Annotated in this window: 408 protein-coding genes, 7 tRNA genes and 2 pseudogenes (2 of these 417 running past the window's edge); 131 read left to right on the top strand and 286 right to left on the bottom strand. The window is 59.1% G+C overall.

Annotated features, from left to right (window positions below; translation table 11 throughout):
• Positions 1–835, bottom strand: partial view of an alpha-D-glucose phosphate-specific phosphoglucomutase gene (locus EGX79_03060; GenBank protein ID AYX81253.1) — the 5' portion only. 821 nt of this gene lie to the left of the window's left edge; only the first 835 of its 1,656 coding nucleotides appear in the window; the start codon lies at positions 833–835; the stop codon falls past the left edge of the window.
• Positions 836–1,176: 341 nt separating this feature from the next.
• Here EGX79_03060 and EGX79_03055 point away from each other — a divergent pair, with 341 nt between their 5' ends.
• The 3 genes from EGX79_03055 to EGX79_03045 all read left to right on the top strand — a co-directional run bounded on the left by EGX79_03055 (position 1,177) and on the right by EGX79_03045 (position 3,461).
• The gene (locus EGX79_03055) at positions 1,177–1,542 is read left to right on the top strand and encodes a CrcB family protein (protein AYX82699.1); all 366 of its coding nucleotides are present in this window, start codon (positions 1,177–1,179) and stop codon (positions 1,540–1,542) included.
• The gene (locus tag EGX79_03050; protein AYX81252.1) at positions 1,539–1,964 is read left to right on the top strand and encodes a CrcB family protein; all 426 of its coding nucleotides are present in this window, start codon (positions 1,539–1,541) and stop codon (positions 1,962–1,964) included. The genes EGX79_03055 and EGX79_03050 overlap by 4 nt, the downstream gene beginning before the upstream one ends.
• Before the next feature lie 69 nt (positions 1,965–2,033).
• Complete coding sequence (locus EGX79_03045) at positions 2,034–3,461, top strand: sodium:alanine symporter family protein (protein ID AYX81251.1); 1,428 nt, start codon at positions 2,034–2,036, stop codon at positions 3,459–3,461.
• A gap of 38 nt (positions 3,462–3,499) precedes the next feature.
• On the opposite strand, the gene EGX79_03040 is transcribed toward EGX79_03045, so the two are convergent.
• Complete coding sequence (locus tag EGX79_03040) at positions 3,500–4,573, bottom strand: PDZ domain-containing protein (protein ID AYX81250.1); 1,074 nt, start codon at positions 4,571–4,573, stop codon at positions 3,500–3,502.
• A gap of 139 nt (positions 4,574–4,712) precedes the next feature.
• On the opposite strand from EGX79_03040, the gene EGX79_03035 reads away from it, so the two are divergent.
• The gene (locus EGX79_03035; GenBank protein AYX81249.1) at positions 4,713–6,191 is read left to right on the top strand and encodes a hydrolase; all 1,479 of its coding nucleotides are present in this window, start codon (positions 4,713–4,715) and stop codon (positions 6,189–6,191) included.
• A gap of 4 nt (positions 6,192–6,195) precedes the next feature.
• On the opposite strand, the gene EGX79_03030 is transcribed toward EGX79_03035, so the two are convergent.
• Positions 6,196–6,726 (bottom strand): M48 family peptidase, encoded by a 531-nt coding sequence (locus EGX79_03030; GenBank protein ID AYX81248.1) that lies wholly within the window; start codon positions 6,724–6,726, stop codon positions 6,196–6,198.
• A 68-nt stretch (positions 6,727–6,794) separates the two neighbouring features.
• On the opposite strand from EGX79_03030, the gene EGX79_03025 reads away from it, so the two are divergent.
• Positions 6,795–7,730 carry a bacteriocin biosynthesis cyclodehydratase gene (locus EGX79_03025; protein ID AYX81247.1) on the top strand — a complete coding sequence of 312 codons (936 nt, stop codon included), beginning with the start codon at positions 6,795–6,797 and terminating at the stop codon, positions 7,728–7,730.
• 26 nt (positions 7,731–7,756) lie between these two features.
• Here EGX79_03025 and EGX79_03020 read toward each other — a convergent pair whose 3' ends face one another.
• The 7 genes from EGX79_03020 to EGX79_02990 all read right to left on the bottom strand — a co-directional run bounded on the left by EGX79_03020 (position 7,757) and on the right by EGX79_02990 (position 20,086).
• Positions 7,757–9,889, bottom strand: a complete 2,133-nt coding sequence (locus EGX79_03020; protein ID AYX81246.1) for an ATP-dependent DNA helicase UvrD2 — start codon at positions 9,887–9,889, stop codon at positions 7,757–7,759.
• Positions 9,890–9,945: 56 nt separating this feature from the next.
• Entirely contained in the window at positions 9,946–11,013 is a 1,068-nt protein-coding gene (locus tag EGX79_03015; protein ID AYX81245.1) for an Ion channel protein, read from the bottom strand.
• A gap of 115 nt (positions 11,014–11,128) precedes the next feature.
• Positions 11,129–14,623, bottom strand: coding sequence for an ATP-dependent helicase (locus EGX79_03010; protein ID AYX81244.1), 3,495 nt, complete (start codon positions 14,621–14,623; stop codon positions 11,129–11,131).
• 2 nt (positions 14,624–14,625) lie between these two features.
• Positions 14,626–17,985 carry an ATP-dependent helicase gene (locus EGX79_03005; GenBank protein ID AYX81243.1) on the bottom strand — a complete coding sequence of 1,120 codons (3,360 nt, stop codon included), beginning with the start codon at positions 17,983–17,985 and terminating at the stop codon, positions 14,626–14,628.
• A gap of 95 nt (positions 17,986–18,080) precedes the next feature.
• On the bottom strand, positions 18,081–18,932 hold the full coding sequence (locus EGX79_03000) for a TIGR02569 family protein (GenBank protein AYX81242.1): 852 nt from the start codon (positions 18,930–18,932) through the stop codon (positions 18,081–18,083).
• A 9-nt stretch (positions 18,933–18,941) separates the two neighbouring features.
• Entirely contained in the window at positions 18,942–19,850 is a 909-nt protein-coding gene (locus tag EGX79_02995) for a DUF3152 domain-containing protein (protein ID AYX81241.1), read from the bottom strand.
• The gene (locus tag EGX79_02990; GenBank protein AYX81240.1) at positions 19,850–20,086 is read right to left on the bottom strand and encodes a DUF3107 domain-containing protein; all 237 of its coding nucleotides are present in this window, start codon (positions 20,084–20,086) and stop codon (positions 19,850–19,852) included. The genes EGX79_02995 and EGX79_02990 overlap by 1 nt, the downstream gene beginning before the upstream one ends.
• Positions 20,087–20,168: 82 nt before the next feature.
• On the opposite strand from EGX79_02990, the gene EGX79_02985 reads away from it, so the two are divergent.
• Positions 20,169–21,533, top strand: coding sequence for a DEAD/DEAH box helicase (locus EGX79_02985; GenBank protein ID AYX81239.1), 1,365 nt, complete (start codon positions 20,169–20,171; stop codon positions 21,531–21,533).
• 68 nt (positions 21,534–21,601) lie between these two features.
• On the top strand, positions 21,602–22,933 hold the full coding sequence (locus tag EGX79_02980; protein ID AYX81238.1) for a hypothetical protein: 1,332 nt from the start codon (positions 21,602–21,604) through the stop codon (positions 22,931–22,933).
• Here the strand turns inward: EGX79_02980 and EGX79_02975 are convergent.
• Positions 22,930–23,292: a hypothetical protein gene (locus tag EGX79_02975; GenBank protein ID AYX82698.1), complete on the bottom strand. Its 363-nt coding sequence runs from the start codon at positions 23,290–23,292 to the stop codon at positions 22,930–22,932. The genes EGX79_02980 and EGX79_02975 overlap by 4 nt on opposite strands.
• A 211-nt stretch (positions 23,293–23,503) precedes the next feature.
• On the opposite strand from EGX79_02975, the gene EGX79_02970 reads away from it, so the two are divergent.
• The 3 genes from EGX79_02970 (at position 23,504) to EGX79_02960 (ending at position 25,940) form a co-directional block, all read left to right on the top strand.
• Positions 23,504–24,595 (top strand): diacylglycerol kinase, encoded by a 1,092-nt coding sequence (locus EGX79_02970; GenBank protein ID AYX82697.1) that lies wholly within the window; start codon positions 23,504–23,506, stop codon positions 24,593–24,595.
• 485 nt (positions 24,596–25,080) lie between these two features.
• On the top strand, positions 25,081–25,350 hold the full coding sequence (locus EGX79_02965; protein AYX81237.1) for a WhiB family transcriptional regulator: 270 nt from the start codon (positions 25,081–25,083) through the stop codon (positions 25,348–25,350).
• 514 nt (positions 25,351–25,864) lie between these two features.
• A tRNA-Ala gene (locus EGX79_02960) sits at positions 25,865–25,940 on the top strand.
• Between the two features lie 149 nt (positions 25,941–26,089).
• Here EGX79_02960 and EGX79_02955 read toward each other — a convergent pair.
• Both EGX79_02955 and EGX79_02950 read right to left on the bottom strand, forming a co-directional pair.
• Entirely contained in the window at positions 26,090–26,398 is a 309-nt protein-coding gene (locus EGX79_02955) for a mycothiol system anti-sigma-R factor (protein AYX81236.1), read from the bottom strand.
• Positions 26,395–27,024 carry a sigma-70 family RNA polymerase sigma factor gene (locus EGX79_02950; protein AYX81235.1) on the bottom strand — a complete coding sequence of 210 codons (630 nt, stop codon included), beginning with the start codon at positions 27,022–27,024 and terminating at the stop codon, positions 26,395–26,397. Before EGX79_02950 ends, EGX79_02955 begins: the two co-directional genes overlap by 4 nt.
• A gap of 98 nt (positions 27,025–27,122) precedes the next feature.
• On the opposite strand from EGX79_02950, the gene ybaK reads away from it, so the two are divergent.
• Positions 27,123–27,635 (top strand): Cys-tRNA(Pro) deacylase, encoded by a 513-nt coding sequence (ybaK, locus tag EGX79_02945; protein AYX81234.1) that lies wholly within the window; start codon positions 27,123–27,125, stop codon positions 27,633–27,635.
• 39 nt (positions 27,636–27,674) lie between these two features.
• Here the strand turns inward: ybaK and EGX79_02940 are convergent, their stop codons facing one another.
• Positions 27,675–28,370, bottom strand: coding sequence for an SOS response-associated peptidase (locus EGX79_02940; GenBank protein AYX81233.1), 696 nt, complete (start codon positions 28,368–28,370; stop codon positions 27,675–27,677).
• 70 nt (positions 28,371–28,440) lie between these two features.
• Here EGX79_02940 and aroA point away from each other — a divergent pair, with 70 nt between their 5' ends.
• From aroA to EGX79_02925, 3 genes are read left to right on the top strand one after another with little or no spacing between them, the layout of a single operon-like run.
• Positions 28,441–29,919 (top strand): 3-phosphoshikimate 1-carboxyvinyltransferase, encoded by a 1,479-nt coding sequence (gene aroA, locus EGX79_02935; GenBank protein ID AYX81232.1) that lies wholly within the window; start codon positions 28,441–28,443, stop codon positions 29,917–29,919.
• Between the two features lie 2 nt (positions 29,920–29,921).
• On the top strand, positions 29,922–30,968 hold the full coding sequence (rsgA, locus tag EGX79_02930) for a ribosome small subunit-dependent GTPase A (GenBank protein ID AYX81231.1): 1,047 nt from the start codon (positions 29,922–29,924) through the stop codon (positions 30,966–30,968).
• Complete coding sequence (locus EGX79_02925; GenBank protein AYX81230.1) at positions 30,955–32,340, top strand: Cl- channel, voltage gated; 1,386 nt, start codon at positions 30,955–30,957, stop codon at positions 32,338–32,340. The genes rsgA and EGX79_02925 overlap by 14 nt, the downstream gene beginning before the upstream one ends.
• On the opposite strand, the gene EGX79_02920 is transcribed toward EGX79_02925, so the two are convergent.
• From EGX79_02920 to EGX79_02905, 4 genes are all read right to left on the bottom strand, one after another.
• Entirely contained in the window at positions 32,337–33,677 is a 1,341-nt protein-coding gene (locus tag EGX79_02920) for an acyl-CoA desaturase (GenBank protein AYX81229.1), read from the bottom strand. The two genes, EGX79_02925 and EGX79_02920, sit on opposite strands and share 4 nt — an antisense overlap.
• Positions 33,678–33,746: 69 nt before the next feature.
• Positions 33,747–34,811 (bottom strand): iron-sulfur cluster-binding domain-containing protein, encoded by a 1,065-nt coding sequence (locus tag EGX79_02915; GenBank protein ID AYX81228.1) that lies wholly within the window; start codon positions 34,809–34,811, stop codon positions 33,747–33,749.
• A gap of 329 nt (positions 34,812–35,140) precedes the next feature.
• The gene (locus tag EGX79_02910) at positions 35,141–35,632 is read right to left on the bottom strand and encodes a hypothetical protein (GenBank protein AYX81227.1); all 492 of its coding nucleotides are present in this window, start codon (positions 35,630–35,632) and stop codon (positions 35,141–35,143) included.
• Positions 35,632–36,033 (bottom strand): HAD family hydrolase, encoded by a 402-nt coding sequence (locus EGX79_02905; GenBank protein ID AYX82696.1) that lies wholly within the window; start codon positions 36,031–36,033, stop codon positions 35,632–35,634. The genes EGX79_02910 and EGX79_02905 overlap by 1 nt, the downstream gene beginning before the upstream one ends.
• Positions 36,034–36,329: 296 nt before the next feature.
• Here EGX79_02905 and EGX79_02900 point away from each other — a divergent pair, with 296 nt between their 5' ends.
• On the top strand, positions 36,330–36,953 hold the full coding sequence (locus tag EGX79_02900; protein AYX81226.1) for a hypothetical protein: 624 nt from the start codon (positions 36,330–36,332) through the stop codon (positions 36,951–36,953).
• Positions 36,954–36,956: 3 nt separating this feature from the next.
• Here EGX79_02900 and secA read toward each other — a convergent pair whose 3' ends face one another.
• The 9 genes from secA to EGX79_02855 form a co-directional block, all read right to left on the bottom strand.
• Complete coding sequence (secA, locus tag EGX79_02895; protein AYX81225.1) at positions 36,957–39,659, bottom strand: preprotein translocase subunit SecA; 2,703 nt, start codon at positions 39,657–39,659, stop codon at positions 36,957–36,959.
• A gap of 161 nt (positions 39,660–39,820) precedes the next feature.
• Complete coding sequence (gene raiA, locus EGX79_02890) at positions 39,821–40,480, bottom strand: ribosome-associated translation inhibitor RaiA (GenBank protein ID AYX81224.1); 660 nt, start codon at positions 40,478–40,480, stop codon at positions 39,821–39,823.
• Positions 40,481–40,642: 162 nt separating this feature from the next.
• The gene (locus tag EGX79_02885; GenBank protein AYX81223.1) at positions 40,643–40,822 is read right to left on the bottom strand and encodes a hypothetical protein; all 180 of its coding nucleotides are present in this window, start codon (positions 40,820–40,822) and stop codon (positions 40,643–40,645) included.
• Between the two features lie 571 nt (positions 40,823–41,393).
• A complete protein-coding gene (locus EGX79_02880; GenBank protein ID AYX81222.1) occupies positions 41,394–43,235 on the bottom strand; it encodes a hypothetical protein in 1,842 nt (613 codons plus the stop codon).
• The gene (locus EGX79_02875) at positions 43,236–44,954 is read right to left on the bottom strand and encodes a sensor histidine kinase (GenBank protein AYX81221.1); all 1,719 of its coding nucleotides are present in this window, start codon (positions 44,952–44,954) and stop codon (positions 43,236–43,238) included.
• Between the two features lie 33 nt (positions 44,955–44,987).
• Entirely contained in the window at positions 44,988–45,662 is a 675-nt protein-coding gene (locus tag EGX79_02870; protein ID AYX81220.1) for a DNA-binding response regulator, read from the bottom strand.
• A gap of 54 nt (positions 45,663–45,716) precedes the next feature.
• Complete coding sequence (locus EGX79_02865) at positions 45,717–46,364, bottom strand: dTMP kinase (protein AYX81219.1); 648 nt, start codon at positions 46,362–46,364, stop codon at positions 45,717–45,719.
• Between the two features lie 27 nt (positions 46,365–46,391).
• Complete coding sequence (locus EGX79_02860) at positions 46,392–47,846, bottom strand: adenosylhomocysteinase (GenBank protein ID AYX81218.1); 1,455 nt, start codon at positions 47,844–47,846, stop codon at positions 46,392–46,394.
• Positions 47,847–47,913: 67 nt separating this feature from the next.
• The gene (locus EGX79_02855; GenBank protein AYX81217.1) at positions 47,914–48,288 is read right to left on the bottom strand and encodes a DUF4259 domain-containing protein; all 375 of its coding nucleotides are present in this window, start codon (positions 48,286–48,288) and stop codon (positions 47,914–47,916) included.
• Positions 48,289–48,638: 350 nt separating this feature from the next.
• On the opposite strand from EGX79_02855, the gene EGX79_02850 reads away from it, so the two are divergent.
• Positions 48,639–49,397, top strand: a complete 759-nt coding sequence (locus EGX79_02850) for a hypothetical protein (protein ID AYX81216.1) — start codon at positions 48,639–48,641, stop codon at positions 49,395–49,397.
• Here EGX79_02850 and manA read toward each other — a convergent pair.
• The 4 genes from manA to EGX79_02830 form a co-directional block, all read right to left on the bottom strand.
• A complete protein-coding gene (manA, locus tag EGX79_02845; protein ID AYX81215.1) occupies positions 49,394–50,596 on the bottom strand; it encodes a mannose-6-phosphate isomerase, class I in 1,203 nt (400 codons plus the stop codon). The two genes, EGX79_02850 and manA, sit on opposite strands and share 4 nt — an antisense overlap.
• Before the next feature lie 86 nt (positions 50,597–50,682).
• Positions 50,683–51,699, bottom strand: coding sequence for a hypothetical protein (locus tag EGX79_02840; protein ID AYX81214.1), 1,017 nt, complete (start codon positions 51,697–51,699; stop codon positions 50,683–50,685).
• A 38-nt stretch (positions 51,700–51,737) separates the two neighbouring features.
• A complete protein-coding gene (locus tag EGX79_02835; protein AYX82695.1) occupies positions 51,738–53,117 on the bottom strand; it encodes a phosphomannomutase/phosphoglucomutase in 1,380 nt (459 codons plus the stop codon).
• A 116-nt stretch (positions 53,118–53,233) separates the two neighbouring features.
• Positions 53,234–53,641, bottom strand: a complete 408-nt coding sequence (locus EGX79_02830; GenBank protein ID AYX81213.1) for a DUF3499 domain-containing protein — start codon at positions 53,639–53,641, stop codon at positions 53,234–53,236.
• Positions 53,642–53,813: 172 nt separating this feature from the next.
• Here EGX79_02830 and EGX79_02825 point away from each other — a divergent pair, with 172 nt between their 5' ends.
• Positions 53,814–54,296 (top strand): metallopeptidase family protein, encoded by a 483-nt coding sequence (locus EGX79_02825; GenBank protein AYX81212.1) that lies wholly within the window; start codon positions 53,814–53,816, stop codon positions 54,294–54,296.
• Positions 54,297–54,669: 373 nt separating this feature from the next.
• Here EGX79_02825 and EGX79_02820 read toward each other — a convergent pair whose 3' ends face one another.
• The 4 genes from EGX79_02820 to rfbD form a co-directional block, all read right to left on the bottom strand.
• Complete coding sequence (locus EGX79_02820) at positions 54,670–55,038, bottom strand: WhiB family transcriptional regulator (protein ID AYX81211.1); 369 nt, start codon at positions 55,036–55,038, stop codon at positions 54,670–54,672.
• 320 nt (positions 55,039–55,358) lie between these two features.
• Positions 55,359–56,516: an NDP-sugar synthase gene (locus tag EGX79_02815; protein AYX81210.1), complete on the bottom strand. Its 1,158-nt coding sequence runs from the start codon at positions 56,514–56,516 to the stop codon at positions 55,359–55,361.
• A gap of 41 nt (positions 56,517–56,557) precedes the next feature.
• Positions 56,558–57,481, bottom strand: a complete 924-nt coding sequence (locus tag EGX79_02810) for a glycosyltransferase family 2 protein (GenBank protein ID AYX81209.1) — start codon at positions 57,479–57,481, stop codon at positions 56,558–56,560.
• An 11-nt stretch (positions 57,482–57,492) separates the two neighbouring features.
• Positions 57,493–58,467 (bottom strand): dTDP-4-dehydrorhamnose reductase, encoded by a 975-nt coding sequence (gene rfbD / locus EGX79_02805; GenBank protein AYX81208.1) that lies wholly within the window; start codon positions 58,465–58,467, stop codon positions 57,493–57,495.
• Positions 58,468–58,684: 217 nt separating this feature from the next.
• On the opposite strand from rfbD, the gene EGX79_02800 reads away from it, so the two are divergent.
• Positions 58,685–60,271 carry a LytR family transcriptional regulator gene (locus EGX79_02800; GenBank protein ID AYX81207.1) on the top strand — a complete coding sequence of 529 codons (1,587 nt, stop codon included), beginning with the start codon at positions 58,685–58,687 and terminating at the stop codon, positions 60,269–60,271.
• Here the strand turns inward: EGX79_02800 and hypC (EGX79_02795) are convergent.
• Entirely contained in the window at positions 60,268–60,528 is a 261-nt protein-coding gene (hypC, locus tag EGX79_02795) for a HypC/HybG/HupF family hydrogenase formation chaperone (GenBank protein AYX81206.1), read from the bottom strand. The genes EGX79_02800 and hypC (EGX79_02795) overlap by 4 nt on opposite strands.
• Before the next feature lie 21 nt (positions 60,529–60,549).
• A complete protein-coding gene (locus tag EGX79_02790; protein ID AYX81205.1) occupies positions 60,550–61,887 on the bottom strand; it encodes a reducing hydrogenase subunit alpha in 1,338 nt (445 codons plus the stop codon).
• Positions 61,888–61,936: 49 nt separating this feature from the next.
• On the opposite strand from EGX79_02790, the gene EGX79_02785 reads away from it, so the two are divergent.
• On the top strand, positions 61,937–62,287 hold the full coding sequence (locus EGX79_02785; protein ID AYX82694.1) for a hydrogenase maturation nickel metallochaperone HypA: 351 nt from the start codon (positions 61,937–61,939) through the stop codon (positions 62,285–62,287).
• On the opposite strand, the gene EGX79_02780 is transcribed toward EGX79_02785, so the two are convergent.
• From EGX79_02780 to EGX79_02755, 6 genes are all read right to left on the bottom strand, one after another.
• Positions 62,284–62,868 (bottom strand): hydrogenase maturation protease, encoded by a 585-nt coding sequence (locus EGX79_02780; GenBank protein AYX82693.1) that lies wholly within the window; start codon positions 62,866–62,868, stop codon positions 62,284–62,286. The genes EGX79_02785 and EGX79_02780 overlap by 4 nt on opposite strands.
• Before the next feature lie 61 nt (positions 62,869–62,929).
• Positions 62,930–64,186, bottom strand: a complete 1,257-nt coding sequence (cybH, locus tag EGX79_02775; GenBank protein ID AYX81204.1) for a Ni/Fe-hydrogenase, b-type cytochrome subunit — start codon at positions 64,184–64,186, stop codon at positions 62,930–62,932.
• Positions 64,187–64,194: 8 nt separating this feature from the next.
• Positions 64,195–65,943 (bottom strand): nickel-dependent hydrogenase large subunit, encoded by a 1,749-nt coding sequence (locus EGX79_02770; GenBank protein AYX81203.1) that lies wholly within the window; start codon positions 65,941–65,943, stop codon positions 64,195–64,197.
• Between the two features lie 13 nt (positions 65,944–65,956).
• Positions 65,957–67,195 (bottom strand): twin-arginine translocation signal domain-containing protein, encoded by a 1,239-nt coding sequence (locus EGX79_02765; protein AYX81202.1) that lies wholly within the window; start codon positions 67,193–67,195, stop codon positions 65,957–65,959.
• Positions 67,196–67,528: 333 nt separating this feature from the next.
• Positions 67,529–68,347: a hydrogenase accessory protein HypB gene (hypB, locus tag EGX79_02760; protein ID AYX81201.1), complete on the bottom strand. Its 819-nt coding sequence runs from the start codon at positions 68,345–68,347 to the stop codon at positions 67,529–67,531.
• Positions 68,348–68,363: 16 nt separating this feature from the next.
• Positions 68,364–68,759: a hydrogenase maturation nickel metallochaperone HypA gene (locus tag EGX79_02755; GenBank protein ID AYX81200.1), complete on the bottom strand. Its 396-nt coding sequence runs from the start codon at positions 68,757–68,759 to the stop codon at positions 68,364–68,366.
• On the opposite strand from EGX79_02755, the gene hypF reads away from it, so the two are divergent.
• Complete coding sequence (hypF, locus tag EGX79_02750) at positions 68,758–71,154, top strand: carbamoyltransferase HypF (GenBank protein ID AYX81199.1); 2,397 nt, start codon at positions 68,758–68,760, stop codon at positions 71,152–71,154. The genes EGX79_02755 and hypF overlap by 2 nt on opposite strands.
• Here hypF and hypE read toward each other — a convergent pair.
• Positions 71,151–72,293, bottom strand: a complete 1,143-nt coding sequence (gene hypE, locus EGX79_02745; protein ID AYX81198.1) for a hydrogenase expression/formation protein HypE — start codon at positions 72,291–72,293, stop codon at positions 71,151–71,153. The genes hypF and hypE overlap by 4 nt on opposite strands.
• Positions 72,294–72,416: 123 nt before the next feature.
• On the opposite strand from hypE, the gene hypC (EGX79_02740) reads away from it, so the two are divergent.
• Both hypC (EGX79_02740) and hypD read left to right on the top strand, forming a co-directional pair.
• A complete protein-coding gene (gene hypC, locus EGX79_02740; GenBank protein ID AYX81197.1) occupies positions 72,417–72,686 on the top strand; it encodes a HypC/HybG/HupF family hydrogenase formation chaperone in 270 nt (89 codons plus the stop codon).
• A gap of 16 nt (positions 72,687–72,702) precedes the next feature.
• Positions 72,703–73,854 carry a hydrogenase formation protein HypD gene (gene hypD, locus EGX79_02735; protein ID AYX81196.1) on the top strand — a complete coding sequence of 384 codons (1,152 nt, stop codon included), beginning with the start codon at positions 72,703–72,705 and terminating at the stop codon, positions 73,852–73,854.
• Here the strand turns inward: hypD and EGX79_02730 are convergent, their stop codons facing one another.
• From EGX79_02730 to EGX79_02665, 14 genes are all read right to left on the bottom strand, one after another.
• A complete protein-coding gene (locus EGX79_02730) occupies positions 73,855–74,718 on the bottom strand; it encodes a CoA ester lyase (GenBank protein ID AYX81195.1) in 864 nt (287 codons plus the stop codon). It abuts the gene before it with no gap.
• Between the two features lie 132 nt (positions 74,719–74,850).
• Entirely contained in the window at positions 74,851–76,059 is a 1,209-nt protein-coding gene (locus EGX79_02725; protein AYX81194.1) for an acetyl-CoA C-acetyltransferase, read from the bottom strand.
• A 58-nt stretch (positions 76,060–76,117) separates the two neighbouring features.
• Entirely contained in the window at positions 76,118–76,786 is a 669-nt protein-coding gene (locus EGX79_02720; GenBank protein ID AYX81193.1) for a CoA transferase subunit B, read from the bottom strand.
• Positions 76,787–77,539, bottom strand: a complete 753-nt coding sequence (locus tag EGX79_02715) for a CoA transferase subunit A (GenBank protein ID AYX81192.1) — start codon at positions 77,537–77,539, stop codon at positions 76,787–76,789.
• A 4-nt stretch (positions 77,540–77,543) separates the two neighbouring features.
• Positions 77,544–79,298, bottom strand: coding sequence for an AMP-binding protein (locus EGX79_02710; protein ID AYX81191.1), 1,755 nt, complete (start codon positions 79,296–79,298; stop codon positions 77,544–77,546).
• Positions 79,299–79,401: 103 nt separating this feature from the next.
• Positions 79,402–80,280 (bottom strand): CoA ester lyase, encoded by an 879-nt coding sequence (locus EGX79_02705; protein ID AYX81190.1) that lies wholly within the window; start codon positions 80,278–80,280, stop codon positions 79,402–79,404.
• A gap of 7 nt (positions 80,281–80,287) precedes the next feature.
• Positions 80,288–80,830, bottom strand: coding sequence for a MaoC family dehydratase (locus EGX79_02700; protein ID AYX81189.1), 543 nt, complete (start codon positions 80,828–80,830; stop codon positions 80,288–80,290).
• Positions 80,831–80,832: 2 nt separating this feature from the next.
• Positions 80,833–82,002 (bottom strand): acyl-CoA dehydrogenase, encoded by a 1,170-nt coding sequence (locus tag EGX79_02695; GenBank protein AYX81188.1) that lies wholly within the window; start codon positions 82,000–82,002, stop codon positions 80,833–80,835.
• 79 nt (positions 82,003–82,081) lie between these two features.
• Complete coding sequence (locus tag EGX79_02690; protein AYX81187.1) at positions 82,082–84,175, bottom strand: acetyl/propionyl-CoA carboxylase subunit alpha; 2,094 nt, start codon at positions 84,173–84,175, stop codon at positions 82,082–82,084.
• 54 nt (positions 84,176–84,229) lie between these two features.
• Positions 84,230–85,810, bottom strand: coding sequence for a methylcrotonoyl-CoA carboxylase (locus EGX79_02685; protein ID AYX81186.1), 1,581 nt, complete (start codon positions 85,808–85,810; stop codon positions 84,230–84,232).
• A 307-nt stretch (positions 85,811–86,117) separates the two neighbouring features.
• Positions 86,118–86,711: a TetR/AcrR family transcriptional regulator gene (locus EGX79_02680; protein ID AYX81185.1), complete on the bottom strand. Its 594-nt coding sequence runs from the start codon at positions 86,709–86,711 to the stop codon at positions 86,118–86,120.
• A 199-nt stretch (positions 86,712–86,910) separates the two neighbouring features.
• On the bottom strand, positions 86,911–88,458 hold the full coding sequence (purH, locus tag EGX79_02675; GenBank protein ID AYX81184.1) for a bifunctional phosphoribosylaminoimidazolecarboxamide formyltransferase/IMP cyclohydrolase PurH: 1,548 nt from the start codon (positions 88,456–88,458) through the stop codon (positions 86,911–86,913).
• Positions 88,455–89,108, bottom strand: a complete 654-nt coding sequence (locus tag EGX79_02670; protein AYX81183.1) for a phosphoribosylglycinamide formyltransferase — start codon at positions 89,106–89,108, stop codon at positions 88,455–88,457. The genes purH and EGX79_02670 overlap by 4 nt, the downstream gene beginning before the upstream one ends.
• A gap of 57 nt (positions 89,109–89,165) precedes the next feature.
• Positions 89,166–90,764, bottom strand: a complete 1,599-nt coding sequence (locus tag EGX79_02665) for a hypothetical protein (protein AYX82692.1) — start codon at positions 90,762–90,764, stop codon at positions 89,166–89,168.
• A gap of 762 nt (positions 90,765–91,526) precedes the next feature.
• Between EGX79_02665 and EGX79_02660 the strand changes: the two genes are divergently transcribed.
• Positions 91,527–92,234 (top strand): M23 family metallopeptidase, encoded by a 708-nt coding sequence (locus tag EGX79_02660; protein AYX81182.1) that lies wholly within the window; start codon positions 91,527–91,529, stop codon positions 92,232–92,234.
• Positions 92,235–92,386: 152 nt separating this feature from the next.
• Entirely contained in the window at positions 92,387–92,878 is a 492-nt protein-coding gene (locus tag EGX79_02655; GenBank protein ID AYX81181.1) for a DUF4442 domain-containing protein, read from the top strand.
• Between the two features lie 21 nt (positions 92,879–92,899).
• On the opposite strand, the gene EGX79_02650 is transcribed toward EGX79_02655, so the two are convergent.
• Positions 92,900–95,599 carry an ATP-dependent DNA helicase PcrA gene (locus EGX79_02650; GenBank protein ID AYX81180.1) on the bottom strand — a complete coding sequence of 900 codons (2,700 nt, stop codon included), beginning with the start codon at positions 95,597–95,599 and terminating at the stop codon, positions 92,900–92,902.
• Positions 95,600–95,664: 65 nt separating this feature from the next.
• On the opposite strand from EGX79_02650, the gene EGX79_02645 reads away from it, so the two are divergent.
• Positions 95,665–96,039 carry a chorismate mutase gene (locus tag EGX79_02645; GenBank protein ID AYX81179.1) on the top strand — a complete coding sequence of 125 codons (375 nt, stop codon included), beginning with the start codon at positions 95,665–95,667 and terminating at the stop codon, positions 96,037–96,039.
• A gap of 22 nt (positions 96,040–96,061) precedes the next feature.
• On the opposite strand, the gene EGX79_02640 is transcribed toward EGX79_02645, so the two are convergent.
• Positions 96,062–97,543, bottom strand: a complete 1,482-nt coding sequence (locus tag EGX79_02640) for an NAD-dependent succinate-semialdehyde dehydrogenase (GenBank protein ID AYX81178.1) — start codon at positions 97,541–97,543, stop codon at positions 96,062–96,064.
• A gap of 224 nt (positions 97,544–97,767) precedes the next feature.
• Here EGX79_02640 and EGX79_02635 point away from each other — a divergent pair, with 224 nt between their 5' ends.
• Positions 97,768–99,405, top strand: coding sequence for a glucose-6-phosphate isomerase (locus tag EGX79_02635; GenBank protein ID AYX81177.1), 1,638 nt, complete (start codon positions 97,768–97,770; stop codon positions 99,403–99,405).
• Between the two features lie 92 nt (positions 99,406–99,497).
• Here EGX79_02635 and EGX79_02630 read toward each other — a convergent pair whose 3' ends face one another.
• Positions 99,498–99,911 (bottom strand): YccF domain-containing protein, encoded by a 414-nt coding sequence (locus EGX79_02630; GenBank protein AYX81176.1) that lies wholly within the window; start codon positions 99,909–99,911, stop codon positions 99,498–99,500.
• 171 nt (positions 99,912–100,082) lie between these two features.
• Here EGX79_02630 and EGX79_02625 point away from each other — a divergent pair, with 171 nt between their 5' ends.
• From EGX79_02625 to EGX79_02610, 4 genes are all read left to right on the top strand, one after another.
• Positions 100,083–100,838: a 3'(2'),5'-bisphosphate nucleotidase CysQ gene (locus tag EGX79_02625; GenBank protein AYX81175.1), complete on the top strand. Its 756-nt coding sequence runs from the start codon at positions 100,083–100,085 to the stop codon at positions 100,836–100,838.
• Between the two features lie 16 nt (positions 100,839–100,854).
• Positions 100,855–101,691, top strand: coding sequence for a thymidylate synthase (locus tag EGX79_02620; GenBank protein AYX81174.1), 837 nt, complete (start codon positions 100,855–100,857; stop codon positions 101,689–101,691).
• Between the two features lie 23 nt (positions 101,692–101,714).
• Complete coding sequence (locus EGX79_02615) at positions 101,715–102,245, top strand: dihydrofolate reductase (protein ID AYX81173.1); 531 nt, start codon at positions 101,715–101,717, stop codon at positions 102,243–102,245.
• A gap of 100 nt (positions 102,246–102,345) precedes the next feature.
• Positions 102,346–102,624, top strand: coding sequence for a mycoredoxin (locus tag EGX79_02610; GenBank protein AYX81172.1), 279 nt, complete (start codon positions 102,346–102,348; stop codon positions 102,622–102,624).
• Between the two features lie 96 nt (positions 102,625–102,720).
• Here the strand turns inward: EGX79_02610 and EGX79_02605 are convergent, their stop codons facing one another.
• From EGX79_02605 to EGX79_02595, 3 genes are all read right to left on the bottom strand, one after another.
• Entirely contained in the window at positions 102,721–104,130 is a 1,410-nt protein-coding gene (locus tag EGX79_02605; protein ID AYX81171.1) for an NAD(P)H-quinone dehydrogenase, read from the bottom strand.
• A 75-nt stretch (positions 104,131–104,205) separates the two neighbouring features.
• A complete protein-coding gene (locus tag EGX79_02600) occupies positions 104,206–105,432 on the bottom strand; it encodes an amidohydrolase (GenBank protein AYX81170.1) in 1,227 nt (408 codons plus the stop codon).
• A 162-nt stretch (positions 105,433–105,594) separates the two neighbouring features.
• The gene (locus tag EGX79_02595) at positions 105,595–105,951 is read right to left on the bottom strand and encodes a hypothetical protein (GenBank protein AYX81169.1); all 357 of its coding nucleotides are present in this window, start codon (positions 105,949–105,951) and stop codon (positions 105,595–105,597) included.
• 64 nt (positions 105,952–106,015) lie between these two features.
• Between EGX79_02595 and EGX79_02590 the strand changes: the two genes are divergently transcribed.
• Entirely contained in the window at positions 106,016–106,318 is a 303-nt protein-coding gene (locus EGX79_02590) for a hypothetical protein (GenBank protein AYX81168.1), read from the top strand.
• 9 nt (positions 106,319–106,327) lie between these two features.
• Here the strand turns inward: EGX79_02590 and EGX79_02585 are convergent, their stop codons facing one another.
• The gene (locus tag EGX79_02585; protein ID AYX81167.1) at positions 106,328–106,963 is read right to left on the bottom strand and encodes a uracil phosphoribosyltransferase; all 636 of its coding nucleotides are present in this window, start codon (positions 106,961–106,963) and stop codon (positions 106,328–106,330) included.
• Between the two features lie 345 nt (positions 106,964–107,308).
• Here EGX79_02585 and EGX79_02580 point away from each other — a divergent pair, with 345 nt between their 5' ends.
• The 3 genes from EGX79_02580 to EGX79_02570 all read left to right on the top strand — a co-directional run bounded on the left by EGX79_02580 (position 107,309) and on the right by EGX79_02570 (position 110,046).
• Entirely contained in the window at positions 107,309–107,629 is a 321-nt protein-coding gene (locus tag EGX79_02580; protein ID AYX81166.1) for a hypothetical protein, read from the top strand.
• Positions 107,629–108,672 (top strand): NlpC/P60 family protein, encoded by a 1,044-nt coding sequence (locus tag EGX79_02575; protein ID AYX81165.1) that lies wholly within the window; start codon positions 107,629–107,631, stop codon positions 108,670–108,672. Before EGX79_02580 ends, EGX79_02575 begins: the two co-directional genes overlap by 1 nt.
• A gap of 132 nt (positions 108,673–108,804) precedes the next feature.
• A complete protein-coding gene (locus EGX79_02570; protein ID AYX81164.1) occupies positions 108,805–110,046 on the top strand; it encodes a hypothetical protein in 1,242 nt (413 codons plus the stop codon).
• Between the two features lie 29 nt (positions 110,047–110,075).
• Here EGX79_02570 and EGX79_02565 read toward each other — a convergent pair whose 3' ends face one another.
• Positions 110,076–111,305 carry an adenosine deaminase gene (locus EGX79_02565; GenBank protein ID AYX81163.1) on the bottom strand — a complete coding sequence of 410 codons (1,230 nt, stop codon included), beginning with the start codon at positions 111,303–111,305 and terminating at the stop codon, positions 110,076–110,078.
• A gap of 429 nt (positions 111,306–111,734) precedes the next feature.
• Between EGX79_02565 and EGX79_02560 the strand changes: the two genes are divergently transcribed.
• Positions 111,735–112,712 (top strand): D-alanyl-D-alanine carboxypeptidase, encoded by a 978-nt coding sequence (locus EGX79_02560; protein ID AYX82691.1) that lies wholly within the window; start codon positions 111,735–111,737, stop codon positions 112,710–112,712.
• Here EGX79_02560 and EGX79_02555 read toward each other — a convergent pair whose 3' ends face one another.
• The 3 genes from EGX79_02555 to EGX79_02545 all read right to left on the bottom strand — a co-directional run bounded on the left by EGX79_02555 (position 112,713) and on the right by EGX79_02545 (position 115,384).
• Entirely contained in the window at positions 112,713–113,738 is a 1,026-nt protein-coding gene (locus tag EGX79_02555; protein ID AYX81162.1) for an inner membrane protein YhjD, read from the bottom strand.
• A gap of 62 nt (positions 113,739–113,800) precedes the next feature.
• Positions 113,801–114,856: a tryptophan--tRNA ligase gene (gene trpS, locus EGX79_02550; GenBank protein AYX81161.1), complete on the bottom strand. Its 1,056-nt coding sequence runs from the start codon at positions 114,854–114,856 to the stop codon at positions 113,801–113,803.
• Between the two features lie 96 nt (positions 114,857–114,952).
• Positions 114,953–115,384 (bottom strand): hypothetical protein, encoded by a 432-nt coding sequence (locus EGX79_02545; GenBank protein AYX81160.1) that lies wholly within the window; start codon positions 115,382–115,384, stop codon positions 114,953–114,955.
• A 190-nt stretch (positions 115,385–115,574) separates the two neighbouring features.
• Between EGX79_02545 and EGX79_02540 the strand changes: the two genes are divergently transcribed.
• Complete coding sequence (locus tag EGX79_02540) at positions 115,575–118,262, top strand: hypothetical protein (GenBank protein ID AYX81159.1); 2,688 nt, start codon at positions 115,575–115,577, stop codon at positions 118,260–118,262.
• A gap of 28 nt (positions 118,263–118,290) precedes the next feature.
• On the opposite strand, the gene EGX79_02535 is transcribed toward EGX79_02540, so the two are convergent.
• Complete coding sequence (locus EGX79_02535) at positions 118,291–119,247, bottom strand: exodeoxyribonuclease III (protein AYX81158.1); 957 nt, start codon at positions 119,245–119,247, stop codon at positions 118,291–118,293.
• A 43-nt stretch (positions 119,248–119,290) separates the two neighbouring features.
• A complete protein-coding gene (locus EGX79_02530; protein AYX81157.1) occupies positions 119,291–120,601 on the bottom strand; it encodes an MFS transporter in 1,311 nt (436 codons plus the stop codon).
• A 395-nt stretch (positions 120,602–120,996) separates the two neighbouring features.
• On the opposite strand from EGX79_02530, the gene EGX79_02525 reads away from it, so the two are divergent.
• The 4 genes from EGX79_02525 (at position 120,997) to EGX79_02510 (ending at position 127,491) form a co-directional block, all read left to right on the top strand.
• A complete protein-coding gene (locus tag EGX79_02525) occupies positions 120,997–122,034 on the top strand; it encodes a molecular chaperone DnaJ (protein AYX81156.1) in 1,038 nt (345 codons plus the stop codon).
• 265 nt (positions 122,035–122,299) lie between these two features.
• Positions 122,300–124,522, top strand: coding sequence for an NADP-dependent isocitrate dehydrogenase (locus EGX79_02520; protein ID AYX81155.1), 2,223 nt, complete (start codon positions 122,300–122,302; stop codon positions 124,520–124,522).
• Positions 124,523–124,986: 464 nt separating this feature from the next.
• The gene (locus EGX79_02515; protein AYX81154.1) at positions 124,987–126,309 is read left to right on the top strand and encodes an O-acetylhomoserine/O-acetylserine sulfhydrylase; all 1,323 of its coding nucleotides are present in this window, start codon (positions 124,987–124,989) and stop codon (positions 126,307–126,309) included.
• Positions 126,310–126,354: 45 nt separating this feature from the next.
• Positions 126,355–127,491, top strand: a complete 1,137-nt coding sequence (locus EGX79_02510; protein AYX81153.1) for a homoserine O-acetyltransferase — start codon at positions 126,355–126,357, stop codon at positions 127,489–127,491.
• A 6-nt stretch (positions 127,492–127,497) separates the two neighbouring features.
• Here EGX79_02510 and EGX79_02505 read toward each other — a convergent pair whose 3' ends face one another.
• The 5 genes from EGX79_02505 to EGX79_02485 all read right to left on the bottom strand — a co-directional run bounded on the left by EGX79_02505 (position 127,498) and on the right by EGX79_02485 (position 134,620).
• A complete protein-coding gene (locus EGX79_02505; GenBank protein ID AYX81152.1) occupies positions 127,498–127,866 on the bottom strand; it encodes a DUF3017 domain-containing protein in 369 nt (122 codons plus the stop codon).
• Positions 127,867–127,886: 20 nt separating this feature from the next.
• Positions 127,887–128,744 (bottom strand): bifunctional methylenetetrahydrofolate dehydrogenase/methenyltetrahydrofolate cyclohydrolase, encoded by an 858-nt coding sequence (locus EGX79_02500; GenBank protein ID AYX81151.1) that lies wholly within the window; start codon positions 128,742–128,744, stop codon positions 127,887–127,889.
• Positions 128,745–128,811: 67 nt separating this feature from the next.
• Positions 128,812–129,366: a tRNA (cytidine(34)-2'-O)-methyltransferase gene (locus EGX79_02495; protein ID AYX81150.1), complete on the bottom strand. Its 555-nt coding sequence runs from the start codon at positions 129,364–129,366 to the stop codon at positions 128,812–128,814.
• A gap of 31 nt (positions 129,367–129,397) precedes the next feature.
• Entirely contained in the window at positions 129,398–131,362 is a 1,965-nt protein-coding gene (locus EGX79_02490) for a S9 family peptidase (GenBank protein ID AYX81149.1), read from the bottom strand.
• A gap of 18 nt (positions 131,363–131,380) precedes the next feature.
• Positions 131,381–134,620: an error-prone DNA polymerase gene (locus tag EGX79_02485; GenBank protein ID AYX82690.1), complete on the bottom strand. Its 3,240-nt coding sequence runs from the start codon at positions 134,618–134,620 to the stop codon at positions 131,381–131,383.
• 247 nt (positions 134,621–134,867) lie between these two features.
• Here EGX79_02485 and EGX79_02480 point away from each other — a divergent pair, with 247 nt between their 5' ends.
• From EGX79_02480 to EGX79_02470, 3 genes are all read left to right on the top strand, one after another.
• Entirely contained in the window at positions 134,868–135,734 is an 867-nt protein-coding gene (locus EGX79_02480) for a methionine ABC transporter substrate-binding protein (GenBank protein AYX81148.1), read from the top strand.
• Between the two features lie 64 nt (positions 135,735–135,798).
• Complete coding sequence (locus EGX79_02475) at positions 135,799–136,848, top strand: methionine ABC transporter ATP-binding protein (GenBank protein ID AYX81147.1); 1,050 nt, start codon at positions 135,799–135,801, stop codon at positions 136,846–136,848.
• Positions 136,845–137,546 carry an ABC transporter permease gene (locus tag EGX79_02470; GenBank protein AYX81146.1) on the top strand — a complete coding sequence of 234 codons (702 nt, stop codon included), beginning with the start codon at positions 136,845–136,847 and terminating at the stop codon, positions 137,544–137,546. The genes EGX79_02475 and EGX79_02470 overlap by 4 nt, the downstream gene beginning before the upstream one ends.
• A gap of 24 nt (positions 137,547–137,570) precedes the next feature.
• Here EGX79_02470 and EGX79_02465 read toward each other — a convergent pair whose 3' ends face one another.
• Positions 137,571–138,482: a sucrase ferredoxin gene (locus tag EGX79_02465; protein ID AYX81145.1), complete on the bottom strand. Its 912-nt coding sequence runs from the start codon at positions 138,480–138,482 to the stop codon at positions 137,571–137,573.
• A gap of 163 nt (positions 138,483–138,645) precedes the next feature.
• Here EGX79_02465 and EGX79_02460 point away from each other — a divergent pair, with 163 nt between their 5' ends.
• Complete coding sequence (locus tag EGX79_02460) at positions 138,646–139,326, top strand: hypothetical protein (GenBank protein ID AYX81144.1); 681 nt, start codon at positions 138,646–138,648, stop codon at positions 139,324–139,326.
• Between the two features lie 40 nt (positions 139,327–139,366).
• Here the strand turns inward: EGX79_02460 and EGX79_02455 are convergent, their stop codons facing one another.
• The 3 genes from EGX79_02455 to EGX79_02445 form a co-directional block, all read right to left on the bottom strand.
• Positions 139,367–141,031, bottom strand: a complete 1,665-nt coding sequence (locus EGX79_02455; GenBank protein ID AYX81143.1) for a DNA polymerase Y family protein — start codon at positions 141,029–141,031, stop codon at positions 139,367–139,369.
• A complete protein-coding gene (locus tag EGX79_02450) occupies positions 141,031–141,726 on the bottom strand; it encodes a hypothetical protein (GenBank protein AYX81142.1) in 696 nt (231 codons plus the stop codon). The genes EGX79_02455 and EGX79_02450 overlap by 1 nt, the downstream gene beginning before the upstream one ends.
• 204 nt (positions 141,727–141,930) lie before the next feature.
• Entirely contained in the window at positions 141,931–142,254 is a 324-nt protein-coding gene (locus tag EGX79_02445; protein AYX81141.1) for an antibiotic biosynthesis monooxygenase, read from the bottom strand.
• Between the two features lie 131 nt (positions 142,255–142,385).
• On the opposite strand from EGX79_02445, the gene EGX79_02440 reads away from it, so the two are divergent.
• Positions 142,386–143,063: a hypothetical protein gene (locus EGX79_02440; GenBank protein ID AYX82689.1), complete on the top strand. Its 678-nt coding sequence runs from the start codon at positions 142,386–142,388 to the stop codon at positions 143,061–143,063.
• A 4-nt stretch (positions 143,064–143,067) separates the two neighbouring features.
• On the opposite strand, the gene EGX79_02435 is transcribed toward EGX79_02440, so the two are convergent.
• From EGX79_02435 to guaB, 4 genes are all read right to left on the bottom strand, one after another.
• On the bottom strand, positions 143,068–144,642 hold the full coding sequence (locus tag EGX79_02435; protein ID AYX81140.1) for a glutamine-hydrolyzing GMP synthase: 1,575 nt from the start codon (positions 144,640–144,642) through the stop codon (positions 143,068–143,070).
• Between the two features lie 13 nt (positions 144,643–144,655).
• Entirely contained in the window at positions 144,656–146,404 is a 1,749-nt protein-coding gene (locus EGX79_02430) for a GMC family oxidoreductase (GenBank protein ID AYX81139.1), read from the bottom strand.
• Between the two features lie 119 nt (positions 146,405–146,523).
• Positions 146,524–147,672: a GuaB3 family IMP dehydrogenase-related protein gene (locus EGX79_02425; protein ID AYX81138.1), complete on the bottom strand. Its 1,149-nt coding sequence runs from the start codon at positions 147,670–147,672 to the stop codon at positions 146,524–146,526.
• Between the two features lie 50 nt (positions 147,673–147,722).
• Positions 147,723–149,252, bottom strand: a complete 1,530-nt coding sequence (gene guaB / locus EGX79_02420) for an IMP dehydrogenase (GenBank protein AYX81137.1) — start codon at positions 149,250–149,252, stop codon at positions 147,723–147,725.
• 263 nt (positions 149,253–149,515) lie between these two features.
• Here guaB and EGX79_02415 point away from each other — a divergent pair, with 263 nt between their 5' ends.
• Positions 149,516–149,884, top strand: coding sequence for a hypothetical protein (locus EGX79_02415; protein AYX82688.1), 369 nt, complete (start codon positions 149,516–149,518; stop codon positions 149,882–149,884).
• A gap of 137 nt (positions 149,885–150,021) precedes the next feature.
• The gene (locus tag EGX79_02410; GenBank protein AYX82687.1) at positions 150,022–150,345 is read left to right on the top strand and encodes a WhiB family transcriptional regulator; all 324 of its coding nucleotides are present in this window, start codon (positions 150,022–150,024) and stop codon (positions 150,343–150,345) included.
• 119 nt (positions 150,346–150,464) lie between these two features.
• Here the strand turns inward: EGX79_02410 and groL are convergent, their stop codons facing one another.
• The 10 genes from groL to EGX79_02360 form a co-directional block, all read right to left on the bottom strand.
• Positions 150,465–152,069, bottom strand: a complete 1,605-nt coding sequence (gene groL, locus EGX79_02405; GenBank protein ID AYX81136.1) for a chaperonin GroEL — start codon at positions 152,067–152,069, stop codon at positions 150,465–150,467.
• A gap of 19 nt (positions 152,070–152,088) precedes the next feature.
• Positions 152,089–152,388 (bottom strand): co-chaperone GroES, encoded by a 300-nt coding sequence (locus EGX79_02400; GenBank protein ID AYX82686.1) that lies wholly within the window; start codon positions 152,386–152,388, stop codon positions 152,089–152,091.
• A gap of 156 nt (positions 152,389–152,544) precedes the next feature.
• Entirely contained in the window at positions 152,545–153,186 is a 642-nt protein-coding gene (locus EGX79_02395) for a hypothetical protein (protein ID AYX81135.1), read from the bottom strand.
• Between the two features lie 103 nt (positions 153,187–153,289).
• Positions 153,290–154,387: a tRNA (adenosine(37)-N6)-threonylcarbamoyltransferase complex transferase subunit TsaD gene (tsaD, locus tag EGX79_02390; GenBank protein AYX81134.1), complete on the bottom strand. Its 1,098-nt coding sequence runs from the start codon at positions 154,385–154,387 to the stop codon at positions 153,290–153,292.
• 40 nt (positions 154,388–154,427) lie between these two features.
• Positions 154,428–154,856 (bottom strand): hypothetical protein, encoded by a 429-nt coding sequence (locus EGX79_02385; protein AYX81133.1) that lies wholly within the window; start codon positions 154,854–154,856, stop codon positions 154,428–154,430.
• Positions 154,857–154,911: 55 nt separating this feature from the next.
• Positions 154,912–156,648, bottom strand: a complete 1,737-nt coding sequence (locus EGX79_02380) for a pyruvate dehydrogenase (protein AYX81132.1) — start codon at positions 156,646–156,648, stop codon at positions 154,912–154,914.
• A gap of 38 nt (positions 156,649–156,686) precedes the next feature.
• Complete coding sequence (gene rimI / locus EGX79_02375) at positions 156,687–157,166, bottom strand: ribosomal-protein-alanine N-acetyltransferase (protein AYX81131.1); 480 nt, start codon at positions 157,164–157,166, stop codon at positions 156,687–156,689.
• A complete protein-coding gene (gene tsaB, locus EGX79_02370) occupies positions 157,163–157,813 on the bottom strand; it encodes a tRNA (adenosine(37)-N6)-threonylcarbamoyltransferase complex dimerization subunit type 1 TsaB (protein ID AYX81130.1) in 651 nt (216 codons plus the stop codon). The genes rimI and tsaB overlap by 4 nt, the downstream gene beginning before the upstream one ends.
• Positions 157,814–157,843: 30 nt before the next feature.
• Positions 157,844–159,457 carry an alanine racemase gene (gene alr, locus EGX79_02365; GenBank protein ID AYX81129.1) on the bottom strand — a complete coding sequence of 538 codons (1,614 nt, stop codon included), beginning with the start codon at positions 159,455–159,457 and terminating at the stop codon, positions 157,844–157,846.
• Positions 159,454–161,124: an NAD(P)H-hydrate dehydratase gene (locus EGX79_02360; GenBank protein ID AYX81128.1), complete on the bottom strand. Its 1,671-nt coding sequence runs from the start codon at positions 161,122–161,124 to the stop codon at positions 159,454–159,456. The genes alr and EGX79_02360 overlap by 4 nt, the downstream gene beginning before the upstream one ends.
• Before the next feature lie 24 nt (positions 161,125–161,148).
• On the opposite strand from EGX79_02360, the gene EGX79_02355 reads away from it, so the two are divergent.
• Together EGX79_02355 and EGX79_02350 are read left to right on the top strand one after the other, a co-directional pair.
• On the top strand, positions 161,149–162,210 hold the full coding sequence (locus EGX79_02355) for an alpha/beta fold hydrolase (protein AYX81127.1): 1,062 nt from the start codon (positions 161,149–161,151) through the stop codon (positions 162,208–162,210).
• 218 nt (positions 162,211–162,428) lie between these two features.
• Positions 162,429–163,781 (top strand): HNH endonuclease, encoded by a 1,353-nt coding sequence (locus tag EGX79_02350; protein AYX81126.1) that lies wholly within the window; start codon positions 162,429–162,431, stop codon positions 163,779–163,781.
• Here EGX79_02350 and glmS read toward each other — a convergent pair.
• A complete protein-coding gene (gene glmS, locus EGX79_02345) occupies positions 163,764–165,638 on the bottom strand; it encodes a glutamine--fructose-6-phosphate transaminase (isomerizing) (protein AYX81125.1) in 1,875 nt (624 codons plus the stop codon). The genes EGX79_02350 and glmS overlap by 18 nt on opposite strands.
• A gap of 84 nt (positions 165,639–165,722) precedes the next feature.
• Between glmS and EGX79_02340 the strand changes: the two genes are divergently transcribed.
• Positions 165,723–166,601, top strand: a complete 879-nt coding sequence (locus EGX79_02340; protein AYX81124.1) for an alpha/beta hydrolase — start codon at positions 165,723–165,725, stop codon at positions 166,599–166,601.
• 15 nt (positions 166,602–166,616) lie between these two features.
• Here the strand turns inward: EGX79_02340 and EGX79_02335 are convergent, their stop codons facing one another.
• The 18 genes from EGX79_02335 to eccCa all read right to left on the bottom strand — a co-directional run bounded on the left by EGX79_02335 (position 166,617) and on the right by eccCa (position 187,660).
• A complete protein-coding gene (locus tag EGX79_02335; protein AYX81123.1) occupies positions 166,617–166,898 on the bottom strand; it encodes a hypothetical protein in 282 nt (93 codons plus the stop codon).
• On the bottom strand, positions 166,898–168,211 hold the full coding sequence (locus EGX79_02330) for a hypothetical protein (GenBank protein AYX81122.1): 1,314 nt from the start codon (positions 168,209–168,211) through the stop codon (positions 166,898–166,900). Before EGX79_02330 ends, EGX79_02335 begins: the two co-directional genes overlap by 1 nt.
• A complete protein-coding gene (locus EGX79_02325) occupies positions 168,211–168,546 on the bottom strand; it encodes a hypothetical protein (protein ID AYX81121.1) in 336 nt (111 codons plus the stop codon). Before EGX79_02325 ends, EGX79_02330 begins: the two co-directional genes overlap by 1 nt.
• 100 nt (positions 168,547–168,646) lie before the next feature.
• A complete protein-coding gene (locus EGX79_02320) occupies positions 168,647–169,837 on the bottom strand; it encodes a hydroxymethylglutaryl-CoA synthase (GenBank protein ID AYX81120.1) in 1,191 nt (396 codons plus the stop codon).
• Between the two features lie 197 nt (positions 169,838–170,034).
• Positions 170,035–171,090 (bottom strand): hydroxymethylglutaryl-CoA reductase, encoded by a 1,056-nt coding sequence (locus EGX79_02315; GenBank protein AYX81119.1) that lies wholly within the window; start codon positions 171,088–171,090, stop codon positions 170,035–170,037.
• Between the two features lie 93 nt (positions 171,091–171,183).
• Positions 171,184–172,281: a phosphomevalonate kinase gene (locus EGX79_02310; protein ID AYX81118.1), complete on the bottom strand. Its 1,098-nt coding sequence runs from the start codon at positions 172,279–172,281 to the stop codon at positions 171,184–171,186.
• A gap of 12 nt (positions 172,282–172,293) precedes the next feature.
• Complete coding sequence (mvaD, locus tag EGX79_02305) at positions 172,294–173,271, bottom strand: diphosphomevalonate decarboxylase (protein ID AYX81117.1); 978 nt, start codon at positions 173,269–173,271, stop codon at positions 172,294–172,296.
• The gene (mvk, locus tag EGX79_02300) at positions 173,268–174,293 is read right to left on the bottom strand and encodes a mevalonate kinase (protein AYX82685.1); all 1,026 of its coding nucleotides are present in this window, start codon (positions 174,291–174,293) and stop codon (positions 173,268–173,270) included. Before mvk ends, mvaD begins: the two co-directional genes overlap by 4 nt.
• Positions 174,294–174,297: 4 nt before the next feature.
• Positions 174,298–174,954 carry an isopentenyl-diphosphate Delta-isomerase gene (locus EGX79_02295; GenBank protein AYX81116.1) on the bottom strand — a complete coding sequence of 219 codons (657 nt, stop codon included), beginning with the start codon at positions 174,952–174,954 and terminating at the stop codon, positions 174,298–174,300.
• Positions 174,955–174,970: 16 nt separating this feature from the next.
• Positions 174,971–176,314, bottom strand: coding sequence for a phosphoglucosamine mutase (locus EGX79_02290; protein AYX81115.1), 1,344 nt, complete (start codon positions 176,312–176,314; stop codon positions 174,971–174,973).
• Between the two features lie 102 nt (positions 176,315–176,416).
• A complete protein-coding gene (locus tag EGX79_02285; GenBank protein AYX81114.1) occupies positions 176,417–178,105 on the bottom strand; it encodes a hypothetical protein in 1,689 nt (562 codons plus the stop codon).
• Positions 178,106–178,148: 43 nt separating this feature from the next.
• On the bottom strand, positions 178,149–180,071 hold the full coding sequence (locus tag EGX79_02280; protein ID AYX81113.1) for an acetyltransferase: 1,923 nt from the start codon (positions 180,069–180,071) through the stop codon (positions 178,149–178,151).
• A gap of 219 nt (positions 180,072–180,290) precedes the next feature.
• Positions 180,291–180,851 carry a 30S ribosomal protein S9 gene (locus EGX79_02275; GenBank protein ID AYX81112.1) on the bottom strand — a complete coding sequence of 187 codons (561 nt, stop codon included), beginning with the start codon at positions 180,849–180,851 and terminating at the stop codon, positions 180,291–180,293.
• The gene (locus EGX79_02270; protein AYX82684.1) at positions 180,848–181,291 is read right to left on the bottom strand and encodes a 50S ribosomal protein L13; all 444 of its coding nucleotides are present in this window, start codon (positions 181,289–181,291) and stop codon (positions 180,848–180,850) included. The genes EGX79_02275 and EGX79_02270 overlap by 4 nt, the downstream gene beginning before the upstream one ends.
• A 317-nt stretch (positions 181,292–181,608) precedes the next feature.
• Entirely contained in the window at positions 181,609–181,896 is a 288-nt protein-coding gene (locus tag EGX79_02265; GenBank protein AYX81111.1) for a WXG100 family type VII secretion target, read from the bottom strand.
• A 73-nt stretch (positions 181,897–181,969) separates the two neighbouring features.
• Entirely contained in the window at positions 181,970–182,296 is a 327-nt protein-coding gene (locus tag EGX79_02260) for a WXG100 family type VII secretion target (protein ID AYX81110.1), read from the bottom strand.
• 202 nt (positions 182,297–182,498) lie between these two features.
• A complete protein-coding gene (locus tag EGX79_02255; protein AYX81109.1) occupies positions 182,499–183,887 on the bottom strand; it encodes a type VII secretion-associated protein in 1,389 nt (462 codons plus the stop codon).
• Entirely contained in the window at positions 183,887–187,660 is a 3,774-nt protein-coding gene (gene eccCa, locus EGX79_02250) for a type VII secretion protein EccCa (protein AYX81108.1), read from the bottom strand. Before eccCa ends, EGX79_02255 begins: the two co-directional genes overlap by 1 nt.
• A 271-nt stretch (positions 187,661–187,931) precedes the next feature.
• Between eccCa and eccD the strand changes: the two genes are divergently transcribed.
• Positions 187,932–189,323: a type VII secretion integral membrane protein EccD gene (gene eccD / locus EGX79_02245; protein ID AYX81107.1), complete on the top strand. Its 1,392-nt coding sequence runs from the start codon at positions 187,932–187,934 to the stop codon at positions 189,321–189,323.
• Positions 189,320–190,576, top strand: a complete 1,257-nt coding sequence (mycP, locus tag EGX79_02240) for a type VII secretion-associated serine protease mycosin (GenBank protein AYX81106.1) — start codon at positions 189,320–189,322, stop codon at positions 190,574–190,576. Before eccD ends, mycP begins: the two co-directional genes overlap by 4 nt.
• Here mycP and eccB read toward each other — a convergent pair.
• Complete coding sequence (eccB, locus tag EGX79_02235; protein ID AYX81105.1) at positions 190,535–191,977, bottom strand: type VII secretion protein EccB; 1,443 nt, start codon at positions 191,975–191,977, stop codon at positions 190,535–190,537. The genes mycP and eccB overlap by 42 nt on opposite strands.
• Before the next feature lie 114 nt (positions 191,978–192,091).
• Here eccB and EGX79_02230 point away from each other — a divergent pair, with 114 nt between their 5' ends.
• Both EGX79_02230 and EGX79_02225 read left to right on the top strand, forming a co-directional pair.
• Complete coding sequence (locus EGX79_02230; GenBank protein ID AYX81104.1) at positions 192,092–193,246, top strand: hypothetical protein; 1,155 nt, start codon at positions 192,092–192,094, stop codon at positions 193,244–193,246.
• Between the two features lie 359 nt (positions 193,247–193,605).
• On the top strand, positions 193,606–193,839 hold the full coding sequence (locus EGX79_02225) for a hypothetical protein (protein AYX81103.1): 234 nt from the start codon (positions 193,606–193,608) through the stop codon (positions 193,837–193,839).
• On the opposite strand, the gene EGX79_02220 is transcribed toward EGX79_02225, so the two are convergent.
• From EGX79_02220 to map, 9 genes are all read right to left on the bottom strand, one after another.
• The gene (locus EGX79_02220; GenBank protein ID AYX81102.1) at positions 193,836–195,977 is read right to left on the bottom strand and encodes a hypothetical protein; all 2,142 of its coding nucleotides are present in this window, start codon (positions 195,975–195,977) and stop codon (positions 193,836–193,838) included. The two genes, EGX79_02225 and EGX79_02220, sit on opposite strands and share 4 nt — an antisense overlap.
• Before the next feature lie 59 nt (positions 195,978–196,036).
• The gene (gene truA / locus EGX79_02215) at positions 196,037–196,927 is read right to left on the bottom strand and encodes a tRNA pseudouridine(38-40) synthase TruA (GenBank protein AYX81101.1); all 891 of its coding nucleotides are present in this window, start codon (positions 196,925–196,927) and stop codon (positions 196,037–196,039) included.
• Positions 196,928–197,220: 293 nt separating this feature from the next.
• Positions 197,221–197,691, bottom strand: coding sequence for a 50S ribosomal protein L17 (locus tag EGX79_02210; protein AYX81100.1), 471 nt, complete (start codon positions 197,689–197,691; stop codon positions 197,221–197,223).
• A 37-nt stretch (positions 197,692–197,728) separates the two neighbouring features.
• Complete coding sequence (locus EGX79_02205) at positions 197,729–198,754, bottom strand: DNA-directed RNA polymerase subunit alpha (protein ID AYX81099.1); 1,026 nt, start codon at positions 198,752–198,754, stop codon at positions 197,729–197,731.
• 73 nt (positions 198,755–198,827) lie between these two features.
• Positions 198,828–199,433 carry a 30S ribosomal protein S4 gene (locus tag EGX79_02200; protein AYX81098.1) on the bottom strand — a complete coding sequence of 202 codons (606 nt, stop codon included), beginning with the start codon at positions 199,431–199,433 and terminating at the stop codon, positions 198,828–198,830.
• A 24-nt stretch (positions 199,434–199,457) separates the two neighbouring features.
• Positions 199,458–199,862, bottom strand: coding sequence for a 30S ribosomal protein S11 (locus EGX79_02195; protein ID AYX81097.1), 405 nt, complete (start codon positions 199,860–199,862; stop codon positions 199,458–199,460).
• 3 nt (positions 199,863–199,865) lie between these two features.
• On the bottom strand, positions 199,866–200,234 hold the full coding sequence (locus EGX79_02190; GenBank protein AYX81096.1) for a 30S ribosomal protein S13: 369 nt from the start codon (positions 200,232–200,234) through the stop codon (positions 199,866–199,868).
• 296 nt (positions 200,235–200,530) lie between these two features.
• On the bottom strand, positions 200,531–200,752 hold the full coding sequence (locus EGX79_02185) for a translation initiation factor IF-1 (GenBank protein AYX81095.1): 222 nt from the start codon (positions 200,750–200,752) through the stop codon (positions 200,531–200,533).
• Between the two features lie 284 nt (positions 200,753–201,036).
• The gene (gene map / locus EGX79_02180; GenBank protein AYX81094.1) at positions 201,037–201,837 is read right to left on the bottom strand and encodes a type I methionyl aminopeptidase; all 801 of its coding nucleotides are present in this window, start codon (positions 201,835–201,837) and stop codon (positions 201,037–201,039) included.
• Positions 201,838–201,974: 137 nt separating this feature from the next.
• Here map and EGX79_02175 point away from each other — a divergent pair, with 137 nt between their 5' ends.
• Positions 201,975–202,556 (top strand): hypothetical protein, encoded by a 582-nt coding sequence (locus EGX79_02175; protein ID AYX81093.1) that lies wholly within the window; start codon positions 201,975–201,977, stop codon positions 202,554–202,556.
• A gap of 171 nt (positions 202,557–202,727) precedes the next feature.
• Here the strand turns inward: EGX79_02175 and EGX79_02170 are convergent, their stop codons facing one another.
• The gene (locus EGX79_02170) at positions 202,728–203,279 is read right to left on the bottom strand and encodes an adenylate kinase (GenBank protein ID AYX81092.1); all 552 of its coding nucleotides are present in this window, start codon (positions 203,277–203,279) and stop codon (positions 202,728–202,730) included.
• Complete coding sequence (gene secY, locus EGX79_02165; GenBank protein AYX81091.1) at positions 203,279–204,616, bottom strand: preprotein translocase subunit SecY; 1,338 nt, start codon at positions 204,614–204,616, stop codon at positions 203,279–203,281. The genes EGX79_02170 and secY overlap by 1 nt, the downstream gene beginning before the upstream one ends.
• A 348-nt stretch (positions 204,617–204,964) precedes the next feature.
• Between secY and EGX79_02160 the strand changes: the two genes are divergently transcribed.
• Complete coding sequence (locus tag EGX79_02160) at positions 204,965–206,824, top strand: aminotransferase class I/II-fold pyridoxal phosphate-dependent enzyme (GenBank protein ID AYX81090.1); 1,860 nt, start codon at positions 204,965–204,967, stop codon at positions 206,822–206,824.
• Positions 206,825–206,921: 97 nt separating this feature from the next.
• Here the strand turns inward: EGX79_02160 and EGX79_02155 are convergent, their stop codons facing one another.
• The 10 genes from EGX79_02155 to EGX79_02110 all read right to left on the bottom strand — a co-directional run bounded on the left by EGX79_02155 (position 206,922) and on the right by EGX79_02110 (position 212,490).
• Positions 206,922–207,368 (bottom strand): 50S ribosomal protein L15, encoded by a 447-nt coding sequence (locus EGX79_02155; protein AYX81089.1) that lies wholly within the window; start codon positions 207,366–207,368, stop codon positions 206,922–206,924.
• Positions 207,369–207,375: 7 nt separating this feature from the next.
• Entirely contained in the window at positions 207,376–207,561 is a 186-nt protein-coding gene (locus EGX79_02150) for a 50S ribosomal protein L30 (protein AYX82683.1), read from the bottom strand.
• A gap of 5 nt (positions 207,562–207,566) precedes the next feature.
• A complete protein-coding gene (locus EGX79_02145) occupies positions 207,567–208,184 on the bottom strand; it encodes a 30S ribosomal protein S5 (GenBank protein ID AYX81088.1) in 618 nt (205 codons plus the stop codon).
• Positions 208,185–208,218: 34 nt separating this feature from the next.
• Positions 208,219–208,617 carry a 50S ribosomal protein L18 gene (locus EGX79_02140; GenBank protein AYX81087.1) on the bottom strand — a complete coding sequence of 133 codons (399 nt, stop codon included), beginning with the start codon at positions 208,615–208,617 and terminating at the stop codon, positions 208,219–208,221.
• Positions 208,617–209,153: a 50S ribosomal protein L6 gene (locus EGX79_02135; protein AYX81086.1), complete on the bottom strand. Its 537-nt coding sequence runs from the start codon at positions 209,151–209,153 to the stop codon at positions 208,617–208,619. The genes EGX79_02140 and EGX79_02135 overlap by 1 nt, the downstream gene beginning before the upstream one ends.
• Before the next feature lie 15 nt (positions 209,154–209,168).
• Complete coding sequence (locus EGX79_02130) at positions 209,169–209,567, bottom strand: 30S ribosomal protein S8 (protein ID AYX81085.1); 399 nt, start codon at positions 209,565–209,567, stop codon at positions 209,169–209,171.
• A 403-nt stretch (positions 209,568–209,970) separates the two neighbouring features.
• Positions 209,971–210,867: an esterase gene (locus tag EGX79_02125; protein AYX81084.1), complete on the bottom strand. Its 897-nt coding sequence runs from the start codon at positions 210,865–210,867 to the stop codon at positions 209,971–209,973.
• 382 nt (positions 210,868–211,249) lie between these two features.
• Positions 211,250–211,804, bottom strand: coding sequence for a 50S ribosomal protein L5 (locus tag EGX79_02120; GenBank protein AYX81083.1), 555 nt, complete (start codon positions 211,802–211,804; stop codon positions 211,250–211,252).
• Positions 211,805–211,806: 2 nt separating this feature from the next.
• Positions 211,807–212,121 carry a 50S ribosomal protein L24 gene (locus tag EGX79_02115; GenBank protein AYX81082.1) on the bottom strand — a complete coding sequence of 105 codons (315 nt, stop codon included), beginning with the start codon at positions 212,119–212,121 and terminating at the stop codon, positions 211,807–211,809.
• On the bottom strand, positions 212,122–212,490 hold the full coding sequence (locus tag EGX79_02110) for a 50S ribosomal protein L14 (GenBank protein ID AYX81081.1): 369 nt from the start codon (positions 212,488–212,490) through the stop codon (positions 212,122–212,124).
• Positions 212,491–212,747: 257 nt separating this feature from the next.
• On the opposite strand from EGX79_02110, the gene EGX79_02105 reads away from it, so the two are divergent.
• Together EGX79_02105 and EGX79_02100 are read left to right on the top strand one after the other, a co-directional pair.
• Entirely contained in the window at positions 212,748–214,013 is a 1,266-nt protein-coding gene (locus EGX79_02105) for a Bcr/CflA family efflux MFS transporter (protein ID AYX81080.1), read from the top strand.
• Between the two features lie 132 nt (positions 214,014–214,145).
• Complete coding sequence (locus EGX79_02100; GenBank protein AYX81079.1) at positions 214,146–214,862, top strand: VIT family protein; 717 nt, start codon at positions 214,146–214,148, stop codon at positions 214,860–214,862.
• 44 nt (positions 214,863–214,906) lie between these two features.
• On the opposite strand, the gene EGX79_02095 is transcribed toward EGX79_02100, so the two are convergent.
• From EGX79_02095 to EGX79_02010, 18 genes are all read right to left on the bottom strand, one after another.
• On the bottom strand, positions 214,907–215,734 hold the full coding sequence (locus tag EGX79_02095; protein AYX81078.1) for a formate/nitrite transporter family protein: 828 nt from the start codon (positions 215,732–215,734) through the stop codon (positions 214,907–214,909).
• A 58-nt stretch (positions 215,735–215,792) separates the two neighbouring features.
• A complete protein-coding gene (locus EGX79_02090; protein ID AYX81077.1) occupies positions 215,793–216,449 on the bottom strand; it encodes a class I SAM-dependent methyltransferase in 657 nt (218 codons plus the stop codon).
• Positions 216,450–216,502: 53 nt separating this feature from the next.
• Positions 216,503–217,852 (bottom strand): magnesium transporter, encoded by a 1,350-nt coding sequence (gene mgtE / locus EGX79_02085; GenBank protein ID AYX81076.1) that lies wholly within the window; start codon positions 217,850–217,852, stop codon positions 216,503–216,505.
• Between the two features lie 201 nt (positions 217,853–218,053).
• Entirely contained in the window at positions 218,054–218,332 is a 279-nt protein-coding gene (locus tag EGX79_02080) for a 30S ribosomal protein S17 (GenBank protein ID AYX81075.1), read from the bottom strand.
• Positions 218,329–218,565 carry a 50S ribosomal protein L29 gene (locus tag EGX79_02075; protein AYX81074.1) on the bottom strand — a complete coding sequence of 79 codons (237 nt, stop codon included), beginning with the start codon at positions 218,563–218,565 and terminating at the stop codon, positions 218,329–218,331. Before EGX79_02075 ends, EGX79_02080 begins: the two co-directional genes overlap by 4 nt.
• Positions 218,565–218,981 (bottom strand): 50S ribosomal protein L16, encoded by a 417-nt coding sequence (locus EGX79_02070; GenBank protein ID AYX81073.1) that lies wholly within the window; start codon positions 218,979–218,981, stop codon positions 218,565–218,567. Before EGX79_02070 ends, EGX79_02075 begins: the two co-directional genes overlap by 1 nt.
• A gap of 3 nt (positions 218,982–218,984) precedes the next feature.
• A complete protein-coding gene (locus EGX79_02065) occupies positions 218,985–219,725 on the bottom strand; it encodes a 30S ribosomal protein S3 (protein AYX81072.1) in 741 nt (246 codons plus the stop codon).
• Positions 219,725–220,087, bottom strand: coding sequence for a 50S ribosomal protein L22 (locus EGX79_02060; protein AYX81071.1), 363 nt, complete (start codon positions 220,085–220,087; stop codon positions 219,725–219,727). The genes EGX79_02065 and EGX79_02060 overlap by 1 nt, the downstream gene beginning before the upstream one ends.
• A 3-nt stretch (positions 220,088–220,090) precedes the next feature.
• Positions 220,091–220,369, bottom strand: coding sequence for a 30S ribosomal protein S19 (locus EGX79_02055; GenBank protein ID AYX81070.1), 279 nt, complete (start codon positions 220,367–220,369; stop codon positions 220,091–220,093).
• 14 nt (positions 220,370–220,383) lie between these two features.
• A complete protein-coding gene (locus tag EGX79_02050) occupies positions 220,384–221,226 on the bottom strand; it encodes a 50S ribosomal protein L2 (GenBank protein AYX81069.1) in 843 nt (280 codons plus the stop codon).
• Positions 221,227–221,263: 37 nt separating this feature from the next.
• The gene (locus tag EGX79_02045) at positions 221,264–221,569 is read right to left on the bottom strand and encodes a 50S ribosomal protein L23 (GenBank protein AYX81068.1); all 306 of its coding nucleotides are present in this window, start codon (positions 221,567–221,569) and stop codon (positions 221,264–221,266) included.
• Positions 221,569–222,216, bottom strand: coding sequence for a 50S ribosomal protein L4 (locus EGX79_02040; GenBank protein AYX81067.1), 648 nt, complete (start codon positions 222,214–222,216; stop codon positions 221,569–221,571). Before EGX79_02040 ends, EGX79_02045 begins: the two co-directional genes overlap by 1 nt.
• Entirely contained in the window at positions 222,213–222,869 is a 657-nt protein-coding gene (locus EGX79_02035) for a 50S ribosomal protein L3 (protein ID AYX81066.1), read from the bottom strand. Before EGX79_02035 ends, EGX79_02040 begins: the two co-directional genes overlap by 4 nt.
• A 31-nt stretch (positions 222,870–222,900) precedes the next feature.
• Positions 222,901–223,206: a 30S ribosomal protein S10 gene (locus EGX79_02030; GenBank protein ID AYX81065.1), complete on the bottom strand. Its 306-nt coding sequence runs from the start codon at positions 223,204–223,206 to the stop codon at positions 222,901–222,903.
• Positions 223,207–223,875: 669 nt separating this feature from the next.
• Positions 223,876–225,066 (bottom strand): elongation factor Tu, encoded by a 1,191-nt coding sequence (tuf, locus tag EGX79_02025; protein AYX81064.1) that lies wholly within the window; start codon positions 225,064–225,066, stop codon positions 223,876–223,878.
• Between the two features lie 502 nt (positions 225,067–225,568).
• The gene (fusA, locus tag EGX79_02020; GenBank protein ID AYX81063.1) at positions 225,569–227,701 is read right to left on the bottom strand and encodes an elongation factor G; all 2,133 of its coding nucleotides are present in this window, start codon (positions 227,699–227,701) and stop codon (positions 225,569–225,571) included.
• A gap of 299 nt (positions 227,702–228,000) precedes the next feature.
• The gene (locus tag EGX79_02015) at positions 228,001–228,471 is read right to left on the bottom strand and encodes a 30S ribosomal protein S7 (protein ID AYX81062.1); all 471 of its coding nucleotides are present in this window, start codon (positions 228,469–228,471) and stop codon (positions 228,001–228,003) included.
• 3 nt (positions 228,472–228,474) lie between these two features.
• Complete coding sequence (locus EGX79_02010; protein ID AYX81061.1) at positions 228,475–228,846, bottom strand: 30S ribosomal protein S12; 372 nt, start codon at positions 228,844–228,846, stop codon at positions 228,475–228,477.
• Positions 228,847–229,388: 542 nt separating this feature from the next.
• Between EGX79_02010 and EGX79_02005 the strand changes: the two genes are divergently transcribed.
• Positions 229,389–230,036: an SDR family oxidoreductase gene (locus tag EGX79_02005; GenBank protein AYX81060.1), complete on the top strand. Its 648-nt coding sequence runs from the start codon at positions 229,389–229,391 to the stop codon at positions 230,034–230,036.
• 305 nt (positions 230,037–230,341) lie between these two features.
• Here the strand turns inward: EGX79_02005 and EGX79_02000 are convergent, their stop codons facing one another.
• The 13 genes from EGX79_02000 to EGX79_01940 form a co-directional block, all read right to left on the bottom strand.
• A complete protein-coding gene (locus EGX79_02000; GenBank protein AYX81059.1) occupies positions 230,342–234,313 on the bottom strand; it encodes a DNA-directed RNA polymerase subunit beta' in 3,972 nt (1,323 codons plus the stop codon).
• A gap of 148 nt (positions 234,314–234,461) precedes the next feature.
• A complete protein-coding gene (locus EGX79_01995) occupies positions 234,462–237,950 on the bottom strand; it encodes a DNA-directed RNA polymerase subunit beta (protein ID AYX81058.1) in 3,489 nt (1,162 codons plus the stop codon).
• Positions 237,951–238,382: 432 nt separating this feature from the next.
• Positions 238,383–239,348: a DUF3068 domain-containing protein gene (locus EGX79_01990; protein AYX81057.1), complete on the bottom strand. Its 966-nt coding sequence runs from the start codon at positions 239,346–239,348 to the stop codon at positions 238,383–238,385.
• Positions 239,349–239,571: 223 nt separating this feature from the next.
• On the bottom strand, positions 239,572–239,955 hold the full coding sequence (locus EGX79_01985; GenBank protein AYX81056.1) for a 50S ribosomal protein L7/L12: 384 nt from the start codon (positions 239,953–239,955) through the stop codon (positions 239,572–239,574).
• Between the two features lie 124 nt (positions 239,956–240,079).
• Positions 240,080–240,592 (bottom strand): 50S ribosomal protein L10, encoded by a 513-nt coding sequence (locus tag EGX79_01980; protein ID AYX81055.1) that lies wholly within the window; start codon positions 240,590–240,592, stop codon positions 240,080–240,082.
• 387 nt (positions 240,593–240,979) lie between these two features.
• Positions 240,980–241,612, bottom strand: coding sequence for a hypothetical protein (locus tag EGX79_01975; protein ID AYX81054.1), 633 nt, complete (start codon positions 241,610–241,612; stop codon positions 240,980–240,982).
• Positions 241,613–241,866: 254 nt separating this feature from the next.
• Positions 241,867–242,571, bottom strand: coding sequence for a 50S ribosomal protein L1 (locus EGX79_01970; protein ID AYX81053.1), 705 nt, complete (start codon positions 242,569–242,571; stop codon positions 241,867–241,869).
• Between the two features lie 101 nt (positions 242,572–242,672).
• On the bottom strand, positions 242,673–243,110 hold the full coding sequence (rplK, locus tag EGX79_01965) for a 50S ribosomal protein L11 (protein AYX81052.1): 438 nt from the start codon (positions 243,108–243,110) through the stop codon (positions 242,673–242,675).
• A gap of 338 nt (positions 243,111–243,448) precedes the next feature.
• Positions 243,449–244,336 carry a transcription termination/antitermination protein NusG gene (gene nusG, locus EGX79_01960; protein AYX81051.1) on the bottom strand — a complete coding sequence of 296 codons (888 nt, stop codon included), beginning with the start codon at positions 244,334–244,336 and terminating at the stop codon, positions 243,449–243,451.
• A 191-nt stretch (positions 244,337–244,527) separates the two neighbouring features.
• On the bottom strand, positions 244,528–244,836 hold the full coding sequence (secE, locus tag EGX79_01955) for a preprotein translocase subunit SecE (GenBank protein ID AYX81050.1): 309 nt from the start codon (positions 244,834–244,836) through the stop codon (positions 244,528–244,530).
• Positions 244,837–245,276: 440 nt separating this feature from the next.
• A tRNA-Trp gene (locus EGX79_01950) sits at positions 245,277–245,352 on the bottom strand.
• A gap of 100 nt (positions 245,353–245,452) precedes the next feature.
• A tRNA-Met gene (locus EGX79_01945) sits at positions 245,453–245,529 on the bottom strand.
• Between the two features lie 39 nt (positions 245,530–245,568).
• A tRNA-Thr gene (locus EGX79_01940) sits at positions 245,569–245,641 on the bottom strand.
• Between the two features lie 451 nt (positions 245,642–246,092).
• Between EGX79_01940 and EGX79_01935 the strand changes: the two genes are divergently transcribed.
• A complete protein-coding gene (locus EGX79_01935; protein AYX81049.1) occupies positions 246,093–247,277 on the top strand; it encodes an IS256-like element IS3503 family transposase in 1,185 nt (394 codons plus the stop codon).
• Positions 247,278–247,385: 108 nt separating this feature from the next.
• Here EGX79_01935 and EGX79_01930 read toward each other — a convergent pair.
• Both EGX79_01930 and EGX79_01925 read right to left on the bottom strand, forming a co-directional pair.
• A tRNA-Tyr gene (locus tag EGX79_01930) sits at positions 247,386–247,467 on the bottom strand.
• 180 nt (positions 247,468–247,647) lie between these two features.
• On the bottom strand, positions 247,648–248,703 hold the full coding sequence (locus EGX79_01925; protein AYX81048.1) for a polyprenyl synthetase family protein: 1,056 nt from the start codon (positions 248,701–248,703) through the stop codon (positions 247,648–247,650).
• 190 nt (positions 248,704–248,893) lie between these two features.
• Here EGX79_01925 and EGX79_01920 point away from each other — a divergent pair, with 190 nt between their 5' ends.
• A complete protein-coding gene (locus EGX79_01920) occupies positions 248,894–250,174 on the top strand; it encodes a geranylgeranyl reductase family protein (protein AYX81047.1) in 1,281 nt (426 codons plus the stop codon).
• 51 nt (positions 250,175–250,225) lie between these two features.
• Here the strand turns inward: EGX79_01920 and EGX79_01915 are convergent, their stop codons facing one another.
• The 5 genes from EGX79_01915 to EGX79_01895 form a co-directional block, all read right to left on the bottom strand.
• Positions 250,226–250,975, bottom strand: a complete 750-nt coding sequence (locus EGX79_01915) for a demethylmenaquinone methyltransferase (protein ID AYX81046.1) — start codon at positions 250,973–250,975, stop codon at positions 250,226–250,228.
• Positions 250,929–252,137: a glycosyltransferase family 1 protein gene (locus EGX79_01910; protein ID AYX81045.1), complete on the bottom strand. Its 1,209-nt coding sequence runs from the start codon at positions 252,135–252,137 to the stop codon at positions 250,929–250,931. Before EGX79_01910 ends, EGX79_01915 begins: the two co-directional genes overlap by 47 nt.
• Before the next feature lie 4 nt (positions 252,138–252,141).
• A complete protein-coding gene (locus EGX79_01905) occupies positions 252,142–252,633 on the bottom strand; it encodes a DUF3592 domain-containing protein (GenBank protein AYX81044.1) in 492 nt (163 codons plus the stop codon).
• Between the two features lie 67 nt (positions 252,634–252,700).
• Positions 252,701–254,443, bottom strand: a complete 1,743-nt coding sequence (locus EGX79_01900) for a 2-succinyl-5-enolpyruvyl-6-hydroxy-3-cyclohexene-1-carboxylic-acid synthase (protein ID AYX82682.1) — start codon at positions 254,441–254,443, stop codon at positions 252,701–252,703.
• A gap of 212 nt (positions 254,444–254,655) precedes the next feature.
• Positions 254,656–255,681: an O-succinylbenzoate synthase gene (locus tag EGX79_01895; GenBank protein AYX81043.1), complete on the bottom strand. Its 1,026-nt coding sequence runs from the start codon at positions 255,679–255,681 to the stop codon at positions 254,656–254,658.
• A 25-nt stretch (positions 255,682–255,706) separates the two neighbouring features.
• On the opposite strand from EGX79_01895, the gene EGX79_01890 reads away from it, so the two are divergent.
• Positions 255,707–256,675 carry a 1,4-dihydroxy-2-naphthoyl-CoA synthase gene (locus EGX79_01890; GenBank protein AYX82681.1) on the top strand — a complete coding sequence of 323 codons (969 nt, stop codon included), beginning with the start codon at positions 255,707–255,709 and terminating at the stop codon, positions 256,673–256,675.
• Positions 256,676–256,782: 107 nt separating this feature from the next.
• Here EGX79_01890 and EGX79_01885 read toward each other — a convergent pair whose 3' ends face one another.
• The 14 genes from EGX79_01885 to EGX79_01820 all read right to left on the bottom strand — a co-directional run bounded on the left by EGX79_01885 (position 256,783) and on the right by EGX79_01820 (position 272,187).
• A complete protein-coding gene (locus EGX79_01885) occupies positions 256,783–257,442 on the bottom strand; it encodes an ABC transporter ATP-binding protein (GenBank protein AYX82680.1) in 660 nt (219 codons plus the stop codon).
• Between the two features lie 179 nt (positions 257,443–257,621).
• Positions 257,622–258,758 carry an iron ABC transporter permease gene (locus EGX79_01880; protein ID AYX82679.1) on the bottom strand — a complete coding sequence of 379 codons (1,137 nt, stop codon included), beginning with the start codon at positions 258,756–258,758 and terminating at the stop codon, positions 257,622–257,624.
• 8 nt (positions 258,759–258,766) lie between these two features.
• A complete protein-coding gene (locus tag EGX79_01875; protein ID AYX81042.1) occupies positions 258,767–259,969 on the bottom strand; it encodes an iron ABC transporter substrate-binding protein in 1,203 nt (400 codons plus the stop codon).
• Positions 259,970–260,102: 133 nt separating this feature from the next.
• Positions 260,103–261,503, bottom strand: coding sequence for an MATE family efflux transporter (locus EGX79_01870; protein ID AYX81041.1), 1,401 nt, complete (start codon positions 261,501–261,503; stop codon positions 260,103–260,105).
• The gene (locus EGX79_01865) at positions 261,500–262,585 is read right to left on the bottom strand and encodes a cysteine synthase family protein (protein AYX81040.1); all 1,086 of its coding nucleotides are present in this window, start codon (positions 262,583–262,585) and stop codon (positions 261,500–261,502) included. The genes EGX79_01870 and EGX79_01865 overlap by 4 nt, the downstream gene beginning before the upstream one ends.
• A gap of 20 nt (positions 262,586–262,605) precedes the next feature.
• Positions 262,606–264,099, bottom strand: coding sequence for a hypothetical protein (locus EGX79_01860; GenBank protein AYX81039.1), 1,494 nt, complete (start codon positions 264,097–264,099; stop codon positions 262,606–262,608).
• A 31-nt stretch (positions 264,100–264,130) separates the two neighbouring features.
• On the bottom strand, positions 264,131–265,129 hold the full coding sequence (locus EGX79_01855) for an ornithine cyclodeaminase (protein AYX82678.1): 999 nt from the start codon (positions 265,127–265,129) through the stop codon (positions 264,131–264,133).
• Between the two features lie 164 nt (positions 265,130–265,293).
• The gene (locus EGX79_01850; GenBank protein AYX81038.1) at positions 265,294–266,046 is read right to left on the bottom strand and encodes an ATP-binding cassette domain-containing protein; all 753 of its coding nucleotides are present in this window, start codon (positions 266,044–266,046) and stop codon (positions 265,294–265,296) included.
• Positions 266,043–266,993 (bottom strand): ABC transporter ATP-binding protein, encoded by a 951-nt coding sequence (locus tag EGX79_01845; GenBank protein ID AYX81037.1) that lies wholly within the window; start codon positions 266,991–266,993, stop codon positions 266,043–266,045. Before EGX79_01845 ends, EGX79_01850 begins: the two co-directional genes overlap by 4 nt.
• The gene (locus tag EGX79_01840) at positions 266,990–267,817 is read right to left on the bottom strand and encodes an ABC transporter permease (GenBank protein AYX81036.1); all 828 of its coding nucleotides are present in this window, start codon (positions 267,815–267,817) and stop codon (positions 266,990–266,992) included. Before EGX79_01840 ends, EGX79_01845 begins: the two co-directional genes overlap by 4 nt.
• Complete coding sequence (locus EGX79_01835) at positions 267,810–268,763, bottom strand: ABC transporter permease (GenBank protein AYX82677.1); 954 nt, start codon at positions 268,761–268,763, stop codon at positions 267,810–267,812. The genes EGX79_01840 and EGX79_01835 overlap by 8 nt, the downstream gene beginning before the upstream one ends.
• Positions 268,764–268,883: 120 nt before the next feature.
• A complete protein-coding gene (locus tag EGX79_01830; GenBank protein ID AYX81035.1) occupies positions 268,884–270,554 on the bottom strand; it encodes an ABC transporter substrate-binding protein in 1,671 nt (556 codons plus the stop codon).
• A gap of 221 nt (positions 270,555–270,775) precedes the next feature.
• Positions 270,776–271,642 carry a pyridoxal kinase PdxY gene (gene pdxY, locus EGX79_01825; GenBank protein ID AYX82676.1) on the bottom strand — a complete coding sequence of 289 codons (867 nt, stop codon included), beginning with the start codon at positions 271,640–271,642 and terminating at the stop codon, positions 270,776–270,778.
• A 101-nt stretch (positions 271,643–271,743) separates the two neighbouring features.
• On the bottom strand, positions 271,744–272,187 hold the full coding sequence (locus EGX79_01820) for an aminoacyl-tRNA hydrolase (GenBank protein ID AYX81034.1): 444 nt from the start codon (positions 272,185–272,187) through the stop codon (positions 271,744–271,746).
• 139 nt (positions 272,188–272,326) lie between these two features.
• Between EGX79_01820 and EGX79_01815 the strand changes: the two genes are divergently transcribed.
• The 6 genes from EGX79_01815 to EGX79_01790 all read left to right on the top strand — a co-directional run bounded on the left by EGX79_01815 (position 272,327) and on the right by EGX79_01790 (position 278,119).
• Positions 272,327–273,109, top strand: coding sequence for an SDR family oxidoreductase (locus tag EGX79_01815; protein ID AYX81033.1), 783 nt, complete (start codon positions 272,327–272,329; stop codon positions 273,107–273,109).
• Positions 273,110–273,125: 16 nt separating this feature from the next.
• Positions 273,126–273,806, top strand: a complete 681-nt coding sequence (locus tag EGX79_01810; protein ID AYX81032.1) for an alpha-ketoglutarate-dependent dioxygenase AlkB — start codon at positions 273,126–273,128, stop codon at positions 273,804–273,806.
• A gap of 33 nt (positions 273,807–273,839) precedes the next feature.
• A complete protein-coding gene (locus EGX79_01805; protein AYX81031.1) occupies positions 273,840–275,069 on the top strand; it encodes a two-component sensor histidine kinase in 1,230 nt (409 codons plus the stop codon).
• 52 nt (positions 275,070–275,121) lie between these two features.
• A complete protein-coding gene (locus EGX79_01800; protein ID AYX81030.1) occupies positions 275,122–275,829 on the top strand; it encodes a DNA-binding response regulator in 708 nt (235 codons plus the stop codon).
• Between the two features lie 116 nt (positions 275,830–275,945).
• A complete protein-coding gene (locus EGX79_01795; GenBank protein AYX81029.1) occupies positions 275,946–276,689 on the top strand; it encodes an ATP-binding cassette domain-containing protein in 744 nt (247 codons plus the stop codon).
• Positions 276,686–278,119 carry a hypothetical protein gene (locus EGX79_01790; GenBank protein AYX81028.1) on the top strand — a complete coding sequence of 478 codons (1,434 nt, stop codon included), beginning with the start codon at positions 276,686–276,688 and terminating at the stop codon, positions 278,117–278,119. The genes EGX79_01795 and EGX79_01790 overlap by 4 nt, the downstream gene beginning before the upstream one ends.
• A gap of 23 nt (positions 278,120–278,142) precedes the next feature.
• Here EGX79_01790 and EGX79_01785 read toward each other — a convergent pair whose 3' ends face one another.
• A complete protein-coding gene (locus tag EGX79_01785; protein AYX81027.1) occupies positions 278,143–279,324 on the bottom strand; it encodes a hypothetical protein in 1,182 nt (393 codons plus the stop codon).
• A 99-nt stretch (positions 279,325–279,423) separates the two neighbouring features.
• Positions 279,424–280,080, bottom strand: a complete 657-nt coding sequence (msrA, locus tag EGX79_01780; protein AYX81026.1) for a peptide-methionine (S)-S-oxide reductase MsrA — start codon at positions 280,078–280,080, stop codon at positions 279,424–279,426.
• 102 nt (positions 280,081–280,182) lie between these two features.
• Between msrA and EGX79_01775 the strand changes: the two genes are divergently transcribed.
• Genes EGX79_01775 through EGX79_01765 form a run of 3 tightly spaced genes read left to right on the top strand, consistent with a single transcriptional unit; the run spans position 280,183 to position 283,454 of the window.
• Positions 280,183–281,331, top strand: coding sequence for an o-succinylbenzoate--CoA ligase (locus EGX79_01775; GenBank protein AYX81025.1), 1,149 nt, complete (start codon positions 280,183–280,185; stop codon positions 281,329–281,331).
• Between the two features lie 56 nt (positions 281,332–281,387).
• Positions 281,388–282,284, top strand: coding sequence for a 1,4-dihydroxy-2-naphthoate polyprenyltransferase (locus EGX79_01770; GenBank protein ID AYX81024.1), 897 nt, complete (start codon positions 281,388–281,390; stop codon positions 282,282–282,284).
• 9 nt (positions 282,285–282,293) lie between these two features.
• Positions 282,294–283,454: an alpha/beta hydrolase gene (locus tag EGX79_01765; protein AYX81023.1), complete on the top strand. Its 1,161-nt coding sequence runs from the start codon at positions 282,294–282,296 to the stop codon at positions 283,452–283,454.
• Here the strand turns inward: EGX79_01765 and EGX79_01760 are convergent.
• Positions 283,451–283,846, bottom strand: coding sequence for a DUF4229 domain-containing protein (locus EGX79_01760; GenBank protein AYX81022.1), 396 nt, complete (start codon positions 283,844–283,846; stop codon positions 283,451–283,453). The two genes, EGX79_01765 and EGX79_01760, sit on opposite strands and share 4 nt — an antisense overlap.
• A gap of 193 nt (positions 283,847–284,039) precedes the next feature.
• Here EGX79_01760 and EGX79_01755 point away from each other — a divergent pair, with 193 nt between their 5' ends.
• Entirely contained in the window at positions 284,040–284,306 is a 267-nt protein-coding gene (locus EGX79_01755; GenBank protein ID AYX81021.1) for a hypothetical protein, read from the top strand.
• Here the strand turns inward: EGX79_01755 and rfbA are convergent.
• The 17 genes from rfbA to EGX79_01670 form a co-directional block, all read right to left on the bottom strand.
• Positions 284,303–285,178 (bottom strand): glucose-1-phosphate thymidylyltransferase, encoded by an 876-nt coding sequence (gene rfbA / locus EGX79_01750; protein AYX81020.1) that lies wholly within the window; start codon positions 285,176–285,178, stop codon positions 284,303–284,305. The genes EGX79_01755 and rfbA overlap by 4 nt on opposite strands.
• Positions 285,179–285,198: 20 nt before the next feature.
• Positions 285,199–285,888: a dTDP-4-keto-6-deoxy-D-glucose epimerase gene (locus tag EGX79_01745; protein ID AYX81019.1), complete on the bottom strand. Its 690-nt coding sequence runs from the start codon at positions 285,886–285,888 to the stop codon at positions 285,199–285,201.
• 102 nt (positions 285,889–285,990) lie between these two features.
• Positions 285,991–286,983, bottom strand: a complete 993-nt coding sequence (rfbB, locus tag EGX79_01740; protein ID AYX81018.1) for a dTDP-glucose 4,6-dehydratase — start codon at positions 286,981–286,983, stop codon at positions 285,991–285,993.
• Positions 286,984–287,035: 52 nt separating this feature from the next.
• Positions 287,036–288,046: a c-type cytochrome biogenesis protein CcsB gene (ccsB, locus tag EGX79_01735; protein ID AYX81017.1), complete on the bottom strand. Its 1,011-nt coding sequence runs from the start codon at positions 288,044–288,046 to the stop codon at positions 287,036–287,038.
• 172 nt (positions 288,047–288,218) lie between these two features.
• The gene (locus EGX79_01730; protein ID AYX81016.1) at positions 288,219–289,907 is read right to left on the bottom strand and encodes a cytochrome c biogenesis protein ResB; all 1,689 of its coding nucleotides are present in this window, start codon (positions 289,905–289,907) and stop codon (positions 288,219–288,221) included.
• A 14-nt stretch (positions 289,908–289,921) separates the two neighbouring features.
• A complete protein-coding gene (locus EGX79_01725; protein AYX81015.1) occupies positions 289,922–290,797 on the bottom strand; it encodes a cytochrome c biogenesis protein CcdA in 876 nt (291 codons plus the stop codon).
• An 8-nt stretch (positions 290,798–290,805) separates the two neighbouring features.
• Positions 290,806–291,420 carry a TlpA family protein disulfide reductase gene (locus tag EGX79_01720; protein ID AYX81014.1) on the bottom strand — a complete coding sequence of 205 codons (615 nt, stop codon included), beginning with the start codon at positions 291,418–291,420 and terminating at the stop codon, positions 290,806–290,808.
• Between the two features lie 54 nt (positions 291,421–291,474).
• The gene (locus tag EGX79_01715) at positions 291,475–292,173 is read right to left on the bottom strand and encodes a histidine phosphatase family protein (protein AYX81013.1); all 699 of its coding nucleotides are present in this window, start codon (positions 292,171–292,173) and stop codon (positions 291,475–291,477) included.
• Positions 292,174–292,180: 7 nt separating this feature from the next.
• On the bottom strand, positions 292,181–293,527 hold the full coding sequence (gene hemL, locus EGX79_01710; protein ID AYX81012.1) for a glutamate-1-semialdehyde-2,1-aminomutase: 1,347 nt from the start codon (positions 293,525–293,527) through the stop codon (positions 292,181–292,183).
• A gap of 35 nt (positions 293,528–293,562) precedes the next feature.
• The gene (locus EGX79_01705) at positions 293,563–296,154 is read right to left on the bottom strand and encodes a cation-translocating P-type ATPase (GenBank protein ID AYX81011.1); all 2,592 of its coding nucleotides are present in this window, start codon (positions 296,152–296,154) and stop codon (positions 293,563–293,565) included.
• 19 nt (positions 296,155–296,173) lie between these two features.
• A complete protein-coding gene (locus EGX79_01700; protein AYX81010.1) occupies positions 296,174–296,554 on the bottom strand; it encodes a hypothetical protein in 381 nt (126 codons plus the stop codon).
• On the bottom strand, positions 296,551–297,195 hold the full coding sequence (locus EGX79_01695; GenBank protein AYX81009.1) for a hypothetical protein: 645 nt from the start codon (positions 297,193–297,195) through the stop codon (positions 296,551–296,553). Before EGX79_01695 ends, EGX79_01700 begins: the two co-directional genes overlap by 4 nt.
• A gap of 45 nt (positions 297,196–297,240) precedes the next feature.
• Entirely contained in the window at positions 297,241–298,299 is a 1,059-nt protein-coding gene (gene hemB / locus EGX79_01690; protein AYX82675.1) for a porphobilinogen synthase, read from the bottom strand.
• 47 nt (positions 298,300–298,346) lie between these two features.
• Complete coding sequence (locus tag EGX79_01685; GenBank protein ID AYX81008.1) at positions 298,347–300,014, bottom strand: bifunctional uroporphyrinogen-III C-methyltransferase/uroporphyrinogen-III synthase; 1,668 nt, start codon at positions 300,012–300,014, stop codon at positions 298,347–298,349.
• 204 nt (positions 300,015–300,218) lie between these two features.
• Positions 300,219–301,151, bottom strand: a complete 933-nt coding sequence (locus EGX79_01680) for a hydroxymethylbilane synthase (GenBank protein AYX81007.1) — start codon at positions 301,149–301,151, stop codon at positions 300,219–300,221.
• A 15-nt stretch (positions 301,152–301,166) separates the two neighbouring features.
• Positions 301,167–302,609, bottom strand: coding sequence for a glutamyl-tRNA reductase (locus tag EGX79_01675; GenBank protein AYX81006.1), 1,443 nt, complete (start codon positions 302,607–302,609; stop codon positions 301,167–301,169).
• A gap of 224 nt (positions 302,610–302,833) precedes the next feature.
• A complete protein-coding gene (locus EGX79_01670; protein AYX81005.1) occupies positions 302,834–303,076 on the bottom strand; it encodes a glutaredoxin family protein in 243 nt (80 codons plus the stop codon).
• Between the two features lie 164 nt (positions 303,077–303,240).
• Here EGX79_01670 and EGX79_01665 point away from each other — a divergent pair, with 164 nt between their 5' ends.
• Positions 303,241–304,365: an HAD-IB family hydrolase gene (locus EGX79_01665; GenBank protein ID AYX81004.1), complete on the top strand. Its 1,125-nt coding sequence runs from the start codon at positions 303,241–303,243 to the stop codon at positions 304,363–304,365.
• Between the two features lie 238 nt (positions 304,366–304,603).
• Here the strand turns inward: EGX79_01665 and EGX79_01660 are convergent, their stop codons facing one another.
• The 5 genes from EGX79_01660 to EGX79_01640 form a co-directional block, all read right to left on the bottom strand.
• A complete protein-coding gene (locus tag EGX79_01660; protein AYX81003.1) occupies positions 304,604–304,705 on the bottom strand; it encodes an AURKAIP1/COX24 domain-containing protein in 102 nt (33 codons plus the stop codon).
• A 242-nt stretch (positions 304,706–304,947) separates the two neighbouring features.
• A complete protein-coding gene (locus tag EGX79_01655; GenBank protein AYX81002.1) occupies positions 304,948–305,139 on the bottom strand; it encodes a DNA-binding protein in 192 nt (63 codons plus the stop codon).
• A 263-nt stretch (positions 305,140–305,402) separates the two neighbouring features.
• A complete protein-coding gene (proC, locus tag EGX79_01650) occupies positions 305,403–306,212 on the bottom strand; it encodes a pyrroline-5-carboxylate reductase (GenBank protein ID AYX81001.1) in 810 nt (269 codons plus the stop codon).
• 102 nt (positions 306,213–306,314) lie between these two features.
• Positions 306,315–307,718, bottom strand: coding sequence for a hypothetical protein (locus tag EGX79_01645; GenBank protein AYX81000.1), 1,404 nt, complete (start codon positions 307,716–307,718; stop codon positions 306,315–306,317).
• 1 nt (position 307,719) lies between these two features.
• Positions 307,720–308,610 carry a Ppx/GppA family phosphatase gene (locus EGX79_01640; GenBank protein AYX80999.1) on the bottom strand — a complete coding sequence of 297 codons (891 nt, stop codon included), beginning with the start codon at positions 308,608–308,610 and terminating at the stop codon, positions 307,720–307,722.
• An 82-nt stretch (positions 308,611–308,692) separates the two neighbouring features.
• Between EGX79_01640 and EGX79_01635 the strand changes: the two genes are divergently transcribed.
• Entirely contained in the window at positions 308,693–309,625 is a 933-nt protein-coding gene (locus EGX79_01635; protein ID AYX80998.1) for a hypothetical protein, read from the top strand.
• Between the two features lie 51 nt (positions 309,626–309,676).
• Here EGX79_01635 and EGX79_01630 read toward each other — a convergent pair whose 3' ends face one another.
• From EGX79_01630 to mshA, 5 genes are all read right to left on the bottom strand, one after another.
• A complete protein-coding gene (locus EGX79_01630; GenBank protein AYX80997.1) occupies positions 309,677–310,372 on the bottom strand; it encodes a DNA-binding response regulator in 696 nt (231 codons plus the stop codon).
• 3 nt (positions 310,373–310,375) lie between these two features.
• The gene (locus tag EGX79_01625; protein ID AYX80996.1) at positions 310,376–311,683 is read right to left on the bottom strand and encodes a sensor histidine kinase; all 1,308 of its coding nucleotides are present in this window, start codon (positions 311,681–311,683) and stop codon (positions 310,376–310,378) included.
• 130 nt (positions 311,684–311,813) lie between these two features.
• Positions 311,814–312,560, bottom strand: a complete 747-nt coding sequence (locus EGX79_01620) for a phosphoglyceromutase (protein ID AYX80995.1) — start codon at positions 312,558–312,560, stop codon at positions 311,814–311,816.
• 70 nt (positions 312,561–312,630) lie between these two features.
• Positions 312,631–313,116 carry a YbjN domain-containing protein gene (locus tag EGX79_01615; protein AYX80994.1) on the bottom strand — a complete coding sequence of 162 codons (486 nt, stop codon included), beginning with the start codon at positions 313,114–313,116 and terminating at the stop codon, positions 312,631–312,633.
• Between the two features lie 59 nt (positions 313,117–313,175).
• A complete protein-coding gene (mshA, locus tag EGX79_01610; protein AYX80993.1) occupies positions 313,176–314,519 on the bottom strand; it encodes a D-inositol-3-phosphate glycosyltransferase in 1,344 nt (447 codons plus the stop codon).
• Positions 314,520–314,697: 178 nt separating this feature from the next.
• On the opposite strand from mshA, the gene EGX79_01605 reads away from it, so the two are divergent.
• Positions 314,698–316,533: a long-chain fatty acid--CoA ligase gene (locus tag EGX79_01605; protein ID AYX80992.1), complete on the top strand. Its 1,836-nt coding sequence runs from the start codon at positions 314,698–314,700 to the stop codon at positions 316,531–316,533.
• 311 nt (positions 316,534–316,844) lie between these two features.
• On the opposite strand, the gene EGX79_01600 is transcribed toward EGX79_01605, so the two are convergent.
• Positions 316,845–318,098, bottom strand: a complete 1,254-nt coding sequence (locus EGX79_01600; protein ID AYX82674.1) for a UDP-N-acetylmuramate dehydrogenase — start codon at positions 318,096–318,098, stop codon at positions 316,845–316,847.
• Positions 318,099–318,105: 7 nt separating this feature from the next.
• On the opposite strand from EGX79_01600, the gene EGX79_01595 reads away from it, so the two are divergent.
• The 3 genes from EGX79_01595 (at position 318,106) to purU (ending at position 320,394) form a co-directional block, all read left to right on the top strand.
• Positions 318,106–318,603, top strand: coding sequence for a DUF2505 domain-containing protein (locus tag EGX79_01595; GenBank protein ID AYX80991.1), 498 nt, complete (start codon positions 318,106–318,108; stop codon positions 318,601–318,603).
• Between the two features lie 97 nt (positions 318,604–318,700).
• Entirely contained in the window at positions 318,701–319,471 is a 771-nt protein-coding gene (locus EGX79_01590; protein AYX80990.1) for a DUF2993 domain-containing protein, read from the top strand.
• Between the two features lie 17 nt (positions 319,472–319,488).
• Positions 319,489–320,394, top strand: a complete 906-nt coding sequence (purU, locus tag EGX79_01585) for a formyltetrahydrofolate deformylase (GenBank protein AYX80989.1) — start codon at positions 319,489–319,491, stop codon at positions 320,392–320,394.
• A gap of 203 nt (positions 320,395–320,597) precedes the next feature.
• On the opposite strand, the gene EGX79_01580 is transcribed toward purU, so the two are convergent.
• The 9 genes from EGX79_01580 to EGX79_01540 form a co-directional block, all read right to left on the bottom strand.
• On the bottom strand, positions 320,598–320,909 hold the full coding sequence (locus EGX79_01580) for a DUF2516 family protein (protein AYX82673.1): 312 nt from the start codon (positions 320,907–320,909) through the stop codon (positions 320,598–320,600).
• Positions 320,910–321,033: 124 nt separating this feature from the next.
• A complete protein-coding gene (locus tag EGX79_01575) occupies positions 321,034–322,383 on the bottom strand; it encodes a DUF445 family protein (GenBank protein ID AYX80988.1) in 1,350 nt (449 codons plus the stop codon).
• A gap of 190 nt (positions 322,384–322,573) precedes the next feature.
• A complete protein-coding gene (locus tag EGX79_01570; protein ID AYX80987.1) occupies positions 322,574–322,972 on the bottom strand; it encodes a hypothetical protein in 399 nt (132 codons plus the stop codon).
• Positions 322,973–323,012: 40 nt separating this feature from the next.
• Entirely contained in the window at positions 323,013–323,762 is a 750-nt protein-coding gene (locus EGX79_01565) for a succinate dehydrogenase/fumarate reductase iron-sulfur subunit (GenBank protein AYX80986.1), read from the bottom strand.
• A complete protein-coding gene (locus tag EGX79_01560; GenBank protein ID AYX80985.1) occupies positions 323,762–325,780 on the bottom strand; it encodes a fumarate reductase/succinate dehydrogenase flavoprotein subunit in 2,019 nt (672 codons plus the stop codon). Before EGX79_01560 ends, EGX79_01565 begins: the two co-directional genes overlap by 1 nt.
• A gap of 19 nt (positions 325,781–325,799) precedes the next feature.
• Positions 325,800–326,540, bottom strand: coding sequence for a succinate dehydrogenase cytochrome b subunit (locus EGX79_01555; protein AYX80984.1), 741 nt, complete (start codon positions 326,538–326,540; stop codon positions 325,800–325,802).
• A 414-nt stretch (positions 326,541–326,954) separates the two neighbouring features.
• The gene (locus EGX79_01550; GenBank protein ID AYX80983.1) at positions 326,955–329,570 is read right to left on the bottom strand and encodes a glycoside hydrolase family 65 protein; all 2,616 of its coding nucleotides are present in this window, start codon (positions 329,568–329,570) and stop codon (positions 326,955–326,957) included.
• A gap of 15 nt (positions 329,571–329,585) precedes the next feature.
• Positions 329,586–330,287: an HAD family hydrolase gene (locus tag EGX79_01545; protein ID AYX82672.1), complete on the bottom strand. Its 702-nt coding sequence runs from the start codon at positions 330,285–330,287 to the stop codon at positions 329,586–329,588.
• Between the two features lie 330 nt (positions 330,288–330,617).
• Positions 330,618–332,828, bottom strand: coding sequence for a malate synthase G (locus tag EGX79_01540; GenBank protein ID AYX80982.1), 2,211 nt, complete (start codon positions 332,826–332,828; stop codon positions 330,618–330,620).
• Between the two features lie 1,016 nt (positions 332,829–333,844).
• Between EGX79_01540 and aceA the strand changes: the two genes are divergently transcribed.
• The gene (gene aceA / locus EGX79_01535) at positions 333,845–335,137 is read left to right on the top strand and encodes an isocitrate lyase (GenBank protein ID AYX80981.1); all 1,293 of its coding nucleotides are present in this window, start codon (positions 333,845–333,847) and stop codon (positions 335,135–335,137) included.
• A 202-nt stretch (positions 335,138–335,339) separates the two neighbouring features.
• Positions 335,340–336,776 (top strand): XRE family transcriptional regulator, encoded by a 1,437-nt coding sequence (locus tag EGX79_01530; GenBank protein AYX80980.1) that lies wholly within the window; start codon positions 335,340–335,342, stop codon positions 336,774–336,776.
• Between the two features lie 243 nt (positions 336,777–337,019).
• On the opposite strand, the gene lpdA is transcribed toward EGX79_01530, so the two are convergent.
• Positions 337,020–338,435 (bottom strand): dihydrolipoyl dehydrogenase, encoded by a 1,416-nt coding sequence (gene lpdA, locus EGX79_01525; protein ID AYX80979.1) that lies wholly within the window; start codon positions 338,433–338,435, stop codon positions 337,020–337,022.
• A gap of 82 nt (positions 338,436–338,517) precedes the next feature.
• Between lpdA and EGX79_01520 the strand changes: the two genes are divergently transcribed.
• The 7 genes from EGX79_01520 to EGX79_01490 all read left to right on the top strand — a co-directional run bounded on the left by EGX79_01520 (position 338,518) and on the right by EGX79_01490 (position 346,619).
• A complete protein-coding gene (locus tag EGX79_01520) occupies positions 338,518–340,668 on the top strand; it encodes a S9 family peptidase (protein AYX80978.1) in 2,151 nt (716 codons plus the stop codon).
• Between the two features lie 10 nt (positions 340,669–340,678).
• Complete coding sequence (locus EGX79_01515) at positions 340,679–342,139, top strand: M1 family peptidase (protein ID AYX80977.1); 1,461 nt, start codon at positions 340,679–340,681, stop codon at positions 342,137–342,139.
• 18 nt (positions 342,140–342,157) lie between these two features.
• The gene (locus EGX79_01510) at positions 342,158–343,543 is read left to right on the top strand and encodes a hypothetical protein (protein AYX80976.1); all 1,386 of its coding nucleotides are present in this window, start codon (positions 342,158–342,160) and stop codon (positions 343,541–343,543) included.
• Positions 343,544–343,617: 74 nt separating this feature from the next.
• The gene (locus EGX79_01505; protein AYX80975.1) at positions 343,618–344,439 is read left to right on the top strand and encodes a glycosyltransferase; all 822 of its coding nucleotides are present in this window, start codon (positions 343,618–343,620) and stop codon (positions 344,437–344,439) included.
• 23 nt (positions 344,440–344,462) lie between these two features.
• On the top strand, positions 344,463–345,155 hold the full coding sequence (locus EGX79_01500; protein AYX82671.1) for a glycosyltransferase family 2 protein: 693 nt from the start codon (positions 344,463–344,465) through the stop codon (positions 345,153–345,155).
• Positions 345,152–345,574, top strand: coding sequence for a DUF2304 domain-containing protein (locus tag EGX79_01495; GenBank protein AYX80974.1), 423 nt, complete (start codon positions 345,152–345,154; stop codon positions 345,572–345,574). The genes EGX79_01500 and EGX79_01495 overlap by 4 nt, the downstream gene beginning before the upstream one ends.
• Positions 345,575–345,623: 49 nt before the next feature.
• Positions 345,624–346,619 (top strand): disulfide bond formation protein DsbA, encoded by a 996-nt coding sequence (locus tag EGX79_01490; protein AYX80973.1) that lies wholly within the window; start codon positions 345,624–345,626, stop codon positions 346,617–346,619.
• A 61-nt stretch (positions 346,620–346,680) separates the two neighbouring features.
• Here the strand turns inward: EGX79_01490 and EGX79_01485 are convergent, their stop codons facing one another.
• Positions 346,681–347,682, bottom strand: coding sequence for an NAD-dependent epimerase/dehydratase family protein (locus EGX79_01485; GenBank protein ID AYX80972.1), 1,002 nt, complete (start codon positions 347,680–347,682; stop codon positions 346,681–346,683).
• Between the two features lie 93 nt (positions 347,683–347,775).
• A complete protein-coding gene (locus EGX79_01480) occupies positions 347,776–349,065 on the bottom strand; it encodes an MFS transporter (GenBank protein AYX80971.1) in 1,290 nt (429 codons plus the stop codon).
• Between the two features lie 750 nt (positions 349,066–349,815).
• On the opposite strand from EGX79_01480, the gene EGX79_01475 reads away from it, so the two are divergent.
• Together EGX79_01475 and EGX79_01470 are read left to right on the top strand one after the other, a co-directional pair.
• Entirely contained in the window at positions 349,816–351,159 is a 1,344-nt protein-coding gene (locus tag EGX79_01475; GenBank protein ID AYX80970.1) for an MFS transporter, read from the top strand.
• A gap of 213 nt (positions 351,160–351,372) precedes the next feature.
• On the top strand, positions 351,373–353,424 hold the full coding sequence (locus tag EGX79_01470; protein ID AYX80969.1) for an acyl-CoA oxidase: 2,052 nt from the start codon (positions 351,373–351,375) through the stop codon (positions 353,422–353,424).
• 81 nt (positions 353,425–353,505) lie between these two features.
• On the opposite strand, the gene EGX79_01465 is transcribed toward EGX79_01470, so the two are convergent.
• Together EGX79_01465 and EGX79_01460 are read right to left on the bottom strand one after the other, a co-directional pair.
• Entirely contained in the window at positions 353,506–354,420 is a 915-nt protein-coding gene (locus EGX79_01465; protein AYX80968.1) for an N-acetylmuramoyl-L-alanine amidase, read from the bottom strand.
• 218 nt (positions 354,421–354,638) lie between these two features.
• Positions 354,639–355,238: a TetR/AcrR family transcriptional regulator gene (locus tag EGX79_01460; GenBank protein ID AYX80967.1), complete on the bottom strand. Its 600-nt coding sequence runs from the start codon at positions 355,236–355,238 to the stop codon at positions 354,639–354,641.
• 164 nt (positions 355,239–355,402) lie between these two features.
• On the opposite strand from EGX79_01460, the pseudogene EGX79_01455 reads away from it, so the two are divergent.
• A pseudogene (locus EGX79_01455) lies at positions 355,403–356,194 on the top strand (ABC transporter permease).
• Between the two features lie 125 nt (positions 356,195–356,319).
• Here the strand turns inward: EGX79_01455 and EGX79_01450 are convergent.
• The 3 genes from EGX79_01450 to EGX79_01440 form a co-directional block, all read right to left on the bottom strand.
• Positions 356,320–357,570: an IS1249 family transposase gene (locus tag EGX79_01450; GenBank protein ID AYX82670.1), complete on the bottom strand. Its 1,251-nt coding sequence runs from the start codon at positions 357,568–357,570 to the stop codon at positions 356,320–356,322.
• 164 nt (positions 357,571–357,734) lie between these two features.
• Positions 357,735–357,807 (bottom strand) — tRNA-Thr (locus EGX79_01445).
• 134 nt (positions 357,808–357,941) lie between these two features.
• Positions 357,942–359,315, bottom strand: a complete 1,374-nt coding sequence (locus EGX79_01440) for a DNA polymerase III subunit delta' (protein AYX80966.1) — start codon at positions 359,313–359,315, stop codon at positions 357,942–357,944.
• Between the two features lie 124 nt (positions 359,316–359,439).
• Here EGX79_01440 and EGX79_01435 point away from each other — a divergent pair, with 124 nt between their 5' ends.
• Complete coding sequence (locus EGX79_01435; protein ID AYX80965.1) at positions 359,440–360,924, top strand: adenylate/guanylate cyclase domain-containing protein; 1,485 nt, start codon at positions 359,440–359,442, stop codon at positions 360,922–360,924.
• A gap of 49 nt (positions 360,925–360,973) precedes the next feature.
• On the opposite strand, the gene EGX79_01430 is transcribed toward EGX79_01435, so the two are convergent.
• Positions 360,974–361,177, bottom strand: a complete 204-nt coding sequence (locus EGX79_01430) for a helix-turn-helix domain-containing protein (protein AYX80964.1) — start codon at positions 361,175–361,177, stop codon at positions 360,974–360,976.
• Positions 361,178–361,768 carry a hypothetical protein gene (locus EGX79_01425; GenBank protein AYX80963.1) on the bottom strand — a complete coding sequence of 197 codons (591 nt, stop codon included), beginning with the start codon at positions 361,766–361,768 and terminating at the stop codon, positions 361,178–361,180.
• 253 nt (positions 361,769–362,021) lie between these two features.
• On the opposite strand from EGX79_01425, the gene EGX79_01420 reads away from it, so the two are divergent.
• A complete protein-coding gene (locus EGX79_01420) occupies positions 362,022–363,299 on the top strand; it encodes a DUF418 domain-containing protein (protein ID AYX80962.1) in 1,278 nt (425 codons plus the stop codon).
• 3 nt (positions 363,300–363,302) lie between these two features.
• Here EGX79_01420 and topA read toward each other — a convergent pair whose 3' ends face one another.
• Both topA and EGX79_01410 read right to left on the bottom strand, forming a co-directional pair.
• The gene (gene topA, locus EGX79_01415) at positions 363,303–366,263 is read right to left on the bottom strand and encodes a type I DNA topoisomerase (GenBank protein AYX80961.1); all 2,961 of its coding nucleotides are present in this window, start codon (positions 366,261–366,263) and stop codon (positions 363,303–363,305) included.
• Positions 366,264–366,927: 664 nt separating this feature from the next.
• Positions 366,928–367,131 carry a cold-shock protein gene (locus EGX79_01410; GenBank protein AYX80960.1) on the bottom strand — a complete coding sequence of 68 codons (204 nt, stop codon included), beginning with the start codon at positions 367,129–367,131 and terminating at the stop codon, positions 366,928–366,930.
• 308 nt (positions 367,132–367,439) lie between these two features.
• On the opposite strand from EGX79_01410, the gene EGX79_01405 reads away from it, so the two are divergent.
• Positions 367,440–369,785: a DEAD/DEAH box helicase gene (locus EGX79_01405; GenBank protein ID AYX80959.1), complete on the top strand. Its 2,346-nt coding sequence runs from the start codon at positions 367,440–367,442 to the stop codon at positions 369,783–369,785.
• On the opposite strand, the gene EGX79_01400 is transcribed toward EGX79_01405, so the two are convergent.
• From EGX79_01400 to EGX79_01365, 8 genes are all read right to left on the bottom strand, one after another.
• Complete coding sequence (locus tag EGX79_01400) at positions 369,769–370,134, bottom strand: hypothetical protein (GenBank protein ID AYX80958.1); 366 nt, start codon at positions 370,132–370,134, stop codon at positions 369,769–369,771. The genes EGX79_01405 and EGX79_01400 overlap by 17 nt on opposite strands.
• Positions 370,131–370,484 (bottom strand): hypothetical protein, encoded by a 354-nt coding sequence (locus tag EGX79_01395; GenBank protein AYX80957.1) that lies wholly within the window; start codon positions 370,482–370,484, stop codon positions 370,131–370,133. The genes EGX79_01400 and EGX79_01395 overlap by 4 nt, the downstream gene beginning before the upstream one ends.
• The gene (locus tag EGX79_01390; protein ID AYX80956.1) at positions 370,477–370,725 is read right to left on the bottom strand and encodes a DUF4244 domain-containing protein; all 249 of its coding nucleotides are present in this window, start codon (positions 370,723–370,725) and stop codon (positions 370,477–370,479) included. The genes EGX79_01395 and EGX79_01390 overlap by 8 nt, the downstream gene beginning before the upstream one ends.
• A 207-nt stretch (positions 370,726–370,932) precedes the next feature.
• On the bottom strand, positions 370,933–371,586 hold the full coding sequence (locus EGX79_01385) for a type II secretion system protein (protein ID AYX80955.1): 654 nt from the start codon (positions 371,584–371,586) through the stop codon (positions 370,933–370,935).
• Positions 371,583–372,473: a bacterial type II secretion system protein F domain protein gene (locus EGX79_01380; GenBank protein ID AYX80954.1), complete on the bottom strand. Its 891-nt coding sequence runs from the start codon at positions 372,471–372,473 to the stop codon at positions 371,583–371,585. The genes EGX79_01385 and EGX79_01380 overlap by 4 nt, the downstream gene beginning before the upstream one ends.
• A gap of 66 nt (positions 372,474–372,539) precedes the next feature.
• Entirely contained in the window at positions 372,540–373,685 is a 1,146-nt protein-coding gene (locus EGX79_01375; GenBank protein AYX80953.1) for a TadA family conjugal transfer-associated ATPase, read from the bottom strand.
• Positions 373,678–375,084 carry a hypothetical protein gene (locus tag EGX79_01370; GenBank protein ID AYX80952.1) on the bottom strand — a complete coding sequence of 469 codons (1,407 nt, stop codon included), beginning with the start codon at positions 375,082–375,084 and terminating at the stop codon, positions 373,678–373,680. The genes EGX79_01375 and EGX79_01370 overlap by 8 nt, the downstream gene beginning before the upstream one ends.
• 234 nt (positions 375,085–375,318) lie before the next feature.
• Positions 375,319–376,695, bottom strand: coding sequence for an IS30 family transposase (locus EGX79_01365; GenBank protein AYX80951.1), 1,377 nt, complete (start codon positions 376,693–376,695; stop codon positions 375,319–375,321).
• 486 nt (positions 376,696–377,181) lie between these two features.
• Here EGX79_01365 and EGX79_01360 point away from each other — a divergent pair, with 486 nt between their 5' ends.
• Positions 377,182–378,081 (top strand): HAD family hydrolase, encoded by a 900-nt coding sequence (locus EGX79_01360; GenBank protein ID AYX80950.1) that lies wholly within the window; start codon positions 377,182–377,184, stop codon positions 378,079–378,081.
• Positions 378,082–378,105: 24 nt separating this feature from the next.
• On the opposite strand, the gene EGX79_01355 is transcribed toward EGX79_01360, so the two are convergent.
• Positions 378,106–379,113, bottom strand: a complete 1,008-nt coding sequence (locus tag EGX79_01355) for a hypothetical protein (protein ID AYX80949.1) — start codon at positions 379,111–379,113, stop codon at positions 378,106–378,108.
• A 204-nt stretch (positions 379,114–379,317) separates the two neighbouring features.
• Between EGX79_01355 and EGX79_01350 the strand changes: the two genes are divergently transcribed.
• Together EGX79_01350 and EGX79_01345 are read left to right on the top strand one after the other, a co-directional pair.
• Positions 379,318–379,818, top strand: coding sequence for a phage holin family protein (locus tag EGX79_01350; GenBank protein ID AYX80948.1), 501 nt, complete (start codon positions 379,318–379,320; stop codon positions 379,816–379,818).
• A gap of 93 nt (positions 379,819–379,911) precedes the next feature.
• A complete protein-coding gene (locus tag EGX79_01345; GenBank protein AYX80947.1) occupies positions 379,912–380,889 on the top strand; it encodes an alpha/beta hydrolase in 978 nt (325 codons plus the stop codon).
• A gap of 83 nt (positions 380,890–380,972) precedes the next feature.
• On the opposite strand, the gene EGX79_01340 is transcribed toward EGX79_01345, so the two are convergent.
• The 4 genes from EGX79_01340 to nth are packed head-to-tail and all read right to left on the bottom strand — an operon-like array spanning position 380,973 to position 384,613.
• Positions 380,973–382,169, bottom strand: coding sequence for a serine protease (locus tag EGX79_01340; protein ID AYX80946.1), 1,197 nt, complete (start codon positions 382,167–382,169; stop codon positions 380,973–380,975).
• Positions 382,166–383,059: a CoA pyrophosphatase gene (locus tag EGX79_01335; GenBank protein AYX80945.1), complete on the bottom strand. Its 894-nt coding sequence runs from the start codon at positions 383,057–383,059 to the stop codon at positions 382,166–382,168. The genes EGX79_01340 and EGX79_01335 overlap by 4 nt, the downstream gene beginning before the upstream one ends.
• Positions 383,056–383,814 carry a TlpA family protein disulfide reductase gene (locus EGX79_01330; protein AYX80944.1) on the bottom strand — a complete coding sequence of 253 codons (759 nt, stop codon included), beginning with the start codon at positions 383,812–383,814 and terminating at the stop codon, positions 383,056–383,058. The genes EGX79_01335 and EGX79_01330 overlap by 4 nt, the downstream gene beginning before the upstream one ends.
• A 16-nt stretch (positions 383,815–383,830) precedes the next feature.
• A complete protein-coding gene (gene nth, locus EGX79_01325) occupies positions 383,831–384,613 on the bottom strand; it encodes an endonuclease III (protein ID AYX82669.1) in 783 nt (260 codons plus the stop codon).
• 650 nt (positions 384,614–385,263) lie between these two features.
• On the opposite strand from nth, the gene EGX79_01320 reads away from it, so the two are divergent.
• The gene (locus EGX79_01320) at positions 385,264–385,947 is read left to right on the top strand and encodes a Crp/Fnr family transcriptional regulator (protein ID AYX80943.1); all 684 of its coding nucleotides are present in this window, start codon (positions 385,264–385,266) and stop codon (positions 385,945–385,947) included.
• 625 nt (positions 385,948–386,572) lie between these two features.
• Here the strand turns inward: EGX79_01320 and EGX79_01315 are convergent.
• The 4 genes from EGX79_01315 to EGX79_01300 form a co-directional block, all read right to left on the bottom strand.
• On the bottom strand, positions 386,573–387,388 hold the full coding sequence (locus tag EGX79_01315; GenBank protein AYX80942.1) for an MBL fold metallo-hydrolase: 816 nt from the start codon (positions 387,386–387,388) through the stop codon (positions 386,573–386,575).
• Positions 387,389–387,523: 135 nt separating this feature from the next.
• Positions 387,524–388,000 (bottom strand): RidA family protein, encoded by a 477-nt coding sequence (locus EGX79_01310; GenBank protein AYX80941.1) that lies wholly within the window; start codon positions 387,998–388,000, stop codon positions 387,524–387,526.
• Positions 388,001–388,135: 135 nt separating this feature from the next.
• Positions 388,136–388,297, bottom strand: a complete 162-nt coding sequence (locus tag EGX79_01305; GenBank protein ID AYX80940.1) for a hypothetical protein — start codon at positions 388,295–388,297, stop codon at positions 388,136–388,138.
• 73 nt (positions 388,298–388,370) lie between these two features.
• Positions 388,371–388,733: a WhiB family transcriptional regulator gene (locus EGX79_01300; protein ID AYX80939.1), complete on the bottom strand. Its 363-nt coding sequence runs from the start codon at positions 388,731–388,733 to the stop codon at positions 388,371–388,373.
• A 370-nt stretch (positions 388,734–389,103) separates the two neighbouring features.
• On the opposite strand from EGX79_01300, the gene EGX79_01295 reads away from it, so the two are divergent.
• Positions 389,104–391,512: a PASTA domain-containing protein gene (locus EGX79_01295; protein AYX82668.1), complete on the top strand. Its 2,409-nt coding sequence runs from the start codon at positions 389,104–389,106 to the stop codon at positions 391,510–391,512.
• 80 nt (positions 391,513–391,592) lie between these two features.
• On the opposite strand, the gene EGX79_01290 is transcribed toward EGX79_01295, so the two are convergent.
• Positions 391,593–392,054: a GatB/YqeY domain-containing protein gene (locus tag EGX79_01290; GenBank protein ID AYX80938.1), complete on the bottom strand. Its 462-nt coding sequence runs from the start codon at positions 392,052–392,054 to the stop codon at positions 391,593–391,595.
• Positions 392,055–392,093: 39 nt separating this feature from the next.
• On the opposite strand from EGX79_01290, the gene EGX79_01285 reads away from it, so the two are divergent.
• Positions 392,094–393,029, top strand: coding sequence for a metallophosphoesterase (locus tag EGX79_01285; protein ID AYX80937.1), 936 nt, complete (start codon positions 392,094–392,096; stop codon positions 393,027–393,029).
• Positions 393,030–393,200: 171 nt separating this feature from the next.
• Positions 393,201–393,277, top strand: a tRNA-Pro gene (locus tag EGX79_01280).
• An 80-nt stretch (positions 393,278–393,357) separates the two neighbouring features.
• Here the strand turns inward: EGX79_01280 and EGX79_01275 are convergent.
• Complete coding sequence (locus EGX79_01275) at positions 393,358–394,518, bottom strand: site-specific integrase (GenBank protein AYX80936.1); 1,161 nt, start codon at positions 394,516–394,518, stop codon at positions 393,358–393,360.
• The gene (locus EGX79_01270; GenBank protein ID AYX80935.1) at positions 394,518–395,102 is read right to left on the bottom strand and encodes a hypothetical protein; all 585 of its coding nucleotides are present in this window, start codon (positions 395,100–395,102) and stop codon (positions 394,518–394,520) included. Before EGX79_01270 ends, EGX79_01275 begins: the two co-directional genes overlap by 1 nt.
• 137 nt (positions 395,103–395,239) lie before the next feature.
• Here EGX79_01270 and EGX79_01265 point away from each other — a divergent pair, with 137 nt between their 5' ends.
• The 18 genes from EGX79_01265 (at position 395,240) to EGX79_01180 (ending at position 410,023) form a co-directional block, all read left to right on the top strand.
• Positions 395,240–395,431, top strand: coding sequence for a DNA-binding protein (locus EGX79_01265; GenBank protein ID AYX80934.1), 192 nt, complete (start codon positions 395,240–395,242; stop codon positions 395,429–395,431).
• Positions 395,432–395,451: 20 nt separating this feature from the next.
• Complete coding sequence (locus EGX79_01260) at positions 395,452–395,829, top strand: hypothetical protein (GenBank protein ID AYX80933.1); 378 nt, start codon at positions 395,452–395,454, stop codon at positions 395,827–395,829.
• A gap of 71 nt (positions 395,830–395,900) precedes the next feature.
• Positions 395,901–396,206 (top strand): hypothetical protein, encoded by a 306-nt coding sequence (locus tag EGX79_01255; GenBank protein AYX80932.1) that lies wholly within the window; start codon positions 395,901–395,903, stop codon positions 396,204–396,206.
• A 286-nt stretch (positions 396,207–396,492) separates the two neighbouring features.
• Positions 396,493–397,002: a hypothetical protein gene (locus EGX79_01250; GenBank protein AYX80931.1), complete on the top strand. Its 510-nt coding sequence runs from the start codon at positions 396,493–396,495 to the stop codon at positions 397,000–397,002.
• A gap of 1 nt (position 397,003) precedes the next feature.
• Entirely contained in the window at positions 397,004–398,455 is a 1,452-nt protein-coding gene (locus EGX79_01245; GenBank protein ID AYX80930.1) for a hypothetical protein, read from the top strand.
• Positions 398,456–398,546: 91 nt separating this feature from the next.
• Entirely contained in the window at positions 398,547–398,930 is a 384-nt protein-coding gene (locus EGX79_01240) for a hypothetical protein (GenBank protein ID AYX80929.1), read from the top strand.
• A gap of 9 nt (positions 398,931–398,939) precedes the next feature.
• Positions 398,940–399,623: a hypothetical protein gene (locus EGX79_01235; GenBank protein ID AYX80928.1), complete on the top strand. Its 684-nt coding sequence runs from the start codon at positions 398,940–398,942 to the stop codon at positions 399,621–399,623.
• A gap of 86 nt (positions 399,624–399,709) precedes the next feature.
• A complete protein-coding gene (locus EGX79_01230) occupies positions 399,710–400,684 on the top strand; it encodes a phage major capsid protein (protein AYX80927.1) in 975 nt (324 codons plus the stop codon).
• Positions 400,685–400,694: 10 nt separating this feature from the next.
• Complete coding sequence (locus EGX79_01225; protein AYX80926.1) at positions 400,695–400,880, top strand: hypothetical protein; 186 nt, start codon at positions 400,695–400,697, stop codon at positions 400,878–400,880.
• A gap of 103 nt (positions 400,881–400,983) precedes the next feature.
• Positions 400,984–401,220 (top strand): hypothetical protein, encoded by a 237-nt coding sequence (locus EGX79_01220; GenBank protein AYX80925.1) that lies wholly within the window; start codon positions 400,984–400,986, stop codon positions 401,218–401,220.
• A gap of 1,065 nt (positions 401,221–402,285) precedes the next feature.
• Entirely contained in the window at positions 402,286–405,459 is a 3,174-nt protein-coding gene (locus EGX79_01215) for a DUF4040 family protein (protein ID AYX80924.1), read from the top strand.
• Positions 405,456–405,938: a cation:proton antiporter gene (locus EGX79_01210; GenBank protein ID AYX80923.1), complete on the top strand. Its 483-nt coding sequence runs from the start codon at positions 405,456–405,458 to the stop codon at positions 405,936–405,938. Before EGX79_01215 ends, EGX79_01210 begins: the two co-directional genes overlap by 4 nt.
• Positions 405,932–407,503, top strand: coding sequence for a monovalent cation/H+ antiporter subunit D family protein (locus EGX79_01205; GenBank protein AYX80922.1), 1,572 nt, complete (start codon positions 405,932–405,934; stop codon positions 407,501–407,503). Before EGX79_01210 ends, EGX79_01205 begins: the two co-directional genes overlap by 7 nt.
• Positions 407,503–407,985, top strand: a complete 483-nt coding sequence (locus EGX79_01200; GenBank protein AYX80921.1) for an MnhE protein — start codon at positions 407,503–407,505, stop codon at positions 407,983–407,985. Before EGX79_01205 ends, EGX79_01200 begins: the two co-directional genes overlap by 1 nt.
• Complete coding sequence (locus EGX79_01195) at positions 407,982–408,272, top strand: MnhF protein (GenBank protein AYX80920.1); 291 nt, start codon at positions 407,982–407,984, stop codon at positions 408,270–408,272. The genes EGX79_01200 and EGX79_01195 overlap by 4 nt, the downstream gene beginning before the upstream one ends.
• A 24-nt stretch (positions 408,273–408,296) precedes the next feature.
• The gene (locus EGX79_01190) at positions 408,297–408,638 is read left to right on the top strand and encodes a sodium:proton antiporter (GenBank protein ID AYX80919.1); all 342 of its coding nucleotides are present in this window, start codon (positions 408,297–408,299) and stop codon (positions 408,636–408,638) included.
• 588 nt (positions 408,639–409,226) lie between these two features.
• Entirely contained in the window at positions 409,227–409,535 is a 309-nt protein-coding gene (locus tag EGX79_01185; protein ID AYX80918.1) for a hypothetical protein, read from the top strand.
• A gap of 140 nt (positions 409,536–409,675) precedes the next feature.
• On the top strand, positions 409,676–410,023 hold the full coding sequence (locus EGX79_01180) for a hypothetical protein (protein ID AYX80917.1): 348 nt from the start codon (positions 409,676–409,678) through the stop codon (positions 410,021–410,023).
• Positions 410,024–410,247: 224 nt separating this feature from the next.
• Here EGX79_01180 and EGX79_01175 read toward each other — a convergent pair whose 3' ends face one another.
• Entirely contained in the window at positions 410,248–411,777 is a 1,530-nt protein-coding gene (locus EGX79_01175) for a catalase (protein ID AYX80916.1), read from the bottom strand.
• A gap of 361 nt (positions 411,778–412,138) precedes the next feature.
• Between EGX79_01175 and EGX79_01170 the strand changes: the two genes are divergently transcribed.
• The 4 genes from EGX79_01170 (at position 412,139) to EGX79_01155 (ending at position 416,078) form a co-directional block, all read left to right on the top strand.
• Positions 412,139–413,224 (top strand): hypothetical protein, encoded by a 1,086-nt coding sequence (locus EGX79_01170; GenBank protein ID AYX80915.1) that lies wholly within the window; start codon positions 412,139–412,141, stop codon positions 413,222–413,224.
• Between the two features lie 9 nt (positions 413,225–413,233).
• A complete protein-coding gene (locus EGX79_01165) occupies positions 413,234–413,971 on the top strand; it encodes an ABC transporter ATP-binding protein (protein AYX80914.1) in 738 nt (245 codons plus the stop codon).
• On the top strand, positions 413,958–415,391 hold the full coding sequence (locus tag EGX79_01160; protein AYX80913.1) for an ABC transporter permease: 1,434 nt from the start codon (positions 413,958–413,960) through the stop codon (positions 415,389–415,391). Before EGX79_01165 ends, EGX79_01160 begins: the two co-directional genes overlap by 14 nt.
• Positions 415,392–415,499: 108 nt before the next feature.
• Positions 415,500–416,078, top strand: a complete 579-nt coding sequence (locus EGX79_01155; protein ID AYX82667.1) for an RNA polymerase sigma factor — start codon at positions 415,500–415,502, stop codon at positions 416,076–416,078.
• A gap of 58 nt (positions 416,079–416,136) precedes the next feature.
• Here the strand turns inward: EGX79_01155 and EGX79_01150 are convergent, their stop codons facing one another.
• The 5 genes from EGX79_01150 to EGX79_01130 all read right to left on the bottom strand — a co-directional run bounded on the left by EGX79_01150 (position 416,137) and on the right by EGX79_01130 (position 419,002).
• Entirely contained in the window at positions 416,137–416,688 is a 552-nt protein-coding gene (locus EGX79_01150; protein AYX80912.1) for an alkaline shock response membrane anchor protein AmaP, read from the bottom strand.
• Entirely contained in the window at positions 416,685–417,140 is a 456-nt protein-coding gene (locus EGX79_01145) for a hypothetical protein (protein AYX80911.1), read from the bottom strand. Before EGX79_01145 ends, EGX79_01150 begins: the two co-directional genes overlap by 4 nt.
• Positions 417,127–418,215, bottom strand: coding sequence for an Asp23/Gls24 family envelope stress response protein (locus EGX79_01140; protein AYX80910.1), 1,089 nt, complete (start codon positions 418,213–418,215; stop codon positions 417,127–417,129). The genes EGX79_01145 and EGX79_01140 overlap by 14 nt, the downstream gene beginning before the upstream one ends.
• The gene (locus EGX79_01135; GenBank protein AYX80909.1) at positions 418,212–418,409 is read right to left on the bottom strand and encodes a hypothetical protein; all 198 of its coding nucleotides are present in this window, start codon (positions 418,407–418,409) and stop codon (positions 418,212–418,214) included. Before EGX79_01135 ends, EGX79_01140 begins: the two co-directional genes overlap by 4 nt.
• Positions 418,410–418,474: 65 nt before the next feature.
• Positions 418,475–419,002, bottom strand: coding sequence for an Asp23/Gls24 family envelope stress response protein (locus EGX79_01130; protein ID AYX80908.1), 528 nt, complete (start codon positions 419,000–419,002; stop codon positions 418,475–418,477).
• 813 nt (positions 419,003–419,815) lie between these two features.
• Here EGX79_01130 and EGX79_01125 point away from each other — a divergent pair.
• A complete protein-coding gene (locus EGX79_01125; protein ID AYX80907.1) occupies positions 419,816–420,448 on the top strand; it encodes a hypothetical protein in 633 nt (210 codons plus the stop codon).
• A gap of 106 nt (positions 420,449–420,554) precedes the next feature.
• Here EGX79_01125 and EGX79_01120 read toward each other — a convergent pair whose 3' ends face one another.
• The 9 genes from EGX79_01120 to EGX79_01080 all read right to left on the bottom strand — a co-directional run bounded on the left by EGX79_01120 (position 420,555) and on the right by EGX79_01080 (position 435,447).
• Positions 420,555–423,782 (bottom strand): LPXTG cell wall anchor domain-containing protein, encoded by a 3,228-nt coding sequence (locus EGX79_01120; protein AYX80906.1) that lies wholly within the window; start codon positions 423,780–423,782, stop codon positions 420,555–420,557.
• The gene (locus EGX79_01115; protein AYX80905.1) at positions 423,782–424,693 is read right to left on the bottom strand and encodes a surface anchored protein; all 912 of its coding nucleotides are present in this window, start codon (positions 424,691–424,693) and stop codon (positions 423,782–423,784) included. The genes EGX79_01120 and EGX79_01115 overlap by 1 nt, the downstream gene beginning before the upstream one ends.
• Positions 424,686–425,723, bottom strand: a complete 1,038-nt coding sequence (locus EGX79_01110) for a class C sortase (GenBank protein ID AYX80904.1) — start codon at positions 425,721–425,723, stop codon at positions 424,686–424,688. Before EGX79_01110 ends, EGX79_01115 begins: the two co-directional genes overlap by 8 nt.
• A 213-nt stretch (positions 425,724–425,936) precedes the next feature.
• Positions 425,937–427,547, bottom strand: a complete 1,611-nt coding sequence (locus EGX79_01105; GenBank protein AYX80903.1) for an isopeptide-forming domain-containing fimbrial protein — start codon at positions 427,545–427,547, stop codon at positions 425,937–425,939.
• A gap of 682 nt (positions 427,548–428,229) precedes the next feature.
• A complete protein-coding gene (locus EGX79_01100; GenBank protein ID AYX80902.1) occupies positions 428,230–428,589 on the bottom strand; it encodes a hypothetical protein in 360 nt (119 codons plus the stop codon).
• Positions 428,590–428,764: 175 nt separating this feature from the next.
• Positions 428,765–429,520, bottom strand: coding sequence for a class F sortase (locus tag EGX79_01095; protein ID AYX80901.1), 756 nt, complete (start codon positions 429,518–429,520; stop codon positions 428,765–428,767).
• A 9-nt stretch (positions 429,521–429,529) separates the two neighbouring features.
• The gene (locus EGX79_01090) at positions 429,530–432,424 is read right to left on the bottom strand and encodes a hypothetical protein (GenBank protein ID AYX80900.1); all 2,895 of its coding nucleotides are present in this window, start codon (positions 432,422–432,424) and stop codon (positions 429,530–429,532) included.
• An 837-nt stretch (positions 432,425–433,261) separates the two neighbouring features.
• Entirely contained in the window at positions 433,262–434,590 is a 1,329-nt protein-coding gene (locus EGX79_01085) for an IS30 family transposase (protein AYX80899.1), read from the bottom strand.
• A 209-nt stretch (positions 434,591–434,799) separates the two neighbouring features.
• On the bottom strand, positions 434,800–435,447 hold the full coding sequence (locus EGX79_01080) for a hypothetical protein (protein AYX80898.1): 648 nt from the start codon (positions 435,445–435,447) through the stop codon (positions 434,800–434,802).
• A 367-nt stretch (positions 435,448–435,814) separates the two neighbouring features.
• Here EGX79_01080 and EGX79_01075 point away from each other — a divergent pair.
• Positions 435,815–437,155 (top strand): annotated as a pseudogene (locus tag EGX79_01075) (IS3 family transposase).
• Between the two features lie 111 nt (positions 437,156–437,266).
• On the top strand, positions 437,267–438,190 hold the full coding sequence (locus EGX79_01070; GenBank protein AYX80897.1) for a siderophore-interacting protein: 924 nt from the start codon (positions 437,267–437,269) through the stop codon (positions 438,188–438,190).
• Here EGX79_01070 and EGX79_01065 read toward each other — a convergent pair.
• From EGX79_01065 to EGX79_01040, 6 genes are all read right to left on the bottom strand, one after another.
• Positions 438,187–438,981: an ABC transporter ATP-binding protein gene (locus EGX79_01065; protein AYX80896.1), complete on the bottom strand. Its 795-nt coding sequence runs from the start codon at positions 438,979–438,981 to the stop codon at positions 438,187–438,189. The two genes, EGX79_01070 and EGX79_01065, sit on opposite strands and share 4 nt — an antisense overlap.
• Positions 438,978–440,021, bottom strand: coding sequence for an iron ABC transporter permease (locus EGX79_01060; protein AYX82666.1), 1,044 nt, complete (start codon positions 440,019–440,021; stop codon positions 438,978–438,980). Before EGX79_01060 ends, EGX79_01065 begins: the two co-directional genes overlap by 4 nt.
• Positions 440,022–440,026: 5 nt before the next feature.
• Positions 440,027–441,037 (bottom strand): iron ABC transporter permease, encoded by a 1,011-nt coding sequence (locus EGX79_01055; GenBank protein ID AYX80895.1) that lies wholly within the window; start codon positions 441,035–441,037, stop codon positions 440,027–440,029.
• 36 nt (positions 441,038–441,073) lie between these two features.
• Entirely contained in the window at positions 441,074–442,030 is a 957-nt protein-coding gene (locus EGX79_01050; GenBank protein AYX80894.1) for an iron-siderophore ABC transporter substrate-binding protein, read from the bottom strand.
• A gap of 831 nt (positions 442,031–442,861) precedes the next feature.
• Positions 442,862–443,902, bottom strand: coding sequence for an aspartate-semialdehyde dehydrogenase (locus tag EGX79_01045; protein AYX80893.1), 1,041 nt, complete (start codon positions 443,900–443,902; stop codon positions 442,862–442,864).
• Between the two features lie 9 nt (positions 443,903–443,911).
• Complete coding sequence (locus EGX79_01040; protein ID AYX80892.1) at positions 443,912–445,177, bottom strand: aspartate kinase; 1,266 nt, start codon at positions 445,175–445,177, stop codon at positions 443,912–443,914.
• A 486-nt stretch (positions 445,178–445,663) separates the two neighbouring features.
• On the opposite strand from EGX79_01040, the gene EGX79_01035 reads away from it, so the two are divergent.
• Together EGX79_01035 and EGX79_01030 are read left to right on the top strand one after the other, a co-directional pair.
• Positions 445,664–446,806, top strand: a complete 1,143-nt coding sequence (locus tag EGX79_01035; GenBank protein ID AYX80891.1) for a hypothetical protein — start codon at positions 445,664–445,666, stop codon at positions 446,804–446,806.
• Positions 446,807–446,962: 156 nt separating this feature from the next.
• A complete protein-coding gene (locus EGX79_01030) occupies positions 446,963–448,000 on the top strand; it encodes a class C sortase (GenBank protein AYX80890.1) in 1,038 nt (345 codons plus the stop codon).
• Positions 448,001–448,006: 6 nt separating this feature from the next.
• Here the strand turns inward: EGX79_01030 and EGX79_01025 are convergent, their stop codons facing one another.
• Positions 448,007–450,322, bottom strand: coding sequence for a YhgE/Pip domain-containing protein (locus EGX79_01025; protein ID AYX80889.1), 2,316 nt, complete (start codon positions 450,320–450,322; stop codon positions 448,007–448,009).
• On the bottom strand, positions 450,322–452,955 hold the full coding sequence (locus tag EGX79_01020; GenBank protein ID AYX80888.1) for a YhgE/Pip domain-containing protein: 2,634 nt from the start codon (positions 452,953–452,955) through the stop codon (positions 450,322–450,324). Before EGX79_01020 ends, EGX79_01025 begins: the two co-directional genes overlap by 1 nt.
• A 395-nt stretch (positions 452,956–453,350) precedes the next feature.
• Here EGX79_01020 and leuA point away from each other — a divergent pair, with 395 nt between their 5' ends.
• Positions 453,351–455,168 (top strand): 2-isopropylmalate synthase, encoded by a 1,818-nt coding sequence (leuA, locus tag EGX79_01015; protein AYX80887.1) that lies wholly within the window; start codon positions 453,351–453,353, stop codon positions 455,166–455,168.
• A 118-nt stretch (positions 455,169–455,286) separates the two neighbouring features.
• Here the strand turns inward: leuA and EGX79_01010 are convergent, their stop codons facing one another.
• Entirely contained in the window at positions 455,287–456,327 is a 1,041-nt protein-coding gene (locus EGX79_01010) for a hypothetical protein (GenBank protein ID AYX80886.1), read from the bottom strand.
• A 365-nt stretch (positions 456,328–456,692) separates the two neighbouring features.
• On the opposite strand from EGX79_01010, the gene EGX79_01005 reads away from it, so the two are divergent.
• From EGX79_01005 to EGX79_00995, 3 genes are read left to right on the top strand one after another with little or no spacing between them, the layout of a single operon-like run.
• Positions 456,693–457,988, top strand: coding sequence for a DNA polymerase III subunit epsilon (locus EGX79_01005; GenBank protein AYX80885.1), 1,296 nt, complete (start codon positions 456,693–456,695; stop codon positions 457,986–457,988).
• Positions 457,989–458,048: 60 nt separating this feature from the next.
• Positions 458,049–459,398 carry a DUF1727 domain-containing protein gene (locus EGX79_01000; protein ID AYX80884.1) on the top strand — a complete coding sequence of 450 codons (1,350 nt, stop codon included), beginning with the start codon at positions 458,049–458,051 and terminating at the stop codon, positions 459,396–459,398.
• Positions 459,399–460,211, top strand: coding sequence for a glutamine amidotransferase (locus tag EGX79_00995; GenBank protein AYX80883.1), 813 nt, complete (start codon positions 459,399–459,401; stop codon positions 460,209–460,211). It abuts the gene before it with no gap.
• A gap of 39 nt (positions 460,212–460,250) precedes the next feature.
• On the opposite strand, the gene recR is transcribed toward EGX79_00995, so the two are convergent.
• The 3 genes from recR to EGX79_00980 form a co-directional block, all read right to left on the bottom strand.
• Complete coding sequence (gene recR, locus EGX79_00990) at positions 460,251–460,877, bottom strand: recombination protein RecR (GenBank protein AYX80882.1); 627 nt, start codon at positions 460,875–460,877, stop codon at positions 460,251–460,253.
• A gap of 37 nt (positions 460,878–460,914) precedes the next feature.
• The gene (locus tag EGX79_00985; protein ID AYX80881.1) at positions 460,915–461,238 is read right to left on the bottom strand and encodes a YbaB/EbfC family nucleoid-associated protein; all 324 of its coding nucleotides are present in this window, start codon (positions 461,236–461,238) and stop codon (positions 460,915–460,917) included.
• 114 nt (positions 461,239–461,352) lie between these two features.
• Positions 461,353–461,373 carry the 3' end of a DNA polymerase III subunit gamma and tau gene (locus EGX79_00980; protein ID AYX80880.1) on the bottom strand. Its footprint extends 2,871 nt past the window's final position, so only the last 21 of its 2,892 coding nucleotides appear in the window; its start codon lies beyond the right edge, outside the window; it ends in the stop codon at positions 461,353–461,355.

Genomic DNA, 461,373 nt, shown 5'->3' with positions numbered 1-461,373 from the left:
CGGTATCCAGCGTCATAAAACGCCAGGTCGCATCGACCAGCGGATTGACCACAGTCAGGTTTAGGTTATGCGCATCGCCAATTGCGCCCCAGTAATCCACCGACGCACCGCCCATCGGGTCAGCACCGATACGCACGCCGGCATCACGGATGGCGTCGAGGTTGACAACATTCGGCAGGTCCGACACGTACGCATTGAGGTAGTCGTGCTTTACGACGAGGTCTCCTGCCTTATCCACCAGCTGGCGCTTAACCCCATCCAGGCCCTTAGCCAGGTATTCATTGGCACGAGCTGCAATCCAGTCCGTCGCATCCGCGTCCGCCGGACCACCGGTCGGCGGGTTGTACTTAAAACCACCATCTCGTGGCGGATTGTGGGAAGGGGTAATCACGATGCCGTCGGCACGCGCGGAGCTATTACCCGTCGGACCGCCCTCCACGTCGCTGTTGTACGTCAGAATCGCGTGGCTGACGGCCGGAGTCGGCGTGTAGCGATCCTGAGCGTCAACCATCACGGTAATGCCGTTGGCCGTGAGCACCTCGAGGGCGGAAATCATTGCCGGCTCGGACAGGCCGTGGGTATCGCGGCCGACGTAGAGCGGACCTTCAATGCCCTGGCCCTTGCGGTAATCCACGATGGCCTGGGTGGTGGCGTGAATGTGGTCTTCGTTGAAAGCGCCGTCGAGGGAGGAACCGCGGTGACCGGAAGTACCGAAGACGACCTTCTGGTCAGGATTAGTTGGGTCCGGGTGCTTTGTGTAGTAGGCAGTGACCAGTTCCGCGACATCGATAAGGTCGGATGGCTGGGCCAATTGCCCGGCGCGCTCATGAGCCATTGTGGGTATCCTCCTGCTAAATCAGCGAACTGCGCAACCGCCGATTTCATTGCCGACCAACCGGCCGGGACAAGGAAACCGAACTTAGATGCGCTTCCTCTTCCCAGTGTCCCCGTTTTAGGGCCAACGCGCATGGCCAGAACCACTCGGTAATGCAAACTCGCCCCTGCAATAGGGTGCATCAGATAGATTGCCGCGTGCCGACGGGAGCACCTTCTCGAGAGGATTCCGGGCTGCCGGCACCTGTCTCCTGTCTCCCCTTTAGCCGCTGTGCTAGCGTTTGCCCTGTGAATGAGGAATCTGTTGCTCCGAAGCTGCCATCAGCAGGACGAGCGCAGGTTCTGACAGCTCTGGCCGTGGCCGGCGGCGCCGCTGTTGGCGCAATATGTCGCTTTCTGTTCGGAGCGGCGATCGATGCAATCGTTGGCTCGGGAATTAGCGCAATCTCGACGACTGTCATCAACTTACTGGGCTGCCTTCTCTTCGGTCTGGTCAGCAGTATCGCGTTTGCTAATCCCCGGCTCGCCGCTTTCTTCGGCACCGGCTTTTGTGGCGGCTTCACCACCTTCTCCGCCTTTGTCATTCTCCTGTTGGCACAGGCCGACACGTCAGTCGCTCTTCTTATCAGTGTTGGGCTTATTCACCTGCTGTGCTGCCCTCTCGCCTACTGGCTGGGCACCAAGTGCGCACGGAAGGTCGCGGAATGACCGGCGATCTCCTCGACTCTTTTTCCTCGGCGCTGTCGGCCATCCTCGCTATCGCACTTGGCGCGGCAGTAGGTGGAGCGCTGCGCTATGCGCTGGCCGAACTTGCGGTGAAGTGGGCTGATTCCAAATTGCCCGGAACGTGGACCGCGAATATGATTGCCTGCTTCGTCGCCGGTGTCGCTGCTGTGGTGTGGTCGCGGGGAACGTCGATAAGCAATGGCATGACGCCTGCCCTGGCCTATGCGACGGTAATGATTGGCTTCGCCGGCGGCCTGTCGACGTGGTCCACACTCGCCGGAGAGATCGTACGCCTTAAGAACCAACACTTTTGGAGGGCATGTGGCTACCTTGCTCTCACACTGATTGGCGGAATAGTTTTTGCTTTCGCCGGAATGTGTTTACCCCCACTTGTGGCGAATTAGTAGCACAATAATCATTTTCTGAGAATTTAATGATCGGATTTAGGCTTTCTACCAGTAAAGTTCCACAGCATGGAAAGCTTCAGCGATTTTGCCTCAGCGGCGGATAGTTTTATTTGGAGTCCGTATCTCCTGATCCCCGCGCTGATCGGCACCGGAATCATTTTGACCATTCGCCTGGGTGCAATTCACCTGGTCAAACTCGGCCCGGCACTGCGCCTCGGACTCATCGACCGTAACGACGAAGACGCCGAGGGAGATATCACCAACTACCAGGCGCTTGCGACGGCTCTCGCGGCAACAGTCGGTGTCGGCAACATTGTCGGTGTCGCTACCGCGATCGGCCTGGGTGGACCCGGTGCGCTGTTCTGGATGTGGGTGACCGGCCTGCTTGGTATGGCATCGAAGTACTCCGAGGCATTCCTGGGTGTGAAGTACCGTCAGGTCGATGCAGCTGGCGAACAGTCCGGTGGCCCGCAGTACTACCTGCGCAAGGCCATCCCGAATGGTTTTGGTAAGACGCTCGGTATTCTCTTCGCCGTCTTTGCTGCGCTGGCAGCGTTTGGTATCGGCAACCTGACCCAGGGCAATGCCGTGGCCTCGAACCTGGAAAACAGCTTCGACATCGATCCGACGCTCTCCGGCATGATCATGTTCATCCTGGTAGGTGCGGCGCTGATGGGTGGCATTAAGTCGATTGGCCGCATCACCGCCGGCTTTGTGCCGATGATGATTGTGCTCTACATCGGTGCGGCCGTGTGGGTGCTCGTCGCCAATGTCTCGGCGCTGCCCGAGACCTTCAAGCTCATCTTCACCGATGCTTTCACCGGCACCGCGGCCGTTGGTGGGTTCGCAGGCTCCACGCTCATTCTCGCCCTGCAGATGGGTGTTGCCCGCGGCCTGTTCTCCAACGAGTCGGGCCTGGGTTCCGGTGCTATCGCCGCTGCCGCCGCATCGACCACTCACCCGGTTCGTCAGGGTCTGGTCTCCATGACTCAGACCTTCATTGACACCATCATCGTCGTGTCCTTCACCGGCCTGGTTATCATCAGCACCGGTGTTTGGCAGGATGGCAACGTCGACACTGGCGCTCTGACTGCTGAGGCATTCTCCCGCGGTCTACCTGGCCACTGGGGTGGCACAATCGTCACGCTGTCGGTTGTCTTCTTCGCATTCTCCACCATGCTGGGCTGGTCCTACTACGGTGAGCGCGCATTCGAGTCCCTGGTCGGTCGCCGCGGCACCGGTCTCTACCGTGCGGTCTTCACCTGCGTAGTCTTCGTCGGCGCTGTTACTCATCTGGAAACCGTCTGGTCCGTCGCCTCGGCTCTCAACGGCCTGATGGCGCTACCGAACCTCATCGGTCTGATTGTCCTGTCCGGGCTCATTGCGCGCGAGACAAAGGCCTACCTCAAATTTGACCCGCAGTTGCGCGCAACGGCGGCAGAGATTGATAAATGGCAGTCTCAGCAAAACTTCGAGGCCTTCAGCAAGAACTAGCTGAAACTAGCAGCTGCTCGTAGGGACTACGACAAAAACTACGAGCAGGTCTGCGCGGTCTCCGGCTTTTCGATTGCCGCAAGCGCGTCGTCAAGCACAGAGACCTTTACCAACTTCATATCGCCTCGGTCGGCAGTCACAGCCTCTGCGCAATTGCCTTCCGGCACGAAGAACATCTCGGCGCCCTCATCTCGGGCGGCCGAGATTTTGTGTGTAATGCCACCGATTTCGCCCACGTTGCCGGCAGCGTCAATAGTGCCGGTGCCAGCGAGGTGCTGCCCCTCGGTCAAATCGCCTGGACTCAGCTTGTCAATCACTCCGAGCGTCATCATGAGCCCCGCAGACGGACCTCCAATGCCGCTGAGCTGGTACTCAACCTTGGTGTCGTCCGCGGATTGCGCCCCCATCCCAACGCCGAGCAGCGCGGCATTCTTCTGATGCGGATTTTCCGCCAGTGTCACAGAAACATCAACGGCTTTCTCGGGGTCAGAGTCCTCGCCCTTAGTAGCCTTCTGCTTATCGACGGTCGCAGGCTTGACCCTCAACGTGACAGTATCGCCCGGGTTGCGTCCGGCAATAATCGCCTTGACTTGCTCAGGCTTGCTTACGGCCACCCCATCCACGGCGAGAATCACATCGTCTTCATGCAGTCGCCCATCGACGGGACTATCCGGCACTGTGTAGGCGACGGTGACTTCCATCGGCAACCCGAGATGTGCCAGCGCAGCGGAGGTGGCGTTGGCCTCTGACTCGGTGAATGCAGCCTTGTTCTCCTCTTCCACCTCGTCCTGACTCTGGCCCGGAGGGAAGACCGCCTCAATGGGGACGATATCGTTGTCACGATCGAACCACAGGCCAATGACCTGCGGCAATGTCAGGTTATGTCTGACTGCGACGGTTGTCATATCCAGCGTGCCCTTAGAGAGTTCGGAGTCCGCAGCACTGCCACTGACCGAGATAATGCTCTTGCCCTCGACATCGCTGAGAACATCGAAGACCGGGCCAGGCCCCTGCGCGGCATAGGGCACTGTCAGCGTTGGCAGCGAGAGCACAGTTGCCAACGCGGCGATGGGCACAGCGCCCGCAACAAGAGTTTGGGTACGACGATTCACAAATAACACCCTACATTCTCGCTATCTGCCTACTGGACACCTGATGAATCTTGTCCGTGTCTGTTCGCTGGGCGCGAAGTTGCCAATAAAGTGGTGCTTTTAAGTACTCACGCGGGTCATTGCCCGGTACGGTGGGAGCATGAGTTCTAACGGATTTGGCTTTGGTCCGAACGACAATGATGACGATCGCGACGACGCTGGCAACAATGACTCCGGTCAGGGCGGTCAGGGCGGCCAGGGCGGTCCTTTCGGTTTCTTCGGGTTTCCCTTCGGTGGCATGGGCGGCGCCGGTGGCTTCGGTTTCGGCGGCCCCGGGCAGCCCGGCAGCGGCGCCTCCGGCAAGGGGGACCAGCCGAACTTGGGCGATATTCTCAACCAGTTCGGCGAGATGTTCTCCGGCATGGGGCAGCGATTCCAGGAGTCTAACTCTGGCCCTGTCAACTACGACGCGGCCGAGCGCGTTGCGCGGACCCGTCTTGGTAACCCGGCTCCGGTGAAGGACTCGGCCCGCGAGGCGCTGACTGATTCCCTGCGCCTGGCCGAACTGTGGCTAGATGACGTCACCTCCCTGCCGGCTGGTGTCAACCGCGTAGAAGCGTGGAATAGCCTGCAGTGGTTGGAGAACACCAAGTCGACATGGACTCGCCTTGTCGATCCCGTCGCCAGCCGCATGAGTGATGCCTCCCTCGAGGGCGTTCCAGAGGAAGCTCGCGAGATGATGGGGCCGATGCTGGGCATCATGCGCCAGATGAACTCGATGAGTTTCGGTACTCAGCTAGGAAATGCGCTGGCTGAATTGGCACAGACGAGCCTGACTGGTTCTGACCTCGGACTGCCACTACACACCACTGGTGCGGCGGTACTGCTGCCAACGCATCTCGTCGCTCTCGCGGAGGAACTCGAGGTTCCAGCGCGCGATCTGTTTATCTACGCCACTGCCCGCGAAGCTGCCCACCAACGTCTCTTCGACCGCGTGCCATGGCTGGCTGAACGCATGATTTCCTCTGTCGAGGAGTACGCTGCCGGCATCGTCATCGACTACTCCGCGATTGAAGAGGCCGCCCGCGGTCTGGATATTGAGAACATGCAGGATCCGCAGCGTATGCAGGAAGCTATGAGCGAGCTGCAGAATATGGATCTGAGCCCGAAGATTCGTTCTCGTAACGAGAATGCTCGTACTCGTTTCCAGACGCTGCTAGCACTGGTCGAAGGGTGGGTGGACATGGTTGTCACCGATGCCCTCGGTGAGCGTCTACCGGGTGCCGCACAACTGGATGAAGCCTGGCGTCGTCGCCGCGCCACCGAAGGTGCTGAACAGGCACTGGAGAAGGCCACCGGCATTGACCTCGGATCCCCCAAGGTGCGTGAGGCAACCAACTTGTGGCACCGTCTGACCACCGCTGTGGGCATCGAGCGACGCGACAAGGTCTGGGATCACCCGGACTTCCTGCCCGTGGCAGAGGATTTGGATGAACCCGCGGCCTTTATTGACTCGGTTCTTGGCGGCTCGGAAAACGATGACTTCGACCCGATCGCAGAGCTTGAAGAGCAGCTGCGCAAAGAAGCCGAAAAGCGCGCGGCTGAGGGCAACGACAGTGACGCCGACGACGATAAGTAGCGAGTTAGCTCTGGGTTCCCCAGCGTTGATACGCCTCTAAATAGCCCCGTGCCCGTTCGTGGTACGGGGCTTTTGCCGCCCAATACCAGAACTCTTCGGTATGACCACCGTCGACGAAAGTGTGCACCAGTTCGTGCACAATGACATCGTCGAGGACGTACCCCGGGACGTCGGCAAGCCTGTGCGAAATGCGAATGCGCCCAGGACTATCGACACCGCCGGTGACGGATGCCCACCTGCGCGACATGTTCTTGACCCATTTGATTGACTCGAACCGCGGGCGATCTTCCAGCACCGTACGAGAGAGCAGCCGTGCGCGGCGCTCCAGCTCGGAATTATCCAGGTTGCTGCCAACTTTCTTCCGCACTCGCGCAACAATTTCATTGACCTGCTGTTTTTCCGCAGCGGCGCTGAGATCGTCCGGAACCATGACAATGATCCGGTTTCCCTCCGCGCGGGCGGACACAGTACGGCGGCGGCGCTTCGAGCGCCGAACCTCAACATCCGGGCCGTACTCAGGTCGCTTGGTGCTCATGCTTTTTAAGCGTATATGCTCTGCGCTGCGATTGCGTAAAAGCTGGCCCCGGGGTAAAAGATATTTTTATGGGGGAATACAGGGATACGTCTCGGGGGCGGGATGGTACGGCTGGCGTAATAGGTTCGCACGCACCCGCTGCACAAACACTTGCCGCGCCTGCCACGGACTACGCGCTGCGGCCGGAGGTACCGATTGTCATGCGCCCAGGCGCGCGGATTCAGTTCGGCGTGGAACCGGAGCGCAGCATGATTCTGCCGCTTTCCGACGGCACCCCGCCGGGGCCTGTCTTCTCGGCGCTTCTTGCAGCTCATAGAGGTAGCACCTTAAGCGAGGCCTTTACTGACAGTCACGACAAACTGTCACCGCAGTTCATTACCGCACTTATCTCCGACCTTCACCGAGCCGCGCTGGTCCAAAAACCACCGACACGGCGGAGGATTACGCTGATTGGTCGGGACAGCTTGCGCACCGGACTTTTAAAGGAGCTTCGTCGCACGGGTTGTGGTAGTTGGACGACGGCAATGTCGCCCACCCGCAATGCGACGCTGAAAATATCTCAATCCACACCGGAAGAGATCGGGCTCGCGGTGGTCACGGGCATGGAAGTACCGAGCATGCCCTTGGTTCGCGCTCTGTTTCATCGTGGAATTGAGCATCTGCACACGCATTTCCGCGATGGGGCACTGATTCTTGGGCCACTTGTTCAACCAGGTCAAGGACCCTGCTCGATGTGTTTCGAAGCTTATCGACGAGACCGCGACCCCGTCCGGGCACTGATTGCGCTACAGCTTCGCACTTTTACGCCCGTGGCCGCACCGGAATGGCTGAACACAGCGGTGCCACTGTTGGTTGGGCAGCTGCGGCGGCCGGATCTCTCAGATCTATGTGCAACGGAGGTGCGCATAGATCTGGAAAGCCTCGATATCACTCGCACTACTGTTGCTCCCCACCCGCAGTGCCCAGTGTGTGGTCATGGAAACTCGCAGATGCAGTTCATGTAATTCGAAGTGCCTTGAGCAGAATCTGACTAGGAATTCACGAAAGAATTGACGATTCCCAAGATGCCTTCGCCGAAATGATTGAGCTTCGCTTCTCCAATTCCGGGAATCTGCAGAAGTTCCTCCGGCGTAGTCGGCTGCTGCTCACCGATGGCCAGAAGGGTCGCATCGGAGAAGATTACGAATGCGGGGACCGTCATTTCCCTCGACATTTCCAAGCGCCATGCACGCAATGCTTCCAGTAGTGCAGGATCCGCACTGACTGGGCACTCTTCACAACGCCCTGAAATCCGCTCGGCATCGGTGTGCAATGGCTTAGTACAGCCCTTGCACTGTTTGGACTGCTGACGCTTACTGCGGGAACTAGAGCTCCTTGAGCTTCGCTGTGCCTCAGCCGAGTAGTCAGAGACATCAATGTCGAGTTCATCGAGGAATCGTGTGCGGCGACGTGACCTGCGGCCGCCTTCTGTCCGCGACAATGACCAAGATAGCTCCAGATGTTCGCGGGCTCGAGTAATGCCGACATAGAACAGACGGCGCTCTTCTTCGATGGCTTCCGCCCCCTGCGCAGGAGAACGGTCGAATTTATTCAGCGCATGTTGGATAGGCAGCGAACCGTCGGTAAGCCCAACGAGGAACACCGCATCCCACTCCAGCCCCTTGGCTGCATGCAGGCTAGCCAGCGTCACGCCATCCAGCGTCGGTGGATGTTTGGCCTGCTGCCGAGTGTGCAATTGGCCGAGGAGCGCCTGGATATTGACCTCGGTGTTGGCATGAACGATGTCCTTACACAGGTCGAATAGGGCGCGCAGTGACTGCCAACGTTCCCTGGCACCAGTGCCTTCCGGCTCTTGGTCAGTCATGCCAAGACCCGCGAAAACCTGCTTGACCAAATCCAACAGATTCGTGCCCTGCAATGTCGGAACAGTCCGTGAGGAACGGGAAACTCGCACAAGTGCTGCGATGGCATCGCGGATCTCGGGACGCTGGTAGAAACCGTCCCCGCCACGAACCTGGTAGGCGACTCCTACCTCGGACAAAGCCTGCTCAAAAACTGCGGACTGTGCGTTAATCCGGTACAAAACGGCAATCTCCGATGCCGGCGTACCCGCGTCGATAAGTCGCTTGATGCTGCGCGCGGTCGCGCGAGCTTCCATTGGCTCATCGTCGTACTGATTGAAAGTCGGCTCCGGGCCGTCTTCACGCTGCCCAATCAGCTTCAGCCGCGAGCCGGCGATACGTCCCTGCGCACGGCCGATGACATTGTTAGCCAGACCGACGACCTGTGGGGTCGATCGGTAGTCCCGCTGCAGGCGGACCACTGTGGCTTCCGGGTAGTCCCGAGAGAAGTTCATCAGGTATTGCGGAGTCGCGCCTGTGAAAGAGTAAATCGTCTGGTTGGCGTCCCCGACAACTGTCAGGTTGTCACGGTCTCCCAGCCAGGCGTTGAGAACTCGCTGCTGTAACGGGGTGACATCCTGGTACTCATCGACGACGAAGCACCGATACTGGTTGCGGAATTCCTCCGCCACTGCACGGGAATTCTCCATCGCACCGGCGGTGTGAATGAGTAGGTCGTCGAAGTCGAGCAATAGCCCGTCCGGGGTGGTTTTTATGTCCTCGTAAGCGCGATAGCAATCGACAATTTTCTCCGCAGACAGAGGCGCCGTGCGCCCATGCTCCCGCAGCGCGGCTTGGTACTGATCCGCACCGGCCAGAGTGGCCTTCGCCCACTCAATCTCGCCCATGACATCTCGGATTGTTTCCTTAGAGGTGTCCAGGCCCACTCGACGTACTGCTTGGGCGACAACACGGAATTTCTTGTCATCCAACAGCTGCCAGGGCATATCACCGGCGACTTGGGGCCAGAAGTAGCGCAGCTGGCGAAGTGATGCCGAGTGGAAAGTGCGCGCCTGGACTCCAGGCGTTCCCATCTTTGCCAGGCGGTCGCGCATCTCCCCTGCGGCACGCGAGGTAAATGTCACCGCTAATACCTTTTGCGGCTGCACAAACCCCTGGTCAATGAGGTACTTGATGCGATGAGTAATTGTTCGGGTCTTACCTGTACCGGCTCCGGCAAGAATGCACACCGGCCCCATCGGAGCCGTGGCTGCCTCACGCTGATCTGGATCCAGCCCAGCTAGATATTCCGGCTCGTTCACATCCGCCTCTGAGTAAGTCAAAAGTTGTTAGACCCCATTTTTAAACTTGTCGAGTGCTATTCGTCATTGCTGTAGACACGGCGGACGTACAGCAGCCGGTCGCCTGGCTCCACCGATTCACACTCCGGTGAATCAATTCGGTACAGCTCACCCGAGCGCACCACACCGAGTGCAATATCCGCGAGGTGCCGTGGGCTGGCACCGATTTCCTCTTCGGTGACGAGCCTCTCTGCAACAGAGAATCCTTCATCCGGGCTCAGGAGGTCTTCCATCATCTCCACCACCGAAGGAGTCACCGTGGCCAGCCCCAGCATTCGGCCGGCGGTTTCAGAAGAAATGACCACTTGGTCTGCACCTGACTGCGTCAACAAGTGGCGGTTTTCTGATTCACGCACTGAAGCCACAATTGAGGCACCCGGTGCCAACTCGCGGACAGACAACGTGACCAGCACCGCTGTGTCATCTTTGTTCGGTGCAACGACTATAGAGCGGGCACGCTGAATACCAGCTAACTTCAGCACATCAGATTTAGTAGCCGACCCATGCACCGTCGCCAAGCCTTGATTCGAAGCGTGGTCGAGTGCTTCCTTGTCCGTATCAATAACAACGATTTCTGCCGGATCTACGCCGTCCGCGAGAAGAGCTGCAATGGCAGAACGACCCTTGGTGCCGTATCCGATAACGACGGTGTGGTTGCGCAACTGTCTCCTCCAGCGCTGAATTTGCAGGGTTTTCCGAGACTCTTGGGTCAAAACGGTCAGAGTAGTACCGACCAAGAGAGCAAGGAAGGCCACACGCAGTGGCGTAATGATCAAAATATTGAGTAATCGAGCCCTCTGTGTGACCGGCGTGATGTCACCGTAGCCCGTCGTCGACAGGCTGACAGCCGAGTAATACACCGCATCGATGAAGGTGAGAGGCTCCGTGTATCCGTCGTGGTCGTAGTAGACCACGACGGATGCAATCAGCAGCAAAAACACGGCGTAGTTCAAACGACGTATGATTAGCCGCCAAGGATTCTTCGGCGCGGACTCAGGCAGACCAATGACTCCCAGCAGTGCATGCCCGGGAAGATCATTGAGCCCGGTTTCGTATCCCGAAGATTTCCGAATTGGATTACGCAACCGCTCCTCGCCTGCCTTTCATGAAAACTCCTCCCGGTGAAAAATAGCGCATACAAACTGCTGCTTTCACCTGGATAACTGGCCACGGCCACGCGGCAGTTACATACGTAGATGATTATCCAATCAGCTCGCGCATTTTCCTGTCTAACTCTATCCTGCTTGGCAGTAGCGCTTCATCTGGTATTAGCGTCCGTCCTGCCGAAACGTAGAAGAACCCGGCTTCAATGTCTTCGAGGGCAGTTTCCATTCCCATCTCGCGCAGCCTATCCGACCACGCCAGGCGGTAAATCGCCAGCTGTAGCGCCGCTACTTCCCTTTCCTTTCCGCGCGGCATCTGGCCTGTCTTCCAGTCAATGACGCTCCACTTCCCGTTGTCGTTAAACACCGCGTCGATTCGGCCGACGACCCGCCTCTGCCCGATGGCAATTTCAAACGGCACCTCTACATGCGTTGGCGTGCGGTCAGCCCACTCAGATGCCTCGAAATTCGCCTTCAATTTCTCCAGTTCGCGTTCGGACGCGACTTGTTCTGTGCCGAGGAAGTCATCCAGTTGATCCCCGAAGAGATCCTCATCGTCCAGCAGACTGTGTGCACCGAAGCGATTCTCCAACCAAGCGTGGAATGCCGTACCTCGGCGCGCGAATCGGTTTGGCTTAAACGGCACCGGGCGTGCTTTCCGACGAGCAAACGCGACCGGATCCGCAATCATCGCTTGGTATTCGCTAGTGGACATGCTTGTCGGCATTGGTAGATGAATCTCCGCGGCCTTAGCTCGAAGGATTTCATCCACGAGAATGGTCGTTTCCGTTTCCCATACCTCAGACAGGTCACCTGCAATGGGGCGCTCATCCTGGTCTTCGCCCATGTAGCGCATGACGCTTTCGGCTGCTCGCTGCACACTATCTCGGCGGTTGCCCAGGGTATCGACGGGCCAGACCACCCCATCAACCGCAGTGTCGCAGTCCAAATCGACTTCAGTGTCCTCTACCTCAGGGTCCTCCCCATCTGTCCACGACACCACATAGTCACTGAATTGAGTGGCGATGGCTGCGAAGTCCGCCGACACGTCGGTGGGTTTCTTCAAGCTCGGATTAGGCCGCCTGCTTGCAGTGACAATGAGCTTTTTCGCGGAGCGAGTCATGGCAACGTAGAAGAGGCGCTGTTTTTCTTCCCTCTCCACTTCTCGCAGCTCTTCCTTGTAGGCTTTGATCACCTTGTTGAGGTCGGTCTGGTTATCGGTGCCTGATATGTCCAGTTCGGGGGCGTTGCTATCGACAGAATCAGCGACAGGAGCCCAATCGCCTGCTGCAAGCTGCGTTGCATCCTCTGTTGTTTCCGCACTAGCCGTTAGCGGATCCACTTGAGTAATTGCGCCAGGAGGAAGCTGAACTGAATTGGTGAGCCACGATGACAAATCAACTCTGTCGAACTTGCTAGTGGTGATGCCCGGAACAGCAACGGTTTCCCACTCCAAGCCCTTTGACTTGTGCATAGTCATGATTTGGACACAGTTTTCCGGCATGTTCATAGGTGCCCGTTCCAAGCCATCATCGTGTTCGACAGCGAATTCCAGATAGTTCAAAAACCCTGTCACATCGTCCGAGATATTTTGAGAATACGTCGCAGCGATATCGACAAACCGATCCAGATGTGCAGTCGTCGGCCTGGTTATCGCGGTAGCGGAACCGTACTGTCCGGCCGCTGCTTCTACGCGAATTCCAAACTCAGTAGCGATGTCCTCGACCAGTTCCGGCAGAGGCTTATTCAGCGAGAACCGGCGTAGTTTTCGTAGGCTTGCACCCAACTGTGCGATGCGCACCATTGCTTCATCTGTGTAGTTCAGTGACTCGCTGCAGACCAACCGCCCATTTTTTTCCACACTGCCGCGCGCCAGCGGGGTGCCGTCGTAAAAACGAATATCCGGGTCGGCGATGGCGTGCCCCAGCCCCACCGCGGACGATGCTGCTTCGGCATCTTCCACGAGCTTGTCATACTGGCGAGCGAGCTGGGAAAGCGGTGAGGAGTCTGAAGTCTCTTCGACGTTGCCCTTCTTGCGGGCCAACTCGTCCTTTCCTGTGATTGCCAGCTGATCTACACGAGTGCGAAGTGCCTCCACGTCTGCGGCACCCAAATTGAACTGTGGGCTGAGTAGCAGACGCAGAGCATCCTGGTCTGAACTGGGGTCGACCAATATCTTCATCACCGAGGTGATATCCATGACCTCGGGCAAGTGCAGCAATCCAGCGAGTCCCACAATGATTGCAGGCACACCCCGCTCAGACAGTGCATCTAAATAGACAGCCGATTCAGCATTTGTCCGAACCAGGATGGCAGCATCGAGCTTGTTGCCAGCTGCTTCACATTCGCGTAATTGCGCCTCCATGCAATCTGCGATGTATGCAACTTCTTCCTCACCGGTTGCAGTGAAAGCAAGCTGCACCTCGCCCTGACCTGCTTTTGGCCCCGCATCCAGTGCCTCTACCGTACGAGCCTGCCCCGCAAAAGCACGGTCGGAGACTGCGTTAGCAAGCTGCAGCACTGACTGCGGGTTTCGCCAAGAAATGGTCAGTTGCTTTTTCTCCGCTGGCTGCCCATCCGACCGCGGAAAATCATTGACAAACTGCACAAGGTTTTCGGCCGTTGCTCCTCGCCAGCCATAAATTGCCTGCATCGGATCGCCGACAGCGGTGACACAACCACCGGAGAACAGCGCACGCAGGAACAGCCGCTGTGTGTGCGACGTGTCCTGGTACTCGTCGAGCATGATGATCTTAAAGCGACGCCGCTCCTCCTCCCCGACTTCCGCGAAGTCGGTGGCTAGCCGGGCCGCACGAGCCATCTGCATACCAAAGGTGGCTACATTTTCTTCATTGCACCGAGCTCGAACCTGCTCTACCAGCGGCAAAATCTCTAATCTCTCCCGCTGCTTATCGACGATGCCCTGTAGATCGCCAATTAGCCCCTCGCGTTTACCCTTCTGCGGGGTCTGCTCAATATTGCTGATGAACGCTTCGGTTTCCTCGCGAATCGCCTGCGGAGTAGACAAGTTTGAGTCGATGTTCGACCCCAGCTCAATAATGCGACTGGCCAGCGTTGATGGCGCAATATCGACATCAATTTCGGTCACATTGCGAGCTGTTTCCCAGGCCAACTGCCACTGCGTCGCGCCATCCATAATGGTGACCCCCGGCTCCGTCGGCAGCAAAAGACCATAATTGCTCACGACTTCAGAGGCATAGGCATCGTAAGTAAGCGTGGTTGGGGCAATGACCTCGAGGCTTGCTAGCACCTCTGGTGAAGCTTGTGCACGAAATGCAGCGGAAGAAGCAAGCGCATTCAGCTGTTGGCGGATACGGACGCCGAGCTCGCGCGCTGCCTTCCTGGTGAAGGTCAAACCTAGAACTTCTTCTGGGCGGATAAAGCCGTTGGCGACCAACCACACAACACGGGCAGCCATTGTCGCTGTTTTACCAGCACCGGCACCGGCGACAACAAGCATTGGTTCCATCAGTGCACCGATTACCGCCGCTTGTTGCGGGGTGGGCGGAAAGTCCTGCCCCATCATCTCCGACAGGGTGACGGGATCAATGATGGTTCGTTCCTCCGACATGACTACCGATTCCCTTCTGCTGCCGGGCACGCCTTCGAAAGCGTGCAGAACTTGCAATGATCACCAGCGAGCGCCAAGGCACGCGGGCCAGACGTCGCACGTGCTACCTGCTCTACGCGACGCTCCCAGTCAGCCAACTTGTCTTCCGTGAGCTTTGACTGTTCGCGGCTAGTGATAATGGTCTTATTGTGTGACTTTCGCGGAAATACCAGGTATGCCCCAGATTGTTCAATGCCTTCGCCGTTGTCCACAGCGAGCCCATCTCCGCTTTCAACGAGCTTCCCCTTCGACAGCGCCAGTTGATATGTAGCTAGCTGTGCGTGTCCTTCTACTTCTTTACCGGAGGGCGCTGTCTTACCGGTTTTAATATCGACGATTTGAACTGCACCATCAGCGTCTTCAATCAACCGGTCGATTCGTCCGACAATCACGATGTCATCGTTGATGTTGACATTTACTGGGACCTCGGTTCCGATATCTTTCTTAGTCTCAATCCACCGCTGCCAATCCTCCAGCCCGGTCAACCAGGTCTCTTCCTCAGTACGCTTACGCCACTCCGGATCATCGGACAGGTCCCCAAAAACACGCCGGATCTCAGACTGAGCCTCAGGCACAGTCACTCCCTTGGCGACTGCTTCTACCGCCTGATGCAGTAGAGAGCCCAGATACATGGCCGATGTCGGTGCTGATTTATCCAACATGGCCTTCAACGGACAACTCAGGGTTGCTTCCACCTTGGAGGGATTGATCCTCATCGGCTTCTTGTCATTTACCGGCTTCGAAGTCGACGGTGCACGGAGCCCCCACCAGGTGTCTGGATGTGCGCCAGCAACCTCAACCTGCGCCAATCGCGCGAGTTGACGTGCAGCTTGTCGACGCCGCGTCTCAGTCTCCGCATCGTCCACAACGGCTGCACGCAGTTCTGCCAGCAGTGACTCCACAGAGAGCACCCGTGGCAGGCCTTCACCGGCCCATGCGACATCTTCTGCCTCTGCAACATCCGGATTGCCGGCGTTTGCTTCATTAGCCGTAGCCCCGACTCCGTTCGCAGACGACGATGCTTCCGACTGTTTCACCAGCTCCGTCACCGAATTACCGAGCTTTTCAACGAGCTCGATAATAAACGGACTGGGAACTCCAACATCGTCAGGAGAATCGACTGCGGTCAGCAGTACCCTGTCGCTCGCCCGTGATACCGCGACGTGCAGCAAACGACGTTCCTCCGCCAGCGCATCCGCCATGGAATTGATGTACTCCCGCGGCTCAATTCCGTGATCAACGAGACCGATGAACTCGTTCTGCTTCATCACCGAGCCAGTCACACCGAGGCTGGGCCACTGGCCTTCCTGGACTCCGACAACCGCTACTGCTTTCCACTGCCTGCCCAGAGCCGCATGGGCTGAGAGAATGCGCACGGCATCGCGCTCTACCCCGCTACGGTCACGTGCGCCGATGGGCAGCTCCTGCTCTTCCACAGAAGCGATAAAACCGTCAACCGTCAGTTTTGGATTCAGCTCCACACGGTCACCAGCAAAGTCGAACAGTGCCATCACAGCATCCAAATCGCGGTCAGCCGATGCGCCAGCTGTACCGCCGCGCAACGATGCCGCCACCAGATGGTCTGCCAAACCAGTGGACTGCCAAATTGCCCACAAAGTTGCTTCCACACCATCGCGCAACGCTTCACGAGCTGCGCTCAACAGATCCAGCGGCACCTGCAGCGCCTGACGTTCACGCTGCGACAGAGACTCAATAAGCTCCAGCTGTTCAGCTGTGAGTCCCTCTGCCTTCAAGATTCCGATGAGCTGAGTCATCGCGGCCCCGCCGAACAGGTCGGCCTTTCGGATTCCGCGCAGCAGACGCTCTTTGACAATCGGATCCATGTTGACCAATGGGCCGGAGAGGAACTCGTCCCACTCCACGTCATCGAGCTGGTTCATAGTTGCCCGCAACGCCACCATCAGCGCTCGCACCAATCGCTGATGACTTAGCACGATGTCCGTTGGGTCAATCTGCACAGGCACACCCGCACGCGACAACGCACGGAACAGAGAGGACTCCCCTGCACCGGACCGGACGATGACCGCCATATCCTTCCATGCCACTCCCTCGTCAATATGAAGGCGCCGGAAGTAGTCCGCGACTGTGGCTCGCTGTGCACGTTCAGAAGGATGAATAGCTATGCTTACTGCACTTTTAGCTGCGTACGAGTTTTCCGCTGCGACGGTATCGCTGTTGTTTCCAACTTCGGATTCACGAGCTTCCTGTGCTCCAACTGAACCGACAATGCCACGGTATGCAGGAGCCTTAGGCAAGCGCTGAGAAACTGCGTTGACTAAATCCGCGATATCAGCGTTACAGCGGTAAGACTGCTGCAAGTGGATTGCCTTGTACTCGACCTCACCAGTCCCCCGGAGATAGTCATTATTAGCACCGCGGAAATGGAATACCGATTGATCTTCATCACCAGTAATGACGGCTACGGCCGCCTGCGACACAAACCGATCCACAAGACGCGCAGCTTCCGGGGATAGGTGTTCAGCATCATCGACCAGCACCACCGACTTTCCCCACCGAGCCAGTGCTTGCGCGTCTGTATCCAGCTCCATCAATGCCGCAGAGACAATCTCTGCAGCGTTCAGGCTGGGCTCCCACGCCAACCGCATAGTCTGCTGATACTCCGCCATAAACTTGCCAGCCGCACACCACGACTCAATGCCATAGTCCACGCCGAGCTGCTGAAGCCTCGGGGCATCAATCCCCCGCTCAGCTGCACGCAGCAGAAAGTCACGAACCGCACGGGAAAAACCGACTAACGGAAGAGCCGGGCGCAACCGCTCTGGCCAATACGCACCACCATCTTCCGCATGACCGGCCAAAAGTTGCCGCACGACAGCATCTTGGCGTGCACCAGTGGTCAACGATGGTTCAGGCTCTCCCCGACTGACAGCGGCATCACGTACTACTGCATAGGCAAGCGAATGCACGGCACGCACCATGCCACCTTGACCTGCCCCGACCGAACCGCCTTCCCCCAGTTCAGAGGAAAAACGCCTGTCAATATCCCGCCTCAATTCCGCGGCGGCCTCTTTTGACTGTGACACCACCAAAATGCTGTCCGCCGGAATGCCCGCCTGCATGTAGTCCACCGCGAGATCTGCCAGCAGCGAACTCTTACCAGTCCCTGGGCCGCCTAAAACGCGCACAACAGACTGGTTTACAAGCTTGTTCTCTACCACGAGCGCCTGATTATGGGAAGGGAAAAGCGCCTCTACCGCAGTACCCAACCACTGCCGACGACGAGGAGGTTCCTCCTGGACGAACCGAACCTTCGGCATTCCATCTACGTTCATGTGCACCATTGTGGCACAACCTCCGGACCAATACTCGAACACCCATTCGAAGTAAGGAGAAAAATACCCCCGCCCCAAAAAACTCCCGTAAATACTGCCCGGCGTTACTTAGACACAAACGCGCGAACTAGCGAAGCCGCGCGGAACAGACCGCGATACGCACTCGGCTGCGATTCTGGACTAACAGCGTGGACAAAAAGTCGATAACACATCGCACGAACGAGCAACTGACCGAAATCCGGCAGGTGATCGAAGCGCCGCAGTAGCTCCTCATCAGCCCCCATCATGGACAGACAATCCACTGCCGCCAAGGCAGCTGTCCAACCACGGACATGCCACGCTGGCACGATATCGGTGAGAACCGGGGCGGCCGTGCCGTCGTAAAGCAGCGTGCCGACGAGGTCTGCGTGACAGACCTGCAGAAGCTCCGTTGGCACAACCATCTCTGCCCGCAGCTGGAGAAGATCACCGGAGATCGTGAGAGCCTCGGCACAATCGGCGCGGGGGACGCTATCCGCGTCGAGAAGCTGCTCGAGGATGCCGATTGGGTCAGAGTCCCAAGCTGCGCGATTACACATGACGAAGTAATCGGGCTCCTTATCAAGGAGAAACTGTGGCCGTTCAATACTGGCAAGCGACTCTTCCACGCGACCAGCGGCCACAATGGTTTCATCGGCACGTGGCGCGAATCCCCCCGGGATGAAATGACGAGCCTGCCACCCAGCAATAACCAAGCGGCCGTCACTGGTACGCACAGATTTCGCCACTCGGACGCCATCGACATCTAGCGCACTGCGAACCTTTGCAGACCACAGCGCCTGCGCCGAATTATGTACCGGCGAAAGGACAATGGAATCGTCGTAGACCCAGCCATTGTCCCAAGCTCGCCCGGCACGATGCGGCTCGCCCTCGGCACCAAAGGCCTCTAAAACACGGTCGGGAGGAGTGGCGATCATAATCTGCTACTACCTTGCTTTCTGAGTCGGTGCGGCCGTATCGTCGTCCGCCCCAAATGGGTACGGCCAGCCGTTGACAGAACACGTCTTACCATCGACCTGATAGACCTCGCTGCTGTCGATTTTGTGCAGTTCATCGTTCGACACGCTCAGGGTCTGCTGCATCATGATTGGCGCGATACCGCCGTCCCTCGGACAGGGCTCGTGAACCGCGTACCCAAGTCCGTGACCAACCTCGTGATTAATAAGGTATTGGCGATACAATCCCAGGTCCCCCTCAAAAGGCAGGGCACCTCGAACCCACCGGGCGATACTGACGACCACGCGCCCAGGCTCACCTTCCCGCTGCCCAGACAGGTAACAGGAGGTCTCCATTCCCAAGGTGTTGCCGCACAGCTGATGTGCGGTTCCAGTCGCGGAAAGCTGCACGACAATCGTCGGATCCTGGTCGCGAGGCACTGCCTCGAAAGAAAAATCTGGATTAGCTGTCCAGCCACGTGGATCGGCCAGAATCGAGTTCACCGTCTCTGCAAAGGCGCGCTCGCCACCAATCGAAGGAACATCAATGTTGTCTTCAATTTCCACGGAATACCTGACCGCATTGTCGCGCCCCTCCCCAACACGGGGATGCGCCACGGTGACATCTTTAAAATTTCCCGAGGGTTCCGTGGCAAAGGCCGGACCGGGTGGCAACTGCCCTCCCTCGTAACCATCACCGTATCCCTCACCGGGCACCGGACCAGGGCGACCATTGCCACTCTGCGAGGCGACAGTGCCAGTGCCGGAACCTGAAGAATCATCTTCAGCAGTGAAGATGTCGAAGAGAATGATGACTGTGAGCACCACAAGTACAGGGATGGCATAGGCTCGCCACCCCCAACTCCTTGCAATGCGTACGAGAAAGGGTTCTTGCGTCATTAGGCGAAGAAGCCAACCTTACGGTCTGCGTTATTACCGGTACGGACGTAGGCGACCTTGTCAGCATTAATCAGGTACTCCTGACCAGCGCCGTCGCTGAGCTCAATCACACCTTCGCCAGCAGCCAGCTTCTGGGAGATCGCAGCCTTGACCTCCTCACCACCAGCGACGTTTTCAATGTTCAGCTCACGCGTATTGTCTGCAAATCCAATAGTGATGTCCATAGGTGACATCATAACCATTCCCAAAGCGGCTAGGATTAGAGAGACCGATTAAGCCGTCGTGTCACGTGAGGTTACAAACAGCAAAGGAGTCGCCGTGGCAGAGTCCCAGTCCCCGACATTCGTCGAATTGGGGGTCGCCGCGGAAATCTGCGACGCACTCGCCGACGAAGGAATCACCCGCACATTTGCAATCCAGGAACTGACGCTGCCCTTGGCACTCGACGGCACGGACATTATCGGCCAAGCCCGTACTGGCATGGGAAAAACTCTTGGTTTTGGTGTCCCCCTTATTGACCGCGTCTTTGATGACGCCCGCATTCCAGAACCGGATGGCACTGCCCGCGCAATCATCATCGTCCCCACCCGTGAGCTATGTGTGCAGGTCGGCGAGGATTTGGCCCGCGCTGCGCACTCAACCAATCTGCGTGTGTGCACTATTTACGGTGGCCGCCCCTATGAGGAACAGATTGAACAGCTAGACCGCGGTGTGGACATCATCGTCGGTACTCCCGGCCGTCTCATCGATCTTTACCAGCGCAATAATCTAGAGCTGTCAGGCGTAAAGATTTTGGTTCTCGACGAGGCCGATGAGATGCTCGACTTGGGCTTCCTGCCGGACATCGAGAAGATTCTGGCTGCGGTGCCAGATGAACGTCAGACCATGCTCTTCTCGGCAACAATGCCGGGCCCAATTCTGACTCTCGCACGTACCTTTATGAATCGCCCGGTGCACATCCGCGCCGAATCAGGCGAGGAAGAGGCCACAGTCCACGAGACCACTAAACAGATTGTTTTCCAATCGCACCAGATGGATAAGGTCTCGGTCATTGCCCGCATCCTGCAAGCCAACGATCGTGGTCGCACCATCATTTTTGCTCGCACGAAGCGCGGCGCCGCCTCGGTTGCTGAGCAGCTCGGCGAGCGCGGCTTCCTGGTCACCGCCGTCCACGGCGATATGGGCCAGCCTGCACGTGAGCGCTCGCTGACGGCGTTCCGCAATGGCGACGTCGACGTCCTGGTCGCAACCGATGTCGCGGCTCGCGGTATCGATATCGACGATGTCACCCACGTCATCAACCACCAGGTGCCCGATGACGAAATGACCTATGTCCACCGCATCGGCCGCACCGGCCGCGCGGGACACAGCGGTGTCGCCGTTACGCTCGTCGGCTGGGATGAAACCACAAAGTGGAAGGCTATTTCAGATGCTCTCGACCTGGACATGGCCGAGATTCCGACGTGGTTTTCCACCTCCCCCGAGCTCGCCGAAGCTCTAGACATCCCCGAGGGGATCGATGAGAAGGTCGGGCCAGCCCGCCCGGTATTGGGTTCCAGACCACCTCGCGGGCGTGGCGGAAGAGGCCCGCGAAACAACCGCTCACAGGCTCATCATCGCAATCGCGGCCAAGGACGAAGCTCAAAGCGGGCCGGCCACTCCAATTCTCATCGTCGCAGCTAGGCCGCTGCGCGTGCCAACTCCCCGCCTCACCTCTCGCCACGACCACTCGTCGACAGGACATTCCAACCGTGCTGCAGTCACCACAAGCCAACGCTGAGCCCACCACTGCAGAGACCCGACTGCGCCGCAATCGAATCGCATCAGTAGTTCTCATCATCGCCGTAGTGCTAGTCGTCGGTTGGACATGGGTCGCTTCTCCGGCTCGTAAGGTCGATCGCACTGAATCCACGGCACCGACGAGCAGCACAGCGCAAGCCCCGGCCGCGAACGATCCGGAGGCAATGCCACATACTCTCCGGCCGGTGTGGTCCACTGAATCGTCGGCAAGCACAAGCACGCACACCATCTCCCCGGCGCCACTGGTGATGGACAACTCCCTCATCGTTGCTGAGAACAAGGGCGTGCGTGCTATCTCGCTTAACGACGGCACGGAGCGCTGGCACTATCGACGAGATATTCCGCTTTGTGCGCTCTCGGGCAGTGATGGCCAAGTTTTCGCGACTTTTCGTGGGGCAGCTGGCTGCGGTGAGACCGTTGCACTCAAGCCCGACTCGGGGCAGTATGTCGCGACCCGTAAATCGATTGCGGCTGACAGCCCTGCCGCCGTGCGCTCGAACTCATACGCGGGTGTCTACGACTCTGGATTCCTGGAGCTGTGGCGCTCTGACCTGGTCCGAGTAGTCGAGTACGGCAAGATTCCAGCGTCTCCGGAACCGAAGATGCAGCCGCATCCGGAGTGTTCGATTATCAGTGCGCTCACGCGCGTGGAGCTGCTGGCCGTCGTAAACAACTGCGATGGTCACGGGCGCCTGGTCATGCAGGCGGCAAATCCGGAGGAGTCTCGGAAACCGGAGGTCAAGAGCGATATTGACCTTGGTCCGGCAACTGCAGATATGTCACTGGTATCGATTGGCCAGGACACGGCGGCGGTACTGTCAGACAACCGCATCCGAGTTTTTCGTATGGACGGCACGATGCTGACTGAATTGGCGCTGGATGAGACTACCCTGCGCCCAGCACCGGCGGAAGCTAACTCCAACGGCGATGCCCCGCGTGCGCCTTTTACAACGGATCTTCCCCATCACATGACGTGGTGGTCGCCGCGTGGTTTACTGGGCTTCCGCCCGAGCACCCTGGCGCCGGATTTCGAGTTTGCTGAGGCCACAGGAACCCCAGCTCCATGGGGTGAGCATGTTTTCATGCCAGTCACTGACGGAGTCGCGGTATTGAATGCCAAGACTCTGGAGATTATCGGCACACTCCCGTTGCCTGCAGCTGCGAAGTCCACTCAAGCAAATAATGCGGACAAGCCGGAAGTGCCCGTGCGCCTTGCGGTTGTCGGTGACACGCTACTGGTTCAGCGCGGTGAGTCAGTCGACGCGTTCGCCATCGAAGCTTAGAAAGAGCGGGCAGCCCAATCAATCGCCTTCGGACTAAACATACAGGCCAGCGCAGCAATTGAAGCTGCCGCCGTCGGTAGAGCAAGCAGAAAAGCGCTCGAGCGGAACATGTAATAGGCCACGCCCAGCAAGCAGAGGTTGAGCATAATGATCGGCCCGCGCCCCCATCGGGCGCCACGCAGCAACATAATCGCACCAGCGAGAACAGCGCCGAAAATGAGAAGGAACCACAGCGCGGTACCCCAACCGGAAATGACCGCGGCCTCGTCGCGGTACCCCATCAAATCACGAATGAGAAGGAAGATCCCGTAGCCCAGACCGAGGGCACATTCGGCGACACCAATCCACGCACCGACCATAACAACCTGAGGTGCGGCGATCGGCCCGTCGGCTGCCGCAAGCTGGTCGGTAGTACGCGATTTGGGCGCATTGCTGCTGTTTTTCTGGTTACTCACGCCCTACATGTTAGCCCGGTGCGAACCGATGAATACACCCTGGAGGCATACCGGCTAATGCGCCCATCACAAGTCTGCTCATGCACTATTCTTGGTGCCTGTGCGTGCGTTGCTAATCTCCAATCCGAATTCGACCAGTAACACTGCTCGACGTATGCCCGGCGTTGTGCGGGCGCTTCGCTCGGTCGAGGGGATTCGCTTGACATCCATGTTTACCGCCTACCCTGGCCATGCTGCGGAAATGGTGGCGGGTAAAACGGTTCGCGATTACGACGTCATTATTTCTCTCGGCGGCGACGGAACCATTAACGAGATTGTCAATGGGCTCATGAACTCCAACCCATTCTCCGCACTGCCTGCCACTGACCTGCCTGTCATCGCGACAATTCCCACCGGCAGTGCCAACGTTTTGGCAGGTGCGTTGGGTATTCCCCGCGACCCCGTAGATGCCGCGTGGTACATCGCAAGTCTGCTGCGCTCCCGAACCCGCAGCACTATCAGCGTTGGACATGCAGCGGAGCGATGCTTCGTGGTCAATGCCGGTATCGGCATCGATGCGGAAGTCATTTCCACCATGGAACAGCTCCGACAAAACGGTACCCGCGCCAAAGCCGTGCGCTATTTGCCGGCAATTTTCACCGCATGGAATCAGTTGCGCAAAAGCCCGCCACAAATCACCGCAACTACCGACGGCACGGAGTTTGGCCGTGATCTCGCAATGGCCGTGGTGTCCAACTCCAATCCCTGGACATTCCTCGGCGACCTCCCCATCGTCACCAACCCCACTGTGTCCCTACGCAGGGGCCTGGGCTTTTATGGCTTCACTTCCCTGAGGGGAGTGACGGGACTTGTCGCCGCAGCCAATTTAGCCGGTTTCTTCACCCGACTGCGTTCCCCCTTCCACGTCGAAGCCCGCGAACGACGCGTCGACAACGTCCAGCACATCGAGCTCACCGCTACTGCCCCACTTCGTCTCCAGTTGGACGGCGAGTACATCAATCAGTGTGAGTCCCTCAACATCCGTGTTAAGCAAGGCGCTATCAATTTTGTGGCGCGTGCCGACGATTACACCGAGGACCAGTTCACCAAGAAAGTCGCTACCCGCCCCGTGGACGAGCGCTTGCTCGTTGTGGTGACCAAAAAGGTCATGGATCGCACACGCCGACTGTTCAGTACTAGCCAAAAGACCGAGGCAAACCCGGCTTAAACTGCAACTGTTTACTGACAAGCCAACAAAAATGCGCCATACACCCTCACTACTGCAATTACCAAAACTAATTTTACCCCCACAAAGGGCTAGTTTTGACCTGGCGTTTTAACCAAAACTTCACTTTTCTGTGAGGTTTGGCACTTTTATTCATTTTGCTCTTTACGAACCGTCCCAGTCGTGAAAACATGTAAATCGTCAGCGAGACAGGCACGCAGTTCACTGGTTGTGTAACCATGCAAGTCTCGCCTTTTTAGGCGCAAACTCTTTGGTGAGTCCCCACTACCTTTCACGTCGTATAGGCGATGGAACAGGTGGCCCCTCCCAAGATGCCTAATACCCCTGGGCAACCGGGAATGAACCCCAACCTTCGTTGAGATACGGCGATTTGTCGTGTCTGACGAAATCCATTTCCGGAGCTGCCTTCCCGCAAGGAAATTTAACCCTGCCCTCACCCGGGGCTCGTAATGTTTTAGGAGTTTGTCATGGATTGGCGTCACAAGGCCGTTTGTCGTGAAGAGGATCCGGAGCTGTTCTTCCCGGTCGGTAACTCCGGCCCGGCCCTCGCCCAGATTGCTAAGGCCAAGGTCGTTTGCAACCGTTGCCCCGTTACTGCTCAGTGCCTGGCCTGGGCACTTGAGACCGGCCAGGATGCAGGTGTCTGGGGCGGCATGAGCGAGGATGAGCGTCGCGCACTGAAGCGCCGTCGCAACCGCGGCCGCACCCGTCGCACTCGCACCAGCACCACGGTCTAATTAAAGGACTTACCCTCGTACCGTGTAATCTATACCGGTTGATACCTGTTTAACCCGATAGAAAGAGAGCCCAGCTATGAGCAAGCGTGGCCGTAAGCGCAAGGACCGCCGTAAGAACAAGGCTAACCACGGCAAGCGTCCGAACAGCTAAGTTGCCCTTAGTTGCAGCAGTCTTAGCCATCACCGGCTAAGACATCTCACTCCACTCCAGCACAACTCGGTATTGCACCGAGGGACGGGGTGGAGTTTTTTATGCCTCCAGCGGATACCCCAACGGGTACAGGTCTGAAAGTGACTAGGTTTATGACACATGAATTGAATTCACCCGCGGTTTTTTGTCATAAACCTAGTCACTTTCAACACCTTTTCGATGCCTCGTCGATACCGCATCCTCGCTTTCCGGATTAACCATCCGCCAGAACCTTACCAGCGAGTTTGGAGCCCAAACCCCACCGGAGTAACGTCTGAAAACAGAGCTTTTACAGCAGCTCCAGCTAGGTTGCTCGAAAGCAATGGGGCTATAGCTCAGCTGGTAGAGCGTCGCGTTCGCAATGCGAAGGTCAGGGGTTCGATTCCCCTTAGCTCCACAAATAGCTCCACAAAAATATCCCAGGCCACATCACCGTGACCTGGGATTTTCCCATTACGCATTACCGCATTACCGCATTACGCAACATCGCATTAAGCATCAAAGGAATACGAGCCAAAAGATGACGCACCAAAACCTAGCCGCCAGCAATTATCCGCGGTACTCCACCCGCGTATAGGACACGCGAATCCGAGTGGTAATGCGCTGACGGAGGTCCTCAGGGGCAGGTTGCTGGCAACACCGGCGCAGCAGCCGTCGTATAGCTTGCTCGGAACCGAACTCTTCCAAGCACTGAGGGCATTTGTGAATGTGTTCCTCGAGAAAGCGGCGCTCCTCCGAATCACACTCTCCATCCAAAAATGCGTGTAGGCGCGAGTGGACATCCTGACAGAAAGCATCTTCACAGGCGTGTCCGCGCTCTGGCGTCTGCTCCATATCTTGGCTCGACTCTCGGCTCATCGCGGAGAATCTCCCTTCTCTTCTTTCAAGAATCCACGTTCCACGGCTACGTTGTGCAACGCGTCTCGGAGCTGTTTTCTTCCACGGTGGAGCCGACTCATCACAGTTCCGATGGGCGTGCCCATGATTTCGGCGATCTCCTTGTAGGGCAATCCCTCGACATCGGCGTAGTAGACCACCATCCGGTAGTCCTCTTTGAGACTCATCAAAGCGTCACGAATTTCCTCGTCAGGAAGCTTTTCCAGCGCTTCAACCTCAGCAGAGCGCAGCCCTATCGAAGTGTGCGACGCGGTTTCCGCGATCTGTGAATCCGTGATGTCATCGGTGGCGTACTCGGCAGGACGTCGCTGCGCCTTGCGGTAGCTGTTGATGTACGCATTCGTCAGAATGCGGTAGAGCCACGCTTTCAGATTCGTGCCCGGCTTGTAGGAGCGGAAGCCCTGAAAAGCCTTGATATAGGTCTCCTGCACCAGGTCTTCGGCATCGGCGGGGTTGCGTGTCATCCGCAGCGCCGCTCCATAGAGCTGATCCAAAAGCGGCATGGCATCACGCTCAAAGCGCTGCGCAAGCTCCTCATCCGACTCATCAGTCCGGATGGCCGATGTTCCTGTCTGATCACCTGACATGCTACCTATCCTAAAACATCCGCACCCACGAGTCGGCCAGACCCCCGTCACCAGGCATTTCGTCGCGTAGCTGCACTGGTGTGCAACGATGGGAAATTATGTCGAAGAAGTCCGCCAAGAAATCCGCTGCCGCCACCCCGGCAATCGCCGTCTGTCAGAACGCCGGAATCGACTTCCACGTTCACCAATTCCCCCACGGCAGCGACAACTTCGGCGAAGAGGCCGCCTCTTGGCTACTAGAGCATCTCGGAGTCGAGCCCGAACGCATCTTCAAAACTCTCATTATCGAGCTATCCGGCAAACGCACTGGGCTGGCCATCGCCGTCGTCCCCGCCACCGGAATGCTCAACCTCAAGGCCGCCGCCGCGGCTGTCGGGGCTTCCAAGGCAACGATGGCCGACCCCCATGACGCGTCACTTGCCACCGGCTACGCTCCCGGCGGCATCTCCCCGCTTGGCGGTCGCCGCAAGCTCCCCACAGTCATTGATGAGACAGCCACTCTCGCCGACACTGTGTTTGTCTCCGGTGGTCGCCGCGGGTGGGACATCGAACTGTCACCCGCTGATCTGGTTTCGCTTTGCGACGCCACGGTCGCCGACATCGCCCGCTAACCCTGCGGCTACTCCTGCAACCTCCCCGCTGATACGGCCTTAAAACAGCTCCTCGTTGTGGCCGGGTGCTGCTCCATCGGGCCCATTCAGCAGGTGCGGCCCTTCATTCGCAACATTGCCGACGGCGCGGTTGACCGGTCGGATGGTCAGCTTGTCCACCACTTCTGCGCTGGTCATGCCAACATTTCCGTCTGCTGCCCAGGCCGAGAGATCCAACCAGTCACTGACTTCGTCGTCGGCAAGCACGCGCGGCATACGATGATGCAGATCCGCGAGCTGTCCCACGGCGTCGGTGGTGAGAATTGTGGCGGAGACGATATCGCCCCAGCGCGCCCACAGCCCCGCGACGGTGAAAAGCGGTGCGTCATCGCTGAAGCTGACGAAGTAGGGCTGGCGATTCTTCCACTCGTACCAACCGTTCATGGGGATTGCGCAGGGCAGGCTGTCCCGGAAAGTCGGTTTGGACTGCCAGGTTTCCGCACGAGCATTGAAGAAAGGTGTTGTTGGCACTTCGCGGGCCCACTGCGGAATTAAACCCCAGCGCACGGTGGCAGCAATGGTTCCTGTGCGGCCGGGGTGCTCGCGGGCAAGAGCAACTATTGGCATGGTCGGTCCGATGTTGTAGCGGGAGGTGGGCAACGGGCCGTCGGCACGCACGGGCGCCAAACCGGGAATCTCAGCCGTGGTGCTGAGCAGTTCTTCGGCGACTGTGAAATTGACGAAACGACCACACATACCAACTGATTGTGCCGTTGACTCCCCCTCTAGTCGAGGTATGGAGTGAAAGTGTTCCATAATTGGTTGTGTGTGTTCCCAAAATCAGAATTGGTCCGCCCCTACTGTAAGTGTCGACGGTGCCGAGGCCGGTCGACAGCCTTTTAGCGCCACGGTGCAGATTGCCGGCTCGAAGTCGATTACGAACCGTGCCCTTGTCATCGCGGCGATATCTTCGACACCATCGGTTATCCATGGTGCTCTGCGCTCTCGCGATACCGATCTTATGATTCGCGCACTGCAGGCCCTGGGAACTGACATCAGTGCCGACTCGACATATTCGGGTGCCCCGAACCACACGCTCCGCGTCACTCCACGCATGCTTCGCGGTGGTGTCGTGGAATGTGGTCTCGCAGGTACGGTTATGCGCTTCGTGCCACCTATCGCAGCTCTTGCGCAGGGGTCGGTGTTCTTCGAAGGCGACGTAGAAGCCAAGGCTCGCCCGATGTCGGCCGTGCTGGATGCCCTGCGCAGCCTCGGTGTGAACATCGCGGGCAATGGGCTTCCCTTCACGGTCAATCCGCAGGGTCCGAATCAGGGCAACCGCCTCGGTGACTCGGTCCAGGAGCAGGATCTGCCGGACATCGGCGGCGAAGTGGAAATTGACGCTTCGGCTTCGAGCCAGTTCGTCTCTGGTCTGTTGCTGTCAGCACCGCGCTACGGCCGTGGCCTGGTACTTCGCCCGACCGGTGAGATTCCTTCCCGCCCGCACATTGACATGACCCTGGACATGCTTCGCGAGGCCGGTGTGCAGGTCGAGGAGACCACGGCCGACACACCTGAGGGACCACGCACAACGTTCACCATTCACCCGACCGAAATGATGGGTCGTATTTGGCAGGTCGAGCCTGATCTGTCCAACGCCGCCGCCTTCCTGGCCGCTGCGGCTGTCACTGGTGGCAGCGTCACCGTGCCCGACTGGCCAGAGCACACCACGCAGCCGGGCGACCGCATCCGCGAGATCCTCACCGCTATGGGCGCTACCGTGACGTTCAACCGTCACGAAGGTGGCCACACCAGCCTCACCGTCGTGGGCCCAAAGCCGTCGGAGCTGCGCGGAATCACGATGGACATGTCCGAGGTTGGCGAGCTGACCCCCACCGTCGCGGCCATCGCCGCCTTGGCCACTACCCGCACCGAGCTGACGGGTATCGCACACCTGCGCGGTCACGAAACCAACCGTCTCGCCGCGCTCACCACGGAAATCAACCGTCTCGGCGGTCGCGCGACCGAGCTTGACGACGGCATTGCGATCGACCCCGTTCCGCTCCACGGTGGTCTCTGGCACAGCTACGCCGACCATCGAATGGCCACCGCTGGTGCCATTGTTGGCCTGCGCACGGAGGGCGTGGAAGTCGAAAATATCGGTACCACTGCTAAGACCATGCCTGGATTCGATCTGCGCTGGCTGGAGATGCTCGGACTGGCCTCCCCCAGCCCTAGTTCGTTGGAAAAGTCAGTCGAAGCTCGAATTGATGGTGTGGACAACGGAACCGAGGCAGGGAAATAACAGTGGCGGCACGCAGGCGTGGACGGCAATGGGACGAGTCCGATGTACGCATCCGCCCCGGTAAAGGGTCGCGACCACGGACGAAGGATCGCCCCCGCCACGCCGATGCCCACTGGGGCATGGTGGTGACCAAGGATCGTGGTCGTTGGGGTGTAGTCCTCGATAACAACCCTGATGTTGCAGTGACATGCATGCGTGCCCGCGAGCTCGGCCGCACCAATATCGTTGTCGGTGACCGTGTCGGTGTCGTAGGCGATGTCAGCGGCCGTGCGGGCACACTGGCCCGCATCGTCAAGCTGGCAGAGCGCAGCACGGTTTTGCGTCGCACCGCCGATGACAATGACCCGTATGAGCGCATCGTCGTGGCCAATGCCAGCCTGCTGCTCATTGTGTGCGCAGTCGCCGATCCTGAACCTCGCACCGGTTTTGTCGAACGCGCGCTGGTCGCGGCCTACGCCGGCGGTGTCCGCCCCGTGCTCTGTCTGACTAAATCCGATCTGGCCGACCCAGAGGAATTTGCCGGGGAGTTCTCGGCACTCGGAGTGGATGTCGTTGTCTGCGGTATTAATGATGACTTGGCTCCTCTGTCAGAACTCATCGATGCCCCAGGACGAGTGACAGCTTTGGTTGGGCATTCCGGCGTGGGGAAATCGACCCTCGTCAACCGGATTGTTCCCGAAGCCAACCGTGAGACCGGCGAAGTTAGTGGTGTGGGTAAGGGCCGCCATACCTCCACGCAGTCGGTGGCGCTGATGTTGCCGTCGGAAAGCGATGACGATGCGGCGTCGTGGATTATTGATACCCCGGGCATTCGTTCCTTTGGTCTGGCTCATGTGACACCGGAGACGCTGCTGGCGGCGTTTCCAGATATCCAGGCAGCGACAGATGAATGCCCACGTGGTTGCACCCATTTGGGGCCGCCCGCGGATCCAGAGTGCGCCCTCGACAAGCTGGAGGGAGTTCAGCACCGTCGAGCGATGGCCGTGCGTCGCCTGTTGAGCGCCATCAGCGACAACGAGGACTGGGAGCTGGACATTGAAAGAGACTAGCCACACCGATTCTGTGGAGACGCCCTCTGAAGCCGCGGCTGGTGCTGAGTCGGACAAAGCGGGCTCCGGACTCTACCCCGCTCCCGGCAGTTGGATTCGGCTGTGCATCTACACGCTTATCGTGGGTCTTGCGACGGGGCTCGGAGCTGCCGGGCTCGCGCTGATCATGCACGGCATCGAGTACGCGGTCTACGGGCAGCACGAGGGTGACGTAGCGGTCGTAACCGATGGCACCACTGGTTTACAGCGCTTTGTCGGAATTGTGTTGGCGGGGCTGATTGCAGGACCAATCTGGGCAGCTCTTCGCACAAAGGCGAAGCCTGTTGAAAGCGTTGAAGCGGGCATGCACGGCCGCCCCATGCCTGTGTGGTCAACTCTTGTCAATGTGTTTTTGCAGATGGCGACCGTCGCTGCAGGTGCATCCATGGGACGCGAGAATGCCCCGCGTGAGCTCGGTGCGATGGTGGCTTCACAGATGTCGCATCGACTGCGCATCGATCCGCTACACCGCCGTATTCTGGTCGCAGCAGCAGCCGGTGCCGGCCTGGGGGCGATTTATCACATCCCGTTGGCTGGAGCGGTTTTCTCGTTGGAGATTCTGCTGGGCTCACTGAGCATTACCGCGGTGATGGTGGTGCTGGCGTGTTCAGCCATCGCCACGGTGACGTCGGGCATCGTGGTCGGCAGTAGCCCGCTCTACAGCCCAATTAATCTCTCAGACGGCTGGGGCAACCTCGGGGCAGCACTGCTCATCGGTGTTATCTGCGGTGCCATTGGCTACGCATTTCGCATTCTCAGCTCTCGAATGTCGGACACAGCACCGACTGGCTGGCACTCTGCCTGGGCCATCCCCCTCGCATTCACACTGGTTGGTGTGATTTCACTGTGGGTTCCAGAAGTATTGGGCAATGGCCGTATCGCTGCGACCACAGTTCTCATGGACCGCCCGCTGCTGGGTTTTGCAGTCATCCTGCTGATTGCGAAAGCTATCGCGGTTCTCGTTACTTTCCGTTCTGGTGCCGTCGGTGGTCTCTTGACTCCCGGCTTTGCCCTTGGCGCGCTCAGCGGTTTCATCGTCGGCTGCTTCGTACAGCCATTGATGCCCTCAGTTCCGCTGAGCGACTTTGCGATTCTCGGCGCGGCGGCCTTCCTGTCGGCGTCCATGGCAGCCCCACTTTTCGCACTGATCGTGACCGTGGAGTTCACCGGCCAGAATTCCTCGGCTTACTTAGCACTCTTCCTCGCTGGTGCAACTGCGACGCTGACCGTGACCATGATTCGCGCCTGGCTACGGCTCCCCCACAAGCAATCAATGCCATGGAACCGCGAACCAGCAGTCGCGGCTGCGGTTCGCAAGCGGGCCGAGGGCTAACCGCGCGCAGCAGTGTGCGTCGAGCGACCGGTGTAGGCCCGGACAATTTCCCGGACACCTGGGCGAAGACGGCGGAGCATTCGCAGGCCCGTCGCTAAGCCCTTGCGTTGCGGGGAACTGGACTGGAGCTCCGCTTCAACCTGCGGATACTTCTTGAACGCCGTCTCCGAACGTACCTCTGGGGCGTTGTCCGGGTCAGCGACTAAGAAACGATCCGGCAGCGACAACTTCAGCAGCGTGCGCTGGACCTGGAAGAACTGCTTCGGGAACGACCCCGTGTTGTATGGCAGGTCGTATTCCCGGCAGATCTGCTGAACCTGCTTCGAAATCTGCGCGAGCCTGTTGGACGGCATGTCCGGGAACAGGTGGTGCTCAATCTGGTAATTCAGATTTCCTGAGAGCACCGACAGCGCCAGCCCACCGTGGAAGTTCGCCGAGCCCAGCATTTGGCGCAAATACCACTCACTCTTGTCCTCGGTGTTGTACTGCTCCTTGGTGAAAGTCTCGGCATCATCCGGAAAGTGTCCGCAGAAGATGACCGCGTAGGCCCAAAGATTACGGGCGAGGTTGGCCATCATGTTCGCAAAGGCCACCTCACGGTAACGCGGACCCGCCATCGCCGGGAAGAGAACGTAGTCCTTGAGCACCTGGCGCCCCGACTTGTTGAGCACCTCCATGAGCTGCGGTCGGGCCTCATCCCAGGATTTCTTGCCGGCGAACACGCGCCCGAGCTCGACGTCATAGAAGGCCACTGCCCATTGGAAAAGGCTGGCCAACACCACGTTTGTCACCGGCTGCAGCAGCGTCGATGGCTTCCAACGGCGGTCACGAGTCACCCGGAGAATGCCATATCCCACATCGTTGTCCATACCGAGCACGTTGGTGTACTTGTGGTGGACAAAGTTGTGGGAGTGCTTCCACCCGCTGGATGGGCAGGAATTGTCCCACTCCCAGGTGGCCGAGTGAATCTCGGGGTCATTCATCCAGTCCCACTGACCGTGCATGGTGTTGTGGCCGATTTCGAGGTTTTCCAAAATCTTTGCCAGCCCCAGCGCTGAGGCACCCGCCCATTTGAAACCCCAGTGCGCGGTGTTCTTCCACGACTTCGGCAGCATCCCTAGTTTGTTCAGGGCCATGCCGGCTGTCGGTACCATCAGCAGACCTCGACCAGTCACCTCAAGGGTGCGTTGAATGCGGATGAGCGTGCGGATGTAGCGAGCATCCTTCTGCCCCAGCGAATCGCGGTGTTGCTTTTCGATTTCCGCAAATCGACGCCCAATCTCTGCGACGTCTTCTTCGCTCAAGTGCGCATACGATGCGATATCAGAAATTGCCATGGGAAGGGTCCCAACTCCTTTAGGTAGTTTCTCCTGGTTAATACAGGTTGAGATAGATGTGGGGCGAACTTACAGTTCGATACGCGCGTGCCCCGCCGGCGCACAGACGCACGTTCGGACCCGCTCCCCCGCCACAAACGTCGCACCGGTGCGGATGTCCCGCGCTGCGCCGTCGGAGAGCTGCTGCACGCACGTCGCACAAATTCCCATCCGACAGCCGTACGGCAGGTCAACCCCGACGCTCTCGGCCGCCTCCAGGATGGTGGTTGCACCGTCTACGTCGATATCGCCTCGGCTGCCTAAACTCACCGTGCCGCCGACCTCCCCTGCCGCCGAGCGGTCAACGGTGAAACGTTCCGTCCGCAGCCCGGGAAACTCCGGCTCAAGGTTTTTCAGCAGTTCAACCGGACCACAGGCGTAGGCGCTTGCCGACGATGCCAGCGCTCCAAAGTCAGCAATGATGTCGGTAACCGCCGCAGCGTCAATCCGCGGCTGCGTCTCCGTATTCCGGGCATGCAGGCGATACTTCAACGCGCTAGTAGCGCTGCACTGTTCCAGCTCGCGAAGCTCATTGACAAACACAGCTTCTGCCTCGCCGCGGTAGGAGTGAATGTGCTCGACTTCCACTGAGGCATTGCGAGCTGAAAGATCACGCAGCATGGAAATCACCGGAGTTACGCCGGAGCCTGCGGTAACAAACGCAATGCGGGCTGGGAGCGGCTCCGGAAGATGGAAATCCCCAGCCGGGGCAGCCAGGCGGACGACAGTACCCGGCTTGACATTGGCGACGAGGTGTTGGGACACATAGCCGTCGTTTAGCGCACGGATGTTGATAGTCAGCAGCCCGTCATGAGGCCGCGGCGCATTTGTCAGCGAGTAGGAACGCCACAGGTATTTCCCCTTGACCTCTACGCCAAGTCCGATGAACTGGCCTGGCTTGAAGTCTGTTGGCATCCCCCAACCCGGACGGATTATCAACTCTGCTGAAGTAGGAGATGTGGGATTGATGGCCTCAATCTGACCGCGCAGCTCGCGACTTGACCACAGCGGATTTAGCAAATGCGTGTAATCATCGGGCAAAAGTGGCGTGGATAAATGCTTGAATACCCGGGAAACTTTGGTCTTAAGCCCCATTTTTGGCCCTCCTGACTGTCACGGGCGAACAAGTAATAACGCTGTTCATCAGTAGGCATGCCCCACCCGATTCATTATTACGTGTCCGTAGGTTACTTAGACGTAGACTACGGAGCGGTAAGTTATTGGTCAAGAGAAACAAATGATTTTGACACAAATAGCGAAATTGTCATTACCCCCACTCCCGTGCGAAACACCCCCTTTGACATGGAGCTTATCCACACAAAACAATCCCGTCTTTTATACCCCCACTGAAAACACTTGTGCCATACAAAAAAGGGGCTGGGTTCCTAAACCCAGTCCCCTTCTTTAACGCCGAGCACGCGCTACTACAGGAAGTCGACCACCATGCCGAGCTCAGCTACGTCGTACCACGCCAGCGGGATCTCCAGCGCATCGCCGACAGTGAGCTCCGCATCCTCGTCACCGAGATCTGCCTTATCGACGGCATCAATCGCAGCCTCAACCTTGCTTTCCGCCTCTTCCACATCAATGTGGAGAGCTGCAACGTCGGCAAGCGAAATTGGGCCGCCGACCTTAACCACAGCATCTCCCATATCCGACTGCGGCTCCGCCTCCACATCAACGGAAATGACCACTCGACGGTGCGGGAACTTCTCTTCTGCGGCATCGAGCAGACGGAGCGACGCACGCGCAGCCTCATCAAAGGCTACGTCTGCCAGTTCCTCATCATCGCCCTCAGTAAAGAAATCGCGCAGCGCTTCAGTGACAGCAAAGCCCCAACCACCGCGGGCGTGGAAGAGCTCATCCTCCTTAAGCGCCTCAAGCATGGAGAAAGTCGCTGGGATATAGACGCGCATTAGAACTCGCCCTCGAGACCCAGCAGACCGGCAATCTCGACCACTGCGCGGTCGAACTGCTGATAGAAGACTCCCACCATGCCGTTAGAGACGGCCGCATGGATGTTCTCAATCGAATCATCTACCAACACGCAGTCCCGTGCCGGCAGTTCAATAGCCGCAGCGGCTGCATTAAAAGCCTCTGCCGAAGGCTTCTCATGGCCAATTTCACCAGAGAGCACAACTGCGTCTACCAGGCCCTCATCTTCGAGCTTGCGAATCGGATCCGCCGATGGGCCACCTGGGTCATTCGACAGGACTGCCAGGCCAACACCATTTGCACGCGCCTCTACCAGCAAATTACGCCAACGTGCCTGGTCTTCATCCGTGCCGTCAAGGACACCACAGTAATCGATAATCATTCCGCGCATGGCCTGTAGTTTATCGCATGACCTGCACGTTTGCCTTTTTTCCAGTTCAGCGTGTTAATTGGCTGTTCGTTACGCCCATTTGTAGACGACCAGAACGGCCTTGACGGAAACCGATAGGACCATTAACAGCGAAACACTCAGCCCATTTCGCGACTGCGCCTTCTCCACAATCCCCCCACGCCGGCCGTGAATTCCCCTTCACAAGCTGCACACTTAAAGCACTTGTAGGACAATGGTCTTCAGCAAGGGGGAACTTGCCAATGGAGAGTTTTTAGGGGGATTAATCCATGGCACCAACGTCTCACGTACCAAAATCTCAGACACCGATGCCTTACGCGCTGTCGCACGCCGCTGAGCACCGCTCCAGTGGCAGGGAATCCATTGAACCGGCAACGGGCTTTTCGCTTCTCCACACAATTCAACTCGGCCAGTCAGCTAATGCCGCCGCCTCTCAAACCGCAAAAGTGGCACCGACCTACAGCGGATGCTCGGCTGCCACCGGAGCCGCTGTCATGACGGCATTACCGCCCGTCGCGGCCGCTCCTGCTGCAAAAAAGACGCCGCAAACACCGCACGTCGTCCAGCACTGTGAACAGAATCTGAGACAGGAGCTTGGCACGATTACTCGCCGCGTCTTCGACATCATCGCGGGTCGCAGGCGAGTCAACGATCTACGTCGCATCAATATCGACCCGATTATTCACGCTGCGATACTCACGCTGTCGAAAAACACCAGCCTCAAGGGTGTCGCGTTGCAATCCTTTCACGCCAGCGCTTCCGCGGACGGCAAGAAGGTCGAGTTCCTGGGTAGTTGCCGTGTCGGTCCGCGCGTTCGCGCGTTCACGGGCACTTTCCGCCGCGGAACAGCAAAAACGCGGCCATGGACCATGACCGCGTTTCGGGTGCTTTAGTGCTTAGCGACGGCGCTTGCGAGCCGCCTTCCGACGCTGCGCTCGGTTGCCCTCAGACTCTTGATCCACGCGCTGCTGCTCTGCACTGCCGTCCTCGCTGGGGCCGGAGTAAGTCATCTGCTGATTCTGCTCAGCAGCTTCCGTTGGCAGAGCTGGAGCCTGGTTCTCCTGCCCCTCGGCGTTTTCCACTGCGGGCATAACCTGCTTACGGATTAGGAACAGCTGACGAACCGATTCTTCCTTGATGCCGTCCATCATCGCGGTGAACATGTCGTAGCCCTCACGCTGGTACTCCACCAGCGGGTCAGCCTGGGCCATGGCGCGCAAGCCAATGCCCTCCTTGAGGTAGTCCATCTCGTAGAGGTGCTCGCGCCACTTCTGGTCCATGACGTTCAGGATGGTGAAGCGCTCGATGTTGCGCATCTGGTCGTCGCCGCCAATTGCGGAGACCGCATCCTCAAGCTGGTCGTAGCTGGCCGAGATGTCCGTGTGCAGAGCCTTGGACAGCTCATCGGCCGAGAGGTCACCTGGGGTACCGAAGTCAGAGCCATCAATAAGCTCTTGCGCCGTAAACGTCGGGCTGTAGAGCTGCTCAAGGGCATTCCACAGCTCGTCGAGGTCCCAATCCTCCACGTAACCGTCAGCGGTGGCACCGTTGACATACGCATCGACGACGTCGTCCTGCATGTCACGGACCTGAGTCTTCAAATCCTCACCTTCGAGGATGCGACGGCGCTCAGCGTAGATGACCTTACGCTGCTGGTTCATAACCTCGTCATACTTCAGAACATTCTTACGGATTTCGAAGTTCTGGCTTTCCACCTGAGCCTGAACGCTCTTAATGGAGTTGGAAACAACCTTGGAGTCAATAGGAACGTCATCCGGGACATTCAGAGTGTTCATCAGCGCTTCCATGCGCTGACCGTTGAAGCGAACCATGAGATCATCGCGCATGGACAGGTAAAAGCGGGTAACGCCCGGGTCACCCTGACGACCGGTACGACCACGCAACTGGTTGTCAATGCGGCGTGACTCATGACGCTCAGTACCCAGGACGTAGAGGCCACCGGCCTCACGTACCTTGTCAGCTTCTTCCTTCGACTGCTGACGAACACGCTCAATCTCAGCGTCCCACGCCTCTTCGTACTCTTCCGGAGTTTCCACCGGGTCCAGACCACGAGAGCGCAGATTCAGGTCAGCGATAATGTCCGGGTTACCGCCCAGCACGATGTCAGTACCACGACCGGCCATGTTAGTTGCCACGGTAACGCCTCCGAGACGACCCGCCACTGCGACAATCTCAGCTTCCTTCTCGTGGTGCTTAGCGTTCAGCACAGAGTGAGGAATACCTTCGCGCTGCAGGAGCTTGGAAAGGTACTCGGATTTCTCGACTGACGTCGTACCAACGAGAACTGGCTGCCCCTTTTCATGGCATTCGCGGATGTCTTCGACAACAGCGGCGAACTTTGCCTCCTGCGTCTTGTAAATCAGGTCGGGCAGATCCTCACGCTGCTTCGGGCGATTCGGCGGAATCGCCATGACATTCAGCTTGTAAATCTGGTGCAGCTCAGCCGCTTCAGTCTCAGCCGTACCGGTCATACCGGACAGCTTGTCGTAGAGGCGGAAGTAGTTCTGGAGCGTAACGGTTGCCAGCGTCTGGTTCTCGTTTTTAATCTCCACCCCTTCCTTGGCCTCAATTGCCTGGTGCATGCCCTCGTTATAGCGACGGCCTGCCAGCACGCGACCGGTGAACTCATCAACGATGAGAATCTCACCATTACGGATAATGTAATCCTTGTCGCGGGTGAACAGCTCCTTGGCCTTCAGGGCATTGTTCAGGTAACTGACCAGCGAAGAGTTTTCCGGAGCATACAGGTTGGCAATGCCCAGCTGATCCTCAACGAATTCAACACCCTCTTCACGAATACCGATGGTGCGCTTTCGCTCATCGACTTCGTAGTGAATATCGCGCTTCATACGCGGCACAATCTTGGAGAACGCCAGGTACCAGTGCGGATCGCCATCTGCCGGACCGGAAATGATTAACGGAGTACGGGCCTCGTCAATCAGAATCGAGTCAACCTCATCGACGATGGCGAAGTGGTGCCCACGCTGCACCAAATCGTCGAGCGAATGCGCCATGTTATCGCGCAGGTAGTCAAAGCCGAACTCGTTGTTCGTGCCGTAGGTGATGTCGGCAGCATAGGCCTTGCGGCGCTGATCCGGGCTGAGCTCAGAGAGAATCACGGAAGTCTCAAGCCCCAGGAAGCGGTGGACTCGACCCATCCACTCCGCGTCACGCTTAGCCAGGTAGTCATTAACCGTAACGACATGAACGCCCTTGCCTGCCAACGCATTGAGGTATGCGGGCAGCACACAGGTCAGGGTCTTACCTTCACCAGTACCCATCTCGGCAACGTTGCCGAAGTGCAGTGCCGCACCGCCCATAACCTGGACGCGGTAGTGCTTCTGCCCCAGCACGCGCCAGGATGCCTCGCGCGCCGTGGCGAAAGCATCCAGAAGCAAATCGTCTACATCGGCACCGTCAGCCAGCTGCTTCTTAAACTCCTCGGTCTTGGCACGGAGTTCATCGTCTGAAAGAGCTGCGTACTCGTCTTCCTTGGCGATGACCTGATCTGCAATATTGCCAAGCCTCTTGACAGCGCGGCCTTCACCAATGCGGAGCAACTTGCTGAGCGAAAACACTAAATTGGGACCTTTCCGGCCGATTCACGTCGAACTTTAATGTGCAACGGTTGATTATACGACGAACCCGCCTTCCCTTCTAAGAGAAGACGGGCTCATGTGAGCAATTACTTACCAATACACAGCTCTGCGCGGTATTGCGTGCTCTTTTTGGTGAAGACTTACTTCTCGTCTTCGTCTGCCAGCTCAATCAGACCGTAGTCGTACGCGTGACGACGGTAGACCACGGACGGACGAGAGGTTGCCTCGTTAACGAAGAGGTAGAAGTCGTGACCGACGAGCTCCATCTCAGACAGAGCATCTTCCACCGTCATCGGAGTTGCGGAGTGCTGCTTGGTACGCACAACCTGGCCCGGGGTCACGTCCTCAACCAGATCCTCGTACGGATCAGCCTTTTCCGGAGCCGCTGCCTCAGCCTCTGCAACCAGCGAAGCAGTTGCCTCGCCGACGGACATCGGTGCACGGTGGCCAGAACGGCTAATCTTGCGGCGAGCCTTCACCTTACGCAGGGAGCGCTCCATCTTGCCCAGAGCAGACTCCAGTGCAGCGTAGAAGCTATCTTCCTTCGCTTCCGCACGAGCCAGGTGTCCCTTGCCAGTAGCGGTGATCTGAATACGGTCAGAGCGGTCTGCACGGCGCGGATTCGGCTCGTGCTGGAGCTCCACGTGGAAGAAGGTCAAAGTCGGGTCGAGGCGCTCAATCTTCGCCAGCTTCGCCTTAACACGATCTGCGAAGTGCTCTGGAACCTCAACATTGCGCCCGGTGATGGTCACCTGAGCGTTCGGGCTGAGTACCTCGTTGTTGTCAGCAGGTGTGGACACTTGCTACCTACCTCCCGGTATGGCCACCGCCCTTCCGTGAGCGGGATTACTCACGGCGTCTACGGTGACGAGTCTTTCTGCACCCCCAGGATACAGTTCCGGGGGTAACCAATGCCACGTTCCCCTCGTTTATTTTTCGCTTGCCGACGACACCCCCTGCGTCTACGCCCGGGCGAGCACCAACACCATGTCGATGCGAATCCCCAATGACGCTGCCACCAACTCGGTTTCCGCTGCAGTGGCACCAGTGGTGGCCACATCATCAACCAGAATTACTGTCGCCTTCGCACAGCGTTGTCGCAGCTTGTCGCTAATTCCGCGCTTGAATTGCGTCAGCGGCACAATGTGGCCAGAAAGATTTCGTCTGCGTTGAGAAGCCCCCAGCTCCGCGGAATCCCGCGTGCGCCCGCCAATGCGCACCAGGGGCAATACCGAACTGGAGGGGAGCTGACTGCAAGCAAAGTCGCAGGCAATTGTTACCGGGTCCCCACCCCGTTGTCGACGGGATGACGATCTTGTCGGCGCGGGAATCAAAATGACGGGGGTAATTTCCGGGGGCATTATATGGCCATCAGAGGCCAGCCTTCGTACCGCAGCGGCGAACACGGCCCCCATGATTCGTCTAGCTTCACCACTGCCCCGTTCTTTGGCCGACAAAATGAGATGTCTCCTCGCACCCGAGTACGGACCGCAGGTCCACGCTGCTGCGCGTAACGAAGCCCGCGGTGAAAACCGCACTGGAGGTTGCTGAAGATCGTCCTTGCAACCGCGACACAGCGCCCCGGAGCAGCCGCACACCGGACAGGTTTCCGGTATCACGAGGCCGATTGCATCGCGGGTAACGTCGTAAAGCACGCGCAGAAATTCCTGCGATGACCTCCCCTGCGCCATTAATCCCCTCCCCGATTTGCGCTTATTCCACAGACACCGGAGCCATTCGACCGCGCGCACCCGGAACCTGGCGCCAGAACTGCTGCTGCCCCTCGCTGGAGATCAGCTCCATGACACCGGTGGCATCCAATGCGTAACGCTTCGACGAGGTCGCGGTAACTACAGGAATTGGCGGTGTCAGGTTGAGCTTCGGCAGAACGGAGCTAGTCGCACCGTCCGGGAAGGCACTCCACATCGGGGTGTCTCCGCTGTAACCGCCCACCGTGACCGTTTGATTCGGCGACCACGTCAGCGACACTGGGGAAACGTTTTCAGGGAGCGGCAGAGCGCGCGGGTGCGTCAACTTCCACGGTTTATCGTCATGCCTTTCGATTGTGGCGATATAGACTTCACCAGCGATAATCATCGCTACCTGCGTGCCTGAAGAATCGACGCGGAATTCAGAAATGCCGGCGCTCGGGCGCCCCGTTCCTTCGCCGCCGTCAAGAAGGTGGCTGAGCTCAGAGGTATCAACCTCCTCCTGCTGAATCTGAGATGACGTCGACTGCCGAACCAGGCGTACGACTGTTGTACCGTCCTTCACTGTCCAGACCGCCTCGGCGTCTGGAGACCATGTCGGACGGGTGAGACTCTCGCCAGTCAGCACAGGAACCGGCTGATCTTGTATTCCGCCGAGCATCAATGTGGACTCCCCGAGGTCATACGACCCAGCACGACCATCCACGGCCGAGCGGAACACGGCGGCAATAAGCTCGCTGCCATTGGGGTTGGTGCCCACTGCCGCGGAAAACACCGCAGTGCTGCCGCTGGCGGTCCAGCCGCGTCCCACAGGTGTGGCGTGGCCGTCAGCGATCTCGTAGATACCGCTGCGGTCGACCGTCCGTAACGGTGCGTTATCAGCCGGTAGATGATTCGGGTCGTAGAGCTGGATTGTGTCGGTGTCCTTCGTCCACGGCTCGTCGTGGCTGGCAACTAGTGGTTCGCCGTCGGCCATGAGGATCCACGGACCACGGAAATCTGCCGAGTCGAGAGTCCAGATAATCTGCGCCGCGAGCATGACACGCAGTTCCTCGGAAACATCACCCAACCCGGTGATTTCGACCCTGCGACCGTCCGCGTTGGACACAGGTCCTGCTTCCACCGCAATCGAGGCATTGGGCTTGAGCACGGTGGTGACGCCCGGCCGCAGTGGTGCTGATGGGCCGTTCTTCAGCTTCGTCAACAGATTGGTCGCGCCATCGGTGACGCCACGATAGAGCCAACGGCGATCTGTGACCAAATGATTACCCGCCGGGTCGAGGAAATAGACATTGCGAGGCACATTGTTTTCCAGGAATGCCTGACGCTCCATGACAACTCCGTCGGGCAGCGAGGAAATGCGCCACTGCCCATCCGAACCGAGCTTCATCTCCACGGTTTCCTCATAGTCACCGGACTGGGGCTCATACGCACCATCAGTACCGAATTGACCAACGCTGCGACCTCGGGCAACGAAGGACTGTCGCGATCCTCCATCTTCCCGCTGAGCGATGAGGTTGACACCGTCGAGAATGCGGGCGCTATCTTGCGGTTTCCAACTGGCCGCAAGTTCCGGGGTCATGAAGGCACGCATAGCTTGAAAATCATCAACCGGATGCGCGGCCGCGGCGAAAAAGTCGCGCAGGACAATGTCTGCATTGACATTCGGACGTGGCTGCGGAACTTCAATACGAACCTGGGGCGGCTCAAACGGACGCAGCACCTGGGGGCTGGTGTTCCGCGGAATGGTGGTACATCCTGCGGCCGTGCCCAAAATGATCACCGAGCTAAGCGCCACTGTCTTACGCAGGACGCGACGAGCCTTTGACTGTTGCTGCGCCGTCATTTAACTATCCTCCTCTCGTGCCTGTTGGGATTCGCTATCGCTAGCCCTCTGCCCCTTACCCTGATCCTGGCTCTTGGCTTGCGGTGCATTCGATTCCGATTCCAACTCCCGTGCACCAATTTCCCGCTGGTGCGGAATCTGATCGGGCAGCGGGGGAACTTCCAGTCCGAGCGGATGCTCGCCGAAGCTCGCATCGGGCTCCAGCGGCACAGTCAGACGGAAACAGCTACCGACCGTCGGCACGCCAAATGCCTCTAGTTCCCCACCGTGCAATTGTGCGTCCTCGCGTGCGATCGCCAAGCCAAGTCCCGTACCGCCGGTGCGTCGGACACGCGAGGGGTCAGCACGCCAGAAACGGTTAAACACCAGTTCCTGCTGCTCCGGCTTTAGCCCCACACCGTGGTCAACGACCGTAAACGAAACCGCGGAATCGCTCGCCCGCACGGTGACATCCACCGGATTGCCCTCACTGTGGTCAACAGCGTTGGCCATAAGATTGCGTAGCACGCGCTCGATACGACGCGAGTCGACTGTCGCCATTACCGGTTCATCGGGCAGATGGAAGCGGATGGGCGTACCGGTCTCCTTAGCCACGACTGTTACCTGCTGATAGGCAGCATCCACGCAGCGACGAACATCGACCTTTTCTGCGGACAGGTCGGCAACGCCGGCATCGTGGCGTGAGATCTCAAGCAGGTCATTGAGAAGCATCTCAAAACGCTCAAGCTCCTCATTCATCAGCTCAGCTGCGCGGCGAGTCGCCGGATCAAGGTCCTCAGCGCCGTCCGCAATAAGATCGGCCGCCATACGCACCGTGGTCAGAGGTGTCCTCAACTCATGCGAAACATCGGAGGTGAACTGTCGCTGCAGACTGCCGTATTCCTCCAACTGTCTAATCTGCGTGGACAGCGATTCGGCCATCTTGTTAAAGCTCATTGCCAGTCGCGCCATGTCATCTTCACCTTGCACGACCATGCGTTCGCGCAAGTGCCCGTCGGCAAAGCGCTGGGCAATCTGGGCAGCGGAACGCACTGGTGTCGTCACCTGATTGGAGAAGAACCAAGTAATACCACCGAGAAGCGCCATGATGATTACTGTCGCACCGGCGAGCAGACCACGAACCAACTTAATAGTCGATTCCTCTGCGGCCATAGAGGTGACCAGATAGAGCTCGAGCCCATCAACCGAGGTAGAAGTGGGACTACCGATAATTAACGCCGAGTACGTATCGCCGCGGTTATCAGTGACTTGGCGTACCTGATACGCAATTTGCCCTTGTCGGACTACTTCATGCAATCGTTCTGGGACATCAGCCTTAATCGGCGATGAAGCCAACACCGTGCCTCGCGGCACCGGCGCCACGAGCAGTGGTTCATAACTTGTCAATGGTGCAGCACCGGAACCGGCTGCACGGTTCACAAGGGCATCGCGCCCCACGTTGAGCAGAGCTTGCAGCTCGTTGGACGAAGAGTTCTCAATCGCCCGCTCCACCACTGCGCGAGCACGGTCAATTTCCTCGTCGGCAGCGGTAACCTTTGCGTCGATAAGCCGCTGGGTAACAATAGTCGCCAACGCGAAACCGAGTACCGCAATCACCATCGCGCTCAGTACCACCACAGAGGTCAGAATGCGCGCTTGAATAGACGTGCGCCAGAGTGTAACCGCCCAGGTCACTCCCCTATTGGTGAAGTCTCGAAGCTTCGTTATTAATCGACGCAAGAATCGGCTCCCACTAAAGCTGACTGACCTTGATTAGTCACCCGTCTTGTACCCGACACCGCGGACGGTCAGCACAATCTGGGGGTTTTCCGGATCCAATTCAATCTTCGAGCGCAGACGCTGAACGTGAACGTTGACGAGTCGGGTATCCGAGGTGTGCTGATATCCCCAGACCTTTTCCAACAACTCATCACGGGAAAAGACCTGCTTCGGACGGGAAGCAAGAGTGTGCAATAGGTCAAACTCCAACGGGGTCAGAGAAATCTCCTTGCCATCACGGAACACGGCGTGACCGGGCACGTCGATGGTCAAGTCGCCGACCTCGAGAGTCTCACTCGGGCTGTCTTCTTGACGACGCAGCCGAGCGCGCACACGCGCCACGAGCTCCTTCGGCTTAAAGGGCTTCGTGACATAGTCATCCGCACCGGATTCCAGGCCGAGGACCACATCGACCGTGTCGGTCTTCGCAGTCAACATGATGATCGGCACCGCCGATGTCTCTCGCACAGTGCGACAGACATCGACACCACCCATGCCCGGCAACATGAGATCCAGCAGAATCAAATCTGGATTCTCCCGCTCTGCTGCCTTGACAGCTTCGAGGCCATCGTCGACTACTACTGTGTCGAAGCCCTCGCGCTCCATCACCATCGTGAGCATTTCGGCGATGGCCGGATCATCATCAACAACCAGGATTTTTGAGCTCATGCGTCATATTCTAAACGTAAAGCTATCTAGTTCTGTAGTTTCCGGTTGAGGTGGCTAGCGCAGGCGTGCACTGATCCATTCCACAAGACGGTCCGCCCCATCATCCCCCGTAAGCATCAACCATGGTGACTGCCACGAGCCCCCCGCGAACTTCTGGTACGCCGCCAGCGTGCGCTCCTGCAAACCCGAGTCCTTTTCGTAGGTATCCCTAGTTCGCTGCACATCAGCGGCTTCCCGATTGCGTGCGCGGTCGGCTGCCACTCCCACCGACGTGGCCAGACAGACCTGAACGTCGGGAAGCGGAAGCTGGAAATCTCCGAATTCGGTCTTCTCAATCCACTCAACGATCGCCGAATCCTGTGTGCGAGCCAGGGAGTAGGCCGCGTTGGACGCGACGTAGCGGTCGATAATCAGAACATCGTTCTCGCGCGCTGCATCAACAATCGCTTCACGACGTTCTTTGCGGTCCAGAGCGAACAGGAGTGCCATTGCCCAAGCGGAGTCCGCGGTGTCGCCGAGCTGACCGTGCAAGGCTTGATCGGCGAAATCAGCGAAGATTGTCTGCCGGTACGCCGGAAAGGTCATCGATGAAACGGAGTGCCCTTGACTTCGGAGTTGATTGGTAACAGCTGTGACAAGCGTGTTCTTGCCAGCACCGTCGATTCCTTCGACTGCGATAATCAAATTTTTCTCCTCGCACACATGGCTACGGCCTAGCCTTGCTTAGAACTAGTAGCGGTAGTGCTCTGGCTTATACGGGCCCTCGACATCAACGCCGATGTATTCGGCCTGTTCCTTGGACAGCCGGGTGAGCTCGCCGCCAAGTGCCTCGACGTGAATGCGAGCGACCTTCTCATCCAGAATCTTCGGCAGACGATGGACAGAGTTGTCGTACTTATCACCGTTGCAGTAGAGCTCAATCTGCGCGATCGTCTGGTCGGCGAAGGAGTTCGACATTACGAAGGACGGATGTCCGGTGGCATTGCCCAGGTTGAGCAAACGCCCCTCGGAAAGCACGATCAGAGAGCGCTCTTCGCCGTCTGCATGCGGAAAGATGTACTCGGTGACCTGCGGCTTGATCTCCACACGACGGACATCATCGCGATGGTGCAGGCTATGCATGTCAATCTCGTTGTCGAAGTGCCCGATGTTGCCCAGCAGCGCGTGGTTCTTCATCTGCTGCATGTGCTCGAAAGTAATGACGTCCTTGTTGCCTGTGGCGGTGATGACAATGTCGACATCTGCGATGACGCTCTCAGTAGCGACAACGTCGAAACCGTCCATCAATGCCTGCAATGCGTTAATCGGGTCGGCCTCGGTGACCTGAACGCGAGCGCCCTGGCCAGCCAGTGCCTCTGCGCATCCCTTACCCACGTCACCGTAGCCACAGACCAGTACGTTCTTGCCGCCAACCAGCATGTCGGTACCGCGGTTGATGCCGTCCAGAAGGCTGTGACGGGTGCCGTACTTGTTATCGAACTTGGACTTGGTGACCGCATCGTTGACGTTCATGGCCGGGAATGGCAGCACTCCCTGCTCTGCGAAGTGGTAGAGGCGGTGGACACCAGTGGTGGTCTCCTCTGTGACACCCTTGACCGACTCTGCAATTCGGTGCCAACGGCCGGCATCCTTCTCCAGGCTGGCGCGAAGCATGTCCTTGAAGGCAATAAACTCATCCGAATCCGACTCTTCTGCAGGCGGCACCAGGCCAGCATCCTCGAATTCCATGCCCTTAATGACAGCCATGGTGGCGTCGCCGCCGTCGTCCAGAATCATGTTGGCATCTTCATCGCCCCAGTCGAAGATGCGGTCGAGGCACCACCAGTACTCTTCCAGTGTCTCGCCCTTCCAAGCGAAAACCGGAACACCCTGCGGGTCCTCCGGAGTGCCGTTTCGCCCAACGACGACTGCCGCAGCGGCCTCATCCTGAGTGGAGAAGATGTTGCACGAGGCCCAGCGGACCTGTGCGCCCAGCGCCGTCAACGTCTCGATGAGCACTGCGGTTTGAACCGTCATGTGAATGGAGCCGGAAATACGGGCACCGGCCAGTGGCTGCTGCTCCGCGTACTCTTCGCGCAGCGCCATTAGACCTGGCATCTCGTGCTCAGCCAGACGAATCTGGTGACGACCGGCCTCAGCCAGGGAGAGGTCTGCAACCTTGAAATCAATGTTCTTCGAGGACATGTAACGCTTTCTCTAGATTCTTTGACGTGAGATTCTTCTTAAAGAATTACTACTGGGGACGCGAGAGTTACTCTACCGCTTCGACGCAGTTTTCCAGCGCCGCCTGGTCAGACTCACTGAGTTCCCCCAGAAGACTATCGAAGACCTCGGATGCGATAGCCAACGCATCTTCCTCGCTGCCGTGCGCCTCGGAGATTCCCTCCCGGATGAAGCTGTAGTCCTCCACAATGTCACCGCCGCTAAATGGCGCACCATTCCAAATTGCAATGATCACAGCCGCCGCGAGTGCGCATGCTTTCTCATCGCTATTTTCGGAATCCACCCCAATGCGGCCAGCATCAATCAATGCACCAACACGATCCTGTGAGTCGAGATCCTGAACCTCATCGAAGAGTTCAATGACCGAATCGCTACCAAAAATCTCAGTATCCCAGATGGACATGATAGGTGGCCACGCTCCTTTCGCGCTTCGAACCAATAGCCAGTTTTCGCCTATCGACGAGCGCTTTCCAAAGAGCGCTTTTCGACGAGCCCACGGTAATCTGGCCGCCGACCTAAAAGCTGTCGCCTGCACGTACCGCTAGCCGGAAAACCGCATGTGGCCTTACCGAAGTTCTACCCGACTTTTCGTCACTTTTACAGTTCGAGAGACATATTTAATCCCTTCAACACAATTTTCACCCTAGAGAGAAGATAACGGGCATGTTAAGTTAGTTCCCAGACCTCGTAATGCAACTGTTATCTTTTTCGTTACAGGGCGACCTCACGCATGACACGAAAGGAGTACCTACCATGGTGAAGAAGGCTTTTGGAGCTCTTCTGCTTGCAGCCCTTCCCCTGAGCGCTTCGCTCGTAGGCTGCTCCGATAGCAATGCCGCCAAGGGTGCAAATCCGGAAAACGCCGGCTCTCAGTCGGAAATGGAGACCTCTGCTCCACTGCCTCCAGTTCCTAGTGATGCCGAGCTGCAGCAGACCACTGAACCGAATTCAGATTCCTCGCTGACTGAGACGAACGACAGTCTAGTATCTCGTCCGACCACGTCATCGAGCACCGAGATCGTTGAGGATCCGTACCTGCCACCGCAGGCGTACATCCCCCCGACTTCCACAAGCTCAAGTGCGACAACTCCGACGTCGACGACATCGACACCTCCGACGACCACGGAGACCACAGAGCCCACCTCTGACGACGTTTCTTCGCCGACGCCCAGCAAGCCGGTGCCACTGCTACCGGAAGATAACTCGGAAAAGCCGAACGACAGTCTTCCGGAAGGCGATGGTGGTGCAGCAGCTGAGCCGAAGCCGCCTTCATCGCAGGCGCAGTCCCAGTCGGGTACGCAAACCACAACTCCGTCCGAGACTCCTCAGAAGACTCCTTCGAAGGAGCCGACATCCCCGAAGGAGCCGACACCTCCGAAGGACCAGACCCCTTCGACGGAGAAGGACACCACTGGCGGCAATGGGGCTAGCAATAGCAAGATTTCCCCAATCCCGGAAAAGCCGAAGGACTCCGGATTCCTGGGAAATCTCTTCGATAACGACGAGGACTAACCCACCCGCGGGACGGTCGCGACAAAGACGGTTGCCCCGTCTTGGCGCGCAGTCAGCTCAATATCGACTGCGTCGACAGCCGGAACCCAGGCCGCATGGCCGCTGGGAACCTCAACCACGGAGTCGTCGTGACGCAACGCCACCGTGCCCGCTGTAGACAACACAACCGTGGCGGATTCTTCGTCGAGCAGAACATGTTCGCCCGGCTCCAGATCCCGCGAACGAAGGCGAAACTCGCGCACCGGCGCGTCATAGTCATTCCAGCCATCATCGGTCAGCCGCGACTGCAGCACCGGATCTGGCAGCGGTCGGAAAGAGAGCACGCGCAGTAGCTCCACGACATCGACGTGCTTAGAGGTCAGCCCTCCGCGCAGCACGTTGTCGGAGTTGGCCATGATTTCCACGCCCATGCCATTGAGGTAAGCATGCAGCTGTCCAGCACCAAGGTAGATGGCTTCGCCCGGCTGTAAGCGAAGGCGATTAAGCAGCATCGACCCCAGGACTCCCGGGTCCCCCGGATACTTTCGAGCCAATTCGCAAGTGGTCTCGGCTACTCGCGAGAACTCCTCGTCATCGCCACTGTAATCCGCGCACTTGGCAGCCACGGCCTCGACCAGCTCATCGAGGACATCCTGGGGCAACGTCAACCACGTTGTAAACAATGCCCGCAGAGCACTCTCGTCATCGGCGGCATCGAGCAGTCCCATGTAATGGTCGAGCTCCGGTACCGCCAGCGTCGCGAGCAACTCCTTCGTGCGCTCCACCGGGCGGAATCCGGCCAACGCGTCGAAGGTAGTCAGGGCGACAATAAGTTCCGGCTTGTGGTTGTTGTCCCGGTAATTTCGGAAATGTGCAGTGGCCGGAATGCCCTCCGCATTTTCGCGTGCAAATCCCTCCTGAGCTTCTGCCAAGGTGGGGTGTGCCTGCAGCGATAACGGCTCATCGGCTGCGAGCAGCTTCAACAGGAACGGCAGCCTGCCGTTGTCGGTGTCAATTGCATATCCGAGCGCAGCTGCCGGATCCTGCGCAATGAGCTCATCCAGCGGCGTGCCGGCCACCGTGGCCGATGCCAGTGCATGCGCACCAAACCACAGTTCCGCCCAGGGCTTCGATGTGGGAGCGTCCGCACCGGTGATTCTCGCCAAATGTGTACGAGACCCCCAGGGGTACGACTGCAGCACGGGGTCCAACAGCTCCATGCCCGTATCACTCCTCTAATAGTCACTTCTGGCGCGAGCACGCCAATCTCACCGAAGGCCCAAAAGCCTTCGGTGACACCCGGCGATTACGCAGAAAACGCCGCAATCGCACCAACTCTGGCTGCAGCAACACATACTTCAACCAATGGATGATGAGTCTCCGCATCGAGCGCAGGGCACTCCACACGAGCCCATCCAACCTCGCCGTAGTGGTCCCGGTAGTGGCCCACATTGTTCGGCGCAGCTAAAACAATCGCCCCCAACGGTAGCACTGTCGCCCCTTCATCCCCACCATCAATAAACGGGTCATAGAAAATATCGCGGCTTTCCTGGGGTTCTGCAGCGAGCAACGCGCCCACACTAAGAGACAATTCGCTTATCGACGACGCTGCCGAGACCACGCCTGCCTCAAGCATCTGTAACGATGCCAGTTCCGCTACCGGCGCCAGCGCCGAGGTCGTCGACACTGCAAGCATTCTGCGGCCTGCCACCCACTGCGCTACCTGCCGCGCGGGGTTAACTGTTTCATCTCGCTGCGGAGCACAGGCGGCAATATCGGCGTCCACCGCATCAGCGACTTCCTCCACTACCCCGGCCGGAGCCAGGGTGGTGGCACCGCATTCGGTGAGCGCGCTGGCGATGGCACCGACATAGGCGGTAAAGGACGCGGACTCCGCCATCGCCGGGCGCGGAACCACAACCGTATCGGGGCTACCGGCGGCACGCAGTGGCCCTTCACCGGGATCCACCACGACCGTGGCAGCACCTCGCCTATCAGCTTCAGCCAGAGCTGCCCCCAGTGGGCTGCCGGGGTTGTCGTCACAGACGATGACCAAGTCGAGGGCACCGACATAACTGGGCAACTGATGCGCAATTACCACCGGACAGCGGATATCGTCGGCAAGCGCGCGCACGGATTCGGCAGCGAGCTGCGCCCGACGATTTCCCACGAGGATGACCGCACTGCGCGGCAGTGAAAGTTGAGCAAACGCACCCCCGCGAGTCGCGGAAGCAGCAGCTCTGAGACCTGCACCGGCAGTGGCCATACGATAGAACAGGGCCTCTTGGCGCGGGTTATGGGAGGAGTCGAATGACGAGGTCATACTCCCAAGCATGCCTGAAAACGGGCGTGTGGGGTTGATTAACCGCGGATGATGCCGAGAACTTCGTCGACAAGCGCATCGACCTCAGCACGCGTCGGCGCCTCGACGTTCAGACGCAGCAGCGGCTCCGTATTGGAGGCCCGGACGTTGAACCACGCCTTGGAGTCCGCCAGCTCAATGGTCAGGCCATCCATCCAGTCCGAGGACTCGGTGCGATCGGCAAAGGCAGTCTCGATTTCCTTCTGCTTTGCCTGCTGCTCCTCTGCGCTGCCCAGGCGGGAATTAATCTCGCCGGAGGCCTCGTAGCGGTTGTACTCGGCCATGAATTCGCTCAGTGGCTTATCCTGCTCTGCCAGTGCGGCCAGGACATGCATGGCGGCGAGCATGCCGGAGTCAGCGTTGAAGAATTCCTTGAAGTAGTAGTGCGCCGAATGCTCGCCACCAAAAACAGCACTGTGCTCGGCCATTTGCGCCTTAATAAAGGAGTGCCCAACACGGGTACGAACCGGGGTTCCGCCGTTTTCCACAATCATCTCCGGCACGACGTGTGAGGTAATCAGGTTATGGATGATAGCCGCGCCCGGGTTCTGCTCCAGGTAGCGGGTGGCCACCAACGCACAGATGGCCGATGGGCTGACCGGGTTGCCCTTCTCGTCGACGACGAAGCAGCGGTCAGCGTCGCCATCGAAGGCAATACCGATGTCTGCGCCCTGCTCCACCGTGAACTTCTGCAGGTCAACGAGGTTGGCGGGTTCCAATGGGTTGGCCTCGTGATTCGGGAAGTTGCCGTCGAGCTCAAAGTAGAGGTCAGCAACATCCATGTCTTCTCCGAGCACTGCCGGGACTGTCAGTCCTCCCATACCGTTACCGGCATCGACTGCGACCTTCAGACGACGGCCGGAGCGGATGTCGACCAGCCCATGGAGGAACGCCGCGTAATCCTGCAGAACATCCTCGTGATCAATTTCACCCGGAGTGCCGGTGTACTCCGGGATTCCGTCGACAAGCAGATCCTTAATCTGAGCAAGCCCTGTCTCCTGCCCAATCGGACGTGCCAGCGAACGGCACATCTTGATGCCGTTGTATTCAGCCGGGTTGTGGCTGGCAGTGAACATCGCGCCCGGGCATTCCTTTACTCCGGAGGCGAAATACAGCTCGTCCGTAGAGGTCAGGCCGAGCAGGGTGACGTTGAGCTCCTGTGCAGCCGCGCCGTCGGCGAAACTAGCCGCCAACTCCGGTGAGGACTCACGCATATCGTGGCCAACTACGGCACGTGTTGCGCCCTCTGAACGCATGATGTGTCCGAAGGCGGCGCCGATGGCTCCGACAAGATCCGCGTCGATGCCCTCACCGACAACACCGCGCACGTCATAGGCCTTGATGACGGCATCCAAATCGGAACGATTGTAAGTGCCCACGAAAAACCTCTCTGGGTAAGTATCAGTTTTGTGAAAAATGATACTAGCCACAGAGAGGCTCTCACAAAGAAATGCCGCGGCAAGATGGCATGAGCTGGGGCACGGCGCCCGACCCGTTAGTCGTCCGAATCCTCCGGATCGCGAACTACATGCAGGTGACCGCGCGCGGATTTCCGCGTCGACGGGTGGCGGCTGGAATCAATCTTGTAGGTTTGCGGACGGTTGTCGACCTCATCCCGCAGCACCAGGCCAGTCGCGTTGCGGCCAGCTTCACGGACGGCTTCCGCCAGTGCGGTCAAATCATCATCGTCCTGGGCGGGCGTCGGCACGTCGTAACGAACGAGCTCCCACCCCAGCGGTGCGGTGATAGAACGCGCGTGCTTCTCACAGAGATCCCAGCTATGCGGTTCGGACGCGGCGGCGAGCGGACCCACCACAGCCGTCGACTCCGCGTAGGCATACGTCAACGTAGCTACGGCAGGTTTGCCACAGCCGGGCCGGCAACAACGTCTAAAAACACTCACGGCATCAAAGTCTAGACCCTAACTTTAAGTTTCGATAGTTTTTCTCCCACTCGGGCGTTTTTCGCTTTCCGACGCTCCCCCGGGGCACCCCAGCCTTACCCAGTAAACCTGCGACATGGCCGGAAGCTGGCCTCACCCACGTTGACGATCCGACCGATTAAGCTCAACAAATATGAATTCATCGGCTTATACTCCGCGCTCTTTGCGACGCTCACTGCGACGCGGTCGCGGACCTCGGGGTCCTCTGTTGCCGCCGGAGGTACCCCGCTGGAAGAGCCGTTCAGAAGCTTTTGACCAGGCGGTTATTGACGCCTACGCCCCATTGGATCAGCGCTGGTCCCGGCAACTGTCACACCTGGACATCGCCATCGACACGATTCCTCGCATGCAGTTGCGCCCGGACATGTATTTCCCGGAAGAGATTGTCGCTGACGGACCTGTACCGCTGGGACGGCTTATCCCCGCTGGCATTGACCGCGTAGGCAACCCCACCCGCCCCTGCGTAGTAGTGTTCCGCCGCCCCATTGAGCGCCGTGTCTCGGGCCGAGTGGAACTGGACCAGATGCTGCAATATGTACTGACCCGCCTGGTAGCGGTATATCTGGGCATTGACCCGGTTGAGGTGGACCCTAGTTTCAACGAGAACTTCCTGTAGAAAGCTTTCTCCTAAGGAGCTCCCTAGAAACCGGGTATATAGACAAAAAGTGTCTGTGATTCTCAAGATAGTAACTGGTCAGGCCCCATAAATTACCGGCTGCACGCGTGAATACGGGCTGCAAATGTGAAACTGTGCAAGTTTATGACACTTTCAGGCCATTTTTCGGGCGATTTTTGTCATAAACGCAGTCAGTAACTCGCATTAAGAACTAAGCGACAAAAGGGCCCACCCAGCGACATGCTGAGCGGACATATTTTCGTCTATTAACCCTAGAGAGCAGGAAAAACTCGTTCACCGAAAAATCCCCCAGGGTATTACCCAAGGGGAAACTGCGAGGTCGAGCGAGGGATAAAATGCAGACCCGGCTGCCCTAGCCAATCTGCCGCTTCAAACGGCGGCGCTCACGCTCAGAGAGGCCACCCCAAATACCGAAGCGCTCATCATGCTCGAGAGCAAACTCCAGGCATTCATCTCGCACACCACAAGCACGACAAATACGCTTTGCTTCGCGAGTGGATCCACCCTTCTCAGGGAAGAAAGCTTCTGGATCGGTCTGGGCACACAGAGCTTGCTCCTGCCAGTCCTGATCGACGGCTTCAAACAACCCCGAAAGGTCATCTGCCCACTCTGTCAACGGCCGAGGCTGGTTTTCAGAGGAGCTATCATTCACAGCGATGTCACCCGCATTCGTCTCACTATCCACAGCAGAGCCGCCATCAAACATGCTGGACTTTTCCATGCCGAGGGCCTCCTGATGGTTGTTGCTGCGGGTCTTTAAATTGGGCTTAGTGTGCGAAACACACATTTGTGATTACACACGTGTAACCCACCATCGGTCAAGCCGAATAGAGAATTTGCCCCAATACTTTTCATTGCCCCTGAAGCCCCTCCCCCCGCGTTGGGGATTAAGTTCAGGTTGAAGGATGGTGCCCGAACCCTAAACCTGCCACCCAAACTCAATCACATTCACCACATGCCTCTCACCAGCAACTTTGGCGACACTTCGGCAACTCTAATCAGATATTGCCGACAAAAGTCTGACACGCCGAAGGCTGCAGACTAGACATCCGTCGAAAAACGTACTCCGTGATCGGGGATCTGGACGCCCGGCCACACACGGATACCGTTGATCAATTCACAGCGCGCACCAACGACGGCACCCTCGCCGATAATGGCATCACTGATGACCGTTCGCGGGCCAATATCGGCACCATCGGCAATCACAGAGCGCTCGATTACAGCACCGGCACCGATGCGTGCGCCGTCGAAGATCACCGATTGATCAATCCGAGCTCCCGCACCAATCTCCGCCCCACGGCCGACAACAGAGCCACCGTAGAGAAGAGCACCGCCACCGACCGACGCAGATTCGTCGACAAGCGCTTCGCCGTGCTTACCCTCTAGAAGTGGTGACGGCGCGATACCGCGGACCAAATCAGAGGAGCCGCGGACGAAGTCACCCGGAGTCCCCATGTCACGCCAGTAGGCGTAATCAACGTGACCGTAGACGTTCATACCGCGGTCAAGCAGCGCTGGGAAGATTTCACGCTCAACGCTGATGGGGCGACCAGCCGGAATCGACTCGATAATCTCGCGGCGGAACACGTAGATACCGGCATTAATCTGATCGGTCGGCGGATCCTGGGTCTTCTCCAGGAACTCCAGGACGCGCCCATCCTCATCGGTCGGAACACAGCCGAACGCGCGTGGATCCGGCACACGGACGAGGTGCATCGTGACGTCCGCATCCTTCTCCGCGTGGGTGCCCAACACCGCGCGCAAGTCGGTACCGCCGAGGACATCGCCATTGAAAATCATTGCGGTGTCATAGCGCAGCTTGTCTAGGACGTTTCGGATACCGCCACCGGTACCCAGCGGCTCAGCCTCAAAGACGTATTCAATTTCGAGACCCAAATCCGAACCGTCGCCGAAGTGTTCTTCAAATACTTCAGCTCGGTAGGAGGTGCCCAATACCACGTGCTTCATACCTGCTGCACGAATGCGGCCAAGCAGATGCTCCAGGAATGGATGCCCTGCCGTGGGCAGCATCGGCTTCGGCGTATTCACGGTAAGGGGACGCAAACGCGTACCTTGCCCGCCAACCAGAATGACAGCGTCAGTCTGTTCAGCCAACGTGGCTCCCGCCTGCTGTGCAGCATCCGCTCCCGGCTGGAAGGCGGAGCCATGCCCAGCACTCGGACGAACTTCGGTAGTCATGAAATCGGTAACTTTCTTCGATGGATCATTCCAACAGTTAATTAATTCCTACGCTTTTTGACCGCGATTATGACTTTGCCACGCAGGAACAGCCCCAAACGCAATGCCAGTCGCACAGGTGCCAGCGCCGGCCCCGGCAGGCGATCTGACATAAAACGGTATGCCGACTCGTGATGGGCCTTTACGGTAATTTCCGGGTGCTTACTGGCAGAATGTCCCTGCGCGTGACGTATCTCTGCACGGGGACAGAAAACATTGCTCCAACCGGCCTTGCCCAGTCGGTCACCCAAATCCACGTCCTCCATGTACATGAAGTAGCGGGTATCAAAGCCATCAATCTGGTCGAACGCATCCCACCGCAGCAGCAGGCATGCGCCCGACAACCATCCCGCCGATCGCTCACGATCCATATCCGTGTCATCCCGGTAGTGACGTGAGAAAGGGTTAGTAGGCCAGATATCGGCAAGCAGCGCGTGTCCGATACCGCTGACAAGTTTAGGAACCGCGCGTGCCGACGGGTACACGCTGCCATCCGCCTCGCGAATCAGCGGACCAATCGCTCCAGCTTTGGGATTGCGCTGCGCGCATTCCAACAGAACATCGATTGCGCCAGGGGCAAACACCACGTCAGGGTTGACCAGCATGACGTAATCAGGATTGATTTCACCAGCACGGCGAGCCCGCCCCAGCTCCGCAATGCCACGGTTGGCGGCCGCGCCATAGCCAATGTTGCCGCCGGTGCGCAGAAGCTGAACATCCGCTCCGGTCTCCTTGGCCCGAGCTTCTTCCTTCTCCACGGAACCATCCGTCGAGCCGTTGTCGGCCATAATCAGACGCGTGGAGGCACTGGCGGCGGGGCCCAGCGAATCCACCAGCTTGCTCAGGTGCTCACCGGGCGAAAAGGTCACGGTGACCACACCGAGCGGAAGCTGCGAGGGTTGCGGGGAATTCGAGGTTTCAATCACAAACCTAGACCCTAGGTCAGGACTGCTCGCAAAGTGTCCTGCCACTCCGGAAGTGCATGTAGACCTACCTCACTCCATGCCGAACCATCCAACACGGACCAGGCCGGACGTGGGGCCGGACGTGGGAACTCACTGCTGGTACAAGCCACCACACGCTGCGGATCGTGACCGGTGAGCCGAAACACTTCGCGAGCCACCTCGAACCATGTCGCCTCACCGCTGCCCGTGACATGGAAGGTGCCGGTCGGTGCGCTGCTCGGTTCAGACAACACACGTTCGGACAACTCCCAGATAGCCCCGGCGAGATCACCAACAAAGGTGGGGTTACCGTGCTGATCGTCAACGACCTTAATAATTGCCGGGTTGCCCTGGTCGTCAGTCGCCGTCTCTGCCAGACGAATCATCGTGGAAACGAAGTCCTTGGCCTCCGGCTGTGTGGGCCCCGACCAGACCCACGCCGTGCGCAAAATAGCGAAACGCGCACCCGAATCATGCACATTACTCTCCCCCACTAACTTGGTACGTCCGTACATAGTCCGAGGCGCGGTGAAATCATCAACTCGCAGCGCTCGACGCTGCCCCGTCATCTCATCGATTGCTACATCACCAAAGACATAGTCGGTGGAGATGTGAATGAGATACGCGTCTTCCTTTTTCGCCCGAGCCGCCAAGTACTTCGGTCCAAGTGCATTGATAAGGTGCGCCGAACCGGGATCGGATTCTGCGCCATCGACATCGGTCGCCGCTGCCGCGTTAATGATGATGTCGACGTCGTCAAGCAGAGGCGTTGCCTCCACAGCAGCCGAATCAGTGATATCCAACTGTGCCCGAGTGAGAGCGCGCACCTCAACATCGGCGGCAAAAGGATCACACTGAAGCGCAGTACCCAGCTGTCCCGCCGCACCAGTTATGGCGACAATGGGACGCCGCGAGTTGCTGTGGGTTGGTCCAGGAGTGGCGAAATGCGAGACTGAAATTTCGGACATATTCTTCTTCATCACTATCGTAGATACGATTGACACTGTGTTGAGGTGTAACCGGATACGGATTGACACTGTGTTGAGGTGCAACCGCACACGGTTGGACGGTTAAGGTTTATGTAGTTTCCGCAGCCGCTTACTGCCCTCCACGATGTGTGGAATGCCCACGCAGACATGCAGCACAAATTATATTTTCGAAAAACGGTTTAAGAGGAGCCCCGGTTTGAGCAGCCACACGCCACGCGCGCGTCACGCACGCGATATTCAAGCGCCACCGTCCTCTGCAGAGAGTACAGCCCAAGCTTGGCCGCCGATGCTGCGCAATGCGCTTGTGCTGCTCTCAGCCATTATCCTGGTTATTTCCGCAGTTGGCTGGTGGACACTTGGTAGGACCACCGACAACTTGGGTTCGGGTGGCGACTTCGGTCTAGGCAGTGAGAAGGACGGTGCAACCGATATTCTGCTCGTCGGCTCCGACTCCCGCACCGATGCCCAGGGCAACCCGCTGACTCCGGAAGAAGTTGAGCTTCTGCGTGCCGGCGACGAAGAAGCCACGAATACAGACACGATTATTGTGATTCGTGTTCCTGCCGATGGTTCTTCAGCGACGGCAATTTCCATTCCGCGCGATACCTATGTCCACACCAATCGTCTAGGCAACACAAAGATTAATGGTGTCTACGGCAACACAAAGCAAATGGTGGAAGAGGAACTCGCAGGAAGCGGGGCCTCGCCGGAAGATATTGAGCGTCGCTCGACTGAGGCCGGGCGCAGAGCTCTGATTGAAACCATTAGCGACCTCAGCGGTATCACCGTTGACCACTACGCAGAAGTTGGCCTGCTCGGCTTCGTCCTGCTCACCGACGCCATCGGCGGTGTCGATGTATGTCTGAATGAGGCTGTCTACGACGAGTTCTCGGGTGCAGATTTCCCAGCGGGCTCACAGACGTTGAAGGGTGCCGACGCGCTCTCATTCGTCCGCCAACGCCATGGTCTGCCCCGCGGTGACCTCGACCGAATTACTCGCCAGCAGGTCTTCATGGCCTCGTTCACCAATAAGCTGCTCGGCGCTGGCACACTGTCTAATCCCGCGAAGCTGTCTGAACTGGGCAATGCTGTCCAGCGCTCGGTGGTACTCGACGACAACTGGGATGTCACCGGATTTGCTACCCAGATGCAGGGCCTCAGTGGTGGCAACGTGAAGTTTGAAACTATCCCGGTGACCTCGATTGACGGTGTCGGTGACTATGGCGAGTCGGTGGTCACAATCGATAAGGGCCAGGTTCACAAGTACTTCGAGACCCTGCTGGGCACCAAGGAAGAAAAAGCTCCGGCGAAGGAAGAAGACGAAAAGAAGGCTGACCCCAACGCGGCTGAAACTACGGTCAGCGTTTACAACGCCACAGGCATTGAAGGTTTGGCCAGCGGCGTCTCAGGTTTCTTAACGGAAAAGGGCTACACCCAGGGCGAGGTCGGCAACGCTGAGTTCGCCGGCGTTGCCTCCAGCCAGATCAATGCGGCTGACCCAGAGGATCCGGCAGCGCAGGCCATCTCTGAGGCACTCGGTGGCGTACCGATTGTCCACGATCCATACCTCGACCCGCACCACATCTCAGTGACAATTGCCGGTGACTACGAAGGCCCGGGATTGACATCAGAGGGAATGGCCGCTGATTCGGGCGACGGTGCCGAACCCGCGCCTGAAGTCGAAGATGGTTCCAATGGCGATGTCATCGGCCAGGAAGGCGGGGCAATTCCGCAGGAAGATCGCCCCGCTATCGACGCCGCCGGCGTGACCTGCGTGAACTAGGCCCGTCCCTTCGGGGAGACCTCAGCGACATGTTCGATGAGGTTATATTCCTCAATTGCGGCCAAGGCCTCCTTGGCCTCCTGTTCGTCCAGCACGTTCATGATGAACCCGTTCTGGACGAACACCCAATCACCTGCCACCAGCTCAGGCACGTACATTGCCGAGCATTGCCGCTTCTGCCCCGCCATATCCACCGTCGCCATCGGCAATGGACCATCGGCGATTGCCAAAACCCGGGCAGGAATTCCAAGACACATCGTGTTACTTCGTCCTCTCCACTACAGTCGGGCGTCCGCCGAACCAGGGCTATCCGTTGTTATATTGTCCGCAGGTGCACCGGCATGTTCCTGCATCGTGAATGTCATCACTCCCGCAGGTGCCGAACTACACGGTAGGCACGGATCAGCGGCCCAAATCGACTTCTCGACCCCCGCAGTCTCCCCGCCACCGCACAGCTGCTCGGTAAGCATACGCGTCAGCCAGGGTTCATTCTGCGCAGTCGGTGTCATAATCTGACAATCCGTAATGATGCCGTCAGCTCCTGCCGTATAACGATGCACTAACAGCCCACGTGGCCCGTCAATCATCCCGACACCACTGCGATGTCCTTCAAAGTCAGCATTCTCAATCGCCGTCGCAGCATTCGGATTGCACACATGGTCGCCGAGCAGCTCCCCGTCGGCAAGCACCCGCTTCGCCCAGGCCACGGTGTCGGCGAGAAGCTGGCGTTGGGCGTCGCGTGGGCTGATTCCACGCTTATCGACGACAACCTGCCTGGAGACCGGCCCCACCCGGTAAAAATCTGCCCGCTGACCTTCACAACCATCCTTGCCCAGCTCCTTCGAGGCATCAAACACCGGCCTGGGAGCGGCATCGCCCGGACGGGATTCCCGAACACGTGTAGGCCAATCAGCAGCCGGGAAAATCTGCGCTGCGGTATCGGTGTCGTGCCGCGCGACTGCCAGGTAATTTCCCAGCGGAGCAAGTTCACCGTCAGCGTCGACGACTGCGACGTCGAGACCGTCAAAAGTATCCGTCCAAGCATCAGAAGCATCGGGGGCGGCAAGAAGCTCCACTTCCTTGATTACCGCCGTCTCAGCCAGCGCCTCCAGAGCACTTTCGGCCTCAGAAACAAGCGTCTTATCCACTGCCGCGCGCACACCGCCGGGGACGGCGACATCCGGGAAGTGCGACGGTGCCCCCGCTGCACGCATCAGAGCTTTTCCCGCACGCTTCATTGCCCGCGCCCCCTCGCGGTCGGCGGCCACAAACTTGGTCGCTAGATTATCCAAGGCCGACCCGGCCGCCAGCAGCTCTCGAATCAACTGTGCGGTGCGGGGAATATCGGAAATCCCGTAGAGGTCCTCCACCGCCCGTACACCTGCAAGATGATGCACAACCGGGCACAGGCCACACAGCCGCTTGGTGATATCTGGCACATCTAATGCCTGCTTGCCCACGAGCATCCCGTCGATACGCGGCAGCCCTGAAAGGTCGAAGGACACCTGTGTGATGGCGCCGTTGTCATCGCGATAGACATCCAGTCGTGCCTCGAATGGGTCAACAAGCTCATCGAGCTGGATGTGCTGGGTAACCGGAACGGATTTGGATGACATGGTCCGCCTGCGCCTCCTTCGCGCTGAGTGCTTCGCCATAATGGTATCTGTGCATGAGCTTGGATTGTTGACCAGCGTGGTGGAAAAGATTGCCGAGGTCTGCCCGGGACGTACCGTGACAAAGGTGTCAATGCGTGTGGGCGACCGCTCCGGGGTCGTCTACGATTCCCTCATCGCCGCATGGCCTGTGGCCAGTGCCGCGACGCAGTGTGAGGGCGCCGAGTTAGATGCCGAGCTCATTGTCTCGACGGTCTACTGCCCCACCTGCGAGGCTGAGCATGAAATTGATGAATTCTATGCTCTAACCTGCCCTGTCTGCGGCACCCCAACTGCGGATTTGCGGCACGGCCGCGAGTTTGAAATCTCCAGTATTGAGGTCAGCGCTGAGGGCGAGGGTTAGACGTCACTGTCGCGCTCGTCGGCAAGCCAGCTGTCGATGAGCTCACGCGCAACCTCAGTCGCTTCCTCAATGCCGCCAAGTGCCGTGTTGCTGAGCCCCACCACCATGTCGGCAGACTCGTAGACCACTCCCACCACACCGACGCGCTCAGGCTCCTGCCCCAGCAGTCGCGCCGCGGTGAGCAAATCCAGCAAGCCGACCTGATGCGCGGACAGCTTTGCCGCCAATAGTCTAGGGATCTGGTCACCGACGAGCTTGACGACGGTACCGGGATCCCCCGGACCAGCGAGAGCGTCGAGCAACAATAGGTTCTTGGCCTCCTGCACGATGGGCAGCAACTCCATACCGCAGGTGCCACCATCGATGTAGGCAACCGCACCCGTCCATTCGTCCCCTCGCCCGGCGAGGTTCGCAGGATTATCGAGGTTGGAGGGCGACCAGACCAGATGCGCAGAATCCCCGGCCTGCGTTGTCTGCCCCATGCCTGCAGATTCCAGTTCTGGGGCAAGGCGCCTCAGCAGCTCGAGACCAATGCCGTCGTCGCCCATGACGGGGTTGCCGATGCCAAGAACCGTCACCAACGGAGTGCCAGCATCAGCACCGGTGACTGCGTCGGACACCTTATCGTTACCCAATGATCTCCTATCCAATGCGTGGAGAGTCAACCGGTTGCGTGCCGCGCGGTAGCCAGACAGAGCCACCAATCATCGAGGACAGACCACCGTGGTTGTGTACCGCATCAGAGCGGATAACCAGGTAGACGTGAATGATGGCGAAGAGCCAAATCAGGTACATGATGATTGTGTGAATCAGGCGGAAGTAGCCGATGCCAATCCAGTGCGTGGGCATAGCCAACAGCTGGAAGAACCAGTTGGACTGGTCCATCATCGCGTATAGCGACAAACCTGTGAGCATCTGGATGAAACACATCGCGTAAATGCCGGTGTACGCCAGCTGCTGCAGCGGATTGTGTGCGAAGTAGAACGGCCCTTCCTTGCGCAGGAAGAGGTAGTACTGCATCGTGTGCCAGAGGTCTTTAACATCCTGCTTGTTATAAATCGGCCATAGCGCACGCCATCGTGTTTGTCGGTCGTGGGTAACAAACAGCAGAATGACACGCCATAGCCCCACCGCGATCCATAGGAATCCGGCTAAGAAGTGCGCGAAACGGACATATCCCATCGCGAATCCCGCGGCCGAGCCGTCATAGGTGCGCTCAGTCAAATAGGGCTGCATGATGTACCAGCCAGTAAAGGTCATCACCAACATCAGCGCCAGGTTCAACCAATGTTGAACGCGCAGCGCCCATCCCCACAGGTGAACCTCGACCCACGAACCGGAGCCCTTCTTGTTCTCCGCAATGGCCTCGTCGAGTTTCCGCAGCCCCATTGCCACGAATCCTTCGAAGATGAACTCTCCGATGATATTTCCGTCTTTGTCAATGGGCGCAAGCGCGACGCCCATGCTGCGGTGCCCGCGACCATGATGCATGTTCGCGTTACGACGAAGTAGAACGCCTTCCTCACGGGACATCGTGGATGCCTCAACGACCGCATTCAATTCACCGCGCATGATGGCGACATCGACCGTTTGATCCGCAATGTTGAGGCCGTGCACCTTGGCAATGGAGTAACGGCGGTCAGGCGTCGCCGGGTCGTAGGAATCCGGGGTCAGTTTCATCAGTGGCGTGCCGTCGAGGTGGAAAAGATCGTCACGACGACGACGCAAGCTGACCTTTAGCGCAAGGTCGACAGGATCGCGGGAGTCGTCCGGGACAATTGCTGCGGCCTGAATGACCTCGGATGGCGACAACCAGTGGCTGGTGTGTGCGTCAATAACCGCAATAACCAGGGGGTTGCCCTTGGAATCTTTTAGTCGCAGTTCCGGATTTTCACTCACTGGGGGTGTCATGCCGTCGTCACCTTAAACATTTCCTGACCAGCCGGATCCAAAATGTGGACTGCGCAGGCCATACATGGATCGAAGGAATGAATCGTGCGAAGTGGTTCAAGCGGCTGCTCGGGATCAACCAGCGGATGTGTGCCATCGCCAGCCAGCGCGTGCTCGTATGGGCCAAGCTGCCCCTTCGGGTCACGGCCACCGGCCAGCCACGTGGTGGGAACCACGGCTTGGTAGTTGGTCACCTTGCCATTTTCAATTTTGACCCAGTGGCTGAGCATGCCACGAGCGACCTCGAGGAAGCCCACGCCCTGGCACTTTTCCGGCCACGTGGTCGGCTCCCAACGGCTGTTGTCGAAGACATCGATGTCGCCGTTCTTCAGGGCCTCAACGAACTCCGGGAAAATGTGATCTGCCAAGTAATTGGCGGTGGTCACAGACTCCACAGCACGTGCGTAGGTGCGTCCCGCAGTGGAGTTCATCTGCTCAATGCGCAGGTCGAGCTTATCCATGACCTCGTCGACCAGGCGCATTGTCTCCGGCTCCTTCTGCAGGTATGCCAACAGCACACGAGCAACCGGGCCAACTTGAACAGCGCGACCGTCGTAACGCGGCGCCTTCGACCAGGTGTACTTTTCATTGTCCGACAACCACTCGTACGGCGGCTTCGGGCCGGTGTAGTTCACAGTTGTTTCGCCGTCATACGGCTTGAGGCCGACATCATCGCCGGCTTCCTGCGTATACCAGGCGGAGTTGATGAATTCCTCGATCTTTTCCGGCTGGAATGGGTGGAGCTTGGTGTAGTCACCGTCGAGAATGACACCGGGCTTGATGTCTGGATGCACGGTCTGGACACGGGACTTAGCCGGGTCGCCGGAGTAAGTGGCGCCGGCCATGCCTACCGCCAGGAAGCTGTCGGAGGAGCGACCGATGTCGAAGTAGTCCTTGTAAACGCTCATGATGGCGACTGCATCTGGGTAGAAGCAGTCATTGACGAACTCCACAATCTCGTCGATCCAGGACTTGATCTGATCAATGCCGACTTGGTTGACCGTCTCAGAGCGTTCCGGGTCGATGGAGCACGCCATGCCTCCGACCAGGAAGTTCGGGTGTGGATTCTTACCGCCGAAGACGGTGTTAATGCGGATGATAGAGCGCTGGAAAGCCAAGGCGTCGAGGTAGTGCGACACTGCCATCAGGTTGGCCTCAGGCGGCAAGCGGTAGTCCTCATGTCCCCAGTAGCCGCCGGTGAAGATGGACAGCTGGCCGGAGTCCACAATGCCCTGCACGGTCTCCTTGACCCGGGCGAAGGTTTCTTCGTTGTTGCCCTTCCACGTCGAGCCGATCGACTGCGCGAACTCAACGGTCTTCTTCGGATCTGCCTCGAGAGCCTTCGTGACATCAATCCAGTCCAGACCGTGAAGATGGTAGAAGTGCACGACGTGGTCGTGAATCTCCTGCGAGCCAATCACCAGGTCGCGAATACGACGTGCCTGCGGGGGCGGTGTCGAGCCAATGGCATCTTCGACAGCGGCAATGGACGCCACCGAGTGAGTACCCGTGCACACACCACAGATACGACCAACGAATGCCCAGACATCGCGAGGATCGCGGTTTTTCACAATGGTTTCGATACCGCGGAACTGAGTAGTCTCACTCCACGCGGTTTTGATCTGGTCTCCCTCGCGTTCCAGCTCAATGCGAAGGTGTCCCTCGATTCGGGTAATCGGGTCGATTACAACTTTTTCCGTAGCCATGTCCTATGCCCCCTTAGTTGTCCTTCGAATCGGATGCTGTCTCGCTCTGCGTGCCTGGTGCGTTTGAAGGAAGGTCGACCATCGGTGGCTTCCGGCCTTCCACACCACCAAACGCAGCCAACACCTTTTCTTCGCCGTTGGAGCGCCTTATCTTCAGTTCCTTCACCAGTGTGAGTCCGCCATGGACCGCGGCACCTGCGGCAGTGGCAGCCAGCAGTCCAACGCCGACCGTGTTCACGCTGGACTCCACTCCAATACCCGGGATTCCCGGCAGCTTGTCGTAGAACGGAGTGAACTGGTCGAAGAAGTCCTTCTCAGTACAGCCAATACATGGGTGACCAGCACCAATTGGCCAACCGGACTTAAGGTTCCACTGCACGATTGGGCATGGGCTAAACGTGGATGGCCCCTTACAGCCGACCTCGTAAAGGCACCAGCCGTTTCGTGCGCCTTCGTCGTCGAAGGTTTTCACGAACTGACCGGCATCGTAATGCGCGCGACGCGGGCAGGAGTCGTGAATACGCTGGTCATAGGCAAACTTTGGCCGCCCCTCAGCGTCGACCTCCGGTGTCTTGCCATAAGTGAGTACGTACGTCAGGGTGGCCGTAATCACCTCACCAATCGGCGGACAACCAGAGACGTTAATCACCGGCTTGTCCTTGATAATCTCATCGACACCCTTGGCACCGGTCGGATTCGGCTTAGCAGCCTGGACAGAACCCCAGACTGCGCAGGCACCAACGGCCAGGATTGCCGTGGCCTTCTCAGCAGCCTCGAGCAGCACCTGTTCTGCCGACTTACCGCCAATGGTGCAGTACGCACCGTTCTCGCCGGTCGGAATCGAGCCATTGACCACCAGAATGTGATCCTCGGCATTCATGTCGTCCAAAGCCTTTTCAGCCGCATGCCCGGACGGTGCCATGAGCAGCTCGTTGTAGTCCATCGAAACCAGGTTCAGCACCACATCTTCAGCAGTGGTGCCTCCGGAACGCAATACGGATTCCATACATCCGGTACATTCCTGCAACTGCAGCCAAGCCACCTTCGGCTTCTTTACAGCCGAGAGCTTATCTGCGATTTCCTCCGCCGAGGGAGTCAGTGACTGCGCCGCAGCCTCACCGACATTCGGAGTTCCGGCGGCAAAAATTGCCGCCATAGTGCCACAAAACTTCATGAAACTGCGCCGTGAGACACCAGCTCTAGCGAGGTTTTCGCCGAGGGTCCCTTCCTGCCAATTCGCGCCACTAATCATTTTTTCGCTGCGCCTTCTGCTTAGTTATTAGGAATATTGGTTTCGAGGTTTTACAACTACCAAGGCCCATTGCCTATACATGGCCAAGTATAGCGACCTAAGAACAACCTGAATAATGGTGCTGCGCTGCGGTTATAACAAAATAATATGCAAGATAAATGTTGCGTAAATATAGCTCCAGGTACAGGTAGTGAACGTGAAAAACCGCCGCAGATTACAGCGGGATATCACCTATCCCCCACTAAGGTGGAGCGAAGCGAGGGGGGGGTAACGGGGCCGTCGTCAAGCATGCTGTGACGCCCCCCTTGCTTCACGACGGCCCCCGGCGCGCGCTTAATCAACCAGCGCAGGGTTGACCCAACGGAGCCATTCGTCGATGCCCTCCCCGGTCTTAGCGGAGACCTCAATCACCTTCACGCCTGGATTGACCTTTTCCAGGTTGGCGCGGAAGAGCTCCATGTCGAAGTCAAGGTACGGGGCAAGGTCCATCTTGTTGATAACCACCACCTGTACAGAGCGGAACATCACCGGGTACTTGACCGGCTTATCCTCCCCCTCGGTGATGGAGTAGACCATTGCCTTGCGAGTCTCACCGACCTCAAACTCAGCCGGACAGACAAGGTTTCCCACATTTTCAATCATGACCAGGTCAAGCGTGGACAGATCCAGCCCCTCGAGCGCGCGGGAGACCATCGGGGCGTCCAAGTGGCATTCACCACCGAATCCGTTGCCCGTGTTCAGCAGCGAAATCTGTGCCCCATAACCCTCCAGGCGGTCGGCATCGAGAGCCGTCTCAATATCGCCCTCGATAATGCCGACGCGCAGCTTTCCCTGCGCAGCCGCCAGTGTCTTCTCCAACAGCGCAGTCTTGCCTGAACCCGGGGAGCTCATCAGGTTGATGGCTTCCACGCCATGCTCAGCAAGCAGCTCGCGATTATGCTCCGCGCGGTGGTCGTTCTCGCTGAAGATGTCCTCGAGGATGGTCACGCGTTCCACGCCGGTTTCATAACCCGAGTGGTCGCCGTGGCTAGTGTCATCGGGATCGGCGAGATGAACGTGGTCATGGCCGTGATGGTGGTCATGGTCGTGGTCATGATGATGGTGGTGATGGTGGTGTGCGTCATCGCCGTCATGCCGGTGGAAACGTCCCATGATAAAACCGTCTTTCCTACTTGTGCGTGTCGACGTCGATGTCGACGATTGTGAACTCTTCCCCCGAGATTACGCGTCCCGGCTTTCCACACGTGGGGCACAGCAGGCCGTCGAGTGGCCCCACCTGTTCGCGATGCCCGTGCGCGCATTCGACAACCGCAGGTACCCAGTCAATATCCAATTTCGCGTCCCCCAAACCGGTATCGCGACTGACGAAATCCCACGCGTATGAAAGGGTTTCTGGCACAACCTGCCGTAGAGCGCCTATCCGCAGGTGCACAGTGCGTACAGTTCGACCTTCGGCTGCTCTCGTGACAACCTTCGCTAACTGCATGCTCAACGCTACTTCGTGCACAATCTCCAAACTAGCAGTGCGAACGGACCCGAGCCGCTTACGTAAAGTTGAATGCATGGAAAAGGCAGGCGCGACCGGGGCGGGGATGGGTACGAGCATTCAACGCATTCGCTGGCGTATCGAAGGTATCGTCCAGGGGGTCGGATTCCGCCCTTTTGTCGCCACCATCGCCCGGCGCGCGGGTCTCGTCGGCTTCTGTGGCAACGATGAGCAGGGCGTATTCATCGAGGTAGAAGGCACGTCGGACGCCCTCGCTGCCTTCCGCAGCCAGCTTTTCACCGAACTGCCGGCGCTTGCCCGCATCATCAATCACTCCGCCGAGCACATCGCGACACTGGGCCATGAGCGCGAGTTCACCATCGTGCCCTCTCGCCACAGCTACTCCGGCCGCGCACTGCTTCCGCCCGACACTGCACTGTGCCCGGACTGCCGCCGTGAGTTTTTCGACCCTACCAACCCGCGCTACCTCTACCCTTTCATCTCCTGCACCAACTGCGGACCGCGCCTGTCCATCATCACTGAACTGCCCTACGACCGCCCGCGCACCACTATGGCGGCCTTTCCGATGTGCACCCCGTGCGAGCGCGAGTACACCGACCCCACCGACCGCCGCTATCACGCTCAGCCAATCAGCTGCTTCGACTGTGGCCCGCGTCTGAGCTGGCACGATGCAGGCGGCACCACCACCGCCACCTCCCGCGAGGAGGTTCTCGCGCTCTTTCGTCGCGCACACGCACTGCTTGACGACGGCGCCCTGCTCGCCGTCAAAGGTATTGGTGGTTTTCACCTGGTCTGCGATGCCACCAATGACGCTGCCTGCGAGAAACTACGGATGCGCAAACGTCGACCCGACAAACCGTTGGCGGTAATGGCCCCCACTGTTGACACTGCTGCCCAACTGGTTAAGTTAACTGAGCAGGAGAAGCGTTTCCTCGACTCCCCTGAGGCACCGATTGTGATTGCACCGAAGCAGCGGTCGGGGCCGCTTTCCAATCTCATCGCACCGGGCCTCGACAGCTTCGGGATTATGCTTCCGTACTCAGGCATTCACCTGCTGCTTTGCGATCGCCCGCTCGTGGTCACCAGCGGCAACCTCAGTGGCGAGCCCGTCTGTACCGACAATGCCGACGCGCTGAAGAAGCTCGGTCACATCGCCGACGCTTTCATCCTCCACGACCGCGAAATCCACGTACCCGTTGAAGATTCGGTTTTCATCGGCACCGCCCCATCGCGCCGGTCCCGCGGCTTCGCTCCCGTCCCCGTTTCAATCACGCCCACCGATTCTCGTAGCCACACTGGCCCTGGCCCTGGCCCTGGCACCAGCGCCCGGAGCACGTCCCAACCCACCATTTTCGCGACCGGCGGAGAGATGAAGAACACTTTCGCTATCGCGCATGGGGACCTCGCTCACGTCTCTGCGCACATTGGCGACATGGGTTCGTGGGCCAGCCAGAAGGCCTACCAGAGAGCAGTTGACCAGCTCCTTTCCATGCGCGATGCGACCCCGAAAATTGTCGTCTGCGATCTTCATCCGGGCTACGCCACTACCACCTTCGCCGAACGCTTCGCCGCCGAGCACGACATCGAACTCCTCGCAGTTCAGCACCACTTCGCACACGCGCTCTCCCTACTCGCGGAGCACCGTCTCCTCTCCCCCAATGCGGGTCGCGCCGTCGTCGCCACCCTCGACGGCACCGGCTATGGCACCGATGGGTCCATCTGGGGCGGCGAGGTTCTCACGCTCAGTCGCAGTTCCGCAAACTGGGAACGCACCTGGCACTGCCCCACTTTCCCGTTGGTCGGTGGAGATCGCGCCGTCACGCACCCGTGGCGGCTCGCCCTCGGTCTCGCTCATGCTTGGGGGCTTGACGACGACCACCTCCTGCGCAATCTCTCCAACGAGCGCGAAGTAGCCCTGGTTAAAAGCCAGTTGGCGACGGGAGTTGGCACAGTGCAAACGTCTTCTCTCGGCCGCATATTCGATGCCGCCGCAGCTCTGCTGCTTCCTCGCTGGCGCGGTGGCGGGGCCATCAGCTACGAGGCGCAAGCGGCCATGGAGTTGGAGGCAGCGGCGACTCGCTACGTGAGGTCACATGCGGAAGCGCTTGAAGCGGTCAGTTCAGAGACCAAGCCAGTGCCCTTCCAGGACGCCATTCGGGAGGCGGTAGCATCGCCTGACGTTGAGCAGGCCGCATTTGTATTTCACGGTGGGGTCGCGGGTGTCGTCGCCAAGCGATTGGTGCAGGCTGCGGAGGAAGCCGGCACCGATGTTGTCGGCATCAGCGGGGGTTGCGCGAATAATGCGCTGTTGATGGAGCTGCTGCGGCGCGAAGTTGCAGCTGAGGGCATTACTCTGTTGCAGCATCAAATTGTGCCGCCGGGCGATGGCGGATTGAGTCTTGGTCAGGCGGTGGCCGGCCGCCTGCTGGCGGCAACGGGCATGGATGTCTAGCAGATGCGCGGCAGCGGGTCGCCGACCAACATGTCCACCATGCGGGTGCCACCGAATCCGGTGACCAGTACCACGGAAGCGGCGGGCTCGTCCTCGATGGAGCCGATATCACAAGCCTCGGAAGCCCCGGCTGCGTGGAGTGCACTGAGCGCTGCCTCGGATTGCTCGGCGGGGACAACGGCGACGAAGGTACCTTCATTGGCGACGTAGAGCGGATCGATGCCAAGCATGTCACAGGCGCCACGGGTCATGTCACGGACTGCAATGGATTCGTCGTCAAGCACGACACCAAGACCGGTGCCGCGGGCGAGCTCGTTGGCGACCGTGCCGAGGCCGCCGCGGGTGGCATCGCGCATCCAGCGAGTGCCGGGTGCAGCTTCAAGTAGCGCTTCGACCAGACCGTTGACAGCGCGGGTATCGGACTCAATAGGCGCGGCCAGAGCCAAGTCGCCGCGGGCGAGCATGACGGCCATGCCGTGATCGGCGATTGGACCGGAGACGAGGATGCGGTCTCCGGCCTCGATGTTTGCGTAGACAGATCCTGCCGTAGCGGCACCGGCGTAGTCGCCGCGGACCACGCCCACCCCGGCCGTGGTGATGTAGACCTGGTCACCTGCGCCCTTCGGCACAACCTTGGTGTCGCCGGCGACGATGCTCACCCCTGCGGCATCGGCAGCGACGCGCATACTCGCCACAATGCGGCGCAGAGTCGCAATCTCCAGCCCCTCTTCCAGAATGAACGATGCGGTCAGCGCCAGGGGCCTGGCTCCAGCTACCGCCAGATCGTTAATCGTGCCGTTGACGGCCAAATCCCCGATGTCGCCGCCCGGGAACTCGATGGGATTGACCACATAGGAGTCGGTGGACATTGCCAACCGCGCCCCACCATGTGCAGAAGCTGCCGCAGCCTCGACGACGGCATCGGCAGCGAACAGCCCGGAGTCGCCACCCTGCCCTAAAATTTCATTGCCATAGGCGTCGAAAAAGACCTGTTCAACCAGAGCTGCGGAGGCCTTTCCACCGGAGCCGTGTTGCAAGGTGACATAATCGTCGAGAAGCCTGAACGGACGTGCCCGAACGCGACCAATATTGGTGTTTACCTTGGCTTCGTTGGTGTTCAGACGATTCTTCGGCTGCATGCTCACTATCCCTAACTTCACAGCTGGTGGCGGACAAAACTGCTTGCGTCACTCGTCCTTCGAAAACGAGGTTCGCTGCCTCTGATGGTAGTCTCGATAAGTATTGCAAACGAGGAGAAGCGTATGTGTCTTGGTGTCCCTGCCGTCATCACAGAAGTCCACGATGCTGCCCGTGCAACAGTGGAAATTGGTGGCGTCGCACGCATGATTTCCACCGATTTACTTGTTGACGAGAACCTCACCGCCGGTGACTGGGTTCTCGTACATGTCGGTTTCGCCATGAGCAAGATCGACGAGGAAGAAGCCAGACTTTCGCTCCAGCAAATCAAACAGCTAGGCGGCGACACTTACGAGGATGAGCTGGAATCCTTCTCATCGTCACAGATCAACTGAGGGGCTGGACGGCACCATGAAATACGTTGACGAATTCCGCGATCCCGCCGCTGCGAAGAAGCTGCTCGCACGCATTGAACGCGAGGCCACCAAGCTGGAGAAGCCCATCGCGCTGATGGAAGTCTGTGGCGGGCACACGCACACCATTTACCGCTACGGCTTGGAAAACCTCCTACCCGAAAACATCGAGCTGATCCACGGACCCGGCTGCCCCGTCTGCGTCATCCCCATGGGTCGCGTCGACGATGCCATTTGGCTGGCACAGCAGGAAGACGTCATTTTCACGACCTTCGGCGACATGATGCGCGTGCCGGGGTCCGAAACGTCGCTGATGCAGGCACGTGCGCGCGGCGCCGATGTGCGCTTTGTCTACTCGCCTCTCGACGCGCTGAAGATCGCCACCGATAACCCCGATAAGCAGGTCGTTTTCTTCGCCGTTGGGTTTGAGACAACCGCCCCGTCGACTGCCGTGACCATTGAGGCCGCGCGCCGGCAGGGAGTGGAAAACTTCTCCGTATTTTCCAACCACGTACTCATCGAGCCGCCACTGCGCGCCATCGTCAACGGCGGCGAAACCAAGGTCGATGGTTTCATCGGCCCAGGTCACGTGGCTACAACCACCGGCACGGACGCCTTTGAGTTCCTGCCGCGCGAGTTCAATCTGCCAGTGGCTGTCACCGGTTTTGAGCCATTGGATGTGCTCCAGGCCGTCGTCATGCTGCTGGATCAATTCGTCAGCGGCGACGTTGCTGCCGGTAAGTCCCGGGTGGACAACCAGTACGCGCGCGTCGTTCGCTCTTCCGGCAACACCACCGCGCAGAAACTTATGGACCGCGTCTTTTCCCTCCGCGACACCTTCGAGTGGCGTGGTCTCGGCTGGATTGAAAACTCCGGCCTCGGCATCTCTGAGGAATACGCGGCATTCGACGCCGAGCGTCGTTTCCAGGTGCCGGGGCGCCGTATCCCAGACCCCGTGACCTGCGAATGCGGTTCTGTGCTCACCGGCCACATCAAGCCCTGGCAGTGCGCGGTCTTCGGCACTGCCTGCACCCCGGCGACCCCCATCGGCACCTGCATGGTCTCCCCCGAAGGTGCCTGTGCGGCGTACTACAACTTCGGCCGCATCGATCGGAAGATCACCGAGAACCTGGCGAAATCCCGCCGCTAGTTACTCCGTAATTCCCGCTCGCGCGAGCGCTGCCACGGCTTGCTTTACGACGGGCGCGTCAATCATTTCACCATCGAGCTGGAAGGCGCCAGTGTGCGTACCTGCGTGATCGACAATCTTCCGGGCGCGGGCGAGCGTTGCTTCCGACGGCTTATATGCCTTGCGCACCGGCGGCACCATCGCCGGGTGGATGCAGGCCGTAGCCAGGAAACCACAGCCCACGGCATCGAGAGCCTCTAGGTACTGGCCGCGCTCATCGCGAAAGTCAGTATGAACGGCATCAATGGCGGCAATACCCGCCGCAGCTGCATGCACCTGAACGAGTGCACGAGCCAATCGCTGCGGATCGCGGTAGTGGCGACGAGGGTTTTCATCCACACTCTGGCGCGAGGACACGCCACCGAGTTCGGCGGTCAGGTCTTCGGCGCCCCAGAACAGACCCACAACGTCCGGGTGCATGGCAATCTGCTGGATATTAATCATGGCCTGCGGGGTTTCAATCATCGCGATGATCTTCAACCCTTCGAGCTCTGCGGGGATGGAGTCTCGAATCTTGGGCACCATGACGATGTCGTAGTCACATGCACGGGCAAAGGCGACATCCTCCGCGAAGGTCGGAGTCCCGGGACCGGTGATCCGAAGAATAGTCGTCTCCGGGTCGAGCGGATTGTTGATGATGTTCGCACGTGCCTGCTCGTGATTGTCAACGGCAGCGCCGTCTTCCAGGTCAATGATGACCATGTCCGATCGTTCAGCAGCTTTCTGGAAACGTTCCGGACGGTCAGCCGGGGCGAAGAGTAGCGCCGGGCCAGAGGGAAGCCAAGGGAAGGTCTGTTCACCATCGAGGGAGCTAAAGCCTGTCATAGCTCCTAACCTAATTGAAAACTCGAATCACCTTCGCGCAGGGGCTCCCCCAGGAGACAACAAAACCCGCGTTGTGGCATCCATAGAGTGGAAACCACAACGCGGGCTTGCTGAGTTTTCAGCCTTTGGCGATTAGTCGCGGTACAGCAGCAGCGCATCGCCCTGACCGCCGCCACCGCACAGGGACACACCAGCGCGACCCGAACCGCGACGGTTCAGCTCCATCGCAGCGGTCAGAGTCAGGCGGGCACCAGAGCAGCCAATCGGATGGCCGAGGGCAATCGCGCCACCGTGGATGTTGGTCTTCTCCAGCGGGTAGTCCAGCTCACGCAGGGACTTGACGGCCACCGCACCAAATGCCTCGTTGATCTCGATGAAGTCGAGCTCCTGCGCGTCCCACTCAGCGCGACGCAGGGCCTCCTTCAAAGAGTCCGCAGGCTGAGCGTGCAGGGAGTTATCCGGACCTGCGGTCTGGCCAGCCTTGCCCACAACTGCGAGGTAGTCCAGGCCGTGCTTTTCTGCGTAAGCACGCGATGCCAGCACAACTGCTGCGGCACCGTCGGAAATCGGCGAGGAGTTACCGGCAGTGATGGTGCCGTTTTCCTTCAGGAAGACCGGGCGCAGCTTAGCCAGGGTCTCCACCGTGGTCTCCGGGCGAATGCCCTGGTCGGTGTCGACAACTACCGGGTCACCCTTGCGCTGCGGAATCTCGATTGGAGCGATTTCCTGCGCGAAAATACCGTCTTCCTGCGCCTTAGCCGCACGCTGGTGAGAAGCGGCCGCAACCTCGTCCTGCTGCTCGCGGCTAATGCCGAGGTCGCTGTTCGGACCGTCGGTAAGCGTACCCATGGACACACCATCGAAGGAGTCGACCAGACCGTCGCGCTCCAAGGTGTCCTCCAGCTTCAGCGCACCGAAGGACTGGCCCTGACGAACACCGCGTGCAACGTGCGGAGCGTGCGTCATGGACTCCTGACCGCCTGCAACGACGACGTCTGCATCACCGAGACGAATCAAGCGAGCGGCGTGAATGACAGCGTTTAGGCCCGAGAGGCAGACCTTGTTAACGATCTCAGCGGTCGTATTCCATGGCAGACCTGCTTTAATGGCGACCTGTCGAGCCGGGTTCTGGCCAGCACCTGCGAGAATCACCTGGCCCAGAACGACGTGCTGAACCTCTTCCGGGGCAACGCCGGAACGCTGGACAGCGTGCTTGACAGCATGTGCGCCGAGTTCGACGGAAGTAAGCGGTGCCAGCTGGCCGAGCAGCTTGCCCTGCGGGGTGCGGGCACCGGCGAGGATAACGACATCATTCGGGCTGGGAGCTGGAAGGTTACTCATGGATGGATTCTCCTAAGTCAAATCTGATGAGTGTGGACTGACCATGATTGCTGCGTATTTAATTCTCGAGGTCAACCACGTATGCGGCTTCGGTGTTGGCCTCGATATCGGCTAGCGTCACTCCAGGTGCCAGCCTGCGTAGCACCAGGTGATCATCAGCGACATCGAAGCTTCCCAGGTTGCTAATAATCCTTTTCACTACTTTTGCACCTGTGAGGGGCAGTTCGCAGGCTTTTACCAATTTTGGTTTGCCATCTTTGGAAACGTGATCGGTCAAAACCACCACTCGAGGGGTACCAGCGACTAAGTCCATCGCGCCGCCCATGCCCTTTACCATCTTTCCCGGAATCATCCAGTTGGCCAGGTCACCGCACTGGCTAACCTCCATTGCGCCCAACACGGCCATTTTCACAGCACCGCCGCGAATCATGCCGAAGCTGGTGGCGGAGTCGAAGATTGCCGCGCCCGGCACCAATGTCACGGTCTGCTTACCCGCATTGATAAGGTCGGCGTCCTCTTCACCTTCATATGGGAAGGCGCCCATTCCCAAAATTCCGTTTTCACTCTGCAGCAGAACACGCACACCTTCGGGAATATGGTTTGCCACCAGTGTCGGAATGCCGATACCCAGATTCACATAGTCGCCATCGCGCAGCTCTTCGGCGGCCTGCTGTGCCATCTCGTCACGGCTCCAGCCCTTGTCCATAATTGTCTTCGCAGGTGCCATTTAAATCTCCTCCCCTGCTGCCGCGTCACCGGCATCGTGGCTGGAATCGGTATTGCGTTGCCGAGTTGTGCGCTTTTCAATGAGCTTCTCGCGGCCGTCACCGCGGACGATGTGCTGGATATGCACACCCGGAGTCATCACCAGATCCGGGTCGATCTCACCGCGGCCAAGCAAGTGCTCCACCTCCGCAACGGTCACCCTGCCGGATGCTGCACACAGTGGGTTGAAGTTCTGCGCGGTCCGGCGATAGACAAGGTTGCCGTCGATATCGCCGTGGTAGGCGTGCACCAGGCCAATGTCGGCAACGATGCCACGCTCCTGCACGTAGGTCTGCCCGTCGAAGTCGGCGTGGGGCTTGCCCTCTGCAACGAGCGTGCCGACGCCGGTTGCGGTGTAGAACGCCGGAATACCTGCGCCCCCTGCGCGAAGCCGCTCAGCCAGAGTTCCCTGAGGGGTGAACTCCACCTCGATTTCTCCTTCGAGGTACTGGCGGGCAAACTCCTTGTTCTCGCCGACGTAGGAGGCCACTACCTTTGCCACCTGTTTGTTCTCCAACAGAATGCCGAGCCCAGTACCGTCAATGCCCATGTTGTTGGACACGATGGTGAGGTCTTTTGCCCCGGAGTCGCGCACGCCTTCGATGAGGGTATATGGCACACCACACAGGCCAAAGCCGCCAACTGCCAGGGTCATTCCATCAGTGACAAGGCCTGCGACAAGCTCACGGCCGGTCTGATCAGTTGTTTTTGACATTCTTCTACACCCAGCCCAGGATTCGCGGAGCCATCTCACGCATCTCGACCTTGCGGACCTTGCCCGACGCGGTCATCGGGAACTCCTCGACGACGTGGACGTAGCGCGGAATCTTGTGACGCGACAGCTTGCCGTGGGCAAAGGCCGCCACATCGTCAGCGGTGAAGTCTTCCACATCGTCGTGCAGAATTACCCATGCCATAATCTCTTCGCCGTACTTGTCATCCGGCACACCGATGACCTGCGCATCGACGACAGCCGGGTGGGTGAACAGGAACTCTTCAATTTCGCGCGGGTAGATGTTCTCACCGCCACGGATGAGCATGTCCTTAATACGTCCGGTGATGGACAGGTAGCCCTCGTCGTCAAGCACACCCAAGTCGCCGGTGTGCATCCAACCGTCGGCGTCGATGGCCTCGGCGGTCTTTTCCGGGTGCTCCCAGTACTCCTTCATAACGGAGTAACCGCGAACGACAACCTCGCCCTGTTCGCCTCGCGGCAGCGTCTCACCCGTTTCTTCACAAATGATGCGGGCTTCCAAGTGCGGCATAATCTGGCCGACGGTGTTGACGCGCTTTTCCAGAGGAGAATCTGCGCGGGTCTGGAAGGACACCGGCGAGGTCTCCGTCATGCCGTAACAGATGGCAATCTCGCGCATATTGAGTTTATCCATCACATCACGCATGGTCTTCGACGGGCACGAGGTACCTGCCATCACTCCTGTGCGCAGGAGCGACAGGTCGTAGGGGGATCCGTATTCCTCCTGATCATGAGCTTCTTCAAGCTCATTGATGAACATCGTCGGCACGCCGTAGAGGCTGGTGGCCTTGGCCGAGTGCACAGCCTTGAGTGTTTCACGCGCCTTAAACGACGGGGCCGGGATGACAATAGCGGCACCGTGGGTGAAGGCGGCGAAGGTGCCAATCACCATGCCGAAGGTGTGGAAGAACGGCACCGGCACACAGATGCGGTCGGTCTCGGTGTAGCCCAACAGCTCACCGATGAAGTATCCATTGTTCAGCAGGTTGCGGTGCGTTAGCGTAGCGCCCTTGGGAAAGCCTGTCGTGCCCGAGGTGAACTGGATGTTGATTGGATCATCCGGCTTCAGCTGGGAGGTGTACTCGCTCAGGTCGTCGATTTCGCTGTGCATGTGCTCGTACCATTCGGACGAACCGAAGTAAATGACCTTGTCCAAGCGCACACCGCGCTGCTTGGAGGCCTCAATCAGCATGGTTCGGTAATCGGAGTCCTTGTAGCGGCGAGCGGCAAACACCATACGCACACCTGCCTTTTCCAGCACGTAGTTCAGTTCGTGCTGGCGGTAAGCCGGGTTGATGTTGACCAGCACCAGGCCGATGTGGTGGCAGGCGTACTGCACCACGGTCCACTCCCAGCGGTTGGTGGACCAAATGCCGATGCGGTCTCCTGGACGGTAGCCCTCCCGGATGAAAGCGCTGGCCAGGCGCAGAACCCGGTTATAGAAACGCTCAAAGGTAAAGGAGACATCCGCGTAGACGTCAACGACGGCGTCGCGGGAAGGAAATTTCTCCACAATCGCACGCAGGTTCTCACCGAGGGTCTCATCGCGAAGTGGAGCGGCGCCTTGCTCGACACCGGCGCCGAACACGTGGCTCATCTTGTTGCCATCGGCATCGACAACATCCTTGCCGTATGGTGCCGGCACAGTGGTGAAGCCCTCCGGCAGCTTCGAAGGATCAGCAGTGCGCTGTTCTGCGTGGTTCTTCAATGTCGCGGTCATGGGGAGATCTCCTTGGTTTAAGTGACTCCGCAGAGTGCGGAGTGTGTGAGAGGAAAATGTGTTCTTTAGGGGGATAAATCAGTGGTCGTTACCGGCCGTGGGACTAACCGGTTACAGCAGCTCGCCGAGCAATGGCTTCTGCTTGACGGAAGAGCGGCGCATCCACCATCTGGCCGTCAAAGCTGAAGGCACCGGTGTTCTTTTCCGCTTCCGCCAAGAGCCGACGCGCCCAATCAATCTCCTCGTCGCTGGGGCGGTAAGCCTTGCGGATTGTCGGGACCTGACCGGGGTGGATACAGACGGTGGCGGCAAATCCCAACGCAGCGGCATCTGCGGCCTCCGCAGCTAGCCCATTTGCGTCGGAGATATTGACGTAGATGGAATCCAGACTGGCCTTACCGTGCGCCGCTGCAGCCAGGTGAACGTGGCTGCGGGTATGTACCGCCACACTGCGGTAGCTACCCGCATGGATACGGCCCGGCGCGAGTGCAGCCTCTGCTTCGCTAAAGCGTGATGACGTTCCCGCCAATCCCGCCACCAGGTCCTCTGCGCCCCAGAACAGTGCAACGACACCATCGGCCTGCGCCAGCTCTTCGGCGCGCATGACCCCAAGCGGAGTTTCAATAAGGGCAATGACCTGGGTCTTCTCCCCCAGTGCCGCTACCAACTCATCCACTTGCTGAGCCGAGGAAGCCTTGGGCAGCATCACCTGGCGGAAAGCGGTGCCACGCAGCATGTCAATATCCGCTGCGTAGTCCTCAACCTCCGGTGGATTGACACGCACAATCGTGCGGGCCGGGTCGAGGTCACAGGAGGCGATATCCTCGCGGGCAGCCTCACGGTTTTCTGCGCGACAGCCATCCTCCAGATCCAGAATCACCATGTCGGCGCGGTCAGCAGCTTTGCCGAATCGCTCTGGCCGATCGGCCGGCGCAAACAGAATTGCAGGGCCCAGCGGCTGCCAGGAGTTATGCGTAGACATGAGCCACTCACTTCCCCGCTGAAGCTGCGTTCTCGGAGCCGTCGTCAAGCGAAGTCGGTGCGCATTGGACGAGCGTGGAACGGACTGCGCGGCAGACGACGGTGCCGTCCTGGTTGCGTCCAATGTGCTCGAGCTCGACAATGCCCTGGTTGGGGCGGGACTTGGACAGGCGCTTGTTACGGCAGACGGTCTCTGCGTACAGGGTGTCGCCGTGGAACATCGGTGCGGGAAACGCCACTTCGGTGAAGCCGAGGTTGGCGACGATGGTGCCGAGCGTCAGCTGCCCGACAGACAGCCCGACAACCGTCGACAGCGTCCACATCGAATTGACCAGGCGCTCGCCTCCGAATCCCGGCTGCTGGCTCGACCAGTGCGCATCCAGATGCAGTGGCTGGGTGTTCATGGTCAGCGTCGTGAAGAGGACGTCATCGGTTTCAGTGACGGTTCGCCCCGGACGGTGCAGGTAACGCGCGCCAACCTCGTACTCTTCGAACCACAGTCCGCGCTGCACGACGTCGCGGGTGACGTCGGTTGCGTTGTTGTCAGCCATTTTTACAGCCCCAATCCGCGCGCGATCAGCATGAGCTGCACTTCGGTGGTGCCCTCGCCGATCTCCAGGATCTTGGAGTCGCGGTAGTGGCGTGCCACGCGGTACTCGTTCATGAACCCGTAGCCGCCGAAAATCTGCGTCGCGTCGCGCGCGTTGTCCATCGCAGCCTCCGAGGCAATCATCTTGGCGATGTACGCTTCACGACGGAACTCTGCGCCCGCGGCCATCTTTGCGGCTGCGTCGTACCACGCCATCCGTGCGGCATGCGCACGCGCTTCCATACGGGCAATCTTGAAGGAAACAGCCTGGTACTCGCCGATTGCACGGCCCATGGAGTGACGTTCCTTGGCGTGGCGAACCGACTCATCAACACAACCCTGCGCAGCACCGGTGGCAAGCGCTGCGATTGCGACACGCCCCTCGGCCAAGATGGACAGGAAGTTAGCGAAGCCGCGACCACGGGTGCCCAGCAGGTTCTCCTGCGGGACGCGAACATCGGTGAAGGTCAGTGGGTGGGTGTCGGAGGCATTCCAACCGACCTTGTCGTAAGCCGGTTCCGCGACAAAGCCCTCCGTGCCACTCGGCACGATGATGGTAGAAATCTCCTTCTTGCCATCTTCCTTCTGGCCGGTGACTGCGGTGACAGTAACCAGCGAAGTAATATCCGTGCCGGAGTTGGTGATGAACTGCTTGGCGCCGTTGATGACGAAATCATCGCCGTCTTCACGGGCTGTGGTGCGGGTGGCGCCGGCGTCGGAACCTGCATCCGGCTCGGTGAGACCAAAGCCAGCGAGCTTCTTACCAGCAGTCAGCTCGGGCAGGTAGGTCTCCTTCTGCTTGTCATTGCCGAAGTGGAAGATTGGCATGGCGCCCAAACCAACGCCGGCTTCCAGGGTGATAGCGACCGACTGATCGACTTTAGCCAGCTCCTCCAGGGCGATACCGAAGGACAGGTAGTCACCGCCCATGCCACCGACTTCCTCGGGGAATGGCAGACCGAACAGGCCCATTTCGCCCATCTGCGAGACAATCTCGTACGGGAAAGTGTGGTTGCGGTCGTGCTCGGCGGAAACCGGGTCGACAACTTCGTTGGCAAATTCGCGAACTACTTTCTGCAGTTCCACGTATTCGTCGTCGAGGATGGCGGTTGCAATCTTGGTGCTTTCGGACATGATGAGTGCTCCTTAAAAGATTTTGTAGGTGTGGGACTTGATTGGCGTTAGACCTGGTTGGTGCGTTTCGTGTGGGTTTTTATTCCTCGGCTTCGGCCACAGTGATGACCGCCAGCTGCTGGTCACCGGTGACCTGATCGCCCGGCGCGACGGTGAAGCTGACCTCACCCGCAATTTCGGCAGTGAGAGTGTGCTCCATCTTCATGGCCTCCATGGCCAACAGAGCATCACCAACTTCGACGCGGGTTCCCTCCTCCACCGCCAACGCGATAATCGCGCCGGGCATCGGAGCTTGGATGACTCCCGAGCCTCCGGCATCGGCTTCGGCTCCGGTGGTGACTACCTCGGTGCGAGGCAGCACCCACGTGCCGTGAGCGCCGGCGACGACGTATTCTTCATGGTTCGCAGCCCCCGCATTGTCGATGGTCTCGACCAGGAAGTGCTGTGCGACACCGTCGCGGACGATGCGCAGGTGTTCCCCGTCGCGGTAGACCGAAACCTTGTAGTTTCGCGGTTCTGGAACGTCGATCTCTTCGTTCTCCGCCTCGGCGGACAGGCCCGCGACCACATCACCAACGATGACGTCGGCGCTCGACGGCGTGCCCACAATCGAGATCAGACGCGAGTCCTCCCCCGTTCCGAAGCGGATGCGCTGCGCGGCCGGGGTACTGGCGCGCCAGCCGTCCGGGGTCAGCCACGGCGAGTCGGTGGCCTCTTCAAAGCGAGAAGTCAGCCAGTCCATCGCAGCGGCGAGGTAGACATCGTCCGGTGTTTCGGAGGTGGCGAAGCCTTCCGCCACACGGTCGAGCAGACCGGTATCAAGATCGCCGACGCGAACCTCGGGGACGTTCAGCAGGTAGCGACAAAAGTCGATATTGACACCGACACCTGCGACAACGGTGTCTCCGAGCGCCCGGTCCAGCCGCTCGAGCGCCTGCTCACGGTTTTCCCCATGGGAGATGATCTTCATCAACATCGGGTCATAGAGGGATGAGACCTCGGAACCGTCGACAATGCCGGAATCCACCCGGATTCCCGCCCCGCTCGGCTCGACGACACGTGTGACCGTGCCACCGGTGGGCAGGAATCCCGCCGCTGGGTCTTCGGCATACACGCGAGCTTCAATCGAGTGACCGGTGAGAGTTACATCTTCCTGAGCAACCGGCAGTGGGCGTCCCGAGGCAATGTCAACCTGCAGTGCCACCAGATCCAGGCCGGTGACCTGCTCAGTTACCGGGTGTTCAACCTGCAGACGCGTATTCATCTCCATGAAGAAGAACGACGACGGGTCCTTCGCCGGCACAATAAACTCCACCGTGCCCGCACCGACATAACCAACCGAGCGGGCCGCGTCACAGGCCGCTTCACCGATTGCGCTGCGCGTTTCCTCATCCAGCAGGGGGCTCGGCGCTTCCTCGATGACCTTCTGATGGCGTCGTTGCAGCGAGCACTCACGCTCGCCCAGGTGGATCACATTGCCGTGTTTGTCTGCGAGGATCTGTACCTCGATATGCCGCGGGGTGTCGACGAAGTGCTCGATGAAAAGGGAGTCATCGCCGAAGGCACCCGCCGCTTCACGACGAGCCGTTGCGAGCGCCGCCGGCAGGTCAGCAGCGTCTTCCACGCGGTGCATACCCTTACCGCCACCGCCTGCCGATGGCTTAATCAGGACTGGAAAGCCAATCGATGGGGCTGCCTCAATGAGGTCCTCGTCGCTAAGCCCTGGGCGAGATAGACCCGGCACGGTGGGAACATCGCGGGCTTCGACGGCAGCGCGGGCGGAGATTTTGTCACCCATGGTGTTGATGGCACTGGCCGGTGGGCCAATGAATTCAATACCTGCTTCCTCACAGGCGGTCGCGAAGTCTGCGTTTTCAGACAGAAAGCCGTAACCGGGGTGGATTCCGTCTGCGTCGCAGCGGCGAGCGGCATCGATAATCTTGTCGATAACCAGGTAGGACTCACGTGCCGGAGATGGGCCAATGTGGATGGCCATATCCGCCATGCGGACGTGAGGGGCGTCGGCATCGGCATCCGAGTAGACCGCGACGGAGCGAATTCCGTTGTCACGAAGGGTTCGAATAATGCGGCAGGCAATCTCCCCGCGGTTTGCGACCAATACGGTACTCAGGCTGCCGCCAGCTGCGTGGGGCTGCGTGTTGTGCGCTGTCATGTGCCCTGTGTTTCCTTTCCAGAAAATGCGGTGTCGAGAGTTTTTAGCTGGTTACTACATGCGGAAGACGCCGAAGCCCTGTTCATCCAGGGGCGCGCCACTTGCCACATCGAGGGCCATGCCAAGAATTCGGCGGGTATCTGCGGGATCGATGACACCGTCATCCCACAGGCGAGCCGATGAGTAATAGCAGTGCGACTGGCGCTCAAACTGCTCGCGGATCGGAGCTTCAAACTCCTCCTGCTCTTCCTGCGACCAGCTCTCACCTGAGCGTTCAATCTGGTTGCGACGAACCGTCGACAGCGTCATCGCCGCCTGTGGACCGCCCATGACGGAAATGCGAGCATTCGGCCACATCCAGAGGAAGCGCGGCGAATATGCGCGACCGCACATGGAGTAGTTGCCGGCGCCGAAGGCACCACCGATGACTACGGTGAACTTGGGCACGCGGGTGGTAGCCACGGCGTTGACCATCTTGGCGCCGTGCTTTGCGATACCGCCGGCCTCGTATTCGCGACCAACCATGAAGCCCGTGGTGTTCTGCAGGAATACCAGTGGGATGCCGCGCTGATCACACAGCTCGATGAAGTGCGCGCCCTTCTGCGCAGATTCCGCGAAGAGAATGCCGTTGTTGGCGATAATGCCGACGCGGTGGCCGTGGATGCGGGCGAAAGCAGTGACCAGGGTCGTACCAAATTCGGCCTTAAACTCCTGGTATTGACCTCCATCCACAATAATTTCAATAACCTCGTGAACGTCGTAAGGCACTTTGGCATCGACGGGGACGACATCGTAAAGATCGGTCTGGTTGCGAGTCGGCGAGACGGTGGATTCTGTGTCCCACGGAACTTCCGGGTCCTTGGGGAGCGTTGCGACGATATCGCGGACACGACGCAGTGCGTCGGCATCGTTAACCGCGAGGTGGTCAGTAACGCCGGAGGTCTTGGAGTGCAGTTCGCCGCCACCGAGTTCCTCTGGTGTGACATCTTCACCAGTTGCAGCCTTAACCAGTGGCGGGCCTGCCAGGAAGATGGTGCCCTGGTTTTTCACAATGACCGCTTCATCGCTCATCGCCGGCACATAGGCGCCACCGGCGGTACAGGATCCCATCACGGCGGCAATCTGCGGAATCCCGCGAGCGGAAAGGTTGGCCTGGTTGTAGAAAATGCGACCGAAATGATCGCGATCAGGGAAAACTTCATCCTGGTTGAGAAGCATGGCCCCGCCGGAGTCGACCAGGTAAATGCACGGCAAGTGGTTAAGGCTGGCAATCTCCTGTGCGCGCAGGTGCTTCTTGACAGTCAACGGGTAGTACGTTCCGCCGGAAACGGTTGCGTCATTGGCTACAACCAGGCAGCGACGACCTTCGATGATGCCAATGCCGGCGATGACGCCAGCAGCCGGAACCTTGCCGCCATACATTTCGTGGGCCGCTAGCGGTGCGACCTCAAGGAAAGGGCTGCCGGGGTCAAGCAGTTGGTTGATGCGCTGACGTGGCAGCAGCTTACCGCGGGAAATATGGCGAGCACGGGCACGTTCGGAACCACCGCGTGCTGTTGTGCTAAGCAGCTCTTTGAGCTCTGCGACGAGCTCTTCGTGGCGCTGTCGGTTGGTCAATGCTGGAGCGTGAGTCATGGGCGAAATACTTTCCGTTAATGACTATTAACTTTCTTGACGAAAAGATTAATGCGACCCCAGTCACCTCACAACAAATTTTGTTTCCTAGACCACACTTTCACCCCCGGAAGTCTTTTATGCAGCTTGAAATACACACCTCTCCCCGAGGTCGCAACATGTTTCCAATAGAGATTTATGTTTCCCCTAGAAATCTGTTTCGGGGGTGAATTCAACTGAATGTGAGCGCCCTGCACCGCACAACAAAGCCGCCTGACCTCACACTGCTGAGCACAGTGAGGCCAGACGGCAGAAGAATGAATACGGATTATTGGTTGTTAATGCCCAGCGCAGCGAGGGCCATCTCAAAGGCATTTTCCCTTGTCGCCTCGGGGCCCGCCCATTTGAGCACATGCCTGGAAGAGTTAATCAACCCAGCGGTGAGCTGGACTTTAAGCTGCGCCTCGTCGGAGGTGAGTTCGGGCTGTAGTTCACGCAGAGCGTCCACCCATAAGACCATGTAAAGACGCTGCAAGGAACGCACTTTTGCGCTCTGCTCTGGCGCCAGATTTCCCCCTTCGCGCTCTTGGACACGAATGCGATCGGGCTCCGTGACTGCAAAATGCACGTGATGCGCAAGGAGGCCCCGAAGAGTCTCCTCTGGCTCCCAATCATTGCTCTTTGCTCGATCGAGAACTGCTCGCGCACCATCGACAAGTCGGATAGAAATATCGATGAGGATCTGCGCCAACAGCTCTTCCTTGCCGCTGAAGTAACGGTAAAGAGCTGGGCCAGAAATGCCGACAGCGGAGCCAACATCCTCCAACCGAGTCTGATGAAACCCTCGGTCGGCCAGGATCGCAGCAGCAGCGGAGAGAATCTCTGCTTCTCGACGCCGTCGCGCTTCGGTTCTACGTGACATAAGCCCTTATGTTAAACGCATTGGAGCCATTTCGTCTGCATAATTATCACCAGCGCCTGCCCTCAGCGTGTGTTCACATAGACCACGGCTCGACAACAGACACACATCCTCGCCCACAGGTCCCCACACGTCCGGGTAGAGAAAAACCGCCGAGGTGACAGTTAGCACCGCGGCGGTTAGCCCCTAATCCAGTAAGGAATTAGTGGAAGAAGTGACGAGTACCTGTCATGTACATGGTGACGCCAGCTTCCTTGGCAGCAGCTATGACCTCTTCGTCACGGATGGAACCACCTGGCTGGACAACTGCCTTCACACCGGCATCAATCAGGACCTGCAGACCGTCAGCGAACGGGAAGAAGGCATCGGACGCAGCGTAGGCCCCCTGAGTACGGTTTTCTCCGTCGGCAAGCGTATTTGCGCGCTCAACGGCGAGCTTTGCGGAGTCCACGCGGTTGACCTGGCCCATGCCGACGCCGACGGTGGCGTTGTTCTTGGACAGCAGGATGGCGTTGGACTTCACAGCGCGGACGGAGCGCCATGCAAACTCGAGCTCAGCCAGCTCTTCAGCATTCAATGCCTCGCCGGTGGCCAGCTCCCAGTTCTCCGGCTTATCACCCTCTGCCTGGTAAGTATCCGGATCCTGGGTGAGCAGACCACCCGAGATAAACTTGTTCTCGGTGGTCGGTGCTTCGTACTCGGCGACGAGAATGCGCAGGTTCTTCTTGGCCTTCAGTACCTCAACGGCACCGTCTTCGTAGGACGGAGCGACGATGACCTCGGTGAAGATGTCCTTGACCTGTTCGGCCATCTCAACGGAGACCTCGCGGTTGACGGCGATGACACCACCGAATGCGGACATCGGGTCACATGCGTGAGCTGCGCGGTGAGCTGCGGCGATGGACTCATCCGAGACTGCGATGCCGCACGGGTTAGCGTGCTTGATGATTGCCACACACGGGCGCTCGTGATCCCAGGCGGCACGCCATGCGGCGTCGGCATCCTGGTAGTTGTTGTACGACATCTCCTTGCCGTTCAGCTGCTTGGCGTTTGCCAGCCCCTTGGTACCAATGCGGGTCAGAGTTGCCGACTGGTGAGAGTTCTCGCCGTAGCGCAGCGGAGTCGGAGTGGATCCCTCAGCGCCACCGAGCTGCTCAACAAACCAGTTGGACACAGCTGCGTCGTAATCGGCGGTGTGCAGGAATGCGTCGCGAGCGAACTCACGGCGCTGCTCGAGGGTGAAGCCGCCTTCCTTCACGGCGGTAGCGACATCGCCGTAGCGAGCCGGGTCGACGACGATGGCAACCGACGGGTGGTTCTTCGCCGCAGCGCGAACCATCGACGGGCCTCCGATGTCGATCTGCTCCACGCATTCGTCGTAGGAAGCGCCCGAGGCAACGGTCTCACGGAACGGGTACAGGTTAACGACAACGAGCTGGAAAGCCTCCACGCCGAGCTCCTTCAGCTGAGCCAGGTGGTCTTCCTTGCGGGTATCAGCCAGAATGCCGGCGTGAACACGCGGGTGCAGCGTCTTCACGCGGCCCTCGAGGCACTCCGGGAAACCAGTGAGATCCTCAACCGGGGTCACCGGCACGCCAGCTGCAGCAATCTTGCCAGCCGTGGAACCGGTGGAAACGATTTCCACGCCAGCCTCGTGCAGGTCGCGAGCCAGCTCCTCGAGCCCAGTCTTGTCGTAGACGCTAATCAGAGCGCGCTTGATCGGTTTACGCTGCGTGTTGTCGTTGGTCATTTCAGATAAGCCTTTCGTCCGTCACGCTCAATTCCGTGATCGGCAATCGAGTGCAATACATCAACCAGGAGTCGGCGTTCGACAACCTTGATTCGTTCGTGCAGGGTCTCCACCGTGTCGTCGTCCTCGACGGCCACTGGCTGTTGCGCCAGAATCGGCCCGGTGTCCACTCCATTATCAACGATATGCACGGTCGTGCCGGTGACCTTCACCCCGTAGTCAAGTGCATCCGGTACCGCACGCGCCCCTGGGAAGGACGGCAGCAGCGCTGGGTGCGTATTAATGATGCGATTGCTGTAGGCCTCTACAAATGTTGGCCCCAGAATGCGCATGAAACCCGCCGAGACAACGATATCCGGCGAAAAACTGTTCACGGCCTCTAAAACACGAATATCCCAACCTTCTCGGTCCTTCTTTGCCTCAGCATCGAAAGGCACCTGAAAAGTTGGGATATTGAGGTTTTGAGCCCTCTCCAGCGCCGGACAATCCTTGTCCGAACCAACCGCGACAATCTGAACCTTTTCAGCGTCCAGCAGTTCCAGCATCGACTGCAAAAGGGAGCCCAGGCCAGAGGCCAGGACTATGATGCGGAGCTGCTTGCTGGAGGAATTATTGTGCGAAATTTCTGCGACGGGCTGTGCTTCAGTCACGGCGTTTAGCTTACCCAGCCCGGCAGAGACCCCAAATTCCGCTCCCCCTAAGTTGGCTTAGCTCTTTTGGCTTGACGACGGTTCCCCGTCGCCGCCTTCCTCCGAGTCTTCGGTGTCCTCATCGGATTCGTCCTCGTCGGTCGCATCTACTTCGCCCGATGCTTCTCCGCCTGCGGCGCTTTCTGAATCCTCTTCAGAGTCGTCCGATTTTTCAGCGTCTTCTGAAACATCTTCAGACTCCACACCAGACTCTGAGTCATCCTCTGTGTCGGACTCGGCTTCGTCGTCGGAGGTCGCTACGACTTCCCCGTCGACAATCTCCTCCGACTCCTCCGACTCCTCCGACTCTTCCGAGCCGTCCGCGTCATTGTCAGAGTTGTCAACATCGCCGGCATCCTCAGCCTCAGCGTGACCGTCCCCATCTTCTGCAGGCTTCGGCGGGAACTTCTCAGCGGCCACTTCCGAGACGCCCTTGTCCCTACCAAGTGACGGCACACCGGTCATCGCAACAACCACGATGGCTCCCGGAACAACCAGCCACATCGAGCCGAGCAGGCCAGTCAGCCACCAGGAGGCACCGGCCCACCCAAAGATGCCAACCTCACCGCCGAGCAGCCAAGCCAGCCCCATGAGGAACATGATCGACCACACGGCAGCGAGAACGACGACCAGGTAGGGCTGCTTCGGCGCAGATTTCTTCAGGAATGCCACGACGCGCCAAGCTGCAACCGCTGGCGGTAGCACAATCAGCATTCCGAAAGCCCAGTGCGCCAGCGACTGAGGCATGGCAGCCAGAATCGGCAGGGGTGGCAGCTGAGCTGGGTGCACTGCGAACAGCCCAGCCTCCGCAGGCCCAAAGGTCGATTTTCCGCCCACCAGCACACCGACCGCACCGAACGCCACATTTGGCAGGTACAGCAGCGAGAGACCGCTGACCGCAACACTTTCACCGGCCGTATCCGTGATTGCAAATGTCTCTGCCAGCAATCCTCGATGCCAAATCAGCGAAACGAGTGTCACCACAACACCGACCAGCCACAGCCATGCCACGTAGCTGCCCGCCAGTCGTGCCGACGCGAGCAACCACTCCGGCAGCTTCCGGCGCAACAGTAGTGCGCGCAGCAACCGCTGCCCCATCCCCAGCACCAAGGCCACGAGATTTACGAGCAAAGCGGCTGCAATCGCAAGGCCGAAACTGGGGGTTTGAATGCGGGGAAACACCTTCGACGCGTCGTAAAGCATGAGCCACGCGATGATGGTGAGCACAATGGGCGCACCCAGATACGCGCCGACCAGCGCGCGCACATCCTTGATGCTGATGCGGTCAGCGACTTCGCGGCGTACACGCCAGGCGATGAACAACACCATCAGCACCGCGGGCAGTGCTGGTGTGAGCCCCAGCGTCGTGCCGTTAAAACGGAACGGCGCGAGGTTAAAGATCATCCACATCGACGCGATACTCGCTGGAAGCGGAGACATTCCAGCGCCACTGACGATGACGCCAATCAGAGCTACCGAGATGATGAACAGCAATACGACGCCGTAAGAACCGGCAACAGACAGCCCAAACCGGCGTGTACGAGGCGAGTTAATGAAACGACGGAACCCCGAGGGACGCCCCTTGCGTGACGACGTTCCGGAGCCCCCCGCTTTCATCTTCGTCGTGGCGGCTCGATTGCTGTCGGCACCGACGCTGCGCGCACCGCCAGTCTGACCGGCCTGCGTATTCTGCCATGCGCGGGCAGTGCGCTCGCTGCGGACGCTACGGGAACCCCCGCCGCTGCCACCGGCACCGGTGCGGCTTCGCCGATTTCGATCGCTACCGGAGGAACCTCTCCGCGAATCCGCGCCTTTCACAGTGACATCGTCCTTCCCGCGTCTAATCATTGACAGCTGATTGCCCACCTATATAGATAGGGTGCCACGCAAGGGTGCGTCACAGCCATGGCCATATAGTGCCATACATACAACGCCTCTTTGTTTAGGCATTGCAGAGTCTAATTTGAAGGTACGGATCCCAGGACGGACGGTATCCGTTGAGTCCGATCTCCTTTTGCCCCCCCCAAAGTGGCTTCACCTTTGGTTTCCATTTGTCAACGCCGATGGGTTACTTTTTGCCACCCCCGCGACCACACCCTTAGTTCACCCGGAAACTACTTGCCGATCCCCCCCCTACCCAGCCCCTCGATTAAGGGGCATCCGCCATAAATCCCCTGGCAACACACCGGTTGCGCTTCACCGGATCCGTGATACAAGACAACAGCCCCACGGCCACAGCACGGCCCTATTGAACTGAAACTGACGAATCAGCGAACAAGTTCTCTAAAAACAAGTTGCTTGCCCTATATCGAACCGTTATTATCGCAGAAGTTAGATAACAGTTGGGTTACAAAGAGTTTCGTTGGCAGGGAGATTGAAGTGACGTTTTTCAATGCTCGTCGCGGAGGCGGAAAGCACCGCAAGGTAGAGGTTTCCGCAACTTCTCGCGCAGCACTGGTCGCACTGTCCGCATCGACGATCGCTTCCTCCAACGCGGTCGCCCACGCAGCTGAGACCGAGAATAAGGCTCCGGAGAACTCAGCTTCGACTCAGACCCGCGCTGCTCAGCCGAAGAACAACGCTCCGATGGTGCTGGCCTCCAGCTCCTTCAATCCGAGCACTAACCTCAGCGACCACCTCGCTACGGCGTTGCAGTACAACCAGGAGCGCGTTGCTCGCGACCAGGCTGCCCGCGCTCCGAAACTCTCCATCCCGACCGTGGGGCTGCTGACCTCACCGTTCGGCTCACGCTGGGGAACCTTCCACTACGGTGTCGACCTGGCTAACGTCACCAACACCCCAATCATGTCCGTCATGGACGGCACTGTTATCGATGCAGGCCCGGCTCAGGGCTACGGCCAGTGGATTCGCGTTCGCCATGACGACGGCTCTGTTTCCGTCTACGGCCACATCGAGTCCATCTACGTTGCTGTCGGAGAAGCTGTCCGAGCTGGTCAGGTCATCGCCGGTATGGGCAACCGCGGCTTCTCCACCGGTACGCACCTCCACTTCGAGATCCACCCGGATGGCACCACTCCGGTCGACCCGGTGACCTGGTTCATCCAGCGTGGTCTGAACCTGAACTAATCAGGTATCGGCACAGGTACGAGCAAGCCTGGCCGCTCTGCGAAGGCCCTACCTGTGCACCGGCCCCTGTTTGACCGCGGCTGCAAGCCTCCCCTGATTAAATTTTTCAGAAACCGGCATCGCCGCCGGTACTGGGGCTTTACTCTTGACACATGGCAGAGACTCAAACATTCCGCATGTGGAAGAAGTTGGCTGCGACTCCAGTCGTCGGCAAGCGTCTATTTTCCTTAACCGCCGCATTGACGGCGCCATATTTCCGCACAATCTGTCCCAAGCTAGAGACGATGCAGCCTGGACTGGCGGTAGCGCGCATGCCCGCTTGGTGGGGCGTGCGTAATCACATTAAGTCCGTGCATGCGATTGCTGCGTGTAACCTCGCTGAATTCGCGATGGGCATGCTCTGTGAGGCCAGCGTACCGACAACGCATCGCTGGGTTCCAAAGGGCATGACGACGAACTACAAGCGCATCTCCGTTGGTGGCCTGACGGCTGTGGCCAAGGCTGAGTTGCCGGACTTCTCCACCATCACACCGGAGACTGGTGGGGTAGATTTTCCCGTCCACATCGTGCTGACCGATGCCAACGGCACCGAAGTACAAGATGCCACCATCAACTGCTGGGTGACAGCGAAGAAGCCTAAGTAGCCTCCAGGCGGTGGTGGATTTTTACAGCTTCTCCATGGGCACGCCGCCGATAAGCATCATGCGGACCTTACCTGCGGATCCAAAGTCAATCATCGCAGTTGCCCGGGGCGCGGCCCCTTGGACCTCAAGCACAGTGCCTAAGCCGTACTTGTCGTGAACAACCTTGTCACCGGGCTCTAGGTGCAAGACCTGATTCTTCTTTCGGGATGACGCACCAGAGTTAGAGGATCCACCAGAGCCGAAGCCCGAGCTGGAACCGAAGCCCGACGAGGCACCATGGCCACGACCAAACGCGCTGCCCGCGCCGTAGCCACCAGAACCAAAACCACCAGAACCGGCGCCCCAGCTGCGAGCCGGAGCCTCGCGCAGCCAATCGATCAGGTCGCTTGGGACTTCCCCCAGGAAACGTGAAGGCGGATTATTCTGCGGCGAACCCCACGAGGACCGAGTCACAGCGCGCGTGAGATACAGCTGCTTGCGAGCTCGGGTAATACCCACATAGGCCAGACGTCGCTCTTCAGCCAGCTCCTTCGGATCGCCCAGGGCGCGCAGGTGCGGGAACAGTCCGTCTTCCCAGCCAATGAGAAATACCACCGGAAACTCCAGGCCCTTAGCCGTATGTAGCGTCATCAACGTCACTACACCGGTGTCATCATCCGGAATCTGATCCGCATCGGCCACCAGAGAAACTCGCTCGAGGAATGCCTGCAGACTTCCCGGTTCCGCTTCCCCATCGTTGTCGAAGTCGGCCGCGAAATCACGCGCGAGGTCATTCGCGATTCCAGATTCCACCTCGGACTCGCCACTAGTATCAGCACCGCTTTCAGCATCAGCTGCAGCGCCAGAGCCTTCATTTACATCAGCGCTAATATCCACCGACGACATCATCCGCGCCTCTGCAGAGAACTCCCGCGCAACGCTGACGAGCTCATTGAGGTTGTCCAGGCGCGTGGCATCTTGCGGATCATTGGAGCGCTCGAGCTCCGACTTGTACCCACTGCGATCAATAATCGCGTTGACCAAATCACCGATATCGGCCAGTTCACCGGATGCCATATCCGCCGCCAAGCCATCAATCATCTCGACGAACGCCGCCATCGCGTTTCGACTCCGCGCCGCCACCGCCGGAACCTTACCCTCCGCTACGGCACGTAGCGCCGTGCCGAACGAGCACCTCTCGTCCTCGGCATAGAGCGACACATGAGCCACCGCACGGTCACCGATTCCGCGGCGCGGCGTATTGATAATGCGACGCAGCGAAACATCATCGTCGAAGTTCTCAATAACGCGCAGGTAGGCGACAATATCGCGTACTTCCTTACGCTCATAGAACCTGGTGCCACCAACCACCGTGTACGGAACGCCCATACGAATGAAGACATCCTCTAGCGCACGGGAGGAATTATTGGTGCGGTAGAAAATCGCCACATCTGAATACGAGTACGGCCCGTAGTCGACCAATTGCTCAATCTCGTTAGCGATAAACCGAGCCTCATCGTGCTCATTGTCCGCCACGTAGCCCTTGATCTTGCCGCCCTCACCGAGATCGGTCCACAGCTTCTTCTCCCGGCGGTTCTCATTGCGCGCAATCAACGCATTGGCCGCCGACAGAATCGTCTGCGTCGAGCGATAGTTTTGCTCCAGCAGAATCGACGTGGCCTCCGGATAGTCCTTCTCAAACTCCTCAATATTGCGAATAGTCGCACCACGGAAGGCATAAATGGACTGGTCCGAATCGCCCACCACACACAGCTCACTCGGAGGCACATCTCCACCGGGCTTGCCGACGAGCGTCGAGACCAAAACATACTGCGCATGGTTGGTGTCCTGGTATTCGTCCACCAACACATGCCGGAAACGGCGACGGTAATACTCTGCAACCTGCGGGTGATTGGTGAAAATCCGAACGACCTCACCGATTAGATCGTCAAAGTCCACGGCATTAGCCGCCCGTAGCCTGGTCTGGTACTCCAGGTAAACCCGTGCAACGACGTCATCAAAAGGATTGCGCGTCGTCGACGCGTCCGCGAGGGCCTTCTCCGGGTCAATCAACTCATTCTTGAGATTGGAGATACGCGACGAGAGCACGCGGCCGGTGAACTTCTTGGCATCTAGGTCCATGTCCTTAGCGATAATGGACAGCAAACGCCGGGAGTCGTCCGAATCATAAATAGAGAAATTGGAATTAAGCCCCGGTACTAGCGCATGCTGCATGCGCAGTATGCGCACACACATGGAGTGGAACGTGGACACCCACATACGCCGCGCCTGGTCACCGACCAGTCCCGCCACACGCTCGCGCATCTCGGCTGCGGCCTTATTGGTAAAGGTAATAGCCAAAATTTGGCTTGGCAGGACCCCACGCGCACCGATCAGGTATGCAATCCTGCGCGTCAGCACAGATGTCTTTCCTGAACCCGCTCCAGCCACAATCAACAGTGGTGAACCAATGTGCTCCACTGCTTGGCGCTGCTGCGGATTAAGCCCCTCTAGCAGCGACTCTGAATCAAAACTGGGCTCGAAGCCACCGCCAAAACCGCCGCCAAAGCTGGCAGCGTCACTCGGTGCGCTATTGCTACCAGCGCTGGCGAAGTGGCCGAACCCACCACGGCCAGGCGTAGCACCGCCCGCCTCACCGTGGTTCGAACCAGCATGGCTATCGCCACTACGTCCATCGTCAGCATTGAAGGACCCGAACAGCATTCCAGTTTCATTTCCCATGATGGCTACTACAGTAGCCGAGCCCCCGGATTGGACTGTTCGAATCCTTTGGCACAATAAGAACTATGAGCGAAAACCCTGCGGACACTCGCGCCGCACACACCGACAACACCGACGGCGCCGAGCACAGCCAGCAGGCGGCGGCAGTATCCCCTTTTGAAGTCCGCACCCCCACCGGTACCGATGACCCGTTGAGCTCCGCGGAGATCGAACAGTACCGCAAGGAAATCAACCGCCTTGACGGGCTGATTATCGATGCCATTCAACGCCGCACCGCAATCAGTAAGGCCGTCGGCAAAACCCGCCTGGGATCTGGCGGCACGCGTCTCGTGCACGGCCGAGAGGTGCAGATCATCAACGAGTTCCGCGACGCACTTGGCCCAGAGGGCCCGGCAATCGCGTCGGCGCTGCTGCGCATGGGACGCGGTCGCCTGGGCTAACCCTCGCCAGCTACCTGTCCTGCTAGCCTTCCAGGGAAATCAGCTTTTCCTCTAGGAACTCATTGATACCGGTGAAGCCGCCCTCACGGCCAAGACCGGACTGCTTGACACCACCGAACGGCGCCGACGGGTCCGACAGCGAGCCCTTATTGACCGCAACCATGCCGGACTCCAATGCCTCTGCCGCACCAAGTGCCTTGGTCAGGTTCTCACTGAACACATACGCCGCCAGACCAAAGATCGTGTCATTTGCCTGCTCAATCGCGTGCTCATCGTCCGTGAAGGTTGTCACTGCAACCACCGGACCGAAAATCTCTTCGCGGACAATATCCGCATCCTCGGGCACATCGGTCAGAACTGTGGGCTCGAAGAAGTAGCCGTCGGAAAGCGCGCCGCCGAGATCTGGGATCTTGCCGCCGCACTCTACTTTCGCACCGCGCTTGACCGCATCGTCAACCAGATCACGAACCTTTTCCTGTTGATCACGCAGCGCGAGTGGCCCAAGGTCCGTCGCCGGATCGGTACCCTCGCCCAACTTCAGCTCCGCAAAACGCTTGACGACGCCTTCGACGAACGCATCCTTCTTGGATTCATGAACAATAAAGCGATTCGGGGCGATACACACCTGGCCGCCATTGCGGAGCTTGGCGTCACTGACTGCCTGCACAGCCTTATCAACATCACCATCAGAGAGAATGACAAACGGAGCATTCCCGCCGAGCTCAAGGGAAACTTTCATCGAAGTTTCCGCGGCCTTCGCAGCGAGCATCTGGCCAACTTCGGTGGAACCGGTGAAGGTGAACTTGCGCAGGCGGTCATCGGAAAGCAGGGCCGAAACGTTGGCTGAGTGTCCTGTTGGCAGCACGGAGATTACGCCTGCGGGGACACCGGCTTCGATAAGCAGTTTGCCCAGGTAGAGCATGGTCAGCGGAGTTTTGGACGCCGGCTTAATAATGACCGGGCAGCCGGCGGCGAGTGCCGGGGCGATCTTGCGGGTACCCATAGCCAGCGGGAAATTCCACGGCGTAATAGCCAAAGCCGGGCCGACCGGCTGCTTAATCACCGCGACGCGCGAGGTTCCGCTCGGAGAAATTCGGTAATCGCCGGAGATACGCACGGCCTCCTCAGCGAACCAACGAAAAAACTCGCCACCGTAGCCGACCTCAGCCTTGGAATCCGGCAACGCACGGCCCATCTCCAGGGACTGCAGCTGGGCCAACTTGTCTGCATCCCGACGGATGAGTTCAAAAGCGCGGTAAAGAATCTCGCTGCGCTTGCGGGGCGGGGTTACCTTCCACTCCTTCTGGGCTGCGACGGCGTCGTCAAGCGCCTGCCTGGCGTCCTCCTCTGTGGCGGAGGCGACCTGGACCAGCGGCTTATCTGTCGCGGGGTTAACGACATCGAAGGTCTCACCATTCGACGCGGGACGGAACTCGCCGCCGAGGAGAAGGCCTGTGGGGACATCTTTGAGGATGTTGTCGTAATCAGGGGTGAAATCAGTCATATTTTCCAGGGTAGGTGCCTTTGCTGAAGCGGGCTAGGGACTCGTAGGTGGCGGATAGTCGACGGATGGTCGGCGCATAGGCGGAGCATAGGCACCGCGGAATCGAGCTGCCAGCAGATTGTGGTCACACCTGATCGAATACTGTCGCCCGGCGAGAGCGCCAAAACGCAACTAGTCTGGGGAGGTATAAAGTGCATTTCGTCAAAACTCACCTGGGAGCAGGAATGACTGTAGATATCACCGCAACCGAACAGTGGGCTCAGCTGGCTAAGCGCGTGGACAATGTTCGCGCCACCTCGCTGCGTGAGCTTTTCGCCAATGAAGATGGCCGCACTGAGAAGCTGACTTTCGATGCGGGCACTCTCCACGTTGACCTTTCCAAGAACTTGATGTGCCTCGACGGTTTTGCCGAGCTGGTTGAGCTCGCTCGCGCCGCTGGCATCGAAGAAGCACGCGAGAAGATGTTCCGCGGTGACAAGATCAACACCACTGAAAACCGCTCCGTGCTGCACACAGCGCTGCGCCTGCCAGCAGAGGAAAATCTGACCGTCGGCGACCAGGATGTTGCTGCCGACGTGCATGAGGTGCTCGGCCGCATGCGCGACTTTGCTCGCAGCCTCCGCAGTGGAGACTGGCTGGGATACACGGGTCACACTATTAAGACTGTGGTCAACATCGGCATCGGTGGCTCCGACTTGGGCCCGGCAATGGTGACCAAGGCGCTGCGCACCTACGCCACTGCCGGCATTGATGCCCGCTTTGTCTCTAACGTTGACCCATCTGATCTACATGCGGTTCTGGATGAGGTCGATCCGGAGTCCACGCTGTTTATCGTCGCTTCCAAGACCTTCACCACGCAGGAGACGCTCTCCAACGCTCACGCAGCTCGCCGCTGGCTTATCCAGCAGCTGGGTAGCGAAGATGCCGTCGCCAAGCACTTCGTCGCCGTTTCCACGAATGCCGAAAAGGTCGCCGAATTCGGCATCGACACTGAGAACATGTTTGGCTTCTGGGACTGGGTCGGCGGCCGCTACTCCGTCGACTCCGCCATCGGCCTGTCCATCATGGCCGTCGTTGGTCCGATGGACTTCATGCGCTTCCTGCAGGGCTTCCGCGCAATGGATGAGCACTTCCTCAACGCTCCGCTGGAGCAGAACGTGCCGGTACTGATGGGCATGCTGAATGTCTGGTACTCAAACTTCCTCGACGCTCAGTCGCATGCCGTGCTGCCCTACTCTGAAGATCTCTCTCGCTTCCCGGCGTACCTTCAGCAGCTCACCATGGAATCGAACGGTAAGTCCGTGCGTACCGACGGCAAGAGGGTGGACTACAACACCGGAGAAATCTTCTGGGGTGAGCCGGGAACGAACGGCCAGCACGCTTTCTTCCAGCTCCTTCACCAGGGAACTCGCCTAGTTCCGGCTGACTTCATCGGCTTTGCCCGTCCACGCCAGGATCTGCCGACGGCTTCCGGCGAAGGTTCTATGCACGACCTACTGATGAGTAACTTCTTCGCACAGACGAAGGTGCTGGCCTTCGGTAAGACCGCAGAAGAAATTCGCGCAGAGGGCGTTGCCGAGGAACTCGTAGAGCACAAGGTCATGCCAGGTAACCGTCCGACCACGACCATCATGGCCGAGGAACTGACCCCGGACGCTGTCGGTGCGCTGATTGCACTCTACGAGCACATCACCTTCGTCGAGGGCATTGTTTGGGGCCTGAACTCCTTCGACCAGTGGGGCGTCGAGCTGGGCAAGCAGCAGGCTGGCGACCTACTGCCTGCTGTTACCGGTGAAGTTGCACCGGATTCGGGCGATGCCTCCACCGATGCGCTGCTGACCTGGTACCGCGACAAGCGCTAACGTCTTCTGGCCAACTGGCCTAGATAACTAACAGTCCGCCCTCGGCTTGAACTGATTCTCGCTGCGGGCGGGCTGTTGTTATTTGTATCCCTCTAAATCTTCACCGCGTAGCCGTCCACACGGTAGCCCTTCACAATGTCCTTGCCGAATGGGAAGCAGGTCACCGGAATCATCTTGACGTTGGCCACCGCCAGTGGAATTCCAACGATGGTGACAGCCTGCGCCGCCGCAGTCATGATGTGACCGATGGCCAGCCACAGACCGGCGATGAGGAACCAGATTACATTCATCACACCGGCACTAACGGCACCGACCGCGCCCCGTCCGGAACGCTCCACCACGGAGCGTCCGAACGGCCACAGTGCATAAGAAGCCATGCGGAACGAGGCCACACCAGCGGGAATTGTGACAATCAAAATACAGGCAAGAACGCCGAAGAAAATGTAGCCCAAAGCAAGCCACAGGCCACCGAACAACAGCCAAATGATATTCAGCAAGGTCTTCATGCCACTTAAGTCTAGTCAGGATGCGTAGTCGGCATCTGGAGTTAGCGCAGCTCACCTAACGCCTGCGCAAAGTGAGGCATTAAGCCCATGGAGCCACTCGGATGCGGTGAGGATGGGGCGCGGCATCCCGTCGCAAAGCGGGGTTGGGAAAAAGCTAATAGTATCTAAGTCATGTCTGCCTACATTGAAGATGATGTTCTTGCCTATCGACTTGCCGTGGGCGCCAGTGAAATTCTCAAGGGTGTCCGCAACGTAGGCCTGCTGCGTGGCCGCATTCTGGGAGATGCCGGCGACGCACTGGCACAGGAGTGGATTGCCCGCGTACTGGAGCAGCACCGTCCGGACGACGGACTGCTGTCGGAGGAAGCCGCGGATAACCGTGAGCGCCTGGACTCAAAGCGGGTGTGGATTATTGACCCACTCGATGGCACGCGTGAGTTCGCTTCGGGCCGCCAGGACTGGGCAGTTCATGTCGCTCTGGTAGAGGACGGTCAGCCGACCCACGCTGCTGTTGGTCTGCCGGATCACGGCCAGGTTTTCCACACGGGTGAGGCCAAGGCTGTCCAGGGGCCGCGTGCGGGCAAGATTGTCGTATCGCGTACTCGCCCACCGGCTGTGGCAAAGTACGTCGCTGACAAGCTGGGCATGGAGCTGGTAGAGATGGGCTCCGCTGGTGCGAAGGCAATGCACGTACTGCTCGGTGACTACGACGCCTACATCCACGACGGTGGTCAGTACGAGTGGGATTCGGCAGCGCCGGTTGGTGTCGCTAAGTCCGCCGGTTTGCATGTCAGCCGCCTAGACGGCTCCGCGCCGACCTACAATAATGTCGATACTTTCCTGCCGGATATGCTGTTCTGCCGACCGGACCTGTCGGAGGAGATTCTGGCAGCGGTGAAGGAATTCAAGAATCAAGAGCAGAAGTAGGTAAGCTAGGGCGGCTATGACCGACTCCACTGACATCACAACACAGGCTCATCAGGGCATTCAGACTCCGTACGAGGATTTGCTGCGCGAAATTCTCGCTGACGGAGCAGCTAAATCAGACCGCACTGGCACGGGCACTCGCTCAGTGTTCGGCCGCCAGCTGCGCTTTGATCTGAACGAGGGCTTCCCACTGATCACCACTAAGAAGGTGCACCTGAAGTCCATCGTGTACGAGCTGCTGTGGTTCCTCCGCGGCGATTCGAACGTCCGGTGGCTCCAGGACCGCGGAGTGACTATTTGGGATGAGTGGGCAGACAACAACGGCGACCTCGGCCCGGTCTATGGCGTGCAGTGGCGCTCCTGGCCCACTCCGGATGGGCACCACATCGACCAGATTGCACAGGCGCTGGAGACTCTGAAGTCCAACCCGGATAGCCGCCGCAACATCGTCAGCGCCTGGAATGTCTCCGAGATTTCCAATATGGCGCTGCCGCCGTGCCATCTGCTGTTCCAGTTCTACGTCGCAGATGGCAAGCTCAGCTGCCAGCTCTACCAGCGCAGCGCGGACATGTTCCTAGGCGTGCCGTTTAACATCGCTTCCTATGCACTGTTGACGCACATGATGGCGCAGCAGGCGGGCTTGGATGTTGGAGAGTTCATCTGGACCGGTGGCGATTGCCACATCTACGACAACCACATTGAACAGTGCGAACTGCAGGTCTCCCGTGAGCCGCGCCCCTACCCCACGCTGAAGCTTCGGAAGGCCGACAGCATTTTCGACTACGCTTACGAGGACATTGAGGTCATCGGCTACGACCCGCATCCTCTGATTCGCGGTCAGGTGGCTGTCTAAGTCAGCGAAAGGTGAGTGTCGACATGAACGAGTCCACCGCTTCCACCAGCGCAAGACCCCCGTTTGTAGGGATGATCTGGGCGCAGTCTCGAGCCGGCATTATCGGCGACGGTGCGACTATGCCCTGGCATCTGCCTGAAGATCTTCAGCATTTCAAAACAACGACGATGGGCGCACCTGTCATCATGGGGCGTCGCACGTGGGACTCGCTGAATCCCAAGTTCCGACCACTCCCCGGTCGTCGAAACATCGTCCTTTCACGCTCCGTGTCCGATTTCCCCGGCGCCGAGTCCGCAACCAGCCTCGAAGCCGCGCTCGCAGCCGTCGCCGACGCGCCCGCGGCTTGGATTATCGGAGGCGGGCGTGTCTATCGCGATGCACTTTCGCTTGCCGACGAATGCGTGGTCACCGACATTGATACTGATATCAGTGTCCCGGTACCGGTCATGGCTCCCGACCTCTACGACTGGGTTCGCGTCGAGGATGGTCCGTGGCAGACGTCAACGACCGGCCTACGCTACCGCTTCTGCACGTGGCGGCGTCTAGAGGATTAGCGCTTGGAAGCCTGTCTCGCAAGGCTCTGAGGCGGGACTACTGCCCGGCGAACGTATTGCGCAATGGAATATCGGCTTTGGTCCGCGCGTTGACCTAAGTATGACTGATGTGAAGACTCCACAGACCACCGAACACGTGACCATTTACGCTGCGTCCTGGTGCCCTTTCTGCCAGAACCTTATTGCTGGCCTGAAGGAAAACGGCACTCCGTTTGAGGCCTGGGATGTCGAAAAGCACGACGACCTTTCGAAGTGGGTTGAGTCCGTCAACGACGGCAACCGCGTTGTGCCGACTGTGTTGTACTCCGATGGCGAGCACGCCACGAATCCGTCGGTTGAGGAAGTCACCGCTAGGTACGCTGAGCTCTCCAGCAAGTAGTTAAAAGCTAAGTAAGCAAAAAGCCGAACCCCACTTTCGGGTTCGGCTTTTTACGTTCACGCGCGACCGGTCATGCTGCCAGTCGCGATACCAGCATTAGTCCAGATCGTCGTGTGCCATCAGCTGACGAGCAGCCTCAGTAATCGAGCCAGACAGTGACGGGTAGACAGAGAAGGAGCTTGCCAGGTCATCGACGGTGAGCTGGTTGGAAACACATACCGCAATTGGCAGAATCAGCTCCGAGGCGGTGGGAGCGACCACCACACCACCGATAATCATGCCGGAGTTCTTACGGCAGAACAGCTTGACAAAACCGTGGCGCAGCGAGCGCATCTTCGCACGCGGGTTACCTGCCAGTGGGAAAACCTCAACGCGAGCGGAGACCTCACCGGACTCAATCTGAGCCTGGGAAACACCGACAGTCGCAATCTCCGGGCGGGTGAACACTGCCGATGAAACAGTGCGCAGGCGAATCGGAGATACGCCTTCACCGAGGGCGTGGTACATCGCAATACGGCCCTGCATAGCTGCAACGGAAGCCAGCGGGAACAAGTCAGTGCAGTCACCGGCAGCGTAGATACCCGGCACGTTGGTACGGGAAACACGGTCAACGTGAATATGGCCAGACGGAGTCAGTTTTACGCCGCTGGCTTCCAGTCCCATATCCGCGGTGTTAGGAATCGAGCCGACGGTCATCAACGCGTGGGAACCGAAGACCTCACGGCCGTCGGAAGTGACGACGCGAACGCCGCCGTCCTCCGTGCGTTCGACAAGATCACAGCGGGCGTTCTTAACAACGTCCACACCGCGCTCCAGTAGGACTTCCTCTAGGGCATCTGCAGCGTCGGCATCCTCGTGCGGCAGGATGCGATCACGCGAGGCGACCATGGTGACCTTCACACCCAGCTCGGTGAACGAGGATACGAACTCAGCACCAGTCACACCGGAACCGACCACAATGAGGTGCTCCGGCAGCTCCTCCAGTTCGTAGACCTGACGCCAGGTCAGAATACGGTCACCATCAGGAATCGCACCCGGCAGAATGCGCGGGGACGCACCGGTGCTGACCAGCACCAGGTCGGCTTCAAGAGTGACCTCGCCGCCCTCGAGCAAGTCAACGGTGACGTAGTGAGTTACACGGCCCGGGTCGTGGTCATCGAGACGACCACGGCCCTGCAGCATCTTGATGCCCTCACGCTCCATCTGCGCGCGAACATCGTCGGACTGCTGCTGTGCCAGGCGCTTAACGCGCTCGTTGACCGCAGTGAAGTCGATTTTGCGCTGGGAGAAGTCCGGACGCAGACCCATCTCGTCCGCACGGCGCATATCGGTACGAACGCCCGTCGCCGCGATGAAGGCCTTAGAGGGAACGCAATCCCACAGGACGGAAGAACCGCCCATCCCGGCATCCTCAACCACAGTGACTTCAGCACCGTACTTGGCACCAACCAGCGCTGCTTCGTAGCCGGCTGGGCCGCCGCCAATGATTACGATCCTCTGTGCCACAAATCCTCCAAAGTTGCCGTGGATATCACAATGTAATTACCGCGGGAGGCATTTTCCCCGCTTTGCCCCCATAGTCTAACGGACAGTCATGGTTGACTGCGCGCCGTCCTCGTAGCGAGCAACAATGCCAGCGAAGAGTTTCACACCAACGCCCAGGCAACGCTCGTCCACGATTAGGTCATCTCGGTGCAAATCGTGCTTGTCGCCGCGGCCGGACCAGCAGCCCAAGCGGGCCATCGCGCCCGGGACGTGCTCGAGATACCAACCGAAGTCCTCGCCACCGGACGACTGTGGGGCCTGAATGACAGCATTCTCGTCCACTCGTCGCACTGCTTCCGCAATCAGGGCGGTGCAGTATTCGTCGTTAAGCACAGGCGGCACGCCACGCTCGTAATTGATGGTGCACTCGGCGCCGGTCGGAGCGAGGACTTGTTCAATGAGTTCGCGGACCAGTGGATCGATGTCGCGCCAGGTCTTGATGTCCGCAGTGCGCAGGGTGCCACTGACGCTGCCTTCCGACGGAATCGCGTTGTGCGCGTACCCGGAGTGAACGGAGCCGAACGTCAGCACGGTGCCCGTACGAGGATCGACGCGTCGCGACAGCAAGCCCGGCAAATCTACAATCAATTTACCCAGCGCATAGACAACATCGGCCGTCATCTGCGGACGGGAGGTATGCCCGCCCGGACCATGCACCTGAATCTCCAGGGTGTCGGCTGCAGAGGTGATGGCACCTGTTCGAACGCCAACGTGACCGACACGTAACTTCGGCTCACAGTGGACGGCAAAAATACGCTCAACGCCATCGAGCGCACCGGCGGCAATAACTTCGGGCGCACCGCCAACCATGACTTCCTCTGCCGGTTGGAAAATGAAACGCAGCGGAGTAGGCAACGTGTGCTTCTCGTGGTACTCAGCCATAGCCAGTGCAGTCGCGAGCGTAATCGTGGTGTGAAAATCATGCCCGCAGGCGTGCATGACGCCATCGTTGGTGCTGGCAAACTCCAGCCCCGTGGTCTCTGTAATTGGAAGCGCGTCTATATCACCGCGGAAAGCGAGACGCCCCGGCAATTCACCTCCGGCTTCGCTACCGGCGAGTTCATCTTCACCAATGTCGACCATCAGGCCGGTGTTGGGAAATAGCACTGGTTTCAGCCCTGCAGCACGCAGCTTCTCCTCCACAAAAGCCGTGGTGGCGTGCTCCATGTGAGATAGCTCTGGGTGCGCATGAAGATGCCGCCGCCACTCAAGAATCTCGTTCGCGTGCTCGGCCCACCAGTGCTTAATAAACTCCTCAATCACAACTCTCCAGTGTAAGCGCTCCGCCGACAGGCCGTAACAAGAGGCCTACCGACGACTGCGCCAGCGATAGCAGTGGCTGGCAAGCGCTTGAATGTCAGCGCCAGACGTACACATGACCAGGAGTCACTTCTTTAACTTTGACCTCTTCAATTATCAGATGTTTCACATTTTGAGGAAGTCTGCGATGATAATAGGCATGTCCGGCAATGGCACACCTAAGTCTCTCAGCATCCCTATCATCATCGTGGCCACAGCACTCGTGGTTGTCATCGGCATCGCCATCGGCCTGTCGCTGAACAATAGTGATGAGCCCCAGCGTCCGGAGGTCCCCTCCTCCTCGCAGCCGACGTCGCCCAGTTCGACACCGCCGTCCTCGACGAGTTCGACTTCTACGAGCAAGACGACCACCACGACGACGACTACGTCGAAGACCTCCGAGACGTCGTCAAGCACGCCGAGCACTTCGACATCGTCCTCGTCGTCGACGCCGAGCACTTCGACATCTTCCTCGTCATCCACGACGACTAGCTCAGAGCCGACATCAGCTCCGGAGGGACAGGACTTCGGCACTGGGCGCTCTGACTTGGACGGCCTGGGCTTCGTGGGCAGCTCCGCACGCTGCGACAGCGGCGACCGCGCCTTTGCTGTTGTCGCCGCTGAGCAGGGCATTAAGGCTGCTGCTTGTGAGACACGCTCCGGCGAGAAGTACTACCGCTCGGATACACCACAGGGTTCCGGATCGATGGACATCATCGTCGATGAGGGCGACCGCGTTGTTGCACAAAACGGCTCGTACAAGTACCAGATGTCCCCCTCCGGAGTTCTTGTGACCAAGGACAACGAGGTCGTCAAAAAGTACGCCGCAGAAGCCTGGGGCACTGCCTAAGAGATCAACTTAAAGATCAATGTTGCGGGGACCGTAGAGGCGGTCGCCCGCATCTCCCAGCCCCGGCACGATGTAGGCATCCTCGTTAAGATCCGGGTCCACCACAGTGGTGACAAGACGCACCGGGAAACCGGATTCCTTCAAGGCGTCGACACCCTGCTGTGCGGAAATGATGCACACGGCCGTGATGTTGTCCGCTCCGCGATCTGCCAACAGCTTCAGGGCATGCAGCAGTGAACCACCGGTTGCCAGCATTGGGTCGACCAGGAAGACAGTGCGCCCGGACAGATCCTCCGGCAGCGCCTCGAGGTACGGCACCGGCTCATGGGTTTCCTCATTACGAGCCAAGCCAATAAAGCCCACCTGCGCATCCGGAATCATCGACAGCGACGGATCGATCATGCCAAGCCCCGCACGAATGACGGGAACAATAATCGGCGGATCCTGCAGACGGTAACCCGGCGCGGTAGTGATTGGGGTCTGAACATCGAAGTTATCGACGGGCAGCTCCCGGCTTGCCTCGTAAATCAGCATTGCGCCCAGATCGGCGAGTGCCGCACGGAAGCCCGCGTTATCAGTGCGCGCGTCGCGCAGAATGGTCAAACGTGACTGTGCCAAGGGATGGTTGACAACGGTAATCTCCATGCCTTCCAAAATACATTGCTTTGCTTTTGCTGCTCTGGTGCCGGCATCGCAAGTTTCTGAAAACGCGTTCCCCAAAAAGATGGAACCGAATCGGCCTTTTTCGCGCCTAACAATACGAGGGCTTTTTACTGCGCCCTATTTGCGCAAGCCCGCCTACTACCAAACCACTTGCCACTCAGCCGCCGTCCGAACCCCGCTAGCCGTTCTGCCACAGCACTGAGTGTTTAACTACACGCGAATTTCCTAGAGAGGCCGTCAACATTGTCCCGTCCATCACCACACAGTTCCCACAGCCAATCGTTTCTCTCTCCGGCCACTAGCGGGAATGACTCAGTCTTTACGCTGGTGCCAGAGCTTATTTCTGCCGATGCCACTCGCCTTGACGCGTTGTCGCAGCAGGTCAGCGGCGCTGACTTGGGCATCAGCGCACTGCTCTCGCTTGGCGACGTCCCGTTTGCTGGGCCCTTCTGTCACGCTGTAGCCACTGCTCTACAGCGCCAACACGAGCATGTAGCTGAGCTGAATGAGTACGGCACCAGCGCTGCTCGTGCACTGAACGCTCTTGTCTCTGCGGTGTCCACTGCTGAAGATGCCGGCGCATATGCGCTGCAGTCCATCTCACCGAAAATGGGAGCCGTTGCAACTCGCGGAATGGGCGGTGCGTGATGCTTCCCACCAATCTACTTACGGAGGTCCCCACCGCGATTGCACAACAGCTAAGTCCTGCCATCGCACCCGCACTGGCAGGACTTGCTGGGGCCGCAATACCCGCCGCGAGTACCGCCTGGCGCTCAGTGGCAGATTCCGTTGACCGCAACTGGGGCGATGGTGCTGGTTCCGGAGCAGGGGCCGCGGGAACAAGTCTCAAACGGGCTGCAAATGCGGCAGCCGACTTGGAAACTCGCGCCGGAACCATTGACAGTGACATTGCCAAGGGGCTGGCCGCAGTAATGTCAGCGGCCACTGATTTGGCCCGGATTGCCATGGATTTTGTCACTTCCGCCATGGGCTCGTTGACTGCGACGGCTGCGGGGCCCGCTGGTCTCGCCGCGACCGGCGCCAGCCTAGCCTCAGCGGCCAGTTCCGCGATCTCCCAGGCCATTGCGCGGCTCATGAAACTAGAGCAAGAACTGCGACCTCTGGTGCAGTCGCTGATACAGCAAGCGAGTACCGCGGTGGACACCCCTACCCCACCTCACTCGGCACAGTTGGAGGCCCCAGGTACCACTCAAGCCGCCCTCGCTTCTACGTCTACGAACACCCCAGGATCGGCTAGCGCTACCGACGCTGCAGATGGTTCGGAGGCATCGTCCGATTCGGGCAGCGCACCGGTGCCTGCGGATGCGGGGGCTGGCGCGCCCACACCAGAGGCCCAAGCTGCGGTGAAGGCTGCACTCAGCGCCGTCGGAACGCCCTATGGCTGGGGCGGAAATACTCCGGGGCAGGCGCTCGATTGCTCAGGCTTGACGCACTGGGCCTACGGGCAAGCTGGTGTTGATATTCCCCGCACGGCAGAAGCACAGGCCGTCGGCAGACAGGTGAGCCAGGACGAACTGCTACCTGGCGATCTTGCAGTGTGGGACGGCCATGTCGCCATGGTTATCGGTGACGGAAAGATGGTCGAAGCGGGCGATCCGGTACAGGTAAACCCCGTGCGTACAACCAACATTGGCATGCCGTTTAAGGGGTTCTACCGCCCGACCGGATAGTGCGGTGGGTATCTGCGTCGTAAAACTTCTAAGATAGGAATACGCAAACTTGCCACCCGTGGGGGCGCTGCAGGTATGACAATTTTTGAGTTTTAATAATCACCAACAAGCAGAAGGGCTGCGACGAAAACTATGGCCAGGAAAGGCATCGTTCCTATCGAACTCGAGCTGACCTCGGGCACCTTTTACACGTTGTGGGCTCCAAGCTGGCGTGAGGGTGGCTCCGAGTGGCAGGCTCTGCTCGGCCGCGGTGATGACATCTATTTGTTCTCATCGGCGGCAAAGCTCCTGGCTTTCCTACAGTCGGATGCTCCTCACGACTTCACGCAGCACCCCAGCTGGCGCAACTTCAACCAGCAGCTACCGGGAGCGGCCATCGCGGCACCGCGCCACCGCTATGACCTGATTGGACTGCCAGAGATCCTGGCCGGCCGAGCCGACTACGACCATGTTTCGCGCGCTGATCGCATTCTTGCCATCACTCGCTCAATTGGTGCGATCGCGGATCTCACTCCAATCAACCAGATGTTCGCCTCTCACTCTGTCCTGGCTGCCACGCAAAATGGTGCTGATCACTTCCAGGGCAGTGGCACCGCTCAGTGGTCGGCTATCGGCAATGTCATCTTGACCAACTGGGACAGCTGCATTGACGCTATCGACGCCATCGGCGCAAATACTCCGAGCATCGATGAAGAGTCCGAAACCACTGCTGCAGCCGCATTAAAGGAAGCGGAGGCCGCGGAGCGTGAGCGTCGTGAAGCAGCAGAGAAGAAGCGCGAAGAGGAAAAGAAGTCCGCAGAGGAGACCGCCGGCGATCCGTACGATCAGACGGTGTGGGCCAACGCTGGCATCGACCCGATCAAGATCTCCATCGCTGGCCGCACGCTCTACACCTTGCGTTGTTACATGGGGCGTCGCCCGCTATTCCTGGGCAGCGCCGGTGAGATTCACACGTTCTCACAGCCCCGCACGATGGTGCGTTGGCTGCTGGAGCACAAGCATCACGACATGTCGGCGCTGACGACGTGGGATGAAATCATCACCGCGGCCAACGCAGGTGAACTGGAGGCCGTGGTGCACGAGGACAATGAGTACTCGTTTACCGGCCTGGCCGAGGACATTGAAAAGGGCCCGAACGCCGTGGACACCGCCCAGCTCGCCCGCGCGTACGAGCTACTCGCAGACGCCGCTGACTGGGCTGGAGATGATGCCGTGAACGAAGTACTGGCGGGCAACCAGCAGCTGCAGTGGCTGCTGAACTTCCTGCTGGACACCGGAGAAATGTCCGAGCCAGTTCCGCCTTACGACGATGAGGCCGAGGGCTGGAGGCAACTGGAGAAGGACTTGGCCGCTCGGTTCACGACCAAGATCTAGCTCCTCCCAGCAAAGCTGGCCGGCGCTGGCTAGTCCAGCGTCAGGTTCAGCTCATCTTCGGCACCGAAACCCGCACCGTTGACATCAGTTTCGATGTCCTCGTCGCTGTTGTCGATAAGCTGCAGGTAAGCGGGGTAAATAATGGTGTCCATGATGTGCTCGCGGGTCGGCAGATCCACGAATGCATTGTTTAGCGCATTCGAGGTCAGTTCGAACAGCTCGCTGTAGCCGTAACCGAAGTTCTCCACCAACTCCATGCACTCCCGGGTCATGGAAGTCGCGCCAATCAGACGGTTATCCGTGTTGACCGTGCAGGCGAAACTCATATCGTCGAGAAGCGAGAACGGGTGATCCGCAACGCTGTCACAAACACCAGTCTGAACGTTGGAGGTCGGGCAGATTTCCAGCGGAATCTGGCGGTCACGAATAGCGGAGGCAACCTCCTGGCATTCGATGCCCTCGAGGGAAGCACCGAAGTCCTCGTAGATGCGTACGCCGTGACCCAGGCGGCGAGCACCTTGCACGACAGCATCCTGCAACGAATCGACACCGGCGTCTTCACCTGCGTGAATGGTGACCGGAATGAGGTTTTCCCGCAGCATGGTGAATGCTTCGGCATGGTTAGCCGGTGGGAAGCCGTTTTCCGGTCCAGCGATGTCAAAACCGACAACGTACCCGTCGGAGTTCTTCCCGTAGTTGTCGATGACCAGCTGTGCGACTTCCTTGGAATTGTCATTCTGGCGCATCGCACAGACCAGCAGACGTGCGGTGATGTGCTTTCCCTCAGCGGCGGCATGGGCTTCACCCTGCGCCAGGCCTTCGACCAGTGCGTCGATGACAGCCTGCATATCCAGGCCCTTTTCCAAATGGTTTTCCGGAGCCAAGCGCAGCTCAGCGTAGACGACGTTGTCGGCGGCCAGATCCTCGACGGCCTCACGCGCCACGCGCGTCAGCGACTCAGCGGTCTGCATGACGGCGCAGGTGTGCGCGAAGGCGGTCAGGTAGCTCGGCAACGAGCCAGAGTTGCCGGTGTCAATGAACCACTTCTCCAGTTCATCCACGTCGGTGGTGGGCAACTGATCGGTGTAACCGCAGTCCGCGGCCAGGTCGATAACGGTCTGCGGGCGCAGGCCGCCATCGAGGTGATCGTGAAGCAGTACCTTGGGCAGGCTGGCGACAACCTTGCGCATCTCATCGAGATTCGATGCCGAAGACTGTGTGTCCAGAGACTGAGCATCACTGTGCAAAGAATTAGTCATAATGGCCAGACTATCGGTACTGTGCCCTCCGCTTCTACTTCACTGCCGGTGAATCGTAATTCTGCTTTGTACAAAGGCTTCCGCTCCCCCGTTTTCCCCCATCCACACACGACGAATACGTCATTTCGGGTGACGTTTTACTACCCTTATTTCATCATGTTTCCCTCTCGCCGCTTCTCATCTGCCGTTACGCTGCTAGCTACCAGCGCTCTGCTTCTGCCGAGCACCGCCCCCGCAGCCATGGCGCAGAGCACCTCGCTTACCGACGACGCCCCGATTGTCGGTCCCGCACCTGATATCCGTGACACGGAGGGCTGCCCCTACAAGACCTTTCCACCAGCACCAGTGGATTCCTCTGAGGTTCCGGCTCCCGGCGAAACATCTCCCGCTCCACTTCCGGTTCCTCAAAAGCCGGCTGGAGGTAGCAAGATGTCCGCCTGCGGCGTTGTCAGCGGTGAGGGGTTTGACGTTCCGAAGGACCTCTCCGCCTCTGCATGGACGGTGTTCGATTTGAAATCCGGCGATGTCCTTGCGGCGAAGGACCCGCACGGCCGCTACCGTCCGGCATCGATTATTAAGGTGCTGCTGGCGATGGAGGCAATCGAGAATTTGAAGCTCGACACCCCAGTCAAGGCGACCTTCGAGGACGCGAACATGGAGGGCTCTCGTGTCGGCATCGTCGAGGACGTGAACTACTCGGTAGAAACGCTCCTGACTGGTCTGCTGCTTAACTCCGGCAACGACACCGGCCACGCCTTGGCTCGCGAACTTGGTGGCATGGATAAGACCACAGAGAAGGTCAATGCCCTGGCAAAGAAGTTGGGGGCGACGGATACGCGAGTGGTCAACCCGACTGGTCTCGATGCTCCGGGACAGATGACGTCGGCATACGACATGTCACTGTTCTTCCAGCACGCATTCAACAATGAGATTTATCGCAAGCTCTCGGCCACCCGCCTGGCCACCATCCCCGGAGACAAGGCTCTCGAGGTCGATGACTTCGAAATCGCCAACGACAATCAGCTGATTGCCCAGGACTACCCCGGCGCCCTTGGAGGCAAGACTGGTTTTACCGACGATGCCCGTCATACCTTCGCTGGGGTGGCTGAGCGCGATGGCCGTCGTCTCGGCGTCATCGTTCTCGACGTCACTGTGGAGGATTCACCGCGCCCCTGGGAGCAGGCGGCATCGCTTCTCGACGCCGGCTTCGCGGCACCGCAGGACAGCTCTGTCGGTGTCCTCGAAGCGGAAGCGACTGAGGATAAGTTGGTAGAAAAATTGCCCGATATCCTGGACAACGAGTCAACAGGAACCGGGCTAAAAATTACTGTCAGCGCTGCCATCGTAGGTGTCATCGCATTGATTGCGATGGTCACCTACCGCTTCGGCAGACGCGATCGCGGCTAATTATTTCGAACCGAGCAGGCGGTTCAATCCGGACGGGTTGGCCGCTTCCGCACGGACGTTAATGACAGCAGGAGCAGGTGCATCCAGCTCCTCGTCGGCAAGCGCTTCTTCGGTCGTCGCGGTCCAGGCAGTGGCATACATAGTTATGCGCCAGATGAGGTAGAAAACGACCATCAAACCGATGACCGGACCGAAAACTGCACCGGCCGGGTTCGACAGGGCGTTGGAGAAGAAAACGCTACCGAGCTGCTTGACAACCTCAAGGCCAATCGCACCGATAATCGCACCCTTTGCCGCAGAGCGGAACGGGGCGCCCCCGCGCGGCAGGAAAGCGAGCATCCAGAAGAACAGCAGCCAGTTGGCGACGAGACCAATGGCGATGGCAATCAATCCCGCAATAATTGTGATTCCCGGGACATGAGCCAGACCAATCTTGTCCAGCAGGGACTGGGTCAGTCCGGAAGAGCCGGCTGCGGTGACAGCGAAGGTCAGCAGGATCATAACCAGCATGCCCAGCAGACGCAGCAGGTCGCGAACCTTTCCGATCACGAAGTTGCTAGCGCCTAGCGGGCGCTTCCACAGCTGTGTCACTGCGTTGGAGAGGTTGCCCATCCAACCAAGACCCGACCACAGGGTGGCAATGAAACCGACGGTGAAGACGCCACCTGCCTGATCGATCGCGCCTTCGATAATTGCGTTGATGGTGTCGCCCATCGACCCATCGATGGAGTCGGTGATAGCGGACTGGATTTGCTCAAGCAGCTGCTCATTGCCACGCAACACAAGCGCGAGGATGGCAAATGCCGTCATGATTAGGGGGAAAATCGACAGCACGGAGAAGTACGTGACAGCGGCGGCAAAAAAGTTACCGCCCTGCTCGGAGTAGCGCTCCTGCATCCGCATAACGTGATCGAACCACGCCCACTTTTCGCGGAGGCGGTCGATTGCGCTCGGTTCATCGGCGTGTACACGCTCGATGCCATAGCGGTCCGTTCTCTTCGGATCTTTTTGAGTAGAGGTTGCCATGTCCCCTACCTTAACGTGCCAGCTTTCGGTACGGAGACTGAAGCGCAGAGTCTACAGCTGAATTAACGGTTGGCGGCCTTCAGGAACCCGACTCGCTCGTACACATCTGCAAGTGTCTTGGCGGCAACTTCACGGGCACGGTCAGCGCCTTCGGCCAGGATCCGTTCCAACTCACCGCGATCGGCCATGAGCTCCTCATAGCGTGCACGCAGTGGCGTGGTGAATGCCTCCAGCGCATCTGCGGTATCGGCCTTCAGCTGGCCGTAGCCAGCGCCTTCGTAGCCGGCAACGAGCTCGTCGACAGGCTTGTCGGTCAACGCCGACTGAATGACCAGCAGGTTGGAAACACCCGGCTTGTTCTCACGGTCGAAGCGGATCTCTCCGTCATTGTCGGTAACGGCTGAGCGAATGCGCTTGGCGGAGACCTTTGGGTCGTCCAAGAGGTTAATAATGCCCTTCGGATTTGCACCCGACTTGCTCATCTTCGATGTCGGATCCTGCAAGTCGTAAATTTTCGCGGAGCCTTCCATGATGTGTGGATCCGGCACCACGAAGGTCTTCTTGTAGCGGGAGTTGAAGCGCTGCGCCAGGTTACGCGTCAGTTCGAGGTGCTGGCGCTGATCCTCCCCCACCGGCACCAGCTGTGGGCGGTAGAGCAAGATGTCGGCAGCCATCAGCATGGGGTACGCGAACAAACCAGCGGAGGTATGTTCCGCGCCCTGACGAGAGGACTTGTCCTTGAACTGCGTCATACGGCTGGCTTCACCAAAGCCAGTCAAGCAGGTCAACACCCATCCGAGCTCCGCGTGCTCGGGCACATGCGACTGCACGAAGAGCACCGACTTCTCCGGATCAATACCGAGTGCAATCAGCTGTGCGGCACCTGCGATAGTGCGCTGACGCAGCTCCTTCGGATTCTGCTCGACAGTGATGGCGTGCAGGTCTGGAATGAAGTAGTAAGCGTCGAAGTCATCCTGCAGATTAATCCAGTTCTTCAATGCACCCAGGTAGTTGCCCAGGTGGTAGGAATCTGCGGTCGGCTGAATGCCGGACAGAACGCGCTGCTTACGAGCACTCGGTGCAGGATTAGTTGCCTCAGGACCCTTGCTTTCACTCATAGCCAATAAGTCTAGCGCGAGGCCCGCAGTTGAGAGTCGACGACGTACCCGTTTCGACAACACCACGGGCTTTTGCAGGAAACCGACTGCCAAAAGCTAGCCCCGACGCCCCTCGTCCCCCTGCTCCACAAGCATTCGATCGGATAGCAATTTGACGGTGCGCGCCGCAGCGGCTGGCGATTCCTCGGGGTACAGTGCGCGCACCAACGTGATCGCTGGGCGAATGCCGTGTTCAGAGAGAACACGGCGAACACGCTCACGCTCCCCCTGGGTCAACTCGAGCGGGGCTACGGGTGGCCTGCGGGTGTAGGACACGACCATGACGACTCCCAGCAGAACAATGAGTCCGAGGGAAATCCACAGTGGCCACGCGTAGGCAAAAGACAGCACGATAAACGCAACAATGACACCGGAAGTCACGACCACTGGGACATTGACAGCAGTGCCAGGGTCGTTCTGCAGACTCCGTGCGATGGCTTCCAAATCGGCCATCTGGTGCCGCTTGTTATCGCTCTCGCCGTTTTTCACTGGGGATGTCCTCTCCTTTCCTGGTCCGCACCGAGCTCGCTTCAAGTCCCGCGCAGATTCGCGCTTGGGTTTTACAGCGGCTGAAGTCCCATCAGTCCTTCTTCAAATCTTAGGCGCTCGCGTCCCAAGTGCCGAACTAACCCACAGGTATTATTGGACTAATTCAATTCTCTTATCCGTCAGGAGTCCCATGCTCGCTGCCATTGCGGTTGCCGTCTTCATCCTGCTGGTCCCAGGCGCAGTTCTCGGTTGGGCCAGTGGGCTACGTCCCACGCTCGCGTTGGCATCTGCCGGCCCATTAATGCTGGGTGTGACCGGTTTTTCCGCATGGTTGTCTCACGCGCTCGGGCTGGATTACACCTGGCTCTTCGTGGCCGGCATGTGGGCATGGTTCTGTGCTATTGGCTATCTGGTGCGCAGATTCGTCCCCCGAGCAACGCCCGAAGACGGCTTCGATTCCGGCGTTGTCACCGCGATGATTGTCGTCGGAGTTACGGTAGTCGGCTCGATGCGCGCCATGCTCGTGCTTAACGACGTCCCTGGCGGCCCCGGCGCTATCCGCGAAGCCTGGGACATGCTCTGGCATACCAACTTCCTCCGGTTCATTGACGAGCATGCAATAGCCTCGCCCACCGCGGCCGGTGACCTGATGAATCAGGAGACCGGGGCCGAAATGTTCTACCCCACCGGCTGGCATGCCATGGCGGGGCTGCTGCCCGGCTCGGTCTTCCTCGATTCCAACGTGTTTGCGTTCTTGGCCCCGGCGCTGCTTGTTCCCGCAGCAACTGCGGTGCTAGCCCGCACCGCAGTTGGTCCTAAGTGGGCGGCCTATGCCGGTCCCGCAGCTGCCGTCGCGACGCTGATGCTTCCGGAGATTTGGGTGGCTCTTTGGCGCACCTCCTCCATGCCGTATCTGCTCGCGGTGGCCGCTTTGCCGATTGCTGCGGCTTTGACCATGCGGGGCTATATTGTCCCCGCTGCGCTTGCCCTGGTCGGCACGTTTATCACCCACCCGGCCGGCGCAATTGCTGCCGTGCTCTTTGTTGGCTTGTGGTTGATTACCCAACCGAGCGTCAGTGGCCTAGTTCGCACGCTAGTTATCGGCGCGCTCGCCCTGGTGATGACTCTCCCGGCAGCTTTGTCCGCGAGGGGGCAAGGCGAATCCGTTGCGGGCTTTACCGGCCAAATTGAGATTTCCCGCTCCGAATCACTGTGGCGAACTCTGATTGGGTTTTCCCGCTATGCTGACGAGCCCATCTTTTCCCGGACTGTTCTGGTTCTTGTGCTCATCGGCCTGGTGGTGGCGCTTGTCTCTCGCCTGCCAGACAGCCCATGGGCTCCGTGGCCGGCACTGGTTTTCGGGCTGCTCTTTGTGGTGTCCGATAGTGCGCAGTCCCGTTGGTCTGAGCCGTTCGGCACCTATCTGAAGTTTATTGGCACTTTCTTCTACGACATGCCGTACCGCATGCAGGCGGTTATGGGAATTCTGCGCGCAGTGCTGGTCGGCTACGCAGTCGCGGCTGCCGTTGTCGGGATTGTGGCTGTGGCGCAGTGGATCGTCGCAAAGCGAGATCAGCCGACTAAGTCGTGGAATCCTGCGCTGGCGATGGGGCTCGTAGCGGCACTGGCGATTGTGCCTGCGACCTGGGCGAGTGGGCCTGCTCAGCGCGAGGCAATTCGCCAGAGTTTCGGAAGCACGTTTGTGACCGCTGCGGACATGGAAGCTATTGATTGGCTGTCCGCACAGCCGCATGCGTTTGAGGGGCATATTCTCAATGACCGTCGTGACGGTTCTGCGTGGATGTATGCCATCGCCGGACTGCCGACCCTGTTCCGCCATTTCTCCTTCTCCGACAAAACTGCCGAGGCGAGCAACAAGCTGCCGATAAACGTTGACCTGCTGGGCTCACATCCAGAGTTCGATGCCATGGCGAAGAAATTGGGAGTGCACTACATCATTAGTTCCCCGCCGGGTGTGAACACGGATGGCACGGAGGCGCTGTCGATGCGTTCCTGGGCATGGCACGCGCCGGGGCTCACGCCTGTGTATCACGACAGTTCGGTGATGATTTTCGCGGTCAACAAGATGTTTTCACCTGAAGAGTTGCACGCTGTTGTCAACAGTTCCCCACACCGCCCGGCGCGCCCCAATCCGCTGTGGATGCCTCCGCGCCAGCCGATCGTCCCCTCCCCTGACGAGGCTGTCGATCCGCTCGCCGGCGCGCGCATCACCGTCGACTCTCGCCGCGAGGCCATCGAGGCTATCAACGCCGACCTGCCTCGCGCGCTGCGTTTGAGTGGGGATACTTCCGCTCACATCGACAGCATCGTGCAACGCGCCAGCGACAAGCTCCGTCAGCGCGGCGCAATCGTTGGCGCGCATTCGCTTGCCGACGACACGGCGAGCGCAGCCACCGTAATCGTCGGTCGCTCATCAGAGGGCCAGACTCTTTCTGGGGATAACATCGGCGATCGTGGCTTTTCGGTATCCGCTGTGGTGAAGTCTCTCGAACCTGAGGACGATGCTCCTGCCGATTGGCAGTTGGCGGCGGGTGTGCGCGACGGAATGGTGTACCGAGGTTTCAATCCGCACAGCAGTTACAGCACAAACGGGGTGCCAACCGAGTTTCGCACCGGCCTGGCGCCGGCAGTGGCGGTGAACCAGAGTTCGCGGCCACATGCGCCGACAATTGCGCTATCGCTGGGAGCGGTGGGCGCTGAAAAACTCACCCGCGATTTGGCCGACCCCGCTATGCAGGACAAATGGGCCGACGCCATCGTTGACGGCATCGCCTCGATGTTGCGGCAGAACCGGCATCTCGTAACTGCTCCCGAGCCTGAGATAATCCCAGAGTTCGCTGACGTCGGAGCACACTAGTCCACTCGGGGTTAGGCGTATGCCGGGTTTAGGCGTACTCCACGATCACCGGCGCGTGGTCCGTCCAGCGAAGGTCGTAGGCGGCAGGCTTATCCACTACCGAGCTGACGGCACGCTTGAGCATTGGTTCGGTTACCGCCTGGTAGTCGATGCGCCAGCCGGCATCGGTATCGAACGCCTTACCGCGGTAGGTCCACCAGGACCAGGGGCCGTCGGCCTCTGGGTGCAGACGGCGAGTGACATCAAACCACACCGGATCTGCATTGAGCTTCGGGGCCTCCCACACAGAACCATCGGAGAAGGCACCGGATTCCAGCTCCTTTTCGCTGGCCTGAACCTGCGAATCCTGGGGAACCTCATCGGGCCAGCAGCCGAAGACCGAGTCCATCCAGGCACGCTCCTGCGGTAGGAAACCGCTCTTGCGGCGGTTGGTCTTCCAGTTCTTCAAATCCTGTTCGCGGTGGCAGATGTTCCAGTCGCCGCCGATGACTACGTGGTGACCGTCGCGCCCCTTGGCACCCAGTTCCGCCAGGTAGTCGGAGAAGGCATCGAGGAAGCGGTACTTCTCATCCTGCTTCTCGCTCAGGGCAGCACCAGAGGGCAGGTAGAGGCTGGCAATCTGGACATCCACATCCAGGCCGGTGTCCGCTGCCGGGGCAATACCACTGATAAACCGACCGGATTCTTCGAACTCCTCGGAGCCGATGCCCACCTGGACGTCGTTAAGCGGAAAGCGCGAGAGAATGCCCACGCCGGCGCGCCCCTTTGCACCCAGGTTTTCAGCGCCGACCCAATGCCATCCGGCATCAAAAGCGGGCGCGAGGGCCTTGCGTGCCTGGTCGTCGGTGGCGCGGACTTCCTGCAACAAAACGACATCGGAACTGGTGTGCTTCAACCACTCCAGCAATCCCAGGTTGGTTTCGCTGCGCTCCTTGACGGCGGCGCGGATGCCGTTGACATTGATTGTCGCGATTGTAAGGCTCATGCCCTCATACGTTACCTATGCGTGCACTACGCCTTGAAGACCCCTAGCGCAGTTCGATGCGCTCAGCCTTCTTCGCCTGTGAGCGGCGGTAAAGAACAATGGTCGGCAGAGCGATGAAGATAGCCAACATCGCCAACGTCGCGCCGCCCAAAGCCGGTGCGCGGTAGCCATAACCGGACGCAATGACCCAACCACCGAGCGCCGCTCCAAAGGCGTTGGCCATGTTCAATGCGGCCTGGTTGAGAGCTGCCGCCAGCGTCTGTGCGCGACCGGCGACATCCATCAGACGGGTCTGCAGATTTGGCACCAATACCGATCCCAGCAGACCGATAAGGAGGAAGTTGATCGTGCCCAGCACAGCATTCTGTGAGGTGAAGTAGAAGACGCTGAGCATGATTACCATCAGCACCAGCGCAACCATGATGCCCCACTCCCCGATGCGGTCGGAGAGCCAGCCACCGATGTAAGTACCGACAACCATGCCGATGCCGTAGGCCATCAGCACAATCCAGATGTGGTTTTCGCTCATGCCCGCTTCGCGAGTCATAGTCCAGGTGATGTAGGTGTAAACCGCGAACATGCCGCCGAAACCAACGGTGCCGATTGCGACGGTCAGCAGCACCTGCGGTGTCACCAGAGCCGAGAGCTCATCCATCGGACGTGTCTTCGGCATGCGGTTCATATGCGGCACGGCGAACCACAGCGAAACAAATGCAATCAGCCCGATGACCGCGACAAACGCGAAGGCGCTGCGCCAACCGTAGATCTGTCCCAGCACCTGCGCGGCCGGCACACCAATCACAGTCGCCACCGACAACCCCACGCCCGACAGAGCCACCATCTTGCCGCGCTGTCCCGGCTTAGCCAGGGAGGCCGCCACCAGCGCCGCTACCGAGAAATACGCGCCGTGCGGCAGACCGGCGATGAAGCGCGAGACCATGACCGCTTCGAAAGAGCCCAGTGTGCCTGCCCAAACCGTGGCACCATTGCCGATGGTAAATGCCGCCATCAGCAGCAGGAGCATGCGCCTGCGCGGAATCGAGCCGGTCAGCACGGTAATTAGGGGTGCGCCCACGACAACACCGAGTGCGTACATCGAAATCATGCGCCCTGCGGCATCCTCATCACGTCCGAAGGCATCAGCGATGTAAGGCAGCAGGCCCATGGCCACAAACTCGGTAACGCCGATGCCGAATGCACCGACCGACAGAGCCACAATCACCAAGATTCGGCGTAGATCAGAGATGTCGTCCTGCACCGGAACAGGACGGCGATGCGAGCTAAACGCTCCCGCACGACGCGCACGCGGTTTGTGGTCGTCGTTGTGGGTTGTTACTTCGCTTGACGACGTCATTGCGACCGTCTCCTTTTCTCTTCTTACGCCAGTTGGTGGACTCTCAGTTCCCCTCGACTTTCGACCCAAGACGGGCTCGCAAAACCGTGAGGGGAGCCGCAAGGGAAAAATGAGACTCTACTCCGCAACACAAAAATTTCGCTATTTAATCCGCCTGTTCCCCGGGTATTTGTGCGCGGAATAACATCTGCGGCCATTAGTGGAAGTCGCTCACTCAAGTTCTTCCCAATGCATTTTGTAATCGGCATTGTTTGCCGAGGACTACCATTCCCTCCGAGCGCCACGGACTTCCTACCATCGAGCGATCCGGGTCTTCGATGCTGCCGTAATAGCTACCAGGTAAATTGTTTTAAAAGATATTTCGAACTGCAATACCGATAGGATCTTGATCCACTATGGGCGACCGCTATAACCTCTACGAGTCTCTGACGCTGGATAGCGCAGCCAGCACCGAAGAGCTCCATGCAAATCTTTCTAATCAACTCTCCGAACTGCGAGATGCTGGCGTCTCGGAGTACTCCGGCGAGTTCCAGGAGAAGCTCACTGCGCTGCAAGTGCTTGGCGATGAGGGACGTCGTCGCGAATACGACGCTTTGCTGGCCGATGAGAACGCCACCATCACCATTGCGACGCTGCGCGGGCTGGCAAATCGCCCGGTACCCACTGCGCAGGAATCCTCGTTCCAGACGCAAACCCAGCAAGCCCAACAAGCGCAGTCACAGCAGCCACCGGCACAGCAGAATCAACAAGCACAGTGGTCCGCCCCAACTCAAACCGGCCCTGCAACAGTAACCACCACGATGACCACGGATGTACCACCGCTACCTGCAAACGCCACACTGCAGAACATGTGGCAGCGCATGCCACTCATCCCCCGAATCACTACCGGCTTGGTCGGTTTTTCAACTCTGATTGGCATCATCGCAGTTCTGTACGCAATCACGCTCGGCATCCAGGGCGCCAACGATCTCGGCAGCCTAGAGTCATCGTTGGGTGATTCTTGGGATGACATCGGCTACATTATGGGCGCTGCAGCCGCCCTCGTTCTTGTTCCAGTCCTCTTACTGATGGGAATGACGCTTGTCACCTTGACCGCATACTGGATTCACTCCATCCTCCGCGGTGAAGACTCGACGGCACCAATCTTTTTCTGCGTCACCGTGGCACCACTGGCGTTGGCTATGACCATCATCCCCCTCCTGTTCTTGAGCTCCTGGGTGGATGTAGTCCTCTTCCTCGCAGGTGCCATGCTGATCGCGGCTTGCGTTCTTATGTTCCTCAAGGACATGCGCGCATGGTTCCGCGGCCAGAAACTGGTCAAGACTACCCAGTCGGCGCCGGGGCAGGGCTATGCTCCGCAGTACCCCCAGTCTCAGAACATTCAGGGCTACCAGTTCGGCCAGAACAATCCTCCGAACAATACGCAGAACTAACTAGGCTGCCCTGAACAACCGCGCCGGCGTGCACGACACCCCAGCGCGGTTTTTCGTATTTGAAGGGTTTGAGCGCGGGGGCCGTCGTAAAGCGAAAAATGGAATGAAAAGCGGCGAATAAGCGACAAATAATTGCACATTTCGTGACTTGCCTCACATAATTGCGTTATTCATATCACTATCACTGTTTTTGCGCTATGCCCCGACACAACCCAAGATTCAAAACTGGGTTATCGTGGAACAAAACAGATAGGAGACATGAATTATGGCGACAATTATTTGGACCCGTACTGACGAAGCCCCTCTGCTGGCGAGCTACTCACTGAAGCCAATCGTGGAGGCATTTGCAAGCCAGGCTGGTGTCAATGTTGAAACCCGCGACATCTCCCTCGCAGGCCGCATTCTGGCTCAGTTCCCGGAGCGCCTTTCGGACGAGCAGAAGGTAGAGGATGCGCTGGCAGCTCTGGGCAAGCTGGTCAAGGAGCCGGACGCCAACATCATCAAGCTGCCGAATATCTCTGCATCCGTCCCGCAGATTAAGCGCGCTGTCGCAGAGCTGCAGGAAAAGGGCTATGACATTCCGAAGTACAAGTCGCAGCCGGAAGGCGAGGAAGAGACCGCCGACCGCGCCAAGTTCGACAAGGTCAAGGGCTCTGCCGTTAACCCGGTACTGCGTGAGGGCAACTCCGACCGCCGCGCTCCGGAGCCGGTGAAGAACTACGCCCGCAAGCACCCGCACCGCATGGGCGCTTGGTCCGCAGACTCCAAGACCAACGTCGCCACCATGGCCTCCAACGACTTCCGCCACAATGAGAAGTCGGTTGTCATGCCGGAAGACGACAAGCTGACTTACCAGCTCGAGTCCAACGACGGCCAGGTCATCACCCTGAAGAAGGACATGCCGGTCCTCAAGGGCGAGATTATTGACGGCACGGGCATGAACGTCCACATCCTGGACAACTTCCTCCGCGCTCAGATCCGTCGCGCAAAGCGCGAGAACATCCTGTTCTCCGTGCACCTGAAGGCCACCATGATGAAGGTCTCCGACCCGCTAATCTTCGGCGAGGTTGTCAAGGCCTTCCTTCCATCTGTTTTCCCGAAGTTCGAGTCCAAGCTGGCTGCCGCCAACCTGACTCCGGACAACGGCCTGGGCGCCATGCTCGATGGTCTGCACAAGCTTGACGACGCTACTGCGGCGGCCGTCAAGTCCGCTATCGAGAAGGACCTGAAGGAAGGTCCGGCCCTTTACATGGTCAACTCCGATAAGGGCATCACCAACCTCCACGTTCCGTCTGACGTCATCGTTGACGCCTCCATGCCTGCACTAATCCGCAACGGCGGCAAGGGCTGGGGCCCGGACGGTGAGGAGCGCGACACCCTCGCAGTCATCCCGGACTCTTCCTACGCAGGCGTCTACCAGGCTGTTATCGAGGACTGCCGCGCCAATGGCGCTTTCGACCCGGCCACCATGGGCTCTGTCCCGAACGTCGGCCTGATGGCTCAGAAGGCTGAGGAGTACGGCTCCCACGACAAGACTTTCCAGATTCCGGTTGACGGTGTCCTGCAGGTCATCAACTCCGCTGGCGAGGTTCTGATTGAGCACCACGTCGCCGAGGGTGACATCTGGCGCTCCTGCCAGACCAAGGACGCCCCAATCCGCGACTGGGTGAAGCTGGCCGTTAACCGCGCTCGTATCACTGGCGACCCTGCAGTGTTCTGGCTGGACCCGCAGCGTGCGCACGACAACAACCTGATCAGCAAGGTCAACGAGTACCTGGCAGACCACGACACCGAGGGTCTGGATATCCGCATCATGGATCCGGTGTCCGCTACCAAGTTCTCCCTCGAGCGCATCCGCCGCGGCGAGAACACCATTTCCGTAACCGGTAACGTTCTGCGTGACTACCTCACCGACCTGTTCCCGATCATGGAGCTAGGCACCTCCGCCAAGATGCTGTCGGTCGTGCCGCTGATGGCCGGGGGCGGCCTGTTCGAGACCGGTGCAGGCGGTTCCGCACCGAAGCACGTCCAGCAGGTTCAGGAAGAAAACCACCTGCGCTGGGATTCCCTGGGTGAGTTCCTGGCGCTGGCCGAGTCCCTGCGCTACGCCGCTGAGCATGACGACGACCCACGTCCGCGCGTCCTGGCTGAGGCCCTAGACAAGGCAACCGCTACCCTGCTCGACGAGGGCAAGTCGCCGTCCCGCAAGGCTGGCGAAATCGACAACCGCGGCTCCCACTTCTACCTGGCTCTCTACTGGGCACAGGAGCTGGCCAAGCAGGACGAGAACTCCGAGCTGAAGGAAGTTTTCGCACCGGTCGCTAAGGCTCTCACGGAGAAGGAAGAGTCCATCGCCAAGACCCTGATTGATGCTCAGGGTTCCCCAGCTGATCTGGGTGGCTACTTCCTGCCGGACGATGAGAAGACCTCCGCAGTTATGCGTCCGTCCGCTGAGTTCAACGAGATCATCGACGGCCTGAAGAAGTAGGACTAGCTGCTTGCTCCTGGCTGGTCTGGCTGACCTGGTTGGCCCAGGCTGGTCTAGGCCGACCTAGGCTGACCGCCGGTTTCGGGCGATAGCCCCTCGCTCATGTTGCATTTGATGCACATGGCGCGAGGGGCTTTTTCTATGCCCTGACTTCCGTAACGGTCTTGACAGTACCCAGTGCTTTTCGGCGCTTTACGGTACCCTTCGCCCATACTCAGTCCCCTGTTTGGCTCAACCCGACACTCGACACCGCAGCGCCCAATGCCCCGCCCCCCCCCACAACTAATCACACCCCACGACTAATCAAACCAATCCGTACTAAGCGGGCTATAGCACTCTCGACACAGATACACACACCCTCTTACCTTGGGTTTTTCCAAAACTTTGCAATAGACAGCTTGGTTCACTATTGTTTGTAAGCAACGTTTTGAACGACCTCAAAAAACCGCAAGGAAGTATCTGAAATGACCACCAAGTACGACAACAGCAACGCCGCCAACTGGGGCCTGTCCACTCGCGCTATTCACGCCGGCTTCGCTCCCGACGCACAGACCTCCGCGCGCAACCTGCCGATTTACAACACCTCCTCCTACGTCTTCGATTCCGCTGAGCACGCTGCCAACCGCTTCAACCTTTCGGATGCAGGCCCGATTTACTCCCGCCTGACCAACCCGACTGTGGATGCCGTCGAGCAGCGCATCGCCAGCCTCGAAGGCGGCGTCGCTGCCGTACTGTTCTCCTCCGGCCAGGCAGCTGAGACCGCTGCTGTCCTCACCCTGGCTCGTGCAGGCGACCACTTCGTCGTTTCGCCACGCCTTTACGGCGGTACTGAGACCCTGTTCAAGGTCACCCTGCCGCGCCTTGGCATCGACTGCACTTTCGTCGAGAACCCGGATGACCCGGAGTCCTGGCAGGCAGCAGTTCAGGACAACACCGTCGGTTTCTACGGTGAGTCCATCGCCAACCCGCAGATCGACGTCCTCGATATCCCTGCCATCGCCGAGGTTGCACACCGCAACAACGTTCCGCTGATCGTCGACAACACGGTTCCGACCCCGGCCCTGCTGCGCCCACTCGAGCACGGTGCTGACGTCGTGGTTTCCTCCACCACCAAGTTCCTCACCGGTAACGGCTCCTCCCTCGGCGGTGTCATCGTCGACGGCGGCAAGTTCGACTGGACTCAGACCCGCAACGGCCGCTCCATCTTCCCGAACTTCACCGAGGCCGACGAGGCTTACCACGGCCTGAAGTTCGCTGACCTGGGCGCCCCGGCCTTCGCTCTGCGCGCTCGCGCTGGCATTCTCCGCGACACCGGTGCTGCCCCGGCTCCGTTCAATGCGTGGGTTCTGGCTCAGGGCCTCGACACCCTGGCTCTGCGCATCGAGCGCCACAATGAAAATGCCAAGGCAGTCGCTGAGTTCCTCGAGAACCACCCGCTGGTCGCCAAGGTCAACTACGCTGGCCTGCCGAGCTCCCCGTGGTACGAGACCCTGAACAAGCTGGGCCTTTCCGGTGCCAGCGGCGTGCTTTCCTTCGACCTGAAGGATGCCGACACCGCCAAGGCTTGGAAGTTCATTGACGCTCTGAAGCTGCACTCCAACGTCGCCAACATCGGTGATGTCCGCTCGCTGGTTGTCCACCCGGCCACCACCACTCACTCCCAGTCCGATGAGGAGGGTCTGACCCGCGCCGGCATTTCCCAGGCCACCGTGCGTCTCTCCGTCGGTATCGAGAACATCGATGACATCATCGCCGATCTCGAGGGCGGCTTCGCAGCACTCGCGTAGACCGTTTGTACACAGACACAGAACGGACTAAGTAGTCTATAAGGCATGAGCTTTTCCCCATCTACCCCGGCCGCCCTCCCACCCGAGGGCGAGCCGGGGCGTGTCTTTATCGGCGATGTCACAACCGAGGCTGGCGCGGTCATCCCCGACGTCACCGTCGAGTTCGAACGCTGGGGCCGGCTTAACGACGACTGCTCGAATGTCATCCTCCTCGAGCACGCTCTAACCGGCGACGCCCACGCTTCCGGCCCCTCGGATGAGTACCACCCGACTGCGGGTTGGTGGAACGGGATGATCGGCTCTGCCCGCGCACTGGACACCGATGAGTACTGCATTATCTGCACCAACGTCATCGGTGGCTGTCGCGGTACAACCGGCCCTTCCAGTCCACATCCGGACGACGGCAAGCCCTGGGGCTCTCGCTTCCCCGCTATCTCCGTGCGCGACACGGTGACAGTGGAGCACCTTGCGCTGCAAGAACTGGGAATTTCCCGCCTCCAAGCTGTCATTGGCGGCTCGTTGGGTGGTGCCCGCGCGCTTGAGTGGTCACTGATGCACCCGGATTTCGTCGGCAAGGCATTGGTGATGTGTGTCGGCGCACGTGCGTCTGCTTGGCAGATTGGTATTCAGTCTGCGCAAATTCAATTCATTGAGTCCGATCCCGATTGGCATGGCGGCGACTACTACGACCGTGGTGTGACCCCGGCCCGAGGTCTGGGTTTTGCACGCAGGGTCGCGCATTTGACGTACCGTGGCGAGCTGGAGATGGATGATCGCTTTGGCGCGGCAGCGCAGCCTGGTGAGGATCCGCTGGGCGCGATGCGCACGGAAGATCGCTTCCAGGTAGAAAGCTACTTGGATCACCAAGCGGAGAAGCTTGCTCAGCGTTTCGATGCAGGCTCGTATGTCGTGCTCACCGATACCTTGAATCGGCACAATATTGGCCGTGATCGCGGTGGCCTCAATGAAGCGCTGCACTCGTCAACCGTGCCGACCATGGTTGCCGGTGTGGACACGGACATTCTCTACCCCTTCCACCAGCAGGAGCACCTCGCCCGCAATCTGGGCAACTGCTTGGGGCTAGAAAAGATTGAATCCGCCGTGGGGCACGACGGATTCTTGACGGAGTTCGAGCGAGTGGATTCGATTGTGCGTAATTTCCTCGCTCGCGATGTCAGTTAATGTCAGCTAGCTTCCCAGCGCATCCACGCTGACTGCAAGGAATACGATTCCCATCCCGATTATGGAGCAAAACCATAGGTCAAAGGCCCGGGATCGTACAGAGAACACACCTAGAATGCTGTCCGGCAGGTACTGCCTAGCCACACCGAGCAGCATCATTGTGCTTCCCAGCATGAATGTGGCGCGTCGCCACCGCTCCAGCCCCAGGAACACAACGAAGGCGGACATGCCGAAAAAGAGCGCGCCGTAAATCGTATACTGCACCCACATTGGCCACGATGCCCCCGGCGGCGGGGTATTCGGGCTGTGCGGGTTCAGCATTGGATCCGGCAGGTCTTCCCGCCGGGCACGCTGCGCAATTTCCCTTTTCGACACGAGTTGTTCCTCCTGGCTGGCTAGGCCAGGCCAGCGAGCTTTTCAGCGCGCTCGACGACATTGCGTACGAGGAAAGCGCGAGTCAGTGGGCCGACACCACCTGGGTTCGGGGATACGTAACCGGCAATGTCCCAGACGTCATCGGCAACGTCACCGGCCAGCTTGCCGTCGACACGCGAAACTCCCACGTCGAGTACAGCAGCGCCAGGCTTGACCATGTCTGCAGTAAGCATATGAGCGACACCAGCGGCTGCGATGATGACATCAGCCTGACGGGTTTCAGCGGCCAAGTCCTTGGTGCCGGTGTGGCACAGCGTCACGGTGGAGTTCTCGCTGCGGCGAGTGAGCATCAAGCCGATTGGGCGACCAACGGTGACACCGCGGCCGATAACAACAACCTTGGCACCGTTGAGCTCGACGCCGAAGCGTCGCAGCAGGTGGATACAGCCGTTTGGGGTACACGGCAGTGGTGCTGGCTCGTTGAGGACCAGCTTGCCCAGGTTTACCGGGTGGAGGCCATCGGCATCCTTCTCCGGATCGATGAGCCCCAGAATACGGTTTTCATCCAGGTGCTTCGGCAGTGGCAACTGAACAATGTAGCCTGTGCACTCCGGGCTTTCATTCAGCTCGGTGATTACTGCCTCGAGCTCTTCCTGCGTGGTGTCAGCCGGAAGGTCACGGCGGATAGAGGCGATACCAATCTGCTCACAGTCGCGATGCTTCATCTTGACGTAAGAGTGGCTGCCCGGATCATCACCAACCAACACGGTGGCCAGCCCCGGGGTGTAGCCGGCTTCCTTCAAACGCTCAACGCGCTTTTCCAGGTCTTCAAAGATTTCGTCTCGGTAGAGTTTGCCATCAAGCTTTGTCGCTGCCATGGCATTTATCTTAGGCACAGGAGCGAATAATGCCCAGAAATGCCCCGTAACAGCCCTCGCCTTGACCCTATTTACCGCCCATAAAGCCCTGCTGACGCCAGACTTCATAAGCAGCCACTGCTGCGGCGTTGGAAAGATTCATGCTGCGACGAGCTGGCAGCATCGGAATTCGGATTAATTGTGTAATTCGCGGATCATCGAGCACTGACTGTTCCAACCCGGTTGGCTCCGGGCCAAAGAGCAGTACATCGGTATTCGTGTACTCAATATCGGTGTGCCAAGTGTCAGCGTGAGCGGTGAAAGCAAAGATGCGGCACCCTTGGCTGGCAAAGGTCTCCAACGCTTGATCGATGGAATCGTGAATACGCACATCAGCCAGGTCATGGTAATCCAGCCCGGCGCGACGCAGATTCTTGTCATCGAAGTTGAACCCCAATGGCTTGGCCAGATGCAGCATAGCTCCAGAGCCCGCACACATGCGGATAGCGTTTCCGGTGTTCGGCGGGATGACAGGCCGGTCAAAAAGCACGTGGCAGGTGTGGCTCGTAATCCAGTCTGTGGAGTTGGTTGGCTCGGCGTTCGTTGGCTCGGCGTTGGTTGGCTCGGTCGTGGCGCTATTCATTTCTTCCGTCAGTTCTTTTCCGCTGCTTCTTTTACTGCTCGTTGTTGGTTTCTGCTGCCGCTGTCGTGGCAGGCGCCGCATCGCACACACCGTGCTCGGTGAAAAACGCGATGATGGTCTCACCGATTAGCGCTCGGCTCCTCGGCTTCGAGAACTTATGGCCCTCTCCCTCGACCACTAGAAAATCGGTGGGCACACCGTAGGCGTCCATGGCGTTGCGCATCTGACCAGACTCTCGCGGAGGCACGTTGGTATCCCACTCGCCGTGAATGAATAGGGTTGGAGCCTTCATTTCCTCCGCACGGTGCAGCGGTGAGATATCGCGCAGGAGCTCAGCATCCTGGTACGGGTAGCCGTATCGGGGGAACGCGGCCTGCGCCAACCAAGGCTCGGTGGATTGGTAGTAGGTTTCAAAACTTGTCATTCCGCAGGCATCGACGATGACCGCAAACTGATCCGGGTACCATGCCGAGGCCAACAGCGACATGAAGCCACCGTAGGATCGCCCGCCCAGAGCAATGCGTTCTGGGTCCGCCAACCCGGCATCAACGAGGAAGGAACGCGCCGCTGCGATATCCGCAATAGCGGCAAAGCGCCCATAGCGGTCGCCCGCGTGCTCGAATGACCTACCGGACCCTGAGGAACCGCGCACATTAGGAGTGAACACCACGAAGCCCGCCTCCACAATGCTGGCTAGAACATCGTGGTGGATGGGTTTCGCCTGCAGTTCTGGTCCGCCGTGGATGTGGATGAAAGCCGGCGGTAGTGCGTTTCCGGAAACGTCATTAGAACTATTGCGCACCGACTCCGGAAGGTAGAGCCAACCAGACAGTTCCAACCCATCGCGGGAGACAAAGTAGACCAGCTCTGGAGCCGGCATGGTCTCCAGATTCTTCTCTTCCAGAGCCAAAATCCGTTCGGTGCGTTCCATATCCAATGGCTCAATGACACCACCGATATTGCGCAGAATCTCCACCGTTGGCGCAAGGCCTGGCCCTTCTACTGTCAGGGAGATCAGCTCACCGTCACCGGAGATTGACAGCTCGCGCGCAACCATGCCCGGCAATTCCACATTGCGGCGCACCATCACCCGCATGTCGTCAGTCTGCGGGTGAAGGCCAAGGGTAAGCACCTCAAGCGTGCTGACCCCACCGCTGTTCCACAGCACAGCCGCAGTGGAGGAATCCTCACTGATGACAAATTCTTCGACGTCTTGATCCGGATTGCCAATGAACTCCTCGACATCAACTTCGATGCCGATCTTCATATCCAAAATCTCCGCTGCGGTCGATTCCGCTGTGCGCGGCTCAGTAGTGCTGATACCGCTATCGGGAGTAATACCCAGGCGCAGGATGCGACGCTGTTCCGCGCCATGATCTGAGAGCACGAATGCGGTCAGCTTCTCCTGCCCCGGATGCGCCAATAAGACACCGGCATCTGTGGTGGAGCCGGGATCGGACGGCAACAGCGGCTGCCACTGCTGCCCCGGCCCGACCAGCAGTAGCTCACGGTGGCCTCGCGGCCCCACCCGCACGAGGCCAAACCCGCCTTCAGCCGCTACCAGCTGGCTGTCAGTGCGTTTATCAATGACCTCATACTTTGAGTTCGTCGGGTTGACCAAACGCGCATAGTTAATGCCCTGGGCATCGACCGCGTTCATCGCTAGGAGATCGTTATCCCATTCCACCAGTGTGGCGCGCATATCCGCATCCATACGCAGGGGGCGGGCACCGTCGACCTCCGGATCGGTGGATACCAGCCAGGTCTGCAGTCGCTCCGTACCGTACGGAGAGACCTCGCAGGCAATCCACTTTCCATCCGGGGAGTGCAGCACCCTGGTAACCGGGCCTTCCACCGGCAGTTTCACGGGGCGCTCCGCCCCTAGCCCCTCCGGAGTAATCTCCTGCTGTACCGCACGCGGGTAGCCGCTATCGCGGACAATAAAGGCGATTGCACTCCCATCCGGTGCTAACGAGGATTCATAGGTCTGGCGCATGACAATCCATTCTAGTAGTCAGCGAAAATCTCTACTTCGACCTGCCACCACTGGCTGCCCCAGAGCCTCGGACATATCCACCAGACGATCGGCCACGATTGTCACCGCACCAGAGGCTGTCTGCGCGATACCGCGCACCACCATCGCCCGCGAATTCACCGCTACCGGCCGAAATCGATTCCACAGCCCCGGCGTACACAGCACATTCACCAGCCCAGTTTCGTCCTCCATTCCCAAAAATGTCACTCCACCAGCGGTCCCCGGACGTTGCCTATGCGTCACGACTCCCGCCACTTCTACTCGTGTTCCGTCGGGCACTGTTTTCAGTTCCGCCGCAGGCACCACTCCACGTTCCTGCAGGTCTGCCCGCAACGCGGCCACCGGGTACTGCCCCGGGGTAACTCCCGTTGCCGTCAAATCGGCAGCTGCCAGCTCAAACTCCGTCATGCCGGGCAACGCAGGTGCGTCGGCAAGCGTGAGCCCCGGCAGCATGCCCTCACTTTCCGTCGCCGCCACGCCCGCCGCCCACAGTGCTTGACGACGGTCAATCCCCAGCGACCCAAGTGCTCCCGCGCGCGCCAGTGCTTCCATGTGCCCAACACTCAGCCGAGCTCTGCGGGCGACATCTGCTGCGTTGACAAATGGCCGCGCTGCGACGATACGTTCCGCCACGTCATTGCCCACACCGGCAATGGCACCGAGCCCCAACCGAATACGCCCATCGATGACGCTGGCTTCCACGCCTGAAACCGAGATATCCGGACCATCGCAGCCGATACCGTGCCGGCGAGCATCGGCAATCAACGACTGCGGAGAGTAAAACCCCATGGGCTGGGCACGGAGCAATGCGACACAGAACTCCGCCGGATAGTGGTACTTAAACCAAGCCGAGAAATACACCAAGGAGGCAAACGACTGCGCGTGTGATTCCGGGAAACCGTAGGCGGCAAAGGCCACTATCTTGTTCCACAGTTGTTCCCCAATATCCGCATCAATGCCACTGGTGCGCTCCAGCCCAGCCAGAAAACGGGCATGAAGCGCTTCCATTTTGGCCACTGAGCGCTTCGACCCCATAGCGCGACGCAGCGAGTCCGCTTCCGCCCCACTGAAACCCGCCGCATCGACGGCCATTTGCATCAGCTGCTCTTGAAATAGCGGAATGCCCAGTGTCTTCCCGAGGGACTTCTCCAACACCGGATGCTCATAGGTCACCGGTTCGAGTCCATTTCGGCGGCGAATGTAGGGGTGCACGCTACCGCCTTGAATGGGGCCTGGGCGAATGAGTGCCACCTCCACCACCAGATCAAAGAACTCCCTCGGCTTCAGTCGGGGCAAGGTGGCCAGCTGCGCGCGCGATTCCACCTGAAACACGCCCACCGCGTCCGCGCGTGCCAACATCTCGTAAACCTCCGGTTCAGCGACATCAATCTCCCACAGGTTCACTCGGCGCCCATGCTGTTCATAGACCAAGTCAATGCAATGGTGGATGGCCTCCAGCATTCCGAGGCCAAGCAGGTCGAACTTCACCAGTCCCGCTGCCGCACAGTCATCCTTATCCCACTGCACTACCGAGCGACCTTCCATGCGTGCCCATTCCACTGGCACGACATCCGCAATCGGCCGATCACAAATCACCATTCCGCCAGAGTGAATACCTAGATGCCGAGGCTGCCCACGAAGCTGCTCCGCCAGTTGCTGCACCGGCTCCGGCGGGCACGCCTCCCGGTCTCTGACCCACGCATCGATAACGCCCGGCGAGTACCCCAACACCCGCGCCGCATCGCGCAATGCACCGCGCCGCCGGTAGGTAATGACATTGGCCACCTGCGCGGCATTGTCACGACCATACTTTTCATAGACGTATTGGATGACCTCTTCCCTACGACCAGACTCAATGTCTACATCGATATCCGGTGGCCCATCCCGTTCTGGCGACAAAAACCTCTCGAACAACAGCCCGGCACTAATGGGGTCAACATTGGTGATCCCCAGCGCAAAACACACCACCGAGTTAGCGGCCGAACCGCGCCCCTGCGCCAGAATTCCCGCCCGGCGACAGAACTCACAGAGGTCATGCACGATGAGGAAGTAGCCTGGAAAACCCAGCTCTCGAATCACAGTCAGCTCATTCTCTAACTGCGCCCACGCCCGCGCTTGCACGGAGCTATCCCCAGCTCCATCGGCCGGACCATACCGCCGCCGCGCCCCCGCACGAGCAATTTCCCGTAGCCACGAATCCTCATCGTGACCAGCAGGAACCTCCCAGCGAGGCAACTCAGGCGCAATGAGATCAAGCGTAAAAGCACACTCACCTGCAATGTCCTGTGTTGCCTGCAGCACCTGCGCCCCCAGATACCGTGTTGCCGCCGATAGCTCCTCCCACGAACGCAACCAAGCTCCGCCTGCGGGCTCCAGCCGTGACTCGAACCCGTCTAAGTCCTCCCGCACAGCAAGGGCCTGCTTCGCCCCGGCCAACCGGCTTGCCGCAGGCGAGGCCGCCGTCGCAGCAGAGGAAACCACCTCCCGCAGGCCATACTTCACAGCTGCGGCCGAAATAGCCTCCTCATCATCGGCCGCCTCTGCTGTGGAGCTCAGGCGGTGCTCGAGCGCCACGTTCTCCGCACCGAAGGCCGCAATGAGCTCTTCCAAGTCGCCGACCCAGCTGACGTCGGCAAGCACCTGCCAGAAACCACCTGCGGCCTCCCCTAACTCTGGCAGCGAGGGATAGCGGACGACGGACTTCTCCCCTGCCGACATATGCGCATCACACAGCGTGTGGCTCAGGCGCCGATAGCCCTCGGGCCCCCGCCCCAGCACTGTGAGGGGCCGCTGCGGAAGCCCCAGCTCCGCGCCGATGATTGTGGCGATACCAGCCTCCGCTGCAGCCTCGGCAAAACGAGCGATTCCATAGAAACCATCGCGATCTGCGAGCCCCAACACGTTTAACCCCAAACGCGCAGCCTCGGACACCAATTCTTCCGGATCCGATGCGCCATGCAGGAATGAATAGCTCGAACGACAGTGCAATTCCGCCTTAATATCCGCAGGCGAAAATGACACGCCACCTCCGCCACTAACACCGCTTTCCGGAGCTTCAAAAGCCCCAACGATGGAATCTGACAGCTGCCCCCGCCAGCCATTGAAGCTGCCATTAGGCTGTAGTTTTCCTGAAAATTTACCCGATAGAATACGCTCAATCCGCGACCAGTTCAGTGGCCGACCGGACTGCTCCGACTGTCCGTCCGAGATGTTTTCCATGCCATGAACATTAACCCACCCTACGGACTGCATTCAAACGTATTTTCGATTAGTATGTGCATTAAGCGCCACCCCCGGGACGCATCCGTAAGTCACACCTCAGCCACGTTCGACTGTTTAGGCTGAAGTTGAATTTTCAGCACTACCTGGGCAAGTGCTAGCCTTAACCCCAGAATTAAAGACAGCTTGGTCTAGTTCTGCCTTAAAACTTCAGCTAACAAATCCCATTAAATAAGGAGACCCCTCGATGAACCTCAAGCGTTTTTCCGCCGGTGTACTTACTGTCGCGTTCGCCGCAACCGGCCTTACCGCCTGTGGCAGCTCGGATGATGCCATTCGCATCGGCACCACGGATGCCGGCAAGAAGGCCTGGACCGTTTTCGAGCAGAAGGCTTCCGAACAGGGCATCGATCTGGATGTTCAGCCCTTCTCCGACTACCAGACCCCGAACCGCGCACTCGATGAGGGCCAGCTCGACGTCAATCTCTTCCAGCACATCAAGTTCTTGGCTGAGTACAACGTCGGCGCTAAGTCGGACCTGACTCCGATTGGCTCGAGCGAAATTGTCCCGCTGGCTCTGTTCTGGAAGGACCACAAGTCGGTTGATGAGCTGGAGAAGGGCACCGAGGTCGTCATCCCGAACGACCCGTCCAACCAGGGCCGCGCTATTAACGTGCTGGTTCAGGCTGGCCTGCTGAAGCTGAAGCAGGATGACCTGCTGACCCCGTCCCCTGCTGACATCGATAAGGAAGCTTCCAAGGTCACGGTTCTGCCGGTGGATGCCGCTCAGACTCCGGCCGCCTACGGCGAGGGTAAGCCCGCCATTATCAATAACTCCTTCCTGGACCGCGCCGGCATCGACCCGAACACCGCCATCTTCCAGGATGACCCGAACTCCACGGAGGCAGAGCCGTACATCAACGTCTTTGTCACCAAGGCTGAAAATGCTGACAACCCGAAGTACGCGGAGCTCTCCAAGATCTGGCACTCCAAGGAGGTCCAGGACGCAGTCGCTGAGGACTCCAAGGGCACCTCGGTTCCGGTTGACCGTTCGGCTAAGGAGCTGCAGGACATTCTGGATCGCGTCGAAGAGCAGCAGCGCGAGCAGAACTAACGCCACTGCCACCTAAGCACCGCCCAACACCAGGGAACACAGACCAAGGGGCACTGATTCACTCGTGACCAACAAGGGAACGAAGCTCGAATTCCGCGAGCTGAACAAGCAATTCGGCGACGTCACCGCGCTCGCCGACATCAACCTAACCGTTGAACCCGGCGAAATCCTCGGCGTCATCGGTTATTCCGGCGCTGGTAAATCAACGCTCATCCGTATGATTAACGGCCTGGAAAAGCCAACCTCCGGGCAGGTTTTGCTAGATGACACCGACATCGTCGGCATCTCCGAGCGCCAGCTACGGGGCCTACGCCGTAATATCGGCATGATTTTCCAGCACTTCAACCTCTTCCATTCGCGCAACGCGATTCGCAACGTTGAATATCCGCTGGAACTGACCGGTATGCCGAAGGCCAAGCGCCGCGCTCGCGCCCAGGAACTGCTGGAGTTCGTCGGTCTCGGCGACAAGGCGGAGTCCTTCCCCGAGCAGCTCTCGGGTGGGCAGAAGCAGCGTGTCGGCATCGCCCGTGCGCTCGCCACCGAACCGACGCTCTTGCTTGCCGACGAAGCCACCTCGGCACTCGACCCGGAAACTACTTCCGGCGTCCTGGATCTGCTGCGTCGCATCAATCGCGAAATGGGTGTCACTATCGTGCTGATTACTCATGACATGTCGGTTGTACGCGGTATCGCTGACCGCATGGCCATCATGGAAAATGGTCACATCGTCGAAACCGGTACGGTCCACGAGGTCTTTGCCAACCCCAAGACTGAGGTTGGCCGCCGCTTCGCCACCACCGCACTGCGCGATGTTCCAATTGGCCGTGAACGCGATTCGGTGAATCAGTCTGCCGAGAGCGCAGCGGCTCGCCTGGTCACCATCACTATCAATGACGGTGTTGACCTCGGCGCCCTGGCACAGGCCACTAGTGCCCACGGTGTCGCCGCCTCGGTGGCACACGGCGCGGTCGCCAATGTGCAGGCGAAGTCCTACGGCCGCCTTACTTTGCGATTGACTCCGCTGACAGGCAATTCCGCCTCGGATCCCTCTGATTTCGATGCCGCCATTGCTGCTATTTCCGAACTGACACAGGTAGAGGAGCTTGCATCATGATTGGTCTCTTAAACTCTCTGCCATCAGTGAGTGGCAAGGACACCAACTGGGATAGCCTCGGCCCGATGCTGGGCGAGGCATTCGGCCAGACGCTCTACATGGTCTGTGTCGCCATGCTGATTGGTGGTGTCGCAGGTCTGGCAATCGGCGTGCTGCTCTACACCACCCGCGATGGTGGCGTACTGCGCAACAGGTTTGTCTACCAGGTCCTCAATGTCCTGATTAACTTTGTTCGACCAATCCCGTTCATCATCTTGGTTACAGCCATCGGCCCACTGACAAAGAACGTGGTCGGCACCACGATCGGCACCGAAGCCGCAGTGTTCGTCATGTCGATTGCCGCCACCTTCGCCATCGCGCGCCTGGTGGAGCAGAACTTGATGTCCATCGACCCCGGCGTGATTGAGGCCGCCCGTGCGATGGGCGCAAGTCCGTGGCGCATCATCCGCACGGTCGTCGTGCCGGAGGCACTGGGCCCGCTGGTACTGGGCTACACCTTCGCATTCATCGCCGTGGTCGACATGTCAGCTATGGCCGGCTACATCGGCGGTGGCGGACTGGGCAACTTCGCAATCACCTACGGTTACCAGGCATTCGACTGGAACGTCACCCTGGTGACAACCCTGGTCATCATCTTCATCGTCCAGTTGGCGCAGATCTTCGGCAACTGGCTCTCCAAGAAGATTATGCGCAGGTAGCCGCGCACATTAGCTAGCCACTAGCTAGCGGCGGGTTACTTCGACCGCAGCCCAGCCCTTCTTTGGCCCTGGAGCATCACCGCAGGAAGACACAACGCCTTCCGTGGTGATTTTCTCCAGGGCCACTTCATATTCCACGACCTTGTCGCGGTCGCTGGGGCCGTCGTAAAGCGCGACGACTGCAGTCGTGCCGTCGACGTCAACGCGTGCGACATCGTCTACGCCCCACGTATCGGCTTGACGACGCACAGCCAACTCGGCCGCCTGCCCCTGCGGGGTGTAGATACCACGGCCGCGGCAGCCCTCTGCATGCACGATGCCCTGCTGAGCGTCTTCGATGACCCCCTTGGCATCCACCGCACTCAGACGTCCAAAGCTGTAATTCCATGGCAACAGCACGCTGGCCGGCGCAAAGCGGTGCCCCTTAGAGTGCGAGGTTTCCCACACAACCTCTGGGTAGAGATTGTGCATCGCAGCAGCGAGCGGGCGACCTTTAATCGCACAGCAACGATCGCGCTTACCGTGCGTACAGATGAGAAACAGTGGATGGTCCAGACGAGTGGCCCCCTCGGTGGGCTGGCCAGGGCGGATATCCAGAGTCATCAGGTCTTCAACATCGGCAACCATGCGATGTTCGAGAAAAACCTCAGAGCCATCCACTGATTCACAATGCGCGATATAGACGTTAACGCCATCACACGGCTGCTGGCCGATTCGGCCCGGTTTGCGAATCAGTTGCAACGCGCCGCCGCGTTCGGACAACCAGGCTTCTAATCGACCGGTGATCTCTGCTCCCCATACCCCGCCGTCAAAAATATCGTGCGACCAACCGAGTTGGTGCTCCAACGCAATAAAGAGCTTTCCGGCTTTTGCAGTACCGGGAAGCGGCTCAGCCATCTGAGCGGAACAGGTGGTATCAAATTTGGCCTGGCTCATACGCCTAAGCGTAATTGAGTGCCTCTGCGATTGGGTCTTAGGTCGCAGCGTTCACCCCTGTTTTATTACTATTGTGCAACACTTTGACAACAAATAACTTTGACCTCGACTTTTGCAGTTCAACTTGTTGAAATTCCGCAACTGCGCACATACCGTCGGACGTATGAATACGAAATCGCTGGATGCTTCGCGCACTCGTACCCGTATCGCGGCATCCCTGTGCCTCGCATTGGGTCTAGCTCTCGGTGCCTGCTCCTCTGACTCCTCCTCAGACTCGGCTGCTGCACTGTCTATGAAAACTGACTCAACCGCTGGCACCTCCGATTTGTCGAGCAGCTCTAGCAGCTCCACTAGCTCGTCTGCGGCGGCGCAGACCACCATGGATGACGATGCTGCTCCGGAGGGCGATTTCAATAGCTCTTCTGCAGAAGCTGCTCCTTCCGATGGCGCTTACTTGGGTATTCAAGATGTCCGCGTCGGTTCCCACGACGGTTATGACCGTATTGTCTTTGAACTCACCGGCGAGGGCACACCGGGATACTTCGTCCGTTACGAGGATGTCCCAACCCAGCAGGGCTCCGGCAAGCCGATTTCTGTCGACGGCACAGCCAAGCTGGTAATCGACTTGCGGGGCATGGGCTACCCCTTTGATTTCCAGATGGAGGACTTCCCCTCTGACTCGGTCAAGCCGACATCAACTTCCGTTATTAAGGAAGTCGTCGGCGCCGGCACCTTCGAGGGACAGACTCAGTATGTCGTCGGGCTCAAGGGAGATAAGACCCCATTCAAGGTTTTCTCGTTGAGCAATCCGAACCGCCTGGTTATTGACTTCCAATCGAAGTAATCGGGTTGCCCATCCCCGGTGCCGGCCCCTCGCTACGCCTCTACGCGTAAGCCCCCTCGATTCTCCATGCGCCGGCATGCCCTATGAGCAACCAGGCGGCGATGGTACCGTCATGCGCTACCGCACGGATTTGTAGTCTTGCCGCTCGGCGAGCCTCATCGGGTACCCACCAGCGCTCGTCAATCGGCCAGGGCCCAGCCCACGATGACACGCGGTACGTTGTCACTCCATGCCGCACCAGAGATGGTTCCGCCGTCATGGTCGCTCGCCCAGTTACGCCCACGATCTGCCCATTGGCATCGAGCACTTCCACCTCAGCATTAGCAGTCGCGGGAATAGTTGCCGGATTGGGAGCAAGAACGGCTCCCGGCCACGGCTGATTATTTTCCGCGGTTTTTGTGTTTTTGGGGTTTTCTCCGAAAGCGACAAATCCCACTCTTTCCCCTGGGCCACGCCCGCCCTGCATGATTGGTTGCTGTACTGCCTCTGACCCCAGTAACCCCTGCACACGCTCGGCAGCCCGGCGCGCTTTGGCTCGCGCATCATCACTACCGTGCCACAGATCCTGCTTTACGGCCCCGGCGGCGACCACATCCAGTGGCTCTAACTGCAGCTCTACAATTCCGCGGCTATCATCTCCGTCGTTTTCCTCAGCGCCGTCAACAACTCCAGCAACAGTGCCACTGTTCCCTCGTGGCTGCTGCCGATTCCTGTTATTCAGCCAGCCATCGAGCTGCCACCGAACTCTGTCAGCCGTAGTCTGTTCTGCCAGTGGCTCAGTGCAGCGCCATACTCTGCGCACCTCTGAGCCGTCACTAAACTGCGCCACCACCGCTAAGCGGTAACACGAATACCCATGGCTAAAAAGCTGTTCATGCAGTTGCCCAGCTAGAAAGCGCGCGACGAATGAGGCCTCATCCACTCTTCGGAGTGGACTCTCCCAAGACTGGTAGCTCACCGCCAGTCCTGGCGGCAAAGATCGCGGCGCCACCAACCGCACTTCCCCACGGCAGGCCAAATCGTGCCATCTAGCCCCCTGCGCCCCAAACCTGTTGGCTATATCCCGCTTCGGTAACGCAGCGACATCCCCCAATGTGCGCAGGCCGAGTTCCTGCCACGACTTCGCAAGCTCTGCGGGCATCTCCAGTGCACTTTCCGCCCTCAGCTCCACCAGAGAGATTCCCTGCCGAAATCTTTTGCCTTCATCTTCCCCGGGAGCTACCAGCACTCCCCTGCGCGCTGCCAAAATAGCTGTCACAATATCGTCCGCGAGCCCCAAGCTGCAGTCCACGCCCGGTACCGCAGCGGCATCAAGCAGCTTTTCCAAGGCCACATCCTGTCCGCCGTAATAACGCATTACCCCTCGCGCTGCCACAACCGCCAAGCCTGGCCGTAGAGCTTCGACCCCAGCTGCCACCGCCTCCAACCGTTGCAGCACGGACTCGAATTCTGCAGCGTCGCGCACCGCACTTTCCTCGACAACCTCCAGCTCCGGGCACAACGCTTCCGCATGGCGACGGCTTTGCCCGCGCCGTACCCCTGCACGGCGCGCACTCGGAGAACAAGCAGCTACTCCGCTATCACCCACAATCGCAACTGGACTGAGCGGATTAGCCTGCGACGTCACAGATGCTAGATGTGCTGCCTGCACTGGCCAATCAGGAAGCCATAGCGCCACCACACGGCTCGATTCCGCCGCTACCACTAGGACCTCCTCTGCGCGGGAAACGCGACCACATTGTTCTGTTCCACCTGTTCCCCCACCCGCCAACGGCACTGCCTCCGCGGAAACCGCGTCCCCGACACACTGACTTGGTAATCCACTGCTCGAATCCGGCCATAACCAGTGCCAAGCCCGGAAACACCAGCGACAGAGCTGGAAATTTCCGCAGCAGCGCCCGGCCACTGCTGCCCGACAAAAACCAGAGCACAACCACTCGTGCGCAGTCGTGCCTGCAGCGGACGTGCCTGCGACGGCGGCGGAGTGCGCGCCAACGAAGCCACCACCAAGTCAACGCCGTCCGCCAACAGCCCAATTACTTCAAGTGGCTGCATTCCAGGATCTGGTACACAGACAATGTTCGATAGCTTCCCGCCCAACTCCACTACGGAGAGCAACCCCTGTTCAGCGAGTCCAACTAGCGCAACATGACCTGTCTTCGTAACTTCCGCGATTAGGCCTGCCAATACCGCACCGGGCTGTTCAATGACACTGACAGCCCCTTTTCGCACTGCTCCCGCCAACGTATTTTCCAACGCCTCCGGCACCGGCAGAGCCTCACCGAGCCCAAAGGTTGCACCAGTTGCAGTCCCACCAGACTGGGCTGCCATCGCCTGCCGCAATGCCGCAATAGTCTGTTCCCTAGACTGCCCCGCAGCAATATTGACCGCCGTTGTCACTTCTTATTCCACCTCATCCCACTGCTATCCCACTGCCATCTCACTGCCCTGCCCACCACGAACACTGCTCGAATATTCTTTCCCAACAAGCGGATTAAACACTACCCTAAATAGCACGTACGTTCGATATTAATGTGCGAAGAAAAGCGCCGCACACCACCGCGCGACGCTCTAACCTCAGCCGAGTACTACATTTCGTACTACTTAGGCCTTCACATCGAGAACTACATCGAATTCGAGCAAATCAGCCGACGACGACACCGGCTTGCGCTTTTCGCCCTCATGCGAAGCCTTGAAGGCACGGCCCTCACGCCACCCCTGGTAGGCCTCCTCACTCTCCCACTCGGTAAAGACGAAGTAGCGGCTCTCTCCTGCAGTCGGACGCAGCAGTTGGAAACCAATGAAACCCGGCACATCGGTCATCTTTGAAGAGTTAGCGGAAAAGCGACGTTCGAGCTCTTCTCCCGCACCCTCAGGAACGGTAATAGCGTTAATTTTTACAATGCTCATGGTCATAACACTAGCCACACAACTCTCAACAATCTATAGTTCCATCGCTACTAAAATTAAGAAGTATGACAGATTCCAGCCGGCACCAACACTCTTCAGGCTCTTACCAAGACGGGGCCGAACGCACGACAAAATTTATCAATAGTCCCGTGCGCCTGGGGACGGCAATTGGCGTCACCACCGCAGTGATCGCACTGCTCGCATTGCTTAAAGCCCACATCATCGGCTCCATTGGCTGGTGGATCATGATAGCGCTTTTACTGGTACTCATCGGCACCACACTTTTCGTGCGCCAGGCAAAAACACCCACCAAAGAAACTCGGCCCTCCTACTTCGCAGAGCCGATGCGTGAGTCACCAAACGACATCTCGTGGAATAGCAGTATAAGCGTGCTGCTCATCTTCCCCGGAGCATGGATCATTGCCGCCGTCGCCGAACGAATTTCCTCTACACCGGTCGCCTGCATAATGACCCTAGTTCTGTCCGCCATCACCGCTACCTGCGCAATCCTGCCGCGGCAATTCGGATTCCTCCCTCTCGCCGCGCATCTTCCTGACAATTTCGCCCAGCGCTGCCCCTACCCCGCCGACTCACCAGAGGCCCGCATCCTCACAGTCCTCTTCATCGCACGTCTACGCGACGGCTACGTCTTCTTCACCGACCAGCTCCCCTATTTCGCCATGCTTGACGACGATACCGTGAGCGCAGCTCTCCACACCCTAGCCGCCGATAAGCGCATCACCATCGCCAAGAACAATTCGGCCCTGACGGAAAAGGGCCGTGCCCGCGAGTTTGCACAACTCACAGACACGGCCCTTGCCAACTAGTGGCTTACTCCCACTCAATGGTTCCCGGTGGCTTGGAAGTCACATCCAGGACCACGCGGTTGACCTCAGGCACCTCGTTGGTGATACGAGTGGAGATTTTCTCCAAAGTGTCGTACGGAACGCGGGTCCAGTCAGCGGTCATCGCATCCTCAGAGGAAACCGGGCGCAGCACGATTGGGTGGCCATAAGTACGACCATCGCCCTGGACACCGACCGAGCGGACGTCGGCAAGCAGGACGACCGGGCACTGCCAGACAACCTCGTCCATACCTGCGGCCGTCATTTCCTCGCGTGCAATGGCGTCGGCGCGACGGAGGGTATCCAGACGCTCCTCATCGACAGCGCCGATGATGCGGATACCAAGACCCGGGCCCGGGAACGGCTGGCGAGCGACGATTTCTTCCGGCAGCCCCAGTTCGCGGCCGACCGCACGGACCTCGTCCTTGAACAGCAGGCGCAGCGGCTCAACGAGGGTGAACTCAACGTCATCCGGCAGACCGCCGACGTTGTGGTGGCTCTTAATGTTGGCGGTACCAGAACCGCCACCGGACTCAACCACATCCGGGTACAGGGTGCCCTGGACCAGGAAGTCCACGGTCTCGCCCTCCGGAGCGCCCTCCAGCGCCTGTGCGACAGCGCGCTCGAAGGAGCGGATGAACTCACGGCCGATGGTCTTACGTTTGGTCTCCGGATCGGTGATACCAGCCAGAGCATCCAGGAAGACCCTGGAATCGTCGACGGTAATCAGCTTCGCACCAGTGGCGGCAACGAAATCCTTCTCAACCTGCTCGCGCTCGCCCTGGCGCAGCAGCCCATGGTCGACGAAGACACAGGTCAGACGGTCACCAATAGCGCGTTGCACAAGCGCGGCGGCAACTGCGGAGTCAACGCCGCCAGACAGACCGCAAATTGCGCGACCGGTCTCACCGACCTGATTACGGACCTGCTCAATCAGCTCTTCCGCGATGTTAGCGGCAGTCCAGTCCGGCTCCAGGCCAGCAATCTCATACAGGAACTTCTCCAGAACCTGCTGACCATACGGCGAGTGGTTGACCTCCGGGTGGTACTGCACACCGGCCATGCGCTTTTCCAAGCACTCGAAAGCCGCTACCGGAGCACCCTTGGTGGACGCCGTAACGGTGAAGCCCTCCGGTGCCTTAGACACCGCGTCACCGTGGCTCATCCACACCTCGTGTGTCTCCGGCACACCAGTGTGAGCGACACCGCCACCATCGACGACGTTCAGCTGCGTGCGGCCGTACTCACGGTCACCGGTAGCAGCGATCGTGCCGCCGAGCACCTCAGTCATCGCCTGGAAGCCGTAGCAAATACCAAACACCGGAATGCCCAGCTCAAGCCACTCTGGGTTGAGCTTCGGGGCACCTTCGGCGTAGGCACTGGACGGGCCGCCGGACAGCACCAGCGCAGCCGGGTTCTTGGCCTTAATTTCTTCGGTCGTCGCATCATGCGAGACCACTTCGGAATAAATTTTTGCCTCGCGCACACGTCGCGCGATGAGCTGCGCATACTGCGCACCGAAGTCCACGACGAGGACGGGCTTAGTCACCTGTTCAGACACGCCCTAAAGCTTATCAAGACTTACGGACTGCAGGCATACCCAGGTTCAGTGCAGCCGGAGCATCTTCCGGCACAGCCGGGTTCACCGGAGCAATCGGATCCAGGCGCACGTAGGACTCACCCTGCGCCGGACGCTGATCTTCCTCACCCTTATTCGGCCACAGCGACGTTGCACGCTCCGCATTCGCGGAAATCGACAGTGACGGGTTCACTCCCGGGTTGGCTGCCATCGCCGAACCGTCGTGAATCGAGAGCGTCGGGTAACCCCACACACGCAAGTACGGATCAACGACGCCGTTTTCAGGCGAATCCGAAATCGTCGCACCGCCAATGAAGTGAGCTGTCAAAGGAATATTTGCCAACTCACCGATAGTGCCACCCGCTAGCACACGACCATTCCGACTACGTGCACTGAGCTTGTCCGCCGCACGTTGCGTAGCTTCGTTACCCGACGGAATCCACGTCGGATTCGGCTCCCCCTCGCCCTGCTTACTCATCAGGAAACGCACCGGCCCAATCTTCTGCAGGTACGTCGTAATCGAGTTGTCGCGATTCTGCATCACCAGAGAAATCACGGTGCGCTGCGACCACTTACGCAGATTCACGAGCTGCGTCAGGTAGTTAGGATGCTTTACGACGGTTCCCACAGCCTGCAGCCAACGCGGAGTTGCACGACCTCCTTCGGTCATAATCATCTGCAGCATTGCGATGGCATTAGAACCCTTGCCATAGCGCACTGGCTCGATATGGGTGTCCTCATCTGGGAAGAATGACGAAGTGATGGCTACACCGTTAGAGAAGTCATTTTCCGGGTCCACCTTCGTACCCATCGCGCCCAAAATAGCCTCGGAGTTAGTGCGGGTCAGCTTGCCCAAAGACTTCGGCAGCAGCGGCAAGTGCCCATCGGCCTGCTGGCGATGCAGCAAATTCTGGGTGCCCCATGCACCGGCGGCGAGAATGACGCGCTTAGCGCTAAACTGCTGCTTGCCCTTAGCTACCCAACGACCAGTGCGCTCAGTGTCAATAACCCAGGAGCCATCAGCCTGAGGATGCAGACCGGTAACGGTAGTGCGGTCAAAGACCTGCGCACCAAACTTCTCCGCCAAGTAGAGGTAGTTCTTAACCAGGGTGTTCTTAGCATTGTGACGGCAACCAGTCATGCACTCACCACATTCCGTACAAGCAGTACGGTCCGGGCCAATCCCCCCGAAGTAAGGATCGGAAACTGTTTGCCCCGGCGCACCCTGACCACCGGTCTTGGCGCCAAAGAACACCCCCACCGGAGTCGAGCGGAAAGTATGCCCCACCCCCATATCTTCGGCTACTTCACGCATGACGACGTCGGCAGGCGTGTCGGATGGGTTGGTGACCACCCCGAGCATGCGAGATGCATTGTCATAGTGCGGAGTGAGTTCTGACTCCCAGTCGGTAATGTGCCCCCACTGACGGTGCTGGAAGTATTCAGTACCCGGCTTATACAGAGTGTTTGCGTAGTTAAGAGAACCACCGCCGACGCCGGCACCAGCGAGAATCATGACATCTTTCAACATGTGCACACGCTGGACACCAAAGAGCCCCAGCTTAGGAGCCCACAGGTACTTGTGAAGCCGCCAGCTGGTCTTGGCAAAGTCTTTATCTTCGAACCGTCGACCAGCTTCGAGAACTGCCACTCGGTAGCCCTTTTCAGTCAACCGCAAAGCAGAAACAGAACCACCGAAACCGGAACCGACGATTACAACATCGAAATCGCGTTGTTTACTCATGGGAAAAGCCACCTTCTCTAAGGGCGTAACGCTAATGCGCGGAACTCATGTTCCTAACCCTAAGCGGAGGTGGCTTTTCAGTAAGGTAGTTTTGCGAAAAAACTATCCGATTACTTTAATTAAAAACCCTTTGGACGTACCGACAGCTCAACGCGGTGGAAGGACTTCAGGTTGGTAAAGCCGCACTTGGCCATTGCGCGACGCAGGCCACCGGCGAGATTGCGGTCACCGAACGGCGAAGCGGAAGGGCCAAACAGAGCCTCTTCCAGGCTGACCAATTCCTTCTCATCGTCGACGACCGGCCACACCGCACCGCGCGGGTACTTCGGGTGTGCCGCAACAGACGGCCAGGCGTAGCCCTGCCCCGGAGCTTCGTGGACGGTTGCCAGCACACTGGACAGTGCCACAGCATCCGCACCGCAGGCGATTGCCTTGGCAATGTCACCGACGGTATCAATGCCGCCATCGGCAATGATGTGGACGTAGCGCCCCTCGGTCTCATCGAGGTAGTCCTTACGAGCAGCTGCAGCATCCGCAATAGCGGTAGCCATTGGCACATCGATACCGAGCGCATCCGGGGACGTCGTAAAGCCCGTACCGACAATCACACCAGCGGCACCTGAACGCATCAGATGCAGCGCAGTCTGGTAGTCGACAACGCCACCGGCGATAACTGGAACGTCCAGGCTGCCGATGAAGTCCTTGAGGTTTAGTGGTTCACCCTGAGCCGTGACATGCTCTGCGGAAATCAGCGTGCCCTGGATAACCAACAAGTCGATGCCGGCCTTGATAGCCAGCGGAGCCAGCTCACGGGCATGCTGCGGGGAGACACGAACTGCAGTGATCGCGCCGGTTGCGCGAATCTCCTTGATGCGCTCAACCAACAGGTCAGTATCAATTGAAGCAGAGTGCAGTTCCTGCAGCTTGCGGTTCACTGCCTCGGATTCACGCTTGGTGGCGGCATTCTTTGCCAACTCCACCAGCTCGGCGATCTTGTCCTGCGCATCGGCATGACGGGCCCAGATGCCCTCGGCGTTGAGAACCGCCAAGCCGCCCAGGCGAGCAAACTCAGCGACGGATTCCGGGCTGGCGATGGCATCTGTCGGATGCATCATCATCGGGAGTTCGAAATCGTAGGCATCAATTCGCCAGGAGGTATCGACGTCCTTGGACGACCGGGTACGACGAGTGGGAACGAGTGCAATATCGTCCAACTCGTAGGTCCGGCGTGCCTCGCGGCCAATACCGATTTCAACGATGTCGCGCATGAGCTTTCCTCACATGCCCTTTCCGTGGAATTTAACTCGACTAAGCCAGTTTAGCGCTGGTAGTAGTTCGGCGCTTCGACAGTCATCTGGATATCGTGCGGGTGCGACTCGCGCAGGCCTGCAGCGGTGATCTGGACGAACTGTGCGTCGTGCAACTGCTCGACGGTAGCGGAACCGGTGTAGCCCATAGCTGCACGCAGACCACCGACCAGCTGGTGAACGATGGAGTCGATACTGCCGCGGAACGGAACACGACCCTCAATGCCTTCCGGAACCAGCTTCTCTTCGCTCTTGACATCAGCCTGGAAGTAGCGGTCCTTGGAGTAGGAGCGCTTCTCACCGGTCAGGCCGCGGCCCTGCATGGCACCCAGCGAGCCCATGCCACGGTACATCTTGTACTGCTTGCCGTTGACGAAGGTGACCTCACCCGGAGCCTCAGCGGTACCGGCCAGCATCGAACCGAGCATGACGGAGGATGCCCCGGCTGCCAGAGCCTTGGCGATGTCGCCGGAGAACTGCATACCGCCATCGGCGATAATCGGAACGCCAGCCTTCTTAGCTGCGACAGAGGCTTCCATGATGGCGGTGATCTGCGGGGCGCCCACACCTGCGACAACGCGAGTGGTGCAAATCGAGCCTGGGCCGATACCGACCTTGATGGCATCTGCACCCGCGTCAATCATGGCCTGTGCAGCGCCACGGGTAGCCAGGTTGCCGCCGATAATCTGGATGTTCTCGCCGAATTCCTTCTTAACGCGGGAGACCATCTCAAGTACACCTGAGTTGTGGGCGTGAGCGGTATCAACAACGAGCACGTCTACGCCTGCGTCAGCCAATGCGTGCGCGCGCTTCCAGGAGTCCTCGCCGGTACCGATGCCAGCACCGACCAGCAGACGGCCGGAACCATCCTTGGAAGCATTCGGGTACTGATCCTTCTTGACGAAGTCCTTGACGGTAATCAGACCAGTCAGGCGGCCTTCGCCATCGACGATCGGCAGCTTCTCCACCTTGTGAGCGCGCAGCAGGTTCAGCGCCGCATCGCCAGACACACCCTGCTCAGCCACGACCAGCGGCATCGGGGTCATGATTTCGGAAACCTTGCGGTTCAGGTCTGCCTCAAAACGCATGTCGCGGTTGGTGCAGATACCGACCAGCTTGCCGTCCTTGTCGACGACCGGCAGGCCCGAGATGCGGTAACGAGCGCACTTGGCATCTACTTCGGCGATGGTGTCATCCGGGGAACAGGTCACCGGGTCGGACACCATGCCAGCCTCAGAGCGCTTCACAATCTCGACCTGCTGCGCCTGCTCCTCAATGGACAGGTTGCGGTGCAGGATACCCATACCGCCCTGGCGGGCCATAGCAACAGCCATGCGGGCCTCGGTGACGGTGTCCATAGCAGCGGACACAACCGGAATGTTCAGACGCAGCTCACGAGTGAGCTGCGTCGAAGTATCAACGCCGGAGGGGATAACGTCCGAAGCATCCGGCAGCAGCAGGACGTCATCGAATGTAAGGCCGACTAGTGGAATCTTGTTGGGATTGTCTCCGCCGAGGCTAATTCCCGTGGGGTTGGTCATGGACTCCTCCTGCTCCACCCTTGCCGACATCCGGCCAGGGGCGCTATCGCTTCGTGGTTGCCAAACGTTATATACAGGGTAGTCCTTCAGTGATGAAACGCGACAATTAGGCGGAGCGACAGGTGCCCGACAAGGGTTAGCCGAAAGCTAGCTGAGGGTTATTCCAAGGTGAACTAAACCCCAACTAAGTGCATCGCCAATCGACAGGATTGCCGTACAGAGCTGTTACGGTAGTGGTTGTGAACCACAACTTTTTCTCATCCATGCCGCGGGATCCGTTCGAAGGAGATCCCAATGACCCGGCAAGCTTTCTCGAGCCGGATGAGCCGTTTGCTCCACTGACAGACCAGGAACGTCGAGAGGTTCTTGAAGATCTGGCCGCAGTTCGCCTATTCCGCACCGCTTTGAGCCCAGAGGGATTACTGGGCGTCTGCATGTTGTGTGAGGACTGCGGTGACGAGCACTTTTATAACTGGGAGGTTTTGGAAAACCACTACCTGATGCTCCTGTCTGGACAGGCATCTCCGGTTCACGAGCCACAATTCGATCCAGACCCCTCCCGTTACGCCCCATGGGACTACTGCGCAGGCTTTGTCGACGGTCTGCGTTCTCGACGACCTGGCCGTTTCTAAAAATTTGGTAAGAGTTTGACGGAATTGTTTGCGTAGTATCCCGACTGGCCTCCTTAGGTTTACCAACCGTTCATTGTTGGCCTCCACACTTGAGCTCACTGCTTCAAGAAAGCTCAATGAAGGAGACATCAATTCCGATGACGTACATCGACCACTTGCCCGGGCCCAATGCGGATTTGTGGGATTGGCAGCTGCACGGCTCTTGCCGCGGGCAGGACTCCGCGACCTTCTTCCACCCGGAAGGCGAGCGCGGACGCGCACGCAGCCTGCGTGAAGCCCGTGCGAAGGCTATCTGCCGTTCTTGCCCTGTTCTTATGCAGTGCCGTAGTCACGCACTCAAGGTTGGTGAGCCATACGGTGTCTGGGGCGGTCTCAGCGAATCTGAACGAAATGAAATCCTTCGAGCTAAGCCGGCCGCACGTGAACGCGAACTTGAACGCGTTCTAGTTACTGCCATGTAGTCCCTCTCCTCTCTCGGACTCCAGCCAGTTCACATAAAAACCAAAATGCTCCCCACCCTCAGATTGAAAGGTGGGGAGCATTTTACGTGCCAAAGGCCAGGGCACTAGCTCACTCGCAATTAGTGAGCGTGGTCGTGCTGTGGCTCTTCTTCCGGCTTGTCCACAACAGAAGCCTCGGTGGTCAGCAGCATACGCGCCACGGAGGTTGCGTTGACGACTGCGGAGTGAGTGACCTTGACCGGGTCGATGACGCCGGACTCAATCAGGTTCTCGTAAGTGTCAGTAGCAGCGTTGTAGCCGTTGCCGTTCTCCAGCTCACCAATGTGGTAGACAACGACAGCACCGTCCTTACCAGCATTCTCAGCAATCCAGAAAGCCGGACGGGTCAGAGCCTTGGCAACTGCACGGACACCGACTGCCTCGTCGCCCTCGAACTCGTCAGCGAATGCCTCGAGTTCACGGGAGATCTGCACCAGTACGGAACCGCCACCGGCGATGACGCCTTCCTGAGCTGCCGCACGAGCAGCGTTAATGGCGTCCTCGACGCGCAGCTTGCGCTCGTTGACCTCGGTCTCGGTAGCAGCGCCGACCTTAATGACAGCCACACCGCCAGAGAGCTTCGCCAGACGCTCTTCCAGCTTCTCGCGATCCCAGTCAGAGTCAGTGCGCTCAATCTCGGCACGGATCTGGTTACGACGCTCTTCCACAGCCTCAGCGGTGCCAGCACCGTCAACTAGGACGGTCTCGTCCTTGGTAATGGTGATGCGGCGTGCGTTACCCAGCACCTCAAGTCCAACGTCCTTCAGCTGCATGCCAGTGTCAGCCGTAACGACGGTTGCACCGGTGACAACTGCCAGGTCATCCATGAACGCCTTACGACGGTCACCGAAGTACGGTGCCTTCACTGCGGCAACCTTCAAGGTCTTGCGCATAGCGTTGATGACCAGTGCGGACAGAGCCTCGCCCTCGATATCCTCAGCCATGATCAGAGTCGGCTTGCCGGACTCGGCAATCTTCTCCAGAATCGGCAGGAACTCCGGCAGGGAGGAAATCTTCTCGCGAACGAGCAGCACCTGTGCACCGTCAAGAATTGCCTGCTGAGCCTCGACGTCGGTAATGAAGTACGGCGAGAGGAAGCCCTTGTTGAAAGACACGCCCTCGGTCACGGACAGCTCGGTGGCAATCGACTGCGACTCCTCCACAGAGACGACGCCGTCCTTGCCGACCTTGTCCATGGCACCTGCAACCAGGTCACCGATTTCAGTGTCGCGCGAGGAAACGGTTGCCACCTGTGCGATGGCAGCAGAGCTGCTGACCGGGGTGGCGCGCTGCTTCAGCAACTCAACCGCCTTGTCGGATGCAGCGTGAATACCGCGGTTCAGCGAAATCGGGTTTGCGCCGGCTGCAACGTTGCGCAGACCCTCGTGGACCAGCGCCTGTGCCAGCAGCGTTGCGGTAGTAGTACCGTCACCGGCAACGTCATTGGTCTTGACCGCAACGGACTTAACCAACTGCGCGCCGAGGTTCTCAAACGGATCCTCAACGTCGATGTCGCGGGCGATGGTCACACCATCATTGGTGACCAGCGGACCGCCGAAGGCCTTGTCCAGGACAACGTTGCGACCCTTCGGGCCAAGCGTGACCTTGACTGCGTCGGCAAGCGTGTCCACACCGCGCTTGAGGCCTTCGCGAGCCTCTTCGTTAAAAGCAATAAGCTTCGCCATGTGTGGGTACGTCCTCCCTTTAGTTCTCGATAACAGCCAGGATGTCGCGCTGCGACAGCAGCAGGTACTCTTCGCCCTGGTACTTCAGCTCAGTGCCGCCGTACTTGGAGAAGATGACGATGTCACCCTCCTTGACGTCCATAGGAATGCGGTCATCGTCATCGGCCCAACGACCCGGACCAACTGCGATAACGGTAGCCTCCTGCGGCTTCTCCTTAGCGGAGTCCGGGATAACCAGGCCAGAAGCCGTGGTGGTCTCTGCTTCGTTGATCTGGACGAGGACGCGGTCCTCCAGCGGCTTGATGTTGACGTTCGCCACGATGAATTCCTCCATACATGCGGTGATGTGATGTTCTTGTGCCGGTTGGTCTGCCGTGCACAGCCGTCGTCGCGGGTGAACAACTGTGTGTCAAACAACCTTCGTTAGCACTCTACCCCTGCAAGTGCTAACACTCAACAATAGTGAGCGCTAATGCTAATTGGTCAGCTTGTCGGGGTTACACGCCATACGACCGAACACAGTAACCGTCATTCTGTGTTCCTTGATGTACTCATCGCTAAAGCACGGGCCACCAGAACCGGTTGTGTAACGACTGTCTGGCTCCCTCCTTTGCCAGGCACCTTCGTCCCATTGGTAAACCGCAAGTCCACCACTGTTTGCGCGCCCACCCAGCGCCCACCATCCGTCACAGGCGACAATCGTAAAGTTTTCCTCCGTAGTCGGGAACGCCGATGCCTCGCAATCCCCACTAATCGGATAATCGGGCGTAGCCGTACTCGTAGTTTCCTTCTTGGCTTTCTCCGGCGACTTCACCTTCACGGTCTCCGTCGCAGTCGCAGTAACAGTGAGCTTCGGCGTTACTTCATCCTTGGCACCTGCACCAAACCATTGCTCACCTCGACCACTCACAACTAGGTAAAGCACCGCCGCTACAGCGACAATCACCACAAGCAGCAGCGCGATGACTGCCCATAGCACTCCCCGAGCACGACCGCGCTGATGTTCAACTTGCGGTGCTTGCGTTGTTTGCAGTTCACCCTGCGGCGCAAACAGCTCAGTCTGATTATGCGAATTATCGGATGGCTGAAGTTCCCACTCGCTGTAGTCTTTACTCATTTTTGGGCAAGCGCTTTCCTGTAATTGTCCTGCGATCCATGGCAGAGAAACAAGTCAAAGTCAGTTAACGAAATTTAACATGGATCCGAGGGGCAATCACTGCTTATTGCATTACAGGATCTTCCACAGGCATGGAGGGGTCGGTCGGGCAGGCGTAGCCAGAGGGCTTGACCCCCGCGGCAATGAGGTAGGCGGCAGCTGCGCCAATCATGACACCGTTGTCGGTGCACAGCTTAATCGGTGGCACGTGCAGCGTAATTCCTGCCGAGGTAGCTCGCGCCGCTGCGAGTTCACGCAACCTCGAGTTCGCAGCCACACCACCACCGAGCAGCAGCGTAGTGGCCCCCACATCCTGAGCTGCGCGAACGGCCTTCTTGGTCAATACATCGCAGACCGCCTCCTGGAAGGAAGCACAGACGTCCTCTACGGAGTATTCACGACCTTCCTTCTCTGCCGCTTCGACATAGCGGGCCACGGCGGTTTTCAAGCCGGAGAAGGAGAAGTCATGGCGCGCATCCTGCTGGCGCATCATGGCGCGAGGAAACGCGATGGCCTTGCGATTTCCCTGCTTAGCCAACTTATCGATAATCGGTCCGCCCGGGTAACCCAACCCAAGCAACCTCGAAACCTTGTCGTATGCCTCTCCGGCTGCGTCGTCAAGCGTCGATCCGAGCTCCTCCATCGGACGACCAACCCCCTGCACGCGCAGCAGCTGCGTGTGCCCGCCGGAAACTAGCAGCGCCACTGCGTTGGATAGATCCGCGCCGTCGAGAGCTCCGACAGCAACGTGGCCACCAAGGTGATTAATGCCGTAGAAAGGCACACCCCAGGCGGCGGCATAAGCCTTCGCGCCTGCCGAACCGACCAGCAGCGCACCGGCGAGACCGGGTCCCACGGTAGCGGCGACGGCATCTGGGATAAAAGTATCGATACCGAGCTTGGCAGCTGCTTGCGCGCGCGCCTCGGAGACTACTGGCTGCAGGGCTTCCAAATGAGCGCGGGAAGCAATCTCCGGAACCACACCGCCGAAGCGGGCGTGCTGTTCCATGGAGGATGCGACGACGTCGGCAAGCACTTCCACCTCGGGAATGGCGGGGGTGCTGGTGTCGGTGTCGTCGTAGCGCACACGCATCACTGCAGCGCCAGTCTCATCGCAGGAACTCTCGATTGCCAGCAGGGTCAACTCGGTCATAGCAGTCATGGTACTAGCGCACCACCGGGTCACTTACCAGCGACCGAGTTTAAATTTCGAGGCGACCGAGGTTCCGCACAGCGGCACGCCAGAGAGCGTATTCCTCTGGGTAGTCATCGCGGTAGTGACGCACGGCGCGCATACCGTGCTTAATACGCTCGATTTCCTCGTCGCCGATATCCTTGCCCTCGGCGTCGACAAATACGACCGTTCCGCAAATTGCGGTGGTGGGGTCGGTAAAGAAAGCCGAGTTGCCCGTAGCAGCCTCATTGCGGCCGAGGGACGCGACCGGATTCGGTTCAGCGCCCTCAGCCTTGGCCGTCGGGTTGTAGAGAGCGGCGTAATCGGCGCCGTCTTCTTGGAATGCCACCGAAACACGGTCGGAGGAAACTCCGCCGAGGAATGTAGCAGCGGCCTCCAACTCAAATTCGACGATGCGATGCGTCAGGTCAGGGTTCACCAGAAAACCTTTAATCATGGAAACAGAGGTACCGCACCGCACCCGCTCCCGCATCTCGAGAGCGCTACCCCCACTATGGCCGCGGGATGTTGCGGAGGTTCGACCGTGCCATGTTGATCATCTGACCAACGCCGCCGCCGAAGACGGTGCGAGTAGCGGCCTTGGAGAATCCCATCAGCATGTCCCAGGTGATATTTGCCGGGATGGACAGGGCATTCGGGTCGGTGATCATGTCCACCAGCACCGGGCCGTCGTATGCCAGCGCCTCCTGAATCAGGCGAGGCGCATCGGCCGGATCTTCAATTCGGATGGCCTTGATACCCAACGACTCTGCGACTCCGGCGTAGTCCACTGCGTCGTGATCGGTCTCGTGCTCCGGCAGCCCCTGAACCAGCATTTCCAGCTTGACCATGCCGAGCGAGGAGTTGTTGAACACAAACATCTTGATGGGTAGCTGCTCCTGCTTCACGGTGATGAGCTCACCGAGCAGCATTGACAGGCCACCGTCACCGTTGAAGGTAATGACCTGACGGTCCCGGTCAGCAGCCTGCACACCAATGGCCTGCGACAGTGCATTGGCCATAGTGCCGTGACGGAAAGAACCAATCTGCTCTCGCTTGCCATTCGGCGTGACGTAGCGTGCAGCCCAGACATTGCCCATACCGGTATCGACGGTGAAGACGGCATCGTCATCGGCGTACTTATCAATCAGGTCGGCTACATACTCCGGGTGAATCGGGCGCATGTTCTCAACGTCGTGGGTGTATGCCTCGATGACGTGGCTGAGCAGGCGCTCGTGGTTCCGCAGCTGCTTGTCCAGGAAGGAGCGATCGGTCTTTTCATCCAGGTGCGGCAGGATGGTTTCGATTGTGGCAGCCACATCGCCGACGACTGGGTACTTCACCGTGGTACGACGACCGATGGCACGACCATCGATATCGACCTGTGCGACGTTCTTAGTCGGCAGGAAGTCGTTGTACGGGAAGTCAGTACCGAGCAGAATCAACAGATCAGCATCGTTGGAGGCATCGTGGCAGGCGCCGTAGCCCAGCAGGCCGGACATACCGACGTCATAGGGGTTGTCGTACTGGATGTACATCTTGCCACCCAGCGCATGTCCCACCGGCGACTTAATTTTCTCCGCAAGCTTGAGCACCTGTTCGCGGGCGTCCTTCACGCCTGCGCCACAGAAAAGCGTGACCGTTTTAGCCTCGTTGATTGCGTCGGCAAGCGCGGCGGCCTGACCGGCGTCAGGGAATACGACTGGGCGACCGCTGCTGATTGTGGAGGTGACGAACTCATCATTTTCCACTTCATGCGTTGTAATGTCGCCCGGCAGAACCAGCACGGAAACACCGTGGCCAGTCATGGTCGACTGGATAGCGTGATGCAAAACAACGCCACCCTGCTCAGCGGAGTTGACCATCTCGCAGTAACCGGAGCACTCGTTGAAGATGAACTCCGGATGGGTCTCCTGGAAGAAGTTCGAGCCAATCTGGCGGGAAGGAATGTGCGATGCCAGCGCCAGCACCTTTGCGCCGTTGCGGTGGGAGTCATACAGGCCCTGAATGAGGTGGGTATTACCCGGGCCGCAGGAGGCCGCACACACTGCTAATTCGCCGGTGACCAGGGACTCCGCGCCGGCGGCGAAGGCGGCAGCCTCTTCGTTGCGAACGTGCACCCACTCAATGGAGGACTCGCGCACAGCGTCGACAATGGGGTTCAAACTATCTCCAACGAGTCCGAAGATTCGCTTGACCCCCTGCTTCTCTAGGGTTTCTACGAGCTGTTTTGCAAAGGTTTTAGCCATGTGCCTGGTTTAACGCAGATTAGTCAATACGTCAACATCTAGCTGGCCAACTCAGGCCGACACATCGTGTACGCATCCGCCCCAGAGCCCGGATAATAGTTCTTTCGCAGCCCCATATTTTCGAAGCCATAGCGCCGATACATAGCGATTGCGGGTTCGTTATCTGTGCGAACTTCCAAAAACACCGGGCCCGGATCCTCCGCCACAGCTGCCATCAGCGCGTCCATCAGCTGCGTCCCAAAGCCCCGGCGCTGCCACTTCTTCCCCACCCCGATGGTGTGAATCTCGTATTCGGCGGCCCCCGCAGGCCCCAGCTTGGTAATCCCCGCATAGCCGCACAGTTCTTCGTCCTCGTCTACATCTGCAATCAGCCCGACGTAGAAACTGTTCGGCGCGGCCAGCTCTGCCATAAAGGCCGATTCCGGCCAGGGATCGTCGCCGGCAAACAGCTCCGCCTCAATCGCCGCACACGCCTTGGCCGCAGGAGGTCCGAGACGCACTAGCTTGACGACGCTCATCTCATAGCCTTCGGGACAACGGCATCCGGACGGCGCAAGTACAGCGGCACCAGTGGGCCCGGCGCGGAGTCAAAGTCGACCGCTTCAACCATGGCTGTCGGAGTGGGAAAGACTTGTTCGGCAGCAACCTCAAGCCCGGCAATTTGCTCGATGTGGCTGAGACTGCCGCGGGCCTGGCTCGGCGCGAAGTCGGCGGCTTCTGCTGCAAGTTCTTCCTTGAGCAGCTCCATGACGTCGGCTGGCTTGGCCACTGCCGGACCGAAAACCCGCTGGCCATCGCGGTAGGCGGCGAAGTACACCTCGCGGCGGCGGGCATCGGTGACGACCAGTTCATCGCCAACCCCACCCGCAAGCGAATCCAGGCTGCAGATGCCGTAGCAGGGAATTCCCAGAGCGTCGGCGAAGGAGGCTGCGGTGGCCATACCAACGCGCAAGCCCGTAAACGGCCCCGGCCCACAGCCGACAACCACGGCATCTAGCTCGGTTGCCGCCACCCCACTGTCAGTGAGGCACTGCTGAATCAGCGGCACCAGCACCTCGTTGTGCGCACGGGCATCCAGGTGCAGCTTTTCGGCCACGGTTTCACCATCGCGGACAATTCCCGCGGTGACCTGTGGAGTCGATGTGTCAACGGCCAAAATGTTCATACTCAGTAACCTACTTGAACCGACTTGAAGCTACTTGCTCCACGTCCAGGTGACGACGCGGGCATCGTCGTCACGCGAACGATCGATGCTCACCTGTAGATAGCGCTCGGAGAGCACCTCGGCGAGCCCCATTCCCCACTCGGCGACCACGACGCTGTCCTCAAGGTCGGTGTCCAAATCGAGCGAGTCCAGCGCATCGAAGGCCTCGCCATCGGAGCCGGGTCCCTCTTCGCCGAAGAGTCGATAGGCGTCGACGTGGATGAGGGTGACGCCGTCGGTTGCCAGCGGACGGTGCTCGCGGGCGATGGTGAACGTCGGCGACGTCACGCGACCGCGCACATTCATGCCGCGGGCGATGCCCTGCGTGAGGGTCGTTTTGCCCGCGCCGAGTGGGCCATCGAGAATCACCAGATCCCCAGCTGCCAACTCCCGGCCAATTTCCTCGCCGAGGTCACGCATGTCCTCTGCGGTTGGCGCGATGCGGCTGCGCACCCACTTTCGCTCGCTGCGTCCCTTTGGCGCAGTGAGGATTTCGTAGTTAATGGTGCCGGATGCCTTCGCGAGGTCATCGAGACCGGGCTCCCCCAGTGCGGGATCACCAACGATAACCGCAGTGTCGCCGGCCTCGACATCGGTGTCGGGTCCCAGGTCGACGACGAATTGATCCATACACACGCGCCCTACCTGCGGATAGCGTGTGCCATTGATGCTGACCTCGAAATGCCCGGAGGCCGAGCGCATCATGCCGTCGGCATAGCCACAGGGCACGATGCCGACGGTGGTATCGCGGTCAGCTGTCCACGTCTGCCCGTAGGACACCGACTGCCCCGCCGGCAGCTTCTTGACCAAAATGACCGACGCCTCCCACCGCATCGCCGGACGCAATCCATGGGTGGCACCCACAATTGGCTCGCCACCATAAATCGCCAGCCCTGGGCGCACCATGTCGAAGGCCAGGTCCGGACGCGACAACGATGCCGGCGAATTCGCCGCATGGTTAATCAGCTCGTCCAGCCCCGCCTCACGCAGTGCCGCAATCGCAGCACGGAAATTCTGCGCCTGCTTATCGACGCTCTCGTTGCCCGGCTCATCCGCGCACGCAAAGTGCGTGAAAGCACCGGTGATATTCAGAGCACCGGTCTTGTGCAGCTCAACCAGCTGAGCGACCGCATGCTCAAAGTCCCCATTGGCCATAGAGAATCCCGAGCGGCCCAAACCCGTATCGACCATCACCGTCACACGTGGTGTCACCGACAGCGCCCGCCCGGCATTGGCCACGGCCAGCGCATGAGCCATCGACGGCAGACCGAGGTCAATATCTGCAGCCACAGCGCGCTGCACCAACGAGGTGGCTGCTGCGTCCCAGATCCAGGCGAGGATGGGGATGGTGTGGCCGTCGTCAAGCGTGGCGCGGAGTTCCTCGCGGAGGGAGAGCGCCTCGTCGATTGTTGCGACACCGAGCTGCGTTGCCCCGCCGGCCAGCGCGGCACGCGCGGTCTGCAGCGCACCCTGCGAGTAGCCGTCCGCCTTGACGACGGCCATGAATTCCGACACCCCTGCGATGGCCTTGACGGTCTTCACATTGTGGGTGATCGCGTCGAGATTAACGGTATGGGTCAGGATGGCTGGTGCCGAGGAAGTCATAGCCGTATTTTGCCACTGCTGCCTTCGTTGGTGAACCATGCGGTGGCATCTCGGATGGATTCGGCGATGTCCTGGGCGCTGCAGGGTGCTGGTCCGAACTCTGTCTGCGCGGCCAAAAATGCGGCGCGCGCATGAATAATTGCTGGTAGATAGAGGGCTTCGCCACGCGCTACCCAGGCGCCGAGGAGCCCGGACAGTACATCGCCAGAGCCCGGCGTGGCTGCCCAGGAGCTACCCGCGTCAACCACGACTGTGCGCTGCGTTGTCGGATTGACCATCACAGTGCGGCGTCCCTTGAGCAACACTTCGGAGGAGAACTGCTCGGCAAGTTCACGCGCATCTGCGATGGGGTTAGTGACCTCGTGCCCGGTCAGGCGCTCGAATTCACCGGCGTGCGGCGTGAGAACAGTGCGCAGGTTGCGCTCCTGGCCGCGCTCACGAACGAGCTGTCGGATGTCCTCATGCTTCGACAGCAGTGTCAGTGCGTCAGCGTCGATGACCACTGGTTTGTCAGTGGTCAGAATGTCTCGCAGTTCCTCGGCGGCTTTCTCATCAGTGCCCCGACCGGGACCGACGACCCAGGCATCGACGCGTACCTCTTTGCGATCCACCGAGTCCTGCTGCGCAATGACCGTCGGCAAGGCTGCGGTGATGCGGTTGCGTGCGGCCGCGTCGCCGACATAGATGACCGCGGGACTGGTCGCATGCACGGCAGCGGTGGCGCACAGCTGACCTGCGCCCGGATACGCTTCGCTTCCGGCAGCGATTCCTGTAACTCCAGTGGAGTACTTGTGGTCAGCTGCACCGGGTTCGAGCGGGGTCATCGCGCCAAGTGGTGCCGGAAAGCTCCCGCCTAGGGCTTCGTAGAACTCCACGGTCGGAGTCTGGTGGTGGACGGCATTGTAGGTACCGTTTTCATAGAGCGTCTGCCCCAGTCCTGGAAGTTCGAGGGAGAAGGCATCGAGCGCAATTTCGTGTAATTCGACGGTGCCACAGGATTCGGACAGCGAGTGCGCGTAGCGCAGACCGCCGAAAGTCACCGTTGTCGTGGCCTCCACGTGAGATGGCAAGTACGGGTTCTGTCTCTCCTCCAAATCAGGGTCTGGATTGATGGTCTGGGCAGGCGGGTCAAAAGCACGCCCAGTATCGGTTTCTACGCCGCTCGGCACATCAACCGCGAGAATGGGAACTTTGCCCAACCGCGCTTCGCGCACCAACCACGCGGCCTCTTCACGCAGCGCGCCGTGACCTCCGAGCCCCACGATGCCGTCGATGATCAGTGCGTAGTCTTCACTAATCGACCACAGAATCTTCGATAAATCCGTCTCCCGGTCACACCCCAACGGCAGCACCCGCCCACCTGCGAGTTCAAAAGCTTTCAGTGCCCGCTCGTGTGGCTTCGAGCCCAGCAAAACCGCATCCACGCCATGCCCATCCGAGGACAAGTTTCGGCCAGCATAGAGTGCATCGCCACCATTGCCTCCCGATCCAACCAACAGCAGCACGCGACCGCGACCAGGCTCCGGAGATGCCTCTGAGAGCATCCGCTCCGCCACCTCCGACACAGCGGCGGCTGCGTGGCGCATGAGTTCGTCGTCACGCGTTTGTGCGTCCAGATAGGGCTGTTCCGCGGCGCGAATTTCGGCAGCTGTGTAGCAGTACGTCATAAACCCAGCCTACGATTAGCCCCTATGGATGACTACTCCCCGAGCACGCGAGTTTTCGGCCCTCTACTGCGCGCCTTTCCCCAGGCATACCTGCGCTCGTTGCGTCATCCCGAATGGATCCCCCACGGCGTGCAGGACGTTCGCGAAATCCTCGACGGCAAAATCACTCCCGACCTGGACAGATACAACGGTCGCATACCAATTGTCCTGGTTCACGGCACCTGGATGAACTCGTTCAACTCCTTCGCCATGTTGGGGCCGTTCCTCGCCCGGAATCGCCCCGTATTCTCACTCGATTACGGCTCCGACCCCGCCGCGCTGGTCAGCCGTCTCCGTAGCGTCAAAGCCACCACCGATTTAAGCGATGCGCTCGCCGAAGTCACCGACCTTCTCGACCGCTTCCGAGCCCAACTCTCCCTTCCCCGCATCGACCTCATCGGTCATTCCCAGGGCGGTCTGCACTGTCGCAGTTACGCCAACGCGAGCATCGATTCGCTTTACGACGACGCCCTCAACCATGGCCTCAACGAAGAAGAAGCCGAGCAGTACGCCTCCGACAACAGCCCCGTGCGGGCAGTGATCTCGCTTGCGGGAAACCATCGCGGCACTACTGCGTGGGGCATGCGCCGAAGGCTCAGTGCCCTTGAGCGATGCGGCCTACCGATGCACAAGCTCGTCGACCGCCTTGTCGGCCGTGCCTGCATTCAACAGCTGCTGGACTCTGACTACATTGCGACTCTGAACCGCGCAGCGCGTGGCATTACCCGACGTGGTCCGCACTACCTGAATATCGGCACCCCTTTCGACACCGTGGTTCGCCCGTGGACCGGCGCCTTTTTGCCCGAACAAGAGGGTCACCACATTACGAACGTCAACAATGCCACTGGCGGTGGCGACTGGTCTGATCACCTCGCACTGCTCTACTCCCCCAATACGCTCGAACGCATTCACGAGTTCTTGGAGGAACTGGATGGCGCTGAAGCTGGTGATGTTCCGCATCATCCGCGACAGCGAGTCCTGCCTTTGTACGGCGCCCTGCCGAGGGGCCTCGGACGGAGGAGGCTCGGGCGGAGGGGCCGGATCTAATTCAGCACAGAATTTTAGAACATATTTCCAGAATTCTATTGACAGTTTTTCAAACAGGTGTACGATTTGGGTTGTAGGGAAAATTTGTAAGCGAAAGTTCTTTGTCCGGTGCACAGGGGTTGGCGGGACTGGTTGACACAGCCTCTCCATGCTTCTCTCCAACACAGAACTCAATCTTCAATTCTCCGGCGGACACGTAGTAATCAGGGGGATAACCAATGTCATCGTCGCCCACAGAACTTCCAGCTCCAGGTCAAAAGCCCTCATGGGCCAACCAGCAATCCGACGATCCCATTAGCAGCGCGGCCCGTGCCATCAACGCCGCAGACCTTCAACTGATCGATATCTGCGCTCCCGGTGAGGAGGTCGATGTCAATCACCATCTTGCCCGCATAAGCATTCGAACCGGTCTTAGCCGCGGCAAGTGCTCTACGCTCTGCGAAATTGCGCTGATGTTCGAGCGCCTACCAAAAGTCCGGGCTCTCATCGAATCCACCTTCTGTTTCTCGTTAGCCCATCTCCGCGCCATCGCCAATGGCGTTGCCGGGCTGTCACCAGATCAGTTCGACACGGTAGAGCCCCATCTTTTGGAAATGCTCACTCCGACGCGACCTCGACAAGCAATGGTTGGTGTCTACACGCTGTCTCGTCTAATCGGCGACTTGGTTTCTGAGTACAACGACTGCGCCCGCAACGACGGCACCCAACGGGTTCCAGAAGGCGAAGCGGTCGCACTCGCCGACACGGGCGATGGCAAGCACAAAAAGGTCACAGCAATCCTTGAAAACGACCGCGCGACCGAGCTCATGGCCAGGATTCAGGGGATTCGCAACACAGCAATCAATCGCGGTGAACAGTGCACGCAGGCGGAAGCGCTACTACAGCTGGCACAGAATTCGACCAATGCCGAGATTGTCATCAATGTCTACCGCGAGGTCGGTGGTGGGCCAGCATGGATTGATGGCGTCGGCTGGTTGAGCGAGGTAGCCACCGAAGAATGGCTTGCTCGCGCAACTCACATCCGTATCTCCGCCGACAGCAAGGTGGATGGTTACCGCCCCACTGAGAGCCAGGTGGCTCGCGTCCGTGGGCGTGACGGTACCTGCCGCTTCCCCGGCTGCGACGTCCCGGCAGCCAAGTGCGACCTGGACCATATTCAGCCGTACAACCACGACAATCCCGAGCAGGGCGGGCCGACTGACACGGAGAATCTGCACTGTCTCTGCCGCCGACACCACAATCTAAAAACGCACGAGGGCTGGGATATCGACAGATACCCCGACGGAACAGAAGTGTGGACTTCCCGTAATGGGGACACCGCGACTAGCGTTCCGGTTGGGCCGCTAAAGAACGTCGGCAAGCAAACTTTTCATCAGCGTGTGACACGGAAGATGAAGACGATTCAGAAACGCAACCTCGATTGGATGTTGTCATTTTGCCATGTATCCGATGAGGTCTGGGACCTATCCGAGGAAGAAGAAAAACGCATCGAGTCCCTCACGGATGAAGAACTCGATGCGGAGATTGAGCAGTACCGACGAAAGCAGGACGAACTACTCGACGGTGACTGACTTAGCCAGGTTGCGCGGCTTATCGATGTCCTCGTTACCGCACTGGCGAGCGATCTCAGCTGCCAGGAACTGCATCGGAATCGTAGACAACAGCGGCTGGAGCAGCGTGGACGTCTCCGGGATTTCAATCAGGTAGTTCGCAAAAGGAACCACCGACTGATCCCCTTCTTCGGCAATCACGATGGTCTTGGCACCTCGGGCTCGAATCTCCTGGATGTTGGAGACAATCTTGGAGTGCAGCACGGCGCGCCCCTTCGGCGATGGCACTACGACGACGACCGGAAGATCATCCTCGATGAGTGCAATTGGGCCATGCTTGAGCTCGCCTGCCGGGAACCCCTCTGCGTGAATGTAGGCAAGCTCCTTGAGCTTCAGCGCACCCTCAAGTGCGACTGGGAAACCAACGTGACGGCCGAGGAAGAGCATCGTCGGAATAGCACCGATTTCCTTGGCCATGTCGATGAACTCATCGCCCTTAGCGACGACCTTGTCAATCAGTGCCGGGATGGTCTCCAGCTCTTCAAACTCGCGAGTGACCTCATCCGGGTACTTAGTGCCGCGTGCCTGGGCAAGAGCCAATCCGACCAGGTAGTTTGCGGCTACCTGCGCCAGGAACGACTTAGTTGCAGCAACACCAATCTCCGGGCCGGCGTGCGTGTAGAGCACGGCGTCAGACTCACGCGGAATCTGTGCACCGTTGGTATTACAGACAGCCAGCACGCGGGCGCCCTGGCTCTTTGCGTGTCGCACGGCCTCAAGGGTGTCAGCAGTCTCGCCCGACTGCGAAATAGCGACCACCAGCGTCTGGCGGTCCAGCACCGGATCGCGGTAGCGGAACTCGGAAGCGACCTCAATCTCGACCGGGATACGAACCCAGTGCTCAATGGCGTACTTGGCCAACAAACCAGAGTGGTATGCGGTACCACAGGCGACGACGAAGACCTTCTCGATGTCACGCAGATCTTGGTCACTCAGGCGAGACTCGTCGAGAACGATGCGGCCGTCAACGAGGTGACCGGCCAACGTATCGCGGACGGCGGCAGCCTGCTCGTGGATTTCCTTCATCATGAAGGAGTCATAGCCACCCTTTTCGGCTGCGGCGAGATCCCAGTCGATGGTGAATGGTCGACCCTGCTGCTCATTGCCGGCGAAATCCAGGATGCGGTAATCATCTGCGGTGATGATGACGACGTTGTCCTGGCCCAGCTCCACGGCCTCGCGGGTGTGCGCGATGAAAGCCGCAACATCGGAGCCGAGGAACATTTCGTTTTCGCCCACACCGACAATCAGCGGAGTGGAGCGACGAGCAGCGATGATGCGATCCGGGTGGTCTGCATGAGTAAACAGCAGCGTAAAAGCACCCTCGAGGCGGTTGAGCACGGACAGCGCAGAGGCCTCGAAATCACCAGCGGTAGATCCGCCGTCGGAACCGTCCAGGGCACGGGCGAGCATGTGCGCGGCGACCTCGGAGTCGGTTTCGGACTTCAGCTCAATGCCGGCATCCTCCAGCTCCTGACGTAGCGGAGCAAAGTTCTCGATAATGCCGTTGTGGACGATAGCCACCTTGCCGTCATAGGACTGGTGTGGGTGGGCATTCTCATCAATTGGGCGACCGTGGGTAGCCCAGCGGGTGTGCCCAATTCCGGTGGTTCCAGTGATTTTGTCGCGCCCATCCGCATCAAGGGCAGCCTCGAGGTTGGCGAGTTTACCGGCCTTCTTCTCTACAGTGATATGCCCCTGATCGTCGACAATGGCAACACCCGCGGAGTCATAGCCACGGTATTCCATGCGTCGTAGCGCATCGACAGCAATATCCAGGGCGGGCTGATGGCCCACATATCCAACGATTCCACACATGCCCTACAGAATAACCCGCGAAGCGGAAAATCGTCATAACGAAATAGACATTCTCGCTCATCCTGGCACTTTTTCAGCAAAGGTATGCACCTTATAGTTAAGCTATTCACTGTGGCTGACAACTTGAAGACTCTGACATCTAATCTTTCCAAGCGTGGACCGCACCGCGTCATGGTCGGTGATCTCGCTTTTACTGGCCTGCCGGGAAAGGTCTACACGCCTGCCGAGGGCAATGGCATCCCCGGTATCGCCTTCGCACACGATTGGCGCACACCGATTGAGGAGTACCACGCCACGCTGCGTCACCTAGCTTCGTGGGGCATCGCGGTCGCTGCTCCGGACACCGAAAATGGCATCGTGGCAGACCACCGTGGTCTCGCCAACGATTTGGAGACAGCGCTCCAGATTCTCGCTGGTGTCCGCCTCGGAGAGGGCAAGGTCGTCGTCCACCCGAAGAAACTCGGCGTTGCCGGCCACGGCATGGGCGCGGGTGTAGCCGTCCTCGCCGCTGCTGGTCACGACCTCATCTCCGGCGTTGGCTGCGTCTTCCCCGCAACTACCGCGCCTTCCTCCAGCGCCGCTGCAACTAATGTCTCGGCCCCGGGCCTCGTCCTGGCCCCTGGCGAGGATCAGTGGCTCGATCGCGGCAACCCGGCTCGCCTGGCTGTTCAGTGGAAGGGCGATGTCGTTTACCGCGAAGTAGACAAGGCTGACCAGGGCAGCTTCTCGGAAACAACTCTTCTCCGTCGTCTAGCGGGCTTCTCTTCCTCCAAGGTGAAGTACCAGGAGGTCGCGCGCGCCGCACTCACAGGCTTCCTGCTGGCCACGGTCGGTGACGACAAGAAGTACTCAGATTTCGCAGACCCGACCGCCACTATCAAGGGCACAACTAACCGCGACATGGAGTGGCTCATCAAGGAGCTGCCGGAAAACCCGGAGCACTCGCTGATTCCCGGCAAGTAGTCACTAGGCCACGCTTCAGGACACGCCCCGAATCGACTTCACCGTCGGCGTCCCTTTCCCCGCCCGCCCGAACAACCGCGTAACGGTTCCCTTCGGTCGGGCGGTTTTTTGTTGCTTTTCGACGCCCGCCGCCACCTCCCTCTCCTTAATTTCGCGTGCTTTACGACGCTCCTCCAAACCCTGCAATTCTTTCTGTGCCCTCTGTACCGCCGTATCGAACTCCTGCCTAGTCATTGCAGCAGCGTCGTAATAGGCCTGCCCAATCCGGTCATATTTCGCGGCATGCTTACTCCCCATTACCACTCACCTGCCGTTGGCGAATTGACCGCGCCCACAAGCTCCTGGGCGTTGGGCTGCTCAGGGGGCTCGGGCACAGCTGAAGCAGATTCCTGCACTGATGCTGCCGAATCCTGGGCTGGTGCTGGCTGCGGCTCTGCTTGTGGTTCTGGCTGCGGTTCCGCTCGCTGTTCTGCTTGCGTCTCCTGTGGCAGCTCGATTCCCAAGTGCTTTAGTTTCTCAGCTGGAGGAGGCGGTTCAGGAACATTTTCAGGTTCGGGCTCGGGTTCAGGTTCGGGCTTGGGTTCAGGTTCGGGCTTGGGTTCAGGTTCGGGCTTGGGTTCTGGTTCGGGTTCCGGCACACAGTCCTCCGGCGCAGGAGCTGGTGCTGGTGCTGGTGCTGGCGCAGGTGCCTGTTCGCACACTGGCTCTTCCGTCTCCGTGCACATGTCTAAGTTGAGCAGTGAGGACGCGACACTGCCTGCAACCCCGACAGCTCCCGCAATTCCAGCGATACTGGCCGCCCCGGCAGCGCCAATGGCACCTCCAACGGATATTCCAGCAGCAACGCCTGCCTCTATCCCAATATCAACGTTGGCAACGACCCCAATTCCACCAGCGGTAGCACCGTTGCCACCGGTTACAGTAGCTCCTTCGCCACTCCCAGACTCAGCCACCTCTGCACAGGCCGCCGAGGTAGCACCCGAACTGGCTGGAACAGTAGGAGGCTGCGGCGGGGTGGCGACCACCGCGGCCTCAGTGTCACACGCTGCCTGCTCAAGACACTGCTCGATGCAACTATTACGCGCATCGTAGAGCTGACCAGTGGAGTCGACGAGACTGTTACACACCTGCTGGGCCACTTGTGCGGCTTCGGCGCCGACCTCCGGATCGTCGACAAGCGCTTCGCACTGAGAGAGGATGCCGTCGGTTTGCTCAGCCATATCTTCGGCCTGCTTCTCGCAATCCTCAAGGACCTCGTCGACTTTCTTGCCGCACTCGCCGACGCTCTGCGCGCCATTGGCGGACTGCTCATCCTGATTCGCACAGTCCTGCGCAGCTTTATCGCAGCGCTCCTTGGCGGCGTCGGCGGCATCGCCTTTCAAACCGCCCCAATCGAAAGCCATAGCAATAGTTATCGCGGAGGCTATCAACCCCACGGAGTTAGAGAACTTGGACAGGGCGCTGCCCTTCCAGCCGTCAGCGCGTCGCACCTTATCCAAGACTTTGGGCAGATTCTTGCCGATGCCGCCAACCCCGCGCTTGGCTCCAATACGGCTTCCACGGCCAATAACACGCACCAATATCGGAAGAATTCGAGCAACCCATGGCATCAGTCCACTACCTCAATTCCACCGAGGTCGGCGCTCCCGGCGCTGTCACAGCCTGCAAAGACACGCCACTGTTCCCGCACTGCCGGAGCATGATTGCCAAGTCCCGCGTACATCGATTGCCCGTGCTCACGCAGCCTCGCTGCCGCCTGCTGCAGACGGCGCCCCTGGGCGGCAAAACCCTGGCCACAATCTGCTGCGGAAATATCAGGAGCGCTTCCCCACCGCTCATGGCCTTCACGGCCGCGCTGCTCGATCTCTCGGGCAGCCGCTGTCACTGCATCTTCCGAAAAGTGCAGCAAGCCTCCGCCACTGCCTCCAGTAAAACGTGCGGACACGAAAAATCCCCTTCCCCGCGAAAAACAGTTCTTATTACTGTTAGGCGCGAAAAAAGAGGATTCGGTTCCGTCTAAGTACTAGCGCGGGTGCCCCCGGGGGCTAACGAGCGCGGTAGATGCGCTTACACCCCTCAACACCGGTGAAGCTGAATGGGCCGGTGCCAATCAGGGCGTCGTCTCCCAGGTTGGAGTACTCACCCGGATCTTCATGCGTCACCTGAGCGTGGCGGTAGTAGGTCGGATCATCGAGCTTCACGCGTTCAGCCAGTTCACGCGCATTATCTGCGGCGCGCAGCTGGGACTCGTAGCCCTCGACCACATTGCCGGTGAGGAACTCAGCAACCGAGCCGGAACCATAGGAGACAACAGCGACCTTCTTACCAGCCAGGTCCTTCTCGGTGTCCAGCAGCGAGAGCAGGCCGAAGTAGGCCGATGCGGTGTAGGAGTTACCGATGATGCGGTTGTACTCAGTGGTTGGGCCGAGCTGGCGGGCCTCATCCTCTGCGGTGAGCTCCACACCGTTATTGGCCGAAAGCTGCCGGTGCGCCTTGTAGGCCATCTTGGTAAACGGCTGGTGGTAGCTGAAGTAGTCAATCTCGCTGAAGTCCACGCCGCCGCGGGCACGGTAGTCCTCATAAGCACCCTGAACAGCGTCAATGTAAGCGCTAATAGAGAGCTTGCCCTCCACCAACGCCTGGCTGCGGTGGTTCGGCCGCCAGAAGTCCATAACTTCGCGGGTAAAGACGCCCGAAGCCGCATCGATAGCCAGGATGCGCGGATTAGCGGTCACCAGCATGGCTACAGCACCTGCGCCCTGGGTCGGCTCCGCAGCGGAGTCCAGGTCATAGCGGGCAATGTCGGAGGCGACAACGATGACCTTCTCCTCCGGATTGCGGGCCACCAAAGCGCACGCGAACTGCAGCGCCGCGGTACCGGAGTAGCAAGCCTGCTTCAGCTCGACAGATCGCGCGTGCGGGTCAAGACCGACCAGCTCGTGGACATAGACAGCAGCGGCCTTCGACTGGTCGATACCGGTCTCAGTGGCGAACATGATGGTGCGCACGCCGTCGATACCGTGGCGGTCAACGATCTTCTTCACCGCGGCCGCGGCCATCGTCACCGGATCTTCATCAGAGGCAACCACGCTGGAGCGTTCCTGCCCCAGGCCCTTGTGGTACTTTGCCGGTTCCGCTCCGAGTCGGGGCGCAATATCGGCGAGGTCAATGCAGTACGAACCCGTCGCAAAGGCGATGTCATCAATACCGATCGGGGTCACATTGCTTGTTGTCATCAAAACCGTGCCTTCACTACCTCTACAGATTTTTAAGAAATAACGGGCAACGAAACATCCCCCATGTCATCAGAGCGACCATCAGAGCAGTCATCAGACCACGGGAGATTTTGCCCACAAAATGTTAATTGCCTACTACAGAAATCTAGCGCGTTTACCTGAGATTTGTCTTAGGTTTTGCGAATTGTTGCAAAGCACTACTTCGCACGCTCGATAGAAACGTGCGCCTCCATCAGCTCCCCCGGGTTCGTCTGTGCCGCGAGCAGGGAAAGCTCACCACACCAGACGATTGCCGCGCAGCACGCTGCTAGACGACGGGCATTCTCGCCCGGCTCACGGTCCTCCTTGCAGCCCAGCGCTGTGAGATTCTTCTCCACGAAGTCCAAGCCCTTGCCGTTGCCCACGGAACCGACGATCAAATGTGGCAGGGTGCAGCTAAAGCGCACGGAGCCGTCGTCAAGCGCCTCTACCTGCGTCAGCCCCTGCGAGCCTTCGACGATATTCGCAGCGTCCTGACCGGTAGCGAGGTAAAAGCCCAGCAGCATATTGGCGTAGTGCGCATTACCGCTGCGCAGCGAACCGGCCATGATGGAGCCGACGAGGTTCTTGCGTTCGTTGAGCTCAGCCAGGCGCTTGGCAGTTGTGCGCAGACGCTCGCGGACAACCGGCTCCGGAATGACGGCCTCGGCGATTACGTACTTACCGCGGCCCAGAATGCCATTGACTGCGGAGGTCTTCTTATCGGTGCAGTAGTTGCCCGAGATGGAGCCATAGCCCAACTCTGGCATCTGCTCCATCAGGTAGGACATCAAACGCTCAGACGCCAGCGTGGCCATGTTGTGGCCCGAGGCATCACCGGAGAAGAAGTCAAAGCGGACAAAGAGAAGACGCGATGCGATCTGGAAGTGAATATCTACCAGCTTGGCAAAACGCGAGGAGGACTCCACGACCTTCTTCAGCTCGTCATAACGAGACAGGATGTTGTCGCGCGCAATGACGGCATCCGCTGCCGAGTCGAGAGTGAAAATCACCGATCGGGTCATCTTCTCACCGACGAAAGTGCAGGTAATGCCACCTTCGATCATGCGGGAGACCTTCGCACCGCGACCACACGACGGCCACAGCGGGGTCTCGTAAGTCGCCAGCGGAATCTTCACCTCGTCATTCATGACGTTGCCACTAATGCGCACCGGACCAATCCAGCTCAGCGGTACGTGTGCATATTCCAGGTCGTGCGAGCTCTTTTCAGCCATTGTCCTATGCGACCCTTTCTAGCTGCATGCAGCTTCGGTTCCCAGCTTCTGTAAATTCCAGCTGTCTTAAATTCTACGGTCTAAAAATTGTGGTCAAAGTTGAGCGGCCAGCTTCAGCGGCAACGGCCGGATGCCAGCTGCTTGCCAGCGCGCGGTGATGTCCGCGGCAGTCTCTCGGGTCGAACTCTCAGCATCGACACCATCTGAGACTCCCACCAGCGCGATTCCGCAGTCACCACCACCGGAGCCGCTGCTCTTGCCCGCGGCCCCCGCGCCATCGGCGATGTCGGCGAGCGCTTTCAGTTTCTCCGTCTCGATGCATACAGCACGCTCACGCTCATAGTCCTGCAGCAGCGTCCGATTCTCACGCAGGCAGGCAAACGCCGCGGTGTGGTCGCCGTCGGCAAGCGCCTGCCAGAGTCTTTCGCTTATCGACGAGACCCCGCGCACAAAATCACGGTCTGCGCCACCGGCCTTCTTCAACTGCGAGTCCGTCTTCACCGGACTGCCCGTCCAGCCGACCAACAGTTGTAGCCCACCGAGGTCGGTGCGGGCGTCAATGCGAAGATTCGGCCACGGTGCCGCCACGGCAGCGACAGGATCAGCCGCCACGAGCTCTGCGAGCGCCGTCGGATTCGGCCGGCGATAGAGCACCACCCCGCCGTGCGCGGAGCACGCGATATCGCCGCCGGAACCAGCTGCACCAGCCAGAAGCGTGGCCACCATCGCAATCTTGTACACGTCCAGTGAATCCAGCTCCAGACCCAGGTGCGTCCCCAGCGCACGAGTTACAGCCACAGCGACAGCCCCGGAGGATCCCAGGCCATACTTCGCACCACTGTCGGCGTCATCGAGGTCTGATTCAATGACGATATTTATGGGGCGCTCTGGGGTGTTTTCCAACTCGCCCGCAGCAATGCGATAGACCAGGGAAATCGTATGGGTAGCGATGTCATCTGGTGCATCGATATCAATGACGCGCCCCTGCGGGCCGTAATAGCTGGAGTACACGCGAGAGACCGGCTGCGATGGTTCGGCATCGCGGCACCGAACTGTCACATAGCGGTCGACTCCTGCGATGACGGCCAGCCCCTCGACATCCATCACCGCATACTCACCAGTGAGGTACAGCTTGCCGCAGCCACGGCCGATGGACTCGCCTTCGATAGGTCCGCCTTTAGCGTTGCTCAACTACTCCCCCAGCTACACCAGGTAAGCGCCGGGGCCGGAGCCGGAAACCAGCACGTCAATATCCTCGAACTCTGCGCGGAAACGATCCGCGATGGTCTCGGCATCGCCGCTGCGGCACAGCACCTTCACGTTCGGCCCGGCATCCATGGTGGCGTAGCACTCGGTGCCCTCGTCACGCAGCGTAGCGACGAGATCGAGAGCCGCCACCGAATCCGGATTCCAGTACCGCACCGGAGGAAGAGCCCCCAGCATAGTGGCGTGCATGCGCATGGCGTTGGCCTCGGCAAGCTCGCCGACCGCCGTGAAGTCCGCAGCGGCGATGGCGGCCTTCATGTCCTCGATATCGCGGGGCACCTGCTCCACCCAGGCCGGGAAGAACGGTGATGTCTCGACCGTGCGACGCATGGCGGCACGGCTGTCAATCTTCTTGCGCCCCGGGGCCAAAACCGCCACGACCAGGGAGAGGTCCAGGCCGGAATCCGGCAGAGCCACTGCGTGGCTGGAAGCATCGTCATCGCCGGGCAGCCACTCAACGAGGCCGCCGAAAATAGAGCGACAGGCCGAGCCCGAACCGCGACGGGCCAGAGCCGAGAGCTGTTCCGGGGTGTAGTCCAGGCCGTAGGCCTTCGCCGCGGCCAGCGCGAGAGCGCCAAAACCCGACGCGGACGAAGCCAGACCCGCACCCGTCGGAATCTCGTTGGTGCTGGTCACCTCTGCGAAGCTAGTGCTGCCCGCACGCTCGCGGACCAAATCCAAAAACTTCTGGACACGGGAGAGGTCCTTGCCCACCATCTCCTGGCCGTTCAGAGTGCCCGAGTCGGCGGTGACGCTGGGATCGTCGATAAGCGACACCGTGGTCGTCGTCGGAGCGATGCCCAGAGTAAGGGACAGCGAACCTGTGGCCGGTAGCTGCACGGCCTCATCGCGCTTGCCCCAGTATTTAATCAGGGCGATGTTGGGATGAGCGACGGCGGTAGCGGTCGTGGTCACGAGGGATTTACCTCCACAGTCCAAGTAGCAACGGCATTGGCGCCCATCATGGCATGGCTAATCAGTTCCGCGTGATCGGCGGACTCTGCCAGCGCCATCACACAGCCACCGCAACCGGCACCAGTGAGCTTTGCCCCGTGGGCACCTGCCAGTCGGGCGGCAGTGACGAGATCGGTGATGGACTCATGCCCAACACCTAGTTCCTCTAGCGCTTCCTGCGCCGAGTCCATGCGATGCCCCAGACGGGCAAAATCGCCCTTGGCCAGGTTGTGCACCGCGCCATCGGCCAGCTGCCCCAAGTGGTCCAGCAACTCTTGGCCGTGGACTCGGTGGGAATCGACGAAACCACGCACGCGGGCAACGGCCAGCGACGTCGAACCACGCACACCGGTATCCCCCAGCACTAGCCACATCTTCTTGGCCACCTTCAGCGGATGGAACTCACCCTGCTTGAAGTAAACCGGACGCGATGCGCGGGCAACCGTGGCATCCAGGCCAGAGGGGTTACCGTGCGCCAGACGCTCAGCTTCCTGCACCAGGTCAAAGCGCTGACGCTCGGTCAGAGTGCCATCGGCGAGGTCACGCACTGCGTCGATAAGCGCATGTGCCACTGCGGCAGAACCACCCAGCCCTGCAGCGGGTGGGATACCGGAGCGGAGACGAACCAGCAGGTCGCGTTCGGGAATACCGAAGGTGCGCAGGCCAGCGCGGAGTGCAGCGGCGATGGAGGCAAAGCGCTCCGGCAGCTCGTCGATGTCGATGACCTCGCCGTCCATGGAAAACAGGACGGGAGAATCCTCCACGCGGTCAATCCACGCCATCGTGCGCAGCGACGTCACCGGCAGTGCGATAGCCGGCTTGCCGTAGACGACAGAGTGCTCACCCAACAAAATCGACTTGGCATGGCCTTCACCGAATGCGGCACCCTGTTCATTGGCCAGGGCATAGAACTCCCCGGTCTCCAATTCCTCGGACTTGTCGAGGCCAAAGTCGTCGACGCTGGCGTTTTCTACGCTGGTCACGAAGCTACACATCCTTTTCCGAAACCGACTGCGCGGCAGCCTGCGCCTCCGCTGGGCCATGGATACCCGGCACACCCGCAATGTCGAAACCGTACTTGGAGAACTTCTCCGCCCCAACACCCCAGACGTGGTTAAACCACTCCGTCATCGGTTCGTTCGCGCGACGTTCTGCGAGTTCCTGCGGAGTCACGTACACCACTTCATCGACCTCATCGGGGTTGATATCCACCGACTTCGGATCGACGATGCCGGCGTACACGTGGTTGTACTCGTGCTCCGCCAATCCCGAACGATCATCGATGACCTGGTAGATAACAATGCCGATTTCCTCCAACTGGGAGACATCCGCACCGAGCTCTTCCTTCGCACGACGCTCAACGGCATCGGCCACCGGCTCCCCCGGCAGTGGGTGCGAGCAGGTCGCATTCGTCAGTAGCAGTGGTGAGTGATACTTCGACTCCGCACGGCGCTGCAGCAGCATGCGTCCCTGCTCATCGAAGAGGAAAAGAGAAAAAGCACGGTGCAAAATTCCCGGCGGAACGTGTGCTTCAAGCTTGCCGACGGTACCGAGAACCCGACCGTCACGATCGACCACCTCTACCTGGATGTCGGCTTCACCCGGGGCAAAGCGGGCTTTAATGTCCTCTGGCGCGTCATTCATTTCCACACTCCTGACTCTAGACTGCGGCCACAACCGCAGCTAACTCCCCGGCAATCTTGCGGGCCGATTCCGCATCGGCGGCCTCCACCATGACGCGGAAGAGCTCCTCGGTGCCGGACGGGCGCAACAGCACGCGACCGGTGGAACCCAGCTTCTCCTCGGCTGCATCGATGGCGGCCTTGACCTCATCAGACTCCAGAATTGCGGCCTTGTTGGACACCGGCACGTTGATAAGAGTCTGCGGCAGCACCTTCATTACGGAGGCCAGCTCAGCCAGAGACTTACCGGTGCGTGCCATCCGCGCCATGAGGTACAGACCGGTGAGGGTGCCGTCACCAGTGGTGGCGTGATCCGGAATGACCACATGCCCCGACTGCTCACCGCCGAGCGAGTAACCGCCGGCGTTCAAATCTGCCAGCACGTAGCGGTCGCCGACCTTGGTGGTACGCAGGGCGATATCGTTTTCCTCCATCGCCAGCTTGAGGCCGAGGTTACTCATCACAGTGGCCACCAGCGTGTTGTGGTGCAGTAGCCCCTCTTCCTTCATGGCGACGGCCAGGATGGCCATGATTTGGTCACCATCGACGATGTTGCCCTGCGAGTCCACAGCCAGGCAGCGGTCGGCATCGCCATCGTGAGCCAGACCCAGATCCGCGCCGTGCTCCAGCACTGCCGCGCGCAAAACCTCAATGTGGGTGGAACCGCAGTTGTCGTTGATGTTGTAGGAGTTCGGCTTGTCATGAATAGCGACGACGTCGGCACCGGCGGCCGCGTACGCCATGGGGGCGGCCTGCGAAGCAGCACCATTTGCACAATCCACTACGACGCGAATGCCGTCGAGCTTGGTGCTGACCGCACGGGAGAGGTGGAACAGGTAGCGGTCGAGCCCGTCTGGGGCCTCCTCGATGACACGCCCCACTCCGGTGCCCGTGGGGCCGGTCTCCGGCAGGTTGTGGAGAGCGTGTTCGATTTCCTTCTCCACCGCGTCGTCAAGCTTGGTGCCGCCCGCGGCGAAGAACTTGATGCCGTTGTCCGGCATGGGGTTGTGAGAAGCCGAAATCATCACACCCATGTCGGCACCGTAGTCGTCGGTGAGGAAAGCGACAGCCGGAGTGGGCAGCACGCCGACACGCAAAACGTCGACGCCCTGGGAAGCCATGCCGGCAGACAGCGCTGCGGCGAGCATCTCACCGGAGACACGCGGATCGCGGCCAACAATGGCCAGGGGACGACGCCCCGACGGATTCGTGCCGCTAGTCAGCACAGTGGCCGCAGCAGCACCCAGCCGCATTGCCAGCGGTGCGGTCAGAGTCTTATTCGCCAAACCGCGGACGCCATCAGTTCCGAAAAGACGTGCCATTGTTGCTAGACCACTCCTTGGGGGTTTTATGAGTTTTGGTATCGCGGACTATTGCATTGTCAATGCTGTATTACTTTAGCCGGTCGCGCAGGCGAATCCAGACTAGCCACAGGACACAATTGGCTGCGGGTCATAAACCGTAGTCTGAGTTTCACGCGAGATTTCCGCGCCCGAGAGGTCCCGAATAACGCGTGTATCAGAAGTGGTGAAGCCCTGCGCACCCGACGACGGCTGGCAAGAGCTGCCACTGACCTGCATACGCTGTGGTTGCGTGTATGCCCAACGGCCACCATTGATGGACTCGACGTTGACCTTCTTCACACCCTTGATGCGCACAGTGACGTCGGAACCAGTAGTAACGGCCTCGATAAGAATCGGAGTGTCGGAACTGTTCTTAAACGCTAGGTCGATTGCACCCTCGTACACCGTCGCCTCACGGCCGGCCGGGTAACGCGAAATGTAGTAACTGTGCGGGGTGTGCGCGACATCCTCCATGCCCGCAAAGTACGAAGCATTGTACAAAGTGGTGGCGAACTGGCTAATGCCACCACCGACAGCCTTATCCGCATGGCCGTTGAGGATGATGCCCGACTCGACAAAACCCTGCGCAGTACCGCGCGGACCCGTGTAGCCGTTCAGACTGAATGTATCGCCCGGCGCCACGAATGCGCCGTTGACCATCTGCGACACCAGGGCAATGTTTGTTCCCGATGCCGAGCTGAAGCCACCGGTGGTGAACTCACCAATGACATCATCGAAGGTGGCACTTTCCGCTTGTTCGGTGGTGTAGGTGGCGGGCTTGTCCTCGTAGACCGCATCGAACTCGCGCTTATCCGTCGAAGTCACACGCTCGGCGAAGTCCTTCATAGTTTCATCCCACTTCACGGCCACGCCATCAACCGAGGGGACCACTTCACGCGCACCACCGCTAAAGCGTATCGACGCATTGCGCTTATCAACCTCGGAAGCAGCCAGCCCCTCCTCGAGGATCTCGCGTGCGCGGTCGACATTGATATCAGCGGCCAATCCGCCGTCGCGCGGCACAAAGCTGATGATTTCAGCCATGCGCTCCGGCGGAATTACACCATCTTTGCCATCACGGCCCTTGGCAACAATGGGGCCCGACACCGCATCGGCGGCCTCTCCCTCAGCTGCCTCACGGACCTGCTCCTCACCGATAGCCGGGTCGTGCGCGGTGGTCTCTACATCGATGCCCTCCGGCGACAACCACTTGGCGGCCAAATCCCCGCTGACCGCATTGCGGTCGACATCTTGGCCGATGACCGGTGGAGTTGTTTCCACGCGGCCGTCGACAAGCTTGACCTCACCATCGACGGGAGCAATAGTCAGTTCGCCGACGAGACGGTCGACCTGCGGCTCGAACTTAGAGTTATCGATATCGCTGACCAAATCCAGCTCACGGGTAGTAAAGAAACTGCGCACCCAGGTAACTGGGTTTGCCGTCTGCTTGCCCGCCTGCGCGACCGTCTTCTCCCAGTCGATGCTCAGCCCCGCCTCCTCGGGCAGAACCTCCGCCGTGCGTTCGCCGGCACGCAACGCCACTGGGTGAGTGGAAAGATCACCGAGCTGCTCTTCGAGCTTCGCCTCAGCGTGATTCGCGCTCAGCGTGCTGATGTCAATCCCCGCGACGGTAGACCCGCGCGGGACATGGTCCTTGTTCAGCACGTAATCGACAGCGTAAAACACACCGAAGAGTGCGAAGATACCGAGGACGATGCCGAGGAAAATCTTTAATCCACGGTGACTGGAGGAAGACTTTTGTTTGGCCACAGCCACTTACTTTACCGTGGAAACACTACTAACTAGATTTTTATTAGATTCCGCAGGTGTCCGGAATGCGTTTCTTGTTCTTCGCATACTGCTGGAAAGCATCGACCACGGCATTGGCATAGACCTCGGCGCCATCCGGGGTCGGGTGGATAAGGTCCGCGCGCAGCTTGGACAAATCATCACGCACACCATGACACCAGTCAGACACATAGACATTGTCGCGCTTCTTTGCCGCGTCGAGGACTTCCCTCTCCGACTGCGGCATCCACACACGATCACCGTACGGGTTGATGAGGACAATGATGCGGTCTTCACCCAGCGAATCGAGGATCTCATCCAACAGGTGTTCGTCCGATGCCGCAGCCGACTGATTGATACCAAGACCCAGCACGACGAATGGATCGAGCGTACCCGCCGCCTTCATACTGGCGATAATCTCTGGCGCAGCCGGATAACCACGAGAAACAGCCGCATCGATATAGATACCGGGCAGCTTCTCTTCCAACGCGGACGCCGAGGCGAGCATCACAGAGTCGCCGATAGCGGTGATCTGGTCACCACGCGGCATAACGCGCTTGGCCAACTCGGCTTCCTCCGCCTTTTGTGCCTGTGCACGGCGCTCAGCTGCCTCCTGTAGCTGTGCCTCCAAACGCGTCATCTTCGGCGCCGTGGCCATTCCCACAACTGCACCAACCACGACGACCAGCGCCAGCCCTGCTGCAACGCGCGGCTTCCAGGAACCGGCAAACTGCGTGCCCGAAAACTGCGACATCCAACGGCGGTAACCCATCCGGCGAATTGGCGATTCCACATTCTTGTACGACCAGTTCGCCAAAAGCAGCGATAGCGCGATGCCTGCGAAGGCAGCGAGGTTCTCATACTGCATGGCCTCATTGCGCTCCAGCAGTTCGCGGATGAGCACGATGACCGGCCAGTGCCACAGGTACAGCGAGAAGGAAATCTTTCCCAGCCAGCACAGTGGCTTGAACTCAAAAATCTGACGCACGGGTGAGACACCGCGAACGACAAGATAGAGAATCGCCACCGACAGCAACGAGGCGAACACCAACCCACCGCGGTAAGTCGCCGACGCAGTATCCGACATCATCAGCAGAACCAACGAAAGGAAGATCAGAGGCAGCGAGGCCACTACGAAAGCTTGGGCAGAACTGCCAAAGAAGTCCCGCAGCAGGGGTTCTGTGCGTGGCCAGGAGTCCGCCTCTGCGCGTGACGACGTCGATGTCAACCACAATGCGAGGGCCGCGCCAAACAGGAGTCCAAAGGCGTGAGTATCGGTACCGTAGTAGACCCTCGTGGGGTCGACCTTCGGATCGTAGAGCGAGACCATCCACACGAAAGAAGCAACCGCCCCAATGCCCGCCACTGCTGCCAGCTTGCGAGATGCCAGCTTCAGGGCGAGAAGAGCCACAAAGATCAATGGCCAGAGCAAGTAGAACTGCTCCTCCACCGACAGTGACCAGTAGTGCGCTAACAGCTGCACTCCGGAATCCGCGAAATAGGACTGAGAACCCGCAATCTGCGTCCAGTTATTGACGAAAAAGACCGTGCCGAGAAACTGCGTCGACAAGCCAACAGCGGGATCCCCGCCGACCAGACCTGCGACGGCGATGGAAATAAACAACACGAACATCGCAGCCGGAGCGATGCGGCGCAGTCGACGGAGCCAGAAGTCCTTTAGATCGATGCGCCCAGTGACCGCGCGTTCGCGCACCAGAAGCGAGGTGATAAGAAATCCGGAGAGCACGAAGAAGATATCCACACCGATGTAGCCACCGGGCAGCACATTATCGAAGTAGTGGTAGATCACCACTGTGGCAACGGCCAGACCGCGCAGCCCATCAATGCCTGGTACGCGTCGAATGCGGAAGGGATGCTTCGCCACCGACGACGAGCTAGAGGAGCTCTTCGCGTCGGAGGTCTTGGTGGCTGTGGTGCTCACCGCCATACGGTTTCCTTCTTCCCATCGCACTGCAATCGCACTTTCATCGCACTGCAATCGCACCGCGATAAACGATTCTCGCGGCAGTTTTTAACGGATAAAAGTCTAACGTACGGGGCTTGTCCCAAAAATGCAGCCATGCCTGGTCACTGCGGACTTTAACCAAAAAAGCACCTCGGCTTGCGTGTAATACGCAAACTGAGGTGCTTTTCGAAGCAGTAAAGCTTAACGCTTGGAGTACTGCGGTGCGCGACGGGCCTTGTGCAGACCAGCCTTCTTGCGCTCGACAGCACGAGCGTCGCGGGTGAGGAAGCCAGCCTTCTTGAGAACGCTGCGCTCCTCCGGGTTGAACTCGTTCAGGGCACGAGCAATAGCCAGGCGCAGAGCACCGGCCTGACCGGACGGGCCACCACCGTTGATGTTGGCCTTGATGTCGAACTGGCTCTCGCGCTCGACCAGGACCAGCGGATCCTTGATCTCCTGCTGGTGCAGCTTGTTCGGGAAGTAATCCTCGAGCTCGCGGCCGTTGCAGACAATCTTGCCGGAACCAGCGGTCAGAACGACGCGGGCGACAGCGCGCTTACGACGACCGACAGTCTGAATCGGACGATCCAGGGTCAGCGGTGCAGCCGGAGCAGCCTCAGCCTCGGTCTCGGTAGCAACTGCGTCGCCGATGGAAGAGGTGAACTCTTCAGTGGCAGCAGCAGCGGCAGCCTGAACATCATCGTAGGAAGCCTCGGTGGCCTCTACGTTCTGGTTCTCATTGACGTCCTGTGGGTTGGTCACTGTGCCACCGCCTTGATCTCGTAGTTTTCAGGCTTCTGACCGGCGAACGGGTGCTCGGAACCGGCGAAGACGTGCAGCTTCTTGATGGACGCACGCGAAAGCTTGTTGTGCGGCATCATGCCCTCAATAGCCTCAGCGATAACGCGCTCCGGGTGAACCTCGAGGGAACGACCCAGGGTCATCGACTTCAGGCCGCCCGGGAAGCCCGAGTGGCGGTAGCGCATCTCACGTTCCCGCTTGTTAGAGGAGACGTGCACCTTATCGGCGTTGATGATGATGACGTGGTCACCGCAGTCGACGTTAGGGGCGAAGTAAGCCTTGCCCTTACCGCGCAGCAAGTCTGCGGCGTGAGTAGCCAGACGGCCGAGAACAACGTCGGTAGCGTCGATGACGTACCACTTGCGCTCGATGTCACCGTCCTTCGGATGGAAAGTAGACAACATGACTCCTTTTAGGGTCCGTGTAGATTTGCCAGCCACCGTGCACACTGTTGTTATTCCCCGGCGGCCGGTGGAGACCCGAGGCAACATTCACGTGTGCGCACACAGTTTGACTACTCTACCTTGAGATGGCACTAGAACAAAAAATGCCAAAGCCAGTCTCAGCCGCAAACTGCTGAGACTGGCCTTTCCCCCCTGGAGTGCTGCTAGCAAGAATACTTCAAAGGCAGATACCTAACTGAAGATCTCAATTGAGCAATGTCCTCCCCTCCCCCGGTTACATAGCTCAATCAAAAGTGCCTCAAGCAGGAACCAAGCTATCCCCAGCTAGCTGCCGCGCGGCGGTTAATATCCGCCATTCGCTGGCTACCTGCGCTGACCGTATCCGCGATAGTCGTGAGAATCATATTGAGCTCCTCCGCTGCTGTGTCCCATTCACGCTGAGCCTCCTGGTAAGAATCCGAAGAGTCACCCTCCCACGTAGAGACCATCGGCGCGATGCGCTTCTTCAAATCTCCGAGCAGCCCGTTGATGGTGCCAGAAGTGGACCGAATGTCATCGGCAGCACCGTCGATGCCGCCAAAACTGTACCTAATTGGTTGCATTAAGAACCCTTTCCCCAAAAGGTGATGTGTGTTGTGTGATTCAGTGTTGTGGTTGTGCGATTCGATAAAACGTTTAGAGGTTCAGCAACGACGCACCCGCTGCTGCCACCTGCTTGAACGACGACGCCCCCTCGTCCTCGCCCGCATCGAAGCTGCTGGAATTTGCGCGGATGTTATCCGCGATATCCGTCAGCGCATTGGATAGACGCATAGCTGCGTCATCCCAACGAAGCATCAGATCATCGAAGCTGTCTTTAGCCTGGCCCTTCCATTCCCCCGCCAGACCGTCCACGACGCCTCGAATGCGCCCCAGCTCGCCCTGTACTTCCGAGTTGACGCCATCGACGTCCCCCGCGGTAGTGGTCATTTGATCTGATTCGGCTGCAAATAGGTTTGCCACTGTTTCCCCCTTATTCGTGTTGAGTGACTGATTAACGACGGCATTTTTACCTCCCCGCGCGAGCCAGCCAGCTTCCCGCGTTAAAAACCCGTCATATTGTTTGGCGCGAAAAACCCCGATTCGGTTCCATTTTGGTTTTCCAACCTTTACCCCTGCCTACCCCCGCCCATCCCCCAGTCACTTTCTCTACGCCCCTTGCGTGTTACGGCACCGGCCGAGCGCTTACTACTGCCTGGTCGCATACGGGTCGTACCGGCGCAATAGTCCTTCCTCTGAACTGGCACCCCACACTGACTTGAGTTCCGTCCATCACTTTGTGATGCCAGAGCACTATCGAATTACCTGACGGCAGCCGCTCTTCTACGACTACGACATCGGTGCCCAGTACTTGCCTGCGTTCCGGCGCGGACTTTGTCTCATCCCCGGCAACGGAGCTACTCAAAGCTGCTGCTAGATGTTCAAGCGCCATGTCCTGCGAAAGCGGGCTAGCGAGCACCAATACGCGCATATCTCCGCCATCCACCGCAATCAGACGGTCGAACGGACTTGCCGAATCAAGCTCCCACCCGCCGGGAAACCGAGCTTCCACGCCCGCATTGGTCAGTTTGACTATTGGAGCAGAATCGGGAACCGGTTTCGATGCGGGTGGTGGCGTAGTTACAGGCGGCGTAGTTACAGGAGGAGCCTGTGCGTGCGATGTCTCACGCTGCTTCTGCCTCCCCTCGTTCTCCCTGCCTATGCCGCCACTAACGAGCCATGCAGCAATCCCAACAATCAGCACCACCACCGTCAACAAACCAACGGCAGCTACTGACACAACTGCGCTTTGATTCGACACTGCGCTGGCTTCTACCCTGGCTGCAGGACGCCTCCCCGCGAGATCCTCCAATTGCTCCACTTCACCGACTTCAGCGTCGCCGATGCTTTTCAACCAGGCCGGATTTACGCACTCCCCGAGCCGCGAGGCTGGGCAGTCGAAGACTAAAAAACCACGATCGCGCAGACGATCGACTAGTAGAGCTCGCCGCGGGTTCGCTAGCCCAGGTGGAACTTCGCCGACGATGAACTCGATATCCTCCTGCCAGCGGGGCGGATACTCGGTGATACCGCGCCCACCGCTAACTTCCACATCATCAGGTATCCCCTGGGGCGCATCCGGATACATGGTCAGCTGATAAGCCAGCGCAATGACTGTTTCCACCAGCGGTGCGCTGTCGTTCGCTCCGACCAAATGTGTCATCCGACTGGCAATGTGCCCACCGCTCAGACGAGTGACACAGACACGCGTTTCCTCTACTTCCACCAACACGCTATGAGACACAGTTGCCTCATCGAGTTCCACAACGGCGTCGGCAAGCGTCAGGATGTACGGATTGAGTTCGGCAGCCAATAGCGCGGAGGCCAGCCGGCACTGTCGCACAGCACCCCAATAGCTGGGCACAATGACTGTTTGCATGCTCTCGAGAAGCGGTCTAGGGCCATGCACCGCCAGTTCTGTGGTGTCTGCAGGTGCCGCGAGTCCCCACAGATGCCAGGTACCGTGGCGCAGCGTCGGGGTCTGAGTGGTGTCAGGAGAATCGACCCGAATCATCAACTGTCCTCCTGGTCACCAGCAGTATCCAACAAACCCAACTGCACAACCTGCGGACTCTGGCCGTGCGCCACCCAATAGCCACGACCCGGAGGCTGTTCGCAGGGCTTTACGCCGAGGATGGGGCCGTCGTCGCGTGTGCCATCCATGACAAAGACGCTGGCGCCCTGATCCTTAACCGCCCCCATGACCGGGTCGTGGAGGGAACGCAACGCCCCGCTGATTCGACGGGCGAAAAAGATATTGAGCCCAATGTCGGCGGCGTGAGCGATGACTTCTACCAGCGGCTGCAAGGGGTTACCCCGTGAGCCAGCCACGAGGTCATAGTCATCCACGATGACATTGATGGTTGGACCACTCCACCAATTTCGGGCCTTCAACTGCGCTGGGGTGATATCCGGTTGCGGGAGACGAGCCTTCAGTACCTCTGCCAGCTCTGCCAGCATGGGCGTCGCCACCGCAGCCGAGCCTGCATAGCCGGCCAGCCGCTCTTCGGGCACGGCCTCCATGAGCCCACGGCGGTAGTCAATCACGACGAATTTCGAGTCCAACTGCGAGTACCGCAGCTGGTGCACGATGCCCCTCAGCGCGGCGGTTCTGCCACTGCCCGCCGAACCGAATATCAGTAGGTGACGATCCTTTTCTGGGTGGAATATCACCGCGCCCAGACCGGCTTCTTCGAGCCCCACTGCAATCGCACCTCTCGTCGCGGCCGCTGGTCGTGGCAAACGCGCAATATCAATCCGCCGCGGCAACAACTGGAGCTTTGGTGCCTGCTCACCGTGCGGCGCTGTCTCTGCAATCCGCTTAGCGTCTGCAACGCCGGTGAGAGCTACCAGCATCGCAAACCCGCCCGGCGCGACTCCGCGTCCTGGGCTCTCCGGCACCAGCTCTGCTGCCTTACGGTCAATCATTGAATCCATCGACTCCGCCTGCCGCAGCTCAATCCGCGTACCAATCAGGTCGCGAACGGCAGGTCTCATGTCCGTCCAGCGATAGGCCGTGAGCAGGACATGAATTCCCACCGCCAATCCATCTGCAACCAGCGCCTGCACATCGTCGCTCAGCGCCGGAAACTCCGTTTTGAACGCACCCCAGCCGTCAATGACCAACACCGAATCCGGCTGCCCTGCCGCCCGTGCTGCTTCCGGAGAGAGCCATCCATTAGTGCGAAAGAGCTGTTCCCGACGACTTACCTCACGACGCAAAAAACCAATCGTACGGCGAATAAGCTCCTCGTCTCCGCGGTGTGCAACCGACGCGACATGCGGCAACTCAGCCAGGTCGCTCAAGCCGCCCGCACCACAGTCGACGATATAAAAATGCAGGTCACGGGCGCTGATGCCGTCGGCAAGCGCGAGGATCGCTGTGCGTGCGGCAGTGGTCTTTCCTGACCGCGGCGCTCCGACGATTGCCATGTGCCCGCCGGTCGTGCGCAGGTCAATACGCAGTGGGTCCTGACGCTGAAACAGCGGCTTGTCCACCAGCCCAATCACACCGGTCAATCGCTGTCGCGGCAGCTGCTCGTCGGGCTGAAGCTCGATGGCCTCCGGTAGTGGCGGCAGCCACACCCGATGCGCACGTGTCGGTACGTGCGACACCGCTGCCACCACGGCACCGAGCACCGTCTGCTCCGATGTCTGCGCAGGCGGGTCCACCATTCCACCATCGCTTAACGACGCACCGAAAGCCTCCCGCGTCCAATTTTCAGCGGTAAATTCAGTGACAGCTGCGACCTGCCCCTGCAGCCTCTGCTCTGCCCCAGCCGTCGCACCGTCAATAGGCTGCGGACGGACCACCGGGCCGGAAACATACGCCGACCGAAACCGCACCGGTTCGGCGGCAGCAGATTTGATATACCCAATGCCCGGGATGGCCGGCAGATGATAGGCGTCCGGAACACCTAGCACGCTGCGGGACTCCGCGACGGAAAAGGTCTTCAACCCAATGCGATAGGAAAGATGGCTTTCCAGCCCGCGCAAGCGGCCTTCCTCCAGACGCTGACTGGCCAGCAGCAAATGCATGTGCAAACTGCGCCCCAACCGACCAATCGCAACGAAGAGCTCAGCAAACTCCGGGCGTGCGGAGAGCAGCTCTGAAAACTCATCCACCACAATCAGCAACGCGGGCATGGGTGGCGCATCTATCTGCCCAGCGCGCCGGGCTTGCTCATAATCGCTGACACCGGCGAAATTCCCTGCAGCGCGCAGCTGCTCTTGGCGCCGCGTCATCTCACCGCGCAGTGCGTCTTCCATGCGGTTGACCAGGATAAGCTCCTGCTCCAAGTTGGTAATCACCGCCGAGACATGAGGCAATTGATCCAGTCCCAGAAACGTCGCCCCGCCTTTGAAGTCCACCAGCACAAAGTTCAACTGATCCGGGCTGTGCGTAGCTGCGAGCCCTACCACGGTCGTTCGGAGGAATTCCGACTTACCCGACCCTGTGGCACCAACGCACAGACCGTGTGGCCCCATGCCGCCCTCAGCACTCTCCTTAAAATCCAGATAGACCGGAGCACCACCGTCATCAGCTCCAACAGGAATGCGCAGACGAGCACTGCCGTAGCGCGGTCGGTAGCGCAGAGTTGTCGGAGGCGGGTACAGCCCGAGCTCCTCCATGACCGGGTCTTCCGAGGTCTTAACAGAATCATCTGCGCTTGTTGGCACTTCAAAACGCGCCAAGCTCCGCCCAAGCACCTCCGCTTCTGCTGGACTCAGCTGATCAGGTACGCCAATCTCCTCCCGTCCGGACGCGGTTTCCGCATGCACAGCAGTAGTGGAAACAACCAGCGCGATGCCATGGTGAACCGCTGCCTCCCACAACGTTGACTGCGCTTCCACGACGGTCAGCAAAACTACCGAGGTCTCCGACCCCGTCGCGTCAAAAATCGGTGTCAGTTCAGTGACATCTAGCTGTCCGTTCGAATCCGTCAGCACAATCAGCACAGCAGCTGGCAGTGTGTCGATAGCCGTGAGCAGCTCAGTCAGCTGCACACACGTCGCCGCCCGCAACCGCGCTGGGCCACAGGCATCAGTAACTGCGGGGTGTCCGTGGTGTGGCGTCCATTTCAGCCATTCCCACTCATCTCCCACAACTGCAATCAGGCAATCCTCCGGATGATGCAGCGCAGCAGCTTGGGCGACCATCGCTCGAGCCAGCCCCTGCGCCGCGGTATCTCCAGTGAGCGCGATAATCTCAAAGGCCGACACATCTATGGCAAAGGGCACTCCCTCAACCTGACGAGCCGATCGAATAACTTCCCGCAGTGCTACGGCGGAAACCGGATCCAGTTTCTCGGGCGCCGGAATTGCCGGTGGTGTTACAGGCGTTGCGGGCTGCTGCGTTGCCACCCCGATGCGCAGCTGCAAGAAATCCGAGTCCCCCTTTCGACGCTCGCACGCCCGCCCCATCGCCCCCAGCTGCCACAGAGTTCCAGGCCGAGGGTGGATAAACTGCGCCGATTCACGCTGCATCCTCGCTGCTTTCGCCACCGCGCGGCGAATACTGGACAAATGCCTCTGATAGTCCTTCCGCGCCGGTGCCATGTCCTTATTTCCCGCCCCGCCCGACACCATCATGCCCACAGTGGAAAACACCATCATCAGCGGAAACATAAACGACATCGGGTTACGTCCCATCCCAGAGACAAACATCAACACCACCATGCCGACCACCGCCACGACCATGATTAACGGCATGAGTGCACGCATCAGCGGCACCGGCTGTGGCTCCGGCGCTTCTGGAGGCGCATCCGGCGCGATTGTGCCTGTCATAGGCTGCGGCCCCGCTTTTCGGGTAGCCGAAATCTCCGCCTGTGCACTAGTCACAAAAATCCCCCCGCTATGTGTCGCCCCTTGTGTTCACTCGACGGCCAATCCCCCGACCAATCGGTGTACGCATAGCTTAAATCACACTCCGGATTCTCGCAGCGCATGACCGAAACTGATAGCGGGGGCACGCGCAGTTACTACTCCGAGTAGCGCTCTAGCGAGTTGTACGACACTCTAGAGGGACTAAAGCATGCAGAATTCATGGGGGAAATACATGCTGGGGGAACTCATTCGCGTGCGCATTGATGCCGCACACATGCCCGAAGACACCAACCGAGCACACGCAGACCTTGCGTTACCGACCAACGTCGCAATCGCCGCACTTGTACCGGATATCCTGCAAATTTTCGATATCGACATTGCGGACTTCCCGCTGGCACAGTGGCAGCTACGGACCGCCACTGGCACGATTTTGCTTGCCGACGACACCCTGAACGATGCCGGTATTGCACCAGGCGAACGCCTGGTTGTTATCAACGACCCAGGTCCCGTGCCCAAACCTCGGCTCTTCGATGCCGCCGATGCTATTACCGACACCACCTATACCGACGGTATCGGGACGGCTGATTTGGTTGTTGGCTGTACCGCAGCCCTCGTGGCCACAGCTTCAATCGCAGCTGCCTCATTGAGCTTGAGCAGTACCGATTCCACACTGGCCGCGGCAATCAGCTTCATCGCGCTGCTGGCAGTAGCCGGTGGACTGCGCCTGGCTCTGTTGCGTAGCGCAAAACCGGCGATTGTCATGTCCCTGGAGCTGCAAGTGCTCATTCTGGGCACCTCTTCGGGGCTCTGCTTCGTTGGCCTCGACCTACACCGCATACTCACCGACTGGCCGCCGACTGCTGCGATTAGTGTCGCGCTTGCCGTCATCGGTTTGATTTTTCTCATTTCCAACACCGGCGACGGCGACAACCGCATCACCGTTACCCTGGGCGCGACGAGTCTCAGTGCTGCAGTTACCTTCGGTATTTACGCTGCGGCTGTCGCACTTTTCCACAACTCGGTTCAATCAGGAGCGCTCACCGCTGCTAGTGCAGTCATCCTGATACTGCTGGCACCTTCCATCGCTATCAAGGCTGCCGGTATTCGCGTACCCAAAGTCCCTGCCGCCGGCGAGAGCTTCGATGACAGCGAAACTCCCGAAATATCCCACAACGCACCTAAGCGAGCGGGGTGGATTCTCGATGGCATCCTCTGCAGTGGCACCGGAAGTCTCAGCATCTTCACCCTGGTGGTACTTTTCTCCGGAGCCTATGCGAACAAGTGGTGGCCTCTAGGCATGGCTGCTGCTGTCATAGTCTTTTGTGCAATTCACTCCCGTGGCCAAGCCCGGAAAGTAGCTTCCACCTGTACTGCTTTAGCTGGTCTTGCCGTCATTGTGGCCGTCGCCTTTCAACAGTGGTTCGAGGGCAATTGGCCAGTCGCCGCTGGCCTGGTCGTCCCCATGCTTGCAGCCACCGCCTTAGCCGCATTTCCCGCGTCACGCATCTCACCTACAACGCGCCGCATAGCTGAGCTAACCGAGGCCTGCAGTATCGCCGTTATTTTGCCCATTGCGGCCATCATTGCCGAATTCCCTGAGTTCGTAAGTGGGTTCTTCCAGTGAAAAACCCACTTTTCATGAATGCCATAAAAACTCGTCTCACCGCCACGGCCGCACTTTCCACAGTGCTTATCTCGACGTTGACGGCGGCCACCGCAGTAGCACCGTCGGGCATCGCACCAATAGCGGCTGCCCAGAACAGCCAGGACTGCGTGGCCACGATGCTGTCGTCGGAAAGCGCACTGCATGAACCGACGGTGATCGAAAAAGCGCTTCGGTTTCGCCAAGCATGGCAACTGACGACGGGTGCGGGGATTACGGTGGCGGTAATCGATACCGGGGTCTCACCCAATGAGCGCCTGGGCGAGGTTCTCGACGGTGGCGATTTTGTCGACGGCAACAGCGGGTTCGTAGACTGCGACGGTCACGGAACTCTAGTAGCTGGCATTATTGCAGGCCGGCCCGGTGCCGATGGTTTCGCCGGACTGGCGCCCGACGCGCACGTGTTGTCGATAAGACAAACAGCCGATGGCGAAGGCAATTTGGAGTCGCTGGCACAAGCTATCGACAGGGCCGTCGCGGAGGGCGCGCGGGTCATCAATATCTCGCTCACATCGTGTGCCCCGGCAGGCGTAATGCCCCAAGGTGCAACAGATGTTGCTGAGAGCGTCGCACGCGCGGAAGTCTCAGGCGCAGTAGTGGTCGCAGCGGCAGGCAATAAGGGCGATAGCTGTCAGGACGGATCCGTAGCGTGGCCCGCAGTTCTGCCGGAGGTAATCGCAGTATCAGCAGTACAGTTCGACGATGCCGGCCAAGCACAACCCGCGGAGTATGCAATCACGGGACAATGGGTCAATGTCTCCGCTCCCGGCGGCCCCGTACTCGGTCCCGATCCGCGCACCCCCACCGGTCTCATAGACCGCCACGTGCTCGGGTCCGGGGATAACACCCGAGATCAACAGATTGCCGGCACCAGCTTTGCCACGCCAACCGTGTCGGGCACAGCTGCCCTGCTGCTGGCACGAAACCCAGAGCTTTCCCCAGCACAGGTTCGCGACATCATCCTTAATTCCGCGAGCCCAATTAGTTCCGGGCTCGGCCTTGGTCGCGGCATCATTGCACCTTATGACGCTCTGATTTGGACCACTGTAGACACCGCTGCGCAGCACGCAGCCAACCCCGCTGCCGCACCGGCTCCGCCGGATCTGCTTTCTTCGCAGGAGCGCAATGCACCGCTCCGGGCGACTGGATTGCTCCTGATATGCGCGCTAGGCCTAGGTGCCTGGTTGCTCTCGCGTCCCAGACAGCGGCCCTAGCGCCGCCTGCTTACTCAGCTCAGGGCCTCCGCGCAACGCGGCCAGCACTTCCCAGTCCACTGGTCGCGTGCCACCGCTATCGGCATTGGTTGATGCATTAAACCCGAGGGCAGCCAGCGTTGTGCGATCGTGCACAGCAAAGCGCATCCCCTCTGGCGAAATGACGTGTACGGCCCCATTTACGCTTACTGCAATTGAGCTGCGCTCACGGCTGCGACCATCCACGAAACCGTCGACGGCCGCACCCGAACCGTCGGCATGTGGGTAATCCACGTGCCGCCCCTCCGGAGCATGCTGCGACCACTGCACGAGAGCTTGCGGCCGTCCTGCTATCCGGCCGGCACACAACCAGCCATCAGCATCGGCAAACGTCAGCGGCTTTTCAGGTAGCCCCGGGACTGCTGGCGCATTCGCAACGGGAACTGCCGCCAGCTGCCCCTCACTGGCCTGCAGAACTGGGCTATGCGCAGCTAATAGCTCTCCTAGCACCGGGGAGAGAATCGCGGCACCGTCGTCAAGCACGATAACGCGCCGCTGCCCGACCTCAACCACATTGCCGACTGTGTCGAATGGAGCGGCGAAGTGCGTGGGTGCGCCGCGGTTCGGGATTGCTGGCGCGGCCAGAAACGGAACCTCCGGAATCGTTCTGAGCAACGCAGGGCTGACAGGCCGGACTGCGGCGCGTTCCAACCCCAGCGCTCGAGAAACAGCGGCGTGCTCCGGGTGGTTGACATCCAGCCGCGAGCGGTAGCCCTGCGTAATCAGCCAGAGGTTTTGGCCATCGGCAACGACGGCACTGTCCGAGTGGGTTCGGGTAAGCTGCTGCGGTTCCGCACGGACTTCTTCAAGACGCGCAAGCGACTCTGCAACAATCCACGGCTGCCCGAGGTCTTGCACCGTCCGCTCGCATAAAGACAGTGCCAACTCCGGCGCACCTGCACTGCCCCTCTTGGCAGCTCCCGAGGCACCAGAGCCTGCCGGCGCGGCCGGAACTGCTGGTGCGCCCTCAATCCCGACAGCAAAACTGATGTCCTCTTTGTCCAACTCGCTACTGCGCACCCGCTTCGGCTCAGCAGGATTGCCCAAAATTAACCGCGCCGATGCGAGATTCGCGACTGGATGCAATCGACCATTGACACGTACATGCAGGCCCTCCGACCCCGATACGACAATCAGCTGCTCATTGGAGCTCGAACCGCCCTGCGGCCGCACCAACGACAGCACCGCAGTGCCGGCGGCCAGTAAAACCACCAGCGCACAGCCGATAAACAGTGCTCGCGTACGCGTGCGCAGAGGATCGTGCAGCATTCGCGAATCCGCACGCACAAGCGCGTGCTCAATCCGACGAATCAAGAATCGATGACCGCTGACCTGGCTAGGCGTAGTCGGCGTACGTGGCATGAGTTTCCCCCAAAACTATTCCCCCAAATAATCTCTACCCTGCAGAGTAAGCCAGGCCGCGCTACTGTGCGACCAGGGGAATTTTAGTGGGGAACATATTGGGGGGATTTTCACATGCCATTGTCATTGTGGCTACTCATTACAGCAATAACCATCACTGCAGGCGCGCATGTCCCTGTGCGCGGCCGCAGCCTTCGTGACCGCCTGCGACGCACCGAACCAGGACAACTCATCGGACTACGTCTCACACCAGGCCTGCGAAGCCAGCTAAGCGCTGCGGATATCGTCTCGCTTGCCGACGACAGCCCAGTGACCCTGGATGCGCTGTGCTTTTATCACATTGCGCCGGAAGTCCGCGGAGAGCATGCGCACCGCTACTTCCGAGCAGCCGAGCGCTCCGGCACAGCCCCTGAACCCTGGACACATCTGGTGGCAACTCTTCCGGTGGAAGCCTCCGCTGACCAAGCCCTACGCTTCCTCATCCACCGGCTGGGAACCCTTGGTATTCGCGCACGGCGATTGACGGCACCGGAGTGTGCTCTGACTGAGAGCTCTGCGGAGGTAGTGCAGCTGCGCCGCACTGGACGCTCTCATCATGTGGCGGCGTTGGGGCGCAAACCGCACCTGTGGTTAAGCCGACAACGCGACATCGCTATCACTAATGGTCCGGCGCAGGTCATAGGAGCCGGGAGCAGTGGACAAACCATCACAATGTGTCCCGCGAACCTCCCCCGATTGGAGGTCGACTGCGGAAATCAGGACTTTTGTGAGCTGCTCATCGGAATGCTCTCGCTCGGCTATCGAGTCGGAATTCGCACGTCCCGTCCACATTTCTATACTGTGGCCCTTGATCTGGGCGCAGTACTTCTCGCGCGAGCTGGAGACGACACCGTCGATGTGGTTGTTGTCGAAGAGTATGAGCCCGACCTGTGTACTGGAATCGCGAGAATCATCGAGGTCAGTCGTACAGGTTCGCCCACGGCAGCAGCAGCGGAAATGCCAGCTTCGTGCCCTCGACTGGCGATGGGCGAATTCACCTGGACGCTATCTACCGCCCGCACTACCGATGAACTGCAGCCACTGGCTATGCGGGCAACTAGCGGTTCAGGCCCGGAATCAACGCACCCAAATCTGGCAGACCGCCCGGCGCCTGGGAGCCGTCAGGCTCCCCCTGCCCCGCTGGGTCATTCGGAGCGCCATTTTCTTGGCCACCCGGCTGACCGCCTGCTGCAGGAGGCACATCCTCCTTCGGCATCTGTGCACCGGTGACATTGCCATTGTCGATAGTGGCAGCGCCCGCTGGTCCCGAGCACTCCAGAGTAGACGGGCCATAGGCCGCGCAGTTGTAACCGAATGCGCTCAACTGAGAATTCGCTGGCAGCGTCTTCATCTCACCCGCCGGCGGGAACGTCAGGACCTCGTAAGTAACTCCCCCCGGGTTCCAGGACACAGCATTGGCGGGAACCTTGTTTCCCGTGCCGTCATCGACCATCGGAGGATTGGCAAGATTCACCTGGCAGGCCAAGTAGGCGTCACCGCTCAGATCGTTGAGGAAGCAGCGTGTCGTGCCATCCTCCAACTGAAAGAGTCGAGTATTTGGGCCGTCCGCCGGGGTGTAATCCGCATCATTGACCTGGGTGATTGCAGGAGTTTCCGTCGGCGTCTCTGATTTTGTCGGTGTCGTCGACTCCTCAGTCGATTTCGGCGGAGTCGAGGATTTGGTCTTTGCGGAAGAACTGACGGAGCGATTCGAGACTTCCGGCTTAGCCGGCTCGTCGTCTCCACATCCGGCCAGCGCGAAAGTCATCATCACACCGGCTGCGATCGTTGCCATAAATTTATTCATCCGCATGGTGTCCTAACCTACCCGACCATCGCTCCATCCCCTAGTAGCCGAGGGAGGAATTACTTCCGGAGAACTAGCTCGCATCTCGTCGATGCGTTCTGGCGTAATCACGTCATTGAAGGCGAAGATAGTTACTTCCCTATCCCGATAAACAGGGGTTACCCCTGGAGCTACCCAGAGCCCTTCACCAGGAAACTCTAAATCCTCCTTGGAATCCCAAATACCCGGGGGTGACAAATAGATGAATCCCACGTTCAGCTTTCGGGCTGAGCGATCGACATCGTTCACCCCATCCGGCCGGTCGGGGTCTGGAAAACCGAGGTAATCAGCGTGCCAGTACAGCATTGAGGTAGCAGTCCACTTATTCGCCACTGGCCAGTCATAGTGCGGGAACACTACCGGCAAGTCATTGCGAGCGTACACCCAGCTGGACCCCTCCGGCGGATTGGTAAACGTGCGGTACTTATGTGCCTCCGGCTGCTCGGCCAACCAATCAAATGCCTTCAAGTCAGCCTTGGAAATGATTTGCCATTCCCTAGGGCTCTTGTAGGCGAAATCCGCAGCGCTAGCATTAGACGCCACTCCATAGACCACAAGTACAGCAGAGCTCACCGTCGCTAAGCTCAACCCCAGAACCCGCCCCGTCGATGGCACCTTTGACTCACTAATTCGAGCCGCCCACGCGCAGCCCCACGCAACGGCGATACCCGCAAACGCGGAATACAGGTACGCGGTGACCATCACCAACCGGTGAGGTGTCGAATAGTGAAGATCCGTATACAGCGCGAGAATATCGCCCGGCACGCCACCAAAATGATTGAGCGCGTGGGTCGTCATTAACACCGAAACAAACCAGGCCGGTACTACCCACACCCGTCGGCGCGAAGTATCTGCGAAAACCAAAAACGCCATCCCGATGAACCCAAGGATGATAATTGGCCAGAACGGCCGGAATTCCTCAGTGTGGCGAGTCAGCATTGTGGCGCCTCGATACCACGCATCGAAACGATCGAGGTCGTCTACTTCAGCACTAACCGCGCGCACATCCTCGGTCTGAGAAGTTCCCGTAAGCCACTGCGGCAGGAGAACTGCCACTGCTGGCACGAAGGCGGCTGCAATCACCGCGACGTCGTAAAGCCTGGCGCGAACCGCACCCAGTTCAGGATGCGCGGGACGCGGCAGGCGGTAGCACAACCACCAGATTGCACCGAGCATAACGACTGTAGGCACCGATGCCGGATGGAGCTCTCCGATACCGATTATCGAAAGCGCGGCGCTCAAGATGCGCTGAGGTGCGTGCGGGAGCGACGTAACAAAGGCAAAAACGGTAATCGCTAGTGCAATCGAGACCTGGTACGGCCAGGCCCCCACGAAGACCCCGACGGGCATCAATACCGGAAGCGCTGCGGAAACAAGCGCTGCAACCCCCGCGGCAACGGCGGTGGACAGCTTTCGGCGATCAATAATTCTCCAGGTGAGCGCCGCAGCCGCCGTGGGTATGGTCACGGCCGGAATGATAATGCCGAGGTAATTGACTGCCTCGGTGATTGGTAGACGGACAATCAGTATCCAAAGCGCACCGAACGCATGCCATGCGGCGGGATAGTAGGACACCGCCTGAGTTTCCACATTCTGGATCTCGCCCATCCTAGTGGCCGAGGCCATGCCGTCTTCCGTAATCGAACGGAGCACACTTGCATGCCAGAGTGTGTCCCAGCCTTGCTGGATGGTCGCCATCCCCTCGGACATTGAAGCGATGCGACCGATAGCGCTCCACGTGAGAACCGCCGCTGCGATGATGACCCCGATACTTGCGATTAGCCCATAGCCCAACTCGCGCCATCGACCTGAGGCGAGCGGCTGCGCCTCGGCCGACACCGAGCGACCGACACTACCGCGCCGCCGCCGAATCAAAGCGCTGCCGCCACTCCAGCAAAGCGCGAGAAGTAGTGTCACGGCCCAGCAGATAGACGCACTGACCAAGGTGAAGCGCACATCGATAGCGCCGAGCGCCCACCCTGCGGTGCCTGCGATACCAAACGTCACCGCAGGACCGAGGGCCAGCGCCCACGGAGTACGAACGCCGCTGGCTCTCACTACAACAGCGCCGGGGATTACGAGCAGCGCAACCAAGCTAACAATTGCCCACACCACTACCGAACACTCCTCCTACGGTCACTTTCTTCAGGGAATATTACCGAGAGCTTGCACATTTAAGCCTCGTCCCCATCTGTCCGGGCATCACGACGCTCGCGGGTCTGCTCCGCCCTGGCCGCCAAATCAGCATCGCCGGGGTAATCAACACCTACCAGGCTGAGCCCACGCGCCTCTGCCACCGGGACCAACGGGGAACGCTTCTCTTCACTCAACAACTGTTCAGTGAATCCAACCGCACGTCGCCCCTCACCGACACTAAGGCAGGCCCCAACCAGTGAGCGCACCATAGACCAGCAGAACGCGTCGGCAGTCACATGGGCCTCGTACAGCTCTGGTTCTTCCCGCGTAGATACGTCGAACCACTGGAACCGCTGTAGATCTCTAGTGGTCGTCGCATGTGGCTTGTGTCGACAAAAAGCGGCAAAGTCATTGAGCCCCAGTAGGGCATCAGCCGCCACCTGCATGCGGTTGATGTCCACTGACCGCCGCCAGTGGGCCGTATCGCGAGCACGGGTAGGAAGCGGGCCACTGACGCAACTAGTGACGCGATAGACATAGTGCCGACGTAACGCGGAAAAGCGGGCATCGAAACCCGGGGGCGCAAACGAGGTGCCCCGAAGCGTCACGTCCGCGGGCAATAGTCGCGCTACACGACGAACCAAATTACTCGGGTCCCCTGCGATAGAACGTGTGTCTAAACAGGAGACAGGAACATCTGCGTGAGCCACCTGCCCGGAGGCATGAACACCGGCATCTGTACGACCGGCCACAGTCAGTTGCACGGGAGTGCGCAACACCTTCTCCAAAGTGGATTCCAACGTCGCCTGCACAGTCCGCACCGGTTCTCCAGTAGGCTTATCGCGCTGAGCAGCCCAACCATGGAAATCGGTCCCGTCATAGGCAATGTCAAAACGCAACCGAACCAGGTCGGAGTCGGTGCTCCCCATAGCGGCTCGATCGGGAGAATCGCACGGGGTATCCGGAGTCGTTGGAGTAAGTGATGTCACGGTTAACAGATTGTAGCCGGGACCCCGGATTAGATAATCAGCAGTTTCCACCGCAGGGTCTCCGTATTGCTCTCAATGTTGGTGCGTAATCCGTCGGTGTAACCGGAGGCAGAACTGGAGTCGGGCGCTATGCACCGTCGTCAAGCACAAAGAACCCCCGGAAGAGCGTTCAGATATGAACTGCTCAACGGGGGTTCAAAGCTGTGACGGTCAGAAGCCGTCAGCGAGGGGAATTACTCCTCCTCTGCAGCCTCAGCCTCAGTAGCCTCAGCCTCTTCGGCCTTTGCCTCTTCAGCCTGCTTGGAAGCAGCAGCGCGAGTTGCGCGAGTTGCCTCAGCAGTTGCGGTCTCTTCCTCAACCAGAGCAATCAGAGAGATCGGGGCATTGTCGCCCTTGCGGTTACCCAGCTTGATGATGCGGGTGTAGCCGCCGTCGCGATCAGCGAACTGCGGACCAATCTCGTCGAACAGCTTCTTAACTGCGTAGTTGTCGTTAAGCAGCTTTGCAACGTTGCGGCGATCTGCGAGAGTGCCGCGCTTTGCCTTGGTGATCAGCTTCTCAACGTACGGACGCAGCAGCTTGGCCTTGGTGTCGGTGGTCTTAATCTTGCCGTGCTCGATGAGCTGCTTCGCGAGGTTGGCCAGAATCTTCTTCTGGTGCGAAGCGGAGCCGCCGAGACGGGAACCCTGCTTAGGGGTAGGCATAGGTATCTCCTCGTTTTAATGAAGTCGCGTCGGTGAACTACTCGTCGTAGCCAGCGCTTGCGCCATCAGTCCAGTCAGCGTCATCACCCGAGGCAGCGTCCAAATCAGCGACAGCAGCCGGGTCGAAGTTGTTCGGGGAATCCTTCAGAGCGAGGCCAAGCTCAGCGAGCTTCTCCTTGACCTCATTGATGGACTTGTCACCGAAGTTGCGGATATCCAGCAGATCCGACTCGGTACGAGCAGCGAGCTCACCGACAGTGTGGATCTCCTCACGCTTGAGGCAGTTGTAGGAGCGCATAGAGAAGTCCAGATCCTCAATCGGAGTCTGGTACGCAGCGACATCCTCAGCCTCGCGCGGGCTCGGGCCAATCTCGATGCCCTCAGCAGCCTCGTTCAGCTCACGTGCCAGACCGAACAGCTCAACCAGAGTCTTGCCTGCCGACGCCATCGCGTCGCGGGCGGTGATCGAGTTCTTGGTCTCGACATCGATGATCAGCTTGTCAAAGTCGGTGCGCTGCTCAACACGAGTAGCCTCCACCTTGTAGCTGACCTTCAGAACTGGCGAGTAAATCTGGTCCATCGGAATGCGGCCGATTTCGCCACCGGAGTTCGGGGTCGCCGGCACGTAGCCACGACCACGCTCAACGATCATCTCAATATCCAAGCGACCGGAATCATTGAGAGTAGCGATGTGGTGGTCCGGGTTATGAATCTCCACACCTGCTGGGCACTCAATGTCTGCAGCGGTCACCGCGCCTGCACCTTCGCGACGCAGGTAAACGGTAGCCGGCTCATCGAACTCGCTCGAGAGCACCAGACCCTTGATGTTCAGGATGATATCGGAGACATCTTCCTTCACGCCCGGGATAGTGGTGAACTCGTGCAGCACACCGTCAATGCGGATGCTGGTGACTGCAGCGCCCGGAATGGACGACAGCAACGTACGACGAAGGGAGTTACCGAGGGTGTAACCGAAACCCGGCTCCAGCGGCTCGATAACGAACCGGGAGCGAGAGGAATCAATGTAGTCCTCAGTCAGCGTTGGGCGCTGGGAAATGAGCATTTTCGAAAATCCTCCAGGTGGCGACCGCTATATGACGCCATAGGGAATGAATGGATGCAAGCGAAGTTGGTTATTACTTCGAGTAGAACTCGACGATCAGCTGTTCCTGAAGCGGAATGTCGATCTGTGCGCGTTCCGGGGTCTGGTGCACGAGGATGCGCAGGGACTCAGGAACAACCTGAAGCCATGCCGGGACGACAGCGTCGACCAGGTTCTCCTGTGCCTCTTCGAACCAAATCATCTTCTGCGACTTCGGGCGCACGTCGATGATGTCGTACTGGCTTACCTGGAAGGACGGCACGTTGATCTTCTTACCGTTAACGGTGAAGTGGCCGTGGGAAACCAGCTGACGAGCCTGGCGACGGGTACGAGCCAGACCAGCGCGGTAGACAACGTTGTCGAGACGCGACTCCAGCAGGACGACGAGGTTATCGCCAGTCTTGCCCGGACGACGGTGAGCCTCGGCGTAGTAGCGACGGAACTGCTTCTCCATCACGCCGTAGGTGAAACGTGCCTTCTGCTTCTCCTGGAGCTGGAGCAGGTACTCCGACTCCTTGATACGAGCGCGGCCAGCCTGCCCCGGAGGGTAGGGACGACGCTCAAAGTTCATGTCGCCACCGACGAGGTCGACGCGGAGACGACGGGACTTACGGGTTGCGGGACCGGTATAACGGGCCATTTCTGTTCTCTCCTTACCCTATTCCTAGACGCGACGACGCTTCGGCGGACGGCAGCCGTTGTGCGGCTGAGGGGTCACATCCGAGATCGAGGACACCTCAAGGCCAGCGGCCTGGAGGGAACGGATGGCGGTTTCGCGGCCCGAACCCGGACCCTTAACGAAAACGTCAACCTTCTTCATACCGTGCTCCATGGCCTTACGAGCAGCGTTCTCGGCGGCCATCTGAGCAGCGAACGGAGTGGACTTACGAGAGCCCTTGAAACCGACGTGACCAGAGGAGGCCCACGAGATAACAGCGCCCTTCGGGTCCGTGATGGACACGATGGTGTTGTTGAAGGTGGACTTGATGTATGCGTGGCCCTGAGCCACGTTCTTCTTTACAACGCGACGGCCGGTACGACGGCCGCGTGCGGACTTCGGAGCTGCCATGTTTTACTTCTTCTTTCCGGCGATCGTCTTCTTCGGACCCTTACGCGTACGAGCGTTGGTCTTGGTGCGCTGACCACGGACTGGCAGGCCACGACGGTGGCGCAGACCCTGGTAGGAACCAATCTCAATCTTGCGGCGGATATCAGCCTGAACCTGGCGGCGGAGGTCACCCTCGACCTTCCAGGTAGCTTCAATCACGTCACGCAGCGCAGCAACCTGCTCATCGGTGAGAGCGTCGGTGCGCAGATCCGGAGAGATGCCGGTCTTCTCCAGCAGCTCATTGGCACGGGCGGGGCCGATGCCATAGATGTAGGTAAGAGCGACCTCCATACGCTTGTTGCGTGGCAGGTCAACTCCAGCAAGGCGTGCCATACGGCAATTTCCTTCCGGTTGATGCGGTGGTTTACTCCACTGCCATCCTTCCCAGACCCGGCTTACTCGGTCGGACGCCGAGTCGCGCAAGTGTTATAGAAAGGCTCCAGCCACCGTTGCCGGAGGTATTCTCGCTTACTTCTGTGGAAAAGCTTTCATAAAGAACCGCCGCGCTAATCTGCTGAGACACCCGGTCTCAACATCACGCGGCCGTCACCAGAAGCAGCTAGGACGGTGGAGTTTCTGTCTAGTTAGTAAATAAGCCCATAACCACTACCAACAGTGGTCAGGTCGATTTACTTGTAGCGGTAGACGATTCGCCCACGCTCGAGATCGTACGGAGAAAGCTCCACTACGACTCGGTCTTCCGGGAGAATACGGATGTAGTGCTGGCGCATCTTGCCACTGATATGGGCGAGCACCTTGTGCCCGTTGTCCAGCTCCACTCGGAACATCGCGTTCGGCAAGGGTTCGACGACGCGACCCTCAACCTCAATTGCGCCTTCCTTTTTAGCCATGTCCTCCACGTCTCTCTGGCGGATACCCGGGACAATCCCGGCACCAGTTGGGAAATCTCTACTCTGCCTGGTGTTTTAGCAGTTCCGTGCAGGGATAATCATCACTGCAGCGACACTGCGCCCACACCATCGCCCAACTTTACACGCGACCTGCGTTTTTACCAAATACGACCACTATGGGACCGGTTGCAAGCGACGGCAGGCGGGTGCGCTCCACGCGCTCAGAATTCATCGCAGCTTTTATGGCAACATTCTGACCTTTCGCGTGGCCTCTCACGCACTAGTTATTCATATCGAGGAGTCAAAATACGGGGGCCGTCCGCTGTGGCGGCAACTGTGTGCTCCCAATGGGAGGCCGGCATTCTATCGGCGCTGACGACCGTCCAGCCGTCGTCAAGCTCATCACTACCCCACTCGCCGCCGAGAATGAGCATCGGTTCAATGGCCAAAACGGAGCCTTCGACGATGCGGGGCCCCTTTCCTGCTTTGCCTTCGTTGGGAAGGAAGGGATCCATGTGCATCTCGCGCCCAATGCCGTGCCCGCCGTATCCATCGACGATGCCGAGTTCAATATCGTGGCGCAGTTCAGCCTCACGGGTGGCCATTTCAAGCGCATACGAAATATCGGTGAGGCGAGCGCCCGGCACCATGGCCTTAATACCTTCGGCGAGGACCTCTGATGTCGCAATGTTCAGCTTTTCGACATCGTCACTCAGCTTTCCGACGCCGAAAGTAAGTGCCGAATCGCCGTGCCAGCCATCCAGGATTGCGCCACAGTCAATTGAGACTAAATCACCATCGGCGAGAACCGTAGACGAAGACGGAATGCCGTGGACAATTACTTCGTTCACTGATGCGCAGACAGATGCCGGGAAGCCTTCGTAGCCAAGGAAGGACGGCGTTGCGCCAGCATCGATAATGACCTGGTGCGCAATCTCATTGAGATCTGCCGTGGTGACCCCTGGCTTAGCGGCGTCTCGGCAGGCTAGCAATGCACGACCGACGATCTCGCCGGCCGCTTGCATCGCATCCAATTCTCCCTCGGTGCGGGCAGGAACTACTTTGCGGCGGCGTCGAAAACTCATCACGCTGGTTGAGTCTACTCTGCCCCAGAAGGGAACCACCGGCTAGCTGTACCCCGCCACCTACGAGGGCGCCGCTCGGATCGCTGCCACTTCCGAGAAATTTACACCCAAAGATGAGCTGCCCTACGATAACTGGCATGCATTCACTGTTGAAGTCCGCGCAGACTGCGGGCGTTGTTATTGCTGCCAGCTCGCTTTTCCTGGTTGGCGCATGCTCAAGCAACCCCGAGCCGTCGCCGGCGCCGACTGTCCCCTCCACTTCCCCTGCCGCAGAATCGCCGGAGGCCCCTGGAAGCACCTCGGGTTTCATGGGCACCTCTGCACTGCCTGAGTCGCTCCAAAACTTCACACCTGATGCAATTAAGGAGGCGATTGGCAGCTGCGTCGAGTCGGATGACTCTAAACCCGTCATTTTTGGCAGCGAGAGCGTACATGGCTTCACCTGCGTAATGGCGGTTGGCGACGGTGGCACCGCAATGCTCAGTACGGCCGAGGACCCGGCCACTGTCGAGCGCATTAACGAAAAGGCTGAGTCCGTCGAGAGCTACACGCCATACGAGCTACCCGGCAAGCACGCATTTAGCGGCATCAGCAAGGGGTCCCCTTTCGTTATGGTTATCGACGAGGATAACCGCATCTACCAAGAGTTCGTTTTCGCGAATATTGGCGCCGAGGCTGCACAGCCACTTATCGACGAAATCATTCAAGACTTCCAGTAGCCCTCACTATCGGCTGCCCCCACCCCAGCCCCAACAGCCACACACAAAAGCCGCCCTTCCAAACCTCAACGGTTCGAAAGGGCGGCTTCAACAACCATCTACAACCGGCAAACCCATCGGCCCCAGCCAGCGAAAAAGCTAGAGCGTCTAGTTACCCGGTGTGCCAGGAGCCTAGTTCAGCTTCTCCAGCTCAGCCATCGTGCGCTCGTTAATCTCCTCAACGGATCCCTCAGCGGCAATCTTGATGATCTTTTCCGAGTAGTAATCCAGCAAAGGAGCGGTCTCATTGGTGTACACATGCATGCGGTTGCGGATGACCTCTTCAGTGTCGTCTGCGCGACCACGGGCCAGCATGCGCTCGACTACGACATCCTCAGAAACGTCGAACTGTACGACCGCATCCAGCTCGGTACCGAGATTGGACAGCAGACGCTTCAGCTCTTCTGCCTGACCAACGGTGCGCGGGAAGCCATCCAACAAGAACCCCTTGGCGGCGTCGTCCTCGTTCAGACGGGACTCGACCATACGCACAGTCACGTCGTCCGGAACAAGGTTGCCGGCGTCGATGTAGGACTTCGCCTCAATGCCGAGCGGAGTGCCTTCACCGATGTTTGCGCGAAACAGGTCACCGGTGGAGATGTGTGGGACACCGAGCTTCTCCGAGAGGATAGCTGCCTGAGTGCCCTTACCTGCACCGGGAGGACCTACAAGTACGAGTCGCATTACTTCAAGAACCCTTCGTAGTTACGTTGCATCATTTGGCTTTCAACCTGCTTGACCGTCGTCAGCGCAACACTGACCAGAATCAGCAGGGCTGTACCTCCAAACATACCGCCTGTACCGGCGTTCGCGTCGCCAAGCCCCATATCAAGAGCGACATTTGGCAGAACGGCAATCAGCGCCAGGTACAGCGAGCCGACAGTCAGCAGGCGAATCAGGACGTAGGACAGGTATTCAGCAGTCGGACGCCCTGGGCGGAAGCCCGGAATGAATCCGCCGTACTTCTTCATGTTCTCCGCCTGCTCGTGCGGGTCATACTGCACAGAGGTGTAGAAGAAGGAGAAGAAGATGATCATCAGGAAGAACAGCAGAATGTACTGCCAACTGGACGGTGCCAGCAGGTACTGAATGACATTGCGCTGCCACCAGTTGTCCATGTTCGGATTCGACTGACCGGACTGAACGATTTGGGTGATCAGAACCGGCACGTAAATCAGCGAGGATGCGAAGATGACCGGGATAACACCGGCCTGGTTCACCTTCAGCGGCAGGTAGGTGGAAGATCCGCCGTACTGGCGACGACCAACCATACGCTTCGCGTACTGCACCGGAATACGGCGCTGCCCCTGCTCGATGAAAATAACGCCAATGATGAGAATCAGCACCGCAACAATCACGGTGGCGAACACGACACCGGTAGTGGAGCGCAGAATGTTCGCTCCCTGCGCTGGCATACCAGCGGCGATACCAGCGAAAATCAGCAACGACATACCGTTGCCGACCCCTCGGTCAGTGATGAGCTCACCCATCCACATGACCAGCACGGCACCGGCGGTCATCACAACGACCATCACCACGAGGTCAAAGACACCCGCATCCTTGACCAGCAGCGACTGCGAGCCACCCAGCAGGGCGCCACGGTCTGCCATGGCCACAATGCCCGCAGACTGCAGCAACGCCAACGCTACTGTGAGGTAGCGGGTGTACTGGGTCATCTTCGTCTGACCCGACTGCCCTTCCTTCTTCAACTGCTCGAAGTGTGGAATCACCACCGTGAGCAGCTGGACGATAATCGAGGCCGTAATGTACGGCATAATGCCGATGCCGAAAATCGCCATCTGCAGCAGAGCGCCACCTGAGAACAGGTTGATCAGCGAGTAAACGCTGGACTGATCTTTCGAAATCTGCTCGAGCTGCGCGTTGACCAACTGGTAGTCGATACCAGGGCTTGGAATCTGCGAGCCGATTCGGTACAGAATGATCATCGTCAGAGTGAAGAAGATCTTCTTACGCAAATCGGGATCGCGCAACGCCGCAATGAGACCGGAAGCCACGTGCATCCTCCCGAGGTCAAGAAATCCGCTTCTCCCACGCTTTTCCCGAAAGACTTACCCGCTTATCCGCCAGTAGTCTCCCGTTTTAGTTAAGCAACGCGGATGACGTATTCCTCAAACCTTTAATTGACAGTATTTGACGTAGTGAGTCTACCAGCGTTTCTCCACATCGTCGCAATACACCTCCATATCACCGTTAGTACAGCGCCCCGCCAATCACCTCTTTTCGCTTGACGACGATCCCAGCGCCCCCTCCCCTCTGAGCCCACGCCCCTCACTGTGCTCCACCCAATTTTCCCAGACAAAACTTGAACAGTGTTAAAGTTTTGCTCTGTGAGTACCTACAGTATCCGCATGCGATCCAGCGCCGATGGCTGCCATATCTCTGGCGCTGAGCGTCTTGCACCGGTTGTCGAACTACCTCAGCTGGCTTCTGCAATGACTAGCCGTGCACTTCACCACGACAAGGGTCGAGCCGACACAATTCACATCACTGTGGACAAGATCGAAGAGTCGACCATCAGCACCGTGCCGGCGTTAGTCCCCTTTCTAGAGTCGAACTCCAGCCCTGGGGACGCCCGCAAGCTCATTACTCAACGCCTACACGCTGCAGGTATAGAGGCCGCCGATATCGCCGTCGAGATGGCCTATTCACTCACGGGTCTTCGCGGCGCCGCTCTTATCGATGCCTCCTCCGGTGAGCGGCTCGACCCAAACCCAGCCCGCGGTGTACGGGTTTCCACTTTTGATGCCATCTCACACCCCAGCAAGGACTGTGCCAAGGACCATTTTCACGAGGCGCTCATCCTCGCATCCAAGGTTCACAGCGCCCCGGGCATCGTCGCAGAAATCTGCCTCTCCGACGATCCCTTTTACACGCGTGGCTATCTCGCACTGGACGGAATCTTTCACCGTATCCCCAATATCAAGGACCACGGCAGCACTCTCGGTACTCGCATTTTTATCGTTGAACCCGGCACCGATATCCCCGAGTTGATCGATTACCTGGAGAACACGCCGGTCTATATCGAGCTCCCAGCTGACGCCTGCTCCTCGACGGACACCACCGGCCTCAGCAGCGACCTCTCAGCAATCGCCGCCCAAAGGAACACGGCCTGGGCCGGTGCAGGACTAGCCCGCACACTGCGCACTTTCGAAACTGCACAACTACCGCACAGCCGAATTGACGGAGCCGACTATCTATTGTTTTCTTCTTCGGACTACCTCGGCCTGTCCACGCACCCTGAACTCGTCTCAGCTGCCATCGAGGCAATTGGGCATTTCGGCACCGGGTCCGGCGGCTCTCGCCTGACCACCGGCACGAGCATCCACAGCGCACTTGAAAGTGAACTCGCGCAGTTCTTCGGTTTCGACGATGCCGTTCTCTTTGCGACTGGCTACCAGGCGAACCACTCAACCATCGCAGCCATCGCCACCGCCGACGTTGAAATCTTCTCCGACGCCGCCAACCATGCTTCCATCATTGACGGATGCCGCAATGCCCGGGCTAAAGTCACGGTCTTTCCGCACGCTGACTATCAGACGCTCGACCGTCTCCTCGCAACATCCAGCGCCCGCCACAAACTTGTCATCTCCGACTCCGTGTTCTCTATGTCAGGCGAGGTCATCGACGGCCCGGCACTCGAGCGCACCTGTCACCGTCGCAACGCATGGCTGATGCTTGACGACGCCCACGGCGTCGGCGTTATCGGAGAACAAGGTCGTGGCACTGCAGCGCACCTGGGCATCCGCCCGGACATTGTGGTCGGCACCGCGAGCAAGGCTCTCGGTGTCGAAGGAGGATACGTTCTCTGCTCGGCACCAGTTGGCGAACTACTACGCAATCAAGCCCGCAGCTTCGTGTACTCAACGTCCATGAACGCTGGTTCTGTCGCAGCTATCCGCGCAGCGTTGAAGCAGTTGGAGGTTGGGGACGTCGTCAAGCGATTGCAACGTAATATTGCGCGCGTCCGCTCCCTGGTTGGCGCGCAGTCAGACCCCGCATCTGCAATCATCCCGCTGCCCGTCGGGGACGAGACCGTAGCGATGGACACCTCAGCACAGTTAGCGGAGCTAGGCGTGTTCATACCTGCAATTCGCTTTCCGACGGTCCCCCGTGGTGAGGCAATGTTGCGATTGACCATTACCGCGCTCCATACGGACGCTGACATCGACCAACTGGAGCGGGCTCTGCGCAATACCGGCCTGCTGTAAGCCAGCGGTTCGCGCTGCTCTCTCCCCTTCCCCTCTTAATACAACGAGAGCTCCTAACCACGCGGGTTAAGAGCTCTCTTGTTAAAGCTTAAATGCTTTAAGCCTCAGTGACAGAGCCGCCTGCAGCCTCGATCTTGGACTTTGCGGAGCCCGAGAACTTGGTTGCGGTGACGTTGACGGAGACGTTGATGTCGCCGTCGCCGAGGACCTTCACCGGCTGGTTAGCGCGGACGGCGCCCTTTGCAACCAGGTCGGCGATGGTGATGTCGCCACCGTTCGGGAACAGACGCTCCAAATCCGAAACGTTGACCACCTGGAAGGTGACCTTCGCCGGGTTCTTGAAGCCCTTCAACTTCGGCAGACGCATGTGAAGTGGCATCTGGCCACCCTCGAATGCTGCCGAAACCTGCTTGCGGGCCTTGGTGCCCTTGGTGCCGCGACCAGCGGTCTTACCCTTGGAAGCCTCACCACGGCCGACGCGAGTCTTCTTCTTCTTAGCACCCGGAGCCGGGGCCAAGTCGTGGAGCTTAATTGGTTCGCTCATGGTTTACCTACTCCCCCGCTACTTCTTCAACCTCGACCAGGTGACGCACAACGTTCACGAGACCGCGCACAGCCGGAGAATCCGGGCGGACGACGGAATCGTTGATGCGCTTCAGGCCGAGGGTGCGCAGCGAATCCTTCTGCTTCTGCTTGGTACCAGCGGTACCACGGACCTGGGTAATCTTCAGTGCCATGGAAATCACGCTCCCTGACCTGCGCGTGCGCGCAGCATACGTGCTGGGGTGACCTCTTCGAGGGACTTGCCACGACGTGCGGCGACCTCTTCAGGGCGAACCAGCTGCTTGAGAGCATCAACGGTTGCGTGAACAACGTTGATGGAGTTGTTGGTACCCAGCGACTTGGACAGAACATCCTGAACACCGGCGCACTCGAGAACCGGGCGGACAGCGCCGCCGGCAATCAGACCGGTACCCGGAGCAGCCGGGCGCAGCAGCACGATGCCAGCAGCGGTCTCACCCTGAACCGGGTGGGTGATGGTGCCAGCAATCATCGGGACGCGGAAGAAGTTCTTACGAGCCTCTTCAGCACCCTTCTGGATAGCTGCCGGTACTTCCTTGGCCTTGCCGTAGCCGACGCCGACCATGCCCTCGCCGTCACCGACGATGACCAGAGCGGTGAAGCTGAAGCGACGACCGCCCTTGACGACCTTGGAAACTCGGTTAATAGTTACTACGCGCTCGATGTACTGCGAACGCTCGTCCTGCTGGCGACGGTCGTTACCGCGGCCACCACGACGGTTGTTGTTCTTGTTGTCAGCGGAGTTACGTCCGCCTTCGCGCTTATCGCGTTCCGACATCACGCATTCCTTCCGTTGGACTTGTAAGTGCGCATTAGAACTTCAGACCACCTTCACGGGCAGCCTCGGCCAGAGCAGCAACGCGGCCGTGGTACTGGTAGCCACCGCGGTCGAAAACGACCTTCTCGATGCCAGCATCCTTAGCGCGAGCAGCAATCAACTCGCCGACCTTGGCGCTCTTGGCCTTCTTGTCGCCCTCGAAGCCACGGAGATCTGCGTCCAGAGTGGAAGCAGCGGCCAGGGTACGACCGATGGAGTCGTCGATAACCTGAGCGGTGATGTGGCGGGAAGAGCGGTGCACGACGAGGCGCGGTGCCTCGGAGGTGCCGCGGACGTTCTTGCGCAAGCGTGCGTGACGGCGGGCGCGGGCGACACGACGACGAGTCGAGATGTCCTTGCCTACCGGGAGGCGCTTTTCGTTGGTGTTGCTCATTACTTACCCGTCTTTCCGATCTTGCGACGGATCTGCTCGCCATCGTAACGAATGCCCTTGCCCTTGTAAGGATCATCCTTACGCAGACGACGGATGTTAGCTGCGAGCTGTCCGACCTGCTGCTTATCAATACCTGTGATCGACAGCTTGGTGGTGCCGTCGACATCGAAGGTGATACCTTCCGGTGCTTCGATCAGGACTGGGTGCGAGTAGCCCAGGGAGAACTCGAGGTCCTTGCCCTTCTTGGCGACACGGTAACCGACACCGAAGATTTCCATCTTGATGGTGTAGCCCTCGGTCACACCGACAACCATATTGTTAATCAGCGAACGGGACAGGCCGTGCAGGGAGCGGCTCTTGCGGTGGTCATCCGGACGGTTGACCGCAATCTCATTGTCCTTCAGCTCAACGGTAATTGGAGCCGGGATGGAGACAGACAGCTCGCCCTTCGGGCCCTTGACGGAAACGTCCTGGCCGTTGACCTGGGCAGTAACGTTTGCCGGGACAACGACAGGGTTCTTACCAATACGAGACATTGTGTAGTTCCCCCTTTACCAGACGTAAGCGAGGACTTCCCCGCCAACCTTCTTCTCGTAAGCCTGACGGTCAGTCAGCAGGCCCTGAGACGTGGAGATGATAGCCACGCCCAGGCCACCGAGGACCTTCGGCAGGTTAGTGGACTTTGCGTAAACACGCAGACCCGGCTTGGAGACGCGACGCACGCCAGCGATCGAACGCTCGCGGGACGGGCCGTACTTCAGGTTCAGGGTCAGGGTCTTGCCGACCTTGGCATCCTCGACTGCGTAGTCCGCAATGTACCCCTCAGACTTGAGGATCTCGGCGATGTTAGCCTTCAGCTTGGACGACGGCATCGAGACAGAGTCGTGGTACGCGTTGTTAGCGTTGCGCACGCGCGACAGCATGTCGGCGATTGGGTCAGTCATGGTCATGGTTAGTGACCGCTTCCTTTCTCGCTGCGGTTCCTTCCCACCTCGTGGCTAACTCCAATGACCGCGCAAACAGCAACTGTCACACGGCAAAAGCTTATGATGGAGCGATTACCAATATCGTGATTCCGGCGATTTAAGGGCTACTGTTCGCCAACTCGGTTCAATAGCCGAGTCAGCTCGCCACCCAGGTGACGCCAGAGACGATGCGAGGCGAGGGGCCTACAGCAAAGTTCTTACATTTTTACTGCCGCACCTCTTATAGAGGGCAGACCTGGTGATACTAACAAATACCGACCGAAATGCAAAAACGCCGCAGACGGACGTTAGTCCGCTCGCGGCGTGAGGCCCCACCAATTAGCAGTGGAACTCAATTCCTAGCCGACGTGACGACGGCTGCAGAAAATTAGTAGAGCTGGTCGGCGATGATGTTACCCATAGCCTTTTCGCCAGCCACCGTCGGGTGATTGGTCATCGGGCCCATCACCGGATCTGCGAAACCAGCGACGAAGCGCTCATCCGGGTTTGGGTTGCAGGTACCGTGGCCGAGGGTTGCCTCGTAGACGTCAATGAAGCCGGCACCTACGTGCTGAGATGCGGAGCGAATGCTGTCACGGAATGCACCCTGAACCTCGCTGGCACCCGGTGCCGGGATCGGGAAGGTCTGGTTCGGGGTGTTCACCAGGCACAGCTGGTCATCAGTGGCGTACTCAGGGTACGAAGCCAGGACGACCTGAGCGCCCGGAGCAACCTGGTGAACGCGGTCAGTGAACTGACGCAGCGTCTGCTTAAACAACGACGGAGCCTTGGGGTCCGGCTTTGCGACAAGCTCGCCTGCCACGTCAACCCACTGGACCCAGTCCATGCCGCCGTACATCAGGACAACCTTCTCAGTGCCCTCTCCGATGTCGCCGTACTGGATGGAAGCTTCCAGGTATGCGAGGAGCTGACCTGGGAAGCCACCAAGACCGTTACAGGACCAGTCACCCAGGGACTTGTTCAGCTTCGACGCTGCAATCTTCGGCCAGTTTTCCATGTCGGTGGCACAGTTAGCGACCAGCACGTTCTGCCCCGGCGCCAGGCCACGCGGGCCACCCTTACCGGCATTAGCGGTGAAGGAGTCACCGAAGGTGACAATCTGCTTGACGCCCTTCGGGCCGGTGTCGCCGATACCCGGAATCGGAATGTTCGGCATTTCCGGCAGTGCCGGCTGTGCGTTGGCAGCACCGGCGCCCAAGCTCAGACCCAGAGCCGCAACAGTTGCAATAGCAGCCGAGCGGACGGCCACGGAGAAGTTCTTCATGTAGTTAATCCCTTTGCGTTTTAACTTAAGGACCGCTCTGTGTAGAACCACTGGCTCAACCACACAGAAGCTGAAGTCACTTAAATCTTGCCCAAATTGATAACGACCACAATGCATTTTGGCGGCCGTCACTATGACGAATGGCAGTTTACAACGAAATCATCACGAACGCCTAACTTTCATCTAAGAAAGCTTGTGACTTTACTAATTTTCAACCCCCAAAAAGGGCCAACTTTCACACCGGCAACACTGGTAACTTTTACGCAGGCCCCGCACAGTGACCTCACTCCCCCACGAACATAAGCAGTTAACAGAGCAGCAAAAAGCCCCGGACGCCAAGCGGCATCCGGGGCTTCAGATAGAAGCTACCGAAGAGGCAAAACTACTTCTTAAACGGGAAGCCCAGCTCGCGCAGCAGCGCGCGGCCTTCCTCGTTGTTGGTAGCGGTGGTCACGACGGTGATGTCCATACCGCGCGGGCGGTCGATCTTGTCAACGTCGATCTCGTAGAACATGGTCTGCTCAGACAGGCCGAAGGTGTAGTTACCGTGACCATCGAACTGCTGATCAGACAGACCGCGGAAGTCGCGGATTCGCGGCAGAGCCACGGTCAGCAGACGATCCAGGAACTCCCACATACGGTCGCCACGCAGGGTGACGCGAGCGCCGATGGCATCGCCTTCACGGAGCTTGAAGTTAGCGATCGACTTGCGAGCACGACGGGTCTCCGGCTTCTGACCGGTGATCAGAGTCAGGTCGTTGATAGCACCGTTGATCTGCTTCTTGTCCTGAGCAGCAGCGCCGACGCCCATGTTGACGACGACCTTGGTGACGCCCGGAATCTGCATGACGTTCTCGTAGGAGAACTCTTCCTGCATCTTGCCGCGAATCTCATCGCGGTAACGGGCCTTCAGACGAGGGGTGTAATTTTCGCTCATGCTTAGATGTCCTTCCCGGTACGGCGGGAGATGCGAACCTTCTTGCCGTCCTCATCGAAGCGGTAGCCGACGCGAGTCGGGGTACCATCTTCGTCGACCAGCATGACGTTCGACACGTGAATCGGAGCCTCCTGAGTGACAATGCCACCCGAGGATGCGCCGCGTTCCGCAGCGGAGTTTGCAACGTGCTTCTTGATACGGTTAACGCCCTCGACCAGGACCTTGTCGCGCTTCGGGTAGGCCTCGATGACCTTGCCCTGAGCACCCTTGTCCGGACCGGAGATAACCAGCACGGTATCGCCCTTACGGATCTTCACTTAAATCACCTCCGGTGCGAGCGAGACAATCTTCATGAACTTCTTGTCACGCAGCTCACGCGCGACCGGGCCGAAAATACGGGTGCCCTTCGGCTCGCCGTCGGCCTTGATGATGACAGCTGCATTCTCGTCGAACGAGATGTAGGAACCGTCCGGACGACGGGTCTCCTTCTTCGTGCGGACGATAACTGCCTTAACGATTTCGCCTGCCTTGACGTTTCCGCCCGGAGCAGCTTCCTTGACAGTAGCGACGATGGTGTCGCCAATGCCAGCGAAGCGTCGGGTCGAGCCACCGAGAACGCGGATGCACTGGATTTCACGTGCACCAGTGTTGTCGGCAACGCGCAGACGGGATTCCTGCTGAATCACTGCGTTTCTCCTGACCTGGTTGCATTGTGCGTCAGATTTCCGTCCTAAACGCACGCGGTCTTTATGTCTTGCGTTTACGCTTTACGACGGAAGCACCTGCTAGAGGTAGCTTTCCTATCGCTTTGACCTCGTGCTTACTACGGTTCTAGACCGTTGAGAGCAGCACGCAGTCGCTTCGCGCAACCTGTGTATTATGGCACGTTCGTGCGGGACAACAAAATCCCTTAGTTTCATGCCCCCAACATGGTTTATGCCTTGTGCGGCAACCCTATACTGAGACAGTGACAAATCAACATTCCGGGAGCGCTCAGACACAGCCAGCACAGACGCTGCCGGTATCGCTACTTGCCGGCTTGGCCTTATTATCCGCCGCCGCCCCGTTCGGCGCAGATACATATCTGGCATCCTTCGTGGAGATTGCACGCGAGTTCTCCACGACCGAGTCGATGGTTCAGCTCACGCTGACAACCTTCATGATTGGCATGGCTGCTGGACAGCTCGTCATTGGCGCTCTCTCCGATAGTTTGGGCCGCAAGAAGCTGCTTCTCATTGCGACTTTGGTGTTCTTGGGCTCGTCAATCCTCTGTGCAGTAGCACCGAATATTGGCACGCTTATTGCAATGCGCCTGTTCCAGGGGTTAGCTGGTGGCTCCACAGTTGTTCTGGCTCGTTCTGTAGTACCAGACCTCTTGACGGGCAAGGCATCAGCGAGAGCTTTCTCCACGCTGATGGGCATTTCCTCCATCGCCCCGGCAATCGCTCTCCTTGTGGGCGGTTTTCTAGGCCCCGCATTCGGCTGGCGCAGCGTGTTCTGGTTTCTCGCAGCCATCAACGTCGCGATGGTCGCGATTGTGATCCTGATGGTTCCGGAAACCCTGCCGCCTGAGCGACGCTCCACAGGCGCTCTGCGCAATCTCCTGCCCAATATTGGCAGGCTGCTGCGGCGGCCAGTATTTGTCGGCTACTTGTTGGCTTTCGCTGGTGGCTTCTCGGTGATGTTTTCCTATATCGCTGCGTCACCCTTTATCTTCCAGGAGCTGCTGGGGCTAACCCCTACTCAGTTTTCTCTCGTATTCGCATCCAATGCAGCGATGTTGACATTTGTGTCAATCCTTAACGGCAAGATGATCAACCGGATTCATCCCCGCAAGGGCATTTTAATTGCCCTTACGGTCATGCTCGTGACGTCGATAGGCCTGATTATTAATGCCACCGTCGGGATTACTTTCTTCACTACTTGGCTGTTGCTGTTCATTACGGTACCGATGATGCCGCTAATCTTCGCCAATGCCACGGCACTCGGAATTGAGGAGGTTCGAGATATCGGAATTGGCTCAGGTTCCGGTCTCATGGGCTTCACACAGTTCCTCGCGGCCGCCACGGTTTCCCCGCTGGTGGGGCTTGGTTCCAATCTGCCCCTCTCGATGGCTATTTCGATGTTGACCTGTGCATTGATTGCGCTGACCGCGGTGTTGACATTGACGCGCGCCGGCCTCCACAAACGCTCACACCGACTGACATAAGAGCTACGCGCGCGAGAGGACTCCCCGCGTTTCACTTCACTGGTTGAGAATGTGCCCGAATCGGCATTAAATCGATGGTGAGGCCTCGTACCACCCGTAGGCATGGGGCTGACATGGGAGAAAGGTCCTGCCATGACCACGTACGCGCATCCTCATGAACCGCATAAGTCTTCTGAGACGTCGAAGCTCAACTGGCTTCGCGCCGGAGTCCTCGGAGCCAACGACGGCATCGTCTCCACTGCTCTAATCTTGCTCAGCGTGATTGCAGCAGGTTCCTCTCGCGAAGCCATTCTGACTGCTGGTGCCGCCGCCGTTATCGCTGGTGCTATCTCGATGGCTCTGGGTGAATACGTCTCGGTTTCAACCCAGCGCGATACTGAGCGAGCGCTGATTGCCAAAGAAAAGGCCGAGCTCAAAGACTTTCCAGATGAAGAGCATAAGGAGCTCGTGGGGATTCTCTCTGGCTACGGCATCCCAGAACAGATCGCCGAAGATGCCGCCCACGGCATCGCACAGAATGACCCTCTAGCAGCTCACCTGAAGCTGGAATTGGGCATTGACGGCGAGGAACTTACCAACCCCTGGGCGGCTGCTGGTTCTTCGGCACTGTCGTTCCTACTCGGCGCCATCCTGCCGATGATTGCGGCTCTGGTGTTCACCGGCCCCACCTCCGGCGCGATTGCGGTCACCGTTGTCACCATCGTGACGTTGGCCTTGACCGGCTACATCAGCGCCAAGCTCAGCTCCACGCACTCCGGCAAGGCTGCGCTACGTCTGGTCATCGGTGGCGCGCTCGGTTTGATTGTGTCCTACTTCGTCGGCCTGCTCTTCGGGCAGGCCGTCGGATAGCCCTTGAGATAGGCCGTCGGATAGGCTCCGGCAAAGCTCAAAAGCTAATCAACATAGCTGGTCTTCGTCTGGTTCAACCAGGCGTAGACCGCGCCAATTCCCAGGCCACCGCCTACGAAGTTGCCCAGCCACACGGCCACCCAGTTGCCTGTAATGTGCAGGCCGTCGAAGCCCACGGGCTGCGGGTCTGCGAAAAAGGCCAGGGAAAACAGAGAGAAGTTCGCAATCACGTGCTCAAGCCCGAGCCCGACGAACACCGCAATGATCGGCAGAATCACAACGAACTTCGAAATGATTTCCTTGGCTTGTAGTGCACCTAAGACAGCCATATTGACCACGAAATTCGCGCCCATTGCCTCTACGAAAGCACCGAAGAACGACTTGGCCAGCTTCCCCTCAGTCAAGGTGGAAATCAGATGTGTGTCATCAATCCCACCGAGCTTGGCACTCTGGCTGAGCACCAGCGCCACAATCGCGGCACCGATGAAGTTGTAGAACGTGGCGACGGCCACCATCCGAAGGGCCACTCCCCACGACATGCGACCGCGTGCAGCGGACCAGGACACAAACATCATGCTGCCAGTCGCCAGCTCTGCACCGAGCACCACAATGGCGAACAGTCCAAGCCCGAACAGGCACGCAAAGACCAGTCCCCCAGTGCCCGGAGCAATACCTTCGGCCACTTGGCCAGCTACCGCTGCAAAGGCCGTTCCCAACGTCAGATACATGCCCGCCAGGACCGCTCGAACCGCAAAACGTCCGTAGTCCTGCGTCATCAGTTCCTGTTTTTTGTCACCAGCCGTATCCAGCGTTTCGTATAGCGTCACCGCCGAAGCCTTTCCCTGCGTGCCGTTAATTGCAGTTATTCGCATAAAAGAATAACGACAGTCCGGCACGGAATCGCAACCGCTTTACGACGATCACAGCTCCCTACCCCCGTTCAAGCACTGCAACCAGGAACTGAGACTCATCCTCAAACGGACGAAGATCCCACGTCGAATAACGCTGAATCACGGTGAGCCCCGCCTCCTGCGCAATGGTTTCAAAATCCGCAAAGTCCCATCCACGGCCGGCACCGAAGCCGATGATGGCACGACCGCCCTCCGGATTCAGTGCCGCTGCGAAGACCTGCAGTACCTTCGTGCGGTCTTCTGGCGCTACGAAGGTCAGGACATTGCCGGGGCAAATGATGACATCGAAGGCGGATGCCGTGTCACCGTGGGGTGTGTTCTCTAGGCCGTCGTCAAGCACGTGGGGCAATTGCGCCAAGTCCCCTACCAACCACGTCGCGTCCGGGAACTGGCGCTTTGCCTCATCGATGAGATAGGGGTCGACGTCGACACCAACGACCTGGTGTCCAGCCTTCGCCAAGTAACCGCCCACGCGTCCTTGACCACAACCGGCATCTAGAATTCGAGCGTGGCGTGGCGCCATCGCATCCACCAGCCGCGCCTCACCATCGATATCGCGGCCCTCGCGAACGAACCCCCGCCACCGGTTGGCGTAGCGCCGGGAATGCTGCGGATCGGCAGCGATAATTTCTTTCCAAGTGCGGTGATTGTGGGTGCCATTGCTCATGGCCACCATTATGGCGCAGCTGGACACTTTTTATGTATCGGTGCAGCTGCGCACCGTGGGGTCTAAATCCCCAGTACCGACTTAGCAATCAGGAAGTAGATGATCAGACCGGAGGCGTCGACAAGCGTCGTAATGAACGGGTTAGCGAAGACTGCTGGGTCAATGCCAAACTTCTTACCAATCAGCGGCATAATGCCACCGACGGTTGCCGCGAGAGTACAAATACCCAGCAGCGTAAGGCCAATCACTAGGCCGATGTCCCAACCGTAAACCAAGCCAGCTAGCAGCAGGCCGAGAGTGCCAAGCAATAGACCGAGGAACGCGCCGACCCTCACCTCTCGGAGAATGACTTTGAATATATCGCGGGGTTGGACATCCCCCAGCGCCAACGCACGCGTAATCGTAGTTGCAGCCTGGTTACCGGTATTGCCACCTGTACCAATCAGCAGCGGCACGAACACCGAAAGAACCACCATCTGAGACAGCGTCTCTTCGAAGGTTTCCAGGACTTGCACAGTCAATGTCGCACCGATTGCCAGCACGAGCAACCAGACCACACGAGAGCGAACAATCTCAAAGATTGGCGTAGCAAGGTACGGCAAGCGCAGAGGCTCAGAACCGGAAATACGAGCTTGGTCCTCGGAGTCTGCCTCCTCCAGAATCCGGAGTGCGTCGTCCACCGTGAGCAGACCGATAACACGCTGCTCGCTGTCGACAATCGGCAGAGCTAGGCGCTTACGATCAGCGCACATGCGAGCCACCTTCTCTTCAGACTCGGTGGCCTCTGCGTAGTCTGCCTTCCGCAAAATCGCCGCAACATGGATATCACTGCTGGCGCGCATCAAATCACGAAGGCTGACCACGCCCACCAGGCGGCGATTCCGGTTCGACACCGGCAGCGTGTAGATGGATTCGGCATCATCCAGATGCTTGTAGACGGTCTCCAGAGCCTCCCCCACCGTCATATCGTCGTGAAGCGACACCAGCTCCGGGCTCATCCGACGCCCAATGGAACCATCGGGGTAACCGAGGACGATGTTGGTTAGCTCTCGCTCGTCATCCGGCAGATCGGCAAGCAGTTTTGCAGCGACAGACGCAGGAAGCTCGTCGAGCAGCTCTGCTCGATCGTCCGGTTCCATCTCCGCGAAAACTGCGGTGACTTCAGGATCACGGAGACTGTCAATCAGGTGCGCCTGCAGAGCCGAGTTCAGCTCATCGAAGGTTTCAACCGCCGTGTCTTTCGGCAGTGTGCGGTAGAACAGCGCACGTTCCCCATGGCTGAGGCGGCGCATCTTTCGAGCGGCAGCCTTGGGCTCAATATCAGTTAAGAGCCGCGACAACGTCGCCACGTCGTGTGAGCGAAGTGCGGACTCCAGGTCTCGATCATCAATCCTGGTCACGTCAGTAGTCACCGAACTTCTCCCCTCACAAAGCACAAATCCTGGCCAATGCTATCAGAGATAAAAACCCATCAAACCTGGACTGAGAGGACTAGAAATACGAAGGAACATGGCTTTCTAAAAAAACAAAACCCCGCCACAGAAAACACTTTCGTGTTTCCCGCGGCGGGGTTCTCGTCGTAAAGCCCAAGCTGATTGCTCAGCTGACGGGTCTTACTTAGCCTTCTCGATGATCTCGATCAGGCGGTAGTGCTTGTCCTTGGAGAGCGGACGGCACTCTTCGATGCGGACGCGGTCGCCCACGCCAGCCTCTTCGTTCTCGTCATGCGCCTTGACCTTAGAGTTCGTGCGCATGATCTTGCCGTACAGGGCGTGCTGCTTGCGGTCCTCGAGCTCGACGACGATGGTCTTCTGCATCTTGTCGGACACGACGTAACCGGTGCGCACCTTGCGTGCGCCAGCCTCGGTGGTGTTCATGTTTTCCTCACTCATGCTGCATCACCATCGGTTGGTGCAGCAGACAGGCCGAGCTCGCGCTCACGCATAACGGTGTAAATGCGAGCAATATCCTTGCGGACAGTGCGGAGACGGCGGTTGTTGGTCAGCTGACCGGTAGCGCTCTGGAAACGGAGGTTGAACAGCTCCTCCTTAGACTCCTTGAGCTTGGCAACCAGGTCATCGTTATCCAGCGAGCGAAGCTCGTGGGCGGGAATGCCGTTCGACATCAGTACTGATCCTCCTTCCGAACGATTCGGGTCTTAATCGGCAGCTTAGCGCCTGCGCGCTTCAGTGCCTCGACAGCAGTTGCCTCGTCCGGGTAGGACATCTCGAACATGATGCGACCCGGCTTGACGTTTGCAACCCACTTCTCGACCGGGCCCTTACCGGAACCCATACGAACACCCAGTGGCTTCTGGGTCAGCGGACGGTCCGGGAAAATCTGGATCCAGACCTTACCACCACGCTTGACGTGGCGGTTGATGGCAATACGCGCTGCCTCAATCTGACGGTTGGTGATGTAGGCCGGCTCGAGAGCCTGGAGACCGTAGTCACCGAAAGTCACCTTGTTGCCGCCCTTGGACATACCAGAACGGGTCGGGCGGTGCTGGCGACGGAACTTAACGCGCTTCGGGATGAGCATGAATTAGCCCTCCTTCTTCTCAGATGCACGCTGACGACGCTTGCCACCACGACGCGGACGGTCGTTGCCGCGACGCTGGCGGTCGTTGCCGGCGTTGATCTCGGACTCGCGACGGCCACCGATCACGTCACCCTTGTAGATCCACACCTTGACGCCAATGCGGCCGAAGGTGGTGTGAGCCTCGTGGGTGCCGTAGTCGATCTCCGCACGCAGGGTGTGCAGCGGAACGCGACCCTCGTGGTAGCGCTCGGTGCGGCCCATCTCGGCACCGCCGAGACGACCGGAGCAGACAACCTTGATGCCCTTGACGTGCGGCTGACGCATTGCAGACTGGATAGCCTTGCGCATTGCACGACGGAAAGCGACACGGTTGGCGAGCTGCTCAGCGATGGACTGAGCGACCAGCTTCGCATCCGCGTCAATGTTCTTGACCTCGAGGATGTTCAGCTGAACCTGCTTGCCGGTGAGCTTCTCGAGCTGGCCGCGGATGCGGTCAGCCTCGGAGCCACGACGACCGATAACAATGCCCGGGCGTGCGGTGTGGATGTCCACACGCACGCGGTCACGGGTGCGCTCGATAACGACATCGGAGATGCCGGCGCGCTCAAGACCGGTGGACAGCAGATCGCGGATCTTGATGTCCTCGGCCAGGTAGTCAGCGTACTGCTTGTCGGCGTACCAGCGGGACTTCCAGTCGCTGGAAATACCGAGGCGAAGACCGTGTGGATGGATCTTCTGTCCCACTATCGGTCACCTTCCTTCTGGCTCTCGACGACCACGGTGATGTGGCTGGTGCGCTTGCGGACGTGGAAAGCACGGCCCTGCGCACGCGGGCGGAAGCGCTTCATGGTCGGTCCCTCGTTGGCGTAAGCCTCGGAGATGACCAGAGTACGACGGTCCAGGCCGAAGTTGTTCTCAGCGTTTGCAGCTGCAGACGCAACAACCTTGGCGACCGGATCAGCAGCACCCTGCGGAGCGTACTCCAGGATGTTCAATGCCTCGTCGACGGACTTACCGCGAACGGTGTCCAGGACGCGACGTGCCTTCATCGGAGTAACGCGGACGAAGCGCGCAGTTGCGCGTGCAGAAGTAATGTCGTTGCTCATGGCTTATCGACGTCCCTTCTTGTCATCCTTGACGTGACCCTTGAAGGTCTTGGTCGGGGCGAATTCGCCCAGCTTGTGGCCGACCATAGAGTCATCCACGAACACCGGCACGTGCTTGCGACCGTCGTGAACGGCGAAGGTGTGGCCGATGAAATCGGGGAGAATCGTGGAGCGGCGAGACCAGGTCTTAATGACCTGCTTGGTGCCCTTCTCGTTCTGTGCATCGACCTTCGCGAGGAGGTGCTCATCGACGAACGGGCCCTTCTTAAGGCTGCGTGGCATTCTCAGTTCCCTCCTTAGCGCTTCTTATTCTTGTTGGTACGACGGCGACGAACGATCAGCTGGTCGCTCGGACGGTTCGGCTTACGGGTGCGGCCTTCCTTCTGGCCCCACGGGGAAACCGGGTGGCGACCACCGGAGGTCTTACCCTCACCACCACCGTGCGGGTGGTCAACCGGGTTCATGACAACACCGCGGACAGTCGGGCGCCAGCCCTTCCAGCGCATACGGCCGGCCTTGCCCCAACGAATGTTGATCTGATCCTGGTTTCCGACCTCACCGACGGTTGCACGGCAACGAGCGTCGACGCGACGGATCTCAGAGGACGGCATACGCAGAACTGCGTACTTGCCTTCCTTACCGAGAAGCTGAATAGAAGCACCAGCAGAACGTGCCAGCTGTGCACCGGCACCCGGCTTGAGCTCCACGCAGTGAATGGTGGAACCGGTCGGGATGTTACGCAGCGGCAGGTTGTTACCAACCTTGATGTCGGCGTTAGCGCCGGACTCAACGATGGCACCCTGCTTCAGGTTCTTCGGAGCGATGATGTAGCGCTTCTCACCGTCTGCGTAGTGCAGCAGTGCGATGTTGGCGGTACGGTTCGGGTCGTACTCGATGTGAGCGACCTTTGCCGGAATGCCGTCCTTGTCATTACGACGGAAGTCGATGACGCGGTACTGGCGCTTGTGTCCGCCACCCTTGTGGCGAGTGGTGATGTGACCGTGTACGTTACGGCCACCAGTCTTCGACAGCGGGCGCAGCAGAGACTTCTCAGGAGTCGAGCGAGTAACCTCGCTGAACTCGGAGACGGAGCTCTGGCGGCGACCCGGCGTAGTCGGCTTGTACTTACGAATAGCCATACTTTTGCTCTTCCTTAACTTCCTCGTCGGCTAGCGGCTAGGCTGCCGAACCGCCGAAGATGTCGATGGGATCGCTGCCGGCCGCGAGAGTCACGTAGGCGCGCTTGGTGTTCTTGCGCTTGCCGTAGCCGGTGCGGGAACGCTTGCGCTTGCCCTCACGGTTGAGGGTGTTGACGGAAGCGACCTTGGCACCGAAAATCTCCTGGACCGCGATCTTGATCTGGGTCTTGTTAGCGTCGGTGTGAACCAGGAACGTGTAAACGCCCTGCTCCATAAGTCCGTAGGACTTCTCAGACACTACCGGTGCAACAATGATGTCGCGGGGATCTGCGATGGTAGCCATTACTTCTCCTCCTTACCGGCGGTGCGAGTGATGAAGTCATTGAGTGCCTGAACGGCGAAGATGACGTCATCGGCCTTCAGAACGTCGTAGGTGTTCAGCTGATCCTCAGACAGGATGTGGACACCTGGCAGGTTACGAACCGACTTCCACGAGTTGACGTCCTCGCGCGGCAGAACGACGAGCACGTTGCGGCGCTCAGTCAGACGCTCGACGAAAGTACGAGCTGCCTTGGTGGACGGGGTCTGGCCTGGGACCAGTTCCTCGACAACGTGGATGCGGTCGTGGCGAGCACGGTCAGAGAGTGCGCCGCGCAGAGCAGCTGCAATCATCTTCTTCGGGGTGCGCTGGCTGTAATCGCGCGGCACCGGGCCGTGGACAACGCCACCGCCGGTCCAGTGCGGAGCACGGATCGAACCCTGACGAGCGCGACCGGTACCCTTCTGGCGCCACGGCTTGCGGCCACCGCCGCGAACCTCACCGCGGGTCTTGACCTTGTGGGTGCCCTGGCGAGCTGCTGCACGCTGCGCGACAACAACCTGGTGCATCAGGGCGATGGACACCTCCGCGTCGAACACGGAAGCAGGAAGCTCAACCGAACCGTTCACGCCGCCTTCAGCGGTGTGTACGTCTAGCTTGAGGTTGGTCATGCGTGAGCACCACCCTTCGTGGCAGTCTTAACAACCAGCAGGCCGCCGCGTGCACCCGGAACTGCGCCCTTGATGAGCAGCAGGTTCGCGTCAGCGTCAACCTTCTGGATCTTCAGGTTCTGGGTCGTGACCCGGTCGTTACCCATGCGGCCTGCCATGCGCTTGCCCTTGAAGACGCGTCCTGGCGTGGCGCAAGCGCCAATGCCACCAACACGACGGTGAGCAGCCTGGTTACCGTGAGCGGCACCCTGGCCAGCAAAGCCGTGGCGCTTCATACCACCGGCGAAGCCGTGGCCCTTAGAGGTACCAGTGACGTCGACGTACTCAATTTCGCCGAAGATGTCGACACCAACGGACTGGCCGACCTCGTAAGAGGAAGCGTCCGGGGTGCGAATCTCAACGCTGTGGCGACGCGGGGTCACACCGGCCTTCTTGAAGTGGCCGGCCTCCGGCTTGTTGACCTTTCGCGGGTCAATTTCGCCGTATGCAATCTGGACGGCGTCGTAGCCGTCGGTTTCCTTAGTGCGCACCTGAGTCACTACGCACGGCCCAGCCTCAACGACGGTAACCGGAACAACGCGGTTCTCCTCGTCGAAGATCTGAGTCATACCGAGCTTCGTGCCCAGGATGCCCTTGATCTCGTTTTCACTCATTTATCTTGTCTCCGCTACCAAAAGTCCAGGATCACTGAATGTTCACATCGACACTTGCCGGAAGGTCAATGCGCATAAGTGCATCGACTGTCTTCGGCGTTGGATCGAGAATGTCGATCAGACGCTTGTGAGTGCGCATCTCGAAGTGCTCGCGCGAGTCCTTGTACTTGTGCGGCGAACGGATAACGCAGTAAACGTTCTTTTCGGTTGGCAACGGCACCGGGCCAACGACGCGTGCACCCGTACGGGTAACGGTCTCCACGATCTTTCGCGCAGAAGCGTCGATAGCCTCGTGGTCGTAGGCCTTGAGCCTGATGCGGATCTTCTGTCCGGCCACGCTTGTCCTCTCCTCGGTCGGCGCGCCCCAATTAAAGGGGCGTCGACCCTGTCAATGTTTCTCGACGCCGTCAGCAACTATGGCCAGCGCCAGAAATCAAAACTGGGTTGTGCATTACTTCAAAGCGATTTCGTCTTCGATCGTCATGGCAAATTAACTTATGGCCATGACCCGAGCGGACGAATAACGCCTTGCACTCAAATCCCAGTGGAAAACAAGTCCCCCTCGTGGGGCTCTTCATTTGCCTACTGCCGCTGTTAATTTGCCATGCCACCTCCGACCCCCGCGGTCGGGCGTGTCGCCCGTTTTCTCCGTGAGGCACGATTGGGAAGAAACTTCCCTACGTGGTCATGCTCGCCTTACCATAGGCGCTATGTCCAATTTCGTACTGGTTCCCAGCTGGGCCTGATACAACAATTGGCGCGAACGCCTTTGTTAAAGCAACCTCCGTATTAAAGCACGTCCGGGCTACGAATGTAAAATCACGATTCCAAAGTGCAACGTACATCACACCCATTACGGCACAGTCTGCTTGACGACGGCTATTGCGCCGCCCCGCCCGGTCTAGTGTCGGCTATGTACAGATACAAAAAATCCCGACTTCCGCTTACGCGGAGTCGGGATTCTTCTAAGACTTAAGTTAAAGCATTTCCCCTATGGGGAAAAGACTTACTTAACGATCTTGGTAACGCGGCCAGCGCCGACGGTGCGGCCACCCTCGCGGATAGCGAAGCGCAGGCCCTCGTCCATTGCGACCGGCTGAATCAGCTTGACAGACATGTCAACGTTGTCGCCCGGCATGACCATCTCGACACCTTCCGGCAGGGAAACAACGCCGGTGACGTCGGTGGTGCGGAAGTAGAACTGCGGACGGTAGTTGTCGAAGAACGGGGTGTGACGGCCGCCCTCATCCTTGGACAGGATGTAGACGGAACCCTCGAACTCGGTGTGCGGGGTGTAAGCGCCCGGCTTAGCAACGATCTGACCGCGCTCGATGTCCTCACGCTTGGTACCGCGGAGCAGCAGACCACAGTTGTCGCCAGCCTCAGCGGAATCCAGCAGCTTGCGGAACATCTCGATACCGGTAACGGTGGTCTTCTGGGACTTCTCCTTGATGCCCAGAATCTCGACCTCGTCGTTAACGTTCAGAACGCCGCGCTCAACACGACCGGTAGCAACGGTGCCGCGACCGGTAATGGTGAAGATGTCCTCAATCGGCATCAGGAACGGCTTGTCGGTCTCGCGAACCGGATCCGGGATGTTCTCGTCGCAAGCTTCCATCAGCTCGAGGATGGAGTTGACCCACTTCTCTTCGCCCTCAAGAGCCTTCAGAGCGGAGATGTGGACGATCGGAGCTTCCTCGTCGTAGTCCTGCTCAGCCAGCAGCTCGCGGACCTCCATCTCGACGAGCTCGATGATCTCTTCGTCGTCGACCATGTCGCACTTGTTCAGTGCAACGAGGATGTACGGAACGCCAACCTGGCGAGCCAGCAGAACGTGCTCGCGGGTCTGCGGCATCGGGCCGTCAGTAGCAGCGACAACCAGGATTGCGCCGTCCATCTGAGCAGCACCGGTAATCATGTTCTTGATGTAGTCGGCGTGGCCCGGGGCATCGACGTGAGCGTAGTGGCGCTTCTCCGTCTGGTACTCAACGTGGGAAACGTTGATGGTAATGCCACGTTCCTTCTCTTCCGGTGCCTTATCGATGGCATCGTAAGCGAACGACTCGTTCAGGTCCGGGAACTTGTCAGCCAGAACCTTGGTGATAGCGGCGGTAGTGGTGGTCTTACCGTGGTCAACGTGACCAATGGTACCGATGTTGACGTGCGGCTTCGTACGCTCGAACTTCGCCTTTGCCACTTTTAGTCCTCCTGGAGGTCTAGGTGGCCACGACTCTCGCAGCCACAATTTTGTGGTCACTCAATCCGCCTTCACAAGCATCAGAAGCCTTGAAGCTGTTCGCTTCCGACTTCGGAACGTGCGCGCGCAAAAGAGCACTATTCTTTCACTGTGCCAGTTACTCGATACTAGGGCAGGATACTGGAGTTTTCCAAACCAGACCAACCCCCTAGTTAAGGGTGGGTAACGGCCAGCAACTCACATCGTCATTTACCTGCATAAATGCTAGATATTTGAGCTGCGATCTAAAATCGGCCAACGATATGAATTGCGAGCAGCTACCCCCTAGAGCTTGCCTGTGCTAACACACGCCAACAGTCTGACGATGTCTCAGCACAGTCAAAGCTAGAGGGAATCTACTAAAGCTGCAGACCCTCGCACTGCGTTCTCTAAAAGAGTGACAGTGCAGTGCGTGCAGGGATGGGGTCAACTCTGATTGAGTGCCCCACCCTACCGGCGTGATTTAAGCGCCGGTACGAGCTGCAATGATCTCCTCGGCCACGGAGGACGGAACCTCAGCGTAGGAGTCGAAGATCATGGTGTAGTTAGCGCGACCCTGGGTCTTGGAACGCAGGTCACCAACGTAGCCGAACATCTCGGACAGCGGAACCAGAGCCTTGACAGCCTTGACGCCGGTGCGGTCTTCCATGGAGTTGACCTGGCCACGACGGGAGTTGATGTCACCGATGACCTCACCCATGTACTCTTCCGGAGTAATGACCTCAACGGCCATCATCGGCTCGAGCAGGACCGGCTTAGCCTTCTGAACAGCTTCCTTCAGAGCCTGCTGACCAGCGATCTTGAAGGCCATTTCGGAGGAGTCAACCTCGTGGTAAGCACCGTCGAGCAGGGTTGCCTTGATGTTCACCAGCGGGTAGCCGGCGAGGGTACCGTACTGCATTGCATCCTGGATACCAGCGTCGACAGACGGGATGTACTCCTTCGGAACGCGGCCACCGGTGACCTCGTTTGCGAAGAGGTAAGTTGTGGACTCGCCTTCTTCCACCTCTTCAGCGGACGGGGAGTACGGCTCCAGAGCAATGATGACGCGGGCGAACTGACCCGAACCACCGGTCTGCTTCTTGTGGGTGTACTCGAACTTCTCGACCGGCTTGCGGATGGTCTCGCGGTAAGCAACCTGCGGGTTACCGATGTTTGCTTCGACCTTGAACTCGCGCTTCATGCGGTCAACCAGGACGTCGAGGTGGAGCTCGCCCATACCGCCGATAACGGTCTGGCCGGTTTCCTCATCCAGGTGAACGGTGAAGGTCGGGTCCTCTTCAGCCAGACGCTGAATAGCGGTACCCAGCTTCTCCTGGTCAGCCTTGGACTTTGGCTCAATAGCAACGGAGATAACCGGATCAGGGAAGGACATGGACTCCAGAACGATCGGAGCATCCTGTGCACACAGGGTGTCACCGGTGGTGGTGTCCTTCAGACCAATGAAGGCGTAGATGTTACCTGCCACTGCCTCGTCAACAGGGTTCTCCTTGTTGGCGTGCATCTGGAACAGCTTACCGACGCGCTCCTTCTTGTCCTTGGTGGAGTTCAGGACCTGCTGGCCAGGCTCCACACGACCGGAGTAAACGCGGACGAAGGTCAGCTTGCCGAAGAACGGGTGAGCAGCAATCTTGAATGCGAGAGCGGAGAACGGCTCATCCTTAGACGGCTTACGGACCATATCGACGTCCTCGTCGCCCATCTGGTGGCCGTGAACCTCACCGATGTCCAGCGGATTCGGCAGGAAGTCAATGACAGCGTCGAGCAGCGGCTCAACACCCTTGTTCTTGTACGCGGTACCACAGTAGACCGGGTAGACCTCAGAGTTGATAACCATCTTGCGGATGGCGCCCTTGATCTCGTCCATGGTCAGCTCTTCGCCACCGAAGTACTTCTCCATGAGCTCCTCGTCGGACTCAGCGACGGTCTCAATGAGCTTCTCACGGTACTCGTTAGCCTTGTCGACCATGTCCGCCGGAATCTCCTCGACCTGCGCAGGAGTACCGATCTCAACCTTGCCCGGCCACATGAGGGCCTTCATCTCCAGCAGGTCAACAACGCCGTCGAAGTCATCCTCAGCGCCAATCGGCAGCTGCATAACCAACGGCTTAGCACCGAGGCGGTCAACGATGGTGCCAACGGTGTAGTAGAAGTCAGCGCCCAGCTTGTCCATCTTGTTGACGAAGCAAATACGCGGGACATCGTACTTCTGAGCCTGACGCCAAACCTGCTCAGACTGCGGCTCGACACCTTCCTTACCGTCGAAGACTGCGACGGCACCGTCGAGCACACGCAGGGAACGCTCAACCTCAACGGTGAAGTCGACGTGGCCCGGGGTATCGATGATGTTGATCTGGTTGTCGTTCCAGAAACAGGTCACAGCAGCGGAGGTAATGGTGATACCGCGCTCCTTCTCCTGCTCCATCCAGTCGGTTGTGGACGCACCATCGTGAGTCTCGCCGACCTTGCGGTTAATACCCGTGTAGTACAGGATGCGCTCGGTCGTAGTCGTCTTACCAGCATCGATGTGCGCCATGATGCCGATGTTGCGGACCTTGTGGAGGTCCTTCTTTACGGGAAGTGCACCTTCAGCCACTTGATTCCCCACTCGTTTCAAATCGGTTTGGCGGTGAGACTCAATCACGGGATTGCAATTGGCCGTCAAATCCGCCGTCGGTCGGGTTTGCTTTATCTATAATGCCACCGTCTTGGCGCGAAGTCGCGCCGTGACGTACACCTATTGCGTAAATTCTACGCAAGACATCGGGTGTAAGCGCCGGGCTGGCCCCTATTGAGTGACCCTTAAAGATCTGTGGACCTCGACCGACGCGCGCCGTTGACATACCGGCAGCTGCTTTACGACGGTGACCACTCGCGGCCTCCGTCGATAAGCGATTACCAGCGGTAGTGAGCGAATGCGCGGTTTGCTTCCGCCATCTTGTGAGTGTCCTCACGACGCTTGACGGATGCACCCAGGCCGTTGGATGCATCGAGAATCTCGTTAGCGAGACGCTCGGTCATGGTGTTCTCACGGCGCTGACGGGAGAACATCAGCAGCCAGCGCAGTGCCAGCGTGGTGCCACGGCCCGGACGAACCTCGACCGGGACCTGGTAGGTGGCGCCACCAACACGGCGGGAACGAACCTCAAGAGCCGGCTTGACGTTCTCGATTGCGCGCTTCAGAGTCAGCACCGGATCAGTACCGGTCTTCTCTTCGCACATCTCAAGTGCACCGTAGACGATGCGCTCTGCAGTCGACTTCTTACCGTCGATCAGAACCTTGTTGACCAGCTGCGACACCAGAGGGGAGCCGTAGACCGGGTCGTTGACGACAGGACGCTTCTGTACTGGGCCCTTACGTGGCATGGCTTACTTCTCCTTCTTTGCGCCGTAGCGGGAACGAGCCTGCTTGCGGTCCTTGACGCCCTGGGTGTCAAGGGAACCACGGACGATCTTGTAGCGGACACCCGGGAGGTCCTTAACACGACCACCGCGAACGAGCACCATGGAGTGCTCCTGCAGGTTGTGGCCCTCACCCGGAATGTAAGCCGAAACCTCGACACCGGAGGTCAGGCGAACACGAGCGACCTTACGAAGAGCCGAGTTCGGCTTCTTCGGGGTGGTGGTGTAAACACGGGTGCAAACGCCGCGGCGCTGAGGGGAACCCTTCAGAGCTGCGGTTGCAACCTTAGCCTTCTTGTCATGGCGGCCCTTGCGGACCAGCTGCTGAATAGTGGGCATGAAGCCTCTTTCTGTTTTCAATCCTCGCTGGACATTCTCACGACCGATGCCAACCGCAGCGGAGTAACCACCTTCCGTGTGAATGCATCACAAGAAAAGTTATTACTCATCCAGTGGTGAGCCCATCGGTTGAACGCAAGAAATGGAGGGATTTTGAACGTGCGAAACCCAGTCAGCCGCTCTCGCTGGCCTACTGGGTAATGTCTCAAGTTCCCAATTCTTTTCTGGGATCGTTGTATAACAGTACGCGAGCTGCGGGTTTAGTCCAAACACCCTGGTAATGGCCTATAAATTTCAAGCACTTTGAGCGCTTGTGGGCTTGGTGATCAAATTTTTGGGTGTTCAGCACGGCGCGCCTCGCCCCAAAAGACGCAGACGTTACTATGCCGGTTTGAATTGATAACTCGGCCAATTCTGCCGTCCGTTCGGTTTGCCCATAGTACTGTCCTGCATCAGCGCTGGAGAAACTTAATCGCCATGTTCACCACAGGCGAATGCCTTCTTCATTGCCAGCAGTGTACTGGCAGCGTATAGGTGGGGACATGTCTAAGAAGGTTATTGTCATTGGCGGCCACGGCAAGGTGGCCCAAATCTCTACTCCCCTACTTATCGACGATGGCTACGAGGTCACGTCTGTTATTCGCAACCCCGACCAGGTTCCGGATATCGAGGCTCTCGGCGCCACACCAGCCGTTTACGACATCGCCAGTCTCTCGACCGAACAGTTTGCGGACCTTCTCAGCGCGCACGACGCTGTGATTTGGTCCGCCGGCGCTGGTGGAGGTTCACCAGAACGGACGTACGCGATCGACCGCGACGCAGCTATTACTTCGATTGCCGCAGCCGAGCAGGCTGGCGTTAAGCGCTACGTGATGGTCTCTTACTTTGGTGCGGGCCACGACCATGGCGTTCCAGAGGATCACAGCTTCTTTGCCTATGCCGAGTCCAAGGCTGCAGCCGACGAAGCGCTGCGCGCTTCAAACCTGGAATGGACCATTCTCGGCCCGAGTGCGCTCACGCTCAACGAGGGCCAGGATTCCATCGACACCACGGCGGACAAGGCAGGCGAGGTCGCTCGTGCGACCGTTGCCAATGTCATCGCGCAGGCCGTGTTCAACGAGGCTACCGTTGGTCGCATGATTAACTTCAACGAGGGCAACACCCCGATTGCAGAGGCTTTCAAGATGTAGAGGAGGGAGGTCGGGACGGAACCCCTAGGCCCTTCCTCCCCTGCCCCTTGCCTCTGTTCCTATCGCCTTTCTTCAGTCTCCAGCCGAGTTTTCCAGTTGGGTTGCCTCGACAAAGAAAAATCCTCCGGCACGACCGTGACGAACTAGCAATCCGCTAGTAAGCCACAACTGTGCCGGAGGATTTTTCCGGTTGCCACCTAACAGTTAGCGCACGAAGCCCCAACTGTCAGGCGAGGTGCTTTGCCAGACAGTGACCGAGGGAATTCTCCCGCTCCCCCCAGCCGCTGCCGCAAAGCTATTGATTTTTACTCGAAGGTTCCGATGTCATCCAGCGGAACTGCGGAACCGACCTGGTCGATGCCGTAGGTGTCCTCGGCACCGTAGAAGCCCTCGCCGAAGGAAGCGAACGGGGCGGCTGCCTGGCGGGCAGCTTCCTCAGTCGGCTCAACCGTGATGTTGCGGTAGCGCGAGATACCCGTACCAGCCGGGATCAGCTTACCGATGATCACGTTCTCCTTCAGGCCGATGAGCTTATCCGAGCGCTTGTTGATAGCGGCGTCGGTAAGCACGCGCGTCGTCTCCTGGAAGGAGGCGGCGGACAGCCAGGACTCGGTGGCCAGCGATGCCTTGGTAATACCCATCAGCACGCGACGGCCTTCGATGACGCTGCCACCGGAGGCGACAATCTCGCGGTTCTTCGCCATGACCGTGGAGCGCTCGACCAGTGCACCTGGCAGCAGTTCGGAGTCACCTGGCTTAGACACAATCACGCGGCGCAGCATCTGGCTGACGATAACCTCGATGTGCTTGTCGTGAATGGCCACACCCTGATCACGGTAGACCGACTGGACTTCCTCGATGAGGTGGCGCTGGACGCCTCGGCGGCCCAGAACCTCGAGGACCTCGTGCGGATCGGCAGCGCCCTTGAGCAGCTGCTGACCCTTGACCACATGGTCACCATCGCGGATGGCGCGACGACGGCCATCGACAGTGATTTCAGCCAGGCCCTGACGCTTGGACAGCTTGTCGTAAACAACCTCGTCTTCGCTGTTGGCATCCGGGATGAGGGTGAGCGTGTAGAAGTGCTCGTCCTCCTCCAGGCGCACGCGACCGTTTTCGCGGACCAGCGGAGCCTTGTTCTTCGGCACGCGGGCCTCAAACAGCTCCTGGACACGCGGCAGACCACCGGTAATGTCGCCACCGACACCACCCTGGTGGAACGTACGCATGGTCAGCTGGGTACCCGGCTCACCAATGGACTGCGCAGCAACAATACCGACAGCCTCTCCGATGTCGACCAGCTTGCCGGTTGCCATCGAGCGACCGTAGCACTTGGCACAGACACCGGTTGCGGTGGAACAGGTCAGAACCGAGCGGACCTTGACTTCCTTGACACCGTGGCTGAGAGCCAGGGTGATGTGGTCGTCGTTCAGGTCGGTGTCAGCCGCGATAAGGACATTGCCCTCAGCGTCGGTGACATCGGCTGCCAGCACACGAGCAATCGCGGCGGTCTCGACATACTTCGCACGACGGATCTCGCCGGTCGGGTTGCCGGCTGCGTCCAGAACATCCTCGCCGATCTCGACAATGACACCATCGTGGGTGCCACAGTCCTCTTCGCGAACGATGACGTCCTGCGCAACGTCGACCAGACGACGGGTCAGGTAACCCGAGTCAGCGGTACGAAGCGCGGTATCGGCCAGACCCTTACGGGAACCGTGCGAGTTGTTGAAGTACTCGAGAACCGACAGGCCTTCGCGGAAGGAGGTCTTAATCGGACGGGTGATGTATTCACCACGCGGGTTCGTAACCATACCCTTCATGCCGGCCAGCGAGTGAATCTGGCCCATGTTACCGGCAGCACCCGACTTCACGATCATCGGAATCGGATTGTCATCCGGGTACAGAGCCTCGACCTTTTCACCGACCTCAGCCGTCGCAGCCTTCCACAGGTTAACCAGCGACTCGTGACGCTCAGCAGCCGAGAGCTTACCGCGGCGGAACTTCTTCTCCACCGTGGCGGCCTTCTCTTCGTAGCCGTTTAGGATCTCCCGCTTGTTCGGGAGAACCAGCACGTCAGACATAGCAATGGTGACACCAGAACGGGTAGCCCAGTAGAAGCCAGCATCCTTGAGCTTGTCGACGGTCTGAGCGACCGTGATCATCGGGTACTTGGCAGCCAAGTCGTTGATGATCGCAGCCTGCGGCTTCTTAGCCATAACGCCTTCGACGTATGGGTAGTTCCACGGCAGCAGGTCGTTGAACATAACGCGGCCCAGCGTGGTCGAAGCCAGCCAGGTATCGCCCTTGTTCCAACCGTCTGGGAACTGCTCGGCCTCAATCTCGGCCGGCGGACGCAGGTGGCTGATGCGCACCTTAATCGGGCTCTGCAGACCAATTGCACCGCGGTCGTAAGCCATGATGGCCTCGGCCGGGCTGGTGTAAATACCCTGCTCCGGTGCGTCCTCGGTGGCATCCTGGTGGCCACCCGGCAGCTCCGGCTTCTCCAGCGTCAGGAAGTACAGGCCAGTGACCATATCCAGACGCGGCATAGCCAGCGGCTTACCGGAAGCCGGCGACAGAATGTTGTTCGAGGACAGCATCAGGACGCGAGCCTCGGCCTGTGCTTCAGCGGACAGCGGCAGGTGGACTGCCATCTGGTCACCGTCGAAGTCGGCGTTGAAAGCCTCACATGCCAGTGGGTGCAGCTGAATTGCCTTACCCTCAACCAGGACCGGCTCGAAAGCCTGAATACCCAGGCGGTGCAGCGTAGGTGCACGGTTCAGCAGGACCGGGTGTCCGGTAATGACATCTTCGAGGACGTCCCACACCTCTGGGCGCTGACGCTCAACCATGCGCTTCGCGCTCTTGATGTTCTGCGCGTAGCTCTTGGCCACGAGCTCCTTCATCACGAACGGCTTGAACAGCTCAAGTGCCATCAGCTTCGGCAGACCACACTGGTGCAGCTTCAGCTGCGGGCCGACGATAATAACCGAACGGCCGGAGTAGTCAACACGCTTACCCAGCAGGTTCTGACGGAAACGACCCTGCTTACCCTTGAGCAGGTCGCTCAGGGACTTCAGCGGGCGGTTACCCGGACCAGTGACCGGGCGGCCGCGACGTCCATTGTCGAACAGTGCGTCAACGGATTCCTGAAGCATGCGCTTCTCGTTGTTGACGATGATCTCCGGAGCGCCGAGGTCGATCATGCGCTTCAGGCGGTTGTTGCGGTTGATGACACGACGGTAGAGGTCGTTCAAGTCCGAGGTCGCAAAGCGGCCACCGTCGAGCTGCACCATCGGGCGCAGCTCCGGCGGAATCACCGGGATGCAGTCGAGCACCATAGCGGCTGGGTCGTTGCCGGACTGCAGGAATGCAGTGACAACCTTCAGGCGCTTGAGGGCGCGCATCTTCTTCTGACCCTTGCCGTCGCGAATAATCTCGCGCAGCTCCTCGGCCTCCTTGGCCAGGTCGAAGTTGCGGATCAGGGTCTGAATAGCCTCAGCACCCATACCACCGGTGAAGTAGTCCTCGTAGCGGTCGACGAGCTCGGTGTAAATACCCTCGTCGATAATCATCTGCTTCGGCTCGAGCTTGATGAAGGTGTTCCAAATCTCATCGAGACGATCCAGCTCGCGCTGGGCGCGCTCACGGATGTGGCGCATCTCGCGCTCGGCTGCAGACTGAACCTTCTTGCGGGCGTCAGCCTTGGCACCGGCTGCCTCGAGCTCAGCCAGATCCTCTTCCAGGGTCTGGGCGCGCTCGGCCAGCTCCTGGTCGCGGTCGTCCTCAACCAGCTTCTTGTCCACGAGCATGTCTGCTTCGAGGGTTTCCTGGTCGTTGTGGCGAGCCTCTTCATCCACAGAAGTGATGATGTTGGCAGCGAAGTAGATGATCTTTTCCAGATCCTTCGGAGCCAAATCGAGCAGGTAGCCGAGGCGGGACGGCACACCCTTGAAGTACCAGATGTGAGTGACCGGAGCGGCCAGCTCAATGTGGCCCATGCGCTCACGGCGAACCTTCGACTTGGTCACCTCAACGCCACAGCGTTCACAGATGATGCCCTTGAAGCGAACGCGCTTGTACTTACCACAAGCACACTCCCAGTCACGGGTCGGGCCAAAGATACGCTCACAGAAAAGGCCATCCTTTTCCGGCTTCAGCGTACGGTAGTTAATCGTCTCGGGCTTCTTGACCTCACCGCGAGACCAGCGGCGGATGTCGTCGGCGGTAGCGAGCCCAATCCGGAGCTCGTCAAAGTTGTTGACGTCGAGCACCTGTTTTCCCTTTCCCTCCGCATCGAAGTAATGCGGAAACCAAATTCTCTGCGGAGGTTTTTGTACGTTGTCGTCTGTGTTGGGTTATTCGCGAGTTAGGGCTTCCCGACCCTGATACTCACGCAATGTTTCGTCGTTAAGCGAGAAACTATGCGGAGTCAGCGTCGGAACGCTCATCGCGGGACAGGTTAATGCCGAGGGAAGCGGTCGCGTGGTCGAGTTCCTCATCGTCGGAGGAGCCCAACTCAACCGGAACGCCGTCGGCCGAAAGGACCTCAACGTTCAGGCAGAGCGACTGCAGTTCCTTCAGAAGCACCTTGAACGACTCCGGAATACCCGGATCCGGAATGTTGTCGCCCTTCACGATTGCCTCGTAGACCTTGACGCGGCCAACCACGTCATCGGACTTGATAGTGAGCAGCTCCTGCAGGGTGTAGGCAGCGCCGTATGCCTGCATTGCCCACACCTCCATCTCACCGAAGCGCTGACCACCGAACTGAGCCTTACCACCCAGCGGCTGCTGGGTAATCATGGAGTACGGACCGGTGGAACGAGCGTGAATCTTCTCGTCGACCAGGTGGTGCAGCTTCAGCATGTACATGTAGCCCACCGAAACCGGGAACGGGAACTTCTCGCCAGAGCGGCCGTCGAACAGCGTGGCCTTACCGTCAGCGTTGACCAGCACCTCGCCGTCACGGTTCGGGCGGGACGACGCGAGCAGACCAGCGAGCTCCTCGTTCTCAGCACCGTCGAACACTGGGGTTGCGACCAGGGAGTCGGACGGAACGTCGTGCAGGTCTGCCGGAAGACGCTTAGCCCAATCCGGGTCGCCCTCAATGCTCCAGCCGGCCTTCGCCAGCCAGCCGAGGTGAACCTCGAGGACCTGGCCGATGTTCATACGACGCGGAACACCGTGGGTGTTCAGAATGATGTCGACCGGGGTGCCGTCCGGCAGGAACGGCATGTCCTCCTGCGGCAGGATCTTGCCGATAACACCCTTGTTACCGTGGCGACCTGCCATCTTGTCGCCGTCCTGGATCTTGCGCTTCTGCGCAACGTAGACGCGGACCATCTCGTTGACACCCGGTGCCAGGTCGTCATCGTCTTCACGGGAGAAGACGCGGACGCCGATGACCTTGCCGGACTCACCGTGCGGGACACGCATGGAGGTGTCACGGACCTCGCGGGACTTCTCGCCGAAGATAGCGCGCAGCAGGCGCTCCTCCGGAGTCAGCTCAGTCTCACCCTTCGGGGTGGTCTTAGCGACCAGGATGTCACCGTCGCGAACGTCGGCACCGATGCGGACGATACCGCGGTCATCCAGATCCTTCAGCATCTCCTCGGATGCGTTCGGGATGTCACGGGTGATTTCCTCCGGACCCAGCTTGGTGTCGCGGGCATCAATCTCATGCTCCTCGATGTGAATCGAGGTCAGGATGTCCTCCTCAACCATGCGCTGGTTCAGGATGATGGCGTCCTCGTAGTTGTGTCCTTCCCACGGCATGAATGCCACGAGCAGGTTCTTACCAAGTGCCATCTCACCGTTGTCGGTACCCGGACCATCAGCGATGACCTGGCCGGCCTCAACACGCTGGCCTTCGTCAACCAGTGGCTTCTGGTTGTAGCAGGTGCCCTGGTTGGTGCGTTCGAACTTGCGCAGCAGGTAGGTGTGGCGCTGGCCCTCATCGTCCATGATGGTGATGAAGTCTGCCGACACCGTCTCGACCACACCGGTGACCGAAGCGACAATGACATCGCCGGCGTCGTAAGCAGCACGCTGCTCCATACCGGTACCGACGAACGGAGCCTCCGAACGCAGCAGCGGCACAGCCTGACGCTGCATGTTCGCACCCATCAGGGCACGGTTAGCGTCGTCGTGCTCGAGGAACGGAATCATGGCGGTAGCCACGGAGACCATCTGACGCGGGGAAACATCGAGGTAGTCGACCTCATCGGCGCGGACGGACTCGACGTCACCACCCTTCTTACGAACAGACAGGGTCTCCTGAACGAAGTGGCCGTTCTCGTCGATCGGGGTGTTGGCCTGCGCGACGACGTAGCGGTCTTCCTCATCAGCGGTGAGGTAGTCGACCTCGTCGGTGATGACACCATCGCGGACGCGACGGTACGGAGTCTCAATGAAACCGAACGGGTTCACGCGTGCGTAGCAGGACAGCAAACCAATCAGGCCAATGTTCGGACCCTCTGGGGTCTCAATTGGACACATGCGACCGTAGTGGGACGGGTGAACGTCTCGAACCTCAAGGCCAGCACGGTCACGGGTCAGACCACCCGGGCCCAGTGCGGACAGACGACGCTTGTGGGTCAGGCCCGACAGCGAGTTGTTCTGGTCCATGAACTGGGACAGCTGGGAAGTACCGAAGAACTCACGGATAGCCGCGGAAACCGGGCGCACGTTAATCAGGGTGGTCGGCTGGATCGACTCCACGTCCTGAGTGGTCATGCGCTCACGAACCACGCGTTCCATGCGGGACAGACCCACGCGGACCTGGTTCTGAATCAGCTCGCCTACGGTACGCAGACGACGGTTACCGAAGTGGTCGATATCGTCGGTCTCAACCGGGATTTCGACGCCTTCCGGCGAGGTCATAACATTCTCGCCGTCGTGCAGACGCACGAGGTATTCGATGGTGGTAGCAATATCCTGCTCGGTCAGAACCATCTCGCCGGAGGCATCAGCGCCCAGGCCCAGCTTGCGGTTGACCTTGTAGCGACCGACCTTAGCCAGGTCGTAGCGCTTCGGTTTGAAGAAGTTGTTCTCCAGCAGAGCCAGCGCGGACTCGCGCGTCGGCGGCTCACCCGGGCGCTGCTTGCGGTAAATCTCCAGCAGGGCCTCGTCGGTGTTTGCAACACCGTCCTTCTCCAGGGTGGCCATCATGATCTCAGAGAAGCCGAAGCGCTCCTTGATCTCCTCGGTGGTCCAGCCGAAAGCCTTCAGCAGAACCGTGACCGGCTGGCGACGCTTACGGTCAATACGAACGCCGACGGTGTCCCGCTTGTCGACGTCGAACTCCAGCCACGCACCGCGCGACGGAATAATCTTCACCGAGTGCAGCGGGCGCTCGGTGGACTTGTCGATGGTCTCATCGAAGTAGACGCCCGGAGAGCGCACCAGCTGAGAAACAACGACACGCTCAGTTCCGTTGACGATGAACGTACCCTTGTCCGTCATCATCGGGAAGTCACCGATGAAGACGGTCTGGCTCTTGATCTCACCGGTCTCGCGGTTGGTGAACTCCGCGGTGACGTAGAGGGGAGCCGAGTAGTTGATGTCCTTATCCTTGGACTCATCCACGGTGTTCTTGACGGAGTCGAACCATGGGTCCGACAGCGTCAGGGACATCTTCTGGGAGTAGTCCTCGATCGGAGAGAGCTCTTCTAGAATATCTTCGAGACCGCTGGTAACCCGAGCGTCTTCTCCGAGCTCCTCCTGGCGACGAGCACGCCACTCAGGCGTGCCAATGAGCCATGCGAAAGACTCACGCTGCAGGTCGAGCAGACCAGGAACCGCAATCGGCTCCTGAATCTTTGCAAACGAGTACCTCTTCGAAGCTCCGGGAATACCGGTTACTGCCTTGGTCTGGCGGGAGACTGCCAAGATGCGTCCTTCCAGCACCTCACGCGGTGGAGCACACCGGCAACCGGTGGTGCGCTCCGCCCGCTTGGTTTATACGCGATTCAAGTTGCAGGAATTATTTCTGTTGCGCACCGGGATACTTTGCGTCTAACCTTTGGTCACACACGAAAGTGATTCCCCCGCCACTTGGCCTCCAAGACCAGCCTTTAAAGGCGAGCCCCGAGCCCTAACGGCGGCGTCGCAGCAACTCCTTTAACAGCTAGATGCACGAAAAACGGTGCTACATAATAGCCCCGCGCTCCGAGCGCAAACTATAAAAGAGCTGGCGACAGATACACTAATTCCAGCGCAACGATTTAGCCTATATCAAAAACTGGCAGTTGTCTAGTACAACTTGACAAATCGGGCGTGTCGCATTCACCCGTTACCGATATAACGATGAGGCCTGGGCGCTATGGCCGTCGTAAAGCGTTACTCTGTTTTACGACGGGTCGAAGGACGCACGATACCCACGATTGCGATGAATACCAGAATCGAACCGGACGCAATGAGGCCGATTGACCACGGCTCTAGAGCTGGGCGCTGGAAATTCTGTATTGCGCCAAAGAGAAGCTGATTGGAAAGGCCTTCGTCCATCTTGCCGTTGAAGCGCAGGTAGTCCATGATCGGCTCGCCATCGCGGGTCTCCCACCAAAGGTGGATGTCCTCGGCCATATCGATGACCGAGCCAGACTTGGGCTCAACCCACAAATCACGGGTGCCCTGGTACTGGAGGAAGCCGGACTTGTCATCCTGGGTTAGCTGAGAGACGTAAGAACGGTACTTCTGGGCGAGATTCGTCTTCTCAATGTCCTGACGGAAATGCAGGACACGGTTACCACCGCGCTCCTCTTCCCCGACAAACTTTGCCGGCAAGGAATCGTGGAGGAGATCATCAAAGATCAGGTATTCCTTTTCCTCCGTGTCGGCCGGGAGCTTCACCCAGTTCCCCTCGAAAGCCACTGACCGTGGAACGCCCGCCATGCGGTCGACAAGCGTCGCAGGAGCCAGCGCCTCGCCGGTGAGTCGGTCGATGGTCACCGTCCAGATATTGGCCTCGATAAGCTCCGTCAGCGGGTCGGTGCCGATAACCTCAGGGGGAAGCTCACGCATTTCAGTCACGCCGACACGGAGCGAAACCTTGTCCGCATCCGCGGGTTCGATGAGCACGCCGTGAAGCTGTCGCTGCAGCGGCGAGTGCACTTCTTCCCGCTTGCCCTCTTCGTTAATCCTGGTGGATACGCCGTCTTCCGCCCGCAGGGTATACGACACCGGCGGCAGGTCAAGCGGCATTTTGGGATCAACATTGAGCACTTTGGGCAGCAAAATGCCAGCAGCAAGCAGTGCGGTGCCTAGACCCAACAGAAGGATAGACAGAATTCTCGGCCGTGAGAGCATGTTAGATACTTTACAGGCCAATAAGGGTAATCAAGACAATGAGTGGGCTGGTTTTTGCCTCAACTCCCTGTGACGGGTGAGATTAGTGAGGTTTTGCCCGGGTCAGGTGGGTTAGCAAAGGCCCCAGGAACAAAAGAACCGCCAACCCCGGGCACGAAGCCCAGAATTGGCGGTCAGAATTGGTAGCTTTAGGCCACTACCGGGGCCGAGGCAAGTAATTGAATTACTTGAGGGCAACCTTTGCGCCAGCCTCTTCCAGCTTAGCCTTAGCAGCCTCAGCGTCGTCCTTGGAAGCACCCTCCAGGATAGCCTTCGGAGCGGACTCAACCATCTCCTTAGCCTCCTTCAGGCCCAGGCCGGAGACGATCTCACGGACAGCCTTAATAACGCCGATCTTCTTAGCGCCAGCGTCCTCGAGGACGACGTCGAACTCGTCCTTCTCCTCAGCAGCAGCCTCGCCGCCAGCAGCGCCTGCAGCAGCAACTGCAACCGGAGCAGCAGCGGTGACGTCGAACTCTTCCTCGAAAGCCTTCTTGAACTCGGTGAGCTCAACGAGGGTCATTTCCTTGAAAGCCTCGAGCAGTTCCTCAGTGGTGTACTTAGCCATGGATATTCTCCTATGAGTGTGGTGCGGCCGCTCCCCTCAGAGATCCCTGGGGTCGAAGCCGTCAAAGTGATATTGAAAAGTTTTTCGCGTGATTTAGTTCGCGTAGATCGCGAGCCGCTCGGGATTACTTCTTTTCCTCGAGTGCCGCAGCAAGGCGGGCAACCGAGGAGGTCGGAGCGTCGAGCAGGCCAGCGACGTTCGCCAGAACGCCGTTGAAGGCACCAGCCAGCTTTGCCAGCGTGGTCTCACGGTTATCCATATCCGCAAGAGCCTCAAACTGTGCTGCATCCATTGCAGCACCGTCCATGTAGCCGCCCTTGATCACGAGGTTCTTGTTGTCACCGGCGAACTTCTTAATCGCCTTAGCCGCATCCACAGCCTCGCCCTTGATGAAGGCGACTGCAGTCGGGCCGTTCAGGTGCTCATCAAGACCCTCAATCCCTGCCTCGTCGGCAGCGATCTTGATCATGGTGTTCTTGGCGACGGAGTACTTAACATCAGCACCGAGGGCGCGACGCAGTTCCGTGATTTCCGCAACGGACAGGCCGCGGTACTCAGTCAGCACGATAGCGTTGGACTCTTCAACGTCCTGCTTCAGCGCTGCAACAGCTGCAATCTTCTCAGCATTTGCTGCCATGTGTACTCTCGCCTCCTTCCTGGTCTTTGCAATTTTCCGCTCGGCCAAGTGAAGGATTCTTTTGCGCAAATACAACAAACGCCCCAATCCTCGCACAAGGATGGGGCGCACAATTCTTTTGGCATGTTCCACTTCAACTCCACCGACCCCAAGGTCAGCAGGTGAAGTCAAACTGCGCAAGCGCTTCCAAGTCCTCCTGCGTGGGCCGCTCACTGTATTTCTACAATGAAACCTTCAATCCGCTTCTTTCAAAGCGAATGACCGACGGTCTTCGGTGAAACTTGAGTACCAACCTCCATCTTCCCAACTCGATGTTGGTACCGATTGGAAGCCGGTCAAACTTCATGAAGAAACTTTATACCAGACCCTGGCAATTAACCAAATCGCCTATCCAAACCGCGCCGCACCTGGCTCTCCGAAGCGGCCGAACTCCAGGTCCTTCTCACGTTGCTGGACAATCATCTCGAGCTCGGCAAAGTACGCATTCAGGTCGTCGTCGGCAAGCCAGAGCACTTGGTCGGCGTAGTCGAGCACCACGCGCACCATGTCGTCGGGATGTGCGTCCAATCTGGCGGCGTCGAGAATATCCACGGTGAGTGTCAGTGCCACGCGCACAACCGGCGGGATCTGCGATGCCAAACACTGCTGCGCCACGACATTGCGCAGCTCGACGGCCTCCATCCGCGCAATGATGCGCAACAGCCGCACGACCACGACCTGCGCCGCCCGAGCTTGTAGAGCTTCCTCCTCACTCATCCCCGGAAGCACCACAGAGTCCTGGATATTGCGGCGAAGGACCTCAGCTACGCGCTCGTCCTCCCCTAGCCCCGTCAGTACCTCGCCCAGCAGAGTCTGTCCTGCGATGCGCAGGCAGGGCATGTCATAGGCGTCGTCGCCCAACGAGTCGAGATACGAGATGAGCTGCGGTTCAATAATTCCGGAACCGTCGTCGAGCTGCGCCAGGCGATTAATCTCGCCGAGCGCCTCCAGCCCTTCTTCGGGTTCCAAAATTAACGTCATAGTCGCGATTTTAAGCAACAAACTTTGGCTGTGAGTCCATTTCGCCTGGATTAGTTGTTTGGATTAGCAATTCGCTTTACGACGTCTACCGCGCCCAAGCCCCCACCGCGCTATCGATACCCCTTATGCCAATGCAAAACCGCCACCTTACACACTGTGGGAAAGTGCGCGCGGCGGCGGTTTTAAAGAGCTTTGCTCAGAGTCACTCTCGAGTGACTCGTGAAGAGCACACTCGCCTATCGGCTGATGCTGATTTAGGCGGTGTAGTCCTTGATCACGCTGGTGTCAACCGGGATGCCCGGGCCGTTGGTGGCGGAGACGGTGATCTTCTTCAGGTACTTACCCTTAGCAGCGGACGGCTTGAGGCGCATCAGCTCGTCGATAAGCGCACCGTAGTTCTCGGCCAGCTTCTCAGCGTCGAAGGATGCCTTACCGATAACAGCCTGCAGGTTTGCAGCCTTGTCAACGCGGAAGGAAATCTTACCGCCCTTGATCTCGGTGACAGCCTTAGCGACATCCGGGGTAACGGTGCCGGTCTTCGGGTTCGGCATCAGACCACGCGGGCCGAGGATGCGAGCCACGCGACCAACCTTGGCCATCTGGTCCGGAGTTGCGATGGCAGCGTCGAAGTCGGTCCAGCCGCCCTGAATCTTCTCGATCAGCTCCTCGGAGCCAACGAAGTCAGCGCCGGCCTCTTCAGCCTTGGTGGCGTTCTCGCCAGCAGCGAAAACAACAACGCGGACGGTCTTACCGGTGCCGTTCGGCAGGGAGACAGTGCCGCGAACCAGCTGGTCAGCCTTGCGCGGGTCAACGCCCAGGCGGATAGCGACGTCGATGGTGGCGTCGTAGTTCTTGGAGGAGGTCTCCTTGGCCAGGTTAGCGGCCTCGAGCGGAGAGTAGATGCGGCCGGCGTCGATCTTCTCGGCGGCGGCGCGGTATGCCTTAGAGTTCTTGCTCATGAAAAGTCCAATCTCAATTAAGTGAAATGGTTGGATTGTGGTGTGTAGCGGGCCGAAGCTGGCCCTACCACTTGATGAAGGTGCAGCTAAACGCTGACGGTTTACTTAGCGCCCTCGACGGTGATGCCCATGGAACGAGCGGTACCGGCGATGATGCGTGCACCCATCTCGATGTCGTTAGCGTTCAGGTCCGGCTTCTTCAGCTCGGCGATTTCCTTGCACTGCTCCCAGGTCACGGAACCGACCTTGTTGGTGTGCGGAACGCCAGAGCCCTTCTGAATGCCAGCGGCCTTCAGCAGCAGCTTAGCTGCCGGCGGGGTCTTCAGAACGAAGGTGAAGGAGCGGTCTTCGTAGACAGAAATTTCAACCGGGACAACGTTGCCACGCTGGTTCTCAGTTGCTGCGTTGTAAGCCTTGCAGAACTCCATGATGTTGACACCATGAGCACCCAGTGCCGGACCAACCGGCGGAGCCGGGTTAGCCTGACCAGCCTGAATCTGCAGCTTAATAATCGCAGAAAGCTTCTTCTTCGGAGCCATCGGATTAACCTACTTCCTAGTTACCGGGGCGCGCCGCCCCGATGAAAAGGCGACTCACCCCGTCCGGATGCCGACGCTTTACGACGACCCTTGCGCCCTCGACCATCATGGCCACTGGCGCTGGTCATTGAGTTGGTGCCAGCCACCGGGGATACGAATTACTTGGCGCATCTGTGCTCAAGGCACAAAAATGCACGCCTGGCTACGTTACCGCAGCGTATGGCGTGCATCAAAATCCGTTACCGGATTGGTTGCGCGAGCGAGCTAGCTGGTGCCTTGCTCGGCGCTTGGCTTGGCGGTGCTCTCCGCTTGGCTCTGCGCCTGGCTTGAGGTCGGGCCTAGTTCAGCTTCTCGACCTCATCGATGCCCAGCTCGACCGGGGTCTCACGGCCGAAGATGGAAACCAGAGCCTTCATGCGGCCGGTGTCCGGGTCGATCTCGGAGATGGTCGCAGCCACAGATGCGAACGGACCGGACAGGATGGTGACGGACTCGCCGACCTCGTAGTCGATGGCGACGGCCTTCTTCTCCGCCTGCGGCGCCGCTGCGACAGCCAGCTCACCGTCGGCATTTGCAGCTTCTTCAGCGGCGTCCGCGGTGATGGTCTCCTTCGGCATGAGGAACTTAGCGACCTCGCGAATCTTGACCTTGGACGGCTGGCCCTCGCTACCGACGAAGGAAGTAACACCCGGGGTGTCGCGGACGACGGACCAGGACGGGTCATCCAGGCTCATACGAACCAGAACGTAGCCCGGCAGCAGCTTGCGCTTAACGATCTTCTTCTTGCCGTCGTCCTTGCGCTCTTCGACTTCCTCAACCGGAACGATGACCTCGTGGATCTGCTCATCGACACCCATGGTCTGGGCGCGCATTTCCAGGTTGGTCTTCACCTTGTTCTCGTAGCCGGAGTAGCACTGGATGATGTACCAGTCGCCCGGACGACGCTTGAGCTCACGCTGGAACTCGCGCAGGCGCTTACGGTACTCGGCATCTGCGTCAGCAGCTGCCTGTGCCTCAGCGTCAGCGGCAGTCTCCTCTGCCGGCGCTGCTTCTGCTGCAGCAGTGTCAGCTGCGGCTGCGTCGGCTGCGGCTGCGTCGGCTGCGGCTGCGTCGGCTGCACCCTCGGCCGGAGCTTCTACCTGAGCCGGTGCGCCCTGCGCATCCTGCTCAGTTGCGGCAGCATCCGCGGACTGGGCGTCGGAGAAAATATTCTGACCATCATTCATGTCGTGCTAACCCCTCTTGTATCTACATCAACGGTTCGCGACATTGGCATCTTCGCCTAAAGAGTCTTAAGAGCCAATATGCCATCCGCAATCACTTCGCACAGCCAGACACCAGCTGCGCTAACGAATAATCCCGCCGTCCGGAACTCGGAGGCGGGATGAAAAGCATCACTGCGAAACAGTATAACCGATTACTTGCCCAACACCGATCGGACACCCAGACCGGCCAGCGTGTCCACACCCCACACGAGAGCGATCATGGCAATCAGGAACAGAATCACGATGATGCTGTAGGTGACCATCTGGCGGCCGGTCGGCCAAATCACCTTGCGCAGCTCGTCAACAACCTGCTTGATGAAAACCAAAGGGTTACGAGTCGAAAGCTCGTTGGTCTCCTTCTCACGCGCAGGCTTCTTCGCCACGGTGGTCTGCGCGCCCGTCGCCTGGCGCTTACCGGACGGGCGAGCCGCCGCCTGGAAAGTCTGGTTTTCCTCAGACACGATGCTCCTTCGCTACTTCGTGCATATGAGACCTAAAGATACTGCACAGTGAAACTCAAACGTGAATTCTTCAAGGGCAAACTCCGGGGAAGTTCTCCGGAGCCAAGCCCCCACTGTGCAGAGCAAGTCTGGTTCAGTGCGTAAATTCTAGCCGATAATCCACACTATCGAAGAAATGCCCTTCGTGGGAACCGCAGGCTTCGAGATTCGATTCTGACAACCCCAAAGAGCCACGGGCTGCTCGCTTCGGCCGCTCGCTCGGGGATGCGAACTTGGGGCTGCAAATGTGAAACTGTATGGGTTTATGACACTTTCAAGCCATTTTTCGGGCTGTTTTTGTCATAAACGCAGTCAGTAACTCGCATTGCCCCACCGCCACCGAACATAAACGAAAAACCCGCCACCCAGACGCATTTTCATACGCCCTGGATGACGGGTACTTGCAGGGGCGACAGGACTCGAACCTGCAACCTGCGGTTTTGGAGACCGCTGCTCTACCAATTGAGCCACGCCCCTTCACCACCAGCGAAAGAACTTTTCAGTCCTTAGCTGACAATGTCCCACCTTACTGCATTGCTGCATAATCAAGGCGGGGTTCGACGAACATCACTGTCCGTAGTAGCGATGGGGGGGATCGAACCCCCGACCTCACGATTATGAGTCGTGCGCTCTCACCATCTGAGCTACATCGCCCCTATTCTCTACCGGACATAAGTCCGTATAAAAGAACAGAGCCCCCTGACAGAATCGAACTGTCGACCTTTTCCTTACCATGGAAACGCTCTGCCGACTGAGCTAAGGGGGCATCAGCATCCGTTAAACCCAGCACGTAACTCTGTGGCCAATTGTTGACCGCTTCGTTTCGCTCTGTGCTCTCCGTGAAGCCTTGCAAAGATTAACCCGAAATCACCACTAAGCACAAATCAGCAGGTAGGCAGTGGTATTTCTTGTCACGTTTGCAGACATTTGGCGCGCACTTATGGATAATCTATTCACTTATCGATGAGCCCCAGCGGAACCATAAGTGAATAGCTCATCGATGAGTGGCTGACCTCTAACTCGAGCCTCTAACTCGAGCCCCTGCCCCCCGCTTAATCCAGAGCCGGGTTAAGTAAAGAAAAGTGTGTCCGCATGCCACCATAACCCCAGACCACACACCACAAATCACCAAAGAATAGCTCCCCGAAAGCTATTACCCACACCATCCCGCACCTCCGGCCACATTTGTGCTAACCGCACACCGGTTGGATTAAAGGATGACCACCAACCGCCCCAGCTGCCCACTATGCGGCAACAACACAAAGAAAAACGGCACCACCAGCAAATCAACCACCCGTTGGCGCTGCACCCACTGCGGACACTCCTTTACCCGCAACACCCAAACCCACAACAAAAACACCGCCACCATGGCTTTGTTCATCCAATGGGCCACCGGCACCCAATCTCTAACCACCTTCGCCGCACACCATGGCGTAACCAGGCAAACCATGCACCACCGATTCCGATGGTGCTGGTGGATCATCCCCACACCCACCATCGACTCATTCCGCATCCATGACCAAATCTTCCTCGACGCGACCTATCTAAAGTCCGGATGCCTCCTGATCGCAGCCAGTAAAACCCACGTCATCAACTGGACCTGGGCCAGACACGAAACCACCGCCGCCTACACCGAACTCCTACGCCCCATTGCCGCACCACTAATCGCAGTCACAGACGGCGGACAAGGTGCCCAATCAGCCATCCACCACTGCTGGCCAACAACACGCATCCAACGCTGCCTCGTCCACGCCCAACGAACAGTCCGCCGCCACACCACCAGCAACCCCCGCACCGATGCCGGCAAAACCCTCTACCGCCTAGCCCTGAAACTCACTCGCATCACCGACCTTGACCAAGCATCCACATGGGTCGCCCACCTGCACGAATTCGACCACACCTACCGGGAATGGATGAACGAGAAAACCACCATCAAAGACCCCGTTACCGGCGCCTACACCAAGGTCTACACCCACCAACGCGTCCGAGCGGCCTATCAATCATTGCTATCTCTGCACCGCAGAGACCTGCTGTTTACCTACCTGCAACCCCCACCAACAACCATCGACCCCGACAACCTTGCAGCAACAACAAACAGCCTCGAAGGTGGCATCAACGCCCCCATAAAAGAACTAGCCCGCAGACACCGCGGACTATCACTACCGCATCAACGCACAGTGATGGATTGGTGGCTGTATCTACATACAGAAGTCCCTGACGATCCGGTCAAGATCGCCAGGGACCAACGATGGGGTCAAGACGCACTTTCCACAGCAACAGACCTGATCACCCACAACACCACAGCCACTACCAATGACATCGGTGCACCAGCAGAATACGACACCGCCATCGACACCAGCTACCAACACAACCTCGGCATCCAAAAAGGCTGGATCAAATAACCGCAACACGCCCGGAAAAGACACACTTTTCTTTACTTAACCCCGCATCCCCATCAACGGGCCCTACAAAAAAATCACCGCGAGAAAAATCTCGCGGTGATTTCACTGTGCCAGATGATGGATTCGAACCAACGAAGGCAATGCCGACGGATTTACAATCCGCTCCCTTTGGCCGCTCGGGCAATCTGGCGTGCACTCTTAAACGGTGCGAATGGAATGCTACCCACTACTCTGTCATTTACACAAATCGGCAGGTCGAGAGGATATTTCCCTACCTGGATTCACCCCTCAGCAGAACTCACCCCAGAGCAGAGCTCACCTCAGAGCAGTGCTCACCCCTAGGCCCATCTCGCCGATGGAGCTCAATCCACTACCCCACGCGCTCCACGGTGTAGCGAGCAACGTGACGCAGGGACTCCTTGGCCGCACAGTCAGGAAGGTCAGCGATGACGCGGTCGGACTCATCCAGCAGTTCATTGACCTTCTCCATCGCGCGAGCCACACCGTTGGTCTGAGCCAGGAGCTCGAGGGCCTCGTCGACAAGCGCGTCGTCGGAGACTGGGCCGACAAGAATCTCACGGAGACGGTCAGCGGCTGGGGTGTCCTCCTGCAGCGCGTAGAGAACCGGCAGTGTGAAGACGCCCTCGCGCAAGTCAGTGCCCGGAGTCTTGCCGGACTGATCGGTATTGGAGGAGATGTCGATAATGTCGTCGACAATCTGGAAAACGATACCGATTAGTTCGCCATAGCGGCGCAGTGCGTTGGAAATCTCGGCCGACGCACCGGCGTGATAGGCGCCGAGATAACCGGCCGATGCGATGAGCACACCGGTCTTTTCGGCAATGACCTTCAGGTAGCGCTCGATGCGCTCTTCAATCGGCAGGTCCAAGTCGTTGAGGCACTCGCGCATCTGGCCTGTGACAAGAACACCGAAGGTCTCAGCGAAGTGAGCCACGCTCTCGGAGCCGAGCTCTGCCAGCAGGCGGGACGCAGCAGCGAAGAGGTAGTCACCGGCCAGAATGGCGACGGTGTTGTCCCAGCGCGAGTTTGCGGAGGGCACGCCGCGGCGCTTATCCGCTTCATCCATGACGTCGTCGTGGTAGAGCGTCGCCAGGTGCGTCAGCTCCAGCACCGTCGCGGCGGTGATGACCTTATCGCTCTCCGGGTTCTCCCCGAACTGCGCGGCCAGCATGGTAAACATCGGGCGGAAGCGCTTACCACCAGCGTGAGCTAGGTGGGAAACCCGTTCGACTAGGAAGTCCTCGCCGCGCCCCAGCTCGGTTATCAGGAGGTCCTCGCTCTTGCGCATTCCCTCGGTGATTGTTGCTTCCAGCGCCTCATCAACGAAGTGAGAACTAGTGGCGGTGTGCTCACCAGTGCCCTGAGCACTTCCGGAACTAAGCCCGGAGTAGTCTCCAGTACGCATTCGAGACCTGCCTAACTGACGATAAAAGATAAGAAACTGCTAAATAAACTACCTTACGAGCATAGTGGCTAGCAGACCAGTTCCCATATTTGTTTCAACGTCGTTATACGCTGGGGCAATGACCTCAAGCCCGATTTCGCGAGTTTCCCCCACGTTCGACGGCACCGTCGCTCTACCCAGCAGCACTGACGTGCTCATTGTTGGCGCAGGCCCCACCGGCTCCGCAGCCGCAATTCACGCCGCCCGCGCCGGTTTTTCGGTCACTGTGGTCGACTCCCAGCGCTTCCCGCGCGACAAAACTTGTGGCGACGGGCTCACTCCTCGTGCCATCGCTGAGCTACGTCGTCTAGGGCTTGACGACGAGCTCCTGCGCCGCAACCGCAACCGCGGACTCAAGCTGCACGGCTTCGGCGGCTCCATCACCGCACCTTGGCCAGATGATGCCTCCGGCACTTTTCCCGCTGTCGGATCCGCGATGCCGCGAGTTGAGCTCGACACCTTCTTGCTCAATGCCGCCGCCGATGCCGGTGCACAGGTCTTCGATGGGGTCGCTGCGCGGAAGGTAATTCTCGGAGCGCTGAACACTGGCGGCACGCGAGGGCACGGTGTGCGCGCGGTGGAGCTTTCCGACCGCGAGGGCAAGCCACACACCATCTCGGCCCGCTGGTTGCTCGTGGCCGATGGGGTCCGCAGTACCGTCGGCAAGCAGCTGGGGCGCGCGTGGCATCGGGATAGCGTCTTTGGCGTGGCCGCGCGGTCGTATGTCAGCTTCGACAGCTCGGACGTAGCGGATGACTGGATTCACTCGCACCTGGAACTGCGCAGCTCCGATGGGCAGACGCACCCGGGCTATGGCTGGATTTTCCCGCTGGGAGAAGGCCGGGCGAATGTGGGGTGTGGGGCGCTGGCGACATCGGCACGCCCGGCGCGCACGAATGTGAAGAAGTTGCTGCGCGAGTACCACGGACAGGTGCGCGATCAGTGGCAGATGAGCGAGCCGGAGCACGTGACGTCGGCGCTGCTGCCGATGGGCGGTGCTGTATCGAATGTGGCGGGGCCCAACTGGGCGTTGCTCGGTGATGCTGCGTGCTTAGTCAACCCGCTCAACGGTGAGGGCATTGACTACGGCATGGAGTCGGCGCGACTGGCAGTGGAGCTGATTAGTTCGATTGGTGCGGGCCGCGATGGGCTGACGCACTCCTGGCCCGCCCTCCTTCGCGAGCACTACGGCACCGGCTTCTCGCTGGCTCGCAAGTTGGCGCTGACGCTGACGTACCCGAGCTTCCTTCCCACGGTCGGCCCGCTGACCATCGGCGCCCCGTGGGGAAGCCAGCTCATGGGTGTTGCCGCACGCCTGATGGGAAACCTGGTCACGGAACACGACCGCGACGTAGTGGCGCGACTCTGGCGCGCTTCGGGGAGAGCAGCGCTGGCCTCCGATAAGTGCTTCGGACGCCAGCCCTGGCAGTAGGAATCGCTTTACGACGGACCCTGCGACCCAGCCCGACTGAGAGCTAGCGAGCTACTGCACGGGCTTGGTTGCCGAGTGCAGCGCTGCGATACCGAAGGTGAGATTCTGCCAACCGGCATCCTCCCAGCCAGAGGCATTGATGTCGCGGGCAAGCTGCGGCTGGTTTGGCCAGGCGCGAATCGACTCCGCCAAGTACACGTAGGCCTCCGGGTTCGAGGAGACAACCTTGGCAATCTGCGGCAGTGCCCGCATCAGGTATTCCTTGTAGAAGGTGCTGAACACCGGCATCACGGGGGTGGAGAACTCGCAGACTGTTAGCTGGCCTCCGGGCTTGGTCACGCGAGCTAGCTCAGCGAGGCCCGCCTTGTAGTCCACGATGTTGCGCAGACCGAAGCTGATGGTCACCGCGTCGAAGGTGTTGTCCGGGAATGGCAGCTTCATGCCGTCACCGCAGACCTTGGGAACATCGCGGTGTGCACCGGCCTTGAGCATGCCTCGGGAGAAATCACAGGCAACGACGTATGCGCCAGACTTTGCCAACTCCACTGATGAAACAGCCGTACCGGCGGCCAGGTCGAGGACTTTCTGGCCAGGCTGCAGGTTCAGGCGCTTTGCCGTGCGCACGCGCCAGTAGTGGTCAATGCCACCGGTGAGCACGGTATTAGTGATGTCGTAATTCTTCCCCACGCCGTCGAACATCGAGGCGACTTCGCTGGGATTTTTCGTTAAATCAGCCCTAGACACGATGTCCAGATTACGCGACCGACTTCTGACGCGTAGCAGCACCTGCACGGGAGGCATCAATCGCATCTGCTGCGACCTTGCTTGACGTCTCGGCCGCGGAAACCCCAGAAACCTCCTCGTAGTGGCGAACCAGGTCTGCACACAGTGCTTCCCAGGTGCGTTCGGTCACGGTGTCGCGGCAGCGGTTGCGCAGCTGCTTGCGTGCCAGCTCATCGTCGACGAGCAGTAGCTTGTCGACCGCCTCAGACAGATCGCGGGTGAAAGTCTTGGGTTCCAGCAGGTAGCCGTTGACGTCGTTGGTAATCAGGTCGCGCGGGCCGCCTGCGTTCGGAGCGATGGCCGGCACACCGGAGGCGTGGGCTTCCTGTACCGCCTGGCAGAAGGTTTCAAAGTCACCAGTGTGGACGAACACGTCCAGACTGGCGAATGCCGCTGCCAACTTATCGCCGGTGAGCTGTCCGGTAAAGACGGCATTCGGCATCTGCTTCTGCAGCTTCTGCAGCTCCGGGCCATTGCCGACAATGACCACCTGGATATCATCGCGGCCGTTCAGCGCTGCCAGCCGCTCCACAGACTTCTCCGCCGCGAGCCTGCCGACATAACCAACAATCGGCTTGCCCTCCGGGCTCCACTGCTTCCTGAGCTCTTCACTACGCTTTGTCGGAGTAAAGCGAACCGCATCAACACCGCGGCCCCAGCGGTAGACATCACGAATCTTGTGATCCTGCAGGTCCTCAATAGTCGGCGAGGACGGCGCCAGCGTTCGGGCGCAGGAGTTGTGAATCACGCGCGTCCACAACCACGCGGCCGTGGAGAGCCCCGCCAACTTGTAGTTCTTGGCAAAACCCGCAACGTCCGTCTGATAGATGGCCACAGCCGGGATGCCCAGTGCCTTGGCAGTCAGCGCGCCCGCACCACCGAGCACAAATGGCGAAGCCAAGTGGACAACATCCGGCTTAAACTGCGTCAGCGCCGACGCTACCCGACGGTTCGGCACACCAATCGGTAGCGAATCAATCAACGGCACAATCACAGTGGGCACACGCTCAATGCGGTAGTCGCAGTAGAACTCTGCCTCTTCCTGCCAGTCCCGAGCACCCGGCGCAATCACCAGCGCCTCGTGTCCTTCACGGCGTAAGTGTTCCAACACCCGCAGCACGGAGTTTGTCACTCCATTGATGTTGGGCAAGAAGCTTTCAGCAATGATGGCAACGCGCATGGTGCTAGTTTTCCATCTCGTCGGAAAGCGAAAGTGACCCTCTGTTTACCTTTTGGGGATCTCTTTGTAAACGACGGGTTGCGCGCAACGACGACCACCACAACGGCGCGACGACGAGAAATGTAACCACAGCGATACTGGTCGCCGGGAGAAGTGACAGCGTCCATGTGCGCCCGGCGACGCGGACGACATTGGGATCAGTGCGGTCGTATTCGACGCGGACGCGCTGCCCCTCTTCCAGACCAACGGGATAGAGCAAACCGGTTGGTGGCGACTGAAAATCGCCATTCTCGTCGACGAAATCAACCGTGGTGCGAAGGAGCTCGACCGAGCGCACATTGGCTACGGACTGCCCCATGTTCGACTCGATATTGCGGTCATTAATGAAGCAGCCAACCACCATGGCCAGACACGACAGCAACAGGCAAATCATCACAAAGAGCAGTACCTGACGAAGGAAGCGCGGCCAATTGGCCAGGGCAGTTTTCCACTGCATGGCGGTCGCGACCTCCTATTTTTCTGTCCCTGATTGTTTCCAGCTCTGATTGGATGCTGCCGGCCGGCTAGTGCTTGTCCAGCACCCCAATCTCCGCATTGTATGCCAGCTTGTGGTGCAACTGCCGACGCGTCGCACGTGTGGTCGCCACCTCGATGACGCGGATGCCGTCGACATCGGTATCCGGGTGCAGCTGCGCGAGCAGATCTGGGAGGCGGTCGACACGCACGTGCTCGACTCCGTAAGCCTGGCAGATGCCCTCAAAGTCCACGTCCTGCGGCGTGCCGAAGATGCGCTCAAAGCTTCCCCGCAGAGCCGGGCTGCCCGCCTCCAGCGTCTCGAAAATACCGCCACCGGCATCATTGGCCACCACGATGGTGAGGTTTTCCGGCCTCGGCTCCAGCGGCCCAATTGCCAACGCTGCGGAGTCGTGCTGGAACGTCAGGTCACCCATAAGTGCAATCGTCCGCGGCGGGCGAATCTCGTCGGCATGCTCACGGTCGGACGCCAGCGCAATACCGATTGCCGTCGCCACCGTGCCGTCGATGCCCGCGGCACCTCGTCCCGCATACGTGTTCACACCCGGGAAAGGCAGGCCCGTGTACGACGCATCGCGCACCGGGTTCGACGCGCCCAGCACCACGTTGTCACCCGTGCGCAGGCTATCCGTCAGCGCCGCCGCCACATGAAATCCGGTCAGCGGTTCCTCCGCTTCAATCGACTCGGTAAGCGTCTCTCGCACGGACTTCACCGCCAATTCGCTGGCAGCCTCACAGATTTTCGTCCACTGCGGGTCCTGCTCCCCCACAGTCTGCACATGCCTAACGACGGCCCTTGCGTTCGCCGTCACATCCGGGAACTCCACCCCAAAACCGTGGTTTTCCGCTTCGGAGACAACGGTCAGCTCGATATCCGGATTGGCCAGCAGCTTAGAGATACCTCGGTGCAGCGTCGGCCTGCCGACTAACACAATCTGCTCCGGCAGAATCTGCGCAAAAGTACCCGCCGCGAGCGGGTGAACCGGGTGCGCCGGCGCATATGCATTCGGCTCAGCGATGGTTGGCAGATCCTCCAGTTCTGGCAGGTGCGAGGCATTCGAACCCGCAATCACGAGTGTGCGGCGGCTAATGTCAATTGTGGCTGTGCTAGCCGAGTTGGCCGGGCCGGTTGCGGTGGCCGAGTTGGCTGCGATGGCGGCCGCGGCGACGTTGTTGCTGTTGGTAGGCGCAATCGTGGTCCAGGGGCCGCCGTCGGCGCGGCCCTCGGGGATGTCGGCGACGGAGTCGTCGTCAGGCACGAGCGGTTCGACAAAACGGACGTTAAGGTGGCCGGCGCCGGATGCCATGGCGGCGACAACGCGATCGATGCGGGCGCGGATCTGCGCGGCGGTGGCCTTCGTGACCGGGGCGGTGCCGTCCAGATCGAACTCGACGACGGAGGCATCAGCGAACAGGCGGTCCTGGACGATGGTCTGGTTCGCGCCAGTGCCTCGATAATGCGCGGGGCGGTCGGCGGTCAGTGCCAGCAGCGGAATGCCCGACGCGGTGGCTTCCACCATGGCGGGCACGAGGTTCGCCACTGCTGTGCCGGACGTTGTAATTACCGGGGTCACCTTGCGGGTGCGCGAGGCCAGGCCGAGGGCGAGGAAGGCGGCGGAGCGTTCATCGATACGTACGTGGAGGCGAACCTTCGCCGCGTCGGCGGCCTGGACCAGAGCGCGGGCGAGCGGGGCGGACCGGGAACCCGGGCACACCACGGCATCGACCATGCCGAGACGCAGCAGCTCATCGACGATGAGGCCCGCTACCACTGCGGATGGGGCCGTGGGGGCTGCGGGGGTATGGGACGTGGCGTCGGTTGCCGAGGCGTTGTCGTTCACCGAGGTGTCCGGGGTATGGGAGGTGTCCTGGTTGTCGTTCACACTCAATAGGCTACTTGCCGGAAGTTACTGACTAGGTTTATGTCAGTTTGGAAGCCGTTTTTCGGGCTCAAAGTGTCATAAACCTAGTCACTTTCTTGGCGTTATAGATGGGTGTACGCCGCGCGGAGGCGGTCGAACCACCAATCGCGGCGGGGGCCCGGCGCGGCGAGCTCGGCCAGGCGGGAAGGGTCGGGAGCGGGGTTGGTGACGGGCAGTCGGCCATCGATAAGTGGCCGGGGCTCGATGACGTCCTCGATAAACAGCGAGGACGTGGCCAAACCCGCCGCGTTCGGCTCCGGCTGCAGCTCTGTGGCAGGCAGGGCCGCCGCCGTGAACAAACCGGCGGCCATGCCAACACCGGTGTCCAGGGCGCTGGCGACCGTCACCTTCATCGCGAGCTCCTCGGCCAACCGAAGCAAGCAGCGTGGTCCACCAAGCGGCGCGACCTTCATTACGCCCACGTCCGCCGCCTGTTCGCGCGCAACCAAATACGGATCCTCGGCTTTGCGAATCGACTCATCGGCAGCAATCGAACAAAACTCCCCCACTGCGTCGCGGACCGCGCGGAGCTCGGCGACAGTCGCAACGGGCTGCTCCATGTACTCCAGCGGACCCAACTCATGAGCGGCGCGGATTGCCTGCTCCACAGTCCAGCCACGATTCGCATCCACCCGCACGACAGGTTCATAGCCATAAGCTTCGGCCACCGCGGTGCGGACGGCGGCTACGCGCTCGATGTCGTCGTTAAGCGATTGGCCGCTCTCTGCGACCTTGACCTTAAACGTGCGGCACCCGGGGTAGCGCGCCACGACCTCCGGCACCTGCTCGGGTGCGACGGCGGGGATGGTGGCGTTGACCTCGACAAACTCGCGCTTCGGGATGGGCAGGCCAACGTAGGCGCATTCGATGGCCGAGCGCAGCCACGCGGCGGCCTCGGACGCCTCGTATTCCAGGAAGGGAGCGAACTCGCCCCAGGTGACGGGGCCGTCGATGAGGAGTGCCTCGCGGGTGGTGACGCCACGGAATTTCACTGCCATGGGCAGCGCGACGACGTGGGCGCGGTCGAGGATGTCATCGATGGGCGGAAGCTGGATGTTGGGCGCAGCGGACACAGACATACCCCTCATGCTAGAGACCTTTATGCTGGAAGCCATGACTGATACCGCGAAGTACTCGACCGATAACCCCTTCCGCCCCGAGCAGTGGAAGACGGTTGATGGTTTTGAGGATTTGACCGACATCACCTACCACCGCCACGTCGGCGAGGGCCGCGAGAACGGCATTGTGCGTATTGCGTTTGATCGCCCGGAGGTTCGTAACGCGTTCCGTCCGCACACTGTCGACGAGCTCTACCGCGCGCTCGACCACGCGCGCCGCACCCCGGATGTCGGCGTAGTGCTGCTGACCGGTAACGGCCCGAGCACCAAGGACGGTGGCTGGGCATTCTGTTCGGGTGGTGACCAGCGCATTCGCGGTCGTTCCGGCTACCAGTACGCAACGTCCCACGAGCATGACGACGCTACCGCGGACGCATCCACCATCGATACCGCGCGCGCCAAGGTCGAGGGAGGTCGCCTGCACATCCTGGAGGTGCAGCGCCTGATTCGCACTATGCCGAAGGTTGTTATTGCTGTGGTCAATGGCTGGGCCGCAGGTGGCGGACACTCCCTGCACGTGGTGTGTGACCTGACGCTGGCATCACGCCAGGAGGCTCGCTTTAAGCAGACCGACGCTGACGTGGGATCTTTCGATGCCGGCTATGGCTCGGCCTACCTGGCGAAGCAGGTTGGTCAGAAGTTTGCCCGCGAAATTTTCTTCCTCGGCCGCTCCTACGACGCTGAGACCATGCACCGCATGGGTGCTGTCAACGAGGTCGCGGACCACGCTGAGCTGGAAGATGTCGCGGTCGAGTGGGGTCGCATGATCAACGGTAAGTCCCCGACAGCGCAGCGCATGCTGAAGTTCGCCTTCAACCTGACCGATGACGGCCTGATGGGTCAGCAGGTCTTCGCGGGTGAGGCTACTCGCCTGGCGTACATGACCGACGAGGCCGTAGAGGGCAAGGAAGCGTTCCTGGAAAAGCGTGACCCGAACTGGGACGAGTTCCCGTTCTACTACTAGGGGCAGTTAGGGGGGCGCCGGCTGGGGCGCTCGTCGGGCCCTGCACTTTAGCGCTCATTCGTGGCTGTAGAACAGCCGAGAGCGTGCGCTACAGTCACGGGTCTGCGCTAGAGTGCCTCCGACGCTTCGACCGCCAGCCCGCCATTGCGAGTCGGGAGCACCGCACCTTCTACCTGATAAACCTCTCGCAGCATAGCTTCATTAATGACCTCTGCCGGAGGCCCTGCACTGCTGACCCGACCATCGGCTAGAACAACCACATGTTCGCAAAAGCGCGCCGCTTGCCCCAGGTCATGAAGTGTCATCACTACCGCGCAGGGCAATTCCCGCGCACACTTGCGTACCTGCCCGAGAAGCATCAATTGGTTACGCAGGTCGAGTGCGCTGGTGGGCTCGTCGAGAAGCAATACCCGAGGTCGTCGCACAACCGCCTGCGCAAAACTCACCAACTGCCGCTGTCCCCCAGACAACTCAGACATCAGCCGCGATGACAACGCAACCAACCCAAGTCGTTCAATGGTGGCCTGCACTTCTGCCCGCACTGTGGATCCGACACGCAGTGCGGAAAACCCAGAAAACGACTGTTGCCGGGCAAGCAGGACGCTTTCGTACACGGTCAATGAGCTCAGCGGCGGAGGGTCCTGTGGCAAATATAGAGATCTTTCAGCACGTACCTGCCCCGAGCAGTTTTCAAGGCCCGCCAAACACCTCAGCAGTGTCGATTTGCCAGCTCCGTTGGGACCGACCAACGCAGTCACGCTTCCCATCGGAAGAGGCCCAACGTCGACATTGTGCAGGACATGATGGCCGTCGTAAGCAAAAGACACTCCTCGCGCGCTAAGAGCGGACGATTCTGGAGGGGTTTCGCCGAGGGGTTTACCGTCAGGTTTACTGGGGCTGTCGTGATGACCATGTACAGCGTCGTTCCCGACAAAGCGACTTGCCTTTAGCCAACCCACATTTTCCTCCTCTGGCCAGCGATAATCGCGACAAATACGGGCACTCCTACAATTGCGGTAATAATGCCTACGGGAAGAATTACACCCGGTTGAATCACCTTCGACACTGCCGATGCCGCAACCAGAAGCAGCGCCCCTACCAAAGTCGAAGCAGTAAGAAAATAACGTTGATCTTCGCCTACCAATAAGCGCGCAACGTGTGGGCCGACGAGACCGATAAATCCAATCGTACCGGCCATCGACACAGCGGTTGCCGCCATAAAGGACACCACGATAAGGGTCAGCGCACGCAGTCGATCAACGTCTACGCCAAGGGCTTTTGCGCGGTCATCGCCCATCCGGAATGCAGTCAGCGACCAGGCATTGAGGTAAAAGAAGAGTAGCCCCATCACGAATATCACCGCGAGCAACGCAATCTGCGTCCAGTTCGAGCGGGTGAGACTACCCATCGTCCAGAACACAACCTGTTCCAACTGCGTCTCCGAGGCCAGGTATTGCATCAGGGCCAGTAGAGCGTCGAAAAAGAATACAATCGCGATACCGAGGAGAATCATCCCCTCGACTCCTGGGCCACGAAATCGGGAAAAGAGCAGAATCGCAGCGCAGGCCAGCATCGCGAACACCCACGCAGTCCCGGCCATCCCCAGCACCGCACCGATTCCCTCAGAAGCGAAGCCGGTGACCACAGCCAGGGCAGCACCGAATCCGGCCGCCGCTGACACGCCCAGGGTGTACGGCTCGGCCAGGGGATTTCCCAGAATTGTCTGCATTTGTGAGCCCGCCGCTGCCAGCGTCGCTCCGACGAGCACTGCAGTCACGGTCATCGGAAGCCGAATGTCGAAAACAATCTGGTGGTCAATGGGTCGCGCACCAACCGGATGGGTCAATGTATGCAAAACTTCGCTGGCAGGCATGCTACCGCCACCGAGTAGAAAGTCAGCAAGCGATGTCAAAGCCAACACCACAGTAATCAGAGCGATTATCACCCACTTCTTCCGTGCTGCGCGCTGATACCAGTGAAAAGTTGACTGCACCATTACTCTATCAGGGCTGACTTCCTGCTCCCCGCGAACGGCGTCTCCGCTCCCCTGCGTTGTTGCCAGGTTTCCGTGCGAAACTTGCATGTTCGACATCACTCCAGCCCAGTCCAGAAGGTGCCCGAGGCCTCGATTGGCAGGAACTTATCGTGCAGGTCCTGTACCTCTCGTTCAGTGTCAATGTCGCCGAACAAGTCCGGGTGCATGGCCTTTGCAAACATCTCGACTGCCAGGAAGTTATATGGCGAATCGTAAAAATGATGCCATGCGACGAAAGTACGCTTACTTTTCACCGCGTCGACTTCACGCACAGCGGGCTGCTTACCGACGACATCGTGAAGGGCCTTTTGCGCCTCTTCCTTCGATTCCGAGTAACCCAGCGGTACGTAATTTCCTTCCTTGACCGGAGTCTTACCCTGATCCCAGTCTGCGCCTGTGGCAATGATGACTTCAGGATTCTTCCCGGCCAATGCCTCTGGCGATACCTGCCCTTGCTTCGCATCAATCATTTCGTCGCCAAGGTTTAGTCCACCGGCAAAATTGACAATCTGCGCCAGGTTGGACTTGGCGAAGGTTGAGCAGCAGTCAAAGTAACCGGGTGCTCGCCACAGGAATGTCGGTGTCGGTGCTGGTTTCTTCTCGGCAAGGCGGTCAGCGACCTTGTTGACCTTCTTCTCGTAGTAGTTGATAAAGTCTTCCGCCTGCTTTTCACGCCCCAGCAGTTGTCCCATCATTCGAATACTGGGCTCGGTGTTTTTCACTGGGTCAATGAAGTAGTCGACAGTCACCGTCGGCACGCCTGCCTTTTCTAATCCATCAACGATTCCAGCATCTTTAGCCGCGTCGAAGACACCCGCATTTACTACGAAGACATCGGGTCGGGACTCCAGAGCCTGTTCCAGCGACATAGTGTTGTTGTAAATCTCGCCTGTGGTCGGGATGTCCTTGATTTTGGGGAACTTCTCAACGTAGCGGTCGTAAGTGGCTTTGTCGTTTTCCTTCAGGTCCTCTGGCCAGGCAACGATCTTGTCAGTTGGATTGTCTGGGTTCAGAAGCGCCGTCGTGTAAAGCATCTTCTGCCCGCCCATCAGGATTCGCTCGACATTCTGCGGGACTTTAACTTCGCGTCCTAGCGCATCGACGACGGTACGCTTCTCACTGCTAGCGGATGCGTCTCCATTTCCATCTGAGCAAGCGGCGAGAAGGACGAGCGACATGCATAGGAGTACCGCGAAAAGCACCCTTGCGGGGAAGTCACGCAGTAGCACGCTTGGAGTAAGAGGAGAACTAACCTTCATTTTCTTCTTTCCGGAGCAGGCGGTCAGTCGACCGCATATTCAGCTCCTCGGATCCCCTTCGGTAGAGGGAAAACGTCATCTTTACGTGGATGGTTCAGACTATTTCTGGATGGGTGTTACGAAGCTTCGGCCGTCACACGGAACTAGTGGGTTGCAGGTGACGCTGCAGAGCGCGGTAAAGCAGAGCAGCGGTCGTGGAAAAGCCAAGGATGAGCCCAACCCAAACGCCATATCCTTCCCAACGAAGGCCAAGGCCAAGAATCAGGAGAGCTGGAACCCCCACCGCCCAGTAGCCCCAAAGGGTCGCACTGAGACCCGACTTCGTGTCGCGCAGCCCACGAAGGAGCCCCACCAGCACGTTCTGGGAGCCTTTAGCGAACTGCTGAAGCACGGCAAGGCACAACAAGATTGTCGCTATATGGCGTACATCGGGATTGGCACTAACGTTGGAATCAGTAAGGAACAGTCCAACGACGTACTTGCCCAGTAGCAACCAGAGCAAACCGACGACGGCAAGATAAATACCCACTGCGTGCAAAACCCGACGTGATACCTGTTTGACTGCCTCGGCACCATCCGCTAATGCACGGCTGACCAGTATAGATCCTCCGTGCGAGAAGCCGATACATACTTGGTAGACGATATAAGCGAGTTGGTTAACAACGGTGTGCGCTGCCAGCATGACTGGGCTAACCAGGCCCATCGCTAGACCTGCGATAGTAGTAATCGCAGCTTCAGAGCCGTAGGTAAGCGAAACTGGAATCCCAAGCCGAATAATGCGCCTCATGCATGCTGCGTCGCCGGGCCTCGGAATGACCGCGAAGAATTTCCGTAGCTGACGGTCTCTTTGCAGCAAGCCAGCAAAGGACAGCAGGGTAAAAACCTGGACGCAGGTGGTCGACAGACCGATGCCCACCAGTCCCCATGCAGTTCCCCATTCATTGACACTTGTTAGCCGGAGGAATCCAGCGTTGAGAGCAGCGTTGACAACGATGGAGATGAGCGTAACCACCAGCAGAGAGCCCGGCCGACGCATGCCGACTGCAAACTGCCGCAGGACATTGAGCCAAATCATCGGGATAAGGCCTGGTGCAAGCGCGACCGTCATCGAGAACGCTAGCTCGGCAACAGTGTCGTCGATGGGCAAGATGAGTGCAAGCGCACCAAATGAAATCACGATGAGGCCACCAATGATTGCAGTTGCGGTACCGACGGCCATGCAACTGCGTACCGCTTGGCGGATTCGCTCAGCCGCAACTTCCTCGCCTGTCTTTTCCCACTCCGACGCGGCCTCGGCTACTAGGTTGCCTCCGGCGGTGACCATACCGACACACATGGTGCGAATCTGGTTGTAGAACTGCATTGCGAGTCCGCCGCCGGCAATTGCCACTACACCGAGGGTCTGCAGCATCAGCACATCGGTCGTGGTTAGCGCAACCCCCGCTAGCTGAACGCCCGCGATGGGTAGCGCAAGCGAATAGACATCACGGTAGGACACGGTTTGCTGGCCAATTGCACGAGCTGGATTTATCACCCGGCCACCTCGAAGGAACTAGCAATGGCACGAGAATCACCATAGGCTCTGAGCATTCGCGAAACTTGACGCTCCATAACTTCTGAATACAAATGATTTTTCTGAAGCCAATCAGTATCAAAAATTGTGTCGAGATATTTCTCACCAGCATCACAAACAATGACGACCATTGTTGTTCCTGCCTGAAACTCGTGTAGATGACGCAAACCTTCGTAGATTGCAGCACCTGCTGTGCCTCCAACCATGAGCCCATGTTCCCTAGCCAACACTCGGGCCACAGCGAATGCCTTGACATCGCTAACTTTGACTCCATGGTCGATGAGGTTGTAGCGGACGTTATTGCCGATTTTGAAACCCGACGGAGCACCGGCACCTGATTGCTTATATGCCCCTGGCACCCCACCAAAAATGATGGAGCCTTCGGGTTCAACAGCCAACGACTCGGCGGTATGCCCAAGCTTCCTCAGATGTTCCGTTGTACCGCACAACGTCCCGCCCGTTCCGATTGCCGCAACGAGAACGTCAACCTTTTCTGGGATTTGCTCATCGAGTTCGTATGCAAGCTGCCAGTAACCAGCTGGGTTGTTGGGATTATTGTGCTGATCTGGCCACCATGCATCCGAGGTCTCGGCGACAATTTCTGCGGCCTTCGCACGTCTAAGGCTCGTAGACGGAACACAGGATTCTTTATCCCCGACGAAGACCAACTCTGCTCCAAGTGCTTGCATGGAACGCAGCTTGTCCTTAGCAGCGTGATGATCCACAATCGCCGTAAACTTGTATCCCCGCTGAGAGGCCACAAATGCCAGACCTAAACCAGTGTTTCCACTAGTGGGTTCAATGATTCTTCCGCCCGGCTTGAGCTCGCCGGAGATCTCCGCAGCAACAATCATCTCCAGCGCCATTCGCACCTTTACGCTTCCCGTCGGATTTAGGCAATCCATCTTCAGTAATAACCGGCTTCCGGATCCGGTATTACACAGTTCAAGAATTGGCGTGTTTCCAATTAAACTACAACTCTGAAGCGAACATGTTGCGCAAGGTTTTCTTAATTTTTTTTCAGAATATGGAAAATCAATCATGACAGACCCCAATTAGACATTTAAACCAATTCCCGATATAAAGGCCTATCTATTTTCGGCAAGCTTCCCCGACCTTCCCAAACAAACCGCATGGGCAGGCGAATTTGATGAAATTCGCTTTCATTTTTGTCCATCTGATAACCAGCCGTATTGTGATAAATAACCAAATCCCCAACTCTCGGAATTCGATTCATTTGGACCTTTCGCCAAGTGAGCATGTCATATTCCATACAGCTACTTCCGCCAACACAGACACCAACCGAGCGCGATAGACAATTACTGCCACCACTAGGCCTGCCCATGTAATTGGCGCCATCATCTGAGCCGGGATTCTCCCATAACGTCATGTCAGGCATGTATTCACTGCCTTTCCATTGCTCAGAAAGGCTCATACTTAAACCCGCAACAGTAATAATTATGTAGTCGTCTCTCCATTTCACACCCTGAATTGGAAAAACGCTCAATCCACAACCATCTAACGCCGCTCGGCCTGGTTCAATGGCCAACTGAAATCGCCCATTTTTTAGCCGTTCCGCAAGCGAAGTGCTAGTTTTATCAATCCTCTCAACTGAAGGCGAATTAGCTACTCCCGAAAGAATTTCATCTAACATTTCAGGGCCATCATTGCCCTGCCCACCATACGGATAAAGCCCTTCTGGAATTCGACCAGAATGAAAATAGTCTCGCTTATCCGGTGAATCAATAACCTTTTCCCGAAACATTTCCCACTGGGATGGCTCACAATACTGAACCGAAAATCCTCCACCTATGTCCAGCATCTCTGCCGTCCATCCTTTAATTCGAAGAATTTCCATAAAATCCAAAGCTTTATGTGCTTGGCGGTTACGCTGAGCGGGACTGTATCCGTTCAAATGGAAGGTCACGCCCCTACAGTCAATCCCATTACTAGATTGTTCTCGCAGGGCCTCAAGCTCTCGAAGCCACTGTGCCATGGAGGTGCCGAAGCGAGTCTCAGGCTGTTCTTCAGGCAGTAACCTAATCAACACCGGAGCATCAACGACTCCAAGATCCTTAGCCAGCGAATTAATTCGGAATAGTTCGCTCGGAGAATCTACTGCAATTAGAACTCTCTGCCTGAGAGCAAGAGTCAAAAGCGATTGCGATTTTTCCGCACCCGTAACAACTAAGTCGGCAGCACACACACCAGCGCCTAAAGCGCCGGTGAGCTCCTCCCCGCTCGCAACATCTACGCGATGACCCTCTTCGGCGACTGCGGGGATCCAGCACGCAGACTTATTTGCTTTGTGAGCGAAGTAGATATGCGAGTCGACTCCGTGACGCTCGCAAACAGCAGCAAAAGCATTCAAATTCTGGCGAAAAACCTGAGTATTTAGAACATGAAAAGGCCCTGCCGCTAGTGTGGCTAAACGAGTTAGTTCCGAGACGCCGTCACTTGGAATTGACAGTAAATCTTTCGCCCAGTCACGTTGTTTCGGGACCAGGGTCGAGGTCTTGGGCACAGAGGGTGTAGAAGCAAAAGTTTTATCGTTCACTTTTCATTTCCCGTAGTGCCGACAGCGAGCGTTACGACCATAGCGACACCTCCGTACCTCGCCCAGCAGAAAATGCACGAACCGCAAGTTCCTGAGCAACTGGAATATCCGTAATAATCATTCCCGTCGAGAATGCAAAAACTCGGTCAGTTTCATTCGTGCGCCCTGGGGCCTTTCGCGCGAGAATATCGGGTAGTGTTGCATCCAATTCCACTTCTTTGCCCTGGAGCAATCGCTGCCCAACTAGCTCGAACTGTCCGGCACTAGTAGCAATTACCCTGTCTGCAGCAGCAACAGCACCATCCGCAATTCCCTTGGAAGCAACAGAAATTAGCAGCCCACCTTCGGGAATCCATTCAGTTTGAATCGATGGGTGCCAGGCACGACCGGAAGCAACTACGGTGATATCGCTGCTTTGAACTGCCTTCATAACAGAAGCATCATCGCGTTCAACTAGTTCGATATTCCGCTCGGGAAACCAGTGATTAAGCGACTTCCGGCTTTTTTCTAATCCTCCCGGATGAGTTCCATGCAGCTGTAGTTTTTCGAGGCTCGGCACTGCTGTGACCAAGTAGGAAAGTGTGTTAACTGACTGAATCCCAGTGCCAAAAACAGTCACAGTCTTCGCATCAGCGCGTGCACATTCTCGCGCAATCAATGCTGTCGTAGCGGGAGTTCGCGAGGCTCCAACTTTTTGGCAGTCCATTAGCGCGTATGGCATGCCGCTTTCATCGTCGTAGAGACTAATGGTGGTGTAGTACTTATCTGGGTTGTCGCTTCCGTGGCGATAAGAGGTCTTGTATCCAACGAGATCACGGTTGGCATCAAAACCGAGCATCGAAAAAGCAATCGAGTCCCGGCTCTCAACCGGTAAGTCAATCATCATTTTTGTCGGGCACTGCGAGGAACCTTCCGCGAATGCCAAGTATCCATCTTCTACTGCACGGATAACCAGCGAAGGTTCGAGTTCGATATCTTCCAAGTCCGATCGGGTCAAAAGTCGAAGCTTTGGAGTTTTTGAATCAATCAATAGAAGTCCTTCAAGCAAGTAACGATTGATAGCCAACCATTCAACCAACAAAAGGAGAGCCTACACTACCTGTCATAGGTATGGCTACCCTAATTCCTATATTCTATCGGCGATCACAGGCAGTGAAGGTTCAATGACTCCAAGCTGGGCGCTAAGCAATATCGCTACTCTAAGGCGAGGACGCCGTCGCACACGGCGGCGAGAAGCCTGTGTTCATGGCTAATCATGAGAACACCGCCGCCAGATACGGCGAAATCCCGGATGACCTCGACGATTGCCGCGGAGTTGGCGGCGTCGAGCATGGCGGTCATCTCGTCGCAGATGAGGTAGCGTGGACCGGCGGCCAGGGTGCGAGCGACTGCGGCACGCTGGAGCTGCCCGTCTGAGACCTGGCTAGGGAAGCGATCGAGAAGGTCCGGAGTCAGCCCAACGTTTCGGATGAGCTCGTCGATGTCCACACTTTTCCCGGTTCGCTGACCATCCCGCCGCCCTTGCCGCCCCTGTCGTGCGGCTGAGCGAATGGTGCGCCCCAAAGTCATCCGCGGGTCGCAGGACCTTCGGGGAGACTGAAACACCATCCCAATCTGGCCACGAACCCGCTGCCCGGCGCGGCTGCGCACAGCGCCGACCGGCACCCCGTCGCAGAAGCACTGCCCTAAATCGGGCACTTCCAGGCCTGCGAGGATACGGCCGAGCGTGGACTTGCCAGCCCCCGAAGGCCCACGAAGCCCGACGATCTGCCCTGGATCAACCCTGATGGAAACGTCCGATAAAACGACTCTCGCAGAGCCGTCCTTGGCGCCGAATGACTTCGACACGTTCTCGGCGACCAGCGCTTTGCCACTCGCCTGCGCGTCACAGCTCACCGAAGCCTGCTCACTCACCAACGCCTTACTCACCACAGCCTCCTCGTTCATTTCCCCGCCTCCTCGAGCCTGCGCGCGTAGCAATAGTCCTCGTCCAGGTTCGTCAAGCTCGGCACCACGCCGGGCATCGGCCGCATGCCGTTTTCGGGCAGCGCTGCGAGCAGGTCGCGCATGTATTCGCTGGCTGGGGCCTCAATCACCTGTTTTGCCGGTCCCGTCTCCTCAAGGCGCGATGCGTACATCACTGCAACTCGGTCGGCGATGCCGCTATCGCGCAGCTCGGAAATGTCGTGCGTAATTAGCATGACTCCCACACCACTGTCGGCGATTTGGCGAAGCATGCGCAGCAGGGCCATGGTCAGGTCGGGGTCGAGGGAGGCCGTCGGCTCGTCAGCAATCACCAGAGCAGGGTCGCCAGCCAGGGCGAATGCCACTGCTGCGCGCTGCGCCATACCCCCGGAAAGTTCGTGGGGATACAGCGCCGCGACCTCCGCATCCAGGCTGACTCGCCGCAGCATCTCCTCCACCGTGTGGTTGCGCCCCAGAACGGAAATTGTTTCTTTTAGCTGTGCCCCGACCGTGCGCACCGGTGTCAAAAACGTCGCCGCCGACTGCGGTACTAGCGCGATTTGCCGCCCCGCCAGCTCCTCGTCAGTGCGAGCAAGGCCCGCGCCGGTACGTCGCCGCGCCAGAATTTCGATGGGCTCGGCGTTCCTCTCCGCTTCTGCACCACTGTCAGCTGCCCCTTCGCGCGGATAGAAACGCACCTGCCCCTCTACTCTCGCGTGCGGCGGCAGCATGCCAACCACCGCCGAGGCAATAATCGACTTTCCGCAGCCCGACTCACCCACAACCGCGACGACCTCTCCCCTACCCACAGTCAGGGACACGCCCGTCGCGGCATGCACCACGTCACCACCGCGCAGGGGAATCCGCACTGTCAGTCTCTCAATGTCCAGCAGCTTCTCTCGCTTGCCGACGCCCTCCCGAGCACTCACACCAGCACCTCCTGTCCGGTCACCCGCTCCTTCAAATGCGTGCCGACGGCCGCAATACACAACGTTGTGGCGACGAGGAAAAACGAGGGAAACACCAAAATCCACCAATGGCCGAGAAGCAGGGCGCCCTCGGCGTCGGCAAGCAGAGTCCCGAGAGACGGCTTGTGCGGCGGCAGGCCCACCCCAAGGAAAGACAGCGTCGACTCGTGCCAGATTGCGTGCGGGATCAGCAAGATAAGGCCGACCAAGGACTGCCCCAGTGCCGCCGGAACAACGTGCCGAGCTAGCACGCGTGCGCGGCTCATTCCGGACAGGAGCGCGGCCTCGACGAACTCGGCGCCCCGCAGATGCAGCACGGACGCACGGACCGTTCGGGTGATGGTCACCCAGTGCGTCAGTACCAGGGAGATGATGATTGCGGGGACCGAGCCTCGGAAAAGGCTGACGATGAGCAGCCCCAGTAGCAGGTGCGGCAGCGCGTTGGTGACGTCGGCGCTGCGCATAATGACGCGGTCGACGCGCCCGCCGAGCATGCCTGCGGTAACGCCGAGGACGATACCGACGATCGCCGAGCACACTGCCGTGACCAGTGCAATGAAAAGGGAAATGCGCATTCCCGCAGCAACTCGAACGAAAACGTCGTGCCCCTTCGAATCGGTACCGAAGAAGTGCTCAGGCCCCGGGGCGACACCGGAATTGGCGAAGTCGGTGAGCACCAGGTCGGAGTCGTGAAACAGCGGAGTTAAAAAGGCGTAGGCAGCGATGAGGACCAGGCACGCCACGGCCACGACCGGGGCGACCGGCCTCTTTGTCGTTTTAAGCATCTGCATCCACCCGTGGGTCGAGGACGACGAAGGCGACGTCGGCAAGCAGATTTCCGAGCAGGACGATAGCCGTCGTCGCGATAGTGAGAATGCTCAGCAGCGGAAAGTCCAAGCTCTGAGCCGATTTGACCAGCGCGGTTCCGAGCCCAGGCCACGCGAAGACCGCCTCCACCAGTGTCGATCCGACGACCAGCTCAGACAGTCGCGCGCCGATGAGCGCGAGGAAAGGCGGCACTGCGGTCGGCAGGATATGGGAGAAAATAATCGTTCGGCGCGGAATGCCGCGGACCTGCGCTCCGGTGACCGCGCCGGAGTCCATGACCTCGACGATGGACTCACGCAACGACAGCACCAGCCACGGCACCTGCGTAATCGCAAGAACGACAGCTGGCAGCGTAAGGTGCGCCACCGTAGAGGAGAAAGTCACGGGCTCGCCCGGGTAGGTCAGGCCTCCGGTGGGAAATAGCTTCCAGGCCAACGCAAAAAGGCCGAGGCCGCCGAGTGCAACGACGAAGGGCGGGGTCGCCTGAATCACCGTCGAGATCGACAGGACTAGCCGGTCTAGCACTCCCCCGCGCCGCACCGCAGCCCACAGTGCCAGAACGAATGACAGCGCGATAGCTCCGGCAAGTCCGCAGGCGCCGAGCAGCATCGTCCACGGCAGACGCTCGGCGAGCACCTGCGTCACCGGCTGTGAGTAGGACCTCGAAATGCCAAGGTCGCCCACCGCCAGGCCCTGCAGCCACACCAACCACGACTCCCACCAGGGCCTATCCAGCCCCAACTGGTGAGAAATCGAGACTCTCTGCGCTTCGGTCAGGTTGCCCGCCTGACCTTTGAGATACGCATCCAAAGGGTCGAAGGGGCTCACCGCCGCCAGCGCGAACACTGCTGCCGTCACCGCCACAACGATGGGAACGGCTACCAGCACTCGCCTCACGACGATTCCTGCGACCTGCCGTTTCCGGCTCTTGAAACGGGGTTGATGCTCAGAGGGGTGTAGACGCGGGTGTGAGTGCGGGCGCGAGCGAGGGTGAGGACGTGGGTGTGGCTCGGCTTTTGTCATTTACTTGTGCCATGCCCCCAGGTTGAACCACGGGCCGAAGTTCAGGCCGTGGGCATGGGGCTCAAGGATGGCATCCGGGTGCGTGTAGCCACGGTCGCGCTCGACATAGACATGGTCAACGTAGACCAGCTGCAGCATGGCGGGCTTTTCGGCGTAGAGCTTCTGAATCTTACGGTAGAGCTCGTCTCGCTTGGCCTGGTCCGCTTCGACGCGCGCCTGGTCGAGCAGCTTGTCGATCTCCGGGTTGACGTAGTCGGAGCCGTTATCCCACTTGGCACCGGCACCCGGCTCAGCGTACTTGGAGTGCAAGATTGAGTAGATCTGGCCGTCGACGGAGTACGGGGTACCGCCTCCTCCCAGCATGACCGGGGTCTTGGCGTAGTCCTCGCGGGTGACAGACTTGGAATCACGGGCGACCGGATTGACCTCAATGCCGACCTTCTTCAGGTCGGAGGCTGCGGCCAACGTCAGGTCTGTGCGGGCGTGATCGCGGTTCGGGAAGTAGATGACATCGAACGCGGCGCGCTGGCCGTCCTTGACGCGGATGCCGTCCGAGCCCTTCTTCCACCCGGCGTCGTCGAGAAGCTTCTCGGCCTTCGCGGTGTCGTGCTTGATCTCGGCGGTCGGGTCGTAGGCGTCGCCGTAGAAGTCCGCGAGGAAGGTGGAGTTCGGCTTCGCGTGGCCCTTCATCACGTCTTTCGCCATGGCCTCACGGTTGACAGCCAGGTTGACCGCATTGCGGATTGCCTGGTCACCGGTGACCGGGTTGCCCGCTGGAAGGGTGATTCCGCGCCAGTCCGCCGAATGCGCCGACTCGACCTTGAATCCCTCCTGGCCTTCAAATTCCTGCGCCAACGCCGGCTCCATAATGGTTCCGTCGCCCTCGCCGCCGCGCAGCTGCTGAGCACGGGAGTTTTCGTCCTGATTGACTCGGTAAATGACTTTCTTCAGCTCAGGGGCCCCGCCGTGATAATCCTCGCGGGCCGTGAAGATGGCCTCGTCGGCACGCAAAGATTCGAGCTTGAACGGGCCAGTTCCCACGGGCTTGGTATTGAGATCTGAGTCCTCGGCGGGCTTCAAATCATCGAAGTTGAAGGCCTCCGACGGGGCGATGCCGTTGAGGAGCTGGTGATCGAATTCCGCGTACGGGATATTCAGCTCGAAGACGACCTTGTCTCCGTCGGCGTGCACCTCATCGAGCATTTCCCAGTTCGGAGCCTCAGAGGAGGCCGAGCGCTCGTCGAGGATGGCCTTGTAGGTCGCCACGACGTCCTCCGGCCCGAAGGTGGTCCCGTCGGAGAAGGTGATTCCGTCCTTGATTGGAACGGTCCACGTTTTGTTGCCATTGCTCGGCTCGGCGGGGCCGGAGGCTAGCAGAGGCTCAAAGTCGACGGGCTTCGTGGAGGTGTCACCCGACACCGGCTTGAGCCGGAAAAGGCCCTCGTAGACCGGGGAATCGCCGGACCTGCTGTAACCAGCAACCGGGTTGTATCCGCCGGTTTCGTTGTTATCCAGCAGGACCAGGGTCTGCTCGGCGCTGGCGCCGGAGTCCCCGGCGGCACCGGAGGCGGACTTATCATCGGGGTTCGAACAGGCGGTCAACCCGAGGCCACAAATCGCAAGTGCAGAGACCGAGACAGCCAGGGTTCGCCCCGTGCGGGTAGAAAACATTTACTCCCCTTTATTGAAGGATAGGCACAACTAAGTAGTAACCGTTTTCATTATCTACTCATTGGAAACTTTATTTCAATGGTTCAAAATCTTTTCTTCTTGTTGCGCAAATGTTTAGAACCCAGGTAAAAGGCAGAAAAATCCCGAAGACCTGGTACGACGATGGCGGCAACACATAAGTGCTGCCGCCATCGACTCCCCCTATATTCGCTTATAAAGCGCTACGCTACCTTCGTAACCTCAAAACGCTGCTCCGGGTGAACGTAGGCCTCCTGCGCGCGCACGAGCTCCAGCTCGCCAGAGCCGGACTCGTGCGTGACCTTCAGCAGCTCAAAGATACTGGCCGCTGTGTTACCCAACGCGACCGAAAGGTCACCGTAAATACCGCGACCGCGCAGCAGGTTGCCTGCAAACAGCGCAGCCGCGACATCGCCGGAACCGTTGCGCTTCAGGGGCAGGTACGGCGTCGCCACCAGCCATGCGCCCGCACCATTGACGGCGAGCATCTCAATCTCGCCCTCCTTGCGCTCCGGACGCAGCACACTGGTCACCAACACGGCCTCCGGGCCCATCTCACGAGCAGCATGGGCTGCCGCAATGGTGGACTCCAGGTCGTTGACCTCGCGGCCCGTCAGGTATCCCAGCTCAAACTGGTTCGGCGTAATCACGTCTGCCACCGGCACAACCTTGTCGCGCAGCAGCGGCGGAATGTCATCCGAGACGTGGCAGCCGCTCTTGGCATTTCCCATCACCGGGTCACACGAGTAAATGGCCTTCGGGTTGCGCTGCTTGGCCATCGCCACGGCCTCGATGATGACATCCGCAATATCGCTACCGCCCTGGTAACCGGAGATAATCGCATCGACGTCGTCAAGCTTGCCCAGCTCATCGATACCCTTGATGACCTCGCGCACATCCGTGGCCGGAATCATCGGGCCGCGCCACTGGCCGTAGCCGGTGTGGTTGGAGAAATCGACGGTGTGGACCGGCCACACTTCAAAACCTGCGCGCTGCAGCGGGAAGACCGCAGCGGAGTTGCCCACGTGGCCATAGCTCACATGCGACTGGATAGACAGAATCGAGGGCACACGGTTGAACTCCGCAACAGCTTCAGCTGCCTTTTCGGTAGGGGCCTGGTTTTCGCTCATACCATCTATATTGCAACGGATGCGCGAAAAGCCCATATTCCCTAGTAGGCGCTGGGGCGACGTCGGCTGGCTTTGAGCTCGGAGCGGCGCTGCTTCTGCGCTTTACGACGGGCAATCGAGGCCCGACTCGGTCGAGTCCGCCGGCGCCTCGGAGGCGGTGGCTGCACGGCTTCTCGGATGAGATCCGCCATGCGACGCCGGGCTTCCGCGCGGTTGCGCACCTGGGAGCGCTGCGTGGTGACGGACACGGTCAGGGTGGTGCCATCGAGTCGGTGGCTGAGGTTCTGGAGAGCGCGGCGGCGGTGGACATCGGACAGCACGCTGAGCTCGGCGATATCGACCGATAGCTGCACCTTGGAGTCGGTGGTGTTAACGCCCTGACCGCCCGGCCCTCCGGAGCGCGCGAAGCGTTCGGTGAGCTCCGCCGCGGGGATGACGAGGCCCTTTGGGATGCCGGGACCTGGTGGGATGTTCAGGGGTTTCATGGTGGCCAGTGTAGAGGGCGCGTTTGTAATCGGGTCACACTTCCACCAATCCGCTGTTAAACAACAAATGCTCGCCTAAGCTGGCGAATAACATTTATCCACTTATAAAAACAGTAAGAAAAGGCAGGATTGAGGCACCATGGCCACTTCTGATTCCCCGTCCATTTTCATCTCCGGCGGCGCGCAGGGCATTGGTCGCGCGGTGGCCGAGAAGTTCCTGGCTGCAGGCTGGACCGTAGGCGTCTACGACATCAATGAGGATGCCCTGGCGAAGCTCAAGGCTGAGCGCCCGGAGGTAATCGTCGGCAAGCTGGACGTGACGGACTTTAAGCAGTGGGAAGACGCGCTTGCGGACTTCACCTCCCACACCGGCGGCAAGCTGACGGTGCTGGACAACAACGCGGGCATCATCGGCGATGGCGATATCATCGACCAGTCGCCGGAGATTATTCGCGCGCAGGTGGACATCAACTGCACCGGTCTGACTCTGGGCGCGAAGGCGGCGCACCCGTACCTGAAGCGCACTAAGGGGTCTCACCTGGTCAACATGGGTTCGGCTTCGGGCATCTACGGCCAGCCGCACATCGCGCCGTACTCCGCGTCGAAGTTCTACGTCTCTGGTCTGACGCAGGCTCTGGATCTGGAGTGGCGCAAGGACAAGATCCGCGTCGTCGCAATCATGCCGCTGTGGGCGAAGACCAAGCTGGCGGACGTTTCTGCTGGTTCCACCCGCCGTCTTGGCGTGCGCATCACGCCGGACCAGGTCGCTGATGCTGTGTGGAAGGCAACGCACCCGCAGAACTTCATTGAGCGCCAGCGTCACTTCTACTCGGTGTCGGCGGCAGACTTTATCCTGCGCTACCTGGGCAAGATTGGTCCACAGTTCCTTTCACGCCCGGTTAACGCAATCATCGCGGGTTAAGAGGCAAACTAGACCTATGCTCTTCGATCAACTCCCGCGCGACGATGCCCGCATCACGCCGGGAGTTGTTCATTTGCCGGGATGGCTTCCCCTGGACCGGCAGGCGGGCATCATCACGCAACTCCGCGACATCGCCCGCGACGTTGCCGGCACTCCCCTGGCCATGACTCGCCCGCAGCTCAAAAGTGGTCAGATGCAGGTCTTTATGCTGCATCTCGGCCGCATGTGGGCCACCAATCCCTACCGCTACGTCACGCACGCAGGCGGCGTTCGCGTCCCGCCCGTGCCTGACAATCTGCTACAGCTCGCCACCGAAGCACTTCGTGCCGCCGCGCTTTACGACGAATCCCTCAACCAGTGGCCCTCCACTTTTCGGCCCGACATGGCGTTGGTCAACTACTACCCACCCGGGGCCACCATGGGGATGCACCAGGACCGAAACGAAAACTCCCCTGCCCCGATTGTGTCACTCTCTATCGGCGATGAGGCTCTGTTCCGCATTGGCGGCACGGAGAACCGCAATAAGCCCTGGGATGACGTGACTCTCGCCAGCGGGGATGTGATTGTGTTTGGTGGCCCGAAGCGGCTTGCGTTTCATGGTGTGCCCAAGACTCGTCCGGGCACACTGCCGGAAGGGTGCGGGCTTAAAGAGGGCCGCATCAACATCACATTCCGGCAAGTGGAAAACTCACACTAAACCGCGCAAGCCACCGACCGCTAGCCTAGACACATGCAGCGCACCGCTTCCTCCATGCACGCACAGCCTGCCACCGCGCAGACCCCTGCCCCACTCGACTGGCGCAGCCGGGTACGTTTCTTTGTCGGCTCGTTCCCAACTGCCGATCTCGCTATTGCGACTGCTTTCCTGCTGTGCTGCTGGTTGAGCATGACGCCGCTACTTACTTATGGCCCGAGCTTTACTTATGTCACCAATGTGATTCTGTCCGCGATGATTGCCGGGGCCGCAGCGTTTCGTCGTAAAGCAGTGCATGCATCGTTTGTGATTACGTACATTGCCCTGGCGGGTCTCGCCTTGCTGGTGTGGCTATCCCCAGTGAACCTTGGGTTAGACCCCATTATTGTTGCTGCCCCACTATCTCTATGGGCTGTGACCAGGTGGGAACCGAATCGCACCTGGGGCATCGTTGGGCTGTTTTTAGGGTTGATTGGCAGCTTCCTCAACCCGGCAGTTCCTGCCTTCGGCTTTACCCCGGAACGACTATTGGTCTTCGGACTACCGGCGGTGCTCATCACGGCGAGCGCGTACGCAGTGCCACTGTGGCTGCGCATCAACGCCGAGGAACATGCCGCAGAGTTGGAGAACGTCGTGGCGCTCAACAAGCTGGAGTTATCCAGGGAGCTTCACGACGTCGTGGGGCACGGACTCACCTCTATTAAAGTTCAGGCCCAAACCGCTCTGTACCTGGCGGAGATAGATGACTCACGAGCGGAACGCGCTGCTAAAAAGACCACGCTGGAAGGTATTGCCCAGACCGCAGAACAATCGTTGCGAGATGTGCATGCGCTTGTCGATGCACTACGTGAAGGCGGCGAGATTAGCGCTGACCCGAATGAGATTCCGCGTCTAGTTTCGGCTGTCTGCCCGCCGGGTCGCGATGTTTCGGTGACTCTGCCGGAGTCTTATGGGGCGCTGGCGGATTGGCCACTCGCGAAGCGTTTGACTTTGGTCCGGGCAGTGACGGAGTTGGCCGCGAATATGGCCAAGCACTCATCGGGTGATGGTCAGCTGGCACTGGCAATCGATCCACCTGCCGACGCTGATGACAGCCCGGCGCGGGTTCATTTGGTGACTGCAAATCGGGCTGAGAGCGAAACTTTGGAACCCAGGAAGCGAGCTGGCGCTGGCCTGATTGGTCTGGATGAACGCGTGGCTCAGCTCGGTGGCGAGATGACTTATGGTGAAAGCGACGGCATGTTCCGCGTCAGTATTCGGCTGTAAGCGGTTCGACCGAAGCAGGGCTGACTGTCAATCCTGTTGAGAAAGACGAGCAATGGATGTAATTCGAGTATTAGTGGCTGAAGATCAGGCTTTGATTCGGCAGTCTTTCGCGCAGCTTATTGATGCCCACCCGCAGATGAAAGTCATTGGTGCCGTGGGCGACGGCACCGAGGCTGTGCGTTGTGCCTCCGGAGCCGATGTGGTCGTCATGGACATTCGAATGCCCGTGATGGACGGTATCGAGGCCACACGACAGATTGTGCAAGGCGTGCCGTCCGGAGGTGCGGCTCGCGCTTCCACTCCAAAAGTCTTGGTACTGACCACTTTCCGCGAAGAAAACCTGGTGCTCGGCGCTTTAGAAGCTGGGGCCGCAGGCTTTTTGCTCAAAGACTCCAATCCCCGTGAGCTGCTTTCGGCCATCATGCGTATCCACCGTGGTGAAGGAGTCATCGATCCGAAGGTGACGCCGATGGTGTTGCGGCATGTTTCACCGCGCGCACCGCACTCAGGACAGCCAGCGAGAGCGTTCTCGACACATGGCGCTGACTCAGACCCCACTCACACAGGAACCCAATTCACACCCCGCGAACAGGAGATTTTGAACCTCGTCTGCCAAGGGCTTTCCAATGACGAAATTGCTCGCAGGTTGGTTGTCGCCACGACGACAGTGAAAACCCATGTGAAATCCCTGTTGACCAAGACAGGCTCACGCAGTCGCGTGGATCTTGTCATTTGGGCTGCGAAAAACGGGCTGCTGTAGCTTCTCCTCGCTGGTACCGTCATCCTCGCTATCGCCTCCTCCCTAGGGAGGATATTTCCGCCACCTCATCCTCAGGGAGGGCGCGAACCGTGCCAAACACTCCTATTACTTAAGGCATGAACGCACCAACCCCCACCTCAGGCCCTTCCGCAGACGCCGCCGCTCCCCTCCTTCAGCTGCGCGGCATCACTGTCTCCTACGGCAAGAACGAACCTGTCCTGAACGGCCTCGATATGAACGTCCGCGCCGGCGAGGTCTACGGGCTATTGGGACTCAACGGCGCAGGTAAATCCACGTTGATGAGCACGGTGCTTGGGCTAATTCCCTACTCCGGTGAAATCAGCATCGCGGGACACCCGTGGTCCGTTGTCGACCTGGACCGCATCGGCGCCTCCATCAATGGCCCGGCGTTCTACCCACAGCTCTCAGCCACCGACAATCTCAAAGTGCACGCACATCTGACCGGCACGGACAAGAGCCGTATCGCCGAAGTCCTCGACTTGGTCGGGCTTCATGCTGGTAACAAGCGTGGCCGCGCTTTCTCAACGGGCATGAAGGTTCGTCTTTCCCTGGCGATGGCGCTGCTCACCGACCCCGACATTGTGCTTCTCGACGAGCCCACCAACGGCCTCGACCCCGAAGCTATCGTGGGCCTGCGCACCTTGTTGCGAAATCTTGCCGCTAGTGGCAAGGCCGTCGTGGTGTCCTCCCATCAACTCGGAGAGGTCGAGAAGAGCGTTGACCACCTTGGCGTCCTTGCTGGTGGCCGACTGGTCTACGAAGGCCCGCTGGCTGACTTTGCGGCTGCTGGTCAATCCCTCGAGCAAGCTTTCTTCACCGCAGTAGGTGTTGCCCGATGAGCACTCAACCGCACACGCGCACTCTTAACACGCGCACCGTTCCTGCCCGCCGCTACTTCCGCGCCGAGCTACTGCGGGCAAAGTGGTCACTCACCATGTTTCTTCCCATCATCATGGTGGCAATCGCTCTGGTCAGCATGGTCTTTTCTAGAGGCGTTGACGCCACCGCCATGGCGAGCGCCCACATCTACTCGCTTATCCTGCTTCCTCCCCTGGCTGCTATTACGTCCGTCATCGGCCAAAACCGTGAAGAAAAACTCCGCCAAGGCGGCCTAATCTGGCGCAATATCTCGGGCACTCGAGTGCTCCTTGCCCGCGCAGCCACTGTCATTGCCTCCGCGGCCCTCGGTCACGCATTGATGGCTGCACTCCTTGCCCGGAGCGTGAGCACCGCATTGCAATTCACGCTCTTTAGCACGTTGTCATTCTTCGTCTTCTGGACATTCGGCCTTGCCCTATGGCGCCTTGTGCCACGCGCAGCTCTCTTCCTCGCTCCGCTCGCTTCCATCGCTTGGGCCATCGCAGGAACACTGGACGCCATGAGCCCAAACTGGAAAGTTCTCCCGTGGACCTGGGCAATCCGCCCAACGTTACCTATCCACGGAGTGCAGGCTAATTCCATCTCGGCTCCCGCCGACAGCGAGATCTGGAACATCGCCATCCTGCCGCCCGCGTTGCTGCATTTACTCCTCGGGCTAGGTCTATTTGCCATCGCATTGCTTGCGCACGGAAAATCTCTCAGCTTGCCGACGGGCCGGGAACGCAGCACTTCGTCGTTAAGCCATGGCATGAGCGCGACCCTTCCCTGGCGCACCTGGTGGAGTCTCGCAGCGCTGATGCTTGCCGGACTTGCGGTCGTGCGTGTGGTGTGGAACCCGGAGTATGCGCTGGGGCTGCTGAGTTTCGTCTGCGTGCCGACGGCCGCAACCGTGGTGGCCATCATGACATGGACTTCGCAAGCCGATGCCTGGCCAGCACTGATGTATCGGCGTGCGCGACACAGCATCACGCTCCGACTGTTTGCCTTGGATATGGCGTTTCTCCTGCCGGTGCTGGTGGTTGCGGTGGTGATCAGTGGTGCAGGCGGCGAGACCAATAGCCAGACGGGCATTAACCCCTGGCCGTACCAGGCGGTAATCGCGTCTCTTGTGGCCGCGATGATTGTGGCCGTGACCGGCTTAATTGCGCGTCGAAGTGTGGCGGCCGCAATCTTTGTCTCGGTCGCGCTCGGCGGTTGGGCGGTGATGGTTGGCGGTGATGTCCTCAGCGCCTCACCGTTGTGGTGGACCTCGGAATGGGGATGGACTTGGGTAGTCCGTGATTACCCCGATCGGTGGCCAGTGATGGTTCTCGTGTCCGCCATTGTGATGGCGGCGTTCGTGGCTTGGGCTCGGGCGACATCATTGAAAGCGATCCGATCCCAAGACTGACGGCGGCGCTACGAGCAGCCCACCTACTCCTCGATCGCCTCGCGGACCTCTTCGACACTGAGGTTGGAGTCTTCAATCTCCTCGCGGGCCTCCTTGTTCCGGCCACGGCGGACCAGGCGGAAGATGCGCTTGCGGCGGGAAGTCTCTTCACTGATGCGCTCGCGGCCGCGCAACCAGGCAACAAGCATGACAGTAATGAGCAGCAGACCGATGTAGCCCAGGATTGGGTAGACCCAACCGATTAGGTTCTGGAAGCCCATGAAGCTCAAGGCGAAACCGAGCAAGACCAGCGCGACGTAGACAATCTTGAATTTTTCCGGGTGATTTGCGGTGACGCGACGCCCCAGTGCGTAGAACATGCCAAGTGCCGTGTTGAAGATCATGCCAAGGATTACCACGGCCATGGCCTGGCCCAGCCACGGGTGCAGTCGATTAATGACGGTGAGCATTGGCACGGCATCGGTGGCGACAGTACCAACAGTGTGGAACAGCGTGATGGTGGTAATCAGCAGCATCGCGGAGTAAATCAAACCACCGGTAAACCCACCGGCTCCAGCGGCGCGGGGATTGAACAGGCTACCGCCAATAACAATCGCCATGGAAACCGCAACCATCAGGTTAAAACCAACATAGTTCACTGCGGCGACAACCCAGTTCGGCAGGGTAGTCGGGACTTCCGCAACGGCAGCTGCCTGCTCCGCGGCCGGGGTGGCATCGGTGAACGCCAGCGTATAAACACTGGCCAGCAGGATAAAGCCGACGATAAACGGCGTGATGGAACCGATCACTGTGGTCACTCGGTCAACATCGAGGAAACCGGCTGCAATGGTCACCAACACCATGATTACGGCACCGATCCACACAGGGATGCCCCACTGCTGCTCCATGTTGGCACCGGCACCGGCGAACATGACGAACCCGGTGGCGAAGAGCGTGATAATCACGCCAATGTCCAGTACTCGCGAGAAGATGGGGTGCGATACGCGTCGGAAAACTTCGCCGTGCTCGCTGGCCTGAAAATAGCTTCCCAGCTGCAAAATGATCATCGCCATCAGGCTCATGATTACCGCTGAGAGAACGGCACCCCAGACACCATTGATGCCAAAGGCGACGAAGTATTGCATGATTTCCTGACCCGTCGCAAAGCCCGCGCCGACGACCACGCCGACGAAGGCAAATGCAACGCGCAGTACTTGCTTCACCACAAGGGTTCACTCCTATTCGACTATCGGATTAATATAACCACCTTACTTTTCTCAGTGAGTTTTACTAATCGCAATTAAGCGTTCTACGAAGTTTCGCCTTTAAATTCCGCAGGCCACGCCGGTCGAATGCACTGGGCAGTAGCCGTTCGGATTCTTAAACAAGTACTGCTGATGCTCATCCTCGGCTCGGTAGTACTCCCCTGCCGGGGTCTCCGCGAGTGGCTTAATCTCCGTGGTGATGGGACCCAGGCCAGCGTCGGCAAGCTTCGGCGCGTACGCATCGGCGATCTCCTGTGCCCGGCGCGCTTGCTCGGGCGTCGTCGTGTAGATCGCGGAACGGTATTGCGTGCCGACGTCATTGCCCTGGCGGTAGCCCTGCGTGGGATCGTGGGCTTCGAAGGCCTTGGCGATCAGCTGGTCGAAGCTAATCTGCTCCGGGTCGTAGACGACCTCCACAATCTCGGTGTGGTTGGTGCGTCCGGTGCAGGACTCGCGGTAGGTGGGATTTGGCGTCACGCCACCGGCGAACCCGACCGATGTGCTGAGCACGCCCGGTGTTTCCCAAAACAGCTTCTCAGCGCCCCAGTAACAGCCGATACCGATGTAGACGACCTCCTGGCCATCCTCCCATGGACCGGTGACCGGCGTGCCGAGCACCGCATGCGGCTTAGGATCTTCCAATACCGGGTGCGAGCCGCCCTTGAGCGCCTCATCTTCCGGCACCAGCTCCGCTGACCTACCAAAAATCCAACCCATCTTCGACGCCTTTCTATCTATGACTGTCTTTGGTCTGCGCAACGCGCCCGAGGCCACGATTGTTCCGACCTCGCCACCAGAAACTACGGCACAACACGGGCTATGGTTTGGGTTGTGCGTACGCTCAGCCTGCTTTCCGTCAATCCCCACGACCCGACCGCCATCCTGCCCGACCTCCGCGCCGCGCTGGACGGTGAGGTCTCTCTTCTTCCCGTTCCGCTTCACGACGGCACGCGCGCCTCAATCTTGCGGAACTCGCAACGCGCAGGTGAGCCGATTGATGAGTCCATCGCGCTTGTTGTCGGCACTTCCGGTTCCACCGGCACACCGAAGGGTGCACAGCTGACGGTGGATAACTTGGTCTCCTCTGCTACCGCTACACATCAGTGGCTCGGCGGTGAAGGGCAGTGGCTGCTGGCGATGCCGGCCTACCATATCGCTGGCCTGCAGGTTCTCATTCGTTCGCTGCTCGCGGGCACGGAGCCGGTGTGTGTGGATGTGACCGACGGTTTTGATGTTGCCGCATTCGCCGACGGCGCCGAGACCCTCACCAGCGATCGCGCCTACACGTCGCTGGCTCCGATGCAGCTGGCCAAGGCTATGGAAGAACCCTTTGGTGCGGCAGCCCTGCGCCTGTTTGATGCCGTACTTGTCGGCGGCGCAGCTTTGAACCCGCAGGTGGCAGCACGCGCTGAAGAGCTGGGCATCAACGTCGTGACCACCTATGGTTCCTCCGAGACAGCCGGCGGCTGCGTCTATGACGGACAGCCCATCGAGGGCGCACAGGTCGCCATCGAAAATGGTCGTGTTTGGCTGGGCGGGCCGATGATTGCACACGGTTACCGCAACGCGCCCGGTCACGAGGCTTTCCATAAACCAGGTTGGTTCGCCACCTCCGATGCGGGCGAGATCCGCGATGGCCGACTGGTCATCACAGGACGCCTGGACACCATCATCGACTCCGGCGGGTTGAAGCTGCACCCTGAAGTCCTTGAACGTGAACTGCTCGCCATCGACGGAGTAACAGGAGCCTGCGTAGTCGGCGTGCCGCACCCACGGCTCGGCCACGCTATCGTCGCAGCGTATGAAGGCACCGCTGAGCTCGGCGATGTCATGGACGGGCTCGGCGATGCTGAAGACGCCGGGCGCATCAATCACTGGATGATTCCGAAGGACCTGCGTCGTGTGGAGGCTCTGCCACTGATTGGTCCGGGCAAGGTCGACCGGAAGAAAGTCGCGGCGCTCTTTTAGCTCATTCAGACACGCATTAGTTCAAGGCATTTGGTGTCACGTCCTATTATTAATTCATGTCTGAAGCACCAAAGAGTCCTGCAACGGCGTCGTTAAGCGATTGGCTGGAAGGCGCGCGCCCCCATACCTGGGCGAATGCGTTTGCGCCGGTCATCGTCGGTGTCGGAGCGGCATCGACGCACGCGCCGATTATCTGGGGACGTGCGGTGCTCGCGCTGGTTGTCGCGTGGGCGTTGATTGTGGGCGTGAACTTCGCCAACGACTACTCCGATGGCATCCGCGGCACTGACGATGACCGCTCGGGCCCGCTGCGCCTGACGGGTTCGGGGCTGGTGGAGCCGAAGGTCGTGAAGTACGCGGCATTCGGCGCCTTTGGTGTCGCGGGCCTTGCCGGTGTGGCGCTGTCCCTGATGAGCGCGTGGTGGCTCATTCTGGTCGGTGCACTGTGCATCGCGGCGGCGTGGTTCTACACCGGCGGCAAGAATCCCTACGGATACCGTGGCCTTGGCGAGGTCTCGGTCTTCGTCTTCTTCGGTCTCGTCGCGGTGCTCGGTACGGAGTTCACCCAGACCGGCTCCCTGTCCTGGGTCGGTCTGGCCTGCGCAATCGGTATCGGTTCGGTGTCCTCTGCCGTAAACCTGGCGAACAACTTGCGCGACATCCCCACCGACGCCGCTACCGGCAAGATCACCTTGGCAGTTCGCCTGGGCGACTTCCGCACCCGCATCGTCTGGCAGATTCTCTCCCTCATGCCCGCGCTGGCCAGCAGCTTTATCGCTTTCTGGCGCCCATGGGCGCTGGTGGGTCTGCTCATCGTGCCGCTGTGGGTGAAGGCCTCCGAGCCAATTCGCATGCATAAGAAGGGCAAGGAGCTCATCCCGGTACTGGGGCTTACCGGCAAGATGATGCTTGCCTGGTCCGTCATTACGGCACTCGCACTCGCGCTCAGCTAGGGGGTACCGATGGACTTCCGCACACTGACGCACAAGGCGCTTGACGACGTCCAGGAGGCCGCAACCCGAGTTGGCGACACAGCAGCCAAGGCTCCAGCTTTCGCCCGCAGCGCTGCTCTGCGTTTGACCAAATCGGGACGCCGCCGACTGGCGCTGGAGCACGGTGCGCTGCATTCGCAGACCCGTGAACCGGGACTCACCGATCTCACGTCAACCGGCGTGGTGCATATCAAGACCGCACCGGTCACGGCCGAGATTGCGGCCAAGGACGACGAGCGGAAGGCCAGCGACAAGCCGGATGCTGTCACCACCGATATTCCGGTGCACTGGTACGAGGTTGAACCTAGCGAACCCGCCAAAGAACCCGTGACCATCGTCTTCGTCCACGGCTTCACCCTGGCTGGTGAGTCCTGGTACCGGCAGTTCAACGCGCTGCGCAAGTCGCACCCGGAAGCACGCCTGTTGACTATGGATCTGCGCGGCCACGGCCAGACCGGAGCGGTTCCGGCTTCACTCTGCACGGTCGAAGGGGCTGCGGCCGATGCGCTGGCCGTGATCGCCGAGCGTGCCGCGACCGGAAAACTCATCGTGGTTGGGCATTCGCTAGGCGGTTTGATTGCACTGCACATGGTGCGGGCTGCCGAGGAAAGCATTCGCCGTCGGATAGCAGGCGTAGTGTTGATTTCCACGTCTATCGACAAGCTGGCCGCCCAGGGTGTGCCGCAGATTCTGGCGTCCCCGGTGGCGGATGCGGCGCGCAATGCAATTGAGTCCTCGCCGAAGGAGATTCGCAAGTTCCGCGAGGCAATCGCGTCACTGATGGCGCCGTCGTTGGCGGTGGCGGTGTTCGCCCGGCGCACGGACTACGAGATCATCGAGTTCCACGCGGCCATGATTAATGAAACACCGCTGGAAACTTTCGTGGGATATCTCGACGACCTGCAGGATCACGACGAGTTCGCATCCGGGCCTTACTTGGAGGGCTTGCCAGGAGCGGTACTGGTGGGCACGAAGGACGATGTCACTCCGCGCAAGCAAGCAGACCTAATTATGGAAAAGTGGCCGGACGCCGAACTGGTTGAAGTCGACGGGGCCGGCCACATGTTGCCGCTCGAGGCTCCGGAAGCGGTGAACCGGGCTATCGAGCGGGCCCTGGAGAAGGTGCGCTAGTTTTCCTCGCGGTCCTTAATCTGCTGCGCAATGTATTCCTTGTGCGCGCGGAGGTTCTCCGACCACACTGCAACAGACTCATTGGCCTGGACGCGCAGCTTCGGGAACACAAAAACCGACAGCGGCATCGCAATAATCAGTGCGAACACAGCCGTAATTGCAGCCGGAATCTGCACATTAACGAGGTAGATAATCACGAGCAGAATGAAGAACAGCACTAGGAATAGCAGCAGACGAGCAAGGCCGTACCAGAACAGCCCCTTCATGGCATTGCCGCGACCAGCATTCTTGGAGCTAGGAGCTGACTGCTTCGGAGCTGCTGAAGCCGGAGCCTGAGTCGACTCCACTTCAGCCTCAGAAGCCAACTTGTCCTGCTCTGCTGGATTGGTCATTAAACCCTCACCTCTACGTGTTACGCCTGTGCTGTGCCCGGGCGTTGCTAGCGTCCATGGCTGTTCGTGTCCAACGTTCCTTTGTACCCTAACGAACTCTGTACGCCGTACCGCATGCAGTGCGATACCCCTCGTGGGCACTACGGGACTCGTTGCGTATTCTAGTCGGTAAATCCAGGAGGTTAGCTATTACATGGGTCGGCTCATTCTGCTGCTGTTCATCATCCTTGTCGTAGTCATGCTGTGGAAGGCATTTGGCCCCGGCAGTCGCGGCAACGGCATGCGACGTATTTCCGCTCCGCAACCGGAACCCCGTCCGCTCGCTCCCGACGATGATCCGGAGTTTCTCTGGAAGCTCAAGAAGGCCGAATTCGATCGCCGTAAACGTGAGCAGGAGCTGCAGGAGCGGCGCGAACGGGAGCAGGACGACAACCCCGATAATCCCGGCGAAACTGACTAAACGTCCTTGCCACGCAGCAACAACTGCTGTAGATATTCCCCGTAGCCACTGGCGCTGAGGGCGTCGGCACGCGCGCTAAGCGCAGCATCGTCAATGAATCCCATGCGCCACGCCACCTCTTCCGGCGAGCCAATCTTTAGCCCCTGCCGCTGCTCAATCGTGCGCACGAAATCACCCGCGGCCATCAGATTGTCCACCGTGCCCGTGTCCAGCCATGCCGTGCCGCGCGGCAGCACCTCTACCTGCAGTTTCCCGCGCTCCAAGTAGGCGCGGTTAACATCCGTGATTTCCAATTCGCCGCGTGACGACGGTTGCAGCGAGCGAGCTATCTCAACAACCTCGGCATCATAGAAGTACAAACCAGGCACCGCGAAATGGCTGCGTGGTTTCTTCGGTTTCTCCTGGATTGCCACGGCTTTGCCGCTTTGGTCGAAGTCCACGACTCCATAGGCTGTGGGATCTGCGACCCAGTAGGCGAAGATCGCTCCGCCATCGACGTTATGGAAGCGGCGCAGCTGCGTGCCCAAGCCAGCACCGTAAAAGATGTTGTCGCCGAGGATGAGCGCAACGGAGTCATCGCCGATGTGGTCCGCACCGATGATGAACGCTTCAGCGAGACCACGGGGCTCGTCTTGGGTGGCAAAGGTGAGGTTGAGGCCCCACTGCGAGCCGTCGCCAAGCAAGCGTTCAAACTGCGGGGCATCATGTGGCGTGGTGATGACGAGGATGTCCCTGATTCCCGCTAGCATCAGCGTGCTCAGCGGGTAGTAGATCATCGGCTTGTCATAGACGGGAACCAGCTGCTTGCTTACGCCAAGTGTGATGGGAAACAGCCGAGAGCCCGTACCACCTGCGAGGATGATGCCCTTCATAGTGCTCGCGCCTTTCTGCCTTACTGCCCGGCCGCTTCGTTGGCGATTGCCCACTCGTCGCGAGCCATGTTCTCAAGATCCTTGCAGTCAAACTCACTGGGGAGCTTATTGCCCTCGGCCTCGAACTGCTCGATAGTCGGAGCCTTCTGATCGCGCTCGGAGAGAATCATGTCCGCTTCGGTGAGACCACCCTTGGCCAGTAGCGCGACCAGATCAATTCCGAGAGTCGGGTCCTGGATGCTGACAGCGCGTTCCGCCTCCGGGTTGTAACCGGTGGAAGTGAGGTAGGTGAGCACGGAGTCGTCGGCAAGCGAGACGAAACCATGACCGATGCCGTTGGGCAGATAGACCACTCGGCGGGTCTTGCTGTCGAGCTCGAAAACCTCAACCTTGCCGAAGGTGTCGGAGCCGCGACGCAGGTCAACCGCAATGTCGAGGATGTGGCCTACGGGGCAGGTGACCAGCTTCGCCTGGCCGGGGTGACCATCTGGCGCGGTGCTGACGTCAGCGAAGTGCAGGCCGCGGACAACGCCTGCAGCGGAGACACTCATATTGGCCTGCTCCGGGAAGAACGGGTAGCCCGTAGCCTCGGCGAATGCGTCGAGGCGATACCACTCGTGGAAACTACCGCGGCTGTCGCCGTGGATGACCGGTTCGAAGGTGAAAACGCCGTCGATAGAAGTGGGCTGGAATGTGCTCTTAGGGCTCATGGGTAACAAGTGTAGACGGGGCGCCCGGGCTGAGGCTGTGGCACGCGTTGAGTGTGCACTGAGTGTGCGTTGAGGGTTCGCTAGGCATGCCCCAGCAGCGAACTACAACTCCTGCTCGCGCTCCGCGTAGCCAGCCTCAGCGGCATCGTAGGCCGCCGCCCACCAGGACTCGTTGGCGCGATACCAGTCGATGGTCTCGGCGAGCCCCGCGGAAAAGTCTTGGTAGCGCGGCTGCCAGCCAAGGCTGCGGATGGATGCGGGGTCAATCGCATAACGACGGTCGTGCCCCGGGCGGTCAGTGACATGGACAAAGTCGGACCGCTCACGACCGAAGCCCTCCAGGATGTCTCCGACCACGTCGAGGTTGGAACGCTCGCCATCGGCACCAATCAGGTAGGTCTCCCCCACCTCGCCAGAATCCAAGATTGCCCAGACCGCGTCGTTGTGGTCATCGACGTGAATCCAGTCCCGAACATTCTCGCCAGTGCCGTACACGCGAGGGCTACGACCGCGCAACAGACCACAGATCTGGCGGGGAATCAGCTTCTCCGGATGCTGCCTCGGCCCGTAGTTGTTCGAGCAGTTACTAATCGTCGCAACCAACCCGAAGCTGCGCACCCACGCCCGGACAAAGTGATCCGCTGAAGCCTTGGAGGCCGAGTAGGGGCTGGAGGGTTTGTACGCGGTGGCCGTCGTAAAGCGTGCTGGATCGTCGAGAGCGAGATCGCCGAAGACCTCGTCGGTGGAGATGTGGTGAAGGCGGACGTCGTGGGTGGCGCAGGCCTTCGCCAGATTCACGGTGCCCATGACATTAGTGGTGACGAAGGGATCGGCGTCCACCAGCGAATTGTCGTTATGGCTCTCTGCGGCGAAGTGGACGACCACGTCGAAGCGGGGCACGAGGCGATCGATCAGCTCCGCGTCACGAACATCGCCGCGGATGATTTCACAGTCCGCGCCATCCAAGCTCGCAGGGTTCGCGGCATAGGTGAAAGCGTCCAGCACCGTGACATTCACATCGGGCCGTGTAGCCAGAGTGCGGAGAACGAAGTTGGAACCAATAAAGCCGGCACCACCGGTGACGAGAACGCGCATGGAAGCGATTCTAGTTCACCCGGCGATGCCGGCTTTGTACAAGTGTGAAGACTTAGTTCAGACCAGCGTAGGAGTGCAGGCCCGAAACCACCTGGTTGATGAAGAAGAGGTTGAACACCATGGTGGCAAAACCGAAGATGTTGATCCACGCGGCCTTCGTATTACGCCAACCCGAAGTCGCGCGAGCGTGCAGGTACAGGGCGTAGATAATCCAGGAGATCAGAGCGGTGGTCTCCTTCGGGTCCCAGCCCCAGTAACGACCCCATGCGGACTCGGCCCAGATAGCGCCCAGCACAATGCCCAGACCGAACAGTGGGAAGGACCAAATAGCGGTGCGGTAAGCAATCGCATCCAGCTTTTGAGCATCCGGCAGCGGCGCGACCAGTTTGCCCAGGAAGCCCTTTTCCTTGCCCTCGCGGTTGTACATCCGCAGCATGTAGAGAATCGAGGCAACACCGGAAATCAGTGCGATACTGCACCCGATAGAAATAATCGAGACGTGAACCGGAATCCAAATCGACTGCAGTGCCGGCACCACCGGAGCAGCCTCAACATATAGGTTCTTACCACCGTAAAACATCAGCGCCAGAATCGGAGCCAACAGCCACGGCCAGAACACACGCATGGTTTCACGATGCAGTACGCCAGCTGCAATTGCCATAGCAAAGAGGATTGAAACTGATACGTACTCGTAGAGGTTGCCCCACGGGAAACGCTGCACGGCCAGGCCACGCAGCAGCACCGATGCAAAGTGCACGGCCACCCCGACGTAAATCAGCATTTCCGTCACAACGCCGAGTCGGTTCGTCAGCACCTGGTTCTTAGGCTCGCTTGCCGACGACTTCGTCGCCGACTCCCCCGAGTCAGCAACACTAGCGGTGGTAGCTCCCTCACCCGCACCGGCGGCTACCAGCTCGCGTTCCGCAACCTGGCTTTTCGCTTCAGCGGCCGCGATACGACGACTGTAGTAGGCAATGGAAATAACAAAGGCCACAAGATAAAAGGCGAAGGCCGTGAAGTACGACCAGTCCGAAAACTGCGCCAGTGTCTTATTGACGAGCATGTACTTGGCTCCAAAGTGTGGAATTAGCGGAATACTTCTTCAAACCCTAGTACTAAAGCAGGACTAAGCAAAAGGGGACCGGGGACACGGGGGACGCAAAAATGCGCGGAGGCGCAATTCTCGCCCCCGCGCATTCACCCTGCAGTAATGATGGACCAGACTTAGTGGTCAGTTAGCTTTTGTCCTTGTCGTCCGCGCTCTCGTCGGTCGCAGCATTGTTGTCAGCAGCATCCTCGTCATCACTGTCACGTTCCAGGATGTCATCTACGATGTACTGGAACTCCTCGCCCCAACCTGCCTTGTCGGTGCGGGCAAGGCCACCGAACTCAACGCGAGTGCGGCCATCTTCCAGCGGGAACATGCGCACCCAAACACGTCGGCGCTTAATGCCCAACGAAAGAACCATGCCCGCCAGTGCGGCCACAGTTGCCACCAGCACCCAGAACTGCGTGGAATCGTGCGAAACCTGCAAGTTGACGAATTCCTTCGCACCGAGGAATTCAATCTTGGTGCCGTCGGCAAGCTCGGTGGATTCGCCCTGCTTGAGGTTGACGCGGGCTTCCTTAGCCAGCTGACCCGAGTGCATCAGATCGCGGTCGAGGGAAAACAGCCCCTGCGAACGACCGGTGTCCAAGCCCGCGTCGCCGCGGTAGATGTCGACAGCCACGGCCGGGTCTTGCATCGCCGGGTAAGAGGACTGCAGCAGAGCACCCTTTTCACCAGTAAACTCCGCGGTCGGAGCGAACAGTCCCTCGATTGCAATCTGGTTCTGGCGGCGCTCGAACAAGTCCGGGTACATGCCTGCTGGTGGGTCGAAGCGCAGCGCACCAGAGGACAGGAAGAAGGTCGGATCATCCGGACGGAACTGGACAATCGACGTACGCGACTCGCCATTCGGCCAGGTCACCTTGAACGCAGGCGCAAAGCCGTGCCCCTGCAGGTAGACGCGGTCACCGGCGATGCGCAGAGGGTGGTTGACCTGCAGCGTGGTCTTCTCCCACTCATCGACAGGCTTACGCATATCCTCTTCTTCTGCGAATCGGATGTGCGAGGTAAACATCTTGGCCTGGCCGTTCGGCAGGTAATCGGCCGCGAAGTCCTCTACCTGAATACAGAACGGGTTCAAAGTCGTACCGTCGAAGGTGTTTCCCGAGCGCAGCGAGTCATAGTTCGCCGCAGCGGTGTTACAGAACGGAACGCCCACCGCGCTGTTGACGTTGTCATCAGAAATCTCGGTGCCGGTGTTGGTCAGCAAAATGACCTGGCCCTCGTAATAGATCATGCGGCCCAAGCCGACGATGATAATCAGCAGCGCAATGCCCAGGTGGAACACCAGGTTGCCGAACTCACGCAGGTATCCCTTCTCCGCGGAAAAGGATCGTGCCCCAGCGCGATCTTCATCTGCTGGAGTCTCGGTCAACGCCCACTTGTTCAAGCGCTCACGCACCCGCTTAGAAACTTCATCCGCAGAGGCATCGACCACGGCTTCGTCGTGAAGCGGAAGACGCGCCAACCGTTTCGGCGCCCTAGCCGGTGGTGTCTTCATGGCCTTGTAGTGGTCGATGGTGCGCGGAATAATGCAGCCGATCAGGGAAATCAGCAGCAAGGCCACGATGGCGACGAACCAGACGGACGAGAAGACATCGAAAAGCTGCAGCTTATCCATGATCTCGGCGGTCTTGCCGTTGGCGGCAAGATACTGGTCGACCTTGTCCTTATTCAGCGAGCGCTGTGGCAACAGGGCACCCGGAACCGCTGCGAAAGCGAGGATGAACAGCAGAATCAGCGCCGTGCGCATGCTGGTCAACCAGTTCCAGACCTGCTGGAAGGGCTGTCGTACCTTATTCCAATTCACCGACATCGAAAAATCTTTCACTAAATTGGCGTTACCGTATCAGTAATAAAAGCGGCCTGAACCCAGGCAACAAAAACATCCCACAGTCCCGTGACCAGGGCAATTCCCACCAGCACCAGCGCCACACCACCGATGATCTGAATGGTCCGCGAGTGCTTACGCAGGAAGTCCACACCACGCATCGCGCGTGCCGACCCCAGCGCCACCAAAATGAACGGCAGCCCCAGCCCCAGGCAGTAAGCGATAATCAGCGCCACTCCCCTGGCCGCGGTCATACCCTGCGTGCCCGCGGACACCGAAATAATTGCAGTCAGCGTCGGGCCCAGACACGGCGTCCACCCCAGCGCGAACACCGCGCCGAGCAGTGGCGCACCCAGCCACGTGGTCCAGCGCTTCGGCGCCATGCGAGTGTCCTTCTGCAGCGCTGGCACCATACCCATGAAGGCAAGCCCCATCACGATGGTCACCACGCCACCGACAATCGTCAGCGTGCGCGCCTGCAAACGCAACGTGGACACGAGCCCGAAAATAGAGGCCGAACCCAGCACGAAAATGACAGTAAAGCCCAACACGAACAGCAACGCAGCCAGGCCGGCGCGGGCAGTCGAGGAACGCTGGCCACGGCCTCCATCGCCGTCATGCTTATCGACGGAGGTTGCGTCCGCAACTCCCGTCGTCACGCCATTGCCCTGCGCCCCCGATGCTCCGGAAATACCAGTGAGATAGGAGACATAACCGGGTACAAGCGGAATAACGCACGGGCTGGCGAAGGAGACGAGACCGGCCAGCGCAGCGGCGAGCAGCCCCAACACAATGGGACCGCCGGTGGCAGCGTCGGCGAACTGTTGGCCGATGCCATCGGCAGAAAAGATCGTGTCCATGGCAAGAGTTGACATGCCGGGGCCTAGCCCTCCGCCTTCACTTCATTGACAGCCTTCATCAGCATGGTGTGATCGACCTCGCGGAGGAAGACCTTCGCCGGGCGGTGCTGCTTGTCCAGGATGATGGTCGTCGGAATCACCGACGCCGGGATACCACCGAGCGCACCGGCGTTGACGAAAGCCGGATCGTAGATGGACGGGTAGGTGATGCCGTTGTCCTTCACAAAGTCGATGGGAGCTTGGCGGACATTGTCGCGGACGTTAATGCCGAGGACAGTGCCGATGCCTTCCTCTTCCATCTGTTCTTGGACGTACTGCAGGTCATCCGACTCGGAGCGGCACGGTGCGCACCACTGGCCCCAGGCGTTCAGAACCACAATCTGGTCCTTGAAGTCATCGAGGGAGATTTCCTTGTCGTCGTCCTCGAGAGAAGGACCGAAGACATTGCCGACCGGCTTGCGCTCCTCCGGTGCGTAGTCAATGATTTGCTGACCACCCGGAGAAACGAACTCGAACTGACCGCCAACGGCAACGGCGTCGTGTCCCACCGACTCTCCGGGGTTACATGCCACGAGCGACAGAGACAGAGTTGCTGCCGCCAGCGTTGCTGCAATTCGGGACGATGAGACCTTGGCCACCTGGGGTGCCACCTTCCGGGGTCAGTGAAACTTCAACAAAACTATTTATTCACCTTACAGGTGACCGGCCGGCTCACTGTAGCGCACGTCGACAATGGTGTCTCCGACGAAGATCAAAGAGGTCACGCTCGCCAAATCACACTGCCTAGTTGCCGGGTTGTGGGCGAGCTTCAAGTACCGCGCACGACGCTGAGCTGCAATGATGCACAGCTGGTGCGTCACCAGCACCGCTTCCCCTCCCTCGGCGGCCTCGCGGGCTCGCTCGATGGCGTGGAACATACGGTCCGCGATCTCCTCGTAGGGCTCGCCCCAGCTGGGCACGCTCGGACGACGCAGCCGTGGCCAGTACTTCGGATTCCACAGTGCGGAGTCAATGCCCTTGATGTGCAAACCCTCAAAGGAGTTGCCAGCCTCCAGCAAATCTTCATCCAGGGTCGGCTTCATGCCGATTACCTCGGTGAAGGGCCGTGAGGTTTCCTGCGTGCGCTGCAGCGGAGAGCAGGCGAAGTAGCGGATGTCGTGGCCTTCGAAGGACGAGGCCGTGGCCGCCGCCTGACGCTGACCGCGCTCAGACAAGTGCCAGCCGGGCAGGCGACCGTAGAGAATCTTATCCGGGTTATAAACCTCGCCGTGGCGGACGAGATGTACGACCGTGGTCTTGGCGTGCTTTGTTGCACGCTTGGATGCCGGGTTCTCCGGCTGTGTCGGCTGCGATTCCTGCTGCTCGGCCTGCGAATTGGTCTTGTTCGGCACGTGTCACCTACTCCGGCTTGGCGGTTGCCGCCGCCTCGGCCGCGCGGGCTGCTGCACGCTCGATAATCTCGAAGTCGGCGTCGGTCAGCGCAGCGGAGACGAACCAGGTCTCGTAGCAAGAAGCCGGCGGGTAGACACCATTGGCCAGTAGGGCGTGGAAGAAAGCCGGGTAGCGGAAAGTATCCGCTGCCTGCATCTGCTCAAAGTTGTGCCCCTCGCCCTCGGCGAAGCGTGGCGAGAGCATCGTGCCCGCACGCTGAATGTGGTGGGCCACGCCCTGCTTGGTCAGGGCGTCGGACAGAATCGTGGCCAGGCGATCTGCGTTGGCTGCGACGGTGTCATAGACATCCTTCGTGGCATTTTCCAGGTTGGCCAGGCCAGCTGCCATAGCGACCGGGTTACCGGAGAGTGTGCCTGCCTGGTACACCGGACCGTTCGGAGCCAAGTACTCCATGACGTCGCGGCGACCACCGAAGGCAGCTGCCGGCAGACCACCGGAGACGACCTTGCCGAAGGTGGTCAGGTCACCGGCCACACCATCAATGCCGTACCAGCCGTTGTAGGAAGCGCGGAAGCCAGTCATGACCTCATCGAGAATCAGCAGTGCGCCGTCTGCGTGGCAGACTTCCTTCAACTTCGCGTTGAAGTTGTCCTGCGGTGCGACGGTACCCATGTTGCCCGCTGCCGCCTCAGTGATGACACAGGCAATCTCGCCCGGGTTCTCAGCGAATGCGGCCTTGACGGCCTCAATGTCGTTATAAGGAACAACAATGGTGTCGGCAGCCGATGCACCGGTGACACCCGGCGAATCCGGCAGACCAAAAGTAGCGACACCGGAACCGGCCGATGCCAGCAGCGCGTCGACGTGACCGTGGTAGCAGCCGGCGAACTTGATGATCTTGGAACGGCCAGTGAAACCGCGAGCCAGGCGTACTGCGGACATGGTGGCCTCAGTGCCGGAGTTGACCAGACGCACCTCATCTACCGACGTGCGCTCAACGATGTGACGAGCCAGGTCGGTCTCAGCCGTCGTCGGAGCGCCGAAAGACAAACCGCGAGTGGCGGCGCTCTGAACGGCCTCCACCACTGCCGGGTGCGCGTGGCCCAGAATCATTGGACCCCACGAGCAGACCAAGTCCACATATTCGTTGCCATCAACATCCACGAGACGAGAGCCCGCGGCGTGGTCAATGAAACGTGGGGTGCCACCGACGGAACCGAAGGCGCGGACCGGCGAGTTCACGCCACCCGGCGTCACTGCCTGAGCCTGCGTAAAGAACTCTGCCGAACGATCGGTGAGCTCAACGTTTTCTGGGACATGAGGAGCATTAATGTCTTGAGTCACGGTGACCATCGTAGACGGCCACTCGGATTAAGGGCTACCCTGCCCTACCAACGTCCCAGCTTCACCCTGAATAGATGCTTGCGGCGAGAGGACACTCGACGGGATCGCCAGTCGATCCACAAGCTGGAGAAAATCATCAAAAGCGATGCCAGCAGCGGGTGAATCATACCGGTCATACCCAGCAGGATGACCGCAACGTTGTAGAACCACGCAAAGTAGATGTTGGAGTCCATCATCCGCACCACAGCACGCGCGATTTCAATGGCCTCCGGAATCGACAACACGTTGTTACGCAGTGCCACGACATCGGCGTAATCAACATCAAGATTCTGATTGCCTTCGGTGTTGTCCATCAAAACACCCACGTCAGCGGCACGCAGAGAGTCCCGGATGTCCTTGTCGCCAACCATCACGACAGTCTCGCCGTCACTGTGGACCGAACGCACCGCAATGGCCTTGCGGGAGGCAATGATGCCCGCGAATACTCGTGAGATATTCAGCCGGTCAGCAAAACGACGGGCTACTGGATACGGATCTCGCGTGATCATCATGGTGTCCACGCCCATATCCTCAAGCTGGTCAATGCTCTCGACCGCATCGGGCTTAATGTCCTCACCAATGGTGATGACACCACGGACCTTGCCACGCCACGACACCACCATCGGAGTACCGCCACTGAGCGCAGCCACGGCCATTTTCTCGCTGAGTGCAGTGAGATCACGCGGACGCCAAACACGCCCCTCAACAAAGCGCATCTCCAACTTGTCGTCCGAGTCCTTCACCGGGATCTCTACCTGGCCAACGAACGCACCGTCTTCCGCAATTGCGACGTGTACAGTCTCAATCCAGTGCGGCACCTCGCCACCGCCGGAACCGGCGTCGCGGGATACACGGCACGCGCGCACGATTGCCGCTGATGCCGGGTGGTTGCTCTCCATCATGAGAGCGCCCGCCACACGCAGAACCAGATCCGGATTTTCATTGCGCTCAGCGGCGACACCGAGCACGTGGGTGTCACCCTCGGTCAGCGTTCCAACTCGGTTAAAAATCACCACATCGGCAGCGGCCAGCTTTCGGAAAGTCTCATTGCCACGAATCAAGATTCCGTTACTAGCACCGGCCAGAATCCCGATGCGCTGCACGGTCGACGTAGACATTGCCAATGCCACCGGCGCGATGCCCGAGAGCATAGCCAGCGCCACCGCGAGGGCACCGCTCATCGTGCCAGTCGCCAGCCACCAGCCGCAAAAAGCCACGCCCGCCAACGACAGCGTCCATGGCACCAGCTCTGATGCCGAGTGCACTGCGGTCTGGTGCATCACCGTTTCTTCTCGAACCGCTTGACGAAGCCAGCGCGCTATCGATGACGCCCGGGTCTTGAAACCGGTGCGTTCCACGCGCACCTTGAGCTCCGAATCCAGGTTGATTGCACCGGCCCAAACCTTGGAATTGACCTTGACCTTCTGCGGTTCAACGCCGATACCGAGTAGCTGCGCATCCATCGTGGACGCACCACCGATGACTGAGCCATCAACCGGAATCACCGAGTGCGGTGGAACCACGATGTCATCACCGATATTGAGCTCCGCGACCGTCACCTCCACCCGTTTCGGCTCCGCGGATTTAGCGCTCTTGCGCACGACTGTCACGTTTCGCTCAGCTGGAATGCGCAGGTTGCGCAAGATTTGTCCAGTACGCACCTTGTTGTAGCGCGTAAACATGCGACCTGTTAGCAACAGCACAGTCAGGCCGCACGCAACGTCGAAAAACACCTCTGCCGAGGCGCTTTCCCGGTAGTTGAAAGCAAACCAAGTGGGCGCAGTGGTATATCCAATCTGTCCCGCGGGACCAAAGATAAGCTGCGCTAGCGACCACAGCCACGCCAGCAGGATGGCAATGGAGCTCGCCCCATCCAGCGCCGACATCCGCCGACGCAGGGACGCCGCCATTGCCCGGTGGAACGGCCAACCACCCCACCACACCACAATCGTGGTCAGCACAAGACACATCCACTGCCAACCCGGGAACTGCCAGTTGACGTTCAACGACGTCACCAGCACCGGAATCGATAGGAACAGGCTTCCCCAAAAGCGTTGCTTGGTCACCAGTTCACGCGCCGTGAACAGTACTTCCGCGCCACCGCCGCTTCGGCGCAAGGCCGCTTCACGACGGCGAATGCGCTCCTCCTCATTCTGTTGAGCGGCAGCCGGAACAGCGGGACGGCGATGTTGTGACACATCCAGCCGAGTTGCACGACGCCGAAGCGTGCTGCGCGTGAGGTACGACTCGACCCCAATTTCGCGGAGAGCTTCGATGAACTGATTCGGATCGATGGTATCGGGCGCGGTAATCCACGCGCGTCCGGGCTTGTAGACCACAGAGGCGGTCACATCTGGAAAGGATTCCAAAACATGCTCAGCACGCTCAGCGCTCTCGGCGTTTTCCAAGTTTTCCAGGATGAGTGCGAAAGCTGTGTTGGACTGGCCTCTGCGGTGTGCAAGCCGCTGATGGGCACTTTCTTCGTCGATGTCCTGACGGCTTCGTGGCAATGCCTTACGAGCAGCGACCTTGGCATCCACAATCGCTTGTTCAACGCGATTGTCCAGAGAGAAATCAAACTCACCGGTGTCACTCATGGCCTTTGAAACTTTCCGTCTAATCCTGTGGCTGGTTGGCGCGCGTGAGCGCTAATTCACGATAGAGCAACAGTAGTCCACACGCCATCGCCAGGCTGGGCGCGATAACCCATACAGTCAGCGCTCCAGCCATAATGGCAAAGAACATGGCGAGAGCCGTGATAATCACCATGATGAGCAGGCAGTTCCGGGAGAGTTTGAACTCAGTGGCCGTCGGCAAGCAGCCGCTACCAATAAGCGAGCAGACCAGCGTCACACCGGCGACGATGTAGATATCGCGGCCAACGGCGGCGGGAGCCTGCGAATAGTCGCCGGTGACCAGTATCAAGCTCAGGACAATCTGGGCGATGAGCGCGACGAAGAGCACCCACTGCCAGGGCCGACTCGGCAGGGACATCATCGCTTGGACTCCTCAGGCTGCTTGGATTGCTTGGGCTGTGACTGGCCCAGCTGCTGTTGCCGCTTTGGATCAGCGCCATGCTTCGACGCTCTCGGCAGATGCGATTCCGGAGCGGACGGGGTCCACGGTTTCGACGGGCGCTGATGATCGAAGTAGTCCTTGGATTCCTTCGAAGCGGCGAGCACTAGACCCGCTACCGCGGCAGTGGCCGAGGCGATTCGCACAATTCCGCTGATAAGAACGAGGGATGCCGGCACTCCCGATTCTGAAGCCGTAGAAGAGAAGAAGGACATCAGCGCCGACAGTGCCAGGTAAAGCGAGCCGATAACCAGCACGGTGCGAGCACCTTCGCTCCCCTTGCGCATTCGCTCGATAATGGCGAAGAACGCGATGCAAAGCCCCACTGCGAAAAAGAACGCGATAACGATAGTCGCCTTCATGGCAGCATCAATCTGGCCCTCGCTGAAACCCGGGAAATTCTCCTTAGCGGTTGAGGGGCTCATCAGCATTTCCGGATGCAGCCAGTAGGTCACCGTAGCTACCGCAGCGACGAGCAGCTGCAACACGGCCGTAACCCGCCACGCCTGCCTAGCTCCCTCGACCTGCTCGGGAATTGCGGGCTTCTTCTCTTCTTTAGTCATCCGTCCACTTCTCGATATTTATTACTGCACGTTCACCCGAGCGAATTAGAACTGGGCGCGCAGCTTCTTCGCCAAGTCCACCGCTGCGTACGTCAAAATCTGCTCCGCACCGGCACGGCGAATGCTCAGCACTGCTTCCATCATCGCAGCATCCAGGTCAATCCACCCGTTGGCGGCAGCGGCGTGAATCATCGCGTACTCACCAGAGACCTGGTAGGCGGCAACCGGCACCGGCGACATATCCGCGACCTCGCGCAGAATATCCAGGTAGCTCATGGCCGGCTTGACCATCACCATGTCCGCACCTTCGTCAACGTCGAGCTGCACTTCAAGCAGGGACTCACGACGGTTTGCAGGATCCTGCTGGTAGGTACGGCGATCACCCTGTAGCGAGCTGCCCACAGCTTCACGGAATGGACCGTAGAAGGCGGAGGCGTACTTTGCCGAGTACGCCATGATGGAGACATCCTCATGGCCAGCGGCATCCAGGCCCTCGCGAATTGCGGCAATCTGGCCGTCCATCATGCCCGAAGGGGACACGATATGGGCACCGGCGTCGGCCTGCGCAACGGCCATCTTGATGTAGTTAATCAGCGTGCGGTCATTCTCAACGACCGTGTTGCCGAAGCGATCCGTGCCCAGCACACCACAGTGGCCGTGGTCAGTGAACTCATCCAGGCAGGTGTCGGCCATGATCAAAATGTCATTCCCGAACTCGTCGCGGAGACGACGCAGGGCACGGTTGAGTACGCCCTCCGGATTCCAGGACTCAGAGCCCTCGCCGTCCTTGTCCGCATCCAGCGGGACACCGAAGAGGTCAACTGCCGAGATACCTGCCTCAACAGCCTCGCGCACAGCTTCTACCAGGGAGTCCTCGGTATGCTGCACTACCCCGGGCAGGGAGCTGATGGGCTTCGGCTCATCAATACCATCTGCAACAAACATGGGCAGGATGAGATTTTTCGGAGTCAGTGTCGTCTCCGCCGTCATCGCACGCATCACCGGGTTGGTGCGCAGCCTGCGTGGGCGACGAATCGGGAGAGGAAATCCAAACTGTTCGAGATCGATTTCGCGGGATGATTCAGAAGCTCCAGATGTAGTCATAAAGACAACCTTAATCAAAACGCGAACTCGCTCCGGTACGCCCCTGCTCAGTCCTTGGTTTTACGCGAACGACGACGCTTCTTGCGCGGTGGTGGCAGCTGCCCTGCCGCCCGCAGTTGCGCAACATGCTCTGCCAGCGCATCCACCAGCTCCGGGATGCTTGCGCGCTCCGGCACGACATCTACCCGCAGGCCGTACTCGCGAGCCGTGGCTGCGGCCATCGGCCCGATGCAGGCAATGATGGTGCGAGCATGCGGCTTACCCGCGATGCCGACCAGGTTCTTCACCGTCGACCCCGAGGTAAAGCACACTGCGTCGAAGCCACCGGACTTAATCATGTCGCGGATATCCGCACTCGGTGGCGCTGCCCGCACGGTACGGTAAGCGACCACATCATCAACTTCCCAGCCCAGGTCAATCAGACCGTCGACAAGCACATCGGTGCCGATATCGGCGCGCGGCAGCAGCACGCGGTTGACCGGATCGAGATCCTCGATGTACTCCGGGAACACGTCGACAATGCCCGCGGCGTTCTGACGAGTGTCGTCCGGAAGCAGCTCCGGGGTAATGCCGAGATCACGGATGGCAGCAGCGGTGCGATGGCCGACTGCTGCGATGCGGACCCCGGCGAAGGAGCGCGCGTCCAAGCCGAATTCCTGGAACTTCTCCCACACTGCGGTGACGGCGTTGACGGAAGTGAAAACAACCCACTGGTAACGGCCGTCGACAAGCCCCTTGATGGCGCGTTCCATCTGCGCTGGGCTACGTGGTGGCTCGATTGAGATGGTCGGGACCTCAATCGGGATGGCGCCGTGCCCAACGAGACGAGCACTCATCGGCCCTGCCTGCGCCTTGGCGCGTGGGACCAGCACCTTCCATCCGTAGAGGGCCCGGTTTTCCCACCACGAGTACTTCGAGCGATTGTCCACGCCCTTGCCAAGTGTGACCACCAGCGGACCGGTCAGGTCTCCCGAGAGCTGTGCCAAGGTGCCCAGCGTGACATCGTAGGTGCGCTGCAGCCGAGTCGTACCGTTGACAGTCACCGACACTGGCAACGACGACGGCAGACCGCGTTCACCGAGTTCGGAGGCAATAGCGGACAGGTCATCCTGCACAGCCTGCAGCACCAGCGGCTGCGGTGCCTGTGCCAGCTCGTCCCAGTCCACATCGGCGCGACCGAGATCGGTCTCCGTGTACGTCGAGCCCAACGCGATACCGGCAAATGCCGGGACGGTGGAGGGCACGGACATACCAGGGACGATCTGGAACTCAACCTCGGCGTGCGAGACCTCGTTGATTTCGGCCAGCAGCGAATCGTTGGTCAGCGGATTTCCGGCCACCAAACGCACTACATCATTGCCTTTGGCTGCTTCTTCGACGAGCAGGGCGGCCATCTTCTTGGGATCGTCGATAGGCTCGCGCAAATCTGCAGCGGTCGGCGGTGCCGGGCGCGGCGGCTTACGACGAGATCCCTTGGCCTTGGCGGCGGCGCACATGCGCTCGTACTCTTCCTCGGCTTCCTTCAGCAGCTCGGGAGGAACAGGCACATCGGTTGCGACGAGCTCTCGAACCCCCGGCATGACATCGGCGTCGACGTAGGCGATAGCGGTGTCTGCGAGAATCTCACGGGCGCGAAGCGTCAGCAGGTCGGGATTTCCAGGACCAGCGCCGACGAACAGGATGCGTCCCGTTGCTGAGGGGAGGGAGGTGTTCATCGTTGCGGAGTGATTTCTTTTCTATTGGTTGTTCACTTTTCGTGCCGATGAGTCTCTAAGGAAGAAAGCGGACATGCGCCAACGCATGTGAGGGGCAGGTAGACACCTGAATCTCACATGCGAGCACACGAAGGAAACCCTTATCCCAACGGCATGCATACAGGCCTATTAGCATAAAGGGTTTGAGCCAAATTAACTAACCGGCTACTTTTGAGATTCCCGCAGGGTATCGCCCATTACCTCATGAGCACCCCGTTCAAGCAGGGCCGCCGCAACCTTCCGGCCAAGCTCATCGGCCTTATCCACGGTTGCGGTAGCGGTCTCGAGCAACTGGCGCGATCCGTCGACTGCGAACACCCCCGCCCGCAGGGTGAGTTCACCGCTATCGCTCACGGTTGCGTAGGCCGCAACCGGGGCGGTGCAGCCTGCTTCCAGCTCATTGAGTACAGCGCGCTCAGCGACAGCGCGGGCATGGGACACCGGGTGGTCAATCTTCCGCAGAATATCCACAATTTCGCGGTCAGCAGTGCGGCACTCCAGCGCCAGGGCGCCCTGGGCCGGGGCCGGCATGAGGACGTCCATGTCCAGGGATTCCGCAATCTCTCCGAGGCGCCCCGTACGCTCCAGTCCGGCGCGAGCCAGAATGACAGCGTCCAGGTCCTCAGAGACGCGCCCCATGCGGGTTTCGATGTTTCCACGCAGTGGTACAAGTTCCAGGTCGGAGCGCAGCGCACGCAGCTGAGAGACACGACGCGGCGCGGAGGTACCCACTCGAGCACCCTCAGGCAGGTCCATCAGCGGCGTGGCATCGCGGGAAATCAGCGCCTCTCGCGGATCGACGCGCTCCGGCACGGCTGCGACCATCATGTCGTCTTCCGGCAACGTCGGCAAATCTTTAAACGAGTGCACGATAATGTCGCACACCCCCTCGCGGAGAGCATGACGCAGCGCCTGGGTAAAGACACCGATACCAATCTTTTCCACCGGGTCGTGGCGGTTATGGTCACCGGCGGTCTTTACAATCACCAGCTCTGCAGGCTGCCCCAGCTCAATCAGTGCATCACGGACGTGGCCGGCCTGTGTCGTGGCCAGTTCCGAGCCCCTGGTACCGATACGAATAGTCGCTGGGTCAGGCATGTTTCCCTCCGGGTGTTAATTTTTGGTGGTTTCAGCAACGCCTTCAATGATGGCACTACTGTCAAGACCATACTGCTCAAATCCCTGCATCCGCCCAATTCGGCCCTCTACCATGAGATCTGCGGGGATATCGGTGTCAGCATACAGGCCAGAGGGGGTAGATAGGGGCAGGTCGAAGAGCTTCTGCAGCGCAAGCGCGTAGTTGCCACCACCCTGCTGACTAGAAAGCTTCTTGACCTGCACCGTTGGCACATGCAAGAGCTTATCGACGACGCGGCGAACCGTGGACTCGACTTCGCGACGTTCCTTTTGCGTAAGACCTGGTGTCTTCGCCTCCAGGCGAGCGAGCTCAGCCGCCGCCACATCTGCCGCACGCTCACGCAGAGCGCGAACAGTCGGTGCTACCTCGCTTGCACGCTGCGCCGTGAGGTAGGACTCCAACTCTTCGGCCACAATGTCGCGCGCTGCAGCCTCATCATCACGGCCCGGGACCTCCGTGCGAGTCATCTGCAGCAATTCGATGTTGAATAGTGCAATCCCCTCAAGCCCGGAGACATCCTCCGCAACGTCGCGAGGCATAGACAGGTCGACGATGGCGAGCGGGCCGTGGTCGATGACATCAGCAGCTGAGACCACTGGTGCCATGGCTCCGGTGGCACTGACGAGAATGTCCACATCATCGAGGACATCAGCGAAATCATGCAACGCAATAGCAGTAGCGGGGATGCCCGCTTCGATCGAGTGGTTAGCCAGGTTCTGCGCCCGGTCAACGGTGCGGTTGGCAATAATCAGACGATCAATGCCGCAGCGCCCCAGGTAACTGGCGGCCAGCGAACTCATCGCACCGGCGCCGAGGATAAGGGCCGAACGTCCGGCCAGAATATCGGTACCCTCAGCGACGTCAACACCAGAGTTGAACCCAGGATGCAGCGCAGCAATCGCCTCGTCGATGGCCACGGAGACCATCGATGCGCCCGCATTATCGATCAGTGTTTCGCTGTGGACTCGCTTGCCTGTGTGCAGCGCCTTCTGCGCCAAGTCATGCAGCATGCGACCGACGGTGCCGGCTTCGTCCGCTTCCTGGTAAGCATTGCGAAGCTGACCGATAATCTGCTGTTCCCCCAGCACCATCGAGTCAAGACCAGCACACACCGAGAAAGCATGCTCCGCTGCGGCCTGTGCGTACCGCACATAGAGGTGCGGTGTCAGTTCATCGAGTTCGAGCCCAGTACGACCGACAATTTCACGGACCACGGCCGATAGCCCAGAGTGGAAGCCGTTGGCCACCACGTAGTACTCAACGCGGTTACAGGTCGACAACAGCATCGCTTCGCTGATCGCTTCATCCGCGACCAGCCGAGCCAAAATGGCCTCTCGCTCAGTTTCACCGACGGAGACCTTTTCAAGAAGGGTCACCGGTGCAGACCGGTACGACATTCCGACGAGAAGCACACTCACCGCTCAATCACCGCTCTATTGCTCCTTCACAGGCCCCGCTACGGGCTTTTTCACACAGCTATGACTGTTAACGCTAGACAACTCTGCCATCTCGTCACAACAAAGGCATACTTTACTTAGTCTCTACCTCGATGTTCGCAGCACTCCCCTACTTCTTTGCCGCTACTCCACATTCTGCCATGTCTCCGCAGCTCCTAGCAGTTCGGCAGAGTTGTCTCCCGAACTTATTCGGCCTCCGCTATCGCTTCCAGGAGTTCATCATCATCGATTTCCCAGCAAGCGATTTCCTCATCATTGACCAAAATCACCGGCACGCGATCGCCAAATTCCATGGCCAAGTTCGGATCGGTATCGACGTCTTCCACCTGGAACTGCGCATTTTGGTCCCGAACTAGCGGCTCAATCTGCGCAATCACTCGGTCGCACGAACCGCAGGTCTTCCTACTCATCACCGTCACAGTCACCATAACGGCCAGTCTAAAGGTCGACTGTTTCGCTTTACGACGTCCCCCTCCCCACACTTCCCCTGCAAAAGTGACTCTTCTTATCCTTGCCCCATCCGCTCCTTGAATCTCAGCGCGCAGCTTTGCCTAAAGACCGGATACTATTCAACAAGAGCTTCCGATAACGGATGTCGGTTGCATACACCGTGGAAAGAGATTTTCGTGCCGTGAGTGAGTTCAGTGCCGACAACCGCTCCCCCTTCCCCATCGACATGCTGGGTGACCTTGCGTCCTCGCAGGGTAACGTCCGCAACTTCCTCGAGCAGGTAGTTCTCGCTCCGCTCAATGACGAAGCACAGGAGGAAGCTGGTGCTGCAGCGGCTGCCAATGCACTGGAAGCTCTCGGCGAAGTCTACGACGTCGGCGGCGAAGAACTGGCTACGGGATTTCGCAGTGTAGCTGGTGCCGAAGATGCCGCTGGCGGTGCCCGTGTGCTCTCGCAGCCCATTCCAGGTGTCGAACGCGATCAGGGCGCAGCCGCTTTCTTCGATGTGGACAACACGCTTGTCCAAGGCGCATCAATCTTCCTCTTTGCCATGGGTTTGGTCGAGCGCGGCTTCATCAAGAAGCGTGATTTGGCCGGCATGATTTGGAAGCAGCTGAAATTCCGAATCTCAGGCGCGGAAAACGCTGCCGACGTAGCTAAGGCCCGTGAACAGGCATTGGAGTTTTTCGCCGGCCACGATGTGAATGAAATGGTCAAACTCGGCGAAGAAATCTTTGAAGAAAAGATCAGCGACCGCGTTTACCAGGGCACCCGCGATCTGGCGGAACTACATATCCAGGCTGGCCAAGAGGTCTGGCTGGTCACCGCCACCCCGGTGCAGCTGGCCCAGGTTATCGCTAAGCACATCGGACTGACCGGCGCCCTTGGCACGGTCGCCGAGGTCAAAGATGGCAAGTTCACTGGCCGCCTGGTAGGCGATATTCTCCACGGCCCGGGTAAGAAGCACGCGGTGGCAGCTCTGGCAGCCTCTTCTGGGTTGGACATGTCTCGCTGCACGGCATACTCAGATTCCGCCAACGACATTCCCATGCTGTCCATGGTGGGCACCGCCGTGGCCATCAACCCGGACCGCAAGTTGCGGAATTACGCCCAGAAGATGGGGTGGACTATCTACGACTATCGCCACTTTCGCTCCGCAACCTTCGCCACGATGCGGTGGCTCTCGATCGGAGCACTGCTGGCAGGAGCTGTCGGGGGCGCGGGACTCGTCGGCAAGCGACTGTGGGACGCGAACAAGGAAAGTTAAACGCTGCTAGGCGCACTCGAGAGTTAGTGACTGCGTTTATGACAAAAATGGCTCGAAAAATGGCATGAAAGTGTCATAAACTCCTACAGTTTCACATTTGCAGCCCGTAATCGGCAGCCCGTGATTAGCCCCCAACGACAAAACCCGCCCTATCTCAACGAGACCGGGCGGGTTCTGCTTTTAAAACGTGTACGCGACGCAGCACGCGCGCTCCTGCGATAACGGCAGGAATGCTGGCTTACTTGCCGAGCTTACGACGCTGCACGCGGGTACGGCGAAGCATCTTGCGGTGCTTCTTCTTCGACATGCGCTTGCGACGCTTCTTAATGACGGAACCCATCGGCTCGACCTCGCTATTCGTTGACGGAAATTTCTTTTCTTGCACAATGGCGGCGTACTCAATGCGGCCTTACAACCGCCGAGATGTCACGCCCTTTTTCCTTCCGCCTTCACAGCTAGATACTTCATGACTTGAAGACGATAGGAAACAGGGGCGCAGCACAGCACCATGTACTAATCGGATTAATCATAGCGGGGACATATGCGTTCAGGTCAAACAGCCCCGCTTAAAGGCAGAAAAAATTAACCCGCGTTGTAGAAGGAGGAGTCCAGGTATTCCTTGACTGCGGACTCATGGACGCGGAAAGAACGGCCAACGCGCACTGCCGGCAGCTCGCCAGCGTGAACCAGGCGGTAGACGGTCATCTTGGATACGCGCATGATGTCAGCAACTTCTGCAACGGTCAGAAAGGTGCCTTTATCTGCATTCTGCATTAGTAAATATTCCCTTCAGCGCACGCGACGCGCTGCAGGCTTCCCCTCCTGCAGAAAATCGTGACACGCACGTGCTTTTCATATCCTACCGGTAGGCAAGGTGCCGGTGCGATTTTTGATAAAAAATAGGGGCATTGGCGAATGGTGTGACAGTTGTGACTAACCCATCGTCCCTGCGTATCGGATTAGCTACTGCCGCTGACCATTTCCAATGCCCCAAATATTGGGGTTACTTGTACACCCGCCTCTACTCGGCGAAATGCTTATTTACCCATCTCGTTGGCCTTGTCATAGCAAGCCTGCAGCGCACGATGCACCGCGCGACGAATGCCTTCTTCCTCGAAAACTCGGGTGGCCGCAGCGGTTGTACCGCCCGGAGAGGTGACATCGGCACGCAACGCAGTCGGGTCCGCGCCTTCCTGCATCATCATCTCGGCTGCACCAGCAGCCGTAGCCGACGCCAGACGCTTAGCCTGATCACGCTTGAGGCCCAGATTCACACCCGCGTCGGTCATCGCCTCGACGAACTGGAAGAAGTAAGCCGGACCGGAGCCCGAGACTGCAGTGACTGCAGACATCAGCGACTCATCGACAACCTCAACGCTGCCGACCTTCTTCAACAGTTCGACAACCTCGTCGGTCTGGCTCTCCGTGACAAAGCGGCCCGGCGCGACTGCACAGACCCCCTTGCCCACCAGCATCGGGGTATTCGGCATGACGCGGATCACCGGAGTACCGACAGCACAGACGCTTTCCATCTTGTCCAGCGTGATGCCAGCCGCCATCGACACCACAATGGTGTCGACCTCAGAGTCATCGAGCACGTCGGCAATCTGCTCGAGCATGTCGATAATCAAGTACGGTTTTACGCACAAGAACACCACGTCGGCACCGTCGACGGCCCCTACTGGGTCGTCGGCATCGACAATGCCGTAGGTCTCCTTCAGACCGGCCAGGCTCTCCTTGGTGCGCCCCACCACATAAATCGAGGAGGGCGAGACACCACCGTCGATGAGACCACCGACGAGTGCGCTACCAATCTTTCCGCCACCAATTACAGCAATTCTTGTCATGGACGCTAAGTGTGCCAAAACTGGCCCACACATGCGAATGCAGGGACCGGAAAACTACGCTTCCGACCCCTGCATCAGGTGATGATTATTCTGTTGACCCCACTACAACTGGAAGAGAATCCAGGGGCCAAATGTCAGCGCCAAACCGACAAGTCCTGCGAGAATCGGTGTCAGTTTGTCCTTCTCACGGCGCAGGTAGTTCGCCATTCCCGCGAAGCCACCAGCGACCACGAGAGCCATGATGACAACCACAATCTTTGGCAGCGACGACCAGGCCATGGTGAAGCCCAGGAACACCAATGCACCAGCAATCAGACCCACGAAGACCTGGATTAGCAGCAACGGCACCGAGAGGGAATTGTCCTCGGCGTAGCCATCGCGCGCGACGGCCTTGCCCTTGGAGCTCTTGGATTCTTCACGCTTAACGACGTCCCGGGGCTCCGCCTGCTTCTCGTCAGCTGCGGCCTGGGTCGGTGTGGTCTCGACCTGTGCAGCCTCAGTGGGGGCGTCCTCGGCCTGCTCGATATCGGCCTGTGCGTCTTCTGCCTGTGCAACTTCAGGAGCGACAGCGGCTGCCACTGCCGCCTTGGAAGCGGCACCGGTATCGGCGTCAGCGTCGGCAGCCTCGAAGGTAGCGGTTTCCTGAGCAGCTTCAGCCTCAGCAAATTGTTCACCGTCGACGTCATCCGATTCAGCGGATGCCTCGGACTCTTCGTCGACATTGTCCTGGACAACCGGAATGGAGGCAGTCGGACGGTCGTCGTAAGCGTTGGAACCGGTGAGTACCGCACGAGCGACTGGCCCCGGCTCCCCAAGCTGCTGCGACTCGTCTGCCATGTCACGCAGTTCGGTGAAGGTGTAGGTAATCTCCGAACGCTCGGAGTTGACCATGACCGGACGGGGTTCCATCGGAATTGCCAATGGCACCGCAGGGGCTGCTGGCTGCGCAGTTGGTGTGCTCTGCGCGGCTTGCTCCTGCTGCGGAGCTGCCGGTGCAACCGGTGCAACCGGTTCTTCAGCAACTTCGGCAACCTCGTCAGCTTCGGCCTCAGCGACCTCGGCGTCAGCTACTTCGGCGTCAGCCTCAGCTAATTCCGACTCCTCTTCTTCCTGATCAGCAGCTTCAGCCTCGGCCTCAGCTTGAACCTCATGCTCCGACGAATCCGCCCCTTCAGCAACTACCACTGGCTCAGCGACAGCCTCCGAGTGCTCCGGAGCTTCTACCTCCGGTTCGGTTGCCTGCGCTTCTTCGGCGGCGTTGGCCGCAGCTTCGTCGGCAAGCAAATCACTCGTAGTCGTCTGATCGTCGTCTGCGTTGGAAAGAGCGTGAGCACCACGTCGCGGTTCGTCGGCCTTTACACGAGGGATTGAGCCGGTGAGCTCCTGAACAGACACACCGCCTTCTTCAAGGCTGCGTCGACGGCGGCGCCGCGGTGGTTCAGAGGGGGCTCCCTCCTTCTGCCGCCGCGCCAGCAGTTCGGCAACGGTGAGCTTTTCCTCGCTCATCTCAACCCTTTCCGTATAGGTCACTGTCCAGTCGTCGGAAGATAATGCCCTCACGCAGCGCCCAAGGACAAATCTCGACCTTCTCTAATCCCAATGCTCGCATACTAGCCTCTGCAACGAGAGCACCTGCGACAATTTGGTGAGAACGATTCGCACTAACACCCTCAAGTTCAGCACGGTCAGCCGCCGTCATGCGGGAAATAAACGCAATCAACTGGCGCAAACCAGCGGCAGTCAGAGTGCGCTTAACCCGGGGACCAGCAGCGGAAGGCGCCGCACCGGTCAGGCGAGCGAGAGTGCGGAAAGTCTTCGAGGTGGCGACAGCCAAGTCCGGCTCACCAAGCGTACGCAGATGACGAGCTGGCTCAGCGAGCTCAGCATCAATGTAATCGCGCAGCAGGTCAATCTTCTTGCGCTCCGGCGGATCGGTCTCGAACCACTCGTGGGTCAACCGTCCCGCACCGAGCAGCAGCGAGTACGCGGCCTCCGGATCTTCATCAGTACCCGACGTCAGCTCAAGAGAACCGCCACCGATATCCAGGTTGATTAGACGACCAGCAGACCAGCCGTACCAGCGCCGTACTGCCAAAAAGGTCAGACGAGCCTCATCCTCACCGGAGAGAATCTGCAGCTTAATGCCAGTTTCTTTCTCAACGTGGGCGAGAACCTCGTCCGCATTCGTGGCATCGCGAACAGCTGAAGTGGCGAAGCTAATCATCTCTTCGCACTTCATCTGCTCAACCAATTCCTTGGATTCAGCGACGTAGCCCGTCAGCTTGTCAATGCCCTTCTTGGACAGGTTGTTGTCCTTATCCAGGTACTCGACCAGCTTCATCGTCGACTTGGAATCGCTCATCGGAGTCGGATGTCCGCCCCGGCGGGCGTCCACCATCACCAAGTGGACGGTATTACTACCTACATCTAATACACCTAATCTCACTCTTAGTAGGTTAGACGGTCTACGGTGTATTGGTGTGAATCAACCCCACCCCCGCCCCGGTCGTGGACCGCAACCGTCTCCCGCTGAAGTCGCCTATGACTTTCCCCGCGAGTGGTTCGAGTTCGCCCACCCGGAGGACCCAGAACATATCATCACCTGCGACCTAACCTGGTTGATGAGCTCCTATCAATGCGCTTTCGGCACCTCCGCTTGCCAGGGCATCGACTCCGCGAACGCGGATGTCGGATGCTGTGGCCATGGCGCCTTTATCACCGACGAAGAAGACCGCGAGAGGGTTATTGACGTCGTAAAGCGAATGGAAGGCGACTCCGCAGAGCCCCAGTGGTGGCAGAACCGCCCCGAACAAACTCTGAAGTGGCTTGAAACCTACGAAACCGACCCCTCCGAACCGTTGGAACCGTGGTTAGTGTGGGACGAGCTTGACGACGAAAACGGAGAGCCTGAGCCTGCTCTGAAAACGAAGGTCGTGAAGAATGCCTGCATTTTTGCCAACCGTGACGGATGGCGCAATGGTGCGGGCTGTGCCATCCACCAATGGGCGATGGCCAACGACATTGACCCCGTAAAGGTCAAGCCGGATGTGTGTTGGCAGGTGCCGCTGCGCCGACTGGAGGACTGGGAGGAACGCCCGGACGGCCAGGAGATTCTGCGCACGACCATTACCGAATACGATCGTCGTGCCTGGGGCGATGGCGGCGAGGACTTTGAATGGTTCTGCACGGGCGCGCCGGCCACACATACCGGTGGCGAGCCGGTGTGGCGCACGCACAAGTCCGAGCTAATAGAGCTCATCGGCGAAGAGTGCTACGAAATTCTGGCGGAGCACTGCCGTGCCCGAGAAATAGCGGGCGCGGCCAAGGCTTTCGGGCCGAGTGGCTACCCACTGCTGGCGATTCACCCGGCCACACGCGCAGCGGCCGAGGGGCTGGCGCCGGACGAGGTTTAAGTCGGGGTTTCTCAGACCGACGGCGGAGATTGTCGGCAGCAGTCTGCTGAGCTAGTCCTCGAACTTGTAACCCAAGCCGCGAACGGTGACCAGGAACTCCGGCGAGGAAGGATTGCGCTCGATCTTGGAGCGCAGGCGCTTGATGTGTACGTCCAGCGTCTTGGTGTCGCCGACGTAGTCGGAGCCCCAGACGCGGTCGATGAGCTGGCCACGGGTTAGCACACGACCACGGTTGCGCAGCAAGTACTCCAGCAGGTCGAATTCCTTGAGCGGCATTGCGACATCATCGCCGTCAACGGTGACTACATGGCGCTCGACGTCCAGCACGACCGGGCCGCCGCGCAAGACCTCCTCGTAGATATCCTCGACATCGTCGGAGTCGTCGTGGCGACCGCGGCGCAGCACAGCCCGGATACGGGCAATAAGTTCCCGAGAGGAATACGGCTTGGTCACATAGTCATCCGCACCAATTTCGAGGCCGACGACCTTGTCAATCTCAGTGTCACGGGCGGTCACCATAATCACTGGGACAGAGGACTTTAAGCGGATGTTTTTGCAGACCTCGGTGCCACTCATACCTGGCAGCATGAGGTCCAGCAGCACAATGTCCGGTTCTGCCTTGGAGAATTCTGCAAGTGCTTCCTGGCCGTCAGCGGCCATCCGCACCTCGAATCCTTCGCGCTGCAGCAGAAACGCAAGCGGCTCCGCCAAAGCCGTCTCGTCTTCGACAATAAGTACCTCAGTCACGGATTACTTCATTCCTTCCTTGGAATCCTTGTTCTGGGAATCCTTATCCTTGCCACGGGTTTTGCCCGTACCGCGCTGCGCGTTTTTCTTAGCCGCAATTTTACCCGCAGGCTGGGTGTGGCCGATTGGCAAACGTGCAGATACATCGCCATCATTCGACGCGGAACCGTTCTTTTCCATCAGCGGGAGCTCAATGGTGAAGGTCGATCCTGTGCCCAGCCGACTCCACAGCTTCACGGTTCCCTTGTGATTCGCTGCGACGTGCTTAACAATTGCCAAGCCCAGACCGGTACCGCCTGTCGCCCGCGAGCGTGCCTTATCCGCACGGAAGAAGCGCTCGAAGATACGCTTCTGATTCGCCTGGGAAATGCCGATACCGCGGTCAGTGACGCGGATAGCGACGGTGTCGTTATCCTCCTTGACCGCAGTCACAGATACAGGCGTGGCCTCTGGCGAGTAGTTGATCGCATTTGAAATCAGGTTGGACACCGCGGTAATCAGCAGGCTGCGTTCACCTTCAACCACCAAATCCGGCTCACAGTCAACGGTGATTTCAATACCCGCCTGCTCCGAGAGCATCTGGTTACGACGCACAGCTCCCTGGACAATCTCTTCAACCCTCACGGGAGACATGTCCGGCAGCGGCTCTGCCCCCTGCAGCTTCGACAGCGAGATGAGTTCCGTAATCATGGTCGACATCCGCTTGGACTCCTGCGTCAGGCTCTCACTGAAGTGACGCACGGCAACCGGGTCGTCGGTAGCTTCATTCAGCGCCTCGACCAAGAGGCTGATGGCCCCCACCGGAGTCTTGAGCTCGTGGGAAACGTTAGCCACAAAGTCACGTCGCGCGGCCTCCATACGGGCCTGTTCGGAGACATCCGCCGCATAAATCACCACAAAACGGTCGTCCACCAGTGACAACGGAGTTAGCTGACAGCGGACAATTGTGTCCGGCGCCCCCGCCCGGCGCGACGGCAGCACCAGCGTTAGCTCCTGGTCCTCCTGCGAGTCAAAGACCTTGAGCGCAGCTTCCCAGCCCACGTCATTGAGGCGGCGCTCATAGACCAGCCCTAACTTGTGCGCCATGGAGTTCGACAAAATCAAATCACGTGAGATGTCAACGACCACCACACCCGTCGGAGACTTCTGAATGGCCAGGTGCATGACCTGCGCCATGGTGGTTATTGAACTTTCCTCGTCGCTCTTCTGACGCCGAGCGGCGTTATAGGCACCCGAGACAACTCCACCAAGAATCAGCACAGCTGCCATAACCGCAGCACCTAATAGAGCGGCGATAATGATTTTTGACACGGGTCTTACCCTAAGCTCTTTTCACAATCCGCGCGCGCTGAAAATCAGTGCGCTAGCTAGCTCTAAATAGACCAAGGAGCACAGCCCCACTTGGCTGCGCCCCTTATCGGCCTATCAAACACCTACATTTTTACTTGTTGCCCTGAGCGGCAACAGCAGCAGCACCTGCAGCTGCAGCTTCCGGATCCAGGTAGGTGCCACCCGGGTTCAAAACCTTGCCCTCAGCATCAAAGTCGTAAACCAGCGGGATACCGGTCGGGATGTTCAGAGCGGCAATGTCCTCGTCCGAGATGTTGTCCAGGTGCTTGACCAGTGCACGCAGGGAGTTACCGTGAGCTGCCACCATGACAGTCTCACCGGACTTCAGACGCGGCAGGATTTCCTCTTCAAAGTAAGGAATGAAACGCTTCACGACGTCCAGGAGGCACTCCGTGCGCGGAACCTCATCCAGGTTGGCGTAACGCGGGTCATTAGCCTGCGAGAACTCGCTGTCATCCGACAGCTCCGGCGGCGGAGTGTCGTAGGAGCGACGCCAGGACATGAACTGGTCCTCGCCGTACTTCTCCTTGGTCTCTGCCTTGTTCAGACCCTGCAGAGCACCGTAGTGGCGCTCGTTCAGACGCCAGTCACGGATAACCGGAATCCACAACAGGTCAGCGGTATCCAGGGCAATGTGTGCGGTGTTAATTGCGCGACGCAGCAGCGACGTGTAGAGAACCTGCGGCTTCAGGCCTGCCTCTACGAGCATCTCACCGGCACGTACTGCCTCAGCGCGGCCCTTGTCGGTCAGTGCAACGTCGACCCAGCCCGTGAACTGGTTGGATGCGTTCCACTCACTCTGGCCATGACGGACAAGAATCAGTTTTCCATTGCTCATACCCCTAATTGTGCCCCAAAACGGGAAAGCCCGCCGTTCGTTGCCCCGCTATGTGGGTTGCTACCCCCGGCTACTCAACCATGTGGCGGAACTGCTCCAGATTGGCCAGGTTTTCCCCACGGTCAACCCGCCACTCCCACTCGCGCTTAATTGCCGATGCAAAGCCGCGTTCGAGGATCTGGTTGAAGTCCCCATCGGCCGTCTCGAGCAGCTGACCGAGGAGGCGGTCGAGGTCATCGTCGGAAAGCTCAGCGGGCAGTTGACCGACCAGGTAGATGTCGCCGGCGGCGTCGATGGTGTAACCGATGCCGAACAGACGACGGTTGCGCTGTAGCAACCACTTGTAAACGGCCTCGTGGTTTTCTTCGACCGCGCGACAGACGAAGGCTTCAACACGCAGGGAGTCCGGTGCCGGGATGAGGCCGACGACAGTCTTGAGCTTCTTCTTACCAGGCAGGACCACCACGGCGGCATTGTCTGCAATACCATGCTCGACACCGAGGCGTTCCAGCTGCTCACCGAGGGATTTCAGCTGTACTTGGATGTCCGTGCTCATCGTGAATCATCTCCCTGCTTTTGTGGCTACGGCTCTGGCGGTACTGAAGCTAACGAAACCTACCGGGAGCCGCCCGCATCCCGGATAGAGCCGGGACAATTTTCCTTTTGGAGTTCGGTTCGATGATAGACATCGGCCAACCGATCCACGGTCTTTTGCCAGGAAAACTCCAGGGAGTGCTCGCGTGCCTGGGTGGCCAATTTAATGCGTAGCTCGTCGTCCTCCACCAGGCGACCGAGGGCATCGGCCCAGGCTGCGGGCTCGTGACCGTCGACAAGCAAACCGCTGACCCCATCGTCGACAGCGATGGAGAGTCCGCCGACATTCGCCGCGACGACGGGAGTTCCGGTGGCTTGAGCCTCCATCGCCACCAACCCGAAAGTTTCGTTGTAACTGGGCACGGCGACAATATCTGCGGCCTGGTAGAGCTTCGCCAGATCCTGCGGCGGGCGCGGGGGCATGAACCGGACTAGGTGATCAATCCCCTCTTCCGCGGCGAGATTGGTGAATTCGTCGGGCGCGTGCAGCCCAGAACCGGACAGGCCACCGCAGATAATCACTCGGACATTAGTGGCGGGATGGCGACGCATGAGCTCACCGACACCCCGCAGCAATACCTGCGGGCCTTTCAGCCGCTGCAGCCTACCGACGAACAAAATGACCTTAGTGTGCAACGGGATGCCCAGCTCACGACGGGACCGCTCGGTGGCACGATCACTGCCCGGCGAAAAGAGCTCCACGTCCACCCCGGGCGGCACGACATTGATGCGCCACGGGTCGGCATCGTGGAGATCCGCGAGCTGCTTAGCCTCGGCATCGGTGTTGACGATGAGCCGGCACGCATTGTCCACAATCTGCTGCTCACAGATACGCCGAGACTCCGGCTCCGGCGTATCTCCCTCCGCCAGATGGAGATTCTTCACTGCCGCCAGCGTGTGCGCCGTGTGCACAAACGGAATGTCAAGCAAATCCGACAGCAGCCACCCCACCTGGCCAGAGAGCCAGTAGTGCGAATGGATCAGGTCGTATTCAATCCCCTGTTTGCGGGCGAATTCAATGACCCCACCGGCAAAGGCCGGCATCTGCGTAGCCAGGTCTGACTTCTCTAACCCCTCATAGGGACCAGCCACAATGTTGATGACGCGGAAGTTCTCACTGACCTGAATCACCGGCCCATCGCTGGAACGCGTGGCGCGGGTGAAAACATCCACCTTCACACCGCGTCGTGCCAGCTCCTCGCAGGTGCGCAGCACGTAGACATTCATGCCACCAGCGTCACCGATGCCCGGTTGCTCCAGCGGAGAGGTGTGCATGGAGATCATCGCGATGCGGTTCGGCCACGCCGGGGTGTTAGAGGTGGCTGCGTCTGCGCCCGCCGTTGCCGCCGGAAATGTTTCGCTCATACTGCCCAGAGTGCCTACGCCAGGGGCAACCCCGCAAATGAGTACCTCAAATACGTGTATCGGAATTCCGGCATCGCAGTGCGACGTACGGCACAATAGAGGTCGATACCTACTACGTCGTAGGTTATTATCACCTCACGACATATTCAGGTGCTAAACAAAAATTTAGGAGGACCCCATGGCCGATACATCCAGCTCACACGCTGCAAATGACTCTGCCCCAGCTCACGGTTCCGCACCCAACGCTGCGGTTTCCAAGGCCTGGCTGAACTTGTATCCGGAGTGGACCCCACCCCACATCGACTACAACTTCGACACCCTCCTAGACGTCTACCGCCACACTCTGAGCAACCACCCGCGCCGCAAGGCACTGACCTTCTTCGGTCGCTCCACCTCGTATGCGGAGCTGGATGCCAAGGTTCGCAGCGTTGCCGCCGGCCTGCGCGCACTTGGCGTACGCAAAGGCGATCGCGTGGCACTGCTCATGCCGAACTGCCCGCAGCACGTCATCGCCTACTGGGCAGTTCTGCACCTCGGCGCTGTTGCCGTAGAGCACAACCCCCTCTACACCGCGCACGAACTGCGCCACCCATTCAACGACCACGGCGCCCGCTTTGCCATCTGCTGGGACAAGATCGTCCCCGTACTTGAAGACCTCCGCAACAACACCCCGCTCGAGACCATCATCGCGGTCAATATGCTGCAGGACCTGCCGTTTGTCATGCGCACCGCCCTGTCGATCCCGCTGCCGAAGCTCCGCGCCGCCCGCGCTAAGCTGCACTCCTCCGCACCGCAGGTCATGGGTTTTGACGCTTTGCTTCACGACGCCGTCGGCGGAGATGGCCACGACCTCCAGGCCGATGAATCCATCACTGCCGATGACACTGCAGTGATGATGTACACCTCTGGCACCACGGGCTCGCCAAAGGGCGCACAGTTGAGTCACCAGGGGTTGGTAGCGAACATTCTGCAGGGTAAGGCCTGGGTGCCGGGCCTTGGCAAGGAGCGGGAAATCTCCCTCGGCATCCTGCCAATGTTCCATGCCTACGGCCTGACCATTGTCACCAACTTGTCCATGCTGATTGGCGCTGAACTGGTGCTGGTGCCGGCACCGGAGATTCCGCTGATTATGAAGGTGATGAAGAACAATCGCCCGACATGGGTGCCTGGTGTGCCGACTCTCTACGAGAAGATTGTCGAAGCAGCCGAGCGCGATAATGTCGATCTCTCCGGGGTAAAGTTTGCCTTCTGTGGCGCCGCTACCCTGCCGGTTTCCCTTGTACAGAAGTGGGAGAAACTCACTGGCGGGCGCCTTGTCGAAGGCTACGGCCTCACCGAAACGTCACCGATTATCGTCGGCAACCCGATGGACGGCAACCGCCGCCCGGGCTACGTTGGCCTGCCATTCCCCGACACCGAGGTTGCCATCGTTGACCCCGAAAATCCCACCAAACTCCGCGCTGACGGCGAGGAGGGCGAGGTCATCGTCCGAGGCCCACAGGTTTTCGCCGGTTATCTCAACCTCCCGGAGGCAACGGAGAAGTCCTTCACCGATGGGCCTGCTGAGCTTCCCGCTGGCGATCGTTGGTACCGCACCGGCGATGTCGGAGTCATGGAGTCGGACGGCTTCATCAAGCTGGTTGCCCGCATCAAGGAGGTCATCATCACCGGTGGCTTCAATGTCTACCCGGCCGAGGTCGAGGAAGTACTGCTCTCCCACCCAGACATCACCGATGCCACGGTCGTCGGCCTCCCGAAGAGTGACGGCTCCGAGATGGTCGTGGCCGCCATCACCCTTGCTGACTACGCCCGACTGGATTCCGACGCCTACCGCGACCACTGCTACGACAACCTGACCCGGTACAAGGTGCCGCGCGCATTCTTCCACCTGGAGGAACTTCCTCGCGACCAGATGGGCAAGGTCCGCCGCCGCGATGTCCGCGACGTGCTGCTCACGCAGCTGGAGCAGAAGGGCCAGAGCGTCGATTCGCTTTCCCACCGCAAGCACCATTAGTTCACGGTGGTTTTGTAGTTGGGATAGGGGCCTGAGTAGAGCGGGCTCCTATCCCTTTAAGGCGGACCCCGGCTCCCCCCCAGACTTAGTGACTAGGTTTATGACAAAAAACTGAGGGTGAATAATATTCACATGTCATAAACCTAGTCACTTTCTCTATCCCCGACCCTAAGAGAAGGCCCGGGAGCGCAAGCTGAGGACTACTCAGCGGCTCCAGCGACTCCAGCGCCCCCCATCAAGCCCGCCAGCCCCATCAGGCACGCCAGCCTCTCCAGTCCGCCCCCACTGGCCATCAGCCACCCGCCGCGGGCCTAATCGATGCTCACGCCGACCCACACCGGCTCGGGCACCAGGGTCACGCCGAAGGCCTTTTCCACGCCAGCGCGCACATCGCGCGCCAAAGCCACCAAGTCGGCGGCGGTCGTAGGCGTACCGTCGCCGGACTCCCCGCGGTTGGTCAGGGCAAGAGTGTGCTTAGTCGACAGTCGTGCGGGCGCACCGTCACCGGGGTAGCCCTTCGGGAACCCGGCGCGCTCGATAAGCCACGCCGCCGAGAGCTTCACGGCTCCCTCGTGGCCGGGGCCAGCGGGGAATGCGGGCATATTCGCGGCCTCATCGGCCCCACGCAGCGCGGCAACCTTTGCACGCACGGCCTCCACCGAGTTCTCCGGAATGATCGGGTTGGTAAAGAAAGAACCCGCCGACCAGGTATCGCGGTCAGCATCTTCGAGCACCATGCCCTTGCCCCGGCGCAGCTCAAGCACCTTTTCGCGCACCAACTCAGCCGGCCTGCGAATCTCGCCAGCCGCAGCCTCGGCCTCGTCGACGCCCAGGCGCCGCGCCAGTTCGCCATAGCGAAGTGGCGCGGACATGCCATCCACACTGAGCTCGAACCGCACGGCCAGCACCACTGCCCGTGCGGTGAACTTCAGGTTCGAGTAGCGGTAGGAAAGGTCGAGAGACTCCGGTTCCACCCACTCGACCGAGCCGGTTGCGCGATCGTAAAGCTGCACCGAGTCCAGGACCTGCGACACCTCAGCACCGTAGGCGCCAACGTTCTGCACCGGAGTGGCTCCGGCCGATCCCGGAATACCCGACAGGCATTCAAGGCCGCCAAAACCTGCGTCGACACTCATCTCCACGACCTCGTCCCAGACCGCACCGGCCTCGGCCTCCACGATTGCCGACACGGACTCCAGCCCGTGTCCGCGAGTGCTCATGGTCACGTTGTCGGCCTCGATCACCACAGCCACCAGCGGCTCGAGTTCATCGGCCACCACCAGGTTGGATCCGCCTCCCACGATGAGGAGGGGCACGTTAGCGTCGTCAAGCGTGCGTACAACATCGACCACAGCGTCCGTCGTGTTGCACCGCACGACCGCGCGTGGCACCCCGCCAAGGCGGAGCGTCGTCAAATCCGCGAAAGCGGTATGCGTGCTGAGCTCCACCCCCTCTAGCCCCGCAAGCCCATCGATGGCTTCTTCCATGTCGGAGGTCAGGTGAATTGGGTTCGGCGATTGGTCGAGATTTTCCACGCCCCTAGCGTAGTGCAAATTACGTATCATCAAGCGCATGAGTACGACTAACACGCACACCGTCAACTTCGACCAGCCGATTGAGAAGGTTTACGAGGCCCTCACCGACGCCGGTTTCTGGGAGAAGGTCGCAAACCGTTTCTCGGCAGCTGACGGCAAGGTGGAAAAGTTCGAGACCACCGACGCTGGCACCACCGTCGTGATTCGCCAGACCGTCTCTGCTGACAAGATTCCGGCGCAGGCACAGAAGTTCGTCAAGTCCGGGGTCGGCATGACGCGCACGTTCGTCATCAGCCCGCTTAACGACGACGGCGCGACCTCTACTTTGACCACAGAAGCTTCGGGCGTACCGGCGTCCTTCAGTGCGTCCCAGAAGCTCACCGCCCAGGGTGAAGGTTCCGTGCTGACCACCAACTCCGAGTTCGCCATCAACGTGCCGCTGCTCGGTGGCAAGCTCGAGGAGAAGGCAGCTCCGTACCTGGAGCGCGTCCTCAACGCTGAGACCGCTGTGCTGGCGGACTACGTCACTAAGTAGGTTGCGCAGCGGGGCACACCGAGGCGGCACCGGGGGCGGACACCCGGGCGAAGAAAGGTGGTAGCGACGGAGCCGTCGTTAAGCAAGACTGGGAACCATGAGTTCTGCTAAACGCTCGTCGAGCGTCAAAGTCCTGCCCACCGTCCTCGGTGTCATCATCGTGGTGGCACTCATTGCGATTGCCGGCGAAATCGGCGTCCGGATGTTCGTGAGCAAGGAGATTTCCGACGGCTACCGCACCTCCGCCGAAGAGCGTGGTGCGACGGTCACTGAAGACCCCAAGGTTTCTTTCGGCACCCGCCCGATGCTGCTCGCCTTGGCCACCAAGTCAGTGCCCTCGATGGATCTGTCCACTCCGAACACACTGGAGGTCAAGAACCCGGAAGCGCTGGGTAGCGCACCGGAGATCAACGGTGACCCGGCAGCGGAAGTGCACCTGGAAAACGTGGATCTGAGCAATCGTGCGGATCCGACCGCAGAGTCGCTGCGAGTAGACGTCACAATCCCACCTCAGCTGCTGCAGGCGCTAATTAACCGGGAAAGCGGTGTACGCGCTTCCACAATCACGCCGTTGCCGGACGAAGGCCTGTTCAACATTGAATTCGCCTCCGGATTTGCGACCTCCAAATTCCGCCCGATTGCCAACGGCGGCCATATCGAAATCAACTTGGAGGGCGGCTCAATCCTCGGCTTAAACCTCGATGGCCTGGCCGGCTGGCTGGGAGAAGCGAGCGGTACGCTGTTGAGCTACGATATCGGCCACGGTATGCAGGTGGAGGAAGCGCACGTCACCGGGGAGGGCCTGGCGTTGACGCTGACGGGCGCAAATCTGCCTTTGTCGACCGTGAGCGAACTTACCTTTAGCTAGCAGGTAAGATACCGAGAATGACTCGCTCTCTCATCACCGCAAATAGCGGTACTCCCACCGAGCGCCAGTACATCTTCTCGCTCGGCTGTCCAGACCGTACCGGTATCGTTTCCACCCTGTCGACCTTCCTGTCCGACATTGGTGCGTGGATTACCGAAGCGGACTTCTTCTCCGACCCGGAGACCGGATGGTTTTTCACTCGCCAGGCGGTCCGCGCCGACGCGCTCGACCTGACGGTAGAAGAGCTGCGCGAGAAATTCGCCGAGCTCGTCGGTGATTGGGGCCCTGAGGTCCGCTGGAAGGTCACCGACAACGCTGTCCCGAAGCGCGCTGTCATCCTGGTGACCAAGGAAGGCCACTGCCTGCAGGATCTGCTCGGCCGCGTCGCACAGTCCGACTATCCGATGGAAATCGCTGCAGTAATTGGTAACCACCGCGATCTGGAGCCACTGGTCGCAGCGTATGACATTCCCTTCCACCATGTGCCCTTCCCCAAGGATGCCGTCGGCAAGCGTAAGGCATTCGATGAGGTCGCCGAGATTGTCGACGCCGAAAACCCGGATGCCATCGTGCTCGCACGTTTCATGCAGATTCTGCCGCCGGATCTGTGCGAGAAGTGGGAAGGCCGCGCAATCAATATCCACCACAGCTTCCTGCCGTCGTTCATGGGCGCGCGCCCGTATCTGCAGGCTTATCGACGTGGTGTGAAGCTCATCGGTGCCACCTGCCACTACGCCACTGAGGACCTCGACGATGGTCCGATTATTGAGCAGGACGTCATGCGTGTCTCCCACAAATACACCGCTGCGGACATGCAGCGTGAAGGTCGCGATGCGGAGAAGCAGGTCCTCGCCCGCGGTTTGCGCTGGCACCTGGAGGACCGTGTGCAGGTTTACGGCAACCGCACCGTGGTGTTCCAGTAGGTTACCGTGGCGTTCCAGTAGGTTACCGTGGCGTTCCAGTAGGTTTTCGGGGAGCCAGACCTATCCCTATCCCCTCCCCCAGAAAGAAAGTGTCTGGGTTTATGACAAAATCACCGGGTTTTTCACCCAGAAACTGTCATAAACCCAGACACTTTCTCAGTTGTGCGGGCTAACACCCGCCCTGGACTAACACCCGCCCGGGACTAATAACCGCCCTGTGCGTTCGACAAAATGTCCTTGATCTGTGGGCGAACATCCAACCAGTAAATCCCCGTGATGACTAGTCCGGCAATCAGCGGGATGCCCAGCATTGCCCAGCCCAGCCACGGCAGGAGTAGGAAGATAGCCGAACCGACCAGCATGCCGGCCCAGACGTTGCGGCTCTTGCGGTCTGCAGCGTCAAAGGCATCCGCGCGGGTGGTGATGACAAGCACCGCACCGATTAGCGCCAAGATGCCGATGACAAACGGAATGGCGAACTGAAACAGGACGTCCACATAGACGGAAATTGCCATCAGCGGCGAATCCGCAAGACTGGGCAAAGATGGTAACAGGCGCACCGGGGGAACAACTCCTTTAACAGGGATGCATTGCTTTTTACATGCTAACGCACACGGTCTGATGTGCTGGGTTGTGCTGCTAAATAGCCCCAAACACCAAGGTCGACAGGGTGTAAATAGCCAAACCGGCCAGTGATCCGACAACAGTGCCGTTAACGCGAATGAACTGCAGATCGCGACCGACCATCAGTTCAATCTTGTCGGAAGCCTCATCGGCGTCCCAACGCTCGACGGTCTCGGAAATGATCGAGGTAATCTCGCCCGCGTAGTTCTCAGCGATGAAGACGACAGCCGCTTCCAGACGGCGGTCCATTCGTTTGCGCAACTCAGGATCGGACTGGATTCGCTCGCCGTAGCGGGCGGCCGTTTCCGAGACCTTCCGACGGAGCAGGGAGTCCGGGTCGCGGGCAGCGTCGACAAGCTTTGCGGATGTTGATGCCCAAATCTTCGCCGGTGCCTGTGTGACAGCGGCGGACGAAAGAATGTCAGTCTTAATTTCTTCGACCTTGGCGATGGTCTTCTCGTCGTTCTGCAAATCAACGGCGAGCTGCGTGAGGAAGCGGTGGAGCGCCAGGCGCGCGTCGTGCTTAGGGTCATGCTGCACCTGCCAGGTCCAATCAACCAGCTCGCGATAGACCTTGTCGCCGATGAGATCGTTGACAAAGCTCGGTGCCCAGGAGGGGGCGCGCTCTCCGACGAGTCGGTCGATAAGATTCTGCGAGCCCAGCGACTTCCGGTGCAGCCACTCAGCCATCTGCTGGACAATAGGCTCGGTGCGCCCTTCTTCGATCAGCTGCTCGAGAACCTTACCCGCTGGTGGCCCCCACTCCGGGGCTGCAACTTCGTCGATGACTGCTGACTTCAGCACTGCGGCGGCATCGTCAGGATTAATCGCCTCCAGCACATTTCCGGTGAACTTACCGACCTCTGCGGACACTTTGTCGGCGTTTCCCGGCGCTACCAGCCATTCGCCGATACGCTCAGGAATCTCGGCCTTACGCACCTTGTCCACAATCAAAGCGGGGTTCAGGAAGTTATCACCGACGAACTGCGCCAGGGACTCACCGACCTGGTCCTTCTTGCGACGGACGATAGCGGTGTGTGGGATAGGAATGCCGAGCGGGTGGCGGAACAGAGCTACGACTGCGAACCAGTCGGCGAGGGCACCGACCATGCCAGCCTCAGAAGCAGCGCGAACGTAGCCCACCCACGCGGGCACAACTTCGCCTGCGGATAAGTGTGAAGACTCAATACCGCGGCATGTGAAATACACAGCGGTTGCGATGACCAGCAGCATCGTAGCGAAGGCCTTAGCCTTACGCAGTTGCGCACGTTTTTCCGCCTCAACCTCTGGTGATGGCCCGGGAACTTCGAGACGGTCCGAGACCGTATCTACAGCTGCCGGGAGCTTAGCGGGGTTGTTATCCATGTGTATAGATTAGGCGCCGAAAACGCGAAAATGCCACCGCGCCGCAGTCCGCTGTTGGTGAGAGAGGTACTTCTCAATACTTCCCTACCCCAGCGCACTGTGCACAGTGGCATCAACTGTGGAGGTGCTAGTTCAAAAGGCTAGCGTTGCATCCGCCTAGAGGCGAGCCCCTTTAAACTGGGGCAAGCCTTTAGTGGTGAGTGCCGAATTCCTTTCGGTAAGCCTTGTAGTCACGACGACCGATGGAGATGCAGGCCAGACCCGCAATAACCATAACCAGTCCGACTACCAGGCCAGCCCACATGAACACGCTGCCGTCGAAGTTCCAACCACCGGTGTAGTCGGTGTAGTTGGCGGCATCCTTAGCCAGGAAACCGTTGCTGTGAGAGGCAGCAGTCTGGTCGGCAAAAACGGTCGTTGCGAGACCGAAAATGAAGGTGCCCCAAGCCGCCAGAGAGGCGAGCATGAGTCCCATGCCAATCCAGGTAATGCTCTTGTGAAGCGAGGAGTATTCGGCATTCATGCTCTGAGGCACGTAACCGTCGACGAAGTGCTCTTCGCCCTGGTAACGCTTGACTGCATTCGCCATAATCTATGTCCCTTCTGGAAAACTCTAATCGAGAAAGAGTTTAGTCGTCCTTACCGCGGAAGAACGAACGAGCTCGTTCCTTGGTAACGGCGGCAACCGCAGTCAGCGGGATACCGGCCGGGCAGACATCAGCACATTCACCATAGAGGGAGCACGGACCGAAGGTGCCTTCGACCTCGTCAACCATCTTGCGAGCACGCTTGCCACGCTCTTCCTTACCCAGCGGGACCAGGGAGAGGTGAACCAGCTTTGCGCCGGTGAACAGGTGTGCAGCACCGTTCGGGCAAGCTGCCACACAAGCACCACAGCCGATGCAGGCTGCGTGGTCAAGTGCGAACTCAGCGGTCTCGTGGTTCAGGTGCAGAGTATCTGCATCCGGAGCGGTACCAGCGTTGATGGAGACGTAGCCACCCTGCTCGAGGACACGGTCCAGAGCGGAGCGGTCAACGACCATGTCCTTGATGACCGGGTATGCGGCGGAGCGCATCGGCTCGATCTTCAGGGTGTCACCATCGCTGAACTGGTGCAGACGCTGCTGACAGGTCGGGGTGTTCTGGCCCGGGCCGTGCGGACGACCGTTGACGTTCAGACCACAGGTACCACAGATACCCTCACGGCAGTCAGATGCGAACGCGAACGGCTCCTTGCCGGACTCGACGTACTTGGAGTTGACGTGGTCAAGCAGCTCCAGGATCGACATCTCTGCGACGGCGTCGTCAACGTCAACGGATTCAAAGTGTCCCTCGACGTTCGGACCTGCTTGGCGCCAGATTTCAAGGTGCAGTTTCATTACTTGTAGTTCCTTGTCATGAGCGGGACGGCTTCGAAGGTGAGCGGCTCGGCGTGGCGAATGAATTCGTGACCGGACTGATCCCATGCAGGACCATTGTTGCCTCGCTCCCATGCGGAAACGAAGCACCAGTTAGCGTCATCGCGCTCTGCCTCGCCATCTTCGGAGATGTGGTCATCGCGGTAGTGAGCACCGCAGGACTCATCGCGGTCGAGGGCGTCGACACACATGAGCTCACCGAGGTCGATGTAGTCAGCAACGCGGTTAGCGTACTCGAGCTGCTGGTTCATCTCGTTCGGCTCACCCGGGATGAAAAGGTCAGACCAGAATGCCTTACGCAGTTCGCGGATCTCCTCGATACCGCGAGCCAGGTCTTCCTTGTTACGAGCCACACCACAGTCGCGGTAGAGAATCTCACCGAGCTGACGGTGGAAGTACTCAGCGCCGTGCTTACCCTGGATGCTCATCAGCTTGTCCAGGCGAGCCTGAGCGCGGTCCAGTGCTTCCTTGGCCTCCGGGGCATCCTCAGCCAGGCGGTCGGTACCGAGCAGCGGGCCAAGGTAGTTCGGAATGGTGAACGGCAGGGTGAACCAACCGTCGACCGAACCGGACAGCAGGGAGTTTGCACCAAGACGGTTTGCACCGTGGTAGGTCCAGGATGCCTCGCCACCGGTGAACAGACCCGGGATGGAGGTCATCTGGTTGAAGTCAGACCACAGACCACCCATGGTGAAGTGGCAGGTCGGAGCAATACGCATCGGAACCTTGTACGGGTCCTCACCGATTGCCTCTTCGTACATCTGAATCAGGTTCGAGTAGCGTTCCTTGATGACCGGCTGGCCCAGGCGCTCAATTGCGTCACGCAGATCCAGGTAGACGGAGTTCTTCAGCGGACCAACACCGTAGCCGGCGTTAATCTGCTGAGAGTTGGCACGGGAAGCGACGTCACGCGGGACGAGGTTACCGAATGCCGGGTAGCGACGCTCCAGGAAGTAGTCGCGCTCGTCCTCCGGGATGTCGTTGGCCGGGCGCTCGTCGCCCTTCTTCTTCGGGGTCCAAATACGTGCGTCGTTACGCAGGGACTCGGACATCAGAATGGTCTTCGACTGCCAGTGCGCGTTAACCGGAAGACCGGTCGGGTGGAACTGGATGAAGGACGGGGATGCGAAGTAAGCACCCTGGTCGTATGCACGCATGATGGCCGAAGCGTTGGAGTTCTTGGCCAGCGTGGACATGTGGTAGACGTTGCCGTAACCGCCGGTAGCCAGAATAACTGCGTGAGCAGTGTGAACGGTCAGCTCACCATTGATGAGGTTACGCATGATGGCACCCTGGCAACGGCCGTCGGCGACGATGATGTCAACCAGCTCGTTGTGGGTGAAGATCTCGACGTTGCCGAGACCAATCTGACGCTGCAGAGCCGAGGTAGTCGACAGCTGCAGCTGCTGACCCGTCTGACCACGGGTGTAGTACGTACGGGAGACCTGCACACCACCGAAGGAACGGGTTGCCAGGGTACCGCCGTACTCGCGAGCGAACGGAGCACCGATTGCATTCAGGTGGTCGATGACGCGGACGGACTCGACAGCCAGACGCCAGCAGTCGTTCTCGCGGCAGCGGTAGTCGCCGCCCTTAACGGTGTCCTTGACGTGGCGGTAAGCGCCGTCGTTGTCGACCTTCTTACCGCGAGCGGAGTTCACACCACCCTGTGCAGCAATGGAGTGCGCACGGCGCGGAGCGTCGTGGTAGGTGAAAACCTGCACGTCGTAGCCGAGCTCACCGAGGGCAGCAGCGGCAGCGCCGCCAGCCAGGCCGGTACCGACGACCATGACGCGGAACTTACGACGGTTCAGCGGCGAAACCAGGTTGGCGTGATCCTTCTGGTACTGCCAGTGGTCCTTCATGGAGACCTTGTCACCCGGGGAGTTATCGGACAGAACCTTGCCGATCTTGACCCCGTCGACAGCGCTTTCCGGCGCGCGGAAGTCCGCAGCGACGGTTGCTTCAGTGTTAGTCATAGTAAATTTCCTCCTCGACCTACGAGACCAGACCGGTCAGGACGGCGACTGGGATGAAGATGTTGCCGACAACAACCAGCAGCGGCAGCAGGCCGGACAGGAACAGCAGAACCTTGCGCCAGCGCTTACCGGTGATACCGAGGTCGGAAGTAGCGGTCCACAGACCGTGGGACAGGTGCAGCAGCAGAGCGAGCTGAGCAATGATGTACCAAACAACAACACCCGGACGCGAGAAGGACGCAACCACGTTCTGGTATGCCTCACCGTGCTCGAAAGAAGACGGAGAAACGCCAGCACCGATGGTCAGGTCCAGCAGGTGGAAGATGATGAAGGCCAGCAGCACGATGCCGGTGATCACCATCGAACGTGCAGTAAAGGTGTTCCAGCTGGACACCATGCCCTGACGGCGGAACTTGCCGCGGGACTGCTTTGCACGTGCAGCCAGGGTGAGGCCACCGAAAATGTGCAGGACAATAGCTACCAGCAGGACAATGCGGAAAATCCACAGAATGCCCTCGTTCGGAACTGCCGGAGCACCGACAGTGCGTAGGAAGGTCGCGTATGCGTTGAAGTCTTCCTCGCCAGCGAAAATCTTCAGGTTACCCAGCATGTGGACAATAACGAAGAGGCCAAACAGCACGCCAGTGACGGCCATGGTCAGCTTCAGAGCCCATGAAGGGTATTTAGGCTGCTCGCGCAGCGGTTCTACATTAATTTTGCCGTGCGCGATTGCGTCACGGTTTGAACTTTTAACAGTCATGGCACCTCCAGTGTCATATTCACTCTAAAGTCACACAGCGCCTGGTAAACATTTTTCCCCCTTTTGGGTGGGGATTTTCACAGGTTACCTAGGTCTTTTCTCCGCCTTTTCTCAGGTTATCGCATTTTAGCCACTTCTGACGTCGTCGCTGCATAAACCCTCTCCCCCACCATAAAAACGCCCCTACCCCGACTTTTGCCGATTTTTCCCCCGCCCAAACTAGCTAATAACGCAACATAAATAGCACGAAAATAAAAAACCGCCCACTTTTCTCAGGTGGACGGATTTAATACTCAATAATTATGTTGCGAAATTCTTTATTTTTACCCCTGCCGAATTCCCCAAAGGCCCAAACAGCCACCCCCAACAGGCAATCCCCCCCTATTGGCACCGTGTACGGCCGAAGCCGTCCGACTAATCCTCGCTCTGATCCGAGTTCGCCATCACCACGGTCAACGGCTCCGGACCAATGATCACCTCATGTCCTGCGACCATAATCGGCCCAACCTGGTGGTCTCCCTCCTCCAGGACGACTTCCACCGTGCGGCCGCGCACCGTCACTCGGATACGACAACCACGAATAGTGACTCGGTACGTCAGACCACTCCAGTCCTCCGGCAGACGCGGGTCAATACTGTAGCGGCCGTCATGATCGCGGAAACCACCGAAACCATAGACCAGGGACTGCCACACACCACCGGCAGATGCGACGTGGACACCATCGGCAGCGTTGCCATGCAAGTTCGCCAGGTCCACATAGAGTCCGCGTAGGAAGAAGTCCATTGCCTGCTCCTGCAAGCCCAACTCGGCCGCAACAATGGACTGCACAACGGCGGACAGCGAGGAATCACCGGTGGTGAGCGGATCGTAATACATGTAGTCTGCGCGCTTTTGTTCCGTCGTAAAGCGATTGCCCATGAGGAACAGTGCGAGGACGACGTCCGCCTGCTTAATGACCTGGTGACGGTAAATCGTCAGCGGGTGGTAATGCAGCAGCAGCGGGCGCAGCGGGCCAACTTCGGGATCGTCGAGATTCCAGCGCTTACGCAGCAGGAACTGGTCATCCTGAGGGTGAATGCCGAGCTTCTCATCGAACGGGATGTACATCGCCTCAGCGGCCTGCTCCCACTCTTCAACCTCGCGCTCAGTGAGGTCGAAGCGGTTGGTCAGTTCGCGATAGGCAGCAGGGCGATCACGCTTCATCTGCTTGACGACGTCCGCAGCAACCCGCAGGTTATACTGCGCCATCACGTTGGTGTACAGGTTGTTGTTCACCACCGTGTTGTACTCATCTGGACCGGTGACGCTGTGAATTTGGAACTCTCGCTGCTCGGCATCAAAGAATCCCAACGACATCCAAAACCTGGCCGTGCCGAGCAACAGATCCGTGCCCTCCTTGAGCAGGAACTCCTCATCGCCGGAGGCATAGACGTACTTCATCATCGCGTACACGATGTCCGCATCGATGTGGTACTGCGCCGTGCCGGCCTCAAAGTAGGCCGAGGACTCCTGACCATTGATAGTGCGCCACGGGAAGAGGGCACCGTCGTGCGCCAGTTCGTCGGCACGCGCCCACGCGGCTTCGAGCATGTCCCAGCGGAAACGCATGGCATTGCGCGAGAATTGCGGCGACGTATAGGTAAGGAATGGGGTCACGTAGATTTCCGTGTCCCAGAAGTAGTGGCCGCCGTAGCCGGTGCCGGTCATTCCCTTGGCCGGGACGCCTTGGAATTCGGCGCGGGCGGCGGCCTGGATAATCTGCCAAATGTTCCAGCGCACTGCCTGCTGAATCTCCGGCTGATTGTAAATGACCACGTCAGAGCGCTCCCAGAAGCGTTCGAGCCACTCCTCCTGGTTCTCCATCAGCCCCAGCATGCCGATGCGGCCGACGCGGTTCAGGGTGCGCTCACAGCGGAATGCCAGCTCTTCGGCACGCACCTTACGGGAGGAGTGGTACGCGACCAGCTTCTCCAGGCGTATGACAGTGCCGACCGGCGCATCCAGGTTGAACAGGGAGCTGGCCACATCCGGCTCGGTCGACTGCGAAATCTCTACGAACGGCTCCGTGCCGTCGGGAGTGCGGACAGTAAAGGTGTGGTCCATGGAGGTAGCCACGGTCATACCGGAGTTCGCGCAGCGGTAGCCCAGCGTCGAGCGCTGCCCGTGCGCCGATTCCGACTGAAATGCCGGAATGAGAACGCGGTCTTCCAGCGCCTCGGCGCGACGGGGATCCAGTTCGGTGCCCTGCGCCTTAGCGGCATCGTGGTATTCGTCCTCGCCGTCCTGGCGGTTGAGGATCTGCGAGTTAATCATCACCGCAGCATCCGCATCCAGCAGCTCGACTTCCAGACTCATCGCGGCGACATGCTTTTCCTGGAAAGACACCATGCGCTCAGAGGTGACGCGAACGCGCTTGCCACCCGGGGTGCGCCAAATGAACCGACGACGCAGCACGCCCTCGCGGAAATCCAGGCTACGTTCGTAGTCGCTGACCTCAGCATTGCCGAGACGCAGGGGCTCATCGTCAATGTAGAGACGCATTGCCTTAGCGTCCGGAGCATTGACAATCGTCTGCCCCTGGCGGGCTAGGCCGTAGGCGTCCTCGGCGTGCCTAATCGGCCAGGTCTCATGCAGACCGTTGATATAAGTGCCGTGCTCACTGGAGTCACGGCCCTCCGGCGGGTTGCCACGCATGCCGATGTACCCGTTCGACAGCGCAAACAGCGTCTCGCCCAAACCGAGCGGGAGGCCGTTCGGCTTCGTCTCAATCAGACGCCACTCATCGACCGGAGTGATGTCTCGGTCCATGAGTCCCTCGGCATTTACAAGGTGGTGGTGCTTATCCGCACGATCCGCCGGGAAGTTACGACGCTGCTTACGACGAACTGGGGACACCGTCTCCTCCTGTTTTTCAGCCTCTGCGGTCTCCGCGTCGTGACCCTGCCCCTGCGGAATCACACGCTCAGTCTCGTCGACTGCTGCCGTGGTCGAATCGTTGGCCATGATGCCTTCCGGTTTTGTCTCAGCCATTTGTCACGAGCCAGCCTAGACGAGTGCCGCCAAGTCACTGACCACAACGTCGGCGCCCGCTCGGCGCAGCGCTTCCGCACCAGCACCGCGGTCAACACCAATGACCAGACCAAATGCGCCGGCTGCACCCGCTTGCACACCACTGATGGCATCCTCGACCACCACAGCATCGCGCGGCGCCACCCCCAGATTCTTCGCCGCGTACACGAAAGTATCGGCGGCTGGCTTACCCGGCAGGTTGTTCTCATGCGCCACCACGCCGTCAACAATCTCCACGAACCGCTCACGCAGCCCAGCGGCCGTCAGCACCGGCACCGCGTTCTTCGACGAGCTAACCACCGCCAACTGCGGTTTTTCGCTTGCCGACGAGTCCCTCGCGCCCTGTAACTCGTCGAGCAGCGCAACCGACCCCGGGTAGGCCTCAATTCCCCTCTCGACTCGCGCCAAGAAGTCATCATTTTTGCGCTTCCCGAGCCCGACAATCGTCTCGTCTTTCGCTGTGTCCTCATCGCTACCGTGTGGCAGCGAAATGCCGCGAGATTCCAGGATTGCTGCGATGCCCTCATCGCGGCGGCGGCCATCGAGGTAGGTGAAGTAGTCCTCCTCTGTGTAGGCCGAGACACCCTTGTGCTCGAAGTAGTCGCTAAACATGTCCGCCCACGCCTGCTCGTGAACATCGGCAGTAGGGGTAATTACCCCGTCGAGGTCAAAGAGGATTGCGCCCGCGCTATGGAGGAATTCTTTGGCCTTGGCGAGGTTGGTAGCACTGTCGGTCGTGGAATTAGTCATGGGGGGTCGCAGCTCCTTGGACGTTGCAGACTGCATATTCTCAATTAACTTCCCAATCAACGCTAGCAACGTTGCCCCTACCCCGCTTGCGAACCCGGGTATCTCGAATCCGAGAATCATGGTGCGCTTCCCCCAAAAACAAAACTGCCGGCGCGCATGCGGAATTGGCATCAGAGGTTAGCCAATACCACCTACACACCGGCAGTTTGGATATCTATTTTGTTATTGCAGGCTCGGCAGCCGCAGCCCGACCAAGAATTAGTCCTGGTCGATGCCCTCGCGCTTCTTGAACTCCAGGCGACGGCGGTGCAGGATCGGCTCGGTGTAACCGGACGGCTGGTTCACACCATCGAGGATGAGCTCCTTGGCAGCCTGGAAACCAATGGACTTGTCGAAGTCCGGGGCCATCGGCAGGTATGCCTCATCGCCCTCGTTCTGGCGGTCAACGACCTCGGCCATGCGCTGAAGCGAATCGATGATCTGCTCCTCGGTGACAACACCGTGCAGCAGCCAGTTAGCCAGAGTCTGGGAGGAAATACGCAGGGTAGCGCGGTCCTCCATCAGGTCAACATCGTTGATGTCCGGCACCTTGGAGCAGCCAACACCCTGCTCAACCCAGCGGATAACGTAGCCCAGGATGGACTGGCAGTTGTTGTCCAGCTCGTTAGCCTTGTCCTCATCGGACCAGTCAGCGCCCGGCTCGCCAGCCTTAGCTGCCGCTACCGGGATGGTGAGCAGGTCACCCATGGAGTCGCGGCGACCGTCGGTAAGCAGCTTGTCCTGAACGCCGAAGACGTCAACCTCGTGGTAGTGGGTAGCGTGCAGCACACCACCGGTCGGGGACGGAACCCATGCGGTGGAAGCACCCTGCTTCGGCTGACCGATCTTCTGCTCCAGCAGCTCAGCCATCTGCTCGGTCATGGCCCACATGCCCTTGCCAATCTGAGCCTTGCCCTGCAGGCCGTGTGCCAGACCGGAGTCGACGTTGTTGTCCTCGTAAGCCAGCATCCACGGAGCGGTCTTCTGAACAGCCTTGCGGAACATCGGACCAGCCTGGATGGAGGTGTGGATCTCATCACCAGTGCGGTCCATGAAGCCGGTGTTAATGAAGACGACACGCTCGGAAACAGCCTTGATGGCGGCGTCCAGGTTGACGGAGGTACGACGCTCCTCGTCCATCAGGCCGACCTTCAGGGTGTTGTGCGGAAGACCCAGCAGCTTCTCAACGTCTGCGAACAGCTCGTTGGTGAATGCAGCCTCATCCGGGCCGTGCTGCTTCGGCTTCACGATGTAGATCGAACCGGTACGGGAGTTCTTACGTGCGTTGTCCTGGTCCAGGCCCGGGATTGCACACACAGCGGTGACGACGGCATCCATGATGCCCTCGAAAATCTCCTCGCCGTCGCGGTCGAGGATGGCCGGGTTCTGCATCAGGTGGCCGACGTTACGGACCAGGTTCAGGGAACGACCGTGCAGGGTGACCTCGGAACCGTCAAGCGCGGTGTAGGTGCGGTCGTCATTGATGGTACGGGACAGCTTCTTGCCGCCACGGGTGAACTCGACTGCGAGGTCACCGACGTTCAGACCCAGCCAGTTGGTGTAACCCAGGGTCTTGTCTGCAGCGTCAACTGCGGCGACAGAGTCCTCGAGATCCATGATGTTGGTGACAGCGGCTTCCAGGATGATGTCCTTGACGCCAGCCTTGTCGGTCTTGCCAACCGGGGACTCCGGGTCAATCAGCAGCTGGATGTGCAGACCGTTGTGCTTGAAGTAAATGGACTCCGGCGCGTCCTTGTCACCGGTGTAGCCGACCAGGGTCTCCGGCTCGCGCAGACCGGAGGTAGCGCCGTCTTCCAGGGTTGCCTGCAGGTGACCGTCGACGATGTCGTAAGAGGTGACGTCCGCGTGGGAACCGTCGACCAGCGGCAGAGCCTTGTCCAGGAAGTTACGACCCCATGCGATAACGCGGTCACCGCGGACCTTGTTGTAGCCCGGGGTGTCCTTCTCCGCACCGCCATCTTCAGGAATAGCGTTGGTGCCGTACAGCGCGTCGTAAAGCGAGCCCCAGCGTGCGTTCGCAGCGTTGATGGCGAAACGGGCGTTGAGAACCGGCACAACCAGCTGCGGGCCAGCCGTGGAAGTGATCTCGGTGTCGACGTTAGCGGTAGTGACCTGGAAGTCACCCGGGTTGTCAACGAGGTAGCCAATTTCCTTCAGGAATGCGACGTACTCATCCTGATTCTGCTCGCCCGGGTGTTCCTTGTACCAAGCGTCGAGCTTTTCCTGCAGCTCATCGCGCTTGGCCAGCAGCTCGCGGTTGCGCGGAGTGTACTTAGCGACAATGTCACCGAAGCCGTTCCAGAACGCGTCCTTGTCCTCAATGCCGGCGGCGGGGAGTGCGGTGTCATTAACGAAGTCGTAAAGAACCTTCGCGACCTGCATTCCACCTGCCGAAATACGCTGTGCCATTGCTCTCCTCAAAACTATTGATTGCAATTTGCCCATCCAGCCACGGCCACGTCAGCGGCTCACACTGGATGCGTTGTTCCCCTACTGTATGTGATTCGGCGCACTTATGAACCGTCTTTTTCCATAACCGCCAACCGCCAGCCCGGTATAGCGCCGCTCACATTTGCCATTTCATTCGCTTTACGACGAGCACCCTGCGAACAGACCCCACCCCTCCCCAATGACCATTCGGGCATTCAGTCCTGACGCCACAACCAGCCCTCCCCCACCCGCATTGACTACAGCATCCCCGGCACTCTTTCCTCCAGCCACAGAACACCACACACAATGGGAAAGTGTCGCGCCTCACAGACATTTACTATTGCGACCTGCATATCAACGGCCAGCGACCAATCACGTCGCTACAGCCTCCGCCTTCAAACCAGACCATAAAAGCGAGATGACAACCGAGACCCTGGCCACTACCCAGGGATGCTCCGGCGGGGTACTGACGGTGTAACGGCAGTGTATTTAGAAGCCCGTTTCCACCTTTACGGCCGTAATTTCGGGGGTAGCGAAACACCCCCTAAACCCCAAACACTGTTAACGGCCAGCTTTGATAAATACCAAAATATAAATCACCCCAAAGCGGGGGGAACATTATTCGCGAGTCCGCCATAGGGAAATAACAGTACAAATGTACCGGCCGGTCACAGGCGAAAATTGTTAAAGCCAAGCTACACATCACAATGTTTGCAATCTTCACAAGTGTTATCCGTATTACATACTTGAATTCACATCGGAAGCTGCTTGACGAACGTAGCGCTATGCCCCAAAATGTGAGACATGGCACGCGGAAGCGGACATTGTTTTTGTTCGCGTGTTTGTGTGCAGGGGTACAGCACTTTGCTAGCGCCCCCTGCATTCACGTGACACCGCGGTCACTATCGGGTCAGCCTGTAGATCGGTTCTGTCGGAATTGTTCTTAAGTCAGCACCCGGAGTTCAAAAAGCAAGCAAAAGGAAGTGACTCCGTTTATGTCTAACGTTGGTAAGGCACGTACCGCCGCCGAAATCCAGAAGGATTGGGACGAGAACCCGCGCTGGGAAGGTATCACCCGCGACTACACCGCTGAGCAGGTCGCTGAGCTCCAGGGCACCGTCGTCGAGGAGAACACCCTCGCTCGCCGTGGCGCTGAGATCCTGTGGGAAGGCGTCAACGTTAAGGACGACTCCTACATCAACGCTCTGGGCGCACTGACCGGTAACATGGCCGTTCAGCAGGCTCGCGCTGGCCTGAAGGCTGTCTACCTCTCCGGTTGGCAGGTTGCTGGTGACGCTAACCTCTCCGGCCACACCTACCCGGACCAGTCCCTGTACCCGGCTAACTCCGTGCCGAACGTCGTTCGCCGCATCAACAACGCTCTGCTCCGCGCAGACGAGATCGCTCGCATCGAGGGCGACGACTCCGTCGACAACTGGCTGCTGCCGATCGTCGCTGACGGTGAGGCTGGCTTCGGTGGCGCTCTGAACGTCTACGAGCTGCAGAAGGCCATGATCAACGCTGGTGCCGCTGGTACCCACTGGGAGGACCAGCTTGCTTCTGAGAAGAAGTGTGGCCACCTGGGCGGCAAGGTCCTGATTCCGACCCAGCAGCACATCCGTACCCTGACCTCTGCTCGCCTGGCTGCTGACGTCTCCAACACCCCGACCGTCATCATCGCCCGCACCGACGCTGAGGCCGCTACCCTCATCACCTCCGACGTTGATGAGCGCGACCAGAAGTTCATCACCGGTGACCGCACCTCCGAGGGCTTCTACCACGTCCAGAACGGCCTGGAGCCGTGCATCGCGCGCGCAAAGTCCTACGCTCCGTACGCTGACATGATCTGGATGGAAACCGGTACTCCGGACCTCGAGCTGGCTAAGAAGTTCGCTGAGGGCGTCAAGTCTGAGTACCCGGACCAGCTCCTGGCTTACAACTGCTCCCCGTCCTTCAACTGGTCCGCTCACCTCGAGAAGGACGAGATCGCCAAGTTCCAGAACGAGCTGGGCAAGATGGGCTTCAAGTTCCAGTTCATCACCCTGGCTGGCTTCCACGCCCTGAACTACGGCATGTTCGACCTGGCTTACGGCTACGCTCGCGAGCAGATGTCCGCATTCGTCGACCTGCAGAACCGCGAGTTCGAGGCTGCCGAGAAGCGCGGCTTCACCGCTGTCAAGCACCAGCGCGAGGTTGGCGCTGGTTACTTCGACCGCATCGCCACCACCGTCGACCCGAACTCCTCCACCACCGCCCTGAAGGGCTCCACCGAGGAGGGTCAGTTCTAAGTCACTCGGCTTAGGGCTTAGGTCTAAGACCTAGCTTCAACACCCAGCGAGGGCTGCACCTGCAGCCACCGCTGGGTGTTTTTGTGTGTTCATCGACGTGTCGACTCCGGGCCGTCGTGAAGCGTGCCTGAGAACCTCAGCACCTACACACGTAAGCAAAGGTTGCAACGGTTTTCTACACAAGTTCAGCAAAGCCCGCGATATGCTGGGCAGTATGTCGAAAACCTATGTCGGATCCCGCCTCCGCCAGCTACGCCGCGAGCGCGACCTCAGCCAGGCTGCGCTCGCACAGGCGTTGGGCCTCTCGGCTAGTTACGTCAACCAGATTGAGCACGACGTCCGCCCGCTGACTGTGCCCGTGCTGCTCCGCATCACGGACACATTCGGCGTTGACGCGACTTTCTTCTCCCGAGATGACGACTCCCGCCTCCTCGCTGAGGTCCAGGACGTGGTAATGGACAAGGAGATCGCTAAGTCTCCCATGGATCTGCAGGAGATCTCGGAAATGGTTCGCGACCACCCTGATATCGCCCGCATCATGGTGGACATTCACCGCCGCTACCGCAACGTCACGGACAAACTCTCTCTGGCCACCGAGGAGCGCAACTTCGGCAACAGCACCGACACCGCCTCCGGTTCACAGGCGCTGACCATGCCTCATGAGGAGGTCCGCGACTACTTCTACGCCCGCCAGAACTACATCGCTTCGGTCGACACCGCCGCTGAGGAGCTGGCCCGCGAGCTGCGCATCACCGACGAGACCACCGATGTGGTCTCTGTGCTGGCCGACAGGCTGTCCAACGACCATGGGATTCGGATTGCGCTGGAATCGTCGTTAGGCGATGTGCAGCACAGCCTTGATCGGCGGACGAAGACGCTCTACCTCGCGCGGCACCTCTCGCCGGGACAGCGGGCCTTCCGCATGGCCACGGAGCTGGGGTTTTTGGAGCAGGGCGAGACCATTTCCGAGGCCGTCGCGTCCGGGCATTTCATGTCGGAGGAGTCGCGGAAGCTGGCGCAGCGCGGAGTCGCGACGTATTACGCGGCGGCGCTGATTCTGCCGTATGAGTCGTTCCATGCGATGGCTGAGTCGAAGCGCTACGACATCGAGCTGTTGTCGCGCACTTACGGTGTCGGCTACGAGACCATCTGCCACCGATTGTCCACGATGCAACGCCCCAGCTTGCGCGGCATCCCGTGGACATTCGTGCGCGTCGACCGCGCGGGCAACATGTCCAAACGTCAATCCGCCACGGGCTTCCACTTCACGCATTCGGGCGGTACCTGCCCGCTGTGGAACGTCTACGAGACTTTCTCCTACCCCGGCAAAGTCATGCGGCAGGTCGCGCTCATGCCGGATGGTCGGCCGTACATGTGGATCTCGCGGACCGTGGAGCATCACGCGGCACGTTTCGGCAAGCCAGGTAAGGTTTTTGCCATCGGTTTGGGCTGCGAGGCCCGTCACGCTGAGCGCACCGTGTACGCCGATGGTCTCGATCTCGCGGACCTCGACGCCGCCACTCCAATCGGTGCCGGCTGCAGGGTCTGCTCCCGCGAGGCATGTCCGCAGCGCGCGTTCCCGCCGATCCATCGCGATATCGACATCAACATGCACCGCTCCACCGTCTCGCCGTACTAGTTCGCTTTACGACGGGCGCGGAGCCGGCCTGTTTGCGGGGGCTTGGTTCGCGCAGGATGCTCCCCCCCCCCAAAAAAAAGGAAGACCCAAAAAGAAAGTGCTTAAGTTTATGACACTTTCGCACCGATTTTCACGGTCAAACTGTCATAAACTTAAGCACTAACTCGTATTTGCCTGAACCGGGACCAGCCCAGTGAGAGCCAGGACCAGCGAAAACTGGCCCTAGGCCAAAGCCACAACCTCTTACAGGTTGATCATCTTGCCCATAACGCCCTCGGCTGCTTCCTTCATGGCCTCGGACATGGTCGGGTGAATGTGAACGGCGCGGCCGATTTCCTCAGTGGTCAGCTCGTACTTCTCCGCCAGAACCAGCTGCGGCATGAGCTCGGAAACGTTGGCGCCCACCATGTGGCCACCCAGCAGCTCGCCGTATTCGGCATCTGCAATGAGCTTCACGAAACCAACCGGCTCCGCCAGACCCTGCGCCTTACCGTTGGCAGAGAACGGGAAGGTGGAGACCTTAATCTCGCGACCGTTCTCCTCTGCCCACTTCTTGGCCTGTGCCTCGGTCTTACCGAAGGAACCAACCTGTGGGTTACAGAAGGTTGCGCGCGGCATCATGTTGTAGTCCGGGATTGTCTCGGTCTCGTGACCCGCCATGTGCTCAGCTGCAATAACGCCCTGTGCCTCAGCGACATGTGCCAGCTGCAGCTTCATGGTGACGTCACCGATGGCGTAGATGTTATCGACGTTGGTGCGCATGTACTCGTCGATGACAATCTCGCCGCGCTCGCCCAACTCAACACCAGCCTTGTCCAGGCCGATACCCTCGGTGCGCGGTGCGAAGCCGATGGAGACCATAACGCGGTCGACGGTCAGAGTCTGCTCGTCGCCGCCATCCTTGGCCTCGACCTTGACCTCAACCGAGTCACCATTGTCCACGATGGAGGTGGTCTTGTGTCCGGTCATGAGCTTGACGCCCAGCTTCTTGTATTCCTTGGCAATAACCTTGGAGACGTCTGCGTCCTCGTTCGGTAGAACGTTGTCCATGAACTCGACGATGGTGACATCCACGCCGTAGTTAGCCAAGACGTATGCGAACTCCATACCGATGGCGCCAGCGCCGACGATAACCATGGAGTCCGGCAGCTCGTCGGAGAGAATCTGCTCTTCGTAGGAAACGATGTTGCCGCCGACCTCAACGCCCGGCAGGGAACGGACGACAGAGCCGGTCGCAATAATCGCCTTATCGAAGGTAATTTCCTTGCCTTCGTCATCGCCATCAGTGATGGCCATGGAGGTCGGGCCAGTGAATTCACCGAAACCGTTGATTTCGGTGATCTTGTTCTTCTTCATCAGGAAATGAACGCCCTTGACAATGCCCGCGGACACCTTGCGCGAACGCGCGTGTGCGGCACCGAAGTCAAAGGAGACATCGCCGGAGATACCGAAGGTCTTAGCCTCATGGTTGAAAATGTGCGCCACCTCGGCGTTCTTTAACAGAGACTTGGATGGAATACAGCCAACGTTGAGGCAGACACCGCCCCAGTATTGCTTCTCCACCACGGCAGTCTTCAGGCCCAGCTGGGATGCACGGATTGCTGCGACGTATCCGCCAGGACCGCCGCCGAGTACTACAAGATCAAAATGTTCAGCCACGTGCACAAGTCTACGCACGACTTGTCTTTACTTCACGCGCGAGTCCCGGTTTTACCTACTGCGGTCGGCTACGGTGGTGGGCATGGGCACCGACACGGACACCGACTTGGGCAACAATCTCTCCTTCCTCTCCACTGACCTTGTCCCCGATTGGCTGGACGATATCGACGGCTCCCAGGCGCTGGCGTGGGCCCGCGCGCAGTCGGAGGCCACCGTCGCAGGCGTCGATTCGCTTGCCGACGACACCAGCGACCGCACCAACCTGGAACAACGCATCCTGGCTGCGCTCAACACCGATGCCCGGATCGCATACCCGGTGCGGCGCGGCGAGTACCTCTATAACTTCTGGCGGGATGCCGAGCATCCGCGGGGCCTGTGGCGGCGGACGTCGTTGCAGAGCTATCTGGCTGGCCAGGAAGATCCGCAGGCGACCGAGTGGGAAACTCTCATCGACCTCGATGCGCTGGCGAAAGCCGAGGGAGAAAACTGGGTCTGGAAGGGCACGGTGTGCCGCTATCCGGAGTATGACCGCGCGTTGATTCTGCTCTCTCGCGGCGGCGCCGATGCCACTGTGGTGCGGGAGTTTGACCTCGTCAACTGCATTTTTGTCGAGGATGAGTCGTTCTACCTCCCGGAGGCGAAGTCCGATGTCTGTTGGTTGGGTCGTGACGAAATTCTCGTTGGCAGTGACTTTGGTCCGGGGTCACTGACGGATTCGGGCTACCCGCGGCAGGTGCGTAGGTGGCGGCGCGGCACGCCGTCGTCAAGCGCGGATGTGGTTTTCTCGGGCCACAGTGATGATGTGGCCGTGGGCGGCTGGTTCGACGCGACGGAGGGTTTTGAGCGGCTGTTTGTCGAGCGTGCGCATGATTTTTATAATTCGCAGCGGTTCGTGGCAGCGGAGCGTCCGGGCAAGTTGGCGGCGCAGCAGAATGGGGACTTTTCCCTGCAGATCCTGGAGGTGCCGCAGGACTGTCGCACGAGTGTCCATCGGCAGTGGTTGGTGCTGATGCCCCGCACGGAGTTCAATGGCATTCCGGCTGGTGGCGTGGCCGTTGTGGAGCTCGATAAGTGGCTGGCGGGCTCGCGTGAGGTGGAGGTGATTTTCACCCCTGATGCGCACACCTCGTTCCAGCAGCTGGCGTGGACGAAGAACTTCCTGGTGTTGACGCTGTTGGAGGATGTCGCGACGAAGTTGGTCGTGTTGCGGGAGGGCTCGTGGGAGCCGGTGGAGGCTTTCGGCGAGTTACCGGCACAGGCCACTGTGAGCGTGATTGATACGGCCTCTGAACGCGACGATGAGATCTGGTTGGTGTCGACCTCGGCAACGCAGCCGGCAACCCTCTGGTACGGGCAAGTCGGCAACCCGCTCACGGAAGTGCGGCGTGCTCCGGCGCTCTTCGACAGTGAGGGGATGGAGACGCGGCAGCACTGGGCGACCTCGGCCGATGGCACGCGGATTCCGTATCGCATCACCGGCCGCTTCGACGCAGGCGCTAGTGCAGAGACAACCACAGCCACACCCACTCCGAACCCAGCCCCTACCCTCGTGCACGCCTACGGCGGTTTCGAGGTCTCACTGGTCCCGCAGTACTCGGCGATTCGTGGCCTGACCTGGCTCGAGCGAGGCGGGTACTTCGTGGAGGCCAACCTGCGTGGCGGTGGCGAATTCGGCCCGACCTGGCACTCCTCGGTGGTCAAGACTGAGCGGATGAGGGTCTATGAGGATCATCAGGCCGTACTGCGCGATTTGGTTGCACGTGGCTACTGCACGCGCGAGCAGCTGGGCGTGCGCGGTGGTTCCAACGGCGGGCTGCTGACCGCTGTCTGCCTAACCTCCTACCCGGAGTTAGTGGGAGCGGTGGTGTCCCAGGTGCCACTGGCGGACATGATGCGCTATCACAAGCTGTCCGCGGGAGCCTCCTGGATGGCCGAATATGGAAACCCGGACGACCCCACCGAGCGGGCTGCGATTGCGCAGTATTCGCCGGTCCAGCGCGTCGTCAAGCGAGAGCAGCGCGCCTACCCACCAGCGTTGATTACGACGTCTACCAGGGATGACCGTGTCCACCCGGCACATGCGAGGAGCCTGGCGTGGCTGCTGGAGGAAGCGGGACAGCCGGTGGATTATCACGAAAATACCGAAGGAGGCCACGCCGGTGCGGCGGATAATTCGCAGGTCGCGTTCGTCGAGGCACTCATATCTACGTGGCTGTGGAACAAGCTCAAGTAAGGTAACAGCCGTGAGTAGCGCTGATTTCACTAATCCTTATACCGGTATTGCGTTCAACCTGGGTTTCCGGGTGAACAAATACGAGCTGGACCTCGATTATCGGGTCGGGCCGAATCGTCTGAAGGCGACGGCGACTCTGCATATCGAAATCAATGCTTGGACCTCACACATCACGCTCGACTTTGCGGATGCGCTGGGGGTCGATTCGGTGGATGCGATTTCCGATTCGCAGGCACACTCAATCGATGTAAAGCGCTGGCGCCATTCGGGACGCAAGCTGCGCGTCACCTTTGACCGCGAGTTGGCTCCCGACGAGACGCTGCGGCTGATTGTGACTTACTCGGGCACGCCACGTCCGGTGCGCTCGAAGTGGGGCGAAATTGGCTGGGAGGAACTCGAAAACGGTGCACTCGTGGCATCGCAGCCGGTGGGCGCGGCGTCGTGGTACCCCTGCGATGACGATCCCGAGGTCAAGGCATTTTACGAGTTCACGATGGTCACCGACGCTCCCTACGAGGTCGTCGCACCAGGGCTTGCCGACGCTCCGGTGAACGTGGGCGGATCGCGCCGCCGCTGGCGGTTTGTCACCGAGGAGCCCATGGCCTCCTACTTGGCCACCATCAATGTCGGCCAGTTTAAGAAGGTCGAGCTGCCGTGCCAGACCTCGACCGTAGTGGCCTGGGTGCCCTCTGAGTTGGTGGCAAATGCCCGCCACGACTTCCGCGACCAGGGACGCATGCTCGATGAATTCGCCAAGCTCTTTGGCCCTTACCCCTTCCGTGCCTACCAGGTGGTCATTTGTGAAGACGACCTGGAGATCCCCATCGAGGCACAGGGTCTGTCCATCTTCGGAGCCAACCACGCCGACGGCAAGGACACGTGGAATCGACTGATTGCCCACGAGTTGTCGCACCAGTGGTTCGGCAACAGTGTCGGCATTTCGCAGTGGCGCGATATCTGGCTCAACGAGGGTTTTGCCTGCTATTCCGAGTGGGTGTGGTCCGAGGTCAGCGGCGGTGCCAGCGCGGATGTGCACGCCCGCAAGCACTACCTGGACCTGCTTGAAGATGATCAGGACATCGTCATCGCCAACCCAGGGCCCAAGCTGATGTTCGACGACCGTCTGTACAAGCGCGGCGCGCTGACTGTGCACGCTCTGCGTCTGCTGCTGGGCGACGAGGTGTTCTTCGACCTGGTGCACAAGTGGACCACCACCAACCGCCACAGTGTGGTCGATGCAGTGGACTTCCGCGCACTGGCCAACCGCGTATGCCGTGAGCGTGGCATCACCACCTCGCACCTGGATGTCATCTTTGACTCCTGGCTGTCACGCAGCTCCTTGCCGGACTTCCCCACCGACCCAACGCGTTCCCCTGCTGACCAGGGCATCGACGATAATGGTGCTCCAATCGTGGACGAGGAACTGGCTGCTCAGTTTGCAAAGCTCGGCTACTCGAAGGCCAAGGACTAGAGAGCTAGAGGCACGTCAATGTCCGGTTTCAAATGGTTGTCGCTGGCCACGATTGTCGCGGCGATAGGCAGCTTCGCGGTGCTGATTATCTCGGCCCGCGCACTTCCCAATGCGGTAAACCTGCAGTTCGTGGCGTTTTGGGGACTGTTCTTCGCGCTCACGGGTGTTCTCGGCGGGTTGATGCAGGAGACCACGCGCGCGATTGGTGCTGCGGAAGCGCGGAACCGGAAGCGGGAGCGGCCCCGTGAACAGACCCCAGAGCAGAAGCCGGAGCAGGAACAGGAGCAGACAGCTACCGAAACGGGTCAAACTCTCGGCGCTCGTCCCATCACGGTTTCGCTGGGCGTCGCCGCAGTTACTTTCATCACCATGGCAGTGACGGGTCCGCTGTGGGCCCCACTGGTCGTGCAGGATGACGCCGGCACTGCAATTCTGCTCATGGCCTCTGGCCTTGCTCTGTACTCGATGCAGGCCACCACCTCGGGTCTGCTCAGCGGCCGCCAGCTGTGGGGCCCCTACGCCGCCCTAATCATGATCGACATTCTCGTGCGCGTAGCACTGGCACTCGTCGCCTGGTACTTCGGCTGGGGTCTGCTGGCCTGGCTGATTATTACGGTGTTCGGGACAGTCAGTTGGCTTATTCTCGCGCTGTTTTCCTCGGCAACCCGCTCGGTCATGTTCGCGCGTGCCGACGTCCCGGTGCGCCGCTTCATCACTCTCATGGTCACGGCCATGGGCGCATCTGGCGCATCTGCTGTGCTGGTCACAGGTTTTCCGACAATCGTCAAGATTGCCGGCGAAGCGGTCACCACTGGCGCCGGGATAGCCGAGTCACTTACCCCGCCGCATGCCAACAACTTCACCGCAGCAGTGACCATTGCGGGAATCGCCTACGCCGTAACGCTGACCCGCGCTCCGCTGCTCATGCCCTTGGAGAAGTTCCAAAACGCCATCATTGTGAGCTTTGTCCGGCATCGCTCCGAGGGCGTGCTGGCAGCGCTGGCCAAGCCGTTGGGGGCGCTGGCTGCTTTCGGCACCTTCGGGGCGGGCCTGGCATGGCTCATCGGCCCGTGGATCATGACTCTCATCCTGGACGATAGCTATCACGTGTCCGGGCCGGTGCTCGCGGCGCTGACGCTCGGTGCGACGTTGACCGCCATGTTGATGATTACCGGCTCGGTCACCTTGGCAGTGGAGAAGCACCATATGTATCTGATCGGTTGGTTGGCTGCGACCACGATCGCCGTTGCCATTCTTTTCCTCCCTGGGCACCTGTCGGTACGCACGGTCGCCGCTATCGCCGTAGGCTCTGCAGTAGGTGTTGCCATTCACCTGCTTGCGCTGCGCACACTTTCCCCACGTGCTGCCAGGTCAGCCGTATCGGAGGCTTTTGCGGTGGAATAACACCACCCGCATCCGATGCCGTCCCAAAAAGCACCGTCCATATCTCCCTGCAACTCCCAAGGTTCGAGACTCACATGTCCACCATCACTGACCTCACGGTTCTCATGACCGTCTACCACCGCGTCGTCCCCGACCAGCTCGATACTGCGCTGCAGTCGCTGTGGAACCAGACGCGTCCGGCCGCGCACGTCATTGTGGTCATCGATGGCCCGATTGGGCAGGAACTCGACCGGGTCGTCGTCAAGCATGAGCAGGCGCATTCGGAGATGACCGTGCTGCGTTGTGCGGAAAATGGCGGCTCGGGAGTGGCTTCGCAGGCGGGTCTTCAGCTGGTGGAGACCCCATGGGTGGCGCGGCTGGATGCGGACGATATTGCGCGTGCGGACCGATTTGAAAAGCAGTGGGACACGCTGACCGCTGACCCGGAGTTGGATGTATTGGGCAGTGCAATGGCGGAGTTCGAGGGCACGCCGAACAATGTGGTGCGCGTGCGGACTCTGCCGCAGACGCACGCCGAAATTGCGCGTTATATCAAGATCAATTCGCCTGTAAATAACCCCTCCTCGATGCTGCGCACGGCGAAGGTGCGTGAGGTCGGCGGGTATCGCGACATCCGTCTGATGGAGGACTACGACCTCTGGGTGCGCCTCATGGCCGCTGGCGCGAAGTTTAAGAATCTGCCCGAGCCGCTGGTGTACTTCCGCGCCGACGGCATGTTCGAGCGGCGAACCTCGCGCGGCATCATCCGCGGTGAACGTCAGCTCCAGCGCACGCTGGTAGCTGAGGGGCTGATTTCCAGGCCGCGGGCGGTGTTTAACTTGGCGGTGCGGACACTTTTCCGACTTTTGCCAACTCAGCTCATGTCACGCGCGTATCGACGATTGTTTGTGCGGTAGGCTTCGGAGCGATGACTGACAACATGGATTTCTCGGACACCTGGCTGATTGTGCCGTGCTACAACGAGGGCCAGGTTATTCGTGAGGTTCTCGAGCACGCTCGCGAGACCTTCCCCAACATTGTCGCGGTCAACGACGGCTCTTCGGATAACTCCAGCCTGGAGATCCACAGGGCTGGCGCTCACCTGGTCAACCACCCTGTCAATTTGGGTCAAGGGGCGGCTATCCAGACCGGCGTGGAATACGCTCGCGCGCAGGCTGGCTCGAAGTACTTTGTCACCTTCGACGCCGATGGCCAGCACCAGGTCAAGGACGTAGTCGCCATGGTGCAGCGACTGCGCAGCGAACCAATCGACATCATTGTGGGGACCCGTTTCGGCCGCCCTCGCGCCGAAGATGACCAGGTGCCGCTGATTAAGCGAATTGTCCTCAAGACGGTGGTCATGTTGTCACCACGCACGCGCCGGCTCGGTCTTACCGACGCCCACAACGGCCTGCGCGCCTTCAACCGCACGGTGGCAGAGCAACTGAACCTGCGCATGAACGGTATGAGCCATGCCTCCGAATTTGTCGAGGTCATGGACAACAGAGGTTGGCGTACCGCTGAGCAGCCGGTGGATATCCTCTACACGGAATACTCCATGTCCAAAGGGCAATCCTTGTTCAACGGTGTCAATATCCTTGCCGACTCCCTGATTTCGAAGAGGCTGCCATGACCGCATCCATCGTTCAAATTATTTTGCTGCTGGCGATGGTGGGCCTGGTCGCTTACTTCGTCGCTAACCGTCGTAAAGCGCGCGCCAAGGCGGGCGTGAAACTGGGATTCGTCGTTTTCGTCATCGCGTGTCTGTGGGCAATCGTGCGTCCCGACGATCTGACCGTGGTGGCCAACTGGATTGGTGTGACCCGGGGCACCGATTTGCTGCTCTACGTACTGGTGTTGGCGTTCGTGTTTACCACGGTGTCGTCCTACATTCGCTTCCGCGAACAGGAGCTACGCTACGCACGACTGGCTCGTGCAGTGGCCTTGAAGACCGCTGTGCGTCCGGAAGAAGAAATTGTGATTTCGGGCAGCCAGAGCAGCAGCCAAAAAGACAGCGCGACAAACGTCGAGAACAACGCTCCGTCCGACTAGTCGGCACGCTAAGCGCATGTGAATCTGAGGCTGTGGTTCCATAGAAGCCATGAGCGAAGAAAATAAGGACAACATCGCCGCTGACCATAGCGGCGATTCGCAGCAGCCATCGGCCGATGAAGCACGTCAGGAGACACTGCAGGAACCCCAGCAGGCTTCTCAGCCGGTACCCACTGAGCAGGACTTGGAGTCCTGGTCTGCCGACAGTGATGGAAAAACCAAGTCGTGGTACTCGATTCCGAACGCCGCATGGGCGCTAGCTGTCGTCGCATTGATCGTTGTCGGCGCAGCGGGCTTCTTCGCTGGCTCGCGTTCGGCTAACTTCAACGGCGTGAGCACCGTCAACATGGCGGGCGTTGCACCAGGCAAGGGGGAAATTGCGCCTGTACCTGGCCCGAATGGCTCTTTCGACGCCAGCATCTACGGCCCAAAGGCGGGAGCGCAGCTAAAGTCCCCGGAGGATATGGACAATGTCCACCGCCGCAATGAAAATGATCCTTTTGCTCTCGGTGCAGTGGATGCGCCGGTCGTAATCTCAATCTACTCGGACTTCGAATGCCCGTTCTGCGCGAAGTTCGCAAACGAAACCGAGTCTGCCCTCGTGGAAAAGTACGTCAATGAGGGACTGGTCCGCCTGGAGTGGAACGATATGGCCATCAATGGTGAGAAGGCCATCAAGGACGCTGAGGCCGGCCGTGCCGCGGCAGCTCAGGGCAAGTTCTGGGAGTTCTCCCGTGCGCTGTTTAAGAAGGCCGGCGAAAAGGGCCAGGGCCACCCGGAGTTCACTGAAAAGGAACTGATTGCCGTCGCTCGTGAGGCCGGTGTGCCGGACATGAAGCGCTTTGAAAAGGAGCTTAAGGACGGCAAGTGGACCGAGGCGGTCGAGAATGCCACCCAGTTCGGTTCCATGCTGGGCATTTCCGGTACTCCGGGCTTCCTCGTTGGTACTCAGTTCGTCTCGGGCGCACAGCCTCTCGACGTGTTCGAGGACAATATCGAGCTGGCTCTCATCCACGCCAAGCGCGCGGAGGAAGCTGGCAAGTAACCTGGCTGACTCACGGCTAACCTACGCGGACGACTGCGCGAAGCCGCCCGCGTAAGCTGCGCTAGCCCTGATTCCGGAAGTACTCCACAGTACGAGCAACACCTTCCTGAATACTCATAGCTGGCTCCCAGCCGAGTACCTCACGCGCCCGCGTGGGATCCAACGCCGACCGCGCCACATCACCAGTGCGCGGCGGTGCAAACTCTGGATTATCCTCGGCATCCGCAGCCTGCGCCACCAACGAGTGCAGCTGCCGATCCGAGGTTTCTACGCCGGTGCCAATATTAAAGCGCATTCCACCACCGACCTCGCCGGATGCGCGGTAGAAAGCATCCACCACATCGTCGACATAGACATAGTCGCGGGTATTTCCTCCGTCACCGAATACCTTGGTTGGCTCTCCCGCCAGCAGTCGCTGGGCGAAAATAGCAACCACACCGGCCTCGCCGTGCGGATCCTGCCGCGGGCCGTACACATTCGCCGGCGCGATGTGCGAGCATTCGAGCCCGTAAAGATTGCGGAACATATTCAAGTACAGTTCGCCCGTTGCCTTTGAGGCGGCATAGGGGCTCATCGGATTGACCGGCACGTTTTCCGTCACCGGAAGCTCCTCCGGCGTGCCGTAGATGGAACCGCCCGAAGATGTAAACACAACCTTGCGGACACCGTGCTTTCGGGCCGCATCGGCAAGTTTGATTGTGCCAATGATGTTCAGCGTCGCATCTCGCACCGGGTCGGCCACGGAAATCCGAACATCAATCTGCGCTGCGAGGTGGAAAATAACCTCCGGGCCGCTTTGCTCGAGCAGCTCGTCCCAGTCCACCTCCAGCACATCGGCGGTTATGAACTCAAAGTCGTCGTTAAGCGATGCCTGCTGGAGGTTTTCCAGCTTTCCGTGGGAGAGATCGTCCAGCGCCGTGACCGCGTATCCTTCGGCCAGCAACCGGTCAACCAGCGTCGAACCGATAAATCCCGCACCGCCCGTCACCAGCGCGCGCGGTTTCGCGCTTGCCGACGATTCTGTCATCGCGGTGGCCGGTGATTCGTTCTTGTGCTTCTCCATAGGAAGAACTATAGGCGCTTAGTAAGGAAAACCGCTTATACGTGTGCCAACCTCACATTGACGGGGTTGATTAGTCTTCCGAGGAATGCGAGATTACTCAGCGCGCTGTGGCAGGTTGACAGTGGAATTGAAGAAAATAACCAAGCCCATCAAGATGGCGATGACCATACCGCCACCGAGCATGACCGGGTAGGTCATCCAGGAGATGGACTCGGAGAGCTTGGTCAGAATTGCCGGGAATGCGAAGCCGATGTAGGTCAGACAGTAGAAGATACCGGTCAGACCAGCCATATCGCGCGGGCCAGCGATGCGCTGTACCTCGTTGAGGCCGGTAAACATGGACAGACCGTAGCCGGCACCCAACACCAGCGCTGCAATGAACGCCGTCACTGCGGTGGGGTTGGTGGACATCCAGGCCGCCAAGCCCATACCGATAACCACAATGCCAATTGCGATTAGCGAACCGCGGGCGTTGTGCTCGGTCACAAAGCGGGGACCAATCTGCTGAATACCAAAACCGCAGAGCAGCGCAAACAGTGTGACCATCGCGGAGTAGAACACTGGCTGGGAGACGTGGTCCTGAAGCAGAGACGGAATGATTGCGTAGGCAACACCGGCTGCACCGAAGACCCACGGCGCTCCCATCGCGGCGACGAGCAGGAAGCGACGGTTAGTTACCGATGGGGTACGTAGAGACTCCCAGAGGGTCTCGCGCGGAGCATTACTGCCGCCCAGGTGCGGCGACTGGCGGGTCTCCGGCACGGCCAACAGACCGAAGATTGTCGGGATAGAAATCAGGATGTGGATGATATAAGCCAGCTGCCCCGGCAGCGGTGCGAACTGCGCCAGCGTGCCGGCAATTCCCGCACCCAGACCAAAGCCCAAGGTCAGCGCCATGGACTGACGCTTCGCACCCGAGGTTGACTTGGCCTTGGGGTCAAAGCGCGGATCAGAGAGCTCTTTTACCCACGAGCCGCCCACGGCCATGACAATGCCGACTGCCAAGCCAGAGATAAAGCGACCAGTGAGAATAAGCGGGGCGGTAGTCTCGCCCAACGCAATAAGAGTCGACCCCAGAATCGAGAGAACCGGCGCGGCGAGCATCACCGGCTTACGGCCGATACGGTCCGAGATTGGGCCGGAAATCAGCAGTGCCGGCGCGATACCGAGGGCGTAGACCAGCAATAGAAGGTCAATAAACACCGGCGCCAGGTCGGCATTTTCGCGGTACATCACCATCAGCGGCGTGAATTCGTTGCCACCCCACGCGACGGCGAAAACTGCAATTGCGGCAAGCAACCACAGCGGCGTGCCCTTATTGGATTTGGCCCTGCCGTGAGGTACCTCATTTTCATTGCCGTTAGTTCCTGCGTGAGAAGACATGTCGTTTACTTTACGACGGTCCCCAGCGCCTTACGCGCAATGGTGGAAATTGAGTTACGGGGCTAACCACAAAAGATGTGTCGGGGTGGTTTCGGCGCTTGGCGCTACCACCGCCCCAAAATGCCCCTGAAACCTGGGGCCCACACCCCCGTCTCGGGGTGACTTGTTGCCAACCTTGTTTCCCTGCCCCATCCGGGGGCAGTGCCCTTTTCGACACTACATCGTTATTGTTCCGTTACTTCTTCTGTATCTTGAGCCACTTTTGCCACACCATTCACACAACTTCTGAATATATAATTACAAATTAGTTCAATGTGGGGGTAGTCGAACAGCCATAAAACGCAGATTTCCCCTATTTAAGACAATCTCGCACATAGACGGCCGCCAGGTCGCGCAAATCGATCCAGAAACAACCCGTCGTTAAGTAGTGCCCAACCCACCCCCTTTGCACACCCCCGAATCCGCCTTTTTCAGGCATGCGTATAAATAAATCGGTCACAAACAAAGGAAATCTACCGCCATTCACCGACCCCCATTACCCCCGTTGTTCACTTTTTGTCACCGCTCGCTGAAGTTCAAACGCTGGTCGCTACCGGTCTGGCTGTGTAAGAATTCGACACCGTCAAACAATCTGTCCATTCCCCAAACGCTGGCTGAGAAAAACCTGGGGCGATTTCTGCGCGACCGCTGAGATCACCAAGGTCCTCGATGGCCGTGCGGACGGGTATGTAAAGAAAGTCTTGTTTTTTTATGACTACTTCGATCATCGCGAATGATCCCAAGCAGCGCCGTCAGGTGCTCACGGGAACTCTCGTGGGTACGACCATCGAGTTTTATGACTTCCTGATTTACGCTCAGGCCGCAGCTATCGTGCTTGCTCCGCACTTCATCGAGCCTGCTGCACAGTCGAATCCACAGGTGGCCCAGGTCCTCGCTTGGGCAACCCTGGGTATTTCCTTCCTCTTCCGCCCGCTTGGCGCGATCGTCGCTGGCCATATCGGTGACCGTTACGGCCGCAAGATGATTCTGGTCTTCACCCTCATCGGCATGGGTGCGGCTACTTTCTGCATCGGCCTGCTACCGACCTATGAATCAATCGGCATCGCCGCACCTATCCTGCTGGTTCTCCTCCGTGTTTTCCAGGGTATTTCCGCTGGCGGTGAATGGGGCGGTGCAGCCCTGATGTCCGTGGAGTACGCACCGAAGGAAAAGCGCGGTCTCTACGGCGCATTCCCGCAGGCCGGTGTTCCGCTGGGTCTGACCCTCGCGACCGGCACCATGCTGATTGTTATGGCAATCGTCGGCGAGGAAGCCTACATGGACTGGGGCTGGCGTGTGCCGTTCCTGCTGTCCTTCATCTTGGTTCTGATCGGTTACATGATTCGCCGTTCCGTTGACGAGTCCCCGGTCTTCCAGGCTATGCAGACTGAGTCTGCCGAGCGTTCCGCTCCGCTGCCGGAGCTCTTCCGCAACCACTGGGGCAAGGTCATCCAGGGTGCTCTGATCTTCGCTGCTCAGCAGGCTACCGGTTACCTCGTGATCGCATTCTTCGGCGCTTACGCACAGAAGACACTGGGCTACCCCGCAACCGTCGCATGGACCGGTACTCTCGTCGCTGGTATTTGCTGGACCATCTTCATGTTCATCGCCGGTGCTTGGTCCGACCGCATCGGCCGCGCTAAGACCTTCATCATCGGCTACGTCGTGATTATGATTTGGGAGGCCGTCATGTGGAGCATCCTGGACCAGGGTCCGTTCCTGTACATCATGACCGTCGCAGTTCTCACCCTGCCACTGGCCCTGACCTTCGGCCCGCAGCCAGCCATGTACTCCGAGATGTTCCCGGCTGAGGTCCGCTACTCGGGCGCTTCCATCGCTTACGCCATCGGCGCCGTCCTCGGTGGCGCATTCGCTCCGATGATTGCCCAGATGATCATGGACGCCACCGGCAACCCGTTCTACATCTCCGTCTACCTGATGGCCATGGCTATCCCGGCACTGATTGCCCTGTTCCTGCTGCCGAAGGGTCTCGAAGACCGAGACCTGATCGAGCACCCGGAAACTAACCTCGACGAAGTTAAGTCGCGCGTCTAGTTCCCACAGCTAAGGGATCTGCCCCACCGAGGGGCTGATTACGCGAGCCGTCGTCAAGCACTGCACAACGCAGTATTTGCTTGACGACGGCTTTTGCGTTTCCACCTTCGTTCTATCCCGGTAGCTTGTTTCCGACCCGCGGCCCCGATTTCCTCATGAGTTTCTCAGTCGAAAGCGGCTGACAAGCCCCAGATATCCCATTAACGTTGGGTTATGGCACAGACTTCTTCCAGCTCCACGCGAATCCCCCGCCGTCGCTCGACCGACGGTCCGAAGACGCTCCCCTCCCGTCCTGAACCGGAAGTGGCAGGTGCACTGCAAAAGGCCCTGGACGGCTATTTCCCCGAGGCGCGCGCTGATGTCCGCACTCTTTTAGAAGATCCGTCTCTACGGCCTGCCTCTGGGCTGACCGTGGAGGAGGCCAGGCAGCACACCACCGAGTCACTGTCCAAGGTGCTTAAGACCGGCATGCCCTATGGGGCTTTCCGCACTGACCAGGGCGGCACAGGAGATACCGGTGGCACTCTCACCGGGATTGAAATGCTTGGCCACACCGACTTGTCGTTGATGGTGAAGTCCGGAGTGCAGTGGGGCCTTTTCGGCGGCGCTGTCAGCAACCTGGGAACAGAGCGTCACGGCGAGTTGGTGCGTGACCTCATTGAGCTGCGGGCTCTCGGCTGCTTTGCGATGACCGAGCGCGGCCACGGCTCGGACGTCCAATCACTCGAGACCACGGCGCACTACGACCCCGAGACGGAAGAATTCATCCTCAATTCCCCTACGGCTTCCTCTGAGAAGTGGTTTTTGGGCAATGCCGCGCGCGATGGGCGCTGGGCTGCGGTCTTTTGCCAGCTCTACACACCAGGGCAGGAAGAATCCCATGGTGTGCACTGCATTGTCGCTCGAATCCGCAATGATGATGGTTCGCCTGTCGACGGAGTTGCTATCGGCGACCACGGCACCAAGGGCGGCCTCTTGGGCGTGGACAACGGCACTCTCATGTTCGACCATTACCGCGTGCCGCGGGAGAACCTGCTTAACCGTTTCGCAGATGTCTCGGCCGCTGGCGAGTACAGCAGCGATATTGGCAGCCCCAATGCACGGTTTTTCACGATGCTCGGTGCCCTCGTGCGCGGCCGCGTGACAGTCGGTGCGGCCGCTGGTGCGGCAACCCGCACCGCACTGACCATCGGCACCAAGTACGCACACTTGCGGCGCCAATTTGCTCCCGACGATTCGCTGCCGGAAAAGAAACTCATTGAGCACCGCCAGCACCGAATCCGACTACTCCCCCGCATTGCGCGTTCGTACGGTCTGCAATTTGCCACCAACCTGCTGATCAAGCGGATTCACGACCTCGAAGCGGAAGGGCTGGACCGTGCGAATCTAACCCCGGAGCAGGCTCGCGATCTACGTGAAGCGGAGGCACATGCCGCCGCATTGAAGGTCGCCAACACCGCGCATGCCACCGATGCCATCCAGGAGATGCGTGAGGCCACCGGTGGAGCTGGCTACATGGCGGAGAACCTGTTGACCATTCTCAAAGAGGACTCTGACGTATTCACTACCTTTGAGGGCGACAACGTGGTGATGTTGCAGCTGGTCACCAAGGAACTTTTGGGTGGTTTTGCCCGGGAGGTACAGAGTTTTTCCAACCTGGAAATGGTGCGCTTCGGCCTCGACAATTTCAGTGGCATTTTGCGCCGTCGCACCGGTGCGGACGCCGTCGTTCAGAACCTCTTGGATGCGCTGACTGACGCTGATGAGTCCTCGCTCTTTGACCCCGCCAGCCAGATGCAATTGCTCATCGAGCGCGAGAATCGACTTCTCAAGTCCCTTGCTCGCAGGCTGCGCCCGGCGCGGAAACTGCCTGTGGAAAAGGCCGCGAAGCTGGTGGACAAGGTCCAGGACCACATGATTTCCTGCGCGTGGGCGCATATCGATCGCATGATTTTGGAAGCGTTCTTTGAAGCTGAATCCACACTCACAGATGAGCGCTCTCAAGAGGTGCTCGAGCAGGTTCGCGATGTGTTCTTCCTGTCGGTGGTCTGCGATAACGCCGGCTGGTTCTTGGAGCAGTCACTGCTCACCGGTACTCGCACCAAGGGCGCGCGGGCGGGCTTGGCCGATCTTGTTGATTCCCTTGGCCCCTGGTCTGAGGTGCTTGTCGACGCCTTCGGTGTCCCCAGCACCATGCTGGATATCCCCATGATGGAGCCTTACGACGCGATGACACCGAAAGCTAAGGCAAACCCGGCTAGTTAGCGTGTTGGCCGGTTGGCCGCTGTGGTGGCTGCTGTGGCGGTGACTGGTGTGAGGTAGCTACGGCCTGGATGCGCAGGTTGGCTACTGCGCCAAGAAACCTTCCAACCCAGCCACAGTGGCCTCTGCCAAGCGCTGACGGCCTTCGTTGGAGGTCAAGAGGGCAATGTCGCTGCTATCACGCATGTTGCCGTATTCGACCAGTGCCTTTGGTTTCGTCGATAGGTTGAGTCCGGTGAGGTCAGCGCGCGGATTCAGCCCCTGGCTACCGAGGTAGTTGGATGGAGCAAAACCGGCTGCGACAAAAGCATCGCGCAGCGCGGTTGCCAGCGCGGTAGATCCCTGCTCGTCATTATTGGCGAGCGGCTGCGAAATCGCAGACACATGGAATCCGCGGTTGCCCTCTCCAGCACCATCTGCGTGAAGGCTCACCACGGCATCGGCGTTGGAGGCATTTTCCTTCTCTGCACGGGCATCGATGCAATCTGCACGACCGGTGTCATCGACGCGGCTGAGCAGCACCTGAGCACCGCGCTGTTCGAGCAGCTGCTTAATTTCCTGCGCCATCAGCCAATTGAACTCATGCTCCGGGAAGCCGTCATTGGAAGCGGTACCGGAGGTATTACATGGCTTCTGGCCACCGCGGCCGTCAGTGACCATCATGTCCGCTGGTGGTGGGGTGCCGGCGTGTCCCGGGTCGAGGTAGATGACCTTGCCGGCTACAGCGCTGGAGCCGTCGGCACGCGAAGTAGCGCGATTAGCTTGCTGTTGTTGTGCATCGCCAGAAGCGACTGCGTCGGGGTTAGCAGAATCAGACATTGCAGACTCCTCATTCGGCGGAGTGGGGTTCGGCATCTGCATAGCCTCTTCTTCAGCTGCCAACGACGTTTGCGTTTCTGTCGACGCAGCTTGCTGAGCGCTTCCTGCTTTGGAAGCCTCCGTGTCGATGGTGCAAGCTACAAGACCGGCTGGCAAAATTGCCGCAGCCACCAAAGCCACAGCTAGTCGTCTTGCTGATCGCTGCACTGCTAGTCCCTGGTGTCCGGGCTGCCGCATAGTGCGTTCTCCTAGTTTCCGCGTACCTGCTATGTGCTGAGTAACAGTAGCAAACACTCGATTGAGAGTCGCCGGCTCCGAGATTTCCTCCCCCTTCGTTTCGGGGAATCACCGCACGTCGGGACGTGTGCAGGATTTTTCAGGACTTATCACCGAGGGGTTTAGTGATTCCCCTTCGCCTGTGCTGCCAAACCCGTAAGCATTAAGTCCACAAGCTTTTCTTGCACACCGGGAAAGTACTGCTCGACCGCTGCAGAGTTAGGAAGGGGACGCGACACCACAGCGAGCCCAAGGTGGAAATCAAGCGGTGCAACGTCCTCCGGGCATAGCCCAGCTGCTTTTGCCTTATCCAGCAGTCGCGTATAGCTCTGACGCAACTCCGTCATTCGCTTTTCGATAATGCCATCAATCTTTTTCGCCTCGCTCCCCAAACTGGTATTGAGATCGCTGAATAATGCCTGGGCAAGTGCCGCAACACTTAATTTCGCGATCGCGTGGACTGCTTCGTGCCAAGCGCCGTCCGGATCGTCGTCAAACTGAGCTACGGCTGCCTCAGTAACCCTGTCGATATCAGCTGCAACACGAGCACTGACTGCGCCGAGAAGCTCAATCCTGCTGGGAAAGTGCCTGCTTGCCGTAGCTAAACCGACACCGGCCTCCCTGGCAATCGCACGCATGGATACACCGGCTCCTTGCTCTATCAAGAGTTTTCGCGCTGCTTCCACGATGGCATCACTGTTCATCACTGCATCTTGTCTCACACTTGCATCCTAACAAACGGAACACTATGCTCCACTTTGTAAGTGAAACACTCTGCTCCAGTTAGGAGATAGGCCATGTCAACAGCTACGACTGAGACGAAAAAGCCTCACCCGCCCCCAAAGCAGTAGCCGTGATCTTCGGTATTCCGCTCGTCATCGGGCTCATGCTCTTCGCGTTCCTGGCACCGACATTTGCCTCCGGCCCGAACGATGTCCCCATTGCGCTGACTGCCCCCGCCCCAATATCCGAACAAATCACCCAAGCCATCGAACACAAAGCTGGCGACGATGCTCCTGATATCCAGGTGATGGACACCCCTGACGCCGTACGCGAGTCAATCCTCAATCGCGAAACTGTTGGCGGCATCGTCATCTCCCCGACGGGCGCTACCGCCTACACCGCTTCAGGCAACGGCGCACCTTACTCGCAGCTTATCGACGGCATTGCGACGACCCTCGAGTCTCAAAACATCCCTGTAGAGCGGGAGGATTTGGCTCCAACCACACAGGATGACCCACAAGCTTCCGGTGTCGCGCTCCTCGGCTTGCCGCTGGCTTTCGGCGGTATCATCTCGGCAGTTATAGCCACCTTCCTCTTCCGAGGTAAGAAGTGGACGAAATTGGGTGTCCTCGCTGGCATCGCAGTCTTCGGAGCCCTCGTGGCAACGTGGATGCTCCACTCTGTCTACGGCACGCTTTCGGGCAGCTTCGGCATGGAATGGCTGGCTATTTCTCTGGGAATCCTGGCTACCTCAATGCTTACCGCTGGGCTCGCAGCCATTATCGGCACTCCGGGTGTAGGCATTGGCGCCATTTTGACGATTTTCCTAGCGAACCCGCTATCTGGACTATCCACTGGCCCATGGCTGCTTCCAGCCGGTTGGTCCACTCTTGGCCAGTGGATGCCCATTGGGGCGACCGGACACCTGGTCAGGTCCCTGTCATTCTTCGATGGCAACGGCGCTGTGGCAGCCTGGTGGGTTCTCATCCTCTGGATTGCCGCCGGATTCGCTCTCCTCATGTTTGACGGGTTAAGTGACAAAAAGTGTGTCCGCTCGGTGTGTCGCCGGGTGGGCCCTTTTTATCTCATGGGCCCTTTCCGGATTCCTATGTTGTGTTGGTATTCGGTTGGGATAGCGTTGTCGTAGAAGGCTGGTCGTCCTGTTTCGTGGTCGGCTTTGTTGTGGTCTTCTGGGACAAGATCGTTGACTTTGGCGAGTTGATCTTGTCCGTAATTGCACTGCCTGGCGATCTTTAGCGGGTCGTCAGGCAGCTGCGTTTTCGAGTGCAGGTACCACTCGAGCATTTTGCGTTGGCGCTCCCCGGACCTGCCGCGATGCGCGTCGGCGATGCGTTTGAGCTGGGCGTTGACGCCGCCTTCCAGACTGTTGGTTGTTGATGCCCAGCGCTGTGGTTCGAGTGCTTCTGGTGGTGGCTGCAGGTAGGTAAACAGCCAGTTATTGCGCGATAGGTGCAGCAGTGAGTTGTATGCCTTGCGAACTCGCAGGTGGGTCCATTCCCACTGGTTGTTGAGGGTGCGGCGTTCTTTGGGGAGGGGTGTTTTTTCGTTGAGGAATGCTTTGAATACCTGTCCGAAGTCATGCAGGCGCAGCGTCCACTCCCGTGCCTGGTCGAGTGTGGTGATACGGGTCAGTTTCAACGCCAGGGCGTAGATAGCTTTGCCTGCGTCGGTGCGTGGACGGCTGGTGGTGTAGCGACGGACCACGCGTTGGGCATGGACAAGGCAGCGTTGGATGCGGGTGGTTGGCCAGCAGGTTTTGATTGCTGAGTAGGCGCCTTGGCCACCGTCGAGGACAACGCATAGTGGTGGGGCGATGTTTTTGAGTAGTTGGGTGTAGGCGTGGGCGGTTTCGCGTTGTGTCCAGTGCCATGCGATGACGTGGTCGTGGCTGGCTGCCACAAGTAAGCAGCCAGCGTCGGTGTAGGTGCCGTCGATGAAGATTTGGTCGTAGACCCGGTTGGGATCGGGGGTGTTAGGGACATCGATAAGCCACAATGAGGTGAACCGGCGGTCGAGTGTGCGCCGGGAGACATTCAAGGTGTCGGCCACCTTGGTTAAAGAAGCAGTGCCGGTGACGTAGGTGTGAAACGCTTTGAAATCCCGGGTGTGGGTCTGATCGGGGCGGTGTCGTGTTGTTGAGCATCCGCAGTCAGGGTTTTTGCATCGCCACCTGGTTGTCCCTTTGGTTGTGGTGCCGTTTTTCTTCATTTGCCCAGCGCATATAGGGCATCGGGGTCTGTTTGGAGTCACCCAGAAAGACAACCAGGCCCCTGTTACCACATGCAGGAGCCATTCCGGTGGATTGAGCAAGAAACGGGCCTGAATAAGGTCTGGAACCTTATATAAGCCCGTTTTATGCGGCCTGACCAGCAAATAGGCTGAAAATCAGACACACTTTTTGTCACTTAACCCTGTTTGACCGATCCAAAAAATAAAAAAACGGGACCCTTTTTAAAGGATCCCGTTTCAAACCGAGCCGCCTGCGAGAATCGAACTCGCGACCTTCTCATTACGAGTGAGACGCTCTACCGACTGAGCTAAGGCGGCACGCACATTGCGCCGAGCTTTCAAGCAAGCAGAAATAACCCTGCACAAAATGTACAAGCGGTAATACTACTGTACTGCCCCCATCGCTACCAAAATGGGGCCTGCAGTCCGCTGCATTAGGCGCGGCTACCGGCTTACCTACGACCAACCTGCCCCGCGATCTGCAATTTAGCCATCAATTCATCCATCAAGACCGTCAACTTCACTGCAGTCACGAGCATGCCGCGCACCTCGGTGACAGCATCGATGGAGGCCAATATCGCCTCCGGCGGAAGGCGTCGGGCTAGCTCCGTGGCTGTCCGACGACGGTCTGGATTTATGAGGTAGACCGCGCCATCGCCAAACTCAGAACCAGCACCAAAGCCCGAATCCCCCGAAGCAGTCTCACCACCACGTTCCGCCCCAAACGCCAGCACCAGGGCGTCACGGTAAAGCCCCATAATGTCGGTCAACGACAGGTCGATCAGATCTGACTCCGCGCGCCTGCGCCGCCGCTTCTGATTATCCTCCAGCTCCTTGATCACGCCCTTAGAGCCGCGCAGCGCCGCCTGCGCACCCTTGCCAGACGCACCTACACCCAACGAGCGCTCGAGATTCTCCAGCTCCTCAGCCTCTAGCGGCTCCATCCGCCGCTTCACCTCGCCAGCCACTTCGTTGGCTAACTCTCGCGCCGCCAAATACGACTTCGCCGGGTCGAACACGGCCTCTACGAAATCCAGGGCCTTGCCCCGCCAGGCACGCGAGCCCTCATCGGAGACAAAGCCACGCGCACGCCCAATGTGACCGTTGGACACCGTCGCGGCCCAGACCGCTTGCTCGTCGGTAAGCTCTGGCCGCTCTGCGCGCAGGAGGTTTGTAACGTCGTCGATATGCGGCGTCGGCACATAGACGTGGCGGCAGCGCGAACGGAGCGTAACGGAGAAATCCTCCGCGTTCGTCGTTGGTGCGCACATGATGATGACGGTGCGCAGCGGCGGTTCTTCCACCACCTTGAGCAGCGCATTTGAGGCGGATTCGTTGAGACGGTCGGCATCTTCGATGATCAGCACGCGACAATCCGCCGTTGTGGGCATCTTGTAGGCCCAGGGCCGCAGCTCGTCCCTCACCGTCGCCACGGAAATGATGGTGCCCTCCGGGCGCACAATCTTGATATCGCCATGCGTTCCCGCCAGCGCCGTCCGGCAGCCCTCGCACTCGCCACATCCGGGGTTGTCATGCCGCGTGCACAGCAGCGCCGCCGCAAACGCCGTCGCCGTCACCGACCGCCCCGACCCCGCAGGTCCCGTGAACAGCCAGGCGTGCGTCATGTCCGAGTCGCGTGGCACATCGCTTAACGACGACCCCGCGTCCCCACCTTCCGGCGAAACCTCCACCCCATCGCCTGCCAGCGGTTGACCGTTGGCAAAGCGATAATGCGCAGCGCGCACAGCAGCCTGCAGCCGCTGGCGAACCCCACCGGTTTCGGGCATACGAGAAAACACGCTGCGCTCTGTCATCGGCTCTGTCATGGCCACAACTCTAGCGCGCCCCACGAGACTCTTGTGAGGTAACTACTCCCTGCAATCCGGGGTTGCCACTAAGGTAGTAATCATGCAACGGCTCTGGCGAAATCTGAAATGGCTAAGCGGGACAATGTGGCCTGCTTATGCCTCATTTATCTTCGTCTGCAACCTTGTCGGAGCCATGATTGTCGGCTTGTTCCTCGGCATGCTGTTGCCACTGAACCAAGAAACTCACCTGCCGCGGTTGGCTAATGGGGTCATCTATGCCCTGGCTGGTTACCTGGTTCTGGCAATTATTGCGGGAATCGGCACTACTTGGATCCTGTTCAAGCCGTTGTTGAAATGGCAGCGTCATCCGGATATGCACGATCCGCGGCGGGTACGATATCTGGTCATGCGCGTGCCTGTCTATCAGGCACTCTTGGGTACCGTCATCTGGTCTCTGGGCGTGATTGTCTTCAGTGGAGTCGCGTTCGCCTATGACAGCAAGATTGGCCTGATGGTGCTGCTCACCTCGGTGCTCGGTGGCGCCATGGTGGCACTGTTGACCTATCTAATTGCGGAGCGCATGGTGCGTCCGGTTGCTGTGGAGGCGCTGGCGCGTAGGGCCCCGGATTCTTCGCTGGAGCCACCGATTGGTCACCGCCTGCGCCAGACGTGGGTGTTGACCAGCGGTGTTCCAGTGGTAGCAATCCTGCTTGTGCTGATAGGTCAGCGCCGTGGTCTATTCACAGATGACGCGGCAGATTTGCTGCCCACCATCACCGCGCTGGCAATTCTGGCTCTGATTACCGGCTATTTCGGCACGATGTTGGCCACTATGTCCATCGTCGACCCGATTCGTGATCTCACGGGTGCGATTAACAAGGTCCGCCAGGGCCAGGTGGATACGCGCGTGCCTATTTACGACGGCTCCGAGATGGGCGTTCTCCAGGCGGGTTTCAATGAAATGATGCGTGGCCTGCAGGAGCGTCAGCGGGTCCGTGACCTCTTCGGCCGCTATGTCGGGTCTGAGGTCGCCCGTAAGGCTCTGGAAGAAAAGCCGACTTTGGGCGGCGAGAATCGCCTCGTCGCGGTGCTGTTTGTGGACGTGATTGGTTCGACCAACTTCGCGGAGAAGAACTCGCCAGAAGTCGTTGTCCGTGAGCTCAATGCCTTCTTCGACCACGTTGTTGACTGTGTGCACCGCAATAAGGGCATTATCAACAAGTTCCAGGGTGACGCGGCTCTGGCTGTCTTCGGCGCTCCCCTGCCCCTCGATGACACTGCTGGGCACGCCCTCACAGCCGCCCGTGAACTGCGCGAGGAACTGCTCGACCTCCAGCTCACCGCGGGTATCGGCGTCTCCGCCGGGCACGTCGTTGCCGGCCACATCGGTGCCCGCGACCGTTTTGAATACACGGTTATTGGTGACGCGGTTAACCAGGCTGCCCGTCTGACCGAGCTGGCCAAGGACACCCCGGGCCGCGTGCTCGCCACAGCTTCCACCATTCGCCTGGCCAACGAGGACGAGCAGGCTCGCTGGACCACCCTGAAGTCCGTGGAGCTGCGCGGCCGTACGCACATGACGCAGCTTGCGCGCCCGGTGCGCCCGACGCTTGCCGACGAAGCTTAGGGCTCGTTGGGCGCCCAGTACCCCTAGACTTCTCAGACGGCGAACACACTTACTCCACCGAGAATAAATCTCCTGGCTGGCAGTCCAAAGCTTCGCACAACATAGTGAGCGTCGTGAATCGCACGGCCTTCGCCCTGTTGTTTTTCAGCACTGAGAGGTTGACCGGAGTGACCCCGACCTGTTCGGAAAGGGCTGCCAACGTCATTCCGCGGCTTTCAAGCAGCTCATCTAAGTGGCACACAACCTTCGCCATTTAAATGAGTCCTTCCTGATCTTCCTGCATTCGCGCAGCTCGGAACAACATAACTCCGAGAGTGGAGATGACTATCATAAGCACAAACCATATTCCCAGGTGCTCATTGAAATCGGCATGATCACGCTGGTACCACGCGCTCAGATTCAGGCCACTTGCGACCCAGTTTTCACCCATATGCTGTAGGAAACTACTTGCCGGATACATCGCTACCAGCCAGGAGATAGCCATAACTCGTCGCGCAGTCTTAACTGTAAAAAACTCGCCCTTCAGGTACGAGAGTGAGAACAACACGCAGAGCACGGCAATCGCGGCGACGATAGCGCATCGAACAACAGTCGCAGCAATAAACAAGGAGAGGACTCCACCACTCATAACCTCGATAGGAACCCCTTTGCCACTTCCCAGCACTTCGGGCAAAAGCAGGGTCAGATCACTGGGGAACTGCTGATGAAGAACCGGATGACGGAGCTGGAGCAAAATGTAAACCAGTGCAAACACTCCGGCAAAAAGGCTCACGATTACATCCCGGCGCTCCTTAGTTTGATTGACATACGGGTCATTTGGCTTCTTGGTCTGTGGAGATACCATAGCTAACTTCCTTACTGCACCGTAATTGGCGCGGTTAGTGAGATTATTCTGCGGGGCGCTTGGAGCTGCAGCCAAACCCCAACACATCGTTATTCGATGTATCGATTTTCGATACTATATCGCTTTTCGATATGCCGCAAGGCTCCTGCAACAATCGCCGTCCGCCGCCAACCTGCGCACCCACCCGCAGTTCCTTTACGTTGGAGGAATGACTGACAACCGACCCAGTTCTAACACCGACCCCAGACCCCGCATGCTCGTCCCCGATGCTGCGCGCGGATTCGCCCTCCTCGGCATCGCGATCGCGAACATTGCCACCGCCTGGCTGGTTGCAGATCCCGAACTGCCCGCAGCATTCTTCGGCGGCGTCATAAGCGACAGCATCGCCGACAAGGCCACCGTGCTGTTTACCGCAGTGACCGCGCATAACCGCGGGCTGCCGATGTTCGCAACGCTGCTCGGCTTCGGTGTGGGACTCATCGTCCGCAGTTTGGCCAGGAGGAACTTTCCAATCTCGCGGGCGCGGGTGGTCGTCGTAAAGCGTTATGCGTTCCTGGGGCTGTTCGGCATCGCGCACATGCTGTTTCTGTTCTTTGGCGACATCATGTTTCTCTACGGCATCTGCGGCATCATCCTGGGGCTGCTTATGGGCCTCAGCAACAAGGTGCTGACGATTCTCGCGTGGATTGCGCTGACGATCAACGCTGCAGTGAGCCTGCTGTTTTTGGTATTCACAATTGCGATGCCCGACACCGGGCTCTCCGGCTCCGACATGAGCGAGTTCGTCAACGGCGGCGCGATTGAAACGAGTTACCTGGATATGCTCGGCGCGAATCTCGAGGTCCTGACAATGAGCATCACTACCCTGCCGCTGCAGCTGTTCCTCTACCTGCCGGTGATGATGATTGGCTTCGTGTGGGCTCGCAAGGGCGTGCTTGACGACGTTGACGCGCACCGCCCCCTGCTTATTCGGTGGCTCGTGGTGGCTGTGGTCGTGGCTTTCGGTGTCGGCATCCCTATGGGGTTGGCAGCGATTGGAGTTCTTCCAGCCGGACAGCACATGGCCTTCTTGGTAATTAATAACTTTGCCGGAGTGTTCGCCGGTCCTGGCATCCTAGCCGGGCTGGCGTTAGCACTGCAGCCGCTCCAACGACGCCTGAACGAGGGCGCCGCTGTACCTGGTTGGCTGGTGCCGATTGTGGCACTCGGTAAGCGTTCGATGACGGGCTACCTGATGCAGTCGGTGATCTTCTTTGTGCTGGTGTACCCGTTTACTCTGAACATCCCGCGCGACATGGGTGCATTTGTGCAAACACTCATCGCTATTGGTGTCTGGCTGGTGACGTTGTTGGCCGCGTGGGCGATGGAGCGTCGCGGCATGCAGGGTCCGTTTGAGAAGGTGCATCGCCGGCTGTCGTACGGGCCGACGATGCGGGCAGAGTTGGCCGGGGTCGGCGGCCCCAAGCCTGCTCCGCAGGATGCGCCGGGTGCGCCGGGTACGCCGAGCGCGGCGGGCGCGGCGGCCCCTTAAGCCCTACTTGCCCCGGCGGGTCGCCTTCACCACTCGCTTGGTGGTGCGCTTGACTGCCTTCCTGGTGGTCTTCTTCGCAGCCTTCTTCGTGGTCTTGCGAGTCGACTTCTTCGCAGCCTTCTTAGTGCCACCATCGGCGGCTTCCTTCGCGCGGCGCTCAGACAGCAGCTCGCAGGCGCGGGCATCGGTCAGAGTCTCAGGCGTATCCCCCTTGCGCAACGAAGCATTGGTGACACCATCGGTGACGTACGGACCGAATCGGCCATCCTTCACCGACATCGGGCGACCGGAGACATCGTTGTCGCCCAGCTGCTTCAGCGGCGGCTTCGCAGCAGCGCGACCGCGGCGCTTCGGCTCAGCGTAGATACGACGCGCCTCGTCCAATGTCACGGTGAAAATCTGCTCTTCGTTAGCCAGTGAACGCGAGTCCGTGCCCTTCTTCAGGTACGGACCGTAACGGCCATTCTGAGCAGTAATAACCTCGTTATCGACCGGGTCGACACCGACCTCGCGCGGCAGGCTCATCAGCTTCAGAGCCTCTTCCAGCGTGACAGTCGACGGCTCCATGGAGGAAAACAGCGAGGCCGTCTTCGGCTTCAGAGTTTCCTCGATAATTTCCGCGGTGCGCTTTTCCTTCTGCTTGGCAGCGGTCTTGGTTTCCCAGTTCTTCTTTCGCTTGCCCTCGGCAGCGCGCTGAGCGTCCTCTTCGGCGCGCTCAGCTGCGATGATCTCCTCAGCCTTGGCTACGACACCTTCGCGCTCTTCATCGGTGACCAGCTCGGTGACGTAGGGACCGTAGCGGCCATCGCGAGCAACAATCATGCGACCATTGGCCGGGTTAATGCCCAGTTCACGGCCACCCTGCGGCATGGCCAGCAGCTTCTCGGCGGCGGCCAGATCCAGCTCGTCCGGAGTCATGGCCTCCGGGATGTTGGCGCGCTGCACCTCGTCGGCACCGTTTTCACCGGCACCCGGGCGCGTGCGCTCCAGGTACGGCCCATAGCGGCCAACGCGAACGATGATTGGGTTACCCTCGGCATCGTCGAGAAGGTGGAGCGAATTGACCTTCCGAGCATCAATCGATTCCAAGTTCACGTCGATGATGTTCTTCAGGCCACCATGGGTCGCAATGGCGTCGGCTCCCTTGTGGCGGTGATCCTTGTCATCGCCGAAGTAGAAACCGGTCAGCCAGGTCGTGCGATCCTTATTGCCCGCAGCAATGCCGTCGAGCTCATCCTCCAGCTCGGAGGTGAAGTCGTAGTTGACCAGATCGGAGAACGCTTCCTCCATCAGCCCCACCACGGCAAAGGCCACCCACGAGGGCACCAGAGCGTTGCCGCGGGAGTAGACGTAGCCGCGATCCTGAATGGTCTTGATAATCGACGCGTATGTCGACGGACGACCAATTCCCAGGTCCTCCATCTTCTTCACCAAGCTGGCCTCGGTGAAGCGCGCAGGCGGGTTGGTGGAGTGGCTGTCGGCACTGAAGTCCGTGGCCGTCAGGCCCTGGCCTTCCGTCAACTGTGGCAGACGCTTCTCGGCGTTGTCGGCGACCTTGCGGCCGTCGGAAAGCGCGGAGACCTCGACGTATGCCTTGAGGAAGCCCGGGAAGCGAATCGTGCGTCCAGTGGAGGCGAACTCGACGGCGTGCGTGTCGGTGGCGCCGGCGATGGTGACCTTCATGGACGTGCCGCGTGCGTCGGCCATCTGAGAGGCGACGGTGCGCTGCCAAATCAGTTCGTAGAGCTTGAATTCCTCGGCATCCAGCGATCCCGCCAGCTGCCCCGGCGTTGCGAATGTCTCGCCAGCCGGACGGATTGCCTCGTGCGCTTCCTGCGAGTTCTTCACCTTGCGCGAATATTGGCGCGGCGCATCGGCGACGTACTCCGAGCCGTAGAGCTCCAGCGCCTGCTTACGCGCGGCATCGATACCGGCCTTGGACAGCGTCGTGGAGTCGGTACGCATGTAGGTAATGTGACCGTTTTCGTACAGACGCTGCGCCACACGCATCGTGCGCTCAGAGGTGTAATGCAGCTTGCGGCCCGCCTCCTGCTGCAGCGTAGAAGTCATGAACGGCGGGTACGGACGGCGCGTGTACGGCTTCTCCTCCACCGACGCGACCTTGAGCTCAGAGCCCACGAGGTCCGCCGCCAGGGTTTCGGCGAGCTGCTTATCGACGACCCGGATGCCATCGGACTTCTTCAGCTGGCCACGGTCATCGAAGTCTCGGCCCTGCGCTACGCGCTGACCATCAACGCTGGTCAGGGTTGCAACGAATTCCTTCGGCTGGTTGGCGTCAGCAGAAGTCGAGCCGGTGTCCAGAGTGGCGGCGACATCCCAGTACTCAGCGGAGATAAACGCCATGCGCTCGCGCTCACGCTCGACGATGACACGCGTTGCCACCGACTGCACACGGCCTGCCGACAGGCGCGGCATGACCTTCTTCCACAGCACCGGGGAGACCTCGTAGCCGTAGAGACGGTCGAGGATACGGCGACCTTCCTGGGCGTCGACCAGGTTCTGGTCCAGCTCACGGGTGTTGGCGGCGGCTTCCAAGATGGCCTGCTTGGTGATCTCATGGAACACCATGCGACGCACCGGCACCTTGGGCTTCAGAACCTCCAGCAAGTGCCAGGCAATAGCCTCGCCCTCACGGTCGGGGTCAGTTGCGAGATAGAGCTCGTCGACTTCCTTGAGCTTGGCCTTCAGGTCGGCGACTTTCTTCTTCTTATCAGCGCTGACGACATACAACGGAGCGAATCCGTTGTCGACGTTCACACCCAGACGAGCCCAGGGCTCCTTCTTGTAACGAGCCGGAACGTCGGCTGCGCCACGGGGCAAGTCGCGAATGTGACCCACCGACGCCTCCACGATGTAATCATCGCCGAGATACGGCTGAATCTTGCGAGCTTTCGTCGCCGACTCGACAATTACAAGGCGCTTGAGGCCGTCTGAATTCGCCATAGAAGTTTTTCTATCCTGCAACGTTGAATGTTTTTGACTGTCTAGGTTCTTGTTTTCGTTTAAATCTTGGGGGTTCTTGGCCGGACTCTGGCTGGGCTTCAGCTGTGAGAAGCCCGCAATCGGTTCCAACCGGTTCCGATCAGTGCAAATCAGTTCCCGGCCGCGTTCTCTCCGGAAGATTATCTGGAAAGAATATGAAGAATATAAGGAATACCGTACACACAATCTAGTTTGTCGCGTGGATTCCTCAAGTATCGGGCGGATTTTGGGTGTGACTGAAGGGGCTGCAAATGTGAAACTGTATGAGTTTATGACACTTTCAAGCCATTTTTCGGGCCGTTTTTGTCATAAACGTAGTCAGTAACTCGCATCAATCCAACGCCACCAGCCATAAACACAGTCAGTAACGTGCATTGAGGTAAGAAGCAAAAAGCGCCCACCCGCCCACGCGCCAGTCGGAACGCTGAGCGGACACACTTTTTGCCTGTTACCCCGCGATTGTCGCGCACCTTCCCCCCCCAGAAATGCAAAAATCCCACGCAGAAATTACTTTCCACGTGGGAGAATCAAGGCTCACCCTATGAACACAACATGGACCTTGAAAAGCCAAAAATTCCGCGCGCCAAACCAGACAATAGCCCAGTTCAACCCGGAAATGGCTACCTTACAGAGGCTTCACGTCCAGAGCCTGCGGCCCCTTCTGGCCCTCACCAATCTCGAACTCGACTGCCTGGTTCTCTTCCAGCGTCTTGAAACCAGTGCCCTGAATCTCGGAGTAGTGAACGAACACGTCGTTGCCACCGTCAGCTGGGGCGATAAACCCGAAGCCCTTCTCCGAGTTGAACCACTTCACAGTACCCTGTGCCATTACAAAACTTCCCAACTTCAGGATTCGATAAAACAAGTATTCGCCACGCACATCCGGCCACACACAATGGGGTAAACACGGCCAGAACACCCTTTCCGCCTCGAGCGGGCTTTTGCCGGGTGCCCTTTGGCGGGCGATACACTCAAAAAGTCTGCCACGTTTGGGGCGCGAGCGCCGATTAGCAACAGCTTCTTGCCACCCCCGTAAACCCCGTGCTCGGGATCCGGAGAAACTGGGGTGTTGAGCAGCGGAAAAGTGGCTGGTAGGAAGCGTCGTCAAGCATGTGAAGTGCGCGTTTGCAGGAAAGGATGGTGTCGGTGGAGTCGTTTGGACGGGAGCTGCTGGGGCCGGTTATTCGTGCACATCCGCGGGCGACGGTGACGCACATTGCGGATCTTCCTGCGCGCGCTGGCGTGACCGCACCTTGGCCTGAGTGGGTGCCGGATTGGCTGAAAGAAGTGCTGGTAGATCGCGGAATTGAGAACCTGTGGACTCATCAGGCAGCAACCGCGAACCTCGCCCGCGAGGGCGTGCACTGTGTCGTCGCGACGGGCACGGCGTCGGGCAAATCGCTCGGTTACCTGCTGCCCGTGCTCACAGAACTATCGGCCACCCCCGCGGCCACCGCGCTGTACCTCTCCCCGACCAAGGCGCTGGGCGCCGATCAGTTGGACACGGCTCGTGCGATGGCACCGGCGTCGCTGAGCTCGCTGATTTCGCTTTACGACGGCGACACCCCGCAAGACGCCCGGCGCGCCATCCGCGACCACACCCGTTGGGTGTTTACCAACCCCGATATGCTGCATGTTTCGGTCCTCGGCAATCATGTTCGGTGGACGCGGATGCTGCGCAACCTGCGCTATATCGTCGTCGACGAATGCCATGCCTATCGAGGCGTATTCGGCGCCAACGTCTCCCAAATTCTACGTCGCCTCCTGCGGCTGTCCCGGGAATATGGTGCCTCGCCGACCGTGATTTTCGCCTCTGCGACTACCAACGACCCTGCTGACCAGGCTCGTCGCCTCATCGGCGAGCCTGTCGAGGCCGTCACCGAAGACGGCGCCCCAGTCGGTGAGCGGACTATCGCCCTGTGGGAACCCGGCCTGCTCCCTGATCTCCAAGGCGAGAACGGCGCACCCGTGCGCCGCCCCGCCCCAACAGAGGCCGCAGATATCATGGCCGACCTGCTTGTCGAGGGCGCCCGCACCCTGACCTTCACCCGTTCGCGGAGCAGTGCCGAGAAGGTAGCGCTCGGCGTGCGCGAGCGCCTGGAGAAGCGCCGCCGCAGCGATATCGCCGAGCGCATCGAGTCTTACCGCGCCGGCTACCTGGCCGAAGAACGCCGCGACATCGAGCGCATGCTCGATGACGGCACCCTGCTAGGTGTGGCCACCACCAATGCACTGGAGCTGGGCATTGACGTCGGTGGCCTCGACGCGGTGGTGCAGGCCGGTTTCCCAGGCACGGTCGCTTCATTCTGGCAGCAGGCCGGCCGCGCGGGCCGTCGTGGTCAGGGCGCGCTGGTGGTGTTGGTGGCTCGCGATGATCCCATGGACACTTACTTAGTCCACAACCCTTCCGCGCTGTTGGGCCGGCCAGTGGAGAAGACCGTCTTCGATCCCCGTAACCCGCATGTGGTGTGGTCACACCTCTACTGCGCGGCTGTGGAGAAACCCGTCACCACCAGCCAGCTTCAGGCGTGGGGAACCCTGCCCGTAGCCGAAGATATGGTGTCAGCGGGCTGGTTGCGCAAGCGCACCTGGGAAGGACAAGAACCCGTCTACTACCCGACCGACCGCGATGAGGGGCCGCGCATTGCCACTGCCCACGATGCCGTGAACGTCCGCGGCGGTGATGGCCAGGAAGTGGCCATCGTCGACCAGACCGATGGTCGACTGCTTGGCACCATCGATCTTGGCCGTGCGATGCAGCAGGTCCACGACGGTGCCGTCTACTTGCACCGCGGTGAGTCCTATCTTGTCGACCAGCTGGACTTCGACAGCCTCGTCGCCCTGGTCCACCCCGAGCAGCCACGCTATTCCACCAGCTCGCGCATGGACACCACCATCCGCATTCTGGACGTTGACGATATGCGCCACTACCAGGGCCTACAGGTCGCTTCCTGCCAGGTCGAGGTCTTTCACCAGGTCACCTCCTATCTTCGTCGTCTGGATACCGGCGAGATTCTCGACAGCGTTGAACTTGACTACCCTCCGCAGCGTTTGGTCACGCGCGCCGTGGCCTACACAATGCCCGAGTCCAGCCTGCGCTCGTGGGGTGTGGGCTCCGACATCGCACCGGGGGCTCTCCACGCAGCCGAGCATGCGGCTATCGGCATGCTGCCGCTGATTGCCACCTGCGACCGCTGGGATATCGGCGGTGTTTCCACGGTCATGCACGCCGATACCCAGCAGCCCACCGTTTTTGTTTACGACGGGCACCCTGGTGGTGCGGGGTTTGCCGACCGCGGCTACGAGGCCTTCGCTCAGTGGATTCGCGCGACCCGCGATGCTGTCGCCGCCTGCGAGTGCGAATCCGGCTGCCCATCGTGCATCCAGTCGCCCAAGTGTGGCAATGGCAACGATCCGCTGGACAAGGCCGGCGCAATCAAGGTGCTCAGTGGGGTCTCTCGCGCGCTTAACGACGGCCAGTAGCAGCATCCTCCACCGCTACCGGCCCTGCCCTGGACGTGGCTTTTCTCTCCTTTCGTTGGACGCTGACCTGCACGTCCTCCCCTTCAATCTCACAGGTCACAAGGCGTGCGTGGTTAGCTTTTGCGATTGACCCCGCAGCTTTGCAGGCATCGTCGCTCTCTTGCGCAGCCACAGCGCCGGCCACCGCGGCCAGATCCGCTGCTACCGCTGCCTGCCGCGCCTGCACCACCCTCACCCCGGCCGTAACTCCGACCAAAGTCAGAACGACGAAAGCGGCGATGAACAGTGCAGCTGCGACTGTGGTGGAACCTTCTTCTTCGCGGAGAAGGCGGGCTGTCACGTTTCTCATGACGATGCCGCTCTTTCCCGCAGTGCGACCGCGCGTGCTTCCAGCGAAAATGGCCCCGCTGAGCGCCGAATGGTCACGCGCACGGTACCGGAGGTTTCCGATATCGCGACCTGCCCATCCGCGTCTGCGCGAAGCTCGGCTACTGTCTCCGCATCGCCCCGCGCCTCAGCCCGTGCGATGGCTCCGGCTGCGTCGGTAAGCCCTAGGTACATTGCGATTGTGACCAGCCCGGACAGAGCCGTGACCATGACCGTGACCAGCGCCGCGAGACCGAAAGCGGTTTCTACCGTCGTTTGGCCTTCGTCGCCGACGCACAGGCGATGAAGCGTAGAGCGGATGCGGCTAGACATCGGTGTTGAGCGCCCTTTCGATGATGTCGGTGAGCGCCTGGGTGATATCGCCGCCGGTCACGACGGTGTAGAGCAGGGCTCCGAAAGCGGCGGCAGCGATCGTTCCGAGAGCATATTCCACGGTTGACATGCCGTTTTCCTCAGTTGCCAGAGCGTGCAGACGCTTGTGCAAATACGAGCGCAGCTGGGACTGCGCAGCGGTCAGCGGATTGGTTGGACGGTTGGAGTTTTGAGTGGTCATGAGTGTTTCCCCCCTATGTGGATGTCGAGTGACAGGACAGTTGTGAGGTGTGATGTGCATTGACGCGCGTTGACGTGCGTTGACGCATCTTGGATTACGGCGCGGCAGGCGGACCACGCGCACAACCGAAGCCACAGCTGAGAGCGCAACCAGCACTGCATCCGGCGCGTGCCAGCGCGCGAGGCTGGGCGCAGAAGTGTCCACGCTTCATGACGGCATCAGTCCTGCAAACATTTCGTCGGCAAGCCCAGCGATGGTGGGCACCAAACCCAGCACCACAAACGCGGGTAGAAAGCACAACGCCAGAGGCCCGGCAATGAGGACACCAGCCTTTTCGGCGACGGCTTGCGCCGCATCGTGCGCTTGACTGCGGTACGTGGCAGCGGTGTCCTCCAACGCCTGCGCCAGAACGGTGCCGGATTCGCTTGCTCGGCGCCCAGCCGTCGCCAGGGGTACGAGCGCGGGTGTGGCAGCAAGGCTGTCCCAAGCGGAGTGCGCGCCCACGGACAACCTGGCGGAACACTGTCGAAGTGGCTCGGCCAGCTCAGGGTTTGCACCATCGGCAGCTGCTGCCATGGCCTGCGACAACGGCATACCGGAGCTCAAACAAGCACCAATGATGTCGAGGGCCGCTGCGGCATCGAGCAGCACAGCCGGGCTGATGCGCTCACCGCCAATGACAGTTCGCACACGTTCCCGCACCTGTGCGGCAATCTGCGCCACCCGATTGGTCACCTGTCGGCGTACGCTTCCTCGCGCGCGAGCATCCGACTCGGCTACCAATTCGGGCAGTCGGCTGCGGACGGGATTGAACGTCGGCAAGCAGAGGTAGACGGCGATGAGAAGTGCGGCGGCAATCATTGTCCGGCCTCCGCACGATCGATGATGGCGACCGCCCATTCGATGCCCGCGCACACCAGCCCGACACCGATGACCAGCACAATTCCTCCGATGCCGCGACTGAGGAACTCGAATGGGGACGCTCCGAAAGCTTGCCCCATGACCAAACCGAACACCGGCAGTGATGCCAAGATGGCGATCGTCATGCGTGGTCCCGCCAGCGCAGCAGACGTCTGTGAGCGATGCGCCTGACGAGCCTGCAAATCACCCCGCGCGCAGTCCAGCAACCCAGCCAAACTCAGACCGTGCTGCTGCGCCACCGTCCACATACGCCCAATCCGGCGCAGTTGCTCCGAAGATTCTTCGCCCTCCCACGGGTCGGCGAAGTTCGCGCGATGCGCCGCGTGCGCGAGATGATCAGCCAACACAGTCTCATCCTCTGACCTGCGCAATTCCGCTGCTGCCGCGTTGAGCGCTCGTGAAGCCGCCACTCCTGCGCGCAGCTGCGCGGTCAAGGTTTCCAGCGCTACCGCAGCGCTGTCCGCTTCCCGACGTTCACAGCGCCTCTCCCTCACAGCGCGCACTACTGCCCCTGCGGTGCGGCCCAGCAACAGCCCGGCTATGACACCTGGAATCCCGGCGAGCCACAGCAACACGAGTGCTGGGCCTGCAACGATGAGGATTGATAGTCCTGTAGTTCGATTCGCACTGCCAGTGCTTGCTGCACTCGACCCCGTGGAACCAGCACCAAGTCCAACCATGCGCTGCAACCACTTCAGCCCGCTGGACACCTCGCGGGCACGGCCTGCCAGTGCTCGCGAGCGCACCGCCGCCGAGCTGTCCGGCCAGATAGCGACTACTGCAGCCACGCCCCCAATGAGCATCGCCACGCTAAACCCTTCCCCCATAGCTGTTAATCTCCCCGTCTAATCCCCTGACTTTTCCTCTAGTCATTCCATCGGGTATTCCACCGGTTATTCCCCGCCGACCAGCAACTTCTGCAACGCTTCCCAACCCGGCCCAGGCCCATCCCGAGCAGTCCAGACCTCCACCACCTCCGGTGGGTTACCGCGTAGCAGCCCGATCTGTGCCAGCCGGCGAACATCAGCGCGTTCGACCACCAACACCACCTGCACCGCCGAGACCAACTGCGCATGTAGCCCGGCGCGACCAAGGCCACCGATCAACCCCAGGGCCTCAAAGCGCGCGACGACATCCCCAATCCGGTTGGCGTGAATTGTCCCCGCCCCACCGCGATGCCCCGTATTCAACGCTGCCAGCAGATCCACCACTTCGGCGCCTCGAATCTCACCGACGACAATGCGGTCGGGACGCATGCGCAGCGCCTGCTTCAGCAACTCCTGCTGCCCAATCGCACCGGCACCCTCCAGGTTGGCGGCCCTGGTCACCAGCTTCACCACATGCGGGTGCTGCGGTTGCAACTCCGGAGTGTCCTCGATACACACAATGCGCTGGTCAGGATTAACTTCTGAAAGCATCGCCGCCAATAGCGTGGTCTTTCCCGCACCCGTGCCACCGGCGACAATAAACGAAAGCTGTCCCGCCACGATTCCCCGGAGCACCGGCAGAATCTCCGGTGGAAATAGCCCGACATCGCATAGCTCCGCAAGTCCGCGACGAGCCGGACGCAGCACCCGCAGGCTAATCTGAGTGCCGGTCGCCGACGGTGGGGAAAGCACCGCATGAACTCGCACACCACAGCCGCCGACACCACCAGGAATATGGCCGTCGGCCCAGGGTTGCGCGTCGTCAAGCCTTCGTCCACACCGCGACGCGAGCCGCACCGCATACGCGCGCACCTCGCCCTCGTCCGTGAAGGAAATCTCGGCCCGCTCCAGTCCGTTGCCAGCGTCGACCCAGACCTCGCCCGGCGCGGTGACCAGCACATCGCTGACACCCGGGCGTCGCAACAGCGCATCCAACACACCCGCGCCCACTGTTTCCTCGCGAATCGTGCGTAGAATCTCCAGCACCTTCACATCGGAGACAACCCCCGAGGTCTCTGCTCGAATGATGTCGGCGACCTCGCTATGCGATGCCACCCCAGGCCGCTCCGCAAGCGCCGTCCGCACCGCCGCCAACAGCCTGACGTCATCCATCGCCACCACCGCCGACAAGGGCAAACATCGCTTCCAATCCCCGCGTCAGCTTGCCGACGGTTCCAGCGAGCCCGCCCACATCTATCTCGTGAGCTACCTTCTTGCAGTACTCAATCTCACCAACAATAGGCAGGTCGAGAGCGTATTCCACCTCTTCGACACTGATATCGCGGTGCTGCTGGTACCTCACTGCAAGATTTGGGGTGAACCCCGCCTGTGCACAGATGCTCGCCAAGTGCCCAGCGGCTGCGATGGCTCGAACGGAGGTGGGCAGGACTATGACGGTGTCATCGGCAAGTGCGCCGAGAGTGGTGACGTACTCCACCTGCTTCGGGCAGTCCACGATGACCGTAATTCCGGCATGAATAAGGCAACTAATGGTGCTGGCAATGTGCCGGACATCGTCGGGCCTGTCGGTTCTGTCGGCGCTGTCGAATTTGTTGTTCGCCGAGGCGTGGTTGTAAGTCGTCTCGGGCGTGCGACTGCGAGTCCACGTCAACACTTTCAGAGCGGGTGATCGCGGGCAGGATGGCAGTGCTTCGTAGAGTGCCGCTCCGTCGAGACGACCATCAGCAGCCGAGAAGTCCTGCCACCTCAATCCCGGTTCCGTTTCCATCCCGAGCACCAGATCAATGCCTCCCGCGAGCACGTCCGCGTCCACCAAACAGATGGGCCTTTCACGGGAAAGAACCAATGCACTCGCCGCCGCGGCAATGGAAGCCCCGGCACCGCCGACCGCAGGAACCAACATCAGGCACGTTGCCGTGGAATCGGTTGTAGTTGCCGGCACGTTCGGTACGGGTTCTGTACCCGGTGCTGTAATCACGTCTGCGAAGGCAGGTGACGCTGGGTTCTGATGGTGGTTCAGGTGGTTCGAGCGGTTTTGGCAATCGGAGGGCTTCGGAGCATCCGGGCGTACGTCGCCACGGCCGAGCAGCTCGACAATATCGACGTTGTCCGCGGGCAAACTGGCGCTGTAAACAGGAGCTAAAACCTCCGCTACCTGCGCATCTTCCGCCTCAGTATCACTGCGGACCAGAAAGATCGCTCCCTCACTATGAGGCCGTCCGGCTAATCTTCGGGCTGCCGGTGCATCGACGAACACCGCTGGTGCCCGACGCCACAGGGCCGATGAAACTCCCGCTCCTGTCGATACTGACGATGGGGAAGGCTCTGGGGCTGATGATGATAGTGATGCTGGCGGCGAAGCAAATGTTTGTGCGGCCACTGACGCTGCAGCCACAGGTGGCACGGTCTCCTGCACACAGTCACGACCGGTAGCAGCGACTATGAGCGCAACCTCTTCACGCAGCGCCTCATCATCGACGGCGTTGACTACTGGATTTGCTGAAGCCTCGGTTCGCTGAGCCATGGACAGTTTCTTGATTGCCATGGCCATAGCGTGCACTACAGGGCGGATTCAATGATGCCCGCAAGGGGCCAAAACCTCGCTGTCTGTGGATAATTTTCAGACTGTGGATAACTGCAGAACGCCATGTCGCCTTTGCCTTATGGCTACTGCGCGGCCTGACCAATGCAAGTTAGTGACTACGTTTATGTCAGGTGGCGTTGGGTCGATGCGAGTTAGTGACTGTGTTTATGACAAAAATGGCACGAAAAATGACTGGTAGGGTCAGGCGGTCATTGCATCATGGATAACACCAGAGATTACCTCCCGAGGAGTTAACCCGTCGAGCACTACCCGCGGCCGGTTATTCAGCAATGCTTCCGCCTCGGCGACCTCTTGGTCGGTGACATCGGTAAAGTTGGTGCCTTTGGGGAAATAAAACCGGATATCCCGATTCATCCGCTCATTGCTACCTCGCTGCCACGGCGAATGCGGATCGGCGAAAAACACCTGGATATTCTCCGCGACAGAAAACTCCGTGTGTTTGGCAAACTCCACCCCCTGATCCCAGGTCAACGTCGAAATCGTGGTGTCCATCGACTCTTTGAGCCGACGAATCATCCGTACCATCACCTCATTGACACTGGCGGCAGTATGGTCAGTGCCGAGTCTGCCGAGCAGCACAAACCTGCTGCGGCGTTCCACCAACGTCGCTAAAGCACTGGTGCCATCTGCGCCAATAATCAAATCGCCTTCCCAATGACCGGGTACCGCACGATCATTGGCTTCGGCTGGGCGAAGTGAAATATTGGCATCATGAGTCCAGCGTTTTCCACGTGGCTTGGGCACCCCTGCGAGAAGCGAGCGGGGTTTACGCCCTGGCCGGGTAGTCCGGCAGGACTTTTCAAACACAAGTTCTTTGCGCAAGCTTCCTGCCCCTTGTACGTAAAGGGCCTGGTAAATCGACTCGTGGCTAATAGTCATGGACGTATTATCACCCCACAGTGCAGCCAACCTGCCACTGGCCTGACGCGGCGAGGCGCCACGGTTGAGCAGATTGACAACCTGGGCGCGCAAAAATCGATTGTCATCGAGTTTGCGCGGCTTTGGACGAGCAAGACGCCCGCGGCTGGCCTGATCAGCGTGATAGGCATCGTAGATACCATCGACGCTGTTGCGTGCGATTTCACGACTGATAGTGGATTGACTACGACAGACTATCTGGGCGATACGCCGGTGCGAATGACCTGCCCGCAGGCAATCGGCAATAAGTAAGCGTTCGGCCAGCCCTAGCCGCCGACCAGTACCAACACGAGATACATCACCAGGTGTTATCCGACTGCGGGTATTCATAGTGGTTAAACTAGCCCGCCGGTTATACACCGTGGTTGTGCACACCCCAGCCTGCGCGGCAATCTCGGCAACACTATATGAGCCGGCCATAAGCATCTCGTAGATCACGCGATGCTTATGCATCATCGAGACCTTCGGGCAGTGCGATTGGTGCTGAATCGCAATTCCGGCTTGTCGCGCCCACCGCCTGACAGTTGGTGAGGGTATCCCTAACTCACGTCCAACTGCGCTTGCTGATGCCCCGTTGGCGATGTGTTGAAGCGCAATGGGTTTGATGGCACTGTATTTCGTTCGGCGGGTTTGCTTCACTACTTCTCCTGGTCGAAAGTGGTGATGCATTCACCGCCTGAACCTACCACTTGAAAGTGTCATAAACTCATACAGTTTCACATTTGCAGCCCGCAATTTTTACTACGTACCCCTCAACATTGGGCCAAAAAGGGGCGACGCCCCGCGCCGGGGGGGGGGATTGGCGCGAGGCGTCTTTAACCGGCTCGGGGGGGGGATTGAGCCGGGGCGGCCTCGCAGTCTGTTTCTAAAAAGAACAAGAAGGGGCCAGCCACGTCCAAGTATTACATATCCCAAGGAATCTGCAAATACCTTACAAAGGATTTAATGCCCAATATGTTCGATGTCACGTTTCCTCGATTAATCGCGCCCAGGAAATGCCGCGCCCCAATCGCCGCCAAGCCCCCCACGACCGCCACCGGCCCAATCGCCCCAGTCCCCCACCCAGCAGTTAAACACTCATAATGCTCTCCCCGGGTCCGACATCCATGGGTAAGCTCGGAGTCTATGAACACCGGCGAGAACAAGGCGTCAACAACGCCGCAGCCTCACGCTTCTACGGACACGAGCAGCTCTAAAAATGCCCAAATCGCTGCAGGCCTCCACGCCACCGCTGACTCTCGCGTCGCTGCGTTCTTTGACCTGGATAAAACCATTATTGCCAAGAGCTCGGCATATGCGTTCAACAAGCAATTCCTCGAGCGCGGCATCATTTCGCCGACAGACATGCTGCAAATGGCGCTCAGCCATGCCCTATACATGTCGCAGGGACACGATGAGGCGCAAATGGAGGCCACCCGCGAGCAGTTTTCCGCCCTTATCGCTGGTCACAGCGCCAGGGAGCTGCGCCAGGTCGCCATCGAAACCCTAGAGCAGAACATCACGCCGTACATCTACGCCGAGGCATTGGAGCTCATTCGTGAACACCGCGCACAGGGGCATCAGGTGTTCATTATCTCGGCATCGGCTCGGCAGATTGTTGAGCCCATTGCGCAGGCGCTCGGTGTCTACAACGTGGTGGCCACCGAGCTGGAGGTCCGCGATGGGCTCTTCACGGGTGAAACGGAGTTCTTCTGCCGAGGCGAAAACAAGGCCGTGCAGATGCGTCGGATAGCGGAAAAGCGCCAGTTCGACCTGGCCGAATGCTTTGCGTACTCGGATTCCATCACTGATGAGCCCATGCTGTCTGCAGTCGGCCATCCCGTTGTGGTCAATCCCGATCGCGCCCTGCGCAAGATTGCGACGGAACGTGAGTGGCCTGTGCGCCAATTCCGGAATCCCGTCCCGCTGTTTCGCGCGCCGTCGAAACGCAATGCTGCAATTCTTGCCGGCGTCACACTGGCGCTTGGCGCGGGTGCGACGCTGTTGGCACTGCGCAACAACGACGACGAGTCAAAGGCCGACTAACCCACCATCCGGCAGCCGGCCCGCCTACACCGCTTCGGCGATACCGCGCGCTTCCACGGCACCGGCCTTCAGCCCCTCCAGGTGCAGGAGAATCCACGCACGCAGGCCATCGGCGCTTCCCGACGCAAACCCCTCTGCGGCCTCGACATACTCCTGGCGGTGGCGAGTCCAGTAGACCTCGGGCACGGCCAAGCCACGCGGATCCAGGCCGGTTGCGACAGTTGTCAGTCGCGAGGCGGCGCGGGCGATGATGCCGTTGTGATACTCGAAGGGGCGCAGAGTCAGCAGCTCACCGTGCACAATCGCCGAGAGCACACCAGCATGAATCTGGCTGCGGCCAGTGATGAAGTCACCGAGCACGTGCAGACGCTGCTCCTTCATCGCAGACGAGAGCTTGTCGTCACCGACCGGACGGCCGGCCTTCATCCGCGCCTCGGAACCGTCTTCAGTTTCACCTGCGGGCGATGCGTTCAACGCAAACTTGGCCAGCACCTGCTGCGGAGCGCGCTGCCACACGCGGGTGGTCTCACCAATTGACTCCGGGGAAATGGTGTCGGCAACCCGCAGGGCTGCTGCGAGTACGGGATCGGTGATGTTGCCGTCGTCGGGAAGCGATGGCTCGCCGCCTTCTAGCCACGCCGATGCCCGAGCGCCACGCAGGACCGACTCGGAGCCGGTGACGTTGTGCTTGCGCAGGTTGGCTTTGTGCCTATGGACGGACTGGATGGCCTTGGCCGCGACATCAGCCGCGTGTGCAACGCCGTCGAGCTGCCACAGGGGCGCGAGGGGGTCCTTGGGGTCAAGCTGCGGAATAGCAGCGGCGGGAGCACTGTCAGCGCGACCGGCACCCGATTCAGATGCCTTCGCCTGCGCTGCCTCACGCTCTGCGCGCTTCTTCGCCGACACGGAGGACACACCCAGGCTCATGCCAGCTAGGCCACCCTTTCCGACACCGGCGCCATTGCCGTCACCCTTTCCGACACCGGCACCAACTCCATCGGCTCCACGCACGTTCTCAGGCTGATTGTTCATATCCCACACCCTAATTCTTCACCGCTAAGTAAGTGACAAACTTATATAGAAATGGTCAAAGATGAGAAAAACTTCAACGAGTTCTTGGCTTTTTCGCCCTTATGGCGCGCCCTACCCACAATCAGAGGTAGTATGGCAGTTTGTAACTGCAGTTTTAAAGTTTCCAACCATCTTTTCCAACCATCTGCGTAGGAGGAAGTACACGTGAGCAACGACGATACGAAGGGTCTCTTTACCGACGGCACCGAACCGCGTGTTACCGCTATCCCGCTGAGTGATGTGGATAGCAACGCATCGGGTGATGCTAGCATCGGCCAGCTCGTGTCTAATGCTTCTTCGCAGATTTCCGCTCTGGTTCGCTCTGAGATTGAGCTGGCCAAGGCTGAAATTGCTGGCGAGGCTAAGAAGGGTGCAGTTGGCGGTGGCTTCTTCGCGGTTGCCGGCGTCGTCGCGCTGTACTCCTCGTTCTTCTTTTTCTTCTTCCTCGGCTGGCTGCTGGATCTTTGGCTGCCAACCTGGGCTGCGTTCCTCATCGTTTTCGTTCTGATGCTGGTCATCGCCGGTGTCGCGGCGCTGCTGGGTCTGAAGAAGGTCAAGTCGATCCGCAAGCCGGAGAAGACCATCGAGTCGATGCAGGAGCTGAAGGGGGTCGTGCCGTCGGGGTCGGCGAAGAAGTCTTCGCAGTCGAACGGTATGTACACCTAAAGGCTTAAAAAGAAATTGGGCGGGACTTGTTGGTCTCGCCCTTTTGTCTTATTCAGTCCCGGTTTAAGCCCTTCGGATAAGGTATTTCCCCTCATGACCTCCCTCAGCGATTCTCTTACCGGCCCCTGGCGTCATCGTCTCATTCACGTCCGCGGCCAGCGCCTACACATCGCCGAGTGCGGCCGCCCCTCCGATCCGCTCGTGTTGTTTATTCACGGCTCGACTGGCGGTTGGTTTGAATGGCGCGAGGTTTTGCCAATGCTTAACGACGACTCGGGCGACCCCCTCCCCGTGCACGCTGTGGCTATTTCTATGCGTGGCTACGGTCAGTCCGACCGAACACCGCATGGCTACGATCCGTTTGAGGCGGCCCAGGACATCGCCTCGTCGATTCGCTCGTTGGGGCACTCGACCGCACTGCTGGTCTGTCAGGGGTTCGGCACGTGGGTGGCATGGACGCTGGCCTCGCGGCAGCCGAATCTTGTTACCGGAATTATTGGTTGTGGTGCTGCACATCCGAAGGTGTGGCTCAACCAGTTGAAGAGCCCGTGGTCGGAGGACTTCCGCAATAGCCTTGCCCCGCTGCTGCGCCGTTCGTGGTGGGACTCGCGGCCACGGGTACCGCGGTTGCGTCGCAATAAGTTCAGCACGCAGGCAGCTGAGGCTCGCCAGCAGCGGCTCATTGACCGCATCGTGCGCGAGTCCATGTCCACCGCCGGGGAGGGGTTCGCCGAGACCCCTGAGGGGAAACAGACCGCGGAACTCATGGCTGACAGCCTGACCAGTGGTGCACTCCGCCCTGCACTGGCTCACATGAATTGGTGGACGCGACCGGCTCCGGTCGCTTTCCGCAAGTGGTTGGGTGCGATGGAGGGCTCGTCGAAAAACGATGAGCACACGGTGCTGCTCGTCGGCGAGCAGGACACTCGTACCCCACCTGCGCTGGTGGAGCTCAGCTCCACCCACGTGCGCGTCATCCCGGGCTGTGGGCACTTCCTGCCGGTAGAGAAACCGCAGGCTGTGGTGCAGGCAATCAGAGATCACCTGCACTGGTTGCCGGAGGGATCTTAGGCTCCGGCACGGCTGAAGCCAGCCAGAACTCTCCTGCGGCTGGGACTAGGGGCTGCCCTGCCCACAGACACACAACTTGCCGCTTACCCCGCCACGCACTCCTGCGTGCTGATGGCCCCGTAGTGATTCATCGCCTCATCAATGTGTGGCTGGACCTCGGCGTGCGTCAGCGCGTAACCAGTCTGGTCATTGTTCACACCGGCACCGAAGACCAAGCCCAGGATCTGACCCTGTGGCGTAATCAGTGGTCCGCCCGAGTTGCCGTGGCGCACATCTGCCTTCAGAACATAGGACTGGCGCTCGTGTCGAGTCGACGAATAAATATCCGGGCCTCGAATAATAATGTTCTCCGTCACGCGCGCAGGCGTGGCTTTAAAGGGGCCGGACTCGGGAAAGCCCAGCACTACCGCGTCATCACCCGGACGAGCTTCCTGGTCCGCCCACTGCATGGGCTCCAGGGGTAGGTCGGTGGTCCGGAGCAAGGCGACGTCGTCAAGCGGATCGTAGTGCACGACGTTTGCGTCAGCCATGCCGACCACAGTTTCCAGCCGAACAGTGGTGGCGCCGGCGACCACGTGCGCGTTGGTGAGAATCAGATCCGGTGCGATGACAAAGCCCGTGCCCTGCAGCAAGCGTTCGCACTGCGGGGCCTCGCCCAAGACGCGGACGATGGACGGTCGAATACTGTCGACGACACCTTGTGAAATCACATTGGGGTCGGCGGGTTCATCGGGGACGTTCTGCTTGTAGCCGAATGGCGGAGCGATGGCGGGCATTCCATCGTCGCGGAGCTGACGGAGGATGCCACTGAAGCCGTCACTCCATTCGTCGGGCGCGACCTGGTCAATGAGGTTCATGCCCTTGGACTCACGCACCCAGTCGGCGAACTGCCCGGGCACGGCGGTGGCCAGGGGTACGGCGATCATCCATGTCACTACCAGCGCAGTCACGGACTGCACGATGGCACCAAGGCTCGAATCCAGGCCGACTGCCAACGGCGAGCGAATGGTATTCCGCAGCGACTGCCCTGCCACTGTTCCCACCGCATGACCAATCAGGGCGAACAGAATCACCGTGCCGAGGCCCAGAAGAACCTTTCCCGACTGATTCTCGACCTGCGCCATAGCTAGCGGCGCCAAGGGCACACCAATAACCAAGCCCAGGACAACGCCCAAAATGGCCATAATCGACGAGACGGCGCCCTGCTGCCAGCCAACGACGAGCGCGAAAATGAAAACCGCCAGCAGCGCAACGTCAAACACAGCGATTGCAGGCATCATCGTCGGCCTCCCTTCAGTACGGACAGCTTTTCACCATTAGCGGAACGCGCGAGCACCGGCAAAAGTTTCTGCACGTTGGTGTCGTCCCACGGTTCCGACCAGCCGGCCACATCCAGCAAGTAGGACAGCACGCCGCCGGTAAAGCCCCAAACGACGAAGTCACCAACCTTAAATGCCGGCCCTGTCCAGCCGTGATAGCCCAGCATCATGCGGTTGTCCGGATTTGTCAGATGGCTGATTGGCACGTTGAATACCGATTCCGTCTCCGCAGGGTTGACCGCGTGCAGCGGATGCGGTGCATGCCAGTACGCCAGCACCGGATTGACCGCGAACCCAGTCCGCGAAATATCAATCGAGTCCAGCACCCGCATCGGCGTCACCGTCTTTCGGTCCAGCCCGGTTTCTTCCTCTGCTTCACGCAGCGCGGTATCGACCTCGTCCAGGTCCCCGGGGTCGATATGACCGCCCGGAAATGCCATCTGACCTGCATGCTTACGCAGCGTTGTCGCCCTGTGAATGAGCACCACACTGGCATCCTCCGGCCGCTGATGCGCCTCCGCATCACCGCTGAGCAGCACCAACACCGCCGACCGCGCAGGATTCCGCAACGGTTTCTCCTGCGTCGAGGAGTCTCGCCGCAACTTCGCAAACGCGCGCTTCACGCTTGACGACGAAGCGGAGCGACCGGCCACCTTCTGCTCCGAGTGGTCTGTTGCGTCGTGGCTGGTACTGCTGGCGTGGCTGGTACTGCTGGCGTGGCTGGTACTGCTGGCGTGGCCTGCCGCACCGTAATCAGCGCTGACTAGGTGCGGCGGCAAACTATTGGTCAACCACTTCGGCAGATACAGCCCCGAGCTTGCGTCGCGATTCCACGACTGTCCCTTAGTCACTTCAACGCACCTCGCACGAGATCAGTAATCTGCTGCGCATCGGTGAATTCACCGGGATGAATGGTCGCCACCGTGCCATCTGCCTTAAACACCACGGTAATGGGCACAACTCGCGGTAGATTCAACGCTGGTCCAACCACATCGACCGTGTCCGAGTAGGTCGGTAGATTCACTCCGATTTCCTGCAGGAAGGCCTGGCCACGCCCCGCCTCGCGAGCCGCATGCACCGTCACCACCTGCACATCTGGGTTGTCCTTGCCCCATTGCGCGATAAGCGGCAGCTCTTGGCGACACGGCCCACAGTTCCATGCCCAGACATTAAGCACGGTTGGTTTGCCCTCGACGACCTGGCCCATGTCTACCAGTTCCGTTCGGCCAGCCTCGTTGCTCTGATCCGCTGAGTCTCCCGACTCCGCCAACAGCGGCAAGCGCACACCGGCCAGCGAGCCACTACCCGCTACCGCCGCGATCTCGTCCTTCGACATCGCTGGCGCCGCCGATGCACCATCCACCTCATCATCACTGCCGGTGCCATCACTGCCAGCGCCATCCACACCGGCACTCACACCAGCTCCAGTCCCACCATCATCGGCCTCGTCATTGCCACCAGTGGTATTCACAATCGCGAAAACCACCAGCCCCACAATGCTAATTCCCGCGATGAGCAGCGTAATCAGCGAGGCCGAACGGTTAACGTCCGCCTGCTGATCCCCAATGTGGCCACCATTGTGACTACGACCGCCCTGCTCATTCACGAAAAGTGCTCCTCGACTAGTCCTGTGTCGCTGTGGTGTTGCGCGCGCTATCCCCGTCGTCAAGCGCGGAAAGTTCCTCCCCACTGTAGCCGTCATTAAGACCGGCCAGGTAGAGAAGCCATTCCCTGTCGTCTGACTTAATCAACTTCTCCGCCGTCTCCGGCTCCGCCGGACCCGCGACGCCATACGACGGGCAATCCGCCGCCAAGAAGCACGCCCCGCACGCCGCCCGGCGCGAATGGCACACCCGGCGCCCGTGGAAAATCAGGCGATGCGAAAACCACGTCCACTCTGCGCGCGGCAGCACCTCCATCATCTCGTGCTCCACGCGCACCGGATCTTCCTGCTCCGTGAGACCCATGCGCCGCACCAGACGTCCAAAATGCGTATCGACCGTCAACCCCGGCACCCCAAAAGCATTCCCCAGCACCACATTCGCTGTTTTTCGCCCTACGCCCGGCAGCTTCACCAGCTCCTCCAACGTGCCCGGCACCTCGCCGCCGTGCTGCTCCATCAGCCCCTGCGCAAAACCGATGATGTTCGCAGCCTTATTCCTATAGAAACCCGTCGGCCGAACGAGCTCTTCAACCTCCTCCTGGTTCGCAACCGCCAAATCGGCTGGACTGGGGTACCTAGTGAACAGCGCCGGCGTAGTCATATTCACCCGCGCGTCCGTACACTGCGCCGACAGAATCGTCGCCACCGCGAGCTCATACGGATTACGAAAGTCCAGCTCACAGTGCGCATTCGGGTACGCCACCGCCAGCGTGCGGTTAATCCGCCGCGCACGCCGCACCATGCCCAGGCGCGTCTCCTTCCCCCGCGCCGCCGGATGCGCCCCCACCGCCCGACGCTTCTTCGACGTCAGGGATCCCTGCGGGTGCGTGGGTTGGGGTTTGCTCGTCGCCTGGTGCTTGCTTATCGACGATGCCTTGCCGGTCGTATCCATGGTCGTAGTGTATCGGCTACCCCGGATTGCAATTCGCGTGCGCACCTTTCGCGGGCCGAATCCTTCGATTCGTCCGGGATGCGGATGGAACCGGTAGCAGCTCGGGCATATTCGGTCAAAAACCAAAGAAGTCATGCCCCACCACATCTTGGAACACCGTTAGCGAATTATTAGTTATAAATACACAGTTCAGCGGCTTTTCACCAGAATTCCCCACAGGCGCAGTGGCTCTTTTGCTACAGTGGTGCTTATCACATCTTGGTGACGGCGTAGTTTTGGGATGCATCTGTAGAGGCGATTTGTCGTGAAATTCGCCCAGGGATGAACCTGCCTTGAAAGCTGGCAGCGGCGTTACCGGGAAAGACCGAAAGTAGTGGGACTAGTGGGACGGGGTAGTTTCTCTTCCTGTTTGGCCACTGCAATCTGTAGTCGAGTGCTAATTTGGCGGCTGCTGGCCTGTATTTACGGTGGTTAGTGGCCAAAGACAGGAGAATTTTACCGTGGATGACGTCAAGGAGATTCTCTCCCGGGCCGGTGTATTTCAGGGAGTCGACCAGGAGGCTGTGCAGGCCTTGCTCGGCGAGCTCGAGACGGTTCGCTTCCCGCGTGGAACCACCATCTTCAATGAGGGTGAGCCGGGCGATCGGCTCTACATCATTATTGATGGCAAGGTGAAGCTGGCTCGTCGCTCAGCCGACGGTCGTGAAAACCTGTTGACCATCATGGGCCCGTCCGACATGTTCGGCGAGCTCTCCATCTTCGACCCGGGCCCGCGCACCTCTTCGGCGGTCTGCGTCACCGAAGTTTCCGCCGCGTCCATGAGTGCCGATCAGCTGCAGGAATGGGTTGGTTCACACCCTGATGTTCCAGCTCAGCTGCTGCGCATGCTGGCCCGCCGTCTGCGCCGCACCAACAATTCACTGGCTGACCTCATTTTCACCGACGTCCCAGGTCGCGTTGCTAAGTCCCTGCTTCAGCTGGCCAATCGCTTCGGTGTTCAGGAAGGTTCTGCTCTCCGCGTGAACCACGACCTGACTCAGGAGGAAATCGCACAGCTCGTCGGTGCCTCCCGGGAAACCGTTAACAAGGCTCTGGCAGAGTTCGCCCACCGCGGCTGGATTCGCCTTGAGGGCAAGTCCGTGCTCATCTCCGATACGGAGCGTTTGGCCCGCCGCGCACGTTAGCTTGTTGCGCACGTTAGCTTGTGGCGCACGTTAGCTTGTGGCGCTTGCGGCGCTGCCCAAACGACTCACATCCCGCAGCCTCTGCTTTTGGATCCTCGGTTCCCGTAGGAGCACATGAAACGCATGAGGCTCGCGGGATTTTTGTTGTCTTCCCCCGCTGGCCTGGCATGCTGACCTGGTATGCCGGCCTGCCATGCTGACCTGGCATGCCGGCCAAGTTTGGCGCACTTATCGATGCTTTTCTGCCACTTATCGATGCTTTCCCGGCACCTATCGATGCACCATTCACCGATTTCTCCTTGCATCAATCACTTATCGATGCGCTGTTCACTTGTGCGCGCGCTATAGCTCATCGACAAGTGGATACCTCATCGATAAGTGATTGAGCTGGCCCCGACGAGGCCAACCCACCCAACCGGCACTAGCCCACCCCAACCGGCACTAGCCCAAACAAAAAGCGCGCAACCCGCAAAATTGCAGGTCACACGCTCTTTTCATGCGGTGAGTCAAGCTCAGCTTCACTCAAGCTCGGCTTCAGCCCAGTCTCAATTAAGCCCAGCCCAGACCAGCCCAGCAACTGGCCAAAGCCCAAGCCGAAGCCAAAACCCAAGCCAAAGCCCAGCAACTACTCCCCGTGATCGCGCAGGTAGCGCAGGGTCACACGCGTCGACTGCTCAGCAGCATGACGCAGCACCGGATCGACATCGGTGTAAATCTCATCCACAATCTGGTCCACCGTAGCTTCGTCACCCAGCTTGGCAACGGCATCCTTCACCTGCTGCAGGCGCAGCTTACGACGCTCAATGTACTTCTGCGTCATTACAGTGATGTCCGGCAGGTCAGCACCATGACCAGGCAGCAGACGAACACCCTTGCCGCGCGAATCCAGCATTTTCAGGGTTTCCATGTACTTACCCAGGTCGCCGTCGGTCTCCGAAATCATAGTGGTGTGGCGACCAGCGATTGTGTCACCGGTAACGATGCCTTCAACATCATCCTCGCCATCACCAGTGTGGATGAAGTAGCAGACAGAATCAGCGGTGTGACCAGGGGTTGCCACGACCTCAATCTGCGGAGTCACTCCGTCGAGGACGATACGTTCGCCGTCGACAAGCGGATCCTGACCTCCCGCGCAGTACTGAGACTCCAGCTCACGAATCGGCGCGCCGGTGAGCTGACGGAAACGTGCGGCGCCATCAGCATGGTCGCCATGACGGTGCGTCAGCAGAATCAACGCAACGTCGCCGGCATAGCGCTGGAGGACGTTCAGGTGTCCCTCGTCCTCCGGACCCGGATCGATGACAATGCTGCGGCTATCCCCCTCAGCCTTAATAACGTAGGAGTTCGTACCCTCCAGCGAAGAGTAGCTGGGGTTCGGGCACAGAACGACGCCCACAGACTGAGAAATCTGACGCAGTTGGCTATACGCAGGATGCTCCATGTCCTCTATCCTACGTGGTTGCGCAATCCGGGGAGCGCGCTACGCCCTCCAATTCGGCTCATTTGGGTGTAAGCACGCTTCACGACGTCCCGGAGAACGCAACATCCCCACTGGTCACGACAGCAAATACAGCATCTACTGGGTTACTTCAACGATGATCTCGACTTCCACGGGTGCGTCCAGCGGAAGCTGATTCACACCCACTGCGGAGCGGGCGTGCTGGCCGCGTTCGCCGAAGACGTCGCCGAAGAGTTCCGAGGCTCCATTGATAACGCCCGGCTGACCAGTGAATCCGGCGGCGGAATTGACGAAGCCGACGACCTTCACGATGCGGGTGACATTATCGAGACCGACCTCGGCATCGACTGCGGCCAAAGCGTTGAGAGCGCAGGTGCGGGCGGCCTCCTTGGCCTCCTCAGCAGTGACTTCCGCGCCGACGTGGCCGACGTGGGTGAGCTCACCGTTTACGAATGGGAGCTGACCGGAAGTGAAAACAAGGTTGCCCGTGCGCGTTGCGGGTACGTAGGCCGCAACTGGCGCGGCAACGGCAGGCAGGGTAAACCCGAGGTCCTCGAGGGCTTGGGAAGGAGTGCGAGATTCAGAGTTGCTCATTTAAGTTAAGCCTTTCCACGGCGGCTAGGGCCCGGCGAATAAAGCCGGCCAAAGAAAGATGGCAGCCAACCGTGAGTCAGCTGCCAATCGAAAGCACAACCGCCGTTGCTAGTTAGGTGCTAGACACCGAGGTAATTAGTCAGCCTTTGGGCGCTTGAAGTAACCAACGTGGTTTTCGCCGGTCGGGCCTGGGAGAACGGTGACGAGTTCCCAGCCGTCCTCACCAAAGTTGTCCAGGATGGCCTTGGTGTTGTGAATGAGCAGCGGTGCGGTGAAGTATTCCCATTTAGTAGTCATGGGAGCTACTTTATCTGTCCCCCAGCCTCGCGCGCTGGGGGTTCAGTTTTACTTCGGCCTAAGTTCGGTTTTTTTACTTAGCCAGCTTTGCCTTGCGCTGAGCTGCGTACTGCTCAGCGTAGAAGTCGGCCCACGAAGTAATTTCCGGGTGCTCACGCAGCATTGCGCGGCGCTGACGCTCGGTCAGGCCACCCCAGACGCCGAACTCGACGCGGTTATCCAGAGCGTCGGCACGGCACTGCAGAACCACTGGGCAGTGGCGGCAGATAACTGCGGCTTCGCGCTGTGCGGCGCCGCGAACGAACAACTTATCCGGGTCAATATCGCGGCACTTAGCGCGCGGGACCCACTCCTGGCGATCGCGGAAGCTCTCTACACCGAGCTCGTATTCTGGCGTAGTAGCAGTGCGGTTGCGATCTGGAATCGTGGCGGTCATTGTAGCCTCCTCGTGCCTGCGATTTTCGTTATTTCGAAATAGTTTCAACTAAATAGTGCTGAAATTTTGTTGTAAGTCTATTCACACCACCCAAATAATGTCGATTGGGTCACACTAGAAGGGTGGACGTGGCGCAGCTCTAAATATAACGATGCAGGTGGGGCAACTTTTTCCAACAAAAGCACGGGGGTGATTTGCGTCACTATGAAAATCTTTTTCCAGAAACCACCACACGACGAGTTGCGCGGTGTTGTAAGGGCATTCGTAGCACCCCTCCCCCGCTCGCCAGGCGTTTTTCTGGGCTCGCCTGGCATGTCACTAGGTGGATTTTCGAAAACCCACTTCGGCTCAATCCGCCCTACCTTGTAGTCTGATTGCTGTGAATAAAGGTTCGACGCTGTTCAAGCTCTCCGTTGCCACTGTGTTGGCAGCGTTGATTATGGCCAGCGCCCTCTTTCCTCTTGTGGGCGGCTCGGCCTACCTCGTTGCGCGCACGGCTGATGAATTCGCGTCGGCGTCGCGGTCGGTGATTTCTAAGGACGCACCGGGGGTCACCACTATTACGGATCGTAATGATCAGCCAATTGCGTGGCTCTATGATCAGAGGCGGTTTAATGTGCCGTCGGAACGCATCTCGCCAGCTATGAAGGACGCGCTGGTCAGCGTGGAGGATAGGCGCTTTTATGAGCACTCTGGTGTGGACTGGAAGGGTACTGCTCGTGCGGCGGTAAAGAACTTCATGTCTCAGTCGGTGCAGGAAGGCGCCTCCACGATTGAGCAGCAGTTGATTAAGAACCACACGCTGCTCGTGGACGCGCAGTCGGAGTCGGAGCGCCGCGCTGCTACTGCCACGGATTATGGCCGCAAGATCCGCGAGATTCGCATCGCGTTGGATCTGGAAGATGAGCTGACGAAAGACGAAATTCTGACTAAGTACCTGAACTTGGTCCCCTTCGGCAATGGCGCTTTCGGTGTGGAAGCTGCAGCTCAGACCTACTTCGGCATTCCCGCGTCCGATCTGAATGTCCCGCAGGCCGCTCTGCTCGCGGGCATGGTTCAGCAATCTTCCGGGCTCGATCCGTATACAAATCCGGAAGGTGCGCATGCACGGCGTAACGACGTGCTTGCGGCTATGGAATCCACGGGGGCAATTGGCCCGCAGGAGGCTCAGGACGCCAAGGCAGCTGATCTCGGTATTCTTCCGGAGCCTCAGCGCCTGCCGCAGGGTTGCATCGCGGCGGGCGATCGCGGTTTCTTCTGTGACTATGTGGTCTCTTACCTGGAGAACCACGGTATTGATGCCGAAAAGCTGAAGCGCGGTAGCTTCCATGTGAAGACCACACTGGACCCGCGTGTGCAGGACAGCGTGCAGGAGTCTCTGCGTCAGCAGGCGTCACCGACGGCGGATGGCGCAGCTGAGGTTATGAGTTTGCTTGAGCCTGGGGATGACTCCAGGAAGTTGCTCGCGATGGCGTCGTCACGCGTATACGGCCTCGATGCGGAGCAAATGCAGACCGTGCAGCCGCAGCCATTTACGCCGGTAGGCAATGGCGCAGGCTCGATTTTTAAGATTTTCGCGGCGACGTCGGCAGTGGAAAAGGGGCTGGGTATTGACACCCACTTCCCGGTGCCACGTCGTTATGAGGCCTCCGGGCTGGGCACCGGTGGCGCAGAGGGCTGCCCGCCGGGCCTGTACTGCGTGGAGAACGTAGGCAGTTTCCCGCCGTCGATGTCACTGCGTGAGACGCTCGCGCGATCGCCGAATACTCCTTTTATTCAGATTTCGGAGCTGGTCGGCGTTGATGGCGTGATGGACATGGCGGTACGCCTGGGCATGCGCTCATACACGGAGCCGGGCAGTTTTGATGGTGAGTCCTCGGTGGCGGACTATGTCTCGGAGCACAAGCTCGGCTCGTTCGTGCTGGGGCCGACGTCAGTGAATAACCTTGAGCTGTCCAATGTCGCTGCCACCTTGGCCAGCAATGGCCGCTGGTGCGAGCCCTCTCCAATTGAGTCGATTACGGACTCCAAGGGCAATGCGGTCAAGCTGAATGTGCCACCGTGCGAGCAGGCAGTGGAGCCGGGGGTCGCGCACGCGATTGCTAATGCGCTCAGCAATGACGCCACCGATGGCACGGCGAAGGATGCCGCGAAAGAGCTGAATTGGGGCGGCCCAGTCGCGGCTAAGACCGGTACCACCGAGTCGAACCAGTCCGCGGCATTCCTGGGCTTCACCGGCGGTCTGGCCGGATCGGTGTACGCCTACAATGACACCCCGACTGTCACGGAGCTGTGCACGTCACCGCTGCGCCAGTGCCCGAGCGGCAACCTCTTTGGTGGTCGTGAGCCCGCGCGGACATGGTTCGGCGCAGTCGGCCCAATTATCGAGGACTACGGCGGAAAGAATCTCCCCCCATTGGATTCGGACTACGGCCTGGGCACCTCTATCACCCAAATGCCGAATGTGGTGGGCATGCAGAAGGCCGAGGCTCGGGAGACCCTTAAGAAGGCTGGCTACAAGGTAGAGGAACGTACAGTGTCCCACACGGGTGAGTCGCGCGGAATCGTGGTCGGACTGGATCAGCCACCGCTGCTTCTCAAGGGTGGCACCGTCACAATCCGCGTGGCCGATGGCACGCGTCGTCCGACCCCGCCACCAGCGCCGTCGCCGCGACCGGAGTCGACGACGCCCCGACCGGATCCGCTACCGCAGTTCCCTCGGCCAAACACTCCGCCGGCGCCGAGTTTGCGGGATCTGATTCCGCTGCTGCCGTTCTAGAAGCTGCCGGTTTAAAAAAATGGCCGCGGCAACTTGCTAAAAGTCACCGCGGCACTGGAAAGAACCCCGAAGGGTCGTGGTTAGCCCTGCAGGGCAGCCTTAACGGCCTCGGAAAGCCGCTTGCCATCGACCTGGCCAGCGGCCTTTTCCTTAGCCACCTTCATAACCTGGCCCATAATCTTCATGCTCGGCGCGTCATCGCCAGCAACCTCGGCCACGGATTCTGCGACGAGGTTCTTCACGGCGTCGTCGTCAAGCTGTTCCGGCTGGTAGCGGGCGAAAACCTCTGCTTCGGCGAGCTCGGCGTTGGCAAGTTCCTGGCGGCCGTTCTCGGCGTACATCTCAGCGGACTCGCGACGCTTCTTGACCTCCCGCTCAATCACACGCAGCACCTCGTCATCGGTGAGCTCGTGCTTGGAGCCGGAAACCTCCTCGGTCTGGATGGCGGCCTTCAGCATGCGCAGCGCCGCAACGGTTTCCTTGTCGCGGGCCTTCATCGCGGCGGTCATATCGGAGACAATTGTGTTCTTCAGTTCACTCATACGCCCTAGATTACCGCTGTAGTTGATAGTGTCTCTGTCATGACATCGCGCGCTTTTTCCAACCAAATTCTGCGGTCTGCCGCAGCTCTCGCCACGCTCGGCTTGACGACGTTCCTCTACGCGAACCAAATCGAATTGCGTGCATTTAAACTCCACCGTGTGCAAGTTCCCGTGCTGGCACCCGGCACGCTCGCCCGGGTGGGAAAGCGCGAGGGTGAGCCTTTCCGGATTCTGCATGTCTCCGACTTCCACATGCTCCCCGACCAGAAGTTGAAGCAGAAGTGGGTTGCCAGCCTCGATGCTCTGAACCCTGACCTGGTGATTAATACCGGCGACAACCTGGGCAGCGACAAGGCCGTCCCCAGTGTCCTCGCAGCGCTCGGCCCCCTGCTGAACCGTCCGGGTGCCTTCGTGTTCGGCACGAATGACTACTTCGCGCCGCGGCCTGTCAACCCGTTGAAGTACCTGACGGGCAAGAAGCGCAAGCCCTCGCGCGTAGAGCTGCCGTGGCGCGGCATGCGCGCTGCGTTTATCGAGCACGGTTGGCAGGATGCCACCCATGCCCGGCTGGAGTTTGTGGCGGGTGGCGTGAAGGTGGCGCTGTCCGGTGTAGATGACCCTCATCACGAGTTGGAGGATTATTCGCAGATCGCCGGTGCTCCGAATGCGGATGCCGACATCGCTATCGGCCTGTCGCACTCGCCAGAGCCCCACGTGTTGGATGCTTTTGCGGAAGACGGCTACGACCTGGTGCTTTCTGGTCACACACACGGTGGCCAGGTGTGCCTGCCCGGCGGGAAGGCCATTGTGACCAACTGCGGTATCGACCGCTCGCGGGCCTCGGGGTTGTCGCGCTGGACCGAGAAGACATGGCTGCATGTCTCCAATGGCCTTGGCACTTCCCCTTACGCTCCGGTGCGCTTGTTCTGCCGCCCATCCGCGACCTTGATTGAGGTTGTGGAGCGGGATTCGTAGTTCGTAGTCCGTCGGGGTGCAGTTCGTAGTTTGTAAGGGCGCGGCGGAGACCGCGGCTTGTTCCCACAGCCCGTTAAGCAGGCGTTTTGCATTCTGACTCAGCGTCGGGCTAAAGTAAGTCCTCGCAAGCACAGCACTGAGACGTATGTTCCCAGTTCGTGTCTGCGGCCTCGGGGTATGGCGCAGCTTGGTAGCGCGCTTCGTTCGGGACGAAGAGGCCGTGGGTTCAAATCCCGCTACCCCGACCAAGTAAAAACCCTCTCTCACCTGGAGTTATCCAAGTGAGGGAGGGTTTTGTCGTATCTCACGAACTCCGAAAATTTCACTATTATTTCACTATTGCTTCGGAGTTGATCAAAAGATTCATTCTCGACGCCACATCGTCGAGGTCGGTATCAAACAAATCGGCATAGGTGTCCAGGGTCATCGCTGCACTCTTGTGTCCAAGCATTCGCTGCACGGTTTTCACGTTGGCACCTGCTGACACTGCAAGGCTTGCCGCCGTATGTCGAAGATCGTGGAGTGTAATCGACGGAAAGTTCTCATGCTCCTTGGTCTTTCGTAGTGCTTCGAGTGCTGGCTGCAGCTGGCGCGGCCTGTAGCTATCACCGCGAAGAAGTCGTCCTTCTGGAGAGGTGAAAATCAGTTCATCTTGAGCCTTGCCTTCGCATGCATCTCGGAATACCTCCAAAAGAACCCCTGGGAAGGGCACTGAGCGTATTTCATGGCTTTTTGGTGTTCCTATCCCTACCCGACCTTTCAGTCCCTTAGAAACGGTCTGGAAGATGTTTAGCCGTTTAGTCTCCAGGTTTACTGCAGCTGGAGTGAGGCCTGCCATCTCACCCCAGCGGAGGCCGGTGTATGCCAGGACGCGGATGAAGTTGCCGCCGTAGTGAATCTCGTCGGCCAAGGCTTCAACTTGAGTGACCGTCAAGTAAGGGCGCGGCCTTATTTTTCTAGGTGGTGCCGACACATCGGCGCAAGGATTGACTCGCAGTCGTCCATCATCGATTGCGTACTGGAGCACCATTCGCAGGACGCCAAGAGCATTTTCGATCGTCTCAGCACCGATGTCATTCTCCCGGAGGTCTGCGACCCACTGGAGAACATCCGACCTCCTGACCTCTGCAAGAAGGGCTGACTCCCATCGGGGTGCAACATGCACCCGCCAGGTGACTTCACGAGTGTTTTGAGTCGATTCTTTGAGATGGACTTGAGTGCGCTTCCACTCTTGGTGAACCTCGCCAATTGTCTTGTTGGAGCGCCTCGAGGAGACGTATGTTCCATCGCTGAATTGGATGATTAGGGACTCTTTGTATTCGTCTGCTTCTTTGCGGAGTGTGAAGAGTTTTTGGCGTTGTTTGCCGTCGTTGTCGATCCATCGGACTGCATATTTCTTACCTTTGCCTGCCACGCTGGAGGGTGTGCCGTCTTTGTTTTTCCAACGGTTGATGACTTGGGCGTTGCCAGCGTGTCGTTTTTGCGTCACTAGTTTTCCGCCTGACCTTCACTCAAGTCATCAAGCTTTTCGAGAATCAGTAATGGCTGCTCGCCCATCACAAGCAGTTCGTCAGCAACCTCTCCGACCGTCTTTTGCAGGTTGCGCATTTTCTTTGTGTTCTTACCGCCGACAATCGCATTCAGGTCTTCCAGAAGTGGCTCCACCAGTGGTAATTGCTTAACTTCTCGGATTGCGACCATCAACCCTCTGAAGGCATCACCGACTTCGTCGAACCTGTTTGCAAGTGCTACCAAGTCGCCACTTAAGCCTTCGGAAACTGTGTGCACGTTGACGAGCATCCGCCTTAGAAGCTCAATTTCATTGACTTTTGTGGGAACTAGATCAGCGAGGTCGATAGAGAGAATTTTCGTCAGCACTGCAGCTTCAACGAAGCTGATTCCGCGCTCGCCTCGCTCAAGTTTTGCGTAGGCCGACGCGCCCATCTCCACGCCGTATTCGGCCATTTTCTCGACGACGTCGGACTGCTTAAGTCCGTCTATTGACCTTCGTGCTGACCTGATTCTTCGAGCCAGCTCAAGACGTAGGTCATCTGCAAAGTTTTTGTCTCCCATGGATTACAGATTGCCATGAGTTTCCCCTATCGCCAATAGCAGTCGATTATCGCCATTGTCGATTTGGGCTTGCCAACGAACCGAGCACATGCTAGCGTCAATATTGTCGTTAACCGCCAATGTCGATTGGAGACACCATGAACCTATCCACCGCCCAGGTATCCGCAAAAACCGGCATCCCAGAAGGCACGCTCCGCTACTGGCGAGCCCAAGGCCTGCCACCCAAGAGCTTCAACCTTGGCCGCAAGGTCTTCTACCGCGAAGAAGACATTGACCAGTGGCTCACCGACCAGTACGAAACCACCGTCGTCGGTAACGACGCCGCCTAACCCAAAACAGGAGAACAACAGTGACCACACCACACCCATTCGATGACCTGGTCGACATCGCAGAGTCAATGATTTTCACCAGGATGCCAGACCGAAGCTTCGAAGGCGCAGCATGGGAAGGCGAGCTCATCAGCGACCTTGCCAGCGCGCTCAAAAGCGACCTCGCCTACATTCAGGCCGAAGCGCTTTCCCGCAGCTTTCAGCAGGTAGCCGACAAGCCACTCCCAGCCCCAGAGAACCAGACCAGCGCCGACAAGATGATTTTGGGAACCATCGCTCGCGAAATCACGCCGGAGTTCCTCGCCAAGATCGCCTTCGACAGCGCGATGGCAATCCTCACCACACAAGGCGAACTGGTCATGCAGGTAATCGCCAGTCATGCCACCAGGCAGGAATAAGAAAAGCGCCTTACCACCAAAGCAGTAAGACGCTGATCTAAACCCAAAGCACCAGAGAAAGGAGTTCAACAGTGCAGAACCATTCTAACACGAATATCGAACACAATTCCGAGCGAAGGGCGGATGTTAAATCGAAAAGGCCACGTCGCCGGGCTGCTCACCTCCCACAGCTCGAGACCGAAGAAGGGCTCACAACCAAGTGCGGCCACTTCATCCGCAAGCAGCACATCGCCCATGTCGGCAACCCAGCCAACCGCCCTGAGTACTACGAGTGCTCGGCCTGCTACGCCATCGACGCCGCAGAGAAGGAGCTGGAGCGAGACCGCACCCTTCTCCTGCTCGCAGTCATCCACGACCTCTCAAGCAAGGAGTCGTAACCAATGCCTGTAATCATCTGCGACCAGCTTCTCGAGCAGGCCGACGAAGTACTCGTCTTCGACATGACAGACCTTCTCGGCCGCCTAGATTGCAGCGATTTTCCACACCACCGCCCTACCCAAGTAGCGGCCTAAAACCCGGGTGTGACGAAAGTCCGTGACGAAACATCACGGCATCCCGGAACGGTTCACTGACGGAGTTCGATTCTCCGACCGGGAGCAGGGATTGAGCTTCCGCAATCCCCCTTCAAATCAGATGCAGACTCCAAACTTTTTAGGAGGATTGGTGAGTTCATTCTCACAGAAGTCCAGCTACCGAGGCACACAGTTCCTCTCTGCGGTTCTTGATCTTGCCCCCGGCCTTCGCCGGCAGGCGCTGGAAAGCGTCGAAGCGGAAGACTTCACCACAGAACCTTTCCGAATCGTCTATAAAACCATGCTGGCGATTCCCGGCCTGGACACTATCGATGGTCGCGTAGCACTCGGCATAGCCCTTCAGGATCGGTCTGTCGCCAACGGTTCCTTGAATGGGGAATTTGGCCGTGGAGTTCAGCTTGCACTCCTGGATATCGCTACTGATCAGTCCACTGGAGACATGGCATTTCCGCTGGCTAAGCGCCTTCGTGAAGACAGGTTCCGTGCCGAGACTTGCGCAATCTTCACCCGTCTTGCCAAGGAAACGAAGACCGCGCCGCTGGCGACCATTCAGACTTCACTCCAAGAGATTTATCAACCAGAGATTGACCTGTTTGTGCGTATCGAGCACCCACACCGCCGCCTGAAGAAGGTGGCCTAAAATGACCGCCCCAGATTGTACACCGAAGACTGTCTTTAATCTTGTCCAGGCCTCGACAGTGAAGTCGAAGCGCACCCAGTGGCTCGTTGAAAACATGATCCCGTGGAATGGACTTACTCTTCTCGGAGGTCGTGAAGGTGTCGGTAAATCAACGATTGCATGCGCGTGGGTTGCAGCCGCCACCCTTGGCAACCTTGATAATAAGGAACCTCTAAACGTCATCTATTTGCACACCGAGGACAGCCGCGAAGCAACGATTGTTCCCCGCCTCCGAGCTGCCGACGCAGACCTTGAGCGCATCTACTTCCTTGATATCGAACTCCAGTACGACGGCGAAGACCCCATCGAATCCGGCCTCGTCCTCCCCGCTCACTTTCCCCACCTTCGCCAAGTAATCGAAGACAACGACATCGGCATGATTGTCCTCGACGCCGCGAAGTCGGCAATGGCCTCCAGCATCGACGGCAACCGCGATGAGTCCGTCCGCCGCATGCTCGACCCAATGAACCGGATTGCCGACGAACTAGGGTGCGTCTTCCTTGGATTAGTTCATTTCGGTAAGCGAGAGTCCGCAGACACAGGAAAGCTGATTACCGGCTCGATCGCCTGGAGCCAAGTGGCACGCTCTGTTATCGCAGTTGCCAAGGACGAAGATGGCAAATTGCTTGTTTCTACGACGAAGCACAATCTAGCTCCGCATGCCGTCACTCTCGACGCGCATATCGAGCCCGCTGACGTCCTCATCGAAGGCGAAACCGTTCCCGTCGGCAAGGCTGTTTTCGACGGTGTCTCTAATCGAAGCATCAGCGACCTTCTCGCACCTGAAGATTCCGACGTTGACAAGATGGATCGCACCGATTGTGAGGTCTGGCTCGAAGACTTCCTCGAAGGCAAGAACGGGGTGCCTCGCCAGCTTGTCTTAGAGGAAGCGGCCAAGGCTGGCTTCAAGGTTGCTAAGACTGTCCAGCGTGCTTTTAAGCGTCTCGGTGGTGTCTCTGATTACACGCAGACTAAGCCTCGAACCGCACTGTGGTCACTGCCTAGCCGGGACACTGTGTCTCCCAATGCGTATAGGGGTGTCCCCGCTGTCCCTACTGTCTCTGACCTGCATAAATGCAGTGTCCCCACTACAAATAGTGGAAATCATGGTGTCCCTACTACAAAAACCACACCTGACCAGCGAGAACATCTTGTAAAAAGCGCCCTGAACCCTAGTAGGGACAGTAGGGACATGCGTGTTAAGAGGTCGGTCAATCCTGACGTGTACTCGGCCATTCTCTCTTCTCTTAGCCCAGAAGTAGGACTCTCCAAGCGAGCGCTCACTGGCTCAATCCCCACAAAGCTCGACCCCGAGAACAACCTCGATCCCGCCTTGAAGCATCTCGAAGAAGACGGTCTCATCGTCCAAGACTTCAAGGGCAACTACTACCTACTAGCGCAAGGAGCCAAGTAGCCGTGAAGCGTCACTACGTCCGATGCCGTTCCCTCAACAAGCGGAAGAAGATCAGTGTCCTCCTTAAGCCCGACGAAGACGAAACGGGCATGTGGTTCCTCGGAATGCCTGGAGCCGCTGTCCTACTCACAGAAGACCAGATGATCCAGCTCGGAAACACCATTGCCGACCTACTGGAGGCCGACGAGTGAAGACACCACCGTTCCCGAAGGTTAGGCGCCTCCCGGCAACCCTCATCCCCATCCGAGACGAATCACTGAAAGGAGCCGCATGCGCAGGACACTCACCACTGTTCGACGCCGACATCCACGGCGAAACGAAGGAGCAGCGCGAAGCCCGCCACCACCAAGCCCGCTCAATCTGCCGCCGCTGCGAAGTTTTCACGCAATGCACTGCGACAGCCGGGAAGCTTCCACGCGATCATCGACGCAATCTGTGGGCAGGAATTCTGCTCGACAACCACAACACTAAGTAAGGAGACACAATGACTGAAGACCACCAGGAACCACAGGACACCAACCAGGAGACCAACACCCCAATCCAGGAGGCTGACACCCCCACCCCACAGCAGGACACCCCGGCAGCCCAGGAAGCCGAGGACACCTCCACCGACCAGGACTCCCATATCGCAGAGCTGGAAAAGCGCCTCAAGTCCGCCAACAGCGAAGCAGCAACCCGACGCCAAAAGCAGCGCGAAGCTGAAGCCCGCATCGAGGAGCTGGAAGCCGAGGTCGAACGCATCCACCAAGAGCGCCGCGAAGAACTCATTGTCCGCCACCTCGACCGCATCGGATTCCCCACCGCACCACGCGAGATGTTCCCAGGGCAAGGACCTCTCGAAGACATCGAGAAGACTGCCAACAAGGTTCAGGGTATCGCCCTTGACCTCATCAGTGATTGGCTGGAGTGGGATCGCAGCGACATCGTAAACGCACTGAGGAACCGAGGCTTCCGTCCGTCCGACGCTGCGCAGGCCGTTGCGAATATCCACTTCCTCGCCGAGATCGGATTCGACCGCAACCCAGACTGGGAAACCATCAACGAAGCAATCAAGGCATATCGCGAGAGCATCCCATCCGAGCCACGCTTCTCCGGCGAAATGCCATACGACGGTTCCCCCTCCACCCCGTCCAGCCGCGTCATGACCGTATTCGACAAGAATCGGTAATTATCACAACTACGTGATATAATCAACACATAAAGTCTATGGCACCCCAGGTGGGTGCATAGCACCCCGATACTCCCAGGTGGAGAATGCACAACCTGGCCGAACCAGGCGCATTACAGAAACACAGTTTTCCATTCTCACCTGAGGAGTATCTTTCTATGTCCACCCCGAACAACACCCCAACCGAAGGCACCCCTGCCCCGGCAATCCTGGCATCCCCGCTTGTCTCCGCCGACACCCCCATCTCCTTCGCCCCAGACACCGTCTCCTACCAGCCGCAGGAACTGCTCGACACCGCCCTGATTAACCAGGTCGGCACCATGATTACCCTGCCAGCCACCGACCGTGAGACCGTCCGCGTCCCACACCTCGACGGCACGCCACCAGTCGGATTCGTCGCCGAAGGCTCCGAGATCCCACTTGAAGAAGCATCGCTGGCAGAAGTCCAGCTCAAGACCAAGAAGCTCGCAGCGCTCCACCAGTTATCCAATGAGCTGCTGGCACCAACCCAAGGCCAGCGTCGCATCACCGAAGAAACGATGTATCGGTCTCTCCAGTCCGGCATCATCCAAGCAGCTGACAAAGCATTCGTGACCAACAATGATGATGTGCTTCAAGGCATTGGAGTCATGAAGGGCATCACCAACGCAGGCACGCTCGGAGACTCACTCGACCAGTTCATCGACGCAGTTGGACAGGTCGAAGCTGAAGGTGGCAAGGCAGACGAAATGTTCGTCATCGGCAATCCACTCGATTGGGCAGCACTCGCAAAGCTCAAGACTGCAGCAGACTCCAATCAGCCACTGATCCAGACAACCTCGCAAGACGATATCCGACGCCGAAACGTCGCCGGAATCCCCTTCATCGGAAGCCGCTACCTAGACAAGGGCAAGATCATCATCGGCGACAAGTCCAACGTCCTCACCGCCGCGACTGCCACCACCCTCGACGCCGACACCAGCACCCTCTTCCGATACGACTCCACCCTGCTGCGCATCAAGCTCCGCATCGGATGGACAGTCCTCAACCCCAAGCGCATCGCCGTCATCACAACCAAGTAAGGAGTACACCATGCACCCACTTTCCAACTACCACGAATGGTGCCGACAGATCAGTGAAATGAACGACATCATCACCGACCTGCGAACCGCCCCCACCACCGACCACCGACTCATCCTCGACGCCATGCGACTCCGCATGCAGATGACCGAACGCCGCGACCGCATCGGCCACGAAACGCACAACAACCAGCACTAACAGACCCAGGGGAGCACCCCCTCCCCCAAGGCTTCTGTCGCCCGGAAGGCAATGACGCTCCGGGTGCGCCTGGGTCAGGGATTTTCGAGGGAAGGTTTTTTACATGGCGGACATGAATGCGAAGTCTGAGTATGAGGCTGCTTTGGTGCAGCAGATTGACCAGTTGTCGGAGACGATTGGTGTTTTGTCTGAGGCTGTTCGGGAGTCGCCTTTGGTGGTTGGTTCCCGTAAGCAGCCTGTGGTGAATCCAGCTGCTCGGGAGTTGGCTGGGCTGCATCGAACGAAGGCTGATTTGGAGCGGAAGCTGTTGAGTTGCCGTAATCCGTTTATGCGGGTTTAGGGGGTGTTGCAGGAGGCTCTGTGAGCGGTTGGAGGGTGTTTGGGTATGTGCTCTTGCCCTTTAACCGCTTAGAATTGATTTGCGAACAGGGCTTTTGCAGCGTCTCGCATGTTTAAGCGATTTCAGCTTCCTGTGGATGAGGCTGGACATGTCATCGGGTGTCGCGATCAACATTGCCGTGAGCTTTCTTTGGGTAAAAGTAAAACCTCACTGCCGTGACGCGGGGAGGGGGGGGGTAAGCGTCGCTGGTAGTCAGTGAGGTCTTTGCCCTTTTTGAGCTCTGCTAGCAAGAGCGTTTCCTAGGGCATCTTTAGATTAATCGAGTATACGGATTGATGCGCGTCGAAGAGTGTTACACCTCAGCATCTTCCTAGTGAGTCCGACTGCGATATTTCACTATAATTTCACTATTGCAGTGACTCTGGCCAACATTGCCAATCTACTAAACGCTTTTGACCAGCATTGTTAATCACTGCCAACACCATCGGCACTCATCGTTTACCCAGTTAGCATAGTTCGGGACGAAGAGGCCGTGGGTTCAAATCCCGCTACCCCGACCAAGTAGAAACCCTCTCTCACCTGGAGTTATCCAAGTGAGGGAGGGGTTTGTCATTGGCTTCTGGGCCTACTTTTCGCCGCCGTTCAGGGTTGATAGCCAAAGAGCGTGTCTGACTCTCAAGATAGCGACTAGTCAGACCCCAACCGCGGCAGCACCACAGCCCGGGGTTACGGGGTTACGTGGCAAAACTGTCAACCCGAAAACTCAGGGGCTGCAAATGTGAAACTGTCTGAGTTTATGACACTTTCAAGCCATTTTTCGGGCCATTTTTGACATAAACGCAGTCAGTAACTCTCATCGCCCCCAACACCATCTGACATAAACGCAGTCAGTAACTAGGATCGACGCGCCGTCCATCACTCGTTCCTATGTATTTTTACTACTGGATTCACAGAGCCTTTCCCCGCTCCCCCAAATGCCCCTTTCACCCCGCGTGGAGCAATTTCGTGGCTGTTAGTCTGTAGAAGTACGAACCTTTTTAACAGCAATGTGAAAGTAGCCCCCAAGTGACGCACCTGGCAACAGCTCTGGCATCAGCCAGCCCCTTTACAGCCAGTCCGCCGTCGGCGACCGCACCACCAGACCAGACATTGGCTTCTGAGTTTGCGTCCGGCGGCGTATCGGCAACATTGAATTCTTTAGATTCCGTTCTTTCTGCCCCGGCAACGATTACCGCCCAAGCAAGCAGCTCCGCAGAGCACGCAACAACGCTCGCAGCTCAAGCAGCTCAAGCAGCCCAATCTGCCCAAACAGTCCAAACCTCCACCAACAGCCTGACCCTCCTTTCGGTCCCGCTGTTGGTCGCGGTTGCCCTGGCGCTGACCCCGCTGTTTGTGAAGCTCCTTGGTCGTCACGCAGGCTGGCCCATCGTCGCGTTTTTTCTCGCGTCGGTGGTCCAGCTTTCGCGTGTAACGGGCGATATTCTCGACGGCACCACCTTCACCTGGTCCCGCGTCTGGTCCCCGGAACTGAACGCGGCGTTTGCGCTGAAGCTCGATCCCCTCTCCATGGTGTTCAGCTTCTTGGCGCTGTTGGTGGGCTCGATAGTCTTCATCTACTCCACCGCGTATTTGCCGCCGAAGAAATCCGCGATGAGCTTCTACGTCCTGATGACGGCGTTCATGCTGGCGGTTTTGCTCCTCGTGCTTGCCGACGACATCATGCTCCTCTTCATCGGGTGGGAACTGGTCTCGATGGCGTCGTTCCTGCTCATTGCGAGGTCGGGCTCGTCGGGCGAGTTGGGCTCGTTGCGCACACTCCTGCTGACCTTCACCGGCGGCCTGCTGCTTCTGGCCGCCCTCGGCGGTGCTGTGTGGCTGACCGGTTCCACGAACCTCACCGAGGTTTTGGCTTCGCCTGAGTGGGAGGCCAACCCGGCAGCACGCAGTCTCATTGCCGCGCTGGTGGCCCTGGGTGCTTTCACGAAGGCAGCTCAGTTCCCTTTCCACGCCTGGCTTCCAGAGGCCATGGCGGCAGCAACTCCCGTCTCGGCTTTCTTGCACGCAGCGGCCGTCGTCAAGGCGGGCGTTTACCTGCTGATGCGTTTTTCCACGGTCTTCGCGGACGTGCGCGTGTGGCAGTTGCTGCTGATTGTCATGGGTATGTGGACGGCTGTTGCCACGGCCTACTTTGCGTTGCAGCAGACTGACTTGAAGAAGCTGATTGCGTACTCGACGGTCTCGCAGTTGGGTTGGATTGTCGCCACGATTGGTGTGGGCACGAAGTTCGCCATTATGGCTGCGGTTGTGCACACCATTGCGCATGCGATGTTTAAGTCTTCGCTGTTCATGATGGCTGGCGTGGTTGATCACCAGGCGGGCACGCGCGACATTCGTCGCTTGGGTCCGCTGTGGAAGCAGATGCCGTGGAGCTTTGGCTCGATGATTTTCGGTGCGGCATCGATGGCGGCAATTCCGCCGTTTTTCGGCTTCATGTCGAAGGAGGGCATGCTGACCGCATTCGAGGGCGCACCTTTGACCAACACCGGCGTGGTCATCCTGCTGACAGTGGCGGCAATTGGTGCGATTGGTACTTTCGCGTACTCGGCACGTTTGGTGTTCGGTGCGTTCGTGGATGGTCCGCGCAACGTTGACCACATCACTGAGGCCCCGATTTCGCTGTGGCTTCCGGCTGCCATCCCTGGCGTGCTTAGCCTTCCAGCCGCCTTCGCTGCCGGCGCTATTTTGAACCGCCCGCTGGACCGCGTGGCCGATACGGTCGGTCAGCTTCCGGCTGGCACGACTCAGGAATCGCACTTGAGCCTGTGGCACGGCGTGAATGTGCCACTGATCATCTCTGTGGTTGTGCTGGCTGTCGGCGTGGGCTTCATCTTCACTCGTGCCCGCGTAGGCGCCGTCATGGCAGACCGCAAGCTCTTCCCGTTCACTGGCGTGGAGGCAATCAATGCGTCGCTGAGCGTCTCGCAGCGCGTGGGTCGCGCGCTGGCGAAGATGGCGCGTTCGCATCAGCCGTCGCGTCACCTGTTGCCGCTGCTTGGTCTGCTCGCGGTGTACGCCCTGGTCATTGCAATCGCTCCGGGTGTCGGCGGTGCTCCGGTGCTACCGAAGATCGACGACATCGACCACCTGACCGATATGATTCCGCTGGTCGTTGTCCTGATTGGTGTGTGGGCCACGCTTCGGGCAAAGAACCGTCTACAGGCGGCTGTGCTGCTCAGCGTCACCGGTGTTGGTGTCACGTTGCAGATTCTCCTGCTGGGCGCACCGGATGTGGCATTGACGCAGTTCATGGTGGAAATCCTGACTGTCGTGCTGATGATGCTGGTGCTGCGCTTCCAGCCACGTGCGTTCTCTGAGACCTCGCAGAACCGCCGTGCCTCGGCGGCGGTTGTGGCAGTTGCCGTGGGCTTGGCTACGTTCGGCGCGGTGTGGTTCCTCACTGGCCGTCGCCAGATGCCTGAGGTCGCGCAGTGGTACATCGATAACACTGAGAAGGTCACGGGCGAGACCAACATTGTCAACGTGATCCTGGTTGAGTTCCGTGCTTTCGATACCATGGGTGAGCTGGCGGTTCTCGGTATGGCGGGTGTCGCGATGGCGGCGGTTGTCACGTCTATGCCTCGCTTCCCGCACCTGCTCGATCAGCCTTCCCCGCTTGCGGAGCCCGCTCTGAACTCCATCATGATGCGTTGGCTGGTCCGCTGGTTGGCTCCGCTTCTGTTCGCCCTGTCCGCTGTGGTTCTCTACCGCGGCGGTACCGCTCCGGGCGGCGGCTTCAACGCGGCGCTGATTGGCGCCGCTGCCGTCATGCTGATTTACCTGTCCAAGGACCGCGACGAGCTGGTCTTTGGCGAGAAGATCCCGGCAGTGCTCAGCGCTGCGGGTGTCATCACGGCTATCGGCACGGGCTTCATCGGTTTCGCCAAGGGGTCGTTCTTGGCACCGCTGTACGGCGAGTTCCTGGGTCAGCACCTCACCACGGCATTGCTTTTCGACGTCGGCGTGTACCTGGCCGTCATCGGCATTGTGGCAACCGCGCTGAATCTCCTGGGCGGCCCGAACCGTCCTGGTGTGACTGGGTCGGACGATGTGCTGCAGGATCTCTACTCAGACCGCTCGAGCTTGCGGGTGCCGCCGGAGATGGGCGTGTTCGCCTCAGAAACGGAGAGCACCTCCGCCCCCGCCCCAGCTCATGCCACCGTTGAGGAGGCCAAGAAGTGATTATCGCCATCATGGCTGCCGTCCTCGCAGGCGGTGGCACGTATCTGGTGCTACAGCGCGGCATGCTACGCACCATTATCGGTATGACTCTGATTTCGCATGCCGCCAACCTGATTATTTTGTCCACGGGCGTCGGTGCCTGGCGCGGCGAGCCGCTGCTGGGCAACGAAGCCACTGCGGGCGCTGGCGCTGCCGAGCAGATGGCTGACCCGTTGCCGCAGGCATTCGTGCTGACGGCCATCGTGATCACCATGGCTGTGACCGCCTTCATGCTGGCACTGGCTGGTTTGGGCCGCGATGACGACACTCGTATCCATGAGGACCGCGAGGCTATGCGGCAGCTGTCGACGGCTGGTCGTCGTGCGGGTAAGAATGTTCCGGCGGACTCGGACTCCACGGTCACCGGTACCCCAGGGGTCTCTTCGGCTCCGAACAAGTTCCCGCGCGAGACTCCTTTCGGCGGTGACGAGAAATGGTAGAAGCCTCTGCAATGACCTCTGCAATGTCTCCTTCAACTCTGTCTTCACTACTGCCACTGTTTGCGGCACTGCCGCTGATTTTGTCGGCAGTCACAGCCATCCTGCCGAAGCTGTGGATGCGCGCGACGATGGGCATCGCCGTTCCGGCACTGTCGTCGCTGGCTGCGTTTTGGGTGATGTTCTACGTCGCTGACAACGGCCCGGTCGGCCACGGTGTGGGCGCGTTCCCCGGTGGTATCTCGATTCCTTTCTTGGCGGACACGTTCTCCATGCTGATGCTGGGTGTGGCCGCGGCTGTGGTTGCCATCGGTAACTGGTTCGCCCACGTCGCGGGCGAAAACACTTCGCGGTTCTTCCCCTCCCTGACGCTGATGATGTTGTCCGGTATGTCGGGTGCTTTCCTGACTGCCGATTTGTTCAACTTCTTCGTGTTCATGGAGGTCATGCTGCTGCCGTCCTATGGCCTGATCGCGGTAACCGGTACCTGGCACCGCCTGGCTGCTGGCCGTAACTTCGTGCTGGTCAACCTCTTGACCTCCACGGTGCTGCTGATTGGTGTCGCGCTGATTTACGGCTCGGCGGGCAATGTGAACATCGCAATGCTGGCCGACATGGCCAGCGAGGGCGGCCCCGGCGGCACGGGTGTGGTCGCGCTGGGCATTGTCATCATTGCGCTGTGTGTGAAGGCTGGTTTGGTTCCGGCGCACACATGGCTGCCGAGGACGTACCCGTCGACAAGCCCTGCGGTGATGGCACTGTTCTCTGCGGTGCACACGAAGGTTGCGGTGTACATGCTCTTCCGCATTTACGTCGTGATTGTGGGCATGAATCCCTCCTGGCACTGGCCGATCATTATCATCATGGCGATCTCGATGCTGGTCGGCGCGTTTGCTGGTCTCGCGGAGAACACCATGCGTGAGGTGCTGGCCTACCAGATGGTCACGGGTATGCCGTTCATTCTGATCGTGTTGGCGTTCACGGACGCTAACGACGGGGGCAGCGCCAAGGCTGCCCTGGCTGCGGGTATTTTCTACGCAATCCACCACATGGTGACTGTCGGCGCCCTCATTCTGGGCTCCGGCGCGGTGGAAGAGACCTACGGTACGGGTACGCTCTCTAGGCTTTCGGGGCTTGCTCGCCGCGACCAAGCGGTTGCCTGGGTGATGGCGGCAATGAGCTTCTCCATTGTGGGCTTCCCACCGTTTTCCGGCGTGTGGGGCAAGGTGGGCATTGTCTTTGCCTCTGCCGCCACTGGCGATGCTCGCTCGATTGTTGCGATCACCGCAATCATCGTTGCCTCACTGGGCTCGCTGCTGGCCATGATTCGCCTGTGGCGCGCGGTCTTCTGGGGCCGACCCATGCAGGGCGTGGATGATTCGGTTCGTGTTCCGGGAACGCTGGTTGCGCCGTCCGCCATGCTGGCAATTGTTTCCGTGGCCATGTTCGTCGCGGTCGGCGCCGTCACTTGGGCGACCACCGGCGCGGCCGATGCGCTGCTGAATATTGATGGCTACCGCGAGGCCACACTCGGCGGAGTTGAAAACGCCATCGGAGGTATTTACTGATGAAGTTTCTACACGTTATCCGCTATTCCCTCTGGCTGGTCTGGCAGGTTGTTGTAGCTGCGACGGACGTGGTGCTCGATACTCTGCGCCCGAACCAGAAGCAGCAGCCGGTGCTCATTGGACTGCCGCTGCGTGTGAAGTCTGACCTTGAGGTCACTCTCTTTGCCGAGTCCATCACCATGACCCCGGGCACGCTGGTCTGCGGCGTCCGTGAAACCGATGCGGGACGGTTGTTTATCATCCACGCGATCTTCGGTGCCGACCTGGACGCGCTGTACGACTCCCTCTACGACATGGAGGAGCACCTCGTCCCCCGCCTCCGCGATGTCCCCCGCCCGAAGGCATTTGTCTTCGAGGAATACAACGCAGACCAGTTCATTGACCCGGATGCCGTCGTCGGTGTTGCCGCTGAGGTCGACCATGGTCTGCCACTGCCGGATGGCATTGCCTCCAATGGCGAAGACAAAGGAGCACGCTCATGAATGACACATTGATCGATCCCACCGCAGTACAGGTAATTAGCGGCATTGGCATTGCTCTGTGTTCAGTGGCGCTGCTTGTGGGCGTGGTGCTGATCTTCCGGGTCAAGGGCAATGTCTCACGCGCAGTGCTTTCCGACGCCGCCTTCTACCCCATGGTGGGAGTGTTCCTCACAACTGCCATGCTGCGGACTACAGCCATTACTTTCGATATTGCAATGCTGGCGGGCTTGCTTGGCATTTTGTCGACCGTGGGCCTGGCCCGAGTTATTTCCCGTGGCCGCCGCTAAGACCGATTAAGGACGAATCGCACTATGAGTATCGCTTCAATCCTTGTAACTATCTTGTTTGCCGTGCTGGTCATTGGCGGATCTCTGTACCTGCTCCTGGCGGGCGTGGCCATGTGGCGCTCTAAAGATGCCCTGAGCCGGTTGAACCAACTTTCCGCCGGAATCATGGTGGGCATCCCCGCGCTGGTGATTGCCAACTTGGTCTTAGAGGCCGACCAGGGCGATCTGACGTGGGGCAAAACCCTCACCGCCATTCTGGCCATTGTTGCTGTCCTGGTCGTCGCTACCGTCGCCTCCGAAGTACTTGGACGCGCGGTGCTGGGTGCCCGTGACGGCTCCGCTGAGGACTACGTCCCGGAGCGGTAGCTAGCGGCGCGGGAAACGTCCTGAACACACCGTTAGCGGCCAGTTTCACAGCGACCCCTCAGCGCGCTCCGACACCCCCTTTAGGCCACCCGGCCTACCCAAAAGGGGGTATATTTCCCCACACTTTTGGCCTCCCACAATGTGATGTACCTCTCATGGGCTATGGCCCGCTCGTTAACCCCGCTTATGCCCCTAAATTGAGTGGCAGTTTTTGCCATTTACTAAACTTTGGTTTCCCTTACTTAGGGAACCCTTAGTTATCATTTGTGATGAATTTGCCGTTTGCCTGCACCTTTGTGACACCAAGAACAAAACAATCAATGCAATCCCGGTAAATTTTAAGAAAACAACGCTTTTGTCATCCGATATTCAGGCAGAGGCCGGAGTCGTCACAGACACCACAAAACCGCCCTCTTTCCAATGTTTTTAGGCGAATTTGAGCGAGCTTTGAGGGACGCAACCGACCGAAAGCGGATCGAGGCACTTATTTTTTCATTGCAGCCCCTTGCCCCATCGGTTAACTTAATTTCTGTGAGTCAGCCAAGAGCGACTCAAAATCTTTACCCCCGAGAACCTAAGGATTTTCTCATGTCCTGCTCCGCAGAAGATATCGCAACCATCCTCGAAGCCCTTCCGGCCGTCACCGTCGAGAGCCCGCTGCCGGCTTTCGAGCAGCTGGCTGGCAACGACGTCAACTTCGCTAACGTCGGTGGCGACCTGAACCTGCCGTTCGGTAACGACTTCCTGGACATCTCCGTCACCGACGACCACTCCACCCACGACTCCCACGACGTCGAGGTTTCCGACTTCCTGAACCCGGAGACCACCGTCGACAAGTCCGACCAGCGTAAGTTCGACTTCCTGAACCCGAGCATCTCTGGCATCGGCGCCAAGTAAGCTCCTGGGCTTCATGGCAGGACAATAGCTCCGCCAATCCTTGACACAATAAACCGCCAGTCTCTAATAAAGACTGCGGTTTATTGTTCAGTTAAAACCGATATTCTTCATTTCGTTACTGTCTAAAAGGAACACCAAAAATGGACGTCACTCCTATCGTTGAGGTTCTGGAAGCAATGCCTTCCGGCCCGACCGTCAACGTCACCTTCGAGATTAACCCGACCATCGATGGTGACCTGACCCTCCTGGAAACCGGTGACTGGAACGCTCCGTTCGGCCGCGACTTCATGGACATCAACATCACGAACGATCAGTCCACCCACAACGACAACTCCACCCACGTCTCCGGCGTTGAGGCTGATAGTGTCTCCGACGCTGCCGAACAGGGTCGAGAGGTGTCCGAGTCCGCCGAAGAAGCCGACGAGGCTGCAGCTGCTCCGAAGTCGCTTTTCAACGGCTCCCCGAGCCTGCCGGGCATCGGTGCCTAAAACAGCTCACACTTAGGGTTGTTCCTTAGCCGCCCAAACCGGGCCGGCGTGCAGGCAACCACAAAGCCGTGGCTGTCATGCACAGACAGAAGTTTTAAATAAAGCGTTAGCCCTGCAGATGGTTCAACCATTTGCAGGGCTAACGCTTTTCTATTTACTTTGATCTACCGCGTGACTGTGCAGCTCTACTCTGCGGTTTTACTGCACAGCCCTACGCGGTTGCTTTACTTCGTTGCCTTAAAGCGCTTTTCCACCTCGGCACCGAGCCAGGAATCAACGTTGGCCCAGTACTGATAGACACGCTGCTCCACCTCTGGGGAGACACCCTGCATGGCACCGACGATGTTGTTTGCCAAGCGATCGCGCTCGGTATCGTCCATCACGTTGCGAACAAGGTCGCCTGGCTGCGAGAAGTCATCATCCTCAGGGTGCTGCACGTAGGCGCCAGCGTAGAACTCTTCGCCCACGCTCTCCCACTGACCAAAGGCACCAGCATCGACCTGGCCGGCGTGACCGGAGCGCACTGGGCAACCAGCAGCCTTAGCTGCAGCCGCAGTATCGGCCTCCGGACCGCGAGCAGTGGCGTTGGAGCCGTGAACCGGCAACTTCGGATCCGAGTAGTAGTACGTGGCCGCACCATCCTGCGAGAAGGAATTCACTGGGCAGCGAGACTGGTTCACCGGCAGCTGATCGCTGTTGACGCCAAGACGGTAGCGGTGCGCATCAGCGTAGGAGAACACACGCGCCAGCAGCATCTTGTCCGGCGAGAAGCCGACACCCGGGACCGTATTCGACGGTGCGAAAGCGGCCTGCTCAACCTCAGCAAAGAAGTTGCCCGGATTGCGGTTCAGAGTGAAGTGGCCGACCGGAATCAGCGGGTAGTCCTTCTGAGACCAGGTCTTGGTCAGGTCGAACGGGTTCACCTTGTAGCTGGCGGCCTCGTCGTAAGGCATGATCTGCACCTTGACGTCCCAGGTTGGGTAGTCGCCGCGCTCAATCGCCTCGAAGAGATCCTGGCGAGCGTGGTCGGTGTTTTCGCCAACCAGCTCGGCGGCTTCATCATCCGTCAGGAACTCCCAGCCCTGGCGAGTCTTAAAGTGGTACTTAACCCAAAAACGCTCCCCTTCAGCGTTAATCCACTGATAGGTGTGAGAACCGAAGCCATCCATATGACGGAAGTCCTTCGGAATACCGCGGTCACCCATCAAGTAAGTGACCTGGTGAGCGGACTCCGGAGAGGCAGTCCAGAAATCCCACTGCATATTGGCGTCGCGCAAACCTGTGTCCGGCAGGCGCTTCTGAGAGTGGATGAAGTCCGGGAACTTAATGCCATCGCGGATGAAGAACACTGGCGTGTTGTTGCCCACGATATCGAGGTTGCCCTCTTCGGTGTAGAACTTCAGTGCAAAGCCGCGCACGTCACGCCAGCCATCCGGGGAGCCCTGCTCACCTGCGACAGTGGAGAATCGCGCCAGCATCGGCGTGACCGTGTTCGGCTGGAATACTGCAGCCTTGGTGTACTTGGAGACATCCTCGGTGATGGTCAGTTCACCGAAAGCACCTGCACCCTTAGCGTGAACAACGCGCTCCGGAATGCGCTCGCGGTTGAAGTGCGCGAGCTTCTCCAGCAGGTGGATGTCGTGGAGGTTAATACCTCCCTGTGGGCCATTGGTTAGCGAGTGCTGCTCTGTAGGAACCGGCGCACCGTTGAGGCGAGTGGTCGGACCATTGGAACCTTCATAGAGATTGGACATGGGGATTTCCTCCTAAAGACAGGGGCTAGATGGCAGTCACAACATGCCCTGACGTTTTCCACCCTACACGAAGTTTCATATTTTTCCTATTAGTCTCCCGCGATTGATATGTGGCCTTAATTATTAGTCCGATTAGGTTCGCTGTATCAGCCGCAAACACTCGGCCCTAAAAAGGGCAAAATTCCCTCCGCGAAAACCACACGCGATGGCCGTCGAAAAGCACTTACCGCGCTTTCATGCAATACCTATCAGCACTGAATAAAAGGTATAGCCAGCACTACCACTGCCCACGGGGGTTAAGGGTAGGATTTCACGCGTACCACGCTGTCAATTTGGATTCTGATCGGATACTTCTGCAGACATGAAAAAACAAGGGAGGGGCGCAAAAGCGCTCACAGTCTTCAAGTACACGCTGGCGTTGCTGGCGACCGTTGCGCTTCTCAAGATCGCATTCTTCCCCGCTAACGACGAGGACTATGCGCAAGCAACCGGTGATTTCTCCCAGCCCACCACGGAGCTATCCCCTCAGCGGATCAATAACACGCAGAAGCTGTCTGCCACCATCGTCCCGGACGAGCCCACCGTGATCCGCGCCAACGCTTCCGGTGAAATCACTGACGCCTATGTCAACAGCGGCGGCAACGCCGTAGAGGGGCAAAACCTGCTTCAGGTGAAGAAGACCTCGGTATCTGAGACTGCCAGCACCTCCGGCGGCGCGGATTCCGATGAAGAAAACGCCGCAGCCGCCGCACCCGAAACTACCGTGACTTGGGGAAACATCACCGCTAAGGCTTCTGGCACTGTGCAGTGGGATATCGTCATCGGCCAGACGGTTGAGATCGGCCAGGAGATTGGCACGATTTCGCCGAACAGCTTCCACGCCGTAGCACCTATTAAGCCGAGCCAGCTGTACACGCTGGGAGACTCGATTAACAATGGCCGCCTCGCTATCACCGATGGCCCGGCACCGTTTTTGTGCGATTCGGTGAAGACCGTCACGGGAAGTAGCGCGGGCTCGCAGAACACTGGCGCCGGGGATGGCGCTGGCATGGGCGCCGCCGCTGCTGGAAATTCCTCGGGCGGCCCACAGCTACGCTGCGATATTCCCGCAGATCAGACCGTCTACGAAGGTGTTCCTGCCACGCTGATTCTTGGCAGTGGCACCACCTCGGAGGTCCCGGCACTACCGGTGACCGCAGTGGAGGGACGCTTCCGCGAAGGTGTCGTCTACGCTCCAGCTAAGGATGGCGGCAAGCCCACAAAGATCAAGGTTGAGCTGGGCGCCAACGATGGCACTTTCATTGAGATCAAGCGCGGCCTGAAGGAAGGCCAGCAGGTCTTGGAGTACGTGCCTTCCTACAAGGACGAGTCCGCCGGCGACGGCACTGGTGATGGCAGCGACACTGGCTTCGATGAGTCCGGCGATGACGCTGGCTCTGAAAAGTAGGCCCGCGCCATGCTTAGTTTGACCGCAGTCACTCGAACAGTGACGCTCCCCAACGGCGAGGAGCTGCCTATTTTGAAAGGCATCGACCTCGACGTGCCACGCGGCGAGCACCTCAGCATTGTCGGCCAGTCCGGTTCGGGTAAGTCAACGCTACTGAACATCATTGGCATGCTCGATTTGCCGGATTCCGGCACGTACACGTTCGACGGCACTGATATTTCCACTTTGTCGGACAGGAAACGCGCTGCTCTCCGGGGCGATAATTTGGGATTCGTCTTCCAGCAATTCAACCTCTTCCCCTCCCGCACCACGCTGGAAAACGTCGAGGTTCCGCTGATGTACGACCGGGGCGAGAAGTTTTGGAATCGCACCGAGCTCGCCGCCGCGATGCTGGAGCGCGTCGGCCTGGGCGATCGCCTAGAGGCCACGCCTTCCCAGCTTTCCGGTGGTGAACAGCAGCGTGTGGCTATTGCCCGCGCGCTCGTGCGCCAACCGCAACTCATTCTTGCCGATGAGCCCACCGGTGCGCTCGATGTCGACACCGGCAAGATCGTCATGAATTTGCTCGAAGAAGTCGCGGCGGAAAACAACGCCGCATTGATTCTGATCACACACGATTTAGAGGTCGCCGAGCGCGGCGATCGTGTGCTTGAGCTTCGCGACGGTCAGTTGCACGCCGACTCCGTCCTGCTATCTGCTGCCAACGTCATGCACGGCTCCGAGGAGGTTGCTGATGACGACGAATAATGAAACCGAATCGAAGTCACGGCCTTCCTTCCTCTATGCAGCAACGCCTTATCTCGGCGCTCTGCTGGAAGCGTGGCATGAGCTGCGCATTAACCGTGGCCGCATCATGCTGTCGCTGGTCAGTGTGGCCGCCGCAGTGTGGGCGATGACTACGGTTATCGCACTTGGCAATATTCTCACCAGCTCTCAGGATGCGGTCACCGCACAGAGCACGGGTGTCGCCGGAACGGTCACGTTGACGGCCGGAGCGGGTAATTCCGATTCCGAGGAAGGCGGTAACTTCGGCGACGGTGGCTTCAGCGGTGACGGCAGCGCCGGCACAATGGCCGATAGCTTTGGAAGCTTCGGCGGCGAGGGCACCGGCGGAAACGGCCCGGACGATTTGAGCGTCATCAACCCAGACGGGTCTATCAACGACGCCTTTTCCGCTGCCACCCACCGCCTGGTGGAGACCACTCACGCCAACTTGTGGTCGCGAGTTCGAATGCAGCCAGCGACTCCCGAGCAAAATATGGATGACTGCGCCCCGGATGATTACGAGTGTTTTTCGCCAGGTACTCCCGAGCTGATCGCCGCTGACCCGGGATGGTTCGACATCTACGCCCGCACCATCGTGCAGGGACGCCGTTTAGAGGATGCCGATGGCCAGCGCTTGATGAACCCCGTCGTGATCAACGACCAGTTCTACGAAAGTCTGGGCAACCCAGCACTAGCCGACCATCCAACCTTCAGGTTGAAGGAAACGGGCAACACCACGTTCACCGTGGTGGGAGTGTATAAGTCCCTCGGATCGTGGGACGCCCCGAGCATCGTCACGCACTACGATTCCTTCCTCAACGCCGGCTACGAGGGACAGGTGGGTGAGCCGCAGCTTCTCGTCGCAACGCCTGAAGAATCCGCAAAGGAGAACCAGAAGGCGCTGCACAACATTTTCCAGGCGGAGCTCGGCCCCAGCTGGAAGGTGAATACCTCCCTGTCGGAGAAGGACACGCAGATTTCCCAGGAGATGAATAACACCATCACCACTGCGCTGGGCATTATCGGTGGCATTGTGATTGCGCTTGGCGCATTGGGGCTGCTCACGGTCTCGATTGTCACCATTGGCCACCGCGTCCGTGAGATTGGTATTCGTCGCGCAATGGGCGCGTCGGCAGGCAGGATTTTTATCTCTGTGTTCCTGGAGTCGATTGTCGCCACGACGGTGGCGGGTGTGGTTGGCGTGATTGCCTCGATCATCACGGTCAAGCAGTTGCCACTGGATAAGATGCTGGCGTTGCCGCTGGAGACCGGTGCCGTGGCCTACCCCGTCACGGCCGCTGTCATCGGCGTGCTGGTCGCGACATTCGTGGGCGCACTGGCGGGCATCATCCCCGCCACTATTGCCGTTCGCGTCAAGCCCATCGACGCCATCCGCTTCTAGCATTTCAGGCCCTAGTTCGCCTGGCTGCGTCGCCGCCTGCTTTTTGCAGGTGAGGCCACGTACAGCCAGGCGAATTATCTTTAGGTTTTAAGTTGCTAAGCTATGTCCATGACTCCCGCACGCCTCGTCTCTAATGACGAATACATCACGCAGCTGGCGCTGAAAGCCGGCCGCGGTGATCAGGCTGCGCTGACGGAGTTCGTGCGGCTGACCCAGAAGGACGTGTGGCGTCTGGTCGCACATCTGGGCGGCGTTGATGCTGCGGATGATTTAACGCAGGAGACGTACCTGCGCGTGATGGGGGCACTTCCCCGCTTTGCGGCGCGTTCTTCTGCCCGCACCTGGCTGTTGTCGCTGGCCCGGCGCGTGTGGGTGGATTCGGTCCGCCATGATTCGGCACGCCCGAAGAAGTCCGCGATGGAAGTGGAAAACGCTGCCGAGCAGTTTACGACCGGCGAATCGTGGTCAGAGCTCGCTGATGCCCGCGTGCTGCTGGAGCAGCTGCCGGAAGAACGCCGCGAGGCACTCATTTTGACGCAGGTGCTGGGTTACTCCTACGCCGAGGCCGCGGAAATCGCAGGGTGTCGTGTGGGCACCATTCGCTCGCGCGTCGCTCGTGCGCGCCGCGATTTGGTTGCCGCGCTTGACGACGGCGACAGCGCCAACGGCGACTCTGCAGCTGTGTAAACCCGCTCCGGCCAGGGGACGTAGCCAGCCGTTGTAGGTTGTGGCCTCTCGAAGCTGACTAACGGTCCAGTTCGATTTTGTAGGTCGAGGCGATATCCGCATGGCCGAGGGCATCACGCATTTCACGCTCCGCGTTTTTCAGGGCAGCTACAACGGCGGGGAGGCTCGCCTGCGGTGGCATTGCCACAGTCACTTCCAAGGTGGGTATTCCATTATCCCGGTAGACCCGTGAATCCGCCTGGTTGATGTGGGCGTTGCGCTCTAGATCGGTGCACACCGCATCGGCAACATCGGCGACCGGCAGCGAAACCTCTCCTAACTTTTCCTGTGATTCCGATGCGGCGACCGTGCTGAACCGGTGCGATCGCAGATTAGCGACCACCAGGCTGCAGCCGACCACCGCTAGAATCGCTGTGATTACACCGAGGACGGGAACATACCAGCTTTGCTCAGGTAGTTTTCCCCAGGATTCCATCCGCCCGGTGTCATGAAGCCACTGTGCAGGAGCGACATCGAGGTAGCTAGCAATCGCCCATGTTGCTACCAGTAGTAACAGCGCTGAGAAGAGGAACAACACAATTCGGTCGAATACGCTTACTGATGTTTTCACTTGTCATCACCTTCGTATCCGCCGTGAGTTCCGGAAGCAAGTGCCGTGCCATTCTGGATTTCTTGGTAGTCAGACTTATGCATCCACACTGGCAGGTTGCCATCGTCATCGACGCGTACATACCGGCGCGGGGCGGGAAGAAACACCGCGATGAGCTGTCCCAGCCCATAGATTGCAGCGAGGATTCCGACGAGGAGCAACACCCATGACGCGGCTGAGCCCTGTGGGTTGCTGAACCAGTCGAATACCGGTTGTAACCATGAGGTGTCACCTGAGCTATTGGCGCTAATGATTGCTTCTCTACCTGCGACAATGGCCGCTGCAATCATCAACAGACCGGCGAAAACTCCCAGCCCGCGGACCTTTGGTGATTGACGCGGGTCACGTCCCTGGCGAGTTTCGACTGACTCGTCCGAGACCACCGCGGCCGATGACCTCTCAGTCGGCGTCATAGGGTGTCACCTCAATCTTTTTCAGTGGGCGCGGCTCTGGCGTGCTTACCACCACGGTACGTGGTTGTGGCACGGATACCGGGCGCAGCTGCTCCTGTCGTGGTGCGCGAACCTGTTTCAACCGGGTTGGACGCGGCACTTTAACCGGCCGTAGTAGTGCTGGTCGTGGCGTCTTAACGTTAATTGTGCGTGGCGACGGCACTCGTACCGGACGCAGCTTTGGTTGCCGGGGGACACTCACCTGCACCAAGGACTTCGGCTTTGGTGCTGCGACTTTTCGCAGCTGTATTGGCCGTGGAGTTGGTGTGCGACGCACCTGTACCGGCTTCGGCGCCGAGGTGCGAGTCACTGGTAACGGCGGTGGCGCAACAACGCGACGGGCCGGTTGCGGCTTTGGTGCCTTAATAGCCACAGCTGGTTGCGGCTTCGGCTGCATGACAAAGCGCATCGGTTGTGGAGCAGGTGCTGGGACACTGCGTACTCGTTCTGGACGCGGCGGAGTAACGCTGCGTACCAGCTGCGGTGTCACCGGCTGAATGCTACGCACTGACTGTGGCTGCGGTACTGAAATACTGCGCACTGGCTGCGGCGTCGGCACGGCGATAGACCGCACTTCTGGGACCCGCCGCACCTGCGGTGCGGTTACTACCTGCTGGTTCACCCGGACAGGTGTCAACTGCGGGTGATCTGAAAAGTACGCTAAGTCCTGTCGGGTGACACGCACGTGCCCGGGTTCGACGCTGTCGATGTCAACATCGACGGTGACATTTTCAAGACCGGCCATATCAGCGAGCCAGGCGGCGACGCTTGAACGAATGCGCACCGCAATTTCCGCTGTCGGCGCCGGCCATGATGCAACGGCGCGAACTGCGACTCGAACTGCACTAACGGCATTGGTCGTGGCAGAACTAGGGGCAATCGCACTATCGATAGAGACAATTGGATAGTCGCGCCCTAGCACACGGGATTGGTCGAGGGTGCCGGGAACCGCGCGCACGGCCATCTCTACGATGCGGCGGATTGCCTTTTCGCTTACGACGGTGGTGCCACGCGTTGCTGGAACGTGGATAGTCACCGTCGGCGGCCTCCTCGGTTGAACTTACGGTTGAGTTCGGGCGCATCGATTTTGCCATCGAGTACCGCACCGGCTGCACCGGCCAGAACTCCGAAGGCAATAACCGCAAGAAAACCCGTGAAACCACCAATCATTGCGGCGAAGCACAGGACAACGGCAATCGTCGCGAAGGTCTTTGTGTAATTATCGAACATGAAATTCCCCTTTATACGGGCCTAACTACCCATCCTGCCCTGCTCCGACGCGCAATAGTTGTCAACTACTGGACGCGTGGCTGTTCCTTGGGCTCGTTAGCAGCCGCGATGGCCTTGCGCTGCTCTTCGCGCTGCTTAGCGGCCTCTTCTTCGCGCTCCTGCGGGGTCTGGTAGTCGGTGTGAACATCGGAAACATCGACATTGACTTCAGTGACCTCGAGGCCGGTCATACGCTCAACGGAGCTAATGACGTTCTGACGGATAGCCTCAGCCAGTTCATGGATGGCAACGCCGTACTCGGCAATGATGGTGACGTCGACTGCAGCCTGGCGCTCGCCGACCTCAACAGCAATTCCCTGGGATACGTTGGCGCTGCCGCCGGAAACAAACTCACGGACGGAGCCAGCGAAGCGATCCATGCCGCCGCCAAGGTCATAGACACCGGAGACCTCGCGGGTAGCGATACCGGCAATCTTGGAGACGACGCTGTCGTCGATAGAAGTGTGGCCGTGGCCGGTTCCCTTATTCGCGGAGTCCGAGCCAGCCTGAGTTGCCGGGGTGTTCTTAGCAGTGTTCTTTGCATTGTCAGCCATGATGTGCCGTTCCTGTTCTCAGTGTTGTAGACGAAATGTCTGGACAATGCCGATGCTATAGCCGCCACAGGCAATCTGCAGTGCGGCTAGGAATACATGACTGCGAGAGAGCCCCTCCAGCAGGGATTTCGTTATGAAAGGCTCTTAGAAAACTGGATTACAGACTTGATGTACCCTTCTTCCCCGGCATCACGGAGAGCTCTGTAATTTCTAGATTATCCCTGCTTGACGGCAGGATATGACCTCTCATTTCCCGTTCTGGCATCACGAACGAACCCCACTCGCCAGCCGTTTGCTAACAAATTCGACAACTTTGTATAACGAGTGGCAACTTACAGCGAGATTCCACGTTTCAGCGGTGTGTTAATGCCGACCACGATCGGAACTCGTGCGCACCGCGATTTGGTTGCCGCGCTTGACGACGGCGACAGCGCCAGCGGCGACTCGACTGCTGTTTAGCCCCGCCCCCCCGATGGGCGTTGGCCTTTCTTCTACCCCATTTTTAGAACGCTATCGCGCATGATTGACCACTTGAGCGTAGGTTCTGTCTTAACTGATAGGTTTATATATTTCCTTATATTCGCGATACGAAACAGGTATATGAACTGCCCGACACGCATACGTTCCATCTTTCTCGACGAGATTAGCTTTGTTTTTACGCATCTTTGGGATGATTGGACGCTCACCATGCGCGTTCGTATTCGCCCTCTAGGAAACCCAGCCTGAGGAAATGCTTTTCAATGTGCGGCATGAAAACGCCACAACCAGTTTTTGGGCCGCCACCGACCGACTCACTGAGGAGCAGATTTCCCCATGAATAGACCTTCATGGATTTTCACTGTCACTGCCGTTATCACGGCTACAACCGGGCTACCGGCCTACGCGGCCACCATCAACCAAGGCGATCCAGTTGTCATCATTCACGCTGATGGACCGCAAGCTAGTGTCTGTACAGCCGGCTATGTCGACAAGACCAACTCTCAGATTTATACCGCAGGGCATTGTGGACAAGATGGAGACACGGTGACGGATGGGACCTTTCAGAAAATTGGAGTATTCCAACCGTCTCCCACCTATGACCATTCACTAGATACAGGGAACGACATTGGAGTTGTCTCGCTTGACGACCCCGCTACTGCAGGTGAGAATTCGTATTCGGGCGATTCGACTCTATTCCCAACAGATGTTCAAACAGGCGAGACAGTCTGCATATACGGAAACACTACGGGGAGAGTTTCCTGCGGTTTAGCCGCTGATCGCGAGGCATACCAAATCGAGGACAACGCTCTACAGGTTCAGAACGTACACGCTCAACGAGGCGATTCCGGTGGCCCTGTATGGGTTCCGGAAAAAGGCGCTGTCGGCGTTGTATCGACTACCTGGAACATCATCGATGGGAACGGGCAGCAGCTTGGTTCCTATATCACCGCTAACTCACCCTGGTAAGAGGGCTTTGTTTGCGTAGGGCTTCCTGATGGTGGGACGCGAGTCTTGTTCTTTGTGCGGCCCAATGGGTTCTGTGCAGGCGACTGCACAGAACCCATTCTTGTTATTAGGACTGCTGGCGGCGAGTCCAGAACCAACCGCAGGCTGCGATTACCGCACCAAACAGTGGCCAGAGAAGGACTCCGTTTCCACCGGTCTTTGGCAGCTTACCGGTCTTGGTGTCGGTCACCTGCATGATCATGAGTTCACCGGAGCCTTCGGCCTTAATAAGCGGGCTACTGCCGCCTACCACCGAGACGGTGTACTCCTTAGTCTCTTGGTCAATTGAGATTTCAAAAGCTACTGGCTCTGGCAGCAGGCTAAGTCCTGCCGGCGCCATCGTTTCTACAAGGTAGAAAGTGCCAGTTTCAGTGATTTCAATTGACTTCTGATCAGGCGTGATGGTGTAGACCGGTCCTCCACTGAAATCCGGCTTACCACCAGCCGAGGGGTAGATATCGAAGGTTGCACCACCAAGCCCCGGTAGAATCTTGACTCCCTCACCATCGACGTACTCCGCCTTTTCCAAGGTCAGCTTGCCTGGCTTGGTGTCCGGCGCTTCGTAGTTATCGACAACACAGGAAATGGAAGACAGGACCTTATTGGATTCCGACATCTTTACACGGAAACCAAACTCGCCCACATTTTCCACCTTGAGAGGTGAGGTTTTCCCGTCGCGGGTTTGAGTACATACGGCGTTGTAGTCACCGGTGGAATCCAAGGTGTCACCGCGACGGAACAAGGTGTAGCCCTGCTTCTGCGTTTCAGTCAGAACCAGCGACTGTTCCCTCTCGCTTTCGATGTTCCACGATGCAGTACCCTTATCGGATTCAGAACCGGAGGTCACCTTCATCGACTGGTGAACCAACGGGCCATTACCAGAACCGATGACATTGTTATTTGCGGACAGGGTGAACTCCCAACCAGGGGCACCGTCTTCGAGAACCTTGCCGTTTTCATCGACAATCCTCTTCTTGACCTTCACTACACCGTTGCATCGTGTGGTTACGTCTTGGGCGATTGTTTTCATCTGTTCCGCAAGATTGCTGTAGTTAGACACCCTCACCGTGTCACCAGTGCCCGAGATATCCTCGCCCATGGTCTTGACACCACGTGCACCGTAGGTCCACCTAGACATGTCCGAAGTAACTGTGTTTAACCTCCCATTAGGCATCCGTTCAAACACCTGCAGGGCCTGGTTGCCTGCCGCGTCGTACGCCATTTTCAGATTCGCCATGGTGTCGGTGTTGATGTAATTGGCGTGCGAAGCCTTCGGGTGATCACTTCGAATTTTGTAGTAGAGGCCTGGGGCTTGTCCCGGATCTGCTTGCCAGCCAATGCGCTTGGCGTCTTTGAGCACCAGATCATTCGTTACAACGGGGCGTTGGCTGCTTCGCCCGCCAAGAGTCAGGTCGACCATGAGCGGCACAACACGGGTACCGGCAGCTTTGAGTTCGTTGGATGCTTTGATTGCGTCGTTGAGAGCACTAGCCTGAACGAATTCACCACCGATGCCCTTGCTCTTGATTGTCGAGGAGGTCGTGGGCATACCATCAGTGATGAAGTACACCACGTCGTAGTCGTTATCCTTGACCTGCTTCAGGCCCGCTTCCCAGTTCGTAGCACTGTTATTTGCGTTATAGCTCCAGTTCTTAACTACGTCCTTTGCTCGCTGGACGCCCTGCTCCGACAGCATTGAAATATATGGTGGGTTCTGACCGTGTGTCGTTCCAGCCTGATTAGCCGGACCGTCACTTGCGAAGTTATAGATGCCGAGCTCGGCTGGAGTGCCCTGCAGGGAATCGATAAATGCATTCGCGGCCTTTTTAGATGCTTCGAAACCATCAGTATCTGCGTAACGGAGCGATGTCGAAAGGTCTGCTACTACAGCAATACGCAGACCACAACGCTGTGGCATCGGCGGGTTAGGGACTCGCCCATGCACCCATTTGGCTCCATCTGGTGGCGAGATAATCTCCGGTGGTTTTGGCTCGTCCTTTTTCTCTCCATACACATCGAGGGTGACCTTCAAATTCTTGTTCTGCGAAAGATTATTAGTGAAAGTGAATACCGCATCCTTCGGTACAAGGGCAGAGTCAACCGGCTTACCATCCTTTACCGGAACAACGTCCATGGTGATGAAGCCGTTGCCAATATTGACGTTGCGTTTCTGCAGAGTTACGCCTGGCTCAATCTGGTCCAGAGTGAGGTTGTACTTCTGCGGATCCAAGAAGGTCGCGTCAGTCTCGATACGCACGGTTGCGTACTTCATGTGAGATTCCTCAGTCACCTTAGCCGTAAAGGCATTAGGCTTCTTCGGATCTACTGGGTCAGCTTTAACTGCAAACTCGTGGCCGATGGCATCAAAGTGACGCCCTTCGACAGCCGGTGGCTTGGGATCTTCAGAAGAATTTGAGCAGTCTTTAACTTCACCACTTAGATTGAAAGTCCACTCGGTACGCGCGTTCGGAGCAAGCTTAAACCCCGACTGTGCCATTGCAGTGACCTTGACTGTACCCGGCTTGTTCTGCTCGTAGACGTGCCGGCCAGCCGGCTTCTTCTCTGCGTTGAGGTAGTAATCAACACCCTTGGTGTCCGGGATATTGATGTACGCCTTCTCCACGCACTCCGGTGCAGTCGCGGGATCAACAAGGGTCGGATCCGCAGGAGTTACCGTTCCTGGTTCTGGCTCCGGATTCTCCGGCTCGGTGGGCTCGGTGGGCTCAGTTGGCTCTGTCGGCTGGGTAGGCTCCGTCGGGTCAGTTGGCTCACTTGGGCCGGTGGGCTCAGTAGAGCCGTCGGGAGTACCGCGAAGGGTGACGGATACGCTGCCAGTTGCTGTCGAACTGTTGTAGTTCAATACTAAGTTAATCTTATCGCCCGCTTTCACCGTTTGATTCAATCCGCTGTGCACAATTTCAAACGGTGCCTTTTTCGATGCACCAGACCCTATATTTGGGGCGAACTGAGACGGAATCGTCCTGCCATTAATACTTAGCTCATATCCCTTAAGCCACTCTGATCCACCAACATTGAACTGAAGACTGTCAATCGTCGCGTCGCTATCAATAGTGAACTCAAATTTTGCATCGCCCGGATTGGGCTGCACCTTAATCTTGTTAAACTCATGCTTCGGCGGAGACGTCGGAATAACCTCCGTCTGCGCCTGTGCCTGTGGCGCATTGGGCGCAAACGCCTGACCGCTGACAACGAGAGCTACCGCTAGCAAAGCGGCCAAGAACATGCGAAGCGTAGTTCGCATTGAATCCGGCAAGCGGAATGTTGTCGAAAACATTAGTTCTTCCCACTTTCTGAGTTCTTCTTGCTAGCGGCGATAATGACGAATCCTCCGCCGATTAGTGCTGCAGCGGCAGCTACCAGGCCTGCTACCTGCACACCGGTGAGCGCCAAGGAGCCGGATCCTCCGCTACTTCCCGAGCTTGAGGATGAACCCGACGAGCCCGAAGGCGTCGAGGTACCAGGCTCATCAGGTGGCGTGGAGGTAGTCGAAGTGGTCGTCGAGGTTCCCGGTTCACCCGGAGTGGTCGGAGGAGTCTTCGGCGGGGTCGATGTGCCCGGCGTAGTCGGCGGAGTTCCAGGTGGTGTTGTCGGAGGGGTCTTCGGCGGAGTGGCCGGAGGCGTCGACGGTGGTGGTGTCTCCCCCGGCTTGTGCGACTTCGCCACAATGACTCCCTCTACAGGAGTGGAGTCATAGTCCGCGCCATAGAAAGGCACCGATACCAAGAAGGGGTTGATCTCCCGATAACTGTCGTTCGGAGCCGTCGAGGTCACAAGGTAAATACCCTCCGGCAGGTCACTGAATTTAACAGAGCCGTTTTCGTCAGTGACCTGGCTGAAGTGGAGGTCTTTTGGCCACTCGGCAAGCTCAGCTGCGGTGGCATTTTCCACCTTCTCGCGGTCCTGCTGGCTTGACGGCGAAATTCCCTTAAGACGATGCAGATGAATGGTCACGCCAGAAATAGAGCCCGACGCCGTCGAATTATCATCGTCCGGGTTTCCTGGGCTCAAGGTAATTCGCACAATGTCAGTGCCGCTTGTTGCTGAAACGCCTGGAGCGTCCACGCGTCCAACAATCCTGGCCGCGTTGGCGTCATTCGCGCCGATTGCACCCATCACTGCAACCAGAGCGCAGGCAGCTAAGAACGCAGCTATCCGGTTCCAGGTGGATGTCAAATATTTATTCATTGTCGTTTTCCCACCACGAAGTGTTGTTATTATCCTCGGATGCCGATTCGCTGCCGTCAGCGAGTTCATCGCTGTCTGCGTCGCCATCAGCAGTCTCGACGTCCGCGTTCTCAGCGTCGTCGTCAAGCTCTTCGTCGGCGTCGAGGCGCTGGCGCCAGAGCCACCACGCAAAGCCTGCGCCAAGCACAAGCACTGTTACAAGCAGGGCGTACATCCACCACTGCCATCCAGCTCCGTGCGTTTGGTCGAAGACATTGCTTTCCGACGGATCCATCGGCACTTGGTGCCCACGCACTAGCAGACGGTGCGTGTTGATTCCGTAAGGAGTGCAAGTGATGAGGGTGATGTAGTCCTGGCCTTCAATGGGACGAAGATCATCGGTCTCATGCGGAAGTACAACCTTGATTTGATCAATCTCGTACTTCAGCTTGTGACCTGCGACCTGGATATAGAAGGCGTCTCCCTCTTTTGCTTTCCGCAGGTTATCGAAGAGCGTTACGTTAGTAAGTCCGGTATGACCGGTAATGATGGAGTGGGTTCCAACACCGCCGACTGGAAGATCGGATCCGTATAGGTGTCCGAGCCCCTTAGCGAGCACCTCATCGCTGGTGCCGTGGTAGATCGGCAGGTCGGCCTTAATCTCTGGGAAGATTAGACGCGCCATCACGTCGGTAGCGTTTAGCTGATCGAGATAAGCGGCGTACTCAGGGTTGTGGTCATTAATTTCGTTAAGCCACGGGTCCAGAATCGGGCCGGTGGTGTGGCGCTCATTGTAAGAATGAGCACGCTCCCACTGTTCATCTTTAACTTCTTGGGGTACGGACTTCTCCAGCTTGGCGAACTCTTTGGCCGCCTTAGAGGTGCCGTAGTTATTCAATGCCGTGGAGACAACCGGGTACAGCATCACAAGTAAACCCACAATCACCAGAATTGCGGGGAGAACCATGCTGTTCTTTTTCGCCTGCTCAGGCTGATTAGGCTGCTCAGCTGATGCGTCCCGCGTCAGAGTCGACGCAGAGTGTTTACCCACGGAGGAACTCCCAAGAAGTCAATCAAAAAGGGATGTGGCCTTTCTCTTTCTCACCGGCATGGGAATGCCTGCTGTTGAAAAAGAGCACATCGAAAGGCCGCAACAGTAATTTCAGTGATGCGCAAACTACAGGAATGGCGTGCGCTGTTGAACGCACGCTATTCCCGCAACACTGGAGCTAAAGAGCTCCAGTGACCGAGCCTTTACTCGGGTTTAGTTCTTGGAACCGCGGCGGGCGAACCATGCACCAGCTGCGACGATAGCTGCACCGATAGCAGCCAGGATGCCAATACCGGCACCACCGGTCATCGGCAGGTTCGGGGTAGTGTCGTCGGAGTTAACGACCTCACCCGGGTTAGCGCCGACCTGGACGGAAGCCAGCTTGTAGACGCGCTCCGGGTCAGTCGAGGTAGCAACCAGCTTGAACTCGAGTGCCTCCGGCAGCAGCTCCTTGCCCTTCGGAGCCTTGGTCTCAATCAGGCAGTAGTGGGACTGGTCATCAGCGGCAACCTCAGCATTGTCTTCGAAGTCGTTGACGTGAAGACCGGTAATCTTGACGATACCGTCCTGGCCAGAGACGAAGGTGGTCTTAATTTCGCCGCCCTGCTGACCGTTTACCGGAGTCCAGGAATCCTTCTTGGTGGTGTCAATTTCGGAGCACTGCTTGCCAGCCTCCTGGCGGACAATCTGGAACTCGGCGCCTTCCAGACCCTTGCGGTTGCCATCGACCTTCTTGAACTGCAGGCCACCCCAGTAGGTCTTGACCTCCGGAGTCTCCTTCGGAGTGGAGTTTTCGGTACCATCCGGGTTGTTCTGGAAGACCAGAGCCTTGTTCGGCGCGATATCGGTATCCTTCGCGAACTCAGGCTTCAGCTTGGTGGTGATGGTAACGACGACCTTGTCACCGGCCTTGAGAGTATTTGCAACTTCTGGCTTCAGGGCGACGTCGACCTTGTTGCCCTCGAAGAACTTCCCATCAACATCCTGCGTCGGCTGGATCTCCTGGCCAGCGACCGTCACCTTCACGTCGGTGATTTCCAGCTTCGGGTCAATCTGGTCAGTGATCTGGAACTGGGTGCGCTCCGTGTTCGGCTTCAGCTGGCGAGCAGTACCTGTGACGGTGTAGACAAGGTTCTTATCACCAGCGTTCTGGTCCTTGTCCTTGACGGTCTTGGTCGGCTCTTCGTCCTTGTAGTTCTTCGGGAACGCGTGGACATCGTAGTTCCAGCTAGTGCCCTGGTTATCCCCACCGTTATCCGCGGTCATCGGAACGAAAGCGATGAACGGAACAGCCGGGTCGTAGCCTTCCTTCGGACCGGTCTCAACAACCAGGTAAGCACCGAGGTCAAGATTCTGGGAAACGACCCACTTGCCGTCTGGGCCGGTCTTACCGGATGCGACCTCGGTGAGGACTCCAGCCGGGAGGCCGTCCTTCAGCTGTGCGCCCTGGGAGAAGTCTTCAGCCTTCAGCTTCGAAGCAGCCAGCAGACCCTCGTTGGTGGTGACATCGATGGGGGTAGCGCCATCTGCAGTCTTGTTGATCTTGTAGACGGTAAAGCCGACACCCTCAAGCACCTTACCACCGTTGGCCTTAACGTCCTCGACATCAGCTTCGGTACCAGACGGCTGGCCTTCGCTGGTCGGGTTACCGAACTTGTGAATGGTGAGCGAGCCCTTGGCGTTCTTATTCACCAGTGGGGAGTCCCCGGCAGCCTGGTTGATGGAAGTGTCCTGAGCGATTGCAGCCGGGGCGGAGACACCCATCGACAGACCGACGATGGCAGCGAAAGTTACCGAGCGGGCGGTACGGGAGAACTTATTCACGAAAACAGGTCCTTTACAGAAGTCCAAAATGAAGCGACACGCTTCAATACGTCTCGCGATTCACTCCAGACGGCGACACCAACGTTCCCCGACTTGCCAAAACTGAGATTTTCCTTAAGAAAAAGACCAGTCTGTCTAACCTTTTAAGCCTAAGCGTTATGAACTTTAATGTTTGAATGTATAAACATTGCAGCTCAAGCTCATTGCTTGCTCGGTTAACAGCGCTCAGTGAACCGCTTATAAATAACTTAACCGCTTAAGCATCTGGCCGATACCCCCAAGGAGAACGGGCCGCGACACCTAGGCATGAAAACCCTTCGCATTCACACTTCGTACTACCTCCGCGATAGCTCTTTGCACTGTTCGCGACGGGCTTTTGCTCATTCACCCAAAAAAGCGTAAAGATTTCCGCGATTTATCCCCCTCCCCCCAATCAGGGCTAACCAGTTGGTTTGTATCAATAGCTTTTACCCCCTACCGCTATCGTCGCAGCGCACGCCGGGCAAATGAGGGCTCATCAACCTTCTCGTATTTGCTGTCACGACAACGTCGTCAAGCGAAAGCAAAAGGACACCATCAAAAAACCAAGAAACGCCCCGCGACCCACCGCCTTGTGCTAGGACCTGTAAAAGCACAGAGACAGTAAGCGACACGGGGCGCGCTTCGGCGTCACAGGGGACGTTTAGAGAACCGCCCAGTAGTGAACATCGTTGTAGCCGTTGAGCTTGAGGACGTCACCAATCTGGTCGACCTTCTTCTTGCCCTCAGGGGTCATGCCATCCGGCATGATCTGCACGTCAGCGCTGTGATCGCCGGTGAAGGTGATGTTGACGTAGTCCTTGCCATCGCGGTGCTCAAGCTCGAAGACGTAGCGGTTGACGGCTAGCTTGCCCGAGTGGAGGAACCCACCCTTGCCCGGAGCGACAACTGCAGTGTCAGCAGAGTTTGCAGGTGCAGCTACTGCCTGTGCGGCAGTGGCAACCGGAGCGGCAAGCACGAGTGCGCCCACACCCCAGACACCGATTTTCTTCAACATGCTCATAGGTACTTCCTTATCTTCTGTGTTTCTGCAGGGTTTCTGCAGATTTGTTCTGTGTTTTTCTGTGACTGTCGGCGCCGCCGTTGTTCGACGGCGTTCAACAGCCACAGCCAATGAAATTGGTCAACTAGTTGAGGCTGAGCCCCAGCGCCCTAGTGCTCTGATCTAGCGCACTGGATTAGCGCACTGGAGTGGCCTCGACGATGATGTTGTCGGCGTAACCCAAAGTGCCGCCGACGAACTCGCCTCCACAGGTAATGAGGACCAAGCGGTTCTCACCAACTGCATCGTTGACGACCTCAGGCATCTGAGCGCCCTTGACCACCTGGATCGGATCCTTGCTGACGGTGAAGTCTCGGCTTTCGCCATCCACCTTCACCGTGACAGTGTCACCAGCCTTCAAGTCAGCGAAACGTGCAGCGTAACCATCACCCTGATCCACCTCATTGACGTGACCAGTAATGACGGACGATCCAGCAGCACCTTTCTCACCGGGAATCGCTGAGGCGGAATACCAGCCCAGGCGAGAAACATCGGTCGGAGGAATCAGAGATCCCTGATCAGTCAGCTGAACGAAATCAATCGGAGCCGACTTACCATCAATGAGCATCTCCATCTCGTGCACAGCTCCCCGAGAACCCTGTGCTGGAGTAGGAAGATTCTCCTGCGCACCTTCGAGCGCCGAATCATTGCGGTTCAGTTGGGCAATCACCAGCAGAGCGATAACGCCGATTAATGCGATAGCGGCGATATACACCCGTGGCTGCTTCCACCAAGGCACGTCCTGCAGGTCTTCGACTTGGCCATCGGCCTGATCTTCGTCCTGGCCAAACGCATCAACATGGCCGAGTGCGCCAGTTTCGGTTTCCGGTTCGAATCCTGGTGCGTTTCCAGGTTCCTTGCCGGTCTCGTCCGAGCCAAACTGATCAGTCATGGAATCTCCTTAGTTCGTGGCTACCGTCGGCAGAGCGTGAGTAGCCAAACCAGTCGGGCCAGACGGAACCGAACTAATTGCACGTCGTTCCGAGTTCGGAGCCAACGGCTTTCCGTGGTTCTTCTGCTTGTCCTGGCCAGTGCCACCGATGATGGTGACGTTGGTGTTGTTCTGCTCCGAGTGCTGATTAATCACAGTGGTCGGGGTAGCAGCTTCGCTGGTAGGTGCAGAGGAATCGTCGTTAGGCGTGTTCTGCTCGCCCTCATCCTTCGGCTGCTCAGATGGCGTGTTCTCTGGGGTCTTGCCGTTCGTGACAGTCTGCTCCGCAGAGTTGATGTCCTTGTGAACAGCAACTTCCTTGCCATTGGCATCGGTCAGAGTCTCGAAGACAACCTGGGAAGCGCAGTCGCCGTCAGTGATGATGATCGGGACATCAACCGTGCCTGCGGATGCCGTCGGCACAAAGTGCAGGCGGCTCCTAGCGCCAGTGGACTTGCCCGTCTCCTTGCACATCAGCTCACCGGTCAACGTGTACTTCGTGCCCGGCTTCAGGCCAGTGAAGTGCACGGTGTCGATGACGACAGCACCCTTTTCAACCAGAGCCTTGCCGGCAATACCGGCAGTAGTCGTGATGGCTGGGTTGTCCTCAGACTGCGCTGGGGTGCTCGGGTGGTTCGGCTTGCTCGGCTTTTCCGGCTGGGCAGGCTTGATCGGCTTGCTCGGCTTTTCCGGCTGGGCAGGCTTCGTCGGCTTGGTCGGCTTGCTCGGCTTTTCGGACTCGGACGTAGACGGAGTTGTCGTCTCAGACGGCTCTTCCGGCTGTGTCGTCTCCGGCTGCTCGGACGGCTCATCGTCGCTCGGCGTTGCCGGAACCGTGGACGTGGTCGGCTCAGTCGAGCTGGTCTCCGGTGCGATCGTCTCCTCGGACGGAGTTTCGCTTTCCTCAGTCGGGGTGTCTTCCGGCTTCTCCGGAACGTCGCCGGTCACGGTCTGGCTAGCGTCGTTGATATCTGCGTGGTCAGCGATCTCATTGACCTGACCAGCGCTTTCCTTACCAGTCGAGTCAACCTCATCAGAGGTCAGGTGCTCGAACACGACAGCCTCGGCAACAGGAGTCTTAACAGAGTCAGACACCTCAAGAGTGACAGTCACAGTACCGCTTGCCGACGTCGGCTTGAACGTCGCCTCGCCATGACCAATCACAGAGCCATCAGCCTTGTTAACCAGTTCACCGGAGAGGGTGTAGTTCTTACCAGGGACCAGACCCTCGAAATGTACGGTGTCGACGACCTTGGCATTAGCCTCAATGCGGTTGCCCTGAAGCTCGGCTACCGTGCGCAGCTCCGGCTCCAGCGGCGTATCAGCTGGCTCGCTCGGCTTAGACGGTTCGGTAGTCTCAGTCGGCTCGGTCGGTTCCGTGGTCTGCGACTCAGTGCTGTCAGTCGGCTCGGTCGGTTCCGTCGGAGCGGCCGGCTTCGTGGACTCGGAGGTGTTAGGAGTAGTCGGCGACGAGCTCGGCTGCTCTTCGCTTTCCGACGTCGTCGGAGTCTCAGACTCACTGGTCTCAGAAGTAGTGGTCTCGCTGGACGACGGCTCCGTTGTCTCTTCGGTCGTCTCCTCGGTCGTCTCTTCGCTCGTCGGGGTCTCTTCGGAGGCCGACGGCTGATCCGGCTTTTCGCCGTGAACGGTCTGAGCTGCGTCGTTGATGTCCTCGTGGGTAGCGATTTCTACCCGCTGACCATCGGTGTTGTCCTGGCCATCGGCGGTGACCTCTGTCGAGGTCAGCTTTTCGAATGCAACAGCAGCGGAAACCGGCTCATCTACATCATCGGAGACGGTAATCATGACAGCCTGCTCACCCGAAGAGGTCTCCGGAGTGAATTCCACGCTGCCGGTACCCAGGATGCGATCAGCATTGGTCTTGTCCACCAGGGTGGCGTCCAGGCGGTAGTTCTTACCCGGAACCAGGTCGGTGAACTTCACGATGTCCTTAACCACAGCGCCCGCAACAATCTTGTTGCCGTTCAGGCGAGCCTGAGTGGAGATCGACGGCTTACGCGTGGTCGGCTTCTCCGGCTCGGACGGCTTGGTCGACTCGGACGGGGTCGTGGTCTCCGCAGGCGTGGTCGGAGTAGTCGGCTTTTCCGGTTCGGTTGGCTGCTCCGGTTCAGACGGCTTCGTCGGCTCTGCCGGAACTTCACCGGAAGACGGAGTGACATTGTCAATCACAATGATGTCTTGTTTCTTACCATTGTTGAAAATGTAGCCAGTGCGGTTCGTGCCATCGACAGTGCCCTGACCGACGTTAGCCGGACCAGTGAGGTAGTCGTAGACAGCCTTCGTCGATGGGTTGTGAATGCCCTGGGAGAAGTCAATGCCATCGGAGAAGTGCCACAGAGCGAATTGAGTTGCGTTATTGGCGTCCAGCACTTTCAGACGTCCTTTAACTCCAGCCGCCTTCCCCAGTTCATCCAAACCAACAGCTGGAGAACCGTGGTGCGCAATCCAGTTGAGCTTCCGGTATCGGTCAAAGTCGTTCCGCAGCTTGTTATTGGTATCTGTACTGCGCGAGAACTGACTGAAGTTCTGTACACGACCGGTGTCATAAAGATCACCGGCGACGCTGGCCTCAATGCAGTAACCCATTTTGTGGCTACCAAATGGAGTTGCCGCCTCGTCAAATGCCGCAATGAGTGGCCCAAAATCACGGACATTTCCATTGGCTTCAACACCCTTAACTGTTCCAGGAACACTCAAAATCTTCTGGATCGTCAGGGTTTCGCCAGTGTCTTCTGCCTCCTGCGCATGCGCAATTATTGGAGATTTAGCGAAGAAAAGAGCGAGCACAGCCACGAAGCTAAAAAGCGCCAACCAGCGCTTCTCGTTTGTAAAACGACCGAACATGAGCCCTCCCCCTTCCTTCGATTTCAGTGCGTTATACACCTTTCGCTACCTTTCCAGCCTTCAATTAACAATCAATGACCACGCATAAGCGTCTCCAGCCCCCATCACAGGTAGCCCAGTTGACATCGCCTTCTAATTCTCATTTATAGCGTTGGCCGTCCCCGAATATAACAAATACATTTTATGTTTGTTGAGCCATTTAATTGCCACCCCTATTGTCTTTTATTTCAATGTCAATAATTGTTGTTTGCATATTTTTTCTGGGGTGGACATTTGGACACCACACACATGCCGAAGTTCCACCTTTCGCCACGACACCTAGCCATTCAACCCATAAAATCACGATTAACCTGCGCATATGAAGTTTTTTCAATGAATCCCCGCCCATTAATTTGGGTTAGAATGTCTCCCATGTCACGATTTTCATAATTGTGAGTTACGGCACAAATGACACCCCACCCCCACCTAATGAAAATGCAAGCCAATAAATCTCTAAGAGCAAAAATGATGTCTCAAGACTATTTACAAAAGAATCCCCGGACATCATTTAATAAGCCACATAATTGTGTGCTAATTGCGGCTGCATAAATAATCGCCTCTCCGCCCCAACCTCTCCATCCGCGGTTAATAGACAAAAATGGGTCTGATTCACGGCATTCCAACAGATCACGTTATGTAAAACGCGACTGAATAGGGGACTGCAAATGTGAAACTGTGCGAGTTTATGACGCTTTCAGGACATTTTTCGGGCGGTAGGGTCAGGCGGTCATTGCATCATGGATAACACCAGAGATTACCTCCCGGGGAGTTAACCCGTCGAGCACTACCCGTGGCCGGTTATTCAGCAATGCTTCCGCCTCGGCGACCTCTTGGTCGGTGACATCGGTAAAGTTGGTGCCTTTGGGGGAAATAAAACCGGATATCCCGGTTCATCCGCTCATTGCTACCTCGCTGCCACGGCGAATGCGGATCGGCGAAAAACACCTGGATATTCTCCGCGACAGAAAACTCGGTGTGTTTGGCAAACTCCACTCCCTGATCCCAGGTCAACGTCGAAATCGTGGTGTCCATCGACTCTTTGAGCCGACGAATCATCCGTACCATCACCTCATTGACACTGGCGGCAGTATGGTCAGTGCCGAGTCTGCCGAGCAGCACAAACCTGCTGCGGCGTTCCACCAATGTCGCTAAAGCACTGGTGCCATCTGCGCCAATAATCAAATCGCCTTCCCAATGACCGGGTACCGCACGATCATTGGCTTCGGCTGGGCGAAGTGAAATATTGGCATCATGAGTCCAGCGTTTTCCACGTGGCTTGGGCACCCCTGCGAGAAGCGAGCGGGGTTTACGCCCTGGCCGGGTAGTCCGGCAGGACTTTTCAAACACAAGTTCTTTGCGCAAGCTGCCTGCCCCTTGTACGTAAAGGGCCTGGTAAATCGACTCGTGGCTAATAGTCATGGACGTATTATCACCCCACAGTGCAGCCAACCTGCCACTGGCCTGACGCGGCGAGGCGCCACGGTTGAGCAGATTGACAACCTGGGCGCGCAAAAATCGATTGTCATCGAGTTTGCGCGGCTTTGGACGAGCAAGACGCCCGCGGCTGGCCTGATCAGCGTGATAGGCATCGTAGATACCATCGACGCTGTTGCGTGCGATTTCACGACTGATAGTGGATTGACTACGACAGACTATCTGGGCGATACGCCGGTGCGAATGACCTGCCCGCAGGCAATCAGCAATAATTAAGCGTTCCGCCAGCCCTAGCCGCCGACCAGTACCAACACGAGATACATCACCAGGTGTTATCCGACTGCGGGTATTCATAGTGGTCAATCTAGCCCGCCGGTTATACACCGTGGTTGTGCACACCCCAGCCTGCGCGGCAATCTCGGCAACACTATATGAGCCGGCCATAAGCATCTCGTAGATCACGCGATGCTTATCCATCATCGAGACCTTCGGGCAGTGCGATTGGTGCTGAATCGCAATTCCGGCTTGTCGCGCCCACCGCCTGACAGTTGGTGAGGGTATCCCTAACTCACGTCCAACTGCGCTTGCTGATGCCCCGTTGGCGATGTGTTGAAGCGCAATCGGTTTGATGGCACTGTATTTCGTTCGGCGGGTTTGCTTCACTACTTCTCCTGGTCGAAAGTGGTGATGCATTCACCGCCTGAACCTACCGGCCATTTTTGACATAAACGCAGTCAGTAACTCGGATCGACCCAACGTCGCCAGCTATAAACACAAAAAAGCGCCTCCCCACTCCGCAAGGAGTGAGAAGGCGCTCGTGCGCTGTTACGTATTAATAGCCGCGAGAGCTAATAGCTGCGCAGTGTCATTGTAGTGCAGTGCCTAAGTCAGCTTAAACGGCCTTAGATAGCCTTTGCACCGGTGAGGTCCAGGTCGACTGGCAGGTTGTCACCCGCACCGTCCTCGGCCAGCAGGCCACCCTGGTTGTTGCCGCCGGTCTGGGCACCCTGCTCCTGGCCGCCAGTCTGGAGGCCACCCTGGTTCTTACCACCGGTCTGCAGGCCCTGCTCCTGGCCGCCAGTCTGAAGGCCGTTCTGGTTCTTACCGCCAGTCTGGAGACCCTGCTCCTGGCCACCGTTCTGCAGACCCTGGTCGCCACCGACGTTTTGCAGGCTCTGGTCCTGGCCACCGGTCTGGAAACCGGACTGACGCTCACCAATCTGGCCCTTGTCGTTAACCTGGTCGCCGCCGACCTTGTCGCCCTTGTCCAGCTTGTCGCCGCCAATCTGGTCTCCGCCGTTCAGCTGATCGCCGCCAGCGTTCTGGAGACCCTGGTTGCCGCCAACGTTCTGCAGAGCGTTGTCCTGATCGCCACCGACGTTCTGCAGACCCAGGTTGCCGCCCTCAGTCAGAGAGTGGAAGTTCGGGAACAGTGAGTCGACCTGAACCAGTGGGCCCTCCGGGAAGTTCACGTTGAACTCAGGTACCGGCAGCGGAGCCGGTGCTGGCAAGGAGGAAATCAGTTCGCAGATATTGCACAGGTTATCCATGATGATCCTTTAGAAAAATGAAGTGTAGATAAATGGTGTGGCGCGATGCCCAGAGCTGAAGGTAAAGGGCTTCTCGCCTTCTCCTTTGCGGCCACTGCCGTGCTCACACGAAAACCGTACCGGTGATGAAAAACGGTCACAATATAGAAATTCGACCCACTTCAGCCAGGAAATTGGAAACAGAATAACGGCAAAATTTAACCTGCACTTATGCCCAAACGTCGCATGTCACGGGTCACATTGCTAGCCGTTTGGTCACCCCAAACCAGGCTCGCCTTTTCCAGCAGAAAAGCCTCGGCACCTAATGAACTGCTCCCCATTAGTTGGACTGAGAAATCAGTTACCGACTAGTGGGGAGTAGTTGTCATTGAGAGCACGAAGTTCGCTAAGTGAATATCAGCGCGAGCAGTTGGTTGAACTATTTGAGCAAGGCATGGGTTATACAGCCGCTGCCAATGCCCTTGGTGTCTCCAAGTATGCCGCCCGTATGCTCTGTCGTCGGTTTAAGCTGCATGCAGGCTATGTCTTGTGGAGAAACCGACTAAGCAGCAGTACTCGTTCGAGATCAAGAAGGAAGTTGTCCAACGCCACCTTGCTGGCGAGACAGCGATGGATCTTGCACGTGAATTTGGCCTGTCATCACAGCAGCTGGTCCGCGGGTGGTCGTGGAAATGGCGCAAAGACGGCGATGACGCGTTGAAACCAAAGCCGAAGGGCAGGCCCAAAGGATCGGTCACGCCGAAGCCGCTGTCGGAGGAAGACAAGCTGCGTCGCGAAAACGAACGGTTGCGGGCCGAAAATGCCTATCTAAAAAAATGCGGGACTTGAGGAATCAGGGACGCGCCTGAAAGTCCAGGCGATTGTCATCCTCAAGTCTCACCACCGCTTGGAATATCTCCTAGAGGCAGCAGGTATCCCACGGTCGACGTTCTTCTACCACCAACAACGACTCAGTAAGCCAGATAACCACGCCGTTCTCAAGCAAGCGATTCGGGAAAGCTTCGAGCGTAACAAGCATCGCTACGGCTACCGGCGAGTGCTACTTGACCTACGCAACCAGGGCTGGGTGGTCAACCACAAACTCGTCTACAAACTCATGCGCCAGATGGGGCTTCGAGCTAAGATTCGCCAGCGCAGACCGTATATTTCCTATGTTGGGACGATCAGCCGCATTGCTGACAATAAACTTGACCGCAAATTCACCCCAGATAAGCCAAATACCGTCTTTGTCAGCGACGTCACCGAGTTCAGGGTTGCAGGCCGCAAGGTCTACCTGTCACCGGTGATGGACTTGTTCGACCGCTCAATCGTTGCCCACACCGTGGCTACATCGCCGTCGACAGCGTTGACCACCGATTCTTTGTCCAAGGCGATCGCGGCGTGGGCACCTGAACCCGGGTGGATGATGCACACTGACCAAGGTTTCCAGTACCAGCATGCCTCCTGGCGTGACCTGATCGGCGACAACGGCGGTGTTCAGTCGATGTCGCGTAAAGCCAACTGTTACGACAACGCGGTCATGGAAAATTTCTTCGGGCACGTGAAAACCGAGATGTACCACGGAGAAGTCTTCGACACGGTCGCAGAGTTCAACCAAGTAATCGACGAATACATCCAGTGGTACAACACCGAACGCGTCCAACAACGACTCAAGGGCCTGACCCCGATGCAATATCGAAATCAGACCCTTGAAGCCCTAACCGCCTAGAGTTAAACCAGTCCAACTTTCGGGGACCAGTTCACCTCGGATCCCCGCGGGGCTTTTTCTGCCCCTCACCCTTTCACTTTTGCTTTAGGTAAGGGTAAGTTAACTCCCACTATGACCTCGAACCCAGTTACCCTGAACACTCCGACGAACACTTCCGCCTACCGCGCGGCCTTTTCTGACCACCTACTCTTGGCCGCCCCTTCTGAACCGCACCATCGAATCATCCGCGCCACTGTTTATGACGTCAGCGCCCCGGCAGAAAACCTGCAGAGGATTGTCATCCGCTCCCCCGAGCTAGTCGGCTTTCAGCTTTCCGGCCCGGACGAATTCTTTGGCCTCTTTATGCCGGCTAAGCCCGGCGAGAATCTCCATTTACCCCTCCACGGAGGTGGCGCCAATATCCGCGCAAGCGTTACAGCCATGCCGGAGACCCAACGCCCAAATTTACGTTGGTACACCGTACGCTCACTCGATCCCGAGTGCGGACAGATAACTTTCGACGTGGCGACACATGGCGTCAAAAATCCAAAGGATGAGCACGTCGGACCAGGGCTCGCCTGGGCTCTTGCAACTCGTGTTGGCGACCAGGTAGGCATCTGGACATGCCAGGGCCTCTGGCACCGCGCGCAAAGTTCACAAACACTTATCGCAGACCCATCTGCCGTACCTTCCGTTCGCGCCATTTTGGATTACGCGGATGCGTTTGCCCCGGAACAGTTGCGCGACATACACCTCGTAGTGGTCGCCGAGAACCATGGTGACCTCGAGCCATCCCTCGTCGCCGACTGGGAGAGCAAGCTGGGCAGCCTAGAAGTGCTGTTTAGCGCTACAACGGACTTCAGCACGGCAGTGATGTCCCACCTACAGCAACTGGACCGTGCCGAACACCCCGCAACACAGTCGAAGTACGTCTGGGTCGCGGGTGAAGGACAGCTCTGCAAGGAAGTACGGCGCCACGCAATTCACACCTGGGGCCTCAATAGCGAATCCGTGCAGTGGTGCCCCTATTGGTTCCTAGGCAGGGCACGGCCTTAATTAGCCACAATCCCTCGCGGCACAATAATCGGAGCCATACCGCGGGGATCTTCCCACACCTCGGCATTCAGGCCATATGCCTCGCGCAACACATCCACCGTCAGAGCCTCCTTTGGAGAACCCTCGGCGATCTTTTCCCCTTCCTTCATGACGATCATCTCGTCGCTAAAAGCTCCCGCCAGGCCAAGATCATGAAGTACGGTAATCACCGTCTTGCCCTCTTGAGCGAGCTCCCGCACGATACTTAGAATCTCTATCGCATGTGCCGGATCTAGGTAGGTAGTCGGTTCGTCCAACAGCACAATTGGCGTATCCTGCGCCAACACCATCGCCATCCAGACCCGCTGCCGCTGGCCGCCAGAAAGCTCCGCCACGTCGCGGGCAACAAGATGGTCAACCTTCGTCTTCTTCAGCGCCTCGCGCACTTTTTCTTTATCTTCTGACGCCGTCGCTCCCCCACCCCAGAGCGATCGACGATAAGGGTGCCGTCCGCGCTCCACAAGTTCTCCAACGGTCAATCCCGCCGGACACAGCGGGTGTTGTGGCAAAAGCGCAATTAGTTGGGCGGCTTCGCGCGACCGCAAACTATGCACGTCCTTTTTCTCTACAAGAACCCGTCCTTCGGCGGGAGCAAGCAGCCGAGAAAGCGTCTTGAGCAACGTCGACTTGCCACAACCATTGGGGCCTAAGAGCGTGGTGACCTTCCCGGGCTCTGCAGTGAAAGACACGTCCTTAACAATGCTTGGGCCGTCGTTGTAGCCCACGGTGACGTGATCAACTTGAACGTTCATTGAACCATTCCTTTCAGAGTTCCGCGACGGGCCGCCAACCACACAAGCAACACCAACGCGGGGCCACCGATGATGGCGGTAACCAAACCCACAGGGGATGTAAATGGCAGTGCGCCCGCCACGACGGCGCACGCAGCTAATAGAGCAGCGCCTGCAAAAGTAGAGCACAACGGATGGGGCGTGGGCGTTCCGGCCACCAGCTTGGCCAGCTGAGGAGCCAATAGTGCCACGAATCCAATTGGGCCGACAAAGGAAACCACCACCGCGACAATGCCCGTTGCGGCAATGAGCAAAATAGCGCGCACCCTCGTGACATTTACCCCAAGTGTGGACGCGGTGGCGTCATCATGAGAAAGAAGAGGGACATCGCGCGTAACACAAAGGCCTAAAACTACGAAGGGCAACAGGCCCAACACCATAGGAAACAAAGCTTCCATACGCACAAAGCCGGTAGACCCAGCGAGCCAAGTTTGGGCATCCGTGGCACGAGTTAAGTCAGCCCGGAGCAGGAGATACTGCACTAAAGACTGCGTGAGGAAAGACAGTGCCAGGCCGATGACCACTACGCGCTGCGACGTCCCGAAGCCACCGAGTAGAACGAGCAAACCAACGATCACTAGTGCGCCAAGCAAAGCGAGTGCAGCACGCCACCAGAACGTCGGCACCCCCTCACTCCATGCAGGGCGGGTAACTACGGTGCCCGCCACAACCAAAACCGCCGCGCCGCCGGATACACCGAGAATGTCCGGGCTGGCCAGCGGATTGCGGGCCATGGTCTGAGTCCACGCACCTGCCAGCCCTAGAGCCGCGCCGACCAGAACGGTAGCGATTGCTACAGGCAGGCGGAGATCCCACACCACGTTGATTGCTTGCTGTGTGCCCCCACCGGTGAGAACCTCGATGACTTCCATCGGGCTGAGCTTCACCGCTCCTTGCCCCAGGATTAAGCAGTAACAAAGAGCCGCTATGAGGGCGAACCCTGCCGAAGCCGCCAGGACGCGTCTGCTTCGTGAACGCTTAATACTACGGATAGACGTCATATCGCTCATATCGTCAGCTCCGAGTCATTCGAGGTCGGTGAACTCTTCTTACGTCGCACCGCCAGAATCATCACTGGGGCACCGACAATAGCTAAGACAATGGACATTTCCAGCTCGTTAGGCTGCAGGACGAAGCGGCCCACAATATCGGCTAGCAACACAGCCGCGCCACCAACAATGCCGGTCGGCAGCAAGAGGCGAGTCAGGGACGGGCCGGTAAACGGGCGTAGTAGGTGTGGCACGGCGAAGCCCACGAATGTCACAAGCCCCACAGTGGCTGTCGCCGAGCCGGCGAGGATGATCACCGCTGCGGCAGCCAACAAGCGGGTTCTCGTGGGCGAGCTGCCAAGGGAACGGGCGGAGTCCTCTCCCATCGCAAGTAGATCCAGCGGGCGTGCTGCAAGCGCACCACATAGAGCACCTAGTGCTAGACCTAAAGCAGCTAAGGCCACGTCTTCCATACCCCGCCCAGCTGTAGAGCCAACGGTCCAGCGGCGGAGCCCTTCCAGGGTGTCGGAAGAATAGAGGCTCAGCATATTCGTGGCCGCTTGCAGGGCGAAGGTAACTCCCACGCCCACGAGTACCAGAGTTAGCGGGTTACGCGATACGCGGGAAATCAACAGCACGATTAAGGCAGCGACGGCCGCCCCGACGAGCCCTACAAGTGTCCGCTCCCCGACCGTCGTTGCCCAGCCCAAGGTCAGTGCCGCAGCGACTGCGAAACTTGCTCCAGCGTTCACGCCGATAATGCCGGGATCTGCCAGGGGGTTGCGGGTCCAGCTCTGAGCAATGGCACCCGCCATAGCCAGGGCTGCGCCTGTGATCACAGCCAAGAGGGTGCGCGGAACGCGCAAGTCCCAAATGATGCCGGATTGCGTAGATGGGTGCGGACCATGCATGAGGATGCTGGTCACTTCGCCAATGGAAAGATCTTTGGAACCCAAGTACAGGGAGGCAAGCAGCAGCAAAGCCAAGCCAACGAGTGCGGCCGAAGTAAGCAAACGCCGGGAAAACACCAAAGAATGTCGAGTTCTTGAAACGGACACTTTCAATTAAATTGCGTCAGAGAACTTGTCGACTGCCCAGGGGATGGTCAATGGGTTCGGCATACTCATTGCATTGCCCACGTTTTCGTCCATCCAGCGGACCTTGCCTTCGCGAACAACGTCCAGCTTGCTGAATGTTGGATCCTTCTTCAAGGTATCGGCGGCACCCTGGTAATCAAGGATGAAGAGGTAATCGACGTTGTTGAGGTCGCTGTAGTTCTCAGGTGCGATGTCGCGGTAGAACTCGCCCCCGTTACCTTCGAGCTCCTTCGGGATCTCGAAGCCCAGACTCTTGATAAACTGCCCGCGACCGTCACCGGAGGTGTACAGGCCGATCTTTCCCTGATAAGGCATGACGATAGCCGCACGCTTGCCTTTGAGCTCAGGGTGCTGCTGTTGGAAATCATCGAAGGCCTTCTGCGTTTCTTCGACGAGTTTGTCGCCTTCTTCTTGCTTGTCTACAGCGCCGGCGATCTGGTTGACCTGATCCCGCCAGGGGATCTGCCAGTCCGTGGCACCGTCTGGCTTAACGGTGGTTGGGGCGATGTCATTAAGCGCCTTCTTCGCCTGCGCGTCTACGGCAGAGTTCACCGCAATGATCTTGTCCGGATTAGCGGCGGAGATCTTCTCCAGGATTTCAGCAGTGAATCCGTTGGCAGTACCGTAAACCACTTCAGGCTTGTTGTCGCCGAGCTTTTCGGTAGCCCATGGGCCGACGCCAGACGCATCAACATCTCCCTCAGCACCCCAGGGCGCTACGAGGACTGGTTGGATGCCTAGAGCGAGCAAGGTATCGCTGTCTCCCAGGCCAACTGCGGCGATGCGCTCATCCCCGGTGCCCTCATTTTTTGACGCCGCCGCGTCGTCGCCTCGGGAGCAACCAGACAGAACAAGAGTGGATGCTGCCAAGACAGCGGCGGTCTTCAGCGCCGCTCGACGGGTCAGCGAATTGTTTCGAAACATGTGAAAGCCTAACGTGTAAGGAACTCTTTGAGACGCTGTAAAGTACCCGTAGCCCCAAGAGACTGATGGCCTCTTTCGGCTACGGCCAACACAGTAATCGGGTCTATATTACACAGGTAAGGCTAACCACACAACAGGCTGCCCTAAGTTAGTCCGCTTCCCGCTCGGCCGCTACCGACTCCATCGCCGCCCTGGCCACCGTCGCCACGCTGGCCACCCGACGCCACTCTGGCCACCCTAGCCACTCTGGCCACTGTCACCGCCCTGGCCACCCTAGCCACCCTGGCTCTCAGTGCCGAGATGCTCGCGCTATTGCAACTCGTGGCACCAACTGTCGGAAAAGTTGCACTTCGAAGGTCGAAATGTCGCTAGAACGGGAATCTGTCAGCACAGGCGCGCCTCCGAATTTTGCGACAATTCCCTGACCTGCAGGTTTGCGGAGCTGCAAATCAGTGTCTTTAACGCATTCCCGGTCTAGCGACATTCACCCCTGCTAGCGCCCCAAAAACGGCGCCGTCGGCCACGCATTCCCGGTCTAGCGACATCTGCACATCCTCACGCCGCCAAATAGGGCGCCGGCGCCTCCCGTGACGCAATCCCCCCCCAGCACTGCGCTCGCACAATCTCACATTCCGCTGGCGCTGCAGCCAAGCGGAAAGCGTGGGCGTCAATAAGAAAAAATAGGCCCCCTACCGCAACAAATGTGAACTGCTCCCCATTAGTTGGACTGAGAAATCAGTTACCGACTAGTGGGGAGTAGTTGCCATTGAGAGCACGAAGTTCGCTAAGTGCCGAGGCTTAACTTTTTGCGCTTTTAAGTACTGCGCTCAACTACTGGTCAGCGACCAACAACTCCGCAATCTGGATGGTATTCAGAGCAGCGCCCTTACGCAGATTGTCGCCAGAGACAACCAGCACCAGGCCACGCCCCTCCGGAACCGACTGATCGACACGGATACGACCCACCAGGGACTCATCCACACCAGCGGCGGCAAGCGGATTCGGAACGTCGACGACCTTCACGCCCGGCGCGGACTCCAGCAGTTCGGTTGCCTTCTCTACGGACAGAGCATTCTCAAACTCAGCGTGAATCACCAGCGTGTGGCCAGTGAACACCGGAACGCGCACACAAGTACCAGCAACAGCCAGCTCAGGGATAGACAGAATCTTGCGGGACTCATTGCGGAGCTTCTGCTCCTCATCAGTCTCCAGTGAACCGTCATCAACAAAGTTTCCAGCCACCGGCAGCGCGTTGAAAGCAATCGGGGCGACATACGGACCAAAGTCCTCCGCAACCAGAGCCGAACCATCAGTGGTCAGCTTCTCCAGGTTGTCGACGTTCTCGCGCACCTGGCCAGCCAGAGTATTCACACCAGCAAGGCCCGAACCCGAGACCGCCTGATAGGAGGACACACGCAGACGCTGCAACCCGGCCTCGTCGTGAAGCGGCTTGAGAACCGGCATCGCGGCCATGGTGGTGCAATTCGGATTCGCGACAATGCCCTTCGGGATGTCCTGCAAAGCATCCGGGTTGACCTCGGAGACCACCAACGGGACCTCCGGATCCTTACGCCACGCCGACGAGTTATCAACAACAACAGCGCCAGCAGCCGCAAAACGCGGAGCCTGCTCCTTCGACAGCGTGCCGCCAGCGGAGAACACCGCGACATCAATGCCCTTCAGATCCTCGTCAGAAGTAGCCGCGACATCCTCGACAACAATCTTCTCGCCGCGGAACTCCAACTCCTTGCCCGCACTACGAGCAGAAGCGAAAAAACGAACCTTATCGGCCGGGAAATTACGCTCCGCCAGAAGAGTGCGCATCACACGACCAACCTGGCCAGTGGCACCAACAACAGCAATCGTGGTCATGAAAACTCCTTAACGTCCCGTACCAGCGTAAACAACAGCCTCGGTGTCGCCACCGAGATTGAAAGCGTCGTGCAGAGCCTTCACAGACTTATCGACATCCTGGTCATTAACCAGCACCGAGATACGAATCTCAGAAGTGGAAATCAGGTCGATATTCACACCCTCATCAGCGAGCGCCTCACAGAACGTCGCAGTCACACCCGGGTGGGACTTCATGCCAGCACCGACCAAGGAGACCTTGCCCACGTGATCGTCGTAAAGCACGTCCTTCCAGTCATTGTCAGCCTGCAGCTTCTTCAGCAACGCCATCGCCTTCGGAGCGTCCTCGCGCGGGCAGGTGAAAGTAATGTCAGTGCGGTTATCCGCGATGGTAGAGACGTTCTGCAGCACCATATCGATATTGATCTCCGCATCCGCAACAGCACGGAACATCTTCGCCGCCTGGCCCGGATCATCCGGAATGCCCAGCACGGTCACCTTCGCCTCGGAGCGGTCATGCGCCACACCGGTCAACACTGCTTCTTCCATAGGGATATCCTCCATCGATCCATCAACAAGGGTGCCAAGTTCATTGCTATACGACGAACGCACACGCAACGGAACATTAAACGCGCGGGCGTATTCGACACTTCGCAGCTGCAAAATCTTCGCGCCAACCGCGGCCATCTCCAACATCTCCTCGAAGGAAATGTTGTCCAAACGCTGTGCGTCCGGCACAATGCGCGGATCCGCGGTGTACACGCCGTCCACGTCGGAGTAAATCTCGCAGACGTCCGCCTCTAGGGCTGCCGCGAGGGCAACCGCAGTGGTATCCGAGCCACCACGGCCCAGCGTAGTGACGTCCTTGGTCTCGCGGTTTACACCCTGGAAACCGGCCACTAGGCAGATATGGCCCTCATCGAGAGCCTCACGGACACGGCCCGGAGTGACCTCGACAATGCGGGCGTTACCGTGGCGCTCCGTGGTAATCACGCCAGCCTGCGAACCGGTAAAAGAACGGGCCGAGGCGCCGAGGCTTGCGATTGCCATAGCGACCAGCGCATTGGAAATACGCTCACCGGCGGTCAGGAGCATATCCATCTCGCGTCCCGGCGGGACCGGGTTGACCTGCTCAGCGAGGTCCAGAAGCTCATCGGTGGTGTCGCCCATTGCCGAGCAGACAACCACGACGTCATTGCCCTGCTTTTTGGTTTCCACAATTCGTTCTGCAACACGACGAATGCGTTCGGCGCTCTCCAGGGATGAACCACCGTACTTCTGCACAACCAGTGCCATGGTCGGCAACCTCCAAAAACTAGGCAACTATATGCACGTAACTATTATTGACTCAATTTACTTGAGTCGCATTCGTAATTACATAGTGGGTTACCAAAACGTAGCTTGCGGGGGTTGCGTGGAGGGTTTGGATCGGGTTGCGTAGGGGGTTGTGGGGTATCGTGGCCGGTATTCGGGTGTGGGTTGGGTGTTTGGGGTATTTGGGGTGTGGATTGGACGCGGCTGCGGGCTGCAAATGTGAAACTGACTAAGTTTATGACAAAAATATGCCCTGAAACTTGTCAAAACTGACATAAACCTAGTCAGTAACTCTCGGTACTGTGCCAGGAACTCCGGGTTCAGCCAGCTCCACTCCCTAACTCCCGGGCTCCGAGCTCAGTCAGCATCTTGGCCGGGCCAGCTAATCCGCCAGCTACTCCCCGAGGCGCTGCGGGCACAAAACACTGCCCCGCCCAACCCCTGCGAAGTGGACATGACAAGTGTTGCATGCCTAGCATTTCCTACGTGAACAATGACCTTCTCGCTGCGATACTGGCACTGCTGTCCGCGCTCAGCATCGCGTGGGGAACCGTCATCCGCCACAACCTCTCCGGAACACTGGAAGAGGGCACCAGCACACTTCGCGGAGTGGCGAAGACCCTGAAGCTGCCACGCTGGTGGCTGGGCTCGGGCCTGGCGATTGCCGGGTATGTATTTCAGGTCGCGGCGTTGGCATTTGGCACGTTGCTCCTGGTGCAACCGTTGCTGGTCATGAAGCTGATGCTCACGCTCCCGCTGGCGGCGAAGGTCAATAGTCGGCGGATTTCGCGGTCAGAGATGATTTGGTCCGTGGCGCTGACTTTTGCGGTGGCGACGCTGGTGTTGCTCGGCAAGCCGACTGCCGGCTCCACCGATATCCCCACCTACCTGTGGGGATGGGCTCTTGCCGCCGGTGGCGTGGTCACCTGCGGACTGTACGCCGCTGCAGTTCAGTGGCCCAATACCGGCACGAGTAGCGGCTCCAACGCAGGTAGCGGCTCCAACACGAGTGACAGCCCAGCCATCGCAGACCGCTCCAGCACCGACAACAGCACAGGTAGCACCTCAGACACCAAACAGCGCGGAGTGCTACGCCAGAACCCGAAGGCCCTGCTGCTCGGCACGGCAACCGGCTGGCTGTACGGCTTCGTCGCGCTGCTGTCTAAGTCGGTGGTCGATACCTATGTCAACGACGGACTCGTCCAGCTCCTGCTCTCCTGGGAACTCTGGCTGCTGGTGGCACTGGCGGTTATTGGCGTCGGCCTGCAGCAGGCGGCTTTTAACGCGGGACCGTTGCAGGCTTCGCTACCAGCTATGACCGTCGTGGAGCCGATTGTTGCCTTCAGCTTGGGATACATCGTTCTTGGTGAACGCTTCCAGGCAGTTGGTGTGCAGTGGGTGGCGCTGTTTATCGCACTGGCGACCATGATTTCTGCCACTATTGCCCTGGCGGCTCGGCCGGCAGAAGCCACCGCCACAGCCTCCACAAGCGCCCCAAGCACCGAAAACACCGCAGACACCGCGACCACCGACACCACAAGCACCGCAACCACCGACGCCCCAAGCACCGAAATCACCACCACAGACTCCACCGATGCCACCGCTCGGTAAGTAGAGTTCAGCTCTCCCGGGTTGCATGACCTAAATTGGTATGTGCACTTATTAAGTCGTTAGCGATTTGTCGGCCTGGCTATCCCTGCCCGGGAACTGTCCCTGGTGAGAAAGACCCGTGGCCGCTATGCACAAGGTCACCAAAGGTAGGACTCGATGGGGCGTCATTCCCATTCCAAGCGGGCAACTTCCAAGCGGGCATCTAAACCGACATCTAAGCGGAAGTCCGAACGCGCAAACAGCACCAGCGCCGCAACCAAAACCGCCGCAACCAACACCAAAGCAAAGCCCCAAAAGGGCAAGAAGCTCAACTCGAACACCATCATCGCCCTGCTGTTGATCATTGGCGGTTTGGGCGTGCTGCTGTACCCGGTTGTCGCAACGCAGTGGAACAACTTCCTGCAGGCCCGCGCCGCAGATGAGTACTCCAAGCTGGAGAAATCCGCTCCTCCTGAGGTCTTGGACACCGCCTGGAACGAGGCCCACGAGTACAACGCCAGCCTCGGCGAGGTCAATCCGGGCGACGCCTGGACCACCTCCGATGACGAGTCCTCCCCGGAGTACCAGCGCTACCGCCACTACCTCGACGTGCTTGGCGAGACCGACGCGCTCGGTCGCATCGTCATCCCTTCCATCAACTCTGACCTGCCCATTTTCCATGGCACGTCGGAAAAGTCGCTCTCGCGCGGTGTCGGTCACCTCTACGGCACCGACTTCCCGGTCGGCGGCGTGGGCGAGGGTGAAGGTCGTCACGCGTCGCTGTCGGCGCATACGGGTCTGCAAAATGCGACGCTGTGGGACAACCTCGACAAGGTCAAAAAGGGCGACGCGTTCTACATCGCAGTCGCGGGTCATAAGTTGAAGTATGAGGTCCACGACGTAGCCGTCGTAAAGCCGGATGAAACCGATGCTTTACGACGCGTCCCCGGAGAAGACCTAATCACCCTGATTACGTGCACGCCTTACGGCATTAACACGCACCGCCTGCTGGTGACGGGGCACCAGGTGCCGATGGATCCTGACGAGGAATCCGTGTTCGACGGCAGCGGTTCGCAGTGGCAGTGGTGGATGTGGGCCATCCTGGCAGCAGCGGCGGTGATTATTGCGCTGCTGATTTGGTGGCTGCGGAAGCTCTCGCGCGACGGCAAGAGCGAACCGGAGGCCGAGCGCGAGAGCGACGAGGCGGAGGATTAGGCCCCCTTACGAGGTGGCCATCACCTTCGTCTCCCCGATTGCGTCCTTGATGTCGTTGATTCCCTTTTCAAAGATGCGCTGGAGGCCCAGTGCCAGGATCAGCGACGGGATGATGAACAGCGCCAACATGAACATCAGCTTCCAGTAGTCGGCCTCGTAGATACCGGCGATGGAGCTGCGGAACATGTCAATCGCGTAGGTACCCGGCAGCCACGGGCTAATGTTCTGGACCCACTGCGGCACCAGAGGCAGCGGATACGCGCCACCTGCAGCCGAGACCTGCATCACCAGCAACAGCACGCAGATGGCCTTGCCGGCATTGTCGAAGGTGAAGACGAACGAGAAGACGATCATCATGAACACCAGCGAGATGATCCAGCCGGCCAGCAGCATCAGGAATCGGTGTGCGGGATCGATGCCCACGTACACCTGGAGTCCCAACACCATCAGCGTGGCCTGAACTAGGCCAACGGTGGCGAAGGTGGCGAACCGGCCGAAGTACTTCTCGGCGCGGGTGTAGTCATCGGTCTGGGCAGCGTTGATTTGCTGGTCGCTGGACTTCTCGGCCTCAGCGTCAGCATCATCGCCGACCTCAGCGGCTGCATCGCCCTGCGCATCATCGACTGCATCGCTGACCACATGCTCGGCCTCATCATCGCCGACCTTCTGTCCGTCGCGGCTACGGACCGTGGTGCGGATCAGCACCGACGACAGCAGCGCACCGATCCACAGCGCGAGGGTCGCATAGAACGGCGCCATACCCGCACCGAAGCTCTGGACTGGGAAGACGGGGTCTTCCTCGACCTGCACCGGCGCGGCCAACTGCGCTGCCAGGGCACTTGGGTCATCACCGACGGCCTCAGCAATTCGCGAGAGGTCCCCGGTGTCCTTCGCCTCTTCCAGCGCGTTGTGAATCTCGTCGAAGCGAGCCGCCAGATCATCAAAGCGGGTGCTCAGACCCATCGTGGCGGCGCTGGTCTTACGAAGCGTATCCACCGGCGAGCCGGAAATCGTACCGCGGATGCCGCGAATGTCCTCGCCAATGACCTCGATGTCGTTGCTCAGACGCGACACCGGCTCCGACAGTGCGTCGATCTGCGGGCGCAGGTTCTGCTCGTAGGAGTTTTTGGCATTTTCCACAGCGGCAATCGCAGCCGTGAAAGCGTCCTTCGCCTGGCTTATCGACGATCCCGTATCCCGGCCACCACGCAAATCCGCTGCCACGGCGGAGAAACTCTCCTGCAGCCCACGGGTGCGAGCAATCGAGGTGTTCAGATCGGAAATCGCGCGGTCATAGCCCGGCTTAGCGACACCCGGAACCACTGCCCCAACGGTGTCCTCCAGGCGGTCGCGCATCGCAGTCAGACCGTCGGCCTGCTGGCCGAATTTGGCCGCCATCGCATCGAAGGTATCCGCGGTCGCGCCGCTGGTGGCCTGGGTGCCGTCGACAAGCTCGTTGACGCGGTCGCGCACGCCTTCGTAGCTCGACTGCGTTGCGTCGAGCGCCGTGCTAACCGAGTCGCGAACATTGCCGACCGCGGCTTCCAGATCGCCTGCGACGTTGCCGTCACCCGAACCATTGCGCAGAATGTCCATCCGCGCACCAGCGTTTTCCAAAATGGAATCCGCGGTCTCCACCAGCGGCACGGTGGTCTCCACCAGCGTAGACAGCGAACGAGCAGTCTGCGCACCGGAGCGCAGCCGCGCGGCGGTGTCATCAACGCGGTTTTGCACGCGCGTCAGTGCCTGCTTGGAGTCGGAGGTGTTTAGATACTCATCCAGCGAGGTGATCACGCCCAGCCCAACACTGGCGACGACCTGCGTGAAGTTCTTGTCAATCTCCTGAATAACGCCACTCGCGCCCTTACTCGTAATGATTGACGAAAGCGCGTTCTTCTTCTCATTCGTATAGAGCGTCAGCTTCGGCGCCTTGGTGCCCCGGACGTAGAAGGTCATCAGTTCAGTACTGAAGTTCTCCGGAAGCACGATTGCCGCGTAGTAGTCACCGGACTTAGTGCCGTCGATGGCGTCCTCAGAATCCGTAATCTGCCAGTCAATTTCGTGGTTACGGCTCAGCTTCGACAGCACCTCATTGCCCAAGTTGACGTCAATCGCACCGATATCCGTGCGATGACCACGGTCATTACTGGCGACCGCAATCTTCAGCTTTTCGGTGTTCTCAAACGGCTCCCAGCTGGCCAGCACATTAAAGCAGGTGAACAGCAGCGGAATCAGCACCAGACCGAAAACCATGATGCCGGTCATCGTGTTCTGGCGGATCACCCGAAAGTCATTCCGCACAATTTCAAGAACGTTTCTCATTAGGCTTCACCTTCTGGGGAAGTCTTCACGCTTGCCGACGACACCTTCGCCTGTGGCTCAAACGAATCACCAGCATTTTCCAGCGAGTACGCATGCGGATGGGAAGTTTGGTGCTCCATGTAGGCGCGCAGCTCCTCCTCCGACATCTCGCTGAGCTCCTGGGCGTGAATCACAGACTGCTTGACGTACTCGCGCACCGCGATGTAGGCGAGGCAGAGCAGCACAAACAGGCAAGCCAGACCGAAGAACAGGGCCTTCTGATCCGGGTAGTTACGGGCCAAAATACCCAGCACCACCAGGGCGGCCACGGCGATGCCAATGGCCATGCGCATGAACAGCGTGTAGCTGCCACGCAGATTCTCCATCCGCTCGTCGACTCGCGATTGGTACTCCTCGCGGTTACGCAGCGCAAAGACGAGGTCACTGAGCTTGTATCCGCTACCGACCAGGTGGACTTCTTCGTTGTTGACCAGTCCGCCCTCTTCAAGCTGGTGGTTAACCAAGACATTGACCGAGGACAGGCTGCGGCGCAGCCAGTAACCGACCACGTAGGCGACCACTGCCATGGCCATCAAGGTGAGCATGTTCTTCAGGTAGTAATTCGAGTAGAAACCACCAATGGTCTCGCGGAGAGCATCAATGCCGTAGGTCAACGGCAAGAACGGATTCAGCGCCTGGAAGAAGTCCGGGGTCATCTCAATTGGATAGAGACCGGCGGCGCCAGGAATCTGAATAAACGCGAGCACTACTGCAATACCACGTCCCACGTGGCCAAACGCCGACACCAAACTGTAAATAATGGCGAGATAACACAACTCCACCACGACACAGGTGAGGACGAACGCAACCGCGCTGACATGCTGCACACCAATGACGATGTCACCGATAGAGACAATCAGCGCCTGGAAAGTAGCGATGATGCCCAACAGCAATGTGCGCCCCATGTACGCCTGGCCCACCGTGATTTCCTTGAAACCTTCCGCGTCGACTTCCACGCGGAAAATCACAATCAGAATGAACGCACCAATCCACAACGACAGGTTGGTAAACAGCGCCGCCATACCCGAGCCGTAGTGATCCACCGGGAACACGGCCTCGGTCTTAACCTCAGCCGGATCGCTCAGGAACTGCGAGATACCCTCAGGATCGAGGTCGTTGACCATGTTCATGGCTTCGCGCTCTTCGGTGGTGCCCAGGGTAAGGACATCGAGACGCGCAGTTTCCAGACCATCGCGCACACCATCAAGGTCGGCCTTGAAGCTCTCGAGGACCTGATCCGCAGCAGAAAGCTGCCCACTCGTAGCGTCGAGAAGCGCGGACGTTTCCTTGACGGTGTCCTTTTGCGCGCCAAGCGCCGCCGCGTACGAACCCACGCGCGCGTTGAGCTGATTAAGCGCCTTGCTCAACTGCGGGAGTGCGTCCTGGGACGCCTGACGAATCTGATCCGAGGCGGCCTTGCCGTCCTTAGTGGCCTGCGCCAATGCCTCGCTGGTGGCGTTGAGGGAGTCGAGAGTTCCCTGCGCCGAGCCGGAGACGTTCTTCAGACCCTCCACCAGCTCTTTATTGGTGGCGTTGCTCTCGTCGAGCGCATCGATGGTGCGCTGGATTGCCTGCTTATCCGGGCCGTTTAGCGGGTTGGCCTCCAGCAGGGAATTCAGCCCACCAATGACCTGATCCGCCTGGTTGACGATGTCCTCCGCCGCAGCCGTCGCGGAATCCGAACGGGAAATTGCGCCCTGCAGATTGCCGGTCATCGCGCCAATCGCGGCATTGGCGTTACCGGTGCCCTCTACCAGGGCGGTACTGCCCTGTAGGTAGGCGTCGTTGAGATCCGCGGAGAAATTCAGGACCTCGTTGTTGAGCTCACCAGTAATCGCCTGCACCTGCGTCAACGCATCCTGGGCATCGTCGAGGGCCGTATCTACGCTGCCAAGAGTCTTCTTAATCTGCGCAATCGTCGGCTGCAGATCGCCAATCTGCTCCTGGATAGCGCCGACTTCATCGCGGCTATTGGCAACCGCATCAGCAACATCCTGGAAAGCATCAGCGGAATTGAGACGGGCCGCATCGAACCGACCCTGCAGCAGATCGCCAGCTTCCTTGACCTGCTCGGTGACCGCCTTCGCGATCTCCTTATTAAAGGACGCGGAGATCTGGCCATCAATGCCGGACGCGCCCTGCGCCGTGATGTGCGGCGAGATTGCGTTGATCTTCTGGTTAGCGCGGTAGGTCAGTTTTGCTGGATGCCCCTGCCCTTGGATCAGATCGACCATTTCCTGCGAGAAATTCGGCGGAATGGTGATTTCGGCATAGACCTTGCCGCGCTTTAGATCTCGGTCTGCCTTCTCGGCATCGGGGAACTGCCAGCCCAGTTCATGATTTTCTTTTAGTTGTTTGACCACCTGGTTACCGATATTGAGACTTCCGGTAACCGAGGAACTCGCGCCCTTGTCCTCATTCACAATTGCCACGCCGATGTTCTCGGTGTGCTCATACGGATCCCAGAAGCCCGGGATGTTGAACCAGGAATACAAGGCAGGGGTAATCATCACGCCGATGATAATCACCCACACTCTTGGGCTATTGCGGAGACGGCGCAAGTCTCGCTTCAGAATAGACCAGCTAGTTTGCACCTTAAGGACGCTATCATCTTTACCCCGCTAAATACATTGGTCCTAGCTTTAGAACTATCGATGGGCGGGATGAGTGGGCGCACTGGGCGGGGTGAGTGGGCGCACTGGGCGGGGTGAGTTGGGTGCGGGCCGTCGGCAACGCCTTTCACTGCACGGAGCCCCACCGCACAGCCCCTAACGACGCAGAACTCTTACGGCACAGAAACCCGCGCATACTTCCCCCACTAAAACCCCCGAATGATGAAATTCATATAACCAACGGGGTAAGGTACATCACATGCAACGCGGACTACTGCTTCTATGCCGCGGCGGGGCTTGGGTTTAAGGCCGGCTCCCCGTCGCGGGGTTAGTTGTGCCGGCCTACAAGAAAAGTCCGAATTAGAAAGGCCCACAACATGTCTCCTTCCGACGCTTTTATTTCCGCTCCTTCTGTAATCTCCACTCCTGCTGGCGAGATTCCGGAAGGACAGCCTGCTTGGAATAAGCAGCGCAACTCCCAGATGGCAACCAACCGCTACCTGCCTTACGACCAGGAAGTTCAGGACTTCCAGCTGAAGGACCGCACCTGGCCGGACAAGCGCATTACTAAGGCACCGGTTTGGTGTGCCGTCGACCTGCGCGATGGCAACCAGGCGCTGATTGACCCAATGAGCCCGGAGCGCAAGCGCCGCATGTTCGAGCTGCTGGTCCAGATGGGCTATAAGGAAATTGAGGTCGGATTCCCGTCCGCTTCCCAAACCGATTACAACTTCGTGCGCGAGATCATTGAGAAGAACATGATTCCGGACGACGTCACCATCCAGGTTCTGGTTCAGGCTCGCGAGCACCTGATTCGCCGCACCTTCGAGGCATGTGCCGGCGCTAAGAACGTCATCGTTCACTTCTACAACTCCACCTCGATCCTGCAGCGCGATGTTGTGTTCCGTAAGGACAAGGACGCAATCAAGAAGATTGCCACCGACGCCGCAGAGCTGATTAAGACCATCGCGAAGGACTACCCGGACACCAACTGGCGTTGGGAGTACTCGCCGGAGTCCTACACCGGCACCGAGGTTGAGTACGCCAAGGAAGTTGTCGACGCCGTGGTTGATGTCATCGACCCGACGCCGGAGAACCCAATCATCATCAACCTGCCGTCGACCGTGGAGATGATCACTCCGAACGTCTACGCAGACTCCATCGAGTGGATGCACCGCAACCTCAACCGCCGCGACTCCATCATCCTGTCGCTGCACCCGCACAACGACCGCGGTACCGGCATCGCCACCGCCGAGCTGGGCTACATGGCCGGCGCCGACCGCATCGAGGGCTGCCTCTTCGGCAACGGCGAGCGCACCGGTAACGTCTGCCTGGTCACCCTGGGCCTGAACATGCTGACCCAGGGAGTCGACCCGCAAATCGACTTTTCCGACATCGATATGATCCGCCGCACCGTCGAGTACTGCAACCAGCTGCGCGTTCCGGAGCGCCACCCGTACGGCGGCGACCTGGTCTTCACCGCTTTCTCCGGTTCCCACCAGGACGCCGTGAACAAGGGCCTCGACGCAATGGCAGACAAGGTCCGCCCGGGCGCTGCCGTCAAGGAGCTTTCCGACGAGGACCTGCGCGCGGTGACCTGGGAAGTTCCTTACCTGCCTATCGACCCGAAGGACGTCGGTCGTTCTTACGAGGCCGTTATTCGCGTGAACTCCCAGTCCGGCAAGGGCGGCGTGGCCTACATCATGAAGACGGACCACGGCATGAACCTGCCGCGCTCCATGCAGGTCGAGTTCTCCTCCGTCGTGCAGGCAGTCACCGACGCCGAGGGCGGCGAGGTCAACTCCAAGGCGATTTGGGACATCTTCGCAGGTGAGTACCTGGACCGCGAGGCTCCACTCGAGCAGATTGCCCTGACTGTCGATGCCCCTCAGAACGAGTCGGACGCCACCAAGATCAAGGCTCACATCGTCTACGAGGGCAAGGAGCAGACCGTTGAGGGTGTCGGCAACGGCCCGCTGGCCGCTTACGCCAACGCCCTGGAGAAGCTCGGCATCAACGTCGAGGTTCAGGAATACGTCCAGCACGCTCGCACCGCAGGTGACGATGCCGAGGCTGCGGCCTACGTCCTCGCAGATGTCAACGGCACCAAGGTCTGGGGCTCCGGCATCGCTGGTTCCATCACCTACGCATCGCTGAAGGCAGTCACCAGCGCGGTCAACCGCGCACTGGCTTAAACTCCACATAGTTACTGACTAGATTTATGACACTTTCGTGGCAAAATTTGTGCTCAAAGTGTCATAAACCTAGTCACTTTCTCTTTGGGACAAACTATCCAGCGGCCCCTCGGCCCCACTACCCAATCAACGGGCCGGCATTGCGCACATCCGCACGGAAAGTCACCCCACCTGCGGCTACCACGCGTTCGCGCTCGATCAGGATTGAACGGAGCGTCGATAAGCGAACTGCGTGCAATTCCACCTCTTTCCACACCACCCGCGCGACATCCAGCCCCGTTGCGCGCAGCGAACGCTCGCGGTAAGTCTCCCGCGTGAGCAGCTCGGACTGAGCCGCGGGCGTCGGCGCGACCTCGCTCGCCGAATACTTGATGTGGCCGTCGAACTCCACGACAAGCAGCAGGTCAGGGATATAAAAATCCACGCGGGCGAGAAAGTGCGGCGGATCGTGGCTGGTGCCGCGCGACCAAATTTCGGCTTGCTCGTGGAATTTCAGGCCGAGTTCGAGAAGAGCGGCTTTAGTCAGCGCCTCACCGGGCGTTTCGCAACGACCATGACAGACCGCGAGCGCACGGCGAAACAGCTCTTGACCCCGCACGCTGGGATAATGCACCGGGAGCTCCTCAAGCTGATCGCGCGTGGCGCCATGCCGCAGCGCACCTTCGACAGCCAACACCGCCGCCCGCCACGACACGGACTCCGGCCCCTTCTGCCTGAACCGGACGCGACACTCATCGAAGGCCGCACGCGCGAGCACCGCGACCCGCCGGTCCGCGAGCCCCTGCGTGTGATCCAGATGGATCTCCGAGCGCAAGCGCATGCAATAGTCGATGCCGTGGAACTCCTGACTCCCGCCCACGACCACAATCTTCGCATCGCGCACCAGCACCCACGAACCGTGCAAGGCCAGCGCTGCAGCTCCCGAAATGACGCCTGACGACGTCTCGGAGACCACCGCCAAAGCAGTAATAGCCAGGCGTTTCTCGCGGTGGAGCCCCTCCCAGGCGTGCGCGACTACATAGTGACCTCGGCAAAGCCGCTCCAGATAACCGGCCCGCGCCTGCCTTGCGACCTCGCGGTATCCATTCCCCGGCTGGTCATCCGGCCTAATGATTCCGAACTGGTCCGCCACCAGTTGCTTTCGTTTCTTGTTACTCACTTCTCCCCCGCCCCGTGGTTGTTGTCCTGTGGCTGTTGCCCCGTGGTAGTTATTTCGTCCTTATTTTTGTGGCGCTGTTTTGTGGCCCCTATTTAATAAGGCGCGGAAATTGCCCTCGCGGTTCCATTCCTTTTCGGCTGAGCACCCAGTCGGGGGAAAAACTATTGGGGCTTGCGTGGTTTTTGTAGTTTGCGTGGTTTACGGGACCCGTGTGACCGGATCCCCCGGTCCTTCTGAGCTTGAGGCCGAGCTAGTGCCCAAGTTACTGACTAGGTTTATGACACTTTCGTGGCAAATTTTGTGCTCAAAGTGTCATAAACCTAGTCACTTTCTCCGCGGGTGAGCGCACCCGCTAGTCTTGAGGCATGACTGAATCGGCGCGCGAGGAGCGCAAAGCGACTGGGACCTCTTCTCAGACGAAGAGGCGGCGGCGGAATCGTCGCCGTTCTCAACGCGCGTCGGCAGCGGGCGCGAAAACACCACCAACTGCACCGGCTTCCACCACAACGGACGCAGCCACCACCGGCGCGGCTGCTACCGGCGCAATCGCAACCGGCGCGAGTACCGCTGGCACACCGGCCACAGCCACACCCACACCGGCCACAGCCGAGACCGCCGCAACAAAGGCCGCTGACGAGCACAAACAGTTCTCGTCGGCGGAGGAAGCTCCTTACGCAATCGTGTCCATCCAGGCCACGGGCATCCACCCCAAGACGTCTCGGCTGGTCAGCCTGGGAGTGTCCACCGCCGACAGTAGCGGCAACATCGTGGACACCTGGCATGTCGTCATCAATCCCACCGAGGATCCCGGCCCGACACACCTCCACGGCCTCGAGCCCGCGGACTTCGAGGGGGCACCGAAATTCGGGGTGATCCAGGCCAAGCTCGCGCACGCGCTCGATGGGCGCACGTTGGTTGCTCATAATGCGCCGCTGGTCTGGGGTTTTATAGTTGCCGAGGCCAAGAGGGCCCGTCGTCAAGCGAATCGTGAGCGGTCCGCGCGGAATAAGCGGGGGCGTCGTCGTACGCGCACTCGCGTCGCGCGGATTCCGGCGCCCGCACGGATTGCCGATACGTTGGAAACGGCGCGTCGCCAGGGCAAACGGCTTGACGACGCTCGCCTGCGCGCCGTCGCGCGCGCCTACGGCCTCGATGTGCCTTCGCCCGAGGCATCGATTGCTGGCATCTCGGTGCCCGAGCGGGTGCGGACGTTGGATGACGTCACCACCACGCTTGCGCTCTTCCGCGCACAGGGCGGGCTCGATGAGGGCGCAACCCTGAACATGTACACGCCCGACCAGCTGCGCGAGGACATTGTGGGCCTGCAGCGCTCGGCAGTGCGTGTCGACGCGATGGAGGCACCGCGCCCCGTGGAGAACCCCGGCCGCTATACGCCGGGGCGGAAGCTCGCGGAGGGCATGGAGTTCGTCGTGGCGCCAGAGGTGTCGCTGGACCCGGATGAGCTGATTGCGGCGGGCGTGCGGGCTGGGCTGGCGTACTCGGAGAAGGTCACGCGAGAGTCATCGGTGCTGGTGTCTAACCGACCTGCGGATGTGACTCCGGATCAACTGACGGGCAAGGCCATGCATGCCCACCGGAAGGACATTCCGATCGTTTCCGATGAGGCATTCTTGCGACTGGTCGGTGAGATGGAGAAGTAGGGCTAGGGCTTTTGCCCAGCGCATTCGTTCTGCGAATCATTCACAGTAAAATACACAGTTATGAAAGAAGGCACTTCACATAACGACGTAAGTGACCACAGTCGCGACCGCGCAAGCTCCCCGAGCCTGCGCGCTCGGTTTGCGACTGCCGCCGCTCACGCCGCCACCTGGGCCTCCCGGAAGTCCGGTCGCGGCGCGGGTGGCATGATCGGTGGCCTGATTGCGCAGAAGATTGACCCGCGCATTCTGGCTTCCCTCGGCAAGGGACGCCCGGCCGCGATCATCACTGGCACCAACGGCAAGTCCACCACCACCCGCATGTTCGCGGCCGCCATGCGCGCCGCTGGCCACAACGTGGCCACCAACGAGGGCGGCGACAACATGGACGCGGGTATTATCTCCGCGCTGCTCGCCACTCCCGATGCGGACAGCCTGGTCCTGGAGGTCGATGAGCTGCACGTCCCGCACATCGCAGAGGATCTGAAACCGCAGGTTCTGGTGCTGCTGAACCTTTCCCGCGACCAGCTCGACCGCGTCGGCGAGATCAACAAGATTGAGGCCACACTCCGCGCTGCGGTGGACGCTAACCCGCAGGCGACGGTCATCGCCAACTGCGACGACCCACTCATCGCGTCGGCTGCGTGGGATGCCAAGAAGGTTATTTGGGTCTCCGCGGGCGGTGGCTGGACCAACGATGCCACCTCTTCCCCGCGCACCGGCGGCCCCATCATCCAGGACGGCCACAACTGGTACGCCGTGAAGCCACTCCCGGACGGCTCGGAGTTCAAGCGGCCAGAGCCGGACTACCGCATCACTGCGGAGGGAGTCATCACGCCTGCCGGCGACACCCTGCCGATGAACCTCACGCTGCCGGGCAATGCCAACCGCGGCAACGCCACCTTGGCGATTGCGGGCGCTGTCGATATGGGCGCGGACCTGGAGAAATCCCTCCGGGCCACCGAGACCGTCGACAACGTTGCGGGCCGCTACTCCACCATGGTTGTGCGGGATGACAAGGGCGCCGAGAAGCACGTGCGCATGCTGTTGGCCAAGAACCCGGCCGGCTGGCAGGAGGCGCTGTCCATGGTCGACCGCACCGCAGATGCAGTGGTCATCGCAGTCAACGGTCACGTCGCTGACGGCGAGGATCTGTCCTGGCTGTGGGATGTCCGCTTCGAGGACTTCGACGGCATGGATGTGCTGTCCGCGGGCGAACGCGGAACTGACCTCGCGGTGCGGTTGCTGTATGCGGGCATCGATGCGAGGTTGGTCGCAAATCCGCTGCAGGCGATCCGGTCGTGTGAGGCGCGGGGGTCGTCGTCAAGCGTCACCCGAGTTGAGGTGCTGGCGAACTACACCGCCTTCCGCGATTTGAAGCGCGACATCGAACGAGCACAGGAGGAAAAGTAAATGAGCGAGCTGTCTATCGGCCTGATCCTCCCGGACGTGCTGGGCACCTACGGCGATGACGGAAATGCGCTGGTGCTGCGGCAACGCGCGCGGATGCGTGGGATTGACGCCGAGATTGTCCCGATCAAGCTGGGCGATGCCGTCCCCACCGACCTGGATATCTACACCGTCGGCGGCGGCGAGGACGTCGCACAAACCATCGCGGTGGAGCATCTGATCAATGACGGCGGCATCAAAAAGGCAGCCGAGGCCGGGAAGCAGATCCTCGCGATTTGCGCGGGCTTCCAGATCTTCGGCAATTCCTTCCGCGCGGGCGGACGCGACGTCGCAGGTCTCGGCCTTGTCGATTGCACCACCGATTCGCTGGAGTCGCGCGCGATCGGCGAAATCTGCACGCTCGTCGATCCCACGAACGGTTTGCTTGACGACGTCGACGCCAGCCCACTGACTGGCTTCGAAAACCACATGGGTCGCACGACCCTGGGTGCCGATGCGAAGCCGCTTGGTCGGGTTGTCCGTGGCGTGGGCAATACCGGCCCGGAAGTGGAGCAGGCGGACTCCGGGATTGCTCCGGGAGTGGATGTTTCTGCACTCACACCGACCGGTGGCGCCGAAGGCGCGGTGCAGGGTTCGATTATCTGTACCTACCTGCACGGACCTGTGTTGGCTCGCAATCCGCAGCTGGCTGATCTTTTGCTGGCCCGCGCTACCAACCAGGACCTGTCGAGCCTGGCTCCGCTGGACCTCGAGGTCGTGGATAAGCTGCGCGAAGAGCGCATCCCGTCCAAGCCGCGTCCGAAGAGCGAGCGCTAGTTTTGTAGTTTCGCGCGCGGCCGGTTGGCTGGACGGCGGCTAGACCTTCAGCCGGCCCGTCAGCGCGCGGGACAGGGTGAGTTCATCGACGAACTCCAAGTCACCACCGAGCGGCATGCCGGAGGCCAACCGAGTGACCTCGAGATCCGGGAAGTCCCGCAGCAGCCGGGCCAAATAGGTCGCGGTGGCTTCGCCCTCGGTGTTGGGGTCAGTCGCGATGATGACCTCGTGGATTTCAGGGGGTTGGGTCTCGTCGACGTCGTCAAGCACGCCTGCGATACGTTGCAACAGCGTGCGGATATTGAGCTCGTTCGGACCGATGCCGCCAAGCGGATCGAGCGCCCCGCCGAGCACGTGGTAGCGACCGTTGTACTCCCCCGTGCGCTCGATGGCCTGGATATCGCGCGCCTCTTCAACGACGCACACCAAACCGCGGTCGCGGCGTGTGTCCGAGCAGTACTGGCACACATCGGTTTCCGAAATATTGCCGCAGACCCGGCAGAATTGCACACCCTCGCGCACCCGACCAAGCGCGGATTGGAGCCGGCCGATGTCCTCCGGCTCCGCCTTCATCAGGTAGAAAGCGATACGCTGAGCTGACTTCGGGCCGATGCCCGGCAGGCGCGAGAACTCATCAATGAGATCTTGGAGTGGTCCCTCGAACAATGATAATTACCTACAAATACTGGTCTGAAAAGCTAATTTAGAAACCGAGGCCACCGAGACCGTCGAAGCCCTGGGACAGCGGGCCCATCTTCTGCTCCGCCAGCGACTGCACCTTAGCGGTAGCGTCCTGGAAAGCAGCGAGAACCAGGTCCTGCAGCCCGTCGACGTCCTCCGGGTCAACGACCTTCGGATCAATGGCGATGTCCGTGACCTCGCCCGAGCCCTGCATAGTCACCTTGACCAGACCGCCGCCGGCCTCACCGACGATGGTGGAAGCGACGATCTCCTGCTGTGCTGCCTGCAGCTGCGCCTGCATCTGCTGTGCCTGCTGCAGAATTGCGTTCATATCTGGCTGAGTCATAATTAATGTTCCTAACTATTGTGCTCTTTACGTGCTGATTTGTAGTTACGCGCACGCTTCTAAGGCTCATCGCCCATGCTTTACGACGCGCATCGCCGCCCCATTCTAACGGCTCTAGCGGTCTTCTAGCGGTTT

This window comes from Corynebacterium jeikeium (genome assembly GCA_003955985.1).
In the GTDB taxonomy this organism is placed as follows: domain Bacteria; phylum Actinomycetota; class Actinomycetes; order Mycobacteriales; family Mycobacteriaceae; genus Corynebacterium; species Corynebacterium jeikeium_D.
Note: the sequence above shows the minus strand (reverse complement) of the source record. Positions and strands in the feature narration are given on the sequence as shown.

Coding starts and splice junctions, on each gene's coding strand:
- EGX79_01355 (AYX80949.1), bottom strand. CDS start 379,113: ATGAACAATCAGCCTGAGAACGTGCGTGGAGCCGATGGAGTTGGTGCC.
- EGX79_01425 (AYX80963.1), bottom strand. CDS start 361,768: ATGGTATCTCCACAGACCAAGAAGCCAAATGACCCGTATGTCAATCAA.
- EGX79_01490 (AYX80973.1), top strand. CDS start 345,624: ATGAGCGAAGAAAATAAGGACAACATCGCCGCTGACCATAGCGGCGAT.
- EGX79_02410 (AYX82687.1), top strand. CDS start 150,022: ATGACGTACATCGACCACTTGCCCGGGCCCAATGCGGATTTGTGGGAT.
- EGX79_01935 (AYX81049.1), top strand. CDS start 246,093: ATGACCACCAACCGCCCCAGCTGCCCACTATGCGGCAACAACACAAAG.
- EGX79_02035 (AYX81066.1), bottom strand. CDS start 222,869: ATGAGTGAAAACGAGATCAAGGGCATCCTGGGCACGAAGCTCGGTATG.
- EGX79_01000 (AYX80884.1), top strand. CDS start 458,049: ATGAAAGAAGGCACTTCACATAACGACGTAAGTGACCACAGTCGCGAC.
- EGX79_02515 (AYX81154.1), top strand. CDS start 124,987: ATGACCACCAAGTACGACAACAGCAACGCCGCCAACTGGGGCCTGTCC.
- EGX79_02520 (AYX81155.1), top strand. CDS start 122,300: ATGGCGACAATTATTTGGACCCGTACTGACGAAGCCCCTCTGCTGGCG.
- EGX79_01025 (AYX80889.1), bottom strand. CDS start 450,322: ATGAGAAACGTTCTTGAAATTGTGCGGAATGACTTTCGGGTGATCCGC.
- EGX79_02560 (AYX82691.1), top strand. CDS start 111,735: ATGTCCGCCTGCGGCGTTGTCAGCGGTGAGGGGTTTGACGTTCCGAAG.
- EGX79_01470 (AYX80969.1), top strand. CDS start 351,373: ATGGCACAGACTTCTTCCAGCTCCACGCGAATCCCCCGCCGTCGCTCG.
- EGX79_01685 (AYX81008.1), bottom strand. CDS start 300,014: ATGAACACCTCCCTCCCCTCAGCAACGGGACGCATCCTGTTCGTCGGC.
- ybaK (AYX81234.1), top strand. CDS start 27,123: ATGTCGAAGAAGTCCGCCAAGAAATCCGCTGCCGCCACCCCGGCAATC.
- EGX79_02705 (AYX81190.1), bottom strand. CDS start 80,280: ATGTCTACGCATAACTCCTGGCAGCCGCTGGGCCCTGCAATTCTGTTT.
- EGX79_01760 (AYX81022.1), bottom strand. CDS start 283,846: ATGACCAATCCAGCAGAGCAGGACAAGTTGGCTTCTGAGGCTGAAGTG.
- EGX79_01985 (AYX81056.1), bottom strand. CDS start 239,955: ATGGCTAAGTACACCACTGAGGAACTGCTCGAGGCTTTCAAGGAAATG.
- EGX79_02765 (AYX81202.1), bottom strand. CDS start 67,195: ATGATTAGTGGCGCGAATTGGCAGGAAGGGACCCTCGGCGAAAACCTC.
- EGX79_02140 (AYX81087.1), bottom strand. CDS start 208,617: ATGAGCAACACCAACGAAAAGCGCCTCCCGGTAGGCAAGGACATCTCG.
- EGX79_02230 (AYX81104.1), top strand. CDS start 192,092: ATGCCATTGTCATTGTGGCTACTCATTACAGCAATAACCATCACTGCA.
- EGX79_01125 (AYX80907.1), top strand. CDS start 419,816: ATGAATAGACCTTCATGGATTTTCACTGTCACTGCCGTTATCACGGCT.
- EGX79_01080 (AYX80898.1), bottom strand. CDS start 435,447: ATGGATAACCTGTGCAATATCTGCGAACTGATTTCCTCCTTGCCAGCA.
- EGX79_01160 (AYX80913.1), top strand. CDS start 413,958: ATGACGACGAATAATGAAACCGAATCGAAGTCACGGCCTTCCTTCCTC.
- topA (AYX80961.1), bottom strand. CDS start 366,263: ATGGCGAATTCAGACGGCCTCAAGCGCCTTGTAATTGTCGAGTCGGCG.
- nth (AYX82669.1), bottom strand. CDS start 384,613: ATGGTGCGGCGTGCGCGGCGGATTAACCGCACGCTGGCGGTGGCGTAC.
- EGX79_02320 (AYX81120.1), bottom strand. CDS start 169,837: ATGACAACAAGCAATGTGACCCCGATCGGTATTGATGACATCGCCTTT.
- EGX79_02630 (AYX81176.1), bottom strand. CDS start 99,911: ATGAAGACCTTGCTGAATATCATTTGGCTGTTGTTCGGTGGCCTGTGG.
- EGX79_02585 (AYX81167.1), bottom strand. CDS start 106,963: ATGGAGATTACCGTTGTCAACCATCCCTTGGCACAGTCACGTTTGACC.
- EGX79_01070 (AYX80897.1), top strand. CDS start 437,267: ATGACCTCGAACCCAGTTACCCTGAACACTCCGACGAACACTTCCGCC.
- EGX79_02295 (AYX81116.1), bottom strand. CDS start 174,954: ATGAATGACGCGCCAGAGGACATTAAAGCCCGCTTTGCCCCGGGTGAA.
- nusG (AYX81051.1), bottom strand. CDS start 244,336: ATGAATGATGGTCAGAATATTTTCTCCGACGCCCAGTCCGCGGATGCT.
- EGX79_02125 (AYX81084.1), bottom strand. CDS start 210,867: ATGAAGAACTTCTCCGTGGCCGTCCGCTCGGCTGCTATTGCAACTGTT.
- groL (AYX81136.1), bottom strand. CDS start 152,069: ATGGCGAAGCTTATTGCTTTTAACGAAGAGGCTCGCGAAGGCCTCAAG.
- secY (AYX81091.1), bottom strand. CDS start 204,616: ATGCACGTGGCTTCCGGTCTCATTGCGGCGTTGCGCGATCCCGATTTG.
- EGX79_01200 (AYX80921.1), top strand. CDS start 407,503: ATGAAGTTTCTACACGTTATCCGCTATTCCCTCTGGCTGGTCTGGCAG.
- EGX79_02465 (AYX81145.1), bottom strand. CDS start 138,482: ATGAGCCAGGCCAAATTTGATACCACCTGTTCCGCTCAGATGGCTGAG.
- EGX79_01980 (AYX81055.1), bottom strand. CDS start 240,592: ATGGCAGCAAATGCTGAGAAGATTGCAGCTGTTGCAGCGCTGAAGCAG.
- EGX79_01560 (AYX80985.1), bottom strand. CDS start 325,780: ATGACTAACACTGAAGCAACCGTCGCTGCGGACTTCCGCGCGCCGGAA.
- purU (AYX80989.1), top strand. CDS start 319,489: ATGACTCGCTCTCTCATCACCGCAAATAGCGGTACTCCCACCGAGCGC.
- EGX79_01440 (AYX80966.1), bottom strand. CDS start 359,315: ATGACAGAGCCGATGACAGAGCGCAGCGTGTTTTCTCGTATGCCCGAA.
- EGX79_01880 (AYX82679.1), bottom strand. CDS start 258,758: ATGCAAGTTTCGCACGGAAACCTGGCAACAACGCAGGGGAGCGGAGAC.
- EGX79_02650 (AYX81180.1), bottom strand. CDS start 95,599: ATGGGAAATGAAACTGGAATGCTGTTCGGGTCCTTCAATGCTGACGAT.
- EGX79_01730 (AYX81016.1), bottom strand. CDS start 289,907: ATGTCGGTGAATTGGAATAAGGTACGACAGCCCTTCCAGCAGGTCTGG.
- EGX79_01400 (AYX80958.1), bottom strand. CDS start 370,134: ATGAGAAACGTGACAGCCCGCCTTCTCCGCGAAGAAGAAGGTTCCACC.
- EGX79_01505 (AYX80975.1), top strand. CDS start 343,618: ATGTCCACCATCACTGACCTCACGGTTCTCATGACCGTCTACCACCGC.
- EGX79_02535 (AYX81158.1), bottom strand. CDS start 119,247: ATGAGCCTTACAATCGCGACAATCAATGTCAACGGCATCCGCGCCGCC.
- EGX79_01850 (AYX81038.1), bottom strand. CDS start 266,046: ATGAACGAGGAGGCTGTGGTGAGTAAGGCGTTGGTGAGTGAGCAGGCT.
- EGX79_02070 (AYX81073.1), bottom strand. CDS start 218,981: ATGCTCATCCCGAAGCGCGTTAAGTTCCGTCGCCAGCACCGCCCGACC.
- EGX79_01420 (AYX80962.1), top strand. CDS start 362,022: ATGCTCGTCCCCGATGCTGCGCGCGGATTCGCCCTCCTCGGCATCGCG.
- glmS (AYX81125.1), bottom strand. CDS start 165,638: ATGTGTGGAATCGTTGGATATGTGGGCCATCAGCCCGCCCTGGATATT.
- rfbD (AYX81208.1), bottom strand. CDS start 58,467: ATGTCCGAAATTTCAGTCTCGCATTTCGCCACTCCTGGACCAACCCAC.
- EGX79_01970 (AYX81053.1), bottom strand. CDS start 242,571: ATGAGCAAGAACTCTAAGGCATACCGCGCCGCCGCCGAGAAGATCGAC.
- EGX79_01660 (AYX81003.1), bottom strand. CDS start 304,705: ATGGGTTCCGTCATTAAGAAGCGTCGCAAGCGCATGTCGAAGAAGAAG.
- EGX79_01005 (AYX80885.1), top strand. CDS start 456,693: ATGACTGAATCGGCGCGCGAGGAGCGCAAAGCGACTGGGACCTCTTCT.
- EGX79_02170 (AYX81092.1), bottom strand. CDS start 203,279: ATGCGACTCGTACTTGTAGGTCCTCCCGGTGCAGGTAAGGGCACTCAG.
- EGX79_01305 (AYX80940.1), bottom strand. CDS start 388,297: ATGACTACTAAATGGGAATACTTCACCGCACCGCTGCTCATTCACAAC.
- EGX79_01100 (AYX80902.1), bottom strand. CDS start 428,589: ATGAGCATGTTGAAGAAAATCGGTGTCTGGGGTGTGGGCGCACTCGTG.
- EGX79_02190 (AYX81096.1), bottom strand. CDS start 200,234: ATGGCACGCCTTGCTGGAGTTGACCTGCCACGCAACAAGCGTATGGAG.
- EGX79_02900 (AYX81226.1), top strand. CDS start 36,330: ATGGCACCAACGTCTCACGTACCAAAATCTCAGACACCGATGCCTTAC.
- EGX79_02905 (AYX82696.1), bottom strand. CDS start 36,033: ATGATTATCGATTACTGTGGTGTCCTTGACGGCACGGATGAAGACCAG.
- EGX79_01645 (AYX81000.1), bottom strand. CDS start 307,718: ATGAGCGAGGAAAAGCTCACCGTTGCCGAACTGCTGGCGCGGCGGCAG.
- EGX79_02055 (AYX81070.1), bottom strand. CDS start 220,369: ATGCCACGCAGCCTTAAGAAGGGCCCGTTCGTCGATGAGCACCTCCTC.
- EGX79_01775 (AYX81025.1), top strand. CDS start 280,183: ATGGTTTGGGTTGTGCGTACGCTCAGCCTGCTTTCCGTCAATCCCCAC.
- rfbB (AYX81018.1), bottom strand. CDS start 286,983: ATGCGCGTTCTCGTCACCGGTGGTGCCGGCTTTATTGGTTCCAACTTC.
- EGX79_02470 (AYX81146.1), top strand. CDS start 136,845: ATGATTGGTCTCTTAAACTCTCTGCCATCAGTGAGTGGCAAGGACACC.
- EGX79_01485 (AYX80972.1), bottom strand. CDS start 347,682: ATGGAGAAGCACAAGAACGAATCACCGGCCACCGCGATGACAGAATCG.
- EGX79_01135 (AYX80909.1), bottom strand. CDS start 418,409: ATGTTCGATAATTACACAAAGACCTTCGCGACGATTGCCGTTGTCCTG.
- EGX79_01820 (AYX81034.1), bottom strand. CDS start 272,187: ATGAAACCCCTGAACATCCCACCAGGTCCCGGCATCCCAAAGGGCCTC.
- alr (AYX81129.1), bottom strand. CDS start 159,457: ATGACTTCCTCGGCACCAGCCATCCTGACCCATACCGTTAATCTCGAC.
- EGX79_01120 (AYX80906.1), bottom strand. CDS start 423,782: ATGTTTTCGACAACATTCCGCTTGCCGGATTCAATGCGAACTACGCTT.
- EGX79_01235 (AYX80928.1), top strand. CDS start 398,940: ATGACTGAAGACCACCAGGAACCACAGGACACCAACCAGGAGACCAAC.
- EGX79_01360 (AYX80950.1), top strand. CDS start 377,182: ATGAACACCGGCGAGAACAAGGCGTCAACAACGCCGCAGCCTCACGCT.
- EGX79_02135 (AYX81086.1), bottom strand. CDS start 209,153: ATGTCTCGTATTGGTAAGAACCCTGTCGTTGTCCCGGCAAACGTTACT.
- EGX79_01795 (AYX81029.1), top strand. CDS start 275,946: ATGAACGCACCAACCCCCACCTCAGGCCCTTCCGCAGACGCCGCCGCT.
- EGX79_01035 (AYX80891.1), top strand. CDS start 445,664: ATGCCTAGCATTTCCTACGTGAACAATGACCTTCTCGCTGCGATACTG.
- EGX79_01550 (AYX80983.1), bottom strand. CDS start 329,570: ATGGCTGAGACAAAACCGGAAGGCATCATGGCCAACGATTCGACCACG.
- EGX79_01875 (AYX81042.1), bottom strand. CDS start 259,969: ATGAAGGTTAGTTCTCCTCTTACTCCAAGCGTGCTACTGCGTGACTTC.
- hemB (AYX82675.1), bottom strand. CDS start 298,299: ATGACTACATCTGGAGCTTCTGAATCATCCCGCGAAATCGATCTCGAA.
- EGX79_01925 (AYX81048.1), bottom strand. CDS start 248,703: ATGCGTACTGGAGACTACTCCGGGCTTAGTTCCGGAAGTGCTCAGGGC.
- EGX79_01085 (AYX80899.1), bottom strand. CDS start 434,590: ATGCATCACCACTTTCGACCAGGAGAAGTAGTGAAGCAAACCCGCCGA.
- EGX79_02175 (AYX81093.1), top strand. CDS start 201,975: ATGCATTCACTGTTGAAGTCCGCGCAGACTGCGGGCGTTGTTATTGCT.
- msrA (AYX81026.1), bottom strand. CDS start 280,080: ATGGGTTGGATTTTTGGTAGGTCAGCGGAGCTGGTGCCGGAAGATGAG.
- EGX79_01385 (AYX80955.1), bottom strand. CDS start 371,586: ATGATTGCCGCCGCACTTCTCATCGCCGTCTACCTCTGCTTGCCGACG.
- EGX79_01725 (AYX81015.1), bottom strand. CDS start 290,797: ATGTCAACTCTTGCCATGGACACGATCTTTTCTGCCGATGGCATCGGC.
- EGX79_01805 (AYX81031.1), top strand. CDS start 273,840: ATGCAGCGCACCGCTTCCTCCATGCACGCACAGCCTGCCACCGCGCAG.
- EGX79_01310 (AYX80941.1), bottom strand. CDS start 388,000: ATGAGCAACTCTGAATCTCGCACTCCTTCCCAAGCCCTCGAGGACCTC.
- EGX79_00995 (AYX80883.1), top strand. CDS start 459,399: ATGAGCGAGCTGTCTATCGGCCTGATCCTCCCGGACGTGCTGGGCACC.
- EGX79_01170 (AYX80915.1), top strand. CDS start 412,139: ATGAAAAAACAAGGGAGGGGCGCAAAAGCGCTCACAGTCTTCAAGTAC.
- EGX79_03045 (AYX81251.1), top strand. CDS start 2,034: ATGGAAAGCTTCAGCGATTTTGCCTCAGCGGCGGATAGTTTTATTTGG.
- EGX79_02910 (AYX81227.1), bottom strand. CDS start 35,632: ATGCGCGTCTATATCCCAGCGACTTTCTCCATGCTTGAGGCGCTTAAG.
- EGX79_01580 (AYX82673.1), bottom strand. CDS start 320,909: ATGGCAATTTCCGTCTATGTGGACGTCCTGTTTCAGTTCGCCATTCCG.
- EGX79_02770 (AYX81203.1), bottom strand. CDS start 65,943: ATGGCTACGGAAAAAGTTGTAATCGACCCGATTACCCGAATCGAGGGA.
- EGX79_01130 (AYX80908.1), bottom strand. CDS start 419,002: ATGGCTGACAATGCAAAGAACACTGCTAAGAACACCCCGGCAACTCAG.
- EGX79_02210 (AYX81100.1), bottom strand. CDS start 197,691: ATGCCTACCCCTAAGCAGGGTTCCCGTCTCGGCGGCTCCGCTTCGCAC.
- EGX79_02720 (AYX81193.1), bottom strand. CDS start 76,786: ATGGCACCTGCGAAGACAATTATGGACAAGGGCTGGAGCCGTGACGAG.
- EGX79_02195 (AYX81097.1), bottom strand. CDS start 199,862: ATGGCAGCTCCGAAGTCCGCACGCGGCCGTCGTACCGGCCGTCGCGTT.
- EGX79_01040 (AYX80892.1), bottom strand. CDS start 445,177: ATGGCACTGGTTGTGCAGAAGTACGGTGGTTCATCCCTGGAGAGCGCC.
- EGX79_01175 (AYX80916.1), bottom strand. CDS start 411,777: ATGTCCAATCTCTATGAAGGTTCCAATGGTCCGACCACTCGCCTCAAC.
- EGX79_02680 (AYX81185.1), bottom strand. CDS start 86,711: ATGTCACGTAGAACCGAAGCGCGACGGCGTCGAGAAGCAGAGATTCTC.
- EGX79_01030 (AYX80890.1), top strand. CDS start 446,963: ATGGGGCGTCATTCCCATTCCAAGCGGGCAACTTCCAAGCGGGCATCT.
- EGX79_01095 (AYX80901.1), bottom strand. CDS start 429,520: ATGACTGATCAGTTTGGCTCGGACGAGACCGGCAAGGAACCTGGAAAC.
- EGX79_02635 (AYX81177.1), top strand. CDS start 97,768: ATGACTGTAGATATCACCGCAACCGAACAGTGGGCTCAGCTGGCTAAG.
- EGX79_03050 (AYX81252.1), top strand. CDS start 1,539: ATGACCGGCGATCTCCTCGACTCTTTTTCCTCGGCGCTGTCGGCCATC.
- EGX79_01475 (AYX80970.1), top strand. CDS start 349,816: ATGACTACTTCGATCATCGCGAATGATCCCAAGCAGCGCCGTCAGGTG.
- EGX79_02425 (AYX81138.1), bottom strand. CDS start 147,672: ATGCGCGACATCGTTGAAATCGGTATTGGCCGCGAGGCACGCCGGACC.
- EGX79_01565 (AYX80986.1), bottom strand. CDS start 323,762: ATGAAACTGCACCTTGAAATCTGGCGCCAAGCAGGTCCGAACGTCGAG.
- EGX79_02965 (AYX81237.1), top strand. CDS start 25,081: ATGGATTGGCGTCACAAGGCCGTTTGTCGTGAAGAGGATCCGGAGCTG.
- EGX79_02655 (AYX81181.1), top strand. CDS start 92,387: ATGGCAGAGACTCAAACATTCCGCATGTGGAAGAAGTTGGCTGCGACT.
- EGX79_01990 (AYX81057.1), bottom strand. CDS start 239,348: ATGCTCTCACGGCCGAGAATTCTGTCTATCCTTCTGTTGGGTCTAGGC.
- EGX79_02355 (AYX81127.1), top strand. CDS start 161,149: ATGGATGACTACTCCCCGAGCACGCGAGTTTTCGGCCCTCTACTGCGC.
- EGX79_03035 (AYX81249.1), top strand. CDS start 4,713: ATGAGTTCTAACGGATTTGGCTTTGGTCCGAACGACAATGATGACGAT.
- EGX79_02130 (AYX81085.1), bottom strand. CDS start 209,567: ATGACCATGACTGACCCAATCGCCGACATGCTGTCGCGCGTGCGCAAC.
- proC (AYX81001.1), bottom strand. CDS start 306,212: ATGACAAGAATTGCTGTAATTGGTGGCGGAAAGATTGGTAGCGCACTC.
- eccCa (AYX81108.1), bottom strand. CDS start 187,660: ATGACAGGCACAATCGCGCCGGATGCGCCTCCAGAAGCGCCGGAGCCA.
- hemL (AYX81012.1), bottom strand. CDS start 293,527: ATGGTCACCGTGACTCAAGACATTAATGCTCCTCATGTCCCAGAAAAC.
- EGX79_01605 (AYX80992.1), top strand. CDS start 314,698: ATGGCCGATACATCCAGCTCACACGCTGCAAATGACTCTGCCCCAGCT.
- EGX79_01205 (AYX80922.1), top strand. CDS start 405,932: ATGGTAGAAGCCTCTGCAATGACCTCTGCAATGTCTCCTTCAACTCTG.
- EGX79_01065 (AYX80896.1), bottom strand. CDS start 438,981: ATGAACGTTCAAGTTGATCACGTCACCGTGGGCTACAACGACGGCCCA.
- EGX79_02350 (AYX81126.1), top strand. CDS start 162,429: ATGTCATCGTCGCCCACAGAACTTCCAGCTCCAGGTCAAAAGCCCTCA.
- EGX79_01060 (AYX82666.1), bottom strand. CDS start 440,021: ATGACGTCTATCCGTAGTATTAAGCGTTCACGAAGCAGACGCGTCCTG.
- EGX79_01665 (AYX81004.1), top strand. CDS start 303,241: ATGTCGGTTGCATACACCGTGGAAAGAGATTTTCGTGCCGTGAGTGAG.
- EGX79_01680 (AYX81007.1), bottom strand. CDS start 301,151: ATGCCTGACCCAGCGACTATTCGTATCGGTACCAGGGGCTCGGAACTG.
- EGX79_01480 (AYX80971.1), bottom strand. CDS start 349,065: ATGTCTTCTCACGCAGGAACTAACGGCAATGAAAATGAGGTACCTCAC.
- EGX79_02715 (AYX81192.1), bottom strand. CDS start 77,539: ATGTCAAAAACAACTGATCAGACCGGCCGTGAGCTTGTCGCAGGCCTT.
- EGX79_01615 (AYX80994.1), bottom strand. CDS start 313,116: ATGAGCACGGACATCCAAGTACAGCTGAAATCCCTCGGTGAGCAGCTG.
- EGX79_02710 (AYX81191.1), bottom strand. CDS start 79,298: ATGACCGCGACATTGAAGAACCACGCAGAACAGCGCACTGCTGATCCT.
- EGX79_02575 (AYX81165.1), top strand. CDS start 107,629: ATGCTTCCCACCAATCTACTTACGGAGGTCCCCACCGCGATTGCACAA.
- EGX79_01390 (AYX80956.1), bottom strand. CDS start 370,725: ATGACCACTCAAAACTCCAACCGTCCAACCAATCCGCTGACCGCTGCG.
- EGX79_02095 (AYX81078.1), bottom strand. CDS start 215,734: ATGCGAATAACTGCAATTAACGGCACGCAGGGAAAGGCTTCGGCGGTG.
- ccsB (AYX81017.1), bottom strand. CDS start 288,046: ATGCTCGTCAATAAGACACTGGCGCAGTTTTCGGACTGGTCGTACTTC.
- EGX79_02415 (AYX82688.1), top strand. CDS start 149,516: ATGCCGCGGGATCCGTTCGAAGGAGATCCCAATGACCCGGCAAGCTTT.
- EGX79_01520 (AYX80978.1), top strand. CDS start 338,518: ATGGGCACCGACACGGACACCGACTTGGGCAACAATCTCTCCTTCCTC.
- EGX79_01755 (AYX81021.1), top strand. CDS start 284,040: ATGGGTCGGCTCATTCTGCTGCTGTTCATCATCCTTGTCGTAGTCATG.
- EGX79_01220 (AYX80925.1), top strand. CDS start 400,984: ATGGCGGACATGAATGCGAAGTCTGAGTATGAGGCTGCTTTGGTGCAG.
- EGX79_02185 (AYX81095.1), bottom strand. CDS start 200,752: ATGGCTAAAAAGGAAGGCGCAATTGAGGTTGAGGGTCGCGTCGTCGAA.
- EGX79_01045 (AYX80893.1), bottom strand. CDS start 443,902: ATGACCACGATTGCTGTTGTTGGTGCCACTGGCCAGGTTGGTCGTGTG.
- EGX79_02395 (AYX81135.1), bottom strand. CDS start 153,186: ATGAGTAAAGACTACAGCGAGTGGGAACTTCAGCCATCCGATAATTCG.
- tsaD (AYX81134.1), bottom strand. CDS start 154,387: ATGACTGCTATGACCGAGTTGACCCTGCTGGCAATCGAGAGTTCCTGC.
- EGX79_02700 (AYX81189.1), bottom strand. CDS start 80,830: ATGGCTGACAACAACGCAACCGACGTCACCCGCGACGTCGTGCAGCGC.
- eccB (AYX81105.1), bottom strand. CDS start 191,977: ATGCCACGTACGCCGACTACGCCTAGCCAGGTCAGCGGTCATCGATTC.
- EGX79_02825 (AYX81212.1), top strand. CDS start 53,814: ATGAATTCATCGGCTTATACTCCGCGCTCTTTGCGACGCTCACTGCGA.
- EGX79_01745 (AYX81019.1), bottom strand. CDS start 285,888: ATGAGCCCTAAGAGCACATTCCAGCCCACTTCTATCGACGGCGTTTTC.
- hypB (AYX81201.1), bottom strand. CDS start 68,347: ATGGGACGTTTCCACCGGCATGACGGCGATGACGCACACCACCATCAC.
- guaB (AYX81137.1), bottom strand. CDS start 149,252: ATGACCAACCCCACGGGAATTAGCCTCGGCGGAGACAATCCCAACAAG.
- EGX79_02975 (AYX82698.1), bottom strand. CDS start 23,292: ATGGTCGGTGCGTGGATTGGTGTCGCCGAATGTGCCCTCGGTCTGGGC.
- EGX79_02530 (AYX81157.1), bottom strand. CDS start 120,601: ATGACGTCGTCAAGCGAAGTAACAACCCACAACGACGACCACAAACCG.
- aceA (AYX80981.1), top strand. CDS start 333,845: ATGTCTAACGTTGGTAAGGCACGTACCGCCGCCGAAATCCAGAAGGAT.
- EGX79_02540 (AYX81159.1), top strand. CDS start 115,575: ATGCTCGCTGCCATTGCGGTTGCCGTCTTCATCCTGCTGGTCCCAGGC.
- hypE (AYX81198.1), bottom strand. CDS start 72,293: ATGCAGCCGAAGAATCGTCTGAACACCAACGAAGCCAAGGTAAACACC.
- EGX79_02145 (AYX81088.1), bottom strand. CDS start 208,184: ATGTCGGAACGCGATAAGCGCGAAGGCGGACGTAACTCCGCTGACAAC.
- EGX79_02730 (AYX81195.1), bottom strand. CDS start 74,718: ATGACAGGCTTTAGCTCCCTCGATGGTGAACAGACCTTCCCTTGGCTT.
- EGX79_01300 (AYX80939.1), bottom strand. CDS start 388,733: ATGACCGCCACGATTCCAGATCGCAACCGCACTGCTACTACGCCAGAA.
- eccD (AYX81107.1), top strand. CDS start 187,932: ATGCTGGGGGAACTCATTCGCGTGCGCATTGATGCCGCACACATGCCC.
- EGX79_02485 (AYX82690.1), bottom strand. CDS start 134,620: ATGGAAAACATCTCGGACGGACAGTCGGAGCAGTCCGGTCGGCCACTG.
- EGX79_02695 (AYX81188.1), bottom strand. CDS start 82,002: ATGTCCGAAAGCACCAAGATTGCAACCGCCATCCTCGACGACGAATAC.
- EGX79_01050 (AYX80894.1), bottom strand. CDS start 442,030: ATGTTTCGAAACAATTCGCTGACCCGTCGAGCGGCGCTGAAGACCGCC.
- EGX79_02380 (AYX81132.1), bottom strand. CDS start 156,648: ATGGCTAAAACCTTTGCAAAACAGCTCGTAGAAACCCTAGAGAAGCAG.
- EGX79_01915 (AYX81046.1), bottom strand. CDS start 250,975: ATGCCTCCCGTGCAGGTGCTGCTACGCGTCAGAAGTCGGTCGCGTAAT.
- EGX79_02205 (AYX81099.1), bottom strand. CDS start 198,754: ATGCTCATTTCCCAGCGCCCAACGCTGACTGAGGACTACATTGATTCC.
- EGX79_02855 (AYX81217.1), bottom strand. CDS start 48,288: ATGTCCATCTGGGATACTGAGATTTTTGGTAGCGATTCGGTCATTGAA.
- EGX79_01195 (AYX80920.1), top strand. CDS start 407,982: ATGAATGACACATTGATCGATCCCACCGCAGTACAGGTAATTAGCGGC.
- EGX79_02460 (AYX81144.1), top strand. CDS start 138,646: ATGAATACGAAATCGCTGGATGCTTCGCGCACTCGTACCCGTATCGCG.
- EGX79_02080 (AYX81075.1), bottom strand. CDS start 218,332: ATGAGTGAGGAAAACATGAACACCACCGAGGCTGGCGCACGCAAGGTG.
- EGX79_02045 (AYX81068.1), bottom strand. CDS start 221,569: ATGGCTACCATCGCAGATCCCCGCGACATCATTGTTGCACCGGTAGTG.
- leuA (AYX80887.1), top strand. CDS start 453,351: ATGTCTCCTTCCGACGCTTTTATTTCCGCTCCTTCTGTAATCTCCACT.
- EGX79_01790 (AYX81028.1), top strand. CDS start 276,686: ATGAGCACTCAACCGCACACGCGCACTCTTAACACGCGCACCGTTCCT.
- EGX79_01115 (AYX80905.1), bottom strand. CDS start 424,693: ATGAATAAATATTTGACATCCACCTGGAACCGGATAGCTGCGTTCTTA.
- EGX79_02790 (AYX81205.1), bottom strand. CDS start 61,887: ATGTCATCCAAATCCGTTCCGGTTACCCAGCACATCCAGCTCGATGAG.
- EGX79_02385 (AYX81133.1), bottom strand. CDS start 154,856: ATGATTAAAGGTTTTCTGGTGAACCCTGACCTGACGCATCGCATCGTC.
- EGX79_01765 (AYX81023.1), top strand. CDS start 282,294: ATGGACTTCCGCACACTGACGCACAAGGCGCTTGACGACGTCCAGGAG.
- EGX79_02500 (AYX81151.1), bottom strand. CDS start 128,744: ATGGCAGCGACAAAGCTTGATGGCAAACTCTACCGAGACGAAATCTTT.
- EGX79_01655 (AYX81002.1), bottom strand. CDS start 305,139: ATGCAGAATGCAGATAAAGGCACCTTTCTGACCGTTGCAGAAGTTGCT.
- EGX79_01180 (AYX80917.1), top strand. CDS start 409,676: ATGGACGTCACTCCTATCGTTGAGGTTCTGGAAGCAATGCCTTCCGGC.
- rimI (AYX81131.1), bottom strand. CDS start 157,166: ATGAGCGTCGTCAAGCTAGTGCGTCTCGGACCTCCTGCGGCCAAGGCG.
- EGX79_01830 (AYX81035.1), bottom strand. CDS start 270,554: ATGTTTTCTACCCGCACGGGGCGAACCCTGGCTGTCTCGGTCTCTGCA.
- mshA (AYX80993.1), bottom strand. CDS start 314,519: ATGAGCGAAACATTTCCGGCGGCAACGGCGGGCGCAGACGCAGCCACC.
- EGX79_02615 (AYX81173.1), top strand. CDS start 101,715: ATGAACGAGTCCACCGCTTCCACCAGCGCAAGACCCCCGTTTGTAGGG.
- hypD (AYX81196.1), top strand. CDS start 72,703: ATGAAATACGTTGACGAATTCCGCGATCCCGCCGCTGCGAAGAAGCTG.
- truA (AYX81101.1), bottom strand. CDS start 196,927: ATGGGGAGCACCGACTCCGACCTGGTTCGGTTGCGTTTTGACATTGCC.
- EGX79_01395 (AYX80957.1), bottom strand. CDS start 370,484: ATGTCTAGCCGCATCCGCTCTACGCTTCATCGCCTGTGCGTCGGCGAC.
- hypC (AYX81206.1), bottom strand. CDS start 60,528: ATGTGTCTTGGAATTCCTGCCCGGGTTTTGGCAATCGCCGATGGTCCA.
- EGX79_01620 (AYX80995.1), bottom strand. CDS start 312,560: ATGAGCAATGGAAAACTGATTCTTGTCCGTCATGGCCAGAGTGAGTGG.
- EGX79_01405 (AYX80959.1), top strand. CDS start 367,440: ATGGTGTCGGTGGAGTCGTTTGGACGGGAGCTGCTGGGGCCGGTTATT.
- EGX79_01840 (AYX81036.1), bottom strand. CDS start 267,817: ATGCTTAAAACGACAAAGAGGCCGGTCGCCCCGGTCGTGGCCGTGGCG.
- EGX79_01155 (AYX82667.1), top strand. CDS start 415,500: ATGACTCCCGCACGCCTCGTCTCTAATGACGAATACATCACGCAGCTG.
- EGX79_02360 (AYX81128.1), bottom strand. CDS start 161,124: ATGACGTACTGCTACACAGCTGCCGAAATTCGCGCCGCGGAACAGCCC.
- EGX79_02040 (AYX81067.1), bottom strand. CDS start 222,216: ATGACCAACCTCAAGCTAGACGTACACACCGCTGAAGGCGGCGTGAAC.
- EGX79_02870 (AYX81220.1), bottom strand. CDS start 45,662: ATGAGCTCAAAAATCCTGGTTGTTGATGATGATCCGGCCATCGCCGAA.
- EGX79_01575 (AYX80988.1), bottom strand. CDS start 322,383: ATGGATAACAACCCCGCTAAGCTCCCGGCAGCTGTAGATACGGTCTCG.
- EGX79_01380 (AYX80954.1), bottom strand. CDS start 372,473: ATGGGGGAAGGGTTTAGCGTGGCGATGCTCATTGGGGGCGTGGCTGCA.
- EGX79_01375 (AYX80953.1), bottom strand. CDS start 373,685: ATGGATGACGTCAGGCTGTTGGCGGCGGTGCGGACGGCGCTTGCGGAG.
- EGX79_01885 (AYX82680.1), bottom strand. CDS start 257,442: ATGGGAAGCGTGACTGCGTTGGTCGGTCCCAACGGAGCTGGCAAATCG.
- EGX79_02840 (AYX81214.1), bottom strand. CDS start 51,699: ATGACCTCGTCATTCGACTCCTCCCATAACCCGCGCCAAGAGGCCCTG.
- EGX79_01090 (AYX80900.1), bottom strand. CDS start 432,424: ATGTTCGGTCGTTTTACAAACGAGAAGCGCTGGTTGGCGCTTTTTAGC.
- EGX79_02155 (AYX81089.1), bottom strand. CDS start 207,368: ATGAGCGAACCAATTAAGCTCCACGACTTGGCCCCGGCTCCGGGTGCT.
- EGX79_01270 (AYX80935.1), bottom strand. CDS start 395,102: ATGGGAGACAAAAACTTTGCAGATGACCTACGTCTTGAGCTGGCTCGA.
- EGX79_02015 (AYX81062.1), bottom strand. CDS start 228,471: ATGCCACGTAAGGGCCCAGTACAGAAGCGTCCTGTCGTCAACGACCCG.
- EGX79_02990 (AYX81240.1), bottom strand. CDS start 20,086: ATGATGTCACCTATGGACATCACTATTGGATTTGCAGACAATACGCGT.
- purH (AYX81184.1), bottom strand. CDS start 88,458: ATGACCAACGACAACACGCAGCGTAAACCGATCAAGCGCGCTCTGATT.
- EGX79_01540 (AYX80982.1), bottom strand. CDS start 332,828: ATGGCACAGCGTATTTCGGCAGGTGGAATGCAGGTCGCGAAGGTTCTT.
- EGX79_01705 (AYX81011.1), bottom strand. CDS start 296,154: ATGAGTGACACCGGTGAGTTTGATTTCTCTCTGGACAATCGCGTTGAA.
- EGX79_02685 (AYX81186.1), bottom strand. CDS start 85,810: ATGACTCACGCTCCAGCATTGACCAACCGACAGCGCCACGAAGAGCTC.
- rplK (AYX81052.1), bottom strand. CDS start 243,110: ATGGCTCCGAAGAAGAAGCTTTCTGCGATTATTAAGCTGCAGATTCAG.
- EGX79_03005 (AYX81243.1), bottom strand. CDS start 17,985: ATGGTGCACATGAACGTAGATGGAATGCCGAAGGTTCGGTTCGTCCAG.
- EGX79_02640 (AYX81178.1), bottom strand. CDS start 97,543: ATGACTGATTTCACCCCTGATTACGACAACATCCTCAAAGATGTCCCC.
- EGX79_02255 (AYX81109.1), bottom strand. CDS start 183,887: ATGATTCGGGTCGATTCTCCTGACACCACTCAGACCCCGACGCTGCGC.
- tsaB (AYX81130.1), bottom strand. CDS start 157,813: ATGAACATTTTGGCCGTTGACACATCGACTCCACAGGTCACCGCGGGA.
- EGX79_02340 (AYX81124.1), top strand. CDS start 165,723: ATGCACCTTATAGTTAAGCTATTCACTGTGGCTGACAACTTGAAGACT.
- EGX79_02280 (AYX81113.1), bottom strand. CDS start 180,071: ATGGCGGTGAGCACCACAGCCACCAAGACCTCCGACGCGAAGAGCTCC.
- EGX79_02430 (AYX81139.1), bottom strand. CDS start 146,404: ATGAGTAAACAACGCGATTTCGATGTTGTAATCGTCGGTTCCGGTTTC.
- EGX79_02995 (AYX81241.1), bottom strand. CDS start 19,850: ATGACGCAAGAACCCTTTCTCGTACGCATTGCAAGGAGTTGGGGGTGG.
- EGX79_01430 (AYX80964.1), bottom strand. CDS start 361,177: ATGGCGAAGGTTGTGTGCCACTTAGATGAGCTGCTTGAAAGCCGCGGA.
- EGX79_02565 (AYX81163.1), bottom strand. CDS start 111,305: ATGACTAATTCTTTGCACAGTGATGCTCAGTCTCTGGACACACAGTCT.
- EGX79_01595 (AYX80991.1), top strand. CDS start 318,106: ATGAGTACGACTAACACGCACACCGTCAACTTCGACCAGCCGATTGAG.
- EGX79_02335 (AYX81123.1), bottom strand. CDS start 166,898: ATGGGGAGTAAGCATGCCGCGAAATATGACCGGATTGGGCAGGCCTAT.
- EGX79_02620 (AYX81174.1), top strand. CDS start 100,855: ATGACCGACTCCACTGACATCACAACACAGGCTCATCAGGGCATTCAG.
- EGX79_01495 (AYX80974.1), top strand. CDS start 345,152: ATGACCGCATCCATCGTTCAAATTATTTTGCTGCTGGCGATGGTGGGC.
- EGX79_02690 (AYX81187.1), bottom strand. CDS start 84,175: ATGACAGCGCACAACACGCAGCCCCACGCAGCTGGCGGCAGCCTGAGT.
- EGX79_02955 (AYX81236.1), bottom strand. CDS start 26,398: ATGAGCCGAGAGTCGAGCCAAGATATGGAGCAGACGCCAGAGCGCGGA.
- EGX79_02525 (AYX81156.1), top strand. CDS start 120,997: ATGGGCGACCGCTATAACCTCTACGAGTCTCTGACGCTGGATAGCGCA.
- EGX79_02480 (AYX81148.1), top strand. CDS start 134,868: ATGAACCTCAAGCGTTTTTCCGCCGGTGTACTTACTGTCGCGTTCGCC.
- hypF (AYX81199.1), top strand. CDS start 68,758: ATGGAAAAGGCAGGCGCGACCGGGGCGGGGATGGGTACGAGCATTCAA.
- EGX79_02100 (AYX81079.1), top strand. CDS start 214,146: ATGACCACGTACGCGCATCCTCATGAACCGCATAAGTCTTCTGAGACG.
- EGX79_01185 (AYX80918.1), top strand. CDS start 409,227: ATGTCCTGCTCCGCAGAAGATATCGCAACCATCCTCGAAGCCCTTCCG.
- EGX79_02010 (AYX81061.1), bottom strand. CDS start 228,846: ATGCCCACTATTCAGCAGCTGGTCCGCAAGGGCCGCCATGACAAGAAG.
- EGX79_02755 (AYX81200.1), bottom strand. CDS start 68,759: ATGCATTCAACTTTACGTAAGCGGCTCGGGTCCGTTCGCACTGCTAGT.
- EGX79_01555 (AYX80984.1), bottom strand. CDS start 326,540: ATGACTGTTAAAAGTTCAAACCGTGACGCAATCGCGCACGGCAAAATT.
- EGX79_02005 (AYX81060.1), top strand. CDS start 229,389: ATGTCTAAGAAGGTTATTGTCATTGGCGGCCACGGCAAGGTGGCCCAA.
- EGX79_02915 (AYX81228.1), bottom strand. CDS start 34,811: ATGGGGCTTAAGACCAAAGTTTCCCGGGTATTCAAGCATTTATCCACG.
- rfbA (AYX81020.1), bottom strand. CDS start 285,178: ATGAAGGGCATCATCCTCGCAGGTGGTACGGGCTCTCGGCTGTTTCCC.
- EGX79_02265 (AYX81111.1), bottom strand. CDS start 181,896: ATGCAACCAATTAGGTACAGTTTTGGCGGCATCGACGGTGCTGCCGAT.
- EGX79_02060 (AYX81071.1), bottom strand. CDS start 220,087: ATGAGCAACGACATTACTTCTGCACGCGCAACTGCGCGCTTCGTCCGC.
- EGX79_01815 (AYX81033.1), top strand. CDS start 272,327: ATGGCCACTTCTGATTCCCCGTCCATTTTCATCTCCGGCGGCGCGCAG.
- EGX79_02625 (AYX81175.1), top strand. CDS start 100,083: ATGTCTGCCTACATTGAAGATGATGTTCTTGCCTATCGACTTGCCGTG.
- EGX79_02555 (AYX81162.1), bottom strand. CDS start 113,738: ATGGCAACCTCTACTCAAAAAGATCCGAAGAGAACGGACCGCTATGGC.
- EGX79_01315 (AYX80942.1), bottom strand. CDS start 387,388: ATGGAGCATCCTGCGTATAGCCAACTGCGTCAGATTTCTCAGTCTGTG.
- EGX79_02160 (AYX81090.1), top strand. CDS start 204,965: ATGCGATCCAGCGCCGATGGCTGCCATATCTCTGGCGCTGAGCGTCTT.
- EGX79_02880 (AYX81222.1), bottom strand. CDS start 43,235: ATGACGGCGCAGCAACAGTCAAAGGCTCGTCGCGTCCTGCGTAAGACA.
- EGX79_01145 (AYX80911.1), bottom strand. CDS start 417,140: ATGACGCCGACTGAGAGGTCATCGGCCGCGGTGGTCTCGGACGAGTCA.
- EGX79_02950 (AYX81235.1), bottom strand. CDS start 27,024: ATGTCAGGTGATCAGACAGGAACATCGGCCATCCGGACTGATGAGTCG.
- EGX79_01265 (AYX80934.1), top strand. CDS start 395,240: ATGAACCTATCCACCGCCCAGGTATCCGCAAAAACCGGCATCCCAGAA.
- EGX79_01225 (AYX80926.1), top strand. CDS start 400,695: ATGCACCCACTTTCCAACTACCACGAATGGTGCCGACAGATCAGTGAA.
- EGX79_02200 (AYX81098.1), bottom strand. CDS start 199,433: ATGGCCCGTTATACCGGTCCCGCAACCCGTAAGTCCCGTCGTCTCCGC.
- EGX79_02490 (AYX81149.1), bottom strand. CDS start 131,362: ATGCGCCAGACCTATGAATCCTCGTTAGCACCGGATGGGAGTGCAATC.
- EGX79_02860 (AYX81218.1), bottom strand. CDS start 47,846: ATGTCCTCGAAGAACATTGATTTCAAGGTTGCAGACCTCTCCCTGGCT.
- EGX79_02510 (AYX81153.1), top strand. CDS start 126,355: ATGAGCTTTTCCCCATCTACCCCGGCCGCCCTCCCACCCGAGGGCGAG.
- EGX79_01230 (AYX80927.1), top strand. CDS start 399,710: ATGCACAACCTGGCCGAACCAGGCGCATTACAGAAACACAGTTTTCCA.
- EGX79_02495 (AYX81150.1), bottom strand. CDS start 129,366: ATGAATAGCGCCACGACCGAGCCAACCAACGCCGAGCCAACGAACGCC.
- EGX79_01530 (AYX80980.1), top strand. CDS start 335,340: ATGCTGGGCAGTATGTCGAAAACCTATGTCGGATCCCGCCTCCGCCAG.
- EGX79_01500 (AYX82671.1), top strand. CDS start 344,463: ATGGATTTCTCGGACACCTGGCTGATTGTGCCGTGCTACAACGAGGGC.
- EGX79_01695 (AYX81009.1), bottom strand. CDS start 297,195: ATGACTAAAGAAGAGAAGAAGCCCGCAATTCCCGAGCAGGTCGAGGGA.
- EGX79_01670 (AYX81005.1), bottom strand. CDS start 303,076: ATGGTGACTGTGACGGTGATGAGTAGGAAGACCTGCGGTTCGTGCGAC.
- EGX79_01285 (AYX80937.1), top strand. CDS start 392,094: ATGACATCGCGCGCTTTTTCCAACCAAATTCTGCGGTCTGCCGCAGCT.
- EGX79_01890 (AYX82681.1), top strand. CDS start 255,707: ATGACTGATACCGCGAAGTACTCGACCGATAACCCCTTCCGCCCCGAG.
- EGX79_01345 (AYX80947.1), top strand. CDS start 379,912: ATGACCTCCCTCAGCGATTCTCTTACCGGCCCCTGGCGTCATCGTCTC.
- EGX79_01810 (AYX81032.1), top strand. CDS start 273,126: ATGCTCTTCGATCAACTCCCGCGCGACGATGCCCGCATCACGCCGGGA.
- EGX79_01910 (AYX81045.1), bottom strand. CDS start 252,137: ATGCGCGTTGCCATCATTGCTGAAAGCTTCTTGCCCAACATCAATGGA.
- trpS (AYX81161.1), bottom strand. CDS start 114,856: ATGAGTGAAAGCAAGGGTCCTGAGGCAACTAATCCTGCACCGAGTGCT.
- EGX79_02290 (AYX81115.1), bottom strand. CDS start 176,314: ATGGCACGTCTTTTCGGAACTGATGGCGTCCGCGGTTTGGCGAATAAG.
- EGX79_02610 (AYX81172.1), top strand. CDS start 102,346: ATGACTGATGTGAAGACTCCACAGACCACCGAACACGTGACCATTTAC.
- EGX79_03025 (AYX81247.1), top strand. CDS start 6,795: ATGGGGGAATACAGGGATACGTCTCGGGGGCGGGATGGTACGGCTGGC.
- EGX79_02725 (AYX81194.1), bottom strand. CDS start 76,059: ATGAGTAACCTTCCAGCTCCCAGCCCGAATGATGTCGTTATCCTCGCC.
- EGX79_01570 (AYX80987.1), bottom strand. CDS start 322,972: ATGGCGAATGCAGTCAAGCGTTACCAGGGCGAAGAGCACTTCGTCGAC.
- EGX79_02645 (AYX81179.1), top strand. CDS start 95,665: ATGAGCGAAAACCCTGCGGACACTCGCGCCGCACACACCGACAACACC.
- EGX79_01700 (AYX81010.1), bottom strand. CDS start 296,554: ATGATGTCCCTGCCGAGTCGGCCCTGGCAGTGGGTGCTCTTCGTCGCG.
- EGX79_02315 (AYX81119.1), bottom strand. CDS start 171,090: ATGGCTGAAAAGAGCTCGCACGACCTGGAATATGCACACGTACCGCTG.
- EGX79_00985 (AYX80881.1), bottom strand. CDS start 461,238: ATGACTCAGCCAGATATGAACGCAATTCTGCAGCAGGCACAGCAGATG.
- EGX79_02665 (AYX82692.1), bottom strand. CDS start 90,764: ATGAAAGCGGGGGGCTCCGGAACGTCGTCACGCAAGGGGCGTCCCTCG.
- EGX79_02920 (AYX81229.1), bottom strand. CDS start 33,677: ATGGCAATTTCTGATATCGCATCGTATGCGCACTTGAGCGAAGAAGAC.
- EGX79_03010 (AYX81244.1), bottom strand. CDS start 14,623: ATGTCGGAGGAACGAACCATCATTGATCCCGTCACCCTGTCGGAGATG.
- EGX79_02075 (AYX81074.1), bottom strand. CDS start 218,565: ATGTCGAACGGCATTCCCGCCCACGAGCTTCGCTCGCTGGATAACGAT.
- manA (AYX81215.1), bottom strand. CDS start 50,596: ATGGAGCTGTTGGACCCCGTGCTGCAGTCGTACCCCTGGGGGTCTCGT.
- EGX79_01895 (AYX81043.1), bottom strand. CDS start 255,681: ATGAGGGGTATGTCTGTGTCCGCTGCGCCCAACATCCAGCTTCCGCCC.
- EGX79_01165 (AYX80914.1), top strand. CDS start 413,234: ATGCTTAGTTTGACCGCAGTCACTCGAACAGTGACGCTCCCCAACGGC.
- EGX79_02330 (AYX81122.1), bottom strand. CDS start 168,211: ATGCCATGGGTTGCTCGAATTCTTCCGATATTGGTGCGTGTTATTGGC.
- EGX79_01600 (AYX82674.1), bottom strand. CDS start 318,098: ATGATACGTAATTTGCACTACGCTAGGGGCGTGGAAAATCTCGACCAA.
- EGX79_01510 (AYX80976.1), top strand. CDS start 342,158: ATGTCCGGTTTCAAATGGTTGTCGCTGGCCACGATTGTCGCGGCGATA.
- EGX79_03000 (AYX81242.1), bottom strand. CDS start 18,932: ATGATCGCCACTCCTCCCGACCGTGTTTTAGAGGCCTTTGGTGCCGAG.
- EGX79_01190 (AYX80919.1), top strand. CDS start 408,297: ATGAGTATCGCTTCAATCCTTGTAACTATCTTGTTTGCCGTGCTGGTC.
- EGX79_02120 (AYX81083.1), bottom strand. CDS start 211,804: ATGAGCGAAAATTACACCCCTCGTCTGAAGGCCCGTTACCGCGATGAG.
- EGX79_02090 (AYX81077.1), bottom strand. CDS start 216,449: ATGGTGGCCATGAGCAATGGCACCCACAATCACCGCACTTGGAAAGAA.
- EGX79_01865 (AYX81040.1), bottom strand. CDS start 262,585: ATGATTGATTTTCCATATTCTGAAAAAAAATTAAGAAAACCTTGCGCA.
- EGX79_03030 (AYX81248.1), bottom strand. CDS start 6,726: ATGAGCACCAAGCGACCTGAGTACGGCCCGGATGTTGAGGTTCGGCGC.
- EGX79_02940 (AYX81233.1), bottom strand. CDS start 28,370: ATGTGTGGTCGTTTCGTCAATTTCACAGTCGCCGAAGAACTGCTCAGC.
- EGX79_02815 (AYX81210.1), bottom strand. CDS start 56,516: ATGACTACCGAAGTTCGTCCGAGTGCTGGGCATGGCTCCGCCTTCCAG.
- EGX79_01770 (AYX81024.1), top strand. CDS start 281,388: ATGTCTGAAGCACCAAAGAGTCCTGCAACGGCGTCGTTAAGCGATTGG.
- EGX79_01340 (AYX80946.1), bottom strand. CDS start 382,169: ATGATGCCTGCAATCGCTGTGTTTGACGTTGCGCTGCTGGCGGTTTTC.
- EGX79_02570 (AYX81164.1), top strand. CDS start 108,805: ATGGCCAGGAAAGGCATCGTTCCTATCGAACTCGAGCTGACCTCGGGC.
- EGX79_02050 (AYX81069.1), bottom strand. CDS start 221,226: ATGGCTATTCGTAAGTACAAGCCGACTACGCCGGGTCGCCGCCAGAGC.
- EGX79_01245 (AYX80930.1), top strand. CDS start 397,004: ATGACCGCCCCAGATTGTACACCGAAGACTGTCTTTAATCTTGTCCAG.
- EGX79_01290 (AYX80938.1), bottom strand. CDS start 392,054: ATGAGTGAACTGAAGAACACAATTGTCTCCGATATGACCGCCGCGATG.
- EGX79_02150 (AYX82683.1), bottom strand. CDS start 207,561: ATGGCACTGAAGATTACCCAGGTCCGTGGTACCGCTGGTACCAAGCAG.
- EGX79_01410 (AYX80960.1), bottom strand. CDS start 367,131: ATGGCACAGGGTACTGTGAAGTGGTTCAACTCGGAGAAGGGCTTCGGG.
- map (AYX81094.1), bottom strand. CDS start 201,837: ATGAGTTTTCGACGCCGCCGCAAAGTAGTTCCTGCCCGCACCGAGGGA.
- hypC (AYX81197.1), top strand. CDS start 72,417: ATGTGTCTTGGTGTCCCTGCCGTCATCACAGAAGTCCACGATGCTGCC.
- EGX79_02850 (AYX81216.1), top strand. CDS start 48,639: ATGGTGAAGAAGGCTTTTGGAGCTCTTCTGCTTGCAGCCCTTCCCCTG.
- EGX79_01905 (AYX81044.1), bottom strand. CDS start 252,633: ATGCAGTGGAAAACTGCCCTGGCCAATTGGCCGCGCTTCCTTCGTCAG.
- EGX79_01640 (AYX80999.1), bottom strand. CDS start 308,610: ATGGTGGACGCCCGCCGGGGCGGACATCCGACTCCGATGAGCGATTCC.
- EGX79_01370 (AYX80952.1), bottom strand. CDS start 375,084: ATGGCCATGGCAATCAAGAAACTGTCCATGGCTCAGCGAACCGAGGCT.
- EGX79_01800 (AYX81030.1), top strand. CDS start 275,122: ATGGATGTAATTCGAGTATTAGTGGCTGAAGATCAGGCTTTGATTCGG.
- EGX79_01590 (AYX80990.1), top strand. CDS start 318,701: ATGAGTTCTGCTAAACGCTCGTCGAGCGTCAAAGTCCTGCCCACCGTC.
- EGX79_01435 (AYX80965.1), top strand. CDS start 359,440: ATGTGGCCTGCTTATGCCTCATTTATCTTCGTCTGCAACCTTGTCGGA.
- EGX79_02820 (AYX81211.1), bottom strand. CDS start 55,038: ATGGAAAAGTCCAGCATGTTTGATGGCGGCTCTGCTGTGGATAGTGAG.
- EGX79_01975 (AYX81054.1), bottom strand. CDS start 241,612: ATGACGTTAATTTTGGAACCCGAAGAAGGGCTGGAGGCGCTCGGCGAG.